The sequence below is a fragment of the Citrobacter sp. Cb031 genome, from assembly GCF_030336725.1.
GTDB lineage: Bacteria > Pseudomonadota > Gammaproteobacteria > Enterobacterales > Enterobacteriaceae > Citrobacter > Citrobacter braakii.
In genome coordinates, this window is the sequence record NZ_JAOWDA010000025.1 from 1 (window position 1) to 323,602 (window position 323,602).

The following is a 323,602-nucleotide window of genomic DNA, read 5'->3' on the forward strand; positions in this document are numbered from 1 at the left end:
CCATGCCGAACTCAGAAGTGAAACGCCGTAGCGCCGATGGTAGTGTGGGGTCTCCCCATGCGAGAGTAGGGAACTGCCAGACATCAAATATAAACAAAAGGCCCAGTCGAAAGACTGGGCCTTTTGTTTTATCTGTTAAACGCCGGTGCTGTATCCGGCGCATGGCTTTAATGGATAACCTGCGACAAAAACGCACGCGTGCGTTCAGATTTGGGGTGAGCAAAAAACTCATCCGGTGCTGCCTGTTCAACAATCTCGCCAAGATCCATAAAGATCACCCGGTCGGCCACTGTGCGGGCAAAGCCCATTTCATGGGTAACACACAGCATGGTCATACCTGATTGCGCCAGACCTATCATGGTATCAAGCACTTCTTTTACCATTTCAGGATCCAACGCTGATGTGGGTTCATCGAATAACATAATTTTAGGTTTCATGCACAGCGAGCGTGCAATGGCCACGCGCTGTTGCTGCCCACCAGAGATTTGCCCAGGATATTTATGCGCATGTTCAGCAATACGAACTCGCTCAAGGTAGTGCATTGCCAGAGCTTCAGCCTCTTTTTTCGGCATCTTTTGTACCCAGATTGGTGCCAGCGTGCAGTTTTGCAGGACCGTCAAATGAGGAAAGAGATTAAAGTGCTGAAAAACCATGCCAACTTCTTGTCTGACACGCTCAATATTGCGGATATCTTCATTGAGTTCGATCCCATCCACCACAATACGTCCTTGCTGATGCTCTTCCAGATGGTTGATACAGCGGATAGTTGTCGATTTACCCGAACCGGAAGGTCCGCATAATACGATGCGTTCTCCCTGCTTTACCTTCAGGTTGATGTTTTTCAGGACGTGAAACTGTCCGTACCATTTGTTGACGTTTTCCAGCGTAATCATCGCGTCGGTAGACGGCATTAATAATTGGCTCATAAATTCCTCAGTGCGGTGTACGCCCGGTGTTAAAACGTTTTTCCAGATGTTGGCTGTAACGCGACATGCTAAAACAGAAGATCCAGTAAATCAGTGCAGCGAAAACATATCCTTCCGTCGACATACCCAACCATGCAGGGTCCACAGTTGCCTGCTGCACGCTACTGAAGAGATCAAACAGGCCGATGATGATGACCAGACTGGTATCCTTAAACAGGGCGATAATCGTGTTAACCAGACCCGGAATAACCAGCTTGAGGGCTTGCGGAAGAATGACCAGCCCTTGCATTTTCCAGTACCCTAACGCCAGTGATTCAGCGGCTTCATACTGACCTTTTGGTAGGGCCTGTAACCCTCCGCGAACCACTTCTGCGACATACGCCGACTGGAAAAGAATCACGCCGACCAGCGCCCGGATAAGTTTGTCGATACTGGTCCCTTCGGACATAAACAGAGGAAGCATGACCGAGGACATAAAAAGGACGGTAATCAACGGCACACCGCGCCAGAACTCAATGAAAATGACGGATAAAATCCGCACGACTGGCATATGAGACCGACGTCCAAGCGCCAGTAAAATACCCCACGGAAGCGCGCCCGCAATCCCCACGGATGCAATGATAAGCGTCAGTGTTAATCCGCCCCACTGTCGGGTTTCTACGCGCTCAAGTCCGAAAAAACCACCGTACATCAACCACCAGACCACCACGGGATAAACGACGGCCCAGACGGCGATATAGCGGCCACGGTGAGGAATAGATTTCCAGAACATAGGGACGATAGAGGCCAGGCCAATGATCAGGGCCAGATTTACGCGCCAGCGCTGATCGTGGGGATAAAGTCCATACATGAATTGCCCAAAGCGTTCATGAATGAACACCCAGCAAGCCCCTGCTTTGGTGCAGTCTGCGCGGGTTGAACCGACCCAGTTGGCCTGAAAGAATACCCAGTTCAGCAGTGGCGGAAGAAATGACCAAATCAGCCAAATGCACAGCAGCGTGAGCAGGCTATTTGACCAACTGGAGAACAGGTTTTTACGCACCCAGAGTAGACTGCGGCTTGCCGGGTTACTGTTCTGACGCGAGGGGTGAGACAGCAGTGCTTTTGTCATCATGGCTCCTTAGCGCTCAATCAGTGCAATACGGCGGTTATAAATATTCATCAGCAGAGAAATGCTCAGGCTGATGATCAGGTACACCGACATCGTGATAGCAATGGTTTCAATGGCTTGCCCTGTTTGATTGAGTACCGTGCCGGCAAACAGTGAAACCATATCCGGATAGCCAATGGCGGCCGCAAGTGAGGAGTTTTTGACGATATTCAGATACTGGCTGGTTAATGGGGGAATGATGACGCGCAGCGCCTGTGGGATGATCACCTGGCGCAGTGTCACCGGATTTGGTAGACCCAGCGAGCGTGCTGCTTCATGTTGGCCATAAGGAACGGCCTGGATTCCCGCTCGAATAATTTCTGCAATAAACGCCGAGGTATACACTGAAAGCGCCAGCGTCAGGGCAGCCAGTTCGGGAATAAGCACCATACCGCCACGGAAGTTAAAACCGCGAAGGGCGGGGATATCCCAGTGAAGCGCTGCGCCAAACAGCCACTGTGAGATCATCGGTAAAAGCACGATCAGCGCCAGAGCTGTGGGCCAGGTCCGGCGTAGCTGACCGGTTTTAGTCTGGTGCATTCTGTCGTAGCGAAATAGCCCGATAGTGACGACGATAGCGATAATTACAGCGCCGCAAAAGGCAAAAAATCCTTCTCCTATTTGCGGTGCCGGAATATAGAGTCCCCGGTTACTCAGAAACATCAAGTCCAGCGCGTTAACGGCCTGACGTGGGCCGGGCAGGTTACGTAATACGGCGAAATACCAAAAGAAGATCTGCAGCAGCGGCGGTATATTGCGGAACGTTTCGATGTAGATCGTCGAGAGCTTTCGTAATAACCAGTTATCTGACAGGCGTGCCAGTCCGAGAAAGAAACCAATAATTGATGCGAAAACAATACACAGTGCAGAAACCAATAGCGTATTGAGCAGGCCAACGATAAAGACACGGCCATACGTATCGCCTTGCTCGTAATCGATCAGATGCTGGACAATACCAAATCCGGCGCTGCGATCGAGAAAAGAGAATCCCGAGGTAATACCGCTATTGTTCAGGTTATTTATCGTGTTATGGATGAGATAGACCGCAATGCAGATGACCGCAATGACGGCAAGTATTTGAAATAACCAGGCGCGGACCGCAGGGTTAGCAAAGGATAACGATCCTTTTACGATTGAGCGGCGATGGAACATAAGAAAACCTCGGTAACTATGACTCTGGACTGAGCGCCGCAGTCGCGGCGCCCGTTACATCACTACGCATTAGCGCACCGGCGGCGCATATTGAATGCCACCGTTATTCCAGAGGTTGTTCTGTCCACGTTTGATCTTCAGTGGACTTTCCGATCCCACGTTACGCTCAAAGATCTCCGAGTAGTTACCTACCTGCTTGATAATGTTGTAAGCCCATTTGTTATCAAGCTTCAGATCCTTGCCATAATCCCCTTCTTTGCCTAACAGGTGTGCCATATCCGGCGTTGCAGGATTAGCCGCTTTTTCATCGACGTTTTTCGAGTTAACGCCCATTTCTTCCGCATTCAGCATGGCGAACAGCGTCCAGCGAACAATGGAGAACCACTCATCGTCCCCACGACGTACGACAGGTCCCAGCGGTTCTTTAGAAATAACTTCTGGCAGGACAATCCACTCCGCAGGATTACTCAGCTTGATTCGCAGGGCGTACAACTGAGACTGGTCGGAAGCCAGCGTGTCGCAGCGCCCAGATTCCAGAGCTTTAGCTGATTCATCCGAGCGGTCAAAGGTGACAGGGGTGTACTTCATGTTGTTGGCTTTAAAGTAGTCAGCCACGTTCAGTTCGGTATCTGTTCCTGCCTGGATACAAACCGTTGCGCCATCCAGCTCTTTAGCACTCTTAAGACCCGCTTTATTGTGGGTAAGAAAACCAATGCCGTCGTAATACGTTACGCCAGTGAAAGACATTCCCATTCCTGCGTCACGAGAGGAGGTCCAGGTGGTATTACGAGAGAGCATGTCGACTTCACCTGATTGTAGTGCGGTAAAGCGTTCCTTGGCGGTGAGCGGGGTATATTTTACTTTGCTATCATCGCCAAATACGGCGGAGGCAACGCCACGACATACGTCGACATCAATACCTGAGAACTTACCGCTTGCATCGGCATAAGAAAAGCCAGGCAACCCGTCACTGATCCCACACTGCACAAAACCTTTTTTCTTTACGGCATCAAGTGTTGCGCCGGCATGTGCCTGATTTGCAACCGCAAGCAGCACGCCGGCCGCAGCCAGGCTGGCTATTATCATCTTTTTCATAGAGCATCCTGTGTGGAGGAATTATTGTTATGGAAACGTTCTGAAAACGTCTTTTACCTGTCTGTGGCTATGGCCATACTCTTTTAAGCAAAGGTAGTGCCAGGTTTTTGCGCACGATTATTCGACGCAATATCCAGAGTGTAGACAGGAAAAAATAAATGCAGCGCCCTGAAGTGGTGCAAAATTGAAACGTAAGCCACATTTCGGCGCAAAAAATTTAAAAATCAAACCGGACGCGTGATAACGATTTCGTACGTTAATATTGATGACGTGAGAATAATGAAAAGAAAGCGCGCTGTTACGAAGAACTGAAAAAATGCTAATTTCAAATCGTGGATATGTGAGGAAAATCTATAATAATTTTATTATACGTTGAGTGCTATATACCAACGTTTTGTCTTATATGAAGATTTAATTCTTATTGCAAAAAGCGCGGTACCCACCGCGCTTTTAAGAAGATTTATTTGGTCAGGGCGACTATCCCAAGCGTCAGCCCGGCAACGGCTGCTGCGCCACCGGCGATGGCACCGGCTGTTTCCCAGTTATCCTGCGTGGTGCCTTTCATACAGGTATTGGTATGAACCAGGCGCCCCTGATCGTCGTAGACAGGTACGCAAGGAGAATCGTGTGCACAGCCGGCCAGGAATGCGGTAAGCAATGCAACGGATATTAATCTTTTCATGGTGTTACCTCAAAAATAAGCGTTTCGCTAATTGAGCAAAGACAAACGCTAAGCCATCTGCGAACTCGGCGATTATTTTACCACTTCTTAAAAAAATACTGACATGAGGAATAATCTCAATTCATGTGGATTGTAAAAATAATGGATAAAAAGAAAGGTGACTGGCGAGTTTTTCAGGAAGGGTTTATTAGAAATAAATGGCTATCTTATTAATAAATAAAGAGGGGCATCTTAGGTGAAAAAGGCGTCCGAAGACGCCTTTATTTTACAAATTAAACGTTGCGCCGACTAAAACGCCGTCTGACGACAACGAAGAAGACGGGGACGAAGAAGATTGCCAACAATGTCGCGGTCAGCATGCCTCCCATTACGCCTGTACCGACCGCATTCTGTGCCCCGCTACCCGCTCCGTGGCTGATAACCAGAGGCATAACCCCCAGAATAAACGCCAGGGATGTCATCAGGATTGGACGAAGACGCATGCGTGACGCCTCCAGTGTGGCTTCAATCAACCCTTTACCTTCTTTATCCATCAGGTCTTTGGCAAACTCCACGATAAGGATAGCGTTTTTGGCGGAAAGACCGATGGTAGTCAGCAGACCTACCTGGAAGTAAACGTCGTTATTCAGACCGCGTATGGACGCCGCCAGAAGCGCACCGACCACGCCGAGCGGTACAACCAACATGACTGAAAATGGAATAGACCAGCTCTCATACAATGCGGCGAGACACAGGAAGACGACGATTAACGAAATAGCGTATAACGCAGGTGCCTGATTGCCGGAGAGCCGTTCCTGATATGACATCCCCGTCCAGTCATAGCCGATACCGGTTGGCAGCTGTGCTGCCAGGTTTTCCATGAGCGCCATGGCTTCACCGGTGCTTCGACCCGGCGCGGCCTCTCCCAGTATTTCCATTGATGGCATACCGTTGTAACGCTCCAGGCGGGGTGAACCATAAATCCAATGCGACGAACTGAACGCAGAGAATGGCACCATTTCACCATTCCCACTACGTACGTAGAGATTGTTGATGTCGTTGGGTAACATACGGAACGGCGCGTCAGCCTGAACGTATACCTTTTTCACTCGGCCATGATCGATAAAATCGTTCACATAGGTGCCGCCAAGGGCCGTGGAAATCGTTTGGTTTATATCCGACAGACTTACGCCTAACGCCTGGGCTTTTTCCTGATCAATATCCAGCTTAAATTGCGGGGTATCTTCCAGACCGTTAGGGCGCACGCGCACCAGTAAATCTGGATGCTCTCTCACCATACCCAGCAACTGGTTCCGGGCTTTCGTCAGTTCTGTATGACCGAGGTTAGCCTGATCAATTAACTGAAAATCAAAGCCGGTCGCGGTACCCAGTTCAAGAATGGCAGGCATGTTGAACGGGAACACCAGTCCATCTTTAATCTGGCTGAACGCCCTGGTCGCACGTTCGACGATAGCCGTCACGCCGTTTTCATCGCCCGAACGCTCTTCCCATGGTTTGAGGCTAATAAAGACGATACCGGAGTTCTGTCCCTGGCCGCTAAAGCTGAAGCCATTAACGGTGAACACCGATTTTACGTTCGCTTTTTCCTGGTTGAGGTAGTAATTCTGAATCTGATCCAGCACCTGCTGTGTGCGCGTCTGTGTCGCACCGGCAGGAAGTTGCACCATTGTCATAAAGACCCCCTGATCCTCTTCGGGCAAGAAGGAGGTAGGGAGGCGTAAAAACAGAACAGCCATTCCGCCGACGATAAGAACATATAGCAACAAGTAGCGTCCGGTTTTGCGCAGAATACCGCTGATACTATTGCTGTAATGCCCGACGCTTTTATCGAACAGGGCGTTAAACCATCCGAAAAAACCGCCTTTCTTTTCAAAATGTCCGGCGGAAACGGGTTTTAGCAGCGTTGCACAAAGCGCTGGCGTAAGAATGAGGGCGACCAGAACAGAAAGCGCCATCGCTGAAACAATGGTCAGAGAGAACTGGCGGTAAATGGCGCCGGTCGAGCCGCCAAAGAACGCCATGGGGATAAATACCGCCGAGAGCACCATCGCGATCCCGACCAGTGCGCCCTGGATCTGGACCATGGATTTCTGCGTCGCCTCTTTGGGCGGCAGTTTCTCTTCCGCCATGACGCGTTCGACGTTTTCTACTACCACGATGGCGTCATCGACCAGCAGGCCGATGGCCAGCACCATTCCGAACATCGTTAGCGTGTTGATGGAGAATCCGAATGCGGCGAGGATCGCGAATGTTCCCAACAGCACGACAGGCACTGCGATAGTTGGAATCAGCGTGGCGCGCAGATTTTGCAGGAACAGGTACATCACCAGGAAGACGAGGATGATGGCTTCAAACAGCGTTTTCACCACCTCGTTAATCGAGATTTTTACAAATGGTGTAGTGTCATAGGGGTAAACCACTTGCAAACCTTGCGGGAAGAAAGGTTGTAACTCAGCCAGCTTTGCTTTGACGCCTGCGGCAGTATCCAGCGCGTTTGCACCGGTCGCCAGCTTAATGCCCAGACCTGTTGCGGGCTGACCATTAATTTTCGTCACCATGTTATAGTTTTCGCCGCCGAGTTCGATGCGGGCTACATCTCTGAGGTGAACCATTGAGCCATCCTGGCCCACCTTCAGCGTTATGCGACCAAACTCTTCCGGCGTTTTCAGGCGTGTCTGAGCAATAATGGAGGCATTAAGTTGTTGACCCTGGACGGATGGTGCGCCTCCCAGTTGGCCTGCGGCAATCTGATTGTTTTGCGTTCTCAGTTGATTGATAACGTCCAGCGGAGTCAACTGATATTTGTTCATTGCGTTGCTGTCGAGCCAGATGCGCATTGCGTACTGTGCACCAAACATCTGGACATCGCCGACACCTGCTGTTCGGCTTATTGCGTCTTTAACGTTAGACGCCACATAGTCGGAAATATCATCCTGCGTCAGATTGTTATTATCGGAGACAAAACCCGCCACCATCAGGAAACCGCTACTGGATTTCTCGACGCTGATCCCCTGCTGCTGTACTTCCTGTGGCAGTAAGGGCATCGCTAACTGTAATTTGTTTTGCACCTGGACCTGTGCGATATCCGGGTCAGTACCCGACTCGAAAGTCAGAGTAATGGTGACGCTCCCGGAGGAATCGCTGGTGGAGGACATATACATCAGGTTATCGATACCGTTCATATTCTGTTCGATAACCTGCGTAACCGTGTCTTGTACCGTCTGCGCATCCGCACCTGGGTAGGTGGCAGAAATAGCGACCGCAGGAGGTGCAATGGTCGGATACTGTGCAACGGGCAGTTGCATGATTGCCAGAGCCCCTGCCATCATCAGAATGATGGCCAGAACCCAGGCAAAAATAGGGCGATTGATAAAAAAGTTAGCCATGTCCGGTTACCTTATTGCGCAGTTTTTGCGGCTGGAGTTTCGGTATCGGTGGTTGCTTTAACCTTTACGCCGGGACGCGCTTTCTGCAATCCGCTGACGATAACCTTATCGCCAGGCTGTAAGCCCTCGCTGATTAACCACTTATCACCTATCGCCTGTGTAGCAACGACGGTGCGAGCCTCGACCTGACTCTTGTCATTGACAACCATCACCGTTGCATCGCCGCGTGGCGTACGTGTTACCCCTTGTTGGGGAACGAGAATGGCATTCGGCTGGACGCCTTCATCAATACGAGCACGCACAAACATGCCCGGCAGCAGCGTGTGCTGTGGGTTAGGGAATACGGCCCTGAGGGTGATGGATCCGGTACTTTCATCAACGGTGACATCAGAGAACTGCAACGCACCTTTCAGCGGGTACGACTGACCATTTTCCATCACCAGTTCGACGGTACTGCTGGCGCTGTCTTTATGTAGGCTCCCTTGCTCAACGGACTGTTTGAGGCGCATAAAGTCATTACTGGACTGTGTTACGTCGACGTAAATAGGATCAAGTTGTTGCACGGTAGCAAGTTCAGTTGCCTGGCCATTCGTGACTAATGCGCCTTCGGTGACGTTAGATTTACCGATACGTCCGCTAATGGGCGATGTCACTTTGGTGTAGGCCAGGTTGATACGAGCGCTTTCGACCGCCGCTTTTGCCGCGATAACGGAGGCATCGGCCTGGCGAGCATCAGCAATGGCCTGATCGTACTCTTGCTGGCTGATGTACTTAGTGCCAACCAGCGGGACATAACGTTTTACCGTTAAATGTGCGATAGCTGCTGCCGCTTCACTCTTTGCCAGTTCGCCTTTGGCGCTGTCGTAGTCAGCCTGGTAAGTCGCGGGATCGATCTGATAAAGCGACTGACCGGCTTCAACATCGCTTCCCTCGGTGAAATTCCGTTTAAGTACAATCCCGCTGACCTGAGGACGGACTTCAGCAATACGAAATGCTGTTGTGCGCCCAGGTAATTCGGTCGTCACGGCTAAAGGCGCCTTTTCGACGACATGGACAGTCACCTGCGGCTCTGCGGGGTGAGCTTGTGTTTCTCCCTGATCGTTACAACCGGCGAGTAATACAGCGGACATGATGATGAATGAGGGCAGGAGTGAAAACCTGGCATTTTTCGTCATTTCTATTCCTTAAAAAACCGAACGCTCGTTATTAACCGGGTAACGCAGAGGCGATAACGCGCACAAGTGAAAATAATGGTTGGCTATCCTACAAATTATTAGCTTGCGATGTAAGCAATACTTATTTATGGGCGCGATACACGGCACGTAAAAACAAAAAAGGATTTATCTTCGGTTGTTTCATTATGGTTTTAATAGTAATGCAATGATGCGCATAAACACATATTGAAATAAGTATTTGGTTGGTGAATATATTGGTGGTTGTTATTTGTTTTGTTTATTCGTGTGCAATATCCATAATTAACTGTTTTAGAACTCGTCTAAATAAACGCTAAGTGATACATTTGTTCCGTTTAGCAAATATTACATAAGAAAGTTAATCATTCTCTACCTTACCTCAGACAGTCGAAACCATGGCCAGAAAAACGAAAGCTGATGCCCTCAAAACACGACAGCACCTGATAGAAACAGCGATTATGCAGTTTGCCGTGCGTGGTGTTAGCAATACGACGTTAAACGACATTGCGGATGCCGCCAGCGTGACCCGGGGGGCGCTCTATTGGCATTTTGAAAATAAGACGCAATTGTTCAATGCGCTATGGTTACAACAACCTCCATTACGCGATCTTATTCAGGATAAGCTTATTGGTCGTTGGGGTGATAATCCTTTACAGCGGCTGCGTGAAAAGTTTGTGGTGGGATTGCAATATATTGCACAGAATCCTCGCCAGCAGGCATTAATGCAAATTTTATATCATAAATGTGAATTTCATAACGATATGATATCAGAAAAGACCATTCGCGATAAAATAGGTCTCAGTCATCAAAGCATTCGTGATTCACTGCAAAAGTGCGTGGATGAAAATCTGATTGCCACCAGTCTGGATTTAGATGTCATCATCATTATTCTGCACGGTAGCTTTAGCGGAATAATAAAAAACTGGTTAATGAATCCAGTGAGTTATGATTTGTATGGGCAAGCGCCAGTATTAGTTGATAACGTATTAAAAATGTTAAGCCCAGACGGCTGTGTAATGCAATTAATGCAGAGTGAAAATCAGCCAGGATAGTTTTAGCCGCCAGGGCCTGACGGCTGTCGACGTATTTTTCGTCGTGCTATTCGAGGTCGACGCAGTTGACCAGCTTGAGGGGGTTTACAGAATTCATATTCCGGCACTTATCGTGCTCCGTTGTCATCAGCTCTATCCACTGAATGAGCAGCGCATCAAAGAGAAAAACGAAGACCGCAAAAACAACCAGCCACCAATACTTGCGAATCATTACCAAACCCTGTGTATTCATGCCCAAGCGTGCAGGGAATATACACGAAATCTGCAAGCTGAAAAGCAGACTTACAATGCCTTTACTTTGCTGAAAGATCGCCGCTCTTTGCTGTTAATCGACTCTTTTTAGACAGATTTTTTGTCTTCCGCTTTTTCACCTTTGCAAGTTCATTCTCTGAAAAATGCGAACCAATGCTCATTCTTCTGAGCCCCATTTTTACGTACTCGGCATTGATTTCAATCCCGACAAACTTGCGACCTAATTCCACGGCAGTGGCACCGGTAGTGAAGCTACCGGCAAACGGATCCAGCACGCTGTCATCTGGACTGGAGGAAGCCAGAATGATGCGTTCAAGGAGGGCTTTGGGTTTTTGAGTCGGGTGATTTTCGTATTCGTCCATCAGATAACGAACGCGTGGAAACTCCCAGACATTGCCTGGTACTTTTTTCTGGTTGTAAGGTTGGGGCGGGTTCTTTCTGTAGTCTATCAGTGCACGTTTAGCGCCCGTTTTGGCTTCAACCAAAATATCATCACGATTAAACGTGTAGTTTTTCTGATCTTTTACCATCATCAGAAGCGGTTCATACATCGAACCAAAGTGATTTTTGGCCTGCACCCCGGAGCTATCGTATGACCACACAATACGGCTCTTGATGGTAAAGAGCTGGCGGCATTTGAGATCGATGTACGGCATGTTCTCCGTACTGTTCATGATGTACATGGTGCCGTGTGGTTTGAGAATGCGATGGCACTCGTCAATGCACTCAAACAGCCATGCCAAAAATGCCTCTTCGTCCCAGGATTCCACCATCCCGTCAAAGTCTTTACCGATGTTATAAGGTGGGTCGGCGAAAATGAGATCGACGCTTTCTGACGGCAGCTTTTTCAGTTCGGTCAGAGCATCACCCAGGATTATCTTTTTAGATTCATCGCCAAAATAGACAGGTTCACATCTTGCGTTCATCGCCAAAGCCTCCCGTGTGACGTTAATAAAAAAGGCGCTTCCCCATGCCGAGTAGCGCCTTTTAAAACAAACATTTCGCTGATTAGTATCAGTTCATGCCGTATTTTTTCAGTTTTTTACGCAGCGTACCACGGTTGATGCCCATCATCAGGGCAGCACGGGTCTGGTTACCGCGGGTGTATTGCATCACCATGTCCAACAGGGGCTGTTCTACTTCAGCCAGTACCAGCTCATAGAGATCGTTAACATCCTGACCATTCAATTGAGCAAAATAGTTCTTCAGTGCCTGTTTAACCGAGTCACGCAGGGGCTTTTGAGTTACCTGATCCTGAGAGTTAACGGTAGAAACGGTCAGTACGTCAGAATTTACGCGTTGTTCGAACATAGTTCTGTCAGCTCTTTATTTCTGTTTACGCAAAATTTTCGAAGTATGCCTCCAACGCCGCCAGCTGTTCGCTGGAATCTTCAATGGCGTTGAATGTGCGCCGAAACTGGTCATCCGGAGCGTGTTCCTGGAGATACCAGGATACGTGTTTACGCGCAATTCGGTACCCTTTTGCCTGACCATAAAAGTCGTGCAGTTCCCGAACGTGCGCACAAAGCAAGCGCTTCACCTCTGCCAGAGGCAGCGGGGGCAGCAGCTCCCCAGTGTCCAGATAATGCTGGATTTCCCGAAAGATCCAGGGTCTTCCCTGAGCTGCACGTCCTATCATCAGGGCATCCGCCCCCGTATAGTCGAGTACAGCTCTGGCTTTATGCGGGTCAGTAATGTCGCCATTCGCGATAATCGGAATGGAAACTTTCTGCTTAACTGCCCGAATACTGTCGTACTCAGCATCTCCATTGAACAAACAGGCGCGGGTGCGTCCATGAATGGTCAGAGCCTGAATGCCACAGTCTTCAGCCAGTTGGGCAATCTCTACGCAGTTACGGTGTTCCGGAGCCCAGCCGGTGCGAATCTTGAGTGTGACAGGAACGTCCACTGCATTGACGACCTCGGTTAGTATTGATTTCACTAGATCCGGGTACTGCAAGAGGGCTGAACCTGCGAGCTTGCGATTCACTTTTTTAGCCGGACACCCCATATTGATATCAATAATCTGGGCGCCGCTTTCCACGTTAATACGTGCGGCATCGGCCATCTCAACAGGGTCGCTACCGGCAATTTGCACCGTGCGAATTCCTGGCTCATCAACGTGCACCATCCGTAAACGAGACTTGTCACTTTCCCAAACCTGCGGGTTAGAAGACATCATCTCGGATACCGTCAATCCTGCTCCCATCTCATAGCACAGCGTCCTGAATGGTCTGTCAGTGATGCCAGCCATAGGTGCTGCGATCAGGCGATTTCTGAGCTGGTATTGTCCGATGCGCATGAGTTAAGAAATGACCATACTGTGACTGCAAGGCGGCGTATATTACGCATTTTTCGCACGAGATGAAAGGCCAAACTTTGACCAATCCACTGAGGTGGATCAATGAATTGCTGGTTAAGTACACAGTTTCAAATTAAAATCTTTAATAATCAGTTTGATACGTGGTTGTGCTAATTTTTCATCCGTTTATAAATTCCGAAAACTTCTCTTTTTTTATTACGGCCAGCCTCAGGTTATCAGGATAAAAAGCTGTTTTTGTGAGCAAATAGTGGCTTTGTAATGCGATCTCGCTCTCATTTCCGCAAATCCTTTTGCGAAAAAAAGAGCGATTATTGCGTTACCAACGGTAACGAGAGGGGATTATTTTTTCTGACCGGTAATGCGGCACCACTCTTCTTTCTCGATAACCGGATCGAGCGTAAAGAGTTCGGCATAGGCCTCACAGACGCTTTCCGCCTGGCTGGCAAGAATGCCAGAAAGCCCCAGTAAACCGCCCTCAACGGGCAGTACGCTGATTAACGGTGCCAGTTCACGTAATGGGCCTGCGAGGATGTTTGCGACCACCACGTCGGCTTTCATCGCCTCTGGCTGGTCTTTCGGCAGATAGAGCTCCAGACGCTCAGAAACGCCATTACGCTGGGCGTTATCACGGCTGGCCTGAATTGCTTGCGGATCGATGTCTACGCCGATGGCTTTTGCCGCACCCAGCTTCAGTGCCGCAATGGCAAGAATGCCGGAGCCGCAGCCGAAGTCGATGACGGTTTTGCCGTTTAGATCGAGACCGTCCAGCCATTGCAGGCATAGGGAGGTGGTGGGGTGAGTGCCGGTACCAAACGCCAGACCCGGGTCCAGCATCACGTTGACGGCATTCTCATCCGGGACATCGCGCCAGCTTGGGCAAATCCACAAACGTTCACCAAAGCGCATCGGGTGGAAGTTATCCATCCATTCGCGTTCCCAGTCTTTGTCTTCGAGCTGTTCGATTTTATGCGCGAAGCCTGCACCCAGCAGCGGATGCTGCTCCAGGATGGCAACCACTTCTTTCATGTCGGTTTCTGCATCGAACAAGCCGATAACGTCGGTATCTCCCCACAGGCGAGTCTCGCCCGGCAGAGGCTCAAATACCGGCGTATCATGCGTGTCCTGGAAAGTAATGGAAACGGAGCCCGCTTCCATCAGCGCATCGCTCAACTCTTCAGCGTTGGCACCGGTCGTGTTCAGTTTCAGTTGGATCCATGGCATGGCAAAACTCTTTTATTTATCAGTAGTCAATATGGCGGCTTGCGGGACGGCAGAACCGAAACGGTTGCCGATCAGGAAAGCCAGCAAGCTTATCAGTAACGAGGGCACAATCGGGTGGAAACCCAGGTACTGAATGTTAAATGTAGCGAGTACGGCATAAAGAACGCCGCCGATAATCATCGCGCTCAAAGCGCCCGCGGCGTTTGCCCGCTCCCAGTACAGGCCCAGTACCAGCGGCCACAGGAAGACAGCTTCCAGCCCGCCAAACGCCAGCAGGTTAAGCCAGATAATCATCTCTGGCGGTTTCCAGGCGGCCAGTAGCAGTAACGCGCCGAGCAATAGGGTAATTACTGCCGACATGCGCTTCAGCCGGGTTTCGTTTTTCAGCTGTTCCGGACGCAGGTTCAGGTACAGATCCTTAATGATCGTAGCGGAACTTTGCAGCAATTGGGCATTGATCGTCGACATGATCGCGGCCATGGGGGCCGCGAGGAAGATCCCAGCAGCTACCGGCGGCAACACTTTGACCATCAGCGTAGGGATAACCAGATCCGGCACTGTCAGATCAGGGATCACCGCACGCCCCAACGCACCCGCCAGATGCATACCAAACATCAGGATCGCCACTACGATGGTGCCGATGATAATGCCGCGGTGTACAGCTTTGCTGTCTTTATAAGAAATGCAGCGTACTGCTGTATGCGGCAGCCCAATTACGCCAAAGCACACCAGTACCCAGAATGAGGTCATGAACGTGGGTGACAGAATGTCATCCGCGCCTTGCGGCGAGACCAGTTTAGGGTCGATAGTTTGCAGGGTTACCACCGCATTGCTGAGGCCACCGGCAGCATGAACGACGCCGACCAGCAGAACAATAGTACCAATCAGCATCACCATACCCTGCATGGTGTCGTTTAGTACGCTGGCGCGAAAACCGCCGAACGCCGTATACAATGCGATACTGACGCCAAAAATAAGCAGACCGGTTTCGTAAGGTATACCCGCAGCGGTTTCAAGCAAACGTGCGCCGCCAATAAACTGTACGGTCATTGCTCCGACAAACGCGACCAGCAGGCTAAGGCTTGCCAGCCACACAAGCAGGCGACTCTGGTAGCGGGCAAACAGCATATCGTTGAGGGTAACGGCATTATAACGGCGCGCCAGAATCGCGAATTTCTTACCAAGAATCCCCAAAGAAAGCCAAACGGCGGGCAACTGGATCATCGCCAGCAGCACCCATCCCAGCCCGTATTTGTAAGCGGCGCCAGGACCGCCAATAAACGAACTGGCGCTAATGTAGGTTGCCGTTAGCGTCATGGCTAATACGACCCCGCCCATCGAGCGGCTGCCGAGGAAATATTCATTCAGGAAAGTGCCGGTCGATCTCTTACGCATGGCGTAAACGGAAAGACCGAAGACCACCAACAGATAGGCGACCAGCGGCAAAATAACTTCAAGCTGCATCGTCATCCTCCAACGGAATGTCGCGATAGATAAACTTCACCATCGCCCAGCACAGCACGATGAAAACCAGCGGCGTTAGCAGGCAGGCCATTTCGAACCAGTGTGGTAAGCCGGTAAAACCGAGCGTGGAATCTGGTAAGTAAGCGGCCACTAACCATGTGGCAAGATATAAAAGGGTCAGCCACAGCGCCCAGCGCGCCTCTTTATGGGCCTGAACAAAACGAGCGTCCATTTTTTGTCCCTTGTGGATAAAGAAAGCGGGGATTGTACCTTATGGCACGTGCGGGAGGGGAGAAAAACAAAAGGCCGGAATTTCCGGCCTTTTCAGTTAACGCACGCTTACTTTTCCTGAAGTCCGAGTTTTTTCTCCAGATAGTGGATATTGGTTCCACCGTGCTGGAAATGCTCGTCATTCATGATGCGGATCTGCAGATCAACGTTGGTTTTGATACCGTCGATGATCAGTTCCTGCAACGCGTTTTTCATACGGGCGATTGCTACGTCGCGATTTTCGCCATAGCAGATCAGCTTACCGATCATTGAGTCATAGTACGGAGGTACGGTGTAGCCTGCGTAAATATGAGACTCCCAGCGCACACCAAAGCCACCCGGTGCGTGGAAACGTGTGATTTTACCCGGGCTTGGCAGGAAGGTGTTCGGGTCTTCGGCGTTGATACGGCATTCTACCGCATGGCCTTTAACCACAACTTCATCCTGCTTGATGGACAGCGGTTGTCCCGCAGCGATGCGCAGCTGCTCTTTGATCAGGTCAACGCCGGTGATCATTTCGGTTACCGGGTGTTCAACCTGAATACGGGTGTTCATTTCAATGAAGTAGAACTCGCCGTTTTCGAACAGGAACTCGAAAGTACCTGCCCCGCGATAGCCGATATCAACGCACGCTTTGGCGCAACGCTCGCCGATGTAGCGACGCAGTTCCGGAGTAATGCCCGGTGCTGGTGCTTCTTCGACGACTTTCTGGTGACGACGCTGCATGGAGCAGTCACGTTCTGCCAGATAAATCGCGTTACCTTGACCGTCCGCCAGCACCTGAATTTCGATGTGGCGTGGGTTTTCCAGGTACTTCTCCATGTAAACCATGTCGTTGTTGAAAGCCGCTTTCGCTTCCGCTTTGGTCATGGAGATGGATTGTGCCAGTTCGGCATCGCTGCGCACGACGCGCATACCGCGACCGCCGCCGCCGCCGGAGGCTTTGATAATAACTGGATAACCGATGCGCTTCGCATGAGCGCGGTTAGCGTCCATGTCGTCGCCCAGCGGGCCGTCAGAGCCTGGGACTGTCGGTACGCCAGCTTTCTTCATCGCGGTAATTGCGGACACTTTGTCGCCCATCAGGCGGATGGTGTCGGCTTTCGGGCCGATGAAGATAAAGCCGGAACGTTCTACCTGTTCAGCAAAGTTGGCATTCTCAGAGAGGAAGCCATAGCCCGGGTGAATTGCCACTGCGCCGGTGATTTCAGCAGCGCTAATGATAGCCGGGATGTTCAGATAGCTTTTTACGGACGGAGCCGGGCCAATACAGACCGTCTCATCCGCCAGCAATACGTGTTTTAAATCGCGATCCGCGCTTGAATGCACAGCGACAGTCTTGATGCCCAGCTCTTTACAGGCACGCAGAATACGCAGGGCGATCTCACCGCGGTTGGCGATAACAATTTTATCCAACATGTTCGCCTCGTTATTCGATGACGACCAGCGGCTCGTCAAATTCTACCGGTTGACCGCTTTCTACCAGAATCGCTTTCACTACGCCGGATTTGTCGGCTTCGATCTGGTTCATCATTTTCATGGCTTCAACGATGCACAGGGTATCGCCCGCATTCACTTTCTGGCCGATTTCGATGAACGCTTTCGCATCTGGGCTCGGGGTGCGGTAGAACGTACCAACCATTGGGGAGCGTACGATGTGACCACTGATTTCCGCTGCTGCCGGAGCTTCCATACTTGGAGAGGCAGTTTGTGCGACAGCGTTAGACAAAGCTGGCTGCTGCATCACTGGTGCAGCATAAGCCTGTTGCATCATTGGAAAACTTGCAGCTGGCGCCGCACGGCTGATGCGTACAGACTCTTCGCCTTCAGAAATTTCCAGTTCGGAGATGCCTGATTCTTCAACCAGCTCGATCAGTTTTTTAATCTTACGAATATCCATGAGTGGGTTCCGTACTCTTTGTTTAGTGAGATTGTGACAAGCGTTTTACCGCCGTCTGTATAGCATTTTTATAACAGTGAGTGACAAGATGCCACGCATCTCAGGCATTGCACTGGGTGCGGTTGCCATTAAGTGAGATTGCGAGACTTGTTAGTCATTGTGCGGCTATCTTCTGCCATTTTCGGGTAAAAGACAAAATATACCTTCAACATGCGAATGTCACCCTTTCAGCGCTCTAAAAACGCTACCGGGGATAGCAAAGTCGCACATTATAACTATTTCGTAGCAATTGGCAGCTAAATACTGGTCTTATCAGGGAAGATAATCAACCGTTAACATGTAAAGAAAATCGGATCGTCCACATTTTGTAACGCACTGCACATAACGTGAAACTACCGCCACCACTGGCGAAACTTCTTGTAACGGCAGGCTAACAACACCACAGCGAGTGCTGCATAAATAATCGGTTGAGGGGAGATAATTTTTACCGACCACAGATAATGTATGGGTGCCAGGATCGCCACAAGATAGACGAAGTTGTGCAAATACTGCCAATTTTTGCCCAGTTTTCGCTGAGCCGACTGGGTGGAGGTTAACGTGAGGGCGAATAATATGCCCCAACTGGCAATGCCCAGCATCAAATAAGGTCGCGTGATTAATTCCCGTCCTAACAGCGCCAGATTATGAATGCCCAGTTCCAGGAGTGCGTAGCTGGTTAAATGCAACGTTGCCCAGGCGAAACACCATAGCCCTAACAGGCGCCGTGTGCGTATCAATAATGGCTGTTTAGCGTAGCGCGCGAGGGGAGAGACCAGCAAGGTCGCCAGCAAGAATTTCAGAGCTGTCCTACCGGTAAAGTGCTGGATATCTTTGACCGGGTCTGCGCTCAGACCACCGTGATTCACCGCCCAAAATAGCCAGACAAACGGTAAAAAGCCGGCAAGGTGCAGGCAAACTTTCAGCCCGGTAATGTGCTTTGCAGTCAGGCGCACTCAAAAATTCTCCTGCAGGTTAAGACCACGGTACAGCGAAGCGACCTCGTCGGCGTAACCGTTAAACAGCAGCGTGGGTTGGCGCTGAACGTCCAGAATACCGCCTGCGCCAATAAAGCGCTCAGTGGCCTGGGACCAGCGCGGGTGATCGACATGCGGATTTACGTTGGCATAAAATCCATATTCATTGGGGGCGGCCAGATTCCAGGTTGTCGGGGGGCGTTCGCGGGTTAGTTTAATACTCACGATCGACTTAATGCCTTTAAATCCGTATTTCCACGGCACAATTAAGCGAATGGGCGCGCCATTTTGTGGGGGAAGAGCTTTTCCATAAACCCCCACGGTAAGCAGAGTGAGTGGATGCATAGCTTCATCCAGACGCAGTCCTTCGATATAGGGATACTTGAGCCCGCCGCCAATAAAGCGATCTTTTTGTCCGGGCATTTCATCCGGTGCGTAGATCGTTTCGAAGGCGACATATTTTGCGTTGCTGGTGGGTTCAACCTGCGCCAGCAGTTTATGTAACGGAAAACCAATCCACGGCACGACCATTGACCAGGCTTCCACACAGCGCATCCGGTAAATCCGTTCTTCCAGTGGGAAACGGGCGGTCAGCGCATCGTGATCGAGGGTGAGTGGCTTTGCCACCTCACCACTGATTTTTAACGTCCACGGATCGGTTTTCAGACTGCCAGCATTGGCTGCCGGATCCGCTTTATCGAGACCGAACTCATAGAAGTTGTTGTAGCCAGAAACTTTATCCGCTGGCGTTAAAGGAAGCGAATTTTGCCAGGCGGCGGGTTTACTGAAATCAAGCGGCTTACCCGCGGGCGCGGGCGGGCGGTCATTCCCCTTAAACCAGCTAAGAAGATCAGCCTGCGCAGAGAGGGGGAAAGACAACGCGGCGGCGCTGATCCCTAATGCTTTCAGTACCTGGCGGCGTTGCATAAAAAAAGCCGACTCGTCAGTGACGTCGGCTTCTGTAAATGGACGTAATTTCTTCATAACAGACTCCCGGCTTACGCGTCATAACTGACAGGGGACGCGTAGTTAATATGGCAGGGAGTCTGTAGATATGCCGCGAAATTTCGTTAATTAAGTGTAAATTTCTGCGCCAGAGCTTGTTACTTCACCTTCACCAGCGTACGACCTTGCACCTGGTTATTGATGATGGCATCGGCAAACTTCGGCGCATCCGCCAGCGTAATCTCCGTGGCGGCCTGAGCATAGAAAGATTCCGGTAGATCCTTAACCAGACGCGCCCAGGCTTCTGCCCGGCGTGCCGGCGGGGTCATCACCGAGTCCACCCCTTGCAAACGAACGTTACGCAGAATAAATGGCATCACCGTCGTTGGCAGAGCGAAACCGCCAGCCAGGCCGCAGGCGGCAACGCAGCCACCGTAGTTCATCTGTGCCAGGACTTTTGCCAGAACTTTGTCGCCAACGGTATCAACCGCACCAGCCCACAGCTGTTTTTCCAACGGGCGAGATTCAGCAAATTCATCGCGGCTAAGGATACGGTTAGCGCCCAGGCTCTTCAGGTAGTCGTGAGTGCTTTCGCGACCCGAAACCGCCGCAACCTGATAACCCAGCTTATGCAGTAACGCCACGGCCGTGCTACCCACGCCGCCGCTGGCGCCAGTGACGACAATCTCACCGTCTTGCGGGCGAATACCTGCATCTTCAAGCGCCATGACGCACAGCATGGCGGTAAAGCCAGCGGTACCGATGACCATGGCTTTACGTCCGTCCAGCCCTTGTGGCAGCGCAACCAGCCAGTCGCCTTTCACGCGTGCGCGTTCGGCCAGTCCACCCCAATGATTTTCACCCACGCCCCAGCCGGTCAGTAAAACTTCCTGACCTGCATGAAAACGGGGATCTTCGCTTGCGCGCACGGTACCGGCGAAATCGATACCAGGAATCATCGGAAAATTGCGAATGATTTTACCCTTGCCGGTGATAGCAAGGGCGTCTTTATAGTTCAGGCTTGACCAGTGGACATCCACCGTCACATCGCCTTCCGGTAGCTGATTTTCGTCGAGGGGTTGAACGGATGCGAGGGTTTTTCCGTCCTGCTGTTCTAAGATCAAAGCCTGCATAACCTGTCCTCAATTCGTATAGTGGATTGGAAAATTATTAATGAAGACTATACTCGCTAATCAAAACATGATGCCGATTCCGCGCAATAAATTGCCAGATATACCTAATTTGGTAGTATGCCCACACTGTTTGTATAAATGGACAGATTTTGCGTTCAGTTTTGCATTTTCGCGCCGCTTTATCACTTTCATGCCTGTTTCATAACTGTCGGAGTTAACACAAGGATGCGATTAACGACGAAATTTTCAGCTTTTGTGACGCTGCTTACAGGGTTAACGATCTTCGTAACTCTGATCGGTTGCTCGCTGAGTTTCTATAACGCGATTCAATATAAGTTCACCACCCGTGTTCAGGCGGTGGCGACGGCGATTGATACGCACCTTGTCTCCCGCGATGTCGTTGCGCTAACCCCGCAAATCGATGAACTGATGGTTTCGGTTGATATCGTGCGCGTCGAACTGCTACAGGGCGAACACGTGGTGTATGACCACTCCCGAACCAGCAGCTACCGCCCGGCGGGGACGAACAATCTGTATCGTGATGTCACCGTCCCGTTGGTCAAACACCCGGGCATGTCGCTGCGTCTGGTTTATCAGGATCCAATGGGCAACTATTTCCATTCGCTGATGACTACCGCGCCGCTCACGTTGGCGATTGCTTTCATTATACTGATGCTCTTTTTGTCTGTGCGCTGGCTTCAGCGTCAGCTTTCAGGTCAAGAGTTGCTGGAGATTCGTTCAACGCGCATTCTTAACGGCGAACGTGGACCGAACGTGCGGGGGACTGTTTATGAATGGCCTGCGCGTACCAGTAGCGCGCTCGATATGCTGCTGACCGAAATTCAAAGTGCCCGCGAGCAACGTAGCCGACTGGATACGCTGATTCGTTCCTATGTGGCGCAGGATACAAAAACCGGGCTAAGCAACCGCCTGTTCTTTGATAACCAACTGGCAACGCTGCTGGAAGATCAGGAAAAAGTGGGATCGCATGGCGTCGTGATGATGGTACGCCTGCCGGACTTTACGCTGCTGCGCGATAGCTGGGGAATTACCCTTGCTGAAGAACAAATTTCAACGTTAATCAATTTGTTGTCGACTTTTATGACGCGCTATCCGGGCGCGTTGCTGGCGCGCTACCACCGTAGCGATTTTGCCATCCTGTTGCCACACCGCACGCTGAAAGAGGCGGAAAGTATTGCCGGGCAATTATTAAAAGCGGTAGATGCGCTTCCGGCTAATAAAATGATCGACCGTGCCGATATGGTTCATATTGGCATTTGTGTTTGCCGCAGCGGCCAGTCGACGGAACAAGTGATGGATCACGCCGAAGCCGCCACGCGGAACTCGGTATTGCAGGGTGGGAACAGTTGGTCGGTCTATGATGACTCACTACCGGAAAAAGGTCGGGGTAACGTACGCTGGCGAACGCTGATCGAACAGATGCTCAGCCGGGGTGGACCAAGAATTTATCAAAAGCCTGCGGTAACCCGTGAAGGACGGGTGCACCACCGGGAGCTGATGTGCCGTATTTTTGATGGCAGCGAAGAGGTTATTTCGGCGGAATATATGCCGATGGTCCTGCAGTTTGGCCTGGCAGAAGAATATGACCGTCTGCAAATCAGCCGTCTGATCTTATTGTTGGGCTACTGGCCGCAGGAAAACCTGGCGATGCAGACAACGGTTGAATCGCTAATTCGCCCACGTTTTCAGCGCTGGCTACGTGATACGCTGATGCAGTGCGAAAAATCATTACGCAAACGCATAATTATTGAACTTGCTGAGGCAGATGTCTGTCAACATATCAGCCGGTTACAGCCCGTCATCAGATTGATGAATGCGCTGGGTGTGCGAATTGCCGTTACGCAGGCGGGTTTAACGCTGGTGAGCACCAGTTGGATCAAAGAGCTTAACGTTGAGTTATTGAAGCTGCATCCAAGCCTGGTGAGGAATATTGATAAGCGAACCGAAAACCAGCTCCTGGTGCAAAGCCTGGTGGAGGCTTGTTCTGGAACACCAACGCAGGTTTACGCCACGGGCGTTCGTTCGCGTAGCGAGTGGCATACGCTGACGGAACGCGGAGTTGCGGGTGGGCAAGGGGATTTTTTTGCCGCATCACAGCCACTTGACACTAACGTGAAAAAATATTCGCAAAGATACTCGGTTTAACCTGCCGTTTAATTCGTTTTCACGTAGAATAACGCGCGCTGTGCCTTCTGGGGGTGTGCTTGTCTGCTCGCCAGGTTGTAACAGCAAACATGCAGGTGAATGACCTTTGACAGGTTGCAAACAAAAGCGAGGAGTGCTGCTGATTTATTCAGCCCTGATGGACTCAGGCCGATTTTGTAACAAAGGAAACGAACTGCACTAATTTTCACCGTAGCAGATGATTTTTGCGCCTTGTCGCTGCTGCGTGTGGTTGGTAAAGTAAGCGGATTTTGTTTTCCGCCCCAGCTTTCAGGATTATCCCTTAGTATGTTGAAAAAATTTCGTGGCATGTTTTCCAATGACCTGTCCATTGACCTGGGTACCGCGAATACCCTTATTTATGTAAAAGGACAAGGCATCGTATTGAATGAGCCTTCTGTTGTGGCCATTCGTCAGGATCGTGCCGGCTCGCCAAAAAGCGTAGCCGCAGTGGGCCATGACGCGAAGCAGATGCTGGGTCGTACACCGGGCAATATCGCTGCCATTCGCCCAATGAAAGACGGCGTTATCGCTGACTTCTTCGTGACTGAAAAAATGCTCCAGCACTTTATCAAACAAGTGCACAGCAATAGCTTCATGCGCCCAAGCCCGCGCGTACTGGTATGTGTACCGGTTGGAGCAACTCAGGTTGAACGCCGCGCGATCCGTGAATCCGCTCAGGGCGCAGGCGCCCGTGAAGTATTCCTGATCGAAGAGCCGATGGCGGCTGCGATCGGGGCGGGTCTGCCAGTTTCTGAAGCAACCGGTTCTATGGTTGTGGATATCGGTGGTGGTACAACTGAAGTTGCCGTTATCTCCCTGAACGGCGTGGTTTATTCCTCTTCTGTACGTATTGGCGGTGACCGCTTCGACGAAGCCATCATTAATTATGTTCGTCGTAACTACGGTTCTCTGATCGGTGAAGCCACCGCAGAACGTATTAAACACGAAATCGGTTCCGCTTATCCGGGCGACGAAGTGCGCGAGATCGAAGTTCGCGGCCGTAACCTGGCAGAAGGTGTTCCACGCGGCTTTACCCTGAACTCCAACGAGATTCTGGAAGCCCTGCAGGAACCGCTGACCGGTATCGTGAGCGCGGTGATGGTTGCACTGGAACAGTGTCCGCCAGAACTGGCGTCTGACATCTCCGAACGCGGCATGGTACTGACCGGTGGCGGTGCTCTGCTGCGTAACCTTGACCGTTTGTTAATGGAAGAAACCGGTATTCCAGTTGTTGTTGCTGAAGATCCGCTGACCTGCGTGGCGCGCGGTGGCGGCAAGGCGCTGGAAATGATCGATATGCACGGCGGCGACCTGTTCAGCGAAGAGTAATCGGATGCAGGTAGGGTAGCCCGCGGGTTGCCCTTCCGCTCTGATACGAGAATACGCATAGACTATGAAGCCAATTTTTAGCCGTGGCCCGTCGCTACAGATTCGCCTTATTCTGGCGGTGCTGGTGGCGCTCGGCGTTATTATTGCCGACAGCCGCCTGGGTACGTTTAGTCAAATCCGAACGTACATGGATACCGCCGTCAGTCCTTTCTACTTTATCTCAAATGGTCCTCGTGAATTACTCGACGGCGTTTCGCAAACGCTGGCTTCGCGTGACCAACTCGAACTTGAAAATCGGGCGTTGCGTCAGGAACTGCTGCTGAAAAACAGCGAGCTGCTGATGCTGGGGCAATATAAACAGGAGAACGCGCGTTTGCGTGAGCTGCTGGGATCGCCGCTGCGTCAGGACGAACAAAAGATGGTGACGCAGGTCATCTCGACGGTTAATGACCCTTACAGCGATCAGGTGGTGATCGACAAAGGGAGCGTTAACGGGGTCTACGAAGGTCAGCCGGTTATTAGCGACAAAGGCGTTGTGGGTCAGGTCGTAGCGGTGGCTAAACTGACCAGCCGCGTGCTGCTGATTTGCGATGCGACGCATGCTCTGCCCATTCAGGTACTGCGTAACGATATCCGCGTGATCGCTGCCGGTAACGGCTGCACCGACGATCTTCAGCTCGAACACCTGCCGGCCAACACCGACATTCGCGTTGGCGATGTGCTGGTTACCTCGGGTCTGGGGGGACGTTTCCCTGAAGGCTATCCGGTTGGTGTTGTTTCTTCCGTTAAGCTGGACACTCAGCGCGCTTATACCGTGATTCAGGCACGCCCGACCGCAGGTCTGCAGCGTCTGCGTTATCTGCTGCTGTTGTGGGGCGCCGATCGTAACGGCGCAAATCCGATGACGCCAGAGGAAGTGCACCGCGTTGCCAATGAACGTCTGATGCAAATGATGCCGCAAGTTCTGCCTGCACCAGATGCCATGGGGCCGCCTGCGCCAGTGCCAGCTCCCGCAACAGGCGTGACTCCAGCGCCTGCGGGTACCACGCCGCCACAACCTGCTCCGCGTAAGCCGGGAGGACAGTAAGTGGCAAGCTATCGTAGCCAGGGACGTTGGGTGATTTGGCTCTCGTTCCTTATTGCACTGTTGCTGCAAGTCATGCCCTGGCCGGACGATATTCTGGTTTTCCGGCCAAACTGGGTACTGCTCATCTTGTTGTACTGGATCCTGGCGCTGCCGCATCGCGTAAATGTGGGCACGGGGTTTGTGGTGGGTGCCATACTGGATCTCATCAGCGGCTCCACGCTTGGCGTGCGCGCATTGTCGATGAGTATCATTGCTTATCTGGTCGCGCTGAAATTCCAGCTATTCCGTAACCTCGCGCTCTGGCAACAGGCGCTGGTGGTCATGTTGTTATCACTGGTCGTGGATATTATTGTTTTCTGGGCCGAGTTTTTAGTGATCAATGTCTCTTTCAGACCCGAAGTGTTCTGGAGTAGTGTAGTGAATGGTGTGCTTTGGCCATGGCTATTCTTACTGATGCGTAAGGTCCGTCAGCAGTTTGCGGTGCAATAAGGTTGATATGAATACTCTGTATCTTGCTTCAGGTTCTCCACGTCGTCAGGAACTGCTCGCTCAGCTTGGTGTTACCTTTGAACGGCTGGTGCCTGGGATTGAAGAACAGCGACACCCGCAGGAGAGCGCGCAGCAGTATGTTTCGCGTCTGGCACGCGAAAAAGCGCAGGCTGGCGTGGCGCTGGCGCAGCGCGATTTGCCGGTATTGGGTGCAGATACCATTGTTATCCTTAATGGCGAAGTGCTGGAAAAACCACACGACGTCGCCCATGCCGCAGCAATGCTGCGCAAACTGTCGGGTAAAACGCATCAGGTCATGACCGCCGTGGCATTGGCCGACCGCCGGCACAGTCTGGACTGTCTGGTGGTGACGGATGTGACGTTCAGAGCACTAACCGATGAGGACATCGCGGGCTATGTTGCCAGCGGTGAACCAATGGATAAAGCAGGTGCATACGGTATTCAAGGGTTGGGTGGCTGTTTTGTCAGGAAGATCAATGGCAGCTATCACGCCGTAGTCGGCTTACCGCTGGTAGAAACGTATGAGTTGCTGACCAATTTTAACGCACTGCGTGAGAAAAGGGATAAACATGACGGCTGAATTGTTGGTAAACGTAACGCCATCGGAAACTCGGGTGGCTTACATTGATGGCGGTATTCTGCAGGAAATTCATATTGAACGTGAGGCGCGACGCGGAATCGTAGGCAATATCTACAAAGGTCGTGTAAGTCGTGTACTTCCGGGTATGCAGGCGGCTTTTGTAGATATTGGACTGGATAAAGCCGCATTTCTTCACGCTTCAGACATCATGCCGCACACCGAATGCGTGGCGGGTGAAGAACAAAAGCAGTTCACCGTGCGCGACATTTCTGAACTGGTGCGCCAGGGCCAGGATCTGATGGTGCAGGTGGTAAAAGATCCGTTGGGTACTAAGGGCGCACGCCTGACGACGGACATCACGCTTCCTTCCCGTTACCTCGTCTTTATGCCGGGTGCTTCGCACGTTGGCGTTTCCCAACGTATCGAAAGCGAAACCGAACGCGAACGCCTGAAAAAAGTGGTGGCGGATTACTGCGATGAACAGGGCGGATTCATCATTCGCACAGCGGCGGAAGGCGTCTGCGAGGAGGATCTAGCCTCGGATGCTGCCTACCTGAAGCGCGTCTGGACTAAAGTCATGGAGCGTAAAAAGCGCCCGCAAACACGCTACCAGATGTACGGCGAACTGGCGCTGGCGCAGCGCGTGTTGCGTGATTTTGCCGATGCCCAGCTTGACCGGATCCGCGTTGACTCTCGTCTGACCTATGAAGCGTTGCTGGAGTTCACAGCGGAATATATCCCCGAGATGACTAGCAAGCTGGAACATTACAGCGGGCGCCAGCCCATTTTTGATCTCTTTGACGTTGAGAATGAAATCCAGCGCGCGCTGGAACGTAAGGTTGAACTGAAATCCGGCGGCTATCTGATCATCGATCAAACCGAAGCAATGACCACCGTCGATATCAATACCGGAGCGTTTGTTGGGCATCGTAATCTCGACGACACTATCTTTAATACTAATATTGAAGCAACGCAGGCCATTGCTCGTCAGCTGCGTCTGCGTAACCTCGGCGGCATTATCATTATCGATTTTATCGACATGAATAATGAAGATCACCGTCGACGGGTGCTGCACTCTCTGGAACAGGCGCTGAGCAAGGATCGCGTAAAAACCAGCATCAACGGTTTTTCTCAGCTGGGCCTGGTGGAGATGACGCGCAAACGCACGCGTGAAAGCGTGGAGCATGTGTTGTGCAACGAGTGTCCGACCTGTCATGGGCGCGGTACGGTGAAAACCGTGGAAACTGTATGCTATGAAATCATGCGCGAAATCGTGCGGGTACACCATGCATATGACTCCGATCGTTTCCTGGTTTATGCATCTCCGGCAGTGGCTGAAACCCTGAAGGGTGAAGAGTCACATGCGTTGGCGGAAGTGGAAATCTTTGTCGGCAAACAGGTTAAAGTACAAGTCGAACCGCTGTATAACCAGGAGCAGTTCGACGTTGTCATGATGTAATCTGGCCTGGTAAACGCCCAATGGCGATACCTTGCAGGCCGGAGAAGGCGTTCACGCCGCCATCCGGCAAGACGGTTTTGTGAGTCACATTTTTTGGTAGACAAGGAGAGGCGCGTGAGGCGATTGCCGGGGATATTACTGCTCACTGGAGCCGCATTCGTTGTCATCGCAGCGCTGCTGGTCAGTGGGCTGCGCCTTGCGCTGCCTCATCTTGATAGCTGGCGTCCGGCCATCCTTGACAAGATTGAATCCGCTACCGGTCTGCCCGTCTCCGCCAGCCAACTTTCCGCTAGCTGGCAAAATTTCGGTCCTACTCTTGAAGCGCGCGATATCCATGCGCAGCTTAAAGATGGCGGTGAATTTTCGGTAAAGCGGGTCACATTAGCGCTGGATGTCTGGCAAAGCTTGCTGCACATGCGCTGGCAGTTTCGCGATCTCACCTTCTGGCAGTTGCAACTGCGTACCAATACCCCCATCCAGCGCAGCGAAAGCGGTGATGGAATTGAAGCCGGCCACCTGAGCGATCTCTTCCTGCGTCAGTTTGATCATTTCGATCTACGCGACAGCCAGATTAGCTTTTTAACCCTCTCAGGCCAGCGTGCAGAACTGGCGATCCCGCAGCTTACCTGGCTTAACGGTAAAAACCGGCATCGCGCTGAAGGCCTGGTCAGTCTCTCCAGTTTGACCGGGCAGCACGGTGTTATGCAGGTGCGAATGGATCTGCGTGATGACAACGGGCTGTTGAATAACGGTCGGGTCTGGCTGCAGGCCGACGATATCGACGTCAAGCCGTGGCTGGGTAAATGGATGCAGGATAATGTCGCGTTGCAAACCGCGCGTTTTAGCCTGGAAGCATGGATGACGATCAGAAAAGGTGTCGTTTCCGGCGGCGATGTCTGGCTGAAAAAAGGTGGGGCAAGTTGGCTGGGAGAGAGTCGTACGCACACGCTCTCCGTCGATAACCTGACGGCGCACATCAGCCGCGAGCAGTCGGGCTGGCAATTCTCCATTCCCGATACCCGTATCACGATGGATGATAAACCCTGGCCAAGCGGGGCGTTAACGCTGGCCTGGATCCCTGAACAGGAAGTCGGCGGCGAGAATAACAAACGCAGCGACGAGCTACGCATCCGCGCCAGCAATCTGGAGCTGGCCGGGTTAGAAGGGCTGCGTCCGATGGCGGCCAAGTTTTCGCCTGCGCTGGGTGATATCTGGCGGGCCACGCAGCCGAGCGGCAAAATAGATGTGCTGGCGCTGGATATCCCGTTACAGGCAACAGAAAAAACCCGCTTCCAGTCCTCGTGGACCAATCTGGCCTGGAAACAGTGGAAGCTGCTGCCAGGGGCAGAGCATTTCTCCGGTACGCTTGCGGGCAGCGTTGAAAACGGGGCGCTCACTGCTTCCATGAAGCAAGCTAAAATGCCGTATGAAACCGTCTTTCGCGCACCGCTGGAAATAGAGGACGGCGTAGCGACGCTAAGCTGGCTGAAGAATGATAAAGGTTTCCAGTTAGATGGGCGCAATATTGATGTTAAAGCGAAAGCGGTACACGCACGCGGTGGTTTTCGCTATCTGCAGCCCGCCAATGATGAGCCATGGTTGGGCATTCTGGCAGGTATCAGCACCGACGATGGCTCTCAGGCCTGGCGTTACTTCCCGGAAAACCTGATGGGCAAAGAGCTTGTTGATTACCTCAGCGGCGCTATTCAGGGCGGCGAAGCGGATAACGCCACGTTGGTGTATGGCGGCGACCCGCATCTGTTCCCGTATCTACACAATGAAGGGCAGTTCCAGGTACTGGTGCCGCTTCGCAATGCGAAGTTTGCTTTCCAGCCCGACTGGCCCGCGCTGACTGACCTTAATATTGAACTGAACTTCATTAACGACGGTCTGTGGATGAAGACCGATAGCGTTAATCTGGGCGGTGTGAAGGCCAGTAATCTGACGGCTAACATCCCCGACTATGCCAAAGAAAAACTGCTGATTGATGCCGACATCAACGGGCCGGGCAAGGCGGTTGGACCTTATTTTGATGAGACGCCATTGAAGGATTCACTCGGCGCTACGCTTGAGCAGTTGCAGATTGACGGCGATGTGAATGCTCGCTTACATCTTGATATTCCGCTAGACGGCTCGCTGGTTACCGCCAAAGGTGACGTCAACCTGCGTAATAACAGCCTGTTTATTAAACCGCTCGACAGCACGCTGAAGAATTTGAATGGTAAATTCAGCTTTATCAACGGTGATCTGAAGAGCGAGCCGATGACCGCGAACTGGTTTAATCAGCCGCTGAACGTCGACTTTTCCACGACCGAAGGGGCGAAAGCCTATCAGGTAGCCGTGAATCTGCAAGGTGACTGGCAGCCAAGCCGCATGGGGATTTTACCGGCGCAGGTCAACGACGCGTTGAACGGTAGCATAGCGTGGAATGGCAAGGTAGGAATCGATCTTCCGTATCATGCCGGGCCAACCTACAACGTTGAGTTAAAGGGCGACCTCAAGAATGTAAGTAGTCACTTACCTTCTCCACTGAATAAGGCGGCCGGTGAGGCGTTGCCGGTGAACGTTAAGGCCAACGGCAATCTGCGCAGCTTTGATCTGACCGGCAACGCTGGCAGCAAGAATCATTTTAATAGCCGCTGGCTGCTGAATCAGAAACTGACGCTTGACCGCGCAATCTGGGCGTCGGAAAGCCGCACCGTGCCAGCGTTACCCGATCAACAAGGCATAGAGCTTAATCTTCCCCCTATGGATGGCGCGCAATGGCTGGCGTTATTCCAGAAAGGCGCTGTGGATAACGTGGGCAGCAACGCTAACTTCCCGCAGCGCATCACGGTGCGTACGCCATCGTTATCCCTGGGCGGTCAACAGTGGAATAATTTGAGTATCGTTTCTGAGCCTGCGAGCAATGGCTCCACCATGCAGGCGCAGGGCCGTGAAATTAACGCCACGCTGGCTATGCGCAATAATGCGCCGTGGCTGGCCAATATTAAGTATCTTTATTACAACCCAAGCGCGGCAAAACCGTCACAAAATAGTACGCCAGCCTCGCCGTTCTCAGCCATCGACAACGTCAGCTTCCGTGGCTGGCCGGACCTTCAGCTGCGCTGTGCCGAGTGCTGGATGTGGGGACAAAAATACGGGCGCATTGACGCCGATGTAGCGATTAAAGGCGACACGCTCACCTTGAGTAACGGTCTGTTGGATACGGGTTTTGCCAGACTGACCACCGACGGCGTGTGGGTGAATGCGCCGGGCAAGGAGCGAACGTCGCTGAAGGGTAAACTGAGCGGCAATAAAATTGACTCCGCAGCCGGTTTCTTTGGCGTATCAACGCCGATTCGCAATTCTTCATTCAACGTGGAGTATGATCTGCATTGGCGTAATCCGCCGTGGGATCCTGATGTAGCCTCGCTGAATGGTATTTTGCGTACCCGGCTGGGCAAAGGCGAACTTACCGAACTCAGTACCGGACATGCGGGGCAACTGTTACGTCTGCTAAGCTTCGATGCGTTACTGCGTAAACTGCGCTTTGATTTTAGCGACACCTTCAGCGAAGGCTTCTATTTCGACTCGATTCGCAGCACGGCGTGGATCAAAGATGGCGTGATGCATACCGACGACACGCTGGTGGACGGTCTGGAAGCCGACATTGCGATGAAAGGTTCAGTGAACCTGGTACGCCGGGAGCTGGACATGGAAGCCATCGTCGCACCAGAAATTTCTGCCACCGTAGGGGTTGCCGCCGCGTTTGCCGTCAACCCGATTGTTGGTGCGGCGGTGTTTGCCGCCAGTAAGGTGCTGGGGCCGCTGTGGAGCAAAGTCTCGATTCTGCGCTATCGCATCACCGGTCCGGTCGATAAGCCGCAAATTAACGAAGTTCTGCGTCAGCCGCGCAAAGAAAGCCAGCAATGATTTGACGGGGGCGAGTAATTGCCCCAATCTCAGTACATAGTATTGCCGGATGGCGCAGCGCTTATCCGGCCTACAGCAGCCTAACAACGTAGGCCGGATAAGGCGTTTTTTCCGCTATCCGGCAGAATTAAATGAGTAATCAAAACGATGAGTCTGAACCTGGTAAGTGAACAATTGCTAGCGGCAAATGGCCTGAAACATCAGGATCTGTTTGCCATCCTGGGCCAACTGGCCGAACGCCGTCTTGATTACGGCGATCTCTATTTTCAGTCGAGCTATCACGAATCCTGGGTTTTAGAAGACCGCATCATTAAAGATGGTTCTTACAATATCGATCAGGGCGTTGGCGTACGCGCCATCAGCGGCGAGAAAACAGGGTTTGCCTATGCAGACCAGATTAGCCTGTTGGCGCTGGAACAAAGCGCTCATGCCGCGCGTACTATCGTACGTGACAACGGTGACGGCAAAGTAAAAACGCTGGGGGCCGTGGAGCATCAGGCGCTTTACACCTCGGTTGATCCGTTGCAGAGCATGAGCCGCGAAGAAAAACTGGATATCCTGCGCCGCGTAGACAACGTGGCCCGTGCCGCCGACAAACGCGTCCAGGAAGTGACCGCCAGCCTGACCGGTGTTTATGAACTGATCCTGGTGGCCGCGACTGATGGTACGCTGGCCGCTGACGTCCGCCCGCTGGTACGTTTGTCCGTAAGCGTACAGGTCGAAGAGGATGGTAAGCGTGAGCGCGGCGCCAGCGGTGGCGGCGGTCGTTTTGGCTATGACTATTTCCTTGGCGACCTCGATGGTGAAGTCCGTGCCGACGCGTGGGCGAAAGAGGCCGTACGCATGGCGTTAGTCAATCTGTCCGCGGTAGCAGCGCCTGCTGGTACGCTGCCGGTGGTACTCGGCGCTGGCTGGCCTGGCGTTCTGCTGCATGAAGCGGTCGGTCATGGTCTGGAAGGTGATTTTAACCGCCGTGGCACCTCGGTATTTAGCGGTCACATGGGTGAGCTGGTGGCGTCAGAACTGTGTACCGTTGTGGATGATGGCACAATGGCGGACCGTCGTGGTTCTGTGGCTATCGATGACGAAGGGACACCGGGTCAGTACAACGTGCTGATCGAAAACGGCATTCTGAAAGGCTACATGCAGGACAAACTGAATGCGCGCCTGATGGGCGTAGCGCCAACGGGTAACGGTCGCCGTGAATCTTACGCGCACCTGCCGATGCCGCGTATGACCAACACCTATATGCTGCCGGGGAAATCCACGCCGCAGGAAATCATCGAATCCGTTGAATACGGTATTTATGCGCCTAACTTTGGCGGCGGTCAGGTAGATATCACCTCCGGGAAATTTGTATTCTCGACGTCCGAAGCGTACCTGATTGAAAACGGTAAAGTGACCAAACCGGTGAAAGGCGCAACGCTGATTGGCTCCGGTATCGAAGCGATGCAGCAGATTTCGATGGTGGGTAACGACCTGAAACTGGATAACGGGGTTGGCGTTTGCGGTAAAGAAGGACAGAGCTTGCCGGTGGGCGTGGGCCAGCCGACGCTGAAGGTGGATAACTTGACCGTAGGTGGCACCGCGTAACGACCCGGTCGCCGGATAGCGCTCAGCGTATCCGGCCTGGAATGTGCGTTGGCACTGAATGTAGGCCCGGTAAGCAAAGCGCTACCGGGCTTTTTTATTTCTCTTTGCCCCGGCCGTACATCCCCTGAAACAGCTGCGCCACATCGACAAAATAATCCGTCAGATAGTTAATCACCACCTGGACCTTGAGCGGTAGTTTGTCTTTTTCGGTATACAGTGCATAGACCGGACGTGGATCCGACTGGTAGCGGGGCAGCAGGATCTCCACTTCGCCACGATTGATCTCATTGATCACCCACATCAGCGGCACATAGGCAATACCCGCGCCTGCGGCCAGCCAGCGCACCAGCGTCATCGGATCGTTAGTCACGAAGCGCCCTTCTGGGATCAGGCGGGTAGAGATCCCCTCCGGAGCGATAAGTTCGAATTCATTATCCGGGCGCACGCTGTATTCCAGCCACGAGTGGTTACTGAGATCGGCGGGTTTTTCCGGCACGCCAAACTGCGCGAGATAGCTTTTAGCGGCGCAGACCACCATCGGCATGGTTCCCAGGCGACGTGAAAACAGGCTGGAGTCCTGCAACGCGCCGACGCGAATAACCACGTCCAGACCGTCGGCGATTAAATCCGGTGCTGGGATGCCTGTTACCAGATTTACCGTCAATCCTGGATACTCTTTCAGCATCGTTGCGGTCAACCCAGCGAGGACATTTTGTGCCATGGTTGAAGAACAACCAATGCGCAAGGTGCCGATGGGCGTGTTATTAAAGGCATAAAGCTGCTCGTGAACATCCTGTGCTTCGTGCAGCATCCGGCGGCAACCCTGATAATAAATTTTACCGGCTTCAGTTAGCCCAATGCTGCGTGTGCTGCGGTTTAGCAGCTTGACCTGTAGCTCATCTTCCAGTTTAGAGACCGTCTGGCTTATCGATGAAACGCTCATTTGTAACTGTCTTGCGGCGGCGGTGAAGGAGCCCAGTTCGACAACTTTGGCAAACACCGACATACGTTTTAATCGTTCCATTGTTCACTCTGACTTAAAAGTGATTTAGATCACATAATATAGATAACAGCATAACAGTTACGTTAATATATTATTATTCAAATAACAGCTATGTCGCTCTCGCCTGGCTCATCCTTGCCCTTCTCTGCGGTGACATACGCTAGAAAATCTATCACCTGCACTCTCTTAAGCTACCAAGGTCAACATGAGTCTGTTTCCCGTTATCGTGGTGTTTGGTCTGTCCTTCCCACCGATTTTTTTCGAATTACTTTTGTCACTGGCGATTTTCTGGCTGGTGCGCCGGGTACTGGTTCCAACTGGCATCTATGATTTTGTCTGGCACCCGGCTCTGTTTAACACCGCGCTGTATTGCTGCCTGTTTTATTTAATAACGCGCCTGTTCGTTTGAGGTTGAAGTGAAAACACTAACAAGAAAACTCTCCCGTACGGCCACGACTCTCGTACTGGTCATTCTGGCCTTCATCGCCATTTTCCGCGCATGGGTGTTCTACACCGAGTCGCCGTGGACGCGTGATGCGCGCTTCAGCGCCGACGTTGTGGCAATAGCCCCGGATGTCGCCGGGCTTATCACTAACGTCAACGTTCATGATAATCAACTGGTGAAGAAAGACCAGGTTCTGTTTACCATCGATCAGCCGCGCTATAAAAAAGCGCTCGAAGAAGCGGAAGCAGACGTCGCCTACTATCAGGTGTTATCACAGGAAAAACGCCAGGAGGCCAGCCGTCGTAACCGGCTGGGCGTGCAGGCTATGTCTCGTGAAGAGATCGACCAGTCAAACAATGTCCTGCAAACCGTATTACACCAGCTTGCGAAGGCGCAGGCGACCCGCGACCTGGCGAAATTAGATCTGGAACGTACCGTCATTCGCGCGCCAGCAGATGGCTGGGTGACTAACCTGAACGTCTACAGCGGCGAATTTATTACTCGCGGCTCTACGGCGGTGGCGTTGGTCAAACAGCATTCTTTTTATGTGCTGGCCTATATGGAAGAAACCAAGCTGGAAGGCGTCCGCCCTGGATATCGCGCAGAGATCACCCCGCTGGGCAGTAATCATGTGCTGAAGGGCACCGTTGATAGCGTGGCGGCTGGCGTAACGAATGCCAGCAGCACGCGGGACGCAAAGGGTATGGCGACCATTGATTCCAATCTTGAATGGGTGCGTCTGGCGCAGCGTGTACCGGTGCGAATTCGTCTTGATGAGCAGCAGGGAACCCTGTGGCCTGCGGGGACTACGGCTACCGTCGTCATTACCGGCAAGCAGGATCGCGATGCAAGCCGGGAATCCTTCTTCCGTAAAATGGCGCATCGCCTGCGCGAGTTTGGCTAATCGTGATGGGCATTTTCTCTATTGCCAACCAGCATATCCGCTTTGCGGTAAAACTGGCGTGCGCGATTGTACTGGCGCTGTTCGTTGGCTTTCACTTCCAACTTGAGACCCCGCGCTGGGCGGTGCTGACCGCCGCCATTGTGGCGGCTGGCCCGGCCTTTGCCGCTGGCGGAGAGCCCTATTCTGGTGCTATACGCTATCGCGGCATGCTGCGTATTGTCGGGACATTTATCGGCTGTATTGCTGCACTGATCATTATCATCAGCATGATCCGCGCCCCGTTATTGATGATCCTGGTGTGTTGTATCTGGGCCGGTTTTTGTACCTGGATCTCGTCGCTTGTGAAGATCGAAAACTCCTATGCCTGGGGACTTTCGGGCTATACGGCGCTGATCATCGTCATTACCATCCAGGCTGAACCGCTGCTGACGCCGCAATTTGCGCTCGAACGCAGTAGTGAAATAGTGATGGGGATTGTCTGTGCTATTGTGGCCGATCTGCTCTTTTCGCCCCGTTCGGTGAAACAGGAGATTGATGTCGAACTGGACAGCCTGCTGGTGGCGCAGTATCAGCTTATGCAGCTGTGCATTAAGCATGGTGACAGTGAAGAAGTGGACAAAGCCTGGGGCGATTTAGTCCGGCGTACGGCGGCACTGGAAGGCATGCGAAGTAACCTGAATATGGAGTCCTCACGCTGGGGGCGGGCTAACCGCAGACTCAAAGCATTGAACACGCTGTCACTCACGCTCATCACGCAGTCCTGCGAAACCTATCTTATTCAGAACACTCGACCCGAACTGATCACTGATACCTTCCGCGAGTTGTTCAATATGCCGGTTGAAACGGTGCAGGATGTTCATAAACAGTTGAAGCGGATGCGGCGGGTGATTGCCTGGACCGGCGAACGCGAAACGCCGATCACGATATATAGTTGGGCAGGCGCCGCGACGCGCTACCTGTTGCTCAAACGCGGTGTACTGAGTAATACCAAAATTAGCGCCACGGAAGAAGAGATCCTGCAAGGTGAGCCAGTGGTGAAGGTGGAGTCTGCCGAGCGCCATCATGCGATGGTCAACTTCTGGCGCACCACGCTTTCTTGTGTGCTGGGAACTTTATTCTGGCTGTGGACCGGATGGACCTCCGGCAGCGGCGCAATGGTGATGATTGCGGTTGTCACTTCGCTGGCAATGCGTTTGCCCAACCCGCGCATGGTGGCGATAGACTTTATTTACGGTACGTTGGCGGCGTTACCGCTCGGGGCGCTCTATTTCCTTGTGATTATCCCCAATACGCAACAAAGCATGTTGTTACTGTGCCTGAGCCTGGCGGTGCTGGGGTTCTTTCTGGGTATAGAGGTACAGAAACGACGGCTGGGATCAATGGGGGCGCTGGCCAGCACTATTAATATCATCGTGCTGGATAACCCGATGACCTTCCACTTTAGCCAGTTCCTTGACAGTGCGCTGGGGCAAATTGTTGGCTGCGTGCTGGCATTTATCGTCATTTTGTTGGTGCGCGATAACTCTCGTGACAGAACGGGTCGCGTGTTGCTCAACCAGTTTGTCTCGGCGGCGGTTTCAGCGATGACCACCAACGTGGTACGTCGTAAAGAAAACCATCTCCCGGCGCTTTATCAGCAGCTGTTTTTGCTGATGAACAAATTTCCCGGCGACCTGGCGAAGTTTCGCCTGGCGCTGACGATGATCATTGCGCATCAGCGCCTGCGCGATGCGCCGATACCGGTAAACGAGGATCTATCCGCGTTCCATCGCCAGCTTCGTCGCACTGCGGATCACGTGATTTCCGCAGGAAACGACGACAAGCGCCGACGCTACTTTAGCCAGCTGCTGGAAGAGCTTGAGATCTATCAGGAGAAATTAAACATCTGGCAAGCGCCACCGCAGGTGACCGAGCCGGTAAAACGACTTAGCGGGATGCTGCACAAATACCAGCATGCGCTGACCAGTAATTAAGAGTTGGAAACCGACGCTAAAAGCGTCGGTTTTTTTATGGCTATACTTACCTGAAAATGCAGGAGGTTCCTGCATATTGATGGTCTGTAGAGTGACTGGCGTCGGGATGGTGGCTATAGATGAACATCTATACATTTGATTTTGACGAGATAGAAGACCAGGGGGATTTCTACCGTGAGTTTACGCGCGCGTTCGGTCTCGCCCGGGAAAAGGTGGTTGATTTAGATTCTCTGTGGGAGGTGGTTATCGGGGACGTTTTACCGCTGCCGCTGGAGATTGAATTTGTTCATTTGCCGGACAAGCTACGCAGGCGATACGGCGCGCTGATTTTACTGTTCGATGAAGCGGAAGAAGAGCTGGAAGGACAGCTGCGCTTTAACGTTCGTCACTCAATGTAAGGCATAAAAAAGCCCCCGGCAGGCGGGGGCAAGTCGTCGGACTAGACGACGAGGGTTTATTTGTAGAGTTCTGCAGTCGCGTGCCAGTGAGCGCCTTCACGGAGTTCGGTGACGCGATAGCTGCTGGCACCCGCTTTTTCAGCTTTAGCGGCGATAGCCTGACGCATGTCCATTGGTGAGCTACCGATCTGAGATACGGAGATGCTGCCCATGGATTGCAGGTTCTGTGCTTCTTGTGAGTTCACCTGAGTCACTGCGGCGCTTGCACCGAAAGAGAGAACAGAAAGAAGGCTTAAGGTTGCAATAGTTGTTTTGATTTTCATGATATTTACCTCGTCGAATTCTTTTATTGGGGTCTGCGTTTCGTGACCCTCATCACAAAATCAAGTATACACTAATCACTCGATAAATTAATACCACGCTAATTGTTTCCATGCGGGTTAAGTATTAAGAAAAATATTTTTTATAACAAAACGGAATTAAAAATAGGGTTTTAAGCATCAATTTTATAATAAATTCAATTAAATCATTGAGATATGAATTTTTGCAAAATGTGCGTTTTTAACTCTTCATATTCGCTATGTGAATGACTTTTGACGGTTAAACGCACCATTTGTTAAATCAATGGCAGTGGATAATAGAGGAAGGAGGGGGAAACAGAGGTTTTTCCCCCGCCGCGAGGCGACGGGGAGGAAGTATTACAGCTCTTGTTCGAACAGTTCCAGAATGGCTTCGTACAAATCTTTTACCGTAAAACCCTTAGCTGGGGTGGTGAAGATGGTATCGTCACCGGCAATTGTACCCAGAATCCCTTCCGCTTTACCTAATGAGTCCAGCAGACGTGCAATCAACTGAGCAGCGCCAGGGCTGGTATGAATAACCACAACTGCATCGTTGTAATCGATATCCAATACCAGATTTTTCAGTGGACTGGATGTTGTAGGTACCCCTAACTCTGCCGGCAGGCAGTACACCATTTCCATTTTCGCATTGCGGGTACGCACGGCGCCGAACTTGGTCAGCATGCGAGAAACCTTGGACTGATTGATATTATCAAAGCCCTGATCCTGCAACGCGAGGACGATTTCGCCCTGAGAGCTGAACTTTTCTTCTTTAAGCAGCGCTTTAAACGCCTTTACTAATTCTTCTTGTTTTGCCGAGCTTCGCATAAGTCACCCGTAATATGGCGGTAGAAACAACATTATTGTGCATACAGATGAATTTTTATGCAAACAGTCTGCCTTGTTCAAGGCTGAAATAATGTTATGAAAGAGCGGAATTTTATCAAATTTCGTTATCAAGAAACATGCCTGTGTCACGGCTCGCAAATAAGGTTAAAAGTAAATTAAATGTTATCAAATTGATGTTGTTTTGAGAGGTGGGTAGGGTATATTGTCAGCACCTGTTGGAAAGTTGCTCTACTGTGCGGGTGGTTTTGAATTACGTAACTTAGGTTTTATTTTACGTAAGTTAAATGCATAAAAGCCAAATTTGCGTGACTACGCATTCTTGACGCGTGGTTGTTGTATTCGTTGGATTTGTGAATTAAGGTCGCCGCCGCGGAGCAATAGACACTTTGCTTATCAATATAATAAGGAGTTTAGGATGAAAGTTGCAGTCCTCGGCGCTGCTGGTGGTATCGGTCAGGCGCTAGCATTACTGTTAAAAACCCAACTGCCTTCAGGTTCAGAACTCTCCCTGTACGACATCGCTCCAGTAACGCCTGGCGTGGCCGTTGATTTGAGCCATATCCCTACTGCTGTGAAAATCAAAGGCTTCAGCGGCGAAGACGCTACCCCTGCACTGGAAGGTGCTGATGTGGTACTGATCTCTGCGGGTGTCGCACGTAAACCGGGTATGGATCGTTCCGACCTGTTCAACGTTAACGCCGGTATCGTGAAGAACCTGGTGCAGCAGGTTGCTAAAACCTGCCCGAAAGCATGTATCGGTATTATCACCAACCCGGTGAACACGACCGTTGCTATCGCTGCAGAAGTGCTGAAAAAAGCAGGCGTATACGATAAGAACAAACTGTTTGGCGTGACCACGCTGGACATCATCCGCTCCAACACCTTTGTTGCGGAACTGAAAGGCAAGCAGCCTGGTGACGTTGAAGTCCCGGTTATTGGCGGCCACTCTGGCGTGACCATTCTCCCGCTGCTGTCACAAATCCCTGGCGTGAGCTTCACTGAGCAAGAAGCGGCTGACCTGACCAAACGTATCCAGAATGCGGGTACTGAAGTTGTGGAAGCTAAAGCCGGTGGCGGATCTGCAACCCTGTCTATGGGTCAGGCTGCAGCACGTTTCGGCCTGTCACTGGTTCGCGCGCTGAGCGGCGAAAAAGGCGTGGTTGAATGTGCTTACGTTGAAGGCGACGGCCAGTATGCTCGCTTCTTCTCTCAGCCGCTGCTGTTGGGTAAAAACGGCGTAGAAGAACGCCAGTCTATCGGCAAGCTGAGCGCATTTGAGCAGAGCTCGCTGGAAGGTATGCTGGATACGCTGAAGAAAGATATCACCCTGGGTGAAGAGTTCGTTAAATAACGCCTTTATGTAGGCCGAATGACGGTGTTTAACGCTTTATCCGTCCTACAAATATCGCGAATTTGACGCATAAAAAAACCGGAGCTATCTCCGGTTTTTTTACATCATTTCGTTTGTGATTTAGTTTGTAGCCGGGTATTCCTGAATCGTTACCTGCAGCGTCAACTGCTTGTCATCACGCATCACGACAACAGAGATAACCGAACCTGGGCGAATCTCTGCCACCTGGTCCATGGTTTCCAGCGCAGATACTGCCGGTTTGTTATTGACCGAAATAATCAGATCGTTAACCTGAATTCCTGCCTGCGCAGCCGGACCGTCTGGAGCCACTTCGTTAACCACAATCCCCTGAATTTGATCCATCCCGCCGCCCTGGGCGTGCAGTGGCGCAATTTCGCGACCGCTGATGCCGATGTAGCCACGAATCACGCGCCCGTCACGAATCAGCTTATCCATGATTTTGGTTGCCAACTGAAACGGAATAGCAAAGCCGATCCCTTCCGGGGTTTCGCCATCGTTGCTCTTATCAAATGACAGCGTGTTAATACCCATTAACTCGCCCAGCGAGTTGACCAACGCGCCGCCGGAGTTGCCGTGGTTGATGGAGGCATCCGTTTGCAGGAAGTTTTGCCGTCCAGTCGGGTTCAGGCCAATACGACCGGTGGCGCTGATAATCCCCTGAGTGATGGTTTGCCCAAGGTTGTACGGGTTACCAATGGCGAGGACGACATCGCCGATGTGCGGCACGCGTTTGTTATTAATTGGAATTGTCGGCAGTCCGCCAGTCGCGTTGATTTTCAGCACCGCAAGATCGGTTAACGTATCAGAACCCACAAGCAGCGCTTCGAATACACGCCCATCCTGCAACGCGACGATGATTTGGTCGGCATCATTAATGACGTGCTTATTGGTAATGATATAGCCGCGCTGATCCATGATAACGCCTGAGCCGAGTGTGCGGATCTCAAGCTGGTTATGCGCTGTGCTGTTCATACTACGGTTATAAACGTTAACGACGGCAGGCGCTGCACGGCGAACCGCCGGGTTATAGCTGGCGGGCGTTTCATCTGCACTGTCGAACTGTGGCGCGGTAAGCGTATTTATTTTTCGCAGAGAGGGCATCGCGGCCAGCAGAATAGCGCCGACGATTAAACCAATCGCGACCGAACGTAAAAGCTTCACAAACATGATGGCGGCGTCATTAATAAAGGGAACGGCAGCAGCATATCACGAGTTTACCGGACATCACACGGGGGGCTGATGTCCGGTTGCATGCGTTAACGCAGGAGCAGGTAAATACTCTCGTTACCGCGCACTACCTGCAGAGCGATGATCGACGGTTTCGTTTCCAGCACTTTACGCATTTCGGCGATCGAGTTTACACGATCGCGGTTAACGCCAATGATAACGTCATCTTTATGCAGACCGGCCTGCGCGGCTGGGCTGCTTTTTTCAACGTTATCAATTTTGATGCCTTTGGTGCCGTCTTTAAGCTGACCGTCACTGAGCGTAGCCCCTTGCAACGCAGGAGCAATCATCTCCGCGCTGGCGGACGATGATGTACTGGTATCCAGGGTTACTTCAACCTCCAGCGGTTTACCGTTACGCAGCAGGCCCAGTTTGACTTTGGTCCCTGGTTCGGTTGTCGCTATGCGCGAACGCAGTTCGGCGAAGCTGTTGAGCGGTTTGCCGTTGAGGCTGGTAATGACGTCACCAGACTTCACACCTGCTTTTGCGGAGCCAGAGTTAGGCAGAACCTCGCTGACAAACGCGCCGCGCTGCACGTCCAGTTTGAACGCTTTGGCGATATCGGCGGTCATTTCGGTGCCTTTAATTCCCAGCAGACCACGTTTGATTTCACCAAACTGCATCAGTTGCTGCGCCAGCGTGCGTGCCATATTGCTCGGGATCGCAAAACCAATACCGATGCTACCGCCGCCGGGGGCCAGAATCGCGGTGTTAATGCCAATCAGCTCACCATTGAGGTTAAGCAACGCGCCGCCGGAGTTACCCCGGTTGATGGAGGCATCGGTCTGAATAAAGTTTTCCAGACCTTCCAGGTTCAACCCGCTGCGACCTAAAGCCGATACGATGCCGGAGGTGGCCGTTTGCCCCAAACCAAACGGGTTACCCACGGCCACCGCGAAATCACCGACGCGGAGTTTGTCGGAGTCGGCAATGGCAATTTGCGTCAGGTTGCTGGGGTGTTGAATTTGCAGCAGAGCGATATCGCTCTGGTCGTCGCTGCCGATAAGCTTAGCGTCGAACTCACGGCCATCGTTAAGCTGAACGCTGATTTTTTGCGCCTGATTGATGACGTGATTATTGGTCAGGACATAGCCTTTGGCGGCATCAATGATGACCCCGGAACCCAGCCCTTCAAAAGGTTGTGCAGGTTGATCGGGAAGTTCATCACCAAAAAACTTTTTGAACTCTTCCGGGACTTTCTGCCCCTGAGCGGCGGTGCCTTCGACCCTTACGCTCACCACGGCAGGTAACACTTTCTCCAGCATCGGGGCGAGGCTGGGGAGCGCAGCCTGACCGGGAACCTGGCCGGGAATCGACGCTATGGCTGGGAATGGCGCCGAGAGAGTTAACCCGACACTTAACGCTAATGCACTCAACAGCTGGGTTTGTTTTTTCATGGATCCTGCTCTCGTACCTTGAGTAAACGGAAGATGATTCAAAACAGTTTGATGTTATTGAATTTTCGGTTTGGTCACAATGAGGCTAACGACTAAATAATAGCTGGGACAGGAAGAGAAGCGGAGGGCGCAATTGCTGCGCCCAATAAATTTCTTAACGATGTGCAGTTAGTCGCGCTTTGCGCCACTACGCAGCAGGCCAGATGCGCCTTCAGAATAGTCTCGCGGCATCTGAACCGGCGCCTGATCGTTACCCGCTTCGGACTCTGCCAGACGATTACGGAACGGATTATTTTCCGGTGACATACCCGGCAGCAGGTTGCTGGAGCTTTTCGCCATATGCTGGTAGATCTGACGATAATCGTCCGCCATGTTATCCAGCAGTTCAGCGCTGCGGGCAAAGTGGCTCACCAGCTCTTCGCGGTACTCTTCCAGCTCAGCTTTATTTTTTTCCAGTTCGTACTGCAATGCCTGCTGTTGGCGTAATTTACGATTACCAAAACGCATGGCTACAGCACCAATAATGATACCGACGACTAACCCAATTAGCGCATATTCCCAGGTCATGAACATCTCCCGTTGTCTTGTGTTTCCGTAGGGTGTTGGCTTTAGGCTCCATGCCTGCGGCTGATTATGCCACTATAACCGCTAATCCCGTAGAAGTGGAATCCCGTGTTTATATCACGTAATGTAGAACGGCCTTTTTTTCGTCAACCGTGAGCGACGGCACATCGATTCTCAAGGAATAACAATAACATCATGCAAAGCCTTTCCCCGACATCGCGTTACCAGCAAGCCCTCAAAGACGGCAGTCATCAGCCCGACAACGTACAACAAGAAGCAGTGAATCGACTGGAAACAATTTTCCAGGCGCTTTCGACGCCAGCACGTCCTGCGCCGCAGGAGAGCGGACTGATGGCGCGTTTTGGCAAATTGCTGGGAAAACGTGGGTCACCGACCAATGCGCCGGTGCGTGGTCTGTATATGTGGGGCGGAGTCGGGCGCGGAAAAACGTGGCTGATGGATCTGTTCTTCCATAGCCTGCCGGGCGGGCGTAAACAGCGTTTGCACTTTCACCGTTTTATGCTGCGCGTCCATGAAGAGCTTACGGCCCTGCAGGGGCAGAGCGATCCGCTGGAAATCATTGCCGACCGCTTTAAGGCTGAAACGGACGTGCTGTGCTTTGACGAATTTTTTGTTTCTGACATCACCGACGCCATGCTGCTCGGCGGTCTGATGAAGGCGCTGTTTGCCCGTGGTATTACGCTGGTGGCAACCTCCAATATTCCGCCTGATGAGCTGTATCGCAACGGTTTGCAACGCACGCGTTTTCTTCCTGCCATTGATGCCATCAAACAGCATTGTGACATCATGAATGTCGATGCTGGCGTCGATTATCGTCTGCGCACCTTAACGCAGGCGCATTTGTGGTTGTCGCCACTGAATGAGGAAACCCGCCAGCAGATGGACAAGCTCTGGCTGGCATTAGCGGGAACGAAAGGTGAACACGCTCCGACGCTGGAGATCAATCATCGTCCGATGCAGACGCTGGCCGTCGAAAACCAAACGCTGGCGGTGTCGTTCACCACGCTCTGTGTCGATGCACGTAGTCAGCATGACTACATTGCGCTATCGCGTCTGTTTCATACGGTGCTGTTGTCTGATGTGCCGGTCATGACGACGCTGATGGAGAGTGAAGCGCGGCGTTTTATCGCACTGGTGGATGAGTTCTACGAACGCCACGTTAAGCTGGTGGTCAGTGCGGCCTCACCTCTTTATGAAATCTATCAGGGCGAGCGTCTGAAGTTTGAATTTCAGCGTTGTTTGTCGCGTTTGCAGGAGATGCAAAGCGAAGAGTATCTGAAGCGGGAACATTTAGCCGGTTAAACCTGCCGCAAATCACATAAAGGGGTCGATCTTTGACCCTGACTTCTCTATAATCTTGCGACCCCACGTTACGAGAGAGTTTTTTTCCCAAAACTTTCTATGCGCCGGCATAGGCTATTCGAAGGGGTAGGTTTGCTGGACAATGTCGTGTGAACCTCAACTGACAAAACGTTTGGGTGTTCACCAACGTGTAACTTATTTATTTGGGTAAGCTTTTAATGAAAACTTTTACAGCTAAACCAGAAACCGTAAAACGCGACTGGTATGTTGTTGACGCGACCGGTAAAACTCTGGGCCGTCTGGCTTCCGAACTGGCTCTGCGCCTGCGCGGTAAGCACAAAGCGGAATATACTCCGCACGTAGATACCGGTGATTACATCATCGTTCTGAACGCTGACAAAGTTGCTGTAACTGGCAACAAGCGTACTGACAAAGTGTACTATCACCACACCGGTCACATCGGCGGTATCAAACAAGCGACCTTTGAAGAGATGATTGCTCGCCGTCCTGAGCGTGTGCTTGAAATCGCGGTTAAAGGCATGCTGCCAAAAGGCCCGCTGGGTCGTGCTATGTTCCGTAAACTGAAAGTTTACGCTGGCAACGAGCACAACCACGCGGCACAGCAACCGCAAGTTCTTGACATCTAATCGGGATTATAGGCAATGGCTGAAAATCAATACTACGGCACTGGTCGCCGCAAAAGTTCCGCAGCTCGCGTTTTCATCAAACCGGGCAGTGGTAAAATCGTAATCAACCAACGTTCTCTGGAACAGTACTTCGGTCGTGAAACTGCCCGCATGGTAGTTCGTCAGCCGCTGGAACTGGTCGACATGGTTGAGAAACTGGATCTGTACATCACTGTTAAAGGTGGTGGTATCTCTGGTCAGGCTGGTGCGATCCGTCACGGTATCACCCGCGCTCTGATGGAGTACGACGAATCCCTGCGTGGCGAACTGCGTAAAGCTGGCTTCGTTACCCGTGATGCTCGTCAGGTTGAACGTAAGAAAGTCGGTCTGCGTAAAGCACGTCGTCGTCCTCAGTTCTCCAAACGTTAATTGTACTCTGCTTCGGCAGACAACAATTTGCGAAAAAACCCGCTTCGGCGGGTTTTTTTATCGTTACTGCTCTCCGTATAACCACGGTAATCCGCTGATTGCCACCTCTTTTTCCCCATTTCAAGAATCGACTCACCACAAAGGTCACAAAATCTGGTAAACTATCATCCAATTTTCTGCCCAAATGTCCGGTATCGTTCATTTTTTGTTTGTATTTTGAACAGTAATGGCTTTCCCGAATATGGGTGACATCACTTCTGGCTGGCCACTTAGTGGCTGGTAGCAGTAAAAATTCTGAATATACCTGGAGGTTTTCATGGCTGTCGCTGCCAACAAACGTTCGGTAATGACGCTGTTTTCTGGTCCTACTGACATCTATAGCCATCAGGTCCGCATTGTGCTGGCTGAGAAAGGTGTTAGTTTCGAGATTGAGCATGTGGAGAAGGACAATCCACCGCAGGATCTGATCGACCTCAACCCGAATCAGAGCGTACCGACACTGGTGGATCGTGAGCTGACCCTGTGGGAATCTCGCATCATTATGGAATACCTGGATGAGCGCTTCCCGCATCCGCCGCTGATGCCGGTTTACCCGGTTGCGCGTGGTGAAAGCCGCCTGTACATGCAGCGTATTGAAAAAGACTGGTACACGCTGATGAACGTCATCGTGAACGGTTCTGCTTCTGAAGCCGAAGTCGCGCGTAAGCGTCTGCGCGAAGAATTGCTGGCAATTGCACCAGTATTTGGCCAGAAACCTTACTTCCTGAGCGATGAGTTCAGCCTGGTAGACTGCTACCTGGCGCCGCTGCTGTGGCGTTTACCGCAGCTGGGCATTGAATTCAACGGTGCAGGTTCGAAAGAACTGAAAGGGTACATGACTCGCGTCTTTGAACGTGATTCTTTCCTGGCTTCTCTGACTGAGCCTGAACGTGAAATGCGTCTGGGCCGGGGTTAACCTGTATGGATTTGCCACAGCTAACACCACGCCGTCCGTATCTGCTGCGCGCATTCTATGAGTGGTTGTTAGACAACCAGCTTACGCCGCACCTGGTGGTGGATGTGACGCTTCAGGACGTGCAGGTTCCTATGGAATATGCGCGTGATGGGCAAATTGTTCTGAATATCGCACCGCGTGCGGTGGGTAACCTGGAACTGGCTAACGATGAAGTGCGCTTTAACGCGCGCTTCGGTGGTGTGCCGCGTCAGGTTTCTGTACCGCTGGCGGCAGTTCTGGCAATTTATGCTCGTGAAAATGGCGCCGGTACTATGTTCGAGCCGGAGGCCGCCTACGACGAAGATGTCGCCAGCTTAAATGATGACGACAACGACGCACCTGGTTTTGAGAGTGAAACAGTCATGTCGGTCATTGATGGCGATAAGCCTGACAATGGCGACGACAACGATCCGGATGACACTCCGCCGCCGCCTCGCGGTGGGCGTCCAGCGCTACGCGTAGTGAAATAAAAAAACAGGCCCTTTGGGGCCTGTTCTGTTTTCTGCCTTCGGGATCAGTAAAACAGCGTGATGGTGACTATCATATTGACCACAAATCCCACCGCCATCGGGATGGCCGTACGTTTTACCACCTCAAAGGGCGATACGCCCGCAATACCTGATGTCACCACAATGACCGCTGTAATGGGGGATACCGCCCGGGCCAGCGTAGTAGCAAAATGCATCGGCATAATCATCACTACCGCAGGAATATGTAGTCCGGCGGCAATATCTGGAATCAGGCTGGCAAAAGACATAAACGGCGCGTTACCTGACCCCATGACAATCGCACAGGCGGCAATGACCACGGCCATGATGATCATCACGCCGATACCGCCAAGGCCGGAATGCTCTGCACCTTTTATTACAGCGTCGACAGTCCCGATAGTCGTCAACCCTTTCGCAAAGATCTCACCGGCGACCACCAGCGTGACAACGTTGGCAAACTGGGTTCCCATGCCGTCAAAGAAGGCCTGCACGTCATCCATCGTTTCGCGCAGATTATGTTTATGCAGGAACTCGACAAACATCGTCAGCGTCATGCTCATCAGCATGACCACCACCAGATTCAGCTCTGTTTTCATTAACCCCATATGTGCCAGGGCAAGCGAGCCCAACATCAGAAGCAACGGCATGACGGGTAGAATGGCGTAATAGAGAGGTGGCACGTTTTCCAGCGTCTTTTGTTCAGCGAATCCGTTGCTTTCCGGGAATGCTTTTTTATCAAACTGCCGCTGAACGAAAAAATGTGCAATAGCGACGGCGACGATAACGCACGATGCGACGGGTAACTGATAGTGAAAGAAGTAGGTAGCGATTTTCATGCCCGCCACCTGCGCGGCAAAAATAGAGTTGGTTTCCAGAATGCCCCATTCAATTGACATTGAAGTGGCAATGACCGCCACCGCGGATAAACGGCTCACGCCAAGACTGACCAGCGTCGGGAACAGCGTCACCATCAGCAGCATGCCTAACCCGGAAGCGCTGGTGATGAACTGCGCCATGATCTGACCAATCACATAGGTGGCGGCAAGAACAACATAGGGTGAGCGGATTAGCTTAAGCGGGCGGCTTAACAGGCTAACCATCGCTCTGCTGGCCCCCATCCTGTCCATATAACGGGCATAACCACCTACCGCCATGATTGATAACCCTAGTCCGGCCGCCCGATTGGAAAGCATACGCAGAATTTCGTTGTAAATATCGACCAGTAGATAGCCGCTGCTCTTGTCGTTAGCGACCAGCGCGCCGTAGCCTAGCCAGACGCCGCAGATCATCAGGAAGATCCCCGCGGCTGCCAGCACTACCTGCGGTTTGTAGTTTTTGAGGATCAGGTAACCCATCGTTAATAAAACGATGACAGAGATAATGATGCCGAACATTGTTTCACTCCATGCCAGAGAAGAAGATAAATCCGGTAATAACGCTGTTGTCCAAACGGATGTTATATTTTTTCGGGCGATTTTTATGGAGTGAATATCTTATTTTTAATTCGATGTTTAAATTATTTATCGTTATAAAATAGATGGTTATGATAATTTATCACGTTCATATTCATAAATTTCACGAAGCGAATATGATTGTTTTCAATTAAAGATAAGCTGAATGTTTTAGCGTAACAAAATATCCGGATGCGTTAGACCGCCAATAAGCCCGACAGTCTGATTGACCATCATTTCACCCTGCTTTCGATCCTGTGTTAGGATAAACCCGCTGTTATTTGTCACCACGACTTAGCTGAATGGGCCCTATGAACGCATTTGATTCGCAAGCTGAAGACTCTCCATCCACCATTGGCCGTAGCTTACGCAACCGCCCGCTGGCGCGTAAAAAGCTGTCTGAAATGGTTGAAGAAGAACTGGAGCAGATGATTCGTCGTCGGGAATTTGGCGAGGGCGAACAGTTGCCGTCTGAGCGGGAGCTGATGGCCTTCTTTAACGTGGGCCGTCCTTCTGTACGAGAAGCGCTGGCAGCGTTAAAACGCAAAGGTCTGGTGCAAATCAACAATGGCGAGCGCGCCCGCGTTTCGCGTCCTTCAGCTGATACCATTATCAGCGAGCTGTCCGGTATGGCGAAAGATTTCCTCGCGCATCCCGGCGGCATTGCCCACTTCGAACAGCTGCGACTGTTCTTTGAATCCAGCCTGGTTCGATACGCCGCAGAACATGCGACGGATGAGCAAATCGACAGACTGGCGAAAGCACTGGAGATCAACAGCCAGTCACTCGATGACAATACGCTGTTCATTCGCTCGGACGTTGATTTTCATCGCATACTGGCGGAGATCCCGGGCAATCCCATCTTTATGGCTATCCATGTTGCGCTGTTAGACTGGCTAATTGCCGCCCGTCCGACCGTGGCCGACCAAGAGTTGTATGAGCACAATAACGTGAGTTATCAGCAGCATATCGCTATTGTGGACGCGATTCGTCAGCGCGACCCTGAGGAAGCTGACCGCGCACTGCAAGAACATCTCAACAGCGTTTCCGCTACCTGGCACGCCTTCAGCAAAAGTAAAAAATTGCGAAAGTAATCGCGATCCTGACGATCGTTTAGTGAGGCAGATCGCACTATAAGCGTTCTGTATTGTATTGCTGCTTATTTGATCTGGTATAACAGGTATAAAGGTATGCAGTCAGATAAAACTAATCATCATCAGAGGTAGCTATGGCAAGAGATTTAAAAGGCGTAATGCCAGCGTTGTTAACCCCATTCGATAGCCAACAGCGACTGGACATTGAGAGCCTGCGCCGCCTGGTGCGTTTCAACATTGGGCAAGGGATCGACGGGCTCTATGTCGGTGGGTCTACGGGTGAGGCATTTGTACAAAACCGCGCTGAGAGAGAGCAGGTACTGGAAATTGTTGCCGAAGAAGCGAAAGGCAAGGTGACGCTGATCGCTCACGTTGGCACAGTGAGTACCGAAGAGAGCCAACAGCTGGCGAGTGCCGCGCATCGCTACGGCTTTGATGCGGTTTCAGCCGTCACACCGTTTTACTATCCGTTCAGTTTTGAAGAGCACTGCGATCACTACCGCGCAATTATTGATTCCGCTGATGGCTTGCCGATGGTGGTCTATAACATCCCGGCGCTGAGCGGCGTAAAACTGACGCTGGATCAAATCAACACGCTGGTGACGTTGCCGGGCGTTGGCGCGCTGAAGCAAACCTCAGGCGATCTCTATCAGATGGAACAGATCCGCCGCGCTCACCCCGATCTGGTGCTTTATAACGGCTATGACGAGATCTTCGCTTCTGGTCTGTTGGCGGGCGCAGATGGCGGTATCGGTAGCACTTACAACATTATGGGATGGCGTTATCAGGGAATTGTGAAAGCGCTCAAAGAAGGCGACATCCGGACGGCGCAAAAGCTGCAAACCGAGTGCAATAAGGTTATCGATCTGCTCATTAAGGTTGGCGTGTTCCGCGGCCTGAAGACGGTATTGCACTATATGGACGTGGTTTCTGTTCCGCTGTGCCGTAAACCATTTGCCCCGGTAGATGAACAATATCTGCCGGAACTGAAAACGCTGGCCCAGCAATTAATGCTGGAACGCGGCTGATCGGACGCCGGATAGCACAATGCTTATCCGGCCTGCAAAAACAAGACTCGTAGGCCGGATAAGGCGAATCCGCTATCCGGCACCACAACGAAAATAAAGATCGTCGGGAGAGTAAAATGAGTACTTCTACCCAGAGCATCCCGTGGTATCGCCATCTCAATCGGGCGCAATGGCGGGCATTTTCCGCCGCCTGGCTGGGATATTTGCTTGATGGTTTTGATTTTGTATTAATCGCCCTTGTGCTGACGGAAGTACAAGGCGAATTCGGACTGACGACGGTACAAGCGGCCAGTCTGATTTCGGCTGCTTTTATCTCCCGCTGGTTTGGCGGGTTAATGCTGGGCGCGATGGGCGACCGTTATGGACGCCGCCTGGCGATGGTCACAAGTATCATTCTGTTCTCTGTGGGGACGCTGGCCTGCGGCTTCGCGCCGGGCTACACCACCATGTTTATCGCCCGCCTGGTTATCGGTATGGGGATGGCTGGTGAGTACGGCTCCAGCGCAACTTATGTTATTGAAAGCTGGCCCAGGCACCTGCGAAACAAAGCCAGCGGCTTCCTGATTTCCGGCTTCTCTGTAGGCGCAGTGATCGCCGCCCAGGTCTACAGCCTGGTGGTCCCGGTCTGGGGATGGCGCGCGCTGTTCTTCATCGGCATTTTGCCGATTATCTTCGCCCTCTGGCTGCGTAAAAATATTCCGGAAGCGGAAGACTGGAAAGAGAAACACGAAGGCAAAGCGCCGGTACGCACGATGGTGGACATTCTCTACCGGGGCGAACATCGGGTTATCAATATTGTGATGACTCTTGCCGCCGCAACCGCGCTGTGGTTCTGCTTTGCAGGCAACCTGCAAAATGCGGCTATCGTGGCGGTCCTTGGCCTGATATGCGCGTTTATCTTCATTAGTTTTATGGTGCAAAGCAGCGGGAAACGCTGGCCGACGGGCGTCATGCTGATGGTGGTTGTGCTGTTTGCCTTCCTTTACTCATGGCCGATTCAGGCGCTGCTGCCAACCTATCTGAAAACTGAACTGCTGTATGACCCTTCCACTGTCGCCAGGGTGCTCTTCTTTAGCGGCTTTGGCGCGGCGGTCGGTTGTTGCGTCGGTGGTTTTCTTGGCGACTGGCTGGGCACGCGTAAGGCCTATGTCTGCAGTCTGCTGGCTTCGCAGTTGCTGATTATTCCAGTGTTTGCGATTGGCGGCTCAAACGTCTGGGTACTGGGTTTACTGCTGTTTTTCCAGCAAATGCTCGGTCAGGGGATCTCCGGGATCTTACCAAAACTGATTGGCGGCTATTTCGATACCGACCAGCGTGCGGCGGGTCTGGGCTTCACCTACAACGTGGGTGCACTGGGCGGGGCGCTGGCACCGATCATCGGTGCGCTGATTGCCCAACGACTGGATCTGGGCACCGCGTTGGGATCGCTCTCTTTCGGCCTGACATTTGTGGTGATCCTGCTGATTGGTCTCGATATGCCGTCTCGCGTACAGCGCTGGCTGCGGCCTGAAGCATTGCGTACGCATGATGCCATTGATGGCAAACCGTTTAGCGGGGCCGTGCCGTTCGGCGGTGACAAAAGCACCATGGTGAAATCCAAAAGTTAATCCGTTTGCCCGGTCCTGCACCGGGCAATAGTCATAAGGGAATAAGCATGTCGTTACTTGAACAACTGGATATCAAGATTGCCGCGAACGGCGGGCTGATTGTCTCCTGCCAGCCTGTTCCTGACAGCCCGTTAGATAAACCGGAAATTGTTGCGGCGATGGCGCTGGCCGCGGAACAGGCTGGCGCGGTGGCGTTACGCATTGAAGGGGTGGAAAACCTGAAAGCGACCAGGGCGGTAGTTTCGGTGCCGATTATCGGCATTCTCAAACGTGACCTTGATGACTCTCCGGTCCGCATCACCGCATATCTGGAGGATGTTGATGCGCTGGCGCAGGCAGGCGCTGACATCATCGCCATCGACGGTACCGATCGCGTACGTCCGGTACCTGTAGAAACCTTACTGGCACGTATTCATCATCACCAACGCCTTGCGATGGCTGACTGTTCGTCCATGGCGGATGGCATGGCCTGCCAGAAACTCGGTGCCGAAATCATTGGCACTACCCTTTCTGGTTATACCACGCCAGAAACGCCCGAAGAACCGGATCTGGCTCTGGTGAAGTCTTTAAGCGACGCGGGTTGTCGGGTGATTGCTGAAGGACGTTACAACACGCCAGCGCAGGCCGCTGAGGCGATGCGTCATGGCGCTTGGGCGGTGACAGTCGGCTCAGCCATTACCCGGCTGGAGCACATTTGCCAGTGGTACAACACAGCGCTTAAAAAGGCGGTGCTATGACCACGCTGGCGATTGATATTGGCGGCACCAAACTGGCTGTTGCGCTGGTAGACAGCAGCCTGCAAATTCAAGAGCGTCATGAATTGCCGACGCCCGCCAGCAAAACACCGGATGCTCTGCGTGCCGCGTTACAAGCACTGGTTGCACCGCTACAGGGGCAGGCAACGCGGGTGGCGATCGCCTCAACGGGGATTATTCGCGACGGTTCTCTACTGGCGCTGAACCCGCACAACCTCGGCGGGCTGCTGCATTTTCCTCTGGTGCAAACGCTAAAAGATCTCACCGCTTTGCCGACGCTGGCAGTCAATGACGCGCAGGCAGCGGCGTGGGCTGAGTATCATGCGCTTGGCGGCGAGTACCGCGATATGGTGTTTATCACCGTCTCCACCGGCGTAGGCGGCGGGGTGGTAAGTGATGGGAAGCTGCTGACCGGGATTGGCGGTCTGGCCGGGCACCTGGGACATACGCTGGCTGATCCGCATGGGCCGGTGTGCGGTTGCGGGCGTGTGGGTTGTGTCGAGGCGATCGCTTCCGGTCGTGGGATCGCGGCGGCTGCCGAAGGTACGCTTGCTGGATGCGACGCCAAAACCATTTTTAGCCGCGCCGGGCAGGGTGATGAGCAGGCCAGTCGGTTGATCCATCGTTCGGCACGTACTTTGGCAAGGCTTGTCGCCGATGTGAAGGCCACGATCGATTGCCAGATTGTGGTGATTGGCGGCAGCGTGGGGCTGGCAGAAGGGTATCTGGCGCTGGTGGAAAACTATCTGGCACAAGAGCCTTCGGCTTACCACGTAGAATTACGGGCGGCGCATTACCGTCATGACGCTGGATTACTGGGGGCCGCGCTGTTGGCCCAGGGAGATTGATTATGATGTCAGATGAGTTGCGTTCATTGCCTTCTGCCGGATTACATCCGGTCTTGCAGCAGGCGTTAACGCTGGCTGTTGCGGCGAATCCGCAGGAGAAAACGCCAGGGCGCTACGAGTTGCAGGGCGATAATATTTTTATGAATGTTATGCAATTTGCAACGCAGAGCCCGGAGCAAAAGAAAGCGGAACTGCACAGGGAGTACATTGATATTCAGGTACTGTTATCCGGTGAAGAACGCATTCTGTTCGGGATGGCTGATTCTGCTCGTCAGTGCGAAGAGATGCACGTTGAGGATGATTATCAGCTGTGTAGCCAGATTGCCGATGAGCAGGCGATGGTACTGAAGCCGGGAAGATTTGTGATTTTTATGCCGGGCGAGCCGCATAAGCCGGGCTGCGTGGTACAGGCTCCGATGGACATCAAAAAGGTGGTGATCAAGGTGCGCGCCAGTTTATTACACACCTGACGATGAGAGTGACGGTGTCGGATGGCAAGGCTTGCGCCATCCGACACCGGATATTACAACCTAGCGCTTAAACGTCACCGCTTCCGGCTGCGTCAGATGCAGCGTCGTTTGGCTCGGCACAGTCTCGGCAATGATTCGCCCGTGACGAATGGAATAACGTGCAGGCGTCTGGCGACGAACCGCGTCAAACCCATTCTCTGCCGGTAAAATCACCAGGTTCGCGGAATTCCCCACGCTCAGACCGTAGTCCTGCAGGTGCAGGGTTTTCGCGCTGTGGGTGGTGATCAGATTCAGGCCATCGTTAATTTGTCCGTATCCCATCAGCTGACACACATGTAACCCCATGTGCAGTACCTGCAGCATATTCGCGGTGCCCAGCGGATACCACGGATCGAAGACGTCATCATGGCCGAAGCAGACGTTGATCTCTGCCTCCAGCATCTCTTTGACGCGTGTAACGCCGCGGCGTTTAGGATACGTGTCAAAGCGCCCTTGCAGGTGAATATTCACCAGTGGATTCGCGACAAAGTTAATGCCGGACATTTTCAACAGGCGGAAAAGACGGGAAGCATACGCGCCGTTATAGGAGTGCATTGCCGTAGTATGGCTGGCGGTCACGCGCTCGCCCATATTGTCGCGATGGGCCAGCGCCGCGACGGTTTCAACAAAGCGTGATTGCTCATCGTCAATTTCGTCACAGTGCACGTCGATAAGTCTGTCGTATTTTTGCGCGAGGGCGAAAATTTTGTGCAACGACTCCACGCCATATTCACGCGTAAATTCAAAGTGGGGGATAGCGCCAATGACGTCGGCCCCCAAACGCACGGCTTCCTCTAATAACGCTTCACCGTTGGGATAAGAAAGAATGCCCTCTTGCGGGAACGCGACAATCTGTAGCTCTACCCACGGAGCGACTTCTTGCTTCACCTCCAGCATGGCTTTCAGCGCCGTCAGCGTAGGGTCGGAAACGTCAACGTGAGTGCGGACATACTGGATGCCGTTGGCCATCTGCCACTTAAGAGTCTGCATGGCGCGCGCTTTGACGTCATCGTGAGTGAGCATTGCCTTACGTTCGGCCCAGCGCTCAATGCCTTCAAATAACGTACCAGACTGGTTCCAGCTCGGCTCCCCTGCGGTTTGCGTGGTATCCAGGTGGATATGTGGCTCTACGAACGGTGGGATTGCCAGGCCACCTTCGGCATCAAGCACTTCCCCCTGCGGCAACGTAGCGGCGTCCTGAGCCTCAATTCGGCTGAAGCGTCCGTTTTCAACCGTGAGCTGCCACAATCCTTCGCGTCCCTGTAAACGCGCCTGACGAATGGTGATGTTATTATTCTGCATGGCTGACCTCTGGTGATTTAGCAAGGCTGCGATTGAAAAGTGGGTTCAGCAGGATATAGCTGAATACGCCGCCGAGTACGGCGTTGACGGGTACAATACCGGGAATATAGTGACCGGCGGCAATGCCCAGTGCAACGGACAGGATAGCTATCCAGTTTACGGAAATAAATTGTGCTTTGCTGAAGTCGGCATATCGGCGATGGTTCAGCAGATAGTCGGCGATAATCACTCCACCAATTGGAGGAATCGCTGCCGACAAAAATGTCAGCCAACCGACAAAGTTATTGTAAAGCCACAGTGCGCACAGTGTGCCGATAATACCGTTAGCCACCGACAGCGAACGGCTGGAAAGGCCGGTAATATTGGCAAATCCCAAACCTGAAGCGTAGAGCGCATTGTCGTTGGTGGTCCAGATATTCAGGCCGAGAACCACAATTGCGGGCAGCAGCAGGCCCTGAGCAATCATTACGTCAGAAATGTCCGCCTGTCCAACAGCGGCGGCACCCGCAGCGCCGAAGATAAACATCAACGAGTTGCCAAGGAAAAATGCCACCATGGCAATCAGTACCGCACCTTTGGCGTTGCGGCCAAAGCGGACAAAGTCGGCGGTTAACGTGCCTGCGCTGATAAATGAGCCGACCACCAGCGCCAGTGCGGTGGAGAAATTCAGCGGTGTCTGCGGCACTATCGCTTTTAAATGGTCTAAACCGCCAACATCGCTCACCGCCAGCCAGACGGAGTAGCTGCCAAGAACGACGATGGCAGGTACGGCGATGATAGATAAAACGGTCAGCGCCGAGATGCCAAAAAAGATAGTCAGGGTCATCAACAGACCGGAAACCGCAATCAGAACATTGACGTCAATCCCCGTCGCTTTGCCAACCGGGATAGCAAACATGGCCACACCAACGCCAAACCAGCCTACCTGTGTACCGCCTAAGAGCAGTGAGGGAAGCCATGAACCTTTCAAACCAAATGAGTAACGTGCCAGAAGGTGGGTTGAGAGCCCTGTTTTTGCGCCGATAAAACCGAGAAATGCAGTGTAAATACCGAGGAGAAGATTACCGAAGAGAACTGCAAGGAAGAAATCATTATAGGAAAGACCGGTACCGAGTGTGCCACCGGTCCACATACTGGCGGAAAAAAATGTGAGTCCCAACATGACAAACGTTAGTGGAATCACGCCCTTCCGCGCCGCCAGAGGGACGGGGCCCTGGCTATAATTGTTGTCCTGCGACACAACGCCTCCATGAATTTTGCCCAAAAAATCCGCCGCATAATATACAGTTCTCAGAATAAAGCAAACGTTTCCGTATGTTTTTTTAGTTCTCTTTCACGGTGTTGATAGAGGGGAGGGGGCAGGGGTATTGCGAGGAATCTGGCATCTCATCAGCGTTTGAAGATGAGATGCCAGAAGACGCTTACTTACACTTCCAGGTAGTTCAGGATACCGTCTGCCGCTTTACGACCTTCGGCAATCGCGGTGACTACAAGATCCGAACCACGCACGATGTCGCCACCAGCGAAGATTTTTGGGTTGCTGGTCTGGAAGGCGTTATCGCTGCGTTCCGGAGCAATAATACGGCCCTGAGAATCCAGCTCGACGCTGTGCTCTTTCAGCCACTCCATACTGTGCGGGCGGAAGCCAAACGCCAGTACCACCGCATCAGCTGGAACAACGTGCTCGGAACCGGCGACGATCTCCGCGCGGCGACGCCCCTTCGCATCCGGTTCGCCCATTTCGGTGCGCGCCATTTTCACGCCGCACACTTTACCGTTGGCATTCACTTCCACGCCTAAAGGCTGGACGTTGAACTGGAACTCGACGCCTTCTTCACGCGCATTTTTCACCTCGCGTTTGGAACCCGGCATGTTCTCTTCGTCGCGGCGATAGGCGCAGATTACGTGTGCCGCGTTCTGGCGAACCGAGGTCCGCACGCAGTCCATCGCGGTATCGCCACCGCCGAGAACAACGACGCGTTTGCCTTCCATGCTGATGTACGGCTCGTCACTGCTTTCGCCAAATCCCATCAACTGTTTGGTATTGGCGATCAGGAACGGCAGGGCATCAAATACGCCGGAAGCGTCTTCGTTTTCCAGCCCACCGCGCATCGACTGATAGGTACCTACGCCAAGGAACACGGCATCGTAATCCTTCAGCAGATCGTTGAGCTGCACGTCGCGGCCCACTTCCACGTTTAGTTTGAACTCAATGCCCATACCGGTGAAGATTTCACGGCGACGGGTCATGACCTCTTTCTCCAGCTTGAACGCCGGGATCCCGAAGGTCAGCAGACCGCCGATTTCCGGGTGGCGGTCAAATACCACCGCCTTCACGCCGTTGCGGGTCAGCACATCAGCACAGGCCAGGCCCGCCGGACCTGCACCGATGATCGCCACGCGCTTGTCCGTCTGGCGAACGCCAGTCATATCCGGACGCCAGCCCATCTCGAACGCTTTATCGTTGATATAGCGCTCGATGTTGCCGATAGTCACCGCACCGAACTCATCGTTTAGCGTGCAGGATCCTTCACAAAGACGATCCTGCGGGCACACTCGGCCACAGACTTCCGGCAGAGTGTTAGTCTGGTGCGACAGTTCTGCCGCTTCAAAAATACGTCCCTCATTCGCCAGCTTAAGCCAGTTCGGGATGTAGTTATGTACCGGGCACTTCCACTCGCAGTACGGGTTGCCGCAGGAAAGACAGCGATCTGCCTGTGCTTTGGCCTGGCCTTCGGAAAACGGCTCGTAGATCTCGATAAATTCGATCTTACGGATCTTCAGCGGTTTCTTCGGTGGATCAACGCGCTGCAGGTCGATAAATTGGTATACGTTCTGACTCATTGCTGCTACCCCTTACTGCGCCTGCACACGCAGCTCTGCTGCGCTACGACTACGGTGACCCAACAGTGCTTTCACATCACTGGATTTCGGTTTTACCAGCGCGAATTTCGCCGAGAATGCTGGCCAGTTCGCCAGGATCTCTTCGCCGTGTGAAGAACCGGTATGTTGTACGTGCTCGGTAATCAGACCGCGCAGGTGTTCCTCATGAATAGCCAGTGAGTCCACGCTCAGTACTTCTACCAGTTCCGGGTTCACGCGTTTGCGGAATTCACCGTCTTCGTCGAGCACGTAGGCGAATCCGCCGGTCATGCCCGCACCGAAGTTGACGCCGGTTTTGCCGAGAATACACACGATGCCGCCGGTCATATATTCACAGCCGTTGTCGCCAATACCTTCAACCACGGTAATAGCGCCGGAGTTACGCACCGCAAAACGCTCACCCGCACGACCCGCAGCAAACAGGCGGCCACCGGTAGCACCATACAGGCAGGTGTTACCAATGATGCTCGCCTCATGGCTACGGAAAGCAGAGCCAACCGGAGGACGCACTGCCAGCAGGCCGCCCGCCATGCCTTTACCGACATAGTCGTTGGCATCGCCGGTCAGATACAGCTCCACGCCGCCCGCGTTCCACACGCCGAAGCTCTGGCCTGCGGTACCGCTGAAGTGCGCTTTAATCGGGTCAGATGCCAGCCCCTGATCGCCATGCGTCTGAGCGATATAGCCCGACAGCGATGCGCCGACGGAACGGTCGGTGTTACGGATATCGAACCAGAAGGTTTTGCTCTGGCGCTCGTCGACAAACGGTTTCGCCTGCTGTAACAGCTGGGCGTTCAGCACGCCGTTATCAAACGGCGGATTGTTTTCAGTGCAATGCAGCGCTTTACCTGGATGCGGTTCAGCGGTTTCCAGCAGACGAGACAGCTCCAGCTTCTGCTGCTTGGCGGTAAACCCTTCCAGCTCTTTGAGCAGGTCGGTACGACCAATCAGATCCACCAGACGTTTCACGCCCAGTTGCGCCATCAGCTCGCGGGTTTCGCGGGCGATAAATTCAAAGTAGTTAGTCACTTTGAACGGCAGGCCGTGATAGTGGTTCTTACGCAGTTTGTCATCCTGAGTTGCCACGCCGGTTGCGCAGTTGTTCAGATGGCAAATACGCAGGTATTTACAGCCCAGCGCGACCATGGGGCCGGTGCCGAAACCGAAGCTTTCTGCACCCAAAATTGCCGCTTTAATGATATCGACGCCGGTTTTCAGACCGCCATCGACCTGCAGACGGATCTTGTGACGCAGACCGTTAGCCACCAGCGCCTGCTGGGTTTCCACCAGACCGAGTTCCCACGGGCAGCCCGCATACTTCACGGATGAGAGCGGACTTGCACCGGTACCGCCATCGTAGCCGGCAATGGTAATCAGATCCGCATAGGCTTTCGCCACGCCGGTCGCAATAGTGCCGACGCCCGGTTCGGAAACCAGCTTCACCGAGATCATCGCTTTCGGGTTAACCTGTTTCAGGTCGAAAATCAGCTGCGCTAAGTCCTCGATAGAGTAGATATCGTGGTGCGGCGGCGGGGAGATCAGCGTCACGCCCGGCACCGAATAACGCAGTTTGGCGATGTACGGGGTGACTTTATCACCCGGTAACTGACCGCCTTCGCCCGGCTTCGCGCCTTGAGCGACTTTAATCTGAATGACATCAGCATTGACCAGGTACGCTGGGGTTACGCCAAAGCGACCGGAAGCCACCTGCTTAATGCGCGACACCTTGTTAGTGCCGTAGCGTGCCGGATCTTCGCCGCCTTCACCGGAGTTCGAGTTACCGCCGATGCTGTTCATGGCTTCGGCCAGCGCCTCGTGTGCTTCCGGGCTTAATGCCCCGATAGACATCGCTGCGGTATCAAAGCGTTTAAACAGTTCGGTTGCGGGTTCTACTTCGCTAATGCTTACGGCTTCATCGCCAGGTGTAATCGCCAGCAGATCGCGCAGTGTGGCCGCCGGACGTTCATTGACCAGCTTTGCATATTCCTGATAGTCGCTGTACTCGCCGCTTTGTACTGCCTGTTGCAGCGTGCGCACCACGTCCGGGTTGTAGGCGTGGTATTCGCCGCCGTGAACGTACTTCAGCAAACCGCCCTGGCTGATAGGCTTACGCGCCAGCCAGGCATGTTTGGAGAGGTTCAGCAGATCCTGCTGGAAGTCGGTAAAACCCGCGCCGCTGATGCGACTGACCACGCCCTGGAAGCATAAAGCCACAACATCATCGTGCAGACCAACGGCTTCAAACAGCTTCGAGCAGCGGTAAGAGGCGATGGTCGAGATGCCCATTTTGGACATGATTTTGTACAGACCCTTGTTGATGCCGTTACGGTAGTTCAGCATCACGGTCCGGTAATCTTTGGCAATCGCTTGAGTGTCGATCAGACGTCCCAGCGTTTCATACGCCAGATACGGATAAATGGCTGTCGCGCCAAAACCGAGCAGAACGGCAAAATGGTGCGGGTCACGGGCGCTGGCGGTTTCAACGATGATGTTGGCATCGCAACGCAGGCTTTGTTCTACCAGACGTGTTTGTACTGCGCCAACGGCCATCGGTGCCGGAACCGGCAAGCGGTTTTTTGCGATATTACGGTCAGAGAGCACCAGCAGCACCGTGCCGTTACGCACCATCTGTTCAGCCTTATCGCACAATGCTTTGACGGTCTCTTCGAGCGTGGTTTCGGTCACGTCGAAGGTGATATCCAGTCGGTCAGCGCGATAATGCTCCTCTTTCATGGTGGTGAGCTGGGTGAAATCGGAGTACAGCAGGATCGGCGACTTAAAGCTCAGACGGTGCGCCTGACCTTCGGCTTCGCAGAAGACGTTCATCTCACGACCGATGCTGGTGGCCAGCGACATGACGTGCGCTTCACGCAGCGGGTCGATCGGCGGGTTGGTGACCTGGGCAAACTGCTGGCGGAAGTAGTCATAAATGATGCGCGGCTGGCTGGAGAGCACGGCAAACGGGGTATCATCACCCATTGAACCGACCGCTTCCTGACCATTTTCACCGAGCACGCGGATAACGGAATCCAGCTCTTCAGCGCTGTAGTTAAACTGTTTCTGGTAGCTGGCGAGGGTGTCATCGTCCAGTTCACGGCTGCCGACCTGATCGTCAGCCAGGTCTTCGAAAGGCACCAGACGGCGGACGTTCTTCTCCATCCACTCTTTGTAGGGGTGGCGGCTTTTCAGATCGTCATCGGTTTCAGCCGAATGCAGAATGCGCCCGCTGCGGGTATCGATAACCATCAACTCCCCAGGGCCGACGCGACCTTTCTCAACCACTTCATCCGGCTGATAATCCCAGATCCCGACTTCAGAAGCGCAGGTAATCAGCTTGTCTTTGGTGATGACGTAGCGCGCCGGACGCAGGCCGTTGCGGTCAAGGTTACAGGCGGCAAAGCGACCGTCGGACATAACGATACCCGCCGGACCATCCCACGGCTCCATGTGCATGGAGTTAAAGTCGAAGAACGCGCGCAGCTCCGGGTCCATATCCGGGTTATTCTGCCAGGCCGGCGGCACCAGTAGACGCATGGCGCGGATGATATCCATCCCACCAGCCAGCAGCAGTTCCAGCATGTTATCCATTGAGCTGGAGTCGGAGCCGGTTTCGTTAACGAACGGTGCGGCGTCGTGCAGATCAGGGATCAGCGGCGTCTGGAATTTATAGGTACGAGCGCGCGCCCACTGGCGGTTGCCGGTGATGGTGTTGATTTCACCATTGTGCGCCAGGTAGCGAAACGGTTGCGCCAGCGGCCAGCGTGGTACGGTGTTGGTGGAGAAGCGCTGGTGGAACAGGCAGATGGCCGATTCCAGACGCAGGTCCGCCAGGTCCAGGTAAAAGCGCGGCAGATCCGCCGGCATACACAGACCTTTATAGATATTGACCAGGTTCGACAAGCTACAGACGTAGAAGTCTTTATCTTCCTGGAGGCGTTTTTCGATACGACGGCGCGCGATGAACAGGCGACGCTCCATATCACGCGGACGCCAGCCCGCAGGGGCATTAACAAAAATTTGCTCGATACGAGGCAGGGAGGAGAGCGCAATTTCACCGAGAACACCTTCGTTAGTCGGCACGTCGCGCCAGCCGACAATCGACAGGGTCTCCTGCTGTAATTCTTCTTCTACAATGCGACGAGAAGCCGCTGCCAGCTCAGCGTCTTTATTTAAAAAGATCATGCCGACGGCGTAGTTTTTGGCTAAACGCCAGCCGCGCTCTTGCGCTACGATGCGGAAAAAGCGGTCAGGTTTTTGTAACAGCAGGCCGCAACCATCGCCGGTTTTTCCATCGGCAAGAATTGCGCCACGGTGCTGCATGCGGGCCAGTGCGTGTATGGCGGTACGCACTACCTTGTGGCTAGGTTCGCCTTCTATGTGGGCGATCAGGCCGAAACCACAGTTATCCCTCTCAAGGGATTTATCGTACAACATATCAGTGAACCTCCCCAGGCTCTGCGGGATTCCCATCTGGACCGTTGCGCACGGGCACACCAAGAGCATGGCGACGGGGTTTGCGTGTCATACGCTTACCTCGCATTCGCCCTCTTTATCCTTTTCGCACAGGTCAAACAAGTTTGAGGACTTGCTTCAGAGGGAATCTCAATTACTGCATAAATATGATGAGCAGACTGCTCATCCAGAAAGCTTCCAGCGGATTTCCAAGTTATCGGGAATCCACACACAGGTCAAATGGCAATCTTATTTATGCAAAAATGTGCTATTGGGCAATTAACTTTATGAAAATATTGAAATAAAAGGGTTTTATACATTGATATAACCTGAGGAGGATGCCCTGGGAAGTGTGATCTGTCTCACTGTAAGAGAGGCCGGATATCTCTCGTCCTCCCTTTGTTTATCGATATACTTGGCATTTTATGCTGGTTTTTAGAGTTTTGGCGTCTTAAAGATACTGTTTTTACGCTGAGAGTATAAGAAGATAAAAAAAACAGCTGGATATAAGGAAAAGTAATTATATTTTGAGTGAATGAAATTTCGATTATTTTGATTTGTTATGCAATAAATAAAGGCTCGCCAGGGCGATTGATCCAGGTCATCGCCGACTGGGGCAAAAAATGGCAGGCTTTGGCCTCTTTTCAAGGCGCGGTCTACCAGATTATGCAGTTACAGAAATTAGTCAATATGTTTGGTGGGGATCTTTCTCGCCGTTATGGGCAAAAGGTTCATAAACTCACGCTGCACGGCGGCTTTAGCTGTCCAAACCGTGATGGCACCATCGGACGCGGCGGATGTACTTTCTGTAATGTCGCCTCGTTTGCCGATGAAGCACAGCAGCACCATTCAATTGCCGAGCAGCTTGAGCATCAGGCGCAGTTGGTCAATCGCGCCAGACGCTATCTGGCCTATTTCCAGGCTTATACCAGCACCTTCGCGGAAGTACAGGTGCTGCGTTCGATGTATCAACAGGCGGTCAGCCAGGCCAACATCGTTGGGTTATGCGTTGGGACGCGCCCCGACTGCGTGCCGGATGCGGTACTCGATCTGCTTTGTGAGTATAAAGACCTCGGCTATGAGGTATGGCTGGAGCTCGGTCTGCAAACTGCGCATGACAAAACTCTGCACCGGATTAACCGCGGCCATGATTTTGCCTGCTATCAGAACACCACGCGGCTGGCGCGCGAGCGCGGGCTGAAAGTGTGCTCACACCTGATTGTTGGTCTGCCGGGAGAAGGACAGGCAGACTGTCTGCAAACCATGGAACGAGTGGTGGAGACGGGCGTTGACGGTATTAAGCTGCATCCGCTGCATATTGTGAAAGGCAGTACGATGGCAAAGGCCTGGGAAGCCGGACGTCTGCACGGAATTGAACTGGATGACTACACGGTTACCGCCGGGGAGATGATCCGCCATACGCCGCCAGAGGTGATTTATCATCGAATCTCTGCCAGCGCGCGTCGCCCAATGCTGTTGGCTCCGCTATGGTGTGAAAACCGCTGGACCGGGATGGTCGAACTGGATCGCTATCTCAATGCTCATGGTGTTCAAGGCTCTGCGCTTGGCACTCCGTGGATTCAGCCTGGGAGCTAACCATCCGGCAATCTGCGCCTGCTTGCCTGATGACGCTACGCTTATCAGGCCCACGTTGAATCTCTCCTCGGTCATTTCACCGATAACCTCCGCATTTCTTGCACAATCTTCAACGTCACGCTGAGAATTGAGTATTATTGTGCCAAGTTGTCGTGAAGGAACCCTCTATGAAGCAAATCCGTATGCTGGCGCAATATTACGTCGACCTGATGATGAAATTGGGTCTGGTGCGCTTTTCGCTGTTATTGGCGCTGGCGCTGGTCGTGTTGGCGATTGTGGTGCAGATGGCTGTCACCATGGTGCTGCATGGCCAGGTAGAAAGCATTGATGTTATCCGCTCTATCTTTTTTGGTCTGTTAATTACCCCCTGGGCCGTCTATTTTCTGTCAGTGGTGGTGGAGCAACTGGAAGAGTCCCGGCAACGCTTGTCACGACTGGTACAAAAGCTGGAAGAGATGCGCGAGCGCGATCTCAAGCTCAATGTGCAGTTAAAAGATAATATTGCCCAGCTTAATCAGGAAATTGTTGAGCGCGAAAAAGCCGAAGCGGAGCGCCAGGATACGTTCGAGCAGTTGAAGGTTGAAATCAAAGAGCGCGAAGAAGCGCAGATTCAGCTTGAGCAGCAGTCTTCCTTTTTACGCTCTTTCCTTGATGCCTCGCCGGATCTGGTTTTTTATCGTAATGAAGATAAAGAATTTTCCGGCTGTAACCGTGCCATGGAACTGCTGACCGGCAAGAGCGAAAAGCAGTTGGTAAATTTAAAACCGGCTGATGTTTACTCCCCTGAGGCGGCAGAAAAGGTCATTGAAACCGACGAGAAGGTGTTCCGTCATAACGTCTCGCTCACCTACGAACAGTGGCTGGACTATCCGGACGGGCGCAAAGCCTGCTTTGAAATTCGCAAAGTGCCTTACTATGACCGCGTAGGTAAGCGGCATGGTCTGATGGGCTTTGGGCGCGATATTACCGAGCGTAAGCGTTATCAGGATGCGTTAGAGCGCGCCAGCCGCGATAAGACCACCTTCATTTCTACCATCAGCCACGAACTGCGTACTCCGCTTAACGGCATTGTCGGCTTAAGCCGGATCCTGCTGGATACGGATCTGACCGCTGAGCAGGAAAAATACCTGAAAACAATCCACGTCTCTGCCGTGACGCTGGGGAATATTTTCAACGATATTATCGACATGGATAAGATGGAGCGACGTAAAGTTCAGCTCGATAACCAACCGATCGATTTCACCAGCTTTATGGCGGATCTGGAAAACCTCTCTGGCCTGCAGGCGCAGCAAAAAGGGCTGCGTTTTGTGCTTGAGCCGACGTTACCACTGCCGCATAAGGTCATTACCGACGGCACGCGTTTGCGCCAGATTCTGTGGAATCTGATCAGCAACGCCGTGAAGTTTACCCAGCAGGGACAGGTAACCGTGCGGGCGCGCTATGACCAGGGGAATATACTGCATTTCGAAGTTGAAGATTCCGGGATCGGTATTCCGCAGGATGAGCAAGATAAAATCTTCGCCATGTATTATCAGGTGAAGGACAGCAATGGCGGCAAACCGGCAACGGGAACCGGGATTGGACTGGCCGTATCGAAGCGTCTGGCGAAAAACATGGGCGGTGATATTACGGTCTCCAGCCAGGCTGGCAAAGGCTCCATCTTTACGCTGACCGTGCATGCGCCTGCGGTAGCGGAAGAGATTGAAGACGCCTTTGAAGACGACGACATGCCGCTGCCAGCCCTGAATGTGCTGCTGGTGGAAGATATCGAACTGAACGTTATTGTCGCGCGTTCAGTGCTGGAAAAACTGGGCAACAGCGTGGATGTCGCCATGACCGGGAAAGCCGCGCTGGAAATGTTCACGCCGGGCGAATATGACCTGGTGCTGCTGGATATTCAGCTACCGGATATGACCGGTCTGGATATCTCGCGCGAGCTGACGCAAAAATACGCCCGTGAGGACCTGCCGCCGCTGGTTGCGCTTACCGCCAACGTTCTGAAAGATAAAAAAGAGTATCTGGACGCGGGAATGGACGACGTGCTGAGTAAGCCGCTGTCGGTTCCGGCGTTAACCGCCATGATCAAAAAATACTGGGATACCCGAAACAAAGAGGAGAGCACTGTGACATCTGAAGAGAGCAGTAAATCGCAAGCGCTGTTAGATATTCCTATGTTGGAACAATACCTCGAGCTGGTGGGACCGAAGTTAATAACCGACGGGCTGGCGGTGTTTGAGAAGATGATGCCGGGATATTTGAGCGTGCTGGAGTCCAATCTGACCGCACGGGATAAAAAAGGCGTTGTTGAGGAAGGCCATAAAATTAAAGGCGCGGCAGGTTCCGTGGGGCTGCGCCACCTGCAACAGTTAGGTCAGCAAATCCAGTCGCCAGATCTTCCAGCCTGGGAAGATAATGTTGCTGAATGGATTGAAGAGATGAAGCAGGAGTGGCAGCACGACGTGGCGGTATTGAAGGCCTGGGTGGCGAGCGCGGAAAAAAAATGACCCCGGCTTGACCGGGGTGCGCGAATACTGCGCCAACACCAGGGAAATCGTGGCTGCGCCGTAAATTATTATCATTGTTTACAAGGGCGCAGCCCTAATTTTCAGGCCGCACGCAGTTAAGATAGCAAATCTTAAATAATTTGTTACATGAATCAGTTAAATGTGTGAAGCGTAGCATTTAAATCATAATAACTAATATGTTTCAGCCAGTTGAGAAAGGAGTATCACGATGAAAAAAGTGGGTGTAGTGCTCAGCGGATGCGGCGTGTATGACGGCGCAGAGATCCATGAAACTGTTCTCACGCTTCTGGCGATTGCCCGCAACGGCGCTCAGGCCGTCTGTTTCGCACCGGATAAACAACAAGCGGATGTGATTAATCATCTGACCGGCGAGCCGATGCAGGAAACGCGTAATGTGCTGATTGAAGCCGCCCGTATAACACGCGGTGATATTCGCCCACTTGCTCAGGCTGTCTCAACGGAACTGGATGCGTTGATCGTGCCAGGCGGGTTTGGCGCGGCCAAAAATCTGAGCAATTTTGCCAGCCAGGGCAGTGAGTGCCGGGTTGATAGCGACTTAGCTGCGCTGGCGGTGGCTATGCATCAGGCGGGTAAGCCGCTGGGATTTATGTGCATTGCGCCTGCCATGTTACCTAAAATTTTTGACTTTCCGCTGCGTCTGACCATCGGTACTGATATTGATACGGCAGAGGTGCTGGAAGAGATGGGCGCAGAACATGTGCCTTGTCCGGTTGATGACATTGTCGTTGATGAAGACAACAAAATCGTCACCACTCCCGCCTATATGCTGGCGCAGGACATCGCTCAGGCCGCGAGTGGTATCGATAAACTGGTATCACGTGTGCTGGTGCTGGCTGAATGAGAAAAGGAGTTACCGCCTTTCTGCGACGTATCTTTCTGCGGGCGGTCGTTGTCCTCGCCGTATTCTGGGGCGGGGGCATCGCACTTTTCAGCGTGATGCCAGTCCCTTTCTCTGCCGTGATGGTCGAGCGGCAACTGAGCGCATGGCTGTCCGGTGATTTCGGTTATGTGGCGCACTCAGACTGGGTGAGCATGGATGAGATCTCACCGTGGATGGGACTGGCGGTGATCGCCGCGGAGGACCAGAAGTTTCCCGAGCACTGGGGATTCGATGTCTCCGCCATAGAGAAAGCGCTGGCGCACAACGAACGTAATGAAAACCGTATTCGCGGGGCGTCGACGTTATCGCAACAGACGGCAAAAAACCTCTTTCTGTGGGATGGACGTAGCTGGGTGCGTAAAGGTCTCGAGGCCGGGCTAACGCTGGGTATGGAAACCGTCTGGAGCAAGAAGCGTATTCTGACCGTTTACCTGAATATTGCTGAGTTTGGTGATGGGGTTTTCGGCGTGGAGGCAGCGGCGCAGCGCTATTTCCATAAGCCAGCCAGTCGGCTGAGTCTGTCTGAAGCGGCCTTGCTGGCGGCGGTATTACCCAATCCTTTGCGTTTTAAAGCGAATGCGCCTTCTGGTTATGTACGTAGCCGTCAGGCGTGGATTATGCGCCAAATGCGCCAGCTAGGCGGTGAGTCGTTTATGCGGGAAAATAAGCTGTATTAATGGGTTTATTGCCGGATACGGATCCGGCCTACGGGAGAGTGACGTTGCCGTGTAGGTCTGATGAGCGCAGCGCTTCAGGTACTCGGCTAATCTTCATCAAACCCTGAATTAAACAGGGCAATCACCGCTGCCAGGGCTTCCACTTCCTGTGGACCCGTGGCTTCAACTTCTATCTGACGCCCTTTGGCGGAATCCAGCATCAGCAGAGCGATAACACTGTTTGCCTCGGCTTCCGTTCCTTCATCATTACGCAGCAAAACTTCTGCTTCAAAACCCTGCATCAATTCAAACAGTTTCATGGCTGGGCGAGCATGCATACCCAGCTTATTCGTGATTTCAACGGTTTGCTTCACGGTCATGATTTACGTTTTTCCAGCGTACGATGGCGTGACTGTACGTTTTTACCGCGTGAGCGGAAGTAGTCTGCCAGCTGCTCTGCAATATACACCGAACGGTGTTTCCCGCCGGTACAGCCGATAGCTACGGTGAGGTAGCTGCGGTTGTTGGTCTCCAGCATGGGTAACCATAGCTCAAGATAGCTGCGAGTCTGGTAGATAAAATTGTGTACTTCTGTGTGCCTGTCAAGGAAGGCGGCGACGGGGCGGTCAAGACCGGTCATCGGGCGCAGCTTCGGATCCCAGTGCGGGTTAGGCAGGAAGCGCACGTCAAAGACGTAATCCGCGTCAATTGGGATACCGTGTTTGAAACCAAAGGATTCGAATACCATCGTCAATTCGCGTTCACGCTTGCCCAGCAGGCGGGTACGCAACATTTCCGCCAGTTCGTGCACGGACATTTCGGAGGTATCCACGATCAGGTCAGCACGAGAGCGCAGAGGCTCCAGCAAATCGCTTTCCTTATCGATAGCGCTCTCCAGAGATAAGTTCTTGCTGGAAAGAGGATGCAGGCGACGCGTGTCGCTGTAGCGGCGAATCAGGGTGTTACGATCGGCGTCAAGGAACAGCAACTGTGGTGAGAAGCCTTCAGGCAGATTGTTCATTGCCTGCTCGAAAATCTCTGGGGACTCAGGCATGTTGCGCACATCAATGCTGACGGCCGCAGAAATCTGGCGATCGGCCAGAGTACGAGCCAGATCGGGCAACAGCACTACGGGAAGGTTATCCACGCAGTAAAAACCCATATCTTCCAGCGCTCGCAGGGCGACAGATTTTCCTGACCCCGAACGACCGCTGACGATCATCAGTACCATGTACTGTTTCTCCTCACAACGACAAAAAAGGATGCCATTGGGTTGTTATGCTTCATCCAGTCCACCTTCGGTGTCCGTGATGATTTGATACAACTCCTGGTCACTCTGTGCTGCGCGCAGGCGGCGGCAGATGGTTTTATCGGCCAGACGTTTGGCGACCAGCGACAACGTATGCAAATGCGTCTTGGTTTGGTCTGCCGGAACCAGCAGGGCGAAAAGCAGATCGACGGGTTGATTATCAATGGCGTCGAAAGCAATTGGCGTTTCAAGTTGCACAAACACGCCAACTGCGCGCATCGTGTCTTCTTCCAGCTTTCCGTGCGGGATAGCAATTCCATTACCGATGCCGGTACTGCCCATTTTTTCACGCGTCAGAATGGCTTCAAATACCACCTGAGAGGGCAAGCTGAGCTGTTTTGCCGCCAGTTCGCTGATGATTTCCAGCGCGCGTTTCTTGCTTTGGCAGTGAACGCCAGCGCGTGTACATTCCTGGTTAAGAACATTGCTCAGTTGTAGAGTCGTATCGTTATTTGTCATAATTTCACCTAAGCGCTAACTGTACAAATGGCCCGTTGTGCTACACAACAGGCCGTCCTGCACCCGCTAACTGCCCGGACAAGTTAGTGCTGTTTCAGTTTATCTTTATGTTTTGTTAACTGCCGAGCCAGTTTATCAATTAAACCGTCAATGGCGGCGTACATATCCTGACCTTCCGCGCTGGCATGAATTTCGCCACCGTTCACATGCAGTGTTGCATCCGAGATATGTGTCACCTTCTCCACTTTCAACACAATATAGACCTGATTAATCCGGTCGAAATATTGTTCTAGCTTGGCGAATTTTGTATTAACAAAATCGCGTAAGGCTTCAGTGATTTCGACGTTGTTTCCAGTGATGTTGAGCTGCATAGTGTCTTCCTTATCGGTTGGGTCAGACCAGCTGTTTGCGCTGGTTCGACGGCGGAATGGATAAAGACTCTCGGTACTTCGCAACAGTGCGGCGTGCCACCATGATACCCTGTTCTGACAGCATAGAGGTTAACTTGCTGTCACTCAGCGGTTTCGCGGGGTTTTCCGCAGCAATTAATTTCTTCACCAGTGCACGTATAGCTGTGGATGAGGCTTCGCCTCCGCCTTCAGTGTTAACGTGACTGGAAAAGAAATACTTCAATTCAAAAATGCCGCGCGGACTGTGCAGATACTTTTGCGTGGTCACTCGGGAAATGGTCGATTCGTGCATCTCGACGGCCTGGGCGATATCCGCCAGCACCATCGGTTTCATAAACTCTTCGCCTTGATCAAAGAAGGCTTGCTGCTGTTCAACGATACAGCGACTGACGCGCAGCAGCGTATCATTGCGACTTTCCAGGCTTTTAATCAGCCACTTTGCATCCTGCAGATTGCTACGAATAAACTGGCTGTCAGCGTCGTTGCGCGCGCTGTTGCACATGGCGGCGTAGTGCTGGTTAATCTGCAACCGTGGAATGCTGTCGCCGTTGAGTTCGACCACCCAGCGATCGTTATGCTTACGCACCAGTACATCCGGAATAACGTATTCTGGCTCCCCGGTCTGGATAGACTGCCCAGGTCTGGGGTCCAGGGACTGAATAAGATTGACGGCTTCTTTCAGCACATCTTCTTTCAGCCGGGTTACGCGCATCAGCGTGCGGAAGTCATGGTTGGCTAACAGATCGAGGTGATCGCTGATGATCAGGCGCGCTTCTTCCAGCCACGGCGTGGCTTTATCAAACTGTGAAAGTTGGATCAATAAGCAGTCGCGGAGATCTTTGGCCGCCACGCCCACGGGATCAAAACGCTGAATGCGTTTAAGCACGGCTTCGATTTCGTCCATGCCGACGTCGTCATCGCCCATGCTTTCGAGAATATCGTCCAGGGTTACGGTGAGATAACCGGTTTCGTCTACCGCATCAACAATGGATGTCGCAATTGCGCGATCGGTATCCGAGAACGGGGTCAGCTCCACTTGCCACATCAGGTAATCCTGCAGCGATTGCGTGGTCTCACCCTGATACACAGGCAGTTCGTCGTCGATGTAATCCCCGCTGGTGCCAGAAGGCGTACCGGCGGTGTAAATTTCATCCCAACTGGCGTCAAGTGGCAGCTCCTCTGGCATCTCTTTTTGTTCGAGAGCATCTGCGGTGTCGAGGGATTCGCTGTCCTGTTTTTCCTGGGTATCAATTTCGTCGTGAAGATCGGTTTGCTCGAGCAGTGGGTTACTTTCCAGCGCTTGCTGAAGTTCTTGCTGAAGTTCCAGCGTGGACAGCTGCAACAGACGGATAGCCTGTTGTAGCTGAGGCGTCATCGCCAGTTGTTGGCTAAGCCTGAGTTGCAAACCTTGCTTCATGTTCAGAGTTGTTCTCTCCTGCGGTGACGTGAAGTCTTCTACCCTATCAGAGTCTGAAGTCTTCCCCAAGGTATACGCGTTTAACGTGCTCATCCTGCAGTATTTCTGTTGGCGTGCCATGCGCGATCAGGTGGCCCTGACTCACGATGTAGGCGCGCTCACACACTGCCAGCGTTTCGCGAACGTTATGGTCGGTAATCAGCACCCCAAGCCCGCTGTCGCGCAGATGTTCGATGATCCGTTTGATATCAATAACGGAAATCGGGTCAACACCGGCAAACGGTTCATCCAGCAGGATAAATTTCGGATTCGCGGCCAGTGCGCGGGCGATCTCCACGCGGCGTCGTTCACCACCGGAGAGCGACTGTCCCATGCTGTCACGCAGGTGTTCGATGTGGAACTCTTCCATCAGCTCGTTGGCGCGATCTTCCCGCTGCTCGCTGGTAAGATCGTCACGAATTTGCAGCACCGCCATCAGGTTATCAAACACGCTCAGGCGACGGAAAATAGACGCTTCCTGCGGCAAGTAGCCGATGCCGCGACGCGCGCGCGCATGCAGAGGCAGCAGGCTGATGTCTTCGTCATCAATGATAATGTTGCCCGCATCACGTGGGACAATGCCGACCACCATGTAAAAGGTCGTTGTCTTGCCCGCACCGTTAGGACCGAGCAGACCGACGATCTCCCCGGAGTTGACGGTCAGACTGACATCTTCCACCACACGGCGGCCCTTATAGGCTTTTGCAAGGTTCTTTGCAGTTAATGTTGCCATAACGAATCAGTTACCTTTTTTCTCTGCCGGAGCCTTGTTTTTGTCCTGCAACTGCGACGGTACCAGAACGGTGGTGACGCGTTTGCCTTTATCGCTGAAGGCCTGCATTTTCTGCTCTTTCACCAGATAGGTGATCTTATCGCCTGTGATGTTGCTATCGAGCTGTTCCAGGTAAGCCTTACCGGTGAGAACGACGAAGTCTTTCGCCAGTTCATAATGCATGTGTGAGGCGTGGCCTTTAACCGGTTTACCGTTGTCCTGCATCTGGTAAAAGGTTGCAGGATTACCGTAGCCATCAATGACTTCTTTACCGTCTTCACCGCCAGGGCGGGTTACGACGACTTTATCGGCGTTAATTTTGATGGTGCCCTGAGTCACAATCACATTGCCAGTAAAGGTCACCACGTTGCCTTGCATATCAAGAGACTGCTGGTCCGACTCAATGTGAATCGGCTGCTCGGTATCGCCGGTGACGGCGAATGCCGGGATGCTGGCGGCCAGAAGTGCGCTGGCAAGCACAAGATTAAGGCTGAGTTTGTTTGTTTTGGATTTCATATGAGGTTCTAACCTTTTCAATCAGCTCGGCGTTCTTGCTGCGTAAGTTGCCGCGCATCTTCAGTCCGCTGGAGTTAAATGTTGTGCCATATAACGTGACGAGATCATCGGAAGTGACGTCTTGTGTCACCAGGTTAATCTGTGCGTTATCGGTCGTAATTCTGCGTAGTTGAGAGTCGGGCACCAGGGCGTTGACCTCAACATGGCCGTACAGATATAGCATCCGATCGTTGGTCAATTTGGCTTTATCAGCCTTGATCGTCCAGGTCGGTACTTTATCCTTATCAAATGTGGTTAATACCGGTTGAGTAAACCACGAAACCGCTTGTTCCGAATAATATTCAACGTTTTGCGCGATCAAGTGATAGCTCAGTGCGCCTTCGGGACTATACACAACGGTATCAGTATGTTCGCTCTTATAGGTTGGCTCGTTGTTATTTACGACGACCTCAGCGGTATCGTCTTTATCTACCAGATTAATACCAATCATCACAAGGACAGCCAGCGACAGTAGAATGATAACCCAACGTCTGGTTTTGCTCATATCGATTGCCCTTTGGCCTCGTCCAGTTTGCCCTGCGCCAGGAGTAATAAATCGCAGACTTCACGTACCGCGCCGCGTCCCCCATCGATGCGGGTGACATAATCGGCCCGCGGGATCAGCAAAGGATGAGCATCCGCCACCGCCACGCTTAATCCCACTTGTGCCATCACCGGCCAGTCGATCAGATCATCGCCAACGTACGCAACATTTTCAGGAGCGATCGCCAGTTTGCTAAGGAGATCGTTAAAGGCGACCAGTTTGTCTGACTGCCCCTGATACAAATGCGTGATCCCCAATGTGGCACAGCGATCTTCTACAAGTTTAGCCTTTCGTCCGGTAATAATGGCAACCTCGATACCGGAAGTGAGCGCACAGCGAATTCCGTAACCATCGCGGACGTTAAAAGCCTTCAGCTCTTCACCGTTGTTGCCCATATAAATCAGACCATCAGACAGTACGCCATCCACATCCAGGATCAGCAAACGGATGTTCTCTGCCCGGGTGATAACGTCTGTGCTGACGGGTCCATAACAGGTCGCAAGCGACGCACCTGCTTTACTCATTTTCTTTATCCTTGAGTTTCTTACACTACACCTGCACGCAGCAGATCATGCATATGTAACACACCAAGTAACCGGTCGCCATCAGCAACCATTACCGAGGTGATATGGCGGGACTGCATTAAGTTCAGGGCATCGACGGCAAGAATGCCCGGACGCACGCGAATGCCGCCAGGGGTCATCACATCGGCAATGCCTAACTGGCGAACATCAACGCCCATATCGAAGACGCGACGTAAATCGCCATCGGTGAAAATACCGTCAATCTTCATGTCATCATCGCAAATGACGGTCATGCCGAGATTTTTACGCGTGATCTCAAGTAAGGCGTCACGCAGGCTGGCGCTTTTAGTCACATGCGGGATCTCATCGCCCGTATGCATAATATCGTTAACGCGCAGTAAAAGCTTACGGCCTAGTGCGCCACCGGGATGAGATAACGCAAAATCTTCCGCGGTAAAGCCACGCGCTTTTAATAATGCCACGGCTAGCGCATCGCCCATCACCAGCGTTGCGGTCGTGCTGCTGGTCGGCGCCAGGCCTAACGGGCAAGCTTCCTTGGGCACTTTAACACACAGATGCACATCTGCCGCACGCGCCATGCTGCTTTCCGGACGACCGGTCATGCAGATAAGCGGTACATGAAGACGTTTTAACACCGGGATTAACGCCGCTATCTCATTGGATTCACCGGAGTTAGAGATGGCGATGACTACATCCTGCGGCGAGACCATGCCCAGATCGCCATGTGCGGCTTCGCCTGGATGCACGAAAAATGAGGGGGTGCCGGTGCTGGCAAATGTGGCCGCCATTTTCCGCCCGATATGTCCAGATTTCCCCATCCCCATCACCACAACTTTGCCCGGGCAACTGAATATTTTCTCGCAGGCGAGAGTAAAATTTTGGTTGATGTACTGATCAAGCTCCGCCAGGCCTTCACGTTCAATTGCCAGGACTTCCTTGCCTGCTTGCTGAAAGTCAAAACCCGGTTGCAACTCTAAGTGCGACATAATGCGTTTCCAGTTATCCAACGAGAAGTGGCGATAACCAATACAGCATCGCCAGCCATATGATAAAACCGCCGGTCAGCAGCGCACCCGCGCCGCGACCAATCTGGCGCGGACGTCGCCAGCAGAGTAGTGCAAAAATTACGCTCACCAGCAGCATGACGCTATAGTCACGGGTGAAGGCCATCGGATTGACCTCACCCGGCGTAATCAGCGCCGGCAGTCCGAGGACGATAACAATATTAAAAATGTTCGCGCCGATGATGTTGCCGACGGCAATATCGTTTTCACCTTTACGCAGACCCGCAATTGCCGTTGCCAGCTCCGGCAGGCTGGTACCAATGGCGACAACCGTCAGCCCGATGGTGAGTTCGCTCATGGCGAAGTAGTTCGCCAGTACGGTTGCGTTATCTACCACCATACGCGTTGCCATTGGCATAATAATTAGCGCAATACCCAACCACAAAAAGGCGACCGGTAACCCGCCTTCGCGCGGCAGTTCCGCGATCTGCTCGCGGGTCAGGCTGTCGTTACCTTGTCGCTCTGCCAGACGGGCGATTTTAACAATGAATAACAGCCATAGCACGGCCAGAAGCAGAAGAAAGAAACCATCGCTGCGACTCAATTGCCCGTCATACAGGACCGATGCGGCTAAGATGCTTACCAGCAACATTAGCGGTAATTCACGACGCAGAACATCAGAATGCACGGTAAAAGGATGAATCAGCGCCGACAGGCCTAAAATAAGCAGAATGTTGGTAATGTTAGAGCCGATGGCGGTACCGACGGCTAAATCAAGCTGCCCGTTCATCGATGCGGCAACGGAGACAATTATCTCGGGTAACGATGTACCAATGCTGACCACGGTCATCCCGATGATAATGGGGGGAATACCGAAGTTTCGACATAAAATGGATGCGGCAAATACCAGTCGGTCGGCACCGTAGACCACCAGAAGTAAACCAATTATTAACAGCGCCGTCGCTAAAAGCATCTAAAGTCCTTTCTTCAGGTATACTCGCCGGTCCACTTGAAGGATTTCTGGAAGCCGTCACGAATTCTTAATTTTGACTTTATGCGGCTAAAAAGTAAAACAAATGCCAGCTTTCGCTAACCAGGACAGGTAATAATCTGTAAATATGTTGGGTTCAGGGCTAAATTGAGCGCCAAGCTCTTCGATCAACGAGGCAATAGTAAAGGATGAATCAATGGGTCAGTCTGTGGCGAATCTAATCGATATGCGCGATGTCAGCTTTTCCCGAGGCGACCGCTGCATCTTTGATAATATTTCCCTGACGGTGCCGCGTGGTAAGGTGACGGCGATCATGGGGCCATCAGGCATCGGCAAAACGACGCTGTTGCGTCTGATCGGCGGACAAATCTCCCCCGATAAGGGCGAGATCCTGTTTGACGGCGAAAATGTCCCGGCCATGTCCCGTTCGCGTTTATTTACCGTGCGTAAGCGCATGAGCATGCTATTCCAGTCTGGTGCGCTGTTTACTGATATGAATGTGTTTGACAACGTTGCATACCCGTTGCGCGAGCATACAACACTGCCTGCGCCGCTGCTGAAAAGCACGGTAATGATGAAGCTCGAGGCCGTTGGCCTGCGGGGCGCGGCAAAATTAATGCCTTCTGAATTATCCGGTGGGATGGCGCGTCGTGCCGCGTTAGCACGTGCTATCGCGCTGGAGCCAGACCTTATTATGTTTGATGAGCCGTTCGTCGGCCAGGATCCCATCACCATGGGCGTGCTGGTGAAGCTGATTTCTGAACTGAACAGCGCGCTGGGCGTCACCTGCGTGGTGGTTTCCCATGATGTGCCAGAAGTGCTGAGTATTGCGGATTACGCCTATATTATGGCGGACAAAAAAATAGTGGCCTACGGTAGTGCTCAGGCGCTGCAAGAAAATGCCGATCCGCGTGTGCGTCAGTTCCTCGATGGCATTGCCGATGGACCGGTTCCGTTCCGTTACCCGGCGGGCGACTACCACATCGATTTACTCAAAACAGGGAGTTAAGCCACCCATGTTGTTAAATGCGCTGGCATCACTCGGACATCGGGGAATAAAAACCCTCAGGACGTTCGGGCGAGCCGGATTAATGTTGTTCAATGCAGTTGTCGGCAAGCCGGAGTTTCGCAAACATGCGCCGCTGCTGATACGCCAGCTCTATAATGTCGGTGTCTTATCGATGCTGATCATTATTGTTTCTGGCGTGTTCATCGGCATGGTGCTGGGGTTGCAGGGATACCTGGTGCTGACGACCTACAGTGCGGAAACCAGCCTCGGTATGCTGGTGGCGCTGTCATTGCTACGTGAGCTGGGGCCGGTGGTTGCGGCGCTGTTGTTTGCCGGGCGGGCCGGATCGGCCTTAACCGCAGAGATTGGCCTGATGCGGGCGACCGAGCAGCTTTCCAGCCTGGAAATGATGGCCGTCGACCCACTGCGCCGAGTGATCTCCCCACGTTTTTGGGCCGGTGTGATTTCATTGCCGCTGCTGACGATTATATTTGTCGCGGTGGGGATCTGGGGTGGGTCGTTGGTTGGCGTAAGCTGGAAAGGTATTGATGCAGGCTTTTTCTGGTCGGCTATGCAAAATGCCGTCGACTGGCGTCTGGATCTGGTCAACTGTCTGATTAAGAGCGTGGTGTTTGCCATTACGGTCACATGGATTGCATTGTTCAATGGTTATGATGCTATCCCGACCTCTGCCGGGATTAGCCGGGCAACGACACGCACCGTAGTGCACGCCTCTCTTGCCGTTCTGGGGCTGGATTTTGTGCTGACCGCACTGATGTTTGGGAATTGAGTTCATGCAAACGAAAAAAAATGAAATTTGGGTCGGGTTATTCCTGCTGGTTGCGCTGCTGGCCGCGCTGTTTGTCTGCCTGAAGGCGGCGAACGTCACCTCAATGCGTACTGAACCGACTTATACGATTTATGCGACCTTTGATAATATCGGCGGTCTGAGAGAGCGCTCTCCGGTGCGGATTGGCGGGGTCGTGGTAGGACGCGTATCGGACATCTCGTTAGATCAGAAAACGTACCTGCCGCGCGTGACGCTGGAAATTGAATCGCGTTTTAACCATATTCCTGACACCAGTTCTCTGAGCATCCGTACTTCCGGTCTGTTGGGCGAACAGTATCTGGCATTGAACGTAGGTTTTGAAGATCCTGAGCTGGGAACGTCTATCCTCAAAGATGGCGGTACGATTCAGGACACGAAATCTGCGATGGTGCTGGAAGATATGATTGGTCAGTTCCTTTACAACAGCAACAGTAAAGGTGATGACAATAAGAATTCTGGCGATGCGCCAGCCGCAACTGAAGGCAATAATGAAGCCACTACGCCTGCGGGCGCAACGAAATAATCTCAGGAGAATCGACGTATGTTTAAACGATTGATGATGGTGGCTATGCTGGTGATTGCTCCACTTAGCGCGGCAACCGCAGCGGACCAGACGAACCCGTACAAACTGATGGATGAGGCGGCGCAGAAGACGTTTGACCGTCTGAAGAACGAGCAACCTAAAATCCGTTCCAACCCGGATTACCTGCGTCAGGTGGTCGATCAGGAACTGCTGCCTTACGTGCAGGTTAAGTATGCAGGCGCACTGGTACTGGGCCGCTACTACAAAGATGCGACACCGGCTCAGCGTGACGCCTATTTCGCCGCATTCCGTGAATATCTGAAGCAGGCTTACGGTCAGGCGCTGGCGATGTACCACGGCCAGACCTATCAGATTGCCCCTGAGCAGCCGCTGGGTGATGCGACCATCGTGCCTATCCGCGTAACCATCATCGATCCAAACGGTCGTCCTCCGGTACGTCTGGATTTCCAGTGGCGTAAAAATTCCCAGACGGGTAACTGGCAGGCGTATGACATGATTGCTGAAGGCGTAAGTATGATCACCACCAAACAGAATGAGTGGAGCGACCTGCTGCGTACGAAAGGTATTGATGGCCTGACGGCACAGCTGAAATCTATTTCTCAGCAGAAAATCACGCTGGAAGAGAAAAAATAATGACGCAGTCACTCACCTGGATGCGTGAAGGCGACAAGCTGGTGCTGGTGGGAGAGCTGGATCAGGACGTGTTAAACCCATTATGGGATGCGCGAGTTGAGGCGATGAAAGGGGTATCCTGTATCGACCTGAACCAGATTTCCCGGGTGGATACCGGTGGTCTGGCATTACTGCTGCACCTGATTAATGAGGGCAAGCAGCAGGGGAACAGCGTTTCGCTCGCTGGCGTTAACGATAAAGTGTACACGCTGGCGCAGCTTTACAATTTGCCTGACGACGTTCTTCCGCGTTAATTTTTGTAAGCCGGATAAGGTCTTGTGCCGCCATCCGGTAACTCCTCTGCGGGGGATCTGCCACTAAAGCCTTGTCTGATTTATCAGCGGGGCTTTTTGCTTATTTATGACAGCGCCACTTTGCTCTAAGATGTTGGGCTGTTTTCACTATCTGACGAATGAAGAGCCCATGGAAAATAATGAAATTCAGAGCGTGCTGATGAATGCACTCTCCCTCCAGGAAGTCCACGTTTCTGGCGACGGCAGTCACTTTCAGGTTATTGCCGTGGGTGAGATGTTTGAAGGCATGAGCCGGGTCAAGAAACAGCAATCGGTCTATGGCCCGTTGATGGAGTACATTGCGGACAACCGCATTCATGCCGTGTCGATTAAGGCGTTTACTCCAGCGGAATGGGCGCGCGATCGCAAACTTAACGGTTTTTGAGCTACGGGTGATATGCCGGTAGCGAAGATAAATTCTTAACAGAGAATAGAATAATGGATAAATTTCGTGTTCAGGGGCCAACCAAGCTCCAGGGCGAAGTCACAATTTCAGGCGCTAAAAACGCCGCGCTGCCGATCCTGTTTGCGGCGCTGCTGGCTGAAGAACCTGTAGAGATCCAGAACGTCCCGAAACTGAAGGATGTTGACACCTCAATGAAGCTGCTGAGCCAGTTGGGGGCGAAAGTTGAGCGTAATGGTTCTGTGCACATTGATGCACGTGACGTGAACGTCTTCTGTGCGCCGTACGATCTGGTCAAAACCATGCGTGCATCCATCTGGGCGCTTGGGCCACTGGTTGCCCGCTTTGGCCAGGGCCAGGTTTCACTGCCGGGCGGCTGCACCATCGGCGCGCGTCCGGTTGACCTGCACATTACTGGTCTGGAGCAGTTAGGCGCGACTATTAAGCTTGAAGAAGGCTATGTGAAAGCGTCCGTTGATGGCCGCCTGAAAGGCGCGCATATCGTCATGGACAAAGTGAGCGTCGGCGCGACGGTCACTATCATGTGCGCAGCAACGCTTGCCGAAGGCACTACCATCATCGAAAACGCCGCGCGTGAACCGGAGATCGTGGATACCGCGAACTTCCTGATTGCGCTGGGCGCAAAAATCACAGGCCAGGGTACCGATCGTATTACCATCGAAGGCGTTGAGCGCCTCGGCGGCGGTGTGTATCGCGTTCTGCCTGACCGCATCGAAACCGGTACTTTCCTGGTCGCAGCGGCAATTTCTCGCGGCAAAATTATCTGTCGTAATGCACAACCTGACACGCTGGATGCCGTTCTGGCGAAGCTGCGTGATGCGGGAGCGGATATCGAAGTCGGTGACGACTGGATCAGCCTGGACATGCACGGTAAACGTCCGAAAGCGGTCAATGTGCGCACGGCACCGCACCCGGCGTTCCCTACCGATATGCAGGCCCAGTTCACGTTGCTGAACCTGGTGGCAGAAGGGACGGGTTTCATCACGGAAACCGTGTTTGAGAACCGCTTTATGCACGTGCCTGAGCTGAGCCGTATGGGCGCTCACGCAGAAATCGAAAGCAATACCGTGATTTGCCACGGCGTGGAAACGCTCTCCGGCGCACAGGTTATGGCGACCGATCTGCGCGCATCTGCAAGCCTCGTGCTGGCAGGGTGTATTGCTGAAGGTACGACGGTAGTCGATCGTATTTATCACATCGATCGCGGCTATGAGCGCATCGAAGATAAACTGCGCGCGCTGGGCGCAAACATTGAGCGCGTGAAAGGCGAGTAATCGTCTACGTCTCTTGTAACCCCCAGTTCTGTGAACCGGGGGTTACTACTCATCAGTGTTCATTCAGGATTCTGTTTCTCTTTGCGTCCCCTCATCATCCGCGTTCTGTCGATAAACTCATGTGTTTTTGCATCGTGATAGCGTGACGGCCAAATCACCCACGGGTCGGTTCCCAACGATCGGGCGATAATCAACTCACCTTTTGGCCATGGGCGTGTTAACGCATTGGCCAGCGTTGATGAGCTTAATCCATTTTTACGTGATTCAGCGGCCATTGAGGTCCCTTTCTTGCGCAGCCCGGCGATGATATCGGCCGGATGCCAGTCAATCAGCTTGTTTTCCATAAACTCATCTCTCCTTTGGTTATCGACTTATGGTTCCACGATCGGTTGTGGAGATACTATAACGCCCGGAGAACGAATGTTCTAAAATGTTCATGTAAAGTGTGAGTATATTCAGAATATGCCAAATTTATGCGAAGGTTACTGGAGAGGGGGACGTGTTTATTGGAATTTATAAAAGCATCCCGTGCAGGGCACGGGATGATGAAAGATGCCGCAGGGTATTAACGGTCGCGCTGTACGGCGATATGCGCCAGACCAATCAGCGCTTCTCTCCACGGCGTATCAGGCAGTACCTGCAGCGCAGCGATGGCCTTATCAGCCTCTTCTTCTGCACGTTGGCGAGTCCACTCCAGGGAACCACAGGCGTTCATCGCTTCCAGAACAGGCTCCAGAAGGTGACGGCCATTACCCTGCTCAATAGCCTGGCGGATCATTTGTGCTTGTTCAGGGGTGCCGTGGCGCATGGCATGCAGCAGCGGCAGCGTTGGTTTACCCTCGTTGAGGTCATCACCGACGTTTTTACCCAGTTGCTCGCCATCCGCGTTGTAATCCAGCAAATCGTCAATTAACTGGAAAGCGGTACCGAGATAACGGCCATAATCCTGCAACCCTTTCTCTTGTTCTTCGCTGCAACCAGCCAGAATGCCAGAGCATTGGGCAGCCGCTTCAAACAAACGCGCAGTCTTACTGTAGATAACGCGCATATAGTTTTCTTCAGTGATGTCCGGGTCGTTGACGTTCATCAACTGCAAGACTTCACCTTCGGCGATAACGTTGACCGCTTTCGACATGACTTCCAGCACTTTCAGCGAACCGAGGCTGGTCATCATCTGAAAAGCGCGGGTATAGATAAAATCGCCGACCAGCACGCTGGCCGCATTGCCAAACGCCGCATTCGCTGTGGCTTTTCCGCGGCGCATGTCGGACTCATCCACAACATCGTCGTGCAACAGGGTCGCGGTGTGGATAAACTCGATGAGGGCTGCAATCGTAACGTGCGCATTTTCCTGGTAGCCAACTGCACGCGCGGCGAGTACGGCGATCATTGGGCGAATGCGTTTTCCGCCGCCGCTAACGATGTAGTACCCCAGTTGATTGATCAACTGCACGTCGGAATTGAGCTGTTCAAGGATTGTCGCATTGACCCCCGCCATATCTTGCGCGGTTAACTCATTGATTTTTTCTAAATTCATCGCAAAAGCCGGGCTTCTCGCCCCGATTACCTCACTGTATCGGAAGGTAACGTCGGGTTTAGGGTTATAAATATATGCTGATTGTACTGAAAAAACGCCATAGATAAACGTTACCGTACGTGTTGTGTTTTTTTTCTTCATGTATTGACGTAGCACTTGTCAAAGGCTCGCGTTTTGCGTAATATTCGCGCCCTATTGTGAATATTTATAGCGCACTCTGAATCATCAAAAAGGTGTGCGCGGAAGCGGAGTTTTTTATGTACGCGGTTTTCCAAAGTGGTGGTAAACAACACCGAGTAAGCGAAGGTCAGACCGTTCGCCTGGAAAAGCTGGACATCGCAACTGGCGAATCTGTTGAATTCGCAGAAGTTCTGATGATCGCAAACGGTGAAGAAGTCAAAATCGGCGTTCCTTTCGTTGATGGCGGCGTTATCAAAGCTGAAGTTGTTGCTCACGGTCGTGGCGAGAAAGTTAAAATTGTTAAGTTTCGTCGTCGTAAACACTACCGTAAGCAGCAGGGCCATCGTCAGTGGTTCACTGATGTAAAAATCACTGGCATCAGCGCTTAAGTTAAGGGGAGCAGATTAAATGGCACATAAAAAGGCTGGCGGCTCGACTCGTAACGGTCGCGATTCAGAAGCTAAACGTCTGGGCGTAAAACGCTTCGGCGGTGAAACAGTTCTGGCTGGTAGCATCATCGTTCGTCAACGTGGTACTAAATTCCACGCTGGCTCCAACGTTGGTTGCGGCAAAGACCACACTCTGTTTGCTAAAGCAGACGGTAAAGTGAAATTTGAAGTGAAAGGCCCGAAAAACCGTAAATTCATCAGCATCGTTGCTGAATAAGTTTTTCGCGTCCCGGTAACGGATAAAAGCCCCGCAACACGTTGCGGGGCTTTTTACATTCGACGGCCGGTAAATACGCTCGTCGCGCCGTGATAACCCGGAAACGAGCCCTTGCAGGGAATACGGCATGAAGCAGCAGGCAGGTATTGGTATTCTGTTAGCACTCACAACGGCAGTATGTTGGGGCGCTTTGCCAATAGCGATGAAGCAAGTGCTGGAGGTGATGGAGCCTCCTACCGTGGTGTTCTACCGTTTTTTAATGGCAAGCATTGGCCTTGGCGCTATTCTTGCGGTTAAAAAAAAGCTCCCTCCGTTGCGTATTTTTCGCAAAGCGCGTTGGCTGATCCTGTTGGCTATCGCTACCGGTGGGTTGTTCGGTAACTTCATTCTGTTTAGTTCATCCTTGCAATATTTGAGCCCAACGGCTTCGCAGGTTATCGGTCAGCTGTCACCGGTTGGTATGATGATTGCCAGCGTCTTTATCCTGAAAGAAAAGATGCGCGGTACGCAGGTGATTGGCGCCATTATGCTTCTGAGCGGCCTGGTTCTGTTTTTTAATACCAGTCTGATCGAAATTTTTACCCGACTCACCGATTACACCTGGGGCGTTATCTTTGGTGTTGGTGCGGCGATGGTCTGGGTGAGCTATGGGGTCGCGCAAAAGGTGTTATTGCGCCGCCTGGCATCACCGCAGATCCTGTTTTTACTGTACACTTTATGTACGATTGCGTTGTTGCCGTTGGCTAAACCCGGTGTCATCACGCAGCTCAGTGACTGGCAGCTGGCATGCCTTGTATTCTGCGGCCTGAATACGCTGGTAGGATACGGTGCTCTCGCGGAAGCGATGGCGCGTTGGCAGGCGGCACAGGTGAGCGCCATTATTACGCTCACTCCGCTGTTTACGTTGTTATTTTCAGATTTATTATCACTGGCCTGGCCCGATTTCTTCGCCAGACCGATGCTAAACCTATTAGGTTATCTCGGTGCGTTTATCGTGGTTGCGGGCGCGATGTATTCCGCCATTGGTCATCGAATTTGGGGCGGTTTACGTAAGCATGAAACGGTGGTTTCGCAGCCCCGCTCAGGCGAATGATTTACGGAGAGTAAAATGAAGTTTGTTGATGAAGCATCGATTCTGGTCGTTGCAGGTGATGGCGGTAATGGTTGCGTCAGCTTCCGCCGCGAAAAGTACATCCCAAAAGGCGGTCCGGACGGTGGAGACGGTGGTGATGGTGGTGACGTTTGGCTGGAAGCCGACGAAAACCTGAACACGCTGATCGATTACCGTTTTGAAAAATCATTCCGCGCGGAACGTGGACAGAATGGCGCGAGCCGTGATTGCACCGGCAAGCGTGGTAAAGATGTCACGATTAAAGTGCCTGTAGGTACGCGTGTAATCGATCAGGGCACGGGCGAAACCATGGGCGACATGACCAAACACGGTCAGCGTCTGATGGTCGCTAAAGGCGGCTGGCACGGTCTGGGCAACACCCGTTTCAAATCCTCAGTCAACCGTACTCCGCGTCAGAAAACGATGGGTACACCGGGCGATAAACGCGATCTGATGCTGGAGCTGATGCTGCTGGCGGACGTCGGGATGCTGGGCATGCCAAACGCCGGTAAATCGACGTTTATCCGTGCGGTGTCCGCGGCGAAGCCGAAAGTCGCTGACTATCCGTTCACCACTCTGGTTCCGAGTCTGGGTGTGGTGCGTATGGACAACGAAAAGAGCTTTGTGGTTGCCGACATTCCGGGTCTGATTGAAGGCGCGGCTGAAGGCGCAGGCTTGGGTATCCGCTTCCTGAAACACCTGGAACGCTGCCGCGTACTGCTACACCTCATTGATATCGATCCGATTGACGGTTCCGATCCGGTTGAAAATGCCCGTATCATTATTGGCGAGCTTGAAAAATACAGCCAGGATCTGGCGTCTAAACCGCGTTGGTTAGTGTTCAACAAAATTGATTTGCTGGATAAGGCTGAAGCGGAAGAGAAAGCGAAAGCGATAGCTGAAGCGTTAGGCTGGGAAGGTAAATATTACCTGATCTCCGCCGCCAGCCAGTTGGGCGTGAAGGATCTCTGCTGGGATGTGATGACCTTTATCATCGAGAACCCGATTGTTCAGGCTGAAGAAGCGAAACAGCCAGAGAAAGTCGAGTTCATGTGGGATGATTATCACCGCCAGCAACTCGCTGAAGTCGAAGACGAAGCAGAAGATGACTGGGATGACGATTGGGACGAAGACGACGAAGAAGGCGTTGAGTTCATCTACAAGCGTTAATCACATTAAAAACCCGGCCATGTTGCCGGGGTTTTGTTTCCAGGTTTCAGAAGGCCGGATTAGGTGCGTTAGCGCTGCCATCCGGCAAACATACTCAGTTATTCTGATAAATATCCTTGTATAACCGGCTCTCGAAGCGGACCAGTGGAATACGGCGATTACGCTGATCAGCTGGCTCTACCGCATAACCAGACAGATACTGCACAAATGCCATGCGCTGACCGCTTGCCGTGGTGATGAAGCCTGCCAGGTTATAGACCCCCTGCAGTGAGCCTGTCTTCGCCGATACTTTGCCATCTACGCCAGCCTGATGCAGACCCGCACGGTATTGCAAAGAGCCGTCATGGCCTGCCAGCGGTAGCATGGTGATAAAGTTCAGCTCGTTATCGTGCTGAGCGATATATTGCAGCACCTGCATCATGGTCGCTGGGGCAATCAGGTTATGGCGCGAGAGACCAGAACCGTCGGCAATAATGGTGTTGCCGATATCAATACCCGCTTGCTGACGCAGAATCTGGCGTACGGCATCAGAACCTGCTCTCCAGGTGCCAGGCACGTTAAATCGTGCATGGCCAATCATACGGAAAACGGTATCAGCAATCATGTTGTCCGATTTTTTCAGCATAATCTTAAGCAGGTCGTGCAGCGGCGCCGACTGCTTACTGGCTACTACGGTCCCCGGCTCGTTGACCAGCGTCTGGCGCAGCAGAGTCCCGCTGTAAGTGATACCGGCTTGTTTTAGCTCATCTTTGATAATCGCCCCGGCATAGCTGGCGCCGTCCTGAATAGCGAATGCCAGCGGCAGCGGATCGGCTCGTTGGGGCAGGCATCCGGTCAACGTAAAGCGGTTGAGATCGCCTGGAACCACGTCCAGTTCACAATATTGCGCTTCGGCAGAGCCACGAGCGAGAGTACGCACCTGACTGAACATGGTGACCGGGTAGTAAGATGCCACGCGGATAAAGGCGAGATCGTTAGGTTTTTGCGCGCTATAGAGTGAAACCGAGAAACAGTTACGATCGACAATAGCCGCCGCGGGCGGTGCGCTAAAACACTGCGTCATGTCGTTCCAGGGCCAGCCAGGCGCTTTATCATGGCTGGCGAAAATGGAGGTGTCGATCATGACATTTCCGGCAATTTGCGTCACGCCTGATTTTTTCAGGGTTGCCACCATATTGCGAATATCCTGACGTTTTAGCGTCGGATCGGCACCAAATCGCGCCACTAAGTCACCTTTCAAAACGCCGCCTTCCACGTTGCCTTTAGTCTCAAGCGTGGTGGTAAAACGAAAGTCAGGCCCGAGCTGAATCAATGCCGCCAGCGCGGTGATCACTTTCTGGGTACTGGCCGGCAGCGCCATCTGCTGGCTATGGTAATCAATAGCAGGAGCAGGTGCGCCAACCTTCTGTACCATAAGGGCGAGGTTGGCCCCGGCAGGGAGCTGATTGATATACTCGTCGACGTTCGCAGCCTGAACGCTGAACGCTATACTGGCAGTCAATCCAATGGTAAATCTGGAAAATCGCATAATCTCGCGCTAACAACCTGGAAACAGGCCGTCATACTACGGCGCAACGCCCCAAAAAGTAAACGATGACCCATAGGGAACTCCAGGGTAAAATGATCATCAAATAGAGAATTGTAGCTGACCTGGGACCCTGAGCCCCGGGTCGGTATTTTTTTGCTTCTGACTCTGGCATGGCGTATGCCAGAGTGGGCTTAGCAGCCGGGGTGAGAGCAGCCGCCCCCTACAGGAATGTTCAAGAGGTATAACAAATGCAAGCTATCCCAATGACCTTACGTGGTGCTGAAAAACTGCGCGAAGAACTGGATTTTCTGAAATCGGTGCGCCGTCCTGAAATCATTGCCGCTATCGCAGATGCGCGCGAGCATGGCGACCTGAAAGAAAATGCAGAGTATCACGCGGCGCGCGAACAGCAGGGTTTCTGCGAAGGGCGCATTAAAGATATCGAAGCTAAACTGTCCAACGCGCAGGTTATCGACGTCACAAAAATGCCGAACAATGGTCGCGTAGTTTTCGGCGCGACGGTCACCGTGCTGAATCTCGATAACGACGAAGAGCAGACCTGGCGTATTGTCGGCGATGATGAAGCCGATTTTAAACAGAACCTGATTTCGGTGAACTCGCCTATTGCTCGTGGCCTGATCGGTAAAGAACAGGATGACGTGGTGGTTATTAAAACGCCGGGCGGTGAAGTTGAATATGAAGTAACGAAGGTAGAATACCTGTAATTCGCATCTTGGTTAAGATGTTGATACATTGTAAAGAAAGGAAAAAGGCCGCATAGCGGCCTTTTATCAACGAAGAGAGCGTGGCATTTTGCTCTCCTGCTAGCGGAAAATCCCGCGTTTTACACAAACTTCGTGTGCAACTTTGGGATATTCTTAGCGTGGCAGCGAGATTTTACGTTCTTTAGTCGGGCGATACAGTACCAGCGTTTTACCGATGACCTGTACATTGCAGGCGCCGGTTTCGCGTACGATAGCTTCCACGATCAAGGTTTTAGTATCGCGATCTTCCGAGGCGATTTTCACCTTGATAAGTTCATGGTGCTCTAACGCTTGTTCAATCTCGGCCAGTACCCCTTCGGTCAAACCATTGTTGCCAAGCATAACTACAGGCTTGAGCGCATGTGCCAGACCTTTCAGGTGCTGTTTTTGTTTAGTACTCAGATTCATCGTATATTTTTGCTTACGTTGGGATTGAAAACGGGTCATTCTACCGCCATCTCCCATATATCGCCAAATAGCTGTGTAGAAATTTACACCATTGGTTACGATGAACTGCCCTTTGGGAATGTGAAATGACAGGTAAAAAGCGTTCTGCCAGCTCGAGTCGCTGGCTTCAGGAACACTTTAGCGATAAATATGTTCAGCAGGCGCAGAAAAAGGGGTTACGTTCCCGTGCCTGGTTTAAACTTGATGAAATACAGCAAAGTGACAAAATTTTTAAACCGGGGATGACGATTGTTGATCTCGGTGCTGCACCCGGTGGCTGGTCGCAATATGCGGTTACGCAGATCGGCAACACTGGCCGCATTATCGCTTGCGATCTTTTACCTATGGATCCAATCGTTGGTGTGGACTTCCTTCAGGGCGACTTTCGTGATGAATTAGTCCTGAAAGCGTTACTTGAGCGCGTAGGTGACAGTAAAGTACAAGTTGTCATGTCTGATATGGCGCCAAATATGTGTGGAACACCGGCGGTGGATATTCCCCGGGCCATGTATCTGGTAGAGCTGGCGCTTGGAATGGCTCGTGATGTATTAGCGCCAGGTGGTAGTTTTGTAGTGAAGGTGTTCCAGGGCGAAGGCTTCGATGAGTATCTAAGAGAGATTCGCTCCCTGTTTACGAAGGTCAAAGTTCGTAAGCCGGACTCTTCTCGCGCCCGTTCGCGTGAAGTGTATATTGTAGCGACCGGGCGTAAACCATAACCGGTAGATTTCAAACGAAAGTTTGAAAGAAACTGGATATAGAGTATCCTGACGCTGTTTTTAACACAGTTGTAATATGAGGTTAATCCCTTGAGTGACATGGCGAAAAACCTAATTCTCTGGCTGGTCATTGCCGTTGTGCTGATGTCAGTATTCCAGAGCTTTGGGCCCAGCGAGTCTAATGGCCGTAAGGTTGATTACTCTACCTTCCTGCAAGAGGTCAATCAGGACCAGGTTCGTGAAGCGAAGATCAACGGACGTGAGATTAACGTTACCAAGAAAGATAGTAACCGTTACACGACCTACATTCCGGTTAACGATCCGAAGCTGCTTGATAACCTGCTGACCAAAAACGTCAAGGTTGTTGGTGAACCGCCTGAAGAGCCGAGCCTGCTGGCTTCTATCTTCATTTCCTGGTTCCCAATGCTGCTGCTGATTGGTGTCTGGATCTTCTTCATGCGTCAAATGCAGGGCGGTGGTGGCAAAGGTGCCATGTCGTTCGGTAAGAGCAAAGCGCGCATGCTGACGGAAGATCAGATCAAAACGACTTTTGCGGACGTTGCTGGTTGCGACGAAGCAAAAGAAGAAGTTGCTGAGCTGGTTGAGTATCTGCGCGAGCCGAGCCGTTTCCAGAAGCTGGGCGGTAAAATCCCGAAAGGCGTCCTGATGGTCGGTCCTCCGGGTACGGGTAAAACCCTGCTGGCGAAAGCTATCGCAGGTGAAGCGAAGGTTCCTTTCTTCACCATTTCCGGTTCTGATTTCGTGGAAATGTTCGTGGGTGTCGGTGCATCTCGTGTGCGTGACATGTTCGAACAAGCCAAGAAAGCGGCACCGTGCATCATCTTCATCGATGAAATCGACGCCGTAGGCCGCCAGCGTGGTGCAGGTCTGGGCGGTGGTCACGATGAACGTGAGCAGACACTGAACCAGATGCTGGTTGAGATGGACGGCTTCGAAGGTAACGAAGGCATTATCGTTATCGCGGCAACTAACCGTCCGGACGTTCTTGACCCTGCGCTGCTGCGTCCAGGCCGTTTCGACCGTCAGGTTGTGGTTGGTCTGCCGGATGTCCGCGGTCGTGAACAGATCCTGAAAGTGCATATGCGTCGCGTACCGCTGTCTCCGGATATCGATGCGGCAATCATTGCACGTGGTACGCCTGGCTTCTCCGGTGCAGATCTCGCGAACCTGGTCAACGAAGCGGCGCTGTTTGCAGCTCGTGGCAACAAGCGTGTTGTATCGATGGTTGAATTCGAGAAAGCGAAAGACAAAATCATGATGGGTGCGGAACGTCGCTCCATGGTGATGACGGAAGCGCAGAAAGAATCTACCGCGTATCACGAAGCAGGCCACGCGATTATCGGTCGCCTGGTACCGGAACACGATCCGGTGCACAAAGTGACGATTATCCCGCGCGGTCGTGCGCTGGGTGTGACCTTCTTCCTGCCTGAAGGCGACGCTATCAGCGCCAGCCGTCAGAAACTGGAAAGTCAGATCTCCACGCTGTACGGCGGTCGTCTGGCCGAAGAGATCATCTACGGTGTTGAACATGTTTCTACCGGTGCGTCGAACGACATTAAAGTCGCGACTAACCTGGCGCGTAACATGGTTACTCAGTGGGGCTTCTCCGAGAAACTCGGTCCGTTGCTGTACGCTGAAGAAGAAGGCGAAGTGTTCCTGGGACGTTCTGTGGCGAAAGCTAAACATATGTCCGATGAAACGGCTCGTATTATCGATCAGGAAGTTAAACTGCTGATTGAGCGTAACTATGACCGTGCGCGTCGTCTGCTGAACGAAAACATGGACATTCTGCACTCGATGAAAGATGCGCTCATGAAATATGAGACCATCGATGCGCCGCAGATTGATGATCTGATGGCTCGCCGCGAGGTACGTCCGCCAGCGGGTTGGGAAGAACCGGGTTCTTCTAACAACAACTCTGGCAGCACCGGCAAGCCGAGTGCGCCGCGTCCGGTTGATGAACCGCGTGCGCCGGACTCTGGCTCCATGTCAGAGCAACTGGGCGACAAATAAGTTATCGTTGATGATGACCGTGTTCTAATTTAAAACCCTGGGGCTTGCCCCGGGGTTTTTCTTATTTGTATATTCAAAATGTTATCAGGGATAAAACTATGAAACTCTTTGCTCAGGGGTCTTCACTGGATCTCAGCCATCCGCATGTCATGGGGATTTTGAACGTCACGCCAGATTCCTTTTCCGATGGTGGTGCGCACAACTCTCTGGTTGAGGCGGTAAAACACGCAAACCTGATGATTAACGCCGGGGCGACTATCATTGATGTGGGTGGTGAATCCACGCGTCCAGGTGCGGCCGATGTGAGCGTGGAAGAAGAGTTGCAGCGAGTGATCCCGGTGGTGGAGGCGATTGCTCAGCGTTTTGAAGTGTGGATTTCGGTCGATACTTCAAAAGCAGAAGTGATTCGCGAGTGCGCCAGAGTCGGCGCACATATCATTAATGACATTCGCTCACTCTCGGAGCCAGGGGCACTGGAAGCCGCAGCAGAAACCGGATTACCGGTTTGTCTGATGCATATGCAGGGTCAGCCGAAAACCATGCAGGAAGCACCAAAGTACGAGGATGTTTTTGCTGATGTAAATCGTTACTTTGTTGAACAAATAGCACGCTGCGAGCGGGCTGGAATCACAAAAGATAAATTGTTGCTCGACCCCGGGTTCGGATTCGGTAAAAATCTCACTCACAACTACACATTACTGGCACGTTTGGCTGAGTTTCATCATTTTAATCTGCCATTGCTGGTTGGAATGTCACGAAAATCAATGGTTGGCCAGTTGTTGAATGTGGGGCCATCCGAACGCCTGAGCGGGAGCCTTGCGTGCGCGGTCATTGCGGCAATGCAGGGGGCGCATATCGTTCGTGTCCATGACGTCAAAGAAACCGTAGAAGCGATGCGTGTGGTGGAAGCCACATTGTCTGCAAAGGAAAATAAACGCTATGAGTAATCGTAAATATTTTGGCACCGATGGGATCCGTGGTCGCGTAGGCGACGCCCCAATTACCCCTGACTTTGTGCTCAAACTGGGTTGGGCTGCAGGAAAAGTGCTGGCACGTCATGGTTCACGTAAAATTATTATCGGCAAAGATACGCGTATTTCTGGCTATATGCTGGAGTCCGCACTGGAAGCGGGTCTGGCTGCCGCCGGACTGTCGGCTTCTTTCACGGGCCCAATGCCAACACCCGCCATTGCGTATCTGACGCGCGCCTTCCGTGCTGAAGCCGGGATTGTTATCTCCGCTTCGCACAACCCGTACTATGACAACGGGATTAAATTCTTCTCCATCGATGGGACCAAACTGCCGGATGCGGTTGAAGAAGCTATCGAAGCCGAAATGGAAAAAGCGATCACCTGCGTGGACTCGGCTGACCTGGGTAAAGCTACCCGTATCGTTGATGCTGCTGGTCGTTATATCGAGTTTTGCAAAGGCACCTTCCCGAATGAATTGAGTCTGAGTGAGCTTAAAATTGTGGTGGATTGCGCTAATGGTGCGACGTACCACATTGCGCCAAATGTACTGCGTGAGCTGGGCGCAAACGTGATTGCTATTGGCTGTGAGCCAAACGGTGTGAATATCAATGAAGAAGTCGGCGCTACCGACGTCCGTGCCCTGCAGGCGCGCGTGATGGCGGAAAAAGCCGATCTGGGTATTGCGCTGGATGGTGACGGCGACCGCGTCATTATGGTTGACCACGAAGGCAATAAGGTCGATGGCGATCAGATCATGTACATCATTGCCCGTGAAGCCCTGCGTCAGGGGCAACTGCGCGGTGGTGCGGTAGGCACGCTGATGAGCAATATGGGCCTCGAGCTGGCGCTGAAACAGTTGGGTATTCCGTTTGCCCGTGCGAAAGTCGGCGACCGCTACGTACTGGAAAAAATGCAGGAAAAAGGCTGGCGTATCGGTGCTGAAAACTCAGGCCATGTGATCCTGCTGGACAAAACCACCACCGGTGACGGTATCGTCGCGGGCCTGCAGGTACTGGCGGCGATGGTACGCAACCATATGAGTTTGCACGACCTGTGCAGCGGCATGAAAATGTTCCCGCAACTGCTGGTTAACGTACGTTACACCGCAGGTAGCGGCGATCCGCTGGAACATGAAAACGTGAAAGCGGTGATGGCTGAAGTTGAAGCTGCACTGGGCAATCGCGGACGTGTTCTGCTGCGTAAGTCAGGTACTGAACCGTTAATTCGCGTGATGGTTGAAGGTGAAGATGAAGCGCAGGTGACTGAATTCGCTCACCGTATTGCCGATGCCGTCAAAGCGGTGTAATCACTAAAGACAGTGAAAACCGGAGTCTGGGACTCCGGTTTTTTTTTACTGTACGGGAAGCGACTGTTTATGTCGGCGCTGCCAGAAGTAACCACCGATCATTAATATTACAAGGACTGCCAGCCACGGCAGAACCGCCAGCAAATGCCCTGACCGGGCAAAGGTCAGCGCAATCATCAGTAACCAACCGCCCAGCATCGGAATCGCGGTGCGCTTAACAATATCCACAGGTGAGACGCCTGCAATTCCCGCGATAGCAATGATGACGCCGGCAATGGGGGATAACGTACGACCAATACCCGCCGATATCTGGATAGGCAACATCATGACTGCGATGTCGCTACCGATATGACGGCTGATGTCCGGTACCATTGGGGCGAAGGAGAAAAACGCGGCATTTCCTGAGCCCATTAGCGCTGAAATTGCAAAGGTGATCAGGGTCATCAGCAGGATAATAGAGGCGGCGCTGAGGCCAAATTCACCGGAAAGCGACAGCAGCGCATCGACGGCGCCAATAGCTTTCAGTCCGGCTGAAAAGACTTCACCGGCGATAATCAGCGTGACGACGGTGGCAAAAACGCTGCCCATGCTGTCAAAGACTTTTTGTACGCCTGCCATCACCTCGCACGCCTTACGATGACGGCAATACTCACAAACCAGGGTAATGGCGAGGCTTATCAGTACGGCGGTATCCAGCGTAATTTTGAGCGAACTGAATACTAAATCACTGCACACCAGCATCAACACCAGAGGTAGCATGGGCAGAAAAAGCCAGGCGATCGGTGCTTCAGTTTCATCGGTCGACGTTAATGTCTGCATCTGCTGAGCCACACCGTCACTGCTTTCCCGATGGTCGAAAAAGCGTTGCACAACAATATGTAACAGGGCGATGAACAGAATAACGGGGACGACGATCGGCAACTGATCCTGCACGAAATAGTTCACCACCTCGATGCCTGCGGTTTTGGCGGCGAGAACCGAGTTGCCGGAACCTGGACCAAATTCAACCGCACAGGTACTGGCGATAACGGCGGCAACGGCAGCGCGGCTACAGCCAAGACGGGTCAGCAGCGGGTAGAGCGTCGCCATCAACAGCAGACCCAGCCCGGTGGCGCTGCTGATAAACAGCGACAGGAATTGACCCAGCAACAGCGCCAGCCCCAACAGCAGATACGGTGAGTTCAGGCGTTGCAAAGGGCGAGATGTCACCCGAACCAGCACCTGGCTTGCGCCAATGGCCGACATATATGTAGCGAAACCACCAATCAGCATAATTTGCAGCCCAAGGCCGCCGAGGCGCACGCTCAGGGTATCGCGAATAAACTCGAAGGCATCAAAGGGGCCGAATCCGGTGCTTTTTTTCACCAGGTCACTGAGCGTGGTCATCCCGCTAAAATGCGCGATAAGCAGCAGCACAATCCCGGTCAACAGCAACACTGACTGGGGGTGATATTTTTTGAGGATCAGACGTCCGGCAAAAATGATGGCAATTAGCGCCAGTAATAATGACATTCTTGCCCCCTTACTCGAAGTTGCCAGTAACCAGGCACTCGCCATCCCGCAGCAACGGCTTACCCGCAGCGAACAGATGGGCCAGCGAGAGGTCATCATTGAGTACACAGATATCGGCACGTTCCCCGGCGCAGAGCACGCCGCCGGAAATACCCAGCGAGCGCGCAACGTTTGCCGTCAACATCGCGATCGCTTGTGGCACTGGGATCCCCACATCAATCAGACGAGGAAGAAGATTAAGGTTACCTGCGACCGGTGCCGCGCTTAAGCCTTCCACAATACCCTGGGCGTTAAAGCGCGGAACGCTGCCATTACCATCAGAGCTGATCGTGATGCGATCGGCTGGAACCTGGGCTTCTAAAGCTTGGAGGATTGCCTGCTCCTGAGGCATAAAGCGACTACCGCCAGACGTAACGTCGATATGGCCGCCACGATGAGCGAACGCAATCGCCTGTTCGAACAAGGGCGCTGTTCTCGCAACATGGGTCGGTGAAATGTGGTGAATCGGAATGCCTGCATCACACAGCTCAATAAGCTGTGACATCCCTTCCGGCAGATTCCCAAGATGTACATGCAGTAACCCTTTTTTGCCTGCCAGCAGGGAAGCCACGCGGATATCACTTACTATTCTCAGCAATTCCTGGAAAGAGGGGTAAGAACCACGGTGATCGGCGAGGGCGATTTTGACGCCAAGAATCGCTGGAATAAAGGTCATGTCATCGCGGATGGATCGCGTAATAGTTGGGCTGGGTACCGCGTAGGCTCCCGTATGCATAAATGCGCGTAATCCCTCAAGGTTGAGAGACTGCATTTTGGCGTAGAGGTCTTTGGGCGAACGAGAAATGGCATCGGTACCTAACACGCCGACAACCGTGGTAATACCTGCCTGAATCAGATCGCGTAGCTTGACGGCTGGCGTTCGGCTGGCAAATCCAGCCTCGCCACCGCCACCGGTAAGATGGACATGTTGATCTATTATGCCTGGGATAACCCATTTGCCATGACAATCGATGACCTCGTCGACGCCATCAAACAGGGAAAGATCTTTTTCTACCGCCACAATTCGGTCGGCATGAATGAGCAGGGAGCAGAGGCCTAAATCCTCGGGAGAAAAAACACGGGCATTGGTCAATAAAGTAAACATATCGGTCCTGTCAAACGTCGTGGGTGAGAGTCGGCAGGTGAAAAGGAATATTGTTGTTATGATGCCCACCATAAAGCCATTACTATAACTATGACTATTACCGATTTGGTATTGGAGGATGCGGTTATGGCATGGTGGAGAGTTCAACGTGGATTGTAAGTGGCTGGAAGATTTTCTGGCATTGAGTCAGCATGGAAACTACTCTCAGGCCGCGGCGCAGCGGCATATTACTCAACCCGCACTCAGTCGGCGTATAAAGGCGCTGGAAGAGGTGTTAGGGGTGCCGTTGTTTGACCGGACCACGACCCCCGTTACGCTGACACGCTATGGTGAACGCTTTGAACCCTATGCCCGGCACGTCCTCAGTACACTAACAGAGGCGCGCCACGAGCTATCGGCGATGACGCCAGCAACGGACAATACGCTGGTGATGGTTAGCCTGCATACGCTGTCGGTGAATATCCTGCCGGATATGATCAACTATCTGCGACAGAGTGAACCGCAGTTAAATTTTACGGTTAATGCCAGTATTCAGGGGATAGACAACCACTTTAACGCCTTGATAGATCGGCAAATCGATCTTCTGGTGACCTACGATTTACCGTCTTCGCAGCCGGGGCTGGAGATTGCCGGAGGGTTAAAACGTTCACTATGGCGGTATGAGCGATTTATACCGGTTATTTCTGCGCAGTTGGCTAATGCGCTTAACGATCCGCATGTGCCGATCCCATGGCTATGCTATAGCGACTACACCTTTGTCAGACGCATTATTGAGCCAGTTGAACAACGCGTCCGCCCACGTCTGAAAAAAGTGTTTGAGAGTGGTTTAAGCGAAACGATACGAGAAATGGTGCTGCGGCATATGGGAATGGCATGGTTACCCGAATCGATGGTGGCGGAAGAGTTGGTGAACCAGCAAATTATTCACTGCTGGCCAGAAAACGCTGACCTGATTTGTGAAATCCCCGTTGTGGTATGGGCGAATCTTGACGATCAACGCGCCGTCATGCAGAGATGCTGGGAGAAGTTGCTGCGTTTTTGATTGATATGGCGATTTTTTCCGCAGTTGATACAATGCCAACAAATTGCCCTTGCGAAGGTTATTCGCTTTGGTTAGTATTCACACCCGCTTCAGTGGGAAACAGTAAACATTCCCGCTTTAATGGTCGAAGCATTGTACGCGGCAACTCCGCAAGGAACAGGTTGATTATGCACGAAGCTCTTTTAGTAGTTTTCCTTATTGTGGCAATTGGCCTGGTAGGCTTGATCATGCTGCAGCAAGGCAAAGGCGCTGATATGGGAGCCTCTTTTGGCGCAGGCGCTTCTGGTACTCTGTTTGGTTCAAGTGGTTCTGGTAACTTCATGACCCGCATGACAGCTGTATTGGGAACCTTGTTCTTCATCATCAGTCTGGTGCTGGGTAACATGAACAGCAATAAGACCAATAAAGGAAGTGAGTGGGAAAATCTGAGTGCACCGGCGAAAACCGAGCAAACTCAGCCAGTTGCTCCGGCTCAGCCGACCAGCGATATCCCACGCTAAGTATTCTGTACCGAGGTGGTGGAATTGGTAGACACGCTACCTTGAGGTGGTAGTGCCCTAACGGGCTTGTGGGTTCGAGTCCCATCCTCGGTACCAAATTCCAAAAAAAAGACGCTGCAAAGCGTCTTTTTTTTCGTCTGTTATTTGTGGTAGTTCTGTAGGTCGGATAAGACATTTAGGACGCCATCCGACTATTACAATACCTGATGATGCCAAGCTTATCAGGCCTCAGGGTAACAGAACATCCCTATTTTCTGCGCATAAAAAAGGCCGCTTTCGCGGCCTGAAGATGATGAATATTTACTTCGCCTTGTTTTCCAGATTCTCAACCTGCGGCAGGCCGGTTGTGGAAGAGGCGGTCAGCAGGCCAGACTGCGCATAACCGAACAGCTTCTCGCGGGTATCAGTGATATCCAGATTACGCATGGTCAACTGACCGATACGATCATCCGGAGAGAATACTGAGTCGCCTTTTTCCATCGTCAGACGTTCTGGTTTGTAAGTCAGATTGTCAGACACGGTGTTGAGGATTGAGTAATCATTACCGCGACGCAGTTCCAGCGTCACTTCACCCGTAATCTGGCTGGCAACCCAACGCTGCAGACCGTCACGCAGCATCAGCGCCTGAGAGTCAAACCAGCGGCCCTGATACAACAGACGACCAAGCTGGCGACCGTGCGCGTGATACTGCTCGATGGTGTCTTCGTTGTGAATCCCGGTCAGCAAACGCTCATAGGCGATGTGCAGCAATGCCATCCCCGGAGCTTCGTAGATGCCCCGGCTTTTCGCTTCAATGATACGGTTTTCAATCTGATCGCTCATACCCAGACCGTGACGACCGCCGATGCGGTTGGCTTCCAGCATCATCTCAACGTCGTCGCTGAAGGTTTTACCGTTCAGCGCAACCGGATGACCCTGCTCAAAACGCACGGTGACTTCTTCTGCCGGGATCTTCACGCTCTCATCCCAGAATTTCACGCCCATAATCGGGTTGACGATTTTGACGCTGGAGTTCAGAAATTCGAGGTCTTTTGCTTCGTGGGTCGCCCCGAGCATATTGGAGTCCGTGGAGTACGCTTTCTCAACGGACATCTTGTAGTCGAAACCACAGGCAATCATAAATTCGGACATCTCATGGCGACCGCCGAGTTCATCGATAAAATCGGTATCCAGCCATGGTTTGTAAATCTGCAGTTCGGCGTTGGTCAGCAGACCGTAACGATAGAAACGTTCAATATCGTTACCTTTATAGGTGCTACCGTCACCCCAGATATTTACGCCATCTTCTTTCATGGCCGCAACCAGCATGGTGCCGGTGACAGCACGGCCCAGCGGAGTGGTATTGAAATAGGTCAGTCCGCCGGTGGTGTTGTGGAATGCACCGCACTGAATCGCTGCGATCCCTTCGGCAACCAGCTGCTTACGGCAATCTACCAGGCGAGCATTCTCAGCACCATATTCCATTGCACGGCGAGGAATGGCGTCATAGTCATCCTCATCCGGCTGGCCCAAATTCGCAGTATATGCATATGGGACAGCCCCTTTTTGTCGCATCCACAGCAGTGCTGCACTGGTGTCCAGGCCGCCGGAAAAAGCGATACCAATACGTTGACCTACCGGGAGATGCTTGAGAATCGTCGTCATAAAATAAAACCCTGCTTGATAGACTGGTGAAGAGGTCGGCTTATTATACTAATTGCATTTTTATGCAAAATAAATGAGTTTTCATTTAATCATCTTTTCTGGATGACAGGAAGAGTTTAGTGATAATTTCGTTAAATAACGGCGCGGGTGACACATTTATCTGGTCGAATATTCGCTGGGCAGCATTCATTGATTTGCATAGTCGTAACAAGGTTGACATACCGCATAGTGAATCAATATACTGTGCGCAGATTTTACGTCCCGTCCTCGGTACCAAATCCCAGCAGTATTTGCATTTTTTACCCAAAACGAGTAAAATTTGCCACGTTTCAGGCGCGGGGTGGAGCAGCCTGGTAGCTCGTCGGGCTCATAACCCGAAGGTCGTCGGTTCAAATCCGGCCCCCGCAACCACTTTCCCTTAGAGTTCTTTTTCAAATATACTGTGAAGACTTAGGCCTTCGTAGCTGGATTTGAAAAAAATTCTTTCGGAAGGTTTTCCGAACCGCAGGTGCGGTTATAGGGTTCAGTTATATAAAGCCCCGATTTATCGGGGTTTTTTGTTATCTGACTACAGAATAACTGGGCTTTAGGCCCTTTTTTTATGTCTTGGGGGTGGGCTTGTCCACATTAGAGCAAAAATTAACAGAGATGATTACAGCGCCAGTTGAAGCCCTGGGCTACGAGTTGGTCGGCATCGAATTTATTCGTGGTCGCACATCCACACTGCGCATCTATATTGATAGTGAAGATGGCATCAATGTTGATGATTGTGCTGATGTGAGCCATCAGGTAAGCGCCGTGATGGATGTCGAAGACCCAATCACCGTTGCCTACAACCTGGAAGTCTCCTCTCCGGGTCTCGACCGTCCTCTGTTCACAGCTGAACACTACGTGCGTTTCCTGGGTGAAGAAGTGACGCTGGTTCTTCGTATGGCGGTACAAAACCGTCGTAAATGGCAGGGCGTTATCAAAGCGGTGGATGGTGAGATGATCACGGTCACAGTCGAAGGTAAAGATGAAGTGTTCGCGCTGAGTAATATCCAGAAGGCGAACCTGGTTCCCCACTTTTAACAGTCTGGATTGAGGTGAAAAGCCCGCGATGAACAAAGAAATTTTGGCTGTTGTTGAAGCCGTATCCAACGAAAAAGCGCTGCCACGCGAGAAAATTTTTGAAGCGCTGGAAAGTGCGCTGGCTACAGCAACAAAGAAAAAATATGAGCAAGAGATCGACGTTCGCGTAGAAATCGATCGTAAAAGCGGTGATTTCGATACCTTCCGTCGTTGGGTAATCGTAGAAGAAGTTACTCAGCCGACCAAAGAAATTACGCTGGAAGCGGCACGCTTCGAAGACGAAAGCCTGAACGTGGGCGAATATGTTGAAGATCAGATTGAATCTGTCACCTTTGACCGTATCACCACCCAGACCGCGAAACAGGTTATCGTACAGAAAGTACGTGAAGCCGAACGCGCAATGGTTGTCGATCAGTTCCGCGAACACGAAGGCGAAATCGTCACCGGTGTGGTGAAGAAAGTTAACCGCGACAACATTTCTCTGGATCTGGGCAGCAATGCTGAAGCCGTGATCCTGCGTGAAGACATGCTGCCGCGTGAAAACTTCCGCCCAGGCGACCGTATCCGTGGCGTTCTTTACTCTGTACGCCCGGAAGCGCGCGGTGCCCAGCTGTTCGTAACCCGTTCCAAACCGGAAATGCTGATAGAGCTGTTCCGCATTGAAGTGCCGGAAATTGGCGAAGAAGTGATCGAAATTAAAGCGGCTGCTCGCGATCCGGGTTCACGTGCGAAAATCGCCGTTAAGACCAACGACAAGCGTATTGATCCGGTCGGCGCCTGTGTGGGTATGCGCGGTGCGCGCGTTCAGGCGGTTTCTACTGAACTGGGCGGCGAGCGTATCGATATCGTCCTGTGGGATGATAACCCGGCGCAGTTCGTGATTAACGCAATGGCGCCAGCAGACGTCGCTTCTATCGTGGTGGATGAAGACAAACACACCATGGATATCGCGGTTGAAGCCGGTAACCTGGCTCAGGCGATTGGACGTAATGGTCAGAACGTCCGCCTGGCTTCACAACTGAGCGGTTGGGAACTCAACGTGATGACCGTTGATGACCTGCAGGCGAAGCATCAGGCTGAAGCACATGCAGCCATTGATACCTTCACCAAATATCTCGATATCGATGAAGATTTCGCGACGGTTCTGGTAGAAGAAGGTTTTGCGACGCTGGAAGAACTGGCCTACGTGCCAATGAAAGAGCTGCTGGAAATTGACGGCCTGGATGAACAGACCGTTGAAGCGCTGCGCGAGCGTGCTAAAAACGCACTGACCACTCTGGCACTGGCCCAGGAAGAAAGTCTCGGTGATAACAAACCGGCTGACGATCTGCTGAATCTGGAAGGATTGGATCGTGAGATGGCTTTCAAACTGGCTGCCCGTGGTGTTTGTACGCTGGAAGATCTCGCTGAACAGGGCATTGATGATCTGGCTGATATCGAAGGGTTGACCGACGAAAAAGCCGGTGAGCTGATTATGGCTGCCCGTAATATTTGCTGGTTCGGCGACGAAGCGTAATAAACTGTAGCAGGAAGGAACAGTATGACAGATGTAACCGTAAAAACGCTGGCTGCAGAGATACAGACCTCCGTGGATCGCCTGGTACAGCAATTTGCTGATGCAGGTATCCCGAAGTCTGCTGACGACTCTGTGTCCGCACAAGAGAAACAAACCTTACTGGCGCATCTGAACCGTGAAAACGGCTCAGCGCCCGATAAGTTGACATTGCAGCGTAAAACGCGCAGTACTCTCAATATTCCAGGTACCGGTGGAAAAAGCAAATCGGTACAAATCGAAGTCCGCAAGACACGCACCTTTGTGAAACGCGATCCGCAAGAGGCTGAACGCCTTGCCGCGGAAGAGCAGGCGCAGCGTGAAGCGGAAGAGCAAGCCCGTCGTGAGGCAGAAGAAGCTGCCAAACGCGAGGCGCAACAAAAAGCCGAACGTGAGGCCGCAGAACAAGCTAAGCGTGAAGCCGCTGATAAAGCGAAACGTGAAGCTGCGGAAAAAGACAAAGTGAGCAATCAACAGACCGACGATATGACTAAAACCGCCCAGGCCGAAAAAGCCCGCCGTGAAAATGAAGCCGCAGAACTGAAGCGTAAAGCGGAAGAAGAAGCACGTCGCAAGCTTGAAGAAGAAGCGCGCCGCGTAGCGGAAGAAGCTCGCCGTATGGCGGAAGAAAACGAGAAGAATGGTGTGAATAACGCTGAACCTGTTGAAGATACCAGCGATTATCACGTCACCACCTCTCAGCATGCTCGCCAGGCAGAAGACGAGAACGATCGCGAAGTAGAAGGCGGTCGTGGTCGTACTCGCAGCACGAAAGCAGCGCGTCCGGCGAAGAAAGGTAACAAACACGCTGAATCTAAAGCTGACCGTGAAGAAGCGCGTGCAGCGGTTCGCGGCGGTAAAGGCGGTAAGCAGCGTAAAGGTTCCGCTCTGCAGCAGGGCTTCCAGAAGCCGGCTCAGGCCGTTAACCGTGACGTTGTGATCGGCGAAACCATCACCGTTGGCGATCTGGCGAACAAGATGGCAGTCAAAGGTTCTCAGGTCATCAAAGCGATGATGAAGCTGGGCGCAATGGCGACCATTAACCAGGTCATCGACCAGGAAACCGCACAGCTGGTTGCCGAAGAGATGGGCCACAAAGTTATCCTGCGTCGTGAAAACGAGCTGGAAGAAGCAGTAATGAGCGACCGTGACACCGGCGCTGCGGCAGAACCGCGCGCACCGGTAGTGACCATCATGGGTCACGTTGACCACGGTAAAACGTCTCTGCTGGACTACATTCGCTCCACGAAAGTTGCCTCTGGCGAAGCGGGCGGCATTACTCAGCACATCGGTGCGTACCATGTTGAAACTGACAACGGTATGATCACCTTCCTGGATACCCCGGGTCACGCCGCGTTTACCTCCATGCGTGCTCGCGGTGCTCAGGCAACGGATATCGTTGTTCTGGTTGTTGCAGCAGATGACGGCGTGATGCCGCAGACTATCGAAGCTATCCAGCACGCGAAAGCGGCAGGTGTGCCGGTAGTGGTTGCAGTCAACAAAATCGATAAACCAGAAGCGGATCCAGATCGCGTTAAAAACGAACTGTCCCAGTACGGCATCATGCCGGAAGATTGGGGCGGCGAGAGCCAGTTCGTCCACGTTTCTGCGAAAGCGGGTACCGGTATTGACGAACTGCTGGATGCTATCCTGCTGCAGGCCGAAGTACTGGAACTGAAAGCTGTGCGTAAAGGTATGGCGAGCGGTGCGGTTATCGAATCCTTCCTGGATAAAGGTCGTGGTCCGGTTGCTACCGTGCTGGTACGTGAAGGTACGCTGAACAAAGGCGACATCGTACTGTGTGGTTTCGAATACGGCCGCGTTCGTGCGATGCGTAACGAACTGGGTCAGGAAGTACTGGAAGCGGGTCCGTCTATTCCGGTGGAAATCCTGGGTCTGTCCGGTGTTCCGGCTGCGGGTGACGAAGTTACCGTTGTTCGTGACGAGAAGAAAGCCCGTGAAGTTGCACTGTACCGTCAGGGCAAATTCCGTGAAGTTAAACTGGCTCGTCAGCAGAAATCTAAACTGGAGAACATGTTCGCCAACATGACCGAAGGCGAAGTTCACGAAGTGAACATCGTTCTGAAGGCCGATGTTCAGGGTTCTGTAGAAGCGATTTCCGACTCTTTACTGAAACTGTCTACCGACGAAGTAAAAGTGAAGATTATCGGTTCTGGCGTAGGTGGTATCACCGAAACCGACGCGACCCTGGCTGCGGCATCCAACGCGATTCTGGTTGGCTTCAACGTCCGTGCTGATGCCTCTGCACGTAAAGTTATCGAATCAGAAAGCCTGGATCTGCGTTACTACTCCGTCATCTATCATCTGATCGACGAAGTGAAAGCAGCGATGAGCGGCATGCTGTCTCCGGAACTGAAACAGCAGATCATTGGTCTGGCTGAAGTTCGTGATGTGTTCAAATCACCGAAATTCGGCGCTATCGCAGGCTGTATGGTTACCGAAGGCACGATTAAACGTCACAACCCAATCCGCGTACTGCGCGACAACGTGGTTATCTATGAAGGCGAGCTGGAATCCCTGCGCCGCTTCAAGGATGACGTCAACGAAGTCCGTAACGGCATGGAATGTGGTATCGGCGTTAAGAACTACAACGACGTTCGCGTTGGCGATATGATCGAAGTGTTCGAGATTATCGAGATCAAACGTACCATCGCATAATCTTCGTCGTCTTTTGGGCCGCAACTGCGTTAGCTGCGCTCGATCACCCCGGTCACATAGTTATCTATGCTCCCGGGGATTTACGAGTTTGCCGCCTTGCTGCAACCCAAAATCCTTAGAAGATGATTAAGTGTAGGCTGGGGAAGCGAAGCGCCACCCGGCAAGAAATTTAAAAAGGGGCTTATGGCCCCTTTTTTGTCTTTATTCTGGAGAATTTATTATGGCGAAAGAATTTGGTCGCCCACAGCGTGTCGCGCAGGAGATGCAGAAAGAAATCGCACTCATCCTGCAGCGCGAAATCAAAGACCCGCGTGTTGGTATGATGACCACCGTATCGGGTGTTGAGATGTCCCGTGACCTGGCATACGCTAAAGTGTTCGTGACTTTCCTTAACGATCAGGACGAAGCTGCCGTGAAAAACGGCATTAAGGCACTGCAGGAAGCCTCTGGTTTTATCCGCTCTCTGCTGGGTAAAGCAATGCGTCTGCGTATCGTGCCTGAGCTGACCTTTTTCTACGACAATTCGTTAGTTGAAGGGATGCGCATGTCCAACCTGGTGACCAGCGTGGTGAAACATGACGATGAGCGTCGTGTGAACCCAGCGGACGACAGCAAGGAGGACTGATGAGTCGTCCTCGTCGTCGTGGTCGCGACATTCACGGTGTTCTGCTGCTGGATAAGCCGCAGGGCATGTCCAGCAATGACGTACTGCAAAAAGTAAAGCGCATCTACAATGCCAACCGCGCGGGACATACCGGCGCGTTGGATCCGCTGGCGACAGGCATGCTGCCTATCTGCCTCGGTGAAGCGACTAAGTTTTCCCAGTATTTGCTGGATTCTGACAAACGCTATCGTGTGGTTGCCCGTCTGGGCCAGCGTACCGACACCTCCGATGCCGATGGGCAAATCGTGCAGGAGCGTCCGGTAACCTTCAGCGCAGAGCAGCTTGCCAGCGCGCTGGAGACTTTCCGCGGCGATATCGAGCAGATTCCGTCAATGTATTCGGCACTGAAGTACCAGGGTAAAAAGCTGTACGAATATGCGCGTCAGGGCATTGAAGTGCCGCGTGAAGCGCGCCCGATTACCGTCTATGAGCTGCTGTTTATTCGCCACGAAGGTAACGAGCTGGAGCTGGAAGTTCACTGCTCCAAAGGCACTTATATTCGCACCATCGTTGACGATCTCGGTGAGAAGCTGGGCTGCGGCGCGCACGTAACGTATCTGCGTCGTCTGACGGTCAGCAAGTATCCGGTGGATCGTATGGTTACGCTGGAACATCTGCATGCGCTGGTTGAACAGGCCGAACAGCAGAACATTCCGGCGGCGCAGCTGCTTGATCCTTTGCTGATGCCAATGGACAGTCCTGCATCGGACTACCCTGTTGTTAATTTGCCTTTAACATCCTCGGTTTACTTTAAAAATGGTAACCCGGTACGGACGTCAGGTGCGCCGCTTGAAGGGCTGGTGCGCGTGACGGAAGGCGATGACGGCAAGTTTATCGGCATGGGGGAGATGGACGATGAAGGTCGTGTCGCCCCTCGTCGCCTGGTGGTTGAGTATCCTGCATAGCGCTCTCTGTCTTGCGATAAAAGGGCGCTGCGAGTAGAATACTGCCGCTTAACGTCGCGTAAATTGTTTAACAATCTGCGTGGCGTGTACACAAAATCATTCGAGCTGCATCAAGGCGGCAGGTCTGAGGATCCTCAGGAGCTTACTCAGGTAAGTGACCGAGGTGAGCGGACACAGCCAGCGCAGGGTCAGTTTGAAGAAGGCGTGTATACACTGGGATAGCTGAATTAGAGATCGGCATCCTTTCATTCTTAACACTTTGGAGTTTTAAAATGTCTCTAAGTACTGAAGCTACCGCTAAAATCGTTTCTGAGTTTGGTCGTGATGCAAACGACACCGGTTCTACCGATGTTCAGGTTGCTCTGTTGACTGCACAGATTAACCACCTGCAGGGCCACTTTGCAGAGCACAAAAAAGATCACCACAGCCGTCGTGGTCTGCTGCGCATGGTTTCTCAGCGTCGTAAACTGCTCGACTACCTGAAACGTAAAGATGTTGCACGTTACACCGCGCTGATCGAGCGTCTGGGTCTGCGTCGCTAATTCTTTCGAGTTTCAGAAAGAGGGGGCCTTCATGGCCCCTTTTTTCCAGCAGATGGCAGCAATTCGCTGGAAACTAATGTATTGTTGCTATGAATGATCTTCCGTTGCAGAGGTTCGCGCGGCTAATGAGAGGCTTTACTCATGCTTATGGGTTAGGGTTGTCATTAGTCGCGAGGATGCGCAGAAGATCGGGTATTAACGATGGCGCAAAAATGTGCCGTCAAAAAATAGAGAAAGGATATTAATTTGCTTAATCCGATCGTTCGTAAATTCCAGTACGGTCAGCATACCGTTACGCTGGAAACCGGCATGATGGCGCGTCAGGCGACTGCCGCTGTTATGGTTAGCATGGATGACACTGCGGTATTCGTTACCGTTGTTGGCCAGAAAAAAGCGAAACCAGGCCAGGACTTTTTCCCACTGACCGTTAACTATCAGGAGCGTACCTACGCTGCTGGCCGTATCCCGGGTAGCTTCTTCCGTCGTGAAGGCCGTCCGAGTGAAGGCGAAACTCTGATCGCGCGTCTGATTGACCGCCCGGTTCGCCCGCTGTTCCCGGAAGGCTTCGTTAACGAAGTTCAGGTTATCGCGACCGTTGTTTCCGTTAACCCGCAGGTTAACCCGGATATCGTGGCAATGATTGGTGCATCTGCTGCGTTGACTCTGTCTGGCATCCCATTCAACGGCCCGATCGGTGCTGCACGTGTTGGTTACATCAATGACCAGTACGTACTGAACCCGACTCAGGACGAACTGAAAGAAAGCAAGCTGGACCTGGTTGTTGCTGGTACTGAAGCTGCTGTACTGATGGTTGAATCCGAAGCTGAACTGCTGAGCGAAGACCAGATGCTGGGCGCTGTAGTATTCGGCCACGAACAGCAGCAGGTTGTTATTCAGGCTATCAACGAGCTGGCGAAAGACGCTGGTAAACCGCGTTGGGACTGGCAGCCAGAAGCCGTCAACGAAGCGCTGAACGCACGCGTTGCCGCACTGGCAGAAGCTCGCCTGAGCGATGCTTACCGTATCACCGACAAACAAGAGCGTTACGCTCAGGTTGACGTGATCAAATCTGAAACCATCGCGACTCTGGTGGCTGAAGACGAAACCCTGGACGCTAACGAACTGGGTGAAATCCTGCACGCTATCGAGAAAAATGTTGTTCGCAGCCGCGTACTGGCAGGCGAGCCGCGTATCGATGGTCGTGAAAAAGACATGATCCGTGGTCTGGACGTGCGTACTGGTGTTCTGCCGCGTACCCACGGTTCCGCACTGTTCACCCGTGGCGAAACTCAGGCGCTGGTTACTGCGACCCTGGGCACCACTCGTGATGCGCAGAACCTTGACGAGCTGATGGGCGAGCGTACTGACAACTTCCTGTTCCACTACAACTTCCCTCCGTACTGCGTAGGTGAAACCGGTATGGTCGGTTCTCCGAAGCGTCGTGAGATTGGTCACGGTCGTCTGGCGAAGCGTGGCGTACTGGCAGTGATGCCGGAACTGGATAAATTCCCGTACACCGTACGTGTGGTTTCGGAAATCACCGAATCTAACGGTTCTTCTTCCATGGCTTCCGTATGTGGTGCTTCTCTGGCGCTGATGGACGCAGGCGTGCCGATCAAAGCTGCCGTTGCGGGTATCGCGATGGGTCTGGTGAAAGAAGGCGACAACTTTGTTGTTCTGTCTGACATCCTGGGCGACGAAGACCACCTGGGCGATATGGACTTCAAAGTGGCGGGTTCCCGCGACGGTATCTCTGCACTGCAGATGGATATCAAAATTGAAGGTATCACCAAAGAGATCATGCAGGTTGCTCTGAACCAGGCTAAAGGTGCGCGTCTGCACATCCTGGGTGTGATGGAACAAGCGATCAACGCACCGCGTGGTGACATTTCTCAGTTCGCTCCGCGTATCCACACCATCAAGATCAGCCCGGACAAGATCAAAGACGTTATCGGTAAAGGCGGTTCTGTTATCCGTGCTCTGACCGAAGAAACCGGCACCACCATTGAAATTGAAGATGATGGTACTGTGAAGATTGCTGCGACCGACGGCGAGAAAGCGAAATATGCTATCCGTCGTATCGAAGAGATCACCGCAGAGATCGAAGTAGGCCGTATCTACAATGGTAAAGTGACCCGTATCGTTGACTTTGGCGCATTCGTTGCCATCGGTGGCGGTAAAGAAGGTCTGGTACACATCTCTCAGATCGCTGACAAACGCGTTGAGAAAGTGACCGATTACCTGCAGATGGGCCAGGAAGTACCGGTCAAAGTTCTGGAAGTAGATCGCCAGGGCCGTGTACGTCTGAGCATTAAAGAAGCAACTGAGCAGTCTCAGCCTGCAGGCGAACCGGAAGCTCCGGCAAGCCAGGGCGAGTAAGGTTGCCATTGCCCTCCGTGAAAGCGGAGGGCTTTTAACCCGGCAGGACGCCTTGTTAGCAACCGGGGAACCTGGACGTTCATTCAATCGTTGTCTTCGGGAGTGGGAAATGAAGCCTTTTTTGCGCTGGTGTTTCGTTGCGACAGCACTCACGCTGGCTGGATGCAGTAATTCCGCCTGGCGTAAGAGTGAAGTCCTCGCAGTACCATTGCAACCGACTTTGCAGCAGGAAGTGATTCTGGCACGTATGGAACAAATTCTTGCCAGTCGGGCTTTAACCGATGACGAACGCGCACAGCTTTTATATGAGCGCGGAGTGTTGTATGATAGTCTCGGTCTGAGGGCACTGGCGCGAAATGATTTTTCACAAGCGCTGGCAATCCGACCAGATATGCCTGAAGTATTCAATTACTTAGGTATATATTTAACGCAGGCAGGCAATTTTGATGCTGCCTATGAAGCGTTTGATTCTGTACTTGAGCTTGATCCAACTTACAACTACGCGCACTTAAATCGCGGTATCGCATTGTATTACGGCGGTCGCGACAAGTTAGCGCAAGATGATCTGCTAGCGTTTTATCAAGACGATCCCAATGATCCTTTCCGTAGTCTGTGGCTTTATCTCGCCGAGCAGAAGCTCGATGAGAAGCAGGCTAAAGAAGCGTTAAAGCAACGCTTTGAGAAATCGGATAAAGAGCAATGGGGATGGAACATTGTCGAGTTCTACCTGGGCAACATTAGCGAAGCAACGCTGATGGAACGCCTAAAGGCGGACGCAACGGATAACACCTCGCTCGCTGAGCATCTCAGTGAAACCAACTTCTATTTAGGTAAGTACTACCTAAGTCTGGGGGATTTGGACAACGCTACGGCATTGTTCAAACTGGCGGTGGCTAACAACGTTCATAACTTTGTTGAGCACCGATACGCATTGTTGGAATTATCGCTCCTGGGCCAGGACCAAGATGACCTGGCAGAATCGGACCAGCAATAGCTGACGTACACATCAGCCCGTAATCTTTTTTGATTGCCATCACCTTCACGGGTGAGGGCGTTGTTGTTCGTTAATACACCTACTTTGAGCCGGTTCACACTTTTCAATGAAAATTGCAGATCAATTTCATGATGAGTTATGTAGACTGGCCGCCATTAATTTTGAGGCACACGTACTACATGGCTGAATTCGAAACCACTTTTGCAGATCTGGGCCTGAAGGCTCCTATCCTTGAAGCCCTTACCGATCTGGGTTACGAAAAACCATCTCCAATCCAGGCAGAGTGCATTCCGCATCTGCTGGGCGGCCGCGATGTTCTGGGTATGGCCCAGACGGGTAGCGGCAAAACTGCAGCGTTCTCTTTACCGCTGCTCAACAATCTTGATCCTGAGCTGAAGGCACCTCAGATTCTGGTGCTGGCACCGACCCGCGAACTGGCGGTTCAGGTTGCAGAAGCCATGACGGATTTTTCTAAACACATGCGCGGCGTGAACGTGGTTGCCCTGTACGGCGGCCAGCGTTATGACGTGCAATTACGTGCCCTGCGTCAGGGACCACAGATCGTTGTCGGTACGCCGGGCCGTCTGCTGGATCACCTGAAGCGCGGTACTCTGGACCTCTCCAAACTGAGCGGTCTGGTACTGGACGAAGCTGATGAAATGCTGCGTATGGGCTTCATCGAAGACGTTGAAACCATCATGGCGCAGATCCCGGAAGGTCATCAGACCGCTCTGTTCTCCGCGACTATGCCGGAAGCGATTCGTCGTATTACCCGCCGCTTTATGAAAGAGCCGCAGGAAGTACGCATTCAGTCCAGCGTAACTACCCGTCCTGACATCAGCCAGAGCTACTGGACCGTCTGGGGCATGCGTAAAAATGAAGCGCTGGTGCGTTTCCTGGAAGCAGAAGACTTTGATGCGGCGATTATCTTCGTTCGTACCAAAAATGCGACCCTGGAAGTGGCAGAAGCGCTGGAGCGTAGCGGTTATAGCAGCGCTGCACTGAACGGCGACATGAACCAGTCCCTGCGTGAGCAGACTCTGGAGCGTCTGAAAGATGGCCGTCTGGATATTCTGATTGCTACCGACGTTGCGGCCCGTGGCCTGGACGTTGAGCGTATCAGCCTGGTTGTTAACTACGACATCCCGATGGATTCCGAATCTTACGTTCACCGTATCGGCCGTACTGGTCGTGCGGGCCGTGCGGGTCGTGCGCTGCTGTTCGTTGAGAACCGTGAGCGTCGTCTGCTGCGTAACATCGAACGCACCATGAAGCTGACTATTCCGGAAGTAGAACTGCCGAACGCAGACCTGCTGGGCAAACGCCGTCTGGAAAAATTCGCCGCTAAAGTACAGCAGCAGCTGGAAAGCAGCGATCTGGATCAGTACCGTGCTCTGCTGGCGAAAATGCAGCCGGAAGAAGAACTGGATATCGAAACGCTGGCAGCCGCACTGCTGAAAATGGCTCAGGGCGAACGTCCGCTGATCCTGCCGCCAGATGCGCCGATGCGTCCGAAACGCGAATTCCGCGACCGTGACGATCGTGGTCCGCGTGACCGCAACGATCGTGGCCCGCGTGGTGACCGTAATGACCGTGGTGGTGAAGACCGTCCGCGTCGTGAACGTCGTGACGTTGGCGATATGCAGCTGTACCGCATTGAAGTGGGCCGTGATGACGGTGTTGAAGTCCGTCATATCGTTGGTGCGATTGCTAACGAAGGCGATATCAGCAGCCGTTACATCGGTAACATCAAGCTGTTTGCTTCCCACTCAACCATCGAGCTGCCGAAAGGTATGCCGGGCGACGTGCTGCAGCACTTTACCCGTACTCGCATCCTGAACAAGCCGATGAACATGCAGCTGGTTGGCGATGCAGTTCCGCACACCGGTGGTGAGCGTCGTGGCGGTGGCCGTTTCAGCGGTGAGCGTCGTGAAGGCGGTCGTGGCGAAGGTCGTGGTTTCAGCGGCGAGCGTCGTGAAGGCGGTCGTAGCGAAGGTCGCCGTTTCAGCGGCGAACGTCGTGAAGGCAACCGCGGTCCGCGTCGTGACGATTCTTCTGCTCCGCGTCGTGATGATTCCGCTGGTCGTCGTCGTTTCGGCGGTGATGCGTAATCCATGCGAAATTGCGGTTTAATACCGTAAAGTAAAATATACAGCCCCGATCTCAACAATCGGGGCTTTTTTTATTTCATTTGTACTCGTGTACTGGTACAGTGCAGCACATTGAAATGTAGTCACAATATAAATGACTGGAGAGATGGCTAAATGGCAACACTAACCACCACCCAAACGTCACCTTCGCTGCTTGGCGGCGTGGTGATCATCGGCGGCACCATTATTGGCGCGGGGATGTTTTCTCTGCCAGTGGTCATGTCCGGGGCGTGGTTCTTCTGGTCAATGGCGGCGCTGATCTTCACCTGGTTTTGCATGCTGCACTCCGGGCTGATGATCCTGGAAGCTAACCTCAATTACCGCATTGGTTCCAGCTTTGACACCATCACGAAAGATCTGCTGGGCAAAGGCTGGAACGTTGTGAACGGCATCTCGATTGCTTTCGTTCTCTATATCCTTACCTATGCGTATATCTCGGCGAGTGGTTCGATCCTGCATCACACCTTCTCGGAGATGTCGCTGAACGTTCCGGCGCGTGCGGCGGGTCTTGGTTTTGCGCTGCTGGTGGCGTTCGTGGTGTGGTTAAGCACCAAAGCGGTTAGCCGCATGACGGCGATTGTGCTGGGCGCGAAGGTGATTACTTTTTTCCTGACCTTCGGCAGTCTGCTGGGGCATGTTACGCCCACTACGCTGTTTAACGTGGCGCAGAGCAACGCTTCGTATACGCCGTACCTGCTGATGACGTTACCGTTCTGCCTGGCCTCATTCGGCTATCACGGCAACGTCCCGAGCCTGATGAAGTATTACGGCAAAGATCCGAAGACCATCGTTAAGTGCCTGGTGTACGGCACGCTGCTGGCGCTGGTGCTGTATACCGTATGGTTGCTGGGGACGATGGGTAACATCCCGCGTCCGGAATTTATCGGTATTGCGCAGCAGGGCGGTAACATTGATGTGCTGGTACAGGCGCTGAGCGGCGTGCTGAACAGCCGCAGTCTGGATCTGCTGCTGGTGGTGTTCTCCAACTTTGCGGTGGCGAGTTCATTCCTCGGCGTCACGCTCGGTCTGTTTGACTATTTGGCGGATCTGTTTGGCTTTGATGACTCGGCAATGGGACGTTTTAAAACGGCATTGCTGACGTTTGTCCCGCCGATTGTCGGTGGCCTGCTGTGGCCGAACGGTTTCCTGTACGCCATTGGCTATGCAGGGCTTGCCGCGACCATCTGGGCCGCCATTGTTCCGGCGCTGCTGGCCCGTAAATCTCGCGAACGTTTCGGCAGCCCGAAATTCCGTGTCTGGGGCGGCAAGCCGATGATTGCGCTGATCCTGGTATTCGGTATCGGCAACGCGGTTATCCATATTCTGTCGAGCGTGAATTTGTTGCCTGTGTACCAGTAACCTTTTAGTGCCGGATGGCGGTTGCGCCTTATCCGGCCTATACGGTCTCGTAAGCCCGGTAAGCGAAGCGCCACCGGGCAAAACAACGATTACCCCACCAACTCTTCTTTCACCTGCATCGCCAGGTCAAACGAATGTAGCCGTGCCTGATGATCAAAAATCTGGCCGTTAACCATAATTTCATCGGCCTGGGTTTCACGCAAAATGGCGTCGAGACCGTGTCGCACTTTCGCCTTATCACCAACCAGCGACATGCTCAGAGCCTGTTGTACGCCGTACTGCTCGGAAGCGGACCACAGCTGATGCATATTCTCTACCGGTGGCGGTAGCTGGCCGGTTTCGCCACGACGCAGTTTCACAAACGCCTGCTGCATTGAGGTGAAAAGAAATTCGGCATCGCGATTGCTGTCGGCGGCAATGATATTGATGCACACCATCGCATACGGCTTTGCCAGACGCGCTGAGGGCTTGAACTGGGTGCGATACAGATGCAGCGCCTGATGCAACATATCCGGAGCAAAGTGCGAGGCGAAGGCAAATGGTAGGCCGAGCTGGGCTGCCAGCTGTGCGCTGTACAGACTGGAGCCTAATAACCAGACCGGGATCTGCTCGCCGTAGCCGGGAACCGGGCGTACATGGGGATTTGGATCGCGGGCGTCGAACCAGTCCACCAGTTCAGCTACGTCGCGCGGGAAGTTATCGATATCACCACTCATATGGCGGCGCAACGCGCGCATGGTCGGTTGGTCGCTACCCGGCGCGCGGCCAAGCCCGAGATCGATTCGTCCCGGATACAGCGTATTCAGGGTACCAAACTGCTCGGCGATCACCAGCGGCGAATGGTTGGGCAGCATAACGCCGCCAGAACCAAGATGCAGCGTGGTGGTATTGGCAGCCAGATAGCCAATCAGCACAGAGGTTGCAGCGCTGGCGATGCCGGTCATGTTGTGATGTTCTGCCAGCCAGTAGCGGTGGTAGCTGCGCTTTTCGGCCAGTCGAGCGAGATCAAGCGAGTGTGTGAAGGCCTCTTTTGCCGAAGATCCTTCAGGGATCGGCGCCAGATCCAGCACCGAGAACGGAATAGTTTTGTCAGTCATAACGGCTCACTTTGTTACCGGTTAATCTTTTAATACTGCATTAAAGATTAGCGAATGTTGTTAACAAAGTGAGCTATTAATCACGGCTGTAGTTCAAGACCTGCCAGTCGCTTCCAGTAGCCGTTGCAGTCGCTGTGGGCAGCAAGCGGTAATGGGGTAGTGCCATTTTCATTGGCGCGGAAGGCATCGAGCATAGCGAACGTGTCGCTGCCTGAAGGGGACAGACGCACAATATCAACCAGACCCTGCATCGATGTCAGCTCGTTGCCGAGGTTGTAAACATAGCCGCTCATGGTCTGGATGCCGTTGAGGACAAAGACCTGCTGATTCTCCTGCGACAGCACATCGCGCCCATTCGGGTATTTGATGCAGCAGGTTTCACACTCGTCTTTTGGGCGGTCTTCAGAGCGTGCGGTAAAGCAGCGGGCAGAGTACGCCAGCGGCAGATGCCCGTAGCTCAGCACCTCTACTTCAAACTGATTGCGAATACCCAGCTCTTCACACTGGTTAAGCAGATTGACCAGCCAGTCACGGGACAGTTCTACCGGCATACACCAGCGCACCATGCCCTGCCTGAGCAGCAAACGCAGGGTTACCGCGTTGTAGCAGTTGAGTGCATGCCCGGCGACAAACGGCAGCTTACGCTCGGCACACATGTTTACCACGCCGAGATCGCTGGCTTCCAGCAGGAAGTCGCCGTTTTCGACATAGCGCTTCAGTTCTCCCAGCTCAGAGGAGGCCTGCACCAGCGCCAGCGTTGACAGCACCACCTGTTTACCGCTGCCAGCGAGCGATTTCGCCATATCGATCCAGTCGCCTACTTTGGTGGCGCGGCGTTTACTGCACACCGCTTCGCCAAGATAGATAACGTCGGCCTGGCTGGTGGCGGCCTGCTGATAAAAATCTTCCAGCGTTTCTTTCGGCCAGTACCACAGCACCGGCCCTAAGGAATATTTCATTGCTTCTCTCACTGCCATTTACGGTGATACGCGCCAAGCGTGGTCTGCGTGCCTTCGGACATTGAACCGAGCGTTTCCATCCACGCGGCCTGTGGGGCGTAGTTTTGCGGGTCGGCCATACAGTGGTCGATCGCCTGGCGCCACACTTTCGCCACCTGGCTGACGTAGGCCGGGCTACGCTGACGCCCTTCGATTTTCACCGAGGCAATATTGGCCGCCAGCAGTTCTGGCAGCAGCTCCAGCGTATTCAGGCTGGTGGGTTCTTCCAGCGCATGATAGCGCTCGCCATCAACCAGATAGCGGCCTTTACACAGCGTCGGATAACCGGCGTTTTCTCCGTCCTGATAACGGTCGATCAGCACTTCATTAAGACGGGATTCCAGCCCTTGTTGGGTCTGCTGCCAGCGAACAAAACGGGCAGGGGAGCAAGCGCCAACCGTATTAGGAGACTCGCCCGTCAGATAGGATGAAAGATAGCAGCGGCCTTCCGCCATAATGCACAGACTGCCAAAGGCGAACACTTCCAGGGGAACTGGCGTGACGCGAGCGAGCTGCTTCACCTGGTGAATAGACAGTACGCGCGGCAGCACCACGCGGGCGACATCAAAGTTGCGATGATAGAAATTAATCGCCTCTTCATTGGTTGCGGATGCCTGAACAGAGACATGACGCTCAATATGCGGGTAGCGCTCTGCGGCATACTCAAGCATGGCGAGGTCGGCGAGGATCAGCGCATCCGCACCCAGTTGCGCCGCCATATCTACGGCACGTTGCCAGCGCGCGTAACCATCCGGATGCGCAAAGGTGTTAATCGCGATGTGCAGCTTACGGCGGTGCTGATGGACAAAACTCACCGCTTCCTGCAATTTTTTCTCGGTAAAATTAAGGCCGGCGAAATGACGGGCGTTGGTATCATCTTTCAGCCCGATGTAGACCGCATCAGCGCCGTTCTCGATGGCCGCCTTAAGCGCCGGGAGGTTTCCGGCAGGGCAGAGCAGCTCCATAATTTATCCTGAACGTTGCGCCGTAAAGGGCGCAGAAATGTTAACGAAGAGGGATTTTAGTTAACCTTGCTGAGACAATTTTTGATTTGAGGCAGTTAAAGTCGTATTGGTGATACCAATAAGAGGTAACAATTTCGTAGCGAATTGTTGATTTATGCCGCTATGTCGTTTATTTGATATGGCAAAATAGCAGGATAATTGAAACAGGGAGTAAAGCTCGTGTTGGATAAACTGCGTTCACGCTTAGTACATTTTGGTCCTTCTCTGATGAGTGTACCGGTTAAACTGACGCCCTTTGCGCTGAAGCGCCAGGTTCTGGAGCAGGTCCTGAGCTGGCAGTTTAGTCAGGCGCTGGCCGATGGGGAGCTGGAGTTTCTCGACGGTCGCTGGCTGAGCATTCATGTGCGTGACATTGGCCTTAAATGGTATACCTCTGTTGAGAACGATAAACTTATCGTCAGCCAGAATGCAGAGGCGGATGTGAGTTTTAGCGCGGATGCCAGCGATCTCCTGATGATCGCGGCGCGTAAGCAGGATCCGGATACGCTGTTCTTCCAGCGTCGCCTGGTGATTGAAGGTGATACAGAATTAGGGCTGTATGTTAAAAATCTGATGGACGCCATCGAACTGGATCAGATGCCTAAAGCGTTGCGCGTCATGCTGATGCAGTTGGCGGATTTTGTTGAGGCGGGAATGAAAACGTCGCCAGAAACCAAACAGACTTCGGTAGGTGAGCCATGCTGATTCGAGTTGAAATTCCCATTGATGCCCCAGGTATTGATGCATTGCTGCGTCGTTCATTTGAGAGCGATGCGGAAGCGAAATTAGTGCACGACCTGCGTGAAGACGGTTTCATAACGCTGGGTCTGGTTGCTACCGATGACGAAGGTCAGGTAGTGGGTTACGTCGCGTTCAGCCCTGTCGATGTCCAGGGCGAAGACCTGCAATGGGTCGGCATGGCGCCGCTCGCGGTGGATGAAAACTACCGTGGACAGGGCCTGGCGCGTCAGCTGGTCTATGAAGGACTCGATTCCCTGAACGAGTTTGGTTACGCCGCGGTGGTTACGCTGGGCGATCCGGCGCTGTACAGCCGCTTTGGTTTTGAGCTGGCTGCCCATCATGACCTGCGTTGCCGCTGGCCGGGTACCGAAAGCGCGTTCCAGGTTCATCGCCTGGCGGACGATGCGCTGGAGGGTGTGACGGGCCTTGTGGAATACCACGACTACTTCAATCGTTTTTAAGCGCCGGGGGTTTGCAGGCTGCTCAGTAGTGCCTCAAGCCCTTCGCCTTCAACAAGGCGCTCTTTCTGCCGCTTTGTAAGCTGTTTGACGCGATATTCTAAGCGCAGGGCCAGCGAACGGTCGCCGACCTGAGCCGCAAATGCCAACGTGAGTTCTCCCTTTCCGCGCAGCGCCTTCGCGCCTTTCCCACTTTGATGCTGCTTATAGCGGCGCTGCACATCGGTGGTTATTCCGGTGTATAAGGCGTTGTCCGCAGTACGGATCAGGTACAGATACCAGGGTGTCATTGTCACCATCGACGTGATAATTTTCAGGCCTACAGTATAAAAGAGAACAGAAATGGAAACACTGACTGCGGTGACCCGCTGGCTGGCAAAGCAGCACGTCGTGACCTGGTGTGTACATCATGACGGTGAATTATGGTGCGCCAATGCGTTTTACCTGTTTGATGCGCAGAAGATGGTGTTCTATGTGCTGACCGAAGAAAAAACGCGCCATGCGCAGATGTCCGGGCCGCGCGCGCCGATTGCCGGCACGGTAAATGGTCAGCCCAAAACGGTCGCCCTGATTCGTGGCGTACAGTTTAAAGGGGAAATCCGGCGTCTTGAAGGGCAGGAGAGTGAAGCCGCGCGTAACGCCTACAACCGCCGTTTCCCGGTCGCCAGAATGCTGCCTGCGCCCGTGTGGGAGATTCGACTGGATGAAGTCAAATTCACGGACAACACGCTGGGCTTTGGTAAAAAAAAGCACTGGCAACGTGATCTATAGTTAATAGAGTGATTAAAGAGTCAGGGGAAGATTAGCGATGAGTCAGGTATTAATAACAGGCGCAACGGGGCTGGTAGGCGGAAATTTGCTGCGTATGCTGCTCAATGAACCCCGGGTCAATGCCATCACGGCACCGACGCGTCGACCGCTGGCTGATACGGCTGGCGTCTATAATCCCTATGATCCGCAGTTAACCGATGCGCTGGCGCAGGTCACCGATCCGGTAGATATTGTCTTTTGTTGTCTGGGAACCACTCGGCGAGAAGCGGGTAGTAAAGAAGCGTTTATCCATGCTGACTATACGCTGGTGGTGGACACGGCCCTGACGGGGCGTCGGTTGGGCGCTCAGCATATGCTGGTGGTCAGTTCGATGGGTGCCAATGCCAATTCACCGTTTTTTTATAACCGGGTGAAAGGGGAAATGGAGCAGGCGCTGATCGCGCAAAATTGGCCGCGGCTGACGATTGTTCGGCCTTCAATGTTACTCGGAGAACGGGATAAACAGCGGGCGAATGAGAGGTTTTTAGCGCCGTTATTTCGGCTGCTGCCGGGGAACTGGAAGTCGATTGAGGCGCGTGATGTAGCCCGGGCTATGCTGGCGGAGGCACTGGCGCCTGGACATGAAGGCGTTTCGATCCTGACCTCTTCCGAACTGCGCGAAAGAGCCAAATAAAATGCCGGAGAGGACGCTCTGGCGTCGCCATCCGGCATTTGTAGCTTGTCTTACTTAATAAACGTAAAAGCCGTAGTGACGCGTTTCACGCCGCTTACCCGGCTGGCGATGTCTGCCGCAGCCTTCGCTTCACGTTCAGTTACCAGACCCAACAGGAACACTTCCCCGTTTTCGGTGGTGACTTTCACGTTAGAGGATTTCACCTGATCGCTGGTCAGCAACTGGGAACGTACTTTAGTGGTTATCCAGGTATCGTTAGACGCATCGCCCAGGCCGATTGGCTGACCCTGACGGATCTCGTTAAAGACCTCAGTGGTACCTTCTACGCCCATCGCAATCTGTTTTGCTCGCGCAGACAGTTCGCTATTTGGCGACTGACCGACCAGCAGTACTTTACCCTGATACGCGCTCACGTTGATACGCGCCTCTTTCTTGATCTGGGCATCTTTCGACAACGCGGTATTGACGCGTAATTCCAGGGTTCCGTCATCTACCTGGGTGCCTACACTGCGAGGATCCGTCGCGGCTTTGGTGCCGACAGCAGCAGTTCCGACAACGGCGGCAGCGACACAGCCTTGCAGTAGCAGGGCAGCGATAATCACAGCAAGCGGCGAAAATGCCTTCATGTGTACTCCTTAATCATCCTGGTGAGGGAAAAGCGTGTTATCGATGAGATCGCAAAGGCAGTTGACCGTCAGCATATGCATTTCCTGAACGCGGGCGCTGTGGTGTGAAGGGATACGGATTTCAACATCCTGCGGCCCCAGTAACCCGGCCAGCTCCCCTCCGTCATACCCGGTCAGTGCGACAATTGTCATGTCGCGTGTCACGGCGGCTTCAACGGCTTTTACGATATCGCGGCTATTACCACGCGTAGAGATTGCCAGCAGAACATCACCTGCATGTCCCAGCGCACGGACTTGTTTTGCATAAACTTCGTCGTGCAGGCGATCGTTGGCAATCGCAGTTAAGACCACATTATCAGTATTTAGTGCAATCGCAGGTAAACTTGGGCGCTCTGTTTCAAAACGATTGATCATGCTGGCAGCAAAATGCTGTGCGTTGGCAGCGGACGTCCCATTACCACAACAGAGAATTTTGTTGCCATTGAGCAGGGACTGAACCAGCGTCATGGCTGCACGGGAGATCGCATCCGGAAGTGCTTCAGCCGCAGCTATCTGAGTTTGAATGCTTTCTGTAAAGCAGACTTTAATTCTATCTAACACGCTAATCCTTAAGAACCAGGCTCTGAATCTTCAACTATGAGCGGTCGTTGAACGCGTCCTTAAACCACTCAACATCATTTCCGGTGAAGGCTAACACATCGAACCGGCAATCCACAGTATCAAAACTTCCATTGTGGCGCGCAAGCCACAAGCGGGCAGTCTGTAATAATTTGTGTTGTTTGCTCCGGGTCACACTCGCCGCTGCACCGCCAAACTGGGCTGAGCGCCGATAGCGAACCTCAACAAATACGGTGGTGTTGCCTTCACGCATTATCAGGTCGATTTCGCCGCTACGCTCACGCACGTTGGCGGCGATAAAATGCAGTCCCTTGCTCTGCAGCCAGTCACGCGCGGTGGATTCCCACGCGTCACCGGTCTGTTTACTCGTTAACTGGCGGGGACGACTTGCCCTTGCTGGTATTTGAGCCATGATAACTTCCTGTTAATCACACAATCCTGCGTTGCGGTTAAGGCTCCGGTGTTGCCGTTAATTTCGAAACCCTGCACCTGACGCATTTGCGAGAAGTGGTTGGCAAGCGACCAGGCATCGACGCCCATCGCGTACATACGTGCCAGCGAGTAGTCGTTACGAACCGCGCCCAGCGCCTGCTGCATGAGAGGGGCGTTAGCGCCTGCCAGCATCGGAATTTCGCTGTACTGCAAGCCTTCCATCTCCAGACGGAAATCTGGGCCGGCAGTTCCCTGCGCGCTACGGGAGCTGGCGTACAGCGTGGCACCGCTCTGGCTACCGTTGCGCATGGCGATCATCGGCTTTATAAATGCAATTTCTTCCGGCGTTGCCAGAATATATACGGCATCAACACGACCGCTGCCGCCGGTGATTTGCGCATCGGTAGGTGCTGCCGGGATGGTCAGACCGCCAATCGTCACGCCAGGCTGCGCGGGTACAGAAGAGGCCACCGGGCTGCCCGTCAGGGAGATCCCCGAGCCGCCGTTGACGCCCATTTTCAGCTCAGCGGTGGAGCCGAATTTCTGCTGCAGCACCACGCCGCCACCCAGTTTTTGCCACTCCTGTGCAAAGGCGTTGGCAACGCGATCGCCTAACGAACTCCGCGGGATCAACAACAGCGGCGTCTGTTTTCCTTGATCGCGAATGTGGCGTGCTGCGTCGCGCGCTTCATCTTCTGGCGACAGAGCGAAGTAGCAGACGTTCGGCAGGTTTTTCACCGACTCCGGCTGATTAAGCGCCAGGACGTTTAATGGCGTGTTGCTTTTCATCAGCTCTTCAACATTGTTCTTCAACAGTGGGCCAACCACGATGCTGGCGCCATCCTGCTGAACCTGAGTCAGGATCTGATTCAGCGGCTGTGATGACGTGTCGTAGATTTTCAGCTCCGCGGACGGATTCGCTGGTGCGCTGGCGGTTGTTGGCTGCGCAGGCGCTGTTGGCTGTGGGGCTGTAGCTTCTGGCTGTGCTGGCGTCTCGTTGGTCAGATCGCTTACTGACGCCTGAGCCGGGCTGGCAACACCGTCAGTCGTTTGCGGCTGTTCCGTGGTCGTCGCAGCCGCTGTATCCGCAGCAGGCGCGGCAACAGCAGGGTCCGCTACGGGTTGAGTACCCATATTTTTCGCAGCTTCAAAGCCTTGCTGAATAGTACGGCCAAATACAGCGGCCTGACCGTTCAGCGGCAGCAGCAGAGCAATTTTGCTGGTGGAAGCGGGTTTAAAGCTCTGCACGTTAACCAACTGCGTTGGCAACAGTTTTGCCCCCGGGTTTTGTGGATAACGTTTCTGCCAGTCAGCAATACCGGCTTTCATCATGTCTGGATCGTTACGGTTATCGAACCAGACGCGCTGGAGATCTAACCAGCCTTGCAGCACGTTTTCATCCGCATTGATGACCAGCGTCTGCGCTTGCTCCTGGGTCATGGATGACAGCGCCTGCCAGGTGGCATCCATGTTTTTCTGCTTAGCGTTCGCGGCCAGCAGCGGTTCCTGGGCGATCAGGGCGCGCAGTAGCGTCAGCGATGGACGACCCTGGTTGACGTCGATTTGCGCCTGCCAGTATCTCGCCTGCTGGTTTTGATCAAAATCGGCGGGGGTTAGCTTATCCAGCAGGGCCTGTGCGCCAGCGACATCTTTCTGCGCGAGCTTAATTTCGACAGCCAGCAGTGACTGCTCACGACGCTGGGTATCGCTTAGCTTCTGTGGTAGCTGGTTGAACAGCTCGAAAGCCTGCTGGCTCTTGCCTTCTTTCAGCAGTGCACGAATGGCGAGTAATTGCCAGTTGGTCTTGCTATCATCTGAGCTTTGCTGCATTTGTTGCAGATAAAAGCCGGAATCAGCCTGCGCAGTGCCCTGCATATGGGCTGCACTTTGGTCTGGCGCCTGGGTGCCACAGCCTGCGAAAATCAGTGCAGCCAGAATGACTGGTAGCGCGCGTGCGGCTTTCAAACGAGAAAATGTTGAGGGTACCATACTGTATCCAGTGATATTTTTTTACTCAATGCTCAATATTAAATCGGCAATACGGACGACACAATGAAACAACACGAATCGGCGGATAATTCTCAAGGCCAACTCTTTATTGTACCTACTCCTATAGGAAATTTGGCTGATATTACCCAACGAGCGCTCGAAGTTTTACAAGCCGTTGATTTGATTGCCGCTGAAGACACTCGTCATACAGGACTCTTGTTACAACACTTCGCGATTAACGCGCGTTTGTTCGCTTTACATGATCACAACGAGCAACAAAAGGCCGAAACGCTGGTGGCGAAGCTTAAAGAAGGGCAAAACATTGCGCTGGTTTCCGATGCCGGAACGCCGCTGATTAACGATCCTGGTTACCATCTGGTACGGACCTGTCGCGAAGCAGGGATCCGCGTTGTTCCCCTGCCAGGCCCTTGCGCGGCGATTGCTGCCCTGAGCGCTGCAGGTCTGCCTTCAGACCGCTTTTGCTATGAAGGTTTTCTGCCTGCCAAATCGAAAGGGCGTCGTGATGCGATGAAAGCCATTGAGGCTGAACCGCGTACGCTTATTTTTTATGAATCCACCCACCGTTTGCTGGATAGCCTGGAAGACATGGTTGCCGTCTGGGGCGAATCCCGCTACGTGGTGTTGGCGCGTGAGTTGACCAAAACCTGGGAAACCATTCACGGTGCGCCGGTCGGCGAACTGCTGGCGTGGGTCAAGGAAGATGAAAACCGTCGTAAAGGCGAAATGGTGCTGATTGTCGAAGGACACAAAGCGCAAGAAGACGACCTTCCGGCTGATGCGCTGCGTACGTTGGCCTTATTGCAGGCAGAGCTGCCGCTGAAAAAGGCCGCCGCACTGGCCGCTGAGATCCACGGCGTGAAGAAGAATGCGCTGTATAAGTACGCGCTGGAACAGCAGGGGGAGTAACAGTGAGCACCTACCAACCACCTTTCGTCATCACTCCATTGATCCTCAATCAAGTCATTGAAATTGGGGAGTTGATGGGAAATTGGGCGGCGATGGCTGGTAGGGCATCTCCTCTTTTGCGCAAAGAGAATCGTATTCGTACTATTCAGGCTTCTTTAGCGATTGAGCATAATTCGTTGACTACGGAACAAGTCACCGCTCTGATGGAGGGGAAACGTATTCTGGCTCCGGCTAAAGATATACAGGAAGTCAGAAATGCGATTCTGGCCTATGAAAAAATGTCAGAGTGGAAAAGTGAAAGACTCTCCGATCTTTTACAGGCACATCAAATCCTGATGATGGGGCTTGTCGATAACCCGGGTCAATTGCGATCCGGCAATGTCGGTGTTTACAGGGAGAAACAGCTTATCCATATGGCCCCACCGGCGTCACAAGTTCTTCGATTGATGAATGACCTACTGGGCTGGTTAAAAACGACAGAGCTCCACCCACTGATTGCTGGTGCTATTTTCCATTATGAATTTGAATTCATTCATCCTTTTGCCGACGGCAATGGACGGATGGGCCGGTTGTGGCAGACATTAATCCTCCGTGAGTGGCGATCGGAATTGGCGTGGTTACCAGTAGAGACACTGATCCACTACCAACAGGATCGCTACTACCAGGTGTTAGGGCAGTGCGATCGGCAAAGTAGCTGCACGCCATTTATAGAATTTATCCTTGAAAACATCATCTTTGCTTTGCAAGAGGGATTGGGGAAATCATCAGCCCTGTCGGAAGAAATGTCGGAAGAAATGTCGGAAGAAATGTCGGAAGAAATGTCGCCTGATTTACTGGATATTGAAAAACGCATACTACAAATCTTGTCGAATCAGCCAGGCAGATCCGCCAAAAGTATCGCTGATGAGTGTGAAATCTCAGCCCGAACTGTAGAACGCTATCTGAAAGCGTTGCAGCTAAAAGGCAAACTGCAACGCGTTGGCGCGACGAAAGGGGGGCTATGGAGGGTAATTTAAACGACCAGCAGTTCAACCCCTGTTTTGGCCAGCGCTGATTTATCCTGTTTGCTGATACTGTCGTCGGTTATTACGCAGTTAATCTTCTCCATTGGAAGTACCTGATTAAAACCTCGTCGGTTAAATTTTGTTGCATCCAGTACGGCAATAACCTTATGTGCCGCAGCAGCCATCACGCTACTAATCGAATAGCCTTCGTTGAATGTCGTTATACCATTAGTGGCATCAATCCCGTCGGCGCCAACGAACATCAGGTCTGCGCTTATCCCTTGAAGGGAACGTTCAGCGATAGTGCCATGCATTGAATGAGTTTTGTGACGCACCGTGCCGCCGCAGACGACCAGCGTAATGTCTTTGTTTTCCGATAACGTAAACGCAGCGGGCAGGCTATTGGTAATAACTGTGATATTACTTTTTCGGTTTAGCGCCTCAGCGATCAGTAAGGTCGTGCTTCCGCTATCCAGAATCACGGTCATTCCTTCCTCGACCATTGCCGTTGCAGCCTGAGCGATCCGCTTTTTGGGATCGCTGGCAAGCTGATACCGATCTTCTAATAATACTTCCTGATTGTCACCTTCAGCCAGATGGCTTCCTGGTTTTGCCGCACCGCCATGAAAACGGGTGACCAGACCCTTCTCTTCTAATAACCGCAGGTCGGCGCGAATGGTTACTTCAGAAATACCAAAGGTATTCGAAAGATCCATTACCAGTACGCTACCCTGCGTATTAATCAGGTCGACAATTTTATTCCTTCTCTCAAATGAGTTCATATTGATTTGCCTGATAATTTGACTGCCACTAGTTTAATCGAAGGATTGCGAAAGGTGAACGCTAAATTTCGAAAGTAAATGTGAGCCAGCGCAGGTTGCTGGCTCGTTGGGTCAGGAGAGTTTGAGCAGAATTTTCCCCTGCATCGGCGCGCCATTGAGTGACTTGACTGCGCTGGCAAAGCTGTCGGCATCACCACTGTGGGCAATTAACGGCTCAAGCTGTAAGCGTTTCTCCGTGAGTAAACGGGCAGCGGTTTCCCACTCTTCTCCAGGCCATGGGCTGGAATAGTTCATCCAACTGCCAAGGATGGTTAACTCTTTACGCAATATTTGCCCAAAAACACCTGAAGCTAGCGCCAGATCGTGATGCAGCGTACCGACTAATGCCAGTTGAGCGCGAGGTCCGGCAATTTCGATCGACAGAGTAACAGTTTGTGGGGTTCCCGCAGTCTCCAGGATGAGTTGGTCAAATTGAATGTTCTCCAGACTGGAGTAGATCTCGATCGCACTCATCTCCCGACTGTTAAACACATAGGTTGCCCCCAGTTCTTTTGCTAACGCCAGCTTCTGCGGGTTGATATCAATCGCCGTGATGCTTTTTGCGCCGAGTTCGCGAGCACATTGCATTGCCAGTAAACCGATAGTACCTGCACCAGCGATGATCACGTTTTTGCCTTCGCATCCCTGAGCGAGGTGAAAAGCATGCAGGCCAACGGTAATGGGCTCAATGAATGCGCCATCATCAATCGGCATTTCTGAAGGCAGGCGGAACAGGTTGGCGCGTTTTACCACCACATATTCTGCATTGCCGCCTTCGCTGCGCGATCCGACAAACTGATATTGCTTACACAATGAGAAATATCCACGCTCGCACTGAGGACAGTGGAAGCAGGGGAGCAACGGTACGCAGGCAACGGCATCTCCGGGTTGTAGATCGGTTACGCCCGCGCCGTAAGACTCAACATAGCCACTGAACTCATGCCCAAGTGTGATTGGATAATAGTGAGCGCCATGATTGAAGACTCGGGGAATATCTGAGCCGCAAAGCCCTGAACTGACCACCTTGACCAGTACATCTTCATCAGTTTGCAGTTGTGGTATGGGACGTTCTTCAACGCGTACGTCGCCCTCAGCGTGAATAACCACTGATTTCATAAGTGTCTCCAGAAAAGTGAAGGGGAGCAAATGCTCCCCAGAAATTAAGATGCGGTCTGGCTTTCTGTTATGGCTGCCGCTTTTTCAGCCGCCACGAAATTACGCGCCCGACGCCAGGTCAGCAGTACACCCAACAGGTAAATAGCACCGATAATGATGAAACCCACCACGTTCTGCCAGGTGAAGAGCTGGATTAGCAGCCAGGTGATTGGGGAACCGCCCTGGTCCATTGAAGCCACCATGCCACCGGCTTTCAATGCGCCCGCATTGGCGGCTAGCTGGGTATGTAAACCAATGGTTTGCGTGGCTATCCACAGGGTGATACCCATGATGATGACGCCGGAGATCAGCGTGCGGAAAAGGTTTCCCTGATGAACGGCTACCGCCATGGCGACAAAGAAACCAATGGTCGCGAGATCGCCGAATGGCAGAACCTGGTTTCCTGGTACCAGAACGGCAATCAGAATGGTCAGCGGGATAAAGATAAGACTGGCGGAAACCACTGACGTATGGCCGAGCAGTAGCGCAGGATCCAGGCCAATCAAGAACTCCTGGCCACCAAATTTTGCCTGCAGGCGCTTGCGAGCATGCTTTGCAATGGGAGTGAGTCCATCCATAATCGGTTTAATGACGCGCGGCATGAGCAACATAACGGCAGCTGTTTTAACCGCCAGTTGGAGCACAGCTTTAACGTCATACCCTGCCAGCATGCCGATCACTAACCCCATCACAAAACCGACGGTGACGGGTTCTCCGAAGGGGCCGAAGCGTTTTTGTACATCATCCGCACTGAAATGAATCCGGTTCAGACCTGGGATTTTTTCAATGATCGTATCAACCAGGACCGCTATCGGGCCCAGATATGCCGAGGAACCATGTGGAATGGCGATGCCTTCCAGGCCAAAAAAGTCGCGCGTGTCTTTGGCAAACCAGTCGCCCAGTTTGTAGACGAAGGCGGCATGAACAACCACACCGAGGATGCCCAACCAGTATGAACCGGTCGCCAGATGCAACATGGCGCCGGTAAACGTCATATGCCAGATATTCCAGATGTCGACATTCACCACACGGGTCATGCGGGTAACCAGCATCAGGATATTCACCCCAATGGCGACAGGAATCGCAATTAACGCAATTTGCGAAGCCCAGGTCATCGGTGATGAACCAGGCCAGCCGACATCGATGACGTGCAGGTTAATTTGAAACTGTTCTGCCATTGCTTTTGCGGCAGGTCCAATAGAGTCCAGCATCAGGCCGATTACCAGGCCGATGCCGACAAACCCAATCCCGATATGCAGACCAGATTTGAAACAATCCCCGAGCTTCATTCCCAGCAATTTTGAGAAGATGATGATCACTAACGGCAGCATAACCGTTGGACCTAAATCGAGGATATAACGCATTATTTCGCTAAACATGGCGTTACCCCACGAGGATGGTCAGGATTTTTTGCTGCAATGCTTCGATACCCACGCCTGAGACAAAAGGCATGCCGTGAACCACCGGGATATCGCCAAATGTACGGTCAACGCGAGCCGTGGTACAAATGAGGTCTGCGCCGTCCATATAGGTTTCGATTTCTGTTACACGACACTGAACCAGGTCGAGTTGTATATTGTTGGCTTCACAGAGTTCTTTAATTTCTTCCGCAGCCATTGTTGAAGTTGCTACAGCACCGCCACAGGCCACAATTACTTTACGTTTCATAGGGTATTCCTTTTATTATCAGTTTTTTATCAAATCTGGGCACAGAGCTCAGACTCAAGGATTTTTTCCCGAAAGAGCATTGCCAGTTCTGCATCGGGCGCATTCAGTAATGCTTCAATGGTGTTCGGGTTTTGTAGCTCACTAAACAGACGACGCAGGAGCTTCAGTTGTGCCGTCGGGTTCTCAACGATTAAGGCGATAATTAAAGAGACGGCGATCTCTTCATCATCATCCGCTTGTTGAAAGTTGACCGGTGTATCCGGGCGAATCAGATAGATAGCAGGAGATTTAGCATGGACAGCTTCACAATGTGGAATCGCAACGGCATGACGTTCCAGCGCTATTCCAGTTGGAAAGGTTGCTTCACGCTCAATCAGGGCCTGCGGGTAACTTTCGTGCACGACCCCTTTGGCCAGCATCTCCTCCCCAATATGTGTCAGCGCATGCTGACACGAGCTAAAGTTAATTCCTGTTCGGACAAAAAGTTGGCTCATATATTCTCCTGATTTCAGGCAAGTGCTGGTGCGCAACCAAAGCGATAGGCGCGCAGAACGTCCTGAATTTTGTCGATAATCAGATTGTGTGGCGTCGCGGTTAACGTTCCTTCAGACAGACGCTCAAATTGCACGGGCATAAACTGGCTAATTAGCCCCAGTGGTAAAGCGACGTCATTAAGATTGGTTATTAATTTCTCTACGCTTTGACGAATGCGGGGATGCGGCCAGTAGTAACGAATACGGTCGGAGAGACTGAAGTGAATATCAACCATCGCCTGACTCCAGGTTGGGCGATAGTATTTTTTCCAGTAGTCCGGTTCATTCAACATAACTTCGTCAATCACTTCCAATACCCGGCTTCTTTGCTCCGGAGATACCAGTTCATTTTCCATTTGCGCAAGGGCAAAAATAGCTTCACGCAGAGCGAAGGTGAGTGCTGGACCCACTTTCAAAATCGCATAGTGATCGCGTACCAGCGCACGGTATGCCTGGCGGGTTTGATAATCTGTGGAATGCGCTTCGTAGACCATTGGGGTCTCTTTGATCCAGGCGGAAAGCGCTTTTGCAGCTTGTGGCTGATAGTGAATAATTTGAGTGTGATCGAATTCGACGCCGGGCTGGACCACAATGGCGATTACGCGCGTTAACGCTTCTTCAAGCCCTAATGCACTGAAGGCAACCTGATGGGTTTCCAGTGTCCGGGCGGCATCTTCTTCACGTGTGACATGAACGCTACCGATGGTGGTGGCTTCTCCACCAGGTACGGGAACTTCAGTGCCAATCACGTAAGTCAGTTGGCGTTTCTGTTCTTCGGTTGCTGTTGATTCTGCTGCCTGGCAAAGTATGGCTGCTCGCTGAGCAACAACCATCGGGTCTAGCGGTGTCGGATCGTCAGCGCAGGACATTGAAGCATCAAGATGGATTTTGCTGAATCCTGCGGCGACGTAAGCTTTAATCAAGGCTACGGATTTCTCCATCGCTTCTGCCGCTACTTCATTTTGCCAGCAGTTAGGGCCGAGGTGATCGCCCCCCAGGATCAGTCTTTCTCGAGGGAAGCCAATTTCTTGTGCGATGCCATAGACAAAATCACGGAAATCGGCGGGTTTCATCCCGGTATAGCCACCAAACTGATTAACCTGATTAGACGTTGCTTCGATCAGAACTTTACTGTCCGTATTGAGATCAAAGCGTAATGCGGATTCAATGACCAACGGATGTGCTGAACAAACAGAACAAATACCTAAATGTTCACCTGCTTTATGACGAGAGATTATTTCTTTCACTTCTATCTCCGATATCTTTTGTTTATCTTCATAATATTTTTGGATTGAAGGCAAAGGGTAAAAGCAGCTTTCGTGATCCAGCTTTAAAACAGACCTTTGCCAGAATTCATACAATTCATATTAATCAGTTACTTATAGTTTTCCTTCGCAACCGCAGTCGGCAATGACTTTACGTACCACTTCTTTCATGGCGGCTTTTGCTGGCATCATGTAATGCCGTGGGTCATTCGCATTGGTATTTGTACTCAGATAGGTTTTGAGTGCGCCAGAAAAGGCGATTTTGAGTTCGGTAGCGACGTTGACTTTGCAGATCCCTAAAGAGATGGCACGCTTAATATCATGTGCTGGCAGGCCGGATGCGCCATGTAGAACCAGTGGAATATCAACGGACTGACGAATTTCTGTTAGCCGTTCAAAATCCAGTTTAGGTTCAGTGCTATACAGTCCATGAGCTGTGCCAATCGCGACCGCCAGTGAGTCGATACCGGTTTTTTCCACGAACTCCCGAGCCTGTTCTGGGTGGGTATAAAGCGCATCTTTTCCGTCCACGATTAGGTCATCTTCTTGTCCACCCAACCGTCCGAGCTCAGCTTCAACGCTAACGTCATAGCGGTGGCAGTAATCCGTTACGTGTTTAACTAACGCAATGTTGTCGACAAACGGCAGATGGGAACCATCGATCATGACGGAGCGAATACCTGTAGCGACTTTCTCTTCAATATCGGTGGCGCTTTCATGGTGATCGAGATGGATGGCGAGAGGATGGTTCCAGCATCTTGCCAGTTCACTGGCGATTGCAACGATATTACCGACACCGGCATAGCTAAAAGTGCCAGGCGTGCCGGCGACGATCAACGGAGAGCGTAGTTCGGCTGCTGTTTCCACGACAACCTGTAAGGTCTCCAGGTTGTGAATGTTAAACGCCGGTACGGCATAGCCTTCTCGCTGTGCCTTCTTCAGCATCATTTTGCTTGAGATGATAAACATACTTCCTCCGAAGTCTTTCGATTGCTTTCTTCGAAATAAAGTATAGGGTTTCGTAACGTTTTTTTGTGATTTCGATCTGATAAATGAAAGTTTCGAAAGAAAAGGGAGGGTTGCGAAAGTATATGGCAAAAAAAAAAGCATGCCCGAAGGCATGCTCATGAAGAAAAAATGTGGATAATCAGGTCACTGGCGCCGGGTTAAACACCGCCAGCTGGTTATGCAGTCCCCATTGATCCGAGAAGGTTTTCTTACGCCCACTGGCGACGTCGAGAATAAACTCGAACAGTTTCAGACCCACGTCTTCAATGGTTTCTTCCCCGGTGGCGATGGTGCCTGCGTTGATGTCCATCAGGTCAAACCAACGGTTGGCCAGCTCGGTACGGGTCGCCATTTTTATCACCGGCACGGCCATCAGGCCGTACGGCGTACCGCGACCGGTGGTGAACACCTGCACGGTGATCCCGGAAGCGACCTGCTGCGTACCGCAGACAAAATCACTGGCGGGTGTAGCCGCGTAAATCAGGCCGCGTTTGGTTGGGCGTTGGCCCGGCGACAAGACTTCGACAATCGCGCTCTTGCCAGACTTGGCAATAGAACCCAGCGCTTTTTCCACCACGTTTGCCAGACCGCCTTTCTTGTTGCCAGGAGAAGGGTTGGCGCTGCGATCCGTTTTGCCCATATCAAGGTAGTTATCGTACCAGGCCATCTCTTCAAGCAGGCGTTTACCTACTTCTTCGTTAATCGCACGTGGGGTCAGAAGATGGATGGCATCGCGCACTTCGGTAACCTCAGAGAACATTACGGTGGCGCCGCAGCGTACTAACAGGTCGGAGGCATAACCGACCGCCGGGTTGGCCGTCACGCCTGAAAACGCATCGCTGCCGCCGCACTGCATGCCGACCACCAGTTCTGACGCCGGGCAGGTTTCACGCTGGCGTTGATTGAGTTTTGCCAGATGGCGTTCGGCCACCTGCAAAATATCGGCAACCATCGATTGAAAGCCAACGTGTTTTTCATCCTGCAGGCTGACGATGCTGGCGCTGTCGACCGGAATACTTTTCACGTCGTGCGTGCCTTCCAGCAGGCGCTCTGGCTGCAGTTTTTCGCAGCCGAGTCCAATGACCATCACTTCACCGCCAAAGTTCGGGTTTAGCGCAATATTGTGAATGGTACGAATCGGCACGATGGCGGCTGGGGCATTAATCGCCACGCCGCAGCCGTACAGGTGATTGAGTCCGACCACGCCGTCAACGTTCGGGTATTTGGGCAGCAGATCGCGCTCAATGATTTTCACCACATAATCCACCACGCCCGCCACGCAGTGCACGCTGGTGGAAATACCGAGCAGATTCTTGGTGCCGACACTACCGTCCGCATTGCGATAACCTTCGAAGGTGTAACCCTCAAGAGGCGGCAGCGGCTCTGGCACTTTGGTTGCCAGCGGCAGCGTCTCCAGCGGCGGGGCCTTGGGTAGCTCAACCATTGATTCATCAATCCAACTGCCGCGTGGGATATCGCGAACGGCATAGCCTATCACTTCGCCATAACGCACGATTTCGCCGCGAACAGGAATATCCAAGAGCGCCACTTTATGTCCCTGGGGAATATGTTCAATGAGTTCCAGTCCGTCTGGAAAACGCGTCCCAGCTTTCAGACCATTGTCATTGACAATTATCGCCACATTATCTGTTTCGTGAACTTTAATATAAAACGCCGTTGGCGATTCTTGTCTGATTTCGATGTCGGCCATTGTCCAGTATTCTCCAACAAGGTGGTGATAATAGTGTGGATATTTATATTTTGAATCTAATTATAAGTAATAAAGATTCGGTATCGTGAAATAAGAATGTCAGGAGTTTATCGCCAAGAATGTGATGATGATCACTTAAACTCAGCAAGGCCGCCCCACCAGGGGTAGCAATACGTAAATGTGTGCATTAGCGCCCATGTATGTGTGCATATGCCCAAAACATTATTTTAATAACGCATGTTTAATGAGCGCTTGCACAATGATTAACGTGGCGCTGCTGATTATACTAAATCACGGTTTCATAGCGTCTGATAAATTATTATGCATTCTTATTATCAGTAATTTATCACCAGGAATATCTACCCAATAATAATAAAAATTTAATGTACCCGAGGTAATTAGAATGATTCTGGATACAGTTGTCGAGAAAAAGAAAGGCACGCACACCCGTTACTTAATATTGCTGATAATATTTATCGTTACAGCCGTTAACTATGCGGACCGTGCAACGCTGTCAATTGCCGGCACGGAAGTGGCGAAAGAGTTACAGCTCAGTGCCATCTCAATGGGGTACATTTTCTCCGCTTTCGGCTGGGCTTACCTGTTAATGCAAATCCCCGGCGGCTGGCTGCTGGATAAGTTCGGTTCTAAGAAAGTCTACACCTACAGCCTGTTCTTCTGGTCGCTGTTTACCTTCCTGCAGGGCTTTGTAGACATGTTCCCGCTGGCCTGGGCGGGTATTTCAATGTTCATCATGCGCTTTATGCTGGGCTTCTCGGAAGCGCCGTCCTTCCCGGCGAATGCCCGGATCGTGGCGGCCTGGTTCCCGACGAAAGAGCGCGGTACGGCGTCCGCAATTTTTAACTCCGCACAGTATTTCTCTCTGGCGCTGTTTTCGCCGCTGCTGGGCTGGCTGACCTTCGCCTGGGGCTGGGAACATGTCTTTACCGTGATGGGCGTGATTGGTTTTGTGCTCACCGGGCTGTGGGTAAAGTTTATTCATAACCCAACCGATCACCCGCGTATGTCGCAAGAAGAGCTGAAGTTTATCTCTGAAAACGGCGCGGTCGTGGATATGGACCATAAAAAGCCGGGTGATGTGAAGTCAGGCGGTCCTAAATTGCATTATATCAAGCAGTTGCTCACTAACCGTATGATGCTCGGCGTGTTCTTCGGACAGTATTTTATCAACACAATTACCTGGTTTTTCCTCACCTGGTTCCCGATTTACCTGGTACAGGAAAAAGGCATGTCGATCCTGAAAGTGGGCCTGGTGGCTTCGATCCCTGCGCTGTGCGGATTTGCCGGTGGCGTACTCGGCGGCGTGTTCTCTGATTATCTGATTAAACGTGGCCTCAGCATCACTCTGGCACGTAAGCTGCCGATTGTGCTCGGAATGCTGCTCGCCTCGACCATTATTCTGTGTAACTACACCGATAACACCACCCTGGTGGTGGCGCTGATGGCGCTGGCGTTCTTCGGTAAAGGCTTCGGGGCGCTGGGATGGCCGGTGATTTCCGATACTGCGCCGAAAGAGATTGTCGGTCTGTGCGGTGGGGTATTTAACGTATTTGGCAATGTGGCTTCCATCGTCACCCCGCTGGTGATTGGGTATCTGGTGAGCGAGCTGCACTCATTTAATGCTGCGCTGATGTTTGTAGGGTGCTCGGCGCTGATGGCAATGGTTTGCTACCTGTTTATTGTCGGTGACATTAAACGTATGGAATTGCAGAAATAAACAAAGGTGTAAGCGATGAATAACACGATTTTTCCGAATAAGTTTAAAGCGGCTCTCGCGGCGCAACAGATTCAGATTGGCTGCTGGTCTGCATTAGCCAGCCCAATCAGTACCGAAGTTTTAGGCCTGGCGGGTTTTGACTGGCTGGTGCTGGACGGCGAACACGCGCCGAACGACATATCGACGTTTATCCCGCAATTGATGGCGCTGAAAGGCAGCGCCAGCGCGCCGGTAGTGCGCGTACCGACCAACGAGCCGGTAATTATCAAACGCCTGCTGGATATCGGATTTTACAATTTCCTGATCCCGTTCGTGGAGACGGAAGAAGAGGCGGTGAACGCCGTGGCGTCGACCCGCTATCCGCCGGAAGGTATTCGCGGCGTGTCCGTATCCCATCGCGCCAATATGTTTGGCACCGTACCGGACTACTTTGCGCAGTCGAATAAGAACATCACCATCATCGTGCAGATCGAAAGTCAGCAGGGCGTCGATAACGTTGACGCAATCGCGGCGACAGAAGGCGTCGACGGGGTCTTCGTCGGCCCAAGCGATCTGGCTGCGGCGTTAGGCCACCTCGGCAATGCGTCACACCCTGATGTGCAGAAAGCTATCCAGCACATTTTTGCCCGCGCGAAAGCACACGGCAAACCAAGCGGCATTCTGGCCCCGGTAGAGGCGGATGCGCGTCGTTATCTGGAGTGGGGCGCGACGTTTGTTGCCGTTGGCAGCGATCTTGGCGTGTTCCGTTCAGCCACGCAAAAATTGGCTGATTCTTTTAAGAAATAACCCCCCTCGACAGTAGAGAGAGATAAAGACATGACAATGAAAGTTGGTTTTATTGGCCTCGGTATTATGGGTAAACCAATGAGTAAAAACCTCCTCAAGGCAGGTTACTCGCTGGTGGTTGCTGACCGTAACCCGGAATCCATTGCGGAAGTGATTGCCGCAGGCGCAGAAACCGCCGCCACGGCGAAAGATATTGCCGAGCAGTGCGATGTGATCATCACCATGCTGCCGAATTCTCCGCATGTGAAAGAAGTGGCGCTGGGAGAGGGCGGCATTATTGAAGGGGCGAAACCGGGGACAGTGCTGATCGACATGAGCTCCATCGCGCCGTTAGCCAGCCGTGAAATCAGCGACGCGCTGAAAGCGAAAGGCGTGGATATGCTGGACGCGCCGGTAAGCGGCGGCGAACCGAAAGCCATCGACGGTACTCTGTCGGTGATGGTTGGCGGTGATAAAGCGATTTTTGACAAATATTATGATCTGATGAAAGCGATGGCAGGTTCCGTGGTACATACCGGTGACATCGGCGCGGGTAACGTCACCAAGCTGGCGAATCAGGTGATTGTGGCGCTGAACATTGCGGCGATGTCGGAAGCGCTGACGCTGGCGACCAAAGCGGGCGTAAACCCGGATCTGGTGTATCAGGCGATCCGTGGTGGGCTGGCGGGAAGCACCGTACTGGATGCGAAAGCGCCAATGGTTATGGACAGAAACTTTAAGCCGGGTTTCCGTATCGACCTGCATATTAAAGATCTGGCGAACGCGCTGGATACCTCTCATGGCGTTGGCGCTCAGTTACCGCTGACTGCTGCAGTCATGGAGATGATGCAGGCGCTACGCGCTGATGGGCTGGGCACCGCCGATCATAGCGCACTCGCATGCTACTACGAAAAACTGGCGAAAGTGGAAGTCACTCGCTAACAAGAAGGGCGCGGATGCGCGCCCTGTATTTCTTGCCTTGCGCGGCACTGTCAGGCTACATAACTATGAAAATCGTAATTGCCCCAGACTCTTATAAAGAAAGCCTTTCTGCCACCGAGGTAGCTCAGGCAATAGAAAAAGGATTTCGGGAAATTTTCCCCGATGCGCAATATGTTTCTGTCCCGGTTGCCGATGGCGGTGAAGGAACGGTCGAAGCCATGATTGCCGCTACGCAGGGGAGTGAACATTCGGCGTGGGTGACAGGGCCGCTGGGCGAAAAAGTGAATGCCTGCTGGGGCATGTCTGGAGATGGTAAAACCGCGTTTATCGAAATGGCGGCAGCCAGCGGTCTGGCGTTAGTTCCTCCTGAAAAGCGTAACCCGTTAGTCACCACGTCGCGCGGCACCGGGGAGTTGATTTTGCAGGCGCTGGATAGCGGTGCGCAGAGCATCATTATTGGTATTGGCGGCAGTGCGACCAACGACGGCGGCGCGGGTATGGTGCAGGCGCTGGGGGCGAAACTCTGCGACGCCAACGGGACAGAGATTGGCAACGGTGGTGGAAGCCTGGAGAGTCTGAACACCATCGATATATCGGGCCTGGATCCGCGCTTAAAAACCTGCTCAATTCGCGTGGCCTGCGATGTGACCAATCCACTTACCGGCGATACTGGCGCTTCGCGCATTTTTGGCCCGCAGAAAGGGGCGACGGAAGAACGCATTATCGAACTGGACCGCAATCTGTCTCACTATGCCGACATCATTAAAAAATCGCTGCGGGTTGATGTGAAAGACGTTCCTGGCTCTGGTGCGGCTGGCGGAATGGGCGCCGCATTAATGGCTTTTTTAGGTGCGGAGCTGCGCAGTGGTATTGAGATTGTGACCCAGGCGCTCAATCTGGAAGAGCATATTCATGACTGTACGCTGGTGGTGACCGGAGAAGGGCGGATTGACAGCCAGAGCATTCACGGCAAAGTGCCGGTGGGTGTGGCGAATGTCGCGAAGAAGTACCACAAGCCGGTAATTGGTATTGGCGGCAGCCTGACGCGCGATGTGGAGGTGGTGCATCAATATGGTATCGATGCGGTGTTTAGCGTATTAACCACCATCAGCACGCTGGAAGAGGCCTTTCGTGGGGCATTTGATAATATTTATCGCGCTTCAAGAAACATCGCCGCCACGTTGGCGATAGGAATGCGCAGTGCGGGGTGACAATGCCCCGCAAACCCTCTATACTGCGCGCCGAAGCTGACCAGACAGTCGCCGCTTCGTCGTCGTCCTCTTCGGGGGAGACGGGCGGAGGGGAGGAAAGTCCGGGCTCCATAGGGCAGGGTGCCAGGTAACGCCTGGGGGGGAAACCCACGACCAGTGCAACAGAGAGCAAACCGCCGATGGCCCACGCAAGTGGGATCAGGTAAGGGTGAAAGGGTGCGGTAAGAGCGCACCGCGCGGCTGGTAACAGTCCGTGGCACGGTAAACTCCACCCGGAGCAAGGCCAAATAGGGGTTCACAAGGTACGGCCCGTACTGAACCCGGGTAGGCTGCTTGAGCCAGTGAGCGATTGCTGGCCTAGATGAATGACTGTCCACGACAGAACCCGGCTTATCGGTCAGCTTCACCTCTTTATAAAACCCCGCTTCGGCGGGGTTTTTGCTTTGTAGGCAGACTGTCCACGACGCTATACTCAAAAGAACGCGGCTTATCGGTCAGCTTCACCTCTTTATAAAAACCCCGCTTCGGCGGGGTTTTTGCTTTGTAGGCAGACTGTCCACGACGCTATACTCAAAAGAACGCGGCTTATCGGTCAGCTTCACCTCTTTATAAAAACCCCGCTTCGGCGAGGTTTTTTGCTTTATAGGCAGACTGTCCACGACGCTATGCTCAAAAGAACGCGGCTTATCGGTCAACTTCACTCTTTATAAAAACCCCGCTTCGGCGAGGTTTTTTGCTTTATAGACCGGATAAGACGTTTACACTGCCATCCGGCAGACGTTTTTCCTGTCGTGTTGTAGTTGGTTCACCACGAATCTGGCCTTTATTTCCCATTCATTTCATCGTTATTTGACCTTTATTTACGCGCTAAACTTCTTTTATCTAAGGGAATGTCTCGCGGGATATTTCATTTTTTGTGATGACTAGCACAAAACGCTGCGCGATACGTTTTTATCGAGAATAATCGAACGCAATCGATCGCCATCACAAAATTACTGGCTGATAAATCGTACAAAACTACTGTTAATGCAATGTTGCATTTGATGGTTCTTTGTGTGTTTTGGTTTAAATATTAATAAATGCAATGTTTCTTTACAAACAAATAAGGCTAAAAAACGTGATGCATAACGTTATTTGACCACTATAAACGATAAAATATAATTATATTTGATAAGTTGCTTATTAAATTTAAGCGCTGTTTTGCCTGGTAATTACTCTGTAATTGATTGAAATATAGCCTTTCGTGGTTTTAAGAAATAGCAGGAGAAATGGTGTTGTTATAGCCATAAAAAATCGTTATCCCCCCATCTTTTTTTGATTAAAGTCAGGATAAAGTGAGATCGATATTTCATATCTATATGATTATTAAGTGATTTCAATTTAAATAATAGTCTTACAAAATGTAAGTCAAGGGGATTTGTGAGTGGTAGCACATATCCTCGTTCGCTTAATTTGGTACACTTCCTGCCGTCAACAAAGTAATTAGCGCAGGTCGATATGAATACTATTACACTCCCTAAAACACAGCACTTAGTGGTCTTTCAGGAAGTCATTAGAAGCGGTTCTATCGGCTCAGCTGCAAAAGAATTAGGTTTAACTCAACCGGCTGTCAGCAAAATCATTAATGATGTAGAAGCTTATTTCGGTATTGAGTTAGTCGTACGCAAAAATACTGGTGTGACATTAACTCAGGCAGGTCAGGTTATGCTCTCATGGTCTGAATCTATTACCCGTGAAATGAAGAACATGGTTGATGAGATGAACAGCATGACGAGCAATGCGGTCGTTGATGTGTCGTTTGGCTTTCCTTCACTGATTGCCTTCACCATCATGTCCGGCATGATTAAAAAATTCAAAGAAGTGTTCCCGAAAGCGCAGGTTTCCATGTATGAAGCTCAGCTCTCCTCGTTCTTACCTGCGATTCGTGACGGGCGTCTGGACTTCGCGATCGGTACGCTGAGTGATGAGATGAAACTGCACGATCTGCATGTTGAACCGCTCTTTGAGTCAGACTTCATCCTGGTTGCCAGCAAGTCCCGAACATGCACCGGCATCACCTCGCTGAGCGCGTTGAAAAACGAACAGTGGGTGTTGCCACAAACGAATATGGGGTACTACAGTGAACTTCTAACCACGTTACAAAATAATGGCATCAGCAGTGAAAACATCGTTAAAACAGACTCCGTCGTTACGATTTATAATCTTGTTCTCAATGCTGATTTCTTAACAGTAATTCCCTGCGATATGACCACACCATTTGGCTCAAACCAGTTTATTACTATCCCGGTAGAAGAAACCTTACCCGTCGCGCGTTATGCCGCCGTATGGTCGAAAAATTATCGAATTAAAAAAGCAGCATCTATTTTGGTGGAATTAGCCAAAGAGTATTCATCATATAATTGTCGGAGACGAAGGCAATTAATTGAAATTGATTAAAGATTGAATTTGTTTTAACACGAAATCAACGCCATCTGTCTATTTCTGACAATGGTCACGGCTATCTATTTACTTTAATACCCTAGTAAGAGGTTCTAATGCACATTACATACGATCTCCCAGTTGCAATTGAAGATATCCTCGAAGCGAAAAAAAGACTGGCGGGGAAAATTTATAAAACGGGAATGCCTCGCTCTAACTATTTTAGTGAACGTTGCAAAGGGGAAATTTTCCTCAAGTTTGAAAATATGCAGCGTACCGGTTCATTTAAAATCCGTGGTGCGTTTAACAAGCTCAGTTCATTAACCGAAGCTGAAAGATGTAAGGGCGTGGTGGCTTGCTCTGCAGGTAACCATGCGCAAGGGGTTTCTCTCTCCTGCGCCATGCTCGGAATTGACGGCAAAGTGGTCATGCCGAAAGGCGCGCCGAAGTCTAAAGTTGCTGCAACCTGTGATTATTCCGCAGAGGTTGTGCTGCACGGCGACAATTTCAACGACACCATCGCTAAGGTTAGCGAGATTGTGGAAACTGAAGGCCGTATCTTTATTCCACCATATGATGACCCGAAAGTAATTGCTGGTCAGGGCACTATTGGTCTGGAAATTCTGGAAGATCTGTACGATGTCGATAACGTGATTGTGCCAATTGGCGGTGGCGGACTGATTGCTGGTATTGCAGTGGCAATTAAATCTATTAACCCGACTATTAAAATTATTGGCGTACAGTCTGAAAATGTTCACGGCATGGCGGCTTCTTTCCACGCTGGAGAAATAACCACGCACCGAACGACCGGCACCCTGGCGGATGGTTGTGACGTTTCCCGCCCGGGTACTTTAACGTATGAAATTGTTCGTGAGTTGGTGGATGACATTGTCCTGGTCAGCGAAGATGAAATTCGCAACAGCATGGTGGCATTAATTCAGCGAAATAAAGTTGTGACTGAAGGTGCCGGCGCGCTGGCTTGCGCAGCATTATTAAGCGGGAAATTAGATAGCTATATCCAGAACAGAAAAACAGTCAGCATTATTTCTGGCGGTAATATCGACCTTTCTCGTGTATCTCAAATTACTGGTTTAGTTGACGCTTAATATACTTCGTTGAGGATAGGATATGAGTACTACTGATAGCATTGTATCCAGCCAGACAAAACAGTCGTCCTGGCGCAAATCGGACACCACCTGGACACTGGGTTTATTTGGTACAGCCATCGGCGCCGGGGTGCTGTTCTTCCCTATCCGCGCAGGTTTTGGCGGACTGATCCCCATTCTGATAATGCTGGTGTTAGCATACCCCATCGCCTTCTATTGCCACCGTGCGCTGGCACGCCTGTGTCTTTCCGGTTCTAACCCTTCCGGTAACATCACAGAAACGGTTGAAGAGCACTTTGGTAAAACGGGCGGCGTGGTTATCACGTTCCTCTACTTCTTTGCGATTTGTCCGCTGCTGTGGATTTATGGCGTCACCATTACCAACACCTTTATGACCTTTTGGGAAAACCAGTTGCAGATGCCAGCGTTAAACCGCGGCTTCGTGGCACTGTTCCTGCTGCTGTTGATGGCATTCGTCATCTGGTTTGGTAAGGATCTGATGGTTAAAGTAATGAGCTACCTGGTATGGCCGTTTATTGCCAGCCTGGTGCTGATCTCTCTGTCTCTGATTCCTTACTGGAACTCTGCGGTTATCGATCAGGTTGATCTCAGCAATATCGCTCTGACTGGCCATGACGGCATCCTGGTTACCGTGTGGCTGGGTATTTCCATCATGGTGTTCTCTTTCAACTTCTCACCTATCGTTTCTTCCTTCGTGGTCTCTAAACGTGAAGAGTATGAGAAAGATTACGGTCGCGAATTTACCGAGCAGAAATGTTCAAAAATCATCTCCCGCGCCAGTATGCTGATGGTTGCCGTGGTGATGTTCTTTGCCTTTAGCTGCCTGTTCACGCTCTCTCCGGCAAACATGGCGGATGCGAAAGCGCAGAACATTCCAGTACTGTCTTACCTGGCGAACCACTTCGCTTCACTGTCCGGTTCGAAGTCCACCTTCGCGACCGTTCTGGAGTACGGCGCTTCAATCATCGCCCTGGTTGCTATCTTCAAATCTTTCTTCGGCCACTACCTGGGCACGCTGGAAGGTCTGAACGGTCTGGTGCTGAAGTTTGGTTACAAAGGCGATAAAACTAAGGTTTCCGCTGGCAAACTTAATACCATCAGCATGATCTTCATCATGGGCTCCACCTGGGTTGTGGCTTACGCCAACCCGAACATCCTGGACCTGATTGAAGCAATGGGCGCGCCGATTATTGCCTCTCTGCTCTGCCTGCTGCCGATGTATGCCATCCGTAAAGCGCCGTCACTGGCGAAATACCGTGGGCGTCTGGATAACGTGTTTGTTACCGTGATTGGTCTGCTGACTATCCTGAACATTGTCTACAAACTGTTTTAATCCTTAAGCTCAGGATGAGCGGAGTAGTGAAATGAATGAGTTTCCGGTAGTACTGGTTATTAACTGTGGTTCGTCTTCCATTAAATTCTCAGTGCTGGATGCAGCGAACTGTGAAGTTTTAATGGCGGGAATCGCGGACGGTATTAACTCTGAAAATGCGTTCATAGCAATTAATGGAGGAGAGCCAGCTAAGCTGGCTCACCACAGCTACGAAGACGCATTAAAAGCAATCGCCGTTGAACTGGAAAAACGTAATTTAATGGACAGCGTGGCCTTAATTGGCCACCGCATTGCCCACGGTGGAAATATCTTTACCGAATCAGCAATTATTACTGACGACGTTATCGATAATATTCGCCGGGTATCGCCTTTAGCTCCGTTACATAATTATGCGAACCTCAGTGGGATTGAATCCGCACAGCACCTTTTCCCAGGCGTGCAGCAGGTTGCGGTATTTGATACCAGCTTCCACCAGACGATGGCCCCAGAGGCCTATCTTTACGGTCTACCGTGGAAATATTTTGAGGAGTTAGGCGTTCGTCGTTATGGCTTCCACGGCACGTCGCACCGCTATGTATCTCAGCGAGCGCATGAGCTTCTTGAGCTGCAGAGTGATGACTCCGGTCTGGTTGTGGCTCACCTGGGGAACGGCGCGTCAATCTGCGCGGTGCGTAACGGGCAGAGCGTTGATACCTCAATGGGCATGACGCCGTTGGAAGGGTTGATGATGGGCACACGCAGCGGTGACGTCGATTTCGGCGCCATGGCGTGGATTGCCAGCGAAACCAACCAGACGCTGAGCGACCTTGAGCGCGTTGTGAATAAAGAGTCTGGTTTACTGGGTATTTCCGGTTTGTCCTCTGACTTACGTACGTTAGAAAAAGCCTGGCACGAGGGAAATGAGCGTGCGCAGTTGGCGATTAAAACGTTTGTGCATCGTATCGCGCGCCATATCGCCGGACATGCCGCTTCGCTGCATCGTCTTGATGGGATTATTTTCACCGGTGGAATAGGTGAGAACTCGGTATTAATTCGTCGTCTGGTTATCGAGCATCTCGCCGTTTTAGGGGTGAATATCGACAGCGAGATGAATAGCCTGCCAAATTCCCATGGCGAAAGAATTATCTCTAATAAAGATGCTTGTGTTATTTGTGCGGTTATTCCCACAAATGAAGAGAAAATGATTGCGCGTGATGCCATTGCGTTAGGCAAAATTAATATACCAGTAGAATTTGCATAATTAATTTTCAGCAGAGAGATTATTTTTCATGAAGGTAAATATCGATACCAGCGATATGCTGTATGCCGAAGCCTGGAATGGCTTTAAAGGTACGGACTGGAAAGAAGAAATTAATGTCCGTGATTTTATTCAGCACAACTATACGCCTTATGAAGGGGATGAATCTTTCCTCGCCGAAGCAACGCCAGCGACCACTGCATTGTGGGAAAAAGTCATGGCGGGCATCCGTATTGAAAACTCGACGCACGCGCCGGTTGATTTCGATACCAATATTGCCACCACGATAACCGCACATGATGCGGGTTATATTGAACAAGAACTGGAAAAAATCGTTGGTCTGCAAACGGATAAGCCGCTCAAGCGCGCTCTGCATCCGTTTGGCGGCATCAACATGATCAAAAGCTCTTTTGATGCTTATGGTCGTGAGATGGATGCTGATTTTGAATACCAGTTTACTGAACTGCGTAAAACCCATAACCAGGGCGTATTCGACGCCTACTCTCCGGATATGCTGCGCTGCCGTAAATCCGGCGTGCTGACCGGTCTGCCGGACGGCTATGGCCGTGGTCGTATCATCGGCGACTATCGCCGAGTCGCGCTGTACGGTATCCGCTACCTGGTACGCGAGCGTGAACTGCAGTTTGCCGATCTCCAGTCGAACCTGGAGTGGGGCCAGAATCTTGAAGCCACGATTCGCCTGCGCGAAGAACTGTCTGAGCACCGTCGCGCCCTGCTGCAGATGCAGGAAATGGCAGCGAAGTACGGCTGCGATATCTCCCGCCCGGCGCGTAATGCGCAGGAAGCGGTGCAGTGGGTTTACTTTGCTTACCTGGCTGCGGTGAAATCTCAGAACGGCGGCGCAATGTCGCTGGGCCGTACCGCATCGTTCCTCGATATCTACATTGAGCGCGATTTCAAAGCGGGAATTTTAAACGAGCAGCAGGCGCAGGAGCTGATCGACCACTTCATTATGAAGATCCGTATGGTGCGCTTCCTGCGCACGCCGGAATTCGACACCCTGTTCTCAGGCGACCCTATCTGGGCGACTGAAGTTATCGGCGGCATGGGGCTGGATGGTCGCACGCTGGTGACGAAAAACTCGTTCCGCTACCTGCATACGCTGCACACCATGGGACCGGCGCCTGAGCCGAACCTGACGGTGCTGTGGTCTGAAGCACTGCCGATTGCCTTCAAAAAGTACGCCGCCCAGGTGTCTATCATCACCTCGTCTTTGCAGTATGAAAACGACGATTTGATGCGTGCCGACTTTGACAGCGATGACTATGCCATTGCCTGCTGCGTAAGCCCGATGGTTATCGGCAAACAAATGCAGTTCTTCGGTGCGCGTGCCAACCTCGCCAAAACGTTGCTGTACGCAATCAACGGCGGCGTGGATGAGAAGCTGAAAATTCAGGTTGGGCCGAAAACGGCACCGCTGATGGATGACGTGCTGGATTACGATACGGTGATGGAGAGCCTGGACCACTTTATGGACTGGCTGGCCGTGCAGTACATCAGCGCGCTGAACATCATCCACTATATGCACGACAAGTACAGCTATGAAGCTTCGCTGATGGCGCTGCACGATCGTGATGTCTATCGCACTATGGCTTGTGGTATGGCGGGTCTGTCCGTGGCGGCGGATTCTCTGTCGGCTATCAAATACGCCCGCGTGAAACCGATTCGTGATGAAAACGGTCTGGCTGTCGATTTCGAAATCGAAGGCGACTATCCGCAATACGGCAACAACGACGAGCGAGTAGACAGCATTGCCTGCGACCTGGTCGAACGCTTCATGAAGAAAATTAAAGTGTTGCCAACCTACCGTAACGCGGTGCCGACGCAGTCCATCCTGACCATCACCTCCAACGTGGTGTACGGACAGAAAACCGGTAACACACCGGACGGACGTCGCGCAGGTACGCCGTTTGCACCAGGGGCTAACCCGATGCACGGTCGCGATCGTAAAGGCGCGGTTGCGTCGTTAACCTCGGTGGCCAAACTGCCGTTTACCTATGCCAAAGACGGCATCTCGTACACCTTCTCCATTGTGCCGGCTGCACTGGGCAAAGAAGATGGGGTGCGTAAAACCAACCTGGTTGGTCTGCTGGACGGTTACTTCCACCATGAAGCGCATGTGGAAGGTGGGCAGCATCTGAACGTTAACGTTATGAACCGTGAAATGTTGATGGATGCCATTGAGCACCCGGAAAACTATCCAAACCTGACGATCCGCGTGTCTGGCTATGCGGTGCGCTTCAACGCGTTGACCCGTGAACAGCAGCAGGATGTTATTTCACGTACTTTCACCCAGGCGCTCTGACGCCGGAGGGATTATGAGAAAAGTTATTGCAACCGAATGTGCGCCAGGGGCGATTGGGCCTTACGTACAGGGGGTGGATCTGGGCAGCATGGTGTTGACGTCAGGTCAAATCCCGGTGTGTCCACAGACCGGTGAAGTGGCAGAAAACGTGGCCGATCAGGCACGTCAAAGCCTGGAAAACGTGAAAGCGATCGTCGAGTCCGCAGGTTTGAAAGTGAGCGATATCGTGAAGACTACCGTTTTCGTATCCGACCTGAACGACTTCGCCACCATTAACCAGGTGTACCAGCAGTTCTTTGATGAGCATCAGGCTATCTACCCCACGCGCAGTTGCGTACAGGTCGCCCGCTTACCAAAGGATGTGAAGCTGGAGATTGAAGCCATCGCCGTACGTGGCGACACGCTGTAATCCCTTGCGGGGCGATCTCAGGATCGCCCCAATCCTTAATGAGTGTGAAACCTGGTCTTCACTGAACGGCAATCCGAGGGTGTGGATATGATTAGCGCATTCGATATTTTCAAGATTGGCATTGGACCTTCCAGCTCCCATACCGTGGGGCCAATGAACGCAGGTAAAAGCTTTATCGATTTGTTGGTCAGCAGCGGAGAACTCCGCAGAACCACGCATATTGTGGTCGATCTTTACGGATCGCTTTCCCTGACCGGGAAAGGTCATGCGACAGATGTCGCGATCATGATGGGGCTGGCCGGTAACAGTCCGCAAAACGTTAATATAGACTCAATCGCTGGTTTTACTCAGGAAGTGGCCCGTACCGGACGTTTGCCGGTTGCTGAGGGCACGCATGTTGTCGATTTCTCTCCAGATGAAAATATTCTCTTTCATACCGAAACCCTGCCACGCCATGAAAATGGCATGCGTATCACCGCGTGGAACGGCACCGAGAGGCTATTAAGCAAAACCTATTACTCCGTCGGCGGTGGTTTTATCATTGAAGAGGAGCAATTTGGGCAGGTGCATGATGTTGAAGCACACGTGCCCTACAATTTTCATTCCGCCAGCGAACTGCTGAAACTGTGCGAGCGCAATGGGCTGTCTGTTTCCGGCTTGATGATGCAAAACGAGCTGGCGATGCGCAGCAAAGAGGAAATCGATGCTGGCTTTGCCGCCATTTGGGACGTCATGCACGCCGGGATTGAGCGCGGCATGAACACCGAAGGCGTCCTGCCGGGGCCGCTTAACGTTCCGCGTCGCGCCGTGGCATTACGCCGGTTGCTGGTTTCCAGCGATAATCTGTCCAGCGACCCGATGAACGTTATTGACTGGATCAACATGTTCGCGCTGGCCGTGAGCGAAGAAAACGCCGCCGGGTGCCGGGTTGTGACGGCGCCGACCAACGGTGCATGTGGGATTATTCCCGCCGTATTGGCCTATTACGACAAGTTCCGCCGTCCGGTGAATGCGAACTCCATTGCCCGCTATTTGCTGGCCGCGGGGGCGATAGGCGCGCTGTATAAGATGAACGCCTCTATTTCTGGTGCTGAGGTGGGCTGCCAGGGTGAGATTGGCGTAGCCTGTTCAATGGCGGCTGCCGGTCTGACAGAACTGCTGGGCGGTAGCCCGTCGCAGGTCTGCATTGCAGCGGAAATCGCCATGGAGCATAACCTGGGGCTGACCTGCGATCCGGTAGCCGGACAGGTGCAAATACCGTGCATTGAACGTAATGCGATCAACGCAGTAAAAGCCGTCAACGCCGCGCGCATGGCGCTACGTCGAACGTCAGAACCACGCGTTTCGCTCGATAAAGTGATCGAGACCATGTATGAAACGGGCAAAGATATGAACGACAAATACCGTGAAACCTCACGCGGTGGGTTGGCAATTAAAGTGGTTTGTACCTGATGTGAAAAGACGTGCCTGGTCAGCGCAGCGCTATCCAGCAATAAATTAATCAATATGGCATGATAAAAAAGGTGCACGTTAGTGCGCCTTTTTTGTTGTGATCTGCTTCAAATATAGAAATTCAATTCTTTATATTGAAATAAAAGAGAAAATATTTCTTAACTTTTAGAAATTACAGGGGTTTGTTTGTGAAGTTTTTCTCTGATCCTGCGCGTATGATTTCCTCATTACTCCAATAGCTCACCTGCACCGTAGTACTGCGTATCGCATTGAGGCAGTACGAAAAAAATATAAAAACCTCTACCTACACATTGAGCGGAAAATTATGGAAACGGCAACGAATAACAGCGTAATACTCGACGCATCTGCTCCGGCACGTCGGGCGGGAATGACCGAAAGTGAATGGCGCGAAGCCATTAAATTCGACAGCATGGACACCGGCTGGGTCATTATGAGTATCGGTATGGCAATTGGTGCGGGGATTGTTTTTCTTCCCGTCCAGGTGGGTTTGATGGGGCTGTGGGTGTTTTTGCTCTCCTCTATCATTGGCTACCCAGCCATGTATCTGTTCCAGCGTCTGTTTATTAATACGCTGGCTGAGTCCCCAGAGTGTAAAGACTACCCGAGCGTAATCAGCGGCTATCTGGGTAAGAACTGGGGCATCCTGTTAGGTGCGTTGTATTTTGTGATGCTGGTTATCTGGATGTTCGTCTATTCCACCGCCATCACCAACGATAGCGCCTCCTACCTGCATACTTTTGGCGTTACTGAAGGTTTACTGTCCGACAGCCCGTTCTATGGCCTGGTGCTGATTTGCATCCTGGTGGCTATCTCGTCCCGCGGGGAAAAACTGCTGTTTAAAATCTCCACCGGTATGGTACTGACCAAGCTGCTGGTGGTGGCGGCGCTTGGCGTGTCGATGGTTGGGATGTGGCATTTATATAACGTAGGTTCACTGCCGCCGATGGCGCTGCTGATCAAAAACGCGATTATCACGCTGCCGTTTACCCTGACCTCGATTCTGTTTATTCAGACCTTAAGCCCGATGGTTATCTCCTATCGTTCTCGCAATAAATCCATTGAAGTGGCACGCCATAAAGCCCTGCGAGCCATGAATATTGCGTTCGGTATTCTGTTTGTGACCGTCTTTTTCTACGCCGTTTCCTTCACGCTGGCGATGGGCCATGACGAAGCGGTTAAAGCTTATGAGCAGAACATTTCCGCTCTGGCGATTGCCGCGCAGTTTATCAGCGGCGCGGGTGCTGGCTGGGTGAAAATCGTCAGCGTTATTCTGAACATCTTTGCCGTAATGACCGCTTTCTTCGGCGTTTACTTAGGGTTCCGTGAAGCTACTCAAGGGATCGTGATGAACGTGCTGCGCCGCAAAATGCCAGCCGAGAAAATCAATGAGACCCTGGTTCAGCGCGGCATTATGGTTTTCGCTATCCTGCTGGCGTGGGGAGCCATTGTGCTCAATGCGCCGGTACTGAGCTTCACTTCTATTTGTAGCCCTATCTTCGGCATGGTGGGATGTCTGATCCCGGCCTGGTTGGTCTACAAAGTTCCTGCACTGCACAAATACAAAGGCGCTTCCCTGTATCTGATTATTGTCACGGGCCTGCTGCTGTGCGTTTCTCCGTTCCTGGCATTTTCCTGAGATATCTGAGCAAAGGTTGTTGTTATGTTTGAGACTACATTGAATCCATTATGGGATAGTTTTATCCGCGCGGTGCAGGAAGAAGTTAAGCCTGCGCTGGGCTGCACGGAACCTATCTCTCTGGCTCTGGCGGCAGCGGTCGCCTCCTCTGAGCTGGACGGCGCGGTTGAACGCATTGATGCGTGGGTCTCACCGAACCTGATGAAAAACGGCATGGGCGTTACCGTGCCGGGTACCGGAATGGTTGGGCTGCCTGTCGCGGCGGCACTGGGTGCGCTGGGGGGAAATGCCCACGCCGGTTTAGAGGTACTGAAAGACGCCTCGCCTCAAGCGATTGCCGATGCGAAAGCGATGCTTACCGGCGGGAAGGTCGCGGTGATGCTGCAGGAGCCATGCGAGGACATTCTTTTCTCCCGTGCGAAGGTTTATAGCGCTGAAGGATGGGCGTGCGTGACGATTGTTGGTGGTCATACCAACATTGTGCACATTGAGACCAATAAGGGCGTGGTGTTCACGACAGAACAGAACGCTCAGGAAGAGGAGCAGGAGTCACCGCTGGCGGTATTGTCCCACACGTCGCTGGAAGAGATTCTGGCGTTCGTGAACGCGGTACCGTTTGAGTCAATCCGCTTTATTCTCGATGCGGCGAAACTGAACGGTGCGCTGTCCCAGGAAGGGCTGCGCGGTAACTGGGGCTTGCACATCGGAACCACGCTTGAGAAGCAGTGCGCGCGTGGCCTGCTGGCGAACGATCTCTCTACCTCTATTCTGATCCGCACCAGTGCGGCATCGGATGCGCGAATGGGGGGAGCGACGCTTCCGGCAATGAGCAACTCGGGCTCCGGTAATCAGGGGATTACCGCGACCGTTCCGGTAATGGTGGTGGCTGAGCACTTTGGTGCGGATGAAGAAAAACTGGCGCGTGCGCTGATGTTGTCTCACCTGAGCGCTATCTACATCCATCATCAGCTTCCGCGTTTGTCTGCATTGTGTGCGGCAACCACGGCGGCGATGGGCGCCGCGGCGGGGATGGCGTGGATCGTTGATGGTCGCTACAACACCATCGCGATGGCAATCAGCAGCATGATTGGCGACGTGAGCGGAATGATTTGCGATGGCGCCTCAAACAGCTGCGCGATGAAAGTTTCAACCAGCGCATCTGCGGCGTGGAAAGCGGTGCTGATGGCGCTGGATGATACCGCTGTGACCGGCAATGAAGGGATTGTGGCACATAACGTGGAGCAATCGATCACGAACCTGTGTGCGCTGGCATGTCGCTCGATGCAGGAAACCGACAAGCAGATCATTGAGATCATGGCCAGTAAGGCACATTAATCTGCAGGCCGGATAAGGCGGAATCGCCCCCGGCATAACTCTAAGCCGCCTTTTCAGGCGGCTTCTTCGTCTTCCAGCCGTAGCTCGGCATCCGCCACAATCGCTTCCAGCTCTGTCAGCATTTCTTCATAGCCGAAGGTCACAGTATCTTGTTTTTTCGGCTCAACCTGCGGCTGGCGTTTTTTTGATGATTTCTTGCTCAATAGTCGTACTCCATTGTTTTCCCTGACTATACGGGCAAATCTATCAGCAAAGCGCGCAGCGCGGTATCGGCGACTAACGTTATGTTAGTTTCGTCACGAATAAATGCGCCATCGCCGCAGGTGAGCGCTTCCTTTTCGGCGCCAGATGTCACCGCATGGAATCTGCCGTGGATCGACTGTAAGTAAGCCCGCGGCCCATGTAACTGAAAACTCAGCGATTCACCTTGTTGCAGTTCAACGTGGTGCACCCATACCTGTTGACGCAGATGCAGGCTGCCTTGTTCTCCATCCGGCGAGGCAAGCAACTGATGCTTACCGGCACTCAGCGTGGCTTTCTGTACGCAGGCGTTTTCGCGCTGCGGGCAGGCATCCAGCCAGAGCTGCATTCGGGTTAACGGTTTATCTTTGCTGATATTGTGTTCGCTGTAGCTAATTCCCGGCTGTGTGGCGAGCAGTAAAACTTCTCCTGCCTTGGCCTGGATATGGTTCCCTTCACTGTCGCGGTACTCCGCTTCCCCTTCAAGGATCAGATTGACGATATCTACCTTCGGATAGGTACGTGGCTGGAAAGAGGCTCCCGGTGCCAGAACTTCCTGGTTCAGAACACGCAGCGAGGCATAACCCAGCAGTTTAGGATCAAAATAGTGTCCAAAGGAGAAGGTATAACGGGCCTGCAGCCAGCCGTAGTCTGCTTGCCCGCATTGTTTGGCTGTACGGGTAGTAATCATAGTTCTTGACCTCTCTTTACTTCCTTTTATGTTAAATGGCTAGACGCTGCATTGTTAGCCAGATATTCTGCCCGGTATGTTCAAATTTCCTGAATGAGAACGAGATGGCCAAAGAAAGGGCTTTAACGCTTGAGGCGTTACGCGTCATGGACGCAATAGACCGGCGTGGCAGCTTTGCCGCCGCGGCGGACGAACTGGGGCGCGTTCCTTCCGCGCTCAGCTATACCATGCAGAAGCTGGAGGAAGAGCTGGACGTCGTGCTGTTCGACCGTTCAGGTCATCGCACAAAATTCACCAACGTCGGGCGTATGCTGCTGGAACGTGGGCGTGTACTGTTGGAAGCTGCGGATAAGCTGACCACCGATGCCGAAGCGCTGGCTCGCGGTTGGGAAACGCATCTGACCATCGTCACCGAAGCGCTGGTGCCGACGGCGGCGTTTTTCCCGCTGATCGACAGACTTGCCGGGAAGGCCAATACCCAGCTTTCCGTTATTACCGAAGTTCTGGCCGGGGCGTGGGAGCGTCTGGAGCAGGGGCGGGCGGATATCGTGATTGCGCCGGATATGCATTTTCGCTCATCTTCGGAAATCAACTCGCGCAAGCTGTACTCGCTGATGAACGTATATGTGGCGGCCCCGGATCATCCAATTCATCAGGAGCCGGAACCGTTATCGGAAGTCACCCGCGTGAAGTACCGCGGAATCGCGGTGGCGGACACGGCCCGCGAACGCCCGGTGCTGACGGTTCAACTGCTGGATAAACAGCCGCGTCTGACGGTGAGTTCGATAGAAGATAAACGCCAGGCGCTGTTGGCCGGCCTTGGCGTGGCGACGATGCCATACCCGCTGGTGGAAGAGGACATTGCGGCGGGTCGGTTGCGTGTGGTTAGCCCGGAATCGACAAGCGAAATTGATATTATTATGGCCTGGCGTCGAGACAGCATGGGCGAAGCGAAATCCTGGTGTTTGCGGGAAATTCCCAAGCTGTTTGCGGGTAAATAGCAGGGCTGTTACGCCGGATGCGGTGCAAATGCACCTTATCCGGCCGACAAGATGGTGTATTACATCAGGACAGTTGTTTCGGGTCCGCGCCGAAGCGGTTGCTCCCCTGAGTCCCGTTTTGACAGTTGAAAATGATGATTACCAACCAGCCTACGATCGGGATCAGCAGCACCAGTAGCCACCAGGCCGAGCGGTCGGTGTCATGTAAACGCCGGAACTGCACCGCCCACCACGGGATAAAGACCAGAACCCCATAAATCGTCGTTAATATGCCTTCCCCTCCGGCGCGTTCCCAGCCAAGCATTCTGTCCAGAATGCCCAGCACGAACGTAAAGATGATGTTGACCAGCACAAACATCCAGTATTCTTTACGACGCGCGCGGCCCCCAAAACCAAAGTAGTTCTTTAATACGTTTAAATACCAATCCATTTTTGCCTCGTTCTGTATTCAATTACTTGTTTTTAAAGCAATCAAATTAAGAATAGCCGTGAATGGAATGCTGGTAAATATTTGCAGTATTAATTATTTGGCCCCCAAAGGGGACCCGTGTAAATCAGGCAAAACGGTCATCACGCCCGTGGGGTTCGTTGAGGTCCTGCCACGGTCCGACAGAAATAATGCCGGTCGGGTTAATGGTTTTGTGGCTACGGAAGTAGTGATTGCGGATGTGATCGAAATTAACGGTCTCCGCAATGCCTGGCATCTGGTAGATATCGCGCAGGAAACCGTACAGGTTCAGATAGTCGCTAATCCGGTGTTTGTCGCACTTGAAGTGCGTCACATACACAGGATCAAAGCGCACCAGCGTGGTCCACAGGCGAATATCGGCCTCTGTTAACTGGTCCCCGGTCAGGTAGCGATGTTGCCCAAGGATCTGCTCCAGTCGCGCCAGAGATTGAAAGACTTTTTCTACGGCGTCGTCGTAGGCTTCCTGACTGGTGGCAAATCCGGCTTTATACACGCCGTTATTGACGTTGTCATAAATCCAGCCGTTGAGCTCGTCGATTTTAGTTTGCAGAGCGGGTGGATAGTAATCCCCGGCTTTCGCGCCCAGCGCATCAAACGCAGTGTTAAACATACGGATGATATCTGCAGATTCGTTGCTGACAATGGTGTGGTTCTTTTTGTCCCACAGCACCGGAACGGTCACCCGACCGCTGTAGTGCGGATCGGCGTGTAAATAGAGTTGATAAAGAAATTCGTGCTGATACAGGGTATCGCCGGTTGCCGCCGGGAAGTTATCGTCAAAGGTCCAGCCGTTTTCCAGCATCAGCGGATGCACAACGGAAACGGAAATAAACGGTTCCAGCCCTTTGAGTTTACGCAAGATCAGCGTGCGATGTGCCCACGGACAGGCCAGAGAAACGTAGAGATGATAGCGGTCTTTTTCGGCGGCGAAACCCCCTTCGCCCGTTGGACCTGGTGCGCCATCCGCGGTGAGCCAGTTACGGAAAGCTGATGCAGAGCGTTGAAATTTTCCCCCGGTTGATTTGGTGTCATACCAGGTGTCATGCCATACGCCGTCAATGAGTTGTCCCATGTTTTCGCCTCCTCAGATAGCAAAAGCGAGGAGATGTCTCCTCGCTTTTTGATGCGTTTAGTATAGCTCGCTTACCATTTTTTATTCAGTACACGGTCGATGCTGAATGCGCCCGGACCGGTGATAGCCAGCAGCAGGAAGCCGCCTGCGATGGTCAGGTTTTTCATAAACATCAGAGAGTTCACACCTTCAGCAAAGTTGCTGTGGAAGAGGAACGCCGTCAGCAGCGTGAAGCCCGCGGTGAACAGCGCAGTAGTACGGGTCAGGAAACCAAACAGGATGGCCAGACCGCCGCCAAACTCAAGCAGGATAACCAGCGGTAACATAAATCCTGGGACGCCCATGGCTTCCATGTACTGTTGGGTACCCGCATATCCGGTGATTTTTCCCCAACCTGCGGTAATAAACAGGATTGGCATCAGAATGCGTGCTACCAGTACACCAACATCTTCTAATTTCTTCATCATACTCTCCAGGAAACCACCCAGGCGGCTTATTGTGTTTTTTTGTGCAACGACGTCGCAGAGTGCGTCGTTGCTGTCGATGGAGAGAATCATAAACGCGGCTAATGACAATTGTTAGCAAGGAAAACTGTCAGAAATTTTCAAAAAATTTGAGGTTAGGGGAAGGAGAGGTGATCAGCCGCGCAGTTGCTGTTGTCTGATGGTCGATTTAACCAGACGCCAGATGCTCCACACGCTAAAGCCGCGTTTAGCCCAGCGTACCAGCAGATTCGGGTTACGAATGGTGCGAACCGCCATAATACTGCTTCCGACCAACACCCAGCTACGCAGGTTCAGCAGCGTCTTCCAGCCACGATCGTAAACTTCGGTGGCTTCCAGCCAGTCGCGGCGAGTGGCAGACAGATCCAGCCTTTGCTGCTGGATCTGTCCAAGCAGTTGCGCCTTACGTTGTTGACGTTCGACTTTACTGCTCATTATGCATCATCCTCCAGGGCCTGCCTGTCGTTAGCGAGTTCATTGCGCGTATGGCGTAGCAGCGTTGTTTTACGCGCTTTACTCAGCGTCCATAGCCCGCCGATAAGCGCTAAAAGCAACAGCACAACGGTGGTGGCAATCATGGCGTTCAGGCGATACTGCGGGTCTATGGCCCAGATGATAAGCACCATCAGACTCATCAGACCAAACGCCGCGAACAGCATGGTCAGCCCAAGCATCAGCAGGATCTGGATGAGATTGGCTTTTTCCTCTTCCAGCTCAACGACGGCCAGCCGCAGCCGCGTCTCTACGATCTCAACGAGAATCGTCAGGATCCGCTGTCCAATACCCAGTACGCCTTTGCCTGGACCTTGTGCGTGTTGAGAGTCTGCCATTATTAACGGCGCGACAGCAGTACACCAAGTACCACACCGACTGCAGCGCCAATGCCGACGCCTGTCCATGGGTTTTCGCGTACGTAGTTATCGGCTTTTGCCGCGGCCTCACGGGTCTGTTTGGCAATCACATCGCTGGTTTCGCTCAGACGATGGCGGCTCTCGCGTAACGCATGTTCGGCTTTACTGCGAATTTTACTCATCTCTTCCTTCGACTTATCGCCAGAGGAGCTAAGTACTTCTTCAAGCGTATCCGCAAGAGATTTCAGCTCAGCGCGCAGGTTTTCCGTAGCATTATCTTTCGACATAGTTTTCTCCAGTTGAGTGGCTAGTTACCGTACTTAGTAATCGCGTGTCTCGAGTTCTTTCAGCTCTTGCTGAGCTTCCGCAAGCTTATGTTCGCGCTTGGCTATCTTATCCGCATCGCCTTTTTGCTTCGCCTCGGCCAAATCACGTTGACGCTCGGCTATCTCATTTTTCTGCTCGGCGATTTTTTTCTGATGGTCGGCGCGCAGTTTGCTGTCAGTACAATTTGCCCGAACTTCGCTCAGCGCTTTGTTCAGACCATTGATGCGGTTTTGATTGTTGTGCTTTTCGGCATAGCTTATCTCCCGCTGAATATCCTGTTCTTTTTCCTGACAGAGGGGGGAGGCGTAACTGCCGGCACTGAGAGCGAAAAGACTAATTGCTAAAGCGATGCGGTATTTCATTCTTGAACCTTCCATTGTGATTCGACCTTGTGGCTTTGGCCGATGCTCCAGAATAATAAAGCAATGGGTCATAAACCCAGTTTATTAATCATAGGCGCTAAATGATGAAATCACCAAAGTGAGTGATCTAATTCAGATTCCTGGAGATTAACCAAAACGGTGCGGGGTATCACGTAAGCGGGATAACCACTGTACCGCCTGATTATCATCATCCTGCTGAGCAATAACGAAACCGTGCGGTAACGTTCGGTCCAGCACGACCTTTGCGGCTGCGCTTTGCGCGCTGGAATCAAAGGTGATCAGCAGCGCGTCATTTTGCGGAGTAATGCTTTTAAAGCGAATGCCGTTGGCGTCCAGGTGATGCCAGATAGAGAAGCCATCAGGCATGGTGGCTCCCTGGTTTACAGCACGAATGGCAAGCGTTGACTCCTGCTGGCGGATGACCGACCAGGTCAGGAGCAGCGCGCCGATAAACAGCATAAAAGTAGTCGTCCAGGCCAGTCGTCGGAGTGTTATGCATGATTTCAGCATAATTTACCCTCGGTTCCCGTATTTCTTTTTCCAAAGCACAACCAGGGAACCTGCCAGACCAAACACCAGTAACACCACGGGAAGCAGCATCAGACAAGACATCAGCTGATCTTCATATTTGAGAAACACTGGCGTTTTGCCCAGCAGATAGCCAAGCGTTGTGAGAATCAGAACCCAAAGCAGTCCGCTCATCCAGTTAAAGAACTGAAAGCGCGCATTGTTCAGACCGGACAATCCTGCGATGGTCGGCAGTAATGTTCTGACAAACGCGATAAAGCGACCGACCAACAGGGCAGACAAGCCATGCTTATGGAACAGATGATGTGCGCGCTGATGGTAGTGCGCGGGTAGATGAGACAGCCAGTTTTGAACGGTGCGGGTATTTCCCAGCCATCTCCCCTGGATATAGCTGAGCCAGCAACCCAGGCTGGCCGCGGTGGTGAGCAGCAGTACCGTTTGCGGAAAACCCATCGCGCCTTTAGCGATAAGTACGCCGACCAGTACCAGTAGACTGTCGCCAGGTAAAAAGGCTGCTGGCAGCAGTCCGTTTTCCAGAAACAAAATGGTAAACAGTACGAAATAGAGCATGCCAATCATGGAGGGATTGGCCAGCGTTTCAAAATCCTGAGCCCATAAAGCATTCAGTAATTGAGTCAGTAGTTCCATTCAATATTCCTGGAGAATCGGTTGTCGTCATGCCGGTATTCTGGAGTTTGTAACGCCGCAATTTTATTGGTGTTTTTTACATGGATCGCGGTCTGACACAAATTCACGGCCTGAACTATTCCCTGTAAAGTTGTGAAGTAAGCAAGCTCTCAAACACAAAAATTCAAATAACAACTAATTGTAACAAAGGTCAACGTAGTCCGTTATAGAAATTACGGGTGTTGTCCTGTGATTTTGCTTATCGCAATGGAGGGAGGCGAGAGGATTTACACAGGCTGACACTTTATACCTAATGCTTACCAAGCGTCAGAAACAGGCGCTTTGTCGCGCCTGCATCGTTAAGATTGTTTATTTTGCGCCGTTAGCTGCCGTATCGAGATGAATGACGGGATTATCGGTAAAAAGATAACGGTCTGCGTTGAATTCAAAATCATCGCTGGTTTCGTTAAACAGCATCTGCTTTGTGTTCTCAAGATGCTGCCACATCGCCAGTTTGGCGGCGTGTGGATCTTTGCGAATCAGCGCCCGCAGGATCTGGTCATGGTCGTCGCACCAGTTATCTACCGTACGCAGGTCGATGTGGTCGTGCAGCTTCTTCCAGTAGGGGTTGTGAATACGCTGAGTCCACATTTTTTCAACAATCGCGGCCAGGGCAGAGTTCTGTGTTGCCAGCGCGACCTGCACATGGAACAGGAGATCCCACTCGGAGTCACGAAAGCTTTTTTCGTTACGCGACTTCTCCTGAATTTCCATCAGTTTCATGATGTCCTGTTTGGTCACCTGGGTGGCGGCAAACTCAGCAATATTGCTTTCTATGAGCTGGCGAGCCTGGAGCAGCTCAAACGGACCGTAGCTGGCGAACTCCAGACTTTCATCTGGCGCGACATAGTGTTTGGGTTGGTTTGAAATGACGTGGATCCCCGATCCTTTACGCACTTCAACGTAGCCCTCAACCTCGAGCATGATAATCGCTTCACGAACCACGGTGCGGCTGACATTTTTTTCATCGGCGATAAAGCGCTCGGCGGGGAGTTTGTCACCCACCAGGTAGACACCCTGCTCAATGCGTTCTTTCAGATCAGCGGCAAGTTGTTGGTACAAACGTCGTGGTTCGGTGATTTCCATATGCGCTCCAGGCATGATACGGCAGACTCTATTTGTTATACCACTTTTGCGATTACGGCTCCACTCGCGGCGATAAAAAAGCCGCCAGATGACTGGCGGCTTAGCATTACATAACCTTGTTAAATCGTGTCTGGTTAACTTTGCGCAGCGGGATCGCCAGTTTGCGAAGCTGACTCTACCTCGCTGGCCGATTTGTTCTGCAATACCGTCCAGATGACTAACGCGCCGAGCAGGTCGAATACCGCCAGTACGGCGAACAGCGGGCTGAAGCCGATGGTGTCAGCCAGCGCGCCAACGACCAGCGCAAACAGCGTACTTGCAAGCCATGCGGACATACCGGTCAGACCGTTCGCGGTTGCCACTTCATTACGACCAAATACGTCAGAAGAGAGCGTGATCAGCGCACCGGACAGCGCCTGGTGAGCAAAGCCGCCAACGCACAGCAGGGCGATAGCAATGTACGGGCTGGTGAACAGACCGATCATCCCTGGGCCAATCATCAGCAATGCGCCCATGGTGACGACCATTTTACGGGAAACGATCAGGTTAACGCCGAACCAGCGCTGGAACAGCGGCGGTAAGTAACCCCCTACGATACAACCCAGGTCAGCAAACAGCATCGGCATCCAGGCAAACATCGCAATCTCTTTCAGGTTAAAGCCGTAGACTTTAAACATGAACAGCGGGATCCAGGCGTTGAAGGTACCCCAGGCCGGCTCTGCCAGGAAACGCGGCAGCGCGATGCCCCAGAACTGGCGGTTACGCAGGATCTGACCGAGAGACATTTTCTTGGCGGTGCTGTTTTTATGCTGTGATTCCTGACCATTCAGAATGTAATCACGTTCTTCATCAGACAGTTTTTTCTGGTCGCGTGGGTGTTTGTAAAATACCAACCAGCACATGGCCCAAATGAAGCTCAGGGCACCAGAAATAATGAAGGCCATCTGCCAGCTGTGCATGACGATAGCCCAGACGACCAGCGGCGGAGCAATCATCGCGCCGATAGAGGAACCGACGTTAAAGTAACCCACGGCGATTGAACGTTCTTTTGCCGGGAACCATTCAGAGCTGGCTTTCAGACCCGCAGGGATCATCGCAGCTTCAGCGGCACCGACTGCACCTCGCGCCAGCGCCAGTCCACCCCAGCTACCAGCCAGTGCGGTCGCGCCACAGAAGACGGCCCACAGAACGGCGAACATCGCGTAACCAATTTTTGTGCCGAGCACATCGAGCACATAGCCGGCAACGGGTTGCATTACGGTGTAAGCAGCAGAATACGCTGCGATGATATAGGAATACTGTTGGGTGGAGATGTGTAACTCTTCCATCAGAGTTGGCGCAGCTGCCGCCACAGTGTTACGTGTCAGGTAACCCAGCACGGTGCCAAGCGTCACCAGTGCGATCATGTACCAACGTAACCCTTTAATTTTACGCATGTAAAACCTCATCGTTTTGTTATGTCCGCGAACGAGCGGTCATCTTCCAGTTCAGGGAGGAGGATGTTCTTTTACGAGGGGGTAACCGAAAAAAAGCCGGTACTCCCCGAACTCTGCCATGTCAATATTTGTGCTAATTCGGTTTCCGTACCGGTTAATCCGATGGTGATACATCGGTAATTTGCATTCCGTCGGCTTATGTATCGCGACGGCAAAAAGATAACTTGTCATACAGCTTTAAAAGGTGAGTGCCATCACAAAAGTGTGAATCTTCGTGTGGTCATTATTTCGATTCAGCAAAGCCAGTGCTGGTGCGGCTTGGCGCGAGGTTTACCTCTTTGAGAGTAATTTTTTTGTCGCCATTTGTTGATCTAACTCACGAAAATATCTTCAGTGTATGGAAATTGGTGTGATAACTTTGTCAACATCAAAACATAAGCAATCTGACGCACTCGCTGAGAGGAAGACGATAATGACCCCGTTTATGACTGAAGATTTCCTGTTGGACACCGAATTTGCCCGCCGTCTGTATCATGATTACGCCAAAGACCAGCCAATCTTCGACTACCACTGCCATTTGCCACCGCAACAAATCGCGGAAAACTACCGTTTTAATAACCTGTATGACATCTGGCTGAAGGGTGACCACTACAAGTGGCGTGCGATGCGTACTAACGGCGTCTCTGAGCGCCTGTGTACCGGCGATGCCTCCGATCGCGAGAAGTTTGACGCCTGGGCCGCCACGGTTCCGCACACAATCGGTAACCCGCTGTACCATTGGACCCACCTCGAATTACGTCGCCCGTTTGGTATTACAGGTAAGCTGCTGTCTCCGGCAACGGCTGACGAAATCTGGAACCAGTGCAATGAACTGCTGGCGCAGGACAAATTCTCCGCACGCGGCATCATGCAGCAGATGAACGTGAAAATGGTCGGTACCACCGATGACCCGATCGACTCTCTGGAGCATCACGCGGCCGTTGCTAAAGACGCAAGCTTTGATGTGAAAGTGCTGCCGAGCTGGCGTCCGGATAAAGCCTTTAACATTGAGCAGGCGACTTTTAATGACTATATGGCGAAGCTCGGTGAGGTGTCTGACACGGATATCCGCCGCTTCAGCGACCTGCAAGCTGCGCTGACCAAACGTCTGGATCACTTTGCGGCTCACGGCTGTAAAGTCTCTGACCACGCGCTGGACGTGGTGCTGTTTGCTGAATCTAACGAATCTGAACTGGATAGCATTCTGGCACGCCGCCTGGCGGGTGAAACGCTGAGCGAGCATGAAGTTGCCCAGTTTAAAACCGCGGTGCTGGTGTTCCTCGGTGCGGAATACGCGCGTCGTGAATGGGTACAGCAGTACCACATCGGCGCGCTGCGTAATAACAACCTGCGTCAGTTCAAACTGTTGGGTGCGGATGTTGGCTTCGACTCCATCAACGATCGCCCGATGGCCGAAGAGCTGTCCAAACTGCTGAGCAAGCAGAACGAACAGAACCTGCTGCCGAAAACCATTCTCTACTGCCTGAACCCGCGCGATAACGAAGTGCTGGGCACCATGATCGGCAACTTCCAGGGCGAAGGTATGCCGGGCAAGATGCAGTTCGGTTCCGGCTGGTGGTTCAACGATCAGAAAGACGGTATGGAACGTCAGATGACGCAACTGGCCCAGCTCGGTCTGCTGAGCCGTTTCGTCGGCATGCTGACCGATAGCCGTAGCTTCCTTTCATATACGCGCCATGAATACTTCCGTCGCATCCTGTGCCAGATGATTGGCCGTTGGGTTGCTGCAGGTGAAGCGCCGGCAGATATCCAGCTGTTGGGTGAAATGGTCAGAAATATTTGCTTCAACAATGCGCGTGATTATTTCGCCATTGAACTGAACTAAGGCCTGGGTGAAGGTATGCAATACATCAAGATCCATACGCTGGATAACGTCGCGGTAGCGCTCGCTGATTTGGCTGAAGGAACCGAAGTCACCGTTGATGGGCAAGCGGTAATCCTGCGCCAAGCGGTTTCTCGTGGCCATAAATTCGCTTTATGCGATATTGCGCAAGGCGAAAACGTCATTAAATACGGTTTGCCAATCGGTCATACGTTGGTGGACGTGGCGGCGGGTGAGCATATTCATGCTCACAACACGCGCACGAATCTGAGCGACCTGGACACGTATAGCTACCACCCTGATTTTCAGGCAGAGCTTGTTCAACCCGCCGATCGCGATGTACAGATCTACCGTCGCGCCAACGGCGAGGTCGGCGTGCGCAACGAACTGTGGATCCTGCCGACGGTCGGCTGCGTCAACGCTATGGCGCGTCAGATGCAGAACCGCTTTCTGAAAGAGACCAACGACGCCGAGGGTATCGACGGCGTGCATCTTTTCAGTCACACCTACGGCTGTTCGCAACTGGGTGACGACCACATCAACACCCGTACCATGCTGCAAAATATGGTGCGCCACCCGAATGCGGGTGCGGTGCTGGTGGTCGGCCTGGGCTGTGAAAACAACCAGGTTGATGCCTTCCGCGAAACTTTAGGCGAGTACGATCCTGAGCGTGTTCACTTTATGGTCTGCCAACATCAGGAAGACGAAGTGGAAGCGGGGATTGAACATCTCCATCAGTTGTACAACGTGATGCGTAACGATAAGCGTGAGCCGGGTAAGCTGGGCGAGCTGAAGTTTGGTCTGGAATGCGGCGGCTCTGACGGCCTGTCCGGTATTACCGCCAACCCGATGCTGGGGCGTTTTTCCGACTACGTGATTGCCAACGGCGGCACCACCGTGCTGACTGAAGTACCGGAAATGTTCGGTGCCGAGCAACTGCTGATGGACCACTGCCGTGACGAAGAAACCTTTGGCAAGCTGGTGACCATGGTCAATGACTTTAAGCAGTACTTCATTGCTCACGACCAGCCGATTTACGAGAATCCATCACCGGGCAACAAAGCGGGCGGGATCACCACGCTGGAAGATAAATCTCTGGGCTGCACGCAAAAAGCGGGCTCCAGCCAGGTGGTGGACGTACTGCGCTACGGCGAACGCCTGAAGACACACGGCCTGAACTTACTGAGCGCGCCGGGTAACGATGCGGTTGCTACCAGTGCCCTCGCGGGCGCGGGCTGTCATATGGTGCTGTTCAGCACCGGCCGCGGTACGCCGTACGGCGGTTTTGTGCCGACGGTGAAAATTGCGACCAACAGCGAGCTGGCGGCCAAGAAAAAACACTGGATCGATTTTGACGCCGGACAGCTGATCCACGGTAAAGCGATGCCTCAGCTGCTGAGCGAGTTTGTCGATACGATCGTTGAGTTCGCCAATGGCAAGCAAACCTGCAACGAGCGCAACGATTTCCGGGAACTGGCTATCTTTAAAAGCGGCGTAACATTGTAATTACCCTTCAACTTTCGCGTGACAGCCGCGTTGGCTGCGTCCATTCACCCCGGTCACTTACTCCAGTAAGCTCCCGGGGATGTCTGAACTTACCGCCTTGCGGTAGCACGAAATCTATTGGGTAATCGAAATGGAGTGGATTTTAAAAACGGCGTTTCATAATATGGAGCGCCGTTTGTTTTTGCGTTTCCTCACAAGGATCTCCCATGACCGCGTATTGGCTGGCCCAGGGCGTAGGTGTCATCGCCTTTTTGATCGGCATTACCACCTTTTTCAATCGAGATGAGCGCCGGTTCCGGCTGCAACTTGCCGTCTACAGCGCCACCATTGGCGTGCATTTTTTTCTGATGGGCGCCTGGCCTGCGGGAATGAGTGCAGAGCTAAACACCATCCGCACACTCGTCTCGATGCATACCCGCAAACTGTGGGTAATGACCGTATTTATTATCCTCACCCTGGTTCTCGGGCTGGCGAAATTACAGCATGCGATGGAGCTGTTGCCGATTATCGGCACGCTGGCCAGCACCTGGGCGCTGTTTCGCTGCCAGGGGCTGACCGTGCGCTGCGTAATGTGGTGCGCAACCGCCTGTTGGGTTATCCATAATTTCTGGTTGGGATCGATTGGTGGGACGATGATCGAAGGTAGTTTTCTGGTGATGAACGGCCTGAACATTATTCGCTTCCGGCGGATGCAAAAACGCGGAATTGATCCATTCAAAATTGAAAAAAGCGTACAAGAAGAGAACCCCTCCGTCCGGTGACAGAGGGGCAGAGATTAGCCGCGCAGGGCGTTATTTGCCAGACGTTCGTCTTCAGCCTGGCAGGCCGCAGCGGTAAACAGGACGTCTGTAGAAGAGTTCAGCGCCGTTTCACAGGAATCCTGCAATACGCCGATGATAAAGCCAACGGCAACGACCTGCATGGCGATGTCATTCGGGATACCGAACATATTACATGCCAGTGGGATCAGCAGCAGAGAACCCCCCGCCACGCCCGATGCGCCGCAGGCGCACAGCGAAGCCACCACGCTCAGTAACAGCGCCGTCGGTAAATCGACCGGAATACCCAACGTATTTACCGCCGCCAGCGTCAACACGGTAATGGTGATCGCCGCGCCAGCCATATTGATGGTAGCTCCCAGCGGGATAGACACCGAATAGGTATCACGATCTAGGTTCAGCTTCTCACACAGCGCCATATTCACCGGAATGTTTGCCGCGGAGCTGCGGGTAAAGAAGGCGTACACGCCGCTTTCACGCAGACAGGCCAGCACTAACGGATATGGGTTGCGGCGAATTTTCCAGAATACCAGCAGCGGGTTGACCACCAACGCTACCAGCAGCATACAGCCTACCAGCACGGTCAGCAGATGTGCGTAGCCCCAAAGCGTGGCGAAACCGGTGGTTGCCAGCGTGGAGGAGACCAGGCCGAAGATACCGATCGGCGCGAAACGAATCACCAGCTTCACCATAAAGGTAACAGCGTTGGACATATCGTTGACCAGATTTTTGGTCGTTTCATTACCGTGACGCAGCGCAAAGCCCAGACCGACGGCCCAAACCAGGATGCCGATGTAGTTGGCGTTAAGCAGTGCATCAATTGGGTTAGAAACCATGCTCATTAGCAGGCCACGCATCACTTCAATAATGCCGGACGGCGGTACGATATCGCTGGCGCTGCTGGAAAGATGCAGTGTCGATGGGAAGGCGAAGCTGAAGACAACGGCCGCTAACGCTGCGGAAAATGTTCCGAGCAGGTAGAGGAACAGGATTGGGCGGATATTGGTTTTTTGCCCGTGCTGGTGGTTGGCGATAGAAGCCATTACCAGCATCAGAACCAGAATTGGTGCGACGGCTTTTAACGCGCCGACGAACAGAGTACCCAGTAAACCAACGGCTTCTGCCGCAGGTTTTGACACCAGTGCCAGTAAAATCCCCAGAACCAAACCGATCAAAATTTGTTTAACCAGGCTCCCTTGCGCCAGGCGCGAGAATAGCCCCGATGAACGTTGCGTAGTCATGTAGTAATCCTTTCATTGTGTTGTTGCCCTGCCTTTGTGCGTTCTGTAGACGCATCTTTCAGGATGAGGCAAATGTTTGCATGGCTGAGTATAAGGAAAGAACAGGGTTCTGGAAGCGAAATATCCTGGATTTCGCGTTGAGATCATATTTTATAACTTTGAGTTAACATTATTTTGACATGATAAACAAAAAGCCCGACGCACGCAGTGTGCTGTCGGGCTTTTCAGCTAGCAGATGAAACTTACTGTATTTGTTGCTTTTTATCGTGCTGGTGGTTGACCCAGGCGTTCACAATCAGCGTCACAAACAGAATGCCAAATACCACGCCTAACGAGATAGCGATCGGGATATGGTAGAAATCGACGATCAGCATCTTAATACCGATAAACACCAGAATGACCGACAAACCGTACTTCAGCATGGAGAAACGCTCCGCCACGCCCGCCAGCAGGAAGTACATTGCGCGCAGACCCAAAATAGCAAACAGGTTTGAGGTCAGCACGATGAACGGGTCGGTAGTGACGGCAAAGATAGCCGGAATACTGTCGACGGCGAAAATGACGTCGCTCAGCTCAACCAGAATCAACACCAGCATCAGCGGCGTAACAAACAGCAGGCCGTTTTTACGCACGAAGAATTTTTCATCTTCGATGGTATCGGTCATGCGCAAATGACCGCGCAGCCAGCGTACTAACGGTCTGTCGCCAATACCGGAAGCATCTTCTTTCGCCAGCGCCATCTTCACGCCGGTAAACAGCAGGAATGCACCGAACACGTACAACAGCCACTCAAATTGGGTGATAAGCCAACTGCCGGCGAAGATCATGATCGTACGCAGAACAATGGCTCCCAGCACGCCATACACCAGTACCCGACGCTGCAACGCAGGCGGTACGGAGAAGTAGCTGAACAGCATCAACCAGACAAAGACGTTATCTACTGCCAGCGATTTTTCGATCAAATAGCCGGTAAGGAACGCCAGCGCCTGTGGGTCGGCAACGGCGCGGCCCTGGGTTTGTGCCAGGTACCACCAGAAGACGGCGTTAAACAGTAACGACAGCGTTACCCAAACGATTGACCAGGCCGCAGCCTGCTTCATCGACATCGTATGCGCGCCACGACGACCCTGCAACAGCAGGTCGATGGCCAGCATAATTACCACCACGACAGCGAAGCCACCCCATAACAACGGTGTGCCGACAGTATTCATTGTATTTCCCCATGCATAAAAAAAACGGCCAACGCCGAATGACGTTAGCCGCTGCTTTTTATGCATAGACCTTGCCATTCGGCAAGGTCTCACTTACAACAACAAAGGAATACGATGGCGTATTCCTTTGTTATCGCCCGGCGACCGGATGTGGTTTTTCACACATCGTAATGACGATCAACCGACAACGAAGTTACTCCCCTTTGCGGGTTACAAAATATTACAGGCCATGCATTCAGTCAATGGCCTGCAACATTCGTTTTACATACCTTTACGCTGTCAGCGATGTTACCGCTTCATCTGCCGGGAAAATCACACCGGTCTGGCGGCGAATCTCTGTTTGCAGTTTGGCGGTGATACGGCTGACGGCCAGTGCGGGGTGATCCACTTCGCCGGATTCAACCAAATGAGCAAAAGCCTCTGCCTCATACAGCATAGTATTGATGTGCTGAGGCGTCGTCAGATCCTGGGTTTTCCCCCCGCGAGGAACGAAGCACACTTTCTGACACTCGGAGATATGCTCGATCACCAGCGATCCCTGCTCGCCCTGAATTTCACTGGCTAACACCGAGTCGCTTACTTTTGAGTGCTGGAGTGTGACGCTGAAATCACCGTAATTCATCACCACCACGCCGTGGGCATCTACGCCGCTTTCCAGCAGACTGGCGCTGGCCTGAACGCTTTGCGGCTCACCCCACAGCGCAACCGCTGAGGCCAGGCAGTAAAAACCGATATCCATGATCGAGCCATTTGAGAACGCCGGATTAAACGTGTTCGGATTTTCACCGTCCAGATAGCGCTGGTAACGCGAGGAGTACTGGCAGTAATTAATAAACGCTTTCCTGATTCTTCCGACTTTGGGTAGAGATTGCTGCAACAGCAGGAAGTTAGGCAAGCTGGCGGTCTTAAACGCTTCAAACAGCACGACCTGATTTTCGCGCGCGCAGGCGATAGCGGCTTCGGCTTGCGCCAGGTTTGAGGCCAGCGGCTTTTCGCAAATAACATGCTTTTTGTGCCGCAAAAACAGCTCGGTCTGCGGGAAGTGCAGGGAGTTTGGACTGGCGATGTAGACGGCGTCGATCGCCTCGCTTTGCGCCATCGCTTCCAGTGAGGTAAACAGATGCTCGACGGGGTAATCGTTGGCGAAGGTCTGCGCCTGTTCAAGGCTACGGGAATAGACCGCGGTTAACTTATATTTGCCGGTTTCATGGGCGGCATCGACAAACTGGCGGGTGATCCAGTTTGTGCCAATTACTGCGAAACGTATCATAATGGCCTTCAGGCTGCGAAAAGGGATCCTTTCGTCAATTTAGCATGCTCTGAAGACAAAGCCAGTGCGCGACTACGCAGTTTGCTTTAACGATTGTTGCGTTAACCACAGGCGGGTATCGAACTCCAGTTGATGATACTGAGGCTCCATATGACAGCACAACTGGTAAAACGCTTTGTCGTGCTCTTTTTCTTTCAGATGCGCCAGTTCATGAACGACGATCATGCGTAAAAAAGGTTCAGGGGCATTGCGAAACACGGTGGCAACGCGGATCTCCGCTTTGGCTTTTAGCTTACCGCCCTGCACGCGAGATACGGCGGTATGCAGCCCCAGCGCATTCTTCAGAACATGTATCTTGCTGTCATACATGACTTTATTCAGCGGCGGGGCATTACGCAGGAACTGATTTTTCAGATCCTGAGTATATTGCCAGAGCGCTTTGTCGGTCGCGAAATCATGCGTCCCCGGATAGCGCTTCTCCAGCACTGCGCCCAGACGCTGTTCAGCAATCAGCGTTCTCACCTGAGAAAGTAAATGTTCCGGGTAGCCCTGGAGATAAGTTAGTTGGTTCATCTTTGCCCATGCCAATCATAAAAAGTGTATACTCACGCACCCTTTTCAGGGATACGCCGAAATTTTACCATTCAGGAGGGCCGATGAGCCACATAGACAACGGTTTCCGTTCGCTGTCACTTAAACGTTTCCCGGAAACGGATGACGTTAACCCGCTGCTGGCGTGGGAAGCGGCAGATGAATATCTGCTGCAACAGCTGGACGATACCGAGATTAGCGGCCCGGTGCTAATCCTGAATGATACCTTTGGCGCGCTGGGCTGTGCGCTGGCGCAACATTCGCCGTACAGCATCGGCGATTCTTATCTCAGCGAGCTTGCCACACGCGAGAACCTGCGTCATAACGAAATTGCCGAGTCGAGCGTCAAGTTCCTCGACAGTACGGCTGACTACCCGCAGGCGCCGGGCGTGGTGCTGATTAAGCTGCCAAAAACCATGGCGCTGCTGGAGCAGCAACTGCGCGCGCTGCGCGAAGTGGTAACGCCGCAAACGCGTATCATCGCCGGGGCAAAAGCGCGTGATGTGCATACTTCGACGCTGGAGCTGTTCGAAAAAGTGTTGGGTCCAACCACCACGACGCTGGCGTGGAAAAAAGCCCGTTTAATCAACTGTACGTTCAGCAAACCTGAGCTGGCCGCTGCCTCGCAAACGCTAAGCTGGAAGCTGGAAGGTACCGAATGGACTATCCATAACCACGCCAACGTCTTCTCCCGTACCGGACTGGATATCGGCGCGCGCTTTTTTATCGAGCATCTGCCGGAAAACCTCGAAGGGGAGATTGTTGACCTCGGCTGTGGTAACGGCGTCATCGGTATGACGCTGCTGGCGAAGAACCCGGAAGCCAGCGTGGTATTTGTTGATGAATCGCCGATGGCGGTGGCTTCAAGCCGCTTGAACGTGGAAAGTAACATGCCTGAAGCGCTGGAGCGCTGTGAGTTTATGATCAACAACGCGCTGTCGGGCGTCGAACCGTTCCGCTTTAACGCCGTGCTGTGTAACCCACCGTTCCACCAGAAGCACGCGCTGACGGATAACATTGCCTGGGAGATGTTCCACCACGCTCGCCGCTGCCTGAAAATCAACGGTGAGCTGTACATTGTGGCTAACCGTCACCTTGACTACTTCCACAAGCTGAAGAAGATTTTCGGCAACTGTGTGACCATCGCCACCAATAATAAATTCGTGGTGCTAAAAGCGGTCAAAACCGGTCGCCGCCGCTAATCGTGTGTGCCGGATGGCGGCGTGACCGCCTTATCCGGCCTACGAAATACATACTGTTAAATTTCCAGCGCCAGCATCGTCCCTTGGGCAATAGCGCGTCGGGCATCCAGCTCCATCGCCACATCGCAGCCGCCGATCAGATGCACCGTTTTACCTGCTGCGTGGAGTGGATCAACCAGTTCACGGCGCGGCTCTTGTCCGGCGCAAATCACCACGTTATCCACGTTAAAGATCAACGGTTCGCCGTTCAACACGACGTGTAACCCATCATCATCAATTTTCTGATAGCTAACTGCCGGGATCATTTTCACGCCGCGTGAGAGCAGGGTGGCGCGATGGATCCAGCCCGTCGTTTTTCCTAAACCTTGTCCCGGTTTGCTGGCTTTGCGCTGCAACATCACTATCTGGCGCGGGCTGCGGGATAAGTGCGGGCCTTCCAGGCGTAAGCCGCCAGGCTGTTGCAGGCTGGTGTCGATCCCCCATTCCACGCAGAATTCCGCAATGTTTTGGCTGGTGGGCTCACCGGGCTGGCTCAAATACATGGCGGTATCAAAACCGATCCCGCCGCAGCCAACGATCGCTACGCGTTTGCCCACCGGCATTTTATCGCGCAGGACGTCGAGATAGCTCAGCACTTTAGGATGCGCGATCCCCTCGATCGGTGGCATACGTGGCTCGATCCCGCTGGCGAGGATCACTTCGTCGAAGGGGTACAGATCGCGTGCGCTGACAAAGTGATTCAGCTTCAGCGACACGCCAGTCACATCGATCATCCGGCGGTAGTAGCGCAGGGTTTCATAGAATTCTTCTTTGCCGGGGATCTGCTTAGCGATATTAAACTGCCCGCCAATCTCGCTATGCGCGTCAAACAACGTCACGTGATGACCGCGTGCGGCGGCATTAATGGCGAAGGCGAGGCCTGCAGGACCTGCTCCGACAACCGCCAGATTTTTCGGCACAGTGGCGGCAACGATCGGCATTTTGGTCTCATGGCAGGCGCGCGGATTCACCAGGCAAGAGGTGACTTTGCCGACGAAGATCTGATCCAGGCAGGCCTGGTTACAGCCGATACAGGTATTGATCTCATCCGCTCGTCCGGTTTGCGCTTTTGACAGCAGTTCGGCATCGGCGAGGAACGGACGGGCCATCGACACCATATCGGCATCGCCACGGGCCAGAATGTCATCGGCGACTTGAGGATCGTTAATACGGTTGGTGGTGACCAGTGGGATCGTCACATGCCCTTTCAGCTTACGTGTCACCCAACTAAACGCACCGCGCGGCACCGGGGTGGCGATAGTGGGAATACGCGCCTCATGCCAGCCAATACCGGTGTTAATAATGGTCGCCCCTGCGGCTTCTATCGCCTGCGCCAGCTGGACGGTTTCGTCGAAGGTTCCGCCGTTTTCCACCAGATCGAGCATCGACAGGCGGAAGATAATAATAAAGTCATTTCCGGCACGCTGGCGTACCGCGCGCACCACTTCCACGGCAAAACGCATGCGGTTGGCATACTCGCCACCCCACTCGTCATTGCGCTGATTGGTGCGCAGAGTCAGGAATTCGTTGATGAGATAGCCTTCCGAGCCCATCACTTCGACGCCATCATAGCCCGCTTCCCGCGCCAGTTGAGCGCAGTGGGCAAAATCTTCAATCAACTGCAGTACCTCATCGTGCGTCAGCTCATGCGGCGTAAAGCGGTTGATTGGCGCCTGAATGGCAGAAGGTGCCACCAGATGCGGCTGGTAGCTGTAACGCCCGGTATGCAGGATTTGCAGGGCGATTTTGCCGCCTTCGTCATGCACGGCGTCGGTAATGACGCGATGATGTGCAAGCTGGCTGGTGTCGTTCAGCATCGCGCCGCCTTCCATCCCCACGCCGGAAAGCGCAGGCGCAATACCTCCGCTCACAATTAACGCTACGCCGTGACGGGCGCGTTCGGCGTAGAACGCGGCCAGCCGTTCTGCACCGTCGGGATACTCCTCCAGCCCGGTATGCATTGAACCCATCAGCACGCGGTTTTTAAGCGTGGTGAAGCCTAAATCGAGCGGGGCGAACAGCGACGGATAGCTCATAAAGGTGTCCAGTATGTAAAATTATTGTTATGTGGTCGGATGAGTTAATAATTTAGCCGTCGCCGCGTAAAAGGGAAAAGGGGAATGCCGTGATTGTGATGGGATTCAAAAAATGCCCCTGCGGACGCAAGGGCAAGTGGGTCAGAACGCCAGTCGTTTACCCAGACCGTCAAAGAGGTGCAGGTGCGACTCTTGTACGGTGAGCGTAAGCGGTGTATCCGGCATGAAGCTAAGCTGTTGAAAAGACTTCAGGCACACGGGGTGGCCGGCCAGATCCAACCACACCAGCGTGGAGTCGCCCTGTAATTCACACAGCCGGGTACGCCCTTGCAATGTGAAATCCCCGGTCTGCTGGTACTGCATATGCTCCGGGCGGATGGCGACAAACAGTTTGTCCCCGTCGCTAACGCCTGCGGGCTGACGGGTGAGGCGGAAGACGAGGTTATCGGCGATATGCAGTGCGCCTTCACGCCATACCGCTGGCAGAACATTGATTTTCGGCGTGCCGATAAACTCAGCGACGAACAGGTTTGCCGGGGTGTTATACAGCTCCAGCGGCGTGCCCACCTGCTCAATTTTTCCCTTGTAAAGCACCACGATGCGATCGGCCAGCGTCATCGCCTCCACCTGATCGTGCGTTACATAGATCATGGTGTTTTTCAGGGTGTTATGCAGTTGCTGGATCTCCTGGCGCATCCCGACCCGCAACGCGGCATCCAGGTTAGACAGCGGTTCATCAAACAGAAACAGTTCCGGTTGCTGGACAATAGAACGCCCGATCGCCACACGTTGGCGCTGCCCGCCGGACAGATTCTGCGGCAGCCTGTCCAGCATTTCTTCCAGCTTCAGCATGCTGGCGGCGTGAGCGACCCGCTTATCAATCTCGGCGGCGGGCGTATTGATATTACGTAAACCGAATGACAGATTTTCCCTGACGGTCATATGCGGGTAGAGTGCGTAGGACTGAAACACCATCGACAGGTTGCGTTTGCCCGCCGCAAGCCTGGTGACCTCTTTTCCCCCCATCACCAGTTTACCGCCGTCGGGGATTTCCAGTCCGGCGATGATCCGCAGCAGCGTGGATTTCCCGCATCCGGAAGGGCCAACCAGCACAATGAACTCCCCGGAGGCGATCTCCAGCGACAGATTTTCAATGATGGTGTTCTTGCCCCAGGCTTTATGAATATTGCTTAGGCTTAGCGCGGTCATAACCTCTCCTTGTCAGAATCCCAGGCTGCAATCAGCGTTAAAAGTTCATCGGTTTTGCGCGCCAGCAGTGCCGTATCCGCGCGGGTTTCCACGTTCAGGCGCAGCAGCGGCTCGGTGTTGGAGGCGCGTAAGTTGAAGCGCCAGTCAACGAAGTCGATGCTCAACCCATCGCAATCGTCACGCAGGCCGCCGGCTTGCAGATAGTGAGCGGCGATGGATTGCATGACCGATTGCGGATCGGCCACCGTCAGATTGATTTCGCCGGAAACCGGAAAGCGCACCTGGGCGTGTTCGATATACGCCGACAGCGGACGGCTGTCGCTGCCGATAATTTGCAGCAGCAATACCAGTGGGATCATCCCGCTGTCGCAATAGCCAAAATCGCGGAAGTAGTGGTGGCCGCTCATTTCTCCGCCGTAGACCGCGTCCTCTTCGCGCATCCGCGCTTTGATAAAGGCATGCCCGGTTTTGCTGATGACCGGGATTCCGCCGCAGCGAGTTACAACGTCCAGCGTATTCCACGTCAGGCGCGGGTCCAGAATGATGTGACTGCCTGCGGAGCGTTGCAGGAAGTGCTCGGCGAACAGGCCAACCAGGTAGTAGCTCTCAATAAAGCGGCCACACTCATCAAAGAAGAAGCAGCGATCGAAATCGCCATCCCAGGCGATGCCGAAATCAGCCTGATTTTCGATAACCGCCTGCTGGGTGATGAGGCGGTTTTCCGTCAGCATCGGATTCGGCACGCCTGCCGGGAAATGACCGTCCGGCTGATGGTGCAGGCGAATAAACTCAATCTGAACACCCGCACGGGCTAGTCCGTCGGCGATCGCGTCAAGCGCAGGCCCGACGGTGCCATGTCCGGCGTTGGTCACAATACGTAGCGGGCGAGTCGGCGGATGCTGAAGGAAGCGCAGCAGGCAGGCAATCCAGGCGGGGCGATTATCATAAGGGATGAGGCTGCCACGATGGACAATCGGAGCAAAGTCATTGCGCTCCGCCAGCGCTTTTATCTCCAGCAGGCCGTTGTCGTTACTGATCGGACGCGCCTCTTCGCGCACCAGTTTCATACCATTGTACTGCGCCGGATTATGGCTCGCGGTTATCTGAATGCCGCCGTCGGCACGCAGTTCCCGGGTGGCGAAATAGATCTCTTCGGTGCCTGACAGACCAAGGTCGATAACATCCACGCCGCTGGAAATCAGCCCGTCGGTCACGGCGGATTTTAACGATTCCGAGCTAAGGCGAATGTCGGCGCCGATCACTACCCGGCGCGGATGGCGCCAGGCGGCGTAAGCGCGACCGATGCGAAAGGCGATATCCGGCGTCAGGTTGACGCCAACCTCACCGCGAATGTCGTAGGCTTTAAAACAGGTTAGTTCATCCATAATCTACTCTTCTGTAATTAATGAGTCAGGCTGACTCCCGAATGATGAGCTGGTAAGGCAATTCATAGTGGGTCACCGGTCCTCTGGTGAGCAGCAATTTGACGGCCATTTCCCCTTTCTTTTCCGCGTCTTGCGCGATGGTGGTCAGGCGTATTCCCGCCACCTCAACGGCGAGATTATCGAAACCGGTAACGGCAACCCGCTGCGGAACCGCCAGCTGCTGCCGTTGGCAGTAGTGGATCGCGCCGACGGCGAAGCGATCGGAAAGGCAGATAAGCGCAGTGATCTCCGGATGGGTTTCCAGTAACGCTTTGGCCGCCTGTTCGCCGTGTTCTTCATCGTGTCGGGTTTGATACAGCCAGCACGTATCAAGGGCGAAGCCGCGCTGCTGGAAAACCTCCCGGCAGGCATTCACGCGGGAGAGCATCAGCAGGTTGTCGCCGGTGACGGGGGCGGTCAGATCGCACATTCCCTGCGCCGAGGGCTGTGACGGAAAAGCGATGACGCCGAAATACCGATGACCTTTATCGGCCAGATAGCGGGCAATATCGCGCATGGCGCAGGCGTTATCGATGGAGACGCTGCTGTGGTCGGGAAACTGAAAATCGAGCGTGACCACCGGACGCCCATGAGCCAGCGCGTGCTGGATCATGGCCGCATTGTTATGCGTGGCGTTGAGAATATAGCCATCAACCAGGGTGTTGAGCGGCGTCTGTTGCCGCTTACGCAAAGGGATCAAGACCAGATTGACGTTTTGTTCTTCACACTGGACGGCGATCCCCCGCATCAGCGCAATGTCGTGGGGATCGATAAACACGTAACTCATAGAGTCGTTGAATATCACGCCGATGGTGTCAGATTTGCCGGTACGCAGCGCGCGCGCCAGCTTGTCCGGTCCCTGAAAGCCAAGCTCGCTGGCATATTGCAAAATTCGCTGGCGCAGCTCCGGAGATAATTTTTCCGGATTATTCCATGCGTTCGACACCGTGGTATGGGAAATACCCATAATCTTGGCCAATGATTTTATCGTAATACGTTTCTTATCTTTATTATCATTAACGTTTATTTTCATTTTTAATATATTTGTTGGGTTTATATATTGGCGTGAATTATTTATTTCTATCGTCCATTGTGTTGAACGTTGATGCAAAGTTTAACGTTAAACAAAAATCGTTTTGTGATTTGTTTAACGTTAAACATAAAAAGGGGGTGTTAATTTACGCTCCATTCAATAGCAGGGTAGCGGTAAATCAATACTTATTGAAAGTAAATGGAGAGTTATCGTGAGAGTTGTAAAATTAGCTAAATTAACAGCCTGTGTACTATTCGCATTTTGTATTTCTGGCTGCGGTCCGGATGATAAAAAATCCGCAGAGACAGCAAAAACGCCAATTAAAATGTGGGTGGCACCAAACGAAAATGAAGAAGCCTTCTGGAATACTATGGTTAAAGAATGGAATAAAGACCCGGCGCATACCCCGGTCGAATTTACGCCCATTCCTGCCGCCAGCAGTTCTGAAGAGGCAATAATGAACGCGCTGGCTTCCGGCACGGAACCCGATATTTCCAGTAATATCTTTATCGGTTTTGCCAGCCAGTTGGTGGAAATTGGTCAGCTTGAAGACCTGTCTAAAATGAGTGGTTTTAATGAACTCGTTAATAACCGACAGATGGGCAAAATTATTCCTGCCTGGCAATTAAACGGCGAGCAACACGTTCTGCCAATCTATATTAATCCTATCGTCTGGTGGTGGCGGGGCGATTTACTCAAGCAGTATGGTTTTGACCATGTTCCGACCCGTTATGATGAGCTTTATCAGCTGGCAGAGCGCCGGGCGGCGGATAATAACGGCTATGTTATCCAGATGACCGCCGGGAAAAACTGGTGGGAACGCTGGTTCGATTTTATTCCGCTTTATTATGCGCAAAACGGCGGTAAACCTTACCTCGCAGGTCATCAGGCGACGTTTGCCGATCCTGCCGGACAGGCGGTACTGACCTTTATGGGGAAAGTCTTTAACAGCAAGTGGAGCAGCTACGACTTCACCGCCGCCGACGATCCGTTAGCGACCGGGCAGGTGCTGGCGTCCGCGCGCGGTCCGTGGGATATCGCTCGCTATCACAAGCAGTATCCGGAGATCCTCAAAACGCTGCAAATTGGGCCGATGCTCACCGAGAAAGGCGACGCGCACCCGTATACGTTCGGCGACAGCAAAGGGGTGGTGATCTTCAGTTCCAGCAAGCGCAAAGCGCAGGCGTGGGCGTTTATTCAGTGGGTCTTTAACAACGCCGAGCACGACCGGAGCTGGCTGGAGCTGACCGGTATGCCGCCAGCACGCAGTGATTTAATGAGTAATCCGCTGTTTGTGAATTACTTTGAGAAAAACCCGCTGGAGAAGGCGATCGCTTCTTACGTGGACGTCGCGCTGCCGCCAGCGGCCACTACGCAAACCACGGAGATTCAGCGCAGCATGACGCAGATGCTGGAGCAGGTCATTTTCAACCACGCCGATCCGGCAGCCACCCTCGATAAATCCGCGCAGGAAATTAACACGTTGCTGGCGAAATAAGGGGAAAAAATGGCTGGATATGAATCCCGCACCGGAGGCCTGTTGGCCTCCACGTGGATCGGTTATTCGTTGCTGTTCTGGTTTTATCCGCTGTGCTGGCTGGTCGTACTCAGCGTGACGAACTGGCAATTTATTGGCACGCCGACGTTTAGCGGATTACAGAATATCATTGGCGTGTTTCATGACGCGTTATTCTGGCAATCGATGTGGAACGTGTGCCGTTTTTTAATGTGGTATATCCCGATTGTCTTTCTTGCCTCGCTGCTGTTTGCCGCGGGATTACGAAAAATTAAGTACGGGAAAAGTTTTATTGCCCTGAGCTTTTTACTGGCGAATATCTCTTCGGGGGTGGCCTATTCCATCGTCTTTGCAAAACTGTTCAGCGAATACGGGCCGGTCAATCAATTTTTACAGGCCAGTTTCGGCATCTCTGTGCCCTGGTTTACCAACCCTGACTGCGCCATGTTATCCATTGCGTTAATTGTTACCTGGAAATTCGTCGGTTATTACGGGCTGATTCTCTATTCCGGGATGGTGGCGATCCCCGCGGATATTTACAGCGCGGCGCAACTGGATAAAACCGGGAAGTTTAAGCAAAGTTGGGCGATTACCCTGCCGATGATGAACGCGCAAATCGTGATGGTGGTGGTGCTGGCGATTACCGTGGCGTTCAGCATCTTTACCGAGCCGTATCTTATCACCGGCGGCGGACCGCTCAACAGCACCACCAGTCCGATGGTGGTGATGTATGAAGTGGCGTTCCAGAAAATGAAGCCAACCTGGGCGGCGACCATGTCGATTATCGTTGCGGCATGCAGTTTCCTCGCCATCTGGGTCTTCCGCAAAGTATTCGAAAAACATATCGAGATTGTGTGAATGAAGAAACTGACTCCCTTAACGCTGCTCATTCACGCCGTGATGTTTTTGCTGGCGCTCACCTGGCTCTATCCTTTTATCTGGATGGTGATCTCCTCGCTGAAACCGACGGCGCAAATCTACACGACCGGGCTGTTTTCCGGTCATCTGACGCTGGAGAATTACGCTTTTCTGTTCGATAACAGCAACCGGGCGGACAAACCTTTTTTGCGCACCCTGGTTAACTCGCTGTTCGTGTCGCTCACCATTACCGTCTGCGTCACGCTGACCTCAATGCTGGTGGGATATGCCGTCGCGAAAACCGAGTTTCGCGGCAAAAATGCGTTTCGCAACCTGTTGATTGTGCAGATGGTTTTCCCGGTCTTTATGTTCATCATTCCACAGTTTGTCCTGATGCGTGAACTGGGGCTGATCAACAGCTACGGGGCGATGATCCTGCCGTATGCGATGAGCGCCTGGGGCATTTTTATGGTTTCGCAGAGCTTTAAAGGCACGCCGAATGATTACCTGTACGCCGCAAGGCTCGATCACGCCAGCCTGTGGGGGATCTTGCGGCATGTGATGATGCCGCTGAATAAATCCATTCTGGCGATTGTCGCACTGTTCACCTTTTCCAGCTCATGGGACAACTTCCTCTGGCCGCTGATCGTGATGCGCGAAGTGGACAAAATGCCGTTTTCGGTGCTGCTCGCCACCTTCAGCAAATCCTACGGCATCTACCTGGGACCGGTGCTGGCGGGGTCGGTGGTGCAGATGCTGCCAATCGTTGTCCTGTTTATTCTGTTCAGAAAATACTTCCTCGAAGGCATGTCGTTATCACTGAAATAAGGAACGTGACGGTGAAAAAGCAACCGTGGTGGCAGGCGTGTACCTGTTATCAAATTTATCTGCCTTCGTTTTGCGACGGCAATAACGACGGGCTGGGCGATTTTCCGGGCCTGATTTCCCGGCTGGATTATTTGCAGGCGCTGGGCATCGGCGCGGTGTGGATCACGCCGTTTTATCCCTCTCCGCTGGTGGATAACGGCTACGATATCAGCGATTACTGCGCCGTTGACGCCCGTTTCGGCACTCTCGACGATTTCCGCCGGGTGGTTGACGGCTGCCACGCCAGAGGCATTCGGGTGATTATCGATCTGGTGGTCAATCACGTCTCCTCAGAACATCCCTGGTTTCGCGATGCGTGGAATAATCCGGGCAGCCGCTATCGTGATTATTTCCTTTTTCGCCGCCAGCCGAATAACTGGCGTTCTTTCTTTTCCGGCAGCGCGTGGACCGCTGAGCCAGACACCGGCGAGTTTTATTACCATAAATTCGCGCCCGGCCAGGTGGATCTCAACTGGGCCAACCCGGCGGTGGAACAGGAAATTTACCGGGTAGTGGATTTCTGGGTTACGCAGGGGGTGGACGGTTTTCGCTTTGACGTCATCAACTTTCTTACTACCGACGGCATTGGGCCTGATAACCCGGAAGAGAACGGCGAGCAGCGCCATGAATTTGACATCAATCAGCCGCGACTCCCGGAGACGCTGCAACGGCTGTGTGCCCATGTTCGGGCGCAGGGTGACTATTTCCTGATTGGCGAAATCGGCAGCGAAGACCCTGACGTGCTCAGCCGCTATCAAAGCCCTCAGCTGATGGACGTGGTGTTTAATTTCAATATCGGTAGCCAGAAAAACTTTGATGTTTCCCGTCTTTTCAGCCAGTTAAAAACCACGCTGGCTGCGCAGTCGGGTTTACCGACGCTGTTTTTCTCCAGCCATGATATGTCGCGGATGATCAGCCGCTTTGGCGAAAACGAGCGCGATACCGGGCGGGCGCTGGCGGTGTTGGCGCTCCAGCTAACGGTGAGCGGCGTGCCGTTTATCTTCCAGGGCGAAGAGCTGGGGGTGACCGACTACCGTCCGCAAACGGCAGAGCAGCTTTTTGATATTCAGGGAAAAACCCATTACCGCACCGCCCTTGCCGCAGGCAGCAGCCCACAGCAGGCGCTGGCGCTGGCTATTGAACATTCGCGGGATGGTTCGCGCGCGCCGCTGCCCTGGCGCGACGCCCCCTTTGGCGGATTTTCCTCCGTCGCACCGTGGATGCCCGTCGGCGGCGATATCACCCTGATTAACGCGGAGCGCCAGCAGCAGGATGAGACATCGTTCTGGCATCAGTACCGACAGCTTATCGCCCTGCGCCGCCGCGTTGCGGCGCTGCATCAGGGACAGCAGGACTCGCTCGACCTCACTGACGAATGCGTCTGGTTTACCCGTTCGACGGCGGAGGAGCAGGTCTGGGTCGCCATCAACTTTGGTGCGCCCGTTCGCAATCCGTGGCAGGAGATTGAGGCTGAAGTGCTGTACGGGGAGGACGCGCAATGGATTGGCAAGAATCAATGTTTGATCAAAAGGAGAGTACATGGACAGGCACAATAAAAACCCGTTGATTACCCCGGCTGACGTGACGCCTTCACTGCCCGGCAGGAAGGTCGATTGTGTTTTCAATGCTGGCGTAACGGAGTGTGACGGGGAGATCGTTCTGCTGCTGCGGGTGGCGGAAAGCGTGATCAATTCCGACCCGCAGCAGCGTGTCGTACCGCTGTTGGAAAAAACCGATGCGGGCTGGGTACAGGCCACCGCGAGTTTCGATCGTCGCGATGAACGCTATGATTTCAGCGATCCGCGGGTGATCGTGCTGAAAAGCGATCCGGCGCGGGTGTGGCTGACCTCCATGTCGCATCTGCGCCTGGCGCGCAGCCGCGACGGGGTGAACTTCCGGATTGACAGCCAGCCGTTTATCATCGCCGATACGCAATATGAAGAGTTCGGCTGCGAAGATGCGCGGATCACCCGCATCGATGATATCGCGTACATCAACTACTCGGCGGTGTCGTCGCTGGGGATTTCTACCGCGCTGGCGGTGACCAAAGATTTTGTCACGGTGGAGAAAAAAGGGTTGATCCTCTGCCCGGACAACCGCGACGTCTGCTTTTTCCCGGAAAAGATCGCCGGTAAATATCACGCCCTGACCCGTCCGGCCCCGTGCCACTTCGGTCATCCGGAAATCTGGATCTGCGAGTCGCCGGATATGCTGCACTGGGGCAACCATCGCCACCTGCTGGGACGGTCCGGCGATGCCTGGGACTGCCGTAAATCAGGCGGCGGCGCGCCGGTATTAAAAACCGATCGCGGCTGGCTGGAGATCTACCACGGTGTGGATGCCGATCAGCGCTACTGCCTCGGCGCGCTGCTGCTGGATCTCAACGATCCGACCCAAATTCTGGCGAAATCACCGGTGCCGTTGCTGGAGCCAGATGCGCCCTACGAGCGCGAAGGCTTCTTCGGCAATGTGGTGTTCACCTGTGGGGCGCTGATCCGCGATGAGACGCTGCACGTCTGGTATGGCGCCGCCGATGAGTGTGTGGCGCTGGCGACAATGCCGCTGGACAAACTGTGGCGGCATCTGGGGGTTGAATAAATGCCGCAGAGCGTCCTGGGTTGCTAAACCTCCTTCTGGCAGGGGGGCGATTCACACGTTGCGGCCGCTGGTGGACGAATCTTTGCTACAAATAATGAAAGTACACAACAGAAGAGCAGGGCAATAAATGCCCTGCAAGTCTGTATATTTAATTTCACATTGTATTTCAGGTGAGCAAGAAAACAGACAGCTCTAATCGTTATTGATATTTTAATTAATATCTGACGCGGGAGCCGCCTCAATAGCTTTTTCTTCTTTGGTTAGCCCTTTGATGTATTTACTGTATTTCCACCAGGCAAAACCGAGAAAAATAACAATCCCCCCGACGTTATAGAAAATAATGGTCATGATGTTACCGCCGGTCGGGAAGGTCGAGGCAATAAACCCGATGGTGAAGAGGACAATCAGCATCGATACCACAATAATGCCGGTTTTTTGCGAACCCATACGGAAGTCGCGCGGTAAGTGGTCCAGTTTTGCGCGCAGATTCAGGTAAGCCAGCATAATAAACAGCGGCGGCAGCATCGATGCGGCGGCGGTCATGTTGATGATGGTGTTCATTAAATCCTGCACGGTATTGGAGCCGAGCGTTGGGATAATCATCAGCGGGATAACAATCAGGAACTGAATCCAGGCTGCGCGGGCCGGAACGCCATTTTCATTCAGTTCGACGGTTTTTTTACCGAAAATACCCGCCGGAATTTCAGAGAAGAAAATTTTCACCGGCGTTGCGGTCCACATCAGCAGAGAGCCGAACATCGCAGTAAAGGAGACCAGGCCGACAAAGCGGTTAACGATCAGTTCCGGCAGACCAAAGTATGCCGCCAGACCGTGGAATACCTGTACCGAACCACCGGTAAACTTCAGCTCTTTGCTGCTCACGAAGACGTTGATCAGTACCGAGGAGATGGAATAGAGCACGCCGATAAAAATCCCGGCAATGATAATGACCTTCACGAACGATTTTGACCCGCCCTTGACGTCGTTGACGTACACTGCCACCGACTCCGCACCGCCTGCCGCCATAAAGATCCAGGTGGTGATACCGAGGAAGGCCCAGTTAAAATTCGGGATCATTGCGTCTACGGTGATAGGGTCAGCAGGCTGTACGCCGCCAACCAGCGCAGTACCCGCCAGCAGGATGTAGGACAGCGTCAGCAGCAGCATCAATGTGGAGGTGACCGAAGTAATTGGTCCTAACATTTTTGCGCCGTTGGTCGAAACCCAGGTGGAGAAGGCAAACAGCACCATACTTAATACAGTGGTTGCGAACGGCGTCAGAATGTATTCGTAGCCTAAAAAAGCATATGAGGCGTAGGCGATAACACGGGGTAACAGCGAGGTAAAAAAGAACAGGTTAACGAACCAATAGGTGTAGGCGGTAATAAATGCCCAACGTCCGCCCAGCGAACTTTTCACCCATGCATAGACACCGGCTTCGGAGTTTTTATTCAGCGAAACAAATTCAGCGATGATTAAGCAGAACGGAATAAAGTAGAAGATCGTCGCGAGGAAAAACATCGGTGCGGATGCCAGACCCAGCTCAATATTATTGTTGATAACGTTATTAAAACTATAAACCGCGGCAAAGGTGAGTGAAAGTAAGCCGAACTTGCCGATGGTATTACGTTTGGTATCAGACATAGCACATCTCCGATTCCTGATTATTATAGGGTACTGGCGGCGCAACGTCGGCGCCGCCTGTGTTTTTATTTATTATGAAAATAACCATCTTCGATGGTGACTTTGAGTACGACTTTCTTCACTGAGTTATTACAAATAAAACGATAGGCTTCATGGTTGTCACAAATAACCATTTGTCCTTCGCGCACTTCTACGGTTTTTCCACAGCCTTTCAGATATTCGCGATCGGTTTCATCGCGATAATATTCAACCACCTGGAGATCCTCTTTGGCGGCATACTCTATTTTTTGCTGTCCTTGCAGGTAGTAATGGATCTCAAAATAACGACGATGACCGGTAAACAGCGCATCGGTCGCGGAGTCTGTCTCCACGCGATAGCTCAGGGAATCACCGATAGAGTGGGCGACGCCTGGTTGAATATTATCAATATTTTCAATCGATTCGACGCAGCGCTGCCACTTCTTCCCGGATGCGTAAATTTGTTGGAACTGCGCTAAGTTGTCGATGATCCTCATTTTGTATTCTCGCTGTGCAAATTCGTGGAAAAGAACCCGGTACCAAAGACGCGGCTGGCGGCGGTTTGAGCGCTAGATTCGCTACCGGAAACCGGCAACAACGTGAAGCCGTAGCTGAACGAACGGAACCAGACGCGCCAGGAATCAAGCACCTCGCTTCCCCAGGAGTTGGAACCTAAGCCCAGCACCTGGTGGTCCAGATTCAGGGTGATGTCATCGCTGCGCTGCAGCGCATTACAGTGCTGTGCGGCAAAGATATTTTCTGGCGTATAGCGCCAGGCGCTCAGGTTGACAGGGCGCTGCGGAACCACCAGCAGACCGTTGCCGTGGCGGTTGGTTAGCGTTGCCCAGCGCACGTCCTGACGATTGCCGTTGTTTTGCGGGAACGGATAGTTTTCGAACATCTCATCCACGCTGCTGCGCCAGATATCGATGATGTTGGCCTGCTGGCTATCGGCATAGTTTTCACCGGGACCACGTCCGTAATACGCCACCTGCCCCAAATCGCCGTTGATGCCCATCGTGAAGCCGATGCACGGAATAATGTCCCGGTACTCGCCGTAAGGCTGGCCGGAAAGCTCCACGTTCAACTGACCATCTGCGGCAATCCGCCAGCGGTAGGTACAGCGCATACCGAAATCAAATACCGGCGGGGCGATAATCGTCTGGCTGGTTATCAACAGCGCGTCATCGGTTTGCTCAATGGCAAAATCGCGCAGATGCTCCTGCATAATCTGTAAATGATTTGGTTGCCAAAGGCCTTCGAACTCTTGTTTGTGGTTATCAATGGTTGGTTTGAAGAAATTAATCTTCGGCTCGCGGGTAATCAGCTCCTCACCGTTAACGGTCCAGCTAATGGGCTTACCGTTCAGTTTTGAGAAGGTCAGATGGAAGTTATAACCGCGTATGGTGCAGCTCTGGGGGCTGTCTTCCAGCGTCAGAGGGGTAGCGTTTTTCAGGCTAAACGGTACGGCAGCCGCCGTTCTGGCCTTCAGCGGGAACTGATAAGTCGCGATGTGGTGCCCGGCTTCGCTGTATAACGTGCGGGAATCTTTCGTCACGATGACGTTGAGGAACGCTTCGCGCGCATCCAGCTCCGGCAGTGTGCATTGCACCAGGGTATCGCTGTTAGGAGGGACGTCGCGCAGTTTTATCTGCTGAGCAGAAAGCGTATCTCCCTCGGCGCGAACCTCAATATGCAAGGTGTAGTCGTCAAGCGTGGTAAACCACAGTTTGTTTTCTACCCGTAGCTCGCCGCGAGCCAGATCCTGTGCGCGTACTTTTACTGGCGCAATCACCTGCTTGTACTCTTGCAGACCCGGCCCCGGGGTTTGATCGGAATAAATCAGGCCATCAAGGCAGAAGTTGTAGTTGTTCGGATAGTCGCCGTAGTCGCCGCCATATTTGTACCAGACGTTGCCGTCGTCATCTTTGGCCTGAATCCCGTGATCGCACCACTCCCAGACATAGTGTCCCTGAATGCAGTCATGCTGATAAAAGACGTTCTGATATTCCGTCAGCCCGCCGGGACCGTTGCCCATGGCGTGAGCATATTCGCAGATGATGCGCGGCTTAGGATGTGGATATTCGCCAAACTCATTCATCAGCGGCACACGGGTGTACATGGTGGAGATGATATCCACCACTTCGGCGTCACGATCTTCTTCGTAATGGATCAGACGCGTGTCATCCAGCGCTTTCGCGGCGTGATACATGGCGCGGATGTTACAGCCGTATCCGGATTCGTTGCCGAGCGACCAGATGACGATCGACGGGTGGTTTTTTTGTGCATGGATGTGGCGCACGATGCGCTCAACGTAGACGTTTTCCCACAGCGGATCGTCGGTTATCCGGCTGATATCGCCGATATTGGCGAAGCCGTGAGATTCAACGTCGGTTTCGGCCATCACGAACAAACCGTAGATATCGCACAATTCATAGAAACGCGGATCGTTCGGGTAATGGGCGGTACGCACGGAATTGATGTTGTGCTGCTTCATTAACAGCAGATCTTTTTCAACGCGATCCATGCCAACGGCACGGCCTTTTAGATGATCGTTATCGTGGCGGTTAACGCCATGCAGCATCACGTAGCGGTTATTGATGTAAAACAGACCGTCGCGAACTTTGATATCGCGGAATCCGACCCGCTGTGGCACGACCTCAAGGAGATTGCCGTTGGCATCTTTCAGCGTCATCACCAGATGATAAAGATACGGCGATTCCGCTGACCACTGCTGCGGCGCGCTAACCTTGAAATTAAAAGCGGTGCGGGTGTGTTGATCCACTGCCAGATTGTTAATCACGCCGCTATGCAGCGCCTGCTCACCGTCAAACAAGGTGTATTCGAGCGACGCCATCGCTGGCGTGGAACCCAGGTTTTCCAGCGCAATGTCGCAGGTGAGGATGGCGTCGCGATAGTCATCATCGAACTCGGTGCGAACGGTAAAATCCTGAATATGGGTCGCCTGTTTGCCTACCAGATAGACGTCGCGGAAAATTCCCGCCGACCACCACATGTCCTGGTCTTCAACGTAAGTGGAATCAGCCCATTGCATTACGCGAACGCACAGCAGGTTGTCACCGGTCTTCACCACCGCGCTGATATCAAATTCAGCCGTCAGGCGGCTGCCTTTGCTGAAACCGACGTACTGACCATTCACGTAAACTTCGAAGTAGGTTTCTACGCCATCAAATTTAATCAGCATTTGTTTGCCCTGCCAGCCTTCGCTGAGGGAGAAAATGCGCTGGTAGGCTCCGGTGGGGTTATTGGTCGGAACGTAGGGGACATCAATCGGGAAAGGAAAACCTTCGTCGGTATACTGCAGTTTGCCGTGTCCTTCCATCTGCCACATGCCTGGGACGGTGATGCTGCCCCAGTCATTCATCAACTGCGACGTAAAGATTTCCGGCACCTGCAGCGGATGCTCAAAGAACTGAAAATTCCACTGACCGCTTAGCAACTGAAAGAGGCTGCTGGTTTCGCGGGCAAACGAGCGAGCCTGCGCAACGGAGTCATAAGAGAAAAAATATGCGCGTGGCGCCAGTCGATTTTCGTGGGTGAGCTGAATGTTTTCCCAGCGATTCATAAGGCCTCCCGGTGGAGAAAAATCGGAACCATTCATTGTAATGGTGAGTAAGTGTAATTGATGGTGATTTTAGTAAAAGTTTTACTAAAATATAGCGAGTGAGGTGATTTACTTTAACTGGATCACGAAAATAATGGGGGTGCAGAAAATAATGCATGACAATGCGCGCCCGGCATCAGAAGAAACCGGGCGTGTTTACTGGGGATTTTAGCGGGTGGTGCCGCGCAGTTTCAGCTTGCTGGGAACAAAAACCAGCAGAGGAAGCGCACGCCCGTCGCGGGCTTTCTCAAACAGCAGGTTGACGCCCTGACTGCCCATCATTTCTGAATGGATGCGAACGGTGGAAAGCGGAGGAAAGGTGAAGCGCGCTGTCGGGATATCATTAACGCTAATCAGCGAAATGTCCTGCGGAATGTTCAGGCCACGCTCGTGAATGGCGCGCAGAACGCCAATAGCAATCGAGTCTGAAGCCACAAACAGGGCACCGGGATAGTCGGCTTTCGCCAGCATTTTTTTGGCCAGTTCATACCCTGATGAACTGGAGAAACCGCCGCGATAGATGTCCTGTTCAGAAACGACCTGCTGCAGACGACCGTATTCGACAAACGCGGCTTCACGGATATCTGCCTTGCCGGGTTCGTCTTCACCGCCGATGAAGCCAATGCGAGTGACGCCCTGGGCGATGAAGTAGTCGATGCTCTCTTTACTGATGCGGGCCAGATCGATATCGACGGCGTCATATTCGCTGCCGGGTTCATGGAAATCGATAAAGCAGATGTTGTCGGTAAGCGCTGTTGCCGCATTACGCAAAGCCGGAGAAGGCTTGCCGACAATAAGAATGCCGGTAATGTTTTTGCTCTCCGGCAGCCCACTGTGCTCATAGCAGTTGGTCAGTTCGATCCCCAGCTTCTCACACTGGGTTTCTATTCCGTGACGGATCGCGAGATAGTAAGGATCGTTGATTTCCAAATCCTGCTGGTAGCTGTAGAGCGCCAGAATATGCTGGGGGCCGAGCGCGCTGGTCTGGTTTTTACGAGCACTGCTGGTTTTGTACTCCAGTTTTTCCGCGATCTCCAGAATGCGATGCTTGGTCTCTTCTTTTACATTCAGCGTGGGGTCATCGTTTAAAACCCGGGACACTGTCGCCAGGGACACGCCAGCTTCGATTGCGATGTCTTTAAGTGTTGCCATGTTTGCCTTTTCCCTGAGTTACCTGCGCATTGTAAATGAAGTGCTTATCTATTCATCTGTTTTCAGTAAAAAAAGTACGTTTAATTGACATGCCTGGGGTAAAACTGGGCTTTCAGAGTGTGATGACTACGTCATTTTCCCGCTTTTGAGAACCATGCCAAGAAAATACTTTGCTAGTATTTAGTAAAATTTTACCAAAGGAGAACACAATGGATACCGTCGCATTTGCTGATTTTGCCCGAATGGAAATACGTGTTGGAAAAATCGCACAGGTAAAGCGCCATGACAACGCTGATAAGCTGTATATCGTGCAGGTGGATGTGGGAGAGCGTACGCTGCAAACCGTGACCAGCCTGGTGCCTTATTACAGCGAAGAGGAATTGATGGGGAAAACGGTGGTGGTGCTGTGTAATCTGCAAAAGGCCAAAATGCGCGGGGAAACGTCAGAATGCATGTTGCTGTGCGCTGAGACGGACGATGGCAGCGAAAGCGTGCTGCTGACGCCAGAACGCCTTATGCCTGCGGGTGTGCGGATTGTTTAAGTTGTGCTAATTGCCGGATGGCGGCTACGCTTTTCTCCGACCTACATTTGATCCCGTAAGCCTGAGATGCGCAGCGCCATCCGACCTGTATTACACCTGCTCCACGCTCACCCGTAATGCTGCCAGGGCTTTGCGCGTCGATCGCAATACCAGATCGCATTGCTCGATCGTTAACGTTAACGGCGGTTCGATACGGATCGTCTTTGCATTGTTTAGCGTGCCGGCAACCAGTACCCGCTGGCGGAACATCTCACTGGCAAAGTTGTAGCCGATTTCATTATCGACAAACTCAATTGCCATCAGCATGCCTTTACCGCGTACATCATGCACCAGGTCTGGGTACTCCCGCGCAAGCTGGCGGAAACCATCCAGCAACATATCGCCTTTCTGCTCCGCCTGAGCCGGTAAATTTTGCTCCAGCAGGACGTTAATGGTGGCTAGCGCAGCCGCACAAGCGAGCGGGTTGCCGCCAAACGTGGTGGTATGCAAGAAGGGATTGTCGAACAGAACGGAAAACACCTCTTCGGTGGCAATGGTTGCGCCAATTGGCATCACGCCGCCGCCCAGCGCTTTGGCCAGACACATAATGTCGGGCTGCACGTTTTCGTGCTCGCAGGCGAACATTTTGCCGGTACGACCCATGCCGGTCTGCACTTCATCAAGGATCATCAGCGCGCCAAACTCATCGCAAAGTTTACGCACGGCGGGCAAATACCCTTGCGGTGGCAGGATCACGCCCCCTTCACCCTGGATAGGTTCAAGGATCACGGCTGCGACGTCGTCACCGGTCTTTTTACACTCGCTGAGCATGGTACGCATCGCGTTAATATCGCCAAACGGCACATGGCGGAAACCCGGCAGCAGCGGCATAAAGGGTTTGCGGAAGGTTGATTTAGCCGTGGCGGACAGTGCTCCCAATGATTTGCCGTGGAATGCGCCGCTGGTGGCAATGAACGTAAATTTACCGCGCGGCGATTGATACGCTTTCGCCAGCTTCAGAGCGGCTTCAACCGACTCGGTCCCGCTGTTACAGAAAAAACTGTATTTCAGTTTACCTGGCGCCAGCGCGGCGAGGGTTTTTGCCAGCATGGCCCGCAGAGGGTCAAGTAGCTCCTGGCTGTGCAGAGGTTGTTTCGCGAGTTGATTCTGTACGGCGGAAACCACGACTGGATTACGGTGCCCCACGTTGAAAATTCCAAATCCACCCAGGCAATCGACGAACTCCTGCCCCTGGGTGTCGACAAGCGTATTCAGGCTTCCCGCTTGCCACTCTACGGCTCCGTAATCCCCGCCTGCAGTTACAGATTTTCGATACTCTAAGAACCCCGGATTGACATGCTCCTTGAAGTATTCAATCACCTCTCGGTTTAATGATTTCATTTCCTCATGATCAAGCGTGCGCTTTTCGATGAGATTCAGTGCGTGTGCGCTGCAGGCCAGGGCCGATGCGCTGGAAGGTAACCTGTTCAAAATATGCTCCCGGAGCTCGCGTATCACATGATACTGATTTAAGTATTGCAGTGATTGCGCCATTCCGGCGCACTTAGCAAAAAACGGGATAAACACCAGGAAACATCTCATTCACGCAACATTTAATGCTGATGTTTAACATTTGCTGGCATTTTGCCCAGGTTAAGACCGCGAAAACAGATCGGAAAAGCACTTTTCTGCGCTAAAAGTGAGCAATATTTGCACTGTGACGGTGCGTTGGTAGAAGTGTAGTTGAATAGTTACTGGATGAAAGTATTTTAAATCAATGGATTAGAATGCGTACAGATTTTGAGGTTTAATCGCAAATTGCGATCTAAATCAAATTTAACAACTAAAGATAAAAAAATTATCGCCGAAATAACATAAGCCGAAAGAGTTAACAACCAGATAACCTGCACAGGACGCAATCATGTCTTCTCATCCCTACGTTAGTCAGCAAAATACACCGCTGGATGATGATATCACCCTCATGTCGACCACCGATTTACAAAGCTATATCACCCACGCGAACGATACCTTTGTCCAGGTCAGTGGCTATCAACTGAATGAATTGCTCGATAAGCCGCACAATCTGGTTCGTCATCCGGATATGCCAAAAGCGGCGTTTGCGGATATGTGGTACACCCTGAAACAGGGCGAGCCATGGAGCGGGATTGTGAAAAACCGGCGTAAGAATGGCGATCACTACTGGGTAAGGGCCAATGCGGTGCCGATGGTACGGGAAGGTCGTGTCACCGGATATATGTCGATTCGTACCCGGGCCACTGACGAGGAGATTGCGGCGGTAGAGCCTTTATATAAAGCGCTGAATGAAGGGCGTTGCAACCGACGTATCCATAAAGGACTGGTGGTACGCAAAGGCTGGCTGGGTAAACTCCCGGCGCTGCCGATTCGCTGGCGAGTGCGCAGCGTAATGGCAATTATGTTTATCGTACTGGCGGCCGCATTGCAGCAAATGGGCGCCGAATGGCCGTTACTGCTGATAAGCGCGCTGGTGATGATGCTGGGAACGGCTATTTTCGAATGGCAGATTGTGCGTCCTATTGAGAATGTCGCTCGTCAGGCGCTAAAAGTGGCGACCGGTGAACGAAACAGCGTGTCGCATCTTAACCGCAGTGATGAACTGGGCCTGATGCTGCGAGCGGTTGGGCAACTGGGGCTAATGTGCCGTTGGCTCATCCATGATGTCTCCAGTCAGGTGAGCTGTGTGCGCAGTGACAGCGAAACGCTGGCGAAAGGCAGCGATGATTTAAACAAGCATACGCAGCAGACCGTAGAGAACGTGCAGGAAACGGTGACCACCATGAATCAGATGGCGGCATCGGTGAAGCAAAACTCAGAGACCGCCGCCGCGGCCGACAAGCTCTCCATTGCAGCCAGCAGCGCGGCGACGCACGGCGGCGAGGCGATGGATACCGTCATCAAAACTATGGATGATATCGCCAACAGCACCCAGCGGATCGGCACCATTACCACGCTGATTAACGATATTGCTTTCCAGACTAATATTCTGGCCCTGAACGCCGCTGTTGAAGCCGCACGGGCGGGTGAGCAGGGGAAAGGGTTCGCCGTGGTGGCGGGAGAAGTGCGACATCTTGCCAGCCGCAGCGCCAGTGCAGCCAATGATATCCGCAAGCTGATTGATGCCAGCGCCGATAAGGTGCAGTCCGGATCTGACCAGGTTCACGCCGCAGGGCGCACGATGGATGATATTGTGGCGCAGGTGCAAAACGTGACGCAGTTGATCGCCCAAATCAGTCACTCAACGCTGGAACAGTCAGATGGTCTTTCGAGCCTGACTCGCGCAGTGAATGAATTAAGCAACATTACGCAGAAAAACGCCGAACTGGTTGAAGAGAGCGCCCAGATTTCCGCGATGGTGAAACATCGCGCTGGTCGTCTGGAAGATGCGGTTACGGTGCTGCATTAATATTAACGATAAGGCGGAACGCAGGGCAAACGCGTTCCGCCTGCTCTGTAGATTAATCCAATTGAGTAATATCCAGCGCAGCGCGATCGATAATACCGATGATTTTTTTGATCTGCGCATCGCTGGTATCACCATGATTGACCCGTAGGTCCAGCACGGCTTTGAAGTTCTCCAGCGCGCGTTTCATCTGCGGGTTCTTGCGTAATTCAAAACCCACGCAGCGGGCTTTAATACGTTCGTGGATATGTTCCAGATGCTCACGGTTTTCATCCAGCCACTGCTGGCCCTGGGTTGTGATCGCAATCTGTTTACGCCCGCCTTCCTCGTCGCTGATAGTGATCAGCTCTTGATCCTGCAAGAAATCCAGCGTCGGATAGACGACGCCCGGGCTCGGGGTATAGTTGCCCTGAGTCAGGGTTTCAATCGCTTTAATCAGCTCATAGCCGTGGCTGGCGTCGCGGGTCAGGATATCCAGAATGACCAGGCGTAATTCTCCGTGACCGAAGAAGCGCTGGCGACGACCGCCGCCGCGACCGTGGCGGTGTCCACACCCCTGTTCGTGGTGATGTTCTTTGTTGCAGCCTTCATGGCGATGTTCTTCACCTTTGCAGCAACCTGCATGGTGTTCGTTGTGGCGGCCTTCGTGGTGATGTCCTTCACCCTTGCAGCAGCCTTCGTGTTGGTGCTCTGTATGCTTGCAGCAACCTTCATGATGGTTTTGCATCATCGTCTCCTGATGTATTTTAGATATATCTAATTTATATCTAAATATTGTTTTGGTGCAAGCCTATAAAATATTTTTTGTTTAACGTGATGATTTTTATATTTTTTTAAAGGCGTGCGTTAGCCAGTTCATCAGAAGGCAACTATATCAAAAAAGTGCTTGCAATCTTGCTGATTAGCAATCATTATCATTTAAAAATTAATTTAGATATATCGTATTATCTTTCCGAAGGCGAAAAAATGACAAAAAACACCTCACGCTACCCGCAGCGCGTTCGCAATGAACTGCGTTTTCGGGAACTTACTGTCCTGCGCGTCGAACGTATTAGCGCGGGATTTCAGCGCATTGTACTGGGCGGTGACGCTCTGGATGGTTTTAGCTCACACGGCTTTGACGACCATACCAAGGTCTTTTTCCCTGAACCGGGCAGCCACTTTGTGCCGCCGGTTGTCACCGATGAAGGTATTGTCTGGGCTGACGGCATGCGTCCGATATCCCGTGATTACACGCCGTTGTATGACGAAGCACGCCATGAGCTGGCACTGGATTTCTATATTCATGACGGTGGCGTGGCAAGTACTTGGGCGATGAATGCCCGCGAGGGTGACAAGCTGACGGTAGGTGGACCGCGCGGTTCTTTGGTGGTGCCAGAGGACTATGCGTATCAGGTTTACGTGTGTGATGAATCGGGAATGCCTGCGCTGCGCCGACGCCTGGAGTCGCTCAGCCGTTTAGCGGTACGTCCGAACATCACGGCGCTGGTAAGTGTGCAGGATGCCGCGTACCAGGACTATTTTGCTCATCTCGACGGATTTACTATTCAGTGGTTTATCGGCCATGACGAACAGGCGGTGAATGAACACTTATCGCAGCTAAGCGTACCTGCAGATGATTACTACATCTGGATTACCGGCGAAGGTAAGGTGGTCAAAAACCTGAGTGCTCGCTTTGAAAGCGAGGCGTTCGATCAGCAACTTGTTCGCGCAGCGGCTTACTGGCATCAGCGTCGTTAATCAGTAATTAGATGGCGGCACGCCAAACGCCTGGCGGAATGCGTAGCTAAATGCCGCGGTGCTTGAATACCCTACGTCGAGCGCCACGGCGGTCACGCTTTTATTTTTCTTCAGCATTAATACGGATTCCAGAATACGCATTTTTTGCTTCCAGACGCTGAAAGGCAATCCGGTTTCTTTTTTGAAATGGCGTGAAAAGGTACGGGCAGACATACCCAGATGCTGCGCCCAGTATTCAACCGAATGCTCCAGCGCCGGGGATTCTTGTATTGTTCGGCAAACTTTGGTTAATTCGCGATCCTGCGGCCAGGGTAATACAAAAGCGACTTCCGGAAGCTGCAGAATAATGTCGACCAGGACGCTAACCAGCTTGCCCTCTTTTGACTGGCTATCATAATGGCCCGAAATTAAATTCGTGGCGTAATGAATAAACTCTCTGGCGAAATCACTGATAGCCACCACTTTACATTCATTGATGCTCTCTTCAAGAAAGCTCGGTTTAATATCCAGATTCTCTAAATACACATCATCCAATGCCCAAACCGCATGCTCCGTATTATTCGGGATCCAGATGCCATAATGCGCCGGGATTATCCAGCACTTGCCGGCAACATCAATACGCATACTGCCTTTGCGGGCGAAATGAAACTGCATAAAAGAGTGTGAATGCTGTGGAACATGATGATTGGCTTCCAGGACATAAGAGCGAAAGTAAACATCCTGCGGCAGTTCCGTCATGGAGTTATCCGGGAAGGAGTTCCACTGTTTTTGCACGAGAGTTTCCATAAATAGATCGTCAATGCTCCCGATGGTGTGTCCGCTGCTCGATAGATCTTGTCCGCGGATCATAATACATACACTCTTTTTTCCATAATAATCTTGCGTAAGAATTTTTAGCCCACCTTTGGTAAATACCATGAACTCGCTTTGTTCAGATGCTGTCATCGTCAATGAAACAAATGATAACTGGACCCGAATGGGAAAAGAGCTGCTTTCGCAAGCGGATATCAGGATTAATGGCTCCCGTGCCTGGGACATTCAACTTCATCATGCCGGTTTCTTTAAACGGGTACTGCAACAAGGCTCGTTAGGGCTTGGCGAAAGCTATATGGAAGGCTGGTGGGACTGCGAGCGGCTCGATATTCTGTTCTGCAAAATCCTGAAAGCAAAACTTGACCAGCAGATGCCGGGTAACCTGAAAGATATTTTACGTATTGCCAGCGCACGCCTGTTTAATTTGCAGTCGCGGAGCCGCGCGTGGATTGTCGGCAAAGAACATTATGATATTGGTAACGATCTCTTTGCGCTGATGCTTGATCCGCATATGCAATATTCCTGCGCTTACTGGAAAGATGCGACCACATTAGACGATGCGCAAAATGCTAAATTAAAAATGATCTGTGAGAAGCTACAACTTAAACCGGGTATGCGTTTACTCGATATTGGTTGTGGCTGGGGTGGGCTGGCGGAATATGCGGCGCGTCATTATGGCGTGGCGGTAGAAGGCGTCACCATTTCTAAAGAGCAGCAAAAAATGGCGCAGCAGCGCTGTGAAGGACTGGACGTTAAGATTCTGCTGCAGGATTATCGCGACCTCGATAAACACTACGATCGCATTGTCTCCGTGGGGATGTTTGAACACGTCGGGCCAAAAAACTACGACACCTATTTCAGCATCGCCGACCGTTGTTTAAAACCGGACGGACTGTTCCTGCTACACACCATTGGTAGCAATAAAAAAGGGATGAGCGTCGATCCGTGGATCAATAAATACATTTTCCCGAACGGCTGCTTACCGGCGATCTCCCATATTGCCGAAGCCAGCGAATCGCGGTTTGTGATGGAAGACTGGCATAACTTTGGCAGCGATTACGATAAAACGCTGATGGCGTGGCACGAGCGCTTTAATCAAGCATGGCCGGAGCTGTCATCACGTTATTCCGCCACCTTCAGAAGAATGTTTAACTACTATTTATGCGCCTGCGCCGGGGCTTTCCGCGCCAGAGATATTGAACTTTGGCAGGTGCTGTTTAGTCGCGGCGTAGAGGGCGGGATCCGCGTTTATCGTTAACGTTCTGCCTGATAAGCGAAGCGCCATCAGGCAGTAAATACCTGAGAAGCGCTCCTTGTTACATCTTAGCCCAGCTCACTCTCCGCTAGCGCTTTAAACACCATCGCTACGGCGTGCGCGCCGGGGTCCATGTTTCCGAGCAGGCTTTCGCTGCTCAGATACGATGCGCGACCCGCATTGGCTTTGCTCGACAAACAGGTTCGTTCGGCTCCCGCTTGCGCGGCGTCGAATGCGGCCTGCAGATTTTTCGGCTGTGTGAGCAGCGAAGTCAGGGCCGGTTGCAGCGCATCAATCATCGTGCGATCGCCTTCGTCTGCGCCGCCGTAGAACTTCATCTGCGCCAGCCCCGTATTTAGCGCTTCGACAACGTTAGCGCCCTGTTCCAGTTTCTGCCCGGCGGCGGTAAAGAAGATTGACATCAGCACACCGCTGGAACCGCCCATCACCACGGTCAGACGTTCGCCAATCAGCGCGAACAGCGTGGCAAGGTTATCCAGCGGCAGTTGCTGGCGATGCAGCAGGCTGGCAATTTCACGCGCGCCTGCGGCAAAGGTCGAACCGGTATCGCCATCGCCGACTTTGGCGTCCAGCGCATTCAGATGAGTCTCCAGATCGGAAAGGGTTGCGGTGACCAGCTCCACAATCCCGGCCACCAGGGCGTTTGCCGAAGGCTGGAATTCCACGCGGGCGCTACGCTGAGATGACGCTACGCAGCTGATTTCACGCGGTGGGACCGGCGTCGGCCAGTTGCTGGTTTCCACTTCGGTGAGCAGTGCTTTTTCGATGCTCTCTTCCAGCACGATGGCCGTCAGTGAGAAGCCTTTCATATCCAGCGCAGTGACCAGCGAGGCCGGGCCAATTAGCCAGTCGATACGCGAGTGCAGCGGGCTGCTGGCGAGTTCGCGGGTGATGATGGCCATTTCGGCCACGGAAACGCCGCCAAGATTATTAATCATCACCGCCAGACGACCGGTTTCAGGCAGGGCGGCCAGCAGTTTATCCACCATCAGGTTCACCACTTGCGCACTGTTTTGGGTGTCGATAACCGATGCGCCTGGTTCGCCGTGAATGCCCATACCCAGCTCCGCATGACCCTGATGCTGACGAGGGGGGGCGTCGGTTTCTTGCGGCAGATGACAGCTGGAAAGGGCTACGCCCAGGCTAAAGGTGTTGCTGGCTGCGTACTGCGCTTCACGCAGGACGGTGGCGAGGTTATAGCCGCGTTCGGCAAAATAGCCTGCGACTTTATGCACCAGGATAGTTCCCGCAATGCCACGTGGGTGTTTGTTATCCGGCAGGGAGATGTCGTCGCCGACAATCAGCATTTCAACGTTATAGCCAAGGCGACGCGCCTTCTCGGCGGCGAGACCGAAATTAAGACGGTCACCGGTGTAGTTTTTCACAATCAACAAACAGCCAGCCTCACCGGTCACCGCCTGAATCGCGGTCAGTACAGCATCCACGCTTGGGGAGGCGAAAACGTCGCCGCAGACCGCAGCGGTTAGCATGCCTTTACCGATAAACCCAACGTGCGCGGGTTCGTGTCCCGAACCGCCGCCGGAAATGACCGCTACGTTATTTTTATTAAGGTCACGACGGACCACGATGCGAATGGCCGGATCGCTTTCCAGACGCGCCAGGTTATTCCATGGGCTGGCGATAATCGCCCCGTCGATGACGTCGCTCACGAGATGGGTGCGTTGGTTAAAAAAGAATTGAGACATAACGGCTCCTCGAGGTTGAGTGAAAGACAAACCCCCGAATGTAGGATCATGGTGCGGAGGCAATGAAGATATTCTGGCGAAGTCAGCGTGGAAAAAAACAACGCTAAAATGAGTTTCATTACGGAACGCTGACGCTGTTTTTTGTTCCGAAATGAAACTTAAAAGGCGGGGAATGATCATAATGCGAGCTCGCTCGACTTTTTTATCCTGCGATCAGCGCCGCTCATACGGCGCAGCCAGCCTTTTTTTGCCGGTTTTAATACAACTGCATGAGTAAAAGAGGAACTGAGCTTCGTGTTTGCTGGAGATTTGGGGGTAAATGAACGGATCGGGATCGCAAACCTTATCATTTTTGTGGATAAGCGTTCCAGAATGGAACGTGCGTCGTATTTATCTGTTTCATATCAGAACAAAATGACGAAAGATTTTTTTGTTCACGCCTCGCCATACAGTTATTGCATCGCTCCGGTACCTCCTGTTTTTGCCGACAGCAACAGGCCAAACAGGTTAACGCCAGGGCTCACCATGTAAAAACATGTACTTATTTGAGGATGAAAGGAATGCTAAAAGTTATTCAATCTCCAGCCAAATATCTCCAGGGCCCTGACGCTTCCACCTTATTTGGTCAATACGCTAAAAATCTGGCGGACAGCTTTTTCGTGATTGCGGATGACTTCGTGATGAAGCTGGCGGGAGAGAAGGTACTCAATGGCCTGCACAGCCACGACATTAGCTGCCACGCGGAACGCTTCAACGGTGAATGCAGCCATATTGAAATTAATCGCCTGATTGCCATTTTGAAACAGCACGGTTGCCGCGGCGTGGTTGGGATTGGCGGCGGGAAAACGTTGGATACCGCCAAAGCGATTGGTTACTACCAGAAGCTACCGGTGGTGGTGATCCCGACTATCGCCTCTACCGATGCGCCAACCAGCGCGCTGTCCGTTATCTATACCGAAGCCGGTGAGTTTGAAGAGTATCTGATCTACCCGAAAAACCCGGATATGGTGGTGATGGACACCGCAATCATTGCCAAAGCGCCGGTACGCCTGCTGGTGGCCGGGATGGGCGATGCGCTCTCAACCTGGTTTGAAGCGAAAGCCTGTTATGACGCCAGAGCGACCAGCATGGCGGGCGGACAGTCCACCGTAGCGGCGCTGAGCTTGGCGCGCCTGTGCTATGATACCCTGCTGGCGGAAGGCGAAAAGGCACGCTTTGCCGCGCAGGCTGGCGTGGTGACTGATGCGCTGGAGCGTATTGTCGAAGCGAACACTTACCTCAGCGGCATCGGCTTTGAAAGCAGCGGTCTTGCAGGGGCGCATGCTATCCACAACGGTTTTACGATTCTGGAAGAGTGTCACCATTTGTACCACGGTGAAAAAGTCGCCTTTGGTACGCTGGCGCAGCTGGTGCTGCAAAACAGCCCGATGGAAGAGATCGAAACCGTGCTGAATTTCTGTCAGAAAGTAGGCCTGCCGGTAACGTTAGCGGAAATGGGCGTGAAAGACGACATTGACGGCAAGATCATGGCCGTGGCCAAAGCGACCTGCGCGGAAGGTGAAACCATCCACAATATGCCGTTCCCGGTGACGCCTGAGAGCGTACATGCCGCGATACTGACGGCAGACCTGCTGGGACAGCAGTGGCTGGCGCGTTAATCAGTCGTCGGTAAGTTTTTATCCGGCATCTTCTCCCCCCTCTGACAGTCTCTGCCGGAGGGGTTGTCTATGGTAAAACAGCGGAAAGGGATATGACGACGCACACTCAGGACATTGGGAAGGAAGTCTCTTCGGTCATTGCCCAGTCATGGCATCGTTGCAGCAAGTTTATGCAGCGGGAAACCTGGCAGGCGCCGCATCAGGCGCAGGGCCTGACCTTTGAGTCGATCTGTCGTCGCAAAACGGCGCTGCTGACGATTGCTCAGGCCGCGCTGGAAGATGCCTGGGAGTTTATGGACGGCCGTCCGTGCGCGCTGTTAATTCTGGATGAATCGGCCTGTATTCTCAGCCGTTGCGGCGATCCGCAGACGGTGGAGCAACTGGCGGAGCTCGGTTTTCGCGACGGCAGTTACTGTGCGGAAAGCATTATTGGCAGCTGCGCGTTGTCGCTGGCGACGATGCCGGGGCAACCGACAAAAACCTCTGGCGATCAGCACTTTAAACAGGCGTTGCATCCGTGGTCGTTCTGCTCTACGCCAGTATTCGATAACCATGGTCGACTGTTTGGCTCCATCTCGCTGTGCTGTCTGGTAGAGCATGAGTGCGTTTCTGATTTATCCCTGACGCTGGCGATTGCCAGAGAAGTCGGCAACTCATTGCTGACTGACAGCCTGCTGGCTGAATCCAACCGCCATCTGAACCAGATGTACGGGCTGCTGGAGAGTATGGATGATGGCGTGATGGCCTGGAACGAACAGGGTGTATTGCAGTTCCTCAATGCGCGCGCGGCGCTGCTTTTGCATCTCGACGCGCAGGCCAGCCAGGGGAAGAATATTAACGACCTGCTCAATCTCCCCATGCTGCTGCGTCGGGCGATCAAACATGCCCGCGGCCTGAATCATGTCGAAGTCACCTTTGAAAGCCAGCACCAGTTTGTTGATGCCGTCATCACCCTGAAACCGATTGTTGAAGAGCAGGGCAACAGCTTTATCCTGCTGCTGCATCCGGTGGAGCAAATGCGTCAGTTGATGACCAGCCAGCTCGGCAAGGTGAGCCACACCTTTGAGCAGATGTCGACAGACGATCCAGAAACCCGACGTTTGATCCACTTTGGTCGTCAGGCGGCGAGGGGAAGTTTCCCGATCCTGCTGTGCGGGGAAGAGGGCGTCGGTAAAGAGCTACTGAGTCAGGCCATTCACAATGAAAGCGAACGCGCCAGCGGGCCGTATATCGCCGTGAACTGCCAGCTGTATGCCAACAGCGTACTGGGGCAGGATTTTATGGGCAGTGCGCCCACCGATGATGAAAACGGTCGGCTGAGCCGTCTTGAACTGGCGAACGGCGGCACGCTGTTTCTGGAAAAAATTGAATATCTGGCGCCGGAGTTACAATCCGCGTTGCTGCAGGTGATTAAGCAGGGCGTTTTAACCCGCCTGGATGCCCGGCGGTTGATTCCGGTGGATGTCAAAGTGATCGCTACCACCACGGTTGATCTCGCGAATCTGGTGGAGCAAAACCGCTTTAGCCGTCAGTTGTATTACGCGCTGCACTCTTTTGAGATCGTAATCCCGCCGCTGCGGGCGCGGCGTAACAGTATTCCATCGCTGATTTATACGCGGTTGAATAGCCTGAAAAAACGCTTTTCATCCAGCCTGAAGATCGACGACGACGCATTGGCACAACTGGTGGCCTATTCGTGGCCGGGTAATGATTTTGAGCTGAACAGCATTATTGAAAACATCGCTATCAGCAGTGATAACGGCCATATTCGGCTGAGCAATCTGCCGGATTATCTGTTTGCCGAACGCCCTGGTCTGGAGACGGCATCTTCACTGCTGCCCGCCAGCCTGACCTTTACCGCCATCGAGAAAGAGGCGATTATCCATGCCGCCCGCGTGACCAGTGGGCGTGTTCAGGAGATGTCGCAACTGCTGAATATTGGTCGCACCACCTTGTGGCGTAAGATGAAGCAGTACGACATTGATGCCAGCCAGTTTAAGCGTAAACATCTGGAGTAGTTTCTTCGATTCTGGCCATCGAGAACAGCGCATCCGACAGCCGGTTGATATAACGCCTGGCCTCATCGCGTAACGTCAGCGTTCTGCCCATCGCAATGAGGATCCGCTCCAGCCGACGCGTCAGGGTTCGCGCAACGTGCAGCTGTGCCGATGCCAGATTTTTCCCCGGAATAACAAACTCTTTGAGCGGGCCGCTTTGCGCCATATTGCGGTCAATAAGCTGCTCCAGCGCCTGAATATCCTCTTCGCCAATACGCTGTTTTAAGCGTGTGAGTCCTTTCTGATCGCTGGCGAGTTCCGCCCCCAGTACGAACAGCATCTTCTGCATAGCGTGCAGTTCCTGGCGTAGCTCGGCCTGGCGCGTGCTGGCATAGCAGACGCCAAGCTGGGAAATCAGTTCATCCACCGTGCCGTAGGCCTCAACGCGGATGTCGTCTTTATCGATACGGCTGCCGCCAAACAGCGCGGTCGTGCCGTTATCACCGGTTCGGGTATAGATGCGGTACATTTATTTTATCTCGCTGAAGGGAAGAACTTTAACCAGTTGACCGGCATTGGCGCCGAGCGTGCGGATCTGTGCTGTCCCGGCGCGGGTATGCCCGCAGACCAGCGCCCGATCCTCGGGCAACTGGGCATGGGTTAAGGCAATATCACCGGTGGCGTTGAGACCGAGACCCACGCGCAGCGCCGAACTTTTGGCCGCCAGTTTGCCGAGCGCCAGCGCGCAGTCATGATCGTCGCAACAGATTGCCCGGCAGGGAACGCCTTGCTCTTCCAGCCCCCAACACAGCTCATCAAGCACGCGAGTACCCTGCCAGCGTGAGTGATAAAACAGATGTACGCCCGGTGATGAAAGTGACATTGCGCCCCCTGCGTTATCAGAATGCCTGACGGAAGATCTCGGCAATTTCTTTCTCGTTCCCTTTGCGTGGGTTGGAGAAGGCGTTGCCGTCCTTCAGCGCCATTTCCGCCATATACGGGAAATCGGCTTCTTTGACGCCCAGATCGCGCAGATGCTGCGGAATACCGATGTCGGCGGAGAGGCGGGCAATAGCATGAATGGCCAGCTCGGCGGCATCCATGGTGGAGAGTCCGTCCGTGTTCTCGCCCATAAACTCTGCGATGTCGGCAAATTTTTCCGGGTTAGCGATCAGGTTATAGCGTGCCACGTGCGGCAGCAGTACGGCATTCGCCACGCCGTGCGGCATGTCGTAAAGACCGCCAAGCTGATGCGCCATCGCGTGAACGTAGCCGAGGTTGGCGTTGTTGAAGGCCATACCCGCCAGCAGGGAGGCGTAGGCCATGTTCTCGCGAGCTTTCAGGTTGCTGCCCAGCGCCACGGCCTGGCGCAAGTTACGGGCGATCAGGCGGATCGCCTGGATAGCGGCAGCGTCGGTGACCGGGTTGGCATCTTTGGAAATGTAGGCTTCCACGGCGTGGGTCAGGGCGTCCATCCCGGTAGCCGCAGTCAGTGGGGCTGGCTTGCCGAGCATTAGCAGCGGATCGTTAATGGAGACCGACGGCAGGTTGCGCCAGCTGACAATCACAAACTTCACTTTGGTTTTGGTATTGGTCAGCACGCAGTGGCGGGTGACTTCGCTGGCGGTACCGGCGGTGGTATTCACCGCAACGATCGGCGGCAGCGGGTTGGTCAGGGTTTCAATCCCGGCATAGCTGTAGAGATCCTCTTCGTGAGTCGCGGCGATACCGATGCCTTTACCGCAGTCATGCGGGCTACCGCCGCCAACGGTAACGATGATGTCGCAATGCTCTTTCCGAAAGACCTCCAGGCCGTCGCGCACGTTGGTGTCTTTGGGGTTTGGCTCAACGCCGTCAAAAACCACGACGTCAATACCGGCTTCACGCAGATGTGTGAGGGTTTTATCTACCGCGCCGTCTTTAATCGCCCGCAGACCTTTATCAGTGACCAGCAGCGCTTTTTTACCGCCCAACAGTTTGCAGCGTTCGCCGACCACGGAAATAGCATTGGGGCCAAAGAAGTTCACATTTGGCACCAGGTAATCAAACATACGATAGCTCATAATATACCTTCTTAGATTTAAATTATAATTCAGAGAAACAATTCAATGCGGTTTCTGCTAATAATCTGTCTTGTTCGACGGTACCGCCACTTACACCAACGGCACCGATTACTTTGCCGTTTAATATGACAGGTAAACCGCCGCCAAAAATAACAATTCGTTGTTGATTGGTGAGCTGCAAGCCATATAGAGAGGCACCTGGTTGTACCGCATCAGTAATTTCATGGGTACCCTGTCGCAGGCAGCAGGCGGTATAAGCTTTATTAAGAGAGATATCACAGCTGGTGACAAACGCGTCGTCCATACGTTGCATTAGCAGCGTGTTCCCGCCGTGATCCACCACGGAAAACACCACCGGAACGTTGATTTCAAGCGCTTTAGCCTCGACGGCCTGCGCCATTTTCTTTGCAGCCGCCAGCGTAATGGTGGCGATTTGTTGGCTCTTATTCACAGTCTCTCCTGAAAAGGTTGTAGGGCTGAGGTCACGAAAATATCGCGCAACAGCTATTTTTATCATTGGCTTTATCTTATTTTCTCGCCCCGCGTTATTAAGTCAATAGGGTGGGGATTTCAAAAATATTACGTTCAGTTTCCTGTTGTGGCGTTTGTTGATAATGATCATTTAACCTCGTCACAATTCGCGGTGAATATTCCTGAGCCGCGTTTCAATATGAAACGATGGTTTTTTATTACGTACCAAATTGGAACGAAATTAATTTTATTTTTTTATTGTCCTGCTCATTTAGAGTTCGGCTATTGCTGATGAAAGGCGAATGCCGGGTGTTGTGTCCCCGGCAATACGGCCCGGCGTCCCTATTTTTTATCTTTTGAGTCCATAAACTATGAGAAGATCAAAACGATTCGAAGTGCTTGCCCAGCGGCCTGTAAATCAGGATGGGCTAATTGGCGAATGGCCTGAAGAGGGGCTGATCGCAATGGAAAGCCCTTACGATCCGGCTTCGTCGGTGAAGGTGGAAAATGGTCGTATTGTTGAGCTGGACGGCAAGAGCCGCGCCGAGTTCGACATGATTGACCGGTTCATTGCCGATTACGCGATTAACGTGCCCGAGGCCGAGCGCGCCATGCAGCTCGACGCGCTGGAGATCGCCAGAATGCTGGTGGATATCCACGTCAGTCGGGAAGAGATCATTGCCATTACGACTGCCATCACCCCGGCGAAAGCGGTGGAGGTGATGGCGCAAATGAACGTGGTGGAGATGATGATGGCGCTGCAAAAAATGCGCGCCAGACGCACCCCCTCCAATCAGTGCCACGTGACCAACCTGAAAGATAACCCGGTACAGATTGCTGCCGACGCTGCTGAAGCGGGGATCCGTGGCTTTTCCGAACAGGAAACAACGGTCGGGATCGCCCGCTATGCGCCGTTTAACGCCCTGGCGCTGCTGGTGGGGTCCCAATGCGGTCGCCCCGGCGTGCTGACGCAATGCTCCGTTGAAGAGGCCACGGAGCTGGAACTGGGAATGCGCGGGTTAACCAGCTACGCCGAAACGGTGTCGGTATATGGCACGGAGTCGGTGTTTACCGATGGCGATGATACGCCGTGGTCAAAAGCGTTTCTTGCCTCGGCGTATGCTTCTCGTGGTCTGAAGATGCGCTACACCTCCGGCACCGGTTCGGAAGCGCTGATGGGCTATTCCGAAAGTAAATCGATGCTTTATCTGGAGTCGCGTTGCATTTTTATCACCAAAGGCGCGGGCGTACAGGGGTTACAAAACGGTGCGGTCAGCTGTATCGGCATGACCGGCGCTGTGCCGTCGGGGATTCGCGCGGTGCTGGCGGAAAACCTGATTGCCTCGATGCTCGACCTTGAAGTGGCCTCCGCCAATGACCAGACCTTTTCCCACTCCGATATTCGTCGTACTGCCCGCACCCTGATGCAGATGCTGCCGGGCACCGACTTTATCTTCTCCGGCTATAGCGCGGTACCGAACTACGACAACATGTTTGCCGGGTCGAACTTCGACGCTGAAGACTTCGATGATTACAACATTCTGCAACGCGATCTGATGGTTGATGGGGGCCTGCGTCCGGTCACGGAAGAGGAGACAATCGCCATCCGCAATAAGGCCGCGCGCGCCATTCAGGCGGTGTTCCGCGAACTGGGCCTGCCGCTGATTAGCGATGAAGAGGTGGAGGCCGCCACTTACGCTCACGGCAGCAAAGATATGCCCGCGCGCAATGTGGTGGAAGATTTGGCTGCCGTGGAAGAGATGATGAAACGCAATATCACCGGGCTGGATATCGTCGGCGCGTTGAGTTCCAGCGGCTTCGAAGACATCGCCAGCAATATCCTCAACATGCTGAGGCAGCGTGTTACTGGTGATTACCTGCAAACGTCGGCCATTCTGGATCGTCAGTTCGACGTCGTCAGCGCCGTTAATGACATCAACGACTATCAGGGACCCGGCACCGGCTATCGCATCTCTGCCGAACGTTGGGCGGAAATTAAAAATATTGCGGGCGTGGTTCAGCCCGGCTCGATCGAATAAGGCGGTACACAGTGGAATGCACAACTGAACGTAAGCCGGTTTTCACCTTGCAGGTGAGCGAAGGCGAGGCGGCTAAAGCGGACGAACGCGTGGATGAAGTCGTGATAGGCGTCGGCCCGGCCTTTGATAAGTATCAGCACAAAACATTGATTGATATGCCGCACAAAGCGATTTTGAAAGAACTGGTTGCCGGCATTGAAGAAGAGGGCCTGCATGCTCGGGTGGTGAGGATTCTGCGCACCTCGGATGTTTCATTTATGGCATGGGATGCGGCAAATCTCAGCGGTTCTGGCGTCGGGATTGGTATCCAGTCGAAAGGAACCACGGTGATTCATCAGCGCGATCTGCTGCCTCTGAGCAACCTTGAGCTGTTCTCTCAGGCTCCGCTGCTGACGCTGGAAACCTATCGCCAGATTGGTAAAAACGCCGCGCGCTATGCACGTAAAGAGTCGCCTTCGCCAGTGCCAGTGGTTAATGACCAGATGGTACGCCCCAAATTTATGGCCAAGGCCGCGCTGTTTCATATCAAAGAAACCAAACACGTGGTGCAGGATGCTGCGCCTGTCACGCTGCATATTGCACTCGTAAGGGAATGACCATGAACGACAACATCATGACCGCGCAGGATTATCCATTAGCGACCCGCTGCCCGGAGAAAATCCAGACTCCTACCGGCAAACCGCTAACCGAGATTACCCTTGAGAATGTGCTGGCGGGCCGCGTAGGTCCGCAGGATGTGCGTATTTCTCAGCAAACGCTGGAGTACCAGGCGCAGATTGCCGAACAGATGCAGCGTCACGCCGTGGCGCGTAATTTCCGTCGTGCGGCGGAGCTTATAGCAATCCCGGATGCCCGTATTCTTGAAATTTACAACGCGCTGCGGCCGTTTCGTTCTTCGTTCGCCGAGCTTCAGGCCATTGCCGATGAACTGGAACATACCTGGCATGCCACGGTGAACGCCGGGTTTGTCCGCGAGTCGGCAGAGGTGTATCTGCAGAGAAACAAGCTGCGTAAAGGCAGCCAGTGACGGAGGTTGTATGCCGTTAATTGCAGGGATTGATATCGGCAACGCCACCACCGAAGTGGCGTTGGCGCAGCATGGCCGGTTTATCTCCAGCGGGATTGTCGCTACGACCGGTATGAAAGGCACACGGGACAATATTGCCGGGGTGGTGGCCTCCCTGCAGCAGGCGCTGAATAACACCCCGTGGTCGCTTCAGGATGTGGCGAAAATCTGCATCAACGAGGCGGCACCGGTGATTGGCGATGTGGCGATGGAAACCATCACTGAAACCATCATTACCGAATCAACAATGATTGGGCATAACCCGCAAACGCCCGGCGGCGTTGGCGTGGGAATGGGAACCACCATCGCCGTGGAGAAGCTGGCGGCGTTGAGTGAAGAGCGGTTTACCCAGGGCTGGATCCCGCTGGTCGGTGAGGAGAGGGATTTCCTCGAGGCGGTTTGGTATATCAATGAGGCGCTGGATCGCGGGGTCAACGTGGTGGCGGCGATCCTGAAAAAAGATGATGGCGTGCTGGTGAACAATCGCCTGCGTCGAACAATGCCGGTGGTAGATGAAGTCACCCTGCTGGAGAAGGTGCCGGAAGGTGTGCTGGCGGCGGTGGAAGTGGCGGCCCCAGGACAGGTGGTGCGTGTGCTGTCGAATCCTTACGGCATCGCGACCTTCTTTACCCTGACGCCCGAGGAAACGCAAACCATCGTCCCCATCGCCAGGGCGCTAATTGGCAACCGTTCCGCCGTGGTGCTGAAAACCCCGCAGGGTGATGTGCGCTCAAGGGTGATCCCGGCGGGTAAGATCTTTATCCGCGGCGAAAAGCGTGGCGGTGAAGCCGACGTAGCGCAAGGCGCACAGGCCATTATGCAGGCGATGAGCACCTGTGCGCCCGTGTGCGATATTCGTGGTGAAGCAGGTACGCATGCAGGCGGCATGCTGGAGCGAGTGCGTAAGGTGATGGCCTCGCTGACCGGTCACGACATGAACGCGGTGTATATTCAGGATCTGTTGGCGGTGGATACGTTTATTCCACGCAAGGTGCAGGGCGGTATTGCCGGGGAGTGTTCAATGGAGAACGCCGTTGGCATTGCGGCGATGGTGAAATCCGATCGCTTACAGATGCAGGCCATCGCCAGTGAGCTGAGCGCCCGGTTAAACATCCCGGTTGAAGTCGGCGGCGTGGAGGCCAACATGGCTGTCGCCGGTGCGTTAACAACGCCCGGATGTGCTGCACCGCTGGCGATCCTCGATTTAGGCGCAGGCTCTACCGATGCCGCCATTATCAATAGCGATGGCGTTGTGAAAGCGGTCCATCTGGCTGGCGCGGGGAATATGGTCAGCCTGTTAATTCAAACCGAGCTGGGCTTAAGCGATCCGTTTCTGGCGGAGGAAATTAAAAAATACCCGCTGGCAAAAGTGGAGAGCCTGTTCAGCATTCGCCACGAAAACGGCGCGGTGGAGTTTTTTCGCGAACAGCTCAGTCCGTCAGTGTTTGCCAAAGTCGTTTATCTGAAAAACGGCGAGCTGATCCCAGTAGATAACCAGACCTCGCTGGAAAAAATTCGGTTGGTGCGCCGACAGGCCAAAGAGAAGGTTTTTGTGACCAACTGCCTGCGCGCTTTACGCCAGGTGTCACCCGGCGGCTCTATTCGCGATATGACTTTTGTGGTGCTGGTGGGCGGCTCCTCGCTGGATTTCGAAATCCCGCAGATGATCACCGACGCGCTGGCGCATTACGGCGTGGTTGCCGGGCAGGGCAACATCCGTGGTACCGAAGGGCCGCGTAATGCGGTAGCGACCGGGCTGGTTTTGGCCGGAATAGCGAATTAATCGTGCAGAAAACAGCCGCCGCAAGCGTTTAGCTGCGGGGTAAATCAAATAAAGGTGATGTTCTCTTTGATATCCCGGCGGAGTTGGGTACATAGTATAAATGTGTCTCTCACGTGGTTAATTTTAAGGATAAGAGCATGCCAACAGCAATTGAGAAAGCATTGGATTTTATTGGTGGTATGAACACTTCGGCGTCAGTACCCCATTCAATGGATGAAAGTACCGCTAAGGGAATCTTAAAGTATTTGCATGACTTAGGTGTGCCAGCAAGTCCAGAAGCTGTGATGGCACGGGGTGAGCAGGAGGGATGGAATCCCGAGTTCACGAAAAAAGTGGCCGGATGGGCAGAAAAAGTGGCCTCCGGTAACCGCATCCTTATCAAGAACCCAGAGTATTTTTCAACTTATATGCAGGAGCAGCTCAAAGAGCTAGTTTGAGCTGACTATCGAATCAAACTCTAACGGACGTTTCCATCTCTGGATGGCAACGTCCAGAGGGGGTTGCCTTTCGCATGTTCTCGCCTTATCACGTGAAACACTTTCCGTCCCTGCCTGACTTGTTTTTCTTGTTACTCATTTCACATTTCGGTGCAAACAGGTAGAGCGCTATCAGCCTGGTTCAGTTGATTTGGTCTTAGCGAACAAGCTGGACATTATCGACGTGGCTGAAGTGGATGTTAACCACTTAATTTCATGATAAATATAATAAAAATCCAAAAGGTGAACAGGTGGACACTTTTTTATATAAAGTAATTTTTGTGATTTTTTGAGTATGGATTGTGGGGCGTTAAAAGTTACAGGTAATAAAAACGCGCCTAATAACTTCGGCGCGTTTGTGGTGTATTTCCGCTGTGGCCACCTGTCAGGTGGTCATGTTCGAATTACAAGGTAATACGTTGGCAGAGCCTGGACACGTAAACGTCATGTGTTTTCACCCTGTGATTTTTTCCACTTCCTCTGTCTGGCAGCAGCAATAAACCAGATCGCAAACGTAGTGATGGCTATAGCCAGAAAATACAGAATCAGTGAAAACCCGTCATTCCAGTGCGCTTCCTGTATGAATCCATAGTTTTCCTCATACCACGCCATAAACGCTTCATCAGGGATGAAGTAACAAAGCAGGGTGTAAACCACTGTCAGGGCGAGCAGTTCAGAAAGCCATAAAAAAGCATGTGTGGCCGGTTTCATCAGTACACCTGTATTGTGCCGAACGCTTTTAATTGAGCCGTAACCATAACTGATGGTGTGCTTAATAAAGCCTCAAGTAAGATTGCGTAATCTGCATGGCTGGGTAGCGTAATGCAGCCATCACTAATGCCCGATTTACCCGCGGGATGTAAACGGAAGTTACCCCGCTCAACACCGTCTATGAATGAGATATCATCAGTTTGGCTATCCTGGCGATAAAGCGCAAACCATAGATCGCGATCTGAGCCGCTCTCTAAGCCGTGCACCATATCCCGCCAGCGGGAGTGAAGCCCGCCTCTTTGGCGCGTCACGATGTAGTAAAGACCGGGCGGCAATGGCCCTTTTTTTACTACTGTAATCGAAGCAGGGTTATTCCTGTGTGGCCCTGCATTTCCTGAGTACGCCGGGAAAAAACCCACGCCCGGGCAACTTAATGTTGATAGCTGTCCGCCATTAAGATGGAAGGTGCACCGGATCATCTTTCATTCCACGCATCAGAAAACTGAATGTTGCCATCACAGTATTTCCAGGTAATCCGCTCATACCGCATGGCTACGTTTTCAAGATGATTATGTTTTTCGGTCGCCGGGTTTTTGATATCGAGCATATGCGGCGCGGAGCTGACGATCTTCACGTTCTCAAGCAACATGTTGAAGTATTCAACTTCTTGCCCGGCGTCGTTAATTCTGTACCATTTAAATTCTGCGCTTTTAAGTGTCTGCCCGGTGGCAATAGCCTTGTAAAGATACGGGCTGGAAGAGTCGAACTCTTTTTGAAAGTTAAGGGGGGCATGTTGCCTGGTGCCGGTGAGTTTTCCGGTTCTGCTGTCTGTCGGAATATGCAGACCATGACCAAAAGATAGAATCTCTATGCTTCCCTCTCTATCCTGGACATCAACTGAACCTTTGATATCCGCGCCGCCGTCGTCTTTTAAAAATAAATATGCAGGAATAGCCATTACATAAACGCCTTTTAGTTAATGAGGTGACTAAATCCTATAACCTAAGCCGCTAGTATGTCCAAAATAATGTTATTGTAAGCTGGTAAATAACATATATGTGAATGTGTTATTTGGATTTATATAAAAAATAAATGAAAGGAAAGTATAATGGAGAATATTGAAATCGAGAAACATAAAAAAATTCATAAATGCGATAATTTGGAATTAAAAACACTGGAAGAATATAAGTGGTCTTTAAATTCTGAAGCATTTTTCTTTGTCGATCATCATGGATTTTTATGTGGTTCACTTTCTGGTGAGATGCTGGCCGCCAATCGGGAACAGCTCAATGTAATGATAAAATATTTGAATGGATTGCGCACCGAGATAAACCGATGAAATCATTCAGGGTAATGTAAATTATTTGTTCGATATTGTTTGTTATCTATCGGATATTGATTATCTACATTTTCGGTTATTTTAATAATTATTAACCTGTTTTATTAATTAACGTGGCACTCAGACGTGAGCCGCCACTGATCGCCCGGTTTCCTTTTCCGCTCCTGCGGTTTTCCTTCTCCCGGCGGCGGGTAATCTTCAATTTTTCGGAAGTGGCCCAACGACGCAGACGTGTGTTTGTTGTCGCAAGTGCTCGAGATGATTTCTATCCCGCAGCAGTACTTTTTGAGTTCGACGGCGTGCGCCGGGATATTGCGCCGGGTACTGAGCAAAATATTTTGCCGACGTTACCCGGAGCAGGTAAGTTAAGACGGCACGGAGAAAAGAAAGACGATGCCAAAGATAAACAAACTGCGAATTCGCAAAAAACTACGCAAAACTGCGCAAAAAAACTGCGAATTCGGAGTCGGTAAAACGCGAAAAACTCATCGACGCATACCGTCTGGCGGGTGCAAATGCGAAGGGTTTGCGGCGTTTGTGACCGCAGCCAGCCCCTAAGAATTCCTAAGGTTTTACGAGCCATTAGCTTGCGCCGGGGCAAGCCAGATGTTAAGAAATGTTAAGGTTCAAAGAGCCATTCTCATGCTTAGAAATGCCAGGGTTACACGGGCCATTCGCTGGCAGCGTGACAAACATCAGAAACGCTATTCATCAGATTGCGCGGTGAAAAACTGGGTACGCAAGGTACGCAAAAAGACGTGCCAGCCTTTTTTATATGATGCGGGCGGGCTTATGCGTGGAGTTCGTCCACCAGCTTCACACATCGTCAATGTATGCAAATGTTAACGTTTTGCGAATGGCACTAAGCAAGAAATGCTGTAGATATGGTGGGCGGTCATAAAATAACCATAAATCACCATGGTTACCTTTCTGGAATATCCCCGGCATATCCCCGGAAAAAACAAAAGGGCCGACGATTACTCGCCAGCCCTTGCTGTGTTTGGTGGCCCCTGCTGGACTTGAACCAGCGACCAAGCGATTATGAGTTAGAATGCAACTTCTTACCTGAAAATACTTATCTATAATTTTCAGTAACTTAATTTATATGAAAATACTGTATAAATAACCAGAAATACTCTAAAATACTCCTTTGCGGTATCCTATAGGTATCCTAGAGCAAAACAAGCGATTTTCAGGATACCCCGATCGCTTGGTGTGGAGTGTTTGTGGAAACATTCAAATTTACGAAAACTAAGCTCGAAAACCTCCCACCTGCCGAACGTGGCCAGGTTGAGTACGGCGATACCATCGTTAATGGCCTGCGCATCCGTATTGGCACCAGTGGTGTGAAAAGCTTCTGTATCTCACGTAAGAGAAATGGAAAATTCATCCGGGCCACGCTGGGCCGTTTTCCGGATCTTACTATTGATAATGCCAGGGCAAAGGCACTCGAAATGTTGGGTGACGTAGCGACCACCGGGAAAAATCCTAATGTGGAAAAGCGTGTCAATGAGAAGGCATCTGTCACGCTTGCTGATGCGCTGGATGCCTATATTAAGAACCGTGGCCACCGCCTTAAACCCACAACCGAAAAGCAATATCGCGCTATCTTGCAAAATTACTCCGGCGACTGGATGAAACAGTCCCTCGCTACTATTTCGCGTGATCGTGTTGAGCATCGTCACAAAGCAGTAACTGATGGTTCAGTCTGGTTTGGCGCTGATAAAGAAACGCTCAGGGCAGGGGTAGGAAGCGGTAGCAAAGCTCAGGCTGACCTGTGGGCCAGAGCTCTACGCGCCGTATATCGTTTCGCACATGATCATTATCGTGATGAAGAAGGGAGAACGCTGTTACCTGACCCGCCAACACTGGTGCTGAGTACAAAGCGTCAGTGGCATGGCACGATCAGAAAGACAGAGCGCATCCGCACCCATGACTTTGCTCGTTGGTTAAATGCCGTCGCTGTAGTTCGTGATAAGGCCGAAGAAGGACGAGACGATGTAGCTGCCGCAATATGTGACGCTGTAGAAATGTCGATGTTCACCGGGCTGCGTAAATCTGAAATATTTGAACTAACCTGGAATCGGGTGAATATTGGCGGTCGTTATTTCTGGATAGATACCACCAAGAATGGCGATCCGCTCGAGCTGCCTATCACTGAAACTCTGCTGAATCTGTTCCGGCGCCGACTGAAAATGAAAAACGGAAATGAGGCTTTAGTGTTTCCTGGAGTTAAAGGAGTCATTAAAGAATATCGCCATGTAATTGATCGAATCAGTGCCGCCACCGTCCCAGACCCCAATCCTGATTTGCTCCAGCCAATCCCATTCAAATGGCACGATGCCCGCCGTACTTTCGGTACTGTCGCTGAGCTGGTGGGCGTTGGTAGTTATATCCTCAAGCGACTAATGAACCACCGAACGATGAGAAGTGCAGATGTTACTCAGGGCTATCTTCATTTTGGTGCTGATGAACTACTCGAGCCAGCTATCAGAGTTGAACGGGCTGTTCTTGAATATGCTGGCTTGGTGGAAAGTAAAAGAGGAATAGATGCTCAGTTACTGTCCGTCATGGAAAATTTAAGTGATGAAGATAAACGTAAGCTTTTATTTGATCTGCTGAATTCTAACAATGCTGAGGAAAAATCATGAGCCTGGAAAAATACTTAGATTCTGGACGGCTAAATTTTGTTGATGTTTTCATGCGCACTGCTAGAAATTTTGGAGATCTACAATTTAACTATAAAAGAGACTTAGGTAATGAACTAAAAAAAGATATCAACAGAATATCTCGTGGGCATTTGAAGTCTATTTTACAAAAAATGCGCAAAGATAAACCGTCAAAGGATGATGCTGATTTTGAAGAGCAAACACTGGCCAAGGTGTTTTTTATATTGGAGGCTCATGATTTTACTACATTAGCGAAAGATATGGCTTTAGTTATTGAAAGAAGAAATATAAAAGAGCGCTGTCAGAAAATTATATATAAAGAAATTGCTGAGGGATCAGCATTTAAGCAGCGTAGCATTGCGGCATCTGGCCCACGACACCGCCTATATGATGAAATCGTGGCAATTATGAAATCTACCTGGAAACATAATCCGGCACTTTCAAAAAGAAAAATGATCTCAAAATTATTGATACGTTATGAAGATAAAGTGGATGAAAAAACGCTAAAAGATTGGATAACAAAAGGAAAACTGGCTCCACCAAGACCCAGACAGAACAAAAATTCAGATCTGGTTATCCCACCAGAATATGCCAGCAAAAAAATATTTGAGGGAGGGGGGGAAGTAGCTCCTCACCCCCATAATCACGTACTCACCTTATAGAAAAAAATCAAAAAATTATAGTAGCTCCGTTGCTAACCAGACATACACGGAGCTACTTATGCATTTGGTTGAATCGAATTATTCTAAAAGACTCACTCGTAATGAGGCCGCAGCTCACCTTGGTGTGAACCCACAGACGCTGGCGAATTGGGCGCATACTGGCAAGGTAAAAATTCCCTTTCATAAGGTCGGTCGGAAGGTCATTTACTTCAAGTCTGATCTGGATGCTTATCTGGATTCCACCCGCAGAACGCAGACGGTTTAAGGGGCTGGATATGGCAAATAAAACAAAGGCGGCCATGCCGGGCCGCCAGAGTTACAACATTTTATTGCGTATACAAGGTACCAGGCCCAGCGCTGGTGGTCAAAATCAGGCTTTTGGCTCAATACCTAATTTGCGAAGCTTTTCCCGGCAGGCTTCTTTAACCCAAGAGCTGAACTGTCCCGGGCCAGCTGCTTCGTTGATTTGTCCAAGTAATTCATCTTCAAAGCGTATGTTTTTTGCTGTGCTGCTCGAGCGGTCAAAGTCGCGTTTAGGCTTTTTTTCTTGCATTGGTATATACCGGTCGTGTAGAGTGAATGCTGATGGTATATACCATCAGCTTTTGAAGCAAGTTTTAAAAACAGCGAAGCCCGGAAGTGCGCGAACACTAACCAGGCTTCTGACCAAACCGTTAGTTGAGGTAACAGTTATGGCTGGTAAACAGCATACCCAAACTCACCCCAAATTTACATGGCTATTCCTCGGCATACCGAAGGGGCAGATCTGTACACCTGTGGTTATCCGCATTGCAGCCGACACCGAAGAAGAAGCCCGCGAATGGTACTCCCGATGGGATCTGACCTTTGCCGCAAAGATTCGCTCTGAATGCTCTCTGTACCAGTACGCCAGCGGTGCTTATGAATTGAATGTGATGGGAGGGTTTCATGGATAGTCAAATCCCGATGCTGAATGTCTCATTGCATGTCTCCCCTAATTTTTCCGGTCGTATTTTGCTTTACGTTGAAAACGGCTTAGTTAAAGGAGATACGGTATTACGTCCGGATGAAATTATAGGTACGCCATCACTCTTTGATCACATCCTTGAACGCGCCGGTTATCGCGTAACGCCAGTCAAAAAGGACTAACGCCATGAAAAAGAAAATTAACAGCTTAACTGCTGGTGGCCAGACTCGGCCTGAAATCTTTCCGGGCGACATTTTCAAGGATAATCGGGGTGAACGGGTAACGGTGAAAATGATCACTGATAATCGTATTACATATATTAGGGAGGGGTATTCCGGAGAGTGTGTTTTCCCGGTCGAACGGTTTAAAGGGGAGTTCAGCCCGGTAAAACGACAGACGTTCAGCGAATGGTGCAAGTCGAATAACACAGCAGAAAAAATTCAGTATTTGCGGGCTTTAATTGCTGCTAAGAGAGCGGGCAAATGAAACGAGCTCCGAACTTAAAATTTCTGCCAAAGGAAAAATTTACAGAGGCAATCATTTTTGCCGGGGCTGATGCTTACGCTCATGCAAAGGGATGGGAAGAGGGCCTGGGTAAACAAATTGCCGAAGATACAACGCCCCCTGTCTGGCTGGGGCCAAAGCAACTGGCGGAACTGGATAACCTGCAAATTATTGATAAAGGTCGCCGAAGCGCCCGTGTATATATTGCTGGAGTTATTGAACCGAGACTGATAAACGCCATTGGCGAGAAGCTGGCGCGGGCAGGAGTGCAAGATGCCAAGCTATACAAGGGGATTCCCGACCGCCAGCCAGAGGACTGGCATGATTATCTGGAGAGGATCCGTACGGAAAGTGTTGTTGTCGATCTCCCGGTCACGAAACGCGAACCAGACCATAGCGGAGTCGCACCAGCATTAAATCAGATGGTGGCCAGCCAGCGAGGTGAAGTTTTACTGGCTCATTATGATGGTGATCTGGCAATTCATGCCGACTCGGACACCGTACACCACTATAACGGTGTGGTGTGGATTCCTCTCCCCGATAAAGAGCTGCAGCGTGAAATGGCGCAGATTTACATCGATGCAGAGGTGGCCTATTCGCAGAACGGCATCAAATCGGCAGTGGAAACCATGAAGTTAAGCCTCCCGGTGATGGGCGTAACAGCCAGAAATCTGATTGGGTTTAGTAATGGGGTATTTGATACCCGGACGGGAGAATTCCGCGAGCACTGTAAAACTGACTGGCTGTTAATCTCAAGCGAATTACCCTTCAGTCCACCAGCCGAAGGGGAAACCTTAGCCAGTCACGCGCCTAATTTCTGGAAGTGGCTCCGGCGTTCCGTGGCCAGTAATGACCGTAAAACAGATCGTGTGTTGGCTGCGTTGTTTATGGTGCTGGCGAACAGATACGACTGGCAGTTATTCCTGGAGATAACGGGACCGGGTGGTAGCGGTAAAAGCGTGATGGCGGAGATCTGCACTATGCTGGCGGGTAAGGCTAATACGGTGTCGGCCAGTATGAAGGCTCTGGAGGATGCGAGAGATCGCGCTCTGGTGGTTGGTTACTCGCTGATTATCATGCCGGATATGACCCGTTATGCTGGAGATGGTGCTGGGATTAAGGCTATTACAGGTGGTGATAAGGTTTCCATCGACCCGAAACATAAAGCGCCGTACTCGACACGGATACAGGCGGTGGTGATGGCTGTTAATAACAATGCTATGACCTTTAGTGATCGCAGTGGTGGGATATCGCGCAGACGTGTGATATTCAACTTCACCGAAGTCGTACCGGAGAACGAACGTGATCCGATGCTGGCTGAGAAAATAGAAGGGGAACTGGCGGTAGTTATTCGTCATCTGCTTACACGCTTTGCAGACCAGGACGAAGCCAGGCGGCTATTGTATGAACAGCAGAAATCAGAAGAGGCTTTAGCGATTAAACGTGAAGGTGATTCGCTGGTGGATTTCTGCGGCTACCTGATGGCGTCGGTAGTATGTGACGGTATGTTTATCGGCAACGCTGAGATAGTGCCCTTCAGCCCGCGTAAATACCTGTATCACGCGTATCTGGCGTACATGAGGGCCAATGGTTTGAACAAGCCAGTATCATTGATGCGTTTCGGTACGGATATGCCTGGCGCAATGGCTGAGTATGGTAAGGAGTACCAGAAGCGAAAGACGAAGCGTGGTATCAGGTCAAATGTTACGCTGCACGACGATTCAGACGACTGGTTGCCATTATGTTCAGGTACTGCTGATAATACCTAGGAAGTGCAAAGTTATAGATAAAGTGTTCACCAGTATTCACCTTGTAAAAAAATCTATCTATTACATGGTGTTAAGGGGTGAACACTTATTTATGAAGTATTCACCAAGTATTCACCTGTTCACCTTTTGATTGTTTTTTAGCCTGATAGGTGAAGGGTAGGGTGAACACTAGTGAATACTAAAAAGGAAAGTGTACACCACTTAACAATATGAATTTGTTATAAAAATTCCCAAGGGTGAAGGGGTGAACACTTAAACACATATTTTTTTATTTTTTACAGGGGTGGGGATGCCAATTACTTTTCAGGATATCAAAGAACACTACGAGCTGTATGGCCTCAGAGACATAAGCGAAATGTCGACGGCAGAGTATAAACAGGCTCTCGCCGATGGTGCTTTCTTCTGGATCGATCATCATGATTTTGTTCGAAGTACCTTATCAGAAGAGATACTTGCCACTAATCTTGGACAACTTGATGCGCTCATTCAATATTTGCAGAGCCTTAGGGGAAAAATGCCATCATCATAATTAAATGTGGCATTCGAATAAAACAATCTCTTACAGGTAGTTATCTATCAATACTTTTCAAGTATATCTTTTAATATAGGGTTTAAAGTATATTCGTAACCTTTTTGTGGTTGTTCAAAGATAATAGATTCACTATATTCTTTAAAAATATAATGACTTGGTGTGTAATGTGTTCTTCTATCATGGCCATTCCATGATGTCTTTATAACATCATGTTCTAAAAGTAATTTAAAAAAAGATATTTCTTTTTCTGCCATTGCATTAAATGCTCTTGCTGCAGCATTTTTTTCCAGTTGAGAAATGTTATTTTTGTATCTTTTCTCTAGAATCTCTTTTGCGACGCTTGTTAGCGCTAAACTCTGAGAATGTTCACCTGTAGCAACAACATAGGTTATTTTTTGATTGCATAAAGAAAATATTGTAGCGCCTTTCGCATGGGATGTGTTATTTTTCCCAATTAATTTTTTTATGATATATAGTTGATAAACATCCAGTTCGTTAATGGAAGCATTGACTTTGTCTTGTAGTAATTTATTTTCTCGCTCTTTTTCCTCTTTTTCACGGAGTGCTTGCTCTTTGTTTTTTTGTTTTTCTATTCTTTTAGATATGATTGTATGTATGGTGTTTATGACAGAAAACACTAAGCGAATTGAAGTAATTAAAATTAAACTTTGAGGGATCAATTTAGGCACAGGGTCTAATATGAAATGTTCCGGAGTGGAGAAGAACATGATGGCTAAGCAAGTTAGCAATATTGCGATATTCAACCGAACGTCGGTCATTTTTTGTAAGGATTCCAAAAGCTCTTTATATCCCTGCATTCATGCACCCGTATCAATCTGGAAAAAATTGTAAATTATTTATACCTGATTCTACTCGTTCTTCCCTCTTACTCAAGAGGGGCTTTTCTTTATGTTTTTCATGTATATCTTGAAGAGTGGCCCTCAGACGTGAGCCGCCACTGTCCACCCGGTTCTTCCGGCAGATCCGCGGTTTTCTCTCCGGGTGGACATCCCTTAAAGCGCTGGTTTCACGTCTTAACATTAATTGTTACGGAAACCACTCCATGAAGAAATTACTCGAATTACGCCAGCAAAAAACCGAACTCAAAACGCAGATGCGTACCCTGCTTGAAAAAGCCGACAGTGAAAAACGCACCCTGACCGATGAGGAAGGCACGCAGTTTGATGAACTCTGCACCCGCGCTCAGACACTCGATACTGACATCAGCCGCTATGAAGCTATCGCCAGTGAAGAACGCAACCAGCCAGGCCACCCGGTGAACGATAACGGCGTAAGCAACGACGAACTACGTACCTACATTCTGACCGGGGAAGCCCGCAGCCTGTCCACAGGTATTCCGGAAGATGGCGGCTATACCGTTATTCCCGAACTTAACAAACAGATTATGCAGCAGCTTAACGATGAGTCCGTTATGCGCAAAATCTGCACTGTGAAAAAAATCGGCAGTAACGAGTTTAAACAGCTTGTCTCTGTGGGCGGAGCGGGGGTGAACCACGGCGAGGAAGGAAAAGCCCGTGGTGAGACAACCACGCCGAAACTGGAAGAAGTCAGTATCCGCCTGTTCCCGGTTTACACCTATCCGAAGACCACGCAGGAAATTATCGATTTTTCTGGTGTGGATATCATGGGCTGGCTGTCCTCTGAAATTGGCGATGCTTTCGTCGATACCGAAGAAGCGGATCTGGCATCCGGAGACGGCGTGAAAAAAGCGAAGGGTTTTCTCTCTTACCCACTTAGCCCGGACGGTGACAAAACACGTCCGTTCGGCACAATCCAGAAGGTCACCGTGAGTGTACTTAATGCGGATTTTCTGATTGACCTGAAATTTAAACTTCGTGCGAAGTACCGCAAAAATGCCGTATGGGTGATGAACTCCACCACGGCGGCCTCCGTTCAGAAACTGAAAAACGGTAACGGGGATTACATCTGGCGCGACCGTTTACAGGCAGGTGATCCGGATACGCTGCTGGGCCTCCCGGTTGAATATCTCGAAACCATGCCGGACGACCTGATCGGTGTTGGCGACTTTAAACGTGGCTATTTCATCGTTGACCATGAGACAGGCACCCGCACCCGCCCGGATAACATCACCGAACCGGGCTTTATCAAAATTCATACGGATAAATACCTGGGCGGTGGTGTGGTTGATTCCGGCGCCATCAAGCTGCTCGAAATCTCCGCTTCATCCACCAAATAATTCACAGGGGCTTCGGCCCCTTTCTGGTCTTTATGGAGTCCGTTATGGATACCGTTAATTTTGAAATCCGCACCTCAGAACTCATCGCCAAAGAGCGCAGGCTGGTGGGCTATGCGGTGCGCTGGAACAGCCTGTCAGAAATCATCTGGGACGAATTCCGCGAACAGTTTACGCCGGGGGCATTTTCCGGCTATCTCACCTCCGGTAATGATGTGCGCTGTTTATTTGAACATGACTATACGCAACTGCTGGGGCGTACCAAATCCGGCACGCTGATACTGTCGGAAGATGATACGGGTCTGCGATTTGAACTGACGCCACCCAATACACAGTTAGGTAATGATGTGCTGGAGCTGGTGGAACGGGGCGATATAGAAGGCATGTCGTTTGGATTCCGGGCATTGAAAGAGAACTGGGATATTACCCAGTCGCCTTATCTGCGTACCGTCACCGCTGCTGAACTGCGTGAAATTACGATCACTTCTCTGCCTGCTTACCCGGAGTCCGGCGTGGAAATTGCACACCGCTCGCTTTTTTCCCAGCATCCGGAGTTACGCCGGGTGGGTGATAACCGCCGACGCTGGGCCGAACTGGTGGAGGTCTGATATGTGGAGTCTCTGGCCTTTCAGCCGTAAGGCAGAACAACGCAGCATGGCCATCGATGAATGGCTGGCGATGGCGGGCATACCTAATACCGGATCCGGCGAATATGTATCTGCGGGGACGGCGGAATCTCTGCCGGCTGTCATGAACGCCGTATCGGTCATCAGTGAAGCAGTGGCAACTATGCCCTGTTATCTCTACCGGGTAACGAATGATAAAGGGCGTGAGGCGCGGGAGTGGCTGAGCAATCACCCAGTAGATTTTCTGCTGAACGAGCAGCCGAACGACTGCCAGACGCCTTACCAGTTCAAGCGTACGATGATGCGCCACTGTCTGCTGAACGGTAACGCTTATGCGGTGATCCGCTGGGGCCGTGACGGACAGCCTGAATCACTGCATCCCTATGCACCGGGGGCCGTAGTACCGGAGCGTCTGTCCGGACACCGTTACAAATACACCATTACTGAACCCTTTACCGGAATCACCCGAACTTATCTTCAGGAAGAGATTCTGCATCTGCGTTATGCCACGGACGATGGTTTTCTGGGGCGCTCACCGATAACCATCTGCCGGGAAGCGCTGGGTCTTGGACTGGCCCAGCAGCGCCACGGCGCTAACATCATGAAAGAAGGCATGATGGCGGCGGGCATTGTCAAAGCAAAAGACTGGCTTGACGGCGTGAACGGCAAAAAAGCACTGGATGCACTGGAGCGGTACAAGGGTGCACGAAATGCCGGGAAAACGCCCATTCTTGAAGGAGGAATGGATTACGAAAAATTGGGCATGAGTAATCAGGATGCTGAATGGCTGGCTTCCCGGCGTTTTTCCATTGAAGACATTGCCCGTATGTTTAATGTTTCTCCGATCTTTCTTCAGGAATACAGCAACAGTACCTACAGCAACTTCAGCGAAGCGAGTCGCGCATTTCTCACAATGACCATGCGTCCCTGGCTGGCGAATTTCGAACAACAAATCAAATCCGCTTTGCTGGTGGCCCGTCCTGCATCCGGTACCCGTTACCAGGTTGAGTTCGATTCTGCTGACCTTCTCCGCGCCACACCAACCGAACGCTACGCCACTTACGAACGCGGTATTAAAAACGGGATTATGAATCCGAATGAAGCCCGTGAACGTGAGGGCATGTCGCCACGTGAAGGTGGGGACGAATTCAGCCAGGCCTGGAAACAGGAAGTGAAGATAAGCAATGAAAGTAAGGAAGGTAGTGAATGAGAGCCGGAGGATTAAAACATCGTATAACGCTGCAGCGCTATGAACAAAGTCAGGGGCCATTGGGGGAACCGATAAAACGCTGGGTTGACTACGCCACGATCTGGGCTGAGGTAAAAGGTATCTCTGGCCGGGAGCTTCTGGCTACCGGTTCGTTGTCCTCTGAGGCCACAGTCAGAATATGGATACGCTATCGCAGTGATGTTAAGCAGGGACACAGGGTGAAATATCTTTCACCCGCAGTCAGTGGTGATATTTACGGTATAGAGGCGGCCCTCCCGGATAACAACCGCACAAGTATTGAACTCCTTTGTAAAGGAGGCGTGGCCAATGGCTGAATTAATAACTCTGGAAGAAGTAAAACTGCATTGCCGCATCGACGGGGATGATGAGAACGCCCTGATAAACGGGTATATCGTCGCCGCGCTGGAGATTTGCCAGAAACATATCGGCAGGCGTTTTGATGACGGACTCGAGTTTAATCCTGCGCTGAAGGTCGGGTGTCTGCTACTGGTCGGTCACTGGTATGAGCACCGGGAAATAGCGGCGGAAAAAACGTCCGAGCTTCCCTTTAGCACTTCGTCATTGTGGAACTACTACCGGGAACCAGGAGTGTATTAAATGCCATGGCAACCCTTACGACGCTGTACAGAGCCCGGATGTAATAAACGGGTAAAGTCCGGCAAATGTGATGAACACAAACGGAATGCACAACGGCAGAGTGATAGCCGACGAGGAACACGCACAGAACGCGGTTACTCCAATCGATGGGGAGAATACCGGCTCCTCTTTCTGAAGGCTAATCCACTATGCGCCCACTGCCATAATGCTGGCGTCTATAAGCAGGCGACTATCGTCGATCACATCATACCTATTGAGGGCGAAGGTGATGTGTTGTTCTGGCCAGCCAGTAACCACCAGCCGTTATGTGCTGCCTGTCATGGTCGCAAGACAGCCGCGACGGACCCGCTAACTAAGCAGCAGCGTAAAGCCGGGTTGTTCCGGGAACAGGAAGAAGCAGCGCAGCGCCGCAATGACTGGGTCTATGAGGTTGCTCATGAGTGAACAGGAATACATGAGTCAGCGTGAACGGGGTGGGGGAGGTTTCAGAGACAACCCCCTCCCGACGAGGAACCACCCGCTCCCTCAAATTTTTATGCGCGGTAATTTTTTTGACAGCAGTAAGTTAAGGAAAGAATAAGTTATGGCAAGACCACCCAAACCACCCGCCTATCTTGATGAAATCGCGGGACAGCAGTGGAAGACAAAAGCAAAGCAGATGGCTGAGCGCGGGGATTTAACCCCTGCGGACTGGAACAACCTTGAGCTGTATTGCGTCAATTATTCCATGTACCGGAAAGCCGTTGCAGATATTGCCCTGCGCGGGTTTTCAGTTGAAGGATCTCGTGGGGCCACAACCAGTAATCCGGCGCTGAAAGCCAAATCTGATGCTGAGAAAATTATCATTAAAATGTCGTCGCTGTTGGGTTTTGATCCGGTAAGCCGTCGCCGTAATCCGGTTGAAACGGAAGAGGAGGACGAGCTTGACCGTCTGGGATGAGTACGCAAACGCTGTAAAATTGGGGGAGATCCCGGCCTGTAAACGGCTGAAACAGGCCGTAAACCGGTACTTTTCAGACCTGTATGACCCCCGTTATGTGTTCGATACGGCGACCGTAGAACGGTTTATTGCCTTCTCCCGACTCTGTCCACACGTTAAAGGACCGCTGCGGGGCCAGCCTATCGCGCTGGAACCGTGGCAGCAGTTCGCCTTCGCTAATCTGCTGGGCTTTAAAGTCAGGGAGTCAGGTCGCCGGAAGTACAGCAGCGCTTTTATCGAAGTACCGCGCAAGAATGCCAAATCCACCGTAGCTGCCATGCTGGCTAACTGGTTTCTGATAATGGAGAAGGGCCAGCAGGATATTTACACGGCGGCGGTGAGCCGGGATCAGGCTCGTATCGTGTTCGACGATGCCCGCCAGATGTGCCTGCTGTCAAAACCGCTGAAAAAGCGCGTCAATATTCAGGCGCACAAGATCATTTTCCCGAAGAGCAACAGCCTGTTAAAACCGCTGGCGGCGAAAGCGGCCACCATTGAGGGGACTAATCCCAGCCTGGCGATTGTTGATGAGTACCACCTTCACCCGGATAACGGCGTTTATTCCGCGCTTGAGCTGGGTATGGGCGCACGTCCTGAGGCGATTTTGTTCGCCATCACTACTGCCGGGAGTAACGTCGTTTCCGCCTGTAAACAGCATTATGACTACTGCTGCCAGATTCTGGCCGGGGAAGAGAGCAACGATTCTCTGTTTGTCCTGATCTACGAGCTGGATGACGAAAGCGAGGTTGAACAGCCGGAAATGTGGATCAAGGCTAACCCTAACCTGCATGTGTCCGTCGACGCCGCGAAACTGGAATCCACCATCCAGAAAGCGCGGGGCATACCGTCACAGTGGGTGGAAATGCTGACCAAACGTTTCAATATCTGGTGTCAGGGATCCACGCCGTGGATGGGGGCCGGGGCATGGGATGCCTGCGTACTTGATTATGCTGAAGAAGACCTGGCCGGAATGGAGTGTTACGCCGGGTTTGATCTGTCCTCAACCAGCGATATCACCAGTATAAGTTACGCTTTCCCGTTCGACAGGGAGATTCGACTTCTTACCCGTCATTATCTGCCGGAAGCGCAGCTGCTTAACGTCGCTAACAAAAACCGCGCCATCTACCGCCAGTGGGTGAAAGCGGGCTGGATACGCACCACGCCCGGCGACTGTATCGACTATGACCGCATCCGTGATGATATCCTGCGCGACGCTGAAAAATTCAGTATCCGGCTGGTGGGCTTTGATACGTGGAACGCGACGCATCTGCGTACCCAGCTACAGGGGGCGGGGCTCGATGTGGAGCCTTTCCAGCAAACTTATCTGCGGTTCAGCCCGGTGGCTAAATCTTTTGAGGTGTTTGTTAACCGTAAGGTATTACGCCATCGTGGCGATCCGGTTCTGTCCTGGGCGATGGGTAACGTGGTGATGGAGTCCGACGCTAACGCCAACATAAAGCCTAACAAAAAGAAATCCGGTAACAAGATAGATCCTGCGGTCGCAGCGTTGATGGCGTTCGGTACCTTCCAGGCAGAGCATGAGGATTTTGCTTTTGATATGAGTGATAGCCACAAAGAGCGATTAAATACTTTTCATGGGATTTGATTTTTATCTATGTATTTGTTTTCAGTGTTAATAATTGATGGGAATGGACTCAAAAAATGTGGGCTGCTAATTATATATAAAGATAAAATGGTTTCTGTTGTTTTGTTTAAATTTGCATGCAGTGGAGGCATGTATTTTATGATGCCATGTCCAAAGTTGAATTTAATTACGTGGGATGTGTTTTTCCCCTCTTTTATCAAGATAACGGTTCTTTGCTTATCTTCAACTAAACACAAGTGCTCCATATCGAAAGATATTACTTTGAAAAAACTATTTCCAGGGATTTCAATCGAAGACTCAAAGATCTGTTTTTTGAAAACATATAATTTATTCATCAGTTTATTTATTTCACGGCGCATGTTTATACTGATGCCATTGCCAGTAAATCCGCCTCCTGGAGAAAAAAGCAGAACTCCATTTTTAAGTTTTATAGGTACATTTATATATGCACCGCGTAGTTTTATCCTGTCCTCTTCTGAAATCTCTTTATCATTACCTAAAACACCACGAACGACATAAGCATCAAGTAAGTGAGGCCAGTTCTCATAACAAATTTCTAATAGCTCTGTTTTTGCCCAAAGGTGACAGTTTTCTTTTTTTGAATGCTTATAAACTCCGATGATGTATACATCATTTACATCAACTTTTGCGATTATCTCATAACCAGTTCGAACTATTAGATCTCTATCTTTTCCAGTGCTTTGATACTTTTCGCCTAAATGGAAGTGATGAAAACCAAAGTCTTGAAGAAAAGCATCCAGAAAATTAATATTCTTAATGTGGCGGCTTTGATGTGAGTTCACATTAGCACCCATTTTGAACTTTTTAAGTATTAAGTTAATACCCCGTAAATGCTCTGCAGGGATTTTTATTTTCTGTGGTAAATGTATAGTTCTAGGCCTAGGTTCTACCAACCTAAACATCATATTTGCATAACATTCAAATCCCGATATGTTTAATTTATTAGGGATTTTAAATCCAGCTTTTCGTAATTTTTGTAAGAATATGTCGTTTACGTCTTTCTCTAATGAAAATTGAATGTTTTCCATAAACAATCCTTTTTTATAGATATGCTCATCTTTCTATAGTTCTGAAAGAATAACCTTCTTTTATATTATTTTATTTTTCCATGTCTGTATGAGGAAAACACTCATACTACCTGCTAAGTTTACGGCAAGTAAAGCATGCCTATCAGATGCTTTTGTAGGTTTTCTCCCTGTGCCATGAGCATCTCCTAATCTATTTCTTAATGTGCCAAGGCCATTTACGATGGCAGAACATCCACCAAGAATTTGCTTAAAAATTTGTTCTGTATGTTGCTCTGGTGCAAGATTTAGCTCTTTTGCTACTAATTTGTATAGCTCACTCATATCAGTATTACGATCGTAAGTAACATTTAGATCATCTAATATGTGCTTACAAACAGTTTCTACGAGACTTCTCGCGGCGGTGATTGCGCCTTCAGGATCTCGCAATCTTCGCTCTAAAGCTTTGGCCCAAGCATCGTTAACACCGGCTTCATCATAGCTCTTGAGTCCGTCAGTAATCAAAATATCTGATGGTGAGGCATTTTTATGCTCTAAAAAGTCAAGCAAAGGTTGGAATTCATCCCAAATGATCTTACGCCTAGGGGCGTAACTTTCTGTTTGTTTAATGTATTGCCAGAATTGGCTAAGTGAACGACACGTTCTGACAAATTGAGGAAGATGGTTGGTTAGGCTGGTAGAGTTCAGGAAGTAATGCCGTAATTGCTTATATGCAACCTCATCATCTCCCTTTCCTGTTGCCCGATCCAAAAGGATGTTCTGTAGGGCGAGAGCTCGCTCTAAATCATTTTGTAACGTGTCAAGCAAGCTATCCATGTAGATCACCAAGTCTTGGATTGTCTAAACCCGTAACTGCAGATGCCTTGTAGAATTACTCACCAATACTTTGCGGGGGTATCCTATAGGTATCCTAGAAAACCATAGAATCAAGAACTGCACGTAACTTATTGAAAAGTGGTGGCCCCTGCTGGACTTGAACCAGCGACCAAGCGATTATGAGTCGCCTGCTCTAACCACTGAGCTAAGGGGCCGTGGCGGTGGATTATAAAGTAACTCCGCGTTGCAATCCAGACATAAGCGTACGGATGCTGTTTTTATAAACAATGTATTTTCAGTCCGTTATACTTGTTCCTCTGATGTATTGATGGGAGTAATTATGGTTAAGGACATACTGGCGCCGGGGCTGCGGGTGGTGTTTTGCGGCATCAATCCGGGGTTGTCTTCCGCAGGTACAGGATTCCCCTTTGCACATCCCGCTAATCGCTTCTGGAAGGTCATCCATCAGGCGGGATTTACCGATCGCCAGCTCAAACCCGAAGAGGCACAACACTTGCTGGACTTCCGTTGCGGCGTGACTAAATTTGTCGACAGACCGACGGTGCAAGCCAATGAAGTGAAGCTACAGGAGATGCGTAACGGCGGCCGTAAGCTCATTGAGAAAATAGAGGAGTATCAGCCTGCTGCACTCGCAATCCTTGGGAAGCAGGCATTTGAGCAGGGCCTCAGCCAGCGTGGGGCACAGTGGGGAAAACAAACGCTGACTATTGGCGCGACGAAAATATGGGTTTTGCCGAATCCCAGCGGATTAAGCCGGATTACGCTGGATAAACTGGTGGAGGCGTATCAGGAAGTGAATGACGCCCTGGCCAGGCGGGGACTATAAAGAAAAACGCCACCTTGCGGTGGCGTTTATGCTTATGCGGCGAGATTAATCGTCGAGGAAGCTACGCAGCACTTCAGAGCGGCTCGGGTGGCGCAGTTTACGCAGCGCTTTCGCTTCGATCTGACGGATACGTTCGCGGGTAACGTCGAACTGTTTACCGACTTCTTCCAGCGTGTGGTCGGTATTCATATCGATACCGAAACGCATACGCAGAACTTTTGCTTCACGGGCGGTCAGGCCAGCCAGAACGTCGTGCGTTGCGGCACGCAGGCTCTCGGTGGTAGCAGAATCCAGCGGCAGCTCGAGGGTGGTATCCTCGATGAAATCACCCAGATGCGAATCTTCATCGTCGCCGATCGGCGTTTCCATGGAGATAGGCTCTTTAGCGATCTTCAGCACTTTACGGATCTTGTCTTCCGGCATCAGCATGCGTTCAGCCAGCTCTTCCGGCGTCGGCTCGCGGCCCATCTCTTGCAGCATCTGACGGGAGATACGGTTGAGCTTGTTGATGGTCTCAATCATATGTACCGGGATACGGATGGTACGTGCCTGATCCGCGATCGAGCGGGTGATCGCCTGACGGATCCACCAGGTTGCATAGGTAGAGAACTTGTAACCACGACGGTATTCAAACTTATCAACCGCTTTCATCAGACCGATGTTACCTTCCTGAATCAAATCCAGGAACTGCAGACCACGGTTGGTGTATTTCTTGGCGATAGAGATAACCAGACGCAAGTTCGCTTCAACCATCTCTTTTTTCGCACGGCGGGCTTTCGCTTCACCGATGGACATGCGACGGTTGATGTCTTTAACCTGCTCGATGGTCAGGCCGGTTTCTTCTTCAATCTGCTGCAGTTTCTGCAGTCCGCGGTGAACATCATCTGCCACGTCGTGCAGTTTTTCAGACCACGGTTTGTTCATCGCGATTGCCGCGTTGAACCAGGTTTCGCTGGTTTCGTTGCCAGTGAACAGGGTGATGAAGTTTTTCTTCGGCATTTTGCACTGCTCAACGCAGAGCTTCATGATCAGACGTTCCTGAGTACGCACGCGGTCCATCATGACGCGCATGCTATTTACCAGGTAGTCGAACTGCTTCGGCACCAGGCGGAACTGTTTGAACACTTCAGACAGCTTCTGAATTTCTTCCTGCGCGGCAGCATGGCTGCGGCCTTTCGCTTTGATGGTGTCGCGAGTGATTTCGTACTGAGTACGCAGTTCACCGAATTTTTCACGCGCTAATTCAGGGTCGATGCTGTTGTCGTCATCGCTGCTGTCGTCGTCATCTTCTTCATCTTCGTCTGCATCGTCATCCATCTCTTCCTGAGAGAGCTCAGAACCGACGTGTGTCGCCGTTGGCGCCATGTCTTCTTCCGCGTTCGGATCGACAAAGCCGGTGATCAGATCGGAAAGACGCGCTTCTTCAGCTTCTACACGATCGTATTGCTCAAGCAGGTAGGTGATGGCTTCCGGGTATTCGGCAACGGAGCATTGAACCTGGTTAATCCCGTCTTCGATGCGTTTAGCGATGTCGATTTCGCCTTCACGGGTTAACAGTTCAACGGTACCCATTTCACGCATGTACATGCGGACCGGGTCAGTTGTACGACCGATTTCAGACTCAACGCTGGACAGAACCTGGGCAGCCGCTTCTTCCGCGTCTTCATCGGTGCTGTTGGAGGTTTCAGCAAGCAGCAGATCATCGGCATCAGGTGCTTCTTCCATCACCTGAATACCCATGTCATTGATCATTTGGATGATGTCTTCGATTTGATCTGAATCGACGATATCTTCCGGCAGATGGTCATTGACCTCGGCATAGGTCAGATAGCCTTGCTCCTTACCACGTTGGACAAGTAGCTTCAGCTGTGACTGCGGGTTTTGCTCCATAAGACGGTATCCACACTTAATTCGTTTGATTGGTGTTGGGCGGTAAAACCGCCAACGGCAAAACGAGGGCATACTTATATTTTGCCGCTGCCTCTCCGTGCGGCTGTCGGGGGCTTCCCGAGCGATATTCGGCAGTTAAGCCGTTAAATACTTTTGTCTTTCTGTTATTTCTTGGCCAGTTCCTGATTCAGCGTCCAGAGTTCCCGGCGTTCTTCGCTGCTTAAACCGTGTGTGCGCTCACGAGCTATCAACTCTTCCTGGCGCAGCTCAAGCATCGAATCAAACATATGGTTGAGTGAGTCGGTGAAGGTTTTTTCTGCGATATCTTTATCTGCTATATCGTCCCACATCGACAGTTTTTCAAGGGTCGCAGCATCATTTGTGCCACGATAGTGTTCTAAAAGTTGTCCGGTGGTCAGACCTGGCTGAGCCAGACAAGTGTTGACCAGTTCTCTGAATAAGCCAAGTCCAGGCAGCTTATTGCTATCCAGTGCGCCTAACGGTGGAACCAGCGGGGCGAGCCCCGGGTTCTGTACCAGTAACCCTATAAGTATACGCATGGTCGTACGTTTTAGCTGTGGAACAGGGCGGGAAGCCCCATTTTCTGCCAGTTTTGGCATTAAACGTTCAAGCTGACTGTCATCGAGAATGCCAAGCTTGTTTCCCAACTCCTGTCGCAGATAAATGCGCAACGTTTCGCCTGGTACCTGAGTAATCAGCGGTAATGCCAGCGTGCTGAGCTGTGCGCGTCCGTCCGGGGTACTCAAATCCACCTGCGGCAACAGGCTGTTAAATAAAAACGCTGAGAGTGGCAGCGCCTTCTCCATCCGGGCTTCAAAGGCCTCTTTCCCTTCTTTACGCACCAGCGTATCGGGGTCTTCGCCGTCAGGTAAAAACATAAAGCGTAGCTGGCGTCCGTCTGTCATATAGGGCAGTGCGGTTTCCAGCGCGCGCCATGCTGCGTCGCGTCCGGCACGGTCACCGTCGTAACAGCAAATTACGTTGTTCGTCGCGCGGAACAACAACTGGATGTGATCGGCGGTGGTTGACGTCCCAAGGGATGCCACAGCGTAGTTAATGCCGTATTGCGCCAGCGCCACCACATCCATATAGCCTTCTACCACTAACAGGCGCTGCGGATCGGCGTTATCCTGCTGGGCTTCATAAAGGCCATACAGCTGGCGACCTTTATGGAAAATATCGGTTTCCGGGGAGTTGAGATACTTCGGCAGGGCATCGCCCAGCACGCGTCCACCAAAACCAATGACTCGCCCACGTTTGTCGCGGATGGGGAACATCACCCGTTCGCGGAAGCGATCGTAACTGCGTCCCTGATCGTTGGTGACCAACATTCCCGCATCGACCAGCGATTTACGATTCTCAGCATTGCCGCCAAACCGTTTCAGGACGTTGTCCCAGCCGGGGGGCGCAAAACCAATAGCAAAACGGGTGATCACGTCGCTACTTAATCCTCGCTTTTCCAGGTACTGGCGCGCGGGGGTAGCGGCGGGTTGCATCAAAGACTGTTGATAAAAAGTGTTCAGGCCGTCCATCAATTGATAAAGGCTTTGCCGTTGATGGCGCTCTATCTGACTAGGGCCACTGCCTGCTTCATAGGGCACTTCAAGGTTGTGCATTGCGGCCAGTTCTTCGACGGTTTCCACAAACTCGAGCTTGTCGTAGTTCATGAGAAAGTCGACGGCGTTGCCATGTGCGCCACACCCAAAGCAGTGATAAAACTGTTTCTCACCGTTTACGGTGAAAGAGGGGGTTTTTTCGTTATGGAACGGACAGCACGCGTGATAATTTTTGCCCTGCTTCTTCAGCTTTACCCGCGCGTCGATGAGATCGACAATGTCGGTTCTTGCCAGCAGGTCATTTATAAATACGCGTGGAATTCGTCCAGCCATATGCCCCGTTTATTTTTTTATGACTTATATACACAAAATCATTCAAGATGCTTCAAGACGGCAAGGGAGCGAATCCTCAGGAGCGTACATCAGTACGTGACTGGAGGGAACGACTGCAGCCAACGCAGAGGCAGCTTGAATGATGACGCGTATAAACGAAAACAAGCCGCGCATTCCTTCCGGAAGCACGGCCTTACAACTACAACTCTGTCTGAATTGAGAGCCTTGGCTCTCAATGGATTAGTACAGACGAGTACGGCGTGCGTTTTCGCGAGCCAGTTTCTTCGCGTGACGTTTCACAGCAGAAGCTTTAGCGCGCTTACGTTCAGTAGTCGGTTTTTCATAGAACTCACGACGACGAACTTCCGCCAGAACACCTGCTTTTTCGCATGAACGCTTGAAGCGACGCAGTGCTACGTCGAACGGCTCGTTTTCACGTACTTTAATTACCGGCATGTAACTCTCACCTTTATAAATTCGGTTTGCCGCTGGCATCAACGCCAGCTTATTTCAAAATGGTGCGGAATTTTACTGCAATTGCTGCTGCTTTGTAAAGCACCGACGCGATTTTGAAAGGGACTTTTATAAGGATAAGGAGTATACACGAGCGGAACTCCTGGGGCGAACAAAGTTTTACATCAACCCGCATTGGTCCTACACTGCGCGGTAATAGAGCGAGGTAAAACAAGTCATGCGTGTACTGGGTATTGAAACATCCTGCGATGAAACCGGCATCGCCATTTACGACGATGAAAAAGGTCTTTTAGCCAACCAATTGTATAGTCAGGTGAAATTACACGCTGACTACGGCGGCGTAGTGCCAGAACTGGCCTCGCGCGATCACGTACGTAAAACCGTACCGCTGATCCAGGCCGCGCTGAAAGAAGCGGGACTGACGGCAAAAGAGATTGATGCGGTGGCGTATACCGCAGGTCCTGGTCTGGTTGGCGCGCTGCTGGTCGGCGCAACCGTAGGACGTTCGCTGGCGTTCGCCTGGGGCGTACCGGCAATTCCTGTACACCATATGGAAGGGCATCTGCTGGCGCCGATGCTGGAAGATAATCCCCCTGCTTTCCCGTTCGTTGCGCTGCTGGTTTCCGGCGGTCACACGCAACTGATCAGCGTCACCGGTATTGGGCAGTATGAATTGCTGGGTGAATCGATAGATGATGCCGCTGGTGAAGCGTTCGATAAAACGGCCAAGCTGCTGGGGCTGGATTATCCTGGCGGCCCAATGCTGTCAAAGCTTGCATCGCAAGGCGTTGAAAAACGCTTTGTCTTCCCGCGCCCGATGACCGACCGTCCGGGTCTGGATTTCAGCTTCTCCGGCCTGAAAACCTTCGCCGCGAATACCATTCGTAATAATGAAAATGACGATCAGACGCGTGCAGATATCGCTCGTGCGTTTGAAGATGCTGTGGTTGATACGCTGATGATCAAGTGTAAACGCGCGCTGGATCAAACCGGTTTTAAACGTCTGGTGATGGCGGGGGGCGTGAGCGCTAACCGTACGCTGCGCGCAAAACTGGCCGAGATGATGCAAAAGCGTCGTGGCGAAGTGTTTTACGCGCGTCCGGAATTTTGCACCGATAACGGGGCGATGATCGCCTACGCGGGCATGGTGCGTTTTAAAGCGGGTGCAACGGCGGATCTTGGCGTGACCGTGCGTCCTCGCTGGCCGCTGGCGGAATTACCGGCGGCATAAGCACATAATATTGTAGGCCCGGTAAGCGTAGCGCCACCGGGCAATACTCTACTCCCGCAGCATCCCTTTCTCTTCCAGAAACGCGATAATTTTTTCCAGACCTTCTCCGGATTTTAAATTACTAAACGTCCACGGACGCTCGCCGCGCATGCGTAGGGTATCGCGCTCCATCACCTCCAGCGAGGCGCCCACGTAAGGGGCCAGATCGGTTTTATTGATCACCAGAAAATCAGATTTGGTGATCCCCGGGCCACCCTTACGCGGGATCTTCTCACCTTCGGCAACGTCGATCACATAGATCGTCAGATCCGCTAATTCCGGGCTGAAGGTGGCGCTCAGGTTATCGCCGCCGCTTTCCACAAAAATCAGATCCAGATTGCCGAATTTCTCGCTCAACGCCTCTACGGCGGCCAGATTCATCGACGCATCTTCACGGATAGCGGTATGCGGGCAACCGCCGGTTTCCACGCCGACGATCCTGTCTGGCGCCAGTGCGCCTGCTTCGGTGAGAATGCGCTGATCTTCTTTGGTATAGATATCGTTGGTTACCACCGCCAGTTGATAGCTGCTGCGCATGGATTTGCATAACGCTTCCAGCAGCGCCGTTTTGCCGGAGCCAACCGGGCCGCCAACGCCCACGCGCAGGGGATGCTTGTTGTTACTCATTTTTTCTCCTCAGGAGCGGAATAATCTGGAATATTGGGTTTCATGCCGGGCAGATGCGATGGCCGCCAACGGCGTTGCGGAGCCGAGGCTGGCGTCAGGACACGCCAGCGCCTGTGCCAGACCTTGTGCATACCGGTTGCAGAGCGCAATGATCAAACGCTGGGCCGCCTGCTGCCCAAAAGGGACCAGTTTGACGCCAGCCATCACTGCGCTTTCAATCCAGCTGTAGCCGAGGCTTAACGCCAGCTCGGTCAGGGGGATTTTCCAGCGCACACCCAGCCAGGCCATACCGCAGAGTTGGCTGTCGACAAAGAGCGCACGCCACTCCCGCGAGCAATCTGCTTCCCAGTCGGTGACCAGCCGTGTAAACGCCGCGCCCCGACTGCGTTCTTCATCCCGTAGTTCGCGGGTTTCCCGGCAGGCCAACAGGTAAGCGCTCCAGCGGCGTGCTGCAGCGAGATCGTCCTGCTCGCAGGCGCGATACAGTCTCGCCAGTAGCGGTAGGTCGACGGTAAAGAAGTTCTGCTCCATCTGCTGGATTTGCCAGTCAGAGAAGTCATCGGCGCTTTTCACCCAGCCGATTTCAACCGCCCACTCCAGACCCTGGGACCAGGTAAACGACCCCACCGGGAGAGCGCTGCTGGCGAGCTGCATCAGACGCAGCTGTTGGATGTTATGCATCAGTGCGCATGGGCGTGATGATGCCCGTGTGATTCACTGGCATAAGCGCCTGCTTCCGGTTCAAACGGTAGTTGAGCAAACGTCACCTCCAGGCTGAACTGGCGCAACATGGCGTCCAGCACATGATCGTGATGGTAGCGCAACTCATCCGGCAGAATTTGCAGCGGAACGTGGCGATTGCCGAGGTGATAACAGGCTTTGGCGAGCAGGAAAGGATCGGCGCAGCGCACCACGGAAACTGACTCCGGCGCGGCGATCACTTCGATCACCTCGCTGCCATCTTCGTTGGTCAGCAGGTCACCACTGCGTAACAGCAAACCGCGCGGAAGCATTAGCCCGGCTTCGCGACCGTCGTTCAGCGTCACTCTGGCACGGCTTTTTACTCGAATATCAATGGGTAGCGTGACGCTTGCGGTGACGCGGTGGGCGTGGTCAAGGCGTTGGGTCAGGTAGATCATCGTCACTCCTCAAAACAGGAAATAGCGTTGCGCCATCGGCAAAACGTCTGCCGGTTCGCTGGTGATAAGTTCGCCATCAATGCGCACCTCATAAGTCTGAGCATCGACGGTGATATTGGGTTGCAGGCCGTTGTGGATCATGTCGGCCTTTTTCACCGTCCGACAGCCTTTGACGACGGCGATGGCGCTTTGCAAATTGAGCTGCTGCGGGATGTTTTGCGCGTTAGCGGCCTGCGAAATAAAGGTCAGCCGAGTACGATGCCGCGCCGCGCCAAGTGCGCCGAACATCATGCGGTAATGCACCGGCTGCGGGGTGGGGATCGAGGCGTTGATATCGCCCATCGGCGCACAGGCGATCATCCCGCCCTTTACGATCGTCGCTGGTTTTACGCCAAAAAAGGCTGGGGACCACAGCACCAGATCGGCCAGTTTGCCAGGCTCAACGGAGCCAACTTCGTGGGCGATGCCGTGGGTTAGCGCCGGGTTGATGGTGTATTTGGCGACGTAGCGTTTAACGCGCTGGTTGTCGTTGTCGCCTGTTTCTTCTGCCAGCGGACCACGCTGAACCTTCATGCGATGCGCCACCTGCCAGGTGCGCAGGATCACTTCGCCCACGCGACCCATCGCCTGTGAATCGGACGAGGTCAGGGAAAACGCGCCAATGTCATGCAGCACATCTTCGGCAGCGATCGTTTCCCGGCGAATGCGTGATTCGGCAAAGGCCACGTCTTCGGCGATATCCGGATCGAGGTGGTGGCAAACCATCAGCATGTCGAGATGCTCGTCGATGGTGTTGACGGTATAGGGCAGCGTCGGGTTAGTGGAGGAGGGCAGAATATTCGGATGCGCGCAGGCGGTGATGATATCTGGCGCATGGCCGCCGCCCGCGCCTTCGGTGTGGAAGGTATGAATGGTGCGATCGCCAATCGCCGCCAGCGTATCTTCAACGAAACCCGACTCATTGAGCGTATCGCTGTGCAGCGCCACCTGGATATCCATCTCCTCTGCTACTTCCAGGGAACAGTTGATGGCGGCTGGCGTAGCGCCCCAATCTTCATGGATTTTCAGGCCAATGGCGCCCGCGGTGATTTGCTCGCGCAGGGCGTCAGGATTTGAGCCGTTGCCTTTACCCAGCAAACCGATGTTAACCGGCAAGGCGTCTGCTGCCTGCAGCATGCGCGCGATGTACCACGGACCCGGCGTGCAGGTGGTGGCGTTAGTTCCTGCTGCCGGGCCGGTGCCGCCGCCGATCATCGTCGTTACGCCGGAAACCAGCGCCTCCTGTGCCTGCTGTGGGCAGATCCAGTGAATATGCGTATCCACGCCGCCCGCGGTGACGATCTTGCCTTCCCCGGCGATGACTTCAGTTCCCACGCCGATCGGGATCGTGACGTCGGGCTGAATATCAGGATTACCCGCTTTGCCGATGGCGAAGATCCTGGCGTCCTTGATGCCGATATCCGCTTTCACGATCCCCCAGTGATCGACGATCAGCGCGTTGGTTATCACCAGATCCACACACGCTTGCGCGCGCATTTGTCCCTGGCCCATGCCGTCGCGGATCACTTTCCCGCCGCCGAATTTGACCTCTTCGCCGTAGGTGGTGAAGTCTTTTTCCACCTCAATCCACAGCTCGGTATCCGCCAGGCGTACCTTATCGCCGGTGGTTGGGCCAAACATGTCGGCGTACGCCTGCCGTGAAATTTCACTCATCATTTGCCTCCAGTGCCCCCATCACTTCGCTGCGAAAACCCACGATCCTTTGTGCGCCAGCGACGCGCACCAGTTCGACTTCGCGTTTTTGTCCCGGCTCAAAACGTACCGCCGTGCCCGCAGGAATGTTTAGACGAAAGCCGCGTGCAGCACTCCTGTCAAAGCGCAGCGCCGGGTTCACCTCGGAAAAGTGATAGTGCGATCCCACCTGGATGGGTCTGTCGCCATGATTTTCCACCACGATCGTACAGGTTTCCCGCCCCTGATTGAGCGCGATATTGCCTTTGGCTATCTGATATTCACCTGGGATCATTGCCGCTCCTTAAACGATCGGGTTGTGGATGGTGACCAGCTTTGATCCGTCCGGAAACGTCGCTTCAACCTGAATATCTGGGATCATCTCCGGAACGCCTTCCATCACCTGATCGCGGCGCAGGACGTGACGCCCGTCTTCCATCAGCGAGGCCACGGTTTGACCATCGCGTGCCCCTTCCATGATGAAAGCGCTAATTAGCGCCACCGATTCCGGATAGTTCAGCTTCAGCCCGCGGGCCAGGCGACGTTCTGCCACCAGCGCGGCGGTAAACAGCAACAGCTTGTCTTTTTCTCTGGGGGTCAGTTCCATACGGGGTCTCTTAGGTTTGCCAGATTCGCGGTAGTACGGGCGGTTTGTGTGTCAAAAGCGGGCGCAGAAATTGCCAAATGTCTCGCATAACGCGCTGAACAATCAGGTTGTCGTCGGCAAGAAAGCGGATCGTCAGCAGTGAGTCGTTAAGCGTTGCCCCGGCGTAATCGCCAAGCGGCGTCAGCCGCTCGCGCGTGCCTTCCAGCATGTTTTCAGTGGCCGGATAACACAGCAACGTGCCGACCCACGGATGGTGCGCGACGCCGCTCAGCTCCCCCTTCTGCAACTGCAAGCGCTCTATCAGCAGCGGCTGCCCATTTCGCCACACTTCCAGACGGTTTTGCAGCGAGCCGTGGCTGAAGGACTCCTGCATAACTGGTCGCCCGAGGCACAGCAGATCCCAGGCCAGCAGTCGACTCTCCGACGCGATGTGAAAGACGGACTGGATAGTGGCGTTGGCGCCAGGAAAGAGGATCGTATCCTGGGGGAGCCACTCCAGCGTGGCGTGCGGGGCGAGCGTGAAATGTTGGCGCAGCAACGCCTGCGGCCCACCGCTGCGATAAAACTTTCCCGCGCCGGGCTGGGTGATTAACGCATGGCTGTTTTCGTTGAGAGTTACGGCAATGTGTAGTTCATCCCCGCCGACGATCCCCGCGGGTGGATGAAGCAAATAGAGGTGGCAGACGTCCTCTTCCGGGTAAAACGGGCGCTGAACCGTCAATGGACCATGATGACGCGCCGAGGCGAGCACCGTGTTGTGCCCAGTGCGGGTGAAATGCAGATCCAGTTCGGCCTGCCAGCCCCGTGTGAGTGTCTCGTGCGCAACCGTGTCCAGAGCGTTTCCCTTATCAGCATGAGGGTGTTTGCATACAAAAAAGTATGCCTCAGCACATCGGGAAATCGATCATATGAGAAGCTTATGGATGAAGGGGCGACAATATGCCGCCCCAATGGGGTTTTACAGTAAAACGAGGGGCATCCAGACCAGACCGGTAATCACCAGCAGCACAAGGAAAATCAGGCCAAAAATAGCACCGAGTCGCCAGTAATCCACCGTCGGCAAATAGCCGCTGCCGTAGTAGATAGGGCTAGGACCGGTGGCATACGGGGTCAGAATGCTGCCGAGACCAATGGCTGCGCCGACCATCAGGCAGAAGACCGGAAGTGGAATTTCCGGCATCGCCAGCGCGGCGGCAATCATCATCGGTGCCAGGGCGGAGGTATACGCCGTGGCGCTGGCAAAGAAGTAGCGCAGCAGATAGAACACCACAATGAGCGCCACCATCACCATCATCGGCGAATAGCCGCTCAACCCGTTTGCCAGCAGCTTGCCGAACCAGGTAATAAAACCGGTGTTATTGAGCCCGGTCGCCAGCGTTATCAGCGAGGCCAGCCAGAAAAAGACGTTCCACGCGGCTTTATTACTGACGATGTCATCCCAGCTAATGATGCGCAGTACCAGCATCAACGCCACTACGCTGTATCCGACCATCGCGGCGTCAATGTAATCGCCGCCGAAGATCCACAGCACCAGTGCGCCGACCATCAGCACCAACATCTTTTTCTCGCGTGCGCAGAGCGGTCCCATTGCTTTTAGCTCTGTATCCGCCCAGCGCGGAACCTGATCGCCGGATTTCAGTACCGGTGGATACAACACGTACGCCAGCCAGGGCACAATCAGCACCAGTAAAATACTCAGCGGCAGCATGCCTAAGAACCAGTCGCCCCAGCTCAGCGCCGTGTGGGACGCGCCTTTCATCAGGCCGATTAACAGCAGGTTCGGCGCCATCGCCGTTAAGAAAATGGCGCTGGTGACGCAGTCGGCGACAATGCCCATCCACATAATGTACGAGCCAATGGAGCGAGAACTGGCGCTATTGGGCTGCGAGTTATACAGCGGCGGCAGGTTGCGGATAATCGGGTAGATTATTCCGGCCCCGCGCGCGGAGTTGGACGGCGTGACGGGAGCGAGGATAAGTTCAGAGAACATCACCGCATAGCCAAGAAATAGCGTCCGGTGCCCCATCTTCTTCACCAGCATCAGCGCGATACGTCGACCGAGCCCGGTTTTCTCATAGCCGGTACCAAACATAAAGGCCGCGAAGATAAGCCAGATTACCGAGTTTGAAAAACCAGAGACCGCCCATGACAGCGATTTGGCGGTAAATTTAAAACCGTCCTGCGCGAGTTGCTCCGGGCTGAACAGCAGCCACGGTGAAAGGACGGCGATAATCGAAATGCCAATCATCGCTACCACCGCGCCCGGTACAGGTTCCAGAATAAGGCCCACAATCACACCGGTAAAAACGGCAAAATAGAGCCAGGTGTGGCTCTCAAGACCGTTGGGGACGGGCAGTACAGCAATAATGGCGATGACCACCAGCGGAGCCAGGTATCGCCACCAACCAGCTAAAGGTGCCATTGTTGTATCCCTACGAAAAGGGAGAGGCGCAGCGCCTCTCCGGGAGGGTTATTTGATGTAGTGCACGTGCTCGCAGATTTCATCGACGATAGGATCGCGACGTTCAGCGAACAGCTTTTTGTTTTCGGCGATCAGGTTATTGCCGTGGGTATCGATGGAAACGATCAGCGGGCCGAACTCTTTAACCCGACATACCCACAGGGACTCCGGCATGCCAAGTTCGGTCCAGTGTACCTCTTCGATCTCTTCAACCTGGGTTGCCGCCACGACCGCACAACCTGCCGGGAAGATTACGTGCAGCGCTTTAAACTGTTTGCAGCCTGCTTCCGTTAGCGGTCCCATGCCGCCCTTGCCGACCACCAGTTTGACGCCCGTCTGCTCGATAAAGTCTTTCTCAAACGCTTCCATACGCATGCTGGTGGTTGGGCCAACGGAGACCATCTCCCATTTTTCACCGTTCTTACGTACGATGGGCCCCGCGTGGAAAATGGCTTTGCCGTTCAGGTCATAAGGAATCGGGCGCTTCAGTTCGATCAGGCGGCGGTGACACACGTCACGGCAGGTCACCAGCGTACCGGTCAGGTAGATGACATCGCCAACGCGAATGTCGGCCAGATCTTCGGCTTTGATCGGGGTTGTGAGGATCTTTTTCATAACGCGCTCCGGGTGTGAGACAGGTTTTCGAAGGAGAGGTCAGCATGAACCAACAGCGTGCCGCGACGGTGTGCCCAGCAGCCGGTAGAAACGGCAACGCCGATAGTCGACGGATGGCGTGCGGCGGATTCGATATGCACACCCATCACCGAGCTATTCCCGGTCAACCCTTGCGGGCCAATGCCCAGACGGTTCAGCCCTTCTTCCAGACGCAGTTCCAGTTCGGCCGCTTTTGGATTCGGATGACGTGATCCGATAGGACGTAGCACCGCTTTACGAGAAAGTACGGCGGCGGTTTCCACGGAGGTGGCAATACCTACGCCCACCAGCACCGGCGGGCAAGCGTTGACTGCTAACGTGGAGATATTTTCGAAGACAAATTTCACCACGCCCTCGTAGCCTTCAGAAGGCATTAACACTTTCGAACGTCCCGGCAGCGTACAACCGCCGCCTGCCATGTAGACTTCGATTTCCGCATCGTCGTTATCAGGGATGATGTCCCAGGTGACCCACGGCACACCGGTACCGGTATTTTTGCCGGTATTCACTTCGTCAAAAATCTCGACCGCGTTATGGCGCAGCGGCGCTTTTACCGTGGCGTCTTCAACGGCCTGTTTCAGGATGCTTTGCAGTTCGCCCAGCAGCGGAAAACGGGAGCCGACCTTCACAAAGAACATAATCTCGCCGGTGTCCTGACAGGCCGGACGGTTCAGGTCGATAGCTTTCTGCATGTTGTCAAACATGGTGTGGTAGATGATTTTACCCATCGGCGAAGTTTCGCCTTCACGCAGCTGTTTTAATTTATCTACGACGTCGTCAGGCATGCGGGTAGAAATCATGGCGGTAAAATCGGCGACAATGTTTGTCAGCGTAGTTATCGCATTTTGGTTATTTTGATTGCTCATCTTGTTAACTCCAGTTCTTTTATTTATCTGGAAATAAATTCTCCGCCACAAACTACCACTAAAAATGTGGTTTTATATTATTTGCCACTGTGAATATCCAATTAACAGATCGTGAATGATGTTCAGATAAGCAATAAAAATTGCGCAAAGGCAGGGTTTAATACGCATGAGGGAATTACACTGCGGTTAACAACTTTACGGATATACCGATCATGCTGAACACGTATCCCCTCGCGAAAGACCTGCAGGTCCTGGTTGAAATTGTTCATAGCGGCAGCTTCAGTGCCGCCGCCGCGGCGCTCGGCCAAACGCCCGCGTTTGTGACGAAACGCATTCAGATCCTTGAGTCAACGCTGGGGACGACGCTGCTAAGCCGCTCCGCGCGCGGCGTGACACTCACGGAGAGTGGTCAACGTTGTTATGAACATGCGCAGGCTATTCTTGCGGGCTATCAGCATCTGGTCGATGACGTCACGCAACTCAAAACGCGCCCGGCAGGGATGATTCGTATCGGCTGTAGCTTTGGCTTTGGGCGCAGTTATATTGCACCGGCTATTACCGAACTGATGCATAGCTATCCTGAATTACAGGTGCATTTTGAACTTTATGATCGGCAAATTGATTTGGCGCAGGATAATATCGATTTGGATATTCGTATTAATGACGAGATTCCGGATTATTATATTGCGCATTTGTTAACGAAAAATAGAAGAATATTATGTGCAGCGCCGACGTATTTACAAAAATACGGTGAGCCGACAACGCTGCAGGAATTAAGTCGTCATGATTGCCTGGTCACTAAAGAACGCGATATGACCCACGGGGTGTGGGAGCTGGATAACGGCCAGGAGAAAAAGTCGGTCAAGGTGGCGGGACATCTTTCCTCTAACAGCGGCGAGATTGTGTTGCAGTGGGCGCTACAGGGAAAAGGGATTATGCTGCGTTCCGAATGGGACCTGCAGCCGTTTCTGGCAAGCGGTGAACTGGTGCGCGTGCTGCCGGACTATGCGCAAAGCGCCAATATCTGGGCGGTTTATCAGGAGCCGCTGTATCGCAGCGTGAAGCTTCGGGTGTGCGTGGAGTTTCTGGCGACGTGGTGCCAGCACCGATTAGGCAAACCGGTAGAGGGGTATCACATTCCCCACGCCGGATAAGACGCTGTTGCGTCGCTATCCGACATTAAAATCACTCAGGGTCTCTTTCGCGTTTTTTCTTCAGCTTGGTCCAGATCTTTGGCTCCTGACGACGCCACAGACGCTGAATGTTGTCATGGTGGCGTAACAGAATTAAGCACGACAGCATGGACACCGGGAAAGTGAACTGGGGATTGAACCACCAGACGTAAAAGGGGGCGATCAGCGCGCTGACGATAGCGCCTAGTGATGAATAGCCGCTTAATAAGACGGTCAGCAGCCAGGTTCCGGCCATCACGCCGGTTAAATCCCAACCAATCGGCGCAATTGCGCCAAAGGCGGTGGCAACGCCTTTCCCACCTTTAAAGCCGAAGAAGACCGGCCAAATGTGACCCAGACAGGCGGCGATCGCGATCAATCCCAGCCAGAAGGGGCTAATGCCTAGCGCATAGGCACCCCAGACGGGTAACATACCTTTCAGGACGTCGAAAATCAGCACCGCGACGGCGGCTCCTTTGCCACCGATGCGCAATACGTTTGTCGCGCCCGGATTCCCAGATCCGCTGTCACGCGGGTCCGGTAATCCAGCAAGGCGGCATACCAGAATAGCACTGGAAATTGAGCCACAGAGGTACGCGAAGATAATCATTCCAGGCGCGATTGCACTCATAAGCTGTTCCGTTTTGAAAATGTCGTGTAAAACGCTACTTCTGTGGATAATACGCATATTTCGCCGGAAGTGGTATCCGGGTTAGCCAAAAAGCAGGCAGGTCGTGATGGATATTGTATTTATAGAGCAACTTTCTGTAATCACCACTATTGGTGTTTACGACTGGGAACAAACGATCGAACAACAGTTGGTGTTCGATATCGAAATGGCGTGGGACAACCGTAAATCGGCTAAAAGCGATGATGTGGCTGATTGCCTGAGCTATGCTGATATTGCTCAAACGGTTGTTAATCATGTGGAAGGCGGGCGCTTTGCGCTGGTCGAACGCGTGGCGGAAGAGGTGGCGGATCTGCTGCTGAGCCGTTTTAATTCTCCATGGGTGCGGATCAAACTCAGTAAACCTGGCGCGGTAGCCCGTGCGGCGAACGTCGGGGTTATCATTGAGCGTGGCAATAATCTGAAAGAAAATAATTAAAATAATAATATCTAAACCAAACGGGTATAAAAGGGTCTTTATGTCGGCTCGTTTTCGCCGTGGTTTATCTATCTAGAGGTTCATTAATGAGTGATATGCACTCGCTGCTGGTGGCGGCAATTTTGGGTGTGGTCGAAGGATTGACGGAGTTTTTACCCGTTTCCAGTACCGGCCATATGATTATTGTTGGCCACTTGCTGGGTTTTGAGGGTGACACCGCAAAAACATTTGAAGTGGTTATCCAGTTGGGCTCTATCCTGGCGGTCGTGGTGATGTTCTGGCGACGCCTGTTTGGCCTGATTGGCATTCACTTCGGTAAGGTCCCACATGAAGGCACTGGCAAAGGTCGGCTGACGCTGGGCCATATCCTGTTGGGGATGGTTCCTGCCGTCGTACTGGGACTGATTTTCCACGACATCATCAAATCGCTGTTTAACCCGATCAACGTGATGTATGCGCTGGTGGTAGGGGGCGTGCTGCTGATTGCCGCAGAATGCCTGAAGCCGAAAGAGCCGCGTGCGCCGGGTCTGGATGATATGACCTATCGCCAGGCGTTTATGATTGGCTGTTTCCAGTGTCTGGCGCTGTGGCCGGGTTTTTCTCGCTCCGGGGCGACGATTTCTGGCGGTATGCTGATGGGAGTAAGCCGTTACGCGGCCTCCGAATTCTCCTTCCTGCTGGCCGTGCCGATGATGATGGGCGCAACGGCGCTGGATCTCTACAAAAGCTGGACGTTCCTCAGCGCATCAGATATTCCGATGTTTGCAGTTGGTTTCGTGACGGCGTTTATCGTGGCGTTGGTGGCGATCAAAACCTTCCTACAGCTGATTAAGCGCATCTCGTTTATTCCGTTTGCGATTTACCGCTTTATTGTGGCGGCTGCCGTTTACGTCGTGTTCTTCTGATTTTACTAGCTTGCCGGATAGCGGCGTTAACGCTTATCCGGCAATGCACTGTCTACGCTTTCGGGCAACGTTGTTCTTTCCAGTCGGCCACCGCCGCGATCCGACGCCGGGTCAGTTCCTCGCGAATAGCCTGACCTTTGAATCCCGCCTCAACGACGTCTTTCGTTGGTACCGCCTGCGCAACCTGCCAGGCTTCACGCAACAGCGTGCCTTGCGGATAATCCGCCGCTTCAAAACCGGTTCGCCCACGCACGTCGGCCTCGCTGGTCAGGGCGATTTGCTCCACGCGCTGCGGTTTGCGCCAGGCATCGATGGAATCAAACAGCTTAACGATGGTTTTCGGCTGCAGGATCGGGAAGGTATGAATGAGGTCGTGGAACTCGGCTACCAGTTTGGCTAAATCACGGATGTCATTCGGCACGCGCAGGCGTTGGCACAGTTGCTCGACCAGCTTCACGCCAGCCGGACCGTGACCGTGGTGGCGTGGCCACAGCGCTTTTGGCGTCAATGCCTTGCCAAGATCGTGGCACAGCGTGGCGAAACGCACGTCGACCTCCGGACTTAACATGGCCGCCATCGACAGCGTCATCAGCGTGTGAATACCGGTATCAATTTCCGGGTGCCATTGCGCGGGCGCGGGAACGCCAAACAGAGCATCTACTTCCGGAAACAGGACGTGCAGTGCGCCGCAGTCGCGCAGGACCTGAAAAAATACCTGTGGGTTGCGGGTGGTTAAAGCACCTTCTGTTTCTTTCCACACCCGCTCTGGCGTCAGGTGTTCCAGTTCCCCTGCGGCGTTCATATCGCGCATCAGCGTCATGGTTTCTTCAGCGATACGAAAACCGAGGTGCGCATAGCGGGCAGCAAAGCGCGCCACGCGCAGCACGCGCAATGGATCTTCGCTAAAGGCGGGGGACACATGGCGTAGCAGACGGTTTTCCAGATCGTCGCGTCCGTTATACGGATCGATAATCTCGCCGTCGTCATCGCGGGCCATTGCGTTGATGGTCAGATCGCGACGCTGAAGATCGGCCTCCAGCGTCACATCCGGCGCGGCGTAGCAGGTGAATCCGGTATACCCCGAGCCTGATTTGCGTTCGGTACGCGCCAGCGCATACTCTTCCCGGGTTTGCGGATGCAGAAACACGGGAAAATCGCGCCCTACCTGCTGGTAGCCCGCGTCGAGCATCTCTTGCGGCGTGGCGCCGACAACAACCCAATCTTTATCTTTAATCGGTAGCCCTAATAACGCATCCCGAACAGCACCACCGACCAGATAAATCTTCACGCCACTTTCCTTTTGAAATTATGATCCCTTAATCATATGTCAGTGCGGCGGAGAAGGCGATTCAGTTCATCCAGCGATCTTTGCGTTTACGGCTGGGGATCATGTGTGGCAGAACCAAGCCGAGCAACAAACCAAGACCTAGCACGCCGCCGCCGTACATAAACCACTGCATGATGATGGTGCGCTGTTTGTCATCAAGCTGAAGGTTGGCTGCGCTGACCTTCTTTTGCGCCACGATAAGCTCGTTCCTCAGCTTCTGGTTTTCTTGTTTCAGCCCGTCGATTACGCTGTCGCTTTGCGACACTTTTTGCTGCATATCGGCGGTGCGCTGATTCCACGTGGTGTCGATATTATTGAGCTTATCGGTCAAGGTCTTAACCTGGTTTTCCAGATCGGGAACGCGGGTACGCAGGCTCGGCGTACTGTTCAGCTCTTTCAGTGGGATCCAGGCGGTACGTCCGGTGCTGTCTTTCACCTGGGCGTAGTTAGTGTTGGCATCGGTCTGTAATAGCGTGACTTCCTCGCCGGCGTTAACCGTACCCACGAGGCGATAATTATCTCCCGGACCGCTGCGGACCCAGGTGTTCAGTTCGTCAGAAACATAGCGCTTTTCTTCGGCATGAGAGACTGCAGTGGCGCTAAGTGCGAGTAAAGTTAATCCAATCAGGCGTAATTTTGGCATCAGGCTGTCGTTATTGTCATAGAAAGTGGAACGATAGTAGTGGCATCAGTGTCTCTACGCAAAGCATTCGACATCAATCGGAATCATCTGTGTCCTTTTTGCCACCACTCGAAACTTTTACGCCCGTCAAATTGCTCGTTGCATGGCAATTTGGCGCAAAATACTATCTACTGACCATAAAGAACGAGCTTAGTTCGCAGTCAGTTTTCTCAACTGTGACATAACCCATAAGTACAAGACCATGGCCCAGGAAATCGAATTAAAATTTATCGTCAATAGTGACGCTGTAGATGCGCTACGTGAACGTCTGAATACGCTGGGGGGAGAGCATCATGCGCCCAGCCAGTTGCTGAATATCTACTACGAAACGCCCGATGCGTGGCTGCGTGGTCACGATATGGGGCTGCGTATTCGCGGTGAGAACGGTCATTACGAAATGACCATGAAAATTGCCGGACGAGTGACGGGTGGCCTGCATCAGCGGCCGGAGTTTAACGTTGCGCTGAACGCGCCAGAGTTGGATCTCTCCCTGTTCCCAACGGAAGTCTGGCCTGATGGCAAACTGCCCGCTGAACTTGCCTCTCAGGTACAGCCGCTCTTCAGCACCGATTTTTACCGTGAGAAATGGCACCTTGATATCGACGGTAGCCGCATTGAAATGGCCCTCGATCTCGGGGAAGTGAAAGCGGGCGAGTTGGCTGAACCTATCTGTGAGCTTGAACTGGAGCTGTTAAGCGGCGATACCCGTGCGGTATTGAAGCTGGCAAACCAGCTGGTATCGCAAACCGGTTTACGCCAGGGCAGCCTGAGTAAAGCGGCGCGCGGCTATCATCTGGCTCAGGGGAATGCACCGCGTGAACTCAAACCGACGCGCATTTTGAAGGTTCCGGCAAAAGCAAGTATTGAGCAAGGGCTGGAAGCGGCGCTGGAGCTGGCATTATCACAGTGGCAGTACCATGAAGAGCTGTGGGTGCGCGGCGTCAAAGGGGCGAAAGCCGAGGTGCTGGCTGCGATGGACCTGGTGCGTCACATTCTGATGCTGTTTGGCGGTAATGTGCCACGAAAAGCGAGTGCTCACTTACGTGATTTGCTAACCCAGTCGGAAGCGATCATTGCGTCTGACGTTTCTGCCGTTTCCGCGGTTTACAGCACGCAAACGGCGATGGCCAAGCTGGCGCTGACCGAATGGCTGGTGACCAAAGGGTGGCAGCCGTTCCTTGATGCGAAGGCGCAGGGTAAAATAGCCGACTCCTTTAAGCGTTTCTCAGATACCCATCTCTCGCGCCATGCCGCTGAACTGAAAACAGCTTTTGCTCAGCCGCTGGGCGATCAGTACGCCGATCAACTTCCGCGCCTGACGCGCAATATTGATAGCATGCTGATGCTGGCGGGATACTACGACGAAAAGGTCGCATCGGAATGGATCGCCACCTGGCAGGGTTTACGTCACGCCATTGCGGCCAACCAATACATTGAAATTGAACACTTCCGCAACGAGGCGATAGCTTTGGAACCGTTCTGGCTGCACAGCGGAAAACGATAATCAGGGTGAGGCCGGGATGCCTGATGGCGCTGCGCTTATCAGGCCTACGCGATGGGCGGAAGCGTCATGTAGGCTGGATAAGGCAACATGCCGCTGCCCGGTACTATTCAAAGGATAATCCATAAATGAAGCAGCTCTCTTCACCGTTACAGCATTACTGGCCGACCGTTGTTGAGCGGCTGCCAGCAGCAATATCTGAGTCCTCGCTTAGCATTCAGGCGAAGTCAGTGCTTACATTCAGTGATTTTTTTCGCGACAGCATTATTGCCCATCCCGAATGGCTGGTCGAACTGGAAAGCACGCCACCCGAGGCGGATGAATGGCAACACTATGCTGATTGGTTACAGCAAGCATTGGTCGACGTTAGCGACGAAAACACGCTGATGCGTGAGCTGCGCCTGTTTCGCCGTCGCATCATGGTGCGTATCGCCTGGGCGCAGACGCTGTCGCTGGTGACGGAAGAGAGTATCTTGCAGCAGCTAAGCCATTTGGCTGAAACGCTGATCGTCGCCGCGCGTGACTGGTTATACGCCGCCTGCTGTCGTGAATGGGGTACGCCCTGTAATCCACAAGGTGTTGCGCAACCGCTGCTGATTTTAGGTATGGGGAAACTGGGCGGCGGCGAACTGAATTTTTCCTCTGATATCGATCTGATTTTTGCCTGGCCGGAGCACGGTAGTACGCAGGGCGGACGTCGCGAGCTGGATAACGCGCAGTTCTTTACCCGTATGGGCCAGCGGCTCATCAAAGTGCTGGATCAGCCCACAATGGATGGATTTGTCTATCGGGTAGATATGCGTTTACGCCCGTTTGGCGACAGCGGCCCGCTGGTGCTGAGCTTCTCCGCGCTGGAGGATTATTACCAGGAACAAGGGCGCGACTGGGAACGCTATGCGATGGTCAAGGCCCGCATTATGGGCGATTGCGACGGTACCTACGTCAGTGAGCTTCGCGCTATGCTGCGGCCTTTTGTTTTCCGCCGCTATATTGATTTCAGTGTGATCCAGTCTCTGCGTAACATGAAAGGAATGATTGCCCGCGAAGTGCGCCGCCGTGGTCTGAAAGACAACATTAAGTTGGGCGCGGGCGGTATTCGTGAAATCGAATTTATCGTGCAGGTATTCCAGCTTATTCGCGGTGGGCGCGAGCCGTCATTGCAATCCCGCTCGCTGTTACCCACGCTCAGCGCCATCAATGCGTTGCACCTGCTGTCAGACACCGACGCGGAACAACTGCGTGCAGCCTATCTCTATTTACGTCGTCTGGAGAACCTGCTGCAAAGTATCAATGATGAGCAGACCCAGACGTTGCCAGGCGATGAACTGAACCGCGCGCGGCTGGCGTGGGGGATGAACGTCGATGACTGGCAGCAGCTAACCGATGTGCTGGCCAGTCATATGGACAACGTGCGCCGGGTGTTTAACGAGTTGATTGGCGATGACGAAGCAGAAACCCAGGAAGAGTCGCTCTCAGAACAGTGGCGTGAACTGTGGCAGGACGCATTACAGGAAGATGACACCACGCCGGTGCTGACGCATCTGGCGGATGACGATCGCCGGCGCGTGCTGTCTCTGATTGCCGATTTTCGCAAAGAGCTGGATAAACGCACCATTGGCCCACGCGGACGCCAGGTGCTGGATCACTTAATGCCGCATCTGCTGAGCGATGTCTGTTCGCGTGACGACGCCTCAGTCCCACTGTCGCGCATCACACCGCTGCTGGTAGGCATTGTGACCCGTACGACCTATCTGGAGCTGCTGAGCGAATTCCCCGGAGCGCTTAAGCATCTGATTTCGTTATGTGCCGCTTCGCCGATGATCGCCAGCCAGCTGGCGCGGTATCCGCTGTTGCTCGATGAACTGCTGGATCCGAACACCCTGTATCAACCCACCGCGACGGATGCCTACCGTGATGAACTGCGCCAGTATTTGCTGCGCGTACCGGAAGATGACGAAGAGCAGCAGTTGGAAGCGCTGCGTCAGTTTAAGCAAACGCAGTTGCTGCGCATTGCCGCGGCAGATATCGCTGGTACGCTGCCGGTGATGAAGGTGAGCGACCACTTAACCTGGCTGGCGGAAGCTATTATTGATGCGGTAGTCCAGCAGGCGTGGATGCAGATGGTCGCTCGCTACGGGCAACCCACTCATCTTGACGGGCGCGAGGGGCGCGGTTTTGCCGTCGTCGGGTATGGCAAACTGGGCGGCTGGGAGCTGGGCTACAGTTCGGATCTTGATTTGATCTTCCTGCATGACTGTCCTATGGACGTGATGACGGATGGTGAGCGTGAGATTGACGGGCGACAGTTCTATTTGCGTCTGTCGCAGCGCATTATGCACCTTTTCAGCACCCGCACCTCATCCGGTATTTTGTATGAAGTGGATGCGCGGTTGCGCCCGTCCGGCGCGGCGGGAATGCTGGTGACATCAACCGAGGCTTTCGCTGATTACCAGCGCAACGAAGCCTGGACGTGGGAGCATCAAGCGCTGGTGCGCGCTCGAGTGGTGTACGGCGACCCACGGTTGACCTCTCAGTTTGATGCGATTCGTCGCGATATCATGACCCTCGTCCGCGATGCGAAAACCTTGCAGACCGATGTGCGCGAAATGCGTGAGAAAATGCGGGCCCATTTGGGCAATAAGCATCGCGATCGTTTTGATATCAAAGCGGATGAAGGCGGCATCACCGACATTGAGTTTATTACGCAATACTTGGTGCTGCGCTATGCGCATGAAAAACCGAAGCTGACGCGCTGGTCGGATAACGTGCGCATTCTGGAGTTACTGGCGCAAAACGACATTATGGATGAGCAGGAAGCGCTGGCGCTTACCCGTGCTTATACGACGCTGCGCGATGAACTTCATCATCTTGCATTGCAGGAACTTCCGGGCCATGTGGCGCCGGAGCACTTCGACGCTGAACGTACGCTGGTGCGTGACAGCTGGCAGAAGTGGCTGGTTGCCGAGTGAAGTGTGCTATTATCGCGCGCAAATTTTAAGACCCTCAGAGAATCTCTCAGGAGACAGGAATGAAAGTAACGCTGCCAGAGTTTGAACGTGCAGGAGTCATGGTTGTCGGTGATGTGATGCTAGATCGCTACTGGTACGGTCCTACCAGCCGTATTTCACCTGAAGCGCCGGTTCCGGTGGTGAAGGTTGATACCATTGAAGAACGTCCCGGTGGCGCAGCAAACGTGGCGATGAACATTGCCTCTCTGGGAGCGAATTCGCGTCTGGTCGGCCTGACTGGGATTGACGACGCGGCGCGTGCGCTGAGCAAAACGCTGGCGGATGTGAACGTAAAATGTGACTTCGTTTCTGTGCCAACTCATCCGACGATCACCAAACTGCGTGTGCTTTCCCGCAACCAGCAACTGATTCGCCTGGATTTCGAAGAAGGTTTTGAAGGCGTGGATCCGCAGCCGCTGCATGAGCGTATTAACCAGGCTCTGGGCTCCATTGGCGCTTTGGTGCTCTCCGATTACGCCAAAGGCGCACTGGCAAGCGTGCAGCAGATGATTGCTCTGGCGCGTAAGGCTGGGGTGCCGGTGCTTATCGATCCGAAAGGGACCGATTTTGAACGCTATCGTGGCGCAACGCTGCTGACGCCGAATTTGTCTGAATTTGAAGCGGTGGCCGGTAAGTGCAAAAGCGAAGATGAACTGGTTGAGCGCGGCATGAAAGTGATTGCAGATTTCGACCTTTCCGCGCTGCTGATCACGCGTTCCGAACAGGGTATGACGCTGCTGCAACCGGGCAAATCGCCACTGCATATGCCGACGCAGGCGCAGGAAGTGTATGACGTGACGGGGGCGGGCGATACGGTGATCGGCGTGCTGGCTGCGACGCTGGCGGCGGGGAACACTCTGGAAGAGGCGTGCTATTTTGCTAATGCCGCAGCGGGTGTTGTCGTCGGTAAACTGGGGACTTCCACCGTTTCCCCGATTGAACTGGAAAACGCCGTGCGCGGTCGGGCCGACACTGGCTTTGGCGTGATGAGCGAGTCTGAGCTGAAACAGGCCGTAGCCAGCGCCCGCAAGCGCGGTGAGAAAGTGGTGATGACCAACGGCGTGTTCGACATCCTACATGCGGGCCACGTTTCCTATCTGGCGAATGCGCGCAAGCTGGGCGATCGTCTGATCGTGGCGGTAAACAGCGATGCTTCGACCAAACGTCTGAAAGGCGAAACGCGTCCGGTCAACCCGCTGGAACAGCGCATGATCGTGCTGGGCGCGCTGGAAGCCGTCGACTGGGTGGTCTCTTTTGAAGAAGACACACCACAGCGTCTGATTGCCGGCATCCTGCCGGATCTGCTGGTAAAAGGCGGCGACTATAAGCCGGAAGATATTGCGGGCAGCAAAGAAGTGTGGGCGAACGGCGGAGAAGTGCTGGTGCTGAACTTTGAAGATGGCTGCTCAACGACCAATATCATCAAGAAGATCCAAAAAGACAGCGATAAATAACAAATGCTGGAAACGTATCGAACTTTTGGATTCGATACGTTTCTTGCTATTGATGCTGCTGTTTTCTTCAACCCAGAGTAAAGGAATAAGGGGAGAAGGGCTTTCTCCCCCCCGATTTACTTTTACATGACGTCACAATAAGCGTGCGTCACGCTGACCTTAAATCCGACCCCTCTTAGATTTCGTGGGAAACTGTGAACCAGCGCAGTGCTTTTGCGCACAATATGTACAGAATAACTTCGCATCCAGGGAAATACTGAAATTAGAAAAAGCATATGGCCTTAACAGATATTCAATAACTGGAGGGTATGCTCATGAACAGCAATATGTATTCAATGAACAATTTCGATTTCCTGGCCCGTAGTTTTGCCAGGATGCAAGCTGAGGGCCATCCCGTAGATATCCAGGCGATAACTGGGAATATGGATGAAGAACATCGTAGCTGGTTTTGCAAACGCTATGCGCTGTACTGCCAGCAGGCGACGGAGGCCAGGAAGCTAGAACTGGAACACTAACAGAAAAAACGGGCCTTGCGGCCCGTTGTCGTTTTTACTCTTGCGGATCGACTGACGGGATCGCGGGAGCAGGTTTAACTTCTGCCGTTTTTTCACGCGATTCCAGCTCAGTCAGACGTTGCTCAAGTAGCGCCAGCTTTTCACGGGTACGCAGCAAAACCTGAGTCTGTACATCAAACTCTTCACGGCTTACCAGATCCAGACGGGTCAGCTGTGACTGCAGCGTTTGACGAATTTTCTTCTCGACGTCTTCGCCAAACTCGCGGATCCCTTTCGGCATCGACTCGTGAACCTGACGAGCAATCTGCTCAATTTTTTTCGGGTCAATCATTGTGGTTTCCCTGAACTGGTACGTGTTGTTGCCTATTGTAGTGCGAACTGGCACAGGCATAAACCAGAATTGTGTGAAGCTAAGACGAGCAAAGGCGTTGATGAAGGTAATCAATAGCGTTATAGTTAACCCGCTTATTCTCAGGGCGGGGCGAAATTCCCCACCGGCGGTAAATCAACTCAGGTTGAAAGCCCGCGAGCGCTTTGGGTGCAAACTCAAAGGTCAGCAGATCCGGTGTAATTCCGGGGCCGACGGTTAGAGTCCGGATGGGAGAGAGTAACGATCCAGTCGGGCATGGACCCGCTCACGTTATTTTTTTGCCGCTTAGACGGTACTCCTAAGACTGCCCTGATTCTGGTAACCATAATTTTAGTGAGGTTTTTTTACCATGAATCAGACGCTACTTTCCTCTTTTGGTACGCCTTTCGAACGTGTTGAACTTGCGCTGTCTGCGCTGCGTGAAGGACGCGGTGTGATGGTGCTTGACGACGAAGATCGTGAAAACGAAGGCGATATGATTTTCCCGGCAGAAACCATGACTGTTGAACAGATGGCTCTGACCATCCGTCACGGCAGCGGTATTGTATGCCTGTGCATCACTGAAGACCGACGCAAACAGCTCGATCTGCCAATGATGGTGGAAAATAACACCAGCGCTTACGGTACCGGTTTTACCGTGACCATTGAAGCCGCAGAAGGCGTGACTACCGGCGTTTCCGCTGCGGACCGTGTTACTACGGTGCGTGCGGCAATTCAGGATGGCGCTAAACCTTCCGATCTTAACCGTCCGGGGCACGTTTTCCCGCTGCGTGCTCAGGCAGGTGGCGTGTTGACCCGCGGTGGTCACACTGAAGCAACCATCGACCTGATGACGCTGGCAGGGTTTAAACCGGCAGGCGTGCTGTGCGAACTGACCAATGACGATGGCACCATGGCGCGTGCGCCAGAATGTATCGAATTTGCCGGCAAGCATAATATGGCGGTAGTTACTATCGAAGACCTGGTGGCTTACCGTCAGGCGCATGAGCGCAAAGCCAGCTAATCGCAAATTACCACGTTAGTCGCGGTAAGCATAAAAAACCGAAGCCATCTTCCAGGCTTCGGTTTTTTTGTTTCTTGCTCCGATTATTTGGTTCTCACCCGCTTTAATGCCCATGCGCCGCTCATAATGACGAGCAACAGTAAGCACAAACTAAAGGCCAACAAACAGGCCTGCGCCATGTTCATAAAATGCCAAGGCGGGATCAGATACCAGCCTTCTGACTGCTGGTACAGATCGACAAACCACTTTTGCGTACTGCTGAGCGCCACGCCGTCGGGAACGATGGGAGCGTCATAGCCGCAATCTCCTGTGGGTTTAAACCACTCCGGTGCCCAGTTGGCCAGAGGCAAATTAAAAGGGAATGTCGGATCGGTGGAGCATCCCTGTACGCCAAACAGCGAATCCGGGTCCGGGTTATGTACAGCATAATGAATGCCGTTAAGTTTGATGGAGAACTTAATGCCCAGGATGCTGCCGTAAAATGCCGCGATACAACCGATGAGCTTCAGAACAACATTTTTGGGGTTGATTGCCGCAATCAATCCGCCAAAAACCATCACCAGCATGGCAAAGCGAATGTAGACACATTGTTCGCAGGGGGCCATGTAGAGATAGATTTGGAAGAACGAATGCGCCAGAATAATCAATCCACCCATTGCGCAAGCCATCAACAGCCACAGAAAGCGCTGTTCCTGCCATCTCACCAGGGTATCAACCGGTGTATTACATAAGTCTCGCCACGATCCTTTTATGAAAGCCATAGCCGGGTCCCTGTTTATTTTTTCGCGAGCTCTCTGACAAGCTCAGCCATGGAATCAATAGATTTGATATTTTTGGTGTAGATCAGGTATTTACCATTGACGACGTAAGCCGGAACGCCCTGGATTTTGGCGACATCATATGCTGCTTTCCATTTCTCCAGCGTTTGCTGGACGGCTGGATCCTTCAATGCCGCGTCAAAATCAGCCTGGCTCATGCCCGCTGCATCCAACCCTGTTTTGATGAATGAAGCGGGATCTTTACCCTCTGACCAGCGCTCTTTCTTATCGTGGTAGGCGGCGTAATAAGCGAACTTGGCTTTTTTAAACTGTGATTTGGCGTCAAACAATGAAATACCTGCAGCCATGTCCCTGGCAATCATTACGGCAAAGATTTCGCTGGCCTGTTTACCGTATTCCCCTTTGGTTTCCAGATGAAACGGAGTGAAAGTAACGACATCGGCGACTTTGTCTGACACGGGCCCTGTCACGGCTTTATCATATTTGTAGCAAAATGGGCAGGCGTAACTGAATACTTTGATCAACGTCTTATCGGCGTTGGGAATTGGTTTTTCCAGAACCATATAATCAGTGCCTTCAGTAAACGCTGATGCTGCAAACGGTGAGGCAAGCGCGGCGGTTAATACCACGCTTTTAAATAATGAAGTGATCCATTTAGATGACATAATTAATCCTTAATCTAATGTAATTATTTAAACATTTGGCGTGGATGAACCAGCAATGCACGGTAGTGAGTTTGATTTGGCTTATCGGACAGGACATTAATTTCGACTTTGACTTCTTTTGTTTTGTAGTCAATTTCGTTGATTTTGCCGATGGTTGGCTGTCCAACGTCAAATAAATTAATCGAACCACCAAAGCCAAACATGGTGTCGCGATCTTTTTGATATTCGATAACCGAGGTGATAGGGCTATAAAAATCATAACCGCGCTCTTTTCCGTACTCCCAAATTTGCTGGACGGTCCCTTTTTTCTCGTCAATTTTATATTCTACGAAACGGGAGTATTTCATTGTTGGTAACGCCGGTTGTTCGAGTCCACGGCCATCGCCGTTGTCAAAAATGGTAAGCGTTCCTTTGCTGGAGAGCCATGCGGTGTGTTGAGTGTAGGTAAAATCGAAATCGGTATTCTCGCACTTGCCATTTTCATCACATTTCAGTGCGTTGCCTTTATCATCAACCGGTTTTAACAGCTTGCTTGCCAGCGCCTTATTCCAGCCTTTAGACGGTGCAAGGATCCACTTAACCTGTTTATCGCGACCGATTTTGACAACCCCTTGATGGCGGGAAGAGATAATGATGGCGTCGTCTTTGGCGTCAAAGGCGATGGAGTTAACGTGCGCCCAGTTACGACCCGCACCCACGCCGAGGGCATCACCGTAGGGGGTATCTGGCTCCAGTTTTGCCTGCTGGCCGGCATGAGCGAGGTCCACGTTGACGCATACCGCGCCCGCATCCAACGCACCCAGCAGTGCATCACGCATCGGATCGAGAATTTTTGTCAGATCCCACACGTCAACAACACGACCGGATTTGTCGACTTCAATAATCTGGTCGCGGATAGTTTGTACGTGAATGCCATCTTCCTTACGATAATCACGTTTACCCACGCGAAGCAGTACGGTGCCGTTCACCGTTTCGACGGACTCATGCGATGCGTCGAGGAATCCGCGCGGCAGCTTATGGTCGGCCAGAATCTGGCCCATCATATCGAACTCATACCAGTGCTGGCCCTGTACGGCGGTGAAGGTGCCGCGCGGTGTCTCCCGTATCCCCATCAGGTAACCGCGCTTGTTGATATCCATGTCATGACCGTCATAGAAAGTGTCCTGATCCAGCCACCAACGATATTCGCCTTCCGTATCAACGACAAAGGTAAAGGGTGCGATATCAAAGGGTAATGCGCCACCGGCCGGACCTGCATCCAGGATACCGGCATTTTTATCTTTTTCACCATGCCAGTGGAATTCTGCGCCCTGCGCGGTAAAGGTGTGGGTATTCACCAGATAGAGACGGTCTTCAAAGCCAGGTGCGACCTTAATAACGTTTGTTTGCTGTAAATCGGAAATAGAACGGTTATCCATGTAGTGATTAACGATGGCAGATGTTTGCACCACGTAATCTTCCTTGATGGCCTTGCCATTTTCTTTATATTCAACAGTGACCTTATTAGCGAACTTTTGATAAAGGCCAAAAATAGGAACCCCATCGTAGGTGGCGAGGGATTCTTTGCCGACGGCATAGGTAATTGGGACTCCTTTTTCACCTTTACCATGAACGGTAACTTTAACATCCGAAATAACGTGACTATCTAATTCAACCAGTGCGGTAAGAGGGGCGTTTCCGTATGGGTCAACGATTATCGCACCCAATTTTCCTGCGGGCTGGGCTGGTTGGAAACCAGCGGCAAATGAATTACCTGCGACAAAGCCAAACGTCAGTGCAAGCGTTCCGGCTAGAAGTGTTTTTCGGTACTGTGTAAACATGGATATATCTCCTTATATTATCTTTAGATATAACAGTGCTGAATATATTATGTTTTTACGATGTGAATATAATAAAAAATGGTATTGCCGATGCTACTTTTATGGTGAATATATTAATATTGATGAGGTGTATTATTTTGCAGGCGCTAATTTTTATTATTTTTTGGATGGTATGAGTGCGTTATTTTAAGGGCAATATTTATTATTGCGCAGTGTGATCTTGTCGACATTGTTTTATTTTTTATAACGGTGTTAACTATTTGCATAGCTGCTGGTTTATATGATCGAAATCATATATTTGTTTCTGGAATATGCCACTATAGGAGTATGTCAGAATAAGGTTGTGTAAAATTTTAACGTTAAATGTTTAATGATGTTAAATTTTAAGGGTAAAAGAATGTTTATCGCCTGGTACTGGATTGTATTAATTGCACTCGTTGCAGTTGGTTATTATTGCCATATGAAGCGTTATTGTCGGGCATTTCGGCAAGACCGGGATGCATTACTCGAGGCGCGAAACAAACTCTTTCGTCGTTCTGGCGAAGATAACAGCGCGGTTAAGGAACAGGAATAGTCCTTCACGTTCTGCTATGGATGAGCGGATGCTGTAAATTAGCAGGGTGGCATCCGCCCTCTGAATTAGCCGATCCCCATGGACTGGAGGATGACAAGACTTAACCCCATCACCGACATTCCACAAAGTACCCCATAGCTGGGATTATTATTCGGGTCGATCTCTTTTGCCAACGGCATTAGCTCATCGACGGACAGCGCCACCATAATTCCTGCGACTGCTGCCATTATTGCCGCCATCACCACCGGCGAGATCAGGCTCCCCAGAATTAACCACGCCAGTACGCCACCCAGGATTTCCGCCATGCCCGAGATCCCGGCCCAGAATATCGCCGTCCGTTTGGAGCCCGTGGCTGCATAGACTGGACCCGCAACGGCTAATCCTTCAGGAATATTGTGTAATGCGACGGCAAGGGCAATACCAAAGCCTAGCTCGAGGTTGCTGCTGGCGGTAACAAACGTCGCTATCCCTTCCGGGAAGTTGTGCAGGCTAATGCCGAGCGTTAATAAAATCGCGGTACGTTTAATGGAGCCGGGCAGAGGCCGCGTGGTTTTCTGTACCAGATCCTGAGGGTGCGCGTGCGGCAATAGGCGGTCCAGGCCAAAGTATCCCAGTAAGCCAACGATAAACATTCCGTAGCCCAATACCGGCGACATACCTTCAGCAGCCAGTGCGGCTGGGAGCATCTCCATCAGTGAGATCAGTAACATAATCCCTGCGGCGAAGCCTAACGAAAAGGCGAGCACGCGGTTGGAGGGTTTTTGCCCTAACACGCCGAGAAATGCGCCGATAAACGTGGCGGCGCCTGCCAGTAAAGTCAGAAGTAAAGGTACTGACATCGACAAATAAAACTCCTTATCAATCTGCTGTCCGGGTCGGATCGTCAAAATAACTGATGATCTTCATCATGGTTATCTGAGTTCTTCATCAGCCGAATAAGCGTATTGTGGTGGTATCAAAATGACTCCCTCAGTAAGGATATCATCATGTCTTCAACTCGTATGCCAGCATTGTTTTTGGGTCACGGTAGCCCGATGAATGTTCTGGAAGATAACGTTTATACCCGCGCCTGGCAGCAACTGGGGGAAACGTTGCCGCGCCCGAAAGCTATTGTGGTGGTCTCGGCGCATTGGTTCACTCGTGGCACGGGCGTGACGGCGATGGAAGCGCCTAAAACAATCCACGATTTTGGCGGTTTTCCACAGGCGCTGTATGACACCCATTACCCGGCTCCTGGATCACCGGAACTGGCGCAGCATCTGGTTGACTTGCTGGCCCCGGTGCCCGTTACCTTAGACAAAGAGGCGTGGGGTTTTGACCACGGTTCATGGGGCGTGCTGATCAAGATGTACCCGCATGCGGATATTCCGATGGTGCAGCTGAGCATTGACAGTACCAAACCTGCGGCCTGGCATTTTGAAATTGGCCGCAAGCTGGCGGCACTGCGTGATGAGGGCATTATGCTGGTAGCCAGCGGTAACGTGGTGCATAACCTGCGCACTGCGCGTTGGCACGGTGAGAACACGCCATATCCGTGGGCGACCTCATTCAACGATTATGTTAAAGCAAACCTGACATGGCAGGGACCGGTTGAACAGCACCCGCTGGTGAACTATCTCGATCATGAAGGGGGATCGTTATCGAACCCGACACCGGATCACTATCTGCCGCTGCTGTATGTATTAGGTGCCTGGGATGGCAAAGAGCCGGTGATTATTCCTGTTGACGGGATTGAGATGGGAAGTTTGAGTATGTTGTCGGTGCAGGTCGGATGATAAATGCCCGATGGCGCTGCGCTTATCGAGCCTACAGTTCGTGCTGTAGGCCGGGTAAGACGCAGCTACCACCCGGCACTCTCAGTCATTCGACAAAAATATGCGGATAGAAACGCGAGAGGTCCTGCGTGATCAACGCGCGGTCTTCGCGAATGCCAATGCCAGCTGGTTGATCGTTGATTAGCCAGCTGCCGATCAACATATAGCTGTCGCCAAACTTCGGTAGCTGATGGAACTGCTGCACGATCATACCTTCTTCGCCGTACGGCCCTTCCACTGCTTCGATCGTTTTACCGTTTTCGATAATGGAAACGTTCGCGCCTTCACGCGAGAAGATCGGCTTTACGACGAATTTATCCATCTGAGGATAGTCATCTTCGGCGAAATACGCAGGCAGCAGATTCGGATGATCCGGGAACATTTCCCACAACAGCGGTAATAACGCTTTGTTAGAGATAATGCTCTTCCAGGCTGGTTCCAGCCAGCGAACGCCAGCGTCTTCCAGCTTAGTGGAGAACATTTCGCGCAGCATGAATTCCCACGGATAGAGCTTGAACAGGTTAGCTATGACCTGATCTTGCATATCCGTGAACTGACCCTTTTCACCAAGACCAATATCTTCGACATAGAGGAATTCAGTGGCGATTTCAGCTTCGGCAGCGCAATCCTGCAGATACTGGATCGTTCCGCGATCTTCCACCGTATCGCGACAACAGGTCAGATGTAGCAACTGAAAACCATACTGCTCACGCAGCTCGGCGAAACGCTCGATCAGCTTTTCCTGCAGACTGTTGAATTGATCGCTGCCTTCCGGCAGGTTGCCTGCATTGAGTTGGTCCTCCAGCCAGATCCACTGGAAAAACGCAGCTTCGTACAGAGAGGTTGGCGTATCGGCGTTGTTTTCTAACAGCTTAGGCTCGCCCGTGCCGTCCCACGCCAGATCGAGACGCGAATAGAGCGACGGCTGCTGTGTCAGCCAGGACTGGCGGACAAAGCCCCAGGTATGCTTCGGAATGCGAAACTTGGTCATCAGCTCATCGCTGGCGATGACCCTTTCCACCACTTTGAGACACATTTGATGCAGCTCTGCGGTGACCTCTTCCAGCTTTTCGACCTGAGCAAGCGTGAGCTTATAATACGCATCCTCACACCAGTACGGCTCGCCGTACATAGTGTGAAAGTTGAAACCGTATTCGGTGGCTTTATCGCGCCAGTCCGGGCGCTCAACAATACTGACTCTTTCCATGACGATCAGCCGCCCATTGAACGAGTGGTAGTACCGCTTGCGCTACGCTGCATGGTGCTCTGTTTAGCCACAGATTCGCCAAATCCACCGCGGGTTACGGTAGAGGTGGTAGCCGGTTTCGGCGCCATGGCGGTTTTCGGTACGGTCATGGTGCGACCTGGCGTTGCGGCGCCGTAGTTTTTACCGCCGGCATCCGTATATTTGCCGTATGCCGGGCTGGCCGGATTTTTCGAGCTGAACAGCGGCTGCTGAGCGCCCATACCGCCACCCATCATGCGGCCCATCATATAGCCTGCCATCAGCGGCATCCAGAAGCTGCCGCTGCTTTGATTCTGCGCCTGAGCCTGGCCTTCACCGGTCGGCGCCATGCCCGCTTGTGCAGGTGCCTGTTGGCACTGGCCTTCGCCGAATTCAGCGATACAGTCTTCGCGAGTGGCGTATTTTGGCGCGGTGCGTTCAGCTTCTTTCAGCGCATTGTTAAACGCGGTGGTACATTCGGCGCTTTTACCCGGATTAGCTGCAGAGCAGTCGTCTGCGTTCTGATAAAGCGAAACCGTTTCGTCACTCTTTTCACAGCCCGCGAGCATAAAAACAGCGGTAACTGCCAGAGCGACAGGAGTCAGGTGGCGCGCGCTCCAGCTTTTGCGGAACGAGGCGTGATGTATAGATTTTGTCCGTTTCATTTATGTCTTCCAGGACCCAGTGGTAACTCTGCTCAGAATAGAGGATGACTGGTCGAAATTGAAGCGGGAAGAGGCGAGAATGCGGAAGAAGGGGCGGATCTTTACGTTGCCTTACGTTCAGACGGGGCCGAAGCCCCGTCATCAGCATCAGTTACGGAACGGGTTGTTACCGTTGCTGCTGGTTGAACGTGCAGCCGTTGGTTGAGCCGCAGGCATATTGCCGTTGCTGTTAAAGTCATTCACAGCGGCATCTTGCTGCGGATTTTGCGGCGCTACGTTATCCGGAGACGTCGGGATCGGTTTACCCAGCGTATTGTTCAGCGCCACCAGATCCTGCTCGTTCAGCGTACCGAGCGCAGATTTGACGTTAAGCTGGTTGATAAGATAGGTATAACGCGCATTCGCCAGTTGCTGCTTGGCGTTGTACAGCGTGGTGGTGGCATCCAACACATCCACGATGGTACGGGTACCTACGGAATAGCCTGCTTCCATCGCATCTAAAGAGCTTTGGGCAGAGACAACCGCTTGTTTGTACGCGTTAATGCTACTGATAGAAGCATTAATGTTGTTGAACGAAGAACGCACGGTTTGCACCACGCTGCGGTGCGCGCTTTCCAGTTGTTCGCTCGCACCAACAAAGTTGTACTGCGCTTGTTTCACCTGCGAGTTAACCATCCCGCCCTGGTACAGCGGCAGCGAGAAGTTCAGACCAATTTTGTTCTGGCCCATGTTGCTGTCGTCGTACTGGGAGGTGTTGGTTTTCGACCCGCTGTAGGAGGTGTCAGAAACGCCGGTAGAGGCGGTCAAACCCAGCGTCGGTAAGTGACCATCCTGTGCCAGACGAATCTGTTCACGCGCCAGATCCTGGCTCAAACGCGCCTGCAATAATGAGAGGTTGCGGTTTTCTGCTTCTTTCAGCAGCGCGTTCACCGCCTGCGGTTTGTTGGTTTTAAAGCCATCAACGTTCAGCGAAGCCAGTTCCGGGTAGTAGTTACCGGTCACCTGGCGCAGCTGTTCTACCGCGTTGTCGAGATTGTTACGCGCGGTAACTTCGTTCGCCAGTACGGTATCGTATTGTGAACGGGCGTTCTGTACGTCAGTGATGGCGACCAGGCCCACGTTAAAACGCTGTGTGGTCTGATCTAACTGACGATAGACCGCATCTTTCTGTGCCTGAGTGTAAGACAGCACGTCAATCGCGTTCAGTACGTTAAAATAAGCGGTAGCGGTATTCAGGATCAGCGTTTGCTGATCGGTCTGATACGTTACGTCCTGGATGCCTGCTGATTTTTCTTGCAGCGTCAGGGCACGCCATTTAGACATGTCGAACAGCGTCTGAGTCAATTGTAATGACGCGCTGGTTGCGTTGGAGTTGACGCCATTTGCATCACGGTAGCCATTGCTGTAGGTGTAATCGGCACCTAAACCTAGTTGCGGCAGTAATGGGCTACGCGCTTCGTTAATTTTTTCGAATGCAGCATCGCGATCGGCGGCGGATTTACGCAATTCCGGGTTGCTCAGGCGTGCTTGCTGATAAACCTGCATCAGGTTTTCTGCCTGGCTCAAAGTAGTGAACCCCGACAGGCTCAGGCCGATAAGGATGGGGAGCAATTTCTTCATTTGCATTCCTTGTTGTGAAGCAGTATTTAGCGCTGATCAAATTGTAAAAATATTTGCTGATTCTAGCAGAATCCGCCACTTCAAAAAGTTGGCGTTACGTGCCATACGGCGTTAATTTGCATCAATTTAACACAAGGGCGTTCAAACATCAGTCAAACGACCTTGAAATTCACATTTTAATCACTATTGGTTTCAGGACAGCACAATGCGTAAACCAGACAACTTGCCAATGACTTTCACTAAAAATGATGTAGAAATTATTGCACGAGAAACGCTATACCGCGGTTTTTTTTCACTGGATCTTTATCGGTTCCGCCATCGCCTGTTTAACGGCGGTATGAGCGGTGAGGTAAAGCGCGAAATTTTTGAGCGCGGACACGCGGCAGTCTTGCTACCCTTTGACCCTGAACGGGACGAAGTGGTTCTGGTCGAGCAGATCCGTATCGCAGCGTTTGATACCAGCGAAAGCCCGTGGCTCCTGGAAATGGTGGCCGGAATGATTGAAGAGGGCGAAACCGTTGAGGATGTGGCTCGTCGTGAAGCGATGGAAGAGGCCGGACTGGAAGTTAAACGTACCAAGCCCGTTCTGAGCTATCTGGCAAGCCCTGGCGGCACCAGTGAGCGCCTGTCTATTTTAGTTGGCGAAGTGGACGCCACGACCGCGAGCGGGATCCACGGTCTGGCTGATGAAAACGAAGATATTCGTGTTCATGTGGTGAGCCGGGAGCAGGCTTATCAATGGGTTGAAGAGGGGAAAATCGACAACGCGGCTTCTGTCATCGCCTTGCAATGGTTACAGCTGCACTATCAAGAGTTAAAAACTGAGTGGAAAAAATGAAGCGTTACACACCTGACTTCCCTGAAATGATGCGCCTGTGCGAAACCAACTATTCGCAATTGCGCCGCCTGCTGCCACGTAATGATGCAGCCGGTGAAACAGTGAGCTATCAGGTCGCAAACGCACAATATCGGTTAACGATCGTTGAATCGACCCGATACACTACGCTTGTCGCGATCGAACAAACGGCACCCGCGGTCACTTACTGGAGCCTGCCGTCATTGACAGTCCGCCTGTATCATGACGCGAGGGTGGCCGAAGTGTGTTCGAGTCAGCAGATCTTTCGCTTCAAAGCGCGGTATGATTATCCAAATAAAAAGTTGCATCAACGCGACGAAAAGCATCAAATTAATCAGTTTCTGGCCGACTGGTTACGGTACTGTTTAGCACATGGAGCGATGGCGATTCCGGTTTATTAGCGTCGTGAAACCTAAGGACACCATTTGGAAAGCCTGTTAACCCTTCCTTTGGCTGGTGAGGCCAGAGTCAGGATCTTACAAATTACAGACACTCACCTGTTTGCCGAAAAGCATGAAACGCTGCTGGGTGTAAACACCTGGGACAGCTATCAATCCGTACTGGATGCAATACATGCAGAGTCGCCTGAATACGATCTGATCGTCGCGACTGGTGATTTGGCGCAGGACCAATCCGCTGCGGCCTATCAGCATTTTGCTGAGGGCATCGCAAGCTTTCGTGCGCCCTGCGTTTGGCTACCGGGCAATCACGATTTTCAGCCGGCAATGTACAGCGCGCTACAGGACGCGGGGATCTCACCCGCTAAACGCGTCTTTATTGGTGAACAGTGGCAAGTCCTGTTGCTGGACAGCCAGGTGTTCGGCGTTCCCCACGGTGAATTAAGCGAATTTCAGCTCGAATGGCTGGAACGTAAACTTGCCGATGCGCCTGAGCGCAATACTTTGCTGCTTCTGCATCATCATCCTCTGCCAGCAGGTTGTAGCTGGCTCGATCAGCATAGCCTGCGTAATGCCGCAGAGCTGGATAACGTGCTGGTGAATTATCCTCGTGCCAAGTATTTGTTGTGTGGGCATATTCATCAGGAACTGGATTTGGACTGGAACGGACGCCGCCTGCTGGCGACGCCGTCGACCTGTGTGCAGTTTAAGCCACACTGTTCCAACTTCACGTTAGATACCATCAGCCCAGGCTGGCGGACGCTGGAGCTTTTTGCTGACGGGACGTTGCAGACGCAGGTACGCCGTCTGCAGGGTAATCGGTTCCACCCTGATACCGCTTCAGAAGGCTACTGATGTCTACGCTTCTTTATCTTCACGGATTTAATAGTTCTCCTCGTTCGGCGAAGGCATGTTTGCTGAAAAACTGGCTGGCGGAGCATCATCCGCACGTTGAGATGATCGTACCCCAGTTGCCACCGTATCCGGCCCAGGCCGCAGAGATGCTGGAATCGATCATTCTCGAACATGGCGGAGAGTCGCTGGGAATTGTCGGTTCCTCGTTGGGAGGCTATTACGCCACCTGGCTGTCGCAATGTTTTATGCTGCCCGCGGTGGTGGTGAACCCTGCTGTCCGACCTTATGAACTGCTGGTCGACTATCTCGGTCAAAACGAGAACCCCTACACGGGGCAGCAATATGTGCTAGAGTCACGCCATATTTACGATCTTAAAGTCATGCAGATTGACCCGCTGGAAGCGCCGGATTTGATCTGGCTGCTTCAACAAACGGGCGATGAAGTGTTGGACTACCGCCAGGCGGTGGCGTATTACGCCTCCTGCCGCCAGACAGTTATTGAGGGCGGAAACCACGCATTCACGGGCTTCGAAGATTATTTCAACCCGATTGTCGATTTCCTTGGACTGCACAGTTTCTGACGATCAATTCGAATTGCTTATTTAAACCATGACGCAAACTTATAACGCTGATGCCATTGAGGTACTCACTGGGCTTGAGCCGGTACGCCGTCGCCCGGGGATGTACACCGATACAACCCGTCCGAACCATCTTGGACAGGAAGTGATTGATAACAGTGTGGATGAAGCACTGGCGGGCCACGCAAAACGCGTGGACGTGATTTTACATGCCGACCAGTCTCTGGAAGTTATTGATGATGGCCGCGGCATGCCGGTAGACATTCACCCTGAAGAGGGCGTTCCGGCGGTAGAGCTGATCCTCTGTCGTCTGCACGCAGGCGGTAAGTTCTCCAACAAAAACTATCAGTTCTCTGGTGGTTTACATGGGGTAGGGATCTCCGTGGTCAACGCCCTGTCGAAGCGTGTGGAAGTGAACGTGCGCCGCGACGGGCAGGTGTACAACATCGCGTTTGAGAACGGCGATAAGGTGCAAGATTTACAGGTTGTCGGTACCTGCGGTAAACGCAATACCGGAACCAGCGTGCACTTCTGGCCGGATGAAAGCTTCTTTGACAGCCCGCGTTTTTCCGTTTCGCGCTTAACGCACGTACTGAAAGCCAAAGCGGTGCTGTGCCCAGGCGTTGAGATCACCTTTAAGGACGAGGTCAATAACAGTGAACAGCGCTGGTGCTACCAGGATGGCCTGAATGACTATCTGAGCGAAGCGGTGAATGGCCTGCCGACGCTGCCGGAAAAACCGTTTATCGGTAATTTCAGCGGTGAAACAGAAACCGTGGACTGGGCGCTGCTCTGGCTGCCGGAAGGCGGCGAGCTGCTGACTGAAAGCTATGTGAACCTGATCCCAACCATGCAGGGCGGTACGCACGTTAACGGCCTGCGTCAGGGTCTGCTGGATGCAATGCGCGAGTTCTGTGAATACCGCAATATTCTGCCGCGCGGCGTGAAGCTGTCGGCGGAAGATATCTGGGATCGCTGTGCTTACGTGCTGTCAGTAAAAATGCAGGATCCGCAGTTTGCCGGACAAACCAAAGAGCGCCTCTCTTCGCGGCAGTGCGCGGCATTCGTCTCTGGCGTGGTGAAAGATGCTTTCAGCCTGTGGCTGAACCAGAACGTGCAATCAGCCGAACTGCTGGCTGAGATGGCGATTTCCAGCGCCCAGCGTCGTCTGCGTGCGGCGAAAAAAGTGGTGCGTAAGAAGTTGACCAGCGGTCCGGCGTTGCCGGGGAAACTGGCGGACTGTACCGCACAGGATCTTAATCGCACCGAACTGTTCCTCGTCGAAGGTGACTCGGCGGGCGGATCGGCGAAACAGGCGCGCGATCGTGAATATCAGGCGATCATGCCGCTGAAAGGTAAGATCCTCAACACCTGGGAAGTCTCTTCCGATGAAGTGTTGGCTTCGCAGGAAGTTCACGATATTTCGGTGGCGATCGGTATCGATCCGGACAGTGATGATCTGAGCCAGCTGCGCTACGGTAAGATCTGTATTCTGGCGGATGCGGACTCCGATGGTTTGCATATCGCCACGCTGCTGTGCGCGCTGTTTGTGAAACACTTCCGTACGCTGGTGAAACACGGTCACGTCTATGTGGCGCTGCCGCCGTTATACCGTATCGACCTCGGTAAAGAGGTGTATTACGCGCTGACGGAAGAAGAGAAAGCGGGCGTGCTGGAGCAGTTAAAACGCAAGAAAGGCAAGCCGAACGTGCAGCGCTTTAAAGGTCTGGGTGAAATGAACCCGATGCAGCTGCGTGAAACCACGCTGGATCCGAACACCCGCCGCCTGGTGCAGCTCATCATCGATGACGAAGACGATCAGCGTACCAACGCAATGATGGATATGCTGCTGGCCAAGAAGCGTTCTGAAGATCGCCGTAACTGGTTGCAGGAGAAAGGCGACCTGGCGGATCTCGAAGGGTAATTGACCGTGAATGCCTGGTGACGCTGGGCTTACCACGCCTGAGGATTGCAATATAAGCCGGATACGTCTGTTTATGGCGTTATCCGGCAAATCGACAATCTTAAATGCCAGACTCCAGAATACGAATACTCATGTCCAGCACGTCGCCTTTCACGGCTTCGCTATAGGCTTTCATATGCGGTGTCTGCAAATGCGCTTCAAGATGCGCAATGCTTTCCCACTGTTCAACCATCACGATTGAGTCCGGGGCTGTGGTCTGAAAACTGACGCCAGCAGCATGATCGACCATCGGCGCGTAGCCGTGGCAGCCTTCTTCTTTCAATACGGTTGGAACGATTTTAGCGAATTGATCCAGTACCGCCTGGCGGTGATGTTGACCTGGACGTGTACGGATTTCTGCAATAACGGTAAGCATGGTTAACTCCTTCTAATTCCAGGTTACCAGTTAACCAAAAATTACGTTCAGATGCTTGCGATATTCTGCGATATAACGCGGGACGTCCGGCATTTTAATCACGTCATTGGTGATAAAGGTCGGCAGCGCTTCCATTCCCAGGAACTGGTTTGCTTTATGGAACGGGAGATAAACGCCATCAACGCCAACGCCATGGAAGAACTGATCTTTTTCAGTAAAAGCTTCCATCGGTGCGTTCCAGGTCAGTGACAGCATGTATTTTTTGCCCTGAATCAGCCCACCGGAGCCGTATTTTTTAGACGCATCTGAACGCGTGCGACCATCGCTGGCGTACAGCGTACCGTGACCTTCGGTAAACACGTCATCAATGTATTTTTTCACGGTCCACGGCGCACCCATCCACCAGCCAGGCATTTGCCAGATAACCACATCGGCCCAGACGAAGTTCTGTACTTCATCAGAAATGTCATAGTCGCTGTCGGCGCGCACGATTTTAACATCATGCCCGAGGTCGCGCAGAAGGCCATCCGCGACCTCGGTCAGGGTGTCGTTTAACTGACCGTTGGAGTGGGCGAATTTTTTCGCACCATTGATAATCAGAATGTTGCTCATTTTGTGTCCTCAGGGAAATACGTTTGAAGACGATTTTACCCCTACCAGCGACGCGGTGAAATTAGCAAAATGTGCAAAGTCTTTTGCTATTTGAGCAATAATAACGCAATTACCAACTGACCTTCGCTTCAAAGCCACCTTGCGGAGCGTTGCCAAACGAGGCTGACATTCCATGCAATATTGCGATACGGCGGACGATCGATAGGCCAAGACCGCTGCCGGTCACGCTTTGTCCCGGTGGACGATAAAAGCGTTCCCCGATGTGCGTCAGGACCTCTGGCGCAACGCCAGGACCATTATCCTTGACGCTAAAATTACGGGCGTTGAGCGTCACTTCCACAATGCTACCCCGCGGGCTGTAACGGATCGCATTATCCAGCAGATTTCGTACCATCAGGCTCAGTAACAGCGGCTGTCCTGTGCGCATGATGTTATGCGCGTTAATCTGCAAACGCACGTCGATGTGCGCCTGCTGGGCTGGATGGTAGATATCCATCACCGCGGATTGCAAAAGCTCCTCCAGCGAGATTTCCGCCACATCCTGAAGATTGTCGAGGGAGTCGAGGCGTGAAAGCGTCAGTAACTGATCGACCAGCCTGGTGGCGCGTTCAATTCCCGCATGCAACTGTACCAGCGCTTTTTCCCGCGTTTGCGGGTCGTCGTCTGACAGTTGCACCACTTCTGTTTGTACTTTCAGCGCGGTCAACGGGCTGCGCAGCTCGTGGGCAGCATCAGAAGTGAAGCGCCGTTCGCGGACCATCATGGAATGGGTGCGGGTAAACAACTGATTGAGCGATTCAACCAACGGGCGCACTTCGCTTGGCACACCTTTCGGGTCGAGCGGCTCCTCCGATTCCGGTGAGCGCCAGCGCAGAGCCTGCGCCAGTTTTTTCAGCGGCCTGAGTTCACGGCTAATCATGACCACCAGGATTAGCAACATCAGCGGCAGCGCAATCAACCACGGTGTTAACTGGGCGGTGACGATCGACAGCGCCATATCCTCTCGATACTCCCACTCCTGGCCTACCACAATGCGGTATTTGCCGTCAGCGGAATTCAGCCACAGAAAACGCCATGCGTCGTTGTCCCCCTTGAGTTGGCCATCGGTAAAGCCTTCGTGGGTGTAGCTGTAGGGAATATCCTGGCCGTTGTCGCCATCGTGCAATACCATTTTGCCGTCGATGGTGAAGATGGCAAACGTCAGCGCGTCGTCATCAATATGGCCGTGCTTGAGCTTCTTCGGCGTGCGAGCCATATTGCTTGAGGTGGTGACGTCGCTGATATCCAGCGTACTGAGCCGCTTGGCGAACAGCATCAGTTGGGTATCAAACAGCTCATCGACATTGTCGGTGGTCTGCTTCCAGGCTACAAAGCTGGAAACGGCCCAGGTTGCTGATGCCAGAATCAGAAAAATAAGCGTTAGCCTGACGCGCAGGCTGAGGCGTTGTGTGAGTTTCATGCGTCACCCAGGGTGTAGCCAATGCCATGCACGGTACGGATAAAGTCGCTGCCGAGCTTACGGCGTAAGTGATGGACGTGTACTTCAATCGCATTGCTGGAGACGTTTTCGTCCCAGGTATACAGTTTTTCTTGAATCAGTTTGCGGGGCAGGACGCGACCCTTATTGCGCATCAGCAGCTCCAGTAGAGCGAACTCTTTGGGTTTGAGAGACAAAGGCTCATCTGCCGACGTGGCAACCAGCGCGCCGGGATCAAGCGTCACCTGGCCATGGCGCAATATGTTGCTCGCCTGGCCGCTGGCACGGCGCACCAGCGCCTCCAGCCTGGCGGCAACTTCGATCAGCGCAAAGGGTTTGCACAGATAGTCATCCGCGCCGAGACGCAGACCCTCAACGCGTTCCGCCAGCGCGTCGCGAGCGGTCAGAATCAGCACTGGCTCCTGCTTCCCGTTGGCTCGCCATTCGCGCAAGATCTCCCGTCCGTCGATGCCTGGCAGCGTCAGGTCGAGGATCACCGCATCATAAGGGGCGCTGTAGAGCGCTTCTTTCCCCTGGCGACCCTCGGTAAACCAGTCGATGCTGAAACCCATTTTACTCAGACCTGTTTTCAGGCCGTCGCCGATCAACGTGTCATCTTCGATCAGTAAAATACGCATATGTTCTTCCCTGCAGCCGCTCTCATTAGCGTCAGTAAACCTTGTGACTACAGCCTCTGTACAGCAAAAAAAGTATCTTTTTTTGCCTTAAGAACTTGTTAAGGATTAACTTATTTAATAGTCGTAAACCAAAATGAAAGGGAGACATGACGATGAAAAAATTAGCTGCAATGGTTGCTGTAATGGCACTGTGTTCCGCACCTGTTCTGGCAGCGCAGCAGGGCGGTTTCTCTGGACCGACAACCACCACGCAAAGCCAAAATGGCGGATTTGTCGGCCCGAATGGTAGCAGCGCGACGGTAGAAAGCGCCAAATCACTGCGTGATGACACTTGGGTTACCCTGCGCGGGAACATCGTTGAGCGTATTTCCGACGACCTGTATGTGTTTAAAGATGCGACTGGCACGGTGAATGTGGATATCGACCACAAGCGCTGGAACGGCGTAACCGTCACACCGCAGGATGTGGTTGAAATCCAGGGTGAAGTGGATAAAGACTGGAACTCCGTTGAAATCGACGTGAAACAGATTACCAAAGTTGCCAAATAATCCCCATCAGGGCCGCACTCGTGGCCCTTTTCTTTGTGACTCAACACGCCAGATAGGGTAGTATCTGCGGCAATATTGCCCTTCAATAGAGGGGTACAAAGTTGAGGAACCACGATTAATGAGCGATATGGCAGAGCGCCTGGCGCTGCATGAATTCACGGAAACCGCCTATCTGAACTACTCCATGTACGTCATCATGGACAGGGCGTTGCCGTTTATTGGCGATGGTTTGAAACCCGTTCAGCGTCGCATCGTGTACGCGATGTCCGAACTGGGGCTGAATGCCAGCGCCAAATTTAAAAAATCCGCCCGTACCGTCGGTGACGTACTGGGTAAATACCACCCACACGGCGACAGCGCTTGTTATGAAGCGATGGTACTGATGGCGCAGCCGTTCTCTTACCGTTATCCGTTGGTCGACGGGCAGGGGAACTGGGGGGCGCCGGACGATCCGAAATCCTTCGCGGCGATGCGTTATACCGAATCCCGCCTGTCTAAATATGCGGAAGTTCTGCTGGGTGAACTTGGCCAGGGAACGTCGGACTGGGTGCCAAACTTCGACGGCACCATGCAGGAGCCGAAGATGCTGCCTGCGCGTCTGCCAAATATTCTGTTGAACGGCACGACCGGTATTGCCGTTGGTATGGCGACGGACATTCCGCCACACAACCTGCGTGAAGTGGCGAAAGCGGCGATTACCCTGATTGAGCAGCCGAAAACGACGCTGGATCAGTTGCTGGACATCGTGCAGGGGCCGGACTACCCGACCGAAGCGGAGATCATTACCTCGCGGGCGGAGATTCGTAAGATTTACGAAAACGGGCGCGGCTCCGTACGTATGCGCGCGGTATGGACGAAAGAAGACGGCGCGGTGGTGATTTCCGCACTGCCGCATCAGGTTTCCGGGGCAAAAGTGCTGGAGCAGATCGCCGCTCAAATGCGCAATAAAAAGCTGCCGATGGTAGACGACCTGCGCGACGAATCGGATCACGAAAACCCGACCCGTCTGGTGATTGTCCCGCGCTCCAATCGTGTGGATATGGAGCAGGTGATGAACCATCTGTTTGCCACCACCGATCTGGAAAAAAGCTACCGCATCAATCTGAATATGATCGGTCTTGATGGTCGTCCGGCGGTGAAAAATCTGCTGGAGATCCTCACCGAATGGCTGGCGTTTCGCCGCGATACCGTACGTCGTCGCCTGAACTATCGTCTGGAAAAAGTGCTTAAACGCCTGCATATCCTTGAAGGTTTGCTGGTGGCGTTCCTCAACATTGACGAAGTGATCGAAATTATTCGTCATGAGGATGAACCTAAGCCCGAGCTGATGTCGCGGTTTGGCATTTCTGAAACCCAGGCTGAAGCCATTCTTGAGCTGAAATTGCGCCACCTTGCCAAACTCGAAGAGATGAAAATCCGCGGCGAGCAGGATGAGCTGGCGAAAGAGCGCGATCAGCTGCAAGGCATTCTGGCTTCCGAGCGTAAAATGAGTAACCTGCTGAAGAAAGAGCTGCAGGCTGATGCCGAGGCCTATGGCGACGAACGCCGCTCTCCGCTGCAGGAACGTGAAGAAGCGAAGGCGATGAGCGAGCACGACATGCTGCCGTCAGAGCCAGTGACCATTGTGCTGTCCCAGAGTGGTTGGGTGCGTAGCGCGAAAGGCCACGACATTGATGCGCCGGGATTAAGCTATAAAGCGGGCGACAGCTTTAAGTCTGCGGTGAAGGGTAAGAGCAACCAGCCAGTGGTGTTCGTGGACTCGACCGGACGCAGCTACGCCATCGACCCGATTACGCTGCCGTCGGCGCGTGGACAGGGTGAACCGCTGACCGGGAAACTCACGCTGCCGCCGGGCGCGACGGTTGAGCACATGCTGATGGAAGGCGACGATCAGAAACTGCTGATGGCATCCGATGCGGGTTACGGTTTTGTCTGCACCTTCAACGACCTGGTAGCTCGTAACCGTGCTGGTAAGGCATTGATTACGCTGCCAGAAAATTCGCGCGTTATGCCGCCGGTTGTGATTGAAGATGAAACCGATATGCTGCTGGCAATCACCCAAGCCGGTCGCATGTTGATGTTCCCGGTAAGCGATTTGCCGCAATTGTCAAAAGGCAAAGGGAACAAGATTATCAATATCCCTTCAGCGGAAGCGGCGAAAGGTGAAGATGGCCTGGCGCAGCTCTACGTGTTGCCGCCACAAAGCACGCTGACTATCCACGTCGGTAAGCGCAAAATTAAACTGCGTCCTGAAGAGTTGCAGAAAGTGACCGGCGAGCGTGGCCGTCGCGGTACGCTAATGCGTGGTCTGCAGCGTATCGATCGCATTGACATTGACTCGCCTCGACGCGCCAGTCACGGCGACAGCGAAGAATAACGCTACCGTCCGGCTCTCCCTGTTTTAGCCCGGGGAGAGCCAAGGTTAAAAATTCCCGTGAAACCGTTGTTTATTCGTGCGTTGCGATTAACAATACGCTTTTCCAGAGAGCCGCCCTTAACAAAGCCCTAACCTGATACTGCGTGATGAATCAGGTGACGTAAAATGCCAGGCTCTTAGGCCTCAGAGGTTGTTATGCTATATATTTTTCGTTTAATCATTACTGTTATTTACTGCGTTCTGGTCTGTATTTTCGGTTGCATATACTGTTTGTTCAGCCCACGAAATCCAAAACACGTCGCAACATTCGGTCATATGTTTGGCCGCCTGGCTCCCCTTTATGGCCTGAAGGTTGAGTGCCGCATGCCGGCAGACGCGCAGAACTATGGTAATGCTATCTATATTTGTAATCATCAGAACAACTATGACATGGTTACCGCTGCGAATATCGTTCAGCCGCCGACGGTGACAGTCGGCAAAAAAAGCCTGTTGTGGATCCCATTCTTCGGGCTGCTGTACTGGTTAACCGGCAACCTGCTGATTGACAGAAACAACCGTACCAAAGCGCACAGCACCATTGCGGCGGTGGTGAATCATTTCAAAAAACGTCGTATTTCTATCTGGATGTTCCCGGAAGGAACGCGCAGCCGTGGTCGCGGTCTGCTGCCGTTTAAAACCGGCGCGTTTCATGCGGCGATTGCGGCGGGTGTCCCGGTTATTCCGGTGTGCGTTTCAACCACCTCGAATAAGATAAAACTCAACCGACTCAATAATGGTCTGGCGATTGTAGAGATGTTGCCGCCGATAGATATTAGCCACTTTGGGAAAGATCAGGTTCGTGAACTGGCAGCGCATTGCCGTACGCTGATGGAACAAAAAATCGCAGAACTCGATAAAGAAGTTGCTGAGCGGGAAGCCGCCGGTAAGGTTTAATCCGCGCAATTCGGGTTTGTTACAGGAAAAGATTTCCTGCGTGTTAATCGCCAGTTTTTCATGGAGTTTATATGTCATTCAGTCGGCGTCAGTTCATTCAGGCATCGGGGATCGCACTGTGTGCAGGTGCTGTTCCGCTGAAGGCTAATGCTGCCGGTCAGCAACAACCGTTACCCGTACCTCCGCTGCTGGAGTCCCGTCGGGGGCAGCCGTTATTTATGACGCTGCAACGCGCCCACTGGTCCTTCACGCAAGGCACGCGCGCACCTGTCTGGGGGATTAACGGTCGCTACCTGGGACCGACGATCCGCGTCTGGAAAGGGGATGACGTCAAGCTTATCTACAGCAACCGTCTGACTGAAAATGTCTCGATGACTGTCGCTGGATTACAGGTGCCAGGCCCGCTGATGGGCGGCCCGGCGCGCATGATGTCCCCTAATGCAGACTGGGCACCAGTGCTGCCGATTCGCCAGAATGCCGCTACGCTGTGGTATCACGCCAATACGCCAAATCGTACTGCCCAGCAGGTTTATAACGGTCTTGCCGGGATGTGGTTGATTGAAGATGAAGTGAGTAAATCACTGTCTATTCCCAACCACTACGGCGTGGATGATTTTCCGATCATTATCCAGGACAAGCGTCTGGACAACTTTGGTACGCCGGAATATAGCGAACCCGGCAGCGGTGGTTTTGTCGGTGATACCCTGCTGGTCAACGGGGCGCAAAGCCCGTATGTCGAAGTCTCTCGCGGCTGGGTGCGTTTGCGTTTGCTGAACGCTTCAAACTCACGTCGTTACCAGTTGCAAATGAGCGATGGCCGCGCGCTGCATGTAATTTCCAGCGATCAGGGCTTTTTACCTGCGCCCGTTTCGGTGAAGCAGCTCTCGCTGGCGCCTGGCGAGCGCCGTGAGATCCTGGTGGATATGACTAACGGAAATGAGGTCTCTATCACCTGTGGTGAGGCGGCCAGCATTGTCGACAGGATCCGCGGATTCTTTGAGCCTTCCAGTATTCTCATCTCCACGCTGGTATTGACGCTGCGCCCGACCGGTCTCCTGCCGCTGGTGACCGACAGTCTGCCAATGCGCCTGCTGCCAACGGAAATCCTCAGTGGTTCACCGATTCGCAGCCGTGATATCAGTCTGGATGACGATCCCGGCATCAACGGTCAGCTGTGGGACGTCAACCGCATGGATATTACCGCTCAGCAGGGCTCCTGGGAGCGCTGGACGGTACGAGCGGATATGCCTCAGTCTTTCCATATCGAAGGCGTCTCGTTCCTGATCCGTAATGTGAATGGCGCAATGCCGTTCCCGGAAGACCGGGGCTGGAAAGATACCGTCTGGGTCGACGGCCAGGTTGAATTACTGGTCTACTACGGACAACCTTCCTGGGCTCATTTCCCGTTCTACTTTAACAGTCAGACGCTGGAAATGGCGGATCGTGGCTCGATCGGACAGATGTTGGTGAACCCGGCGCCGTAATGCGCCGGAGTTTCCGTTACGCCCGCCAGAACATGCGCGAGAACAGGATCAGAATGGGGTAAATCTCCAGACGCCCCATGATCATGGCCGCGCACATCAGAAGTTTTGCCTCCTCGTTTAAGGTGCCAAACGTCGTTGCGGTGATGCCAAATCCCAGCCCCATGTTATTGATGCAGGCGGCAACGGTGGCGAATGAGGAGAAGAGATCGTAGCCCATCAGATTGAGCGCCCAGATAAAAAAGCTGGTAAATAAAACGTAGAGAAAGAAAAAGCTCCATACCGAACGCACTACTCGGTCGCTTACCACGTTATTGCCCACTTTGATATTCAGCAGGGCGCGAGGATGCGCGAGCTGATGTAACTCCTGACGACATTGCTTGAACATAATCAAAAAACGCAGCACCTTAATCCCCCCGCAGGTCGAGCCGACACAACCGCCGAAGAAACTGGCGCTGAGCAGCATGAATATCGTGTGCGAAGGCCACTGCGCATAATCCGCCGTCGACAGGCCATTATCTGTCAGCATCGAACTGACCAGAAAAAAGGCATGCACCAGGCTGTCCGTTATCCCGTACATACCCGCCCGCCAGACCTGCCAGGTGGCGATCAAGGTGACAACCAGCGCAATAAGCAGAAAGAAACGCAGCTCGGCATTACGACGAAAGGGCTTAAAGGTACGTTTCACAATAGCTACGTACCAGAGGGTGAAGTTAAACGCAGACAGCAGTGAAAACAGTCCGGCGACTAACTCAATAGCGTGGCTGTTATAAAAGCCGATGCTCTCGCTACGGGTGGAAAATCCGCCGAGAGAGACCGTCGACAGCCCGTGGCATAAGGCATCGAAAAACGACATCCCGGCAACCCAGTAGGCCAGAGTACAAATAAGGCCGAGAATGACGTAGGTCAGCCACAGCGTACGTGCGGTATCAGCAAGCCTTGGCGTGAGGCGTTCTTCTTTAAAGGGACCTGGCATTTCAGACTGATACAGCTTCATACCACCAATACCCAGCAGGGGTAATACCGCTACGGCAAGGACAATAACCCCCAGACCGCCAATAAAATTGAGCTGAGCCCGATAGTACAGATACGATTTCGGCAAGGCGCTGACGTCGTCAATCACCGTAGCGCCAGTGGTGGTTATCCCGGAAACCCCTTCGAACAGGGCATCGGCAAAGGAGAGATTTAAGCCATCGTCCATCCACATCGGCATGGCGCTGATAAACGAAAACAGCAGCCAGAACAGGACGATAATGACAAAGCCATCCCGGGTTCGTAGTTGAATACCTGCATGTTTGGTTGCCAGCCACGCTCCACCGCCGAGGGTAAAGAACGTCATAAATGTGCTGAAAAAGGCGAAAAAGCTCCGCTCTTTATTTAACAGAGCAATGGTCATCGGCGGCAGCATGGAGAAGCTGTAGAGAAGAACCAGAAATCCGCACAGGTGAACAACTACCCGTAACTGGGAAATATGCAGTGAATCGTTGAGTCGCAATGAAAAATCCCCCGCCGAAAAAGAGTTATCTCAGCTGGCCGGCATGGTGTTAATTATGAATGATAAAAATGGGCGTCGTAAAATTTAACAATTTAAATCACTTTCTACTTGTCTGACTCAGACTCCACTTCATTTCTTGCCGACATACAGCGTATAATCCCCGGCCTTTGATTATTTTTTTACCATTTTTGGAAGCACTATGAGCGCAATATCCCTGATCCAGCCGGACAGAGACCTTTTCTCCTGGCCGCAGTACTGGGCTGCCTGTTTTGGCCCGGCACCATTTTTGCCGATGTCACGCGACGAAATGGACCAACTTGGCTGGGATAGCTGCGACATCATTCTGGTTACCGGCGATGCATACGTCGATCATCCCAGCTTTGGCATGGCAATTTGCGGCCGTATGCTGGAAGCGCAGGGCTTTCGTGTTGGGATTATCGCCCAGCCGGAGTGGAACAACAAAGACGATTTTATGCGTTTGGGTAAACCGAACCTGTTCTTTGGTGTAACCGCAGGCAACATGGATTCGATGATCAACCGTTATACCGCCGATCGCCGACTGCGCCATGACGATGCTTATACGCCAGACAACGTGGCGGGCAAACGCCCGGACCGCGCGACGCTGGTCTATACCCAGCGCTGTAAGGAAGCATGGAAAGATGTGCCGGTTATTCTCGGCGGTATTGAGGCCAGCCTGCGCCGTACCGCGCACTACGACTACTGGTCTGATACCGTTCGTCGCTCCGTGCTGGTGGATTCAAAAGCCGACATGCTGATGTTCGGTAACGGCGAACGTCCGCTGGTGGAAGTGGCGCATCGTCTGGCGATGGGTGAAACTATCGATCAGATCCGCGACGTGCGTAACACCGCGATTATGGTTAAAGAAGCGCTGCCGGGCTGGAGTGGGGTGGATTCCACGCGTCTCGACACGCCGGGCAAAATTGACCCGATCCCGCATCCATACGGCGAGGATTTGCCGTGTGCCGACAACAAACCTGTCGCACCGAAAAAGCAGGAAGCGAAAGCGGTAACCGTACAGCCGCCGCGCCCGAAACCGTGGGAAAAAACCTACGTGCTGCTGCCGTCCTTCGAAAAAGTGAAGGGCGATAAAGTGCTGTATGCACATGCGTCGCGTATCCTGCACCACGAAACCAACCCAGGCTGTGCGCGCGCGCTGATGCAAAAGCATGGCGATCGCTACATCTGGATCAACCCGCCAGCCATTCCGCTCTCTACCGAAGAAATGGACAGCGTCTTTGCGCTGCCGTACAAGCGCGTGCCGCATCCGGCGTATGGCGACAGCCGCATTCCGGCCTACGAGATGATCCGTTTCTCGATCAACATTATGCGTGGCTGTTTTGGCGGCTGCTCGTTCTGTTCGATCACCGAGCACGAAGGCCGCATCATCCAGAGCCGCTCTGAAGACTCGATCATCAATGAAATCGAAGCTATTCGCGACACCGTTCCGGGCTTTACCGGCGTGATTTCCGATCTCGGCGGCCCAACGGCGAACATGTATATGCTGCGCTGTAAGTCACCGCGTGCGGAGCAAACCTGCCGTCGTTTGTCATGCGTCTACCCGGATATTTGTCCGCATATGGATACCAACCACGAGCCGACGATTAACCTCTATCGCCGTGCGCGTGATTTGAAAGGCATTAAAAAGATCCTTATCGCTTCAGGTGTGCGCTATGACATCGCGGTTGAAGATCCGCGCTATATCAAAGAGCTGGCGACCCACCACGTGGGCGGCTATCTGAAGATTGCGCCAGAGCATACTGAAGAAGGCCCGCTGTCGAAGATGATGAAGCCGGGGATGGGCAGCTACGATCGCTTTAAGGAATTGTTCGACACCTACTCTAAACAGGCCGGTAAAGAGCAGTACCTGATCCCGTACTTTATTTCTGCGCATCCTGGGACGCGTGACGAGGATATGGTGAATCTGGCGCTGTGGCTGAAGCAACGTCGTTTCCGTCTGGATCAGGTGCAGAACTTCTATCCATCACCATTGGCGAACTCCACAACCATGTATTACACCGGGAAAAACCCGCTGGGTAAAATTGGTTACAAGAGTGAAGACGTGGTGGTGCCGAAAGGTGATAAACAGCGTCGTCTGCATAAAGCGCTGCTGCGTTACCATGATCCAGCCAACTGGCCGTTAATCCGCCAGGCGCTGGAAGATATGGGGAAAAAGCATCTGATCGGTGGTCGTCGCGAATGTCTGGTTCCGGCGCCTACGCTGGAAGAGATGCGCGAAGCGCGTCGCCAGAACCGTCATACCCGTCCGGCGTTGACCAAGCACACGCCTGTGGCGCATCAGCGCCAGACGCCTGCCGCGAACAAAAAACGTGGGAAAGTAGCAGGGCGCTAATCTGTCTTGCCCGGGAGTGAAATGTTTACCGGGCCTGAAAGACCGTCGGCCGGATAAGGTGCCATCTGGCAGAAGTGCTCAGTAATTATGCCTCACGAATTCTGGCCGCTAATGCGGCCAGTTTTGCATCATCCGCCCGTTCATGATCGTGTGACGACAGATATCCTTCATATTGCTCGAAAAATTGGTTCTGCTGCGATTCAATCGGCTTCCAGTGGGGCAGATCGCATGGGACTCAATTAGCTGTGCACGTGGTCTACGCCGAAATTCAAATCAGTAAAGGCCCGACGAGAGGTCGGGCAGGAGAGAAGGGGTTAACCGCCGAACTGGTCCGGGTCTGGTCCCAGACGTTTGCCCTGATCGAGCTTTGCGATTTCGCCTAATTCATCTTTATCCAGGCGGAAGTCCCAGACGTTAAAGTTTTCTGCGATACGCGCAGGGGTGACTGATTTCGGAATAACCACCAGGCCGCTATCCAGATGCCAGCGGATGACAATCTGCGCCGGTGATTTGCCATATTTCTCTGCGAGATCGCGAATGATCTTTTGATCAAAGACGTCTTTGCCGCCCTGCGCCAGTGGGCTCCAGGATTCGGTCTGGATTTTATGCGTTGCGTTCCAGGCGTGCAGTTGGCGCTGTTGCATAAGCGGATGAAGTTCTATCTGGTTAATCACCGGTGGTACGCCGGTTTCATCCATCAGTCGCTGGAGATGATTGATCTGAAAGTTACACACGCCGATGCTCTTAATCAGCCCTTCTTTTTGCAGATCGATCATGCTTTCCCACGCTTCAACGTAGTGGTCGATCGCCGGCACTGGCCAGTGCATCAGATAAAGATCGAGGTAATCGAGCTGGAGTTTCTCCATGCTTTCGAGCAAGGCTTCCCGAGGGCGTTTCTGGTCATCATTCCACAGCTTGGTGGTGATGAATAACTCTTCCCGCGGTACGCCCGCATCGCGTATTGCTTTGCCGACACCTTCTTCGTTTTTGTACGCTGCAGCGGTATCAATTGAGCGATACCCCACTTCCAGCGCTTTATGAATGGCGGTGATGACCTCTTCGTTACTTGCCTTCCAGACCCCCAGGCCCAGCTGCGGCATGACGTTACCATCCTGTAGTTTAATAATGGTTGGACCGGTCATAATTCCTCCCCTGAATTGAGTTTACCGAGGCAAGCCCCGGTAAGTTAGGTGTGACTTAAGTCTGGCCTATCCTCGTCATACTTCAAGCTGCATATGCGTTGGCTTTATTACGCGGCCCATCCATGAGCCTCGCCCTTTCAGGTCCGCTGCAAGCAGTGTTCAAATCTGCTCCCGGCAGGTTTGTCGTTTCACCCCCAGTCACTGACTTATGTAAGCTCCTAGGGATTCTCTCCTTTGCCGCCTTTATGCAACTCGAAATATTTAGAATATAAATACCCAAAAATGAAAGGCGGAGGTGAAAAAACCTTAGCGGGCAGCTTCGTAAATCCGACGGCTGACCTCGAGCGTAATGTCCTGATGTTCGCCCAGTTTTGTACCGCCGTGCGCTTGCAGTTTTTCCAGTAGCGCTGGGATGGAGCTACCGTCCAGGCCGTAGTCAGACAGACGAGTCGGTACGCCCATTTGTTCGAAGAAAGCGCGGGTTGCGGCAATAGCGGCGTCGATGCGTTGGTCATCGGAACCTTCAGTGATATTCCAGATACGCTCTGCGTATTGCAACAGTTTGGCACGTTTGGTATCGCGTTTTTCATTCCACAGCGCTGGTAGAACGATAGCCAATGTTTGAGCATGATCCAGACCGTGCATTGCGGTCAGTTCGTGGCCCAGCATATGCGTTGCCCAGTCTTGTGGTACGCCTGCGCCAATCAGACCGTTCAGCGCCTGGGTTGCCGCCCACATAACGTTCGCACGCACGTTGTAATTTTCCGGCTCCTGCAATGCTTTCGGGCCTTCTTCTACCAGCGTAAGCAGAATACCTTCAGCAAAGCGATCCTGAATTTTCCCGTCTACCGGATAAGTCACATACTGCTCAACGGTATGTACGAAGGCATCTACGACGCCGTTCGCAACCTGACGCGGCGGCAGGGTATAGGTGTAAACCGGATCCAGCACGGCAAATACCGGCTGCACAAATGGGGTCATAAAGGCCAGCTTATCGCCGGTGGTTTTACGCGAAATGACCGCGCCGGAGTTAGATTCAGAGCCGGTTGCTGGCAGGGTTAATACGGAGCCCATCGGGATAGCGCTTGTTACGTCGTTGCCGTGGGTTTCCAGAATGCGCCATGGATCGATGCCGTCAGCGTATTGTGCCGCAGCCGCGATGAATTTCGTGCCATCCAGCACCGAACCGCCGCCTACCGCCAGCAGGAACGTCACTTTCTCATCACGCACGATTTTTACCGCGTTCATCAGCGTTTCATAAGACGGGTTCGGCTCAATACCGCCAAACTCCAGCACGTCCAGGCCTTTCAGCGCATCCTGAACCTGTGCCAGGACACCGGTTTTTTTCACGCTACCGCCGCCATAGGTAACCAATACGCGAGCATCCTGAGGGATTTGATCGCGCAGCTCAGCAATCGCACCTTTACCAAACAGAATGCGGGTTGGGGTATGGAGATTAAAGTTGTTCATTGCTCGTTCCCTTATGTGGGTAAAAAAAGAGGGCAGGAGAGTGTCTGCCGGATGATGAACATTGTGGTCGTCAGCCGCGCTGCTCTCAATGCTCATTTCTGCCGATGTCTTGCCCATTTCTACAGACTGCTGGAGAAAACGGATAAATCTGCGCATTATGTCAGGGTTGCAAACCGATGATGAAATGGTGCTCTATGAACCGTGATGAGATCTGCCTCCTGCTGACAGATAAAATTAAGCAGCTGAAAAACAATGAAAATAAACTCAGCGAACTGCTGCCAGATGTCCGCCTGCTGCACGGCACTGAGCCGGCAGCGCGTACACCGGTAATGTATCAGCCAGGAATCATATTTCTCTTTTCGGGACATAAAATTGGTTATATCAATGAACGTGTATTTCGTTATGACGCCAACGAATACCTGTTGCTAACCGTACCGTTACCCTTTGAATGTGAAACGTATGCAACGCCGGAGGTTCCCCTGGCCGGTATCTACCTGAATGTCGATATTCTGCAATTGCAGGAGCTGTTGATGGACATTGGGGAAGATGAGCTGTTCCAGCCCGCCATGGCGGCCAGCGGGATCAACTCCGCGACGCTTTCTGACGAAATACTGTGCGCCGCTGAGCGCCTGCTGGATGTGATGGAGCGACCGCTGGATGCGCGTATTCTGGGGAAACAGATTATTCGCGAGATCCTCTACCATGTGCTGACCGGGCCGCGCGGCGGCGCATTACTGGCGCTGGTCAGTCGCCAGACGCATTTCAGTTTGATAAGCCGTGTGCTAAAGCGCATTGAAACCAAATACACCGAAAATCTCAATGTCGAACAGCTGGCGGCAGAAGCGAACATGAGCGTGTCGGCGTTTCATCATAATTTTAAAGCGGTGACCAGCACGTCGCCGCTGCAATACCTGAAGAGCTATCGTCTGCATAAAGCACGGATGATGATGATCCACGACGGGATGAAGGCCAGTGCGGCTGCCATGCGCGTCGGCTATGAGAGCGCATCGCAATTCAGTCGGGAATTCAAACGTTTCTTTGGCGTAACGCCGGGGGAGGATGCGGCCAGAATTCGAATGATGCAGGGGAGTTAAACTTGCTCAGCGCTGGCCTGATAAGCGAAACGTCATCAGGCGAAAATGCCGGGGGAACCCCGGCCTACGGTTAATACTCAGGCGCTACAGTATTTTTTTTTAATCACGACAAACAGGGTTCCCAACAGACCCGCGGTTAACAGGGCAATCGGCAGGATCATTAAAAAGGTCATCACCTGATCTTCATGGCGTTTGACGAACGGGATCATGCTCAGCGCATAGCCAAAGCCGGTGACGACGGTGACCCACAGCAGACCGCTCAGCCAGTTAAAAAACTGGAACCGACGGTTTGGCAGGCCCGAAATTCCCGCCATTGTTGGCAGCAAGGTACGAACGAATGCCAGGAAACGCCCCGCCAGCAGTGCCATCAGCCCGTGTTGGTCAAACATGCAGGTAGCGCGCTGATGATATTTATCAGGTAATTGCGCCAGCCAGCCTTTTACCGTCCGCGTGTTGCCCAGCCAGCGTCCCTGAATGTAGCTCAGCCAGCAACCCAGACTGGCTGCGGCAGTCAGAATAGCTATGGTAGGTATAAAACTCATCACGTCCTGAGCGATCAGCGCCCCTGCCAGCAATAACAGGCTGTCTCCGGGTAAAAAGGAGGCAGGCAGCAGGCCATTTTCTAAAAACAGTGTGGCGAACATTACGAAGTACACCACGCTCACAACGTGCGGATCCGCCAACGCGGCAAAATCGTGTTGCCAAAGCGCGGAGACAATATCTTGAATGACTACCATGGACTTTCCTGTGGAACAGCGTTTATGTGTGGATTGTACTCCTGAATTGTCCGGGATGCCTTGATCCCGGACGCAACAATTGCAGACTTTTCCACCAGAAGTGTCTGCATATATGTCCATCTATGGCAATTTTACTCGATTCGGGCAAATCCTGCGGCCAAATCGGCAATCAGATCGTCAACATTCTCTAAACCGATATGCAAACGGATGAGCGTTCCACTGAAGTCCACCTCGCCTTGGGGACGGATTGCCGCAATATGTTCCGGCTGATTAGCGAGAATCAGCGACTCAAAACCGCCCCAGGAGTAGGCCATGCTGAACAGGCTGAAGTGGTCCAGATACGCGGCCAGCTCTTCATGATTTAGTTTCTTATTCAATACAAATGAGAACAGTCCGCTGCTGCCGGTGAAATCACGCTTCCAGAATTCGTGGCCTTTACTGCCGGGCAGCGCGGGGTGGTTCACGCGGGCGACCTGCGGATGGCTGGCCAGCCACTCGGCGACCTTTAAGCTGCTTTCATGATGTTGGCGCAGGCGAACGCTTAGCGTACGCAGTCCGCGGCTGGTCATATAGGCGGTATCGGCGTCCAGCATTTGCCCCATCAGATAGGTATTTTCGCGCAGTTGATCCCAGCAACGGGCATTAGCTACCGCAGTGCCGACCATGGCGTCGGAATGGCCAATCAGATATTTGGTGCCAGCCTGAATAGAAATATCGATGCCAAAATCCAGCGCTTTGAACAGCACCCCGGCAGCCCAGGTGTTATCAATTATGATGATCGCATCCGGCGCGACGCTTCTGACGGCGGCAACAATAGCAGGAACATCATGTACTTCCATGGTGACAGAGCCGGGAGATTCCAGAAATACGACTTTAGTGTTCGGCTGTATGTGCTTCACAATATCGGCACCAACCAGCGGATCGAACCATCCGGTGGACACGCCGAGTTTGCCGAGAATTTTGGTGCAGAAATCCTGGCTGGGTTCATAGGCGGTGTTGGTCATCAGCACATGATCCCCTTGTTCCACAAAGGCGAGGATGGTGTTGGCAACGGCCGCCGCGCCGCAGGGGAACAACGCGCAACCCGCGCCGCCTTCCAGTTCACACATTGCCTCCTGCAGGGAAAAATGCGTCAGGGTTCCGCGACGTCCATAGAAAAGCGCACCGTTAGCACGGTTGTGCGTAGCCTGCTTTTTGGCCTCTACGGTGTCAAACACTAGCGAAGAAGCGCGCTGGATCACGCTATTTACCGCGCCCAGCGTGTACTTTTTACTGCGTCCTGCGTGAACGAGTTTGGTTTCAAGTTGCTTATCTGCCATGTCGTCTTACCTGTTTTTATACGTCTGGATGTCTAAACTACCATGAATCAAAGATGACGCATCCTGCAGAACGGTCATACAGTAGAAAATAATCTCAAAATGCTTCTGGTGACTTTTTTACTGCGTAAGCGCAAGGAAAAGAAACCAAAGGTGCGGCAATATGTAAATAGTAATGAGAACGACTATCAATTCGACGTCGTTTTGATATCATTACGCTCAGATTTTGTGATTTGCGTCCTGGAGATACAGAGTGGGTAATAATTTGATGCAGACGGATCTTTCCGTCTGGGGTATGTATCAGCACGCCGATATCGTGGTTAAGTGCGTGATGATTGGGCTGATTTTGGCATCAGTGGTCACCTGGGCTATCTTCTTTAGTAAGAGCCTTGAGTTCTTTACTCAGAAACGCCGCCTTAAGCGTGAACAGCAACTGCTGGCGGACGCCCGCTCTTTAGACCAGGCAAATGAGATTGCTGCAGGATTTGATGGCAAAAGCCTGGGCGCACAGTTGATTTACGAAGCGCAGAACGAACTGGAATTGTCAGAAGGCAGCGACGACAACGAAGGTATTAAAGAGCGTACCGGCTTTCGTCTGGAGCGTCGTGTGGCGGCGGTAGGTCGTCATATGGGACGTGGTAACGGCTACCTGGCCACCATCGGGGCTATCTCTCCATTTGTGGGTCTGTTCGGTACCGTATGGGGCATCATGAATAGCTTCATCGGGATTGCACAAACCCAAACGACCAACCTGGCCGTTGTTGCGCCGGGTATCGCAGAAGCACTGTTAGCGACGGCGATCGGTCTGGTCGCGGCAATTCCTGCGGTCGTTATCTACAACATTTTCGCACGTCAGATTGGCAGCTATAAAGCGATGCTGGGCGATGTCGCGGCACAGGTACTGTTGCTGCAAAGTCGCGATCTGGACCTGAACGCTAGCGCTTCTGCCCATCCGGTACGTGCAGCGCAGAAATTACGTGTAGGATAATGTTCCATGGCAATGAGCTTTAATGAAAACCTGGACGATAACGGTGAAATGCATGAAATCAACGTGACGCCGTTTATCGATGTTATGTTGGTTTTATTGATCATCTTTATGGTGGCCGCACCGTTGGCAACGGTGGATGTGAAGGTGAATCTCCCGGCTTCCACCAGCACGCCGCAGCCGCGTCCGGAAAAACCGGTTTACCTGTCTGTTAAAGCCGATAAGAGTATGTTTATTGGCAACAATCAGGTGACGGATGACACCATGATTAGCGAATTAAATACGCTGACCGATGGGAAGAAAGACACCACGATTTTCTTCCGTGCGGATAAAACCGTCGATTATGAAACCATGATGAAAGTTATGGATACGCTGCATCAGGCGGGTTTCCTGAAGATTGGTCTGGTCGGTGAAGAGACCGTGAAAGCGAAGTAATCCTGATTGCCGGGTAATGGTTGTTGCCTTACCCGGCCTTCCTCTCCTGATTTAACTCTCCCCAGACGCCCTTATCTGTCCTCATCCAGTGCGACTGCCGTTATCCTGGTGGGTTCGTAGTTCCCTTCAGACAGTTTACGCGTCAGGCGTAAGGTGGCTGTTTCTCGCTTGAGTATATGCTGGTATGTGCTCTCCAGCCGGGCCATGATTTTGTCCCGTAGTTCTGGTTGCTGCTCCATAATGGCTTCAATCGCGGCGCCATAGATCTCTTCTTTAGCCTGTAGCGCATAAATTTCGCGACGATTTTGCCATTTCAGCCGCACCAGCGCGGCGGGAATAGAGACCATCTCCTGGGCAACGCTTTCCAACGTCGCATTTTTATTGGCAATCAATACGGCCAAATTTTGCTTTAAGACAAACTCATCGCTTTTATGGTCATCTAAAGCCAAATAAACATTATTATCCTCAACATCTTTCATTTTATTTCTCTTCCAGAGAATAAAAAATAGGATCGCTGGTCTCACGCGTAATTAAATTAAGCCAAATTTTATTGCCCTGTTCATTTACGCTGGCTGTTTTTGTCGATAAAATTTTACTTAATTCTTGAGCGTTAATGTCGCCTTCCGCTTGTAGTGAATTGAGCAGGCGAGTGAAGGACTCAATTTTTGCGGCACGAAACAGGCGCTCTTTTAAATGGCGATCGCACTCTTCAAATAACATATTGCGCGCCTGGCCGTTAGCTGTAGAGCTAATCAAAATATCGGGTTCATAATCACTTAATGTTCTCTTTCCCTGAGTCAAATTTTCACTATTATCTGCGGGACGGGTATTAGTAGATGAGCTGGATAAGTGAAAACGCGAGGGAACAAGATGCTCGGGAAGCATGTTGAAATATCCTTTGATGCCAATGATATGTTGTTCTAAATAAACCAGGCTGCGTTGACAATAGCATGGCGTAATTTTAAAATCAAAAAAAATGGAGCCAGTATATGAACAGTATATTTTATTCTGTTATTACCCTGCTATTGCTTACCTGTGGGGTACTTTTGTTGATGCGCAGTGCAAATAAAAACCGATATGCAGAAAATGGGCACTCTGAAAACCAGCCGGAAATACTGAGTAAAGAAGAGGGGGAAGATCATTTTTCGGTACTGATGAATTCGATTACCCCAGTATGGTATTGGCGCGTTAATCACGAATATATCGATTTTATCCACTCAACGATCAAGCGGATGACAATGGTGGAGCTAAATGAGACGCCAGGGCTATTTGATGCACAGCGGCGTTGTAGCGATCTCAACTCTGCGGTGTATAAATATTACGACAATATAAAAAAGCGCTGTCTGAGCGGTGAGAAAGTCCCGCATGCCGATCTGGATGTGCTTAACTTACGCCAGTGCTTCAGGGAGTTCAGTCTGGAGGCTTATCCTGCGCTTGTCGCGCTGGTGTGGCCGGAATTTCAACGTCCAGAGATCAAAGCGGAAGAGGTGTGAAGGGATTGGCTGGCCCTGTTACGTGCCGGGGAGGCTAACGCCGCTTCCCGGCACAGAGTTACAAACGGCTATTTGTCAGATGAGGCCTGCCACAGGTTCAGCTTACCATCCGCGACATGTTTATCGATCTGCGCCAGTTCTTCGGCGCTGAACGTCAGGTTAGACAACGCCTGAACGTTCTCCTCCAGTTGCTCCGGTCGGCTGGCGCCAATTAATACCGACGTCACCCGGTTGTCTTTCAGCAGCCAGCTTAAGGCCATTTGCGCCATCGACTGTCCGCGCTGTTGCGCCATCTCATTGAGCAAACGCAGGCTGTTAAGGTTTTCTTCCGTCAGCATATTTTCCGTCAGCCCACGAACTTTTTTCCCTTCACGCTGCATGCGTGAACCTTCCGGAATGCCGTTGAGGTATTTCCCCGTCAGCAGCCCCTGGGCCAGCGGCGTAAATGCGATGCAGCCCATGCCGTTGGATTCCAGCGTATCCAACAGACCACTGCTGTCTACCCAACGGTTAAGCAGGTTGTAAGAAGGCTGGTGGATCAGCAGCGGAATTTTCCATTCCCGCATCAGCTCGGCCATTTTCTGCGTACGCTCCGGGGAATAGGATGAGATGCCGACATACAGCGCTTTACCGCTTTGCACCGCATGGGCCAGCGCTGAGGCGGTCTCTTCCATTGGCGTATTTTCGTCAACGCGGTGCGAGTAGAAGATATCGACATAGTCGAGGCCCATGCGTTTCAGGCTCTGGTCGAGGCTGGCGAGCAGGTATTTGCGCGAACCGCCAGAACCGTATGGCCCTGGCCACATGTCATAGCCTGCCTTGGTGGAGATGATCAGTTCATCACGATAGTGTGCAAAATCCTCGCGCAATAATCGGCCAAAATTCTCTTCTGCGCTGCCCGGAGGCGGCCCGTAGTTATTGGCTAAATCAAAATGCGTGATGCCTAAATCAAATGCTTTACGCAGCAGAGCGCGCTGTGAATCCAGCGCCTGAACGTGCCCAAAACTGTGCCACAAACCCAGCGATAGCGCGGGTAAACGTAAACCGCTGCGCCCGCAGTAGCGATAGAGCATCTGCTCGTAACGTTCAGGATTGGCAAACCAGTCCATGAGATCTCCTTAGTGCAGGTGAATTTCGAAACAACGTTTCTATTCTAGCGGGTTCATGATGAATATCCCGTTCACCAGGTCACACTGGAATGAAAAACTGGGCAAAAACAGACCACTGTGCTTTGCTTAAAAAAACATCGATCTGGAGTGCTGCCATGCCGCGTCTAACTGCCAAAGACTTTCCGCAAGAATTGCTCGACTACTATGACTATTACGCTCATGGCAAAATAACGAAACGCGAGTTTCTCAAACTTGCTGCGAAATATGCAGTCGGTGGTATGACGGCGCTGGCATTATTCAATGTGTTGAAACCCAATTATGCCCTCGCAACGCAGGTGGAGTTCACCGATCCTGATATCCTGGCGGAATACATGACTTATCCTTCACCTGAAGGGCATGGTGATGTGCGTGGGTATCTGGTTAAACCTGCGAAAGCGACGGGGAAAGTTCCGGCGGTAGTGGTGGTGCATGAGAATCGTGGGCTGAATCCGTATATTGAGGATGTGGCACGGCGGGTGGCGAAGGCGGGCTATATTGCACTCGCGCCTGATGGATTAAGTTCAGTAGGGGGCTATCCTGGCAATGATGATAAAGGTCGGGAGTTGCAGCAGCAGGTTGACCCCGTAAAGCTGATGAACGACTTCTTTGCCGCCATTGAATTTATGCAGCGTTATTCAGGCGCGACGGGAAAGGTGGGTATCACCGGATTTTGCTACGGTGGCGGCGTATCGAATGCCGCAGCCGTTGCTTTTCCTGAACTGGCCTGCGCAGTGCCTTTTTATGGGCGTCAGGTTCCTGCATCAGATGTCCCTAAAATAAAAGCGCCTTTATTACTGCACTATGCGCAATTAGATACCCGAATTAATGAGGGATGGCCTGCCTATGAAGCGGCGCTCAAAGCCAATAAGAAAGTCTATGAGGCATATATCTATCCCGGCGTTAATCATGGTTTTCATAATGACTCGACACCGCGTTATGATAATGCTACCGCTGATTTGGCCTGGGAGCGTACTCTTGCATGGTTTAACAAATATTTACGATAGAAAACAAGGGATTATTTAATGCTTCAGGTTAATTATCTGAATAATAATGCTAGCTAATTTCATTAGCATTCATGTTGATATAGTGTAAATAATATTGGATGCACTTAAGAAAGTAAAAAAATAAAGAATGCATTATATCTTCTCTGTTGCCTGCCGATAACAAGGATAAGTATCGCCTGATGGCGAATTCCTCATCAACGGCAAGGAAATTATTATGCGTTTGCTGAAAAACTTCACTATTCGTATTGTCATGTTGGCAATACTGGGACTTTTTTGCCTGCTCTGGTCGGGCGTGGGTTTATTCAGTCTTCATTCTTTATCAAAAATATCTGAAGGCAATGATATTGACCGTCATCTTGTCCATCAGATGACGGTGCTCAGTCAGGGGAACGATCAGTATTTTCGCTTCGTAACGCGCTTAAGTCGCGCCATGGATGTCAAAATGAGCGGCGGAACGCCTGATTTTGCACCAGCGCAGCAGTCCCTGGAGAATATGAGCAAAAAACTCCAGGAGATGAAAACGTTGTCTCCGGGGCCTATGGATCCGGACGTTGCCGCGGCGGTACTGACGAAGTGGCAGGCGCTGTTGGATAACGGGGTGATTCCGCAAATGCAACTGGCGCAGCAGGGCACGCTTACGGCCTTTGCGGAGCATGCCAGCACCGTTACGCCAGCGCTGAGCCGTGAATTTGGCGCCAGTGCCGAACGTTTTAACGCCACGGCAGGTAAGCGGCTTGATACCACGCGCGTCATGGTTGATGGCAAAACGTCTATCATCCGGACGCTAATTATTACCGCCGTGATCCTCGGTATTGCTCTCCTGTTCTTCACAGATCGTTACCTCGTCGCCATGATGGTGAAACCCCTGGGACGTATCCGCCAGCAGTTCCAGCAGATTGCTCAGGGCGATCTCAGCCATCCAATCGAAGATTTTGGCCGTAACTGCGTGGGCCAACTGGTGCCGTTATTGTGCGCGATGCAGGACAGCCTGCGCGAAGCCGTCAGTACAATTCGCTCAGGTAGTGACAACATCTGGCGAGGGGCTACGGAAATTTCCACCGGCAATAACGATCTCTCATCGCGTACTGAGGAGCAGGCTGCGGCGCTGGAAGAGACCGCTGCCAGCATGGAGCAACTGACCGCAACGGTAAAACTGAACGCCGAAAATGCGCGTGAAGCCAGCCAGCTTGCCGATACGGCGACAGAGACGGCAGGTAAAGGGAGCAGCCTGGTTTCAGAAGTGGTTGAGACGATGGACGGCATTGCCGCCAGCTCTAAACAGATCGCGGAAATTACGTCTGTTATTAATAGTATTGCCTTCCAGACCAATATTCTGGCGCTGAACGCGGCAGTTGAAGCTGCCAGAGCAGGTGAGCAGGGGCGTGGTTTTGCCGTTGTTGCCGGTGAGGTGCGTAACCTTGCCAGCCGTAGCGCCGGGGCGGCGAAAGAGATTGAGACGCTGATTGGCGAATCGTCGCGTCGCGTCGATCAGGGCGCTCGACTGGTTAAAGAGACGGGATTAACCATGGAGGCGATTCTGCGCGGAGCCACCGAAGTGACCGTTATCATGAAGCAAATTGCTTCTGCCTCAGAAGAACAGAATAAGGGCATCTCGCAGGTGAGCGTGGCGATCACGCAGATGGACAGCGTAACGCAACAGAACGCCGCGCTGGTAGAGCAAGTTTCCGCCGCGGCTGTGGCGCTTGAACGGCAAACGGAAGAGCTGCAACGCTCGGTACAACAGTTCCGCCTTTCAGCAAACGATGTGCAGTACGCCGCCGCCAGTACCGCTTCCCCTTCAGCAGACAGCAAAACGTCTGCAGCCGCTAAAAAGGATGAATGGGTGTCCTTTTAAGCGGACATAAAAAAGTACGTGATACCTCTGGTCTTTGCTTAAAAAATCGCTATATAATTTATTATATAGCGATTGGAGGTTATGCATGGACAACCATTTTGGAAAAGGCTTGATGGCCGGATTAAACGCGTCAAGTGCGGATAGCGCACGCACGGCGGCCAATTTTTGTGCTGATTATAAACGCGGTTTTGTGCTGGGATTTTCTCATCGAATGTTTGAAAAAACGGGCGATCGACAGCTCAGCGCGTGGGAAGCGGGGATCCTCACGCGTCGCTATGGGCTGGATAAAGAGATGGTTATGGATTTCTTTAAAGAGAACCAGTCCAGTACAACAATTCGTTTTTTCATGGCTGGCTATCGTCTCGAAGCTTGATCCGAAAGGGGTATTATCTTGCTTTAATTAATTACACTATTGACCTACGCCTTCGTTTTGTTGCTCCGCCGAAGTATTATAATGCACATAACCATATAAAAAGTGTGGTAAATGGCGCGCCGATCGCAATATGCAACATGCGAAAGGTGCAAAATAAAAGCCAGGTCTTCGCAACGGAATAACTATAAAATGACTGGAGATAACTCTCTCATCAATTCGAACGGCATCAATCGCCGTGATTTCATGAAGCTTTGTGCAGCACTGGCCGCTACCATGGGGCTCAGTAGCAAAGCCGCCGCAGAAATGGCCGAATCAGTTTCTCGTCCTCAGCGTCCACCGGTTATCTGGATTGGTGCGCAGGAGTGTACGGGTTGTACTGAATCGCTACTTCGCGCGACACACCCTACAGTGGAAAACCTCGTTCTGGAGACAATCTCTCTGGAATACCATGAGGTACTCTCTGCCGCCTTCGGCCACCAGGTCGAAGAGAATAAACATAACGCTCTGGAGAAGTACAAAGGGCAATATGTTTTGGTTGTAGATGGTTCTATCCCACTGAAAGACAATGGTATTTACTGCATGGTTGCCGGTGAGCCGATCGTAGATCACATCCGCCGGGCCGCAGAAGGCGCTGCCGCTATCATTGCCATCGGCTCTTGTGCCGCGTGGGGTGGTGTTGCTGCTGCTGGCGTTAACCCAACGGGGGCCGTCGGCTTGCAGGAAGTTCTGCCAGGCAAAACCATCATCAACATCCCCGGCTGTCCTCCGAACCCGCACAACTTCCTTGCAACGGTCGCGCATATCATCACTTACGGTAAGCCGCCGAAGCTGGATACCAAAAACCGTCCGACATTTGCCTATGGTCGTTTGATTCACGAACACTGCGAACGTCGCCCGCACTTCGATGCAGGTCGTTTTGCTAAAGAGTTTGGCGATGAAGGTCACCGTGAAGGATGGTGCCTCTACCATCTGGGCTGTAAAGGACCAGAAACCTACGGCAACTGCTCAACGCTGCAATTCTGCGATGTTGGCGGCGTGTGGCCGGTGGCAATCGGTCACCCTTGCTACGGCTGTAACGAAGAAGGTGTCGGTTTCCATAAAGGTATTCACCAGCTTGCTCATGTGGAAAACCAAACACCGCGTTCCGAGAAACCTGACGTCAATATGAAAGAAGGCGGCAATATTTCTGCCGGGGCGATTGGGCTGCTTGGTGGCGTAGTAGGACTGGTTGCCGGTGTCAGCGTGATGGCGGTTCGTGAACTGGGGCGTCAGCAGAAGAAAGATAACGCTGACTCACGGGGAGAATAACCGTGAACAGACGTAACTTTATTAAAGCAGCCTCCAGCGGGGCATTGCTGTTGGGCGCTGCGCCGTCCATCAGCCATGCGGCTGCAGAAAACCGTCCGCCGATCCCTGGTTCTCTTGGGATGCTCTATGACTCGACGCTGTGCATAGGCTGCCAGGCCTGTGTCACCAAGTGTCAGGATATCAACTTCCCGGCGCGTAACCCGGAAGGCGAGCAGACCTGGTCGAACAACGACAAACTGTCACCGTATACCAATAACATCATCCAGGTGTGGCGTAGCGGAACAGGCGTCAACAAAGACCAGGAAGAAAACGGCTACGCATACATTAAGAAGCAGTGCATGCACTGTGTCGATCCGAACTGCGTCTCCGTTTGCCCGGTCTCCGCGCTGAAGAAAGATCCGAAAACTGGCATCGTCCACTATGACAAAGATGTCTGCACGGGCTGTCGTTACTGCATGGTCGCCTGCCCGTACAATGTGCCTAAGTATGACTACAACAACCCGTTTGGTGCGCTTCACAAATGTGAACTGTGTAACCAGAAAGGTGTTGAGCGTCTGGACAAAGGCGGTTTACCGGGTTGTGTTGAAGTGTGCCCTGCCGGTGCGGTGATTTTTGGTACGCGTGAAGAGCTGATGGCTGAGGCGAAAAAACGTCTCGCGCTGAAGCCTGGCAGCGAATACCACTATCCGCGTCAGACGGTGAAAGCAGGCGATACCTATCTGCATACGGTACCGAAGTATTACCCCCATCTGTACGGCGAGAAAGAGGGGGGGGGTACACAGGTTATGGTACTGACGGGCGTTCCTTACGAGGATTTGGATCTGCCGAAACTGGATGATCTTTCAACCGGTGCGCGTTCCGAACATGTTCAACATTCCTTGTACAAGGGCATGATATTACCCCTGGCTGCGCTGGCGGGCTTAACCGTGCTGGTTCGTCGTAACACGAAAAACGACCATCACGATGGAGGAGACGATCATGAGTCATGATCCTAAACCGCTGGGCGGAAAAATAATCAGCAAACCGGTCATTATTTTTGGGCCGCTTATCGTCCTGTGTATGCTCCTGATCGTGAAACGTCTGGTCTTCGGATTGGGCTCAGTCTCCGATCTGAACGGCGGTTTCCCATGGGGTGTATGGATCGCGTTTGACCTGCTGATTGGTACCGGCTTCGCGTGCGGTGGCTGGGCGCTGGCGTGGGCGGTGTATGTTTTCAACAGAGGACAATACCATCCACTGGTACGTCCGGCGCTGTTGGCGAGCCTGTTTGGCTACTCGCTGGGTGGTCTGTCGATCACCATTGACGTCGGTCGTTACTGGAACCTGCCGTATTTCTACATTCCGGGCCACTTCAACGTGAACTCGGTACTGTTCGAAACGGCGGTCTGTATGACCATCTATATCGGCATCATGGCGCTGGAATTTGCTCCGGCTCTGTTTGAACGTCTGGGGTGGAAAGTTTCTCTCAAACGTTTGAACAAAGTGATGTTCTTTATTATTGCCCTTGGCGCGCTGCTGCCAACTATGCACCAGTCTTCAATGGGTTCATTGATGATTTCTGCGGGCTATAAGGTGCATCCGCTATGGCAAGCTTATGAAATGTTGCCGCTTTTCTCCGTATTAACCGCTTTTATTATGGGCTTCTCGATCGTCATCTTTGAAGGCTCGTTGGTACAAGCCGGGCTGAAAGGTAATGGTCCGGACGAGAAAAGTTTGTTCATCAAGCTGACGAATACCATCAGTGTGCTGTTGGCGATTTTCGTGGTTCTGCGCTTTGGCGAACTGATCTATCGCGACAAGCTGTCCTATGCGTTCTCAGGCGATCTTTACTCCCTGATGTTCTGGATTGAAGTCGTGCTGATGGTCTTCCCGCTGGTGGTGCTGCGCGTCACTAAGCTGCGTAACGACTCACGCATGCTGTATCTGTCTGCGCTGAGCGCATTGCTGGGTTGTGCGACATGGCGTCTGTCCTATTCGCTGGTGGCGTTCAATCCTGGTGGTGGCTACCACTACTTCCCGACCTGGGAAGAACTGTTGATTTCTATTGGTTTTGTGGCTATTGAGATTTGTGCATACATCGTACTCATTCGTCTACTGCCGATACTTCCTCCTTTAAAACAAAACGATCAAAATCGTCATGAGGCGAGCAAAGCATGAGCCAGAGAATTACTATTGATCCGGTAACCCGTATTGAGGGTCATTTACGCATCGACTGCGAAATCGAAAATGGCGTGGTATCTAAAGCATGGGCTTCCGGTACCATGTGGCGCGGCATGGAAGAGATCGTGAAAAACCGCGATCCGCGCGATGCCTGGATGATTGTGCAGCGTATCTGTGGCGTTTGTACTACCACTCACGCTATCTCTTCCGTTCGTGCAGCAGAAAGCGCGCTGAATATTGATGTTCCGGTGAACGCACAGTATATCCGTAACATCATTCTGGCCGCGCACACCACGCATGATCACATTGTTCACTTCTATCAGCTCTCTGCGCTGGACTGGGTGGATATCACCTCTGCACTGAAAGCAGACCCAGCGAAAGCGTCTGCCATGCTGAACGGCGTGTCCTCCTGGCACCTGAACAGCGCAGAAGAGTTCACTAAGGTTCAGAACAAGATCAAAGACCTTGTTGCCAGCGGTCAGTTAGGCATTTTTGCCAACGGTTGCTGGGGTCACCCGGCAATGCAGTTGCCGCCAGAAGTGAACCTGATTGCGGTCGCTCACTACCTGCAGGCGCTGGAATGCCAGCGTGATGCTAACCGTGTTGTGGCGCTGTTGGGCGGTAAAACGCCGCACATTCAGAACCTGGCGGTAGGCGGGGTTGCTAACCCAATTAACCTCGACGGCCTTGGTGTGCTGAACCTTGAGCGCCTGATGTATATCAAGTCCTTTATCGATAAGCTGAGCGACTTCGTTGAGCAGGTTTACAAGGTTGATACCGCAGTTATTGCTGCGTTCTACCCTGAGTGGCTGGAACGTGGTCAAGGTGCAGTTAACTATCTGAGCGCACCGGAATTCCCGACTGACGGTAAAAACGGCAGCTTCCTGTTCCCGGGTGGTTACATCACCAATGAAGATCTGTCGACCTATCGTCCGATCACCTCTCACTCCGATGAGTACCTGATCAAAGGGATTCAGGAGAGTGCGAAACACGCGTGGTACAAAGACGAAGCGCCGCAGGCTCCGTGGGAAGGCACAACGGTTCCTGATTACACCGGTTGGTCAGATGACGGCAAGTACTCCTGGGTTAAAGCACCGACCTTCTACGGTAAAACGGTTGAAGTGGGTCCGTTGGCCAACATGCTGTGTAAACTGGCGGCCAAACGCGAGTCTACCCATGCCAAGCTGAATGAAATCATCGCGATTTACACCAAGCTGACCGGTAAAACTATCGAAGTGTCACAGCTGCACTCTACGTTGGGCCGTATTATTGGCCGTACCGTTCACTGCTGTGAACTGCAGAACGTTCTGCAGGATCAGTACAATGCGCTGATTGTGAACATCGGCAAAGGCGACCACACTACCTTCGTGAAACCGGATATCCCGGCAACGGGTGAATTTAAAGGTGTCGGTTTCCTCGAAGCGCCGCGCGGTATGCTGTCTCACTGGATGGTGATCAAAGATGGCATTATCAGCAACTACCAGGCGGTAGTACCGTCAACCTGGAACTCTGGCCCACGTAACTTTAATGATGAAGTGGGACCGTATGAGCGCTCGCTGGTAGGTACGCCGATTGCCGATCCAAACAAACCGCTGGAAGTGGTTCGTACCATTCACTCCTTCGACCCTTGTATGTCATGTGCGGTGCATGTGGTGGACGTTGATGGGAACGAAGTGGTCTCAGTTAAGGTTCTGTAATGCGGATATTAGTCTTAGGGGTCGGCAATATTTTGCTGACCGACGAAGCCATCGGGGTACGTATCGTTGAGGCATTAGAACAACGGTACGTCCTGCCAGACTTTGTTGATGTTCTGGACGGTGGTACGGCTGGGATGGAGCTTCTCGGTGATATGGCGAACAGAGATCATCTGATCATTGCTGACGCCATTGTGTCGAAGAAAAACACGCCAGGAACGATGATGGTCCTGCGGGATGAAGAGATCCCGGCGCTGTTTACCAACAAAATCTCACCGCACCAGCTTGGTCTGGCCGACGTATTGTCGGCCCTGCGTTTCACCGGCGAGTTTCCGAAAAAGCTGACGTTAGTCGGTGTTATTCCGGAATCGCTGGAGCCGCATATCGGACTAACGCCAACGGTTGAAGCGATGATTGAACCTGCGCTTGAGCAGGTTCTTGCCGCGCTTCGCGAATCAGGTGTTGAAGCGATCCCGCGGGAGGCGGCTCATGTCTGAGGAGTTTGTCGGTTTTCAGACGGCCCCGAAGATGCAAATTCAGGCAGCGTTTGAAGAGGTTGCCCGGCGTTCAATGCACGATCTCTCTTTCCTGCATCCGAACATGCCAGTATATGTCTCTGAATTTACGTTGTTTGAAGGACAGTGGACGGGGTGTGTTATCACGCCCTGGATGCTCAGCGCACTGATTTTCCCCGGACCGGACCAGATCTGGCCGGTGCGTAAAGTCAGCGAAAAAATCGGACTGCGTCTGCCGTATGGCGAGATGACCTTTACCGTTGGTGAACTGGAGGGCGTATCGCAATACCTTTCCTGCTCACTGATGTCGCCGCTTTCGCACAGTATGTCGGCGCAAGAAGGCATGCGTCTGACTGACGATTGCGCGCGAATGCTGTTATCGCTGCCGGTTAGCGATCCGAATGCGCCGCAGCTAAATCGCCGCGCGTTGCTGCTGGGTCGTCGGAACTGCGAAAATGCATGAGCTGTCCCTTTGTCAGAGCGCGGTTGAGATTGTTCAACAGCAGGCAGAGCAGCACGGTGTCAAACGTGTAACCGGTGTTTGGCTGGAAATCGGGGCGCTCTCCTGCGTTGAAGAGAGCGCCGTTCGTTTCAGTTTCGACATCGTCTGTCAGGGGACGCTGGCTCAGGGTTGTGAGCTGCATATTGATTACAAGCCAGCCCAGGCATGGTGCTGGGATTGCAGTCAGGTTGTGGAAATCACCCAGCATGATGCGCAGTGTCCACAATGTCAGGGCGATCGCCTGCGGGTTGATGCTGGCGATTCACTGAAAGTGAAAAGTATTGAAGTCGAATAACCCATAGGTTGCTATGGGGCGGAGTCAGATATGTGTATTGGAGTCCCTGGTCAGGTTCTGGCCGTTGGTGAAGATATTCACCAGCTTGCGCAGGTTGAAGTGTGCGGCATCAAACGTGATGTCAATATTGCCCTGATTTGTGAAGGTGATACAGCTGAGCTGGTCGGGCAATGGGTGCTGGTGCACGTAGGGTTCGCCATGAGCATCATTGATGAAGATGAAGCTAAAGCCACGTTAGACGCACTTCGCCGCATGGAGTACGACGTCACCAGCGCGTGACAAATCCTGAATGAAATTGCCGGATAGCGGTTGCTATCCGGCAATTTATTTTAGTTCTGGCGCTTATCTTCGGTTTGGGTATCGAAGTCGCTGGCATCATGGCGTTCATGAAGCTGCTCGTTCAGCGGTCCGTTAGTGCGGTTTACAATACGACCACGCTTAACCGCCGGACGCGCTGCAATCTCTTTTGCCCAGCGTTGTACGTGCTTGTAGCTTCCTGCGTCAAGGAACTCTGCTGCGTCGTAGACGTTGCCCAGAACCACATTGCCAAACCATGGCCAGACCGCCATATCGGCAATGGTGTATTCATCTCCGGCCACAAACTGATGTTGCGCCAATTGTTTATCCAGCACGTCGAGTAAGCGCTTGGCTTCCATGGTGAAGCGATTGATAGCGTACTCAATTTTTACCGGAGCATAGTTATAGAAGTGGCCAAAGCCTCCGCCGAGGAACGGTGCTGCGCCTTGTAACCAGAACAACCAGTTCAGCGTTTCGGTGCGTTTTGCCAAATCCTGCGGCAGGAAATAACCATATTTTTCCGCCAGATAGAGCAGGATTGCGCCAGATTCGAATACGCGAACCGGTGGGTTTTGCGAGTGATCGCGTAGCGCCGGGATCTTCGAGTTCGGATTCACCTCAACAAAGCCGCTGGAAAACTGATCGCCATCGCCAATGCGGATAATCCAGGCATCGTATTCCGCGCCCTTCACCCCCTGCGCCAGCAACTCCTCCAGCATGATCGTCACTTTCTGCCCGTTTGGCGTACCCAGCGAATAGAGCTGCAGCGGATGTTTGCCAACCGGCAGCGTTTTCTCGTGGGTGGCTCCGGAAACCGGGCGGTTGATATTGGCGAATGCGCCCCCGTTCGATTTTTCCCACGTCCAGACTTTCGCGGGCTGATAGGTATTGTCTGACATATTGACCTGCCTTCTGAGTGGTTGTGTTGATGCAGTGTAGCAGTTAGGTAGAACTCAATTTAACAGATTGGAACTTTATGTCGCTTTGTGCTGAAAGGGGAAGATAAATCTAACCCGTTCATTGTACCCGCTCCGTACTCCATGAAGAGGAAATCAATGTTGGACGGAAATTGCTACCGTATTCGCCATTAAAAATTGGCGGTGAATAAGCAGTAATAATGAAAAATGGTGTTCCAGGAGTAAGCGGTTATCAGGGCCCGGCGGGTGGGTGGGGCGCGGTAAAAGCCGTCACTGCTTCGGTGTTTTCGCAAAAGGCTGTCGCCCGCGACATTATCGCGATGTTCAAAATGAACCAGGTGAAAGGGTTCGACTGTCCGGGCTGTGCGTGGCCGGACCCAGGGCACCGTGCGCCAATGGAGCTGTGCGAAAATGGCGTTAAGGCGGTCTCCTGGGAGACAACCAGTAAAAAAGCGTCACCGGAATTTTTCAGCCGTCACCCGGTTTCCACACTCTGGCACTACAGCGATTATGAGCTGGAAAATATCGGTCGTTTGACGCATCCGATGAAATACGATGCAGCATCAGATACCTGGCAGGCGGTGGATTGGGATATCGCCTTCCAGGAGATAGGCGAGCGTCTGCGCAGCTATGATTCACCCCAGCAGGTTGAGTTTTACACCTCCGGCAGAACGTCAAATGAAGCGGCGTTCCTGTATCAGCTTTTTGCCCGCGAATATGGCAGCAGCAACTTTCCTGATTGCTCAAACATGTGCCACGGACCGACCAGCGCAGGGCTAACGCCGGCCATTGGCCTCGGAAAAGGGACCGTTGAACTTGACGATTTTGACCATTGCGATCTGGTGATTTGTATCGGGCATAACCCTGGCACTAATCATCCACGTATGCTGACCACCTTACGCGACGTTGCCAAACGCGGGGCTAAAATTATCTCTATCAATCCGCTGAACGAAAGGGGGCTTGAGCGCTTTAGTTTCCCGCAAAGCCCGAAAGAGATGTTCACCGGTCAGTCGACGCAGCTAAGCAACGACTACTACCAGGTAAAAATGGGCGGTGACGCCTCGCTGCTCAAAGGCATCATGAAGGCGCTGATCGAAATGGATGAAGCGCGGATCTTACTGGATCAGCAACCGACGCTCGATCATGCGTTTATCGATGAGCATACTGCTGGATATGCAGCGCTGTATGATGACTTACGTCAGCATAACTGGGCGGAGCTGGAACAGGACTCGGGCCTGACGCGCAGTCAGATGGAGGACCTGGCACACAGCTACAGTAAATCTCGTGCCACTATTATTTGTTATGGTCTGGGCATCACCCAGCATAAAAACGGTACTGAGAACGTCCAGCAACTGGTAAACCTGCTGCTGCTGAAAGGCAATATGGGTAAGCCGGGGGCGGGGATCTGCCCGTTGCGCGGTCATTCTAACGTGCAGGGCGACCGTTCCGTGGGGATCAACGAAGCGGCATCCGAAGACTTCCTGCAACGCCTTGAGACGCATTTTTCTATCCGTGTGCCGCGTACACATGGCCGCTCCAGCGTGGAGAGTATTCGGGCCATCGAACGGGGAGAGGCAAAAGCGCTCATTTGCATGGGTGGCAATCTGGCGGTGGCGATGCCGCAGCCGCAGCGTACCTTTGCGGCGATGAAAAATTTGGATCTGCAGGTCCATGTTGCGACCAAGCTGAACAGATCGCATTTGCTGCTGGCAAAGCATAATTATCTGCTGCCTGCATTAGGTCGAACGGAGCGCGACATTCAGGCGACGGGGATCCAGTCGGTGACCGTCGAAGACTCGATGTCGATGGTCCACGCTTCCTGCGGCGCGCTGAAGCCAGCTTCCCGCTGGTTAAAATCGGAGCCCGCGATTGTGGCGGGCATGGCACACGCTACTCTGCCGCTTTCGCCGATCAACTGGGAAGCGTTAACCGGGGACTACGCGCTGATCCGTGACGCCATTGAAGCCGTGATCCCGGCGTTCCACGATTACAATGCCCGTATTGCCGAGCCGGGCGGATTTCGTATGGATACGCCCGCTTCGCGCCGTGAATGGCGAACGGCGAATGGTAAAGCCAACTTTATCGTCAGCCATCAGCGGGCGGTAGAGCGAGAAAATCAGCCTGCCGATGCACTGGTTCTGGCGACGCTGCGCAGCCACGATCAATACAACACCACTATTTATGGTATGAACGATCGCTACCGTGGTATTACCGGTCGTCGGGATGTGGTGTTTTTAAGCGCTGAAGAAGCGGCGACTCGCGATCTGAGCCAGGGAGATGTGGTCAACGTTCAGGCGCTGGACGACCGCGGCCAGCCCTGTGCGGATCGCATTATGTGCGGCTTGACGGTGGTGATTTACAACATGGCGGTGGGCTCAATAGGCGCTTATCTGCCAGAAGCGAATGTCCTGCTTTCGCTGGATGCGGTGGACACACAAAGTTTGACTCCGGCGTATAAAAGCGCACCGGTCACCCTGACAAAAGCGTAGTTCCTGCTGTGAATTTTTCGCCTCTGAGCGCCAGCCGCTGCGTTGAGGTGTATGATGATGTTGACCTCTGTCCGGTTAGTGTCGCAGAGCAGGCAATCAGAGCGAAAAATTCACGCCAACCTGCTCAGGCTGTATTGTTTTGAGGTAAGGTGCATGAGCAAAGGAACGACCAGTCAGGATGCCCCATTCGGGACATTATTGGGCTACGCCCCAGGCGGCGTAGCAATCTACTCTTCAGATTACAGCTCCCTCGACCCACGGGACTACGACGATGATGCGGCATTTCGCAGCTATATCGACGACGAATACATGGGCCACAAATGGCAGTGCGTAGAGTTCGCACGCCGCTTTCTCTTCCTTAATTATGGCGTGGTCTTCACCGATGTAGGCATGGCCTGGGAGATCTTTTCCTTACGCTTTCTGCGCGAAGTGGTGAATGACAATATCCTGCCGTTACAGGCATTTCCGAATGGTTCACCCCGCGCGCCGGTAGCCGGTGCTCTGCTTATCTGGCAAAAAGGCGGTGAGTTTAACGATACCGGCCATGTGGCGGTCGTCACCCAGTTGCTGGAAAACAAAATCCGTATTGCCGAACAGAACGTGCTCCATACGCCGTTGCCTCCCGGACAGCAGTGGACCCGCGAACTGGAGATGGTGGTTGAAAACGGTTGTTACACCTTGCGTGATACCTTTGACGACACCACCATCCTTGGCTGGATGATCCAGACCGATGATACCCGTGACAGCCTGCCGCAGCCGGAGATCGCCAACGACTCGTTGAGAATTGGCGGCGCGCGACTGGAAGATAACGGGCAGTTTGACGGTAAATGGCTTGATGAACAGGATCCGCTGCAGAAAGCCTACGTGCTGGCGAACGGCCACGTTATTAATCAGGATCCGCATCAGTACTTCACCATTACCGAGAGTGCAGAGCAGGAGCTGATCAAAGCCACCAACGAGCTGCACCTGATGTATCTGCACGCGACCGACAAAGTGCTGAAAGATGACAACCTGCTGGCGCTGTTCGATATCCCGAAAATCCTCTGGCCGCGTCTGCGCCTTTCCTGGCAGCGTCGTCGGCATCATATGATTACAGGACGTATGGATTTCTGTATGGATGAACGCGGACTGAAGGTGTATGAGTACAACGCCGATTCCGCATCGTGCCATACCGAAGCTGGTTTGATCCTCGAAAGATGGGCCGAGCAGGGCTATACAGGACAGGGACACAACCCAGCTGAAGGATTGATCAACGAACTGGCGGGGGCCTGGAAGCACAGCCGCGCGCGTCCTTTTGTCCACATCATGCAGGATAAAGATATAGAGGAAAACTACCACGCTCAGTTTATGCAGCAGGCGCTACGTCAGGCCGGGTTTGACAGTAAAATTCTGCGTGGCCTCGATGAGCTACGTTGGGATGACGCCGGTCAGCTGATTGACGGGGACGGTCGTCTGGTGAACTGCGTCTGGAAAACCTGGGCGTGGGAAACCGCAATTGAGCAGGTGCGAGAGGTCAGTGAAACGGAGTACGCTGCGGTACCAATTCGTACCGGGCATACGAATCAGGAAGTGCGTTTAATCGACGTGTTGCTGCGCCCGGAAGTGCTGGTCTTTGAACCTCTGTGGACGGTGATCCCTGGTAATAAAGCGATTCTGCCGATCCTGTGGCAACTGTTCCCACACCACCGCTATCTGCTTGATACTGATTTCACTGTTAATGAAGAGCTGGCGCAAACCGGTTATGCAGTGAAACCTATTGCAGGACGTTGTGGCAGCAACATCGATCTGGTGAGCCATCAGGAAGAGTTACTGGATAAAACCAGCGGTAAGTTTGCCGAGCAGAAGAACATTTATCAGCAGCTTTGGTGTCTGCCAAAAATTGCCGGTAAATATATTCAGGTTTGTACCTTCACCGTAGGCGGTAACTATGGGGGGACCTGCCTGCGCGGCGATGAGTCGCTGGTGATTAAAAAAGAGAGCGATATCGAGCCGCTGATTGTAGTGAAGGAAGAGTAATCTTTTTGCGTGTTCTTGATTGAAATGCGAAAAGCCGGAGTATATCTCCTAATGCTTGTCAGTTTAGCTTTTGATGGAAACCGTAATGCATAGCGTTGCGGTTTCTTTTTCACTGCCCGGGGATAATGTTTCACTCTTCCCACGGGCAGGAAAAAACTCTCCGCCATATCCAGTATCTCATTATGTAGTGGCACACTGCCCATCACTGCACCCTGATGCCATAGACGCGTCCTCGGAAACAGACAACGACTCATTCAATAACGCCCCGATTTCTGCTCCCAGCGCGAGGTCGTCTACCTGACCAAAATATTGCTGGCGTAGGTATCCCTGCTGATCAATTAACGTCAACGTAGGTGTACCGCGCATAGCGTAGGACAGCATGGTCTGGGGGACATCATTGTCAGGAGACGGCATATCCACCCCGACGGGGAAAGGGATGCGGTATTCTGATAGAAAGGTTTCCAGTGCCTGTGCGGTCATTACCTCATGATGCTCAAAAACCGTATGTAGGCCAATAACGGCCACTTTATCCGGTGGAAAAGTGGCATACACACGTGAAACCTGCGGCAGTCCATGGGAAACACAGCCAGGACACAGCATCTGAAATGATTCCATTACCACGACCTTGCCGCGTAATGATTCCAGGGTTATCGGCTGTGACGTATTAAACCAGCGTTCAATTGTCAATGCTGGTGCTCGCGGATGACGAATGATATTCATGTTAACTCCAGAACCCGCACTGTGGTGCGGGTTAATTTCCGTTACTGGTTTACTTTCCCCGGCAGCGTCAGCTTGCCAGAGGCCACTTTAAATACATCCTCGACGCAAAGTAGCGGCGCATGAACGGAGGCATTAACTCGTAGCCCGGCAGTTACGCCATCAAACTGGCTGGCAGTGACCACGCCAATATTATCGAACGGAACTTTCACTTCTACAGTTTCACCTGTCAGCGTAGGATTCCAGCCCGGACTGTCCAACAGTACCGGCAAGCCAGGCCAGGTTTTTGGCAGCCGGGGTTTTTGTCCCTCAGGAATATCAACTACGGCCAGTGCGCCAGGCCCGCAGACCTCGTTAGGCTTCAGCACCACCCAGTGGGTATGCCACAGATCGCCATCATTGTTGCGGTTACCATCGCCATTTTCATCATACAGCGGCGTATCATCCAGATCAGGATGGGATGTTACCGCCAGCGCCAGGATACCGGCCTTATGTTCAAATCCCACTTCATACGGATCGATCGTTGTCGGCCAGACATAAGAGAAAATTTCCGTTCCCGCCAGCTTACCTGTTACTGCAGGCTTACTTTTACCTGCCTTGCCGGAAACTGCCATATGGAAGGTGGCAACATTCCCTTCGGTAGTGACTTTAGTGTGCACAATATCAAACTCAGCCAATACAGCCTTGTCGGTGCTGGTTTTAATACCGCCCTGATGAGGCTCATTGCCATGTGCACCGGCAGAGGTGGCTACAGCCATTGCTAATACAATCGCAATACGTTTCATTTTTATCCTTAAAGCAGATCTTTAATAAACGCACCAAAGTTGATGTGAAGCGGGATACCGCCATCCAGTACCAGGGCTGGAACAGATTGCACACCAGCTTCGATGGCCTCATTCAGTCGCGTTTTATCATTTCCGAGATGAACGATTTCTACCGTGTATTGAGCGGGATCGAGTGCCAGTGCGATTTGGTGTTCTGCATCTACGCATACCGGGCAACCTGCATGAAAGAAAACGGCTGTTTTACTCATGATGACTTTCCTTGTGTAATATCAAATGGTATCGAATCGATACCATTTGATATTACACACACACTGAAAATATTGTCAATATGGTTTTGAATCGATACTATTGATGACAGTACAACCCTATCGTTAGAAAGTCTGGACGTTTGTTTATCCAGCACGTATCCCGGCAAGCAGAGGCAGGTTACTGTGACACTCTTTGATATTCTTGAACGCCTGGTGAGCCTGCAAATGGGCAGCTTTTATCGCCATCCGCAACTGAAAGGACTCCCCACAACATGGGTTCAGATTCTTTTCTATTTAACGCGATGCAATGGTTATTCCAATACGCCCGCTGCAACAACGGAATACCTCGGGCTGACTAAAGGCACGGTATCGCAGTCCCTGAATAAACTAGAGCGTGAAGGTTGGATTAGAAGAGAAAATGACGGCAAGGATAAACGGGTTGTCCATCTGGTTCTGACATCCAAAGCGAGTGAAGTGATGCATAGCATCATGCAGGAGACACTGCAGGAGTCGTGGGATTCATTAGCTTTTTCTGAGGAACAGCTGAAAACAGTTTTTCTGGCCCATCTGCGGAGTATGCAGAAAAATCAGGGGGCCAGAATGTTTGGTGAGTGCCGTTTTTGCCGGTTTCATCAGTCGATAAATGGGCATCCCTGGTGTGGTCTAACAGAAGAGCCAATTCCCATGGAAAGCACCACATTAATTTGTCGTGAATTTGAGGAACCGGAAAATAGTTGCAGCGTTAGCGATCAGAACGAGAGAAAGGGCTAGATACTGGCTTTTGAACGGGTAAAGTGCGGACATAAAAAAATCCATAAAATGGTATGCACATTCTCTGGATTTTGTAGTGGAACACTGAATTTGGCCACCTGAATAGAGGTGATATGCTCACTCTGCCACGTGTTCGGGGTTCATCGCAGCAGTTAACCCCCCTGAAAAACCAGACGGCAGACGGGCTGTATTACGCGGTCAGGTTCTGGCGTTGCATAACATCAACCATGGTTTTGCTGGCGCAAGAAGTATCGTGACTATGGCAACGCTGAGAGGCTTCCGGATGAGGGTAGGCTGATTGCACCGATTAAATTTCTTGTGACTGGGGATTTGTCATCGTGTATGGCGGTTTCCCAGGCCCGTACACTCCTGGCCGTCATGCTGAAGCCTGACAGGAGCGCCATACAGCCCTGACATTAAATGAAACGCTCTCTTTCGGGACATAAAACCGATTATGTTCCTGATGCTTTCCTTATGGCTATTGCAGTGTTTCCCACATGAAGCAAGGCTATGACTTACTGCCCCCTTTTATTTCTTTCTGATCTCAAACCATTTCCTTGAAAGCACATTGGTGTTTTTAACTTTCTTATATTGATGTAGATCAATTCAAGATCGCTTTATTAATAATTATCCGTTCATTTTAACTGCTGCGACATAAATGTTTGTTTTGTGTGCTGGTAATAGTCCATTTTACTGACATCTCAGCACTATTCACTATTAACATTTAGAGGAAAATTCCTAAGAATTTACTTAAAATAGATTAAAGATCGGTAAATTTGATCTATTGTCGATCATTGTTCTATTATCACATGTAAAGAACTTTCGTTTGAAAGATGCACGCAGTGATAAACCGAGGAATGATGAGATGGCTGATAGTTTCCAGAATGAAGTGCCAAAGGCACGTATTAATCTAAAGCTTGACCTGCATACAGGGGGAGCCAGCAAGAAAACTGAGCTCCCTCTGAAATTACTAGTGGCGGGCGACTTCAGTAATGGTCAGGAATCTGTACCACTGTCTGAGCGCAAAAAAGTTAACTTGAACAAAAATAATTTCGACTCAGTTCTTTCCGAATATTCCCCAAAAGTCAATCTGACCGTTAAAAACACGCTCGCCAGTGATGGTAGCGAAGACAATATCAGTCTGACATTCCAGAGCATGAAAGATTTCACCCCGGAGCAGGTTTCCAGACAGATCCCTCAGCTGAAGGCAATGCTTTCCATGCGTAACCTGCTTCGCGATTTAAAAGCGAACCTGCTGGACAATCAGGCTTTCCGAAAGGAGCTGGAAAAAATTCTGCTCGACCCGGCGTTAAGCGCAGAACTCCGCTCAGAGCTGTCTGCTCTGGCACCTAAACAGCCATAACGGTCACGATGATTTAACGGATTAAAAAGGAAGATGCTGATGTCTGTAAAAAATGAGAATGCGACTGGTGGCGAAAGCGTGGTGCTGGAACGTCCTGCTGCGGGCGGGGTTTATGCGTCCCTGTTTGAAAAAATCAACCTGAACCCGGTCTCTGAGCTGAGTGCGCTGGATATCTGGCAGGACGCGCAGGCGATGTCGGATGCGACTGCAGATGAACGTTTAACGGCGGGGATGCAGGTATTTCTCGAATGCCTGACGAAAGCGGGCTCAAAAGTTGAAAAACTCGATAAAAACCTTATTGACCACCATATCGCAGAGCTGGACTACCAGATTAGCCGTCAGCTGGATGCGGTAATGCATAGCGAAGAATTCCAGGCTGTGGAGAGCCTGTGGCGCGGCGTGAAATCCCTGGTCGACAAAACTGATTTCCGTCAGAACGTGAAGGTTGAACTGCTGGATATGTCCAAAGAAGACCTGCGTCAGGACTTCGAAGACAGCCCGGAAATCATCCAGAGTGGACTGTATAAACATACATACATTGATGAGTATGACACCCCGGGCGGTGAACCGATTGCCGCGCTGATTTCCGCTTACGAGTTTGATGCGTCTGCGCAGGATGTTGCCCTGCTGCGCAATATTTCAAAAGTGTCTGCTGCAGCGCATATGCCGTTTATCGGCTCTGCTGGCCCGAAATTCTTCCTCAAGGATTCAATGGAGGAAGTGGCGGCCATCAAAGATATTGGTAACTACTTTGACCGTGCAGAGTACATCAAGTGGAAATCCTTCCGCGAGACGGACGATGCCCGCTATATCGGTCTGGTGATGCCGCGTGTACTGGGTCGTCTGCCTTATGGTCCGGACACCGTGCCAGTGCGCAGCTTCAACTATGTGGAAGAAGTGAAAGGCCCGGATCACGACAAATACCTGTGGACTAACGCCTCGTTTGCTTTTGCGTCTAACATGGTTCGCAGCTTCATCAACAACGGCTGGTGTGTGCAAATCCGTGGCCCGCAGGCCGGTGGTGCCGTGCAGGATCTGCCTATTCATCTGTACGATCTGGGCACCGGCAATCAGGTCAAGATCCCGTCAGAAGTGATGATCCCGGAAACCCGCGAATTTGAATTCGCCAATCTGGGCTTCATTCCGCTGTCCTACTATAAAAATAGAGATTATTCCTGCTTCTTCAGCGCTAACTCCACCCAGAAGCCGGCACTGTATGACACCGCGGATGCCACGGCTAACAGCCGTATCAACGCCCGTCTGCCGTACATCTTCCTGCTGTCGCGTATTGCGCACTACCTGAAGCTTATCCAGCGCGAAAACATCGGCACCACCAAAGACCGTCGTCTGCTGGAGCTTGAGCTCAACACCTGGGTGCGCAGTCTGGTGACTGAAATGACCGATCCAGGCGACGAGCTGCAGGCCTCTCACCCGCTGCGTGATGCAAAAGTGGTGGTGGAAGACATCGAAGACAACCCGGGCTTCTTCCGCGTGAAGCTGTACGCCGTACCGCACTTCCAGGTCGAAGGGATGGACGTCAACCTGTCACTGGTTTCCCAGATGCCGAAAGCCAAGTCATAAGCTAAGGCAGGAAGCCAATGAAAACGGAACAACCGTTATGGGGCAGGGGCGTTATGGTATCTCCCCAGCACTTCCAGCAACAGGCCGCATACGCGGCCTGGTCTGCGGAATGCATTGCCCGACTGGGCCTCTCCCATCCCTGGGGGATGATTGATGCCACTTTCGAACCGGATGCACTGAAACTGGGCCGCCTGCAGGCCCGTCATCTGCACATCCGTTTCCCCGACGGCACGCTTATCGACACGGATAATGCCGACTCCCTGCCGCCGGTGCTGGCGCTTGAGGGCGAATCACAGGAAGTGGCGGTGGTTCTGGCGCTTCCGCTACTGCGGGCAAATGGCGGCAACTGTCTTAAACCCGATGAGGTGGCCGAGCGCCCTGTGCGTTATCGCCAGCGCTGGCGGGATGTCCGTAACGCCTTTGGGGACGATACCCGTCAGATTGCGGTGATGCAGCCCGAGCTGACGTTGCGTTTCGCCCATCAGAACAACAGTGATTACCTGACCTGTCCGGTCGCCCGTCTACAGCAGGATTCACAGGGGAGCTGGGCACTCGATGAAACCTTTCTTCCGCCACTGCTGGCTCTGCAGGGCAGCCGCTGGCTGGTGACCCAGCTGGAACAGCTGATGATGCAACTGCGTGCCCGTCTGAGTCGCCTGATGGACATGCGTCGTGAAAGTAACGAGCGCATGGCCGATTTTGCCGTGGCTGACGTGTCTCTGTTCTGGTTGCTCAATGCCCTGAACAGCGCAGAACCCGTGCTCGGACAGTTTCAGCGACACCCGCAAAGTCCGCCGGAGCGTCTGTATCCGGAGCTGGCAAGGCTCGCGGGCAGTCTGCTGACCTTCTCGCTGGAACACCAGGTGAGTGCTATTCCTGTCTGGCAGCATGAGCAACTGAATAACGTCTTCCCGCCGCTCTTTGACCTGCTGGGCGACCTGCTGGAAGCCAGCCTGCCGTCGCGGGTGGTAGCGATCGAGCTTGAGCATGATGCCCGGCTTCACTTCTGGCAGGCCCGTCTGCATGACCCACGCCTGCGCGAAGGGGCGGATTACTACCTCTCCGTGCGTTCACCGATACCGGTGGCACAGCTGCAGGAACAGTTCCCGCGCCAGTGCAAGGTCGGCAGTCCGGATCATGTCAGGAGTATCGTCAATTCATCACGGGTAGGTGTGCCCCTGATGCCCCTGCGTCATGTGCCAGCCGCCATCCCACTGCGTCTGGAAAACCAGTATTTCAGCCTCGATGTCTCTCATCCTCTGGCCAGCGAAATGCTTCAGGGCGGCACCTGTATGTTTTACGTTCCGGGCATGCTCGGCGAGCTTGAACTTGAACTCTTTGCGGTACTGAGAACATGAGTGAGTCCAAACGCAGCGCTGCTGCGTCCATTGATATTGATGCCCTGCTGCAGGACACCTGGCTGCAGGTGATCAGCCTGCGTCACGGTCCGAAGTTTCAGGATGGAGAAGGGCGCACGTTGTGGGAGCGCTGCATTGCTGATGTCGAACGCGTGCAGCGTGAGCTGAAAGCGAGCGAACTCGATGAAGCCAGCTGTCAGCATATTCTCACTGCACAGTGTGCGCTGCTTGATGAAGCCGTCAAAGGTCGCGGTGTGGAGGATGATGCCTGCCTGCAGTGGTATGACATTCCTCTGCAGGGGCACTTCCTTGGCACCATGGATGCCGGTGATACGCTGTGCGATCGGATGCGCGATGTGCTGCGTGAACCGGCGCCCGACCACGCTGTTGTGACCTGCTTCCAGCGGGTCATGATGCTGGGGTTTCTCGGCAGTTTCCGCTCGCTGAACGATCCGGAGCGCCAGAAACTCGTCAACGCGCTCAGTGAACATGTCACGCCGTTCAGCTATCCGCAGGCTCACCCGATACTGGCAGAAAGCCGTACCGGACGAGGAATGGGTGGTTGGCTGGCGTCATGGCCCGTGCGTATCGGCCTGAGCGTGATGGTAGTCGCCGCACTCTGGTGGGGACTGGATCACTGGTTGGATCAGACGCTGCTGACCCTGCTACCGGGAGCCGTGAAATGAGTCCTGAACAACAGCGCGGGCTTGCGTTATGGGCCGCCCTGCTGAGTGCAGTGGTCTGCCTGGGTTTCCTGCCGGTGTCCCGACTGGTTTCTGTGCTTGTTCTGTTGGCGATGCTGGGGCTTATCCTGGCGTTCTGGTATGTCGCCAGTCGTCGTGTGGAGCATGACGTCACCCTGCGTCTGGATGACCTCCCGGAAGCCACTTATCGTCAGCCCGTGGTGTTGGTCTGTGGCGATCTGCCGCTGGCATGTATGCAGCAGTCACCGGTGCTCACTGTCACGCAGGGATGCTGGATCCGCGTGGAGGATCATCAGGATCTGGAGCAGGCAGCCCGCCAGGTACTGTGGTTGCGACCTGACTGGGGTCGCCAGCTGTCGGTGATGGTCAGCGTCTGTCCACAGAAACACGCCGACAGCGAGCGCCTTACCAGTCGTCTGCTGGCCCTGCGCTGGCAAATCAGCCAGTTGCGTAAAGAAACCGGGCATTCCGTGCCGCTGGTTCTGAATGGTCAGGTTGGCAGTGCGATGACGAATGATCTGCTCTGGCAGGCGGCTATCCCGGGGGAAGGGGTGAGGGTCTGGCGTGAATCTTCAGCGCCGAGTTCAATCGCTACATGGGTTACCACCGGTGGGTCGCCTGCGATGCAGCAACAGGTGCTGATGAACAGCCTGATGAGCTGGTTCCATCAGCACGTCAAAGCTGTCTTTATGGATGAGAACCCCGACGTTCCTGTCATTGCGCCTGTCGCGGTGCTGTGGGGAATGGGACCGATCCTTGCCGGAAGTCTGGCCACATCTGCCTGGACTGCGTGGCTTTCCCGTCACACTGCGATGCAGCAGGTAGCGGGCTGGCAGCCGGTAGGAACGGACAGTACGGTTATCTCCCCCTTCCCGGATTTTATCCTGCCACTGCTGCCCGAAGGGCGAGGCCTGACGCCGCGTGGGCGAGCCTTTCGTTGTGCGCTCGGGATTTTCACGCTGGCGGCCATTGCTGCGCTGCTCAGTAGTGGCTGGAACAATCGCCAGCTGCTGCAGCGTGTGAGCTTCGATATTGCCCGCTATGACCGTATCCCGATGCATGATTTCGGACCCAAAGCCGATGCCGTTGCTGTCCTGCGTGACGATGCGGCAGAGCTGAATGACCAGGCTCGTAATGGCGTACCGATGCGGATGGGGCTCGGTCTGTATCAGGGGGAGCGTCTGCGAATGCCTGTGCTGGATGCGATCCGTTCCTGGGTGCCTCCACCACCGCCGCCTGAACCACAGCCGAAATCCAAACCGGTACCGAAAATTGTCCGCCTCGACAGCATGTCGCTGTTCGATTCCGGTAAATCCGACCTCAAGCCGGGCTCCACCAAAATGCTGGTGACCTCCCTGGTTGGCATCAAAGCTAAACCGGGCTGGCTGATTGTGGTGTCAGGTCATACCGACAACACCGGCAATCCAAAACTGAACCAGACGCTTTCACTTCAGCGTGCCGAAGCGGTACGCAACTGGATGCGTGACACCGGCGATGTGCCGGAAAGCTGTTTTGCGGTGCAGGGCTATGGCGAAAGCCGCCCGATCGCAACGAACGACACCCCGGAAGGGCGCGCACTTAACCGTCGTGTCGAAATCAGTCTGGTACCGCAGGCCGATGCCTGTCAGATACCGGGCAATCCCCAGGCGTCATCGGATGATGGCGCAGATAAAACTGTAATGGAGTAAATCACATGGCAATTCCTGTTTATCTTTGGCTGAAAGACGACGGCGGCGCGGACATTAAAGGTTCTGTGGACGTTCAGGATCGTGAAGGCAGCATCGAAGTTGTCGCTCAGGAGCATAACCTGTACATCCCGACCGATAACAACACCGGCAAGCTGACCGGTACCCGTATCCACACCCCGTTCCTGTTCACCAAGGAAATCGACTCGTCCAGCCCGTATCTGTACAAGGCGGTGACTACCGGTCAGACCCTCAAGTCTGCGGAATTCAGGTGGTACAAAATCAACGACGCGGGCCAGGAAGTGGAGTACTTCAACACCAAACTGGAAAACGTGAAAGTGGTGAAAGTGAATCCTGAAATGTATGACATCAAGGATCCTTCTAAAGAGAAGCACAACCACCTTGAGCGCATTGAACTGCGCTACGAAAAAATCACCTGGACCTACAAAGACGGCAACATCATTCATTCCGATTCCTGGAACGAACGCGCCACCGCGTAAGTCACGAGCGGGCAGAGCTTCTCTGTCCGCTTTTCTTTTTGCTGAGCGTCTGCCTGTGTGGGCGTTGAGCAAAAAAAACACAAGCCGCCAGCCCGACCGCATGCGCTTTGGTCCCCTGAACGGGAAACAGCGAAGGGCGGTAGCGTGCCCGGAAGCCATCAAGAGAGAGAAAAATGGAAAATCCAGCCATCCTGTTACGTCGTCTGAATCCGTACTGTGCCCGCGCGATGGAAGGGGCTGCCTCGCTCTGCCAGACCCGTGCCCATGCGGAAATTCTGCCTGAGCACTGGCTGCTGAAACTGCTGGAGCAGGGCGAGGGCGACCTGACGGTGCTGGCGCGCCGTTATGAGTGGGATATGGATGCACTGTGGCAGGATTTGCTGGCGTGGCTCGACAATCTGTCGCGTTCGGTGCGCAGCCGTCCACAGCTATCTGACAACATTCAGAGCCTGCTGCAGGAGGCCTGGCTACTGGCCTCCCTCGCTGGCGAAGAACACATCCGCAGCGTGCATCTGCTGATGGCGCTGACGGAGAACCAGCGACTTGCTCACTGTGATGGTCTGTGGCCTTTGCTGACCCTGGGGCAGAGCCAACTGGAACGCCTGCGCCCGCTGCTCGACGCGCAGTCCGATGAACGCCCAGAAGTACAGCAGGAAGCCGAACTGGCACAGAGCCATGGCGGAGAAGTGGAGTTCGTCGGGCGTCCTGTCGGCGCGGAGGTAAAAGAGGGGGAACTGACCCCGGCGCTGCAGAACGCGCTGGATAAATTCACCCTCGACGTCACCGCCAAAGCAAAAGAGGGCAGGATTGACCCGGTATTTGGTCGTGATACCGAAATCCGCCAGATGGTGGATATTCTTTCCCGTCGTCGTAAGAACAACCCGATTCTGGTCGGCGAGCCGGGCGTCGGCAAAACCGCGCTGGTGGAAGGCCTGGCGCTACGAATCTCTGAGGGTAACGTGCCGGAATCGCTCAAGCCGGTGGCGCTGCGCACGCTCGACCTCGGCCTGCTGCAGGCAGGGGCTGGCGTGAAAGGTGAATTCGAACAGCGCCTGAAAAACGTGATTGATGCAGTGCAGCATTCGCCCGTACCCATTCTGCTGTTTATCGATGAAGCACACACCATTATCGGTGCAGGGAATTCAGCCGGTGGCGCGGATGCGGCCAACCTGCTGAAACCGGCGCTGGCGCGCGGTGAACTGCGCACCATCGCCGCCACCACCTGGTCTGAATACAAACAATATTTTGAACGTGATGCGGCTCTTGAGCGCCGCTTCCAGATGGTGAAAGTCGACGAGCCGGATGACGATACGGCCTGCCTGATGCTGCGTGGTCTGAAATCACGCTATGCCGAACACCATGGCGTGCATATTACTGACGATGCGGTACGCGCCGCCGTCACGCTGTCCCGCCGTTATCTGACGGGCCGCCAGTTGCCGGACAAGGCCGTCGATTTACTCGATACGGCCAGCGCCCGCGTGCGCATGAGCCTCGACACCGTGCCGGAGCCGCTGACCCGTATTCGCGCGCTGATGACCTCGCTGGACATAGAGAAGCAGGCGCTGCTGGAAGATATCGCAGTCGGTAATCAGAGCCACGGCGAACGCCTGACCGCCATTGAGCAGGAAGAGAAGGACCTTATCGCTGAACTTGACGAACTGGAAGCCCGGTACGGCGAGGAGCTGAAACTCACCGAACAACTGCTGGAAAGCCGCCAGGACATCTCCCGTCAGAGTGAGACGCACGCGCTGCAACAGGCGCTGAAGGGCATACAGCACAGCAACCCGCTGCTGTCGGTGGATGTGGACGTCCGCACCGTCGCCAATGTGATTGCCGACTGGACCGGTGTGCCGCTCTCTTCCCTGATGAAAGACGAGCAGACTGAGCTGCTGACCCTGGAAAATGAAATCAGCAAACGCGTGGTGGGTCAGGACGTGGCACTCAACGCTATCGCCCAGCGCTTGCGCGCGGCGAAGACCGGGCTGACGTCAGAGAATGGTCCGCAGGGTGTGTTCCTGCTGGTCGGTCCAAGTGGCGTCGGCAAAACTGAAACCGCGCTGGCGCTGGCGGATGTGCTGTACGGTGGCGAGAAGTCACTCATCACCATCAACCTGTCCGAGTACCAGGAGCCGCATACGGTGTCCCAGTTGAAAGGCTCGCCGCCGGGCTACGTCGGCTACGGTCAGGGCGGCATTCTGACCGAAGCGGTGCGCAAGCGTCCGTACAGCGTGGTGCTGCTCGATGAAGTGGAAAAGGCGCACCGCGACGTGATGAACCTGTTCTACCAGGTCTTCGACCGTGGCTTTATGCGCGACGGCGAAGGGCGCGAAATCGACTTCCGCAACACGGTTATTCTGATGACCTCGAACCTCGGCAGCGACCACATCATGCAACTGCTGGACGAACAGCCGGATGCCAGCGAAGGTGACCTGCACGAACTGCTGCGCCCGATATTGCGTGACCACTTCCAGCCGGCGCTGTTGGCCCGTTTCCAGACGGTGATTTACCGCCCGCTGAATGAGGCCGCCATGCGCACCATCGTGGAAATGAAGCTGTCACAGGTCAGCAAGCGCTTACATCGTCACTACGGCCTGATCACGCAGATTGATGAGAGCCTGTATGACGCACTCACTGCCGCCTGCCTGCTGCCGGATACCGGGGCGCGTAACGTCGACAGCCTGCTCAATCAACAAATTCTGCCGGTGCTGAGCCAGCAACTGCTGACCCACATGGCCGCGAAGCAAAAACCATGCTCCCTGGCGCTCGGCTGGAGCGACGAAGACGGTATCTCACTGGACTTCAACCGGAGTGAAGGAGAGAACGTATGAGCAGTAATCCCCCGATCAGATTCAGCCACAACCATCACCAGCTGGCGGTGAAGGGCTGTGCAGCAGAGCTCGATGTGCTGGCGTTTGAAGGCGATGAAGCCCTGAGCACGCCGTTCAGCTACCGGATTGAGTTCACAAGCTCTGACCATGCCATCAGCAAAGAAATGATGCTGATGAAAGCGGCCTCCCTGACGCTGCAGGCCCCGGTTGACCAGGGTTACGGCATTAAGCTGCAGCAGCCGGTGCGGGTGATTCAGGGCGTGGTCAGCGGCTTTGAACGCCTCAGCACCTCAAAGGATGAAACCCATTACGCTCTGACGCTCCGGCCACGCCTGGCGCTGCTCGACCGTTCGCACCAGAACGCCATCTACCAGGACATGTCCGTTCCGCAGATTGTGGAAAAAATCCTGCGCGAGCGCCACACCATGCGCGGTCAGGATTTTCTGTTCTCGCTGACAAAAGAGTATCCGCGCCGCGAACAGGTGATGCAGTACGGTGAGGATGACCTGCACTTTATCACCCGCCTGCTGGGTGAAGTCGGCATCTGGTTCCGCTTCACCACCGACACCCGGCTCAACATCGACGTCGTGGAGTTTTACGACGGTCAGCAGGGGTATGAGAAAGGCCTGATCCTGCCGTCAGTCCCGCCGTCAGGACAGCACTCGGAAGGCGTGGACTCGGTGTGGGGGATGGAGAGCCATCACAATGTAGTGCAGAAGCAGGTCAGCACCCGTGATTACAACTACCGCCAGGCCACGGATGACATGAATACCCTGGTCGATGCGACCCGCGGGGATGCCACCACCTACGGTGATGCCTATCACTACGCTGATAACTATCTGACACCAGGTAGTACCTACGACCGCAATCCGGCCCCGGAGTCAGGGGCGTTTTATGCCCGCATTCGTCATGAGCGCTACCTGAATGGTCAGACGCAGACCCGCGCCATCACCAGCTGCCCGACCCTCTCTCCTGGGCAGGTGCTGAAAGTCACCGGCGGGTACGAAGTGGCAGAGGTGTTTGCTCAGGGCGTGGTCGTCACAGCGATGCACAGCCATGCGCGCCGTGATGAAGACTTCGGCGTCAGGTTCGACGGTATCCCGGACAGCACTGATTTTAGTTTCCGCCCTGAGCCTGGCTCACGCCCGGTGATGGCCGGCACATTGCCGGCACGTGTCACGAGCACCACCGAGAACGATACCTACGGCCATATCGATAAAGATGGCCGCTATCGCGTCAACATGCTGTTTGACCGTGATAACTGGGAAACTGGATTCGAGAGCCTGTGGGTACGGCAGTCCCGCCCTTATGCGGGTGATACCTACGGCCTGCACCTGCCGCTGCTGGCGGGCACCGAAGTGGCGATTGGCTTCGAGGACGGTAACCCGGACAGACCGTATATCTCCGGCGTACTGCACGACTCGGCGCACAGCGACCACGTCACCATCCGCAACTACAAACGTAACGTGCTGCGCACACCGGCGAACAACAAAATCCGCCTCGATGATGAGCGCGGGAAAGAGCATATCAAGGTCAGCACCGAGTACGGCGGCAAGAGTCAGCTGAATCTCGGACATTTAGTGGATGCTGAGAAGCAGAAGCGCGGTGAAGGTTTTGAGCTCAGAACCGACAGCTGGGGAGCCATCCGGGCACAGAAAGGGCTGTTTATCAGTGCGGACGGGCAGGCGAAAGCGCAGGGGCAGGTTCTTGATATGGAGCCTGCGCTCACGCGGCTTTCAGCAGCATTAGTGGAGATGGAATCTCTTGCGGCCAGCGCACAACAGGCTCAGGCGCTGGCAGCGGATATCGGCCGCCAGCAAAAACTCCTGAAGCAAAAAATCGAGCAGTTGCATGAAGAGGTCATACTGGGCAGTGCGCCGAAAGGCATGGCGCTGGTGAGTGGCGAAGATTTGCAGGTATCAGCCAGTGACAATCTGACGCTGACGGCAGGTAAGCAACTGGATGTCGGAGCACAGAAAGATTTCACGCTGGCTGCGGGTAAACAACTCAGCCTGTACAGCCGTGAAGGTGCAAAATTGTTTAGCTCGCATAACGATATTGATATTCAGGCTCAGGGGGGAAATATCACCACGTGGTCGACACAGGACACGCATATTTCGAGTGGCAGGAAACTGGTCGTGACGGCGCAGGATGAACTGACGCTGATATGCGGGGGTGGATATATCAAAATTAAGGGTGGGAATGTTGAGATTGGCGGGCCAGGTAAGCTGCTTATCAAAAACACCGGTATCAAAAAAGCGGGTTCTGGCAGTCTGCAGGGGGTAATGAAGTCGTTTGAGCCCTCAACATTTGATGAGAAGTTTGTTGTCAGAAATGCGCTAACAAAAGAACCGATACCTGGTAAGGCGTACAAAATCACTATGCCAGATGGTTCTGTCGTTTCCGGTGTTACAGATTCGTCGGGCGCGACGTCGCTGAACTCATCTGATGTTATCGACAATATGCTCATTACCCTGGTTAAGGCGCAATAATATGAAATGGAATCAGTCAGACAGAAAAGTACTCACAATTATAGCCATTACTGGTGTGCTCCTGTATGCCATTTATAAAGGACTTCAGTTTTTAGCTGGTGTATCAATGGGGGCCAGTTTTGGGGTCGGTCTGGGAGGAATGAGCGGTTCTCAACAGGTAGAAGAGTCACGAAAAGTTGAAACGGATGCGCCGACTCAAATTATTTATCGCATAGATAAAAATCGATATCTGACACTGGAAAACTACATATCTTGTGATAAGGGGGGGCAGGTTTATTATAATGATACTGAAAGGGAAATAAAAACCCAACTGGGATGGGATACAGATTTTTATGATTTCTCATATCGTCGTGGTAATAATGTTGCGGCTTATCAGGGAACCATTATTAATGGTGCAGATAATGGTTATCTCGCATTCCCCGGTGCATCAACCAGGCAATATTGTGGTAGCGGAAGGTCAGAAAGAGGTTGTCCTGTGTTTTTCTTCTTTTCAGCAGATCATGGAAAAACCTTTATCTATAAAATTATAGCTGAGGAGTACAACACCCCTGA

At 52.6% G+C, this 323,602-nt stretch carries 307 protein-coding genes, 3 tRNA genes, 1 rRNA gene, 1 other RNA gene, 3 pseudogenes and 1 riboswitch; of the genes and pseudogenes, 169 read left to right on the forward strand and 146 right to left on the reverse strand.

All coding sequences use genetic code 11. The features are described 5' to 3' along the window. Positions 1 to 82, forward strand: a 5S ribosomal RNA gene (gene rrf, locus OGV93_RS23920); the annotation flags it as partial. Positions 83 to 167: 85 nt separating this feature from the next. Here rrf and OGV93_RS09780 read toward each other — a convergent pair. The 7 genes from OGV93_RS09780 to OGV93_RS09810 all read right to left on the reverse strand — a co-directional run bounded on the left by OGV93_RS09780 (position 168) and on the right by OGV93_RS09810 (position 9,566). Beyond that, positions 168 to 926, reverse strand: a complete 759-nt coding sequence (locus tag OGV93_RS09780) for an amino acid ABC transporter ATP-binding protein (protein ID WP_016154732.1) — start codon at positions 924 to 926, stop codon at positions 168 to 170. A 7-nt stretch (positions 927 to 933) separates the two neighbouring features. Next, the gene (locus tag OGV93_RS09785) at positions 934 to 2,037 is read right to left on the reverse strand and encodes an amino acid ABC transporter permease (RefSeq protein ID WP_101700708.1); all 1,104 of its coding nucleotides are present in this window, start codon (positions 2,035 to 2,037) and stop codon (positions 934 to 936) included. Positions 2,038 to 2,046: 9 nt separating this feature from the next. Then, positions 2,047 to 3,228 (reverse strand): amino acid ABC transporter permease, encoded by a 1,182-nt coding sequence (locus tag OGV93_RS09790; RefSeq protein ID WP_287109538.1) that lies wholly within the window; start codon positions 3,226 to 3,228, stop codon positions 2,047 to 2,049. A 69-nt stretch (positions 3,229 to 3,297) separates the two neighbouring features. After that, positions 3,298 to 4,323: an amino acid ABC transporter substrate-binding protein gene (locus OGV93_RS09795; protein WP_003025295.1), complete on the reverse strand. Its 1,026-nt coding sequence runs from the start codon at positions 4,321 to 4,323 to the stop codon at positions 3,298 to 3,300. A 460-nt stretch (positions 4,324 to 4,783) separates the two neighbouring features. Further along, entirely contained in the window at positions 4,784 to 5,005 is a 222-nt protein-coding gene (locus OGV93_RS09800) for a lipoprotein (protein ID WP_003025292.1), read from the reverse strand. 272 nt (positions 5,006 to 5,277) lie between these two features. Next, positions 5,278 to 8,391: an efflux RND transporter permease subunit gene (locus OGV93_RS09805; protein ID WP_287109539.1), complete on the reverse strand. Its 3,114-nt coding sequence runs from the start codon at positions 8,389 to 8,391 to the stop codon at positions 5,278 to 5,280. Positions 8,392 to 8,402: 11 nt separating this feature from the next. Continuing rightward, positions 8,403 to 9,566 carry an efflux RND transporter periplasmic adaptor subunit gene (locus OGV93_RS09810; protein WP_047499795.1) on the reverse strand — a complete coding sequence of 388 codons (1,164 nt, stop codon included), beginning with the start codon at positions 9,564 to 9,566 and terminating at the stop codon, positions 8,403 to 8,405. Between the two features lie 413 nt (positions 9,567 to 9,979). On the opposite strand from OGV93_RS09810, the gene envR reads away from it, so the two are divergent. Next, positions 9,980 to 10,636, forward strand: a complete 657-nt coding sequence (gene envR / locus OGV93_RS09815; RefSeq protein ID WP_101700710.1) for an acrEF/envCD operon transcriptional regulator — start codon at positions 9,980 to 9,982, stop codon at positions 10,634 to 10,636. Positions 10,637 to 10,682: 46 nt separating this feature from the next. Here the strand turns inward: envR and OGV93_RS09820 are convergent, their stop codons facing one another. From OGV93_RS09820 to acuI, 12 genes are all read right to left on the reverse strand, one after another. Then, the gene (locus tag OGV93_RS09820) at positions 10,683 to 10,847 is read right to left on the reverse strand and encodes a DUF2556 family protein (RefSeq protein WP_003025279.1); all 165 of its coding nucleotides are present in this window, start codon (positions 10,845 to 10,847) and stop codon (positions 10,683 to 10,685) included. Between the two features lie 82 nt (positions 10,848 to 10,929). Further along, positions 10,930 to 11,814, reverse strand: coding sequence for an adenine-specific DNA-methyltransferase (gene yhdJ, locus OGV93_RS09825; protein WP_047413935.1), 885 nt, complete (start codon positions 11,812 to 11,814; stop codon positions 10,930 to 10,932). 88 nt (positions 11,815 to 11,902) lie between these two features. Next, complete coding sequence (fis, locus tag OGV93_RS09830; RefSeq protein ID WP_000462905.1) at positions 11,903 to 12,199, reverse strand: DNA-binding transcriptional regulator Fis; 297 nt, start codon at positions 12,197 to 12,199, stop codon at positions 11,903 to 11,905. 25 nt (positions 12,200 to 12,224) lie between these two features. Next, positions 12,225 to 13,190, reverse strand: a complete 966-nt coding sequence (gene dusB / locus OGV93_RS09835) for a tRNA dihydrouridine synthase DusB (RefSeq protein ID WP_003025224.1) — start codon at positions 13,188 to 13,190, stop codon at positions 12,225 to 12,227. A 360-nt stretch (positions 13,191 to 13,550) separates the two neighbouring features. Further along, positions 13,551 to 14,432 carry a 50S ribosomal protein L11 methyltransferase gene (gene prmA / locus OGV93_RS09840; RefSeq protein ID WP_016154723.1) on the reverse strand — a complete coding sequence of 294 codons (882 nt, stop codon included), beginning with the start codon at positions 14,430 to 14,432 and terminating at the stop codon, positions 13,551 to 13,553. Between the two features lie 12 nt (positions 14,433 to 14,444). After that, positions 14,445 to 15,896 carry a sodium/pantothenate symporter gene (gene panF, locus OGV93_RS09845; protein WP_016157593.1) on the reverse strand — a complete coding sequence of 484 codons (1,452 nt, stop codon included), beginning with the start codon at positions 15,894 to 15,896 and terminating at the stop codon, positions 14,445 to 14,447. Then, on the reverse strand, positions 15,886 to 16,128 hold the full coding sequence (locus OGV93_RS09850; protein WP_016154721.1) for a YhdT family protein: 243 nt from the start codon (positions 16,126 to 16,128) through the stop codon (positions 15,886 to 15,888). The genes panF and OGV93_RS09850 overlap by 11 nt, the downstream gene beginning before the upstream one ends. A 107-nt stretch (positions 16,129 to 16,235) precedes the next feature. Beyond that, the gene (gene accC, locus OGV93_RS09855; protein ID WP_003828838.1) at positions 16,236 to 17,585 is read right to left on the reverse strand and encodes an acetyl-CoA carboxylase biotin carboxylase subunit; all 1,350 of its coding nucleotides are present in this window, start codon (positions 17,583 to 17,585) and stop codon (positions 16,236 to 16,238) included. Between the two features lie 10 nt (positions 17,586 to 17,595). Continuing rightward, positions 17,596 to 18,066, reverse strand: a complete 471-nt coding sequence (gene accB / locus OGV93_RS09860) for an acetyl-CoA carboxylase biotin carboxyl carrier protein (RefSeq protein ID WP_003025210.1) — start codon at positions 18,064 to 18,066, stop codon at positions 17,596 to 17,598. A 392-nt stretch (positions 18,067 to 18,458) separates the two neighbouring features. Beyond that, positions 18,459 to 19,058 carry a protein-methionine-sulfoxide reductase heme-binding subunit MsrQ gene (gene msrQ / locus OGV93_RS09865; RefSeq protein ID WP_016157592.1) on the reverse strand — a complete coding sequence of 200 codons (600 nt, stop codon included), beginning with the start codon at positions 19,056 to 19,058 and terminating at the stop codon, positions 18,459 to 18,461. Then, entirely contained in the window at positions 19,059 to 20,063 is a 1,005-nt protein-coding gene (gene msrP / locus OGV93_RS09870; RefSeq protein WP_046275076.1) for a protein-methionine-sulfoxide reductase catalytic subunit MsrP, read from the reverse strand. A gap of 119 nt (positions 20,064 to 20,182) precedes the next feature. Then, a complete protein-coding gene (acuI, locus tag OGV93_RS09875) occupies positions 20,183 to 21,157 on the reverse strand; it encodes an acrylyl-CoA reductase (NADPH) (RefSeq protein ID WP_046275077.1) in 975 nt (324 codons plus the stop codon). Positions 21,158 to 21,382: 225 nt separating this feature from the next. On the opposite strand from acuI, the gene csrD reads away from it, so the two are divergent. The 8 genes from csrD to tldD all read left to right on the forward strand — a co-directional run bounded on the left by csrD (position 21,383) and on the right by tldD (position 33,817). Then, positions 21,383 to 23,323, forward strand: coding sequence for an RNase E specificity factor CsrD (gene csrD / locus OGV93_RS09880; RefSeq protein ID WP_016154717.1), 1,941 nt, complete (start codon positions 21,383 to 21,385; stop codon positions 23,321 to 23,323). Positions 23,324 to 23,629: 306 nt separating this feature from the next. Continuing rightward, positions 23,630 to 24,673, forward strand: a complete 1,044-nt coding sequence (gene mreB / locus OGV93_RS09885; RefSeq protein WP_000913396.1) for a rod shape-determining protein MreB — start codon at positions 23,630 to 23,632, stop codon at positions 24,671 to 24,673. 64 nt (positions 24,674 to 24,737) lie between these two features. Continuing rightward, positions 24,738 to 25,760, forward strand: coding sequence for a rod shape-determining protein MreC (gene mreC / locus OGV93_RS09890; protein WP_016154716.1), 1,023 nt, complete (start codon positions 24,738 to 24,740; stop codon positions 25,758 to 25,760). Continuing rightward, positions 25,761 to 26,249, forward strand: coding sequence for a rod shape-determining protein MreD (gene mreD / locus OGV93_RS09895; RefSeq protein WP_003025196.1), 489 nt, complete (start codon positions 25,761 to 25,763; stop codon positions 26,247 to 26,249). A gap of 7 nt (positions 26,250 to 26,256) precedes the next feature. Beyond that, on the forward strand, positions 26,257 to 26,850 hold the full coding sequence (locus OGV93_RS09900; protein WP_016154715.1) for a Maf family protein: 594 nt from the start codon (positions 26,257 to 26,259) through the stop codon (positions 26,848 to 26,850). After that, the gene (gene rng / locus OGV93_RS09905) at positions 26,840 to 28,309 is read left to right on the forward strand and encodes a ribonuclease G (protein ID WP_003828822.1); all 1,470 of its coding nucleotides are present in this window, start codon (positions 26,840 to 26,842) and stop codon (positions 28,307 to 28,309) included. The genes OGV93_RS09900 and rng overlap by 11 nt, the downstream gene beginning before the upstream one ends. A 114-nt stretch (positions 28,310 to 28,423) precedes the next feature. After that, on the forward strand, positions 28,424 to 32,224 hold the full coding sequence (gene yhdP / locus OGV93_RS09910; RefSeq protein ID WP_287109540.1) for an AsmA2 domain-containing protein YhdP: 3,801 nt from the start codon (positions 28,424 to 28,426) through the stop codon (positions 32,222 to 32,224). A 147-nt stretch (positions 32,225 to 32,371) separates the two neighbouring features. Beyond that, a complete protein-coding gene (tldD, locus tag OGV93_RS09915) occupies positions 32,372 to 33,817 on the forward strand; it encodes a metalloprotease TldD (RefSeq protein WP_016154713.1) in 1,446 nt (481 codons plus the stop codon). 94 nt (positions 33,818 to 33,911) lie between these two features. Here the strand turns inward: tldD and aaeR are convergent, their stop codons facing one another. Then, positions 33,912 to 34,841 (reverse strand): HTH-type transcriptional activator AaeR, encoded by a 930-nt coding sequence (gene aaeR, locus OGV93_RS09920; RefSeq protein WP_016157586.1) that lies wholly within the window; start codon positions 34,839 to 34,841, stop codon positions 33,912 to 33,914. 184 nt (positions 34,842 to 35,025) lie between these two features. On the opposite strand from aaeR, the gene aaeX reads away from it, so the two are divergent. The 4 genes from aaeX to OGV93_RS09940 all read left to right on the forward strand — a co-directional run bounded on the left by aaeX (position 35,026) and on the right by OGV93_RS09940 (position 38,540). After that, positions 35,026 to 35,229 (forward strand): p-hydroxybenzoic acid efflux pump operon protein AaeX, encoded by a 204-nt coding sequence (gene aaeX / locus OGV93_RS09925; RefSeq protein WP_003025177.1) that lies wholly within the window; start codon positions 35,026 to 35,028, stop codon positions 35,227 to 35,229. Between the two features lie 7 nt (positions 35,230 to 35,236). Further along, positions 35,237 to 36,169, forward strand: coding sequence for a p-hydroxybenzoic acid efflux pump subunit AaeA (gene aaeA / locus OGV93_RS09930; protein WP_016154711.1), 933 nt, complete (start codon positions 35,237 to 35,239; stop codon positions 36,167 to 36,169). Positions 36,170 to 36,174: 5 nt separating this feature from the next. After that, the gene (gene aaeB, locus OGV93_RS09935) at positions 36,175 to 38,142 is read left to right on the forward strand and encodes a p-hydroxybenzoic acid efflux pump subunit AaeB (RefSeq protein WP_287109541.1); all 1,968 of its coding nucleotides are present in this window, start codon (positions 36,175 to 36,177) and stop codon (positions 38,140 to 38,142) included. A 119-nt stretch (positions 38,143 to 38,261) separates the two neighbouring features. Beyond that, a complete protein-coding gene (locus tag OGV93_RS09940) occupies positions 38,262 to 38,540 on the forward strand; it encodes a barstar family protein (RefSeq protein WP_016154709.1) in 279 nt (92 codons plus the stop codon). A gap of 56 nt (positions 38,541 to 38,596) precedes the next feature. Here OGV93_RS09940 and yhcN read toward each other — a convergent pair whose 3' ends face one another. Beyond that, the gene (gene yhcN / locus OGV93_RS09945; protein WP_003025165.1) at positions 38,597 to 38,863 is read right to left on the reverse strand and encodes a peroxide/acid stress response protein YhcN; all 267 of its coding nucleotides are present in this window, start codon (positions 38,861 to 38,863) and stop codon (positions 38,597 to 38,599) included. A gap of 375 nt (positions 38,864 to 39,238) precedes the next feature. Further along, entirely contained in the window at positions 39,239 to 39,709 is a 471-nt protein-coding gene (gene argR, locus OGV93_RS09950; protein WP_003025162.1) for a transcriptional regulator ArgR, read from the reverse strand. A 436-nt stretch (positions 39,710 to 40,145) separates the two neighbouring features. Between argR and mdh the strand changes: the two genes are divergently transcribed. Then, positions 40,146 to 41,081 carry a malate dehydrogenase gene (mdh, locus tag OGV93_RS09955; RefSeq protein ID WP_008785953.1) on the forward strand — a complete coding sequence of 312 codons (936 nt, stop codon included), beginning with the start codon at positions 40,146 to 40,148 and terminating at the stop codon, positions 41,079 to 41,081. Between the two features lie 120 nt (positions 41,082 to 41,201). On the opposite strand, the gene degS is transcribed toward mdh, so the two are convergent. The 3 genes from degS to zapG all read right to left on the reverse strand — a co-directional run bounded on the left by degS (position 41,202) and on the right by zapG (position 44,293). Then, positions 41,202 to 42,269, reverse strand: coding sequence for an outer membrane-stress sensor serine endopeptidase DegS (gene degS, locus OGV93_RS09960; protein ID WP_003025154.1), 1,068 nt, complete (start codon positions 42,267 to 42,269; stop codon positions 41,202 to 41,204). 89 nt (positions 42,270 to 42,358) lie between these two features. Further along, the gene (gene degQ / locus OGV93_RS09965) at positions 42,359 to 43,726 is read right to left on the reverse strand and encodes a serine endoprotease DegQ (protein WP_200013972.1); all 1,368 of its coding nucleotides are present in this window, start codon (positions 43,724 to 43,726) and stop codon (positions 42,359 to 42,361) included. A 168-nt stretch (positions 43,727 to 43,894) separates the two neighbouring features. After that, complete coding sequence (zapG, locus tag OGV93_RS09970; protein WP_003025147.1) at positions 43,895 to 44,293, reverse strand: Z-ring associated protein ZapG; 399 nt, start codon at positions 44,291 to 44,293, stop codon at positions 43,895 to 43,897. Positions 44,294 to 44,485: 192 nt separating this feature from the next. Here zapG and zapE point away from each other — a divergent pair, with 192 nt between their 5' ends. The 5 genes from zapE (at position 44,486) to sspB (ending at position 48,132) form a co-directional block, all read left to right on the forward strand. Continuing rightward, entirely contained in the window at positions 44,486 to 45,613 is a 1,128-nt protein-coding gene (gene zapE / locus OGV93_RS09975; RefSeq protein ID WP_101700715.1) for a cell division protein ZapE, read from the forward strand. 218 nt (positions 45,614 to 45,831) lie between these two features. Continuing rightward, the gene (rplM, locus tag OGV93_RS09980; RefSeq protein WP_003025141.1) at positions 45,832 to 46,260 is read left to right on the forward strand and encodes a 50S ribosomal protein L13; all 429 of its coding nucleotides are present in this window, start codon (positions 45,832 to 45,834) and stop codon (positions 46,258 to 46,260) included. 15 nt (positions 46,261 to 46,275) lie between these two features. Then, complete coding sequence (gene rpsI / locus OGV93_RS09985; RefSeq protein ID WP_003025138.1) at positions 46,276 to 46,668, forward strand: 30S ribosomal protein S9; 393 nt, start codon at positions 46,276 to 46,278, stop codon at positions 46,666 to 46,668. A gap of 316 nt (positions 46,669 to 46,984) precedes the next feature. Beyond that, positions 46,985 to 47,623, forward strand: coding sequence for a stringent starvation protein SspA (sspA, locus tag OGV93_RS09990; protein ID WP_003025132.1), 639 nt, complete (start codon positions 46,985 to 46,987; stop codon positions 47,621 to 47,623). A gap of 5 nt (positions 47,624 to 47,628) precedes the next feature. After that, positions 47,629 to 48,132 (forward strand): ClpXP protease specificity-enhancing factor, encoded by a 504-nt coding sequence (sspB, locus tag OGV93_RS09995; protein WP_016154706.1) that lies wholly within the window; start codon positions 47,629 to 47,631, stop codon positions 48,130 to 48,132. 44 nt (positions 48,133 to 48,176) lie between these two features. Here sspB and dcuC (OGV93_RS10000) read toward each other — a convergent pair whose 3' ends face one another. After that, positions 48,177 to 49,544: an anaerobic C4-dicarboxylate transporter DcuC gene (dcuC, locus tag OGV93_RS10000; protein ID WP_016154705.1), complete on the reverse strand. Its 1,368-nt coding sequence runs from the start codon at positions 49,542 to 49,544 to the stop codon at positions 48,177 to 48,179. 359 nt (positions 49,545 to 49,903) lie between these two features. Between dcuC (OGV93_RS10000) and nanR the strand changes: the two genes are divergently transcribed. The 6 genes from nanR (at position 49,904) to nanQ (ending at position 55,403) form a co-directional block, all read left to right on the forward strand. Next, positions 49,904 to 50,695: a transcriptional regulator NanR gene (gene nanR, locus OGV93_RS10005; protein ID WP_016154704.1), complete on the forward strand. Its 792-nt coding sequence runs from the start codon at positions 49,904 to 49,906 to the stop codon at positions 50,693 to 50,695. Positions 50,696 to 50,829: 134 nt separating this feature from the next. After that, positions 50,830 to 51,723 carry an N-acetylneuraminate lyase gene (gene nanA / locus OGV93_RS10010; RefSeq protein ID WP_169329722.1) on the forward strand — a complete coding sequence of 298 codons (894 nt, stop codon included), beginning with the start codon at positions 50,830 to 50,832 and terminating at the stop codon, positions 51,721 to 51,723. 116 nt (positions 51,724 to 51,839) lie between these two features. Further along, entirely contained in the window at positions 51,840 to 53,330 is a 1,491-nt protein-coding gene (nanT, locus tag OGV93_RS10015) for a sialic acid transporter NanT (RefSeq protein WP_016154702.1), read from the forward strand. A 47-nt stretch (positions 53,331 to 53,377) separates the two neighbouring features. Beyond that, positions 53,378 to 54,067, forward strand: coding sequence for an N-acetylmannosamine-6-phosphate 2-epimerase (locus OGV93_RS10020; protein WP_019077794.1), 690 nt, complete (start codon positions 53,378 to 53,380; stop codon positions 54,065 to 54,067). After that, complete coding sequence (nanK, locus tag OGV93_RS10025; RefSeq protein ID WP_200084088.1) at positions 54,064 to 54,933, forward strand: N-acetylmannosamine kinase; 870 nt, start codon at positions 54,064 to 54,066, stop codon at positions 54,931 to 54,933. Before OGV93_RS10020 ends, nanK begins: the two co-directional genes overlap by 4 nt. A gap of 2 nt (positions 54,934 to 54,935) precedes the next feature. Then, positions 54,936 to 55,403, forward strand: coding sequence for an N-acetylneuraminate anomerase (gene nanQ, locus OGV93_RS10030; RefSeq protein ID WP_047358529.1), 468 nt, complete (start codon positions 54,936 to 54,938; stop codon positions 55,401 to 55,403). Positions 55,404 to 55,463: 60 nt separating this feature from the next. Here the strand turns inward: nanQ and OGV93_RS10035 are convergent, their stop codons facing one another. From OGV93_RS10035 to gltB, 4 genes are all read right to left on the reverse strand, one after another. Then, positions 55,464 to 56,744, reverse strand: a complete 1,281-nt coding sequence (locus tag OGV93_RS10035) for a cytosine deaminase (protein ID WP_016157577.1) — start codon at positions 56,742 to 56,744, stop codon at positions 55,464 to 55,466. Continuing rightward, positions 56,734 to 57,984 carry a cytosine permease gene (gene codB / locus OGV93_RS10040; RefSeq protein WP_016154697.1) on the reverse strand — a complete coding sequence of 417 codons (1,251 nt, stop codon included), beginning with the start codon at positions 57,982 to 57,984 and terminating at the stop codon, positions 56,734 to 56,736. The genes OGV93_RS10035 and codB overlap by 11 nt, the downstream gene beginning before the upstream one ends. Before the next feature lie 185 nt (positions 57,985 to 58,169). Beyond that, entirely contained in the window at positions 58,170 to 59,588 is a 1,419-nt protein-coding gene (locus OGV93_RS10045) for a glutamate synthase small subunit (protein ID WP_016154696.1), read from the reverse strand. 12 nt (positions 59,589 to 59,600) lie between these two features. Next, on the reverse strand, positions 59,601 to 64,061 hold the full coding sequence (gene gltB, locus OGV93_RS10050; protein WP_049040924.1) for a glutamate synthase large subunit: 4,461 nt from the start codon (positions 64,059 to 64,061) through the stop codon (positions 59,601 to 59,603). Positions 64,062 to 64,745: 684 nt separating this feature from the next. Here gltB and mnmL point away from each other — a divergent pair. The 4 genes from mnmL to mtgA all read left to right on the forward strand — a co-directional run bounded on the left by mnmL (position 64,746) and on the right by mtgA (position 69,778). After that, entirely contained in the window at positions 64,746 to 65,675 is a 930-nt protein-coding gene (mnmL, locus tag OGV93_RS10055) for a tRNA modification radical SAM protein MnmL/YtqA (protein WP_137352392.1), read from the forward strand. A gap of 167 nt (positions 65,676 to 65,842) precedes the next feature. Then, positions 65,843 to 68,179, forward strand: coding sequence for an aerobic respiration two-component sensor histidine kinase ArcB (gene arcB, locus OGV93_RS10060; RefSeq protein WP_019077790.1), 2,337 nt, complete (start codon positions 65,843 to 65,845; stop codon positions 68,177 to 68,179). A 229-nt stretch (positions 68,180 to 68,408) separates the two neighbouring features. Next, the gene (elbB, locus tag OGV93_RS10065; RefSeq protein WP_016154692.1) at positions 68,409 to 69,062 is read left to right on the forward strand and encodes an isoprenoid biosynthesis glyoxalase ElbB; all 654 of its coding nucleotides are present in this window, start codon (positions 68,409 to 68,411) and stop codon (positions 69,060 to 69,062) included. Further along, positions 69,059 to 69,778: a monofunctional biosynthetic peptidoglycan transglycosylase gene (mtgA, locus tag OGV93_RS10070; protein ID WP_016157575.1), complete on the forward strand. Its 720-nt coding sequence runs from the start codon at positions 69,059 to 69,061 to the stop codon at positions 69,776 to 69,778. Before elbB ends, mtgA begins: the two co-directional genes overlap by 4 nt. An 86-nt stretch (positions 69,779 to 69,864) precedes the next feature. Here mtgA and npr read toward each other — a convergent pair whose 3' ends face one another. From npr to OGV93_RS10125, 11 genes are all read right to left on the reverse strand, one after another. Continuing rightward, complete coding sequence (gene npr, locus OGV93_RS10075) at positions 69,865 to 70,137, reverse strand: PTS phosphocarrier protein NPr (RefSeq protein WP_003828770.1); 273 nt, start codon at positions 70,135 to 70,137, stop codon at positions 69,865 to 69,867. Then, positions 70,134 to 70,988 (reverse strand): RNase adapter RapZ, encoded by an 855-nt coding sequence (gene rapZ, locus OGV93_RS10080; RefSeq protein ID WP_003025085.1) that lies wholly within the window; start codon positions 70,986 to 70,988, stop codon positions 70,134 to 70,136. The genes npr and rapZ overlap by 4 nt, the downstream gene beginning before the upstream one ends. Positions 70,989 to 71,033: 45 nt before the next feature. After that, positions 71,034 to 71,525 (reverse strand): PTS IIA-like nitrogen regulatory protein PtsN, encoded by a 492-nt coding sequence (gene ptsN / locus OGV93_RS10085; RefSeq protein WP_016154690.1) that lies wholly within the window; start codon positions 71,523 to 71,525, stop codon positions 71,034 to 71,036. 83 nt (positions 71,526 to 71,608) lie between these two features. Next, complete coding sequence (gene hpf / locus OGV93_RS10090; protein ID WP_003025078.1) at positions 71,609 to 71,896, reverse strand: ribosome hibernation promoting factor; 288 nt, start codon at positions 71,894 to 71,896, stop codon at positions 71,609 to 71,611. 22 nt (positions 71,897 to 71,918) lie between these two features. Beyond that, positions 71,919 to 73,352 carry an RNA polymerase factor sigma-54 gene (gene rpoN, locus OGV93_RS10095; RefSeq protein ID WP_016154689.1) on the reverse strand — a complete coding sequence of 478 codons (1,434 nt, stop codon included), beginning with the start codon at positions 73,350 to 73,352 and terminating at the stop codon, positions 71,919 to 71,921. Positions 73,353 to 73,398: 46 nt separating this feature from the next. After that, a complete protein-coding gene (lptB, locus tag OGV93_RS10100) occupies positions 73,399 to 74,124 on the reverse strand; it encodes an LPS export ABC transporter ATP-binding protein (protein ID WP_003025073.1) in 726 nt (241 codons plus the stop codon). 6 nt (positions 74,125 to 74,130) lie between these two features. After that, positions 74,131 to 74,679, reverse strand: a complete 549-nt coding sequence (gene lptA, locus OGV93_RS10105; RefSeq protein WP_016154688.1) for a lipopolysaccharide ABC transporter substrate-binding protein LptA — start codon at positions 74,677 to 74,679, stop codon at positions 74,131 to 74,133. Continuing rightward, positions 74,648 to 75,223, reverse strand: a complete 576-nt coding sequence (gene lptC, locus OGV93_RS10110) for an LPS export ABC transporter periplasmic protein LptC (RefSeq protein WP_287109542.1) — start codon at positions 75,221 to 75,223, stop codon at positions 74,648 to 74,650. The genes lptA and lptC overlap by 32 nt, the downstream gene beginning before the upstream one ends. Next, the gene (gene kdsC, locus OGV93_RS10115) at positions 75,220 to 75,786 is read right to left on the reverse strand and encodes a 3-deoxy-manno-octulosonate-8-phosphatase KdsC (RefSeq protein ID WP_046276014.1); all 567 of its coding nucleotides are present in this window, start codon (positions 75,784 to 75,786) and stop codon (positions 75,220 to 75,222) included. Before kdsC ends, lptC begins: the two co-directional genes overlap by 4 nt. A 20-nt stretch (positions 75,787 to 75,806) precedes the next feature. After that, positions 75,807 to 76,793 carry an arabinose-5-phosphate isomerase KdsD gene (gene kdsD, locus OGV93_RS10120; protein WP_016154685.1) on the reverse strand — a complete coding sequence of 329 codons (987 nt, stop codon included), beginning with the start codon at positions 76,791 to 76,793 and terminating at the stop codon, positions 75,807 to 75,809. A 13-nt stretch (positions 76,794 to 76,806) separates the two neighbouring features. Beyond that, a complete protein-coding gene (locus OGV93_RS10125) occupies positions 76,807 to 77,784 on the reverse strand; it encodes a calcium/sodium antiporter (RefSeq protein WP_016154684.1) in 978 nt (325 codons plus the stop codon). 214 nt (positions 77,785 to 77,998) lie between these two features. Here OGV93_RS10125 and mlaF point away from each other — a divergent pair, with 214 nt between their 5' ends. From mlaF to murA, 7 genes are all read left to right on the forward strand, one after another. Continuing rightward, positions 77,999 to 78,811 (forward strand): phospholipid ABC transporter ATP-binding protein MlaF, encoded by an 813-nt coding sequence (mlaF, locus tag OGV93_RS10130; protein ID WP_016154683.1) that lies wholly within the window; start codon positions 77,999 to 78,001, stop codon positions 78,809 to 78,811. A 7-nt stretch (positions 78,812 to 78,818) separates the two neighbouring features. Next, the gene (mlaE, locus tag OGV93_RS10135) at positions 78,819 to 79,601 is read left to right on the forward strand and encodes a lipid asymmetry maintenance ABC transporter permease subunit MlaE (RefSeq protein WP_003025053.1); all 783 of its coding nucleotides are present in this window, start codon (positions 78,819 to 78,821) and stop codon (positions 79,599 to 79,601) included. A 4-nt stretch (positions 79,602 to 79,605) separates the two neighbouring features. Further along, on the forward strand, positions 79,606 to 80,163 hold the full coding sequence (gene mlaD, locus OGV93_RS10140) for an outer membrane lipid asymmetry maintenance protein MlaD (protein WP_016154682.1): 558 nt from the start codon (positions 79,606 to 79,608) through the stop codon (positions 80,161 to 80,163). Between the two features lie 18 nt (positions 80,164 to 80,181). Further along, entirely contained in the window at positions 80,182 to 80,817 is a 636-nt protein-coding gene (gene mlaC, locus OGV93_RS10145; RefSeq protein WP_016154681.1) for a phospholipid-binding protein MlaC, read from the forward strand. Next, complete coding sequence (gene mlaB, locus OGV93_RS10150; RefSeq protein ID WP_016154680.1) at positions 80,817 to 81,110, forward strand: lipid asymmetry maintenance protein MlaB; 294 nt, start codon at positions 80,817 to 80,819, stop codon at positions 81,108 to 81,110. Before mlaC ends, mlaB begins: the two co-directional genes overlap by 1 nt. 169 nt (positions 81,111 to 81,279) lie before the next feature. Next, the gene (gene ibaG, locus OGV93_RS10155) at positions 81,280 to 81,534 is read left to right on the forward strand and encodes a BolA family iron metabolism protein IbaG (RefSeq protein WP_003025040.1); all 255 of its coding nucleotides are present in this window, start codon (positions 81,280 to 81,282) and stop codon (positions 81,532 to 81,534) included. Between the two features lie 53 nt (positions 81,535 to 81,587). After that, a complete protein-coding gene (gene murA / locus OGV93_RS10160; protein ID WP_003839949.1) occupies positions 81,588 to 82,847 on the forward strand; it encodes a UDP-N-acetylglucosamine 1-carboxyvinyltransferase in 1,260 nt (419 codons plus the stop codon). 59 nt (positions 82,848 to 82,906) lie between these two features. Here murA and sfsB read toward each other — a convergent pair whose 3' ends face one another. Together sfsB and ispB are read right to left on the reverse strand one after the other, a co-directional pair. Beyond that, on the reverse strand, positions 82,907 to 83,191 hold the full coding sequence (gene sfsB, locus OGV93_RS10165; protein WP_016154679.1) for a DNA-binding transcriptional regulator SfsB: 285 nt from the start codon (positions 83,189 to 83,191) through the stop codon (positions 82,907 to 82,909). Between the two features lie 221 nt (positions 83,192 to 83,412). Beyond that, positions 83,413 to 84,384, reverse strand: coding sequence for an octaprenyl diphosphate synthase (gene ispB / locus OGV93_RS10170; RefSeq protein WP_019077785.1), 972 nt, complete (start codon positions 84,382 to 84,384; stop codon positions 83,413 to 83,415). 257 nt (positions 84,385 to 84,641) lie between these two features. On the opposite strand from ispB, the gene rplU reads away from it, so the two are divergent. The 4 genes from rplU to cgtA all read left to right on the forward strand — a co-directional run bounded on the left by rplU (position 84,642) and on the right by cgtA (position 87,511). Then, a complete protein-coding gene (rplU, locus tag OGV93_RS10175) occupies positions 84,642 to 84,953 on the forward strand; it encodes a 50S ribosomal protein L21 (protein WP_003025032.1) in 312 nt (103 codons plus the stop codon). 19 nt (positions 84,954 to 84,972) lie between these two features. Next, entirely contained in the window at positions 84,973 to 85,230 is a 258-nt protein-coding gene (rpmA, locus tag OGV93_RS10180) for a 50S ribosomal protein L27 (RefSeq protein WP_003025030.1), read from the forward strand. 127 nt (positions 85,231 to 85,357) lie between these two features. Beyond that, positions 85,358 to 86,323 (forward strand): DMT family transporter, encoded by a 966-nt coding sequence (locus OGV93_RS10185; RefSeq protein ID WP_016154677.1) that lies wholly within the window; start codon positions 85,358 to 85,360, stop codon positions 86,321 to 86,323. A gap of 15 nt (positions 86,324 to 86,338) precedes the next feature. Then, the gene (gene cgtA, locus OGV93_RS10190) at positions 86,339 to 87,511 is read left to right on the forward strand and encodes an Obg family GTPase CgtA (protein ID WP_016154676.1); all 1,173 of its coding nucleotides are present in this window, start codon (positions 86,339 to 86,341) and stop codon (positions 87,509 to 87,511) included. Positions 87,512 to 87,605: 94 nt separating this feature from the next. Here cgtA and dacB read toward each other — a convergent pair whose 3' ends face one another. Further along, a complete protein-coding gene (gene dacB, locus OGV93_RS10195) occupies positions 87,606 to 89,039 on the reverse strand; it encodes a serine-type D-Ala-D-Ala carboxypeptidase (RefSeq protein WP_046276011.1) in 1,434 nt (477 codons plus the stop codon). A 248-nt stretch (positions 89,040 to 89,287) separates the two neighbouring features. Here dacB and greA point away from each other — a divergent pair, with 248 nt between their 5' ends. Next, positions 89,288 to 89,764, forward strand: coding sequence for a transcription elongation factor GreA (greA, locus tag OGV93_RS10200; protein WP_016154674.1), 477 nt, complete (start codon positions 89,288 to 89,290; stop codon positions 89,762 to 89,764). 153 nt (positions 89,765 to 89,917) lie between these two features. On the opposite strand, the gene yhbY is transcribed toward greA, so the two are convergent. Beyond that, on the reverse strand, positions 89,918 to 90,211 hold the full coding sequence (yhbY, locus tag OGV93_RS10205) for a ribosome assembly RNA-binding protein YhbY (RefSeq protein WP_287109579.1): 294 nt from the start codon (positions 90,209 to 90,211) through the stop codon (positions 89,918 to 89,920). A gap of 125 nt (positions 90,212 to 90,336) precedes the next feature. Here yhbY and rlmE point away from each other — a divergent pair, with 125 nt between their 5' ends. From rlmE to glmM, 4 genes are all read left to right on the forward strand, one after another. Beyond that, positions 90,337 to 90,966: a 23S rRNA (uridine(2552)-2'-O)-methyltransferase RlmE gene (gene rlmE, locus OGV93_RS10210; RefSeq protein ID WP_003025015.1), complete on the forward strand. Its 630-nt coding sequence runs from the start codon at positions 90,337 to 90,339 to the stop codon at positions 90,964 to 90,966. 99 nt (positions 90,967 to 91,065) lie between these two features. Next, complete coding sequence (ftsH, locus tag OGV93_RS10215; RefSeq protein ID WP_287109543.1) at positions 91,066 to 93,000, forward strand: ATP-dependent zinc metalloprotease FtsH; 1,935 nt, start codon at positions 91,066 to 91,068, stop codon at positions 92,998 to 93,000. A gap of 98 nt (positions 93,001 to 93,098) precedes the next feature. Next, positions 93,099 to 93,947 (forward strand): dihydropteroate synthase, encoded by an 849-nt coding sequence (gene folP, locus OGV93_RS10220; RefSeq protein ID WP_047413952.1) that lies wholly within the window; start codon positions 93,099 to 93,101, stop codon positions 93,945 to 93,947. Next, complete coding sequence (glmM, locus tag OGV93_RS10225; protein WP_047413953.1) at positions 93,940 to 95,277, forward strand: phosphoglucosamine mutase; 1,338 nt, start codon at positions 93,940 to 93,942, stop codon at positions 95,275 to 95,277. The genes folP and glmM overlap by 8 nt, the downstream gene beginning before the upstream one ends. A gap of 45 nt (positions 95,278 to 95,322) precedes the next feature. Here glmM and dcuC (OGV93_RS10230) read toward each other — a convergent pair whose 3' ends face one another. Both dcuC (OGV93_RS10230) and iadA read right to left on the reverse strand, forming a co-directional pair. After that, a complete protein-coding gene (gene dcuC / locus OGV93_RS10230; RefSeq protein ID WP_287109544.1) occupies positions 95,323 to 96,789 on the reverse strand; it encodes a C4-dicarboxylate transporter DcuC in 1,467 nt (488 codons plus the stop codon). A gap of 10 nt (positions 96,790 to 96,799) precedes the next feature. After that, positions 96,800 to 97,933: a beta-aspartyl-peptidase gene (gene iadA, locus OGV93_RS10235; RefSeq protein ID WP_094761387.1), complete on the reverse strand. Its 1,134-nt coding sequence runs from the start codon at positions 97,931 to 97,933 to the stop codon at positions 96,800 to 96,802. Between the two features lie 148 nt (positions 97,934 to 98,081). Here iadA and OGV93_RS10240 point away from each other — a divergent pair, with 148 nt between their 5' ends. From OGV93_RS10240 to OGV93_RS10250, 3 genes are all read left to right on the forward strand, one after another. Further along, complete coding sequence (locus OGV93_RS10240; RefSeq protein ID WP_101700721.1) at positions 98,082 to 98,975, forward strand: LysR family transcriptional regulator; 894 nt, start codon at positions 98,082 to 98,084, stop codon at positions 98,973 to 98,975. Positions 98,976 to 99,142: 167 nt separating this feature from the next. Next, positions 99,143 to 99,475 carry a preprotein translocase subunit SecG gene (gene secG / locus OGV93_RS10245; protein ID WP_101700722.1) on the forward strand — a complete coding sequence of 111 codons (333 nt, stop codon included), beginning with the start codon at positions 99,143 to 99,145 and terminating at the stop codon, positions 99,473 to 99,475. 9 nt (positions 99,476 to 99,484) lie between these two features. Beyond that, a tRNA-Leu gene (locus OGV93_RS10250) sits at positions 99,485 to 99,571 on the forward strand. 204 nt (positions 99,572 to 99,775) lie between these two features. Here OGV93_RS10250 and argG read toward each other — a convergent pair. Next, the gene (gene argG, locus OGV93_RS10255) at positions 99,776 to 101,119 is read right to left on the reverse strand and encodes an argininosuccinate synthase (protein WP_003024998.1); all 1,344 of its coding nucleotides are present in this window, start codon (positions 101,117 to 101,119) and stop codon (positions 99,776 to 99,778) included. 334 nt (positions 101,120 to 101,453) lie between these two features. On the opposite strand from argG, the gene OGV93_RS10260 reads away from it, so the two are divergent. The 12 genes from OGV93_RS10260 (at position 101,454) to mtr (ending at position 115,414) form a co-directional block, all read left to right on the forward strand. Next, positions 101,454 to 101,530: transfer RNA gene (locus tag OGV93_RS10260), tRNA-Met, on the forward strand. Between the two features lie 207 nt (positions 101,531 to 101,737). Next, positions 101,738 to 102,190 (forward strand): ribosome maturation factor RimP, encoded by a 453-nt coding sequence (gene rimP, locus OGV93_RS10265; RefSeq protein WP_003024996.1) that lies wholly within the window; start codon positions 101,738 to 101,740, stop codon positions 102,188 to 102,190. Positions 102,191 to 102,218: 28 nt separating this feature from the next. Further along, positions 102,219 to 103,706, forward strand: coding sequence for a transcription termination factor NusA (nusA, locus tag OGV93_RS10270; RefSeq protein ID WP_003024992.1), 1,488 nt, complete (start codon positions 102,219 to 102,221; stop codon positions 103,704 to 103,706). 24 nt (positions 103,707 to 103,730) lie between these two features. Further along, positions 103,731 to 106,421 carry a translation initiation factor IF-2 gene (gene infB / locus OGV93_RS10275; RefSeq protein WP_016154667.1) on the forward strand — a complete coding sequence of 897 codons (2,691 nt, stop codon included), beginning with the start codon at positions 103,731 to 103,733 and terminating at the stop codon, positions 106,419 to 106,421. Positions 106,422 to 106,641: 220 nt separating this feature from the next. After that, positions 106,642 to 107,046, forward strand: coding sequence for a 30S ribosome-binding factor RbfA (rbfA, locus tag OGV93_RS10280; RefSeq protein WP_003024988.1), 405 nt, complete (start codon positions 106,642 to 106,644; stop codon positions 107,044 to 107,046). Further along, entirely contained in the window at positions 107,046 to 107,990 is a 945-nt protein-coding gene (gene truB, locus OGV93_RS10285) for a tRNA pseudouridine(55) synthase TruB (protein WP_016157566.1), read from the forward strand. Before rbfA ends, truB begins: the two co-directional genes overlap by 1 nt. Before the next feature lie 272 nt (positions 107,991 to 108,262). Next, positions 108,263 to 108,532 (forward strand): 30S ribosomal protein S15, encoded by a 270-nt coding sequence (gene rpsO, locus OGV93_RS10290; RefSeq protein WP_000059465.1) that lies wholly within the window; start codon positions 108,263 to 108,265, stop codon positions 108,530 to 108,532. A 246-nt stretch (positions 108,533 to 108,778) separates the two neighbouring features. Further along, positions 108,779 to 110,911 carry a polyribonucleotide nucleotidyltransferase gene (gene pnp / locus OGV93_RS10295; RefSeq protein ID WP_206165145.1) on the forward strand — a complete coding sequence of 711 codons (2,133 nt, stop codon included), beginning with the start codon at positions 108,779 to 108,781 and terminating at the stop codon, positions 110,909 to 110,911. 109 nt (positions 110,912 to 111,020) lie between these two features. Further along, the gene (nlpI, locus tag OGV93_RS10300; RefSeq protein WP_003024982.1) at positions 111,021 to 111,905 is read left to right on the forward strand and encodes a lipoprotein NlpI; all 885 of its coding nucleotides are present in this window, start codon (positions 111,021 to 111,023) and stop codon (positions 111,903 to 111,905) included. Between the two features lie 106 nt (positions 111,906 to 112,011). Continuing rightward, entirely contained in the window at positions 112,012 to 112,092 is an 81-nt protein-coding gene (yrbN, locus tag OGV93_RS10305) for a protein YrbN (protein ID WP_010723222.1), read from the forward strand. After that, a complete protein-coding gene (locus tag OGV93_RS10310; protein WP_016157565.1) occupies positions 112,085 to 114,016 on the forward strand; it encodes a DEAD/DEAH family ATP-dependent RNA helicase in 1,932 nt (643 codons plus the stop codon). The genes yrbN and OGV93_RS10310 overlap by 8 nt, the downstream gene beginning before the upstream one ends. 153 nt (positions 114,017 to 114,169) lie before the next feature. Next, positions 114,170 to 115,414, forward strand: a complete 1,245-nt coding sequence (gene mtr, locus OGV93_RS10315) for a tryptophan permease (protein ID WP_016154664.1) — start codon at positions 114,170 to 114,172, stop codon at positions 115,412 to 115,414. 89 nt (positions 115,415 to 115,503) lie between these two features. Here the strand turns inward: mtr and OGV93_RS10320 are convergent, their stop codons facing one another. The 3 genes from OGV93_RS10320 to ubiU all read right to left on the reverse strand — a co-directional run bounded on the left by OGV93_RS10320 (position 115,504) and on the right by ubiU (position 118,474). Further along, complete coding sequence (locus OGV93_RS10320; protein ID WP_287109545.1) at positions 115,504 to 116,511, reverse strand: luciferase-like monooxygenase; 1,008 nt, start codon at positions 116,509 to 116,511, stop codon at positions 115,504 to 115,506. Positions 116,512 to 116,591: 80 nt separating this feature from the next. Next, positions 116,592 to 117,470: a U32 family peptidase gene (locus tag OGV93_RS10325; RefSeq protein ID WP_287109546.1), complete on the reverse strand. Its 879-nt coding sequence runs from the start codon at positions 117,468 to 117,470 to the stop codon at positions 116,592 to 116,594. A gap of 8 nt (positions 117,471 to 117,478) precedes the next feature. Continuing rightward, a complete protein-coding gene (ubiU, locus tag OGV93_RS10330) occupies positions 117,479 to 118,474 on the reverse strand; it encodes a ubiquinone anaerobic biosynthesis protein UbiU (protein ID WP_287109547.1) in 996 nt (331 codons plus the stop codon). 219 nt (positions 118,475 to 118,693) lie between these two features. On the opposite strand from ubiU, the gene ubiT reads away from it, so the two are divergent. Together ubiT and OGV93_RS10340 are read left to right on the forward strand one after the other, a co-directional pair. After that, a complete protein-coding gene (gene ubiT, locus OGV93_RS10335) occupies positions 118,694 to 119,218 on the forward strand; it encodes a ubiquinone anaerobic biosynthesis accessory factor UbiT (RefSeq protein ID WP_016154660.1) in 525 nt (174 codons plus the stop codon). Further along, positions 119,212 to 119,715 (forward strand): GNAT family N-acetyltransferase, encoded by a 504-nt coding sequence (locus tag OGV93_RS10340; RefSeq protein WP_016157563.1) that lies wholly within the window; start codon positions 119,212 to 119,214, stop codon positions 119,713 to 119,715. Before ubiT ends, OGV93_RS10340 begins: the two co-directional genes overlap by 7 nt. On the opposite strand, the pseudogene OGV93_RS10345 reads toward OGV93_RS10340, so the two are convergent. After that, positions 119,702 to 120,011: pseudogene (locus OGV93_RS10345) on the reverse strand (GIY-YIG nuclease family protein). The gene OGV93_RS10340 and the pseudogene OGV93_RS10345 overlap by 14 nt on opposite strands. 43 nt (positions 120,012 to 120,054) lie before the next feature. On the opposite strand from OGV93_RS10345, the gene OGV93_RS10350 reads away from it, so the two are divergent. Both OGV93_RS10350 and OGV93_RS10355 read left to right on the forward strand, forming a co-directional pair. Continuing rightward, positions 120,055 to 120,483, forward strand: coding sequence for a YhbP family protein (locus OGV93_RS10350; protein ID WP_287109548.1), 429 nt, complete (start codon positions 120,055 to 120,057; stop codon positions 120,481 to 120,483). Positions 120,484 to 120,520: 37 nt separating this feature from the next. Beyond that, on the forward strand, positions 120,521 to 121,156 hold the full coding sequence (locus tag OGV93_RS10355) for an NAD(P)H-binding protein (protein WP_016154656.1): 636 nt from the start codon (positions 120,521 to 120,523) through the stop codon (positions 121,154 to 121,156). Positions 121,157 to 121,206: 50 nt separating this feature from the next. Here the strand turns inward: OGV93_RS10355 and dolP are convergent, their stop codons facing one another. From dolP to OGV93_RS10375, 4 genes are read right to left on the reverse strand one after another with little or no spacing between them, the layout of a single operon-like run. Further along, positions 121,207 to 121,782, reverse strand: coding sequence for a division/outer membrane stress-associated lipid-binding lipoprotein (dolP, locus tag OGV93_RS10360; RefSeq protein ID WP_003024954.1), 576 nt, complete (start codon positions 121,780 to 121,782; stop codon positions 121,207 to 121,209). A gap of 9 nt (positions 121,783 to 121,791) precedes the next feature. Next, positions 121,792 to 122,382: a DnaA initiator-associating protein DiaA gene (gene diaA, locus OGV93_RS10365; RefSeq protein ID WP_003024948.1), complete on the reverse strand. Its 591-nt coding sequence runs from the start codon at positions 122,380 to 122,382 to the stop codon at positions 121,792 to 121,794. A gap of 34 nt (positions 122,383 to 122,416) precedes the next feature. After that, positions 122,417 to 122,812, reverse strand: a complete 396-nt coding sequence (locus tag OGV93_RS10370; RefSeq protein WP_131380170.1) for a YraN family protein — start codon at positions 122,810 to 122,812, stop codon at positions 122,417 to 122,419. Further along, positions 122,770 to 124,821: a penicillin-binding protein activator gene (locus tag OGV93_RS10375; protein ID WP_046275524.1), complete on the reverse strand. Its 2,052-nt coding sequence runs from the start codon at positions 124,819 to 124,821 to the stop codon at positions 122,770 to 122,772. Before OGV93_RS10375 ends, OGV93_RS10370 begins: the two co-directional genes overlap by 43 nt. A 63-nt stretch (positions 124,822 to 124,884) precedes the next feature. On the opposite strand from OGV93_RS10375, the gene rsmI reads away from it, so the two are divergent. Together rsmI and OGV93_RS10385 are read left to right on the forward strand one after the other, a co-directional pair. Next, a complete protein-coding gene (rsmI, locus tag OGV93_RS10380; protein ID WP_016154652.1) occupies positions 124,885 to 125,748 on the forward strand; it encodes a 16S rRNA (cytidine(1402)-2'-O)-methyltransferase in 864 nt (287 codons plus the stop codon). A gap of 2 nt (positions 125,749 to 125,750) precedes the next feature. Then, positions 125,751 to 126,764 carry a Fic family protein gene (locus tag OGV93_RS10385; RefSeq protein WP_109018219.1) on the forward strand — a complete coding sequence of 338 codons (1,014 nt, stop codon included), beginning with the start codon at positions 125,751 to 125,753 and terminating at the stop codon, positions 126,762 to 126,764. Here the strand turns inward: OGV93_RS10385 and OGV93_RS10390 are convergent. The 8 genes from OGV93_RS10390 to garD all read right to left on the reverse strand — a co-directional run bounded on the left by OGV93_RS10390 (position 126,761) and on the right by garD (position 134,913). Next, positions 126,761 to 127,534 carry a DeoR/GlpR family DNA-binding transcription regulator gene (locus OGV93_RS10390; RefSeq protein ID WP_003828620.1) on the reverse strand — a complete coding sequence of 258 codons (774 nt, stop codon included), beginning with the start codon at positions 127,532 to 127,534 and terminating at the stop codon, positions 126,761 to 126,763. The two genes, OGV93_RS10385 and OGV93_RS10390, sit on opposite strands and share 4 nt — an antisense overlap. Positions 127,535 to 127,645: 111 nt before the next feature. After that, positions 127,646 to 128,689 (reverse strand): galactitol-1-phosphate 5-dehydrogenase, encoded by a 1,044-nt coding sequence (gene gatD / locus OGV93_RS10395; RefSeq protein ID WP_101700725.1) that lies wholly within the window; start codon positions 128,687 to 128,689, stop codon positions 127,646 to 127,648. A 44-nt stretch (positions 128,690 to 128,733) separates the two neighbouring features. Further along, positions 128,734 to 130,107 carry a galactitol-specific PTS transporter subunit IIC gene (locus OGV93_RS10400; protein WP_016154648.1) on the reverse strand — a complete coding sequence of 458 codons (1,374 nt, stop codon included), beginning with the start codon at positions 130,105 to 130,107 and terminating at the stop codon, positions 128,734 to 128,736. A gap of 4 nt (positions 130,108 to 130,111) precedes the next feature. Further along, positions 130,112 to 130,396 (reverse strand): PTS galactitol transporter subunit IIB, encoded by a 285-nt coding sequence (gene gatB, locus OGV93_RS10405; RefSeq protein WP_003828616.1) that lies wholly within the window; start codon positions 130,394 to 130,396, stop codon positions 130,112 to 130,114. Positions 130,397 to 130,425: 29 nt separating this feature from the next. After that, positions 130,426 to 130,890: a PTS galactitol transporter subunit IIA gene (gene gatA, locus OGV93_RS10410; protein WP_019077770.1), complete on the reverse strand. Its 465-nt coding sequence runs from the start codon at positions 130,888 to 130,890 to the stop codon at positions 130,426 to 130,428. 14 nt (positions 130,891 to 130,904) lie between these two features. Beyond that, positions 130,905 to 132,176, reverse strand: a complete 1,272-nt coding sequence (gene gatZ, locus OGV93_RS10415; RefSeq protein ID WP_016154646.1) for a tagatose-bisphosphate aldolase subunit GatZ — start codon at positions 132,174 to 132,176, stop codon at positions 130,905 to 130,907. 132 nt (positions 132,177 to 132,308) lie between these two features. Further along, entirely contained in the window at positions 132,309 to 133,163 is an 855-nt protein-coding gene (locus OGV93_RS10420) for a tagatose bisphosphate family class II aldolase (protein WP_047358513.1), read from the reverse strand. A gap of 178 nt (positions 133,164 to 133,341) precedes the next feature. Continuing rightward, positions 133,342 to 134,913: a galactarate dehydratase gene (gene garD / locus OGV93_RS10425; protein WP_016154637.1), complete on the reverse strand. Its 1,572-nt coding sequence runs from the start codon at positions 134,911 to 134,913 to the stop codon at positions 133,342 to 133,344. Positions 134,914 to 135,316: 403 nt separating this feature from the next. Between garD and garP the strand changes: the two genes are divergently transcribed. From garP to OGV93_RS10495, 14 genes are all read left to right on the forward strand, one after another. Beyond that, positions 135,317 to 136,651, forward strand: a complete 1,335-nt coding sequence (gene garP / locus OGV93_RS10430; RefSeq protein ID WP_065554768.1) for a galactarate/glucarate/glycerate transporter GarP — start codon at positions 135,317 to 135,319, stop codon at positions 136,649 to 136,651. A 15-nt stretch (positions 136,652 to 136,666) separates the two neighbouring features. Then, complete coding sequence (gene garL / locus OGV93_RS10435) at positions 136,667 to 137,437, forward strand: 2-dehydro-3-deoxyglucarate aldolase (RefSeq protein WP_005131731.1); 771 nt, start codon at positions 136,667 to 136,669, stop codon at positions 137,435 to 137,437. Between the two features lie 30 nt (positions 137,438 to 137,467). Continuing rightward, entirely contained in the window at positions 137,468 to 138,358 is an 891-nt protein-coding gene (gene garR / locus OGV93_RS10440; protein ID WP_016154635.1) for a 2-hydroxy-3-oxopropionate reductase, read from the forward strand. A 65-nt stretch (positions 138,359 to 138,423) separates the two neighbouring features. Further along, entirely contained in the window at positions 138,424 to 139,569 is a 1,146-nt protein-coding gene (garK, locus tag OGV93_RS10445) for a glycerate 2-kinase (RefSeq protein ID WP_032931837.1), read from the forward strand. A 32-nt stretch (positions 139,570 to 139,601) separates the two neighbouring features. Beyond that, positions 139,602 to 139,978: RNase P RNA component class A (gene rnpB / locus OGV93_RS10450), an RNA gene on the forward strand. A gap of 1,088 nt (positions 139,979 to 141,066) precedes the next feature. Next, positions 141,067 to 142,005: a transcriptional regulator TdcA gene (gene tdcA / locus OGV93_RS10455; protein ID WP_003828596.1), complete on the forward strand. Its 939-nt coding sequence runs from the start codon at positions 141,067 to 141,069 to the stop codon at positions 142,003 to 142,005. A 98-nt stretch (positions 142,006 to 142,103) separates the two neighbouring features. Next, the gene (gene tdcB / locus OGV93_RS10460; RefSeq protein ID WP_003828594.1) at positions 142,104 to 143,093 is read left to right on the forward strand and encodes a bifunctional threonine ammonia-lyase/L-serine ammonia-lyase TdcB; all 990 of its coding nucleotides are present in this window, start codon (positions 142,104 to 142,106) and stop codon (positions 143,091 to 143,093) included. Positions 143,094 to 143,115: 22 nt separating this feature from the next. Continuing rightward, positions 143,116 to 144,447 carry a threonine/serine transporter TdcC gene (gene tdcC, locus OGV93_RS10465; RefSeq protein WP_016154633.1) on the forward strand — a complete coding sequence of 444 codons (1,332 nt, stop codon included), beginning with the start codon at positions 143,116 to 143,118 and terminating at the stop codon, positions 144,445 to 144,447. A 31-nt stretch (positions 144,448 to 144,478) separates the two neighbouring features. Continuing rightward, on the forward strand, positions 144,479 to 145,687 hold the full coding sequence (gene tdcD, locus OGV93_RS10470) for a propionate kinase (protein ID WP_287109549.1): 1,209 nt from the start codon (positions 144,479 to 144,481) through the stop codon (positions 145,685 to 145,687). A 28-nt stretch (positions 145,688 to 145,715) separates the two neighbouring features. Continuing rightward, complete coding sequence (pflB, locus tag OGV93_RS10475; RefSeq protein WP_016154631.1) at positions 145,716 to 148,010, forward strand: formate C-acetyltransferase; 2,295 nt, start codon at positions 145,716 to 145,718, stop codon at positions 148,008 to 148,010. Between the two features lie 13 nt (positions 148,011 to 148,023). Continuing rightward, the gene (locus tag OGV93_RS10480) at positions 148,024 to 148,419 is read left to right on the forward strand and encodes an enamine/imine deaminase (protein WP_016157544.1); all 396 of its coding nucleotides are present in this window, start codon (positions 148,024 to 148,026) and stop codon (positions 148,417 to 148,419) included. An 87-nt stretch (positions 148,420 to 148,506) separates the two neighbouring features. Next, the gene (gene tdcG / locus OGV93_RS10485) at positions 148,507 to 149,871 is read left to right on the forward strand and encodes an L-serine ammonia-lyase (protein ID WP_047358951.1); all 1,365 of its coding nucleotides are present in this window, start codon (positions 148,507 to 148,509) and stop codon (positions 149,869 to 149,871) included. Positions 149,872 to 150,196: 325 nt separating this feature from the next. Continuing rightward, on the forward strand, positions 150,197 to 151,528 hold the full coding sequence (locus OGV93_RS10490) for an SLC5/6 family protein (RefSeq protein WP_016157542.1): 1,332 nt from the start codon (positions 150,197 to 150,199) through the stop codon (positions 151,526 to 151,528). 24 nt (positions 151,529 to 151,552) lie between these two features. Further along, the gene (locus OGV93_RS10495; protein ID WP_287109550.1) at positions 151,553 to 152,863 is read left to right on the forward strand and encodes an L-cysteine desulfidase family protein; all 1,311 of its coding nucleotides are present in this window, start codon (positions 151,553 to 151,555) and stop codon (positions 152,861 to 152,863) included. Positions 152,864 to 152,916: 53 nt separating this feature from the next. On the opposite strand, the gene OGV93_RS10500 is transcribed toward OGV93_RS10495, so the two are convergent. Together OGV93_RS10500 and OGV93_RS10505 are read right to left on the reverse strand one after the other, a co-directional pair. Beyond that, complete coding sequence (locus OGV93_RS10500; RefSeq protein ID WP_016157540.1) at positions 152,917 to 153,066, reverse strand: protein YhaL; 150 nt, start codon at positions 153,064 to 153,066, stop codon at positions 152,917 to 152,919. Positions 153,067 to 153,092: 26 nt separating this feature from the next. Beyond that, positions 153,093 to 153,794: a pirin family protein gene (locus OGV93_RS10505; RefSeq protein ID WP_016157539.1), complete on the reverse strand. Its 702-nt coding sequence runs from the start codon at positions 153,792 to 153,794 to the stop codon at positions 153,093 to 153,095. Between the two features lie 104 nt (positions 153,795 to 153,898). On the opposite strand from OGV93_RS10505, the gene yhaJ reads away from it, so the two are divergent. Continuing rightward, a complete protein-coding gene (yhaJ, locus tag OGV93_RS10510; protein WP_016154624.1) occupies positions 153,899 to 154,795 on the forward strand; it encodes a DNA-binding transcriptional regulator YhaJ in 897 nt (298 codons plus the stop codon). 64 nt (positions 154,796 to 154,859) lie between these two features. Here the strand turns inward: yhaJ and OGV93_RS10515 are convergent, their stop codons facing one another. From OGV93_RS10515 to OGV93_RS10565, 11 genes are all read right to left on the reverse strand, one after another. Beyond that, entirely contained in the window at positions 154,860 to 155,225 is a 366-nt protein-coding gene (locus tag OGV93_RS10515) for a DUF805 domain-containing protein (protein WP_016154623.1), read from the reverse strand. Positions 155,226 to 155,349: 124 nt separating this feature from the next. Continuing rightward, positions 155,350 to 156,336, reverse strand: coding sequence for a glutathionyl-hydroquinone reductase YqjG (gene yqjG, locus OGV93_RS10520; protein WP_016154622.1), 987 nt, complete (start codon positions 156,334 to 156,336; stop codon positions 155,350 to 155,352). Positions 156,337 to 156,407: 71 nt separating this feature from the next. Continuing rightward, positions 156,408 to 156,800, reverse strand: a complete 393-nt coding sequence (locus OGV93_RS10525) for a DoxX family protein (protein WP_003024847.1) — start codon at positions 156,798 to 156,800, stop codon at positions 156,408 to 156,410. 174 nt (positions 156,801 to 156,974) lie between these two features. Next, positions 156,975 to 157,274 (reverse strand): YqjK-like family protein, encoded by a 300-nt coding sequence (locus OGV93_RS10530; protein ID WP_101700727.1) that lies wholly within the window; start codon positions 157,272 to 157,274, stop codon positions 156,975 to 156,977. After that, positions 157,274 to 157,669, reverse strand: a complete 396-nt coding sequence (locus OGV93_RS10535) for a phage holin family protein (protein ID WP_016157537.1) — start codon at positions 157,667 to 157,669, stop codon at positions 157,274 to 157,276. The genes OGV93_RS10530 and OGV93_RS10535 overlap by 1 nt, the downstream gene beginning before the upstream one ends. 2 nt (positions 157,670 to 157,671) lie before the next feature. Next, the gene (locus tag OGV93_RS10540) at positions 157,672 to 157,977 is read right to left on the reverse strand and encodes an ElaB/YgaM/YqjD family protein (RefSeq protein ID WP_003024832.1); all 306 of its coding nucleotides are present in this window, start codon (positions 157,975 to 157,977) and stop codon (positions 157,672 to 157,674) included. A 33-nt stretch (positions 157,978 to 158,010) separates the two neighbouring features. After that, complete coding sequence (locus OGV93_RS10545; protein ID WP_181547293.1) at positions 158,011 to 158,379, reverse strand: DUF1090 domain-containing protein; 369 nt, start codon at positions 158,377 to 158,379, stop codon at positions 158,011 to 158,013. 147 nt (positions 158,380 to 158,526) lie between these two features. Then, on the reverse strand, positions 158,527 to 158,895 hold the full coding sequence (mzrA, locus tag OGV93_RS10550) for an EnvZ/OmpR regulon moderator MzrA (RefSeq protein WP_029139667.1): 369 nt from the start codon (positions 158,893 to 158,895) through the stop codon (positions 158,527 to 158,529). An 18-nt stretch (positions 158,896 to 158,913) separates the two neighbouring features. Continuing rightward, positions 158,914 to 159,576, reverse strand: coding sequence for a DedA family general envelope maintenance protein YqjA (gene yqjA, locus OGV93_RS10555; protein WP_003024820.1), 663 nt, complete (start codon positions 159,574 to 159,576; stop codon positions 158,914 to 158,916). Positions 159,577 to 159,924: 348 nt separating this feature from the next. Continuing rightward, entirely contained in the window at positions 159,925 to 160,701 is a 777-nt protein-coding gene (gene exuR, locus OGV93_RS10560) for a transcriptional regulator ExuR (RefSeq protein WP_016157536.1), read from the reverse strand. A 134-nt stretch (positions 160,702 to 160,835) separates the two neighbouring features. After that, positions 160,836 to 162,137, reverse strand: a complete 1,302-nt coding sequence (locus OGV93_RS10565) for an MFS transporter (RefSeq protein WP_016154616.1) — start codon at positions 162,135 to 162,137, stop codon at positions 160,836 to 160,838. Positions 162,138 to 162,609: 472 nt separating this feature from the next. On the opposite strand from OGV93_RS10565, the gene uxaC reads away from it, so the two are divergent. The 3 genes from uxaC (at position 162,610) to OGV93_RS10580 (ending at position 166,286) form a co-directional block, all read left to right on the forward strand. Next, entirely contained in the window at positions 162,610 to 164,022 is a 1,413-nt protein-coding gene (uxaC, locus tag OGV93_RS10570) for a glucuronate isomerase (protein ID WP_200048145.1), read from the forward strand. A gap of 15 nt (positions 164,023 to 164,037) precedes the next feature. Beyond that, positions 164,038 to 165,525, forward strand: a complete 1,488-nt coding sequence (locus OGV93_RS10575) for a UxaA family hydrolase (RefSeq protein ID WP_016157534.1) — start codon at positions 164,038 to 164,040, stop codon at positions 165,523 to 165,525. A gap of 206 nt (positions 165,526 to 165,731) precedes the next feature. Next, complete coding sequence (locus tag OGV93_RS10580) at positions 165,732 to 166,286, forward strand: YgjV family protein (protein WP_016154613.1); 555 nt, start codon at positions 165,732 to 165,734, stop codon at positions 166,284 to 166,286. A 14-nt stretch (positions 166,287 to 166,300) separates the two neighbouring features. Here the strand turns inward: OGV93_RS10580 and sstT are convergent, their stop codons facing one another. The 4 genes from sstT to OGV93_RS10600 all read right to left on the reverse strand — a co-directional run bounded on the left by sstT (position 166,301) and on the right by OGV93_RS10600 (position 170,599). Then, positions 166,301 to 167,545 (reverse strand): serine/threonine transporter SstT, encoded by a 1,245-nt coding sequence (sstT, locus tag OGV93_RS10585; RefSeq protein WP_016154612.1) that lies wholly within the window; start codon positions 167,543 to 167,545, stop codon positions 166,301 to 166,303. A 242-nt stretch (positions 167,546 to 167,787) separates the two neighbouring features. Then, entirely contained in the window at positions 167,788 to 168,756 is a 969-nt protein-coding gene (locus OGV93_RS10590; RefSeq protein WP_016154611.1) for a TerC family protein, read from the reverse strand. 271 nt (positions 168,757 to 169,027) lie between these two features. Beyond that, positions 169,028 to 170,026 (reverse strand): Gfo/Idh/MocA family protein, encoded by a 999-nt coding sequence (locus OGV93_RS10595; protein ID WP_016154610.1) that lies wholly within the window; start codon positions 170,024 to 170,026, stop codon positions 169,028 to 169,030. 72 nt (positions 170,027 to 170,098) lie between these two features. Beyond that, positions 170,099 to 170,599, reverse strand: coding sequence for a M48 metallopeptidase family protein (locus OGV93_RS10600; protein ID WP_016154609.1), 501 nt, complete (start codon positions 170,597 to 170,599; stop codon positions 170,099 to 170,101). Positions 170,600 to 170,682: 83 nt separating this feature from the next. Here OGV93_RS10600 and rlmG point away from each other — a divergent pair, with 83 nt between their 5' ends. Next, positions 170,683 to 171,819 (forward strand): 23S rRNA (guanine(1835)-N(2))-methyltransferase RlmG, encoded by a 1,137-nt coding sequence (rlmG, locus tag OGV93_RS10605; RefSeq protein WP_287109551.1) that lies wholly within the window; start codon positions 170,683 to 170,685, stop codon positions 171,817 to 171,819. 56 nt (positions 171,820 to 171,875) lie between these two features. Here the strand turns inward: rlmG and OGV93_RS10610 are convergent, their stop codons facing one another. The 4 genes from OGV93_RS10610 to OGV93_RS10625 form a co-directional block, all read right to left on the reverse strand. Next, complete coding sequence (locus OGV93_RS10610; RefSeq protein WP_047499171.1) at positions 171,876 to 173,894, reverse strand: oxidoreductase; 2,019 nt, start codon at positions 173,892 to 173,894, stop codon at positions 171,876 to 171,878. A 141-nt stretch (positions 173,895 to 174,035) separates the two neighbouring features. Beyond that, positions 174,036 to 175,103, reverse strand: coding sequence for an ABC transporter ATP-binding protein (locus OGV93_RS10615; protein WP_049040409.1), 1,068 nt, complete (start codon positions 175,101 to 175,103; stop codon positions 174,036 to 174,038). Beyond that, complete coding sequence (locus tag OGV93_RS10620; protein ID WP_047414090.1) at positions 175,100 to 176,488, reverse strand: phosphohexomutase domain-containing protein; 1,389 nt, start codon at positions 176,486 to 176,488, stop codon at positions 175,100 to 175,102. Before OGV93_RS10620 ends, OGV93_RS10615 begins: the two co-directional genes overlap by 4 nt. A 25-nt stretch (positions 176,489 to 176,513) precedes the next feature. Beyond that, entirely contained in the window at positions 176,514 to 177,560 is a 1,047-nt protein-coding gene (locus OGV93_RS10625; RefSeq protein ID WP_200084098.1) for a LacI family DNA-binding transcriptional regulator, read from the reverse strand. Between the two features lie 211 nt (positions 177,561 to 177,771). On the opposite strand from OGV93_RS10625, the gene OGV93_RS10630 reads away from it, so the two are divergent. Genes OGV93_RS10630 through OGV93_RS10650 form a run of 5 tightly spaced genes read left to right on the forward strand, consistent with a single transcriptional unit; the run spans position 177,772 to position 183,399 of the window. Further along, a complete protein-coding gene (locus OGV93_RS10630) occupies positions 177,772 to 179,058 on the forward strand; it encodes an ABC transporter substrate-binding protein (protein WP_016154603.1) in 1,287 nt (428 codons plus the stop codon). Positions 179,059 to 179,067: 9 nt separating this feature from the next. Further along, positions 179,068 to 179,934 carry a carbohydrate ABC transporter permease gene (locus tag OGV93_RS10635; protein ID WP_287109552.1) on the forward strand — a complete coding sequence of 289 codons (867 nt, stop codon included), beginning with the start codon at positions 179,068 to 179,070 and terminating at the stop codon, positions 179,932 to 179,934. Beyond that, positions 179,935 to 180,762, forward strand: coding sequence for a carbohydrate ABC transporter permease (locus OGV93_RS10640; RefSeq protein ID WP_016154601.1), 828 nt, complete (start codon positions 179,935 to 179,937; stop codon positions 180,760 to 180,762). An 11-nt stretch (positions 180,763 to 180,773) separates the two neighbouring features. Further along, the gene (locus OGV93_RS10645) at positions 180,774 to 182,357 is read left to right on the forward strand and encodes a glycoside hydrolase family 13 protein (protein ID WP_094168865.1); all 1,584 of its coding nucleotides are present in this window, start codon (positions 180,774 to 180,776) and stop codon (positions 182,355 to 182,357) included. Beyond that, on the forward strand, positions 182,341 to 183,399 hold the full coding sequence (locus tag OGV93_RS10650) for a glycoside hydrolase family 130 protein (RefSeq protein WP_103284261.1): 1,059 nt from the start codon (positions 182,341 to 182,343) through the stop codon (positions 183,397 to 183,399). Before OGV93_RS10645 ends, OGV93_RS10650 begins: the two co-directional genes overlap by 17 nt. Before the next feature lie 210 nt (positions 183,400 to 183,609). Here OGV93_RS10650 and OGV93_RS10655 read toward each other — a convergent pair whose 3' ends face one another. The 4 genes from OGV93_RS10655 to ebgR form a co-directional block, all read right to left on the reverse strand. Then, positions 183,610 to 185,043, reverse strand: coding sequence for an amino acid permease (locus OGV93_RS10655; RefSeq protein ID WP_016154598.1), 1,434 nt, complete (start codon positions 185,041 to 185,043; stop codon positions 183,610 to 183,612). Between the two features lie 65 nt (positions 185,044 to 185,108). Then, positions 185,109 to 185,558, reverse strand: coding sequence for a beta-galactosidase subunit beta (locus OGV93_RS10660; protein WP_287109553.1), 450 nt, complete (start codon positions 185,556 to 185,558; stop codon positions 185,109 to 185,111). Further along, positions 185,555 to 188,647: a beta-galactosidase subunit alpha gene (ebgA, locus tag OGV93_RS10665; protein ID WP_287109554.1), complete on the reverse strand. Its 3,093-nt coding sequence runs from the start codon at positions 188,645 to 188,647 to the stop codon at positions 185,555 to 185,557. The genes OGV93_RS10660 and ebgA overlap by 4 nt, the downstream gene beginning before the upstream one ends. A 207-nt stretch (positions 188,648 to 188,854) precedes the next feature. Then, positions 188,855 to 189,838, reverse strand: a complete 984-nt coding sequence (gene ebgR, locus OGV93_RS10670; RefSeq protein ID WP_019077746.1) for a transcriptional regulator EbgR — start codon at positions 189,836 to 189,838, stop codon at positions 188,855 to 188,857. A 209-nt stretch (positions 189,839 to 190,047) separates the two neighbouring features. On the opposite strand from ebgR, the gene OGV93_RS10675 reads away from it, so the two are divergent. Next, positions 190,048 to 190,380: a tRNA-binding protein gene (locus OGV93_RS10675; protein ID WP_016157522.1), complete on the forward strand. Its 333-nt coding sequence runs from the start codon at positions 190,048 to 190,050 to the stop codon at positions 190,378 to 190,380. 90 nt (positions 190,381 to 190,470) lie between these two features. Here OGV93_RS10675 and ygjG read toward each other — a convergent pair whose 3' ends face one another. Next, positions 190,471 to 191,850 carry a putrescine aminotransferase gene (gene ygjG / locus OGV93_RS10680; protein ID WP_049259762.1) on the reverse strand — a complete coding sequence of 460 codons (1,380 nt, stop codon included), beginning with the start codon at positions 191,848 to 191,850 and terminating at the stop codon, positions 190,471 to 190,473. A 430-nt stretch (positions 191,851 to 192,280) separates the two neighbouring features. Between ygjG and OGV93_RS10685 the strand changes: the two genes are divergently transcribed. Further along, the gene (locus OGV93_RS10685) at positions 192,281 to 193,801 is read left to right on the forward strand and encodes a methyl-accepting chemotaxis protein (protein WP_016154592.1); all 1,521 of its coding nucleotides are present in this window, start codon (positions 192,281 to 192,283) and stop codon (positions 193,799 to 193,801) included. A gap of 52 nt (positions 193,802 to 193,853) precedes the next feature. Here OGV93_RS10685 and OGV93_RS10690 read toward each other — a convergent pair whose 3' ends face one another. Next, the gene (locus OGV93_RS10690) at positions 193,854 to 194,528 is read right to left on the reverse strand and encodes a PadR family transcriptional regulator (RefSeq protein ID WP_161623113.1); all 675 of its coding nucleotides are present in this window, start codon (positions 194,526 to 194,528) and stop codon (positions 193,854 to 193,856) included. A gap of 236 nt (positions 194,529 to 194,764) precedes the next feature. On the opposite strand from OGV93_RS10690, the gene OGV93_RS10695 reads away from it, so the two are divergent. Beyond that, positions 194,765 to 195,538, forward strand: a complete 774-nt coding sequence (locus tag OGV93_RS10695; protein ID WP_287109555.1) for a siderophore-interacting protein — start codon at positions 194,765 to 194,767, stop codon at positions 195,536 to 195,538. Here the strand turns inward: OGV93_RS10695 and OGV93_RS10700 are convergent, their stop codons facing one another. Then, complete coding sequence (locus OGV93_RS10700) at positions 195,539 to 196,387, reverse strand: helix-turn-helix domain-containing protein (protein ID WP_047358672.1); 849 nt, start codon at positions 196,385 to 196,387, stop codon at positions 195,539 to 195,541. A gap of 67 nt (positions 196,388 to 196,454) precedes the next feature. Between OGV93_RS10700 and cfa the strand changes: the two genes are divergently transcribed. Beyond that, entirely contained in the window at positions 196,455 to 197,609 is a 1,155-nt protein-coding gene (gene cfa, locus OGV93_RS10705) for a cyclopropane fatty acyl phospholipid synthase (protein ID WP_019077741.1), read from the forward strand. Between the two features lie 65 nt (positions 197,610 to 197,674). On the opposite strand, the gene OGV93_RS10710 is transcribed toward cfa, so the two are convergent. Further along, complete coding sequence (locus OGV93_RS10710; RefSeq protein WP_287109556.1) at positions 197,675 to 199,333, reverse strand: glycerone kinase; 1,659 nt, start codon at positions 199,331 to 199,333, stop codon at positions 197,675 to 197,677. A gap of 560 nt (positions 199,334 to 199,893) precedes the next feature. On the opposite strand from OGV93_RS10710, the gene OGV93_RS10715 reads away from it, so the two are divergent. Together OGV93_RS10715 and dhaR are read left to right on the forward strand one after the other, a co-directional pair. Further along, positions 199,894 to 200,991 (forward strand): glycerol dehydrogenase, encoded by a 1,098-nt coding sequence (locus OGV93_RS10715; RefSeq protein ID WP_016154586.1) that lies wholly within the window; start codon positions 199,894 to 199,896, stop codon positions 200,989 to 200,991. A gap of 92 nt (positions 200,992 to 201,083) precedes the next feature. Continuing rightward, positions 201,084 to 203,009 carry a dihydroxyacetone kinase operon transcriptional regulator DhaR gene (gene dhaR, locus OGV93_RS10720; protein ID WP_016154585.1) on the forward strand — a complete coding sequence of 642 codons (1,926 nt, stop codon included), beginning with the start codon at positions 201,084 to 201,086 and terminating at the stop codon, positions 203,007 to 203,009. On the opposite strand, the gene OGV93_RS10725 is transcribed toward dhaR, so the two are convergent. Genes OGV93_RS10725 through OGV93_RS10740 form a run of 4 tightly spaced genes read right to left on the reverse strand, consistent with a single transcriptional unit; the run spans position 202,987 to position 205,502 of the window. Further along, positions 202,987 to 203,517 (reverse strand): cob(I)yrinic acid a,c-diamide adenosyltransferase, encoded by a 531-nt coding sequence (locus OGV93_RS10725; RefSeq protein WP_101701238.1) that lies wholly within the window; start codon positions 203,515 to 203,517, stop codon positions 202,987 to 202,989. The two genes, dhaR and OGV93_RS10725, sit on opposite strands and share 23 nt — an antisense overlap. Then, entirely contained in the window at positions 203,518 to 203,871 is a 354-nt protein-coding gene (locus OGV93_RS10730) for a glycerol dehydratase reactivase beta/small subunit family protein (RefSeq protein ID WP_016154583.1), read from the reverse strand. It lies immediately after the preceding gene. 16 nt (positions 203,872 to 203,887) lie between these two features. After that, the gene (dhaT, locus tag OGV93_RS10735) at positions 203,888 to 205,051 is read right to left on the reverse strand and encodes a 1,3-propanediol dehydrogenase (protein WP_287109557.1); all 1,164 of its coding nucleotides are present in this window, start codon (positions 205,049 to 205,051) and stop codon (positions 203,888 to 203,890) included. Positions 205,052 to 205,073: 22 nt separating this feature from the next. Continuing rightward, a complete protein-coding gene (locus OGV93_RS10740; protein ID WP_019077737.1) occupies positions 205,074 to 205,502 on the reverse strand; it encodes a GlcG/HbpS family heme-binding protein in 429 nt (142 codons plus the stop codon). A gap of 391 nt (positions 205,503 to 205,893) precedes the next feature. On the opposite strand from OGV93_RS10740, the gene OGV93_RS10745 reads away from it, so the two are divergent. The 5 genes from OGV93_RS10745 to OGV93_RS10765 all read left to right on the forward strand — a co-directional run bounded on the left by OGV93_RS10745 (position 205,894) and on the right by OGV93_RS10765 (position 210,847). Then, positions 205,894 to 207,561: a propanediol/glycerol family dehydratase large subunit gene (locus tag OGV93_RS10745; RefSeq protein WP_016154580.1), complete on the forward strand. Its 1,668-nt coding sequence runs from the start codon at positions 205,894 to 205,896 to the stop codon at positions 207,559 to 207,561. An 11-nt stretch (positions 207,562 to 207,572) separates the two neighbouring features. Then, positions 207,573 to 208,157 carry a propanediol/glycerol family dehydratase medium subunit gene (locus OGV93_RS10750; RefSeq protein WP_049040242.1) on the forward strand — a complete coding sequence of 195 codons (585 nt, stop codon included), beginning with the start codon at positions 207,573 to 207,575 and terminating at the stop codon, positions 208,155 to 208,157. Positions 208,158 to 208,159: 2 nt separating this feature from the next. Next, positions 208,160 to 208,588: a diol dehydratase small subunit gene (locus OGV93_RS10755; RefSeq protein WP_047358662.1), complete on the forward strand. Its 429-nt coding sequence runs from the start codon at positions 208,160 to 208,162 to the stop codon at positions 208,586 to 208,588. A 10-nt stretch (positions 208,589 to 208,598) separates the two neighbouring features. Beyond that, positions 208,599 to 210,410: a diol dehydratase reactivase subunit alpha gene (locus tag OGV93_RS10760; protein ID WP_287109558.1), complete on the forward strand. Its 1,812-nt coding sequence runs from the start codon at positions 208,599 to 208,601 to the stop codon at positions 210,408 to 210,410. A gap of 113 nt (positions 210,411 to 210,523) precedes the next feature. Continuing rightward, entirely contained in the window at positions 210,524 to 210,847 is a 324-nt protein-coding gene (locus tag OGV93_RS10765) for a DUF1889 family protein (protein ID WP_071524484.1), read from the forward strand. 483 nt (positions 210,848 to 211,330) lie between these two features. Here the strand turns inward: OGV93_RS10765 and OGV93_RS10770 are convergent, their stop codons facing one another. The 3 genes from OGV93_RS10770 to OGV93_RS10780 are packed head-to-tail and all read right to left on the reverse strand — an operon-like array spanning position 211,331 to position 212,555. Next, the gene (locus OGV93_RS10770) at positions 211,331 to 211,597 is read right to left on the reverse strand and encodes a hypothetical protein (protein ID WP_103928653.1); all 267 of its coding nucleotides are present in this window, start codon (positions 211,595 to 211,597) and stop codon (positions 211,331 to 211,333) included. Beyond that, on the reverse strand, positions 211,597 to 212,076 hold the full coding sequence (locus OGV93_RS10775) for a DUF2778 domain-containing protein (RefSeq protein ID WP_101701233.1): 480 nt from the start codon (positions 212,074 to 212,076) through the stop codon (positions 211,597 to 211,599). Before OGV93_RS10775 ends, OGV93_RS10770 begins: the two co-directional genes overlap by 1 nt. Further along, on the reverse strand, positions 212,073 to 212,555 hold the full coding sequence (locus OGV93_RS10780; RefSeq protein WP_103928652.1) for an Hcp family type VI secretion system effector: 483 nt from the start codon (positions 212,553 to 212,555) through the stop codon (positions 212,073 to 212,075). The genes OGV93_RS10775 and OGV93_RS10780 overlap by 4 nt, the downstream gene beginning before the upstream one ends. A gap of 150 nt (positions 212,556 to 212,705) precedes the next feature. On the opposite strand from OGV93_RS10780, the gene OGV93_RS10785 reads away from it, so the two are divergent. The 4 genes from OGV93_RS10785 to OGV93_RS10800 all read left to right on the forward strand — a co-directional run bounded on the left by OGV93_RS10785 (position 212,706) and on the right by OGV93_RS10800 (position 216,532). Beyond that, positions 212,706 to 212,936, forward strand: coding sequence for a hypothetical protein (locus tag OGV93_RS10785; RefSeq protein WP_131380144.1), 231 nt, complete (start codon positions 212,706 to 212,708; stop codon positions 212,934 to 212,936). A gap of 1,226 nt (positions 212,937 to 214,162) precedes the next feature. Beyond that, a complete protein-coding gene (locus tag OGV93_RS10790; RefSeq protein WP_287109559.1) occupies positions 214,163 to 215,587 on the forward strand; it encodes a site-specific integrase in 1,425 nt (474 codons plus the stop codon). Next, on the forward strand, positions 215,584 to 216,267 hold the full coding sequence (locus OGV93_RS10795; protein ID WP_287109560.1) for a hypothetical protein: 684 nt from the start codon (positions 215,584 to 215,586) through the stop codon (positions 216,265 to 216,267). The genes OGV93_RS10790 and OGV93_RS10795 overlap by 4 nt, the downstream gene beginning before the upstream one ends. A gap of 58 nt (positions 216,268 to 216,325) precedes the next feature. Then, entirely contained in the window at positions 216,326 to 216,532 is a 207-nt protein-coding gene (locus tag OGV93_RS10800) for a helix-turn-helix domain-containing protein (RefSeq protein WP_064542224.1), read from the forward strand. 105 nt (positions 216,533 to 216,637) lie between these two features. Here OGV93_RS10800 and OGV93_RS10805 read toward each other — a convergent pair whose 3' ends face one another. Further along, a complete protein-coding gene (locus OGV93_RS10805) occupies positions 216,638 to 216,820 on the reverse strand; it encodes a DUF3950 domain-containing protein (protein ID WP_287109561.1) in 183 nt (60 codons plus the stop codon). 139 nt (positions 216,821 to 216,959) lie between these two features. On the opposite strand from OGV93_RS10805, the gene OGV93_RS10810 reads away from it, so the two are divergent. From OGV93_RS10810 to OGV93_RS10830, 5 genes are all read left to right on the forward strand, one after another. Beyond that, positions 216,960 to 217,202, forward strand: coding sequence for a host cell division inhibitor Icd-like protein (locus tag OGV93_RS10810; RefSeq protein WP_270612988.1), 243 nt, complete (start codon positions 216,960 to 216,962; stop codon positions 217,200 to 217,202). Then, complete coding sequence (locus OGV93_RS10815; RefSeq protein WP_133086978.1) at positions 217,195 to 217,395, forward strand: hypothetical protein; 201 nt, start codon at positions 217,195 to 217,197, stop codon at positions 217,393 to 217,395. The genes OGV93_RS10810 and OGV93_RS10815 overlap by 8 nt, the downstream gene beginning before the upstream one ends. Before the next feature lie 4 nt (positions 217,396 to 217,399). After that, entirely contained in the window at positions 217,400 to 217,699 is a 300-nt protein-coding gene (locus tag OGV93_RS10820) for a DUF4222 domain-containing protein (protein WP_287109562.1), read from the forward strand. Continuing rightward, entirely contained in the window at positions 217,696 to 219,486 is a 1,791-nt protein-coding gene (locus tag OGV93_RS10825) for a DNA primase family protein (protein WP_287109563.1), read from the forward strand. The genes OGV93_RS10820 and OGV93_RS10825 overlap by 4 nt, the downstream gene beginning before the upstream one ends. A 289-nt stretch (positions 219,487 to 219,775) precedes the next feature. Next, positions 219,776 to 220,015 carry a hypothetical protein gene (locus tag OGV93_RS10830; RefSeq protein WP_287109564.1) on the forward strand — a complete coding sequence of 80 codons (240 nt, stop codon included), beginning with the start codon at positions 219,776 to 219,778 and terminating at the stop codon, positions 220,013 to 220,015. Positions 220,016 to 220,062: 47 nt separating this feature from the next. Here OGV93_RS10830 and OGV93_RS10835 read toward each other — a convergent pair whose 3' ends face one another. After that, complete coding sequence (locus OGV93_RS10835; protein ID WP_287109565.1) at positions 220,063 to 220,836, reverse strand: hypothetical protein; 774 nt, start codon at positions 220,834 to 220,836, stop codon at positions 220,063 to 220,065. A gap of 245 nt (positions 220,837 to 221,081) precedes the next feature. Between OGV93_RS10835 and OGV93_RS10840 the strand changes: the two genes are divergently transcribed. The 8 genes from OGV93_RS10840 (at position 221,082) to OGV93_RS10875 (ending at position 227,272) form a co-directional block, all read left to right on the forward strand. Next, on the forward strand, positions 221,082 to 222,236 hold the full coding sequence (locus tag OGV93_RS10840) for a phage major capsid protein (protein ID WP_287109566.1): 1,155 nt from the start codon (positions 221,082 to 221,084) through the stop codon (positions 222,234 to 222,236). A gap of 44 nt (positions 222,237 to 222,280) precedes the next feature. Beyond that, the gene (locus OGV93_RS10845; protein ID WP_079773308.1) at positions 222,281 to 222,841 is read left to right on the forward strand and encodes an HK97 family phage prohead protease; all 561 of its coding nucleotides are present in this window, start codon (positions 222,281 to 222,283) and stop codon (positions 222,839 to 222,841) included. Position 222,842: 1 nt separating this feature from the next. Beyond that, positions 222,843 to 224,069: a phage portal protein gene (locus OGV93_RS10850; protein ID WP_287109567.1), complete on the forward strand. Its 1,227-nt coding sequence runs from the start codon at positions 222,843 to 222,845 to the stop codon at positions 224,067 to 224,069. Next, entirely contained in the window at positions 224,066 to 224,404 is a 339-nt protein-coding gene (locus OGV93_RS10855) for a phage head closure protein (protein ID WP_287109568.1), read from the forward strand. Before OGV93_RS10850 ends, OGV93_RS10855 begins: the two co-directional genes overlap by 4 nt. Further along, positions 224,397 to 224,687: a head-tail connector protein gene (locus OGV93_RS10860; protein WP_001650759.1), complete on the forward strand. Its 291-nt coding sequence runs from the start codon at positions 224,397 to 224,399 to the stop codon at positions 224,685 to 224,687. The genes OGV93_RS10855 and OGV93_RS10860 overlap by 8 nt, the downstream gene beginning before the upstream one ends. Continuing rightward, complete coding sequence (locus tag OGV93_RS10865) at positions 224,688 to 225,131, forward strand: HNH endonuclease signature motif containing protein (RefSeq protein ID WP_287109569.1); 444 nt, start codon at positions 224,688 to 224,690, stop codon at positions 225,129 to 225,131. It begins immediately after the preceding gene. Positions 225,132 to 225,270: 139 nt separating this feature from the next. Then, positions 225,271 to 225,627: a phage terminase small subunit P27 family gene (locus OGV93_RS10870; RefSeq protein WP_071692247.1), complete on the forward strand. Its 357-nt coding sequence runs from the start codon at positions 225,271 to 225,273 to the stop codon at positions 225,625 to 225,627. Further along, on the forward strand, positions 225,611 to 227,272 hold the full coding sequence (locus tag OGV93_RS10875) for a terminase large subunit (protein ID WP_200004661.1): 1,662 nt from the start codon (positions 225,611 to 225,613) through the stop codon (positions 227,270 to 227,272). Before OGV93_RS10870 ends, OGV93_RS10875 begins: the two co-directional genes overlap by 17 nt. Here the strand turns inward: OGV93_RS10875 and OGV93_RS10880 are convergent. The 3 genes from OGV93_RS10880 to OGV93_RS10890 form a co-directional block, all read right to left on the reverse strand. Further along, positions 227,260 to 228,321: a hypothetical protein gene (locus OGV93_RS10880; RefSeq protein ID WP_287109570.1), complete on the reverse strand. Its 1,062-nt coding sequence runs from the start codon at positions 228,319 to 228,321 to the stop codon at positions 227,260 to 227,262. The two genes, OGV93_RS10875 and OGV93_RS10880, sit on opposite strands and share 13 nt — an antisense overlap. A gap of 60 nt (positions 228,322 to 228,381) precedes the next feature. Then, entirely contained in the window at positions 228,382 to 229,134 is a 753-nt protein-coding gene (locus tag OGV93_RS10885; RefSeq protein ID WP_181490948.1) for an abortive infection family protein, read from the reverse strand. A gap of 139 nt (positions 229,135 to 229,273) precedes the next feature. Continuing rightward, positions 229,274 to 229,349: transfer RNA gene (locus tag OGV93_RS10890), tRNA-Ile, on the reverse strand. A 125-nt stretch (positions 229,350 to 229,474) separates the two neighbouring features. Between OGV93_RS10890 and mug the strand changes: the two genes are divergently transcribed. Next, positions 229,475 to 229,981, forward strand: coding sequence for a G/U mismatch-specific DNA glycosylase (mug, locus tag OGV93_RS10895; protein ID WP_047358660.1), 507 nt, complete (start codon positions 229,475 to 229,477; stop codon positions 229,979 to 229,981). Between the two features lie 45 nt (positions 229,982 to 230,026). Here mug and rpoD read toward each other — a convergent pair whose 3' ends face one another. The 3 genes from rpoD to rpsU form a co-directional block, all read right to left on the reverse strand. Beyond that, complete coding sequence (gene rpoD / locus OGV93_RS10900; RefSeq protein ID WP_016154549.1) at positions 230,027 to 231,871, reverse strand: RNA polymerase sigma factor RpoD; 1,845 nt, start codon at positions 231,869 to 231,871, stop codon at positions 230,027 to 230,029. Positions 231,872 to 232,035: 164 nt separating this feature from the next. Next, positions 232,036 to 233,781: a DNA primase gene (dnaG, locus tag OGV93_RS10905; RefSeq protein WP_046276250.1), complete on the reverse strand. Its 1,746-nt coding sequence runs from the start codon at positions 233,779 to 233,781 to the stop codon at positions 232,036 to 232,038. Positions 233,782 to 234,021: 240 nt separating this feature from the next. After that, positions 234,022 to 234,237, reverse strand: a complete 216-nt coding sequence (gene rpsU, locus OGV93_RS10910; protein ID WP_001144069.1) for a 30S ribosomal protein S21 — start codon at positions 234,235 to 234,237, stop codon at positions 234,022 to 234,024. 235 nt (positions 234,238 to 234,472) lie between these two features. Here rpsU and tsaD point away from each other — a divergent pair, with 235 nt between their 5' ends. Then, positions 234,473 to 235,486, forward strand: coding sequence for a tRNA (adenosine(37)-N6)-threonylcarbamoyltransferase complex transferase subunit TsaD (gene tsaD / locus OGV93_RS10915; RefSeq protein WP_003024694.1), 1,014 nt, complete (start codon positions 234,473 to 234,475; stop codon positions 235,484 to 235,486). Between the two features lie 48 nt (positions 235,487 to 235,534). Here tsaD and ureG read toward each other — a convergent pair whose 3' ends face one another. The 10 genes from ureG to ttdA all read right to left on the reverse strand — a co-directional run bounded on the left by ureG (position 235,535) and on the right by ttdA (position 243,610). Then, on the reverse strand, positions 235,535 to 236,152 hold the full coding sequence (gene ureG / locus OGV93_RS10920; RefSeq protein ID WP_019077712.1) for an urease accessory protein UreG: 618 nt from the start codon (positions 236,150 to 236,152) through the stop codon (positions 235,535 to 235,537). Positions 236,153 to 236,161: 9 nt separating this feature from the next. Further along, the gene (locus OGV93_RS10925) at positions 236,162 to 236,833 is read right to left on the reverse strand and encodes an urease accessory protein UreF (protein WP_016154546.1); all 672 of its coding nucleotides are present in this window, start codon (positions 236,831 to 236,833) and stop codon (positions 236,162 to 236,164) included. Then, positions 236,833 to 237,291 carry an urease accessory protein UreE gene (gene ureE, locus OGV93_RS10930; RefSeq protein WP_103284245.1) on the reverse strand — a complete coding sequence of 153 codons (459 nt, stop codon included), beginning with the start codon at positions 237,289 to 237,291 and terminating at the stop codon, positions 236,833 to 236,835. The genes OGV93_RS10925 and ureE overlap by 1 nt, the downstream gene beginning before the upstream one ends. A 9-nt stretch (positions 237,292 to 237,300) precedes the next feature. Next, positions 237,301 to 239,004, reverse strand: a complete 1,704-nt coding sequence (gene ureC, locus OGV93_RS10935; RefSeq protein ID WP_279265795.1) for an urease subunit alpha — start codon at positions 239,002 to 239,004, stop codon at positions 237,301 to 237,303. After that, on the reverse strand, positions 238,997 to 239,317 hold the full coding sequence (locus tag OGV93_RS10940) for an urease subunit beta (protein ID WP_210591689.1): 321 nt from the start codon (positions 239,315 to 239,317) through the stop codon (positions 238,997 to 238,999). The genes ureC and OGV93_RS10940 overlap by 8 nt, the downstream gene beginning before the upstream one ends. 9 nt (positions 239,318 to 239,326) lie before the next feature. Next, a complete protein-coding gene (locus OGV93_RS10945; RefSeq protein WP_181546880.1) occupies positions 239,327 to 239,629 on the reverse strand; it encodes an urease subunit gamma in 303 nt (100 codons plus the stop codon). 10 nt (positions 239,630 to 239,639) lie between these two features. After that, positions 239,640 to 240,464, reverse strand: a complete 825-nt coding sequence (locus tag OGV93_RS10950; RefSeq protein ID WP_201287865.1) for an urease accessory protein UreD — start codon at positions 240,462 to 240,464, stop codon at positions 239,640 to 239,642. 123 nt (positions 240,465 to 240,587) lie between these two features. After that, positions 240,588 to 242,051, reverse strand: a complete 1,464-nt coding sequence (locus OGV93_RS10955) for an anion permease (protein WP_049283285.1) — start codon at positions 242,049 to 242,051, stop codon at positions 240,588 to 240,590. 48 nt (positions 242,052 to 242,099) lie between these two features. Next, positions 242,100 to 242,705, reverse strand: coding sequence for a L(+)-tartrate dehydratase subunit beta (gene ttdB / locus OGV93_RS10960; protein WP_016154539.1), 606 nt, complete (start codon positions 242,703 to 242,705; stop codon positions 242,100 to 242,102). Next, entirely contained in the window at positions 242,702 to 243,610 is a 909-nt protein-coding gene (gene ttdA, locus OGV93_RS10965; RefSeq protein ID WP_016154538.1) for a L(+)-tartrate dehydratase subunit alpha, read from the reverse strand. The genes ttdB and ttdA overlap by 4 nt, the downstream gene beginning before the upstream one ends. Positions 243,611 to 243,822: 212 nt before the next feature. Between ttdA and ttdR the strand changes: the two genes are divergently transcribed. After that, the gene (gene ttdR, locus OGV93_RS10970; RefSeq protein WP_016154537.1) at positions 243,823 to 244,764 is read left to right on the forward strand and encodes an L-tartrate utilization transcriptional activator TtdR; all 942 of its coding nucleotides are present in this window, start codon (positions 243,823 to 243,825) and stop codon (positions 244,762 to 244,764) included. Positions 244,765 to 244,795: 31 nt separating this feature from the next. Here ttdR and plsY read toward each other — a convergent pair whose 3' ends face one another. Beyond that, positions 244,796 to 245,413, reverse strand: coding sequence for a glycerol-3-phosphate 1-O-acyltransferase PlsY (gene plsY, locus OGV93_RS10975; RefSeq protein ID WP_016154536.1), 618 nt, complete (start codon positions 245,411 to 245,413; stop codon positions 244,796 to 244,798). A gap of 106 nt (positions 245,414 to 245,519) precedes the next feature. Between plsY and folB the strand changes: the two genes are divergently transcribed. Both folB and bacA read left to right on the forward strand, forming a co-directional pair. Beyond that, positions 245,520 to 245,888, forward strand: coding sequence for a bifunctional dihydroneopterin aldolase/7,8-dihydroneopterin epimerase (gene folB / locus OGV93_RS10980; protein ID WP_003828442.1), 369 nt, complete (start codon positions 245,520 to 245,522; stop codon positions 245,886 to 245,888). Between the two features lie 86 nt (positions 245,889 to 245,974). Then, positions 245,975 to 246,793 carry an undecaprenyl-diphosphate phosphatase gene (gene bacA / locus OGV93_RS10985; RefSeq protein WP_016154535.1) on the forward strand — a complete coding sequence of 273 codons (819 nt, stop codon included), beginning with the start codon at positions 245,975 to 245,977 and terminating at the stop codon, positions 246,791 to 246,793. Between the two features lie 52 nt (positions 246,794 to 246,845). Here bacA and OGV93_RS10990 read toward each other — a convergent pair whose 3' ends face one another. Continuing rightward, entirely contained in the window at positions 246,846 to 248,081 is a 1,236-nt protein-coding gene (locus OGV93_RS10990) for a multifunctional CCA addition/repair protein (RefSeq protein WP_101700285.1), read from the reverse strand. A gap of 61 nt (positions 248,082 to 248,142) precedes the next feature. Next, positions 248,143 to 248,763 (reverse strand): TIGR04211 family SH3 domain-containing protein, encoded by a 621-nt coding sequence (locus OGV93_RS10995; protein WP_016154533.1) that lies wholly within the window; start codon positions 248,761 to 248,763, stop codon positions 248,143 to 248,145. Positions 248,764 to 249,004: 241 nt separating this feature from the next. Between OGV93_RS10995 and OGV93_RS11000 the strand changes: the two genes are divergently transcribed. From OGV93_RS11000 to glgS, 4 genes are all read left to right on the forward strand, one after another. Further along, a complete protein-coding gene (locus tag OGV93_RS11000; protein ID WP_287109571.1) occupies positions 249,005 to 250,306 on the forward strand; it encodes a CYTH domain-containing protein in 1,302 nt (433 codons plus the stop codon). A 125-nt stretch (positions 250,307 to 250,431) separates the two neighbouring features. Next, positions 250,432 to 253,272, forward strand: coding sequence for a bifunctional [glutamate--ammonia ligase]-adenylyl-L-tyrosine phosphorylase/[glutamate--ammonia-ligase] adenylyltransferase (gene glnE, locus OGV93_RS11005; RefSeq protein ID WP_047414042.1), 2,841 nt, complete (start codon positions 250,432 to 250,434; stop codon positions 253,270 to 253,272). 59 nt (positions 253,273 to 253,331) lie between these two features. Beyond that, on the forward strand, positions 253,332 to 254,765 hold the full coding sequence (gene hldE, locus OGV93_RS11010; RefSeq protein WP_016154530.1) for a bifunctional D-glycero-beta-D-manno-heptose-7-phosphate kinase/D-glycero-beta-D-manno-heptose 1-phosphate adenylyltransferase HldE: 1,434 nt from the start codon (positions 253,332 to 253,334) through the stop codon (positions 254,763 to 254,765). Between the two features lie 308 nt (positions 254,766 to 255,073). Further along, on the forward strand, positions 255,074 to 255,280 hold the full coding sequence (gene glgS / locus OGV93_RS11015) for a cell surface composition regulator GlgS (protein ID WP_019077704.1): 207 nt from the start codon (positions 255,074 to 255,076) through the stop codon (positions 255,278 to 255,280). 34 nt (positions 255,281 to 255,314) lie between these two features. Here the strand turns inward: glgS and ubiK are convergent, their stop codons facing one another. After that, entirely contained in the window at positions 255,315 to 255,611 is a 297-nt protein-coding gene (gene ubiK, locus OGV93_RS11020) for a ubiquinone biosynthesis accessory factor UbiK (RefSeq protein WP_003024618.1), read from the reverse strand. Between the two features lie 132 nt (positions 255,612 to 255,743). Further along, positions 255,744 to 255,893: riboswitch (FMN riboswitch) on the forward strand. Between the two features lie 106 nt (positions 255,894 to 255,999). Between ubiK and ribB the strand changes: the two genes are divergently transcribed. Then, on the forward strand, positions 256,000 to 256,653 hold the full coding sequence (gene ribB, locus OGV93_RS11025; RefSeq protein ID WP_016154529.1) for a 3,4-dihydroxy-2-butanone-4-phosphate synthase: 654 nt from the start codon (positions 256,000 to 256,002) through the stop codon (positions 256,651 to 256,653). An 83-nt stretch (positions 256,654 to 256,736) separates the two neighbouring features. Here ribB and dsbI read toward each other — a convergent pair whose 3' ends face one another. The 3 genes from dsbI to assT are packed head-to-tail and all read right to left on the reverse strand — an operon-like array spanning position 256,737 to position 259,917. Next, positions 256,737 to 257,414 (reverse strand): protein-disulfide oxidoreductase DsbI, encoded by a 678-nt coding sequence (gene dsbI / locus OGV93_RS11030; RefSeq protein WP_046276262.1) that lies wholly within the window; start codon positions 257,412 to 257,414, stop codon positions 256,737 to 256,739. Positions 257,415 to 257,428: 14 nt separating this feature from the next. Continuing rightward, entirely contained in the window at positions 257,429 to 258,097 is a 669-nt protein-coding gene (locus OGV93_RS11035) for a thiol:disulfide interchange protein DsbA/DsbL (RefSeq protein ID WP_019077701.1), read from the reverse strand. Positions 258,098 to 258,120: 23 nt separating this feature from the next. Further along, positions 258,121 to 259,917, reverse strand: coding sequence for an arylsulfate sulfotransferase AssT (assT, locus tag OGV93_RS11040; protein WP_047358649.1), 1,797 nt, complete (start codon positions 259,915 to 259,917; stop codon positions 258,121 to 258,123). A gap of 397 nt (positions 259,918 to 260,314) precedes the next feature. Here assT and OGV93_RS11045 point away from each other — a divergent pair, with 397 nt between their 5' ends. Further along, positions 260,315 to 260,491: a hypothetical protein gene (locus OGV93_RS11045; protein WP_016154525.1), complete on the forward strand. Its 177-nt coding sequence runs from the start codon at positions 260,315 to 260,317 to the stop codon at positions 260,489 to 260,491. A 65-nt stretch (positions 260,492 to 260,556) separates the two neighbouring features. Here OGV93_RS11045 and zupT read toward each other — a convergent pair whose 3' ends face one another. Further along, positions 260,557 to 261,330 carry a zinc transporter ZupT gene (gene zupT / locus OGV93_RS11050; RefSeq protein ID WP_016157488.1) on the reverse strand — a complete coding sequence of 258 codons (774 nt, stop codon included), beginning with the start codon at positions 261,328 to 261,330 and terminating at the stop codon, positions 260,557 to 260,559. A 147-nt stretch (positions 261,331 to 261,477) separates the two neighbouring features. Between zupT and ygiD the strand changes: the two genes are divergently transcribed. Then, positions 261,478 to 262,266: a 4,5-DOPA-extradiol-dioxygenase gene (gene ygiD / locus OGV93_RS11055; RefSeq protein WP_019077699.1), complete on the forward strand. Its 789-nt coding sequence runs from the start codon at positions 261,478 to 261,480 to the stop codon at positions 262,264 to 262,266. A gap of 85 nt (positions 262,267 to 262,351) precedes the next feature. Here ygiD and OGV93_RS11060 read toward each other — a convergent pair whose 3' ends face one another. The 3 genes from OGV93_RS11060 to tolC form a co-directional block, all read right to left on the reverse strand. Next, positions 262,352 to 263,512 (reverse strand): glutathionylspermidine synthase family protein, encoded by a 1,161-nt coding sequence (locus tag OGV93_RS11060; RefSeq protein WP_019077698.1) that lies wholly within the window; start codon positions 263,510 to 263,512, stop codon positions 262,352 to 262,354. Positions 263,513 to 263,517: 5 nt separating this feature from the next. Continuing rightward, positions 263,518 to 264,195, reverse strand: a complete 678-nt coding sequence (locus OGV93_RS11065) for a DUF1190 family protein (protein ID WP_016154521.1) — start codon at positions 264,193 to 264,195, stop codon at positions 263,518 to 263,520. 147 nt (positions 264,196 to 264,342) lie between these two features. Further along, positions 264,343 to 265,821: an outer membrane channel protein TolC gene (gene tolC, locus OGV93_RS11070; protein WP_085951078.1), complete on the reverse strand. Its 1,479-nt coding sequence runs from the start codon at positions 265,819 to 265,821 to the stop codon at positions 264,343 to 264,345. A gap of 199 nt (positions 265,822 to 266,020) precedes the next feature. Here tolC and nudF point away from each other — a divergent pair, with 199 nt between their 5' ends. From nudF to parE, 5 genes are read left to right on the forward strand one after another with little or no spacing between them, the layout of a single operon-like run. Further along, entirely contained in the window at positions 266,021 to 266,653 is a 633-nt protein-coding gene (nudF, locus tag OGV93_RS11075) for an ADP-ribose diphosphatase (protein ID WP_016154519.1), read from the forward strand. Further along, positions 266,650 to 267,072 (forward strand): DUF1249 family protein, encoded by a 423-nt coding sequence (locus tag OGV93_RS11080; RefSeq protein ID WP_003024582.1) that lies wholly within the window; start codon positions 266,650 to 266,652, stop codon positions 267,070 to 267,072. The genes nudF and OGV93_RS11080 overlap by 4 nt, the downstream gene beginning before the upstream one ends. A 24-nt stretch (positions 267,073 to 267,096) precedes the next feature. Further along, a complete protein-coding gene (cpdA, locus tag OGV93_RS11085) occupies positions 267,097 to 267,924 on the forward strand; it encodes a 3',5'-cyclic-AMP phosphodiesterase (protein WP_287109572.1) in 828 nt (275 codons plus the stop codon). After that, entirely contained in the window at positions 267,924 to 268,505 is a 582-nt protein-coding gene (gene yqiA / locus OGV93_RS11090) for an esterase YqiA (RefSeq protein ID WP_003024575.1), read from the forward strand. The genes cpdA and yqiA overlap by 1 nt, the downstream gene beginning before the upstream one ends. Positions 268,506 to 268,533: 28 nt before the next feature. Continuing rightward, the gene (gene parE, locus OGV93_RS11095; protein WP_003024571.1) at positions 268,534 to 270,426 is read left to right on the forward strand and encodes a DNA topoisomerase IV subunit B; all 1,893 of its coding nucleotides are present in this window, start codon (positions 268,534 to 268,536) and stop codon (positions 270,424 to 270,426) included. A gap of 100 nt (positions 270,427 to 270,526) precedes the next feature. On the opposite strand, the gene OGV93_RS11100 is transcribed toward parE, so the two are convergent. The 4 genes from OGV93_RS11100 to qseB all read right to left on the reverse strand — a co-directional run bounded on the left by OGV93_RS11100 (position 270,527) and on the right by qseB (position 273,568). Further along, a complete protein-coding gene (locus tag OGV93_RS11100; protein ID WP_016154515.1) occupies positions 270,527 to 270,841 on the reverse strand; it encodes a putative quinol monooxygenase in 315 nt (104 codons plus the stop codon). 30 nt (positions 270,842 to 270,871) lie between these two features. After that, positions 270,872 to 271,453, reverse strand: coding sequence for an NAD(P)H-dependent oxidoreductase (locus OGV93_RS11105; protein ID WP_284201210.1), 582 nt, complete (start codon positions 271,451 to 271,453; stop codon positions 270,872 to 270,874). Positions 271,454 to 271,562: 109 nt separating this feature from the next. After that, positions 271,563 to 272,912: a quorum sensing histidine kinase QseC gene (gene qseC, locus OGV93_RS11110; RefSeq protein WP_053388755.1), complete on the reverse strand. Its 1,350-nt coding sequence runs from the start codon at positions 272,910 to 272,912 to the stop codon at positions 271,563 to 271,565. Beyond that, positions 272,909 to 273,568 (reverse strand): quorum sensing response regulator transcription factor QseB, encoded by a 660-nt coding sequence (qseB, locus tag OGV93_RS11115; protein WP_047358644.1) that lies wholly within the window; start codon positions 273,566 to 273,568, stop codon positions 272,909 to 272,911. The genes qseC and qseB overlap by 4 nt, the downstream gene beginning before the upstream one ends. A gap of 152 nt (positions 273,569 to 273,720) precedes the next feature. Between qseB and OGV93_RS11120 the strand changes: the two genes are divergently transcribed. From OGV93_RS11120 to ftsP, 4 genes are all read left to right on the forward strand, one after another. Beyond that, positions 273,721 to 274,116, forward strand: coding sequence for a YgiW/YdeI family stress tolerance OB fold protein (locus OGV93_RS11120; RefSeq protein ID WP_016154511.1), 396 nt, complete (start codon positions 273,721 to 273,723; stop codon positions 274,114 to 274,116). 118 nt (positions 274,117 to 274,234) lie between these two features. Then, positions 274,235 to 276,493, forward strand: coding sequence for a DNA topoisomerase IV subunit A (parC, locus tag OGV93_RS11125; RefSeq protein WP_016157479.1), 2,259 nt, complete (start codon positions 274,235 to 274,237; stop codon positions 276,491 to 276,493). A gap of 195 nt (positions 276,494 to 276,688) precedes the next feature. Continuing rightward, positions 276,689 to 277,426, forward strand: a complete 738-nt coding sequence (plsC, locus tag OGV93_RS11130; RefSeq protein ID WP_049268740.1) for a 1-acylglycerol-3-phosphate O-acyltransferase — start codon at positions 276,689 to 276,691, stop codon at positions 277,424 to 277,426. Between the two features lie 71 nt (positions 277,427 to 277,497). Further along, positions 277,498 to 278,910: a cell division protein FtsP gene (gene ftsP, locus OGV93_RS11135; RefSeq protein ID WP_016154508.1), complete on the forward strand. Its 1,413-nt coding sequence runs from the start codon at positions 277,498 to 277,500 to the stop codon at positions 278,908 to 278,910. Positions 278,911 to 278,926: 16 nt separating this feature from the next. Here ftsP and OGV93_RS11140 read toward each other — a convergent pair whose 3' ends face one another. Beyond that, positions 278,927 to 280,402, reverse strand: coding sequence for a TrkH family potassium uptake protein (locus OGV93_RS11140; RefSeq protein ID WP_277395806.1), 1,476 nt, complete (start codon positions 280,400 to 280,402; stop codon positions 278,927 to 278,929). Positions 280,403 to 280,601: 199 nt separating this feature from the next. On the opposite strand from OGV93_RS11140, the gene OGV93_RS11145 reads away from it, so the two are divergent. After that, positions 280,602 to 282,773 (forward strand): YgiQ family radical SAM protein, encoded by a 2,172-nt coding sequence (locus tag OGV93_RS11145; protein WP_003024532.1) that lies wholly within the window; start codon positions 280,602 to 280,604, stop codon positions 282,771 to 282,773. Positions 282,774 to 282,858: 85 nt separating this feature from the next. Here the strand turns inward: OGV93_RS11145 and OGV93_RS11150 are convergent. From OGV93_RS11150 to yqhD, 3 genes and pseudogenes are all read right to left on the reverse strand, one after another. Then, positions 282,859 to 283,039 (reverse strand): annotated as a pseudogene (locus OGV93_RS11150) (hypothetical protein); the annotation flags it as partial. Between the two features lie 48 nt (positions 283,040 to 283,087). Further along, positions 283,088 to 283,915, reverse strand: a complete 828-nt coding sequence (gene dkgA / locus OGV93_RS11155; RefSeq protein ID WP_016154506.1) for a 2,5-didehydrogluconate reductase DkgA — start codon at positions 283,913 to 283,915, stop codon at positions 283,088 to 283,090. A gap of 306 nt (positions 283,916 to 284,221) precedes the next feature. Further along, positions 284,222 to 285,385 (reverse strand): alcohol dehydrogenase, encoded by a 1,164-nt coding sequence (gene yqhD / locus OGV93_RS11160; RefSeq protein WP_003838168.1) that lies wholly within the window; start codon positions 285,383 to 285,385, stop codon positions 284,222 to 284,224. A gap of 194 nt (positions 285,386 to 285,579) precedes the next feature. On the opposite strand from yqhD, the gene OGV93_RS11165 reads away from it, so the two are divergent. Continuing rightward, positions 285,580 to 286,479, forward strand: coding sequence for an AraC family transcriptional regulator (locus tag OGV93_RS11165; protein ID WP_029139662.1), 900 nt, complete (start codon positions 285,580 to 285,582; stop codon positions 286,477 to 286,479). A 77-nt stretch (positions 286,480 to 286,556) separates the two neighbouring features. Here the strand turns inward: OGV93_RS11165 and yghB are convergent, their stop codons facing one another. Both yghB and metC read right to left on the reverse strand, forming a co-directional pair. Next, positions 286,557 to 287,216, reverse strand: a complete 660-nt coding sequence (yghB, locus tag OGV93_RS11170; RefSeq protein WP_016154504.1) for a DedA family general envelope maintenance protein YghB — start codon at positions 287,214 to 287,216, stop codon at positions 286,557 to 286,559. 131 nt (positions 287,217 to 287,347) lie between these two features. Further along, positions 287,348 to 288,535, reverse strand: a complete 1,188-nt coding sequence (gene metC / locus OGV93_RS11175) for a cystathionine beta-lyase (RefSeq protein ID WP_287109573.1) — start codon at positions 288,533 to 288,535, stop codon at positions 287,348 to 287,350. Positions 288,536 to 288,785: 250 nt separating this feature from the next. Between metC and exbB the strand changes: the two genes are divergently transcribed. Together exbB and exbD are read left to right on the forward strand one after the other, a co-directional pair. Then, complete coding sequence (gene exbB, locus OGV93_RS11180) at positions 288,786 to 289,520, forward strand: tol-pal system-associated acyl-CoA thioesterase (RefSeq protein WP_016154502.1); 735 nt, start codon at positions 288,786 to 288,788, stop codon at positions 289,518 to 289,520. A 6-nt stretch (positions 289,521 to 289,526) separates the two neighbouring features. Further along, entirely contained in the window at positions 289,527 to 289,952 is a 426-nt protein-coding gene (exbD, locus tag OGV93_RS11185) for a TonB system transport protein ExbD (RefSeq protein ID WP_016154501.1), read from the forward strand. A 71-nt stretch (positions 289,953 to 290,023) separates the two neighbouring features. Here the strand turns inward: exbD and OGV93_RS11190 are convergent, their stop codons facing one another. Both OGV93_RS11190 and OGV93_RS11195 read right to left on the reverse strand, forming a co-directional pair. Next, entirely contained in the window at positions 290,024 to 290,431 is a 408-nt protein-coding gene (locus OGV93_RS11190; protein ID WP_101700281.1) for a cytoplasmic protein, read from the reverse strand. A gap of 1 nt (position 290,432) precedes the next feature. Further along, on the reverse strand, positions 290,433 to 290,837 hold the full coding sequence (locus tag OGV93_RS11195) for a hypothetical protein (RefSeq protein WP_080859494.1): 405 nt from the start codon (positions 290,835 to 290,837) through the stop codon (positions 290,433 to 290,435). Between the two features lie 104 nt (positions 290,838 to 290,941). Between OGV93_RS11195 and OGV93_RS11200 the strand changes: the two genes are divergently transcribed. After that, a complete protein-coding gene (locus OGV93_RS11200) occupies positions 290,942 to 291,445 on the forward strand; it encodes an ESA_00282 family adhesion-associated protein (RefSeq protein ID WP_287109574.1) in 504 nt (167 codons plus the stop codon). A gap of 68 nt (positions 291,446 to 291,513) precedes the next feature. Here OGV93_RS11200 and OGV93_RS11205 read toward each other — a convergent pair whose 3' ends face one another. Continuing rightward, positions 291,514 to 292,554, reverse strand: coding sequence for an aldo/keto reductase (locus tag OGV93_RS11205; protein ID WP_046276176.1), 1,041 nt, complete (start codon positions 292,552 to 292,554; stop codon positions 291,514 to 291,516). Positions 292,555 to 292,709: 155 nt separating this feature from the next. Here OGV93_RS11205 and yghX point away from each other — a divergent pair, with 155 nt between their 5' ends. The 11 genes from yghX (at position 292,710) to hybG (ending at position 302,578) form a co-directional block, all read left to right on the forward strand. Continuing rightward, positions 292,710 to 293,597 carry a YghX family hydrolase gene (gene yghX, locus OGV93_RS11210; RefSeq protein WP_287109580.1) on the forward strand — a complete coding sequence of 296 codons (888 nt, stop codon included), beginning with the start codon at positions 292,710 to 292,712 and terminating at the stop codon, positions 293,595 to 293,597. Positions 293,598 to 293,811: 214 nt separating this feature from the next. After that, on the forward strand, positions 293,812 to 295,452 hold the full coding sequence (locus OGV93_RS11215) for a methyl-accepting chemotaxis protein (RefSeq protein ID WP_047358640.1): 1,641 nt from the start codon (positions 293,812 to 293,814) through the stop codon (positions 295,450 to 295,452). An 85-nt stretch (positions 295,453 to 295,537) separates the two neighbouring features. Beyond that, a complete protein-coding gene (locus OGV93_RS11220) occupies positions 295,538 to 295,825 on the forward strand; it encodes a DUF2623 family protein (RefSeq protein WP_016154494.1) in 288 nt (95 codons plus the stop codon). Positions 295,826 to 296,014: 189 nt separating this feature from the next. Next, positions 296,015 to 297,133, forward strand: a complete 1,119-nt coding sequence (gene hybO / locus OGV93_RS11225; RefSeq protein WP_016154493.1) for a hydrogenase 2 small subunit — start codon at positions 296,015 to 296,017, stop codon at positions 297,131 to 297,133. Positions 297,134 to 297,135: 2 nt separating this feature from the next. Further along, the gene (gene hybA, locus OGV93_RS11230) at positions 297,136 to 298,122 is read left to right on the forward strand and encodes a hydrogenase 2 operon protein HybA (RefSeq protein ID WP_287109575.1); all 987 of its coding nucleotides are present in this window, start codon (positions 297,136 to 297,138) and stop codon (positions 298,120 to 298,122) included. Next, positions 298,112 to 299,290: a Ni/Fe-hydrogenase cytochrome b subunit gene (gene hybB / locus OGV93_RS11235; protein ID WP_016154492.1), complete on the forward strand. Its 1,179-nt coding sequence runs from the start codon at positions 298,112 to 298,114 to the stop codon at positions 299,288 to 299,290. Before hybA ends, hybB begins: the two co-directional genes overlap by 11 nt. Further along, positions 299,287 to 300,990 carry a hydrogenase 2 large subunit gene (gene hybC / locus OGV93_RS11240; RefSeq protein ID WP_003024476.1) on the forward strand — a complete coding sequence of 568 codons (1,704 nt, stop codon included), beginning with the start codon at positions 299,287 to 299,289 and terminating at the stop codon, positions 300,988 to 300,990. The genes hybB and hybC overlap by 4 nt, the downstream gene beginning before the upstream one ends. Beyond that, entirely contained in the window at positions 300,990 to 301,484 is a 495-nt protein-coding gene (locus OGV93_RS11245; protein ID WP_016157468.1) for a HyaD/HybD family hydrogenase maturation endopeptidase, read from the forward strand. The genes hybC and OGV93_RS11245 overlap by 1 nt, the downstream gene beginning before the upstream one ends. Then, a complete protein-coding gene (gene hybE / locus OGV93_RS11250) occupies positions 301,477 to 301,965 on the forward strand; it encodes a hydrogenase-2 assembly chaperone (protein WP_016154490.1) in 489 nt (162 codons plus the stop codon). The genes OGV93_RS11245 and hybE overlap by 8 nt, the downstream gene beginning before the upstream one ends. Next, positions 301,958 to 302,299 (forward strand): hydrogenase maturation nickel metallochaperone HypA, encoded by a 342-nt coding sequence (gene hypA / locus OGV93_RS11255; protein ID WP_016157467.1) that lies wholly within the window; start codon positions 301,958 to 301,960, stop codon positions 302,297 to 302,299. The genes hybE and hypA overlap by 8 nt, the downstream gene beginning before the upstream one ends. Before the next feature lie 30 nt (positions 302,300 to 302,329). Continuing rightward, entirely contained in the window at positions 302,330 to 302,578 is a 249-nt protein-coding gene (hybG, locus tag OGV93_RS11260) for a hydrogenase maturation factor HybG (protein ID WP_003024459.1), read from the forward strand. Between the two features lie 50 nt (positions 302,579 to 302,628). On the opposite strand, the gene yghU is transcribed toward hybG, so the two are convergent. After that, positions 302,629 to 303,495, reverse strand: coding sequence for a glutathione-dependent disulfide-bond oxidoreductase (gene yghU / locus OGV93_RS11265; RefSeq protein WP_016154488.1), 867 nt, complete (start codon positions 303,493 to 303,495; stop codon positions 302,629 to 302,631). A 218-nt stretch (positions 303,496 to 303,713) separates the two neighbouring features. Here yghU and OGV93_RS11270 point away from each other — a divergent pair, with 218 nt between their 5' ends. After that, positions 303,714 to 306,002: an FdhF/YdeP family oxidoreductase gene (locus OGV93_RS11270; RefSeq protein ID WP_287109576.1), complete on the forward strand. Its 2,289-nt coding sequence runs from the start codon at positions 303,714 to 303,716 to the stop codon at positions 306,000 to 306,002. A 153-nt stretch (positions 306,003 to 306,155) separates the two neighbouring features. Next, positions 306,156 to 308,018, forward strand: a complete 1,863-nt coding sequence (gss, locus tag OGV93_RS11275; RefSeq protein WP_047358635.1) for a bifunctional glutathionylspermidine amidase/synthase — start codon at positions 306,156 to 306,158, stop codon at positions 308,016 to 308,018. Between the two features lie 180 nt (positions 308,019 to 308,198). Here the strand turns inward: gss and OGV93_RS11280 are convergent, their stop codons facing one another. From OGV93_RS11280 to OGV93_RS11290, 3 genes are read right to left on the reverse strand one after another with little or no spacing between them, the layout of a single operon-like run. After that, the gene (locus OGV93_RS11280; protein ID WP_053388763.1) at positions 308,199 to 308,738 is read right to left on the reverse strand and encodes a redoxin domain-containing protein; all 540 of its coding nucleotides are present in this window, start codon (positions 308,736 to 308,738) and stop codon (positions 308,199 to 308,201) included. A gap of 41 nt (positions 308,739 to 308,779) precedes the next feature. Continuing rightward, positions 308,780 to 309,520, reverse strand: coding sequence for a hypothetical protein (locus tag OGV93_RS11285; RefSeq protein WP_046276181.1), 741 nt, complete (start codon positions 309,518 to 309,520; stop codon positions 308,780 to 308,782). An 8-nt stretch (positions 309,521 to 309,528) separates the two neighbouring features. Continuing rightward, a complete protein-coding gene (locus OGV93_RS11290) occupies positions 309,529 to 309,768 on the reverse strand; it encodes a thioredoxin domain-containing protein (RefSeq protein ID WP_016154483.1) in 240 nt (79 codons plus the stop codon). A gap of 183 nt (positions 309,769 to 309,951) precedes the next feature. Here OGV93_RS11290 and OGV93_RS11295 point away from each other — a divergent pair, with 183 nt between their 5' ends. The 11 genes and pseudogenes from OGV93_RS11295 to OGV93_RS11345 all read left to right on the forward strand — a co-directional run. After that, on the forward strand, positions 309,952 to 310,539 hold the full coding sequence (locus OGV93_RS11295) for a MarR family winged helix-turn-helix transcriptional regulator (RefSeq protein WP_287109577.1): 588 nt from the start codon (positions 309,952 to 309,954) through the stop codon (positions 310,537 to 310,539). A 111-nt stretch (positions 310,540 to 310,650) separates the two neighbouring features. Then, positions 310,651 to 310,825, forward strand: a pseudogene (locus OGV93_RS11300) (IS3 family transposase); the annotation flags it as partial. Between the two features lie 579 nt (positions 310,826 to 311,404). Then, complete coding sequence (gene tssB, locus OGV93_RS11305; protein WP_287109581.1) at positions 311,405 to 311,902, forward strand: type VI secretion system contractile sheath small subunit; 498 nt, start codon at positions 311,405 to 311,407, stop codon at positions 311,900 to 311,902. Between the two features lie 33 nt (positions 311,903 to 311,935). After that, positions 311,936 to 313,483: a type VI secretion system contractile sheath large subunit gene (gene tssC / locus OGV93_RS11310; protein ID WP_032947171.1), complete on the forward strand. Its 1,548-nt coding sequence runs from the start codon at positions 311,936 to 311,938 to the stop codon at positions 313,481 to 313,483. Between the two features lie 17 nt (positions 313,484 to 313,500). Then, the gene (gene tssK, locus OGV93_RS11315) at positions 313,501 to 314,841 is read left to right on the forward strand and encodes a type VI secretion system baseplate subunit TssK (protein WP_053388769.1); all 1,341 of its coding nucleotides are present in this window, start codon (positions 313,501 to 313,503) and stop codon (positions 314,839 to 314,841) included. Next, complete coding sequence (tssL, locus tag OGV93_RS11320; RefSeq protein ID WP_115190187.1) at positions 314,838 to 315,527, forward strand: type VI secretion system protein TssL, short form; 690 nt, start codon at positions 314,838 to 314,840, stop codon at positions 315,525 to 315,527. The genes tssK and tssL overlap by 4 nt, the downstream gene beginning before the upstream one ends. Next, positions 315,524 to 317,233, forward strand: a complete 1,710-nt coding sequence (locus OGV93_RS11325) for an OmpA family protein (protein ID WP_131380092.1) — start codon at positions 315,524 to 315,526, stop codon at positions 317,231 to 317,233. Before tssL ends, OGV93_RS11325 begins: the two co-directional genes overlap by 4 nt. Positions 317,234 to 317,238: 5 nt before the next feature. Beyond that, complete coding sequence (gene hcp, locus OGV93_RS11330) at positions 317,239 to 317,730, forward strand: type VI secretion system effector Hcp (protein WP_033758542.1); 492 nt, start codon at positions 317,239 to 317,241, stop codon at positions 317,728 to 317,730. Positions 317,731 to 317,903: 173 nt separating this feature from the next. Continuing rightward, positions 317,904 to 320,558 carry a type VI secretion system ATPase TssH gene (gene tssH, locus OGV93_RS11335; protein ID WP_287109578.1) on the forward strand — a complete coding sequence of 885 codons (2,655 nt, stop codon included), beginning with the start codon at positions 317,904 to 317,906 and terminating at the stop codon, positions 320,556 to 320,558. Next, positions 320,555 to 323,050, forward strand: coding sequence for a type VI secretion system Vgr family protein (locus OGV93_RS11340; RefSeq protein WP_103928593.1), 2,496 nt, complete (start codon positions 320,555 to 320,557; stop codon positions 323,048 to 323,050). Before tssH ends, OGV93_RS11340 begins: the two co-directional genes overlap by 4 nt. A gap of 1 nt (position 323,051) precedes the next feature. Continuing rightward, on the forward strand, positions 323,052 to 323,602 hold a 551-nt coding region (locus OGV93_RS11345), incomplete at its 3' end, for a T6SS immunity protein Tli3 family protein (RefSeq protein ID WP_502873836.1).

Bases quoted from the DNA above. Each gene is read 5' to 3' on its own strand.
- OGV93_RS10355 (WP_016154656.1), top strand. From the start codon at position 120,521: ATGAGTCAGGTATTAATAACAGGCGCAACGGGGCTGGTAGGCGGAAAT.
- OGV93_RS10325 (WP_287109546.1), bottom strand. From the start codon at position 117,470: ATGAAATATTCCTTAGGGCCGGTGCTGTGGTACTGGCCGAAAGAAACG.
- ureC (WP_279265795.1), bottom strand. From the start codon at position 239,004: ATGAGTGAAATTTCACGGCAGGCGTACGCCGACATGTTTGGCCCAACC.
- OGV93_RS09780 (WP_016154732.1), bottom strand. From the start codon at position 926: ATGAGCCAATTATTAATGCCGTCTACCGACGCGATGATTACGCTGGAA.
- OGV93_RS10535 (WP_016157537.1), bottom strand. From the start codon at position 157,669: ATGGCAGACTCTCAACACGCACAAGGTCCAGGCAAAGGCGTACTGGGT.
- OGV93_RS11195 (WP_080859494.1), bottom strand. From the start codon at position 290,837: ATGCTTCCCGAGCATCTTGTTCCCTCGCGTTTTCACTTATCCAGCTCA.
- ftsH (WP_287109543.1), top strand. From the start codon at position 91,066: ATGGCGAAAAACCTAATTCTCTGGCTGGTCATTGCCGTTGTGCTGATG.
- plsY (WP_016154536.1), bottom strand. From the start codon at position 245,413: ATGAGTGCAATCGCGCCTGGAATGATTATCTTCGCGTACCTCTGTGGC.
- yqjA (WP_003024820.1), bottom strand. From the start codon at position 159,576: ATGGAACTACTGACTCAATTACTGAATGCTTTATGGGCTCAGGATTTT.
- mdh (WP_008785953.1), top strand. From the start codon at position 40,146: ATGAAAGTTGCAGTCCTCGGCGCTGCTGGTGGTATCGGTCAGGCGCTA.
- mlaE (WP_003025053.1), top strand. From the start codon at position 78,819: ATGTTGTTAAATGCGCTGGCATCACTCGGACATCGGGGAATAAAAACC.
- OGV93_RS10490 (WP_016157542.1), top strand. From the start codon at position 150,197: ATGGAAACGGCAACGAATAACAGCGTAATACTCGACGCATCTGCTCCG.
- OGV93_RS10020 (WP_019077794.1), top strand. From the start codon at position 53,378: ATGTCGTTACTTGAACAACTGGATATCAAGATTGCCGCGAACGGCGGG.
- tssC (WP_032947171.1), top strand. From the start codon at position 311,936: ATGCTGATGTCTGTAAAAAATGAGAATGCGACTGGTGGCGAAAGCGTG.
- OGV93_RS11100 (WP_016154515.1), bottom strand. From the start codon at position 270,841: ATGCTTACCGTTATTGCAGAAATCCGTACACGTCCAGGTCAACATCAC.
- yhdJ (WP_047413935.1), bottom strand. From the start codon at position 11,814: ATGAACGCAAGATGTGAACCTGTCTATTTTGGCGATGAATCTAAAAAG.
- sstT (WP_016154612.1), bottom strand. From the start codon at position 167,545: ATGACTACGCAACGTTCATCGGGGCTATTCTCGCGCCTGGCGCAAGGG.
- kdsD (WP_016154685.1), bottom strand. From the start codon at position 76,793: ATGTCGCACTTAGAGTTGCAACCGGGTTTTGACTTTCAGCAAGCAGGC.
- rpmA (WP_003025030.1), top strand. From the start codon at position 84,973: ATGGCACATAAAAAGGCTGGCGGCTCGACTCGTAACGGTCGCGATTCA.
- hybB (WP_016154492.1), top strand. From the start codon at position 298,112: ATGAGTCATGATCCTAAACCGCTGGGCGGAAAAATAATCAGCAAACCG.
- rpsI (WP_003025138.1), top strand. From the start codon at position 46,276: ATGGCTGAAAATCAATACTACGGCACTGGTCGCCGCAAAAGTTCCGCA.
- nusA (WP_003024992.1), top strand. From the start codon at position 102,219: ATGAACAAAGAAATTTTGGCTGTTGTTGAAGCCGTATCCAACGAAAAA.
- tsaD (WP_003024694.1), top strand. From the start codon at position 234,473: ATGCGTGTACTGGGTATTGAAACATCCTGCGATGAAACCGGCATCGCC.
- OGV93_RS10865 (WP_287109569.1), top strand. From the start codon at position 224,688: ATGCCATGGCAACCCTTACGACGCTGTACAGAGCCCGGATGTAATAAA.
- cfa (WP_019077741.1), top strand. From the start codon at position 196,455: ATGAACTCGCTTTGTTCAGATGCTGTCATCGTCAATGAAACAAATGAT.
- OGV93_RS10635 (WP_287109552.1), top strand. From the start codon at position 179,068: ATGGCTGGATATGAATCCCGCACCGGAGGCCTGTTGGCCTCCACGTGG.
- ureG (WP_019077712.1), bottom strand. From the start codon at position 236,152: ATGAGTAACAACAAGCATCCCCTGCGCGTGGGCGTTGGCGGCCCGGTT.
- OGV93_RS10780 (WP_103928652.1), bottom strand. From the start codon at position 212,555: ATGGCTATTCCTGCATATTTATTTTTAAAAGACGACGGCGGCGCGGAT.
- msrP (WP_046275076.1), bottom strand. From the start codon at position 20,063: ATGAAGAAATTACGTCCATTTACAGAAGCCGACGTCACTGACGAGTCG.
- OGV93_RS11215 (WP_047358640.1), top strand. From the start codon at position 293,812: ATGCGTTTGCTGAAAAACTTCACTATTCGTATTGTCATGTTGGCAATA.
- nanT (WP_016154702.1), top strand. From the start codon at position 51,840: ATGAGTACTTCTACCCAGAGCATCCCGTGGTATCGCCATCTCAATCGG.
- ttdR (WP_016154537.1), top strand. From the start codon at position 243,823: ATGCTGAACACGTATCCCCTCGCGAAAGACCTGCAGGTCCTGGTTGAA.
- OGV93_RS11000 (WP_287109571.1), top strand. From the start codon at position 249,005: ATGGCCCAGGAAATCGAATTAAAATTTATCGTCAATAGTGACGCTGTA.
- garL (WP_005131731.1), top strand. From the start codon at position 136,667: ATGAATAACACGATTTTTCCGAATAAGTTTAAAGCGGCTCTCGCGGCG.
- sfsB (WP_016154679.1), bottom strand. From the start codon at position 83,191: ATGGAAAACAAGCTGATTGACTGGCATCCGGCCGATATCATCGCCGGG.
- accB (WP_003025210.1), bottom strand. From the start codon at position 18,066: ATGGATATTCGTAAGATTAAAAAACTGATCGAGCTGGTTGAAGAATCA.
- dnaG (WP_046276250.1), bottom strand. From the start codon at position 233,781: ATGGCTGGACGAATTCCACGCGTATTTATAAATGACCTGCTGGCAAGA.
- zapG (WP_003025147.1), bottom strand. From the start codon at position 44,293: ATGACCTGGGAATATGCGCTAATTGGGTTAGTCGTCGGTATCATTATT.
- nanK (WP_200084088.1), top strand. From the start codon at position 54,064: ATGACCACGCTGGCGATTGATATTGGCGGCACCAAACTGGCTGTTGCG.
- OGV93_RS10480 (WP_016157544.1), top strand. From the start codon at position 148,024: ATGAGAAAAGTTATTGCAACCGAATGTGCGCCAGGGGCGATTGGGCCT.
- OGV93_RS09820 (WP_003025279.1), bottom strand. From the start codon at position 10,847: ATGATTCGCAAGTATTGGTGGCTGGTTGTTTTTGCGGTCTTCGTTTTT.
- ureE (WP_103284245.1), bottom strand. From the start codon at position 237,291: ATGATCTACCTGACCCAACGCCTTGACCACGCCCACCGCGTCACCGCA.
- OGV93_RS10390 (WP_003828620.1), bottom strand. From the start codon at position 127,534: ATGAACTCATTTGAGAGAAGGAATAAAATTGTCGACCTGATTAATACG.
- nanQ (WP_047358529.1), top strand. From the start codon at position 54,936: ATGATGTCAGATGAGTTGCGTTCATTGCCTTCTGCCGGATTACATCCG.
- yhaJ (WP_016154624.1), top strand. From the start codon at position 153,899: ATGGCCAAAGAAAGGGCTTTAACGCTTGAGGCGTTACGCGTCATGGAC.
- secG (WP_101700722.1), top strand. From the start codon at position 99,143: ATGCACGAAGCTCTTTTAGTAGTTTTCCTTATTGTGGCAATTGGCCTG.
- qseB (WP_047358644.1), bottom strand. From the start codon at position 273,568: ATGCGTATTTTACTGATCGAAGATGACACGTTGATCGGCGACGGCCTG.
- OGV93_RS10565 (WP_016154616.1), bottom strand. From the start codon at position 162,137: ATGCGTAAAATTAAAGGGTTACGTTGGTACATGATCGCACTGGTGACG.
- tssB (WP_287109581.1), top strand. From the start codon at position 311,405: ATGGCTGATAGTTTCCAGAATGAAGTGCCAAAGGCACGTATTAATCTA.
- envR (WP_101700710.1), top strand. From the start codon at position 9,980: ATGGCCAGAAAAACGAAAGCTGATGCCCTCAAAACACGACAGCACCTG.
- rpsU (WP_001144069.1), bottom strand. From the start codon at position 234,237: ATGCCGGTAATTAAAGTACGTGAAAACGAGCCGTTCGACGTAGCACTG.
- cgtA (WP_016154676.1), top strand. From the start codon at position 86,339: ATGAAGTTTGTTGATGAAGCATCGATTCTGGTCGTTGCAGGTGATGGC.
- OGV93_RS11120 (WP_016154511.1), top strand. From the start codon at position 273,721: ATGAAAAAATTAGCTGCAATGGTTGCTGTAATGGCACTGTGTTCCGCA.
- exuR (WP_016157536.1), bottom strand. From the start codon at position 160,701: ATGGAAATCACCGAACCACGACGTTTGTACCAACAACTTGCCGCTGAT.
- OGV93_RS10575 (WP_016157534.1), top strand. From the start codon at position 164,038: ATGCAATACATCAAGATCCATACGCTGGATAACGTCGCGGTAGCGCTC.
- OGV93_RS10715 (WP_016154586.1), top strand. From the start codon at position 199,894: ATGCTAAAAGTTATTCAATCTCCAGCCAAATATCTCCAGGGCCCTGAC.
- ubiK (WP_003024618.1), bottom strand. From the start codon at position 255,611: ATGATTGACCCGAAAAAAATTGAGCAGATTGCTCGTCAGGTTCACGAG.
- prmA (WP_016154723.1), bottom strand. From the start codon at position 14,432: ATGCCATGGATCCAACTGAAACTGAACACGACCGGTGCCAACGCTGAA.
- OGV93_RS10650 (WP_103284261.1), top strand. From the start codon at position 182,341: ATGGACAGGCACAATAAAAACCCGTTGATTACCCCGGCTGACGTGACG.
- mreC (WP_016154716.1), top strand. From the start codon at position 24,738: ATGAAGCCAATTTTTAGCCGTGGCCCGTCGCTACAGATTCGCCTTATT.
- glnE (WP_047414042.1), top strand. From the start codon at position 250,432: ATGAAGCAGCTCTCTTCACCGTTACAGCATTACTGGCCGACCGTTGTT.
- OGV93_RS10825 (WP_287109563.1), top strand. From the start codon at position 217,696: ATGAAACGAGCTCCGAACTTAAAATTTCTGCCAAAGGAAAAATTTACA.
- OGV93_RS10625 (WP_200084098.1), bottom strand. From the start codon at position 177,560: ATGAAAATAAACGTTAATGATAATAAAGATAAGAAACGTATTACGATA.
- metC (WP_287109573.1), bottom strand. From the start codon at position 288,535: ATGGCAGATAAGCAACTTGAAACCAAACTCGTTCACGCAGGACGCAGT.
- ttdA (WP_016154538.1), bottom strand. From the start codon at position 243,610: ATGAGCAATCAAAATAACCAAAATGCGATAACTACGCTGACAAACATT.
- zapE (WP_101700715.1), top strand. From the start codon at position 44,486: ATGCAAAGCCTTTCCCCGACATCGCGTTACCAGCAAGCCCTCAAAGAC.
- dsbI (WP_046276262.1), bottom strand. From the start codon at position 257,414: ATGGCTTTCATAAAAGGATCGTGGCGAGACTTATGTAATACACCGGTT.
- dcuC (WP_287109544.1), bottom strand. From the start codon at position 96,789: ATGTCATTATTACTGGCGCTAATTGCCATCATTTTTGCCGGACGTCTG.
- OGV93_RS09785 (WP_101700708.1), bottom strand. From the start codon at position 2,037: ATGACAAAAGCACTGCTGTCTCACCCCTCGCGTCAGAACAGTAACCCG.
- folB (WP_003828442.1), top strand. From the start codon at position 245,520: ATGGATATTGTATTTATAGAGCAACTTTCTGTAATCACCACTATTGGT.
- OGV93_RS10530 (WP_101700727.1), bottom strand. From the start codon at position 157,274: ATGAGCAGTAAAGTCGAACGTCAACAACGTAAGGCGCAACTGCTTGGA.
- OGV93_RS10820 (WP_287109562.1), top strand. From the start codon at position 217,400: ATGAAAAAGAAAATTAACAGCTTAACTGCTGGTGGCCAGACTCGGCCT.
- OGV93_RS11105 (WP_284201210.1), bottom strand. From the start codon at position 271,453: ATGAGCAACATTCTGATTATCAATGGTGCGAAAAAATTCGCCCACTCC.
- yrbN (WP_010723222.1), top strand. From the start codon at position 112,012: ATGAAAATTGCAGATCAATTTCATGATGAGTTATGTAGACTGGCCGCC.
- rlmE (WP_003025015.1), top strand. From the start codon at position 90,337: ATGACAGGTAAAAAGCGTTCTGCCAGCTCGAGTCGCTGGCTTCAGGAA.
- dacB (WP_046276011.1), bottom strand. From the start codon at position 89,039: ATGCGATTTTCCAGATTTACCATTGGATTGACTGCCAGTATAGCGTTC.
- OGV93_RS10545 (WP_181547293.1), bottom strand. From the start codon at position 158,379: ATGAAATACCGCATCGCTTTAGCAATTAGTCTTTTCGCTCTCAGTGCC.
- exbD (WP_016154501.1), top strand. From the start codon at position 289,527: ATGGCAATGAGCTTTAATGAAAACCTGGACGATAACGGTGAAATGCAT.
- OGV93_RS10850 (WP_287109567.1), top strand. From the start codon at position 222,843: ATGTGGAGTCTCTGGCCTTTCAGCCGTAAGGCAGAACAACGCAGCATG.
- plsC (WP_049268740.1), top strand. From the start codon at position 276,689: ATGCTATATATTTTTCGTTTAATCATTACTGTTATTTACTGCGTTCTG.
- OGV93_RS10640 (WP_016154601.1), top strand. From the start codon at position 179,935: ATGAAGAAACTGACTCCCTTAACGCTGCTCATTCACGCCGTGATGTTT.
- infB (WP_016154667.1), top strand. From the start codon at position 103,731: ATGACAGATGTAACCGTAAAAACGCTGGCTGCAGAGATACAGACCTCC.
- parE (WP_003024571.1), top strand. From the start codon at position 268,534: ATGACGCAAACTTATAACGCTGATGCCATTGAGGTACTCACTGGGCTT.
- uxaC (WP_200048145.1), top strand. From the start codon at position 162,610: ATGACCCCGTTTATGACTGAAGATTTCCTGTTGGACACCGAATTTGCC.
- OGV93_RS10515 (WP_016154623.1), bottom strand. From the start codon at position 155,225: ATGGATTGGTATTTAAACGTATTAAAGAACTACTTTGGTTTTGGGGGC.
- gatA (WP_019077770.1), bottom strand. From the start codon at position 130,890: ATGAGCCAACTTTTTGTCCGAACAGGAATTAACTTTAGCTCGTGTCAG.
- OGV93_RS10660 (WP_287109553.1), bottom strand. From the start codon at position 185,558: ATGAGGATCATCGACAACTTAGCGCAGTTCCAACAAATTTACGCATCC.
- garP (WP_065554768.1), top strand. From the start codon at position 135,317: ATGATTCTGGATACAGTTGTCGAGAAAAAGAAAGGCACGCACACCCGT.
- OGV93_RS09940 (WP_016154709.1), top strand. From the start codon at position 38,262: ATGAACATCTATACATTTGATTTTGACGAGATAGAAGACCAGGGGGAT.
- mlaC (WP_016154681.1), top strand. From the start codon at position 80,182: ATGTTTAAACGATTGATGATGGTGGCTATGCTGGTGATTGCTCCACTT.
- tssK (WP_053388769.1), top strand. From the start codon at position 313,501: ATGAAAACGGAACAACCGTTATGGGGCAGGGGCGTTATGGTATCTCCC.
- ebgR (WP_019077746.1), bottom strand. From the start codon at position 189,838: ATGGCAACACTTAAAGACATCGCAATCGAAGCTGGCGTGTCCCTGGCG.
- OGV93_RS10945 (WP_181546880.1), bottom strand. From the start codon at position 239,629: ATGGAACTGACCCCCAGAGAAAAAGACAAGCTGTTGCTGTTTACCGCC.
- mlaB (WP_016154680.1), top strand. From the start codon at position 80,817: ATGACGCAGTCACTCACCTGGATGCGTGAAGGCGACAAGCTGGTGCTG.
- OGV93_RS10775 (WP_101701233.1), bottom strand. From the start codon at position 212,076: ATGATCCGGTGCACCTTCCATCTTAATGGCGGACAGCTATCAACATTA.
- tssH (WP_287109578.1), top strand. From the start codon at position 317,904: ATGGAAAATCCAGCCATCCTGTTACGTCGTCTGAATCCGTACTGTGCC.
- gatD (WP_101700725.1), bottom strand. From the start codon at position 128,689: ATGAAATCAGTGGTTATTCACGCTGAGGGCGACGTACGCGTTGAAGAA.
- OGV93_RS10760 (WP_287109558.1), top strand. From the start codon at position 208,599: ATGCCGTTAATTGCAGGGATTGATATCGGCAACGCCACCACCGAAGTG.
- gatB (WP_003828616.1), bottom strand. From the start codon at position 130,396: ATGAAACGTAAAGTAATTGTGGCCTGTGGCGGTGCTGTAGCAACTTCA.
- OGV93_RS09800 (WP_003025292.1), bottom strand. From the start codon at position 5,005: ATGAAAAGATTAATATCCGTTGCATTGCTTACCGCATTCCTGGCCGGC.
- OGV93_RS11165 (WP_029139662.1), top strand. From the start codon at position 285,580: ATGAACCGTGATGAGATCTGCCTCCTGCTGACAGATAAAATTAAGCAG.
- OGV93_RS10495 (WP_287109550.1), top strand. From the start codon at position 151,553: ATGTTTGAGACTACATTGAATCCATTATGGGATAGTTTTATCCGCGCG.
- aaeR (WP_016157586.1), bottom strand. From the start codon at position 34,841: ATGGAACGATTAAAACGTATGTCGGTGTTTGCCAAAGTTGTCGAACTG.
- OGV93_RS10955 (WP_049283285.1), bottom strand. From the start codon at position 242,051: ATGGCACCTTTAGCTGGTTGGTGGCGATACCTGGCTCCGCTGGTGGTC.
- lptC (WP_287109542.1), bottom strand. From the start codon at position 75,223: ATGAGCAAAACCAGACGTTGGGTTATCATTCTACTGTCGCTGGCTGTC.
- yhbY (WP_287109579.1), bottom strand. From the start codon at position 90,211: ATGAATCTGAGTACTAAACAAAAACAGCACCTGAAAGGTCTGGCACAT.
- OGV93_RS11190 (WP_101700281.1), bottom strand. From the start codon at position 290,431: ATGAAAGATGTTGAGGATAATAATGTTTATTTGGCTTTAGATGACCAT.
- OGV93_RS10855 (WP_287109568.1), top strand. From the start codon at position 224,066: ATGAGAGCCGGAGGATTAAAACATCGTATAACGCTGCAGCGCTATGAA.
- degS (WP_003025154.1), bottom strand. From the start codon at position 42,269: ATGTTTGTGAAGCTTTTACGTTCGGTCGCGATTGGTTTAATCGTCGGC.
- OGV93_RS10400 (WP_016154648.1), bottom strand. From the start codon at position 130,107: ATGTTTAGCGAAATAATGCGTTATATCCTCGATTTAGGTCCAACGGTT.
- garK (WP_032931837.1), top strand. From the start codon at position 138,424: ATGAAAATCGTAATTGCCCCAGACTCTTATAAAGAAAGCCTTTCTGCC.
- OGV93_RS10675 (WP_016157522.1), top strand. From the start codon at position 190,048: ATGGATACCGTCGCATTTGCTGATTTTGCCCGAATGGAAATACGTGTT.
- OGV93_RS10350 (WP_287109548.1), top strand. From the start codon at position 120,055: ATGGAAACACTGACTGCGGTGACCCGCTGGCTGGCAAAGCAGCACGTC.
- hybO (WP_016154493.1), top strand. From the start codon at position 296,015: ATGACTGGAGATAACTCTCTCATCAATTCGAACGGCATCAATCGCCGT.
- OGV93_RS10590 (WP_016154611.1), bottom strand. From the start codon at position 168,756: ATGAATACTGTCGGCACACCGTTGTTATGGGGTGGCTTCGCTGTCGTG.
- parC (WP_016157479.1), top strand. From the start codon at position 274,235: ATGAGCGATATGGCAGAGCGCCTGGCGCTGCATGAATTCACGGAAACC.
- rsmI (WP_016154652.1), top strand. From the start codon at position 124,885: ATGAAACAACACGAATCGGCGGATAATTCTCAAGGCCAACTCTTTATT.
- ygiD (WP_019077699.1), top strand. From the start codon at position 261,478: ATGTCTTCAACTCGTATGCCAGCATTGTTTTTGGGTCACGGTAGCCCG.
- yqjG (WP_016154622.1), bottom strand. From the start codon at position 156,336: ATGGGACAACTCATTGACGGCGTATGGCATGACACCTGGTATGACACC.
- OGV93_RS10620 (WP_047414090.1), bottom strand. From the start codon at position 176,488: ATGGATGAACTAACCTGTTTTAAAGCCTACGACATTCGCGGTGAGGTT.
- OGV93_RS11035 (WP_019077701.1), bottom strand. From the start codon at position 258,097: ATGTCATCTAAATGGATCACTTCATTATTTAAAAGCGTGGTATTAACC.
- OGV93_RS11270 (WP_287109576.1), top strand. From the start codon at position 303,714: ATGAAAAATGGTGTTCCAGGAGTAAGCGGTTATCAGGGCCCGGCGGGT.
- argR (WP_003025162.1), bottom strand. From the start codon at position 39,709: ATGCGAAGCTCGGCAAAACAAGAAGAATTAGTAAAGGCGTTTAAAGCG.
- nudF (WP_016154519.1), top strand. From the start codon at position 266,021: ATGCGTAAACCAGACAACTTGCCAATGACTTTCACTAAAAATGATGTA.
- OGV93_RS10035 (WP_016157577.1), bottom strand. From the start codon at position 56,744: ATGCAGAATAATAACATCACCATTCGTCAGGCGCGTTTACAGGGACGC.
- iadA (WP_094761387.1), bottom strand. From the start codon at position 97,933: ATGTTTACTTTATTGACCAATGCCCGTGTTTTTTCTCCCGAGGATTTA.
- rpoD (WP_016154549.1), bottom strand. From the start codon at position 231,871: ATGGAGCAAAACCCGCAGTCACAGCTGAAGCTACTTGTCCAACGTGGT.
- yghB (WP_016154504.1), bottom strand. From the start codon at position 287,216: ATGGTAGTCATTCAAGATATTGTCTCCGCGCTTTGGCAACACGATTTT.
- OGV93_RS10340 (WP_016157563.1), top strand. From the start codon at position 119,212: ATGCTGATTCGAGTTGAAATTCCCATTGATGCCCCAGGTATTGATGCA.
- OGV93_RS10940 (WP_210591689.1), bottom strand. From the start codon at position 239,317: ATGATCCCAGGTGAATATCAGATAGCCAAAGGCAATATCGCGCTCAAT.
- qseC (WP_053388755.1), bottom strand. From the start codon at position 272,912: ATGAAACTCACACAACGCCTCAGCCTGCGCGTCAGGCTAACGCTTATT.
- dcuC (WP_016154705.1), bottom strand. From the start codon at position 49,544: ATGTTCGGCATCATTATCTCTGTCATCGTTTTATTAACGATGGGTTAC.
- ftsP (WP_016154508.1), top strand. From the start codon at position 277,498: ATGTCATTCAGTCGGCGTCAGTTCATTCAGGCATCGGGGATCGCACTG.
- OGV93_RS10745 (WP_016154580.1), top strand. From the start codon at position 205,894: ATGAGAAGATCAAAACGATTCGAAGTGCTTGCCCAGCGGCCTGTAAAT.
- OGV93_RS11220 (WP_016154494.1), top strand. From the start codon at position 295,538: ATGGACAACCATTTTGGAAAAGGCTTGATGGCCGGATTAAACGCGTCA.
- csrD (WP_016154717.1), top strand. From the start codon at position 21,383: ATGCGATTAACGACGAAATTTTCAGCTTTTGTGACGCTGCTTACAGGG.
- hpf (WP_003025078.1), bottom strand. From the start codon at position 71,896: ATGCAGCTCAACATCACTGGAAACAACGTCGAAATCACTGAAGCCTTA.
- OGV93_RS11290 (WP_016154483.1), bottom strand. From the start codon at position 309,768: ATGAGTAAAACAGCCGTTTTCTTTCATGCAGGTTGCCCGGTATGCGTA.
- OGV93_RS10655 (WP_016154598.1), bottom strand. From the start codon at position 185,043: ATGTCTGATACCAAACGTAATACCATCGGCAAGTTCGGCTTACTTTCA.
- OGV93_RS10870 (WP_071692247.1), top strand. From the start codon at position 225,271: ATGGCAAGACCACCCAAACCACCCGCCTATCTTGATGAAATCGCGGGA.
- OGV93_RS10690 (WP_161623113.1), bottom strand. From the start codon at position 194,528: ATGATGCAAAACCATCATGAAGGTTGCTGCAAGCATACAGAGCACCAA.
- yqiA (WP_003024575.1), top strand. From the start codon at position 267,924: ATGTCTACGCTTCTTTATCTTCACGGATTTAATAGTTCTCCTCGTTCG.
- OGV93_RS10310 (WP_016157565.1), top strand. From the start codon at position 112,085: ATGGCTGAATTCGAAACCACTTTTGCAGATCTGGGCCTGAAGGCTCCT.
- tssL (WP_115190187.1), top strand. From the start codon at position 314,838: ATGAGTGAGTCCAAACGCAGCGCTGCTGCGTCCATTGATATTGATGCC.
- OGV93_RS10835 (WP_287109565.1), bottom strand. From the start codon at position 220,836: ATGCAGGGATATAAAGAGCTTTTGGAATCCTTACAAAAAATGACCGAC.
- aaeX (WP_003025177.1), top strand. From the start codon at position 35,026: ATGAGTCTGTTTCCCGTTATCGTGGTGTTTGGTCTGTCCTTCCCACCG.
- dolP (WP_003024954.1), bottom strand. From the start codon at position 121,782: ATGAAGGCATTTTCGCCGCTTGCTGTGATTATCGCTGCCCTGCTACTG.
- OGV93_RS10795 (WP_287109560.1), top strand. From the start codon at position 215,584: ATGAGCCTGGAAAAATACTTAGATTCTGGACGGCTAAATTTTGTTGAT.
- acuI (WP_046275077.1), bottom strand. From the start codon at position 21,157: ATGCAGGCTTTGATCTTAGAACAGCAGGACGGAAAAACCCTCGCATCC.
- rapZ (WP_003025085.1), bottom strand. From the start codon at position 70,988: ATGGTACTGATGATCGTCAGCGGTCGTTCGGGGTCAGGAAAATCTGTC.
- mtgA (WP_016157575.1), top strand. From the start codon at position 69,059: ATGAGAAAAGGAGTTACCGCCTTTCTGCGACGTATCTTTCTGCGGGCG.
- hypA (WP_016157467.1), top strand. From the start codon at position 301,958: ATGCATGAGCTGTCCCTTTGTCAGAGCGCGGTTGAGATTGTTCAACAG.
- OGV93_RS10320 (WP_287109545.1), bottom strand. From the start codon at position 116,511: ATGACTGACAAAACTATTCCGTTCTCGGTGCTGGATCTGGCGCCGATC.
- OGV93_RS10860 (WP_001650759.1), top strand. From the start codon at position 224,397: ATGGCTGAATTAATAACTCTGGAAGAAGTAAAACTGCATTGCCGCATC.
- OGV93_RS10685 (WP_016154592.1), top strand. From the start codon at position 192,281: ATGTCTTCTCATCCCTACGTTAGTCAGCAAAATACACCGCTGGATGAT.
- mlaD (WP_016154682.1), top strand. From the start codon at position 79,606: ATGCAAACGAAAAAAAATGAAATTTGGGTCGGGTTATTCCTGCTGGTT.
- OGV93_RS10370 (WP_131380170.1), bottom strand. From the start codon at position 122,812: ATGGCTCAAATACCAGCAAGGGCAAGTCGTCCCCGCCAGTTAACGAGT.
- elbB (WP_016154692.1), top strand. From the start codon at position 68,409: ATGAAAAAAGTGGGTGTAGTGCTCAGCGGATGCGGCGTGTATGACGGC.
- nanA (WP_169329722.1), top strand. From the start codon at position 50,830: ATGGCAAGAGATTTAAAAGGCGTAATGCCAGCGTTGTTAACCCCATTC.
- OGV93_RS09805 (WP_287109539.1), bottom strand. From the start codon at position 8,391: ATGGCTAACTTTTTTATCAATCGCCCTATTTTTGCCTGGGTTCTGGCC.
- aaeB (WP_287109541.1), top strand. From the start codon at position 36,175: ATGGGCATTTTCTCTATTGCCAACCAGCATATCCGCTTTGCGGTAAAA.
- gltB (WP_049040924.1), bottom strand. From the start codon at position 64,061: ATGTTGTACGATAAATCCCTTGAGAGGGATAACTGTGGTTTCGGCCTG.
- mreB (WP_000913396.1), top strand. From the start codon at position 23,630: ATGTTGAAAAAATTTCGTGGCATGTTTTCCAATGACCTGTCCATTGAC.
- rpoN (WP_016154689.1), bottom strand. From the start codon at position 73,352: ATGAAGCAAGGTTTGCAACTCAGGCTTAGCCAACAACTGGCGATGACG.
- OGV93_RS10925 (WP_016154546.1), bottom strand. From the start codon at position 236,833: ATGCATAACATCCAACAGCTGCGTCTGATGCAGCTCGCCAGCAGCGCT.
- OGV93_RS11205 (WP_046276176.1), bottom strand. From the start codon at position 292,554: ATGGACTGGTTTGCCAATCCTGAACGTTACGAGCAGATGCTCTATCGC.
- OGV93_RS09795 (WP_003025295.1), bottom strand. From the start codon at position 4,323: ATGAAAAAGATGATAATAGCCAGCCTGGCTGCGGCCGGCGTGCTGCTT.
- dhaR (WP_016154585.1), top strand. From the start codon at position 201,084: ATGACGACGCACACTCAGGACATTGGGAAGGAAGTCTCTTCGGTCATT.
- OGV93_RS11060 (WP_019077698.1), bottom strand. From the start codon at position 263,512: ATGGAAAGAGTCAGTATTGTTGAGCGCCCGGACTGGCGCGATAAAGCC.
- bacA (WP_016154535.1), top strand. From the start codon at position 245,975: ATGAGTGATATGCACTCGCTGCTGGTGGCGGCAATTTTGGGTGTGGTC.
- nlpI (WP_003024982.1), top strand. From the start codon at position 111,021: ATGAAGCCTTTTTTGCGCTGGTGTTTCGTTGCGACAGCACTCACGCTG.
- murA (WP_003839949.1), top strand. From the start codon at position 81,588: ATGGATAAATTTCGTGTTCAGGGGCCAACCAAGCTCCAGGGCGAAGTC.
- OGV93_RS10595 (WP_016154610.1), bottom strand. From the start codon at position 170,026: ATGATACGTTTCGCAGTAATTGGCACAAACTGGATCACCCGCCAGTTT.
- rng (WP_003828822.1), top strand. From the start codon at position 26,840: ATGACGGCTGAATTGTTGGTAAACGTAACGCCATCGGAAACTCGGGTG.
- OGV93_RS09790 (WP_287109538.1), bottom strand. From the start codon at position 3,228: ATGTTCCATCGCCGCTCAATCGTAAAAGGATCGTTATCCTTTGCTAAC.
- npr (WP_003828770.1), bottom strand. From the start codon at position 70,137: ATGACCGTGAAGCAAACCGTTGAAATCACGAATAAGCTGGGTATGCAT.
- OGV93_RS10700 (WP_047358672.1), bottom strand. From the start codon at position 196,387: ATGATCCGCGGACAAGATCTATCGAGCAGCGGACACACCATCGGGAGC.
- OGV93_RS10615 (WP_049040409.1), bottom strand. From the start codon at position 175,103: ATGACCGCGCTAAGCCTAAGCAATATTCATAAAGCCTGGGGCAAGAAC.
- OGV93_RS10695 (WP_287109555.1), top strand. From the start codon at position 194,765: ATGACAAAAAACACCTCACGCTACCCGCAGCGCGTTCGCAATGAACTG.
- OGV93_RS11200 (WP_287109574.1), top strand. From the start codon at position 290,942: ATGAACAGTATATTTTATTCTGTTATTACCCTGCTATTGCTTACCTGT.
- tdcC (WP_016154633.1), top strand. From the start codon at position 143,116: ATGAGTACTACTGATAGCATTGTATCCAGCCAGACAAAACAGTCGTCC.
- dusB (WP_003025224.1), bottom strand. From the start codon at position 13,190: ATGCGCATCGGACAATACCAGCTCAGAAATCGCCTGATCGCAGCACCT.
- OGV93_RS09850 (WP_016154721.1), bottom strand. From the start codon at position 16,128: ATGGACGCTCGTTTTGTTCAGGCCCATAAAGAGGCGCGCTGGGCGCTG.
- OGV93_RS10840 (WP_287109566.1), top strand. From the start codon at position 221,082: ATGAAGAAATTACTCGAATTACGCCAGCAAAAAACCGAACTCAAAACG.
- OGV93_RS10830 (WP_287109564.1), top strand. From the start codon at position 219,776: ATGCCAATTACTTTTCAGGATATCAAAGAACACTACGAGCTGTATGGC.
- assT (WP_047358649.1), bottom strand. From the start codon at position 259,917: ATGTTTACACAGTACCGAAAAACACTTCTAGCCGGAACGCTTGCACTG.
- tolC (WP_085951078.1), bottom strand. From the start codon at position 265,821: ATGCAAATGAAGAAATTGCTCCCCATCCTTATCGGCCTGAGCCTGTCG.
- lptA (WP_016154688.1), bottom strand. From the start codon at position 74,679: ATGAAATCCAAAACAAACAAACTCAGCCTTAATCTTGTGCTTGCCAGC.
- yghU (WP_016154488.1), bottom strand. From the start codon at position 303,495: ATGTCAGACAATACCTATCAGCCCGCGAAAGTCTGGACGTGGGAAAAA.
- arcB (WP_019077790.1), top strand. From the start codon at position 65,843: ATGAAGCAAATCCGTATGCTGGCGCAATATTACGTCGACCTGATGATG.
- garD (WP_016154637.1), bottom strand. From the start codon at position 134,913: ATGGCCGACATCGAAATCAGACAAGAATCGCCAACGGCGTTTTATATT.
- OGV93_RS10755 (WP_047358662.1), top strand. From the start codon at position 208,160: ATGAACGACAACATCATGACCGCGCAGGATTATCCATTAGCGACCCGC.
- ubiU (WP_287109547.1), bottom strand. From the start codon at position 118,474: ATGGAGCTGCTCTGCCCTGCCGGAAACCTCCCGGCGCTTAAGGCGGCC.
- OGV93_RS10845 (WP_079773308.1), top strand. From the start codon at position 222,281: ATGGATACCGTTAATTTTGAAATCCGCACCTCAGAACTCATCGCCAAA.
- tdcD (WP_287109549.1), top strand. From the start codon at position 144,479: ATGAATGAGTTTCCGGTAGTACTGGTTATTAACTGTGGTTCGTCTTCC.
- mlaF (WP_016154683.1), top strand. From the start codon at position 77,999: ATGGGTCAGTCTGTGGCGAATCTAATCGATATGCGCGATGTCAGCTTT.
- rpsO (WP_000059465.1), top strand. From the start codon at position 108,263: ATGTCTCTAAGTACTGAAGCTACCGCTAAAATCGTTTCTGAGTTTGGT.
- OGV93_RS11145 (WP_003024532.1), top strand. From the start codon at position 280,602: ATGAGCGCAATATCCCTGATCCAGCCGGACAGAGACCTTTTCTCCTGG.
- OGV93_RS10580 (WP_016154613.1), top strand. From the start codon at position 165,732: ATGACCGCGTATTGGCTGGCCCAGGGCGTAGGTGTCATCGCCTTTTTG.
- ttdB (WP_016154539.1), bottom strand. From the start codon at position 242,705: ATGAAAAAGATCCTCACAACCCCGATCAAAGCCGAAGATCTGGCCGAC.
- hybG (WP_003024459.1), top strand. From the start codon at position 302,330: ATGTGTATTGGAGTCCCTGGTCAGGTTCTGGCCGTTGGTGAAGATATT.
- ibaG (WP_003025040.1), top strand. From the start codon at position 81,280: ATGGAAAATAATGAAATTCAGAGCGTGCTGATGAATGCACTCTCCCTC.
- OGV93_RS10710 (WP_287109556.1), bottom strand. From the start codon at position 199,333: ATGTCTCAATTCTTTTTTAACCAACGCACCCATCTCGTGAGCGACGTC.
- ribB (WP_016154529.1), top strand. From the start codon at position 256,000: ATGAATCAGACGCTACTTTCCTCTTTTGGTACGCCTTTCGAACGTGTT.
- OGV93_RS11340 (WP_103928593.1), top strand. From the start codon at position 320,555: ATGAGCAGTAATCCCCCGATCAGATTCAGCCACAACCATCACCAGCTG.
- sspB (WP_016154706.1), top strand. From the start codon at position 47,629: ATGGATTTGCCACAGCTAACACCACGCCGTCCGTATCTGCTGCGCGCA.
- zupT (WP_016157488.1), bottom strand. From the start codon at position 261,330: ATGTCAGTACCTTTACTTCTGACTTTACTGGCAGGCGCCGCCACGTTT.
- OGV93_RS11325 (WP_131380092.1), top strand. From the start codon at position 315,524: ATGAGTCCTGAACAACAGCGCGGGCTTGCGTTATGGGCCGCCCTGCTG.
- mtr (WP_016154664.1), top strand. From the start codon at position 114,170: ATGGCAACACTAACCACCACCCAAACGTCACCTTCGCTGCTTGGCGGC.
- rplU (WP_003025032.1), top strand. From the start codon at position 84,642: ATGTACGCGGTTTTCCAAAGTGGTGGTAAACAACACCGAGTAAGCGAA.
- hcp (WP_033758542.1), top strand. From the start codon at position 317,239: ATGGCAATTCCTGTTTATCTTTGGCTGAAAGACGACGGCGGCGCGGAC.
- OGV93_RS11245 (WP_016157468.1), top strand. From the start codon at position 300,990: ATGCGGATATTAGTCTTAGGGGTCGGCAATATTTTGCTGACCGACGAA.
- OGV93_RS10730 (WP_016154583.1), bottom strand. From the start codon at position 203,871: ATGTCACTTTCATCACCGGGCGTACATCTGTTTTATCACTCACGCTGG.
- OGV93_RS10770 (WP_103928653.1), bottom strand. From the start codon at position 211,597: ATGAAACCGGCCACACATGCTTTTTTATGGCTTTCTGAACTGCTCGCC.
- yghX (WP_287109580.1), top strand. From the start codon at position 292,710: ATGCCGCGTCTAACTGCCAAAGACTTTCCGCAAGAATTGCTCGACTAC.
- panF (WP_016157593.1), bottom strand. From the start codon at position 15,896: ATGCAGCTTGAAGTTATTTTGCCGCTGGTCGCCTATCTGTTGGTGGTC.
- OGV93_RS10600 (WP_016154609.1), bottom strand. From the start codon at position 170,599: ATGAACCAACTAACTTATCTCCAGGGCTACCCGGAACATTTACTTTCT.
- OGV93_RS10125 (WP_016154684.1), bottom strand. From the start codon at position 77,784: ATGCTTTTAGCGACGGCGCTGTTAATAATTGGTTTACTTCTGGTGGTC.
- greA (WP_016154674.1), top strand. From the start codon at position 89,288: ATGCAAGCTATCCCAATGACCTTACGTGGTGCTGAAAAACTGCGCGAA.
- sspA (WP_003025132.1), top strand. From the start codon at position 46,985: ATGGCTGTCGCTGCCAACAAACGTTCGGTAATGACGCTGTTTTCTGGT.
- rbfA (WP_003024988.1), top strand. From the start codon at position 106,642: ATGGCGAAAGAATTTGGTCGCCCACAGCGTGTCGCGCAGGAGATGCAG.
- OGV93_RS09810 (WP_047499795.1), bottom strand. From the start codon at position 9,566: ATGACGAAAAATGCCAGGTTTTCACTCCTGCCCTCATTCATCATCATG.
- OGV93_RS10185 (WP_016154677.1), top strand. From the start codon at position 85,358: ATGAAGCAGCAGGCAGGTATTGGTATTCTGTTAGCACTCACAACGGCA.
- OGV93_RS10805 (WP_287109561.1), bottom strand. From the start codon at position 216,820: ATGCAAGAAAAAAAGCCTAAACGCGACTTTGACCGCTCGAGCAGCACA.
- OGV93_RS10505 (WP_016157539.1), bottom strand. From the start codon at position 153,794: ATGATTACTACCCGTACAGCCAAACAATGCGGGCAAGCAGACTACGGC.
- OGV93_RS10785 (WP_131380144.1), top strand. From the start codon at position 212,706: ATGGAGAATATTGAAATCGAGAAACATAAAAAAATTCATAAATGCGAT.
- mnmL (WP_137352392.1), top strand. From the start codon at position 64,746: ATGCAGTTACAGAAATTAGTCAATATGTTTGGTGGGGATCTTTCTCGC.
- OGV93_RS10420 (WP_047358513.1), bottom strand. From the start codon at position 133,163: ATGTTTATCATCTCAAGCAAAATGATGCTGAAGAAGGCACAGCGAGAA.
- OGV93_RS10525 (WP_003024847.1), bottom strand. From the start codon at position 156,800: ATGAAGAAATTAGAAGATGTTGGTGTACTGGTAGCACGCATTCTGATG.
- OGV93_RS11280 (WP_053388763.1), bottom strand. From the start codon at position 308,738: ATGAATATCATTCGTCATCCGCGAGCACCAGCATTGACAATTGAACGC.
- ebgA (WP_287109554.1), bottom strand. From the start codon at position 188,647: ATGAATCGCTGGGAAAACATTCAGCTCACCCACGAAAATCGACTGGCG.
- OGV93_RS10725 (WP_101701238.1), bottom strand. From the start codon at position 203,517: ATGTACCGCATCTATACCCGAACCGGTGATAACGGCACGACCGCGCTG.
- tdcG (WP_047358951.1), top strand. From the start codon at position 148,507: ATGATTAGCGCATTCGATATTTTCAAGATTGGCATTGGACCTTCCAGC.
- truB (WP_016157566.1), top strand. From the start codon at position 107,046: ATGAGTCGTCCTCGTCGTCGTGGTCGCGACATTCACGGTGTTCTGCTG.
- rplM (WP_003025141.1), top strand. From the start codon at position 45,832: ATGAAAACTTTTACAGCTAAACCAGAAACCGTAAAACGCGACTGGTAT.
- gss (WP_047358635.1), top strand. From the start codon at position 306,156: ATGAGCAAAGGAACGACCAGTCAGGATGCCCCATTCGGGACATTATTG.
- rlmG (WP_287109551.1), top strand. From the start codon at position 170,683: ATGAGCCACATAGACAACGGTTTCCGTTCGCTGTCACTTAAACGTTTC.
- OGV93_RS10995 (WP_016154533.1), bottom strand. From the start codon at position 248,763: ATGCCAAAATTACGCCTGATTGGATTAACTTTACTCGCACTTAGCGCC.
- tldD (WP_016154713.1), top strand. From the start codon at position 32,372: ATGAGTCTGAACCTGGTAAGTGAACAATTGCTAGCGGCAAATGGCCTG.
- tdcA (WP_003828596.1), top strand. From the start codon at position 141,067: ATGAATACTATTACACTCCCTAAAACACAGCACTTAGTGGTCTTTCAG.
- OGV93_RS10885 (WP_181490948.1), bottom strand. From the start codon at position 229,134: ATGGATAGCTTGCTTGACACGTTACAAAATGATTTAGAGCGAGCTCTC.
- OGV93_RS09900 (WP_016154715.1), top strand. From the start codon at position 26,257: ATGAATACTCTGTATCTTGCTTCAGGTTCTCCACGTCGTCAGGAACTG.
- OGV93_RS11045 (WP_016154525.1), top strand. From the start codon at position 260,315: ATGTTTATCGCCTGGTACTGGATTGTATTAATTGCACTCGTTGCAGTT.
- glgS (WP_019077704.1), top strand. From the start codon at position 255,074: ATGCTCATGAACAGCAATATGTATTCAATGAACAATTTCGATTTCCTG.
- ispB (WP_019077785.1), bottom strand. From the start codon at position 84,384: ATGAATTTAGAAAAAATCAATGAGTTAACCGCGCAAGATATGGCGGGG.
- yhcN (WP_003025165.1), bottom strand. From the start codon at position 38,863: ATGAAAATCAAAACAACTATTGCAACCTTAAGCCTTCTTTCTGTTCTC.
- mug (WP_047358660.1), top strand. From the start codon at position 229,475: ATGGTTAAGGACATACTGGCGCCGGGGCTGCGGGTGGTGTTTTGCGGC.
- dkgA (WP_016154506.1), bottom strand. From the start codon at position 283,915: ATGACCGGTCCAACCATTATTAAACTACAGGATGGTAACGTCATGCCG.
- OGV93_RS11065 (WP_016154521.1), bottom strand. From the start codon at position 264,195: ATGAAACGGACAAAATCTATACATCACGCCTCGTTCCGCAAAAGCTGG.
- ptsN (WP_016154690.1), bottom strand. From the start codon at position 71,525: ATGACAAATAACGATACGACTCTACAACTGAGCAATGTTCTTAACCAG.
- nanR (WP_016154704.1), top strand. From the start codon at position 49,904: ATGGGCCCTATGAACGCATTTGATTCGCAAGCTGAAGACTCTCCATCC.
- argG (WP_003024998.1), bottom strand. From the start codon at position 101,119: ATGACGACGATTCTCAAGCATCTCCCGGTAGGTCAACGTATTGGTATC.
- OGV93_RS10045 (WP_016154696.1), bottom strand. From the start codon at position 59,588: ATGAGTCAGAACGTATACCAATTTATCGACCTGCAGCGCGTTGATCCA.
- degQ (WP_200013972.1), bottom strand. From the start codon at position 43,726: ATGAAAAAACAAACCCAGCTGTTGAGTGCATTAGCGTTAAGTGTCGGG.
- dhaT (WP_287109557.1), bottom strand. From the start codon at position 205,051: ATGAGCTATCGTATGTTTGATTACCTGGTGCCAAATGTGAACTTCTTT.
- accC (WP_003828838.1), bottom strand. From the start codon at position 17,585: ATGTTGGATAAAATTGTTATCGCCAACCGCGGTGAGATCGCCCTGCGT.
- OGV93_RS10810 (WP_270612988.1), top strand. From the start codon at position 216,960: ATGGCTGGTAAACAGCATACCCAAACTCACCCCAAATTTACATGGCTA.
- OGV93_RS10610 (WP_047499171.1), bottom strand. From the start codon at position 173,894: ATGAGCTATCCGTCGCTGTTCGCCCCGCTCGATTTAGGCTTCACCACG.
- fis (WP_000462905.1), bottom strand. From the start codon at position 12,199: ATGTTCGAACAACGCGTAAATTCTGACGTACTGACCGTTTCTACCGTT.
- OGV93_RS10375 (WP_046275524.1), bottom strand. From the start codon at position 124,821: ATGGTACCCTCAACATTTTCTCGTTTGAAAGCCGCACGCGCGCTACCA.
- tdcB (WP_003828594.1), top strand. From the start codon at position 142,104: ATGCACATTACATACGATCTCCCAGTTGCAATTGAAGATATCCTCGAA.
- pflB (WP_016154631.1), top strand. From the start codon at position 145,716: ATGAAGGTAAATATCGATACCAGCGATATGCTGTATGCCGAAGCCTGG.
- OGV93_RS10880 (WP_287109570.1), bottom strand. From the start codon at position 228,321: ATGGAAAACATTCAATTTTCATTAGAGAAAGACGTAAACGACATATTC.
- yqhD (WP_003838168.1), bottom strand. From the start codon at position 285,385: ATGAACAACTTTAATCTCCATACCCCAACCCGCATTCTGTTTGGTAAA.
- OGV93_RS10815 (WP_133086978.1), top strand. From the start codon at position 217,195: ATGGATAGTCAAATCCCGATGCTGAATGTCTCATTGCATGTCTCCCCT.
- OGV93_RS10800 (WP_064542224.1), top strand. From the start codon at position 216,326: ATGCATTTGGTTGAATCGAATTATTCTAAAAGACTCACTCGTAATGAG.
- garR (WP_016154635.1), top strand. From the start codon at position 137,468: ATGACAATGAAAGTTGGTTTTATTGGCCTCGGTATTATGGGTAAACCA.
- hybC (WP_003024476.1), top strand. From the start codon at position 299,287: ATGAGCCAGAGAATTACTATTGATCCGGTAACCCGTATTGAGGGTCAT.
- hybE (WP_016154490.1), top strand. From the start codon at position 301,477: ATGTCTGAGGAGTTTGTCGGTTTTCAGACGGCCCCGAAGATGCAAATT.
- hldE (WP_016154530.1), top strand. From the start codon at position 253,332: ATGAAAGTAACGCTGCCAGAGTTTGAACGTGCAGGAGTCATGGTTGTC.
- kdsC (WP_046276014.1), bottom strand. From the start codon at position 75,786: ATGAGTAAAGCAGGTGCGTCGCTTGCGACCTGTTATGGACCCGTCAGC.
- folP (WP_047413952.1), top strand. From the start codon at position 93,099: ATGAAACTCTTTGCTCAGGGGTCTTCACTGGATCTCAGCCATCCGCAT.
- OGV93_RS10540 (WP_003024832.1), bottom strand. From the start codon at position 157,977: ATGTCGAAAGATAATGCTACGGAAAACCTGCGCGCTGAGCTGAAATCT.
- lptB (WP_003025073.1), bottom strand. From the start codon at position 74,124: ATGGCAACATTAACTGCAAAGAACCTTGCAAAAGCCTATAAGGGCCGC.
- glmM (WP_047413953.1), top strand. From the start codon at position 93,940: ATGAGTAATCGTAAATATTTTGGCACCGATGGGATCCGTGGTCGCGTA.
- OGV93_RS11080 (WP_003024582.1), top strand. From the start codon at position 266,650: ATGAAGCGTTACACACCTGACTTCCCTGAAATGATGCGCCTGTGCGAA.
- OGV93_RS11285 (WP_046276181.1), bottom strand. From the start codon at position 309,520: ATGAAACGTATTGCGATTGTATTAGCAATGGCTGTAGCCACCTCTGCC.